Source organism: Aminobacter sp. Y103A (genome assembly GCF_030294925.1).
GTDB classification, from domain to species: domain Bacteria; phylum Pseudomonadota; class Alphaproteobacteria; order Rhizobiales; family Rhizobiaceae; genus Aminobacter; species Aminobacter ciceronei.
Genome location: NZ_AP017986.1, coordinates 1,398,264 through 1,851,580 on the forward strand (window position 1 = coordinate 1,398,264; position 453,317 = coordinate 1,851,580).

Annotated in this window: 418 protein-coding genes, 5 tRNA genes and 8 pseudogenes (1 of these 431 only partly in view); 267 read left to right on the forward strand and 164 right to left on the reverse strand. The window is 63.8% G+C overall.

Annotated elements, in window-relative coordinates; translation table 11 throughout:
* From Amn_RS06745 to Amn_RS06770, 6 genes are all read left to right on the forward strand, one after another.
* On the forward strand, positions 1-305 hold the 3' portion of the coding sequence (locus tag Amn_RS06745) for an acyl-homoserine-lactone synthase (RefSeq protein WP_044549225.1). Its footprint begins 343 nt before the window's first position; only the last 305 of its 648 coding nucleotides appear in the window; the start codon falls outside the window, past its left edge; it ends in the stop codon at positions 303-305.
* A 454-nt stretch (positions 306-759) separates the two neighbouring features.
* Entirely contained in the window at positions 760-2,583 is a 1,824-nt protein-coding gene (gene glmS, locus Amn_RS06750) for a glutamine--fructose-6-phosphate transaminase (isomerizing) (protein WP_286295260.1), read from the forward strand.
* A 160-nt stretch (positions 2,584-2,743) separates the two neighbouring features.
* The gene (gene tnpA, locus Amn_RS06755) at positions 2,744-3,145 is read left to right on the forward strand and encodes an IS66-like element accessory protein TnpA (RefSeq protein ID WP_286288512.1); all 402 of its coding nucleotides are present in this window, start codon (positions 2,744-2,746) and stop codon (positions 3,143-3,145) included.
* A complete protein-coding gene (gene tnpB, locus Amn_RS06760; protein WP_286288509.1) occupies positions 3,142-3,489 on the forward strand; it encodes an IS66 family insertion sequence element accessory protein TnpB in 348 nt (115 codons plus the stop codon). Before tnpA ends, tnpB begins: the two co-directional genes overlap by 4 nt.
* A 93-nt stretch (positions 3,490-3,582) precedes the next feature.
* Positions 3,583-5,166, forward strand: a complete 1,584-nt coding sequence (tnpC, locus tag Amn_RS06765) for an IS66 family transposase (RefSeq protein ID WP_286297879.1) — start codon at positions 3,583-3,585, stop codon at positions 5,164-5,166.
* 75 nt (positions 5,167-5,241) lie between these two features.
* Positions 5,242-5,781, forward strand: a complete 540-nt coding sequence (locus tag Amn_RS06770; RefSeq protein WP_286295261.1) for a plasmid pRiA4b ORF-3 family protein — start codon at positions 5,242-5,244, stop codon at positions 5,779-5,781.
* 358 nt (positions 5,782-6,139) lie between these two features.
* On the opposite strand, the gene Amn_RS06775 is transcribed toward Amn_RS06770, so the two are convergent.
* The gene (locus Amn_RS06775; protein ID WP_006329192.1) at positions 6,140-6,403 is read right to left on the reverse strand and encodes a hypothetical protein; all 264 of its coding nucleotides are present in this window, start codon (positions 6,401-6,403) and stop codon (positions 6,140-6,142) included.
* A 332-nt stretch (positions 6,404-6,735) separates the two neighbouring features.
* Positions 6,736-7,899 (reverse strand): porin, encoded by a 1,164-nt coding sequence (locus tag Amn_RS06780; RefSeq protein ID WP_286295262.1) that lies wholly within the window; start codon positions 7,897-7,899, stop codon positions 6,736-6,738.
* Between the two features lie 1,341 nt (positions 7,900-9,240).
* On the opposite strand from Amn_RS06780, the gene hemN (Amn_RS06785) reads away from it, so the two are divergent.
* Positions 9,241-10,566, forward strand: a complete 1,326-nt coding sequence (gene hemN / locus Amn_RS06785) for an oxygen-independent coproporphyrinogen III oxidase (RefSeq protein WP_286295264.1) — start codon at positions 9,241-9,243, stop codon at positions 10,564-10,566.
* Between the two features lies 1 nt (position 10,567).
* Here the strand turns inward: hemN (Amn_RS06785) and Amn_RS06790 are convergent, their stop codons facing one another.
* Complete coding sequence (locus Amn_RS06790) at positions 10,568-10,858, reverse strand: ZinT/AdcA family metal-binding protein (protein ID WP_286295265.1); 291 nt, start codon at positions 10,856-10,858, stop codon at positions 10,568-10,570.
* Positions 10,859-11,160: 302 nt separating this feature from the next.
* On the opposite strand from Amn_RS06790, the gene Amn_RS06795 reads away from it, so the two are divergent.
* The 14 genes from Amn_RS06795 to Amn_RS06860 all read left to right on the forward strand — a co-directional run bounded on the left by Amn_RS06795 (position 11,161) and on the right by Amn_RS06860 (position 24,504).
* On the forward strand, positions 11,161-11,559 hold the full coding sequence (locus tag Amn_RS06795; RefSeq protein WP_172347046.1) for a hypothetical protein: 399 nt from the start codon (positions 11,161-11,163) through the stop codon (positions 11,557-11,559).
* Positions 11,550-11,939, forward strand: coding sequence for a hypothetical protein (locus Amn_RS06800; RefSeq protein ID WP_172352291.1), 390 nt, complete (start codon positions 11,550-11,552; stop codon positions 11,937-11,939). The genes Amn_RS06795 and Amn_RS06800 overlap by 10 nt, the downstream gene beginning before the upstream one ends.
* Positions 11,940-12,605: 666 nt before the next feature.
* Positions 12,606-14,636, forward strand: coding sequence for a conjugal transfer protein TraG (locus tag Amn_RS06805; protein ID WP_202295878.1), 2,031 nt, complete (start codon positions 12,606-12,608; stop codon positions 14,634-14,636).
* A 118-nt stretch (positions 14,637-14,754) separates the two neighbouring features.
* The gene (locus Amn_RS06810; RefSeq protein ID WP_006329210.1) at positions 14,755-15,168 is read left to right on the forward strand and encodes a hypothetical protein; all 414 of its coding nucleotides are present in this window, start codon (positions 14,755-14,757) and stop codon (positions 15,166-15,168) included.
* Positions 15,165-16,133, forward strand: coding sequence for a P-type conjugative transfer ATPase TrbB (trbB, locus tag Amn_RS06815; RefSeq protein WP_202295876.1), 969 nt, complete (start codon positions 15,165-15,167; stop codon positions 16,131-16,133). Before Amn_RS06810 ends, trbB begins: the two co-directional genes overlap by 4 nt.
* Before the next feature lie 11 nt (positions 16,134-16,144).
* Entirely contained in the window at positions 16,145-16,453 is a 309-nt protein-coding gene (locus Amn_RS06820; RefSeq protein ID WP_286295268.1) for a TrbC/VirB2 family type IV secretion system protein, read from the forward strand.
* A complete protein-coding gene (locus Amn_RS06825) occupies positions 16,453-16,725 on the forward strand; it encodes a VirB3 family type IV secretion system protein (RefSeq protein WP_006329217.1) in 273 nt (90 codons plus the stop codon). Before Amn_RS06820 ends, Amn_RS06825 begins: the two co-directional genes overlap by 1 nt.
* Complete coding sequence (gene trbE / locus Amn_RS06830) at positions 16,719-19,169, forward strand: conjugal transfer protein TrbE (protein WP_202330392.1); 2,451 nt, start codon at positions 16,719-16,721, stop codon at positions 19,167-19,169. The genes Amn_RS06825 and trbE overlap by 7 nt, the downstream gene beginning before the upstream one ends.
* The gene (gene trbJ, locus Amn_RS06835; protein WP_065004902.1) at positions 19,166-19,891 is read left to right on the forward strand and encodes a P-type conjugative transfer protein TrbJ; all 726 of its coding nucleotides are present in this window, start codon (positions 19,166-19,168) and stop codon (positions 19,889-19,891) included. The genes trbE and trbJ overlap by 4 nt, the downstream gene beginning before the upstream one ends.
* 31 nt (positions 19,892-19,922) lie before the next feature.
* Positions 19,923-21,245: a P-type conjugative transfer protein TrbL gene (gene trbL / locus Amn_RS06840; RefSeq protein WP_027033454.1), complete on the forward strand. Its 1,323-nt coding sequence runs from the start codon at positions 19,923-19,925 to the stop codon at positions 21,243-21,245.
* Complete coding sequence (gene trbF, locus Amn_RS06845; RefSeq protein ID WP_202295869.1) at positions 21,246-21,971, forward strand: conjugal transfer protein TrbF; 726 nt, start codon at positions 21,246-21,248, stop codon at positions 21,969-21,971. It abuts the gene before it with no gap.
* Positions 21,968-22,996, forward strand: a complete 1,029-nt coding sequence (gene trbG, locus Amn_RS06850) for a P-type conjugative transfer protein TrbG (protein WP_064987383.1) — start codon at positions 21,968-21,970, stop codon at positions 22,994-22,996. Before trbF ends, trbG begins: the two co-directional genes overlap by 4 nt.
* Before the next feature lie 11 nt (positions 22,997-23,007).
* The gene (locus Amn_RS06855; RefSeq protein WP_202295863.1) at positions 23,008-24,222 is read left to right on the forward strand and encodes a TraB/TrbI/VirB10 family type IV secretion system protein; all 1,215 of its coding nucleotides are present in this window, start codon (positions 23,008-23,010) and stop codon (positions 24,220-24,222) included.
* 12 nt (positions 24,223-24,234) lie between these two features.
* Positions 24,235-24,504 carry a DUF2274 domain-containing protein gene (locus Amn_RS06860; RefSeq protein ID WP_010914026.1) on the forward strand — a complete coding sequence of 90 codons (270 nt, stop codon included), beginning with the start codon at positions 24,235-24,237 and terminating at the stop codon, positions 24,502-24,504.
* Positions 24,505-25,041: 537 nt separating this feature from the next.
* Here the strand turns inward: Amn_RS06860 and hemN (Amn_RS06865) are convergent.
* Complete coding sequence (gene hemN, locus Amn_RS06865) at positions 25,042-26,391, reverse strand: oxygen-independent coproporphyrinogen III oxidase (RefSeq protein ID WP_286295274.1); 1,350 nt, start codon at positions 26,389-26,391, stop codon at positions 25,042-25,044.
* A gap of 157 nt (positions 26,392-26,548) precedes the next feature.
* Between hemN (Amn_RS06865) and Amn_RS06870 the strand changes: the two genes are divergently transcribed.
* On the forward strand, positions 26,549-27,304 hold the full coding sequence (locus Amn_RS06870) for a Crp/Fnr family transcriptional regulator (RefSeq protein ID WP_202295860.1): 756 nt from the start codon (positions 26,549-26,551) through the stop codon (positions 27,302-27,304).
* 3 nt (positions 27,305-27,307) lie between these two features.
* Here Amn_RS06870 and Amn_RS06875 read toward each other — a convergent pair whose 3' ends face one another.
* Positions 27,308-27,847 (reverse strand): hemerythrin domain-containing protein, encoded by a 540-nt coding sequence (locus tag Amn_RS06875; RefSeq protein WP_010914029.1) that lies wholly within the window; start codon positions 27,845-27,847, stop codon positions 27,308-27,310.
* A gap of 129 nt (positions 27,848-27,976) precedes the next feature.
* On the opposite strand from Amn_RS06875, the gene ccoN reads away from it, so the two are divergent.
* The 8 genes from ccoN (at position 27,977) to ccoS (ending at position 36,050) form a co-directional block, all read left to right on the forward strand.
* Positions 27,977-29,587, forward strand: a complete 1,611-nt coding sequence (ccoN, locus tag Amn_RS06880) for a cytochrome-c oxidase, cbb3-type subunit I (RefSeq protein WP_010914030.1) — start codon at positions 27,977-27,979, stop codon at positions 29,585-29,587.
* A gap of 11 nt (positions 29,588-29,598) precedes the next feature.
* Entirely contained in the window at positions 29,599-30,330 is a 732-nt protein-coding gene (ccoO, locus tag Amn_RS06885) for a cytochrome-c oxidase, cbb3-type subunit II (protein ID WP_286295277.1), read from the forward strand.
* Between the two features lie 10 nt (positions 30,331-30,340).
* On the forward strand, positions 30,341-30,490 hold the full coding sequence (locus Amn_RS06890; protein WP_202295854.1) for a cbb3-type cytochrome c oxidase subunit 3: 150 nt from the start codon (positions 30,341-30,343) through the stop codon (positions 30,488-30,490).
* Between the two features lie 2 nt (positions 30,491-30,492).
* Positions 30,493-31,356 carry a cytochrome-c oxidase, cbb3-type subunit III gene (ccoP, locus tag Amn_RS06895; RefSeq protein ID WP_010914033.1) on the forward strand — a complete coding sequence of 288 codons (864 nt, stop codon included), beginning with the start codon at positions 30,493-30,495 and terminating at the stop codon, positions 31,354-31,356.
* A gap of 203 nt (positions 31,357-31,559) precedes the next feature.
* Entirely contained in the window at positions 31,560-33,125 is a 1,566-nt protein-coding gene (ccoG, locus tag Amn_RS06900) for a cytochrome c oxidase accessory protein CcoG (protein ID WP_080511944.1), read from the forward strand.
* Positions 33,122-33,619 (forward strand): FixH family protein, encoded by a 498-nt coding sequence (locus tag Amn_RS06905; RefSeq protein ID WP_006329246.1) that lies wholly within the window; start codon positions 33,122-33,124, stop codon positions 33,617-33,619. Before ccoG ends, Amn_RS06905 begins: the two co-directional genes overlap by 4 nt.
* Positions 33,616-35,904 carry a heavy metal translocating P-type ATPase gene (locus Amn_RS06910; RefSeq protein WP_286295281.1) on the forward strand — a complete coding sequence of 763 codons (2,289 nt, stop codon included), beginning with the start codon at positions 33,616-33,618 and terminating at the stop codon, positions 35,902-35,904. The genes Amn_RS06905 and Amn_RS06910 overlap by 4 nt, the downstream gene beginning before the upstream one ends.
* Positions 35,901-36,050, forward strand: a complete 150-nt coding sequence (gene ccoS / locus Amn_RS06915; protein ID WP_006329249.1) for a cbb3-type cytochrome oxidase assembly protein CcoS — start codon at positions 35,901-35,903, stop codon at positions 36,048-36,050. Before Amn_RS06910 ends, ccoS begins: the two co-directional genes overlap by 4 nt.
* 225 nt (positions 36,051-36,275) lie before the next feature.
* Here ccoS and Amn_RS06920 read toward each other — a convergent pair.
* The 4 genes and pseudogenes from Amn_RS06920 to Amn_RS06935 all read right to left on the reverse strand — a co-directional run.
* Positions 36,276-36,782, reverse strand: a pseudogene (locus Amn_RS06920) (tyrosine-type recombinase/integrase); the annotation flags it as partial.
* 10 nt (positions 36,783-36,792) lie between these two features.
* Positions 36,793-37,980: a Fic family protein gene (locus Amn_RS06925; protein WP_006329252.1), complete on the reverse strand. Its 1,188-nt coding sequence runs from the start codon at positions 37,978-37,980 to the stop codon at positions 36,793-36,795.
* A 633-nt stretch (positions 37,981-38,613) separates the two neighbouring features.
* Complete coding sequence (locus Amn_RS06930) at positions 38,614-38,775, reverse strand: hypothetical protein (RefSeq protein WP_202295834.1); 162 nt, start codon at positions 38,773-38,775, stop codon at positions 38,614-38,616.
* A gap of 159 nt (positions 38,776-38,934) precedes the next feature.
* The gene (locus tag Amn_RS06935) at positions 38,935-39,771 is read right to left on the reverse strand and encodes a DUF4238 domain-containing protein (protein WP_286297931.1); all 837 of its coding nucleotides are present in this window, start codon (positions 39,769-39,771) and stop codon (positions 38,935-38,937) included.
* Here Amn_RS06935 and Amn_RS06940 point away from each other — a divergent pair.
* From Amn_RS06940 to Amn_RS06960, 5 genes and pseudogenes are all read left to right on the forward strand, one after another.
* Positions 39,688-40,203: pseudogene (locus tag Amn_RS06940) on the forward strand (IS30 family transposase); the annotation flags it as partial. The gene Amn_RS06935 and the pseudogene Amn_RS06940 sit on opposite strands and share 84 nt — an antisense overlap.
* A 258-nt stretch (positions 40,204-40,461) precedes the next feature.
* A complete protein-coding gene (locus tag Amn_RS06945; protein WP_135867169.1) occupies positions 40,462-41,457 on the forward strand; it encodes an AAA family ATPase in 996 nt (331 codons plus the stop codon).
* Between the two features lie 12 nt (positions 41,458-41,469).
* On the forward strand, positions 41,470-43,806 hold the full coding sequence (locus tag Amn_RS06950) for a S8 family peptidase (RefSeq protein ID WP_244749612.1): 2,337 nt from the start codon (positions 41,470-41,472) through the stop codon (positions 43,804-43,806).
* A gap of 120 nt (positions 43,807-43,926) precedes the next feature.
* A complete protein-coding gene (locus Amn_RS06955; RefSeq protein ID WP_286295291.1) occupies positions 43,927-46,839 on the forward strand; it encodes a hypothetical protein in 2,913 nt (970 codons plus the stop codon).
* A gap of 282 nt (positions 46,840-47,121) precedes the next feature.
* The gene (locus tag Amn_RS06960; protein ID WP_286295292.1) at positions 47,122-48,144 is read left to right on the forward strand and encodes an IS110 family RNA-guided transposase; all 1,023 of its coding nucleotides are present in this window, start codon (positions 47,122-47,124) and stop codon (positions 48,142-48,144) included.
* A 183-nt stretch (positions 48,145-48,327) separates the two neighbouring features.
* On the opposite strand, the gene Amn_RS06965 is transcribed toward Amn_RS06960, so the two are convergent.
* The 12 genes from Amn_RS06965 to Amn_RS07020 all read right to left on the reverse strand — a co-directional run bounded on the left by Amn_RS06965 (position 48,328) and on the right by Amn_RS07020 (position 56,517).
* On the reverse strand, positions 48,328-48,738 hold the full coding sequence (locus Amn_RS06965; protein ID WP_286295293.1) for a DUF1294 domain-containing protein: 411 nt from the start codon (positions 48,736-48,738) through the stop codon (positions 48,328-48,330).
* A gap of 373 nt (positions 48,739-49,111) precedes the next feature.
* Entirely contained in the window at positions 49,112-50,422 is a 1,311-nt protein-coding gene (locus tag Amn_RS06970; protein WP_006329277.1) for a tyrosine-type recombinase/integrase, read from the reverse strand.
* Between the two features lie 212 nt (positions 50,423-50,634).
* Positions 50,635-50,710: transfer RNA gene (locus tag Amn_RS06975), tRNA-Phe, on the reverse strand.
* A 170-nt stretch (positions 50,711-50,880) separates the two neighbouring features.
* Positions 50,881-51,090: a DNA gyrase inhibitor YacG gene (gene yacG, locus Amn_RS06980; RefSeq protein ID WP_182574837.1), complete on the reverse strand. Its 210-nt coding sequence runs from the start codon at positions 51,088-51,090 to the stop codon at positions 50,881-50,883.
* Positions 51,087-51,716 (reverse strand): Maf-like protein, encoded by a 630-nt coding sequence (locus Amn_RS06985; RefSeq protein ID WP_286295297.1) that lies wholly within the window; start codon positions 51,714-51,716, stop codon positions 51,087-51,089. Before Amn_RS06985 ends, yacG begins: the two co-directional genes overlap by 4 nt.
* A gap of 49 nt (positions 51,717-51,765) precedes the next feature.
* Positions 51,766-51,984 carry a translation initiation factor IF-1 gene (gene infA / locus Amn_RS06990; protein ID WP_006200926.1) on the reverse strand — a complete coding sequence of 73 codons (219 nt, stop codon included), beginning with the start codon at positions 51,982-51,984 and terminating at the stop codon, positions 51,766-51,768.
* Between the two features lie 87 nt (positions 51,985-52,071).
* Positions 52,072-52,530, reverse strand: coding sequence for an arsenate-mycothiol transferase ArsC (locus tag Amn_RS06995; RefSeq protein WP_432284814.1), 459 nt, complete (start codon positions 52,528-52,530; stop codon positions 52,072-52,074).
* 2 nt (positions 52,531-52,532) lie between these two features.
* A complete protein-coding gene (locus Amn_RS07000) occupies positions 52,533-53,018 on the reverse strand; it encodes a UPF0262 family protein (protein ID WP_067965312.1) in 486 nt (161 codons plus the stop codon).
* Positions 53,019-53,024: 6 nt separating this feature from the next.
* Positions 53,025-54,317: a histidinol dehydrogenase gene (gene hisD / locus Amn_RS07005; protein WP_286295769.1), complete on the reverse strand. Its 1,293-nt coding sequence runs from the start codon at positions 54,315-54,317 to the stop codon at positions 53,025-53,027.
* A 13-nt stretch (positions 54,318-54,330) separates the two neighbouring features.
* Complete coding sequence (locus tag Amn_RS07010; protein ID WP_286295771.1) at positions 54,331-54,765, reverse strand: DUF2948 family protein; 435 nt, start codon at positions 54,763-54,765, stop codon at positions 54,331-54,333.
* A gap of 139 nt (positions 54,766-54,904) precedes the next feature.
* Positions 54,905-56,197 carry a UDP-N-acetylglucosamine 1-carboxyvinyltransferase gene (gene murA / locus Amn_RS07015; RefSeq protein ID WP_286295773.1) on the reverse strand — a complete coding sequence of 431 codons (1,293 nt, stop codon included), beginning with the start codon at positions 56,195-56,197 and terminating at the stop codon, positions 54,905-54,907.
* 131 nt (positions 56,198-56,328) lie between these two features.
* A complete protein-coding gene (locus tag Amn_RS07020; protein ID WP_263008026.1) occupies positions 56,329-56,517 on the reverse strand; it encodes a hypothetical protein in 189 nt (62 codons plus the stop codon).
* A gap of 159 nt (positions 56,518-56,676) precedes the next feature.
* On the opposite strand from Amn_RS07020, the gene Amn_RS07025 reads away from it, so the two are divergent.
* Positions 56,677-56,751 (forward strand) — tRNA-Thr (locus Amn_RS07025).
* 102 nt (positions 56,752-56,853) lie between these two features.
* Here the strand turns inward: Amn_RS07025 and Amn_RS07030 are convergent.
* Entirely contained in the window at positions 56,854-57,831 is a 978-nt protein-coding gene (locus Amn_RS07030; protein WP_286295776.1) for a DUF535 family protein, read from the reverse strand.
* Between the two features lie 230 nt (positions 57,832-58,061).
* Positions 58,062-59,612 (reverse strand): phospholipase D family protein, encoded by a 1,551-nt coding sequence (locus Amn_RS07035; RefSeq protein WP_286295778.1) that lies wholly within the window; start codon positions 59,610-59,612, stop codon positions 58,062-58,064.
* 172 nt (positions 59,613-59,784) lie between these two features.
* Between Amn_RS07035 and Amn_RS07040 the strand changes: the two genes are divergently transcribed.
* From Amn_RS07040 to Amn_RS07050, 3 genes are all read left to right on the forward strand, one after another.
* Positions 59,785-60,621 carry an endonuclease/exonuclease/phosphatase family protein gene (locus Amn_RS07040; RefSeq protein WP_083948692.1) on the forward strand — a complete coding sequence of 279 codons (837 nt, stop codon included), beginning with the start codon at positions 59,785-59,787 and terminating at the stop codon, positions 60,619-60,621.
* A gap of 217 nt (positions 60,622-60,838) precedes the next feature.
* Entirely contained in the window at positions 60,839-61,696 is an 858-nt protein-coding gene (locus Amn_RS07045) for a CoA transferase subunit A (protein WP_263008022.1), read from the forward strand.
* On the forward strand, positions 61,693-62,505 hold the full coding sequence (locus Amn_RS07050; RefSeq protein ID WP_067965295.1) for a CoA-transferase subunit beta: 813 nt from the start codon (positions 61,693-61,695) through the stop codon (positions 62,503-62,505). Before Amn_RS07045 ends, Amn_RS07050 begins: the two co-directional genes overlap by 4 nt.
* A 55-nt stretch (positions 62,506-62,560) precedes the next feature.
* On the opposite strand, the gene Amn_RS07055 is transcribed toward Amn_RS07050, so the two are convergent.
* On the reverse strand, positions 62,561-63,412 hold the full coding sequence (locus Amn_RS07055; RefSeq protein WP_286295786.1) for a sulfite exporter TauE/SafE family protein: 852 nt from the start codon (positions 63,410-63,412) through the stop codon (positions 62,561-62,563).
* Between the two features lie 280 nt (positions 63,413-63,692).
* Between Amn_RS07055 and modA the strand changes: the two genes are divergently transcribed.
* The 4 genes from modA to Amn_RS07075 all read left to right on the forward strand — a co-directional run bounded on the left by modA (position 63,693) and on the right by Amn_RS07075 (position 66,754).
* On the forward strand, positions 63,693-64,493 hold the full coding sequence (modA, locus tag Amn_RS07060; protein ID WP_286295787.1) for a molybdate ABC transporter substrate-binding protein: 801 nt from the start codon (positions 63,693-63,695) through the stop codon (positions 64,491-64,493).
* 98 nt (positions 64,494-64,591) lie between these two features.
* Positions 64,592-65,287 (forward strand): molybdate ABC transporter permease subunit, encoded by a 696-nt coding sequence (gene modB / locus Amn_RS07065; RefSeq protein WP_192318308.1) that lies wholly within the window; start codon positions 64,592-64,594, stop codon positions 65,285-65,287.
* Positions 65,287-66,399 (forward strand): molybdenum ABC transporter ATP-binding protein, encoded by a 1,113-nt coding sequence (gene modC / locus Amn_RS07070; protein WP_371818593.1) that lies wholly within the window; start codon positions 65,287-65,289, stop codon positions 66,397-66,399. Before modB ends, modC begins: the two co-directional genes overlap by 1 nt.
* Before the next feature lie 13 nt (positions 66,400-66,412).
* Complete coding sequence (locus Amn_RS07075) at positions 66,413-66,754, forward strand: winged helix-turn-helix domain-containing protein (protein ID WP_067965287.1); 342 nt, start codon at positions 66,413-66,415, stop codon at positions 66,752-66,754.
* Here the strand turns inward: Amn_RS07075 and proC are convergent, their stop codons facing one another.
* From proC to Amn_RS07095, 4 genes are all read right to left on the reverse strand, one after another.
* Complete coding sequence (proC, locus tag Amn_RS07080; RefSeq protein ID WP_067965285.1) at positions 66,755-67,570, reverse strand: pyrroline-5-carboxylate reductase; 816 nt, start codon at positions 67,568-67,570, stop codon at positions 66,755-66,757.
* 65 nt (positions 67,571-67,635) lie between these two features.
* A complete protein-coding gene (locus Amn_RS07085; RefSeq protein WP_312883610.1) occupies positions 67,636-68,724 on the reverse strand; it encodes a metallophosphoesterase in 1,089 nt (362 codons plus the stop codon).
* 71 nt (positions 68,725-68,795) lie between these two features.
* Positions 68,796-70,109, reverse strand: coding sequence for an O-antigen ligase family protein (locus Amn_RS07090; protein WP_286295797.1), 1,314 nt, complete (start codon positions 70,107-70,109; stop codon positions 68,796-68,798).
* Positions 70,078-71,076, reverse strand: coding sequence for a glycosyltransferase family 2 protein (locus Amn_RS07095; protein ID WP_286295800.1), 999 nt, complete (start codon positions 71,074-71,076; stop codon positions 70,078-70,080). The genes Amn_RS07090 and Amn_RS07095 overlap by 32 nt, the downstream gene beginning before the upstream one ends.
* A gap of 167 nt (positions 71,077-71,243) precedes the next feature.
* On the opposite strand from Amn_RS07095, the gene Amn_RS07100 reads away from it, so the two are divergent.
* The 3 genes from Amn_RS07100 to Amn_RS07110 are packed head-to-tail and all read left to right on the forward strand — an operon-like array spanning position 71,244 to position 74,073.
* Complete coding sequence (locus Amn_RS07100; protein WP_067965277.1) at positions 71,244-72,419, forward strand: glycosyltransferase; 1,176 nt, start codon at positions 71,244-71,246, stop codon at positions 72,417-72,419.
* Complete coding sequence (locus Amn_RS07105; RefSeq protein ID WP_502874752.1) at positions 72,416-73,186, forward strand: WecB/TagA/CpsF family glycosyltransferase; 771 nt, start codon at positions 72,416-72,418, stop codon at positions 73,184-73,186. Before Amn_RS07100 ends, Amn_RS07105 begins: the two co-directional genes overlap by 4 nt.
* A gap of 11 nt (positions 73,187-73,197) precedes the next feature.
* Complete coding sequence (locus tag Amn_RS07110; protein ID WP_286297937.1) at positions 73,198-74,073, forward strand: DUF6492 family protein; 876 nt, start codon at positions 73,198-73,200, stop codon at positions 74,071-74,073.
* Positions 74,074-74,292: 219 nt separating this feature from the next.
* On the opposite strand, the gene Amn_RS07115 is transcribed toward Amn_RS07110, so the two are convergent.
* Positions 74,293-75,588, reverse strand: a complete 1,296-nt coding sequence (locus Amn_RS07115) for a lipopolysaccharide biosynthesis protein (protein WP_286295803.1) — start codon at positions 75,586-75,588, stop codon at positions 74,293-74,295.
* Between the two features lie 161 nt (positions 75,589-75,749).
* On the opposite strand from Amn_RS07115, the gene Amn_RS07120 reads away from it, so the two are divergent.
* The 6 genes from Amn_RS07120 (at position 75,750) to Amn_RS07145 (ending at position 84,180) form a co-directional block, all read left to right on the forward strand.
* Positions 75,750-78,047: a GumC family protein gene (locus tag Amn_RS07120; RefSeq protein WP_286295805.1), complete on the forward strand. Its 2,298-nt coding sequence runs from the start codon at positions 75,750-75,752 to the stop codon at positions 78,045-78,047.
* Between the two features lie 112 nt (positions 78,048-78,159).
* Entirely contained in the window at positions 78,160-79,056 is an 897-nt protein-coding gene (folD, locus tag Amn_RS07125; RefSeq protein ID WP_067965267.1) for a bifunctional methylenetetrahydrofolate dehydrogenase/methenyltetrahydrofolate cyclohydrolase FolD, read from the forward strand.
* A gap of 71 nt (positions 79,057-79,127) precedes the next feature.
* Positions 79,128-80,090: a GlxA family transcriptional regulator gene (locus tag Amn_RS07130; RefSeq protein ID WP_067967057.1), complete on the forward strand. Its 963-nt coding sequence runs from the start codon at positions 79,128-79,130 to the stop codon at positions 80,088-80,090.
* Positions 80,091-80,163: 73 nt separating this feature from the next.
* Positions 80,164-81,813, forward strand: coding sequence for a vWA domain-containing protein (locus tag Amn_RS07135; protein ID WP_286295813.1), 1,650 nt, complete (start codon positions 80,164-80,166; stop codon positions 81,811-81,813).
* A gap of 393 nt (positions 81,814-82,206) precedes the next feature.
* Positions 82,207-83,736, forward strand: a complete 1,530-nt coding sequence (locus tag Amn_RS07140) for an ABC-F family ATP-binding cassette domain-containing protein (protein ID WP_067965264.1) — start codon at positions 82,207-82,209, stop codon at positions 83,734-83,736.
* Positions 83,737-83,829: 93 nt separating this feature from the next.
* A complete protein-coding gene (locus Amn_RS07145) occupies positions 83,830-84,180 on the forward strand; it encodes an MliC family protein (protein ID WP_286295815.1) in 351 nt (116 codons plus the stop codon).
* A gap of 39 nt (positions 84,181-84,219) precedes the next feature.
* On the opposite strand, the gene edd is transcribed toward Amn_RS07145, so the two are convergent.
* The 4 genes from edd to Amn_RS07165 all read right to left on the reverse strand — a co-directional run bounded on the left by edd (position 84,220) and on the right by Amn_RS07165 (position 89,945).
* Positions 84,220-86,043, reverse strand: a complete 1,824-nt coding sequence (gene edd, locus Amn_RS07150) for a phosphogluconate dehydratase (protein WP_286295817.1) — start codon at positions 86,041-86,043, stop codon at positions 84,220-84,222.
* Between the two features lie 153 nt (positions 86,044-86,196).
* Entirely contained in the window at positions 86,197-86,898 is a 702-nt protein-coding gene (gene pgl, locus Amn_RS07155; protein ID WP_286297939.1) for a 6-phosphogluconolactonase, read from the reverse strand.
* A 5-nt stretch (positions 86,899-86,903) separates the two neighbouring features.
* Complete coding sequence (gene zwf, locus Amn_RS07160) at positions 86,904-88,373, reverse strand: glucose-6-phosphate dehydrogenase (RefSeq protein ID WP_067965256.1); 1,470 nt, start codon at positions 88,371-88,373, stop codon at positions 86,904-86,906.
* A 225-nt stretch (positions 88,374-88,598) separates the two neighbouring features.
* On the reverse strand, positions 88,599-89,945 hold the full coding sequence (locus Amn_RS07165; protein ID WP_286295819.1) for a hypothetical protein: 1,347 nt from the start codon (positions 89,943-89,945) through the stop codon (positions 88,599-88,601).
* A 158-nt stretch (positions 89,946-90,103) separates the two neighbouring features.
* Here Amn_RS07165 and Amn_RS07170 point away from each other — a divergent pair, with 158 nt between their 5' ends.
* Together Amn_RS07170 and Amn_RS07175 are read left to right on the forward strand one after the other, a co-directional pair.
* The gene (locus tag Amn_RS07170) at positions 90,104-90,856 is read left to right on the forward strand and encodes an SDR family oxidoreductase (RefSeq protein ID WP_286295821.1); all 753 of its coding nucleotides are present in this window, start codon (positions 90,104-90,106) and stop codon (positions 90,854-90,856) included.
* 109 nt (positions 90,857-90,965) lie between these two features.
* Entirely contained in the window at positions 90,966-92,090 is a 1,125-nt protein-coding gene (locus Amn_RS07175; protein WP_154385321.1) for a beta-ketoacyl-ACP synthase III, read from the forward strand.
* On the opposite strand, the gene Amn_RS07180 is transcribed toward Amn_RS07175, so the two are convergent.
* Genes Amn_RS07180 through Amn_RS07190 form a run of 3 tightly spaced genes read right to left on the reverse strand, consistent with a single transcriptional unit; the run spans position 92,087 to position 93,757 of the window.
* Complete coding sequence (locus tag Amn_RS07180; protein ID WP_286295824.1) at positions 92,087-92,782, reverse strand: RNA polymerase sigma factor; 696 nt, start codon at positions 92,780-92,782, stop codon at positions 92,087-92,089. The two genes, Amn_RS07175 and Amn_RS07180, sit on opposite strands and share 4 nt — an antisense overlap.
* Positions 92,783-92,810: 28 nt before the next feature.
* On the reverse strand, positions 92,811-93,338 hold the full coding sequence (locus tag Amn_RS07185; RefSeq protein ID WP_192318276.1) for a plastocyanin/azurin family copper-binding protein: 528 nt from the start codon (positions 93,336-93,338) through the stop codon (positions 92,811-92,813).
* A complete protein-coding gene (locus Amn_RS07190) occupies positions 93,335-93,757 on the reverse strand; it encodes a DUF5602 domain-containing protein (protein ID WP_154385323.1) in 423 nt (140 codons plus the stop codon). The genes Amn_RS07185 and Amn_RS07190 overlap by 4 nt, the downstream gene beginning before the upstream one ends.
* Positions 93,758-94,026: 269 nt before the next feature.
* On the opposite strand from Amn_RS07190, the gene Amn_RS07195 reads away from it, so the two are divergent.
* The 3 genes from Amn_RS07195 to Amn_RS07205 all read left to right on the forward strand — a co-directional run bounded on the left by Amn_RS07195 (position 94,027) and on the right by Amn_RS07205 (position 96,643).
* Positions 94,027-94,410: a hypothetical protein gene (locus Amn_RS07195; RefSeq protein WP_067965241.1), complete on the forward strand. Its 384-nt coding sequence runs from the start codon at positions 94,027-94,029 to the stop codon at positions 94,408-94,410.
* Between the two features lie 86 nt (positions 94,411-94,496).
* On the forward strand, positions 94,497-95,171 hold the full coding sequence (locus Amn_RS07200) for a response regulator (RefSeq protein WP_067965239.1): 675 nt from the start codon (positions 94,497-94,499) through the stop codon (positions 95,169-95,171).
* Positions 95,168-96,643: a sensor histidine kinase gene (locus Amn_RS07205; RefSeq protein WP_154385324.1), complete on the forward strand. Its 1,476-nt coding sequence runs from the start codon at positions 95,168-95,170 to the stop codon at positions 96,641-96,643. The genes Amn_RS07200 and Amn_RS07205 overlap by 4 nt, the downstream gene beginning before the upstream one ends.
* 202 nt (positions 96,644-96,845) lie before the next feature.
* Here the strand turns inward: Amn_RS07205 and Amn_RS07210 are convergent, their stop codons facing one another.
* Together Amn_RS07210 and Amn_RS07215 are read right to left on the reverse strand one after the other, a co-directional pair.
* Positions 96,846-98,132 carry an NAD(P)/FAD-dependent oxidoreductase gene (locus tag Amn_RS07210; protein WP_154385325.1) on the reverse strand — a complete coding sequence of 429 codons (1,287 nt, stop codon included), beginning with the start codon at positions 98,130-98,132 and terminating at the stop codon, positions 96,846-96,848.
* 113 nt (positions 98,133-98,245) lie between these two features.
* Positions 98,246-99,682 (reverse strand): glutamine synthetase family protein, encoded by a 1,437-nt coding sequence (locus tag Amn_RS07215; RefSeq protein WP_286295830.1) that lies wholly within the window; start codon positions 99,680-99,682, stop codon positions 98,246-98,248.
* 137 nt (positions 99,683-99,819) lie between these two features.
* Between Amn_RS07215 and Amn_RS07220 the strand changes: the two genes are divergently transcribed.
* Entirely contained in the window at positions 99,820-100,530 is a 711-nt protein-coding gene (locus tag Amn_RS07220; RefSeq protein WP_286295831.1) for an HAD family hydrolase, read from the forward strand.
* A 3-nt stretch (positions 100,531-100,533) separates the two neighbouring features.
* Here the strand turns inward: Amn_RS07220 and Amn_RS07225 are convergent, their stop codons facing one another.
* From Amn_RS07225 to aceA, 3 genes are all read right to left on the reverse strand, one after another.
* Complete coding sequence (locus Amn_RS07225) at positions 100,534-100,980, reverse strand: ANTAR domain-containing protein (protein ID WP_286295833.1); 447 nt, start codon at positions 100,978-100,980, stop codon at positions 100,534-100,536.
* Positions 100,981-101,210: 230 nt separating this feature from the next.
* Positions 101,211-101,453, reverse strand: a complete 243-nt coding sequence (locus Amn_RS07230; RefSeq protein WP_067965227.1) for an SMc00767 family acetate metabolism repressor — start codon at positions 101,451-101,453, stop codon at positions 101,211-101,213.
* A 93-nt stretch (positions 101,454-101,546) separates the two neighbouring features.
* On the reverse strand, positions 101,547-102,836 hold the full coding sequence (gene aceA, locus Amn_RS07235; RefSeq protein ID WP_067965225.1) for an isocitrate lyase: 1,290 nt from the start codon (positions 102,834-102,836) through the stop codon (positions 101,547-101,549).
* 245 nt (positions 102,837-103,081) lie between these two features.
* Here aceA and Amn_RS07240 point away from each other — a divergent pair, with 245 nt between their 5' ends.
* Complete coding sequence (locus Amn_RS07240; protein ID WP_154385328.1) at positions 103,082-104,524, forward strand: helix-turn-helix domain-containing protein; 1,443 nt, start codon at positions 103,082-103,084, stop codon at positions 104,522-104,524.
* An 8-nt stretch (positions 104,525-104,532) separates the two neighbouring features.
* Here the strand turns inward: Amn_RS07240 and Amn_RS07245 are convergent, their stop codons facing one another.
* Complete coding sequence (locus Amn_RS07245) at positions 104,533-106,584, reverse strand: putative bifunctional diguanylate cyclase/phosphodiesterase (RefSeq protein WP_286295839.1); 2,052 nt, start codon at positions 106,582-106,584, stop codon at positions 104,533-104,535.
* 221 nt (positions 106,585-106,805) lie between these two features.
* On the opposite strand from Amn_RS07245, the gene Amn_RS07250 reads away from it, so the two are divergent.
* The gene (locus Amn_RS07250; RefSeq protein WP_286295843.1) at positions 106,806-108,242 is read left to right on the forward strand and encodes a S41 family peptidase; all 1,437 of its coding nucleotides are present in this window, start codon (positions 106,806-106,808) and stop codon (positions 108,240-108,242) included.
* Between the two features lie 19 nt (positions 108,243-108,261).
* Here the strand turns inward: Amn_RS07250 and Amn_RS07255 are convergent, their stop codons facing one another.
* A complete protein-coding gene (locus Amn_RS07255) occupies positions 108,262-109,503 on the reverse strand; it encodes an MFS transporter (protein ID WP_286295845.1) in 1,242 nt (413 codons plus the stop codon).
* Positions 109,500-110,048, reverse strand: a complete 549-nt coding sequence (locus Amn_RS07260; protein ID WP_182574782.1) for an NADPH-dependent FMN reductase — start codon at positions 110,046-110,048, stop codon at positions 109,500-109,502. Before Amn_RS07260 ends, Amn_RS07255 begins: the two co-directional genes overlap by 4 nt.
* A gap of 263 nt (positions 110,049-110,311) precedes the next feature.
* Between Amn_RS07260 and Amn_RS07265 the strand changes: the two genes are divergently transcribed.
* The 6 genes from Amn_RS07265 to Amn_RS07290 all read left to right on the forward strand — a co-directional run bounded on the left by Amn_RS07265 (position 110,312) and on the right by Amn_RS07290 (position 116,030).
* Entirely contained in the window at positions 110,312-111,268 is a 957-nt protein-coding gene (locus Amn_RS07265) for a DMT family transporter (RefSeq protein WP_067967053.1), read from the forward strand.
* Between the two features lie 241 nt (positions 111,269-111,509).
* Entirely contained in the window at positions 111,510-112,610 is a 1,101-nt protein-coding gene (locus Amn_RS07270; RefSeq protein ID WP_067965212.1) for a polyamine ABC transporter substrate-binding protein, read from the forward strand.
* 64 nt (positions 112,611-112,674) lie between these two features.
* Entirely contained in the window at positions 112,675-113,814 is a 1,140-nt protein-coding gene (locus tag Amn_RS07275) for an ABC transporter ATP-binding protein (protein ID WP_067965211.1), read from the forward strand.
* A gap of 8 nt (positions 113,815-113,822) precedes the next feature.
* Positions 113,823-114,734, forward strand: coding sequence for an ABC transporter permease subunit (locus Amn_RS07280; RefSeq protein WP_067965209.1), 912 nt, complete (start codon positions 113,823-113,825; stop codon positions 114,732-114,734).
* Between the two features lies 1 nt (position 114,735).
* Positions 114,736-115,554 (forward strand): ABC transporter permease, encoded by an 819-nt coding sequence (locus tag Amn_RS07285; protein WP_067965207.1) that lies wholly within the window; start codon positions 114,736-114,738, stop codon positions 115,552-115,554.
* Between the two features lie 164 nt (positions 115,555-115,718).
* Complete coding sequence (locus tag Amn_RS07290; protein WP_067965203.1) at positions 115,719-116,030, forward strand: YMGG-like glycine zipper-containing protein; 312 nt, start codon at positions 115,719-115,721, stop codon at positions 116,028-116,030.
* 135 nt (positions 116,031-116,165) lie between these two features.
* Here the strand turns inward: Amn_RS07290 and Amn_RS07295 are convergent, their stop codons facing one another.
* The 4 genes from Amn_RS07295 to Amn_RS07310 all read right to left on the reverse strand — a co-directional run bounded on the left by Amn_RS07295 (position 116,166) and on the right by Amn_RS07310 (position 117,685).
* Positions 116,166-116,456: a hypothetical protein gene (locus tag Amn_RS07295; RefSeq protein WP_067965201.1), complete on the reverse strand. Its 291-nt coding sequence runs from the start codon at positions 116,454-116,456 to the stop codon at positions 116,166-116,168.
* A gap of 28 nt (positions 116,457-116,484) precedes the next feature.
* On the reverse strand, positions 116,485-116,778 hold the full coding sequence (locus Amn_RS07300) for an I78 family peptidase inhibitor (protein ID WP_067965198.1): 294 nt from the start codon (positions 116,776-116,778) through the stop codon (positions 116,485-116,487).
* A 114-nt stretch (positions 116,779-116,892) separates the two neighbouring features.
* Positions 116,893-116,969: transfer RNA gene (locus Amn_RS07305), tRNA-His, on the reverse strand.
* A gap of 257 nt (positions 116,970-117,226) precedes the next feature.
* Positions 117,227-117,685, reverse strand: a complete 459-nt coding sequence (locus Amn_RS07310) for a phasin (protein ID WP_067965195.1) — start codon at positions 117,683-117,685, stop codon at positions 117,227-117,229.
* A gap of 242 nt (positions 117,686-117,927) precedes the next feature.
* On the opposite strand from Amn_RS07310, the gene Amn_RS07315 reads away from it, so the two are divergent.
* The 3 genes from Amn_RS07315 to Amn_RS07325 all read left to right on the forward strand — a co-directional run bounded on the left by Amn_RS07315 (position 117,928) and on the right by Amn_RS07325 (position 124,962).
* Entirely contained in the window at positions 117,928-121,776 is a 3,849-nt protein-coding gene (locus Amn_RS07315) for a PAS domain S-box protein (protein ID WP_154385336.1), read from the forward strand.
* A 248-nt stretch (positions 121,777-122,024) separates the two neighbouring features.
* Positions 122,025-123,071 carry a Fe(3+) ABC transporter substrate-binding protein gene (locus Amn_RS07320; protein ID WP_154385337.1) on the forward strand — a complete coding sequence of 349 codons (1,047 nt, stop codon included), beginning with the start codon at positions 122,025-122,027 and terminating at the stop codon, positions 123,069-123,071.
* Between the two features lie 418 nt (positions 123,072-123,489).
* Positions 123,490-124,962 (forward strand): ABC transporter permease, encoded by a 1,473-nt coding sequence (locus tag Amn_RS07325; RefSeq protein ID WP_286297942.1) that lies wholly within the window; start codon positions 123,490-123,492, stop codon positions 124,960-124,962.
* Between the two features lie 252 nt (positions 124,963-125,214).
* Here Amn_RS07325 and Amn_RS07330 read toward each other — a convergent pair whose 3' ends face one another.
* Complete coding sequence (locus Amn_RS07330) at positions 125,215-127,173, reverse strand: acetoacetate--CoA ligase (protein ID WP_154385339.1); 1,959 nt, start codon at positions 127,171-127,173, stop codon at positions 125,215-125,217.
* 182 nt (positions 127,174-127,355) lie between these two features.
* Here Amn_RS07330 and Amn_RS07335 point away from each other — a divergent pair, with 182 nt between their 5' ends.
* Positions 127,356-129,233, forward strand: coding sequence for an AsmA family protein (locus tag Amn_RS07335; RefSeq protein ID WP_154385340.1), 1,878 nt, complete (start codon positions 127,356-127,358; stop codon positions 129,231-129,233).
* An 11-nt stretch (positions 129,234-129,244) separates the two neighbouring features.
* Here the strand turns inward: Amn_RS07335 and xseA are convergent, their stop codons facing one another.
* On the reverse strand, positions 129,245-130,831 hold the full coding sequence (gene xseA, locus Amn_RS07340) for an exodeoxyribonuclease VII large subunit (protein WP_286295861.1): 1,587 nt from the start codon (positions 130,829-130,831) through the stop codon (positions 129,245-129,247).
* Between the two features lie 56 nt (positions 130,832-130,887).
* Complete coding sequence (locus tag Amn_RS07345) at positions 130,888-131,844, reverse strand: LysR substrate-binding domain-containing protein (protein WP_067967050.1); 957 nt, start codon at positions 131,842-131,844, stop codon at positions 130,888-130,890.
* A gap of 178 nt (positions 131,845-132,022) precedes the next feature.
* On the opposite strand from Amn_RS07345, the gene Amn_RS07350 reads away from it, so the two are divergent.
* Positions 132,023-132,313 carry a DUF1127 domain-containing protein gene (locus Amn_RS07350; RefSeq protein ID WP_286295868.1) on the forward strand — a complete coding sequence of 97 codons (291 nt, stop codon included), beginning with the start codon at positions 132,023-132,025 and terminating at the stop codon, positions 132,311-132,313.
* A 142-nt stretch (positions 132,314-132,455) separates the two neighbouring features.
* On the opposite strand, the gene Amn_RS07355 is transcribed toward Amn_RS07350, so the two are convergent.
* The 6 genes from Amn_RS07355 to Amn_RS07380 form a co-directional block, all read right to left on the reverse strand.
* Entirely contained in the window at positions 132,456-132,806 is a 351-nt protein-coding gene (locus Amn_RS07355) for a DoxX family protein (protein ID WP_154385342.1), read from the reverse strand.
* 10 nt (positions 132,807-132,816) lie between these two features.
* Positions 132,817-133,170 carry a VOC family protein gene (locus Amn_RS07360; RefSeq protein WP_154385343.1) on the reverse strand — a complete coding sequence of 118 codons (354 nt, stop codon included), beginning with the start codon at positions 133,168-133,170 and terminating at the stop codon, positions 132,817-132,819.
* 85 nt (positions 133,171-133,255) lie between these two features.
* Entirely contained in the window at positions 133,256-134,077 is an 822-nt protein-coding gene (locus Amn_RS07365) for a helix-turn-helix domain-containing protein (RefSeq protein WP_083948688.1), read from the reverse strand.
* An 18-nt stretch (positions 134,078-134,095) separates the two neighbouring features.
* Positions 134,096-135,004, reverse strand: a complete 909-nt coding sequence (locus tag Amn_RS07370; protein ID WP_192318245.1) for a DUF937 domain-containing protein — start codon at positions 135,002-135,004, stop codon at positions 134,096-134,098.
* Positions 135,005-135,081: 77 nt separating this feature from the next.
* Positions 135,082-136,455, reverse strand: coding sequence for a glutamate--cysteine ligase (locus tag Amn_RS07375; protein WP_182574780.1), 1,374 nt, complete (start codon positions 136,453-136,455; stop codon positions 135,082-135,084).
* Between the two features lie 169 nt (positions 136,456-136,624).
* Complete coding sequence (locus Amn_RS07380) at positions 136,625-137,221, reverse strand: TetR/AcrR family transcriptional regulator (protein WP_154385394.1); 597 nt, start codon at positions 137,219-137,221, stop codon at positions 136,625-136,627.
* 78 nt (positions 137,222-137,299) lie between these two features.
* Here Amn_RS07380 and Amn_RS07385 point away from each other — a divergent pair, with 78 nt between their 5' ends.
* Entirely contained in the window at positions 137,300-138,208 is a 909-nt protein-coding gene (locus tag Amn_RS07385; protein WP_286295880.1) for an alpha/beta hydrolase family protein, read from the forward strand.
* A 3-nt stretch (positions 138,209-138,211) separates the two neighbouring features.
* Here Amn_RS07385 and Amn_RS07390 read toward each other — a convergent pair whose 3' ends face one another.
* Together Amn_RS07390 and Amn_RS07395 are read right to left on the reverse strand one after the other, a co-directional pair.
* The gene (locus Amn_RS07390) at positions 138,212-138,943 is read right to left on the reverse strand and encodes a 16S rRNA (uracil(1498)-N(3))-methyltransferase (RefSeq protein ID WP_286295881.1); all 732 of its coding nucleotides are present in this window, start codon (positions 138,941-138,943) and stop codon (positions 138,212-138,214) included.
* Between the two features lie 31 nt (positions 138,944-138,974).
* Positions 138,975-139,643, reverse strand: a complete 669-nt coding sequence (locus tag Amn_RS07395) for a hypothetical protein (RefSeq protein ID WP_286295883.1) — start codon at positions 139,641-139,643, stop codon at positions 138,975-138,977.
* Between the two features lie 76 nt (positions 139,644-139,719).
* Between Amn_RS07395 and Amn_RS07400 the strand changes: the two genes are divergently transcribed.
* A complete protein-coding gene (locus Amn_RS07400) occupies positions 139,720-140,418 on the forward strand; it encodes a type 1 glutamine amidotransferase (RefSeq protein ID WP_286295886.1) in 699 nt (232 codons plus the stop codon).
* A 285-nt stretch (positions 140,419-140,703) separates the two neighbouring features.
* Complete coding sequence (locus Amn_RS07405) at positions 140,704-140,844, forward strand: hypothetical protein (protein WP_165915765.1); 141 nt, start codon at positions 140,704-140,706, stop codon at positions 140,842-140,844.
* Position 140,845: 1 nt separating this feature from the next.
* On the opposite strand, the gene Amn_RS07410 is transcribed toward Amn_RS07405, so the two are convergent.
* Positions 140,846-141,586 carry a metallophosphoesterase family protein gene (locus tag Amn_RS07410; RefSeq protein WP_286295888.1) on the reverse strand — a complete coding sequence of 247 codons (741 nt, stop codon included), beginning with the start codon at positions 141,584-141,586 and terminating at the stop codon, positions 140,846-140,848.
* On the reverse strand, positions 141,583-142,377 hold the full coding sequence (locus tag Amn_RS07415; protein WP_067965161.1) for an FCD domain-containing protein: 795 nt from the start codon (positions 142,375-142,377) through the stop codon (positions 141,583-141,585). Before Amn_RS07415 ends, Amn_RS07410 begins: the two co-directional genes overlap by 4 nt.
* Positions 142,378-142,572: 195 nt before the next feature.
* Between Amn_RS07415 and Amn_RS07420 the strand changes: the two genes are divergently transcribed.
* The 9 genes from Amn_RS07420 to Amn_RS07460 all read left to right on the forward strand — a co-directional run bounded on the left by Amn_RS07420 (position 142,573) and on the right by Amn_RS07460 (position 151,177).
* Positions 142,573-143,895 (forward strand): DUF3422 family protein, encoded by a 1,323-nt coding sequence (locus Amn_RS07420; RefSeq protein WP_067965160.1) that lies wholly within the window; start codon positions 142,573-142,575, stop codon positions 143,893-143,895.
* Between the two features lie 169 nt (positions 143,896-144,064).
* Positions 144,065-145,561: an FAD-linked oxidase C-terminal domain-containing protein gene (locus Amn_RS07425; protein WP_286295893.1), complete on the forward strand. Its 1,497-nt coding sequence runs from the start codon at positions 144,065-144,067 to the stop codon at positions 145,559-145,561.
* On the forward strand, positions 145,561-146,139 hold the full coding sequence (locus tag Amn_RS07430; RefSeq protein WP_286295895.1) for an ASCH domain-containing protein: 579 nt from the start codon (positions 145,561-145,563) through the stop codon (positions 146,137-146,139). The genes Amn_RS07425 and Amn_RS07430 overlap by 1 nt, the downstream gene beginning before the upstream one ends.
* A gap of 151 nt (positions 146,140-146,290) precedes the next feature.
* Positions 146,291-146,647, forward strand: coding sequence for an endonuclease domain-containing protein (locus Amn_RS07435; RefSeq protein ID WP_353622420.1), 357 nt, complete (start codon positions 146,291-146,293; stop codon positions 146,645-146,647).
* 199 nt (positions 146,648-146,846) lie between these two features.
* Positions 146,847-148,100 (forward strand): glycolate oxidase subunit GlcE, encoded by a 1,254-nt coding sequence (glcE, locus tag Amn_RS07440; protein WP_286295899.1) that lies wholly within the window; start codon positions 146,847-146,849, stop codon positions 148,098-148,100.
* On the forward strand, positions 148,097-148,474 hold the full coding sequence (locus tag Amn_RS07445) for a DUF4870 family protein (RefSeq protein WP_067965150.1): 378 nt from the start codon (positions 148,097-148,099) through the stop codon (positions 148,472-148,474). The genes glcE and Amn_RS07445 overlap by 4 nt, the downstream gene beginning before the upstream one ends.
* Before the next feature lie 26 nt (positions 148,475-148,500).
* The gene (gene glcF / locus Amn_RS07450; RefSeq protein WP_286295903.1) at positions 148,501-149,826 is read left to right on the forward strand and encodes a glycolate oxidase subunit GlcF; all 1,326 of its coding nucleotides are present in this window, start codon (positions 148,501-148,503) and stop codon (positions 149,824-149,826) included.
* 145 nt (positions 149,827-149,971) lie between these two features.
* Entirely contained in the window at positions 149,972-150,283 is a 312-nt protein-coding gene (locus Amn_RS07455) for a putative quinol monooxygenase (protein ID WP_192318227.1), read from the forward strand.
* 93 nt (positions 150,284-150,376) lie between these two features.
* Positions 150,377-151,177: a L,D-transpeptidase gene (locus Amn_RS07460; protein WP_067967038.1), complete on the forward strand. Its 801-nt coding sequence runs from the start codon at positions 150,377-150,379 to the stop codon at positions 151,175-151,177.
* 42 nt (positions 151,178-151,219) lie between these two features.
* On the opposite strand, the gene Amn_RS07465 is transcribed toward Amn_RS07460, so the two are convergent.
* Both Amn_RS07465 and Amn_RS07470 read right to left on the reverse strand, forming a co-directional pair.
* The gene (locus Amn_RS07465) at positions 151,220-152,143 is read right to left on the reverse strand and encodes a bifunctional 5,10-methylenetetrahydrofolate dehydrogenase/5,10-methenyltetrahydrofolate cyclohydrolase (RefSeq protein WP_067965145.1); all 924 of its coding nucleotides are present in this window, start codon (positions 152,141-152,143) and stop codon (positions 151,220-151,222) included.
* 232 nt (positions 152,144-152,375) lie between these two features.
* Complete coding sequence (locus tag Amn_RS07470) at positions 152,376-153,155, reverse strand: L,D-transpeptidase (RefSeq protein WP_154385349.1); 780 nt, start codon at positions 153,153-153,155, stop codon at positions 152,376-152,378.
* A 319-nt stretch (positions 153,156-153,474) separates the two neighbouring features.
* Here Amn_RS07470 and Amn_RS07475 point away from each other — a divergent pair, with 319 nt between their 5' ends.
* Positions 153,475-154,113, forward strand: coding sequence for a DNA-3-methyladenine glycosylase I (locus Amn_RS07475; RefSeq protein WP_286295907.1), 639 nt, complete (start codon positions 153,475-153,477; stop codon positions 154,111-154,113).
* 37 nt (positions 154,114-154,150) lie between these two features.
* Here Amn_RS07475 and Amn_RS07480 read toward each other — a convergent pair whose 3' ends face one another.
* Together Amn_RS07480 and Amn_RS07485 are read right to left on the reverse strand one after the other, a co-directional pair.
* Positions 154,151-154,537, reverse strand: a complete 387-nt coding sequence (locus tag Amn_RS07480) for a hypothetical protein (RefSeq protein WP_067965141.1) — start codon at positions 154,535-154,537, stop codon at positions 154,151-154,153.
* A gap of 29 nt (positions 154,538-154,566) precedes the next feature.
* Positions 154,567-154,749 (reverse strand): hypothetical protein, encoded by a 183-nt coding sequence (locus Amn_RS07485; protein WP_154385352.1) that lies wholly within the window; start codon positions 154,747-154,749, stop codon positions 154,567-154,569.
* A gap of 190 nt (positions 154,750-154,939) precedes the next feature.
* On the opposite strand from Amn_RS07485, the gene hisS reads away from it, so the two are divergent.
* Genes hisS through hisG form a run of 3 tightly spaced genes read left to right on the forward strand, consistent with a single transcriptional unit; the run spans position 154,940 to position 158,281 of the window.
* Complete coding sequence (hisS, locus tag Amn_RS07490; protein WP_067965137.1) at positions 154,940-156,457, forward strand: histidine--tRNA ligase; 1,518 nt, start codon at positions 154,940-154,942, stop codon at positions 156,455-156,457.
* Positions 156,458-156,461: 4 nt separating this feature from the next.
* Complete coding sequence (locus Amn_RS07495) at positions 156,462-157,580, forward strand: ATP phosphoribosyltransferase regulatory subunit (protein ID WP_286295914.1); 1,119 nt, start codon at positions 156,462-156,464, stop codon at positions 157,578-157,580.
* Entirely contained in the window at positions 157,580-158,281 is a 702-nt protein-coding gene (gene hisG / locus Amn_RS07500; protein WP_067965133.1) for an ATP phosphoribosyltransferase, read from the forward strand. The genes Amn_RS07495 and hisG overlap by 1 nt, the downstream gene beginning before the upstream one ends.
* On the opposite strand, the pseudogene Amn_RS07505 reads toward hisG, so the two are convergent.
* Positions 158,250-159,154 (reverse strand): annotated as a pseudogene (locus tag Amn_RS07505) (hydrogen peroxide-inducible genes activator). The gene hisG and the pseudogene Amn_RS07505 sit on opposite strands and share 32 nt — an antisense overlap.
* A gap of 308 nt (positions 159,155-159,462) precedes the next feature.
* On the opposite strand from Amn_RS07505, the gene katG reads away from it, so the two are divergent.
* From katG to Amn_RS07530, 5 genes are all read left to right on the forward strand, one after another.
* On the forward strand, positions 159,463-161,649 hold the full coding sequence (gene katG, locus Amn_RS07510; protein ID WP_067965126.1) for a catalase/peroxidase HPI: 2,187 nt from the start codon (positions 159,463-159,465) through the stop codon (positions 161,647-161,649).
* A 173-nt stretch (positions 161,650-161,822) separates the two neighbouring features.
* Positions 161,823-163,106 carry an RsmB/NOP family class I SAM-dependent RNA methyltransferase gene (locus Amn_RS07515; RefSeq protein ID WP_067965123.1) on the forward strand — a complete coding sequence of 428 codons (1,284 nt, stop codon included), beginning with the start codon at positions 161,823-161,825 and terminating at the stop codon, positions 163,104-163,106.
* 102 nt (positions 163,107-163,208) lie between these two features.
* A complete protein-coding gene (locus tag Amn_RS07520; protein ID WP_067965121.1) occupies positions 163,209-163,661 on the forward strand; it encodes a TspO/MBR family protein in 453 nt (150 codons plus the stop codon).
* Between the two features lie 79 nt (positions 163,662-163,740).
* The gene (locus Amn_RS07525; RefSeq protein WP_067965119.1) at positions 163,741-164,199 is read left to right on the forward strand and encodes a PaaI family thioesterase; all 459 of its coding nucleotides are present in this window, start codon (positions 163,741-163,743) and stop codon (positions 164,197-164,199) included.
* 4 nt (positions 164,200-164,203) lie between these two features.
* Complete coding sequence (locus Amn_RS07530; RefSeq protein WP_083948798.1) at positions 164,204-164,836, forward strand: 5'-methylthioadenosine/S-adenosylhomocysteine nucleosidase; 633 nt, start codon at positions 164,204-164,206, stop codon at positions 164,834-164,836.
* Here the strand turns inward: Amn_RS07530 and Amn_RS07535 are convergent.
* Complete coding sequence (locus tag Amn_RS07535; RefSeq protein WP_286295937.1) at positions 164,833-165,156, reverse strand: hypothetical protein; 324 nt, start codon at positions 165,154-165,156, stop codon at positions 164,833-164,835. The genes Amn_RS07530 and Amn_RS07535 overlap by 4 nt on opposite strands.
* Before the next feature lie 60 nt (positions 165,157-165,216).
* On the opposite strand from Amn_RS07535, the gene Amn_RS07540 reads away from it, so the two are divergent.
* The 3 genes and pseudogenes from Amn_RS07540 to Amn_RS07550 all read left to right on the forward strand — a co-directional run.
* A complete protein-coding gene (locus Amn_RS07540; RefSeq protein ID WP_286295940.1) occupies positions 165,217-165,675 on the forward strand; it encodes a MarR family winged helix-turn-helix transcriptional regulator in 459 nt (152 codons plus the stop codon).
* A 92-nt stretch (positions 165,676-165,767) separates the two neighbouring features.
* Positions 165,768-167,330 (forward strand): glutamine-hydrolyzing GMP synthase, encoded by a 1,563-nt coding sequence (gene guaA, locus Amn_RS07545; protein WP_286295943.1) that lies wholly within the window; start codon positions 165,768-165,770, stop codon positions 167,328-167,330.
* A 140-nt stretch (positions 167,331-167,470) separates the two neighbouring features.
* Positions 167,471-167,738, forward strand: a pseudogene (locus tag Amn_RS07550) (tyrosine-type recombinase/integrase); the annotation flags it as partial.
* On the opposite strand, the pseudogene Amn_RS07555 reads toward Amn_RS07550, so the two are convergent.
* The 5 genes and pseudogenes from Amn_RS07555 to msuE form a co-directional block, all read right to left on the reverse strand.
* Positions 167,738-168,058, reverse strand: a pseudogene (locus Amn_RS07555) (tyrosine-type recombinase/integrase); the annotation flags it as partial. The pseudogenes Amn_RS07550 and Amn_RS07555 overlap by 1 nt on opposite strands.
* Positions 168,059-168,679: 621 nt before the next feature.
* The gene (locus tag Amn_RS07560) at positions 168,680-170,164 is read right to left on the reverse strand and encodes an MFS transporter (protein ID WP_286295947.1); all 1,485 of its coding nucleotides are present in this window, start codon (positions 170,162-170,164) and stop codon (positions 168,680-168,682) included.
* Positions 170,091-170,534, reverse strand: a complete 444-nt coding sequence (locus Amn_RS07565; protein WP_067964827.1) for a cupin domain-containing protein — start codon at positions 170,532-170,534, stop codon at positions 170,091-170,093. The genes Amn_RS07560 and Amn_RS07565 overlap by 74 nt, the downstream gene beginning before the upstream one ends.
* Before the next feature lie 45 nt (positions 170,535-170,579).
* A complete protein-coding gene (locus Amn_RS07570; RefSeq protein WP_067964825.1) occupies positions 170,580-171,380 on the reverse strand; it encodes an alpha/beta fold hydrolase in 801 nt (266 codons plus the stop codon).
* An 18-nt stretch (positions 171,381-171,398) separates the two neighbouring features.
* Positions 171,399-172,124 (reverse strand): FMN reductase, encoded by a 726-nt coding sequence (gene msuE, locus Amn_RS07575; RefSeq protein WP_353622431.1) that lies wholly within the window; start codon positions 172,122-172,124, stop codon positions 171,399-171,401.
* Positions 172,125-172,165: 41 nt separating this feature from the next.
* On the opposite strand from msuE, the gene Amn_RS07580 reads away from it, so the two are divergent.
* Both Amn_RS07580 and Amn_RS07585 read left to right on the forward strand, forming a co-directional pair.
* Complete coding sequence (locus Amn_RS07580; protein ID WP_210301683.1) at positions 172,166-173,389, forward strand: acyl-CoA dehydrogenase family protein; 1,224 nt, start codon at positions 172,166-172,168, stop codon at positions 173,387-173,389.
* A gap of 280 nt (positions 173,390-173,669) precedes the next feature.
* On the forward strand, positions 173,670-174,353 hold the full coding sequence (locus Amn_RS07585; RefSeq protein WP_169808358.1) for a LuxR C-terminal-related transcriptional regulator: 684 nt from the start codon (positions 173,670-173,672) through the stop codon (positions 174,351-174,353).
* A 386-nt stretch (positions 174,354-174,739) separates the two neighbouring features.
* On the opposite strand, the gene Amn_RS07590 is transcribed toward Amn_RS07585, so the two are convergent.
* Positions 174,740-175,636 (reverse strand): LysR family transcriptional regulator, encoded by an 897-nt coding sequence (locus tag Amn_RS07590; RefSeq protein ID WP_067964818.1) that lies wholly within the window; start codon positions 175,634-175,636, stop codon positions 174,740-174,742.
* A gap of 163 nt (positions 175,637-175,799) precedes the next feature.
* Between Amn_RS07590 and Amn_RS07595 the strand changes: the two genes are divergently transcribed.
* From Amn_RS07595 to Amn_RS07645, 11 genes are all read left to right on the forward strand, one after another.
* Positions 175,800-177,194 carry a nucleobase:cation symporter-2 family protein gene (locus Amn_RS07595; RefSeq protein ID WP_286295959.1) on the forward strand — a complete coding sequence of 465 codons (1,395 nt, stop codon included), beginning with the start codon at positions 175,800-175,802 and terminating at the stop codon, positions 177,192-177,194.
* A gap of 94 nt (positions 177,195-177,288) precedes the next feature.
* Complete coding sequence (locus Amn_RS07600) at positions 177,289-178,152, forward strand: FAD binding domain-containing protein (protein ID WP_192318212.1); 864 nt, start codon at positions 177,289-177,291, stop codon at positions 178,150-178,152.
* On the forward strand, positions 178,149-178,631 hold the full coding sequence (locus tag Amn_RS07605) for a (2Fe-2S)-binding protein (RefSeq protein WP_182575472.1): 483 nt from the start codon (positions 178,149-178,151) through the stop codon (positions 178,629-178,631). The genes Amn_RS07600 and Amn_RS07605 overlap by 4 nt, the downstream gene beginning before the upstream one ends.
* Positions 178,628-180,934: a xanthine dehydrogenase family protein molybdopterin-binding subunit gene (locus Amn_RS07610; RefSeq protein ID WP_286295960.1), complete on the forward strand. Its 2,307-nt coding sequence runs from the start codon at positions 178,628-178,630 to the stop codon at positions 180,932-180,934. Before Amn_RS07605 ends, Amn_RS07610 begins: the two co-directional genes overlap by 4 nt.
* Complete coding sequence (locus tag Amn_RS07615; protein WP_182575470.1) at positions 180,931-182,052, forward strand: CobW family GTP-binding protein; 1,122 nt, start codon at positions 180,931-180,933, stop codon at positions 182,050-182,052. The genes Amn_RS07610 and Amn_RS07615 overlap by 4 nt, the downstream gene beginning before the upstream one ends.
* 402 nt (positions 182,053-182,454) lie before the next feature.
* On the forward strand, positions 182,455-183,378 hold the full coding sequence (locus Amn_RS07620; RefSeq protein ID WP_067964806.1) for an amidohydrolase family protein: 924 nt from the start codon (positions 182,455-182,457) through the stop codon (positions 183,376-183,378).
* 18 nt (positions 183,379-183,396) lie between these two features.
* Positions 183,397-184,341, forward strand: a complete 945-nt coding sequence (locus Amn_RS07625; protein ID WP_192318206.1) for an amidohydrolase family protein — start codon at positions 183,397-183,399, stop codon at positions 184,339-184,341.
* A gap of 62 nt (positions 184,342-184,403) precedes the next feature.
* Complete coding sequence (locus Amn_RS07630; protein WP_286295962.1) at positions 184,404-185,777, forward strand: UbiD family decarboxylase; 1,374 nt, start codon at positions 184,404-184,406, stop codon at positions 185,775-185,777.
* Positions 185,778-185,780: 3 nt separating this feature from the next.
* The gene (locus Amn_RS07635; protein ID WP_067964800.1) at positions 185,781-186,365 is read left to right on the forward strand and encodes a UbiX family flavin prenyltransferase; all 585 of its coding nucleotides are present in this window, start codon (positions 185,781-185,783) and stop codon (positions 186,363-186,365) included.
* A 1-nt stretch (position 186,366) separates the two neighbouring features.
* Positions 186,367-187,413, forward strand: coding sequence for an XdhC family protein (locus Amn_RS07640; protein WP_286295965.1), 1,047 nt, complete (start codon positions 186,367-186,369; stop codon positions 187,411-187,413).
* Between the two features lie 172 nt (positions 187,414-187,585).
* Positions 187,586-188,068, forward strand: a complete 483-nt coding sequence (locus Amn_RS07645; RefSeq protein WP_286295966.1) for an NUDIX domain-containing protein — start codon at positions 187,586-187,588, stop codon at positions 188,066-188,068.
* Positions 188,069-188,128: 60 nt separating this feature from the next.
* On the opposite strand, the gene Amn_RS07650 is transcribed toward Amn_RS07645, so the two are convergent.
* From Amn_RS07650 to Amn_RS07690, 9 genes are all read right to left on the reverse strand, one after another.
* A complete protein-coding gene (locus tag Amn_RS07650; RefSeq protein WP_286295967.1) occupies positions 188,129-189,052 on the reverse strand; it encodes a LysR family transcriptional regulator in 924 nt (307 codons plus the stop codon).
* A 263-nt stretch (positions 189,053-189,315) separates the two neighbouring features.
* On the reverse strand, positions 189,316-190,848 hold the full coding sequence (locus tag Amn_RS07655; RefSeq protein ID WP_263007939.1) for an ABC transporter ATP-binding protein: 1,533 nt from the start codon (positions 190,846-190,848) through the stop codon (positions 189,316-189,318).
* Between the two features lie 5 nt (positions 190,849-190,853).
* Complete coding sequence (locus Amn_RS07660) at positions 190,854-191,786, reverse strand: ABC transporter permease (RefSeq protein WP_067964793.1); 933 nt, start codon at positions 191,784-191,786, stop codon at positions 190,854-190,856.
* 135 nt (positions 191,787-191,921) lie between these two features.
* Positions 191,922-193,016: an ABC transporter permease gene (locus Amn_RS07665; RefSeq protein WP_263007938.1), complete on the reverse strand. Its 1,095-nt coding sequence runs from the start codon at positions 193,014-193,016 to the stop codon at positions 191,922-191,924.
* Between the two features lie 73 nt (positions 193,017-193,089).
* A complete protein-coding gene (locus tag Amn_RS07670) occupies positions 193,090-194,070 on the reverse strand; it encodes a BMP family protein (RefSeq protein WP_263007937.1) in 981 nt (326 codons plus the stop codon).
* Positions 194,071-194,109: 39 nt separating this feature from the next.
* Positions 194,110-194,997 (reverse strand): BMP family protein, encoded by an 888-nt coding sequence (locus Amn_RS07675; protein WP_286295968.1) that lies wholly within the window; start codon positions 194,995-194,997, stop codon positions 194,110-194,112.
* Positions 194,998-195,152: 155 nt separating this feature from the next.
* On the reverse strand, positions 195,153-196,250 hold the full coding sequence (locus tag Amn_RS07680; protein WP_286295969.1) for an amidohydrolase family protein: 1,098 nt from the start codon (positions 196,248-196,250) through the stop codon (positions 195,153-195,155).
* Positions 196,251-197,596: 1,346 nt separating this feature from the next.
* Positions 197,597-198,745 (reverse strand): galactonate dehydratase, encoded by a 1,149-nt coding sequence (gene dgoD, locus Amn_RS07685; protein ID WP_192318191.1) that lies wholly within the window; start codon positions 198,743-198,745, stop codon positions 197,597-197,599.
* A 32-nt stretch (positions 198,746-198,777) separates the two neighbouring features.
* A complete protein-coding gene (locus Amn_RS07690) occupies positions 198,778-199,521 on the reverse strand; it encodes a FadR/GntR family transcriptional regulator (RefSeq protein WP_286295970.1) in 744 nt (247 codons plus the stop codon).
* 198 nt (positions 199,522-199,719) lie between these two features.
* Here Amn_RS07690 and Amn_RS07695 point away from each other — a divergent pair, with 198 nt between their 5' ends.
* The 10 genes from Amn_RS07695 (at position 199,720) to Amn_RS07740 (ending at position 210,109) form a co-directional block, all read left to right on the forward strand.
* Entirely contained in the window at positions 199,720-200,712 is a 993-nt protein-coding gene (locus tag Amn_RS07695) for an arabinose ABC transporter substrate-binding protein (protein WP_067964779.1), read from the forward strand.
* Between the two features lie 68 nt (positions 200,713-200,780).
* Positions 200,781-202,292, forward strand: coding sequence for an L-arabinose ABC transporter ATP-binding protein AraG (gene araG, locus Amn_RS07700; RefSeq protein WP_286295971.1), 1,512 nt, complete (start codon positions 200,781-200,783; stop codon positions 202,290-202,292).
* A gap of 11 nt (positions 202,293-202,303) precedes the next feature.
* Positions 202,304-203,254, forward strand: coding sequence for an L-arabinose ABC transporter permease AraH (gene araH / locus Amn_RS07705; RefSeq protein WP_286295972.1), 951 nt, complete (start codon positions 202,304-202,306; stop codon positions 203,252-203,254).
* Position 203,255: 1 nt separating this feature from the next.
* The gene (locus Amn_RS07710) at positions 203,256-204,134 is read left to right on the forward strand and encodes an aldose 1-epimerase (RefSeq protein WP_286295973.1); all 879 of its coding nucleotides are present in this window, start codon (positions 203,256-203,258) and stop codon (positions 204,132-204,134) included.
* A complete protein-coding gene (locus Amn_RS07715) occupies positions 204,131-204,913 on the forward strand; it encodes an SDR family oxidoreductase (protein WP_067964771.1) in 783 nt (260 codons plus the stop codon). The genes Amn_RS07710 and Amn_RS07715 overlap by 4 nt, the downstream gene beginning before the upstream one ends.
* Before the next feature lie 7 nt (positions 204,914-204,920).
* Positions 204,921-205,859: a 2-dehydro-3-deoxygalactonokinase gene (locus Amn_RS07720; protein WP_286295975.1), complete on the forward strand. Its 939-nt coding sequence runs from the start codon at positions 204,921-204,923 to the stop codon at positions 205,857-205,859.
* Positions 205,856-206,506 carry a 2-dehydro-3-deoxy-6-phosphogalactonate aldolase gene (locus Amn_RS07725; RefSeq protein ID WP_286295978.1) on the forward strand — a complete coding sequence of 217 codons (651 nt, stop codon included), beginning with the start codon at positions 205,856-205,858 and terminating at the stop codon, positions 206,504-206,506. The genes Amn_RS07720 and Amn_RS07725 overlap by 4 nt, the downstream gene beginning before the upstream one ends.
* On the forward strand, positions 206,496-207,371 hold the full coding sequence (locus Amn_RS07730; protein ID WP_182575461.1) for an SMP-30/gluconolactonase/LRE family protein: 876 nt from the start codon (positions 206,496-206,498) through the stop codon (positions 207,369-207,371). The genes Amn_RS07725 and Amn_RS07730 overlap by 11 nt, the downstream gene beginning before the upstream one ends.
* Before the next feature lie 54 nt (positions 207,372-207,425).
* Entirely contained in the window at positions 207,426-209,141 is a 1,716-nt protein-coding gene (araD, locus tag Amn_RS07735; RefSeq protein ID WP_286295983.1) for an L-arabinonate dehydratase, read from the forward strand.
* A gap of 11 nt (positions 209,142-209,152) precedes the next feature.
* Entirely contained in the window at positions 209,153-210,109 is a 957-nt protein-coding gene (locus tag Amn_RS07740; protein WP_286295986.1) for a dihydrodipicolinate synthase family protein, read from the forward strand.
* A gap of 720 nt (positions 210,110-210,829) precedes the next feature.
* Here the strand turns inward: Amn_RS07740 and Amn_RS07745 are convergent.
* Positions 210,830-212,428, reverse strand: coding sequence for a globin-coupled sensor protein (locus Amn_RS07745; protein ID WP_286295988.1), 1,599 nt, complete (start codon positions 212,426-212,428; stop codon positions 210,830-210,832).
* Positions 212,429-212,697: 269 nt separating this feature from the next.
* On the opposite strand from Amn_RS07745, the gene Amn_RS07750 reads away from it, so the two are divergent.
* From Amn_RS07750 to Amn_RS07765, 5 genes are all read left to right on the forward strand, one after another.
* On the forward strand, positions 212,698-213,834 hold the full coding sequence (locus Amn_RS07750) for an NAD(P)-binding domain-containing protein (RefSeq protein WP_286295993.1): 1,137 nt from the start codon (positions 212,698-212,700) through the stop codon (positions 213,832-213,834).
* Positions 213,835-214,261: 427 nt separating this feature from the next.
* On the forward strand, positions 214,262-214,768 hold the full coding sequence (locus Amn_RS07755) for a serine/threonine-protein kinase (protein ID WP_286295996.1): 507 nt from the start codon (positions 214,262-214,264) through the stop codon (positions 214,766-214,768).
* The gene (locus Amn_RS07760) at positions 214,765-215,976 is read left to right on the forward strand and encodes a serine hydrolase domain-containing protein (RefSeq protein WP_067964756.1); all 1,212 of its coding nucleotides are present in this window, start codon (positions 214,765-214,767) and stop codon (positions 215,974-215,976) included. Before Amn_RS07755 ends, Amn_RS07760 begins: the two co-directional genes overlap by 4 nt.
* Positions 215,977-216,360: 384 nt before the next feature.
* Positions 216,361-216,549, forward strand: coding sequence for a CPBP family glutamic-type intramembrane protease (locus Amn_RS32605; RefSeq protein WP_353622433.1), 189 nt, complete (start codon positions 216,361-216,363; stop codon positions 216,547-216,549).
* A gap of 153 nt (positions 216,550-216,702) precedes the next feature.
* Positions 216,703-218,166, forward strand: coding sequence for an MFS transporter (locus tag Amn_RS07765; protein WP_286296002.1), 1,464 nt, complete (start codon positions 216,703-216,705; stop codon positions 218,164-218,166).
* Positions 218,167-218,224: 58 nt separating this feature from the next.
* Here the strand turns inward: Amn_RS07765 and Amn_RS07770 are convergent, their stop codons facing one another.
* The gene (locus Amn_RS07770; protein WP_286296004.1) at positions 218,225-218,827 is read right to left on the reverse strand and encodes a helix-turn-helix domain-containing protein; all 603 of its coding nucleotides are present in this window, start codon (positions 218,825-218,827) and stop codon (positions 218,225-218,227) included.
* A 347-nt stretch (positions 218,828-219,174) separates the two neighbouring features.
* On the opposite strand from Amn_RS07770, the gene Amn_RS07775 reads away from it, so the two are divergent.
* Genes Amn_RS07775 through Amn_RS07815 form a run of 9 tightly spaced genes read left to right on the forward strand, consistent with a single transcriptional unit; the run spans position 219,175 to position 229,757 of the window.
* Positions 219,175-220,731: a serine hydrolase domain-containing protein gene (locus Amn_RS07775; protein ID WP_286296005.1), complete on the forward strand. Its 1,557-nt coding sequence runs from the start codon at positions 219,175-219,177 to the stop codon at positions 220,729-220,731.
* 26 nt (positions 220,732-220,757) lie between these two features.
* On the forward strand, positions 220,758-222,362 hold the full coding sequence (locus Amn_RS07780; RefSeq protein ID WP_286296007.1) for an ABC transporter substrate-binding protein: 1,605 nt from the start codon (positions 220,758-220,760) through the stop codon (positions 222,360-222,362).
* A gap of 13 nt (positions 222,363-222,375) precedes the next feature.
* Entirely contained in the window at positions 222,376-223,365 is a 990-nt protein-coding gene (locus tag Amn_RS07785; protein ID WP_286296009.1) for an ABC transporter permease, read from the forward strand.
* Positions 223,358-224,254, forward strand: a complete 897-nt coding sequence (locus Amn_RS07790; protein WP_182575453.1) for an ABC transporter permease — start codon at positions 223,358-223,360, stop codon at positions 224,252-224,254. The genes Amn_RS07785 and Amn_RS07790 overlap by 8 nt, the downstream gene beginning before the upstream one ends.
* Before the next feature lie 2 nt (positions 224,255-224,256).
* Entirely contained in the window at positions 224,257-225,087 is an 831-nt protein-coding gene (locus Amn_RS07795; RefSeq protein ID WP_286296010.1) for an ABC transporter ATP-binding protein, read from the forward strand.
* Positions 225,080-225,901 carry an ATP-binding cassette domain-containing protein gene (locus Amn_RS07800; RefSeq protein WP_286296011.1) on the forward strand — a complete coding sequence of 274 codons (822 nt, stop codon included), beginning with the start codon at positions 225,080-225,082 and terminating at the stop codon, positions 225,899-225,901. Before Amn_RS07795 ends, Amn_RS07800 begins: the two co-directional genes overlap by 8 nt.
* On the forward strand, positions 225,894-227,387 hold the full coding sequence (locus tag Amn_RS07805; protein WP_286296012.1) for an amidohydrolase family protein: 1,494 nt from the start codon (positions 225,894-225,896) through the stop codon (positions 227,385-227,387). The genes Amn_RS07800 and Amn_RS07805 overlap by 8 nt, the downstream gene beginning before the upstream one ends.
* On the forward strand, positions 227,384-228,286 hold the full coding sequence (locus Amn_RS07810; protein ID WP_286296013.1) for a CobW family GTP-binding protein: 903 nt from the start codon (positions 227,384-227,386) through the stop codon (positions 228,284-228,286). Before Amn_RS07805 ends, Amn_RS07810 begins: the two co-directional genes overlap by 4 nt.
* A 22-nt stretch (positions 228,287-228,308) precedes the next feature.
* The gene (locus tag Amn_RS07815; protein WP_067964737.1) at positions 228,309-229,757 is read left to right on the forward strand and encodes a M81 family metallopeptidase; all 1,449 of its coding nucleotides are present in this window, start codon (positions 228,309-228,311) and stop codon (positions 229,755-229,757) included.
* Positions 229,758-230,161: 404 nt separating this feature from the next.
* On the opposite strand, the gene Amn_RS07820 is transcribed toward Amn_RS07815, so the two are convergent.
* Both Amn_RS07820 and Amn_RS07825 read right to left on the reverse strand, forming a co-directional pair.
* Positions 230,162-230,659 carry a peptide deformylase gene (locus tag Amn_RS07820; RefSeq protein ID WP_185910196.1) on the reverse strand — a complete coding sequence of 166 codons (498 nt, stop codon included), beginning with the start codon at positions 230,657-230,659 and terminating at the stop codon, positions 230,162-230,164.
* 48 nt (positions 230,660-230,707) lie between these two features.
* Positions 230,708-231,682 carry a LysR family transcriptional regulator gene (locus Amn_RS07825; RefSeq protein WP_286296016.1) on the reverse strand — a complete coding sequence of 325 codons (975 nt, stop codon included), beginning with the start codon at positions 231,680-231,682 and terminating at the stop codon, positions 230,708-230,710.
* 36 nt (positions 231,683-231,718) lie between these two features.
* Here Amn_RS07825 and Amn_RS07830 point away from each other — a divergent pair, with 36 nt between their 5' ends.
* Both Amn_RS07830 and Amn_RS07835 read left to right on the forward strand, forming a co-directional pair.
* Complete coding sequence (locus Amn_RS07830) at positions 231,719-233,164, forward strand: MFS transporter (protein ID WP_286296018.1); 1,446 nt, start codon at positions 231,719-231,721, stop codon at positions 233,162-233,164.
* A 26-nt stretch (positions 233,165-233,190) separates the two neighbouring features.
* Complete coding sequence (locus Amn_RS07835) at positions 233,191-234,246, forward strand: alpha/beta hydrolase (RefSeq protein WP_286296019.1); 1,056 nt, start codon at positions 233,191-233,193, stop codon at positions 234,244-234,246.
* A 36-nt stretch (positions 234,247-234,282) separates the two neighbouring features.
* On the opposite strand, the gene Amn_RS07840 is transcribed toward Amn_RS07835, so the two are convergent.
* Entirely contained in the window at positions 234,283-234,720 is a 438-nt protein-coding gene (locus tag Amn_RS07840; protein ID WP_067964726.1) for an Lrp/AsnC family transcriptional regulator, read from the reverse strand.
* Positions 234,721-234,850: 130 nt separating this feature from the next.
* Here Amn_RS07840 and Amn_RS07845 point away from each other — a divergent pair, with 130 nt between their 5' ends.
* The 5 genes from Amn_RS07845 to Amn_RS07865 all read left to right on the forward strand — a co-directional run bounded on the left by Amn_RS07845 (position 234,851) and on the right by Amn_RS07865 (position 241,555).
* On the forward strand, positions 234,851-237,901 hold the full coding sequence (locus Amn_RS07845; protein WP_286296021.1) for an aminotransferase class III-fold pyridoxal phosphate-dependent enzyme: 3,051 nt from the start codon (positions 234,851-234,853) through the stop codon (positions 237,899-237,901).
* A gap of 119 nt (positions 237,902-238,020) precedes the next feature.
* Entirely contained in the window at positions 238,021-239,037 is a 1,017-nt protein-coding gene (locus Amn_RS07850; protein WP_502874753.1) for an amino acid ABC transporter substrate-binding protein, read from the forward strand.
* A 188-nt stretch (positions 239,038-239,225) separates the two neighbouring features.
* Positions 239,226-239,813, forward strand: a complete 588-nt coding sequence (locus tag Amn_RS07855; protein ID WP_067966974.1) for an NUDIX domain-containing protein — start codon at positions 239,226-239,228, stop codon at positions 239,811-239,813.
* Positions 239,814-239,818: 5 nt separating this feature from the next.
* A complete protein-coding gene (locus tag Amn_RS07860) occupies positions 239,819-240,850 on the forward strand; it encodes a DmpA family aminopeptidase (RefSeq protein WP_286296023.1) in 1,032 nt (343 codons plus the stop codon).
* 189 nt (positions 240,851-241,039) lie between these two features.
* Positions 241,040-241,555 (forward strand): 2'-5' RNA ligase family protein, encoded by a 516-nt coding sequence (locus tag Amn_RS07865; RefSeq protein WP_286296024.1) that lies wholly within the window; start codon positions 241,040-241,042, stop codon positions 241,553-241,555.
* 3 nt (positions 241,556-241,558) lie between these two features.
* On the opposite strand, the gene Amn_RS07870 is transcribed toward Amn_RS07865, so the two are convergent.
* Together Amn_RS07870 and Amn_RS07875 are read right to left on the reverse strand one after the other, a co-directional pair.
* The gene (locus tag Amn_RS07870; RefSeq protein WP_286296025.1) at positions 241,559-243,004 is read right to left on the reverse strand and encodes an amidohydrolase family protein; all 1,446 of its coding nucleotides are present in this window, start codon (positions 243,002-243,004) and stop codon (positions 241,559-241,561) included.
* 85 nt (positions 243,005-243,089) lie between these two features.
* Positions 243,090-243,779 carry a GntR family transcriptional regulator gene (locus tag Amn_RS07875; protein WP_115733166.1) on the reverse strand — a complete coding sequence of 230 codons (690 nt, stop codon included), beginning with the start codon at positions 243,777-243,779 and terminating at the stop codon, positions 243,090-243,092.
* 255 nt (positions 243,780-244,034) lie between these two features.
* On the opposite strand from Amn_RS07875, the gene Amn_RS07880 reads away from it, so the two are divergent.
* Positions 244,035-244,697, forward strand: coding sequence for a flavin reductase family protein (locus tag Amn_RS07880; RefSeq protein WP_115733165.1), 663 nt, complete (start codon positions 244,035-244,037; stop codon positions 244,695-244,697).
* A 102-nt stretch (positions 244,698-244,799) separates the two neighbouring features.
* On the opposite strand, the gene Amn_RS07885 is transcribed toward Amn_RS07880, so the two are convergent.
* Positions 244,800-245,243, reverse strand: coding sequence for a MarR family winged helix-turn-helix transcriptional regulator (locus tag Amn_RS07885; RefSeq protein WP_067964711.1), 444 nt, complete (start codon positions 245,241-245,243; stop codon positions 244,800-244,802).
* Between the two features lie 174 nt (positions 245,244-245,417).
* Here Amn_RS07885 and Amn_RS07890 point away from each other — a divergent pair, with 174 nt between their 5' ends.
* The 6 genes from Amn_RS07890 (at position 245,418) to Amn_RS07915 (ending at position 250,660) form a co-directional block, all read left to right on the forward strand.
* Positions 245,418-246,350 (forward strand): LysR family transcriptional regulator, encoded by a 933-nt coding sequence (locus Amn_RS07890; RefSeq protein ID WP_067964709.1) that lies wholly within the window; start codon positions 245,418-245,420, stop codon positions 246,348-246,350.
* 126 nt (positions 246,351-246,476) lie between these two features.
* On the forward strand, positions 246,477-247,748 hold the full coding sequence (locus tag Amn_RS07895; RefSeq protein WP_182575439.1) for a Coenzyme F420 hydrogenase/dehydrogenase, beta subunit C-terminal domain: 1,272 nt from the start codon (positions 246,477-246,479) through the stop codon (positions 247,746-247,748).
* A 23-nt stretch (positions 247,749-247,771) separates the two neighbouring features.
* Entirely contained in the window at positions 247,772-248,992 is a 1,221-nt protein-coding gene (locus Amn_RS07900; protein ID WP_286296030.1) for an aminotransferase-like domain-containing protein, read from the forward strand.
* A complete protein-coding gene (locus Amn_RS07905) occupies positions 248,989-249,840 on the forward strand; it encodes an SMP-30/gluconolactonase/LRE family protein (RefSeq protein WP_286296031.1) in 852 nt (283 codons plus the stop codon). The genes Amn_RS07900 and Amn_RS07905 overlap by 4 nt, the downstream gene beginning before the upstream one ends.
* Positions 249,837-250,241, forward strand: a complete 405-nt coding sequence (locus Amn_RS07910) for a RidA family protein (protein WP_115733160.1) — start codon at positions 249,837-249,839, stop codon at positions 250,239-250,241. Before Amn_RS07905 ends, Amn_RS07910 begins: the two co-directional genes overlap by 4 nt.
* 68 nt (positions 250,242-250,309) lie before the next feature.
* Complete coding sequence (locus Amn_RS07915) at positions 250,310-250,660, forward strand: ArsC family reductase (protein WP_172582943.1); 351 nt, start codon at positions 250,310-250,312, stop codon at positions 250,658-250,660.
* Positions 250,661-250,715: 55 nt separating this feature from the next.
* On the opposite strand, the gene Amn_RS07920 is transcribed toward Amn_RS07915, so the two are convergent.
* Positions 250,716-251,588: a LysR substrate-binding domain-containing protein gene (locus tag Amn_RS07920; protein WP_286296038.1), complete on the reverse strand. Its 873-nt coding sequence runs from the start codon at positions 251,586-251,588 to the stop codon at positions 250,716-250,718.
* Between the two features lie 151 nt (positions 251,589-251,739).
* Here Amn_RS07920 and Amn_RS07925 point away from each other — a divergent pair, with 151 nt between their 5' ends.
* Positions 251,740-251,943 carry a hypothetical protein gene (locus Amn_RS07925; protein ID WP_182575490.1) on the forward strand — a complete coding sequence of 68 codons (204 nt, stop codon included), beginning with the start codon at positions 251,740-251,742 and terminating at the stop codon, positions 251,941-251,943.
* Here Amn_RS07925 and Amn_RS07930 read toward each other — a convergent pair.
* Complete coding sequence (locus Amn_RS07930; protein ID WP_286296042.1) at positions 251,940-252,344, reverse strand: MAPEG family protein; 405 nt, start codon at positions 252,342-252,344, stop codon at positions 251,940-251,942. The two genes, Amn_RS07925 and Amn_RS07930, sit on opposite strands and share 4 nt — an antisense overlap.
* 172 nt (positions 252,345-252,516) lie before the next feature.
* Between Amn_RS07930 and sbmA the strand changes: the two genes are divergently transcribed.
* Entirely contained in the window at positions 252,517-253,791 is a 1,275-nt protein-coding gene (sbmA, locus tag Amn_RS07935; protein WP_182575435.1) for a peptide antibiotic transporter SbmA, read from the forward strand.
* Positions 253,792-254,038: 247 nt separating this feature from the next.
* On the opposite strand, the gene Amn_RS07940 is transcribed toward sbmA, so the two are convergent.
* Positions 254,039-255,037, reverse strand: a complete 999-nt coding sequence (locus Amn_RS07940; RefSeq protein WP_286296047.1) for a polysaccharide deacetylase family protein — start codon at positions 255,035-255,037, stop codon at positions 254,039-254,041.
* A gap of 567 nt (positions 255,038-255,604) precedes the next feature.
* Here Amn_RS07940 and Amn_RS07945 point away from each other — a divergent pair.
* From Amn_RS07945 to Amn_RS07985, 9 genes are all read left to right on the forward strand, one after another.
* Positions 255,605-256,270: a tetratricopeptide repeat protein gene (locus Amn_RS07945; RefSeq protein ID WP_182575433.1), complete on the forward strand. Its 666-nt coding sequence runs from the start codon at positions 255,605-255,607 to the stop codon at positions 256,268-256,270.
* A 10-nt stretch (positions 256,271-256,280) separates the two neighbouring features.
* Complete coding sequence (gene der / locus Amn_RS07950) at positions 256,281-257,717, forward strand: ribosome biogenesis GTPase Der (protein ID WP_286296049.1); 1,437 nt, start codon at positions 256,281-256,283, stop codon at positions 257,715-257,717.
* Positions 257,718-257,865: 148 nt separating this feature from the next.
* Positions 257,866-259,053, forward strand: a complete 1,188-nt coding sequence (locus Amn_RS07955; protein WP_182575431.1) for a cell wall hydrolase — start codon at positions 257,866-257,868, stop codon at positions 259,051-259,053.
* Between the two features lie 239 nt (positions 259,054-259,292).
* Positions 259,293-259,703 carry an AtpZ/AtpI family protein gene (locus Amn_RS07960; protein ID WP_182575430.1) on the forward strand — a complete coding sequence of 137 codons (411 nt, stop codon included), beginning with the start codon at positions 259,293-259,295 and terminating at the stop codon, positions 259,701-259,703.
* A 39-nt stretch (positions 259,704-259,742) separates the two neighbouring features.
* Positions 259,743-260,492: a F0F1 ATP synthase subunit A gene (locus Amn_RS07965; RefSeq protein WP_182575429.1), complete on the forward strand. Its 750-nt coding sequence runs from the start codon at positions 259,743-259,745 to the stop codon at positions 260,490-260,492.
* A 64-nt stretch (positions 260,493-260,556) separates the two neighbouring features.
* The gene (locus Amn_RS07970) at positions 260,557-260,781 is read left to right on the forward strand and encodes a F0F1 ATP synthase subunit C (protein WP_182575428.1); all 225 of its coding nucleotides are present in this window, start codon (positions 260,557-260,559) and stop codon (positions 260,779-260,781) included.
* Between the two features lie 61 nt (positions 260,782-260,842).
* Positions 260,843-261,442, forward strand: a complete 600-nt coding sequence (locus Amn_RS07975) for a F0F1 ATP synthase subunit B (protein WP_067964671.1) — start codon at positions 260,843-260,845, stop codon at positions 261,440-261,442.
* 10 nt (positions 261,443-261,452) lie between these two features.
* Entirely contained in the window at positions 261,453-261,932 is a 480-nt protein-coding gene (locus tag Amn_RS07980; RefSeq protein ID WP_182575427.1) for a F0F1 ATP synthase subunit B, read from the forward strand.
* A 165-nt stretch (positions 261,933-262,097) separates the two neighbouring features.
* Positions 262,098-262,484, forward strand: coding sequence for a DUF4180 domain-containing protein (locus Amn_RS07985; protein ID WP_286296059.1), 387 nt, complete (start codon positions 262,098-262,100; stop codon positions 262,482-262,484).
* Positions 262,485-262,506: 22 nt separating this feature from the next.
* Here the strand turns inward: Amn_RS07985 and rnhB are convergent, their stop codons facing one another.
* Entirely contained in the window at positions 262,507-263,157 is a 651-nt protein-coding gene (gene rnhB / locus Amn_RS07990; protein WP_286296062.1) for a ribonuclease HII, read from the reverse strand.
* 145 nt (positions 263,158-263,302) lie between these two features.
* The gene (locus Amn_RS07995) at positions 263,303-264,457 is read right to left on the reverse strand and encodes a PA0069 family radical SAM protein (protein ID WP_192318100.1); all 1,155 of its coding nucleotides are present in this window, start codon (positions 264,455-264,457) and stop codon (positions 263,303-263,305) included.
* A 147-nt stretch (positions 264,458-264,604) separates the two neighbouring features.
* Here Amn_RS07995 and Amn_RS08000 point away from each other — a divergent pair, with 147 nt between their 5' ends.
* Positions 264,605-265,108, forward strand: a complete 504-nt coding sequence (locus Amn_RS08000) for a glycosyltransferase (protein ID WP_182575424.1) — start codon at positions 264,605-264,607, stop codon at positions 265,106-265,108.
* Positions 265,109-265,194: 86 nt separating this feature from the next.
* Here Amn_RS08000 and moaB read toward each other — a convergent pair whose 3' ends face one another.
* From moaB to Amn_RS08030, 6 genes are all read right to left on the reverse strand, one after another.
* Complete coding sequence (gene moaB / locus Amn_RS08005) at positions 265,195-265,746, reverse strand: molybdenum cofactor biosynthesis protein B (RefSeq protein ID WP_067964662.1); 552 nt, start codon at positions 265,744-265,746, stop codon at positions 265,195-265,197.
* Between the two features lie 12 nt (positions 265,747-265,758).
* Positions 265,759-266,625, reverse strand: coding sequence for a 4-(cytidine 5'-diphospho)-2-C-methyl-D-erythritol kinase (locus Amn_RS08010; RefSeq protein WP_067964660.1), 867 nt, complete (start codon positions 266,623-266,625; stop codon positions 265,759-265,761).
* A 10-nt stretch (positions 266,626-266,635) separates the two neighbouring features.
* Positions 266,636-266,821, reverse strand: a complete 186-nt coding sequence (locus Amn_RS08015) for an NfeD family protein (protein ID WP_067964658.1) — start codon at positions 266,819-266,821, stop codon at positions 266,636-266,638.
* Between the two features lie 76 nt (positions 266,822-266,897).
* Positions 266,898-267,761 (reverse strand): S49 family peptidase, encoded by an 864-nt coding sequence (locus Amn_RS08020; RefSeq protein WP_182575241.1) that lies wholly within the window; start codon positions 267,759-267,761, stop codon positions 266,898-266,900.
* A gap of 86 nt (positions 267,762-267,847) precedes the next feature.
* Positions 267,848-268,618, reverse strand: a complete 771-nt coding sequence (locus Amn_RS08025; RefSeq protein WP_246670876.1) for a tRNA1(Val) (adenine(37)-N6)-methyltransferase — start codon at positions 268,616-268,618, stop codon at positions 267,848-267,850.
* Positions 268,619-268,644: 26 nt separating this feature from the next.
* Entirely contained in the window at positions 268,645-268,869 is a 225-nt protein-coding gene (locus Amn_RS08030; RefSeq protein ID WP_067964652.1) for a putative signal transducing protein, read from the reverse strand.
* 150 nt (positions 268,870-269,019) lie between these two features.
* On the opposite strand from Amn_RS08030, the gene Amn_RS08035 reads away from it, so the two are divergent.
* From Amn_RS08035 to Amn_RS08045, 3 genes are all read left to right on the forward strand, one after another.
* The gene (locus tag Amn_RS08035) at positions 269,020-270,036 is read left to right on the forward strand and encodes a polyprenyl synthetase family protein (RefSeq protein WP_154386784.1); all 1,017 of its coding nucleotides are present in this window, start codon (positions 269,020-269,022) and stop codon (positions 270,034-270,036) included.
* Between the two features lie 175 nt (positions 270,037-270,211).
* Entirely contained in the window at positions 270,212-272,215 is a 2,004-nt protein-coding gene (locus Amn_RS08040) for a tetratricopeptide repeat protein (RefSeq protein WP_286296072.1), read from the forward strand.
* Between the two features lie 92 nt (positions 272,216-272,307).
* Positions 272,308-273,252: a glycine--tRNA ligase subunit alpha gene (locus Amn_RS08045; protein WP_067964646.1), complete on the forward strand. Its 945-nt coding sequence runs from the start codon at positions 272,308-272,310 to the stop codon at positions 273,250-273,252.
* Between the two features lie 45 nt (positions 273,253-273,297).
* On the opposite strand, the gene Amn_RS08050 is transcribed toward Amn_RS08045, so the two are convergent.
* Positions 273,298-273,471 (reverse strand): hypothetical protein, encoded by a 174-nt coding sequence (locus Amn_RS08050; protein WP_154386783.1) that lies wholly within the window; start codon positions 273,469-273,471, stop codon positions 273,298-273,300.
* 214 nt (positions 273,472-273,685) lie between these two features.
* On the opposite strand from Amn_RS08050, the gene glyS reads away from it, so the two are divergent.
* Positions 273,686-275,977 carry a glycine--tRNA ligase subunit beta gene (gene glyS / locus Amn_RS08055; RefSeq protein ID WP_154386782.1) on the forward strand — a complete coding sequence of 764 codons (2,292 nt, stop codon included), beginning with the start codon at positions 273,686-273,688 and terminating at the stop codon, positions 275,975-275,977.
* A gap of 30 nt (positions 275,978-276,007) precedes the next feature.
* Here glyS and Amn_RS08060 read toward each other — a convergent pair whose 3' ends face one another.
* Together Amn_RS08060 and Amn_RS08065 are read right to left on the reverse strand one after the other, a co-directional pair.
* Positions 276,008-276,391: a hypothetical protein gene (locus Amn_RS08060; protein WP_182575246.1), complete on the reverse strand. Its 384-nt coding sequence runs from the start codon at positions 276,389-276,391 to the stop codon at positions 276,008-276,010.
* Between the two features lie 74 nt (positions 276,392-276,465).
* Positions 276,466-276,879 (reverse strand): hypothetical protein, encoded by a 414-nt coding sequence (locus tag Amn_RS08065; RefSeq protein ID WP_067964640.1) that lies wholly within the window; start codon positions 276,877-276,879, stop codon positions 276,466-276,468.
* Between the two features lie 201 nt (positions 276,880-277,080).
* On the opposite strand from Amn_RS08065, the gene Amn_RS08070 reads away from it, so the two are divergent.
* The 3 genes from Amn_RS08070 (at position 277,081) to Amn_RS08080 (ending at position 280,201) form a co-directional block, all read left to right on the forward strand.
* The gene (locus tag Amn_RS08070; RefSeq protein ID WP_502874768.1) at positions 277,081-278,019 is read left to right on the forward strand and encodes an L-threonylcarbamoyladenylate synthase; all 939 of its coding nucleotides are present in this window, start codon (positions 277,081-277,083) and stop codon (positions 278,017-278,019) included.
* A gap of 16 nt (positions 278,020-278,035) precedes the next feature.
* Entirely contained in the window at positions 278,036-279,466 is a 1,431-nt protein-coding gene (locus tag Amn_RS08075) for an FAD-binding oxidoreductase (protein WP_286296081.1), read from the forward strand.
* 168 nt (positions 279,467-279,634) lie between these two features.
* A complete protein-coding gene (locus Amn_RS08080) occupies positions 279,635-280,201 on the forward strand; it encodes a DUF6101 family protein (RefSeq protein ID WP_067964634.1) in 567 nt (188 codons plus the stop codon).
* A 9-nt stretch (positions 280,202-280,210) separates the two neighbouring features.
* Here the strand turns inward: Amn_RS08080 and ubiA are convergent, their stop codons facing one another.
* Entirely contained in the window at positions 280,211-281,194 is a 984-nt protein-coding gene (gene ubiA / locus Amn_RS08085) for a 4-hydroxybenzoate octaprenyltransferase (RefSeq protein WP_286296083.1), read from the reverse strand.
* Between the two features lie 135 nt (positions 281,195-281,329).
* On the opposite strand from ubiA, the gene purD reads away from it, so the two are divergent.
* Positions 281,330-282,607 (forward strand): phosphoribosylamine--glycine ligase, encoded by a 1,278-nt coding sequence (gene purD / locus Amn_RS08090; protein WP_286296084.1) that lies wholly within the window; start codon positions 281,330-281,332, stop codon positions 282,605-282,607.
* Positions 282,608-282,631: 24 nt separating this feature from the next.
* Here purD and Amn_RS08095 read toward each other — a convergent pair whose 3' ends face one another.
* Together Amn_RS08095 and Amn_RS08100 are read right to left on the reverse strand one after the other, a co-directional pair.
* The gene (locus Amn_RS08095; RefSeq protein ID WP_182575250.1) at positions 282,632-283,837 is read right to left on the reverse strand and encodes a glycoside hydrolase family 25 protein; all 1,206 of its coding nucleotides are present in this window, start codon (positions 283,835-283,837) and stop codon (positions 282,632-282,634) included.
* Between the two features lie 72 nt (positions 283,838-283,909).
* Positions 283,910-284,125, reverse strand: coding sequence for a hypothetical protein (locus Amn_RS08100; RefSeq protein WP_154386820.1), 216 nt, complete (start codon positions 284,123-284,125; stop codon positions 283,910-283,912).
* A gap of 174 nt (positions 284,126-284,299) precedes the next feature.
* On the opposite strand from Amn_RS08100, the gene Amn_RS08105 reads away from it, so the two are divergent.
* Together Amn_RS08105 and Amn_RS08110 are read left to right on the forward strand one after the other, a co-directional pair.
* A complete protein-coding gene (locus Amn_RS08105) occupies positions 284,300-286,078 on the forward strand; it encodes an acyl-CoA dehydrogenase family protein (protein ID WP_067964631.1) in 1,779 nt (592 codons plus the stop codon).
* A 20-nt stretch (positions 286,079-286,098) separates the two neighbouring features.
* Positions 286,099-286,851, forward strand: coding sequence for a crotonase/enoyl-CoA hydratase family protein (locus Amn_RS08110; protein WP_067964629.1), 753 nt, complete (start codon positions 286,099-286,101; stop codon positions 286,849-286,851).
* Positions 286,852-286,964: 113 nt separating this feature from the next.
* On the opposite strand, the gene pdxH is transcribed toward Amn_RS08110, so the two are convergent.
* Positions 286,965-287,582 carry a pyridoxamine 5'-phosphate oxidase gene (gene pdxH / locus Amn_RS08115; protein WP_067964627.1) on the reverse strand — a complete coding sequence of 206 codons (618 nt, stop codon included), beginning with the start codon at positions 287,580-287,582 and terminating at the stop codon, positions 286,965-286,967.
* A gap of 41 nt (positions 287,583-287,623) precedes the next feature.
* On the opposite strand from pdxH, the gene Amn_RS08120 reads away from it, so the two are divergent.
* From Amn_RS08120 to Amn_RS08135, 4 genes are all read left to right on the forward strand, one after another.
* Positions 287,624-288,088 (forward strand): RT0821/Lpp0805 family surface protein, encoded by a 465-nt coding sequence (locus Amn_RS08120; protein WP_067964625.1) that lies wholly within the window; start codon positions 287,624-287,626, stop codon positions 288,086-288,088.
* 88 nt (positions 288,089-288,176) lie between these two features.
* On the forward strand, positions 288,177-289,115 hold the full coding sequence (locus Amn_RS08125; RefSeq protein ID WP_182575253.1) for a DnaJ C-terminal domain-containing protein: 939 nt from the start codon (positions 288,177-288,179) through the stop codon (positions 289,113-289,115).
* A 127-nt stretch (positions 289,116-289,242) separates the two neighbouring features.
* On the forward strand, positions 289,243-290,061 hold the full coding sequence (fabI, locus tag Amn_RS08130) for an enoyl-ACP reductase FabI (RefSeq protein WP_067964622.1): 819 nt from the start codon (positions 289,243-289,245) through the stop codon (positions 290,059-290,061).
* Between the two features lie 21 nt (positions 290,062-290,082).
* A complete protein-coding gene (locus Amn_RS08135) occupies positions 290,083-290,670 on the forward strand; it encodes a histidine phosphatase family protein (RefSeq protein WP_182575254.1) in 588 nt (195 codons plus the stop codon).
* A gap of 20 nt (positions 290,671-290,690) precedes the next feature.
* Here Amn_RS08135 and Amn_RS08140 read toward each other — a convergent pair whose 3' ends face one another.
* The gene (locus Amn_RS08140) at positions 290,691-290,939 is read right to left on the reverse strand and encodes a DUF1344 domain-containing protein (protein WP_067964618.1); all 249 of its coding nucleotides are present in this window, start codon (positions 290,937-290,939) and stop codon (positions 290,691-290,693) included.
* Between the two features lie 262 nt (positions 290,940-291,201).
* Between Amn_RS08140 and aroC the strand changes: the two genes are divergently transcribed.
* From aroC to Amn_RS08155, 3 genes are all read left to right on the forward strand, one after another.
* Positions 291,202-292,302 (forward strand): chorismate synthase, encoded by a 1,101-nt coding sequence (gene aroC, locus Amn_RS08145; protein ID WP_192318070.1) that lies wholly within the window; start codon positions 291,202-291,204, stop codon positions 292,300-292,302.
* 118 nt (positions 292,303-292,420) lie between these two features.
* Positions 292,421-293,518: a 3,4-dihydroxy-2-butanone-4-phosphate synthase gene (ribB, locus tag Amn_RS08150; RefSeq protein WP_067964613.1), complete on the forward strand. Its 1,098-nt coding sequence runs from the start codon at positions 292,421-292,423 to the stop codon at positions 293,516-293,518.
* A 144-nt stretch (positions 293,519-293,662) separates the two neighbouring features.
* Entirely contained in the window at positions 293,663-294,646 is a 984-nt protein-coding gene (locus Amn_RS08155) for a hypothetical protein (protein ID WP_286296099.1), read from the forward strand.
* A gap of 45 nt (positions 294,647-294,691) precedes the next feature.
* On the opposite strand, the gene Amn_RS08160 is transcribed toward Amn_RS08155, so the two are convergent.
* Together Amn_RS08160 and Amn_RS08165 are read right to left on the reverse strand one after the other, a co-directional pair.
* Positions 294,692-295,900: an MFS transporter gene (locus Amn_RS08160; RefSeq protein ID WP_192318068.1), complete on the reverse strand. Its 1,209-nt coding sequence runs from the start codon at positions 295,898-295,900 to the stop codon at positions 294,692-294,694.
* A gap of 107 nt (positions 295,901-296,007) precedes the next feature.
* Positions 296,008-297,228, reverse strand: coding sequence for an MFS transporter (locus Amn_RS08165; RefSeq protein ID WP_182575255.1), 1,221 nt, complete (start codon positions 297,226-297,228; stop codon positions 296,008-296,010).
* A 155-nt stretch (positions 297,229-297,383) separates the two neighbouring features.
* Here Amn_RS08165 and Amn_RS08170 point away from each other — a divergent pair, with 155 nt between their 5' ends.
* The 3 genes from Amn_RS08170 to Amn_RS08180 all read left to right on the forward strand — a co-directional run bounded on the left by Amn_RS08170 (position 297,384) and on the right by Amn_RS08180 (position 299,326).
* Complete coding sequence (locus Amn_RS08170; protein ID WP_246340930.1) at positions 297,384-297,995, forward strand: TetR/AcrR family transcriptional regulator; 612 nt, start codon at positions 297,384-297,386, stop codon at positions 297,993-297,995.
* A 149-nt stretch (positions 297,996-298,144) separates the two neighbouring features.
* Positions 298,145-299,071, forward strand: coding sequence for a histone deacetylase family protein (locus Amn_RS08175; protein ID WP_182575256.1), 927 nt, complete (start codon positions 298,145-298,147; stop codon positions 299,069-299,071).
* A gap of 3 nt (positions 299,072-299,074) precedes the next feature.
* Complete coding sequence (locus Amn_RS08180) at positions 299,075-299,326, forward strand: exodeoxyribonuclease VII small subunit (RefSeq protein ID WP_067964602.1); 252 nt, start codon at positions 299,075-299,077, stop codon at positions 299,324-299,326.
* A gap of 11 nt (positions 299,327-299,337) precedes the next feature.
* On the opposite strand, the gene Amn_RS08185 is transcribed toward Amn_RS08180, so the two are convergent.
* Entirely contained in the window at positions 299,338-299,730 is a 393-nt protein-coding gene (locus Amn_RS08185) for a winged helix-turn-helix transcriptional regulator (protein ID WP_286296106.1), read from the reverse strand.
* 81 nt (positions 299,731-299,811) lie between these two features.
* Here Amn_RS08185 and Amn_RS08190 point away from each other — a divergent pair, with 81 nt between their 5' ends.
* From Amn_RS08190 to Amn_RS08215, 6 genes are all read left to right on the forward strand, one after another.
* Positions 299,812-300,183: an MAPEG family protein gene (locus tag Amn_RS08190; protein WP_083948650.1), complete on the forward strand. Its 372-nt coding sequence runs from the start codon at positions 299,812-299,814 to the stop codon at positions 300,181-300,183.
* Between the two features lie 126 nt (positions 300,184-300,309).
* Positions 300,310-300,576, forward strand: a complete 267-nt coding sequence (locus tag Amn_RS08195) for a DUF2277 domain-containing protein (RefSeq protein ID WP_154386776.1) — start codon at positions 300,310-300,312, stop codon at positions 300,574-300,576.
* A gap of 48 nt (positions 300,577-300,624) precedes the next feature.
* The gene (locus Amn_RS08200) at positions 300,625-301,545 is read left to right on the forward strand and encodes a pirin family protein (RefSeq protein WP_067964594.1); all 921 of its coding nucleotides are present in this window, start codon (positions 300,625-300,627) and stop codon (positions 301,543-301,545) included.
* 97 nt (positions 301,546-301,642) lie between these two features.
* On the forward strand, positions 301,643-303,556 hold the full coding sequence (gene dxs, locus Amn_RS08205) for a 1-deoxy-D-xylulose-5-phosphate synthase (protein WP_286296109.1): 1,914 nt from the start codon (positions 301,643-301,645) through the stop codon (positions 303,554-303,556).
* Between the two features lie 195 nt (positions 303,557-303,751).
* A complete protein-coding gene (locus Amn_RS08210) occupies positions 303,752-304,468 on the forward strand; it encodes a TlyA family RNA methyltransferase (protein ID WP_502874754.1) in 717 nt (238 codons plus the stop codon).
* Complete coding sequence (locus Amn_RS08215) at positions 304,468-305,709, forward strand: class I SAM-dependent RNA methyltransferase (protein WP_286296111.1); 1,242 nt, start codon at positions 304,468-304,470, stop codon at positions 305,707-305,709. Before Amn_RS08210 ends, Amn_RS08215 begins: the two co-directional genes overlap by 1 nt.
* Positions 305,710-305,750: 41 nt before the next feature.
* Here the strand turns inward: Amn_RS08215 and cobB are convergent, their stop codons facing one another.
* The 3 genes from cobB to Amn_RS08230 form a co-directional block, all read right to left on the reverse strand.
* Positions 305,751-306,452 carry a Sir2 family NAD+-dependent deacetylase gene (cobB, locus tag Amn_RS08220; RefSeq protein ID WP_286296113.1) on the reverse strand — a complete coding sequence of 234 codons (702 nt, stop codon included), beginning with the start codon at positions 306,450-306,452 and terminating at the stop codon, positions 305,751-305,753.
* 26 nt (positions 306,453-306,478) lie between these two features.
* Complete coding sequence (gene tldD, locus Amn_RS08225; RefSeq protein ID WP_286296116.1) at positions 306,479-307,891, reverse strand: metalloprotease TldD; 1,413 nt, start codon at positions 307,889-307,891, stop codon at positions 306,479-306,481.
* An 88-nt stretch (positions 307,892-307,979) separates the two neighbouring features.
* Positions 307,980-308,459 (reverse strand): invasion associated locus B family protein, encoded by a 480-nt coding sequence (locus Amn_RS08230; RefSeq protein ID WP_245432147.1) that lies wholly within the window; start codon positions 308,457-308,459, stop codon positions 307,980-307,982.
* A gap of 414 nt (positions 308,460-308,873) precedes the next feature.
* Between Amn_RS08230 and coxB the strand changes: the two genes are divergently transcribed.
* The 12 genes and pseudogenes from coxB to rnhA all read left to right on the forward strand — a co-directional run bounded on the left by coxB (position 308,874) and on the right by rnhA (position 318,417).
* Positions 308,874-309,740 (forward strand): cytochrome c oxidase subunit II, encoded by an 867-nt coding sequence (coxB, locus tag Amn_RS08235; protein ID WP_067964583.1) that lies wholly within the window; start codon positions 308,874-308,876, stop codon positions 309,738-309,740.
* A 37-nt stretch (positions 309,741-309,777) separates the two neighbouring features.
* Entirely contained in the window at positions 309,778-311,427 is a 1,650-nt protein-coding gene (gene ctaD, locus Amn_RS08240; protein ID WP_067964581.1) for a cytochrome c oxidase subunit I, read from the forward strand.
* Positions 311,428-311,502: 75 nt separating this feature from the next.
* Complete coding sequence (locus Amn_RS08245) at positions 311,503-312,444, forward strand: heme o synthase (protein ID WP_286296122.1); 942 nt, start codon at positions 311,503-311,505, stop codon at positions 312,442-312,444.
* Complete coding sequence (locus Amn_RS08250; protein WP_169808282.1) at positions 312,444-312,602, forward strand: cytochrome c oxidase system small membrane protein; 159 nt, start codon at positions 312,444-312,446, stop codon at positions 312,600-312,602. Before Amn_RS08245 ends, Amn_RS08250 begins: the two co-directional genes overlap by 1 nt.
* Positions 312,603-312,610: 8 nt before the next feature.
* The gene (locus tag Amn_RS08255; RefSeq protein WP_067966957.1) at positions 312,611-313,243 is read left to right on the forward strand and encodes a cytochrome c oxidase assembly protein; all 633 of its coding nucleotides are present in this window, start codon (positions 312,611-312,613) and stop codon (positions 313,241-313,243) included.
* A 1-nt stretch (position 313,244) separates the two neighbouring features.
* Positions 313,245-314,135, forward strand: coding sequence for a cytochrome c oxidase subunit 3 (locus tag Amn_RS08260; protein WP_067964577.1), 891 nt, complete (start codon positions 313,245-313,247; stop codon positions 314,133-314,135).
* A gap of 85 nt (positions 314,136-314,220) precedes the next feature.
* A pseudogene (locus Amn_RS08265) lies at positions 314,221-314,709 on the forward strand (L,D-transpeptidase family protein).
* On the forward strand, positions 314,706-315,092 hold the full coding sequence (locus tag Amn_RS08270) for a DUF983 domain-containing protein (protein ID WP_067964574.1): 387 nt from the start codon (positions 314,706-314,708) through the stop codon (positions 315,090-315,092). The pseudogene Amn_RS08265 and the gene Amn_RS08270 overlap by 4 nt, the downstream one beginning before the upstream one ends.
* Before the next feature lie 14 nt (positions 315,093-315,106).
* Positions 315,107-315,844, forward strand: a complete 738-nt coding sequence (locus Amn_RS08275; RefSeq protein WP_286297955.1) for an SURF1 family protein — start codon at positions 315,107-315,109, stop codon at positions 315,842-315,844.
* Positions 315,845-315,998: 154 nt separating this feature from the next.
* A complete protein-coding gene (ispH, locus tag Amn_RS08280; RefSeq protein WP_067964572.1) occupies positions 315,999-317,009 on the forward strand; it encodes a 4-hydroxy-3-methylbut-2-enyl diphosphate reductase in 1,011 nt (336 codons plus the stop codon).
* Entirely contained in the window at positions 317,009-317,971 is a 963-nt protein-coding gene (locus Amn_RS08285; RefSeq protein WP_067964570.1) for a homoserine kinase, read from the forward strand. The genes ispH and Amn_RS08285 overlap by 1 nt, the downstream gene beginning before the upstream one ends.
* A complete protein-coding gene (rnhA, locus tag Amn_RS08290; protein WP_067964568.1) occupies positions 317,968-318,417 on the forward strand; it encodes a ribonuclease HI in 450 nt (149 codons plus the stop codon). Before Amn_RS08285 ends, rnhA begins: the two co-directional genes overlap by 4 nt.
* A 72-nt stretch (positions 318,418-318,489) precedes the next feature.
* Here rnhA and Amn_RS08295 read toward each other — a convergent pair whose 3' ends face one another.
* Positions 318,490-318,975 carry a peroxiredoxin gene (locus tag Amn_RS08295; protein WP_154386006.1) on the reverse strand — a complete coding sequence of 162 codons (486 nt, stop codon included), beginning with the start codon at positions 318,973-318,975 and terminating at the stop codon, positions 318,490-318,492.
* Between the two features lie 135 nt (positions 318,976-319,110).
* Positions 319,111-319,917, reverse strand: coding sequence for a protein-disulfide reductase DsbD domain-containing protein (locus Amn_RS08300; protein WP_286296130.1), 807 nt, complete (start codon positions 319,915-319,917; stop codon positions 319,111-319,113).
* A gap of 148 nt (positions 319,918-320,065) precedes the next feature.
* On the opposite strand from Amn_RS08300, the gene Amn_RS08305 reads away from it, so the two are divergent.
* Positions 320,066-320,674, forward strand: coding sequence for a YqgE/AlgH family protein (locus Amn_RS08305; RefSeq protein WP_067964563.1), 609 nt, complete (start codon positions 320,066-320,068; stop codon positions 320,672-320,674).
* On the opposite strand, the gene Amn_RS08310 is transcribed toward Amn_RS08305, so the two are convergent.
* The 4 genes from Amn_RS08310 to thrC are packed head-to-tail and all read right to left on the reverse strand — an operon-like array spanning position 320,665 to position 326,872.
* The gene (locus tag Amn_RS08310; RefSeq protein ID WP_067964562.1) at positions 320,665-323,553 is read right to left on the reverse strand and encodes an EAL domain-containing protein; all 2,889 of its coding nucleotides are present in this window, start codon (positions 323,551-323,553) and stop codon (positions 320,665-320,667) included. The two genes, Amn_RS08305 and Amn_RS08310, sit on opposite strands and share 10 nt — an antisense overlap.
* 2 nt (positions 323,554-323,555) lie before the next feature.
* A complete protein-coding gene (locus Amn_RS08315; RefSeq protein WP_067964560.1) occupies positions 323,556-324,152 on the reverse strand; it encodes a GNAT family N-acetyltransferase in 597 nt (198 codons plus the stop codon).
* A gap of 15 nt (positions 324,153-324,167) precedes the next feature.
* A complete protein-coding gene (locus tag Amn_RS08320) occupies positions 324,168-325,460 on the reverse strand; it encodes a M16 family metallopeptidase (protein ID WP_067964558.1) in 1,293 nt (430 codons plus the stop codon).
* 14 nt (positions 325,461-325,474) lie between these two features.
* Positions 325,475-326,872, reverse strand: a complete 1,398-nt coding sequence (gene thrC / locus Amn_RS08325; RefSeq protein ID WP_182575266.1) for a threonine synthase — start codon at positions 326,870-326,872, stop codon at positions 325,475-325,477.
* A gap of 127 nt (positions 326,873-326,999) precedes the next feature.
* Here thrC and Amn_RS08330 point away from each other — a divergent pair, with 127 nt between their 5' ends.
* On the forward strand, positions 327,000-327,596 hold the full coding sequence (locus Amn_RS08330; protein ID WP_067964554.1) for a hypothetical protein: 597 nt from the start codon (positions 327,000-327,002) through the stop codon (positions 327,594-327,596).
* Positions 327,597-327,696: 100 nt separating this feature from the next.
* On the opposite strand, the gene Amn_RS08335 is transcribed toward Amn_RS08330, so the two are convergent.
* Positions 327,697-328,392: an FMN-dependent NADH-azoreductase gene (locus Amn_RS08335; protein WP_182575267.1), complete on the reverse strand. Its 696-nt coding sequence runs from the start codon at positions 328,390-328,392 to the stop codon at positions 327,697-327,699.
* Between the two features lie 140 nt (positions 328,393-328,532).
* Here Amn_RS08335 and Amn_RS08340 point away from each other — a divergent pair, with 140 nt between their 5' ends.
* Positions 328,533-329,414, forward strand: coding sequence for a LysR substrate-binding domain-containing protein (locus Amn_RS08340; RefSeq protein WP_286296141.1), 882 nt, complete (start codon positions 328,533-328,535; stop codon positions 329,412-329,414).
* Between the two features lie 4 nt (positions 329,415-329,418).
* Here Amn_RS08340 and Amn_RS08345 read toward each other — a convergent pair whose 3' ends face one another.
* Positions 329,419-330,000 (reverse strand): CGNR zinc finger domain-containing protein, encoded by a 582-nt coding sequence (locus tag Amn_RS08345; protein WP_182575269.1) that lies wholly within the window; start codon positions 329,998-330,000, stop codon positions 329,419-329,421.
* 83 nt (positions 330,001-330,083) lie between these two features.
* Between Amn_RS08345 and Amn_RS08350 the strand changes: the two genes are divergently transcribed.
* On the forward strand, positions 330,084-330,989 hold the full coding sequence (locus tag Amn_RS08350; protein WP_286296144.1) for an alpha/beta fold hydrolase: 906 nt from the start codon (positions 330,084-330,086) through the stop codon (positions 330,987-330,989).
* Here Amn_RS08350 and Amn_RS08355 read toward each other — a convergent pair.
* Both Amn_RS08355 and Amn_RS08360 read right to left on the reverse strand, forming a co-directional pair.
* The gene (locus tag Amn_RS08355) at positions 330,986-332,275 is read right to left on the reverse strand and encodes a glycosyltransferase family 4 protein (RefSeq protein ID WP_067964545.1); all 1,290 of its coding nucleotides are present in this window, start codon (positions 332,273-332,275) and stop codon (positions 330,986-330,988) included. The two genes, Amn_RS08350 and Amn_RS08355, sit on opposite strands and share 4 nt — an antisense overlap.
* A 16-nt stretch (positions 332,276-332,291) precedes the next feature.
* The gene (locus Amn_RS08360) at positions 332,292-332,981 is read right to left on the reverse strand and encodes an HAD family hydrolase (RefSeq protein ID WP_067964542.1); all 690 of its coding nucleotides are present in this window, start codon (positions 332,979-332,981) and stop codon (positions 332,292-332,294) included.
* Between the two features lie 172 nt (positions 332,982-333,153).
* Between Amn_RS08360 and Amn_RS08365 the strand changes: the two genes are divergently transcribed.
* A complete protein-coding gene (locus Amn_RS08365) occupies positions 333,154-334,287 on the forward strand; it encodes a site-specific DNA-methyltransferase (protein WP_067964541.1) in 1,134 nt (377 codons plus the stop codon).
* A 148-nt stretch (positions 334,288-334,435) separates the two neighbouring features.
* Here Amn_RS08365 and Amn_RS08370 read toward each other — a convergent pair whose 3' ends face one another.
* Positions 334,436-335,047: an HAD family hydrolase gene (locus tag Amn_RS08370; protein ID WP_067964539.1), complete on the reverse strand. Its 612-nt coding sequence runs from the start codon at positions 335,045-335,047 to the stop codon at positions 334,436-334,438.
* The gene (gene mutY, locus Amn_RS08375; RefSeq protein WP_067964537.1) at positions 335,044-336,168 is read right to left on the reverse strand and encodes an A/G-specific adenine glycosylase; all 1,125 of its coding nucleotides are present in this window, start codon (positions 336,166-336,168) and stop codon (positions 335,044-335,046) included. Before mutY ends, Amn_RS08370 begins: the two co-directional genes overlap by 4 nt.
* 56 nt (positions 336,169-336,224) lie before the next feature.
* On the opposite strand from mutY, the gene Amn_RS08380 reads away from it, so the two are divergent.
* The 3 genes from Amn_RS08380 to smc all read left to right on the forward strand — a co-directional run bounded on the left by Amn_RS08380 (position 336,225) and on the right by smc (position 341,128).
* Positions 336,225-336,722, forward strand: coding sequence for a DUF721 domain-containing protein (locus Amn_RS08380; RefSeq protein ID WP_067964536.1), 498 nt, complete (start codon positions 336,225-336,227; stop codon positions 336,720-336,722).
* 143 nt (positions 336,723-336,865) lie between these two features.
* Positions 336,866-337,609 carry a DsbA family protein gene (locus Amn_RS08385; RefSeq protein ID WP_067964534.1) on the forward strand — a complete coding sequence of 248 codons (744 nt, stop codon included), beginning with the start codon at positions 336,866-336,868 and terminating at the stop codon, positions 337,607-337,609.
* 60 nt (positions 337,610-337,669) lie between these two features.
* Positions 337,670-341,128 carry a chromosome segregation protein SMC gene (gene smc, locus Amn_RS08390; protein WP_067964532.1) on the forward strand — a complete coding sequence of 1,153 codons (3,459 nt, stop codon included), beginning with the start codon at positions 337,670-337,672 and terminating at the stop codon, positions 341,126-341,128.
* A 139-nt stretch (positions 341,129-341,267) separates the two neighbouring features.
* Here the strand turns inward: smc and Amn_RS08395 are convergent, their stop codons facing one another.
* Both Amn_RS08395 and Amn_RS08400 read right to left on the reverse strand, forming a co-directional pair.
* The gene (locus Amn_RS08395; protein WP_286296157.1) at positions 341,268-342,029 is read right to left on the reverse strand and encodes a glycosyltransferase family 25 protein; all 762 of its coding nucleotides are present in this window, start codon (positions 342,027-342,029) and stop codon (positions 341,268-341,270) included.
* A 191-nt stretch (positions 342,030-342,220) separates the two neighbouring features.
* A complete protein-coding gene (locus Amn_RS08400) occupies positions 342,221-342,904 on the reverse strand; it encodes a TetR/AcrR family transcriptional regulator (RefSeq protein WP_353622421.1) in 684 nt (227 codons plus the stop codon).
* A gap of 17 nt (positions 342,905-342,921) precedes the next feature.
* Between Amn_RS08400 and Amn_RS08405 the strand changes: the two genes are divergently transcribed.
* From Amn_RS08405 to Amn_RS08440, 8 genes are all read left to right on the forward strand, one after another.
* The gene (locus Amn_RS08405) at positions 342,922-344,106 is read left to right on the forward strand and encodes an efflux RND transporter periplasmic adaptor subunit (protein WP_246670808.1); all 1,185 of its coding nucleotides are present in this window, start codon (positions 342,922-342,924) and stop codon (positions 344,104-344,106) included.
* The gene (locus tag Amn_RS08410) at positions 344,103-347,189 is read left to right on the forward strand and encodes an efflux RND transporter permease subunit (RefSeq protein WP_154385990.1); all 3,087 of its coding nucleotides are present in this window, start codon (positions 344,103-344,105) and stop codon (positions 347,187-347,189) included. The genes Amn_RS08405 and Amn_RS08410 overlap by 4 nt, the downstream gene beginning before the upstream one ends.
* A gap of 118 nt (positions 347,190-347,307) precedes the next feature.
* Entirely contained in the window at positions 347,308-347,904 is a 597-nt protein-coding gene (locus Amn_RS08415; RefSeq protein ID WP_067966949.1) for an ANTAR domain-containing response regulator, read from the forward strand.
* Complete coding sequence (locus Amn_RS08420) at positions 347,901-349,136, forward strand: CmpA/NrtA family ABC transporter substrate-binding protein (protein ID WP_286296161.1); 1,236 nt, start codon at positions 347,901-347,903, stop codon at positions 349,134-349,136. The genes Amn_RS08415 and Amn_RS08420 overlap by 4 nt, the downstream gene beginning before the upstream one ends.
* 395 nt (positions 349,137-349,531) lie before the next feature.
* Positions 349,532-350,824 (forward strand): MFS transporter, encoded by a 1,293-nt coding sequence (locus Amn_RS08425; RefSeq protein WP_154385988.1) that lies wholly within the window; start codon positions 349,532-349,534, stop codon positions 350,822-350,824.
* A gap of 20 nt (positions 350,825-350,844) precedes the next feature.
* Positions 350,845-353,295, forward strand: coding sequence for a nitrite reductase large subunit NirB (gene nirB, locus Amn_RS08430; protein ID WP_154385987.1), 2,451 nt, complete (start codon positions 350,845-350,847; stop codon positions 353,293-353,295).
* A gap of 5 nt (positions 353,296-353,300) precedes the next feature.
* Positions 353,301-353,630 carry a nitrite reductase small subunit NirD gene (gene nirD / locus Amn_RS08435; protein ID WP_067966946.1) on the forward strand — a complete coding sequence of 110 codons (330 nt, stop codon included), beginning with the start codon at positions 353,301-353,303 and terminating at the stop codon, positions 353,628-353,630.
* A gap of 2 nt (positions 353,631-353,632) precedes the next feature.
* Positions 353,633-356,305: a nitrate reductase gene (locus tag Amn_RS08440; protein WP_286296166.1), complete on the forward strand. Its 2,673-nt coding sequence runs from the start codon at positions 353,633-353,635 to the stop codon at positions 356,303-356,305.
* A 33-nt stretch (positions 356,306-356,338) separates the two neighbouring features.
* Here Amn_RS08440 and Amn_RS08445 read toward each other — a convergent pair whose 3' ends face one another.
* The gene (locus Amn_RS08445) at positions 356,339-357,190 is read right to left on the reverse strand and encodes a MurR/RpiR family transcriptional regulator (RefSeq protein WP_286296168.1); all 852 of its coding nucleotides are present in this window, start codon (positions 357,188-357,190) and stop codon (positions 356,339-356,341) included.
* Positions 357,191-357,327: 137 nt separating this feature from the next.
* On the opposite strand from Amn_RS08445, the gene murA (Amn_RS08450) reads away from it, so the two are divergent.
* The 9 genes from murA (Amn_RS08450) (at position 357,328) to Amn_RS08490 (ending at position 367,993) form a co-directional block, all read left to right on the forward strand.
* Positions 357,328-358,584 carry a UDP-N-acetylglucosamine 1-carboxyvinyltransferase gene (murA, locus tag Amn_RS08450; RefSeq protein WP_286296170.1) on the forward strand — a complete coding sequence of 419 codons (1,257 nt, stop codon included), beginning with the start codon at positions 357,328-357,330 and terminating at the stop codon, positions 358,582-358,584.
* Between the two features lie 5 nt (positions 358,585-358,589).
* Complete coding sequence (locus Amn_RS08455; protein WP_502874755.1) at positions 358,590-359,480, forward strand: glucosamine kinase nucleotide-binding domain-containing protein; 891 nt, start codon at positions 358,590-358,592, stop codon at positions 359,478-359,480.
* Between the two features lie 114 nt (positions 359,481-359,594).
* The gene (murQ, locus tag Amn_RS08460; protein WP_286296174.1) at positions 359,595-360,527 is read left to right on the forward strand and encodes an N-acetylmuramic acid 6-phosphate etherase; all 933 of its coding nucleotides are present in this window, start codon (positions 359,595-359,597) and stop codon (positions 360,525-360,527) included.
* 79 nt (positions 360,528-360,606) lie between these two features.
* Positions 360,607-362,121: an ABC transporter substrate-binding protein gene (locus tag Amn_RS08465; RefSeq protein WP_286296176.1), complete on the forward strand. Its 1,515-nt coding sequence runs from the start codon at positions 360,607-360,609 to the stop codon at positions 362,119-362,121.
* Between the two features lie 170 nt (positions 362,122-362,291).
* Positions 362,292-363,251: an ABC transporter permease gene (locus Amn_RS08470; RefSeq protein ID WP_286296180.1), complete on the forward strand. Its 960-nt coding sequence runs from the start codon at positions 362,292-362,294 to the stop codon at positions 363,249-363,251.
* On the forward strand, positions 363,251-364,084 hold the full coding sequence (locus Amn_RS08475; RefSeq protein ID WP_182575285.1) for an ABC transporter permease: 834 nt from the start codon (positions 363,251-363,253) through the stop codon (positions 364,082-364,084). Before Amn_RS08470 ends, Amn_RS08475 begins: the two co-directional genes overlap by 1 nt.
* Before the next feature lie 14 nt (positions 364,085-364,098).
* On the forward strand, positions 364,099-365,847 hold the full coding sequence (locus Amn_RS08480) for an ABC transporter ATP-binding protein (protein WP_286297961.1): 1,749 nt from the start codon (positions 364,099-364,101) through the stop codon (positions 365,845-365,847).
* Between the two features lie 11 nt (positions 365,848-365,858).
* Complete coding sequence (locus tag Amn_RS08485) at positions 365,859-366,872, forward strand: serine hydrolase domain-containing protein (protein WP_286296182.1); 1,014 nt, start codon at positions 365,859-365,861, stop codon at positions 366,870-366,872.
* A gap of 2 nt (positions 366,873-366,874) precedes the next feature.
* Positions 366,875-367,993, forward strand: a complete 1,119-nt coding sequence (locus tag Amn_RS08490) for an anhydro-N-acetylmuramic acid kinase (protein ID WP_286296183.1) — start codon at positions 366,875-366,877, stop codon at positions 367,991-367,993.
* Between the two features lie 72 nt (positions 367,994-368,065).
* Here Amn_RS08490 and Amn_RS08495 read toward each other — a convergent pair whose 3' ends face one another.
* The gene (locus Amn_RS08495; protein ID WP_286296185.1) at positions 368,066-368,497 is read right to left on the reverse strand and encodes a GNAT family N-acetyltransferase; all 432 of its coding nucleotides are present in this window, start codon (positions 368,495-368,497) and stop codon (positions 368,066-368,068) included.
* Between the two features lie 133 nt (positions 368,498-368,630).
* On the reverse strand, positions 368,631-368,849 hold the full coding sequence (locus Amn_RS08500) for a hypothetical protein (protein ID WP_286296187.1): 219 nt from the start codon (positions 368,847-368,849) through the stop codon (positions 368,631-368,633).
* On the opposite strand from Amn_RS08500, the gene Amn_RS08505 reads away from it, so the two are divergent.
* On the forward strand, positions 368,841-369,122 hold the full coding sequence (locus tag Amn_RS08505) for a LysR substrate-binding domain-containing protein (protein ID WP_286296189.1): 282 nt from the start codon (positions 368,841-368,843) through the stop codon (positions 369,120-369,122). The two genes, Amn_RS08500 and Amn_RS08505, sit on opposite strands and share 9 nt — an antisense overlap.
* 82 nt (positions 369,123-369,204) lie before the next feature.
* Here the strand turns inward: Amn_RS08505 and Amn_RS08510 are convergent.
* Both Amn_RS08510 and Amn_RS08515 read right to left on the reverse strand, forming a co-directional pair.
* Positions 369,205-369,279 (reverse strand) — tRNA-Gln (locus Amn_RS08510).
* Between the two features lie 233 nt (positions 369,280-369,512).
* Entirely contained in the window at positions 369,513-369,848 is a 336-nt protein-coding gene (locus tag Amn_RS08515) for a VOC family protein (protein ID WP_067964478.1), read from the reverse strand.
* A 206-nt stretch (positions 369,849-370,054) separates the two neighbouring features.
* On the opposite strand from Amn_RS08515, the gene ppdK reads away from it, so the two are divergent.
* The gene (gene ppdK / locus Amn_RS08520; protein ID WP_067964476.1) at positions 370,055-372,721 is read left to right on the forward strand and encodes a pyruvate, phosphate dikinase; all 2,667 of its coding nucleotides are present in this window, start codon (positions 370,055-370,057) and stop codon (positions 372,719-372,721) included.
* A gap of 268 nt (positions 372,722-372,989) precedes the next feature.
* The gene (locus Amn_RS08525; RefSeq protein WP_192317990.1) at positions 372,990-373,727 is read left to right on the forward strand and encodes a polysaccharide deacetylase family protein; all 738 of its coding nucleotides are present in this window, start codon (positions 372,990-372,992) and stop codon (positions 373,725-373,727) included.
* A gap of 18 nt (positions 373,728-373,745) precedes the next feature.
* On the opposite strand, the gene Amn_RS08530 is transcribed toward Amn_RS08525, so the two are convergent.
* Positions 373,746-374,501 carry a hypothetical protein gene (locus Amn_RS08530; protein ID WP_246341027.1) on the reverse strand — a complete coding sequence of 252 codons (756 nt, stop codon included), beginning with the start codon at positions 374,499-374,501 and terminating at the stop codon, positions 373,746-373,748.
* Positions 374,502-374,669: 168 nt separating this feature from the next.
* Here Amn_RS08530 and Amn_RS08535 point away from each other — a divergent pair, with 168 nt between their 5' ends.
* Positions 374,670-376,307, forward strand: a complete 1,638-nt coding sequence (locus tag Amn_RS08535; protein WP_067964472.1) for a fatty-acid--CoA ligase — start codon at positions 374,670-374,672, stop codon at positions 376,305-376,307.
* A 140-nt stretch (positions 376,308-376,447) separates the two neighbouring features.
* A complete protein-coding gene (locus tag Amn_RS08540; protein ID WP_286296195.1) occupies positions 376,448-377,266 on the forward strand; it encodes a DUF1499 domain-containing protein in 819 nt (272 codons plus the stop codon).
* 40 nt (positions 377,267-377,306) lie between these two features.
* Here Amn_RS08540 and Amn_RS08545 read toward each other — a convergent pair whose 3' ends face one another.
* Positions 377,307-378,212: an MBL fold metallo-hydrolase gene (locus Amn_RS08545; RefSeq protein ID WP_286296197.1), complete on the reverse strand. Its 906-nt coding sequence runs from the start codon at positions 378,210-378,212 to the stop codon at positions 377,307-377,309.
* Positions 378,213-378,432: 220 nt separating this feature from the next.
* Here Amn_RS08545 and Amn_RS08550 point away from each other — a divergent pair, with 220 nt between their 5' ends.
* The 3 genes from Amn_RS08550 to Amn_RS08560 all read left to right on the forward strand — a co-directional run bounded on the left by Amn_RS08550 (position 378,433) and on the right by Amn_RS08560 (position 380,753).
* Positions 378,433-379,026 carry a biotin transporter BioY gene (locus tag Amn_RS08550; RefSeq protein WP_286296200.1) on the forward strand — a complete coding sequence of 198 codons (594 nt, stop codon included), beginning with the start codon at positions 378,433-378,435 and terminating at the stop codon, positions 379,024-379,026.
* Between the two features lie 128 nt (positions 379,027-379,154).
* On the forward strand, positions 379,155-380,162 hold the full coding sequence (locus Amn_RS08555) for an NAD-dependent epimerase (RefSeq protein WP_286296202.1): 1,008 nt from the start codon (positions 379,155-379,157) through the stop codon (positions 380,160-380,162).
* Positions 380,163-380,489: 327 nt separating this feature from the next.
* Positions 380,490-380,753 (forward strand): hypothetical protein, encoded by a 264-nt coding sequence (locus tag Amn_RS08560; protein WP_067964462.1) that lies wholly within the window; start codon positions 380,490-380,492, stop codon positions 380,751-380,753.
* 390 nt (positions 380,754-381,143) lie between these two features.
* On the opposite strand, the gene Amn_RS08565 is transcribed toward Amn_RS08560, so the two are convergent.
* Positions 381,144-381,644 carry a YciE/YciF ferroxidase family protein gene (locus Amn_RS08565; protein ID WP_067966932.1) on the reverse strand — a complete coding sequence of 167 codons (501 nt, stop codon included), beginning with the start codon at positions 381,642-381,644 and terminating at the stop codon, positions 381,144-381,146.
* An 809-nt stretch (positions 381,645-382,453) separates the two neighbouring features.
* Here Amn_RS08565 and Amn_RS08570 point away from each other — a divergent pair.
* Entirely contained in the window at positions 382,454-382,618 is a 165-nt protein-coding gene (locus tag Amn_RS08570) for a hypothetical protein (protein WP_169808353.1), read from the forward strand.
* A gap of 22 nt (positions 382,619-382,640) precedes the next feature.
* Here Amn_RS08570 and Amn_RS08575 read toward each other — a convergent pair whose 3' ends face one another.
* The 6 genes from Amn_RS08575 to Amn_RS08600 all read right to left on the reverse strand — a co-directional run bounded on the left by Amn_RS08575 (position 382,641) and on the right by Amn_RS08600 (position 386,027).
* Entirely contained in the window at positions 382,641-382,862 is a 222-nt protein-coding gene (locus tag Amn_RS08575; protein WP_182575795.1) for a hypothetical protein, read from the reverse strand.
* 70 nt (positions 382,863-382,932) lie between these two features.
* A complete protein-coding gene (locus Amn_RS08580; protein ID WP_067964460.1) occupies positions 382,933-383,181 on the reverse strand; it encodes a hypothetical protein in 249 nt (82 codons plus the stop codon).
* 250 nt (positions 383,182-383,431) lie between these two features.
* A complete protein-coding gene (locus Amn_RS08585; RefSeq protein ID WP_067964456.1) occupies positions 383,432-383,716 on the reverse strand; it encodes a DUF982 domain-containing protein in 285 nt (94 codons plus the stop codon).
* Positions 383,717-383,731: 15 nt separating this feature from the next.
* A complete protein-coding gene (locus Amn_RS08590; protein ID WP_067964454.1) occupies positions 383,732-384,034 on the reverse strand; it encodes a DUF982 domain-containing protein in 303 nt (100 codons plus the stop codon).
* A 169-nt stretch (positions 384,035-384,203) separates the two neighbouring features.
* On the reverse strand, positions 384,204-384,572 hold the full coding sequence (locus Amn_RS08595) for a hypothetical protein (RefSeq protein WP_286296211.1): 369 nt from the start codon (positions 384,570-384,572) through the stop codon (positions 384,204-384,206).
* A gap of 48 nt (positions 384,573-384,620) precedes the next feature.
* Positions 384,621-386,027, reverse strand: coding sequence for a hypothetical protein (locus Amn_RS08600; protein WP_154385972.1), 1,407 nt, complete (start codon positions 386,025-386,027; stop codon positions 384,621-384,623).
* Between the two features lie 557 nt (positions 386,028-386,584).
* Between Amn_RS08600 and cysD the strand changes: the two genes are divergently transcribed.
* The 3 genes from cysD to cysQ are packed head-to-tail and all read left to right on the forward strand — an operon-like array spanning position 386,585 to position 390,232.
* On the forward strand, positions 386,585-387,490 hold the full coding sequence (gene cysD / locus Amn_RS08605) for a sulfate adenylyltransferase subunit CysD (protein ID WP_067964446.1): 906 nt from the start codon (positions 386,585-386,587) through the stop codon (positions 387,488-387,490).
* Positions 387,491-387,492: 2 nt separating this feature from the next.
* The gene (cysN, locus tag Amn_RS08610) at positions 387,493-389,430 is read left to right on the forward strand and encodes a sulfate adenylyltransferase subunit CysN (protein WP_154385970.1); all 1,938 of its coding nucleotides are present in this window, start codon (positions 387,493-387,495) and stop codon (positions 389,428-389,430) included.
* Positions 389,381-390,232 (forward strand): 3'(2'),5'-bisphosphate nucleotidase CysQ, encoded by an 852-nt coding sequence (gene cysQ, locus Amn_RS08615; protein ID WP_154385969.1) that lies wholly within the window; start codon positions 389,381-389,383, stop codon positions 390,230-390,232. The genes cysN and cysQ overlap by 50 nt, the downstream gene beginning before the upstream one ends.
* Positions 390,233-390,246: 14 nt before the next feature.
* Here the strand turns inward: cysQ and Amn_RS08620 are convergent, their stop codons facing one another.
* The 4 genes from Amn_RS08620 to Amn_RS08635 form a co-directional block, all read right to left on the reverse strand.
* Positions 390,247-391,389, reverse strand: coding sequence for a DegT/DnrJ/EryC1/StrS family aminotransferase (locus tag Amn_RS08620; protein ID WP_067964442.1), 1,143 nt, complete (start codon positions 391,387-391,389; stop codon positions 390,247-390,249).
* A gap of 233 nt (positions 391,390-391,622) precedes the next feature.
* Positions 391,623-392,546: a carbohydrate kinase family protein gene (locus Amn_RS08625; RefSeq protein ID WP_067964440.1), complete on the reverse strand. Its 924-nt coding sequence runs from the start codon at positions 392,544-392,546 to the stop codon at positions 391,623-391,625.
* A complete protein-coding gene (locus Amn_RS08630; RefSeq protein ID WP_067964438.1) occupies positions 392,543-392,989 on the reverse strand; it encodes an RbsD/FucU family protein in 447 nt (148 codons plus the stop codon). Before Amn_RS08630 ends, Amn_RS08625 begins: the two co-directional genes overlap by 4 nt.
* 2 nt (positions 392,990-392,991) lie before the next feature.
* A complete protein-coding gene (locus tag Amn_RS08635; protein WP_067964436.1) occupies positions 392,992-394,230 on the reverse strand; it encodes an ROK family transcriptional regulator in 1,239 nt (412 codons plus the stop codon).
* A 281-nt stretch (positions 394,231-394,511) separates the two neighbouring features.
* Here Amn_RS08635 and Amn_RS08640 point away from each other — a divergent pair, with 281 nt between their 5' ends.
* The 14 genes from Amn_RS08640 (at position 394,512) to Amn_RS08705 (ending at position 416,147) form a co-directional block, all read left to right on the forward strand.
* The gene (locus tag Amn_RS08640) at positions 394,512-395,543 is read left to right on the forward strand and encodes a sugar ABC transporter substrate-binding protein (protein ID WP_182575801.1); all 1,032 of its coding nucleotides are present in this window, start codon (positions 394,512-394,514) and stop codon (positions 395,541-395,543) included.
* A 103-nt stretch (positions 395,544-395,646) separates the two neighbouring features.
* A complete protein-coding gene (locus Amn_RS08645) occupies positions 395,647-396,729 on the forward strand; it encodes an ABC transporter permease (protein ID WP_067964434.1) in 1,083 nt (360 codons plus the stop codon).
* On the forward strand, positions 396,729-397,511 hold the full coding sequence (locus tag Amn_RS08650; RefSeq protein WP_067964432.1) for an ATP-binding cassette domain-containing protein: 783 nt from the start codon (positions 396,729-396,731) through the stop codon (positions 397,509-397,511). Before Amn_RS08645 ends, Amn_RS08650 begins: the two co-directional genes overlap by 1 nt.
* A 182-nt stretch (positions 397,512-397,693) precedes the next feature.
* A complete protein-coding gene (locus tag Amn_RS08655) occupies positions 397,694-400,162 on the forward strand; it encodes a glycogen/starch/alpha-glucan phosphorylase (protein WP_286296255.1) in 2,469 nt (822 codons plus the stop codon).
* Between the two features lie 54 nt (positions 400,163-400,216).
* Positions 400,217-402,433, forward strand: a complete 2,217-nt coding sequence (glgB, locus tag Amn_RS08660; RefSeq protein WP_286296258.1) for a 1,4-alpha-glucan branching protein GlgB — start codon at positions 400,217-400,219, stop codon at positions 402,431-402,433.
* Positions 402,434-402,447: 14 nt separating this feature from the next.
* The gene (gene glgC, locus Amn_RS08665) at positions 402,448-403,710 is read left to right on the forward strand and encodes a glucose-1-phosphate adenylyltransferase (RefSeq protein ID WP_067964427.1); all 1,263 of its coding nucleotides are present in this window, start codon (positions 402,448-402,450) and stop codon (positions 403,708-403,710) included.
* A gap of 3 nt (positions 403,711-403,713) precedes the next feature.
* A complete protein-coding gene (glgA, locus tag Amn_RS08670; RefSeq protein ID WP_286296262.1) occupies positions 403,714-405,159 on the forward strand; it encodes a glycogen synthase GlgA in 1,446 nt (481 codons plus the stop codon).
* Positions 405,160-406,788, forward strand: a complete 1,629-nt coding sequence (locus Amn_RS08675) for an alpha-D-glucose phosphate-specific phosphoglucomutase (RefSeq protein WP_286296264.1) — start codon at positions 405,160-405,162, stop codon at positions 406,786-406,788.
* 205 nt (positions 406,789-406,993) lie between these two features.
* The gene (gene glgX / locus Amn_RS08680) at positions 406,994-409,015 is read left to right on the forward strand and encodes a glycogen debranching protein GlgX (protein WP_286296265.1); all 2,022 of its coding nucleotides are present in this window, start codon (positions 406,994-406,996) and stop codon (positions 409,013-409,015) included.
* A complete protein-coding gene (bglA, locus tag Amn_RS08685; protein ID WP_154385966.1) occupies positions 409,012-410,643 on the forward strand; it encodes a beta-galactosidase BglA in 1,632 nt (543 codons plus the stop codon). The genes glgX and bglA overlap by 4 nt, the downstream gene beginning before the upstream one ends.
* Before the next feature lie 189 nt (positions 410,644-410,832).
* Complete coding sequence (locus Amn_RS08690) at positions 410,833-412,425, forward strand: peptide ABC transporter substrate-binding protein (RefSeq protein WP_067964419.1); 1,593 nt, start codon at positions 410,833-410,835, stop codon at positions 412,423-412,425.
* A 69-nt stretch (positions 412,426-412,494) separates the two neighbouring features.
* The gene (locus Amn_RS08695) at positions 412,495-413,418 is read left to right on the forward strand and encodes an ABC transporter permease subunit (protein WP_067964417.1); all 924 of its coding nucleotides are present in this window, start codon (positions 412,495-412,497) and stop codon (positions 413,416-413,418) included.
* Positions 413,411-414,529 (forward strand): ABC transporter permease, encoded by a 1,119-nt coding sequence (locus tag Amn_RS08700; protein WP_286296270.1) that lies wholly within the window; start codon positions 413,411-413,413, stop codon positions 414,527-414,529. Before Amn_RS08695 ends, Amn_RS08700 begins: the two co-directional genes overlap by 8 nt.
* A 1-nt stretch (position 414,530) precedes the next feature.
* Positions 414,531-416,147: an ABC transporter ATP-binding protein gene (locus tag Amn_RS08705; protein WP_286296271.1), complete on the forward strand. Its 1,617-nt coding sequence runs from the start codon at positions 414,531-414,533 to the stop codon at positions 416,145-416,147.
* 91 nt (positions 416,148-416,238) lie between these two features.
* Here the strand turns inward: Amn_RS08705 and Amn_RS08710 are convergent, their stop codons facing one another.
* The 3 genes from Amn_RS08710 to Amn_RS08720 all read right to left on the reverse strand — a co-directional run bounded on the left by Amn_RS08710 (position 416,239) and on the right by Amn_RS08720 (position 419,118).
* On the reverse strand, positions 416,239-417,942 hold the full coding sequence (locus Amn_RS08710; protein WP_286296273.1) for a pilus assembly protein TadG-related protein: 1,704 nt from the start codon (positions 417,940-417,942) through the stop codon (positions 416,239-416,241).
* 57 nt (positions 417,943-417,999) lie between these two features.
* Positions 418,000-418,614: a TadE/TadG family type IV pilus assembly protein gene (locus Amn_RS08715; RefSeq protein ID WP_312883606.1), complete on the reverse strand. Its 615-nt coding sequence runs from the start codon at positions 418,612-418,614 to the stop codon at positions 418,000-418,002.
* A 427-nt stretch (positions 418,615-419,041) separates the two neighbouring features.
* A tRNA-Pro gene (locus Amn_RS08720) sits at positions 419,042-419,118 on the reverse strand.
* Positions 419,119-419,318: 200 nt separating this feature from the next.
* On the opposite strand from Amn_RS08720, the gene Amn_RS08725 reads away from it, so the two are divergent.
* Entirely contained in the window at positions 419,319-420,839 is a 1,521-nt protein-coding gene (locus Amn_RS08725) for a phosphomannomutase/phosphoglucomutase (RefSeq protein WP_182575533.1), read from the forward strand.
* Between the two features lie 12 nt (positions 420,840-420,851).
* Positions 420,852-423,092, forward strand: a complete 2,241-nt coding sequence (locus Amn_RS08730; protein ID WP_182575532.1) for a mannose-1-phosphate guanylyltransferase/mannose-6-phosphate isomerase — start codon at positions 420,852-420,854, stop codon at positions 423,090-423,092.
* Between the two features lie 289 nt (positions 423,093-423,381).
* Here Amn_RS08730 and betB read toward each other — a convergent pair whose 3' ends face one another.
* The 5 genes from betB to betI are packed head-to-tail and all read right to left on the reverse strand — an operon-like array spanning position 423,382 to position 429,658.
* Positions 423,382-424,845, reverse strand: a complete 1,464-nt coding sequence (betB, locus tag Amn_RS08735; protein ID WP_182575531.1) for a betaine-aldehyde dehydrogenase — start codon at positions 424,843-424,845, stop codon at positions 423,382-423,384.
* Positions 424,846-424,898: 53 nt separating this feature from the next.
* A complete protein-coding gene (betA, locus tag Amn_RS08740; protein WP_154384973.1) occupies positions 424,899-426,551 on the reverse strand; it encodes a choline dehydrogenase in 1,653 nt (550 codons plus the stop codon).
* Positions 426,544-427,542 (reverse strand): threonine/serine dehydratase family protein, encoded by a 999-nt coding sequence (locus Amn_RS08745; RefSeq protein ID WP_371818657.1) that lies wholly within the window; start codon positions 427,540-427,542, stop codon positions 426,544-426,546. Before Amn_RS08745 ends, betA begins: the two co-directional genes overlap by 8 nt.
* Entirely contained in the window at positions 427,542-429,071 is a 1,530-nt protein-coding gene (betC, locus tag Amn_RS08750; protein WP_067964396.1) for a choline-sulfatase, read from the reverse strand. Before betC ends, Amn_RS08745 begins: the two co-directional genes overlap by 1 nt.
* Positions 429,068-429,658 carry a transcriptional regulator BetI gene (gene betI, locus Amn_RS08755; protein WP_182575530.1) on the reverse strand — a complete coding sequence of 197 codons (591 nt, stop codon included), beginning with the start codon at positions 429,656-429,658 and terminating at the stop codon, positions 429,068-429,070. Before betI ends, betC begins: the two co-directional genes overlap by 4 nt.
* A gap of 201 nt (positions 429,659-429,859) precedes the next feature.
* Here betI and Amn_RS08760 point away from each other — a divergent pair, with 201 nt between their 5' ends.
* The 4 genes from Amn_RS08760 to Amn_RS08775 all read left to right on the forward strand — a co-directional run bounded on the left by Amn_RS08760 (position 429,860) and on the right by Amn_RS08775 (position 433,364).
* On the forward strand, positions 429,860-431,023 hold the full coding sequence (locus tag Amn_RS08760) for an acetyl-CoA acetyltransferase (protein ID WP_067966916.1): 1,164 nt from the start codon (positions 429,860-429,862) through the stop codon (positions 431,021-431,023).
* Positions 431,020-431,751: an SDR family NAD(P)-dependent oxidoreductase gene (locus tag Amn_RS08765; RefSeq protein WP_067964392.1), complete on the forward strand. Its 732-nt coding sequence runs from the start codon at positions 431,020-431,022 to the stop codon at positions 431,749-431,751. Before Amn_RS08760 ends, Amn_RS08765 begins: the two co-directional genes overlap by 4 nt.
* 72 nt (positions 431,752-431,823) lie before the next feature.
* Complete coding sequence (locus tag Amn_RS08770; RefSeq protein WP_286296292.1) at positions 431,824-432,828, forward strand: asparaginase; 1,005 nt, start codon at positions 431,824-431,826, stop codon at positions 432,826-432,828.
* Between the two features lie 65 nt (positions 432,829-432,893).
* Positions 432,894-433,364 (forward strand): GreA/GreB family elongation factor, encoded by a 471-nt coding sequence (locus tag Amn_RS08775; RefSeq protein WP_067964388.1) that lies wholly within the window; start codon positions 432,894-432,896, stop codon positions 433,362-433,364.
* On the opposite strand, the gene Amn_RS08780 is transcribed toward Amn_RS08775, so the two are convergent.
* Positions 433,361-433,747 carry a type II toxin-antitoxin system death-on-curing family toxin gene (locus Amn_RS08780; protein ID WP_067964386.1) on the reverse strand — a complete coding sequence of 129 codons (387 nt, stop codon included), beginning with the start codon at positions 433,745-433,747 and terminating at the stop codon, positions 433,361-433,363. The two genes, Amn_RS08775 and Amn_RS08780, sit on opposite strands and share 4 nt — an antisense overlap.
* Complete coding sequence (locus tag Amn_RS08785; protein WP_067964384.1) at positions 433,744-433,974, reverse strand: AbrB/MazE/SpoVT family DNA-binding domain-containing protein; 231 nt, start codon at positions 433,972-433,974, stop codon at positions 433,744-433,746. Before Amn_RS08785 ends, Amn_RS08780 begins: the two co-directional genes overlap by 4 nt.
* 157 nt (positions 433,975-434,131) lie before the next feature.
* On the opposite strand from Amn_RS08785, the gene Amn_RS08790 reads away from it, so the two are divergent.
* On the forward strand, positions 434,132-435,688 hold the full coding sequence (locus tag Amn_RS08790) for a helicase HerA-like C-terminal domain-containing protein (RefSeq protein WP_067964382.1): 1,557 nt from the start codon (positions 434,132-434,134) through the stop codon (positions 435,686-435,688).
* Between the two features lie 162 nt (positions 435,689-435,850).
* Here the strand turns inward: Amn_RS08790 and Amn_RS08795 are convergent.
* The 5 genes and pseudogenes from Amn_RS08795 to Amn_RS08815 form a co-directional block, all read right to left on the reverse strand.
* A pseudogene (locus Amn_RS08795) lies at positions 435,851-437,066 on the reverse strand (IS1182 family transposase); the annotation flags it as partial.
* A 49-nt stretch (positions 437,067-437,115) separates the two neighbouring features.
* A complete protein-coding gene (locus tag Amn_RS08800; protein WP_006328923.1) occupies positions 437,116-437,439 on the reverse strand; it encodes a DUF736 domain-containing protein in 324 nt (107 codons plus the stop codon).
* A gap of 418 nt (positions 437,440-437,857) precedes the next feature.
* A pseudogene (locus Amn_RS08805) lies at positions 437,858-438,020 on the reverse strand (transposase); the annotation flags it as partial.
* Between the two features lie 103 nt (positions 438,021-438,123).
* Entirely contained in the window at positions 438,124-438,864 is a 741-nt protein-coding gene (locus Amn_RS08810) for a L,D-transpeptidase (RefSeq protein ID WP_067964380.1), read from the reverse strand.
* A gap of 178 nt (positions 438,865-439,042) precedes the next feature.
* A complete protein-coding gene (locus Amn_RS08815) occupies positions 439,043-439,705 on the reverse strand; it encodes a haloacid dehalogenase type II (protein ID WP_067964378.1) in 663 nt (220 codons plus the stop codon).
* Positions 439,706-439,846: 141 nt separating this feature from the next.
* On the opposite strand from Amn_RS08815, the gene Amn_RS08820 reads away from it, so the two are divergent.
* The 4 genes from Amn_RS08820 (at position 439,847) to Amn_RS08835 (ending at position 443,037) form a co-directional block, all read left to right on the forward strand.
* The gene (locus Amn_RS08820) at positions 439,847-440,725 is read left to right on the forward strand and encodes a branched-chain amino acid aminotransferase (protein WP_067966913.1); all 879 of its coding nucleotides are present in this window, start codon (positions 439,847-439,849) and stop codon (positions 440,723-440,725) included.
* A 107-nt stretch (positions 440,726-440,832) separates the two neighbouring features.
* Positions 440,833-441,429: a superoxide dismutase gene (locus Amn_RS08825; RefSeq protein ID WP_067964376.1), complete on the forward strand. Its 597-nt coding sequence runs from the start codon at positions 440,833-440,835 to the stop codon at positions 441,427-441,429.
* Positions 441,430-441,635: 206 nt separating this feature from the next.
* Positions 441,636-442,073, forward strand: coding sequence for a c-type cytochrome (locus Amn_RS08830; RefSeq protein ID WP_067964374.1), 438 nt, complete (start codon positions 441,636-441,638; stop codon positions 442,071-442,073).
* Between the two features lie 10 nt (positions 442,074-442,083).
* The gene (locus Amn_RS08835; RefSeq protein ID WP_067964372.1) at positions 442,084-443,037 is read left to right on the forward strand and encodes a cytochrome c; all 954 of its coding nucleotides are present in this window, start codon (positions 442,084-442,086) and stop codon (positions 443,035-443,037) included.
* A gap of 43 nt (positions 443,038-443,080) precedes the next feature.
* Here the strand turns inward: Amn_RS08835 and Amn_RS08840 are convergent, their stop codons facing one another.
* A complete protein-coding gene (locus tag Amn_RS08840) occupies positions 443,081-445,180 on the reverse strand; it encodes a S9 family peptidase (RefSeq protein WP_286296308.1) in 2,100 nt (699 codons plus the stop codon).
* A 125-nt stretch (positions 445,181-445,305) separates the two neighbouring features.
* Here Amn_RS08840 and Amn_RS08845 point away from each other — a divergent pair, with 125 nt between their 5' ends.
* The 9 genes from Amn_RS08845 (at position 445,306) to Amn_RS08885 (ending at position 452,365) form a co-directional block, all read left to right on the forward strand.
* Entirely contained in the window at positions 445,306-445,668 is a 363-nt protein-coding gene (locus Amn_RS08845; protein ID WP_067966909.1) for an SH3 domain-containing protein, read from the forward strand.
* A 154-nt stretch (positions 445,669-445,822) separates the two neighbouring features.
* Positions 445,823-448,141: a putative monovalent cation/H+ antiporter subunit A gene (locus Amn_RS08850; protein WP_286297971.1), complete on the forward strand. Its 2,319-nt coding sequence runs from the start codon at positions 445,823-445,825 to the stop codon at positions 448,139-448,141.
* Between the two features lies 1 nt (position 448,142).
* Positions 448,143-448,562, forward strand: a complete 420-nt coding sequence (locus Amn_RS08855) for a Na+/H+ antiporter subunit B (RefSeq protein ID WP_286296311.1) — start codon at positions 448,143-448,145, stop codon at positions 448,560-448,562.
* Complete coding sequence (locus Amn_RS08860) at positions 448,562-448,939, forward strand: Na+/H+ antiporter subunit C (RefSeq protein ID WP_067964363.1); 378 nt, start codon at positions 448,562-448,564, stop codon at positions 448,937-448,939. The genes Amn_RS08855 and Amn_RS08860 overlap by 1 nt, the downstream gene beginning before the upstream one ends.
* 4 nt (positions 448,940-448,943) lie before the next feature.
* Complete coding sequence (locus tag Amn_RS08865; protein ID WP_286296313.1) at positions 448,944-450,518, forward strand: Na+/H+ antiporter subunit D; 1,575 nt, start codon at positions 448,944-448,946, stop codon at positions 450,516-450,518.
* The gene (locus Amn_RS08870; protein WP_067964359.1) at positions 450,515-450,988 is read left to right on the forward strand and encodes a Na+/H+ antiporter subunit E; all 474 of its coding nucleotides are present in this window, start codon (positions 450,515-450,517) and stop codon (positions 450,986-450,988) included. Before Amn_RS08865 ends, Amn_RS08870 begins: the two co-directional genes overlap by 4 nt.
* On the forward strand, positions 450,988-451,302 hold the full coding sequence (locus Amn_RS08875; protein WP_083948784.1) for a cation:proton antiporter: 315 nt from the start codon (positions 450,988-450,990) through the stop codon (positions 451,300-451,302). Before Amn_RS08870 ends, Amn_RS08875 begins: the two co-directional genes overlap by 1 nt.
* Entirely contained in the window at positions 451,299-451,673 is a 375-nt protein-coding gene (mnhG, locus tag Amn_RS08880; protein WP_154384983.1) for a monovalent cation/H(+) antiporter subunit G, read from the forward strand. The genes Amn_RS08875 and mnhG overlap by 4 nt, the downstream gene beginning before the upstream one ends.
* Before the next feature lie 266 nt (positions 451,674-451,939).
* On the forward strand, positions 451,940-452,365 hold the full coding sequence (locus Amn_RS08885; RefSeq protein ID WP_154384984.1) for a Ros/MucR family transcriptional regulator: 426 nt from the start codon (positions 451,940-451,942) through the stop codon (positions 452,363-452,365).
* A gap of 327 nt (positions 452,366-452,692) precedes the next feature.
* Here Amn_RS08885 and Amn_RS08890 read toward each other — a convergent pair whose 3' ends face one another.
* Entirely contained in the window at positions 452,693-453,121 is a 429-nt protein-coding gene (locus Amn_RS08890; RefSeq protein ID WP_182575523.1) for a SufE family protein, read from the reverse strand.
* Between the last annotated feature and the right edge of the window lie 196 nt (positions 453,122-453,317).

The window sequence follows — 453,317 nt, forward strand, 5'->3', positions numbered from 1 at the left end:
CGGCAGGCGGCCTTGCCCAAGCAACCTACGAGCTCTTCGCCGGCATGATCGAATTCGGCTTGGCCAACAATCTCACCCGGATCGTGACGGTGACCGATACGCGTATGGAACGGATCCTTCGCCTCGCAACGTGGCCATTGTCGCGCATCGGAAAGCCGCAGCCCGTCGGCAAAACGGAGGCGGTGGCCGGGTTTCTCGAGATCTCTCACGCCAGCCTGTTGCGCATCCGCTGGAGGGGACGTCTGAATGGGCCGGTACTGTGGCGACCGATTCTCGGCCTGCCGCACGGCCCATGCGGTAGCTAAGACGTGGTGCGTGGCCCCAGGGATCGGAAGAGAGGGTTTGCTTCTCGTCGCCGAAAGGAGTCATTGCGTCCGGCCTGGAGAAGCAAACCGAGGAATGATGCATGAAGCAGCGTCCGCACAATTGAACGACGAGATCAAAGAGTGCGCTGGGACTACCCATTCGCACTCGGCCCAAGTATTCCCCGTCTCCTCCGGCCGGCTTGCATGCTATTAACGCAGGTGAGGGCGCCGGCCATGATATGCGCAGCCCGTTGAAGGCGGAAGCGTACGCCCCGGTTCACATCACCCGCATTGGACTGAGATTTAGTTCATCCATGGCGTGGATGATGGCTATCCCAACAATCAATTTTACCGAACTGACTGGATTCCATTAGAAGACTCTAACTGAGCGCATGCCGGGCGGCGTCCCTCGTCTGCGTCGGCTAAGGCTGCCGGGAAGAATTCGGAGAAGAACATGTGCGGAATTGTTGGCATCGTTGGGCAACAGCCGGTGTCGGAACGCCTGGTCGACGCATTGAAGCGTCTGGAATACCGCGGCTATGATTCGGCCGGCATTGCGACGATCACCGATGGCACCTTGCACCGCCGGCGCGCGGAGGGCAAGCTCGTCAATCTCGAGAGGAGACTCAAGGAAGAGCCGCTGGGTGGTACCATCGGCATCGCCCACACCCGCTGGGCAACCCATGGGCCACCGACGGAACGCAATGCACACCCGCACTTCACGGATGGTGTGGCCGTCGTCCATAACGGCATCATCGAGAATTTCGCCGAACTGAAGGACGAATTGGCGGCGACGGGAGCCGAGTTCCAGACCGACACCGACACTGAGGTCCTTGCGCATCTCTTGGCAAGGCACCGCCGGGAGGGCATGAGGCGTGGTGAGGCGGTGCATGCCATGCTGAAAAGCGTCAGGGGTGCCTACGCGCTTGCCATCCTCTTTGAGGATGATCCGTCGACCATCATCGCGGCGCGCAATGGACCACCGCTGGCGATCGGTCACGGCGACGGCGAGATGTTCCTGGGCTCCGACGCGATCGCGCTTGCTCCATTCACGAATGAAATCACCTATCTCATCGACGGTGACTGGGCCGTTGTCGGCAGGACGGGCGCTGATATATTTGATTACGACGGCCACCCCGTCGCGCGTCCGCGCCAGACCTCCGTGGCCGTGGCCACTCTGGCCAACAAGGGCAGCCATCGCCACTTCATGGAGAAGGAAATCCTCGAGCAGCCCGAGGTCATCGCCGATGCGCTCGGTCATTATATCAATTTCATCGAAAATGGTGCCGATGCGGTTTCTGGCATCGACTTCGCCAAGATCCCGAGCTTGGCGATCTCTGCCTGCGGCACCGCATATCTCGCCGGGCTGATCGGAAAATACTGGTTCGAGCGCTATGCGCGCCTGCCGGTCGAAATAGATGTTGCATCCGAATTCCGCTATCGCGAGATTCCATTGTCGCCGCAGTCTGCGGCTCTGTTCATTTCACAGTCGGGCGAAACCGCCGATACGCTGGCATCGCTGAGGTACTGCAAGCAGCTTGGGCTGAAAATTGGCGCTGTCGTCAATGCGCGCGAATCGACCATCGCTCGGGAGGCCGATGTGGTCTTCCCGATCCTTGCCGGCCCAGAGATCGGCGTCGCCTCCACCAAGGCCTTCACCTGCCAGCTAGCCGCTCTTGCCGCACTCGCCATCCACGCAGCCAAGGCCCGCGGAACCGTGACCGAAGATGAGGTGCAGGCGCTCGTCGAGAGCCTCGCCGAAATGCCGCGCCTCATGAGGCAGGTACTGGACAGCATCCAGCCGGAGATTGAGCTTCTGTCGCGCGAACTGTCAAAGTGTCATCATGTCCTTTATCTCGGCCGTGGCACAAATTTCCCGCTGGCGATGGAGGGGGCGCTGAAGCTCAAGGAGATTTCCTACATCCACGCCGAAGGCTATGCGGCGGGTGAATTGAAGCACGGTCCTATCGCATTGATAGACGAGAACATCCCAGTGATCGTCATCGCGCCACATGATCGCTTTTTCGACAAGACCCTCTCCAACATGCAGGAAGTGGCCGCCCGCGGAGGGCGCATTATCCTCATCACCGATGGAAAAGGGGCAGCCGCATCGAAACTCGATACGATGCACACGATCGTGCTGCCGGCCACCGACGAGATTATCGCGCCGATGATCTTCTCGCTGCCGATACAGCTTCTTGCGTACCACACGGCGCTCTTCATGGGCACAGATCTCGACCAGCCACGCAACCTGGCAAAATCAGTCACCGTCGAGTGATGTGACGCCTTCATTAGTCGCAACGCTCGCCCATTCGGAAAAAACTCCAAGCACTTCAACCGGGGCTCAAGCGCGCCGCTACGTATCCCTCCGGTGAGGACCGCCTTGCGGGCTGAGGGCGAACGTCGGAAGTCCTAGGGATAATCCTAGGAGTAGCCCTATGACGATGCCGCGGGTGGAGGTGATCACGTCGGTCGAGAGACGCCGGCGGTGGTCGCGTGAGGAGAAGGAGAGCCTGGTCGCGGCGTCTCTTGAGCCTGACGTGTCGGTGTCGGAAGTCGCGCGATCGGCGGGCATTCACGTCAGCCAACTCTTTCGATGGCGCAAGGACCTGTGTGATCGGGTCGATGCCGGTCCCTCGCAATTGGTCGCGGTCGAGATCGTTCCTGCTGCTGCGCCGCCCGCCGTTGAGGCGCCGGCGCCATCGGCGTCTCCCGGCCGACGTCGCCGCAAGAGCGGCATCATCGAGATCGAGCTTGGCGGCGGGCGCCGCGTCCGCGTCGATCGCGACGTAGATGCCGAGGCGCTGCGGCGCGTTCTGGACGCGCTCGGGTCCCGATGATCCCGGTTCCGAGCGGCGTGCGGGTATGGCTGGCGACCGGCCACACCGACATGAGGAAGGGCTTTCCGGGCCTGGCGCTGGTGGTGCAGGAGACGCTAAAGCGTGATCCGCACAATGGTCATCTGTTCGTCTTCCGCGGCCGTCGCGGCGATCTGATCAAGGTTCTGTGGCACGACGGCCAGGGCGCCTGCCTGTTCTCGAAGAAGCTCGAGCGCGGCCGCTTCATCTGGCCATCGCCGGCCGACGGCGCAGTCACTATCACGCCGGCCCAACTCGGCTATCTGCTCGAAGGCATTGATTGGCGCATGCCGCAGAAGACCTGGCGGCCGACGGCGACCGGCTGACGATTTTGGCCTTGCACATGGCGGTGGATGTGATTCCATCGATTGGTGTCCGCCGCTGAATCGCTCCCTTCCGACCTCGCCGCCGCCCACGCGATGATCCTCGCGGAGCGCGCCGCGCGCGTTGAGGCCGAAGCCCTTGCCGCCCGCGCGGCGGCGGTCAGTTCCGGGACGGAGGCGCTGATTGCACGACTGAAGCTGGAGATCGAGAAGCTCAGGCGCGAGCTCTATGGCAGCCGTTCGGAACGCAAGGCCAGGCTGCTCGAGCAGATGGTACTACAGCTCGAGGATCTGGAGGCGGACGCATCGGAGGACGAACTCGCTGCCGAGAGGGCGGCGTCCCAGACACAGACGGTTCGCTCATTCGAGCGCCGGCGCCCGTCGCGCAAGCCGTTCCCGGAGCATCTGCCGCGCGAGCGCGTGGTAATTGCCGCACCCGAGAGCTGCCCGTGCTGCGGATCGGTCCGGCTGTCTAAGCTGGGCGAGGACGTCACCGAGACGCTGGAGGTGATCCCGCGCCAGTGGAAGGTGATCCAGACGGTGCGCGAGAAGTTCTCGTGCCGGCAGTGCGAGGCGATCACGCAGCCACCGGCGCCGTTCCACGTCACGCCGCGCGGCTTTGCCGGCCCGAACCTGCTTGCCATGGTGCTGTTCGAGAAGTTCGGCCAGCACCAGCCGCTGAACCGGCAGAGTGAGCGTTATGCCCGCGAAGGCATCGAGCTGAGCCTGTCGACGCTGGCCGATCAGGTCGGCGCATGCGCGGTGGTGCTGCGTCCGCTGCATGCGCTGATCGAGGACCATGTGCTCTCGGCAGAGCGGCTTCACGGCGACGACACTACGGTGCCGATCCTGGCGAAGGGCAAGACGACCACCGGTCGAGCCTGGATCTATGTCCGCGACGATCGGCCCTTCGGCGGTGCATCACCACCGGCAGCCCTGTTCTACGCATCCCGCGACCGGTCCGGCGATCATCCCGAGCGGCACCTGAGGCAGTTCACCGGCATTCTGCAGGCCGACGCCTATGCCGGCTACAACCGGCTCTACCTCCGCGACCGCAAGCCCGGACCGGTGACGGAGGCGCTCTGCTGGAGCCATGCGCGGCGCAAGTTCTTCGTGCTTGCCGACATCGCCGCCAATGCTCGTCGGGGAAAGGCCGCGCCGCCGATCTCGCCGATCGCCTTCGAAGCCGTCAAACGCATCGATCTCCTGTTCGACATCGAGCGCGACATCAACGGCTTGGCTGGCGAGCAGCGTCTTGTCGTCAGGACCGAAAGAAGCGCGCCGCTCGTCGCCGAGCTGGAAGCATGGATGCGTGGCGAGCGTGCCAGGCTCTCGCGCCACGCCCCGGTCGCCCAGGCGATCGACTACATGCTCAAACGCTGGGCGGGCTTCGCTCGTTTCCTCGAAGACGGGTGCATCTGCCTGACGAACAATGCTGCCGAACGGGCGCTGCGCGGCTTGGCTCTCGGCAGAAAGTCGTGGCTCTTCGCTGGGTCGGACCGTGGCGCCGATCGCGCGGCCGTCATGTATACCCTGATCGGCACGGCAAAGCTCAATGATGCTGACCCGCAGGCTTGGCTCGCCGATGTGCTCGCCCGCATCGCCGACACGCCGCAAAGCCGGCTGTCCGAACTCCTGCCGTGGAACTGGAAGGCGCAATCTGCAAGATTGGCGGCATGAGCCACGCCGATCGCATCGCCCGCATCAGGATCCAGCTTCGATGACTGGCAGCCAGCCATCTGGCGGCGCGCCGAGGTGCCGCTGACGGCAACGCTCAAGGCCTTGCACGACGTAATCCAGGCGGCCATGCCGTTTGACGACTATCACCTGTTCGAGTTCCGCGCCGACGGAAGGCGCTACGCCATCCCTAATCCCGAATGGGATAGCCTGCGCGATAAAACCTACTCGGCGAAGACCTTGCGGCTCGGCTCGCTGGTCGATCGCGGCATCATGCAACTGACCTACACCTACGACTTCGGTGACGACTGGAGGCACACGATCACGATCGAGGCGGTCGCCGATGCCGATCCCGCCGCCGAGTATCCCCGCTACATCGACGGCGCCGGCCGCGCCCCACCCGAAGATGTCGGCGGCATCCCCGGCTTCGAACTGTTCCTCGACGCCATCGCCGATCCCAAGCACGAGCAGCATCGCGAACTCAAGCGCTGGCACGGCCGTCCGTTCGATCCCGCACATGCCGATGAAGACGAAATCCAAACCCGGATGAAAAAGCTCGCCAGACGCCGCGCTCTCGGCAAGGTCGGCTTCGAGAAAAGCCGTAGTCAGGCACGCTGACAATCCAAGGCGGCCGCGGCCCCCACCGGAGGCTTACGCCGCTACCGCCTTGCCGTTATTTGCTGGAGCATGCCGTTTAGCGACGATTGGTTATCCCTTTGGCCTCCCCTCACGCTGCTTGGCTGTGCCTACTGGCAAACCCGGTCGAGAAAAGCATCGAATACGCAGCAATAGCGCTAACCACAAAGCGATCCTCCTGCCGCATGCGGATAAAACCCTTCGCTGTCCCTATTTCGTCCTCGCTCGATGATTGCGGCTCGCCGCGGTCTTCGTCGGTGAGACGGTTGCCCTTTGACTTTGCCAGGCGGCCAGCTGCGATGTGCGGGCTGTAGGAATCCCGTGTAACCTCGTTCTGGATCTAACGCTCACCGATAGGCCCGGCCAGTCGCAAGAGGACCGGGCGATGATCGGACACTTCCAGGAACCGCTCGATGGTTCGGTCGAGCGCGAGGATCATGAAATCGTGGCCGCACGGCACGAGATTGGGCGAGATAAAGACATGGTCGATCAGCGACTTGAAGGGCGCCTTGACGCAGGTGATTTGCTTGTCCGAAGCATCCTGCGCGGCGAGCGCGGTCAGGCCGGCGGCGGTCAGCGCGGTCTCCGGAAGCCAAGGTTGCATTGAGTCGCCGCCGATTCAGTCGTTATCGAAGCTGGGATACTAGGCGAGTTCGGCGATTGCTTCGGCGATCACGCGCCCACCCATCTGCCGGCGGCCTCCACCGTGTCGCCGGACTGCGCCGCACGCGTCAGCGCAAGTGCCGGGACCGCCAGCAAACCTGCCGCAACGCTTTGCCAGCTGTCACATCCCGGCAGGCGGGGCATCGGCCGCGCCCTAATCGCAGCTGTATCCGATTGCAAACGTGCCAGCGCTTATCTGCCGCAGGCGTGGCAGGTCCCCCGCATAATCGTCATTCGCCGCCTGAGGCCACCGAGATGAAGCTCTTCCTCCCGTTAGAATGAACGTTCGAAACGGAGGATGCCGCCGACACTGCTCTTTTTGTTGGCATTCGCCCAGCTAATGGAAGGGTCGACCTTGCCGACGGCGAAGTCGCCGTAGCGGTCATAGTCGAGTTCGGCTGTAATTGTGAAATCTGCAAGAAACGTATAGGCGACGTTTGCAGCGACACCATAGTTCCTGAGCTGATCACCCGAGAGCTGAAGATTCAACGAAGTTGTCTCATTGAGCTTGTAAGTGGCGCCGGCCCAGAAAGCCCAGTTACCGCCCCAACTTTTGTAGAACCCGCGACCATGAGCGTCGATTGCGTTAGTGACGTCATCGTTGAGCTTGCCGCTGGAGCCGTAGCCGAACATTCCGAATAGCGAGAGTTGGTCGGTAACATCGACGTCGATGCGGACCTTGCCCGCGACCGATTCGTAGTTGCTATCATAAGCGACAACGCCGGTGATCGCGCCCCAGTGTTGTGTGTATTTCACTCCGCCGACTAGGTGCGGAACGTAGCTGTCGATGGTGCCGACCAGGCCCGAGCCTTCTTCGAGTGAAACCACAGCCGAAAAGCCGTTACCGGCGTCAAAGTAGTACTGAACCACATTAGTATCGAAGGCGCCGTACGGGATAAGCATCTGATTGAGCACGTCGCCCGCGTAGCCAATAAACATGTCGAAGGCGGACCAGTCCTTGCCAACTCGGAGGCCACCAAGCTGAACCCAGGCGAAAGTCAACGTGATGCCTTGGCTGAAGGCATGGTATCGAGGACTGTCCGAACCGGAATAGGCGGTGTGCTTGCCGTAGTTCATGCGGGTCTCGATGTAGGTCTGCAATGTACCGAGTTCGGTCTCTTGCCCGGTCCAAGTTTTGAATGTGAAGCGCGTGTGGTTTTGCCATATGCCCTGGGCCTCGCCAGTCTTCACATCCGTGGTTCTAGCTTTGTCATGCGACACGACATCGCCGAGGCCGATGTCGTAACGGACATAGCCGCCGATGCGCAGGCAGGTCTCGGTGCCGGGGATGTAGTAGTAACCAGCGCCGTAAACGTCGCAGATCTTGACGTATTCAACGGGCTCAGGCTCGGCCAGGACGATGGCGTCGGCGGCTCGGGCACAGGAAACGGCGATCAGGGCCGCAGCTGAGCCGAGCAGGAGGCTCCTGATGTTCATTCTTGATCTCCGTTCAAATATTAAAGAAGGGGACGTCAACGAACGAGCCAGCCCCTTCCTGTCCCCACAATCGAAAACGATGCACATCGCGCTGCGCCCATCGCAGTATGACGCACGGGTCATAATAATGATTCAACAACAGAGGCGATGAATCTGAATCATACTTCCACGCGATAAGATGTTGTTCTCATATCACCTGCTTGAAATGCCCGGGGGAGGAATCAAACACTTCTGGGTCGATCGCCATGATTATCTCCGATAGCTGCGGGCGTACCGGCTTCAGAAAATCACCCCGCAAGCGACGTGCCAACCTCACGACCAAGCTACGATTGACACTCAAGTTTGCCGTCGGACCTTGGCTTGCGTTTCCTTTTTTGCTCTGAGGGTCAAGCTGAGCACGAAAAGCAAATGTTTCGGACATGGTTCGTCTGTTCGCTTCGCGACAGTATCGTTCAATGGCGATAGCTTTTGTTTGTTTTGAGCCTCGACATTGTTGACATCATGCGAGTGCACCGCTCGGTACGTCAGCCGAGATGCCCCACTGATGCCGACATGCCTAGGCGTAAGCGTCCTCGTTAGGGCGAAGGGCCACACCTCGGCGGTGGCGAGGTGCACCAGCTTTCCAGCTAGTCCGGACAAAGTGGTTCCGAAAGGCGGGAAGGTCGAGACGAGCCGTTGCAAGCCCCTCTCTGAATCGGAAGCCGTGCATGGGCCATTTTTGTTTTTACGGAAGCACATGCGAATTCGCTCGATTGTCAGCTGCGAGCGATGCTTGAGTTGCGCGTCACTCCGGCGCTTTGCCGGGCCACAGGAGCGCGATTTGTCGGTGATCATGCGCCTGGCGTAGCGCTACTTTCTAAATTGGTTCATCAGGCTTGCAGCCTTGGCAGGGGCGGACCTGGACGGTCTCCTCGAGCACAATTCCCGCTCTGACAGACGGTGCGCCACAGCCAAAGCCTCGTGCCGGCAATTAATACGACGAACTCATCGAGATGCCAGGTATCGCTACGTGACGCCGATTTACGCACCAGCCGGCGAGCAAAAGTCTGGTCCCAACGCCGAATCGACTGGTCGGACGGGGCATGCTGCGTTCCATCGGACGCTGAAGGGAGGGGATAGGATAGGATAGTAGCACCAAACGGTGTGCGGGAAAGTCTCGACGGGAAACCCACGGCGCTTGTCGCTGACCAGCGCGTGCTCATACCATCGCTGTCCAGCCAAGGCTGAATGGGGCTATCGCTGCGAAATAATCGGGCCCAAAGCGGACCGGACTGATATAGCGCAAAGACACAGGAGAGCGCAGTGGTAAGGATGGAAGGCAACAACATGGGACGGTAACTGTTGCAGACCACAAAACATCGCGAAGCCCGCCTGCCTTGGTACACCATCTATCCGACTGTCGCGGAGTTCTCTGGGGCGGTCGGCGCCGACGCTTATGAGGAATGGCTCAGGAACCTACCGGCTAACGATCCGGCGTCACTCTACTTGCACATTCCGTTCTGCCGATCAAAGTGCTGGTATTGCGGCTTCCCCACCACCATCACCCGCCATGATGCGCCGATCGTTAATTATCTGGCGGCGCTGCGTGACGAGATACGTTTGGTCTCGGAGCACGCGCCGCAGGCGCTGCCCGTGAGCGATGTGCATTTCGGCGGCGGAACGCCAACTCTCATGGGGCCAGTTGAGTTCCTCGCCCTGACGGAATTCCTGCGCCGCCACTTTGCGCTTGCGGAAACAGCTACGATCGCCGTCGAGATCGATCCACGCACGTTCACGGCCGATATGGCCGAAGCCTTGCAAGCAGCCGGCGTGAACCGCGCGAGCCTCGGCGTGCAGAGCTTCGATCCCATTGTTCAAAAAGCGATCAACCGGGTCCAGAGTGAGGCGCAGACGGCGGCTGCCGTCGAAATGCTGCGTCGGCATGGAGTGACAAGCATCAACTTCGACCTCATCTTTGGTCTCCCGCATCAAACGGTGCAGTCTTGCGTCGAGACCACGAGGGCGGCGGTCGCCATGCGCCCCAACCGGCTTGCGGTGTTCGGCTACTCGCACATTCCGTCCTTTATTAAGAATCAGCGCCTCATCGAGGAGGCATCGCTTCCGGGCAGCGCTGCCCGCGCCGAACAGGATGCGGCCATTGCCGTGACGCTGATTGCCGCCGGCTACCGAGAGATCGGGCTCGACCATTTCGCCTTGCCGGACGACGATCTCGCGCTGGCACAGAAAACCGGTCGCCTGCGGCGCAACTCGCTGGGCTACTCGGCCGACACCTGCAAAACCCTGATCGGTTTCGGCGCGTCGGCTATCGGGCGTGTCGGCGAGGGCTACGTTCAGAACGAGGTTACACGGGATTCCTACTGCCGGCACATCGCGGCTGGCCGTCTGGCGACGTCAAAGGGCTACCGTCTCACCGACGAAGACCGCGCGCGAGCCGCAATTATCGAGCGACTAATGTGCGATCTCGAGGCCGATGTGCCGGCAATCTGTGCCGCCCACGGATCTGATCCGATCCATTTTCTCGATTCAGCTGAACGCTTGGCGATGCTTGCCAAGGACGGGATTGTGGACATCGAAAAGGGTTTTGTCCGCGTACGGCGGCAGCATCGCTTTGCGATGCGCGTTGTCGCTGCCGCATTCGACGCTTTTCTCGACCGGGTTGCCCGCTGAGTCAGCCAACCAAGTGTGAGGAGGCCAAGGCGACGCCGAAGCGGAATTTGACGCCCATGCGGTTTCCTTTCTTCGAGGTCAGGATTTCACAGCCGTCGCCAGGGAAGCAGGCCTCAAGCGGCTTCCCGCCCTCGAAGAATGCCACGGTGTCGCCATCGATCGTGATCCGCTCGAATTGGTGCGATAGCCGATCTCGTAGTAGGCGCGTACTCATCTGCGCTCTGGTCGCCGCTCTCCGCCTTATAAGCCATGACTGGATCGAGCGTTCCATCGTCAGGAAGGGATAGACCAACTGCCAATCCCGGACCCAAATTCGACAGGGCGCGCTGCTTGATCTGGTCGTCCTCAAATGTAGATCGGCTGGACCGCGGGATCGTGGCTATATGCGTGATCTTTCTCAGCTGCTTGATCGTGGATCTTGCCGCTCCCGCCGCCGGCCACGATGTAGAAGGGCTTGCCCTCCACGGCGATCTCGCCGTTCCTGCTGAACGATCCCGCCGACACGATATAGGGCTTGAGGGTCGGTCACGACGATGTTGTCCCCTGCCGCGGCGATGCACGGCCGTGCCCGTCCATCGAATAGAGGTCGTGAGCTTGAGCGAGTTGGCGATCTTGCCAGCCACGAAGCTTGGCGTTCTGGTGACGCTCAACAAGGCGACCGCAGCAATGGAACGTGCTGCCAGAGAAGCCGAATCCGTTGAGGCGGGCGGCAAGCTGCGGCCGCGCGTGCAAATCTGTATGGTCAGGGAACTATTGAAGGGCAGAAAGCCCACGCTTCCACCTGTCTATGACATTGTCTCTGCCGCTGCCGCCCGGCAGGTGGCCGCCGCGGTTGCCAACGCGACAGGAAATACGGGACCCGCCGTCCTTCAAATATTCCATCGCCGGCAGCGGACAGAAAGCCACGAACAATCAGTCGCCGACACCTGTGAACAAGCCGTGTGCGACATTGCAATCATCCATTTATTGGCTCAACTGCCCACATGGCCGTGAATGAACTGGATTTGTTGGTTTTCCAGATGGCAGTGGAAAGCGTCCGCTCACTCTGCTTGAGCTTCAATGACAAAGCGGCGGAGATAGCCGCGAGGAGCCGCGGAAACCTGCTTTTCGATGTGCGGATCGATGATGACGCCGAGGTCCAACGGCTCGCAGCCATCCGATATCGAGGCGGGCAGATTGGTGTGCTGGCGTTGGACAGACAAGGCCTTATTAGCCGCTACTGCGTCATCGACGATACCTTCTCCCGCTTCATTGCACCGTTGGAGAATTGGACCAGCATGCCGGTGTCAATGCAGGCCAAATTCGATGTCACTCACCATGCCGGCCTCTTCCTAGACGCGTTGCGAAATGCCGGTCATATGCTTGGCAACTAGGGCTGGCGGAACGCATCTGTGGATCTTTGCATCCGCCTGGGCGTTTGAGCCGGCGGCTCATCGAGGTTCTGCAGCGCGCGGATGTGCCACGGCCGGGGTGATAGCCGCCTCTGCCCAACAGATCGCCGGCGAGGGCTTGTCGGACAATGAATGTCGTCAATCCACCGTCCGAGAAATGGTGTCTGGCTCACAAGAAGCACAGCGAATTGAGACTGAAACGCAGTCCAGGTGGGAAACCCAGCGCGAAGGCCGGAAGGTAACTTATCTGCGATAGAGGCAACGGGAAGGCGCCTTCCACTTATAAGGCAGCGCCCAATAAGTCGGTACTCGCCTGAGGAATTCCCATGGCGGGCAGGGCTACCTCGCGATCCGATCTCGATAGGCTTGTTGTACCTCAGACCGGACTCGATGTTCAGAATTTCCTCAGCGGCTTGCCCGCACGCCACCGCCAGCTCGCCGACCACGTGCTCACGATAGGCACGACCGATATGAGTCCCCTCCGACGTAGCAGTCCTCGGGAATGCGCGAATATTGATACACCTCGAAGGAGAGCAAACGGCGCGCCAAACAGCCTCTCATCGCACCCAGTCGTACATAGGGCGCATTCCTGTTCCGGCCGTCCCGGGCGATGCTCGATCCATCTCTCCAGAACAGCGGAGCAAGCCAGTGACGCCCACGAAGCTTCTGATTGGGCAGATCGCCATTGTGTTCGCCATCGTTCTCCTCGGCGTGTGGGCTGCCACGCAATGGTGCGCTCATATGCTAGCCTTTCAGGAACAACTCGGCGCGCCATGGTTTGTCGCGGCTGGCTGGCCGATCTACGAGCCGTGGAAACTGTTGGAATGGTGGTTCCAATTCGATGCCTATGCGCCCGAGGTATTCGACAAGGCGGGCATGCTTGCGGGCACCAGTGGATTCATGGGCTGTGCCGCTGCGATCGCTGGTTCCCTCTGGCGCGCGCGCCAGCGCGGCTTGGTCACCACCTATGGCTCCTCTCGATGGGCGGCGACGCGGGAGATCGAGAAAGCAGGGCTGTTTCAGCCGGCAGGCGTCTTCCTCGGCAAACTGAAGGACCGGTATCTGCGTCATGACGGGCCTGAGCACGTCATGGCCTTTGCGCCGACACGTTCCGGCAAGGGCGTCGGACTGGTTGTCCCAACCCTTCTCTCCTGGTCCGGCTCGGCCGTCATTCACGACATCAAAGGCGAGAACTGGCAGCTGAGCTCCGGCTGGCGGTCGAGGTTCTCGCATTGCCTTTTGTTCAATCCGACTGATCCGCGATCGGCCCGCTACAACCCGCTGCTGGAGGTACGCAAAGGTTCGGACGAGATTCGCGATGTCCAAAACATCGCCGACATTCTAGTCGATCCGGAAGGCGCGCTGGAGCGGCGGAATCATTGGGAGAAGACCAGTCATTCACTCCTCGTCGGCGCTATCTTGCACGTGCTCTACGCCGAAGAGGAAAAGACTCTTGCCCGCGTCGCCACCTTTCTGTCGGACCCGCAACGCTCGTTTGCCGCGACTTTGCGGCGAATGATGACGACCAACCATCTCGGCTCGGTCAATAAGCCTGAGGTCCATCCCGTCGTGGCCTCGGCGGCACGAGAGGTGTTGAACAAATCGGAGAACGAACGTTCAGGCGTCCTCTCGACCGCCATGTCTTTTCTCGGCCTCTACCGTGATCCGACCGTGGCGGCGGTAACATCGGACTGCGACTGGCGCATTGCCGATCTGATGGATGCGGAGTGGCCGATGTCGCTCTATCTGGTCGTGCCGCCATCGGACATCTCGCGCACCAAGCCCTTGGTGCGACTGATCCTGAACCAGATCGGCAGGCGGCTGACGGAGCGCCTCGAGGGTGACCCAAAGAAGAGCCGCAAGCATCAACTGCTCATGATGCTGGATGAGTTTCCGGCGCTCGGTCGCCTCGACTTCTTTGAGACCGCGCTCGCGTTTATGGCCGGTTACGGAATTCGTGCCTACTTGATCGCGCAATCGTTGAACCAGATCTCCAAAGCGTATGGCGACAACAACGCCATTCTGGACAACTGCCATTTGCGAATTGCCTTTTCCTCCAATGATGAGCGCACGGCCAAGCGAATCTCGGACGCGCTTGGCACGGCCACGGAACTCAGATCCATGCGCAACTATGCGGGCCACCGGCTGGCACCTTGGCTCTCGCATGTCATGGTGAGCCGCCAGGAAACCGCCCGCCCGCTGCTGACACCGGGCGAGGTGATGCAATTGCCGCCCGCGGACGAACTGGTGCTGGTTTCGGGACTGCCCCCCATCCGGGCCAAAAAGCTGCGATACTATGAGGATCACAATTTCACCGAGCGGGTGCTGCCTTCGCCGGTGTTGCGCGACGGACCCTACGCGGACTGCCCGATGTCGCGGCCGGACGATTGGACTGGGCAAGTACGCGGCGTCGACCGTCGTCTTGCGTCCGACGATGAAAGCGCTGGCGCCGCGCTTGCGGACGAGGGAGGGATTCAGCAGCAGCGCCATCCTGGCCTACCCGAAGAACATACCGCCGTCACCCAGGAACCGGACCAGGACGATCTGTCCAGACCCGCAGACGATGATAGCGAGGCGATGGCGGACAAGCGCGTCATGGACCGGATCTCCACCGTCGCAGGTGCCTATGGCATCAACGAGGGAAGGGACGATGATAAGGATATCGTCCCCGGCTTCTGAACGCTTTCCGCAGCTCGGGCGTATCTCAGCGTAGATAACGGCCGTAAGCAATTTTGGGCATCTCGATAATGCTTGTTCCGCCGCCGGCCCGCCAGCGCCGGCCAGTTGGAACAAGCGCATGAAGCCCCACCGCATTCGTCACCAGTTTCTGCTCGAACCGGAATTGAGCGAGAAGCTGGACAACCTCAGCCGCGATCCCTCGACCACAAAATCCGCGGTCGTCGCGAAGGCCGTAGAAGCTTTCATCGAGCGGCGTGGCGAGAATGAACTCGATCGGCGCTATGGCATGAGGCTGGACCGTCTTTCCCGCGACCTCAGTCACGTCAGGCGCGATGTCGACATGACATTGGAAAGCTTGGCGCTCTTCATCCGCTTTTCGATCACGCTTCATGCCCACACGCCTGTTCCGGACAAGGCGACGCAGGCGATTGCTCAGGAGCGTTTCGACAAATTCGTCGAGCAGGTCGGTCGCCAGATCGCATCGGGGAAACGCTCGTTTGGCAAAGACAATGGCGGAGGAGGGGAAGGATGAGCGCTCATCCAGAGGCCGACCACCGACGCCGCGCCATGCTGCGCACCGCCATGGGTCCGACGATCACTGAGGCGCTGGCCGATCCATTGGTCATCGAGGTGATGGTCAATCCCGATGGTGCGCTGCGGCTCGACCGGCTGGGAGAAGGCCGAATCGATACGGCCGTGCATATGCATCCTTCCGAGGCGGAACGCATCATCCGCCTGGTCGCTTCCCACGTGCGTGCCGAGGCGCATGCGGACAATCCGATTGTCAGCGCCGAATTGCCATCGGGCGAACGCTTCGAGGGACTGCTGCCGCCTGTCGTGCTGGCGCCTTGCTTTGCCATCCGCAAACCAGCCGCAAAGCTCTACACGCTGGCCAACTATGTTGCGGATCGCATCATGTTGCCGCTGCAGGCCGATGCGTTGATAAAGGCAGTCCGAGAACGGCGCAACATCCTTGTCGCCGGAGGCACGTCGTCGGGTAAGACGACGCTTGCCAATGCGCTGCTGGCCGAAGTCGCCGAATGCGACGAGCGAGTGATCCTCATCGAGGACACCCGCGAACTGCAATGCGCAGCAAAGGACTGCGTTGCCCTGAGAACCAGGCGGGGCTCGGTCACACTCGCCGATCTCGTGCGCTCGACGCTCCGGCTCCGCCCCGACCGCATCATCGTCGGTGAAGTCAGGGGCGCGGAAGCGCTGGACATGCTCAAGGCATGGAACACCGGGCACCCCGGCGGCATCGCCACGGTTCATGCCAATTCGGCGCGCTCTGCCCTCTATCGCATCGAGCAGCTTGCACAGGAAGCTGTCGTCACCGTGCCGCGCCGCCTCATCGCCAATGCCATCGATCTCATCGTCTTCATCGCGGGGCGCGGCTCGTCGCGCCGCATCGATGCAATCGCTGAGGTCACAGGTCTCGACGGCAGCGGCGACTACGCCCTCACCCCACTCACGCCTCCGCAACTCCAGCAACTCTGAAAGGCCCCCTTATGCGCAAGAAGCTCCGCTTTCTTTCGTTTGCCGCGCTCGCGTTTCTTCTCACAGTTCCGGCGCACGCTGCCGGCTCCGGCATGCCTTGGGAACAGCCGCTGCAGCAGATCCTGGAATCGGTGCAGGGACCGGTCGCCAAAATCGTCGCGGTGATCATCATCATCACCACCGGCTTGACCCTTGCCTTCGGCGATACTGCAGGCGGTTTCCGCCGGCTGATTCAGATCGTCTTCGGCCTGTCGATCGCCTTCGCCGCATCGAACTTCTTCCTCTCGTTCTTCTCCTTCGGCGGCGGGGCGCTCGTCTGATGGCCGCCGGAGTGCAACATATCGAGGGCTTCGAGGTTCCCGTTCACCGGGCCTTGACTGAACCGATCCTGCTGGGCGGCGCGCCGCGGGCGGTGGCGATCCTCAACGGCACGGTGGCTGCGGCCATCGGACTAGGCTTGCAGCAATGGATTGCCGGGCTAGTGCTCTGGCTTGGCGGCCACACGCTCGCGGTCTTTGCCGCAAGGCGCGATCCCGACTTTGCCAGCGTGCTTGTCCGTCACCTTCGCCTGAGGGGATGGCTCGCATGCTGAACCTTTCGGAATATCGCGGCAAGGCCGACCGGCTTGCCGACCATCTGCCCTGGGCAGCACTGGTGGCGCCCGGCATCGTGCTCAACAAGGACGGCAGCGTTCAGCGGACTCTTCGGTTTCGCGGGCCCGATCTGGAAAGCTCGACCGAAGCCGAACTCATCGGCATCTGCGCCCGGGCCAACAATGCGCTTAGACGCTTTGGCTCCGGCTGGACATTGTTTTTCGAGGCCGAGCGCATCGAAGCGCTGGGCTATCCGTCCTCGCGTTTCCCGGACGCGGCGTCATGGCTGGTTGATGAAGAACGGCGTGCTGCCTTCGAAGGCAAGGTCGCGCATTTCGAGAGCCGCTATCACCTGACCTTGCTGTCCATGCCGCCACCGGACGCCCAGGCGCGGGCGGAAAGCGCGCTCGTCGACTCGCATCATTCAGAAGGCGAAAGAGACTGGCGCCAGGAGATGGCGCGGTTCCGTGACGAGACCGACCGTGTGCTGGATCTTCTGTCGGGCTTCATGCCCGAAGTGCGTCCGCTCGATGACGCCGAGACGCTGACATACCTGCACGACACGATCTCGACCCGCCGCCATCCGGTCGCCGTGCCGGAAATGCCAATGTATCTGGACGGCATCCTGGTCGATGTGCCGCTTACCGGCGGCTTGGAGCCGATGCTGGGTGAGCAACATCTTCGCACACTTACCATCCTCGGCTTTCCGAACCTCACCCGGCCCGGAATCCTCGATGCCCTCAATCATCAGGATTTCGCCTATCGCTGGATGACGCGCTTCATTCCGCTCGACAAGACCGAGGCCACCAAGACGCTGACCCGCTTGCGCCGGCAGTGGTTTGCCAAGCGCAAATCGATCGTCGCAATCCTGCGCGAGGTTGTAAGCAACGAACCCGTTCCGCTCGTCGACAGCGACGCCGACAATAAGGCGCTCGACGCCGATGAAGCACTTCAGGCGTTGGGCGGCGATCATGTCGGCTTCGGGTATCTCACTGCAACGGTGACGGTATGGGACGAGGATCGCCAAGCCGCCGCTGAGAAACTTCGCGCGGTCGAGCGCATCATCAATGGGCTCGGGTTCACCACCATCCGCGAAAGCGTCAATGCGGTCGAAGCCTGGCTCGGCTCGCTGCCGGGTCATGTCTATGCCAACGTTCGTCAGCCGCTCGTTCACACGCTGAACCTTGCCCATCTCATGCCGCTTTCCTCGGTGTGGGCCGGTCCTGCGGCGAACGAGCATCTGGCTGAAGTCACTGGACGAGAGGCCCCGCCGCTCCTCATCGCCGAAACCAGCGGGTCGACTCCGTTCCGGCTTTCTTCCCATGTCGAAGATGTCGGCCACATGCTGATCGTTGGACCGACCGGCGCCGGAAAATCGGTGCTGCTTGCCCTGATCGCCCTGCAGTTTCGTCGCTATGCCGGCGCGCAGGTCTATGTCTTCGACAAAGGCAATTCGGCGCGCGCGGCAACGCTCGCCATGGGTGGAGAGCATCATGTCTTGGGTTCGGACGGTGCGCTTGCCTTCCAGCCACTGCGCAATATCGGTGATCAGGGTAGGCGCAGCTGGGCAGCTGAATGGATCGCCGGCCTGATTGCCCATGAGAACGTCACCCTCACGCCGGAGGTGAAGGAGGCGATCTGGTCGGCGCTCAACAGCCTCGCCACCGCGCCGGCGCAGGAGCGCACGCTGACCGGTCTGTCGGTCCTGCTTCAGTCCAATGCACTGAAGTCCGCCTTAATGCCCTACACGCTCGACGGTCCCTTCGGCCGATTGCTCGATGCCGATGACGATCGGCTGGCCTTGTCGGATGTGCAGTGCTTCGAGACCGAGGAGCTGATGCATAGCCAAAGCGCTGTGCTGCCTGTGCTCACCTATCTCTTCCATCGCCTTGAGGAGCGGTTCGACGGGCGACCGACGCTGCTCATGCTCGATGAGGCCTGGGTCTATCTCGACAATCCGCTTTTTGCTGCCCGCATCCGCGAATGGCTGAAGGTGCTGCGAAAGAAGAACGTATCGGTGATCTTCGCCACGCAGTCGCTTGCCGACATCGCCGGCTCTGCAATAGCGCCGGCGATCATCGAGAGCTGCCCACAGCGCATTTTTCTCCCCAATGATCGTGCCGTGGAACCGCAGGCACGGACTGCCTATGAGCGCTTCGGTCTCAACAACCGGCAGATCGAACTGATCGCCCGGGCCACGCCGAAGCGGCACTACTATTTGCAGTCGCGCTGCGGCAACCGTCTCTTCGAGCTCGGGCTCGGCCCCATCGCGCTTGCACTTTGCGGCGCCTCGGGTCCAGCCGCGCAAAGCCTGATCGACAGGGTCCTGTCCGAGCACGGGCAGGACAGCTTTGTCTTTCGCTTCCTCGGCGCCCGCGGCCTCGATTGGGCGGCCGAGCTTCTCCAGCAATTCCCTCAACCAACCAAGGAGCAATCGTCATGATGCGGCGCCGCTTTCTCTCGGGCCTGATCACCCTTTCGTTGATCGCCAAGCCGATGGCCGACTACGTGCAGCCGGCCTACGCGCTCATCGTGTTCGATCCGTCGAACTACGCTCAGAACGTGCTCACGGCGGCGCGCTCGCTGGAGCAGATCAACAACCAGATCCAGTCGCTCCAGAACCAGGCGACCGTGCTGCAGAACATGGCACGCAATCTTCAGAGTCTGGATTTTTCTTCCGTGGGTCAGCTTACCGGCTCGCTCCAACGGATCGACGGTCTGATGGACCAGGCAAGTGGCCTGAGCTTTGATCTCAACAAGCTTCAGGACCAGTGGCGTAATCAATATCCGGAAAGCTACGACGCCACGATCAAGGTCAGCGATGTAGCGAGCGCCGCACGTGACCGCTGGCAAAGCGCAATGCAGGCATTCCGTCAGACCATGGGTGTTCAGTCGCAGATCGTCGAGAATGTTCGCGGTGATGGCGACCTGCTTGCCGATCTCGTCAACCGCAGCCAAGGCGCGGCCGGTGCGCTTCAGGCAAGTCAGGCCACTAACCAGCTCCTTGCGCTTTCGACCAAGCAGCAGATGCAGATCCAGACGCTGCTCGCAACGCAGTTCCGCGCTGAGGCCGAGGATGCGGCGCGCAAGGCGCAGTCCGAGGAGGCCGCGCGCGAGACGACAAAGCGCTTCCTCGGCACAGGCACGGCCTATCCCGGCAACTGATCACCAATCTCTTGACGACGAGGAAGGCGGCATGAACGACCTTGGGGTCATTGATCGCTTCATGGAGACCTTCATCCGCTACATCGATAGCGGGTTCGGTCTGCTCTCGGGCGATGTCGCCTTCCTTACCACGACCCTGATCGGCATCGACGTCACACTTGCCGGCCTCGCCTGGGCATTCGGCGGCGAACCCAACATATTCGGCCGGCTCATCCGCAAAGTGCTCTATGTCGGCGTCTTTGCCTTCATCTTGAATAACTTCAAGAACCTCGCCGACATCATCTATCGGTCCTTCGCTGGCCTCGGCATCAATGCGTCCTCAGGCAATCTCTCCGCCGACAATCTCCTGCATCCGGGCCGCATTGCCGCAACCGGTTTCGAGGGCGCCTGGCCGCTTCTCGATCAGGCAAGCCAGCTTCTCGGCTTCCCAGAAATCTTCGGCAACGCGCTCACCATCTTCGTGCTGCTCGTGGCCTGGTTCCTGGTCATCATCGCCTTCTTCATCCTCTCCATCCAACTCTTCATCACCATCCTCGAATTCAAACTCACCACTCTGGCCGGATTCATTCTTGTGCCCTTCGCGCTTTGGAACCGGTCAGCGTTTCTCGCCGAGCGCGTGCTCGGCAATGTCATCTCGTCGGGCATCAAGGTGATGGTGTTGGCCGTCATCATCGGCATCGGCTCCACGCTCTTTGGCGAGTTCGCTTCCGCGCTGCAAGGCAAGGAGCCGGATCTGGCCGCCGCCATGTCACAGGTCCTGGGCGCCTTGGCGCTCCTTGGTCTCGGCATTTTCGGACCTGGGATAGCCTCCGGTCTTGTCTCGGGCGCGCCGCAGCTTGGCGCGGGCGCCGCACTTGGAACCACGGCAGCCGCAGCCGGTGCATCGCTCGTTGCCGCAGGCGCAGCATTTGCCGGCGCGCGCACGGCAACCGGCAGCGGTCTCACCGCACTCCGTGCCGGCACGACCATGGGGTCAGCGGCTTCTACGGCCTGGCAGATCGGGCGCGCAACATCGCCCGAGTCCGGCCTGTCCGGTGTAGCTGCTGGAATGCATGGTGTGACCAGCGCCGCCGGCGGCGCCGCAATGCGGGCGGCACGATCTGCCGCAGGAGGCTTCGGGCGCAGCGTTGATGCCGGGCGCGAAGCTGCCTGGACCGCGACCGGTGGTGCGCCGACCGCATCCATGACCGGAAGCCCTACTGGTCCGGTCGCTGATGCCGCGCCCGGCTGGGCCAGGCGCCTGCGTTCCGAACAGACAGCCCGTGCCCACCGTCACACCGCCATGCAGGCCGTCCGTGAAGGCGACAGGCCGGGAGGCAGCGCCAATCCCTCTCTCAACGACAAGGACGACTAAATGCTATTCAAGCGACCCATTCAACGTTACGGCAAGACGCCCGAGCCGGTCACGCCGTATCAGAAGGCCGCGCAGCTCTGGGACGAGCGCATAGGCTCATCTCGAGTGCAGGCCCGCAACTGGCGGTTCATGGCTCTTGGCTGTCTGACCTTGGCGGCCGGACTTTCCGGCGGACTCGTGTGGCAGTCGATGCAGAGCCGCGTCGTGCCTTACGTCGTCGAGGTCGACGGCTTCGGCGAGGCACGCGCCGTTGCGCCGGCAATCCGGGGCTACGAGCCCTCCGATGCCCAGATCGCGTGGCATCTCGGCCGCTTCATTCAGAATGTCCGTTCCGTTTCCACCGATCCGGTGCTGGTGCGGCAGAACTGGCTTTCGGCCTATGACTTCGCCACCGACCGCGCGGCGCTCTTTCTCAACGAGTACGCCAAGGCGAACGATCCTTTCGGCCAGATCGGCACACGCAGCGTGTCGGTGCAAGTGACCAGCGTGGTCAGGGCTTCCGACAGCTCGTTCCAGGTCAAATGGGCCGAGCAGGTTTTTGAGCGCGGCAGCCTTGCCAGCACGACGCGCTGGACCGCGATCCTCACCATCGTGATCCGCCCGCCAAGTAATACTGACCAACTGCGCAACAACCCGCTCGGCGTCTTCATCAATGCGATCGACTGGTCGCGCGAGCTCGACAGTGCTGCGCCGACGTCCGTTTCCCCAAAAGGAGTCCACCAATGAAGAATAGAATGTCGTCGGTCCGTGCCGTGCTGATCCTGTCGGCCTCTACAGCAGTCCTCTCCGCCTGCGCGTCGAAGCCGGTACCGCCGCCTGAGATTTCCTATGATGCTGCCGATTTCAAACCAGCCGCAATCGAGAAGCCGCCGGAGAAGCCGGTCAAGATAGTCGAAGTGCCAAAGCCGCTGCCGTTGCCAGGTCAGCTACAGCCCGATCCGGGCAGGGTGGCCGATGACAAGCGCTCTCCTGAAGAACGGGTCTCCGATGCCAATAAAGCAGCGACGCAGCAACCCACCAGGTATGGGTACGTGAATGCGGTTCAGGTCTATCCATTCGCCGATGGCGCACTCTATCAGCTCTATGCCGCGCCGGAGCGCGTTACCGATATCGCACTCCAGCCGGGCGAGAAGCTAACAGCCGTGTCGGCCGGCGACACGGTGCGTTGGGTGATCGGCGATACCGTCAGCGGCACCGGTGACAATCAGCGCACCCATGTGCTGGTAAAACCCTTCGCGCCGGGACTTAACACAAATCTGGTGATCACCACGGAACGACGCACCTACCATTTGCAGCTTCAAAGCACCGAGAAGACCTCAATGGCGGCGATCTCCTGGACCTATAGCGAGGACCAGATCATCGCGCTACGCCAGCGCAACGCCCAAGCCGAGGCTGCCACGCCGGTGGCGTCGAATGTGGCGCTCGAGAATATCCGCTTTCGGTATTCAATCACCGGCGACACACCACCCTGGAGGCCGACGCGCGCTTTCGACGATGGCAGCAAGGTCTATATCGAATTCCCCCGTCGCATTGATCAGGGTGAAGCGCCTCCTCTCTTCATCGTCGGTGCCGATGGGGACAGCCAGCTCGTCAATTATCGCATGCGCGGCAACTACTACATCGTCGATCGCCTCTTTGGCGCTGCAGAACTGCGTCTAGGCAGCAAGCAGCAGCAGGTGGTGCGCATCACCAGGACTGACGGCCGGCAACCGCCGCGGCGGATTCCGCTCTTTGCGCGGCCCAGCAGGTGAGGGGAGCGCTCATGACCGATACTTCCCGATCCGATGCGCCGCCGAAACTCGATCCCGAGCAGCTGCAATTGCGAGCCTCGCCCCGCCGCGCTGTCCGATTCAGGCGCGGTGTGATCATCGCCATCGCTGCAGTCGGATCCGGTGCCATTCTGGGCGTCACGATGATGGCGCTTCAAGGACCGGCATGGCGTATCAAGCACCAGGCAGAGGACCGCTATAACACCGAGCGCAAGCCACCCGCCGAGGGACTAGAAGCGCTTCCCAAGGACTATTCCGGGATCATGCCGAAGGCCCCTGTGCTCGGACCGCCACTGCCCGGCGACCTCGGTCGCCCCATCCTTGAACGCCAACGTCAGCTCGGCATCGCGCCAGGGCAGGATATCTCCGCCGAGGAGCAGCGCCTTGCCCAGCAAGCAATTGAGGCGCGCGAGTCGCAAGTCTTGTTCCGGATCGACAATCGACCCAGACAGAGAGATGTCGCCGGCGGCGGGCCGAGTGCGCAGCAGCCGTCTGAGGCGCTTCCGCAATCCGGAGCGACGCGCACGTCAGCTTCCGTTGCCCCAGCCGAGGGTGACCAGAACAACCAACAGCGCAAGCTCGATTTTGTCAGTCAGCGAAACACAAGCGGGATCTACAATCCGCATGCGCTGCAGACGCCGGCCTCGCCCTACCAACTGATGGCCGGCAGCGTGATCGCGGCCAGTCTCGTCACCGGCATAAATTCCGACTTGCCTGGCCTTGTCGTCGCGCAGGTCACCGAGAATGTGCACGACACAGTCACCGGCAGCATTGTGCTCATTCCGCAAGGCTCACGCCTCATCGGCACTTATGACAGCGTCGTGGCTTTTGGGCAGAGGCGCGCATTGCTGGTCTGGCAGCGAATAATCCTGCCCGACGGTTCCTCGATCGAAATCGACAATCTGCCAGCGACGGATACTGCCGGCTATGCTGGGCTTGAAGACAAGGTCGATTTTCACACCTGGCAGCTGATCAAGGGAGTTGCTCTAGCGACGCTACTGGGCGTTGGTACCGAGTTGAGCTTTGGGGAAAACGAAAGCGACCTAGTTAAGGCGATCCGGGAATCCACTCAGCAAAACATCAGTCAAGCCGGCCAGCGCATCACCGAAAAGAACCTGAATATTCAACCCACCATTATCGTCCGCCCCGGTTGGCCCCTACGCGTGATTGTACACAAGGATCTTGTGCTGCGCCCATACCCGACTTGAACAGGAGTAATCATGGCAGATCTGAAACTTGGAAAGCTTCCGGACCGGACACCTTCGAAGATGACCATCACCGTTAGCGCGGACCTGAACCAAGCACTCAAGGACTATGCGGCGCTTTACCGCCAGACCTATGGCGAGTCTGAAACGGTAGCGGAACTCATACCTTTCATGCTGGCAGGGTTTCTGGAAGGTGACAGAGCGTTTGCCAAGGCCAGAAAGGAAAGCTTGCCCGCCGGCATGTCAGAGAAATCGCGACGCGTGTCAGGTTCAGATTCCGAGTAATCGAAGCATAAAGTTGGTCAATTGGCGCAGCCGCCCGGGTGCCTAATTTCCCGGCGGTCGCGGCCTACCGATCCGTCATGTAAGGCCTATGCGCGAACTTCGAGCAGCTGGAGGTCAAGTAAGTGCCTGGGCGGCCCGGAAACCGCGAACAGGCGCAGGGCGTGCTAGCCGCACTGATGCATGGTTTCAGACCCGTGGGAACGCCGTGCGGTTGTTACTCAGAATGAGCTCATCTCAAAGGGGCATTCAAGAGCCGCAGCGCTGAGTAGCGGAAGCCGCAATGGGGTGCGTCGCTGACATTCAGTGAAAGACTGGGCCGAACAATCCAACCTGCTTGGGCGGATACGAAGTGGAGCCCTGCCTGCAGGGTTCCGGCGGGTCCCAGCCCTCTGCCATGCGACCCCCTTTGGAAAATACCCGCGTCGTCACAGCATCGTAAAGTGGCGTCATATGCACTATCGAATTGTTAGCTGCTGGTTTCGGCGATTTTGAGGAGGTTCGCGATCGACTGAAGACGGTGACGTTCGTCTGTGGCACTCAGACTGCCACTGAGTGCCTGGCCGTTCCACTTTCGAAATATTTGTCGAACTTCGCTGCAATGCTCCTTACAAAGGGACGACTTTCCGCCGATACGACGTAACTGTCACCTTGGAGTTCAAGCGGTCGAGCAGGGTCGCCAATGGCGATGGAGCTTGCTTGGAAAAGAAGCTTTTGTCCGGCTTCCCCGAAGCGTTCCACCAGATCGGCTGCTGAAAAGCCGAAATCGCACATCAAGCGCTCGATGATCCAGCCGCGAACACGGTCATCTTCGGAAAACGCGATGCCGCGGACCGTGGCCAGATGTCCCCCCTCGACCATGCGTCCATATTCGGCTGTCGACGGCATGTTCTGCGAATAGCCCTGTCGAAACCGGCTGATCGATGACGGCCCGAGCCCGATCAGTGTTTCGCAGCGATCCTCGGTGTAGCCCTGGAAATTGCGGCGGATTGTTCCCGCGCGAGCCGAGACTGCAAGCGCATCATCCGGCCTGGCGAAATGGTCTATTCCAATCGCCTCGTATCCGGCGCCCATGATCAGACGGGCGGCAATTTGCCACTGAGCGAACCGTTCGGCCGGACCCGGCAACCATGCCTCGTCGATCATAGTCTGATGCTTCTTGAACCAGGGCACATGCGCGTAGCCGAACAGCGCCATCCGGTCCGGCTCCAGAGTCAGCGCCTGCGCCACGGTGGAACAGACGCTCTCCCTGGTCTGATGCGGCAGGCCGTAAAGCAAATCGAGGTTCACGGACCCTACGCCGCGAGAGCGAATGTCGTCTACAACCGCCTTGGTCTGCAAAAAGCTCTGCTCGCGATTGATCGCCTTCTGCACCTTCGGATCGAAATCCTGAACGCCGAGGCTCGCCCGCGCCATGCCGATCTCGGCAAGTGTATCAAGGCGGGCTTCGTCCATGTCGTTGGGTTCGATTTCGACGCTGATCTTCGCATCGGCAAGAAAATCGAAGCGATCCCGCAGGACAGTTCCCAAGGCTATCATATCCTCGGGCTTCAGCATGGTCGGCGAGCCGCCGCCGAAATGCACGGCGCGGACATGGGCCTTGCCGCCGACAAGACCGGCGACAGTCGCGATCTCCGCGTGAAGCGAGCGGAGATACGAAGCCACCGGCTCGTAGCGGCGGGTCTGCTTTGTATGGCACGCACAGAACCAGCACAGCCGGTCGCAATAAGGGATGTGCAGGTAGAGCGAGACCTCGTCACCGCTTTCGAGCGCCTTCAACCAGCTTCGATAGACATCAGCGTCGACGCCAGGATGGAAATGCGGCGCGGTCGGGTAACTGGTATAACGCGGGACGTTCTCGCCAAGCCTGGCAGCTAATTCCGGTCTCATTTGGTGGTCCGCCGTTTTTGCCTCGCCGGAAGTCTGGACGCGTCGAAGAGCCAATGCCCTGATTTCGGTCAGCCTCCAGCACGGACAAACTGCCGCAAGGATTTCTCTGCCATCGCTTGCTATCCTGTCGAAACTTGGGATCGGTAGCGCGAGCGTAATGACAGTACGGCAAGACATTCACAGTTCCGGCATTCCCGTTCTTTGCCTGTCTTGCGCAGCACGACTTCGCGGCGTCTGCGCTGCGCTCGATCCAAACCATTTGGTTGGGCTCGCCAAAACTTCGTCGCGGCACAAGCTCGAGCCGGGGGTCGAACTGATCGCCGACGCCGAGGCCGTCGACAGCTATTCAAACTTGCTTTCAGGCGTTGTGAAGCTGACGAAGTGCCTTTCGGACGGCCGCCAGCAGATTGTCGGTCTTCGGTTCGCACCGGATTTTCTGGGACGGCCCTTCAAGGTGAAAAGCACGATCAATGTGGAAGCGGCAACCTCCGTCTCGCTGTGCTCGTTTCCGAAGGCGGCCGTTGAACGGATAATGAAGGAATCACCGGGACTCGAGCATCGCCTGCTCAAGCAGACGCTGGACGAACTCGACGAGGCACTTGAATGGATGGTGACTCTCGGGCGCAAGACCGCACCGGAGAAGGTGGCGAGCTTTCTCCTCATGATCGCCCGGAATATGGATTCCAGTATCGACCCGGCGGCTGGGTCGGCATGCTTCGATCTGCCGCTGACACGTGCCGACATCTCTGATTTCCTTGGACTGACGAACGAGACCGTGAGCCGCCAGCTTACGCGATTGCGGGCTGACGGCGTGATCCGGATCGAGAGCAAACGCCATGTAACGGTCGACAGCATGAGCCGGCTGGAGCAGCGCTGCGGCGGCCGAGGCGCGCGGCAACCGGCCTTTGAATGAGACCTAAGCGTCGGGGCCTTCGTCGCTTATTACGATCCGCGGCAGGACATGCTCGCGTTCGAAAGCGATGTGTCGCCGCAAGCCTTCGAAGAAGCCGCGTAGCATGAATCCGACAGCTTCCGCGCTCTCTATCGGATCACCATGACCGATCGCTAGGAGCGTTTCGGCCACCTCGCCAGCGAAGCATTGATCCTCAAGGTGCTCGATGCGCAACCGGCTGGTAGAGGCAAGTTTGGCCTCGGCCGGGGTCAAGTGCGCCTCATACGCAGGGAAAATCACCCTCTCCTCAAACCCATGAATGTCACGGAGCAGCGGAACGATCTTCTTGGCCGTTCCAAGACATTTGAGGCGGTCGACGTTCGGCAGTGCATCGGCAATGCTTTCCAGCGAGAAGCAGAGCTCCAGCTTTTCCCGATGGGCAAGCTTCATGACCTCGCCCGGAATCGCCTCTGTGCCGGCCTGGCGCGAGAAAGCCGCACTTGTCCATGAGCGGGTTGGCCCGTGCTGCGTTTCCTTGTTCAAATCGCCACCTTCTGATTGCACCGAACTCGATGCTGCCCGAAGCAAAATCGTGCGGCTCTGACATGGATCAGGGCGAGCAGGCGGCAACTACGGAATTAATGCACCGCGGATTTGGCGTCCGCGCATTGGAATCCTGGTCGGGGACATGTCATGAAATTCGGCACGGAGATCGTCGTTCTAAGCCTGTTTGCTTTTGCGGCCCTGGTGGCTGCCGGCTTCGGCGTAGAAGGACCTTTTCGCCAGCATATGGGGGTTTTGTTCGTCGCCGTGGCTGGCTTTACCGCGATCCTGCTGCGCAACACAGATTTCAAGCCGGCGGCTCCGGTCGACACCTCCGCCTACATGGATGGCCCAATCCGCTACGGAGCCATTGCAACGGTATTCTGGGGCGTCGTCGGCATGCTCGTCGGTGTGATCATTGCCCTGCAGCTGGCATACCCTCACCTCAACATCCAACCCTGGTTCAATTTCGGCCGGCTGCGGCCGCTGCACACATCCGGCGTCGTCTTTGCTTTCGGCGGCAACGCTTTGCTTTGCACGTCTCTCTATGTCGTGCAGCGCACGTGCCGCGCCCGGCTGTTTGGCGGCAAACTGGCCTGGTTTGTGTTCTGGGGTTACCAGCTGTTCATCGTCATGGCCGCGACCGGCTACCTGCTCGGCATCACCGAGAGCCGCGAATACGCGGAACCCGAATGGTATGTGGACATCTGGCTTACCATCGTCTGGGTCGCCTATCTCATCCTGTTCCTCGGCACGATCCTGAAGCGCAAGGAGCCGCATATCTACGTCGCCAACTGGTTCTACCTGTCCTTCATCGTGACCATCGCGATGTTGCATGTGATCAACAACCTGTCGATGCCGGCCTCCTTCCTCGGCTCGAAGAGCTACTCCGCCTTCTCCGGCGTCCAGGACGCCTTGACGCAATGGTGGTATGGCCACAACGCCGTCGGTTTCTTCCTCACCGCCGGGTTCCTCGGCATGATGTATTATTTCGTGCCCAAGCAGGCGAACCGGCCGGTCTATTCCTACCGCCTGTCGATCGTCCACTTCTGGGCGATCATCTTTCTCTACATCTGGGCCGGCCCGCACCACCTGCATTACACCGCCTTACCCGACTGGGCGCAGACGCTCGGCATGGCGTTCTCGATCATGCTGTGGATGCCGTCATGGGGCGGTATGATCAATGGCCTGATGACGCTGTCTGGCGCCTGGGACAAGCTGCGCACCGATCCGATCATCCGCATGATGGTGATGGCAGTCGCCTTCTACGGCATGTCGACCTTCGAAGGTCCGATTATGTCGATCAAGACGGTCAATTCGCTGTCGCACTACACGGACTGGACCATCGGCCATGTCCATTCCGGCGCGCTCGGCTGGGTTGGCATGATCTCGTTCGGCGCAATCTACTACATGGTGCCGAAACTGTGGAATCGTGAACGTCTCTATTCGCTGCGGCTCGTCACCTGGCACTTCTGGCTGGCGACGCTCGGAATCGTCGTCTACGCCGCGGTGATGTGGGTTTCCGGCATCATGCAGGGCCTGATGTGGCGCGAATACAACGAGCAGGGTTTCCTCGTCTACTCCTTCGCCGAAACCGTCGCTGCCATGCATCCCTTCTACGTCATGCGCGCCATCGGCGGTGCGATGTACCTCACCGGCGCCCTGCTCATGGCCTGGAACGTGACCATGACCATTCTTGGCCACGAGCGCGAAGAGCAACCAATGCCAGGTTCCGAGCCCGCCCTCCGGCCTGCCGAATAGGGAGCCAGACAATGGGCTTGATGGACAAACACGCGATCATCGAGAAGAACGCCACGCTTCTTCTCGTTGGCTCTCTTCTTGTGGTGACCGTCGGCGGCATCGTCGAGATTGCGCCGCTCTTCTATCTCGACAACACGATCGAGAAAGTCGAAGGCATGCGGCCCTACTCGCCACTGGAACTCGCCGGACGCAACATCTATGTGCGCGAGGGCTGCTACCTCTGCCACAGCCAGATGATCAGGCCTTTCCGGGACGAGGTCGAGCGCTACGGCCACTACAGCCTGGCCGCCGAGTCGATGTACGATCATCCCTTCCAATGGGGATCGAAGCGCACCGGGCCCGATCTCGCCCGGGTCGGTGACCGCTATTCGAACGCATGGCACGTCGCACATCTTTCCGATCCACGTTCCGTGGTGCCGGAATCGATCATGCCGAGCTATGCGTTCCTGAAGGACGCTCCGATCGAGGTGAAGGACTTCTCGACGCATCTGGTTGCGAACGCGCGTGTTGGCGTCCCGTACTCCGATGACATGATCGCGCACGCCAATGCCGATCTGATGGCCCAGGCCGACCCGAATGCCGATGCCTCCGGCGTCGAGAAACGCTATCCGAAAGCCAAACTCGGTGATCTGGACGGCAATCCGCAGCAGGTGACCGAGATGGATGCCCTCGTCGCCTATCTGCAAATGCTGGGAACACTGGTCGATTTCAAGACCTATGGCAATGCAGCCGGCTACCGCTGAGGGGGACGCAATGAGCTATAATTTGATGCGGGAATTCGCGGACAGCTGGGGTCTGCTTGCCATGGCGCTCTTCTACGTCGGCTGCATTGCCTTTGCCTTGCGTCCCGGCGGCAAAACACAGGCCGATCAAGCCGCCCAGATTCCACTCAAGGACGACTGATCATGAGCAGCGAGCATATCGATGAAGTCTCGGGCATCTCAACGACCGGTCATGAATGGGACGGGATAAGGGAACTCAACAACCCATTGCCCCGATGGTGGGTGATAACCTTCTACATCACCGTCGCTTGGGCGGTGGCTTATACAATTGCGTATCCGGCTTGGCCGATGCTGTCTTCCGCGACCAAGGGTGTGCTTGGCTATTCTAGCCGCAACGCTGTCAAGATTGAGCTGGCGGCTGCCGAAGCCGCCAAGGGCAAATATGTCGCGGCCATCCAGCAGAAGACCGTATCCGAGATCGCAGCCGACGACGCGCTGCGTGAATTCGCGGTAGCGGCCGGCGGAGCTACCTTCAAGGTCAATTGCGTGCAATGCCACGGCTCGGGCGCCCAAGGGTCGAAGGGCTTTCCAAACCTGAACGACGATGACTGGCTGTGGGGCGGCACGACCGAGCAGATCCAGCAAACGATCGCGCACGGCATCCGTTTCGCATCCGACCCGGATACTCGGCAGTCGGAAATGCCCCCCTTCGGTGACATCATCACGCCCGAACAGATCGCACAGGTCGGCGCCTATGTCGCCAGCCTCTCGGGCAAGGTCCAGGATGCAAGTCTTATCGAGCCCGGCGCCAAGGTATTCGGGGAAAACTGCGTCGCCTGTCATGGCGATAATGCGAAAGGCAACAAAGAGCTCGGCGCGCCCAATCTGACCGATGCGATCTGGCTCTACGCACCCGGCGAGACAGCCATCGCCGTCCAAGTCCGCGCGCCGAAGCACGGTGTCATGCCGGCCTGGATCGGGCGTCTCGGCGAGACCAAGGTTAAGGAACTTGCGGTTTATGTCCATTCGCTTGGCGGCGGAGAATAGGAACGGAAGCCTATTCTCGGCCCTCCCCGCCAAGCGACGGGGCCCGGCACGAGTCGGGCCCCGACACCATTCCGGCATGCGGCGATTGACCTGCAGCAAGGCGGCGCGGCCCACACGGCGAAGCGGGCTCACTGCAGACCGGACGTCTGTCGAAGCAGACAAGTCCGTCGCACAACGATGTCATAGGCCGCGCGCGAGTGGAGATGCACGTGCTGGATAAAACGCAGATGGAGCGGCTCGAGGCAAAAGCGGTCAACTCCGCCAAGACACGACAGCCGCTCTATGCTCCGCGCAAGAAAATCTTCCCTAAACGCGCCTCGGGCAGCTTTCGCCGCTTCAAATGGCTGGTGATGGCGATCACGCTGGGCATCTATTATCTGATGCCCTGGTTGCGCTGGGATCGAGGTCCGTTTGCTCCTGATCAGGCCGTGCTGATCGATCTTGCCAACCGCCGTTTCTACGTCTTCTTCATCGAGATATGGCCGCAGGAATTCTACTATGTCGCCGGCCTTCTGATGATGGCCGGCATCGGCCTCTTCCTGATCACGTCCACCGTCGGCCGCGCCTGGTGCGGCTATACCTGCCCGCAGACGGTATGGGTCGATCTTTTCCTAGTTGTGGAGCGGGCGATCGAAGGCGATCGCAACGCTCGCATGAAGCTCGACGCCGGCCGCTGGACCGCGCGCAAACTGGTGCTGCGTGTGTCGAAACACGCCATCTGGCTGGTCATAGCGGCAGCTACCGGCGGCGCCTGGATCCTCTATTTCGCCAATGCGCCGACGCTGATCGGCGACGTATTCAACGGCACCGCCGCTTCGGTCGCGTACGTCACCATCGCGGTGCTAACGGCGACCACCTACACGTTCGGCGGGCTGATGCGCGAGCAAGTCTGCACCTACATGTGCCCGTGGCCGCGCATCCAGGCTGCCATGCTCGACGAGAATTCGCTCACTGTGACCTACAATGACTGGCGTGGCGAACCTCGTTCGCGGCACGCCAAGAAGGTCCAGGCTGCGGGGCAGCCGGTCGGTGACTGCGTCGACTGCAATGCCTGTGTCGCAGTCTGCCCGATGGGGATCGACATTCGCGACGGCCAACAACTCGAATGCATCACTTGCGCGCTGTGCCTTGATGCCTGCGACGGCGTCATGAACAAGCTCGGCAAGGAGCGCGGGCTGATCTCCTATGCGACGCTGTCCGACTACAACGCCAACATGGCGGTGGCGACCGCAGGCGGCTCCGGTCCCGTGAACCCTTCACTCGTCAGAACGGCCGACAGCACATTCTCCGCCAGGTTGGCGCATTTCCATATTCGCAAGATCTTCCGGCTGAGGACCTTCTTCTACATGGGCGCGTGGACGGCGGTCGGGCTTGCCTTGATCTATTCGCTGCTGACGCGCGACCGACTCGAGATCAACGTCCTGCACGACCGCAATCCGCAATTCGTGACCCTGTCCGACGGCTCGATCCGCAACGGTTACACCGTCAAGCTGCTTAACATGATCCCCGAGCCAAGGACGATCGTCGTCACGATGCAGGGCTTGCAGGGAGCCGAAATGAGCGTCGTCGGCAGTGATCTGCCGGCAGCTCGCTTGTTCGCCATCGCGGTCGAACCCGACCGGCTGAACATGCTGAAGGTTTTCGTGCGCCAGCCAGCGGGTGAGGTTCGGCACGCTGCACAAACCTTCAAGTTCCGCGTCGAGGACAGAGCGAGCTTCGAATCGGACGAATACACCGCCACCTTCAACGCACCGGAGATCGCCAGATGAGCACCAATACGCAAAAGACGCGTGAGTTCACCGGCAGGCACATGCTGCTCACCATTCTCGGCTTTTTCGGCGTGATCATCGCGGTCAATCTCACGATGGCGACACTCGCCAGCACGAGCTGGACCGGCCTTGTCGTCGAGAACACCTATGTGGCCAGCCAGCAATTCAACCGAAAGGCCGAGGAAGGGCGCGCGCAGGCGGCACTCGGCTGGACCGGCAAACTGACGATCGCTCGGGGTGAGGTCCGCTACAGCTTGAGCGATACCACCGGCAAGCCGGTCCCGTTGCATGGCGTCAAGATACTGTTTCGTCATCCCGCCTACGAGGCTGGGGACAAGGCCGTCACTCTCGCCCTCGTCTCGGACCAGGAATTTGCCGCGCAGCACTTGCCAAGGGATGGCGTCTGGATCGTCGAAGTCGACGCCGATGCCGGTCTGACAGAGCCCTATCGCGACGTTCGCCGGATCATGATTTCGCAAGGAGCGCTGCAATGAGCTGTTGTGCACCCAGCGCGGAACTGGCGCTGGATCTGACCAGTACCACATCGGTCCTGCCGTCTAGCCAGGAGATCAGGTTGGCGAGCCGATCGCTTGGCGACAATCTTTGGCAGACCGACCTTTCAGTGCCGACGGTTCACTGCGCGGCGTGCATCCAGGCCATCGAGACGGCTCTCGGAAGGCTCGATCGCGTCGAAGGCGCTCGTGTCAACCTGTCGACGAAACGGGTCGCGATCCGGTGGCGTGGGGACTCTGTGCCTCCGTTTGTCGCCGCGCTGGGACGGCTGGGCTTTCAGGCGCACCTGTTCGAAGCCGACCCTGATAAGAAGGACAAGACGCTTGCCGAGCTGATCCGCGCGGTCGCGGTCGCCGGGTTCGCCGCCGGCAACATCATGCTTCTTTCGGTCTCGGTCTGGTCCGGCGCCGAAGGTGCTACCCGCGACCTGTTTCACTGGGTCTCTGCATTGATCGCCATCCCGGCGCTCACCTTTGCCGGCGGCATCTTCTTCCGCTCGGCCTGGAATGCACTGCGCCACGGCCGCATGAACTTGGACGTGCCGATCGCGGTTGGGGTGTCGCTCGCTTATGCCATGAGCCTCTACGAGACGATCAATCATGGCGATCACGCCTATTTCGACGCGTCCGTATCCCTGCTGTTTTTCCTGTTGATCGGCCGCACCCTGGATCACGTCATGCGCGAACGGGCACGGACCGCCGTGAAAGGCCTGTCCCAGTTGGCCGCACGTGGCGCCATGGTGCTGCGCGGCGATGGCGCGCGCGACTACCTGCCGGTTGGCGAGATCGAACCGGGCATGCAACTGCTGGTCGCCGCCGGCGAAAGGGTGCCTGTCGACAGCAGGGTCATTCGCGGCGCGTCGGATCTCGACTGCTCGCTGGTTTCCGGCGAGAGCACACCGAAAACCGTGGCGTCCGGGGAACAGGTTCAGGCCGGCACGCTCAATCTTACCGGCCCGCTGACCATCGAAGCGACCGCTGCCGCAAAGGACTCCTTCCTGGCGGAAATGGTTCGGCTGATGGAAGCCGCCGAAGGTGGTCGTGCGCACTATCGGCGGATCGCCGACCGTGTCTCGGCGCTCTACGCGCCGGTGGTCCATCTCACCGCCTTCGTGACGTTCCTTGGCTGGATGGCGGTAACCGGCGACTGGCACCGGGCAGTGACGATCGCGATCGCCGTTCTCATCATCACATGCCCGTGCGCGCTCGGTCTGGCCGTGCCGATCGTGCAAGTGGTCGCGGCGCGCCGCTTGTTCGAAGCCGGCATGATGGTCAAGGACGGATCGGCCATGGAGCGCCTGGCCGCGATAGACGTGGCGGTATTCGACAAGACGGGCACGCTAACGCTCGGTCAGCCCAGGCTGGTCAACGCGTCGACCATCGATCCGGCGATGCTGGCGATCGCAGCCGACATGGCGGCGCACTCCCGTCACCCGTTCTCGAAGGCCATCGCCGCATTCGCGGGTTTTGCCGGCCAGCCGAAGCTGGAAGCCGTCAGCGAGCACCCGGGTCTCGGCATCGAAGCGACGACCGCGGACAGCACCTGGCGTCTTGGCCGGCGCGGCTGGGCCGGATGGAAAGCCCGGACCGGTGGCGAAGGCAAGTATGGCGGCTATGGCGGGACGGTGCTTTCGAAGAATGGGAGGATCGTCGCCTCCTTCAAGTTCGAGGACGCTAGGCGCGCCGACGCCAAGGCGGCGGTCGGACAATTGAAGGATGCCGGCGTGTCGGTCGAAATGCTGTCGGGCGATACCCCGGACGCTTGTGGCGATGTCGCAAGAATATTGGGCATCGACCGTTTTGTTTCGGCGCTGCTGCCGTCCGAGAAGGCTGAGCGGATCGAAGTGCTGACCAAGGCCGGCCACAAGGTCCTGATGGTGGGCGACGGGCTCAACGACACGCCAGCGCTGGGCGCGGCGCACGTCTCGATCGCTCCCGCGACCGCCGCCGATATTGGCCGCAACGCGGCCGATTTCGTGTTCCTGCGTGAAAGCCTTTCGGCCGTACCCCTTGCGCTGGACGTCTCGCGGAAGGCAGGGCGGCTGATCCGCCAAAACATAGCCATCGCGATCATCTACAACGCTGTTGCCGTGCCGATCGCCATCTTCGGCAACGTCACGCCGTTGATCGCCGCGGTCGCGATGTCCGCCTCATCGCTGCTAGTGATCGGAAACGGGCTGCGGCTGCAGGGCTTTAGGCTCGCCGAGCTGACGAGGGCTTCTTCGGCAACGCATTCCGGCATTCACCCATCAGCGCGGTCATCATGACGATACTCGTCTACCTCATGCCAGTCGCCCTATTTCTTGGCGCACTGGGGCTGACTGGCTTTCTGTGGGCGTTGAAGAGTGGCCAATATGAGGATCTTGACGGAGCCGCTGAGCGCATCCTCCGGGACGACAAGCCGGAACGCTGAGCCAGACCGCTGTTCCTGACGCTGTGCTGACGCCGGCCGTCAGCCGACTCGGAATAACGATTGAAGCTCCACAACCAGTTAAGTCGCTTAACGTAGATTTGTGAAAAGCCCCTGTCCCTCGAAGGACTGCGTCGCCGGTCCCGCCCCAACATAGACGCGGCCAATGTCATAACGTACGCAAAGCTGATGTTCATGTTCACGATAGGTGCGGACACGGGGTTGCAGTTACACTTGTTTGGGTTCAACTGCAGGTTTCGTGCACCCAATTTCGTCCAGATAATCGGCCCACCACTGCACCATACTGACGCGCTTTTCCCAGTGCTCTGCCCTGGCGTAAGTGCGCCGAACGTCGTTCTTTTCAATATGGGTCAGCTGTCTCTCTTGCGTCTGGATGCCACTTGCCGCATTCATTCAACAGAGTTGATGCCGTTGCTCGGAAACCGTGAGCCGCTGCTTTTTCTTGCTGTAACCCATGCGACGCAGGGCGGCGTTAAGTGTATTGTCGGAAATCGGACGAGAACCCGATCGCACACTTGGAAACAGCAGCGCCTCGCCGCCGGAAATGTCTCTGAGCTCGGTCAGGATTTTGATGACCTGCCTCGAAAGTGCAACGCGGTGCGGCCGCCGCATTTTCATGCGTGCTTCCGGGATGGTCCACACCGAACCTTTGAAGTCGAACTCTTCTTATCCGGCGGCTCGCAACTCGCCGGGGCGGGGAAACAGTAGGCGCAGTTATGCGACGCTAAGTTTCCGGAAATAGCTTAGGAAACAGTTCGTCCAACGTGTCGACCGGGAAGCGTAGCGATACCGGTCCTTTCGGGGTATCGGACGCAAGCAGGCCAAGCTCGAGCACCTCGGTAAACACGCGGCGGGCCGTACGTTCCGGCAAGCCAGCGATACGTGAGGCCTCACCGCGATCGAACTCGCCGCGCAGAAGCGCCTCCTCGAGCAGCCGGAAAGCTTCGGGCTTCAGGTCGTAGCGTTGAACGAACCGCTGCAGGCGCCGGGCTAGTTGGTTCAAATCGAACAGGCTCGACATGAAACTGACCTGGTCGATGCATACGCGTAGAAACCATAAGGTAAAATCCGCCAGCGCCCGCATAGAAAGATTGCCGCGGCCGTCGCGATCGCCTTGGCGTGGCATGTCGGCGTGATCCATCATGCGTTTATAGTCGCCGCGGCTTTCCAGACCCCGCGCCAGGCCTCGGGAAATCGACCACAGCCCATGCGCGGCGATTCCTGCCTCATGGGCCATGGCGTGACTCATCAAGCGGCTGACGCGTCCATTGCCGTCTGGGAAGGGATGAATGTAATTGAACCGATGATGCGCGGCCGGAATCGCCAATATCCTAGCCGCTTTGCCCGTACGTTGGAAGCGGTACCGGCTAGCGAAATGCTCCATGAACGCTTCGACGCGATCGCTTGACGGCGGCTGGTGGCGGCCGACAGTGACATCATGTTCGGGCTGTGATCGCCACCGACCCGGAACCATCAAGAATTCTCTGTCTGCGCCGCGAATGCGCAACATCGCCTCATCGGCGTCACGGTAGAATTCCGCATGCAGCCAGCGCAAAAAATCAAGCGAAGCCGGTTCTGGGAGCTGACCCTCTGCGGCCAGGCGATCGATTTCCCCCTGCAGTCGAACATGGGCCGCGGCTTCCACCTGCAGGTTGCGTCGTTCCTGGTCTTTGTCGAATTCGCCGGCGAGGGCGCGTTCGATGTCGCGGGGGCGCGTGTTGTGGCCCTCGATCAGGTTGCTGTAATAGGTGTTCATGATGCGCACGAGATCCGCCAGGTTCGCGGCCGTGCGCGGATGCAGCTTGGCGCCGAGAACCGCCGAGCTTGCTGACAGCTCAGCCAGCGCGTCGGAGATAGGCTCCGCAACGTCTTCCAGGCGCGCCGGCTCGATGCGCTGTACGGTCTCTTCCATGATTGGCCGATGTTAGATCGCGCTAAGTACGTATATGTCAACAGAAATTTTAGCTGAGCGCCCATAACTGGCCGATCATTTGGCCGATGTTAGGCGCTACCTCAGCTTCACCGAGACGGTTGATCGACGACGCCAATGCCGATGCCGATGATGGCCGATATTCGCTATGCTTAGCGCATTGATAGCATATACAAATTTGCGATCGGTAGGTCGATTTGGCCGATCGCTTGGCCGAACTTCGCCGGTCGCGCCGGCTAGGATATACGACCAGGAAAATACAGGCGACTCCAAATGATTCTCCAGAGATTGCGGAAGCACGCGACGCTGCGACCAGGCTGCGCGAGGACTCGAACGAGGCAGCCCAATATCTGCTGAGCTCTGCGAGCGCGTGTGGAAGCCCGATGCGGGCCGCCAGGTTCTCACGTTTGCGTTTGAGCGCGATCCATTCGCTCTCAAATCGCAACTGGCGTCTTTGACGCTGGATTTGAACCCACAATAGGTACGCGCCGACAAGAGCAAATACGCCTGCACAACGTCTGGAAAGCTCGCCCGTTGCCACAATATCTCGAGCAGGCCGAAGCACACGTCTTCGTCGCGGGCGGCACTCTTTCCCCAATAGGCGAATGGGCGGCGTCAACCGGACACATCTCCATCAGCGTGCCATCGAGGTTCGGAATCCAGAGGTGCCAGGATCGGTCCTCCCAAGAGCGGCATCATGTTGATGACCCGACCATTCAAGGTTTCGATGTTGAGATGTCGCAGCTTTTTCAACTCGGAGAGCTTCGCTTTCTCCATCAGGGGTGTTCTCGCGTGAGAGACAAAACCGCGTGATTGTTACGGGCATGGTTGGGTGGGAAATACCATCTGTCGCCTTCCGGTGATGCCGCGAATGGTCGCATTTGACCCCGGCAGTCCAAAACACCGCGCAAACGGAAGGCTCTTCCATCAATCCGGTCATTCGAGGATCGGGTCCGCGTGGCTCGATGTAGCAGCCATCCTGGCCTCAAGGCGCGCGGCCTTTTCAGGCGTGTCGATGTATTGAGATAACCTCGGCCGGGGACCGAAAACATTCCGGCAGATGATATGCACCTCTTTCCCAAGTCGCCGCACTCTAGTGGTGATGGTCGGCACGATCGCGCCATGGGCGCGGATCAGGTCGTCGCTAGAGCGATCCTGGCCGATGGTCATGCGATAGGAAAACTGCGCGATCGTGCGATTGAGTTGCCGCACCTTGTGGCTGTCGGAGATATCGCGATGGCGCGAGATCATGTTCACCGGCCCGCGCTTGCTGGAACCGCGCACAAGCATGTGCGCCGAAACCGGGAAGATCAGCTCGACCTCGCCGGAATGCTCGTAAGGCGTACGCGCATGGAACGCCTGACGCGGATCGTAGCTGCAGACCGGATTGTCCGATGTGAGGAAAGGCGTGCTTGTCCTGTTGTGGAGCACCTCGAAGCCGAGGCGGAAACAGAGGTCGCCGAAATCCTTGAACTCACCTTTCATTGCCAGCAGCGTTTCATGTGGGTTGACGCCTATCGGCACGGTGTCGAACTGGCCCGCATAGCGCTCGAGCGGCGGAGGAAGGACGCCGAGTTCTTCGCCGATCTTGTGCTCGCAGCGGATTTTGGCCTCGATCATCAGCGCGTGCCGATCGCGCGTCGCCGGAACACGCGCGCGCAAGATCGTTTGCATGCCGAGCACGTTGAAGGAGATGGCGGCCGACAGGCGGCGTGCCGCGAGCGCCCCGCCGAGGCGGAGGATCGTGCCATCCCAGGTCATTGGGAGGGTGATCTGCTCACCGGTGCTAACGACACGAACATCGCCACCCTCGTCGAGCGACACAGCCGGTTCACTATGCTTGTGAAGTTGGCGAGAAGGGACTCGGCGACCGTCGTGAGGGCCATCGCCGAGAAGATCGGCACATTGCCCGAAGAGTTGCGGCGCTCGTTGACATGGGACCAGGGCAAGGAGATGGCTCGTCACAAGAGCTTCACCGTTGCCACCGACCTACAGGTCTACTTCTGCGATCCGCGCAGTCCCTGGCAGCGCGGCAGCAACGAAAATACCAACGGTCTGCTCAGGCAGTACTTCCCCAGAGCAACCAACTTCTCCCACGTCTCGCAGGACCAACTCAACGCCGTCGCCCTGCGGCTCAATCAGCGCCCCCGAAAAATCCTGGACTTCGAAACGCCGGCCGATAGGCTACAGAGGGTGTTGCAATGACCTATTGAACTCACCGCCTGATTCCAGACATTGCTATAGTTCTTATCCGACCCCTAAAGCGGACGTCCCCGTGATAGGAAATCGATGTCCTCCCGGACGCCGTCAAGGCAGTAGTCGCAGCCTCATGACCGCTTTCGACCAGAGTGATTTCTCAGTAAGGTATCCTCAGGCGATTCTGACGGTTTGGTGCCAAGCGTCGGATTCCGCAACACGGAGTGAATATCTAGTAGCTTACAAGGACAAAGCATAGGAATTCGGATGGCTCGCGGTGAATTAATGAAGAAATTGCTGGCGAGCTATGGCCGCGACGATGAGTTTCGTGCGGTTGCCGAGCAGATAATCGTCGAGGAAGAAAAGAAGAACAACAAGGTTCTTGCGCGCACTCTTCGCAAGACTCTCGAAAGCGGTCCTTCGCCGAGCGGGCCTAGGTCCATGAAATCGCTTGCGCCACTCATCCCGTTTCCGGATGCCGCCAAGGACTTTGTCGAGCGGGTCGAGCCGACGCATACAACCAAAGACGTCGTTCTCAGCGCTTCCAACACGCGTGTCTTCATCGGTCTCCTCAAGGAATTCCGACGGGCTGAAGAAATCCGGCGCAGGGGTTTGCCTGTGCGATCAAAGCTCCTGTTTTGCGGACCGCCCGGTTGCGGCAAGACCGTATCAGCGGAGGTTTTTGCCGCTGAGCTCGGCTTGCCGATGTTTGCCGTCAAACTCGACCAGCTGATTTCCTCCTATCTTGGGGAAACCGCGAGCAATCTTAGGAAGATCTTCGACTTCGCCCGGAAGCAGCCTTGTGTTCTTTTTCTCGACGAGTTCGACGCATTGGCGCGGTCTCGCGATGATTCAAGCGAACACAACGAGCTCCGGCGCGTCGTCAATAGTCTGCTCCTGTTCATCGACCGCCTCAGACCCCAGGGCTTCCTGATCGCCGCAACAAACCTCGACCACGCTCTCGACAGCGCGATCTGGCGGCGGTTCGACGAGGTGATCTGGTTTGACAAGCCGGATGAGCAGCTGATCGGCCGCTACCTACGCACAAAATTCCGAAATGTGTCGACGGCCTTCGATGTCGGAACGAAGGCTGGTGAACTGATCGGGTTATCCTACGCGGAGATCGAGCGCGTCTGCATTCAGGCGATAAAGTCGGCGGTCATCGAAAAGCGCAAGGACGTCAGGGAGCGGGATTTCAATGCCGCCATCCTCGACGAACAGCGTCGCAGTGCGGGTCGGTCGCGCCTCACCAGCCAGTCGTAGGAGGCCGCTTTAATGGCCCGGTACGACCATTTGCAGCTCGCAAGGCTGCCGGAGCAACTCGAACGCCGCAAGCGCCCGGGCTTTGGTGCAGCACCGGAGCGCGACCGTCCTGATCACAGCCGCCGAATCGCCGAGGAGCTCAACGATGCGGTCGCGGTTCAGCAGCGTCGGCGTCCTCCTGGGACCGTCAATCCATCTCTGATCCTTCGTGTCCGCATGACGGGTTCGCTGCTCGAAAGCGACTGGGAGGATCTAGGCCTAACGGTGCTATCGAGCGACGCTGACCGAACTCTTGTTCTTTTTTCGTCAAACGACGAATTGGACGACTTCCGGGCGCGGATCGTCGCCTATGGCGGTCCGATCCCGGCTGGGCAGGCGGGCGCTCCGTATGCGACCTTCGTCGCCTCGATTGCATCGGTTGGTACGGTCGATCCAAGAGATCGGATTGGGATGCGCCTGAGAGAAGAGGGCTACACCGATTCCGAAGACTTCGACGCCGTCGGTGAGTTGATCGCCGACCTGGAGCTCTGGGATCTGGGCCGACGTGACCTACGTCAGCGCAAACTTGCCGACATCGAAGCCTATGTGGTCGCTCGCGGCGGCGAATGGCTCGACGAGTATATTGGGCCGTCGATCACCATGGCACGTATCCGCGCCAGCGGAGAGGTTTTTCGATCGTTGCTTTCGCTTGAGGACGTCGCGTCCATCGACCTTCCGCCGTCCCCGGACGTTGCAACGGCAGAAGCCATGCGCCTCGAACTAGGCGAACTACCGGAGCCGGGGCTCCTTGGTGAAGACGCGCCGCTCATCGGCGTGATCGACAGCGGCGTCAATGACCATCCCCTAATTGAGGACATCCTCGTGGGCGCGATCGGCGTTCCCGAACGTCTGGGCACTGCCGACGAATGGGGGCACGGAACGCGCGTTGGCGGCGTGGCCGTATTCGGAGATCTTCGTGCTCAGCTTGCCGGCGGTGCCCTCGCGCGCGCAGCGCGTCTTTGTTCCGCCAAAGTCGTCAACGAGCGCGGCGATTTCGATGAGCGGCGACTGGTACCCTCTCAGATGCGAGAGGCGGTCACTGCGCTTCACGCCCGTTTTGGATGCCGGCTGTTTGTCATAGCGCTAGCCGACCGCAAGCGCGTCTATGACGGTGAGAAAGTCGGCACCTGGGCCGCGACACTGGATGAACTCGCGCGCGAACTTGATGTTGTGATCGTGGTCTCGGCCGGCAACCGTGCCCCGCGTGCGGGCAACAGGATCGAACAGGCCGTGACGGAGTATCCCCGCTACCTAATCGAAGAGGGCAATCGGATTTTTGAGCCCGGCGGCGCCATCAACGTTGTGACGGTCGGGTCTCTCGCCCATGGCAATGGGCTCGATGCGCGGCTCGGCGCAGAGGTTGCGGTGCGGCCGATCACGCAGGAGGGCGAGCCGTCGCCATTTACGCGGGTCGGGCCCGGGGTGGAGGGATCGGTCAAGCCGGATTTCATCGATCTCGGCGGTACAATGATCGTCGACCCACTCGTTCAGAGACTACGCGACGGCGGCGACATCGCGAGCGCCGGCCTGCTCACGCTTCATCATCGGCCGATTGAGCAATTGATTACCAGCGGATCGGGCACCTCCTATGCGGCGCCGATCGTCGCCTTCAAGGCGGCGCAGGTGCTGTCCCGGTTTCCAGAGGCGTCGGCCAACCTCGTACGCGCCCTACTTGCCACATCGGCGACTGTACCTGAGGCCGCATACCAGCGTTTGTCGCCGTTGGGCGACGACGCAGTCCGGAACGTGTGTGGTTACGGGCAGATCAATCTGGAGCACGCCGCATTCTCCGATGACGCACGCGTCGTGCTCTATGCGGAAGACGAGCTGGCGATGGATTATTTCGCCATCTACGAGCTGCCGGTCCCAGCATTATTTCAGAGCACAAATGGCCGGCGCACGATCCGCGTTTCGCTTGCGTACGATCCGCCGGTCCGTCACAGCCGCAATGACTATGCCGGCGTCGGTATGAGTTTCCGCCTTGTGCGGGGATGCGAGCCGGCGCTGATCTCGGAACACTATCGCCGCAGACCGCGTGACGAGGCGATCCCCGACATCGCGAATCGGTTCCAGTGTAAGATGGTCCCCGGTCCGCAATCGAGGGAGAAGAGTACGCTCCAGTCGGCTACTGCGACGTTCAAGACCGACATTTCGAACTACGGCGATCGCTATTACATCGTCGTTCGATGCGAAGCCGGGTGGGCGACGGAGCTTGACCGCCAACGGTTTGCCATCGTCGTGCAGGTCGCACACGAAGCCGAGATTCAAATCTACCAGCAGATACGCCAGCGTATCCAGCTCCGCGGTTGAACCGGTGAAGGCGGACATTGATATGTGCTCGACCCATACGCTCACCGGGTCGCGTTTATCGCAATTCTCGCAGATCGTCGGATTGGGGGGCGTGTGTTCGGCCGGGCACACGCGCACGAAATGGTAAATCCTGTCCAACTCGCCGCCCAGCTCCGCTTTCATTTGAGCGAATTGGGTTCCCGTAACGCGCATCACGAGTTCGAGCATCTCGCACGCCACCTTGCCCGCGCCCGCATCTACAGCAACATCCTGCCTGCGACGGGCCCTGTCAGCGCCGGTGGGGACGGAGGCCGCGATTTCGAGACGTTTCGAACCGGGATTGCGCTACCCGTGGCCGGCTCCCGGTTCGCGGCGCGCTCATCGCGAGAATGGGCGGTCGCGTTTGCCTGTAGTCTCGAAAAGCGCATAGAAAGAAAGATCCGTAGCGATGTCGAAAAGATCCTCGCGACCGGCAAGGTCGACGAGATCGTCTATTTCTGCGAGGCGAATCTCCCGATTGCCAAACGCCAGGAATTTGTAACCGCGGCCAGCGGCATGGGGGCTGAGCTCCAAATCTTCGACGGCAATACCATTGCAGAGTGGTTGGCTGAGCCCGACCTGTTCTGGATCGCGGAGGAATTTCTGCACGTCCCAGCCGAGATCAGCCCACAGATGCAGTCGGACGACGACGGCTATGCGCAGCATAAGGTGGACTGGAAGGCTCGGACGGTGCTTCCGATCAGCCGCGCCGACTTCGTTGCGATCAAAGCGGGTTTGCGTCACGCTACGTTTGAACCTGTCGCACGGCCGGACCTATCATTCTGGATAGAGAGAATGGCGGGCTTCCTCGTGCCGATGGCGCCGCGCGATCTGGTTCGCTCGGCGAGTTATGAGATAGCCGTGGCTCATCTGCGTGGTCGCGGCGACATGACCAGTCAGGCTCATCTGGTTGCCGACTACTTCGTTGACGTCGAAGCCCATACAGACATCGGCGATCTGACTACGGCTGCGACGCTACTGACCTACGCGTTTGGCGGGTACTGGCTGGGACAGTTTCTCACGAAGGAGTCCGATCTGCATGACTATCGGTGCAAACTCGCAGATGCCGTGCAATCAGAACTCGACGAAGCGATCGGTCCGGGACGAAGGGCGGGCCTGCTGCACGTGCGGGCCCTTCTAGCGCAGACGCCTGCAGGACCCGGCCTGGCGCCCGATTTTTCTGCTGTGATCGCACTCTGGAACGCGATGTTGGACAGCGCCGAGCAAGCGTCACTTTATCCGATCGAAGCATTTGCGGATTTGCTGGTCGAGATAGTCAAGCTCCGCGGGGACGATCCGGAGTTGATGGGTCTCGCAGCACGAGCCGATGATCTGCTGGCTGAGCGTATGGGCGGCGTCGCGGCCGGTGAGAAGGCCATCGATCGAGCTCTGTCGCTGCTCGAGCGGGACCAACCCGCGGCTGCCATCCGGGAACTTCATCGAGCCAAAGCCAAGTGGTTCTCTGGTGGGCGATTAGTAGGAGCGGTGCGCATCCTGGTCCTACTTGCCGAACAATATCGCCAACATGGTCTCGCCTATGCTGCGAAGTACCATGCGATGACGGCCGCGCTTCTAACCCGTTACGAGCGGGAGGACGGTGTCCGCCGCCTGCAACCCGAGACTCTGCTCGAGCTGCTCGATGCCGAAGACGGTGCCGGCAATTCGTTTGGGTTTCTTCGGCTGCTTCCCGTGTTCGTTCAAGCCCATATTTTCCATGACGATCATCCACTGAACACAGAGCGGCATCCGCGCCTGCAGAGCAATCTGGGACAGTTGGCGTCCCTACTTGGTTTCGTGAAGCGGGGGAGCCCGACGACACGCCAGGCGCTAGACGAACTCGTTGGCGAGTGGCCTCCCTTGCTCAGAGATCCGATTCTGAGCGCCGCGAACAAGCCTGATGGCTTTTGGAACCGAGGCACCTGGCCGGAGGCGTGGACCGGCCTTGAGGAAGCACTACTCGATCGACCCTTCGGCGATCTCGGGCTCGAACGACACGTCCGCTGGGAGGGGCTGGGCATCCGCTGGACTTGCGTTTTCCTCAACGATTATCGCACGACCCCACCGGCCGAGCAGATTATCGCGGAACTGCAGCTTGTAGTCTTCGCCTTCGCGAACAGGGACCTGGGAATCGTCCCGGTCGATTTCACCATGAATATCGAGGTTTCCGACGCGATTGAGAGACTGACGGTAGAAGAGCTGACCGAGACGCGAGCCGCATTTCGCGTGACGCTGCCGTCGCGGGACCGAGGGCCGGAGGAAAGTGGTGATGTTCTATTGGTGTTCGCTGCGGCCCTTCGCGCAATCTCCGTGCTCGATGATGAGGCCTTAGCTAGGCAATTTGACAGGTCCGTGCTGGAACCAACCTTTGTTGGTCGGCCCTACGCGGAACTGTTCCGGGAGTTTGTTCCTGAGGATCTATTTGCCGAGCTCTTCCGCCAGTCGATCGCGCCTCTCGATCCCGAGCGTCCCTTCGTCAGCCGCGCCGGCGGCCGTGTTCAGTGGTTCGACGGGCCGGGTCCAACGTTCGAGTTGGAACGTGCACTCGGTGACGCGCAAAATAGGTATGACAAAGTCCTTGTATCGCTTCGGTACACAATTTCAGGCATCGCTCACGATCCTGGCACTCGGGCGCGATTGCTCGAGATGCATGAACGAGGCATGAAAGATTGGGAGATTCTGAGCATCTTAAGCAACATCGCGATGGGCATTCGGCTTGATGTGCCGGAAGATCTCCCACTTGAGGAGCTCCGAAGCCGGGGAATGGCCCTGCTAGATAAGGTCGAAACCGAGGCCGATGCGCTCCTACCGGCGGTGTTCACCGATGAGCTGCTACACGCCCATGCCAAGGTTTACCTTGGTGCCTTTTTCAGCAGCTGGCAGCTGCATTGGCCACCAAGCGTGGATTATGAGGGAGCTGAGAAATTTCTGGTATCGCGATTCCGCCTTCGCGACGTTGACGTTCCGCATCAAGATGTATTTGGGTGGGATCAGGATGATGCGCCACTCAACCCATAGGCGATCATCGCGGTGGCTGCTAGCCGCAGGGCACGCGGTATTCTGACGTCTCGATCTGAGCGACTAGCACACACGGTTCACCTGCTCTCGAATGATCGGTAGGCAACGGCACGACCGCTGCCACATTCTTGCTATCGCCTCGAAACAAGCGCAGCTAGGAATGCGTCGGAATATGTTCCGGATAAGGCTCCTCAATGAGCTGCCATTCCGCTTCTGATGCTGTGGACGGCTCTCCTCCGCCTCGCGGTACAATCGCGGGGCTAGAGCTGGAGGAGAGCTGAGATGGACAACGTTACGACGATTGGTCTGGATATTGCGAAGTCAGTGTTTCAAGTCCACGGCGTGGGCGCGGCGGGCGAGGTTGTAGTTCGCAGGAAGCTGACCCGTGGGCGCGTGCTGGCATTTTTCGAGAGTTTACCGGGATGCCTGGTCGGGATCGAAGCCTGCAGTTCCTCGCATTATTGGGCGAGAGAACTTACTGCACGTGGCCATGATGTGCGGCTACTGCCGGCACAGTATGTGAAGCCATATCTGAAGCGGCAGAAGAACGACGCTGCCGATGCAGAGGCGATCTGCGAGGCGGTGACCCGACCGACCATGCGCTTCGTGCCGGTGAAGTCGCCCGAGCAGCAGAGTGTGATGATGCTTCATCGGGTTCGGTTGATGCTCAACCGCCAGCGCACACAGATATCGAACGCGTTGCGGGCGCATCTCTCGGAGTTCGGTATCGTGGCGCCGATCGGGCGGGGCGGCATCGAGCAGCTGCTTGCCGTCATCAACGACGAGAACGACCCGAGGGTGCCAGCTGACGCACGGCTCTGCCTGCAGATGCTCGAGGCGCAGCTCATGGTCGTGAAGGCGCAGATACTCGAGAATGATCGAAGGGTCCGGGCGAGTGCGAGAGAGACCGAGCTTGGTCGCAGGTTGATGGAGATACCAGGCGTGGGCCCGTTGCTGGCGAGTGCGTTCGTGGCGACCGTCGCCGATGCGCACGCTTTCAAGTCGGGGCGCTGCCTCTCAGCCTGGATCGGGCTCGTGCCGAAGCAAAACTCAAGCGGAGGCAAGGAGAAGCTCGGCAGCATCTCCAAAGCGGGCAATCGTTACTTGCGCCAGATGCTCGTGGTCGGCGCGATGGCGGTCATCCGTTATGCCGAGCGGAACGGGACTAGGCGGCCATGGCTCGTGCAGCTGATGACCCGGCGAACGGCCAAGGTTGCAGCGGTTGCGCTCGCAAACAAGACCGCCCGGATGGTCTGGGCGTTGATGACAAGCGGCGAGCGCTACAGGGAGCCAGTCATCGCATAGAACGAGACAAGGCGAGCGAACGCCGACGAGGTTGGAAAGGGCGGACAGGAGCTAATGCACAAAGCCGGTTGATACCGCCGGATCAGGAAACCCCACTTGGGCCGTGCACTTCGAGTGCGAGCTTCCGATCGGGACCTGAGCCGCGCGAATGGCATTATGGCCAGCGGCACATGAAAGCCGCACCTACAGGTCGGATACATGGCCGCACCAACCCAGCAACTGCATGCTCAAGACCCCTTGCCAACGGAGAGCCGTCCATACACGGCCCAGAAATGTGAGGAATTGCGATAACGTTTCGGGCGATCCCGTGATGACCAATCCCACTATAAGCGCGATTATCGCGAAGACTTGGAGCAGCACGATGCCAACGAGCCTGGACCGGAACGGCTCCTTGCGAGTCTTGTGCCGGATCGTTTGCTGAGCGATCACAGTCCCGATGCTACCCCCGATGAAGGCGAGGTACAGAAGCGTCGACTCGGGAATGCGTTGCGCCCTGTTCTCGGCCCTAGCCTTGTCGAACACCATGGCGGCGTATGCCAGCAAGTTTACCGATACAACGTAGCCGACGACCCCGATTGCCAACTGCCCCCGCATGCCCTGCTCCAACTTCGGGCCAGTATAACCGAAGCCCGTTCAGCCAACGCAAATGACAGCAGGTCCATCCCAAAAGGGTCGTTTGAAGCCTCATTCGATGGTGACCGAAGGTCGGCTTTCGCCGATCGGGACCCAAAAGCCAACCGTCCGTTCTCGGCCCCAAACCAGCCACGTTCGTCACGGGTTAATCGACCCTTCTTGTGGACGACGAGACACCGCGGAGGGAATACTAGTCCTCCTCCTGGTCCTTAGGTTCGCCAGACCATACGAGAGAATACGAAGGAAATGTGTGGCCAATTGACTTCCTGTGGAAAACGGATGACCCTCCGGGCCTGCAACATTGGTCGCCCAGTTTCGGTGTTTTCGACGGGGTTCAGTGTGATTTTCGGAGATTGGAGGTTCGTCTCGTCGTTTGGCGAACCGTCGCTGTTGGCTTCCAAACTAGACCCTCGCGAGGATGTATGGACAGCAGGCTTGCCTCGCGTCCCCCGATTGAGACCACCCGCGAGTTTTTGCTCTCGAGTTCATCCAGATAATCGGCCCACCATTGCATCATCCTGACGCGCTCTTCCCAGTGCTCTGCCCGGGCATAGGCGCGCCGAACGTCGTTGTTCTCAATGTGGGCCAGCTGCCGCTCTACGGCGTCCGGGTGCCACTTGCCGCATTCGTTTAGCAGAGTTGATGCCGTTGCTCGAAAGCCGTGCGCGGTAGCTTCTTCTTTGCCATAGCCCATACGGCGAAGGGCGGCGTTAAGCGTGTTGTCGGAAATCGGACGCGAACCCGATCGAACACTAGGAAACAACAGCGATCCACCACCAGAGATTTCTCTAAGTGAGGTCAGGACGCTGACGGCCTGCGTGGAAAGAGGTACGCGGTGCGGCCGTCGCATCTTCATGCGTCCTTCAGGGATGCTCCACACCGAGCTTTCGAAATCGAACTCGTCCCATCCGGCCGCGCGCAGCTCGCCGGGGCGGGGAAATAGCAGGGCCATCAGCTTCAGAGCGGCTCGGGTTGTAGGCTGTCCGTCAAATGCATTAATCGCCCTCAGCAAGCCTCCCAAGGCCTTAGGATCGGTAACCGCGGCACGGGGCGTGACCGTCGGACCGACGAGTGCGCCCCTCAGGGCGATCGTCGGATCTACATCGGCGCGTGCGGTTGCGATTGCATATCGAAACACGCTGCCGATGGTGGAGCGCATTCGCCTGGCCGACTCGTATCGACCACGAACCTCCACGCTGCGGAGAGCGGCAAGAATTGTGGCCGGATCGATCTCCCGAACGCTTTTGTCCCCAAACGTTGGATAGGCAAAGTCGAGCAGCCATTTGACCTTGGTGATGGTCCGGTCGGCACGTCCCTCCTTCTTCAGCTTGTCGACATAGTCCTCCGCGATTGAGCGAAAGGTGTCCTCCGCCGAAGCCTTTTGCGACTTACGCTCCTGTGCGGGGTCGATGCCACGTAGGAGGAGACGTTTGGCGGTATCGCGCGCCTCGCGTGCCTCAGCGAGGGAGATGAGGGGATAGCTGCCCAACGCCAGAAGCTTCTGCTTGCCGCCAAAACGATAGGCGAGGCGCCATAGGCGAGATCCGGTAGGCTGCACCCAAAGCTGGAGCCCGCCACCGTCAGACAATTTCACGAGCTTGGAAGCGGGTCGGGCATTACGGCATTTTACGTCGGAAAGAGCCATTTTCGGGACCTCCATTTGGCTGCATCGATACCATCAGGATCTCCAATACCAGCGAAAATACCAGCCCCCCGCCTCGTTGGACCAACTGCGCCGAAATTCCACGAAACCCGACCATCCGCGCTTTGGTCAGCGAAATCAGTAAGTATTTCAGCTAGTTGCCGAGACAGGAGAGTAGAAGCTTCGGCGAAAGGGACTGTCGGGAGAAGAGGGGATGGTGCCCAGACGCGGATTCGAACCACGGACACGCGGATTTTCAATCCGCTGCTCTACCAACTGAGCTATCTGGGCCTAGTTCCAGGATCGGGCGAGAGCCTTGATCCGGATGCCTTGAGTGGTGCGCTGCACCCTGAAAGCGGGTGGGTTATAACACGAGATTTGCCGCTGTCCAGCGCCTGCGAGATGTTTTTCTGGAAGAAATCACAGGCCGTTGCGTAAGCTGCAAATGCCGCTCGGCGTTATCAGCCGGCTTCGCTGTTTCCGTCCGAATCCTCGTCTTCGTCGTCACGGACCGGAATGGCGTAGCTACCCGAAAGCCAGCGGTTGAGATCGACCGCCTTGCAGCGTGGCGAGCAGAACGGATAGGTCTCGCGCGCCGATGGCTTGCTGCATTCCGGGCAGGAGATCTTGGCACGCAGCGGCGTGACGACGGCGGCTGGCTTGTCGGTCATACGCGCGCGCCGACCTGCCAGTTGAGCTGGACCTGGTAACCTTCGCCCGACAGCAGCGACGTGGTCTCGTAGAGCGGCAGGCCCACCACATTGGTATAGGAGCCGACGAGCTTGACGACGAAGGTGCCGGCGAGGCCCTGGATGCCATAGCCGCCGGCCTTGCCGCGCCATTCGCCCGAGGCGAGGTAGTTTTCCATGTCCTGCTTCGACAGGCGCTTGAAGCGCACGCGCGTCTCGACCAGCCGCTGGCGCAGCTTGCCCGCAGGCGTCACCAGCGCGAGGCCGGTATAGACCCGGTGCGAGCGGCCCGACAGCAACTGCAGGCAATGCAGCGCCTCATCAGAGCTCTCGGCCTTGGGCAGGATGCGCCGTCCCACGGCAACGACCGTGTCGGCAGCAAGAATGAAGCCGGAAGCGGGTTCCGCTTCCTTGGAAAGGACGTCATGCGCCTTTTGCGCCTTGGTCACCGACAGGCGCTTGGCCAGCGAGCGCGGATGCTCGGCGCGCATCGGGCGTTCGTCGACATCCGCGGGGAACAGGCGATCAGGCTCGATGCCGGCCTGCTGCAACAGCTCGACACGGCGGGGCGAACCCGAGGCAAGCACAAGCTTTTGCAGATCGCTCAATCGTTGATCCTGTAGGCTGAGACCGGCCTGCGTGCTTGCAGCAGGCGGCTTACTTGAAGCGGTAGGTGATACGGCCCTTGGTCAGGTCGTAAGGCGTCATTTCGACGAGGACCTTGTCGCCGGTGAGGACGCGGATGCGGTTCTTGCGCATGCGGCCAGCGGTGTGGGCGATGATTTCGTGTTCGTTTTCGAGCTTGACCCGGAACATCGCATTCGGCAACAATTCCGTAACAACGCCCGGGAACTCGAGGACTTCTTCCTTCGGCATTCGGTACCTTTGGTTTGGATGACTTTCCGGCGACCCGGCCGGAATTTGGGCGGAACCTATATGATAATCCACGCTTTGTGAACACGCTTAATCGGCGTCGTTTCCTTGGGCCTCGGCGGCAAATCGATTGGCCATTCTGTGCTTCAGCCGTTCGCGCACGTCGCGGTAGGCGTGCATGATCTGGTCGCGCGTGCCGGTGACGGCGGTCGGATCGGGCGTCGGCCAATATTCGACGTCGACTGCCATCGAGCGGGTGAATTCGAGCGCGGCGTGGTGCGCTTCGGGCGCGAGTGTGACGATCAGGTCGAAATAGTCGTCCTCGAGATCATCGACGGTGCGTGGCTGGTGCTCGTCGAGCCTCATGCCTTCTTCGGCCAGCACGGCATCGACGAACGGGTCGCGATCGCCGGCGCGCACGCCGGCCGACGTCACGAACACCGATGCCGGCAGATGGTGGCGGGCGATCGCCTCGGCCATTGGCGAGCGGACCGAATTCATCCGGCACATGAACAGGATAGAGCGTGGAGAGCTGCCGTTTGCCGCCATCCTCATCCGCGCCAGTGCAATACGCAGATCAGCGTGAACAGGCGGCGCGCGGTGTCGAAATCGATCTCGATCTTGCCGGAGAGCCGGTCGAGCAGGGTTTGCGAACCCTCATTGTGCAGGCCGCGCCTGCCCATGTCGATCGCCTCGATCTGGCTCGGCGTCGATGAACGGATCGCCTCGTAGTAGCTTTCGCAGATCATGAAGTAGTCCTTCACGATCCTGCGGAACGGCGTCAGCGACAGGATGTGGGTGACCACCGCTTCGCCGTGTTCACGCGAGATGGCGAAGACCAGCCGCGCGTCGACAAGTGACAGCTTGAGCCGGTAAGGGCCGTGGCCATCGTCGTTGATCGGGTGGAAGCTGTTTTCCTCGATCAGGTCGAAGATCGCGACCGCGCGTTCGTGCTCGACGTCGGGCGTCGAACGGCCGATCGATTCGTCGAGTTCGACGTCGACCAGGCGGGAGCGTGCGTGGCCTTTGTCGGACATCGCCGCCTACATGTTCAATCTGATGGCGACGGAGCGCGCATGCGCGTCGAGACCTTCGGCCTTGGCCAGCGCGATCGCCGCGGGAGCAAGCTCGCGCAACTGGTCGGGGCCAAGCTTCAGGATCGAGCTGCGCTTGACGAAGTCGAGCACCGTCAGGCCAGAGGAGAAACGTGCCGAGCGTGCCGTCGGCAGCACGTGGTTGGAGCCGCCGACATAGTCGCCGATGACTTCGGGCGTGTGCTTGCCGACGAATATCGCACCGGCATTGCGGATGCGGCCGAGCAGCGTCTCGGCATCGGCGACGGCGAGTTCGAGATGCTCGGCGGCGATGCGGTCGATCAGCGGGATGGCCACGTCGAAGTCGTCGACGACGATGACCGCGCCAAAGTCGCGCCAGCTTGCGGCGGCGGTCTCAGTGCGCGGCAGGAGCTTGATCTGGCGCTCGACCGCAGCTTCCACCGACTTGCCAAAGGCGGCGTCATTGGTGATCAGGATCGACTGTGCGGAGACGTCATGCTCCGCCTGGGCCAGCAGGTCGGCGGCAAGCCAGTCGGGGTCGTTGTCGCTGTCGGCGACGATCAGCACTTCCGAAGGGCCGGCGATCATGTCGATGCCGACCGTGCCGAACACCTGGCGCTTGGCGGCCGCGACATAGGCGTTTCCGGGGCCGACGATCTTGGCGACGGGACGGATGGTCTCGGTGCCATAGGCAAGGGCGGCGACTGCCTGGGCGCCGCCGACGCGGTAGATTTCCGACACGCCGGCGATGTCGGCTGCGACCAGCACCAGCGGATTGATGACGCCGCCTGATGCCGGCACCACGATGACGATGCGCTCGACGCCGGCAACCTTGGCCGGCACGGCATTCATCAGCACCGAACTCGGATAACTCGCCGTGCCGCCTGGAACATAGAGCCCGACCGCCTCGACGGCGGTCCAGCGTGAGCCGAGCTCGACGCCGATCGGATCGACATAGCGGTCGTCCCTGGGCATCTGCCGGGCATGGTGCGAATGGATGCGGTCGCGGGCAAAGCGCAGCGCCTCGACAGTCGCCGGATCGGCATCCTTGTAGGCCTGCTCGATGTCGGCGCGGCTCACCGCGATGCCGAGCGTGCCGAGGTCGGCGCGGTCGAATTTCCTGCTGTAGTCGATCAGTGCCGCATCGCCGCGGCTGCGCACGTCGTCGATGATGGCGCGCACCGTCGCATCGACGTCGGGCGAAATCTCGCGCTTCGTGGTCAGGAAGGCGGCGAAGCGCTTCTCGAAGTCTGCGTCTGATTGGCGAAGCGTGATGGCCATTGTCTGGAAATGCTCAGGTATTGTGGATGGGGCGGGAAGAGGCCTGCCATGCAGCGCCGGTGTCGGTCAGCCGGGCCTCGATGACTTCGACATCGAGGCGGATGGCGGCGTCGCCGGAAAACAGAAGCTCGATCGTGCCGGTCGGACCTTCCTCCTGCGCGAATCCGATCGCCAGAAGCTCCAGCACGTCTTCGGTCTTGGCGCGCGAAATGCCGTGCAATTGCGCCGACAGCACACGGTCGAAATGCAGGATCGACCTGCGCCGCTCGTATCTAGGCCGGAAGAATCCCTTCTTGGTTTCCCAGGCGAAGCGGTTCATCGCCAGCGCAAAACGCTTGGCCGGGGCATCGAAAGCGATGTCGCCGACCCTGATCACCGCATCCTGCACATGCGCCGAAACGATCTCCAGGTCTTCTTCGTCGAGGGCGACTAGTTTGAGCAGGTTCATGTCGGGTCGGCTGCCTGTACGGAAAGGTAATGCTTCCGGCTTTGTTAGGCGGTCTTGACGCTAAAGGGAAGGCAGTAAGGGAGTGGGGCAGTAGGGCATGCAACACTGCCTTGCTCCCCTATTGCCCTATTCCCCTAACTCATCCGCTGATGCGCTCGATGACAGCACCGCAACGCGACAGTTTTTCTTCGAGGCGCTCGAAGCCGCGGTCGAGATGGTAGACGCGGTTGACCACCGTCTCGCCTTCGGCGGCGAGGCCGGCGATGACCAGCGACACCGAAGCGCGCAGGTCGGTCGCCATGACGGGCGCGCCCTTGAGCTTGGAGACGCCCTCGACGATCGCCGTCTGGCCCGACAGCGTGATGTGGGCGCCGAGGCGGGCGAGTTCCTGCACATGCATGAAGCGGTTTTCGAAGATCGTCTCGGTGATCTTCGACTTGCCCTTCGACATGGTCATCAGGCCCATGAACTGCGCCTGCAGGTCGGTCGGGAAGCCGGGGAAGGGCTCGGTGACGACATCGACGGGTGCTATGCCAGAACCGTTGCGCAGGACGCGGATGCCGGAATTGGTCGGGATGATCTCGGCGCCGGTGCGCGACAAAACGTCGAGCGCTCCCTGCAGCAGGTCGGCGCGCGCGCCTTCGAGAAGCACGTCGCCGCCGGTCATGGCGACAGCCATGGCATAGGTGCCGGTCTCGATGCGGTCGGGGATGACGCGGTGGCGCGCACCCGACAGCGAATCGACGCCTTCAATGGTGATGGTCGAGGTGCCCTGGCCGGTGATCCTGGCGCCCATGGCGTTGAGGCATTCGGCGAGGTTGACGACCTCGGGCTCGCGGGCGGCGTTTTCGAGCACCGTCTCGCCGCGAGCGAGCGTCGCCGCCATCATCAGCACGTGGGTGGCGCCGACGGAAATCTTCGGGAACACATAGCGGTTACCGGTGAGGCGGTTGTTCCTGGCCTTGGCCACGGCGTAGCCGTTCTCGACCTCGATGTCGGCGCCCAGCGCCTGCAGGCCGTCGATGAACAGGTCGACCGGGCGTGTGCCGATGGCGCAGCCGCCCGGCAGCGACACCTTGGCTTCGCCCATGCGGGCGAGCAGCGGGCCGATGACCCAGAAGCTGGCGCGCATCTTGGAGACCAGCTCGTAAGGTGCCGTGGTGTCGACGATGTTGCGCGCGGTGAACGAGATGGTGCGCGAATAGCCTTCGCCCTGGCGCTCGCGGCGGCCCGAGACGGAATAGTCGACGCCGTGATTGCCGAGGATGCGGATCAACTGCTCGACGTCGGCCAGATGCGGCACGTTTTCGAGCGTCAGCGTATCGTCTGTCAGCAGCGAGGCGATCATCAGGGGAAGGGCTGCGTTCTTCGCGCCCGAGATCGGGATGGTTCCGGTCAGCTCGTTGCCGCCGACAATTCTGATGCGATCCATTGGCCGTCGTTTCTCCGGGCGATCCCGGTTCTGGCGAGAAATTTTCTTGCCGCCCGTCTAGACCATCGCGCTTTCCGGTTCAAGAAAGGCGCATTTTGCGGTCTTTGGCGCCAAGCGCCTGCCGTCGCCGGTCAGGCTTTCTCAGGTTTCTCCGTCTCCCCCTCCGCTGCCGCCAGACCGTCCGGCCTGGTGTCGGCCTCGCCTGTGCGGCGCGAGCGCGCCTGCGCCTTGCGTTTCATCAGGTTGGCGCGCAGCTCGGCCGCGAGCCGCGCCTGACGCTGTTCGGCACCGCTTGAGGGCGTTTTCTTGGTCGACGACATGTGGTGGTCCCCGCTTGCCGATCGTTCATAGCGGCTTGGCAACCGAAATGGCCAGTATTGTGGCGTAAGCGGGCCTGTGGAAAATGATACACGATTTCGGGCAATTGATAACTTGCGCTCCCGGGAATCATGTGGCACAAGCCGCCCCGTTCACGGAATGCTGCCGTAGCTCAGTGGTAGAGCACTCCCTTGGTAAGGGAGAGGTCGAGAGTTCAATCCTCTCTGGCAGCACCATTCTCTCCAGAAGAAAAATCTTCGGTCTTGCTTGCGCACAAACGGCTGCGCGCCGTGGCCTTTGCGACCACAAGCGCGCAATGTTGCGGATGCGAGCGAGTGCTACGCTTCGGCGAGCGGCGATCTTGCCAGGGCTCTCAGGCTAGACAGCCGGCAAATCCCGCTGCCGATATCCCAGAACGCCCGTTTGCTCTGCTCCCTGCGATTTGGGCTGTCGATTTGAGGCGCCGGCGGCGCGGGCAGGCGGAAGCCGAATGGTTCGGCCGGCAGGCCACCGCGTTCGGTCCAGTAGCCGTCGAGGTCGGCCTGCATCAGCTTCCGGCGCTTGCGGCGGCGCTGGTTGATGACGTGAGTGGCGTTGGACACCGCCATGATATCAAGCGCGGACACCAGTCCGTGCAGGGCGAGCAGCATGGCGTCCTTGGGGCGCAGGCCGCCGAGGCAGCGGGTGGCTGATATGACGGCGCGCTTGGCGTCAGCGCCTTTCGGACCCTGCATGCCGCCGATCGCCAGGCTTGGTCTGCCGTCCTCGCCGCGGATGAAGACGAAGCTGGCCGTCCACAAGGTGTAGTCGTCGCGCGCCCGCAACAGCTTGATGGCAAAGACGCCTTCATGACGGCAGCCGCAGTGGTCGGCCAAAAGCATCTGCATATTGTAGGTTTCATGGCGACCGAAGACAGCGCCCATGTCGAGGCGTTCGCCGCGCCAGAGGGCGGCGAGGTCGTCATGGCGCAACAATTCGGCAGCTACCTGGAAATGCGTCTTCATCAGATTGAGGCGAGACGAGCTCGAAATACCGGTGACGAAAAAGACGTCGAGCGACTTGCGCAAAAGGTCGTCATGCGGCCGGCCCAGCGCCTGTTTCAGGGAAAAATCGCCGAGAAAGCTGACCCAGCCCAAGGTGCTGACCGGCCGACAGGCGAATCGCAGGCAGAACACCGCCGAGCGCTTGAGCGAGATGCGGGCGCCGAGGCTGAGCATCTGCAGGAAAACCGATGATCGGCGGCTTTCGCGCCTCGTCGGCGACTGGGCGGGCAGCAGGCTGCGCTGGTCCAGTTCCGGTTTCCATTCGTGTCGCACGTGACAGCTCCTTCAGACTGCGTCTGCCGGCCCGGAACATGGGGCTGGCGGAGCGATCTAAGGGGCGCAACGCATTGCGCCTGCATTGCAAGACAGGCGTGTGCCGGCCGCGCTGATTCGAAATCTTCGCGGGAAACGGCCGGAAACGTCAGGAATTGTAGGTGAGCAGTAGGGTTTTGTTGCAGGATTCACGGCAAGCCGTCGAAATCGCGGACCGCTTGGCGTCCAGCTTAAAGCTGTGATTCGATCGGCAGGTAGCTGATCACCTTGGCCACCAGGCGCCGCCGCAGGCTGGCCTGCGGTTCGTGGCCGAGCTCGCGTGGCGCATTGTCGCCGCTGTCGGTCCAGCGCAGCTTGCCGCCATGGAGCGACAGCCTGAAGGCGCTGCGCGGCGATGTCTGCGCCGAGATCACCGCTTCGACCTCGCCCGCCAGCTCCTGCTGCCTGAACAAGACGCCCATCTCGGTGTTGAGCGCGGCCGAGCGCGGGTCGAAATTGAACGAGCCGACGAAGCCGGCCGCCCCGTCTGCGATGAAGGCCTTGGTGTGCAGGCTGGCTCCCTTCGAGCCGAACAGCGACATGTCGGTGCGGTCTTCGTCGGGCTTCAGCTCGTAGATGCCGACGCCGTTCTCGAGCAGCGGCTTGCGGTAGCGCACATAGGCGCCGTGGACGGCGGCGACGTCGGTGGCGGCGAGCGAGTTGGTCAAGACGGTCACCTCGACGCCGTTCCTGGCCAGCGCCGTCAGCTCGCGGGTACCGGTCTCGCCGGGAATGAAATAGGGCGAGACGATGTGCAGTTCCCGCCGGGCCGACGTCAGGATCGGCCGGATTGCCGTCATCAGCCAGCTGTCCTGGCCGGCACCCGATGCCTTTTCCGGCGGATCGGAGGCGACTGTCGCCTCGCTGGTCCAGCGCAGCCTGCCCATGCCTGACGACGACCATTCCCGGCTCTCCTCGGCAACGCGATGGATGTAGGGCTCCGCCAGGCCGGTCGTTGCCGTGCGTTCCAGCCGCTTGCGCAGGGCGGGAAGGTCGCCCCTTGCCCTGCCGGTAACGTGACGGATCGGCAGCACCGCCTCGCTGTTCCAGAAGCGGTCGAAGATAGCCTCCGTCTGGTCGACAACAGGACCAGCGAGCAAAAGGTCCATGTCGCGGAAATTGGCGTCTTCCGAGGCATCGAAATAGGCGTCGCCGACATTGCGCCCGCCGACGATCGCCAGCCTGCCGTCGGCGACCCAGGCCTTGTTGTGCATGCGCCTTGTGCTGCGCATGACGCGCAGCACAAGCTCCAGCCCGCGCTGCAGGCCAAAGGCGCGTGCCCAGCTCGGGTTGAACAGGCGAACCTCGATGTTGGCGTGGCTGTCGAGGGCGAGATAGTTCGGGTCGTAGCCCTTGGCGTTGATGTCGTCGAGGATCAACCGCACGCGCACGCCGCGGTCGGCGGCACCGAGGACCTCGCGAGCGAGCAGGCTGCCGGTCAGGTCGTCCTTCCAGTAGTAATATTGCAGGTCGAGGCTGCGCTGGGCGTGGCGCGCGGTGTAGGCCCTGATGGCGAAGGCATGCAGGTTGGACGACAAAAGCGCCAGTCCGCTCTGGCCGGGATGGTCGGCAAGCAGCGGGGTGATCAGCCGGTCGAACGGGGTGTCGCTGTCAGCCGTCGGCGATGCGCGGGAAGAAATGCCCTGGGCGCGCTTGGCGAAGCGGCCATAGGCATAGACCGCCAGCAGCGAGGCAATGACCAGGAACCCGACAACTGCTATGACGACGGCCACGAGTTTCATGTGTCAGGCGGCCCAAGACCTTTCGATGGGAACCTTGTGCCGACGACAGCATTTCGGTGGAAGGCCATCGTGACGCATGTGGTAAACCTCGAATAGCTCGACCATATAGGTTACTGTTGGCGAAACGCCTGTCGCAACTGAACACGAATTTCCCAGAGATTCCAGACGAGTGATGGCTAGCAGACCAGGCTTTGAGATTTCAGCAGAAGCAGGTGCCGCGCACCGGTCCTCGACGCTGGAGCAGGGCGATACGTCGTTGCCGCCTGAGGCCGGCGCGCACAGCGAGATCGTCGTCGCCTCCTACAACGTCCACAAATGTGTTGGCCTCGACCGCCGTTTCGATCCGCAGCGCACGATGCAGGTCATTTCCGAGATCGGCGCCGACGTCATCGCCTTGCAGGAAGCCGACCAGCGCTTTGGCGACCGGGCAGGGCTGCTCGACCTGGAAGCGGTCGAGCGCGAGACCGGGCTTGTTCCGGTGCCGCTGGCCGGCCGGCGCAAGAGCCATGGCTGGCACGGCAACGTCGTCATGTTTCGCAAAGGTTCGGTCAGTTCGGCGCGGCAGATCGTGTTGCCCGGTGCGGAGCCACGTGGTGCCGTGGTCGTTGACCTCGAGCTCGAAGCCGGGCCGCTTCGGATCATCGCGGCGCATTTCGGCCTGTTGCGCCATTCGCGCAAGCTGCAGGCCGGAACGCTTCTGACCGCAGCCGAACTGCACAGCGACAAACCGACGGTTCTTGTCGGTGACCTCAACGAATGGCGGTTGGGCAAGCGCTCGTCGCTGCGCAGCCTGGAACCGGCTTTCGGGCCGATGCATGCCATCGTTCCGAGCTTTCCCTCGCGTTTCCCGGTGCTGGCGCTGGACCGCGTCATGGCGCGGCCGCACAGCCTGCTCACCGAGCTCGAAGCGCATGACACGGCACTGGCGCGCATCGCCTCGGATCACCTGCCGATCAAGGCGGTCATTCGGCTAAACGCCAAGGGCAACGGCCTCGCCGAGGCCGCCTGATCACTGCCCGACGAAGAAATCGCTGATCTGCGCCGCCGGTTGTCGACCTGCTTCGGGCGATCGTCCTTTGCCTGACATTGCCTGACGGCAGACAGCAGCGCCGGCACAGTCCGGCAAGACCTGCTGTCGACGCCGATGATGCGCGACCGGGACGCGTGCGCTACATGATGTCGGACAGATGCCTGCAAATGAAGTTTCGACGTCAGGGACGAAGCGCATGGCCCAATTCTTACCCCTGTCGCGGGCGGTCGCCGACAATCTCAACAGTGGCGACACCGTGGCCTTTGAAGGGTTCACGCATCTCATTCCCACCGCCGCCGCACATGAGGCGATCCGCCAGGGCTTCAAGGACCTGACGCTGGTGCGCATGACGCCCGACTTGATCTACGACCAGATGATCGGCATGGGCATGGCGAAGAAGGCCATCTTTTCCTACGCCGGCAATCCCGGCGTCGGCCTGCTGCGCCGCCTGCGTGACGCTGTCGAGAATGATTTTCCGCATGCGCTCGAGATCGAGGAGCACAGCCACGCCGCCATGGCCAATGCCTATGAGGCGGGCGCCGCCGGCCTGCCTTGCGCCATCTTCCGCGGTTATCGCGGTGCCGAGCTCACCAAGGTCAATCCGAACATCAGGTCGGTGACCTGCCCGTTTTCAGGCGAGGTGCTGGCGGCAGTTCCGTCGGTTCGGCCCGACGTCACCTTCATCCATGCCCAGAAGGCCAACCGGCGCGGCGACGTGCTGGTCGAGGGCATCATCGGCATCCAGAAGGAAGCAGCCCTTGCTGCCCGGCGCGCGGTGGTGACCGTCGAGGAGGTGGTCGACAATTTCGACGACCTGCACCCCAACCTGACAGTACTGCCCAACTGGTCGGTGACGGCGATCTCGGTCGTGCCGGGTGGGGCGCACCCGTCCTACGCGCATGGCTATTATGTCAGGGACAACGCGTCTTATCTGGAATGGGACGAGATCTCAGCCGACCGCGACCGTTTCCGCGAGTGGATGCAGACGAACGTCATCGAAAAGACCAGCGACGATTTCGCGGCCCGCGTCGAACATCTGAGGATCGTCGCATGAGCGTGACAGGCTTCAGCCCCAACGAAATGATGACAATTGCCGCTTCGCGTGCGCTCAAGGGCGACGATGTCTGCTTCGTCGGCATCGGCGCGCCCTCGGCGGCCTGCAATGTCGCCAGGCTGACCCATGCACCCGACATCACGCTGATTTACGAATCCGGCACCATCGGCACGGCACCCCAAGTGCTGCCGCTGTCGATCGGCGACGGCGAATTGTGCGACACCGCCGTCACCACAGTTTCGGTGCCGGAAATGTTCCGCTACTGGCTGCAGGGCGGGCGCATCTCGATCGGCTTCCTGGGCGCAGCCCAGCTCGACAAGTTCGGCAACATCAACACGACGGTCATCGGCGATTACGCTCATCCGAAAACCCGCCTCCCCGGCGGCGGCGGCGCACCCGAGATCGCGACGTCGTCGAAGGAAATCTTCATCACCATGGCCCAGTCCAGGCGCGCCATGGTCGAGAAAATCGACTTCTACACCTCGTTCGGCCATGGCGACGGCGGCGACCATCGCCAGCGCCTCGGCATCGACACCAAGGGGCCGACATTGCTGATCACTGACCTGGCGATCTGGAAACCGGACCCCGTCACCAAGGAATTCACCGTCGTTTCGCTGCATCCTGAGGTGACCCGCAACAAGGTGCAGGAGACCTGCGGCTGGACTGTCAAGTTTGCCGACACGCTTGAGCAAACGCCCGAACCGACCGAACTGGAATTGACGACGTTGCGTGACCTCAAGGCACGCAGCAGCGGTGCCGCCCACAAGGGCGCGGCTGTCGGCGCGAGGCAAGGATCGAAGGATGGCTGAGGCCTGCGTCCGCCGAACATGAAAACGCCCGGCATTACCGGGCGTTTTGCTTTGCTCAGCCGATCAGGCTGTAAAGAAAGCGCAGGCTGATCAGGAGCAGGAAGATGCCGAAGGCGACCTCGAGCTTGCGCTTCGACAGCGCGTGCGCGAGCCGCGCACCCAGAGGCGCGGTCAGCACGCTGGTCGGCACGAACAGGATCAGCCCGACGAGCGAGACATAGCCGAGCGACAGCGGGAACTGCAGCGCCGCGACATCGGGATATTCGGCGGCCCGCGGCCAGCCGGCATAGATGTAGCCGAGCGCGCCGGGGATCGAGATCAGCACGCCGAGGCCTGAAGAGGTGGCGACCGCCTGGTGGATCGGCCGGCCGTAGAAGGTCATGAACAGGTTGGAGAGCTGACCGCCGCCAATGCCCATCAGGCTCGACAGCACGCCGATGATCCCGCCATAGATGTTCATGACGATCTTGCCCGGCATGTCGAGGCCGAGGCGCCACGAATCCTTGCCGAACAGCAGCCGGATCGCCGAAATGCCGGCGACCACCACGAACACCGCCTTGAACAGGTCGGCCGGCGCGTAGCGGGCGATCACGCTGCCCATGGCGACGCCGATGATGACGGGGATCGCCCACTGCTTCAGGATTGCCATGTCGACGGCGCCCTTGGCGCGATGCGCGTTGAACGAGCGGATCGAGGTCGGGATGATGATCGCAAGCGAGGTGCCGACGCAGAGCGGCATGCGCACCTCTTCCGGTACGCCGACGGCCTGGAACAATTCGTACAGCACCGGCACGATGACGGTGCCTCCGCCGACGCCGAAGACGCCCGCGAGCAGGCCGGTGATGGCGCCTGCGCCGAGCAAGGCTACGGCGAGCCAGATGATTTCAAACGTCGATATGCCGGCCATGTAGGGGATCTCTTGGCAAGTGCGGAAGGTGCGAGGAGGGGCCTCGGCATGAACTGCCCCGGCTCCCCTCGCGAATGACGTTGCGACATATGACATGAAGAGCCGGACCAGTCTCCCCCTGAAAACAGGGCCAGCGGCGAGGCCAATCTCGGGCGAAATGACGGAACTGTTTCGCGCAAAACCACCTGGATGGGTAGTTGCCTGCCAAGTGTTGTATCCGTATGAATATAACGAATCCGTGGCCCGCGACGGGCTGGGCTAGATGGTGGAGGGAATTCTGATGTTCGCGCGTAGGAGTTTTGGGGTGCGGCTTGCCGCGATGGCGGGTGGTCTCGCCGCCGTACTGGCGCTTGGCCTGCCGGCGGCGCGCGCCGATGGCGACGTCGTGGTGTTTGCGGCCGCCAGCCTCAAGAACGCGCTCGACGCAGTCGACACGGCCTGGAAGGCCGAGGGCGGCAAGACTGCCACCGCGTCTTATGCCGCGAGCTCGGCGCTGGCCAAGCAGATCGAAGAGGGTGCGCCGGCCGACGTGTTCATCTCGGCCGACCTCGACTGGATGAAGTATCTCTCAGACAAGAAGCTCATCAAGGACGGCTCCGAGGTGAAGCTGCTCGGCAACCGCATCGTGCTGGTGGCGCCGAAGGATTCGGCTGCCAAGGCTGACATCGCGGCGAATTTCGACCTAGCCGACCTACTCGGCGATGGCCGCCTCGCCATGGGCGACGTCAAGGCAGTTCCTGCCGGCAAGTATGGCAAGGCAGCGCTCGAGAAGCTCGGCGTCTGGGCCTCGGTCGAAGGCAAGATCGCCCAGGCCGAGAACGTGCGCGCCGCCCTCAAGCTGGTGTCGACTGGCGAAGCGCCGCTCGGCATCGTCTACCAGACCGACGCCACCGCCGAGCCGGGCGTCAAGATCGTCGGCCTTTTCCCGGAAGAGACGCATCCTCCCATCGTCTATCCGGTTGGCGTGACGGCGGGCTCGAAGAACGCAGACGCCGAGGCGTATGTGAAATATCTTCAGTCCGCCAAGGCCAAGGAGCTGTTCGAGGCTCAGGGTTTCACCGTGCTGGCGCCGGTCCAATAGCGACTGGTTTACCCCTGTCGGTTAGGCTCTATCTTTGTGACTGACGTCCCATTCCGCATCGCGGGTGGGACGGATTTTTGAGGGGATGCGAGCGGGGAATGCTGGACCTCACTCCTGACGAATGGAACGCGGTCCACCTGTCGATCAAGGTCGGGCTGTGGGCGATGGCTGCCAGCCTGCCATTCGGCATCGGCATCGCGCTGTTGCTGGCGCGCGGCAATTTCTGGGGCAAGTCGCTGCTCAACGGCGTCGTCCATCTGCCGCTGGTTCTGCCCCCCGTCGTCACCGGCTATCTGCTGCTGCTGAGCTTCGGGCGCCGGGGGCCAATCGGCTCCTTGCTCGACCAGTATTTCGGCATCGTCTTTTCGTTCCGCTGGACCGGTGCCGCACTTGCCTGCGCGATCATGGGCTTCCCCTTGATGGTGCGGGCCATCCGCCTGTCCATCGAAGCCGTCGACCGTCGTCTCGAATCGGCTGCCGGCACGCTGGGCGCCAGCCCGCTCTGGGTGTTTGCGACTGTGACGCTGCCGCTGATCCTGCCCGGGGTCGTTGCCGGCATGATCCTGTCCTTTGCCAAGGCGATGGGCGAGTTCGGCGCCACCATCACCTTCGTTTCCAACATCCCCGGCGAGACCCAGACGCTGCCCTCGGCGATCTACACCTTCACCCAGGTTCCCGGCGGCGATGCAGGGGCGATGCGGCTGACGCTGATCTCGATCGCCATTTCGATGATCGCGTTGGTCGTCTCCGAAATTTTCGCCCGCCGCATCGGCCAACGCGTGGATGCCGGCTGATGCTGTTCGTCGACATCCACCATCGCCTCGGCGCGTTCGACCTTGAGGCAAGCTTCCAAAGCGCCGGCCGCCTGACTGCTCTGTTCGGGCCGTCAGGGTCGGGCAAGACCTCGATCATCAACATCATCGCCGGGCTGATCCGCCCGGACAGCGGGCGCATCGTCATCGACGGAAAGACGCTGGTCGACACGGCACAGCGCAGCTTCGTGCCTGTCCACAGGCGCCAGGTCGGCTTCGTCTTCCAGGATGCGCGGCTGTTTCCGCATCTCAGCGTGCGTTCGAACCTGCTCTATGGCCGCTGGTTCACGCCACAGGCAGAGCGTTATGCCGAGTTCGGCCGGGTCGTCGAGATGCTCGGCATCGGCCACCTCCTGGCGCGTCGACCGGCGCTGCTGTCGGGCGGTGAAAAGCAGCGCGTCGCCATTGGCCGTGCGCTGTTGGCAAGCCCGAAGCTGCTGCTCATGGATGAGCCACTGGCTTCGCTCGACGACGCACGCAAGTCTGAAATCATGCCTTATCTGGAACGGCTGCGCGACGAGACGAAGATTCCGATCGTCTATGTCAGCCATTCCATTGCAGAGGTGGCGCGGCTTGCCACCGACATCGTCGTGATGACCAACGGCAAGCTGGCAGCCAGCGGCCCGACCGGCGAGATCATGCGAAGGCTCGACCTGTTGCCGCCGGAAGAGGTGGGCGAGGGCGGCGCCGTGCTCGACATGAAAGTGCTCGGCCACGACGAAGCCTTCGGCATGACAGTGCTCGGCACCCGTGCCGGCGAAATGCGCGTGCCGCGCATCGACAGGCCGCTTGGTGCCGCCGTGCGTGTCCGCATCCGCGCCCGCGACGTGATGATCGGAACCGAACGGCCGAAAGGTCTCAGCGCGCTCAACATTCTTCCTGGTCGCATTGCCGAAATCAGCCAGGTCGACGGTTCCCAGGTCGACCTCAAGCTCGACTGCCATGGCGACATCCTGGTGTCGCGCATCACCCGCCAGTCCTTCCAGACGCTGCACCTTGCCATCGGGCGCGAGGTGTTCGCCGTCATCAAGACCGTTGCTTTCGACCGCGCCAATCTTTCTCCGGGGGCGCCGCTTGTGCTAACCAGCGACTGACTGGAGCGAGCCGATGCCATCTCTGACCTTGCGACTTTATCTCGACCCGACGGGACGTCTCGGTCCGGGCAAGGTCGAACTGCTCGAGCAGATCGCCGCCACCGGTTCGATCTCGGCTGCGGCCCGCGCGATGGAAATGTCCTACAAGCGCGCCTGGGACCTGGTCGAAGAGATGAAGGATATGTTCGGCAAGCCGCTGGTGGCCGCCAAGACCGGCGGCAAGCATGGCGGCGGCGCAGAGCTTACGCCTGTCGGCGAAGACGTCGTGCGCCGGTTCCGCGACATGGAGCGCGCGGTCCACGCGGCGGCAGCGCCCTATGTCGAGGCGCTGCAGGCCGAAGCTGACGCGAAGTAGCTATTTGCCGAGTTCGATCGAGCGCAGCCGGGCCGCTTCGACAGCTTCGGTGAGCAGGGTCTTGAGGCGATCGTCACCCATCAGCACGCCCAGCGCCGCCGCCGTCGTGCCGTTCGGGCTGGTCACCTGGCGGCGCAGCACGGCCGGATCCTCGCGGCTTTCGGCGGCCAGGCTCGCCGCGCCATAGACGGTCTGCATGGCCAGAAGCGCTGCCGTCTTCGGTGGCAGACCGGCATTTTCAGCCGCTGCCGTCAGGCACTCGATGAAATGGAAGATATAGGCCGGGCCCGAACCGGAGACGGCGGTGACCGCATCCATCAGGCCCTCGTCGGCGATGGTGGCGACTTCGCCGCTGGCCGACAGAAGGTCGCCGACAACTTCCTTGGCCGCTTCCGAGACGTGCTCGTTGGAATAGACAACCATCATGCCCTTGCCGATGGCTGCTGGCGTATTTGGCATGCAGCGCGCGATCGGCGTATGGCTGCCGAGGATGTCGGCGAAGGTGGCCACCGGCGTGCCCGCGGCGACCGAGACGAAGGTCGCCTTGCCGTTGCCGAAGCGGCGATAGCCGGCAGTGACTTCGCGGATGACCTGCGGCTTGACGGCGATGACGACGATCCCAGGATCCGCATCGGCGGGAACGCCACCGACTTCCGAGGCGACACGGCTGCCGAGATCGGCGGCACGGGCGCGCAGCTCCGCATTGGGCTCGACAACGAATGTTTCCTCGGGCGCGAGCTTGCCCGAGTTGAGCCAGCCCGTGAGCATGGCGTAGCCCATGTTGCCGCAGCCGGCGAGGATCAGTCTGATGGTCATGCAAAGCCTCCGAACAGAACTGACATAGACCGTCTTGGAGCCAGGCGGAAGGGTGCAACGCCACTTCAGCGTGTGTGGTCCAGCACCTTGGTGAAGGCATTGGTGAAGGTGACGCCGCCATGCGGGCCGGCCTCGGCAAGCGCCACGTCCATGAAGGCGTCGGTGACGCGCACAAGTGCGAAGCCGCCCATGTAGGCGGCCTTCGGCTTGAACAGGTCGAGCCCGTCGCGGCTGTAGATCATCGGCGTCTCGTGCTGGTGGCCGTGGAAGACGCCGATCACGTTGTGGCCGGCGCTCGCCGAGCGCAGCGCGCGGCGGTCGTCGTCGCTCCACCAGTGCGGCTTGCCGCTGCCGGTGTCGTCGAATGTATGGGCGTCCGGGTCCCAGCGCTCGGTCGAGAACGCATCCCAGCCATAGTGCTGGAACAGAATCACCGGCCGCCCGTCGCCGGCGTTGTCGTCCAAATCCCGCTTCAGCCAGTCGAGCGCGCTCACCGCTCCCTTTGATGTATCGCCTGCAAAGCGATGCGTCTGCACCAGGTGGAGCCCGCCCCAGTCCCAGGAATAGCAGTCGGACAGCGCGTCGTAGTTGGCCGCCGGCACCGGCGGCTTGAAGAACACGCTGGGCCGATGGTTGATCTCGACATAGTCGCGCATCTCGCGCCGGTACCAGTCGACATGCGGTGGCGGACCGTCCTGGTCGAGGTCGTGGTTGCCGAGCCCGACATAGACAGGCACATGCACACGGTCCGGCCCGGTACTTACCTGGTAGCGCTGGCTGAACTGGAGCAGTTGTGTGCCTTCATGCGGCTGGGTCACCTGGCCGCCGCCGTCGTCGGTCATGTCGCCGCCGACGACAAGTCCGAGCGGCCGGCCGATCTTCTGGCCGGCACTTGCGAGGCCGCCTGCTGCGCCGCCGATTTCGCGTGGCCATGCCAATTCGCCGAGCTGGTTCAGCGCCGCAACATGCCGGCGCAGGTTCTGGTCGGTCTTGCCTTCGGTCTGGCAATTCGGACTGAGACCGCTCGCCATGCGGCAAGCGTGGATGTCGGCGGCAAACAGGAATGTCGCATCGGTTCGCGGCCGACTGGCGCTGCGCGCCGCAGACGTTCCGAGTGGCGAAGCCAAGCCGAAACCCAGCGTCTGGGCGAGCATCCGGCGTCGTGAAACCAGGGTGGCCATGCCCGAGAATGGCGTGGCCGCCGGAGCGGAGCAAGCGCGTTCCGTCAGCCGGTGTTCTTGTGGATGACCATGCGCGAGACCATGCGCAGCCCCAGGACACCGAAGACGAAGAACATCCAGACCGGGTCGATGCGGCGGAAGAAGAAGCTTTCGAGGAAGGCATTGAGCGCGGTGAACAGCACCACCATCATGAAGAAGTCGCCGAGGAAGACGTTCTCCTTGTAGAGCGGGATGCGCATGTAGTCGCGCAGCGGCGCGACCAGGAAGACATAGGCGGCGACGGCAAGCGCGGGCAGGCCCATGGTGACGGCGATGTCGATGTAGCCGTTGTGGCCATGCACGATGAAGCGGATGTCCCAGCCCTGGTCGTAGGCATGGCCAATGCCGGTCACCAGCGGCGTGCGCCAGAAGCTCTCATAGCCGTATCCAAACCACGGCTTCTTGGCGATCATCTCGCCAGCGAAGGCCCAGACAGTCGTGCGCCCGGTGTAGGTGAGTTCGGGAAAATGGTGCGCGGCAAGCTGCTGCAGCGGTTCGATGAAGACGATGCCGAGCGTGGCGAATGCCGTGCCGACGACGGCCAGCGCAAACAGCAGCGGCGTGCCGAGCCGCATGCCGATCATTCCGGGCAGAAGCACGAGCATGATCGACAGCGGCACCAGCCCGGCCGTCGTCTTCGATCCGGTGTGCACCATGAAGAACATCGACATGGCCAAAAGGATGTAACCCGACCAGCGCCAATGCCTTCGGATCAGGTAGATGCCGGCGAAGCTGAAGCAGGCCATGACGGGCGCTGCGATGTTCTTGTGGCTGAAGGCGCCGCGCCACAAGCCGGAATGCTCGGGCTCGAAGCCGTCGGCGCCGTGGATCGCCACGCTGGGATAAAGGATGACGCCGGCGTAGCTCAGCCCGACGATGAGAAAGCCGGCGACAACCAGCACGGTCGAGAAGGAATCGCCATCGCGCGGCAAGGCAAGCACGGTTGCCATGGCGGTGATGCCGATGAGGGTGAAACTTGCCGCCCGGAACGCCGCATTGGGGTCGGCGGCTTCACCGACCGATATCAGGAAGAAGCACAGCAGGACGATCCAGGGCAGCCCGACAATGGCGCGCAACCGGGCCGGATTGGCCATGGTTACCAACGCAAACATGGCGAAGGCGCCGAGCGATCCGAAGCCCAACTGGTTGACGATGTCGCCGCCTTCGATCGCACCGGCGCCCGCCGGCTGGAACGGCCTGAACGAAACGATGACGATGGTCAGCACCATCGTCGCGATCGCGGTGGCGACGCCCGATGCCGTGAACGCCGCCGTCAGCGGCGGCGCGTCAGTTCTTCTCGGGCTGACGATACTGCTCATTGGCATAACCAAATTCGGCCATCACACGGCCAAGCGCCACATGGATCGGGTACACGGCGACCGATGGCGATCCGGTCTCGATAAGGCGCTTCATTGCACGTAATGGCGAGGCGCCAAGCAGCACTAGGCTTTTCAGGAAGACGCGTGTGTTGGCGAACGGCGTGCCGGCATATTTCTTCTTGGCGACGAGCGTCGAGATGACGCCGTTGCGCAGGCCGCGTGCCCGGATCCAGTCGGCCTCGGTGCGCCGTGCCGGAACCGTCTCGAACAGCTTTGCTTCCGCGCACCAGCCGAGCTTGAAACCCTTCTGTGACGAGCGGCTCAGGAAATCCGAGTCGCCGCCGCCCATGAAGTTGAAGCGCAGGTCGAGATGGGGTGGGCCCATGGCCAGAAGCACGTTGCGGCTGACCAGCAGGTTTCCCGAGGAGTAGAGCGCGCCGACCTCACCGGTGACGGAATAGGGCGGGGCAAACACCGGATGTGTCGCCCAGACCTGATGCCCGGGATCTGAAAAGACTGGCACCTGCGGCCCACCGACGATGTCGACGCCGAGGCGTTCGGCAGCCAGGCACATGGTTTCGAGCCACATCGGATCGGCCAGCTCGTCGTCGTCGATGACCAGCAGCCGCGAGAAATTCGGAAAGCGCAGCAAGGCGGTGTGCCAGCCGGCATTGTAGGCGCTGCAATTGCCGCGTTCATGCGCGACGATGACCAGCCCGCGCATCGCCCCGCTTTCAAACACCGGCAAGGCAGCGTGCATGCCTTCGTTGCCTTCGTCGTCATTCTCCATGACGATGACGGCGAACCGGCGCGTGGTCTTTTGCCTGGCCAGCGAATCGAGCGTTGCCAGAACTTGCTGTGGCCGACGAAAGGTTGGCAGCGTGACCACCACCTCGACGTCGTCCACTGCCAGTGCAGGCGAAGTGCCGGCAATGGTCACGGACTTGAGTGGAGGTATAGCATTCATGACAAGCTGCCGGTTATTGATGCCTCTTCGCTATCATGGGCGCCATAACGGTCAGTTAAACACGCCGGAAGCAAACTGCGGATTGCCGGGCAGGTTCCACAAGCGGCTGAAATTGCTTAATGAAGACTTCACCGCGCTTTGTTAGGGCATAGGCAGGAACTGTCGTGATGCATCTGCTGTTTGCCACATCCATCGTGCCTGACGGAGCACTCTCGTCGGGCTACGAGATCGCCAACCAGGCGATCATCGATGCGCTGCGCCGGGCCGGCGTGCGCGTGACCGTGCTTGGCTTCGGCTGGCCGGGCAAACCGCCGTCAGACCCCGAAAACACGATCCTGCTCGGCTCGCTCGACGTGCGCACCGATGTCGCCCCCTTGCAGCGCAAGCTGGGCTGGCTGGCGAATGCGGTTGCCTCCGGGCTGACTTTCGCTTCGGCCAAGCTGCGCATCGTCTCCGATGAGACGGTGCGGCAGGCGATCGCGGCGGCGGGACCGTTCGATGGCTACATCCTCAATTCGGTCCAGATGGCGGCGGCGTTCGAAAGCCTGTTTCAGGACCGGCCTTCGATCTTCGTCGCGCACAATGTCGAATTCCGCTCGGCCGCCGAGAACGCGCGTGCCGCCAACGGCGCGTTTCAACGCCTGCTGTTTCGCCGCGAGGCAAGATTGCTCGAAGTCATTGAAAGGCGTCTGTGTCGCAATGCCCGCTTCGTCTTCACACTCGCCGACGAGGATCGCGCCGAATTGGGCGTTGCCTCCGACACACGCTCGGTGGCGCTGCCGCTGGTCACTCGGTCACAGCTTCCGGCACACCAGGGCAAGCGCGGCATCGACTGCGATGCAGCGCTCATCGGTACCTGGACCTGGGAGCCGAATCGCATCGGCCTGGACTGGTTCCTCGGCAAGGTCGTGCCGCACCTGCGCAACGATTTCCGCATCCGGATCGCCGGCAGTGTTCCCGCAGGGGTGTCCTCGCCACATCCCGGCGTCACATTTGTCGGCCGCGTGCCTGATGCCCAGGCCTTTGTGCGCAGCGCCGCCGTCATCCCGCTCATCAGCACCTCGGGCAGCGGCGTCCAGCTCAAGACGATCGAGACGTTCGAACTCGGCCTGCCGTCGGTGGCAACCGCGCATTCGCTGCGTGGCATCGCCTACAAGCCGGCCAATTGCACCATGACCGACGATCCCGTAGCCTTCGCCAGGGCGCTTGAACGAACCGTCGATCAGAAGGTCGCTGAAGTCGATGGTTCGGACTTCCATCGCCGGCAGATCGCCGCGCTCGACCTGGCAGTGGCAGGTGGCCTCGCCCGGCTTGGCGCGGGCGCACATGAGGTGGCGGCGTGAGCATGACGATTTCGGAAGCGGCCGCATCCTACCGCAGCATTCTTGGTATCCGGGTCGCCAGCTTGCGGCGCGACGAGGCGATCTCGCTGCTCACTGAGAAGATCAGGGACAGGAGCTTCACCAAGGTCAGCTTTCTCAACGCCCACAACGCCAACATCGCCTGTTCCGACAAGGATTTCGCCGCCGTTCTGAACGATTTCCTGGTGCTCGCCGACGGCATCGGCGTCGACATTGCCGCGCGTTGGCTCTATGGCGCGCCGTTTCCCGACAATCTCAACGGCACGGATTTCGTCCCGGACCTTTTGAAGGCGAGCGACAAGCCGCTGACCGTGGCTCTGCTCGGCGCCAAGCGCGCCAATGCCGAGCGGGCGGCCGCCCGCCTCGGCCAGATCGCCCCGCATCACAAGATCGTCGTCGTCCATGACGGCTTCTTCACGTCTCAGGAAGAGCCCGGGATCGTCGCCGCCATCGGCAGCCTTCGCCCCGACATCCTGCTTGTTGCCATGGGGGTGCCGCGCCAGGAAATGTGGATCGCGCGGCACATGCGCCCTGAACATTGCACATTGCCGATTGCCGTCGGCGCGCTGCTGGATTTCCTCAGTGGCTCGGTTCCGCGCGCGCCGGCCTGGGTGCGCCGGCTCCGCCTGGAGTGGCTGTTCCGCCTGCTCATCGAACCGGGCCGGCTGTGGCGGCGCTATGTCGTCGGCAACCCGCTGTTCCTGTTTCGCGTGCTGCGCCAGAAGATCCGTGGGGGAGGGCAGTCTTGAACGCCAAGGCCATGTCTCCAGCCCCGGACGCTGCACTGATCACGGCGAGCTACGCCGCCGATTTTGAACGCTGCCGCCTGCTGTGCGAGACCGTCGATCGCCATGTCACCGGCGCCTCGCATCACTATCTCCTGGTCGAGCACCGCGACCTCGCGCTGTTCCAGCAGCTCGAGGGCAAGCGCCGCACGGTCATCGACGAGCGGGAGCTCTTGCCGTCCTGGCTGCGCGACATTCCCGATCCGACGAGCCTGTTCAAGCGCCGCGTCTGGCTGAGTCGCAAGGCGCCGCCGCTGCGTGGCTGGCATGTGCAGCAGCTCAGGCGCATGGCGATCGCTGAACGCATCGAGCAGGAAACCGTCGTTTACGTCGATTCTGACGTGGCTTTCCTCAGGCCTTTCGATTGCGCCCGGTTCTGGCTGAGCGGCAAGCTCAGGCTGTTCCGGCGCGATGGCGTGCTGCTGAAACCCGGCCATGACAACCATCGCATCTGGTCGGCCAACGCTGCCGCTGTGCTCGGTATCGCCGCGCCCGAGATTTCGCCGCATGACTACATCTCGACGCTGATCGCCTGGCGCCGGTCGTCGGTGCGCGACATGCTAGCCCGCATCGAACAGGTCAGCGGACGGCATTGGGTCGAGGCGGTGAGCGCGCGACGCAAGTTCTCCGAATGCATGATCTATGGCCGCTTCGTCGACGAGGTCGCCGATGGCGCCGGACATTATGTCGGTGCGGAAGAGTTCTGCCGTGTCCACTGGACCGGCACGCCGCTGACCGATATGCAGTTCGAGGCCTTCGTCGCCGCCATGTCGCCGGAGCAGGTGGCGATCGGCATGCAGTCCTTCATCGGCACCGATCTCGGGCGCATTCGCAGGCTTGTCGCCGCCTGAGGCCTAAAGCAATTCCAGGAAAAGTGCGCAGCGGTTTTCCGTCCGGAATTGCGCAAAAGCAAAAAGCAATTCCAGGAAAAGTGCGCAGCGGTTTTCCGTCCGGAATTGCGCAAAAGCAAAAAGCAATTCCAGGAAAAGTGCGCAGCGGTTTTCCGTCCGGAATTGCCTAGACGCAGAGAGAAGGGGAGGCGCCGCGATTCGAAGATGCGCGGAATCTCCCTAGATCGCCTTGGCCCGCCGCCGCAGGGCCGTGTAGGTGACGGCGGCCGACGCCAGATAAAGCAGCGCGAACATGCCGTTCAGCATCCACACCAGCGTTTCGGTGTCGGCGACACGCATCAGCAACAGCGACAGCAACGCTGCCTTGAGGCCCGCCAGCATGGCGAGATTGGCGGCGCGGATCAGCGTCTGGCCGCGCGCGAACAGAAGCTCGGCGTGATACTCGACGAGATTGCGCAGGGCCGGCACGAACAGCGCCAGTCCGACCAGCGGGCCCGCCTCGGCGACGTTGCGGCCGAGGAAGTTGGGATAGAAGTACAGTACCACGGCGAGGAACAGCAGGGCCGAGGTCGAGACGATCAAAATGCCCGCCTCGATGCCAACCTTGACCTTTAGCCTGGCAAGCATTTCGGGCATGCGCATCATGCGCTGGACCAGCATCATCGAGAAGGTGCGGATCGGGATGGCGGTCAGGTCGACCAGCCGCATGACGATGGCATAGATGCCGGCGAGATGCGGGCCGCCCATGGCCAGCACCAGCAGCTTGTCGAACTCCATCTGTAGGTAGAACAGCACTTCGGCACCGGCGACATAGATCGAATCCGACAGCCGACGCCAGTAAAGGTCAGGCGTCAGCCTGAGCCGCTGGCGCGGATAGAAGAAGCCGAAGGCGAGCGCCAGGGAGACGAGGTTCGAGGCGATGTAGAACCCGGCCCAGGCGCCGACCGTATGGCTTGGCCAGAAGATGAACAGGGCAGCAGCGGCGGCCTTGATCGCGGCGGTCAGGATCGCCAGAACCGCCGCCCGGCCGAAGCGGCCGAGACCGTTGTTGACGATCATCGCCACTTCGACCGGTCGCCACAACAGCGCCTCGGCAAAGATGACGGCGGCAAAGATGGCGGCCGGCATGGATGTCGAAAAGAACAGGAACCAGGTCAGCGCCGAAGCGGCGACGAGCACCGGCAGCGACAGCGCGGCGAGCATCAGGAAGCCGGCGGTGTAGCTGCCGATCAGGCGGGGTCTTATCGTTGCCGTGCGGTAGAGCGCCGAGATGAAACCGAAGGCCAGCGTTCGCGACAGCATGACGCCAGCGGCGGAGGCGGTAGCAAACAAGCCGAAATCGGCGATCGACAGCGTGTTGGCGAGCGCGATGAAATAGATAAGCGAAAACACCAGCCGGCCCATCGAGCCGCTGATCGCCGAGAAGTAGTCGCGCAGGACCGCCTGCCGCTGCACGACGAAACTGCCGATCCGCTGGCGCAGCGTCGTGCGCGGTATGTCGTTCGCCTTGGTCATGATCCAGTTGGACGATAAAAGCCAAAGCTTAATGTGCCGTTCTGCGATGAAGCTCTATATACTGCCGCAAAGCAGGAATTAACGTTTTGTTACCCATGTCTGTTTAGCGTGGCTTAACGACCGGACAGGTGATCCGGAATAGACTTTTGGAAGTTGCCCGCATGGCCGAATCTGGAAACCGCGAGGACTGGAGGCGCAAGCGCTCGTTGCTTGCGCTGGACCGGGACGACGCCGATCCGAAGACGCGAGGCTCGTCGCTGCTGTCGATGTCAGCGGAAGACCACATTGGCCACGAAGATTTCCAGGATCCTGCGACCCGCCATCGCATGGCGCGTTTCCGGCGCGAGGCCGAACGTGCCGCCCGCGAGCAACTGGCCGAAAAGCCGGCCGCACCGGAACAGCCGGTTGTCGCACAGCCGATGGAAGCTGCGTCCGCATTCGCAAGCGACAAGCCTGCTCCGACTCCGTCTTCGATGATCGGCACCTGGCGCGACAGGGCGATCGGCTCAGTCGCTCCGGAGCCGCTTGCTGCCATGCCTCAGCCCTCGGTCGAGCCATCTGCACAGCATGGCGATCACGACGACGTCCGCTGGCAACCGCTGATCGACCCGATGGCGGTCATCGGCGGCATCACCCGTTCGAAACTGCTGATCGCCTCGACGACGCTCGCCGGCGCGCTGCTGGGTGTCGCGCTCGCTCTGTCGACGCCCAAGAAATACCAAGCGTGGACCGAGATGATCGTCGATCCGCGCAACCTCAGGCTTTCCGACAAGGAGCTGACCGTCGGCGACTTGCCGTCGGACGCGACGCTGGCGGTGGTCGAAACCCAGGTGCGCCGGCTGACCTCCGGCTCCGTTCTGGTCAAGGTTGTCGACAAGCTCAATCTGGCCGAGGACCCGGAATTCAACGGCAAGGCTGGTGGCGGCTTCAGCATTCGCGGTTTTGTGAGTTCGCTGATCTCTTCCAACCAACAGACAGGCGACGACCCCGGGCGGCGGCACGCGCTGGCCGCCGAACACCTCTATGAAGCGTTGTCCATCCAGCGTGACACCAACACCTTCGTCATCTCGGTCGGGGCGAAGACGCAAGATCCCGAGAAGTCGGCGCTGATCGCCAACACGATGACGGATGTCTTCATCCAGACTTTCGGCGAGTTGCAGGCCGGAACGGCCGGACGCGCGACCGACGAGCTGACCCGCCGCCTCGACGACCTGCGCAAGTCGGTTGAGACAGCCGAGCGCAAGGTCGAGGCGTTCAAGGCCGAGAACGAACTCATCAATCCGCAAGGGCGCCTGATCACCGACGATGAGATCCAGCGCGTCAACGATCAGCTGACCGCGGCACGAGCCCGCACGCTCGAACTCAACGCGCGTGCCTCCTCGACCCGCGACCTCGGTGTCGATTCGGTGCTTGCAGGCGCGTTGCCCGAAGCGATCGGCTCGCCGGCAATTACCGAATTGCGCGCGCAATACGCGGCGCTGACCCAGGAAGCGGACCGGGCCGCCGTCAGGCTTGGCCCGCGCCATCCCGAGCGTTTGGCTGTCGATGCCCAGCTCAGCGGGGCACGCGAGCGTATCGCCAACGAACTGCGCCGGGTCGCCGGCTCCATCCAGGTCGACCTCAAGCGCGCCGTCCAGACGGAACAGGAGCTCGCGGCCCGCCTTGCCCAGCTCAAGGTGCGCCAGAGCGATGTCGGCGGCGAAATGGTCACGCTGCGCGAGCTCGATCGCGACGTTGCCGCCAAGCGCGCCGTCTACGAGGCAACGCTGCTGCGGGCACGCGAGACCGGCGAGCAGAGGGACATCAATTCGGGCAATGTGACAATCATATCGCCGGCATCGCCGCCGCTGCAGTCGACCGGTCCGTCGCGAGCGATGATTGCGCTGGGCGGCATGCTGCTCGGCTTTGCCTCTGGCGTCGGCTTCGGTGCCATGCGCGGGGCGCTGCAGAGCCTGCGCAGCACGGCGAGGCGACGCAGCCGGGCGAAGCCCGAAATGCGCGGCGAACCGGCAGCCGCGAACAACCAGCCGGGCAACCGCGTCGAGGCGACCGCCGCACGGGTCGATCCGACCCCGGTGATGCCGGCGGCGACCGGTCCTGTCGCCGCCGCCGATCCGATCGTCGACAACCGGCAGCCGCCGCAGTCGTGGCAGGCGCAGCCGATGCAGCAGCAGCCCGGGTACCAGGCGCCGCAGGGCGACCTTGACCCATCCTATGTGCCGCAACCGCAGCCTGGTTATGACGAACAGCCACAGCAGCAACCGGACTACGCCGCTGCTCGGCAGTACCGCCCGTCCTATCGGCAGCGGCCGCCGGAACATTACTCCACGCCGCCGGCAGCGCCCCGAGCCGATGCGCCCGCGCCGCAGAGCCAGATCGACGAGATCAGCGAAAGCCTGCGCGAGGTTCGCAAGGAATTGAACCTTCTCAGGGAGCGGCGCTCACGCCGCTACTTCTGAAATTCTTCCATGCGGTTTCGAGTTTACGGCACCGGACGCCGCAATGGCGAGGTTGCGGGTCGAAAATTTGATGACAATGCCGCCCGAAGCATGCCGCAGACGGAGTAAAGCCATGGCTGAGATCATTGACGGAAAGAGTGTCGCGGCCGAGGTCGTCGAAGGCGTCAAGAAGTCAGCGGCCACGCTTGCGGCGCATGGCGTGAAGCCGGGACTGGCGGTGGTCATTGTCGGCGAGGATCCGGCGAGCCAGGTCTATGTCGCCAACAAGTCGCGCACATCAAAGGAATGCGGCTTCCATTCGGTCCAGCACACGCTTGCCGCCGAGACCTCCGAAGCCGATCTCGTCGCCCTCGTCGAGAAGCTCAACGCCGACCCCGCGATCCACGGTATCCTCGTCCAGCTGCCGTTGCCCGGCCATATCGACGCCGGCAAGATCATCCAGACGATCGCGCCCGACAAGGACGTCGACGGCTTCCACTTCATCAACGTCGGCAAGCTCGCCACAGGTGAGCTCGACACAGCACTGGTGCCCTGCACGCCGTTCGGCTCGATGCTGCTGATCGAACGCAAGCACGGCAAGGATCTGTCTGGGCTCAGCGCCGTCGTCGTCGGACGGTCCAACATCGTCGGCAAGCCGATGGCCAATCTGCTGCTCGCGGCCAACGCCACCGTGACGATCGCTCACAGCCGCACCAAGGATCTGCCGGCTCTGTGCCGCACTGCCGACATTCTCGTCGCTGCCGTCGGCCGGCCCGAAATGGTCAAGGGCGACTGGGTCAAGCCGGGCGCCACCGTCATCGACGTCGGCATCAACCGCATTCCTGCACCCGACAAGGGTGAAGGCAAGTCCAGGCTGGTTGGCGACGTCGAGTTCGCCTCGGCCGAAAGGAGCGCCGGCGCCATCACGCCGGTTCCGGGCGGTGTCGGGCCGATGACCATCGCCATGCTGATGGCCAACACGCTGGTGTCGGCCTATCGCCACGCCGGCCTCGAACAACCGGGCTTCTGAATGATCGCGGCGTTGTGGAAACCGGCGCCGCTTCCTTGCTCAACTCGGCGCGTTCTGTAGATTTGGTCGCGATGTCAGAGCCCCACCCCGAAGGCCGCCAGTTCGCTTTCCTGCTGGTCGACAAGTTCTCGATGTTCTCGCTGGTTGCCGCTATCGACACCTGTCGGTCGGCCAACCGCCTGCTCGGCCGCGACGTCTATGGCTGGACCACGGTGTCGGCCGATGGCGAGGCGGTGATCGCCTCCAACGGCCTGCCGCTCAAGGTCGACTATTCCGTCGCCGACGTGCCGGCGGTCGACATCATGTTCGTCTGCGTCGGCGTCGCCACCGAATTTCCCGGCAAGAGCAAGGTGCTCGGCGCGCTTCGTTCCTGGGGCCGGCGCGGCGCTGCCCTGGGCGCGCTGTCGGTCGGCTCCTATCTGTTGGCCGAAGCCGGCCAGCTCGACGGCTACCGCTGCACCATCCATTGGGAAAACCGCGCCGGTTTCATGGAGAAGTTCCCTGACATCGAGTGCACCAACAACGTCTTCGAGATCGACCGCAAGCGCTACACCTGTGCCGGCGTCACCACCTCGATCGACCTGATGCTCGAGATCATCAAGCGCGATTTCGGCGCCAATCTCGCCAACGAGGTTGCCAACCAGTTTCAGCACGAGCGCATCCGTTCTGCCGGCGACCGCCAGCGCGTTGGCCCCGAACGTGACCTCACCGGCAAGTCGGACAAGCTCAAGCGCATCGTCGAACTGATGGCCGACCATCTCGATGAGCCCCTGTCGGCGGTGCAACTGGCAAAGACGGCCGGGCTGTCGGTTCGCCAGGTCGAGCGCCTGTTCCTGCGCCATCTCAATGTGACGCCTGGCCGTTATTACATGCGGCTCAGGCTCGAGCGCGCGCGTGAATTGCTGCGCCAGACCAACATGCCGATCCTCGACGTGGCGATCGCCACCGGCTTCACCTCGCATTCCTATTTCGCGCAAAGTTACCGGCTGCAGTTCGGCCGTCCGCCGAGCGAAGAACGCCGCACCACCTATTGATCAGCCTCAGGGTTGTCAGCCCAATGGCCGTTGTTTAGCTTCGCGTCATTCAACTGAATCGGCGAGGGGCAGCATGAAGGCGTTTACACGAGGCATCCTGGCGTCTGTCCTCATGCTGTCGGGAGTGGCAAGCGCCAATGCCGCCGATCGCGCCATCATCGTACTCGATGCCTCCGGCTCGATGTGGGGACAGATCGACGGCAAGCCGAAGCTGGAAATCGCCCGCGAGGCGCTGCGCTCGGTGCTTACCACCATTCCCGCCGACACCGAACTCGGGCTGATGGCCTATGGCCACCGCGAAAAGGGCAGCTGCACCGACATTGAACTGGTGGTGCCGCCGGCGTCAGGCTCGGCAAGCGCCATCACCGTTGCCGCCGACAGCATGAAATTCCTCGGCAAGACGCCATTGTCCGCTGCCGTCAAGCAGGCCGCCGAGGACCTCAAATACACCGAGGACAAGGCGACAGTGATCCTGATCACCGACGGGCTCGAGACCTGCAACGCAGACCCTTGCGCATTGGGCAAGGAACTGGAGCAGTCGGGTGTCGATTTCACCGCCCATGTCGTCGGCTTCGGCCTGACGGCGGAAGAGGGCAGGCAGGTCGCCTGCCTCGCCGAAAACACCGGCGGCAAATACATCCAGGCAACCGACGCCAAGGGTCTGGAAGATGCGTTGGTGCAGACGGTTGCCGCGCCGGCCCCGGCCCCGGAACCTGCGCCTGCGCCGGAACCGGCCAAGCCGGAGTTCAACTTCGCTCCCGAGCTGACGCTGGCCGAAGGCGGCGCGCCGCTGAAGGACGCCGGCAACGCCTGGGAAATCTACAAGGCCAATGCCGACGGCTCCAAGGGCGAGCGCCTGACCACCGAATACAACAACTACAAGGGATCGCTTGAAGCCGGCGACTACATCATCCGTGCAACGCTCGGCGAAGCGGCTGTCGAACAGCCGCTGAAGGTCGAGGCCGGCCAGGCCTACAAGCCGCTGTTCGTGCTCAATGCCGGCACGCTCGTCGTCAGGCCACGCCCCAGCGAAGGCGCCGACATCGTCGATGGGGCGGCCGTCGTGCTCGACTTCCCTGGTGGCGACCACCCGGCGACCTATTACGGCCAGACCAAGGTGGTGCTGCCTGCCGGCGAAACCAGGCTGAAGGTCACCATCGGCCAGGGCGAGGCCAATGAGACGATCCAGCTTGCTGCCGGCCAGACCGTCGAAAAGGACATCATCGTCGGCGTCGGCCATGTCGTGGTCAATGCGATCTATGCCGAGGGCGCCGACAAGGTCGACGCCGGCGGTCTCGACGTCAGGGTCTACAAGGCCAGGAAAAAGATCGACGGCACCCGCGACCAGGTCACCTATGGCTACGGTCCGGACAACAAGTTCGACCTGCCCGCCGGCGACTATGTCCTGGTCGCCCGCATGGACCAGTCCGAGGCCGAACAGCCCTTCAATGTCCGGGTCGGCGAGCAGGGCCAGGTGACCGCCGTGCTCGGCGCCGGCGTGCTGGCGATCGATGCTCCCGGCGCCAAGGAAATCCGCGTCTTTGCGGCCAAGAAGGACATCCAGGGCAATCGCCAGGGTTTCGGCTACGCCTACGACCAGAAGCACCAGACGACCTTGCCGGCAGGCGACTATGTTGTCGAGGTCGATCGCGGCGAAGCCGGCAAGAAGGAGGCTTCGGCGACCGTCAGGGCCGGCGAGCGCAGCGAGCTGACGATCCAATAGGCCGGAGCGCAGCGAGCTGACGATCCAGTAGGCTTGCAAAGGAACGAGGTCGCGGCTATCTAGGGCGCGCAACTCGAACAACAAAGGAGGGCTGCGTGTACACGTTTTTTCGTCACCACCGTCAGCGCGGCCCTGTCCACGCCCTGCAGATGCGTTTGCAGGGCTGACCTCGGACGACGCGCCAACAGCATCGACCCCAACGATCAGTTACGATTTTTGGACAGTATGATGCGGCATTCGATGTTGCGTATCTCTCTCCCGGTCTGCCCTCAGTGGTGATGCGGCCTCGAGCCTTGGGCTCGTCCGCATCTGGACAATCACCGGACTCGGTTTCCCAAAAGCATCTCGTATGATCGGATGCGGGCGATGGTCCGGCCAGACCAGAGAACTGATATGGCTTTGATCAATCTGAGGTCGCTCGGCGTCACGCTCGGTGCACCGCTCTTCTCCAATCTCAACCTGTCCGTCGAACCGGGTGACCGGCTTGGCATCGTCGCCGCCAATGGTCGCGGCAAGTCCACGCTGCTGCGCGCGATCACGGGCGCCTTCGAGCCGACATCAGGCGATATCACCCGTTCACGCGGCCTGCGGGTCGGCCATGTCGAGCAGGACGTGCCGGCAAGCCTGATCGACATGGCGTTCCATGACGCCGTCCTTGCAGCGCTTCCCGCCGATCAGGCTGAGAGCGAGAGCTGGCGCGTCGACATCGTTCTCGACGATCTCGACGTGCCCGAGGAGATGCGGCAGCGGCCCTTGTCGAAGCTGAGTGGCGGCTGGCAGCGGTTGGCCCTGCTTGCCCGCGTCTGGGTGACCGAGCCTGACATGCTGCTGCTCGACGAGCCGACCAACCATCTCGACCTCGCGCGCATCGCCCAGCTCGAAGGCTGGCTGAACGCCCTGCCGCGCGACGTGCCGGTGGTGATCTGCAGTCACGACCGCGCCTTCCTCGACGCCGTCACCAACCGGACGCTGTTCCTCAGGCCAGAGAACTCGCAGGTCTTTTCGCTGCCCTATTCCAGGGCACGGGACGCGCTTGATGAGATCGATGCATCGGAGGCCCGCCGCTTCGAGAAGGACATGAAGACGGCGCAGCAATTGCGCCGCCAGGCCGCCAAGCTCAACAACATCGGCATCAATTCGGGCAGCGACCTTCTGGTGGTGAAGACCAAGCAGTTGAAGGAGCGGGCCGAGCGGCTGGAGGATGCGGCGCGGCCGGCCCATCAGGAGCGTTCGGCTGGCGCCATCAGGCTCGCCAATCGTGGAACCCATGCCAAGGTGCTGGTCACCTTCGACGACGCGCCCGTCACCACGCCAGATGGAACGCTGCTGTTCCGTACCGGCAAACTGTGGCTTCGCCAGGGCGACCGCGTCGTCCTTTTGGGCCGCAACGGCACCGGCAAGACCCGGCTGGTCAACATGGTCAGGCAGGCCATCGGCGCACCGGAAAACGCCAGGGACGTGGTCAAGGCGACGCCCTCGCTGGTGCTGGGGTATGGCGACCAGGGCCTGTCCGATCTCAGGGACAAAGACGCACCGCTGTCGATGCTGACGCGTCGGTTCGAGCTCGGCGAGCAGCGTGCCCGGACCTTGCTTGCCGGCGCCGGCCTGACCGTCGAGATGCAGGGCAATCCGATCGGCCGCCTGTCCGGCGGCCAGAAGGCGCGGCTCGGCATGCTGGTGCTCAGGCTGACAAACCCGAACTTCTACTTGCTCGACGAGCCGACCAACCATCTCGACATCGATGGGCAGGAGGCGCTGGAGGATGAACTGCTGAAGCACGAGGCGAGCTGCCTGCTCGTCTCGCACGACCGCAGCTTCGTCCGCGCCGTCGGCAACCGCTTCTGGCTAATCGAGAAGAAACGGCTGGTCGAAGTGGAGAGCCCGGAAGGCTTCTTTGCAGATGTGGCGAAAAACGGCGCCTAGCCGCCGTCGCGCGAAATGACCTGCCGGAGCCTTGGTTTCGGCAGGCCGTTTCGGCGTGCTATCGTCGCATGACGAGCATTTCAGGAGACCGTCATGCGCTTGAGCGTCACTGCGATCATTCTCGCCGCTGCGACCAGTGCGGCAATGGCTTCGACCGTCACGCTGGATCTGCCGGGGGATGCGGAGGTCGAGCGCAACGCGGTCGACTATGGATGCGGCGACCAGACGGTGAAGGCCGAATACGTCAATGCCGGCGACAATTCGCTCGCCGTGCTCACGCTCGGTGACCGGACGGTCGTGGCCGTCACCGTGCTGAGCGCCAGCGGCGCCAAATATGCCGGCCAGAACTATGTCTGGTGGACCAAGGGCGACAATGCCGATCTCTACGACCTGACCAAGGGCGAGGATGCACCGGCGGTGATGTCTTGCGAGGTGGTGAAGTAGCGAGAGGCTCGACCTCGGGGTAGAGCCTCGGCTTTTGGACTAGGCCGTGCCGAAGGCACTTGCGCCGTGGTCGGCGCGGCCGGCCATCTGGCGGAAGCCGGCGAACAGCTCGCGGCCCATGCCGTGCTCGTTGCCCGAGAGGTCGCAGACCGGTTCCGGGCGCAGCGCCAGATCTCCGGCGGGAACCAGGACCTCGAGCGTGCCGACCTCGGCGTCGAGCCTCACGATGTCGCCGTCATGGACCCGCCCGATCGGCCCGCCTTCGAGCGCTTCCGGCGTGACATGGATCGCCGCCGGCACCTTGCCTGAGGCACCCGACATGCGGCCGTCGGTGACCAGCGCCACCTTGTGGCCGCGGTCCTGCAGGATGCCGAGCACGGTGGTCAGCTTGTGCAGTTCCGGCATGCCGTTGGCCTTGGGGCCCTGGAAGCGGATGACGGCGATGAAATCGCGGTCGAGAAGACCGGCCTTGAAGGCGTCGTTGAGGCCTTGCTGGCTGTCGAACACCAGCGCCGGCGCCTCGATGATGCGGCGCTCGGGCTTGACCGCCGAGGTCTTGATGATGGCATGGCCGAGATTGCCGCCCAGCACCTTGAGGCCGCCGGTCGGCTGGAACGCCTTGGCGGCGGGCGCCAGCACCTTTTCGTCGCCGCTGACCTTGGGTGCCGCCTCGCGCACCACCGAGCCGTCGGCGCCGAGCTTGGCTTCGACGGCATAGGGACGCAGACCTTCGCCCCACACAGTCTGCACGTCCTCATGCAGCAGGCCGGCGTCGAGCAGTTCGCGGATCAGGAACCCCATGCCGCCGGCTGCCTGGAAGTGGTTCACGTCGGACAGGCCGTTCGGGTAGACGCGGGCAAGCAGCGGCACTGCATCCGACAGGTCGGAGATGTCCTGCCAGGTCAGGCGGATGCCGGCAGCGGCGGCCATGGCGATCAGGTGGATGGTGTGGTTGGTCGACCCGCCCGTGGCGTGCAGGCCGACGACACCGTTGACCACCGAGCGCTCGTCGATCATGTGGCCGACCGGTGTGTAGGCGTTGCCGAGATGGGTAATGGCGAGTGCCCGCCTTGTCGCCTCGCGGGTCAGCGCATCGCGCAGCGGTGTTCCAGGATTGACGAAGGAGGCGCCCGGCGTGTGCAGGCCCATGATTTCCATCAGCATCTGGTTGGAGTTGGCGGTGCCGTAGAAGGTGCAGGTGCCCGGTCCATGATAGGACTTGGACTCGGCTTCGAGCAGCTCGGCGCGGCCGACCTTGCCTTCGGCATAGAGCTGGCGAACCTTGGCCTTCTCATCGTTCGGCAAACCTGACGTCATCGGTCCGGCCGGCACGAACACTGCCGGCAGGTGGCCGAAGGTCAGCGCCGCGATCACCAGGCCCGGCACGATCTTGTCGCAGACGCCGAGATAGACGGCGGCGTCGAACATGTTGTGGCTGAGGCCGATTGCGGCCGACATGGCGATGACATCGCGCGAAAACAGCGACAGCTCCATGCCGGGCTGCCCTTGCGTGACGCCGTCGCACATCGCGGGAACGCCGCCGGCCACCTGGGCAATGCCGCCGGCTTCGCGCGCCGCGTCCTTGATCAGCTGCGGATAGGTCTCGAACGGCTGATGCGCCGACAGCATGTCGTTGTAGGAGGTGATGATGCCGAGATTGGCGACCTTGTCGCCGCCGAGCGCGACCTTCTCCGAAGGGCTGCAGACGGCAAAGCCGTGGGCAAGGTTGCCGCAGGAGAGCACGCCGCGATTGGCGGTCTTGCCGGCTGCTGCATTGACGCGATCGAGATAGATTTCGCGGCTGACCTTCGAGCGTTCGCGGATGCGCTCGGTGATGGCTTGGATGTCGTTCCTGGCTGTCATGGCCTCAGTCCTTTCAACGCGGGGCCCGAACCGGGAGGAGTTTCGGGCTGGCATGGACCGGCAGACGGCGCAGCCGACTGCGCCGGACCATGCTCGATTTAGGCATTCGCGGCGCCGCGGCCCCTGGAGGAGCTCGGCGCGGCCGGGTCCCGATCACGGGGCCCAGTAGATCTCGGCGGCGCGCGGCGCCCGGTCGATCACGGTGCTGATCGGCAGGGCCTTGTCGGTGGCCAGTGCCGCCTCGATGACGTTGCGCTTTTCCGCGCCCTCGATATGGATGACGACCAGCCCGGCGCCCACCAGCGCAGGCAGCGTCAATGTCAGCCGCGGCTCGCCGGCGCTGTCGGAATGAACCGGCATCACCAGCCGGGACGAAGCCGGGTCGAGCAGGGCGTCGAGCCCGGCAGCATCGGGGAAGAACGAAGCGGTGTGGCCGTCGCCGCCCATGCCGAGGATCGCCGCATCGAGCGGCCAGGGCAGGGGCTTCAGCGCGGACTCCGCAAGGCGCACGCCGTCCTCGACACTCGTTGCCTCTTGGAACAGCGGCGCGAAACGGGCGGCGGACGCCGCGTTCTGCAGCAGGTTAGCCTTGGCAAGCGATGCGTTGGAACGTGATGAAGTCTCTGGAACGAAACGCTCGTCGACAAGCGTCACCGTTACCTTGCCCCAGTCGAGCTCTTCGCGCGACAGAGCTGCGAAGAACCGGCCGGGCGTCGAGCCACCGGAAACGGCCAGGAACGCTTCGCCGCGCCGCGAGATCGCCGCGCGCAGAGTGTCGGCGACAGCAACGGCCAGCGAAGCTGCCAACGCGTCGCGCGTCTCAAACTCGTTCCAGTGGGGCGCAATGCCAGCCATGGCGCTCAATTGCTCTCATGCCAGGTGCGACCGTCACGCTCGATCAGCGCGATCGACGCCGACGGACCCCAGGTGCCGGCGGTATAGCCCTGGGCTTCCTGGCGGCTGCCTTCCCAGGCGTGCTGGATCGGGTCGATCCACTTCCATGCCGCCTCGACCTCGTCGCGGCGCATGAACAGCGTCTGGTTGCCGCGCACCACGTCCATGATCAGGCGCTCATAGGCATCCGGCGCGCGCCCGTCGAAGGACTGGGCGAAGCTCATGTCGAGCGGGATCTGGCGCAGACGCATGCCGCCCGGGCCTGGATCCTTGATCATGATGAACTGCTTGACGCCCTCGTCGGGCTGCAGGCGGATGACCAACTGGTTGTTGAAGATCGGACCGGCGCTCTCGCCGAAGATCGAGTGCGGGATCGGTTTGAACTCGATGACGATCTCGGAGACACGCGAGGCCAGCCGCTTGCCGGTGCGTAGATAGAACGGCACTCCGGCCCAGCGCCAGTTGGCGATCTCGGCCTTGATGGCGACGAAGGTCTCGGTGTTGCTCTCCGCACCCAGCTCCTCGATGTAACCCTTGACCGGGCCACCGGCCGATGCGCCGGCGCGATACTGGCCGCGCACCGTCTGCTTCGGCGCCTCGTTGCCGTTGACCCGCTTCAGTGCATTGAGAACCTTGAGCTTTTCGTCGCGGACGGCATTGGCCTCCATCGAGGCCGGTGCCTCCATGGCGACGAGGCAGAGCAACTGCAGCATGTGGTTCTGCACCATGTCGCGCAAGGCGCCGGCCTTGTCGTAATAGGTGACGCGGTCTTCCAGGCCGACGGTTTCGGCCACCGTGATCTGCACGTGGTCGATATGGGCCGAGTTCCACAGCGGCTCGTAGAGCGCGTTGGCGAAGCGCAGCGCCATCAGGTTCTGCACCGTCTCCTTGCCGAGATAGTGGTCGATGCGGAAGATCTGGTGCTCGCCGAAATCGTCGCCGATGATGTCGTTCAGCGCCCTGGCTGACTCGAGGTCGCGGCCGATCGGCTTTTCCACGACGATGCGGGAATCCGAAGTGACCAGTTTGTGCGCCTTGAGGTGGTCGGAGATGTCGCCGAACAGGCTGGGGGCCACAGCGAGATAGAAGACGCGGATGCGCTTGCTGTCGGCAAGCGACTTCTTGAGTTCGGCAAAACCGTCGCCCGACTTGGCATCGACGGTGACGTAGCTCAGCCGGTCGAGGAAGGTCGCGAGTTCCTTTTCCTCGATATATTCGGGCTTCACGTGATCCGAGATCGCCTTCTTGGCGAAGGCGCGGAACTCCTTGTCGTCCATCTTGGTGCGCGACGCCCCGATGATGCGGGTCGGCTCGGAAAACTGGTGGTCGCGCTGGCGGTGATAGAGCGCCGGCAACAGCTTGCGTTCCGACAGGTCGCCGGTGCCCCCGAAAATGATGAAGTCGAAAGGATCGACGGGGATGATCTGGCTGGTCATGATCGTTCCAATTTCAAGACGGTCGTCGCGTCGCCGCCTGATATAATCTAATCGATTTAAAAGCGCCAGCCCAAAAGCCAGTGCCACGGTGTCACACGCGAAGATTTGATAGTGGTCCAGACGAAGCCGTGGCGCCAGCCGAAGATAGGTTGTTTCGGGCTGCAAGGCATGTACCCGATGCCGGAGATGCTGCCGTGCATCCCTGCCGCCATGTAGCCCGGCTCACTATCTGATCGGCTCCAGCAGGGCGTCGATCGTGTCGTCGCGATCGGCAAGCGCCGGTCCGGTCGAGAGGCTTTCGGGGCCGCCAGCCACGACAGCAGGAGGTGTCGGGCACACCGGCGGGACCGGGACCGTGCCGTCATTGAACGGCGCCTCGCGCGCGGTGACCGTCGCGCACATGCGTTCGATGCCGACCTGCAACTGCAGCGAGTAGTCGAGCGGCCGCGCCAAGACAGCTGTCTGCGTGCCGAAGTAACGCGACTCGCCGTCGAACACGCCGCCGGCGAAGATGTCGCGGAAATACTCCAAGAGCCGGCGCTGGTAATCGACCGGCGTCGCCGGCTGCCGTGGCAAGTTGCCGAAATCGTCGCTGCGCGGATATTGCGCCGAACCATGGCACGAAACGCAGGAGCTGATCTGGTTGTCGGCCGGGCCGTTGACGCGCCCACCCCAGCCAAGCTCCTTGCGCCCGGCCCAGCCATAGATCTTTCCCTCGAGCGTTTCGTTGAGCACGTTCTGGCGCAATTGTCCCGGCGGCGGCACGAAGCGGTCATTGCCCCAGCTCAGCCCGACCGGCACCAGCTTTTTCCACGGATCGGTGCCGGGAACGCTGCCCTGGTAGACGAAGGTGCCGAACACCCATCCGGTTTGCAGCGAGCGCGGGTCGCGCACGGCGATGTCGATCTGATAGAGATGCAGCTTACCGATGCGGTTGGGCGCCCGGCCGATGTCAACTTCCCATTCCGGTGCGCCGGCGAGATAGGGGATGTCAGTTGCCGTGGCGGTGGTGAACAGCAGCTTGAACGTCGTCGTGCCGATGGGAAAATAGATGTCGTCGATCTTGGGGCTGCACGGGTCGTTCCACACCTTGGCGAAGGTGGTGGCGCCGAGCGCATTGTAAAAGCCGACCGCCCATGTATCGAAGGACTTGGTCACGCCCTCGGCGAGCTGTTCCGGGTCGGTGGCGCGTTCCTTGGTCAAGCCGTGCAGGAATTCCCGTCCCGAATTGCCCGGATGCATCCAGAGCGCATGATACCAGTTGCGCACATTGTTGTCGGCAACGTCGAAGTCGACGGCGATGTTGCCCTCGAACGAATAGTCGAGCACCGCCTGGATATAGGCGCGCCAGTCCTGGGTGAAGTCGATCGACAGGAAGGCCGGAAGTGGTTCACTGGTGCTTGCGGGGAAGTCGAAGCGGCCCTTGAAGCCCTGCGCCTCGGTGAAGCCGGGCGGTATGCCGCGCTTTTGGTTGTAGCTCGGCACCATGCAGGCTGCATTCGCTGCTTGCTGGAAGCCGATGAACAGACCTGCACTTGCTGAAAACAATGCAAATAAGAAACGAAGTTTCATGCTTGCGTCCCCACCCAGAGGCAGACATTTACTTTAGAATTGTTTGAAGTGTGCCGCAAGCCGAGCACTCCGCGGCAACTGCTTGTCTGTTGCTGACCGAGGCGTTTTCGTTTTCGATGAGTGGCTGGTGACAGGGTTCGATTCGAAAGGGGCGTAACGTGGCGGACAGGCTCAAGGACAAGGTCGCGATCATCACGGGCGGTGCCGCCGGTTTTGGCGAAGGCATGACCAGGCGTTTTGCCGAGGAGGGCGCGAAGGTCGTCGTTGCCGATCTGAACTCCAGGGAGGCCGAGCGGGTCGCGGTCGAGATCGGCAATGGCGCGATCGCAATCACAACCGACGTGTCGCAGCGCGCCGAATTCGACGAGCTGGTCTACGCTACCAAAAGTGCCTTCGGCCGCATCGACATCATGGTCAACAACGCCGGCTACACCCACCGCAACGGCGATCTCGTCGATGTCGAGGAAGACGTCTTCGACCTGATCACCGCAGTCAACATGAAGGCGATCTACCATGCCGCGCGCGCGGTCGTGCCGATCATGGAGCGCCAGGGCGGCGGTTCGATCCTGACCACTGCCTCGACCGCCGGCCTGAGACCGCGCCCGGGCCTGACCTGGTACAATGCCTCCAAGGGCTGGGCGATCACCGCGACCAAGTCGATGGCGGTCGAGCTCGCGCCCAGGAACATCCGCGTCAACTGCCTCTGCCCGGTCGCTGGCGAGACAGGCATGCTGGAAAAGTTCATGGGCAAGGACACGCCCGAGATTCGCGAAAAGTTCAAGGCGTCGATCCCACTCGGCCGTTTCTCGACCCCGCTCGACATTGCCAACGCCGCCCTGTTCCTGGTCTCCGACGAGGCCTCTCTGATCACCGGCGTGGCCATGGAAGTGGATGGCGGGCGCTGCATTTGAGCATTTCTGCCGCGAGGTAACCGCGCTTTCGACCTGAAATTGTGGTCGCAAAGCTTGACCGCTGCTGCCTGAACCCTATTCCAATGGCTTAAAACCAATGGGAAACGCCATGCACAGGGTTGCGATCAGCGGGACCGGCATCTTCACGCCGGAAGAGGTCATCACCAACGCCGAGTTGGTGGCCTCCTACAATGAATATGCCCACCGCCAGAACAAGCTCCACGCCGACGCCATCGAGGCGGGCGAGCGCGAGCCGATGGCGATGTCGTCGGAAGAGTTCATCGTCAAGGCTTCGGGCATCGAGCGCCGCCATGTCGTCTCCAAGTTCGGCATTCTCGATCCCGGCATCATGCACCCGGTGCTGCCTGAGCGCGCCGAGGACGAGCTGTCGCTGATGGCCGAGATTTCGGTCAAGGCGGCTGATGAGGCGATGAAGAAGGCGGGCCTGACCGCCGCCGACATTGACGCGGTCATCTGCGCTGCCTCCAACCACGAGCGTGCCTATCCGGCTGTCGCCATCGAGGTGCAGCAGGCGCTCGGCATCAAGGGGTTTGCCTTCGACATGAACGTCGCCTGTTCGTCGGCGACCTTCGGCATTCAGCTTGCAGCCGACATGATCCGCACCGGCTCGGCCCGGGCGATCCTGATGGTCAATCCGGAGATCACCTCCGGGCATCAGGAATGGCGCGACCGCGACTGCCACTTCATCTTCGGCGATGTCTGCACGGCCGTCGTGCTGCAGCGCGCCGACGAGGTGAAGGCGGACGATGCCTATGAGGTGCTGGCCACCCGTTGTCTCACCGAGTTCTCCAACAACATCCGCAACAACAACGGCTTCCTGCGCCGCACCCGCGAAGGCCACATGGCCGATCGCCGCGACATGCAGTTCCACCAGGAAGGCCGCAAGGTGTTCAAGCAGGTGGTGCCGATGGTGGCCGAACTGATGCTCGGCCATCTGGCGGAGCAGGGCATCGAGCCGCAAAACCTGTCGCGGCTGTGGTTGCACCAGGCCAACAAGGGCATGAACGACCTGATCGGCTCGAAGGTGCTGGGTCGCGAGCCGAGCCGCGAAGAGCAGCCCAACGTGCTGCAGGACTACGCCAATACCTCGTCCGCCGGCTCGATCATCGCGTTTTCGAAATTCTCCGACGACCTGCCCACTGGCAGCCTCGGCGTGATCTGCTCTTTCGGCGCCGGCTACTCCGCCGGCAGCGTGATCGTCAGGAAGCTTTAAGCCTCGCCGCGCAGCCGCTCGACCACCCGGTCGGCCATGCGTTCGCAGCGCCAGCCATTGAACGGGAACAACTCGGCAAAGCCGCTCGACAGGCGTTTTTCGATCGCTGCCCGCATCAGCTTGCGGGCGCGGAACAGCCGCGTCTTGACCGTCTCGGGCTTGAGCGCCAGCTGTGCCGCGGTCTCGTCGATGCTCATCTCCTCGACGTCGCGCAGGATGAAGACAATGCGAAAGGCCGCCGGCAATTCTTCGATCGCCTGTTCGAGCAAGGCGCGTACCTGCCCGCGACCAAGCTCGGCATCTGCGCCCGGTGGTGTCAGCGATGTCGAGAACATGATCACCTGGCCTCCATTGGCGGCGGCATCCAGTTCGTCCAACTCGCCGGACGGCCGTCGCTTGCGGATACGCGTGATCGCCTCGTTGAGCGCGATCTTCGTGAGCCATGTCGAAAACAGCGCCTCGCCCTTGAAGCTTTCGAGCCGGGTAAAGGCCCTGACATAGGCCTCCTGCACCGCGTCCTCCGCCTCTGCGTCGTCGCGCGTGACGGCACGGGCAATGCGGAAAAGCCGCTGGTTGTTGCGTTTGATGAGCGCGCGGATGGCGTTCTCGCCACCTTGACGCGCGAGTGCCACCAGTTCCTCGTCGCGGTACCTGTCGAGGTCGACCTGTTTCCGCAAGGTTGCCAGTTGCATGTTGTCGCTCCAGTTTCCGGCTCGCCGTTCACGCCTTGCGGACGATGCCCTTGGCGATGATCTCGTCCACCGGCGGAAACGCGTCCAGCGCGATGTCAGGCAGCGGCGTCGGTGTCTGGTCTGCCGCTGTTGCCGTCTTGACCGGTGCAGGCGGCACGCCGACCACGATCCGCCCGACCATGCCGGCGTGCTCGTGCGGCACGCAATAATAGTCATACACCCCAGGCACCGTCAGCGTTACCGAGAAGGTCTCGCCCGGCATCAGATAGTCGGAATTCCAAGGCTGGGCGTTGACAGGAATGCGCAGCGGCCGCTCGAACATGTCTGGGTGATACGCCGTCACTGTGTGCGAATTGCCGGGGTCGCGATTGGTCCAGCGGATGGTCTGGCCGGGCTCGATGTGAATGCCGATCGGATCGAACCAGACACGCGCTCCATCATCCTTGCCATGCATCTCGACGTCGACTGCGCCGGCCGAGAGCGCCGGCCTTGCCAGAAGCGCGGCGAGGAAAAATCCCCCGCCGGCTTCGATCATGCGTCTGCGCGTGACGATCATTTCGCCACACGTGCCTCGTCGGCCTTGGCCACATGCCACAGCACGACATGGGCATGCGGCTCTTCCACCCCGGGATGGCCGGCATTGTAGTAGACGCTGACGTGGTCGACATTGCCGCCCGGTGAAGCAAGATCGTCGAAGCGCTTGTCGGGATTGAGATCCTTGATCGGCAGCATGTAGATGGTGCTGACCAGCTTGCCGTCATGGTCGTAGGCGAGGAACGGTCCGGCCGGCAGCGACGCGGGATCGACGAACAGTTGGCCCATGCCGGGCAGGAAGTCGGGCAGCTTGACCAGGCTGCTGACCGCCTTGAAGGCGCCGGCCGGCGGCGACTTGGCGACATCGGCGGGAATGTCGTGAGCAAGCGCGGGCAGGGCACTCGCGAGCACGAGGGAAAGTGCGGCGGAAACCAGTTTCATCTAGATATCTCCTGCTGGCGCCAACGCATTGTGCGGTGGCTTCAGTCATTGGATGTCAGCGATCGAAAAAGGTTCCCGTGAATGTGCGGCCGCCTGCCCATGGTGAAGGCAGAGGTCATCATCGATGATGCTCGGGGAACGCATCGCGTAAAATTCCAAGGACAAGGGAGATTCCCGATCCCGGCCGCGATCGCCGGGACCGCTGCAATGTAGATGCAATCTTGGCGGCGTAGCTGCCCGGGAACATCATCCACAAACTGGGATCAGACATGTCTCTCAGCACTGCACGCCGCGCTGTCGGCACACTTGCCGTCGCCGCCGCGATCTTCCTGGCCGGCTGCCAGTCGGACGTCATGAAGGGCTATATCGGCCAGCCGCTCGAGTCGGTCATCATCGACTACGGCCCACCCACCTCGGTGATCGAACTCGGCCGTGGCCAGCGCGCCTACCAGTGGAGCAAGATATCGACAAACGCCGTCGCCGGCTCGACCAGCGGCGAGTATCGCGACACCAGGCGCGGCACGCGTTATGAGGAATACACCACGCCAGGCTATGTCGAGCAGCAGGAGTGCTTCTACACATTCTACGCCACAAGGTCCGAGGGGCGCTGGTACATCACCAACTTCCGTAAGCCGAAGCTGGAATGCGAGTAACCGCTTGAGGCTGTGCCGTGCCGGTGGCGGGCCAATGCCCCTACCGGCTTTGGCTAGGCCCGGGGATTGATCGAAGGATTACGTGCATGCGCATTTTGCTGCTTGAGGACGAGCCGGAGATGGCCTCGGTGCTCAAATCGGCGCTGGCACGCCGCAACGTCATCGTCGATCACGTTGCCACGCTTGCCGATGCCGAGGCTGCGGCCGAGTTCGGACCTTACGATGCCATCGTGCTCGACCGCCGCGTGCCGGATGGCGAAGGCCTCGACCTCATTCCCAAGCTGCGCGCCTTGCGTGTCGATGCGCCGGTGTTGATGCTGACGGCACTCAGCGGCCTCAACGACAGGGTCACCGGGCTCGACGCAGGCGCCGACGACTATCTGGTCAAGCCGTTTGCCATGGAGGAGCTGATGGCGCGCCTGCGGGCGCTGCATCGCCGCCCTGTCGCGCTGCGCTCCGAGCAGACGGTGGTCGGCCGGCTCACCTATGATTTCCACCATCGCGAGGCGAGCGTCGGCGACAAGCCGCTGGAGCTGTTGCGGCGCGAGCAACTGGCGCTTGAAGCGCTGCTGCGCCGGCCCGGCCGCACCGTGCTGCGCGCGACGCTCGAAGAATCGGTCTACGCCATGGACGACGAGATCGGTTCCAACGCGCTCGATTCCCACCTCTCGCGGCTGCGCCGCAAGCTCGACGATGTCTCGGCCGGGGTCGAGATCAGGGCGATCCGCAATCTCGGCTATCTCTTGCGCGCCGTGGCATGAAGAAGCTGCGCCCGACTTCGCTGCAATGGGTCCTTGTCCGCCGCCTCATTCTCCTCCAGGCGGCGACGCTGATTACCTTCATCGCGCTCCTGTGCGCAGCGTTCTTCATCGCCCAGCCCCGACTGATCATCGATACTGAAGTGGCAGCCGGACTTGTCGCCGAGGCGATCGCGCGGGACGCGCAAGGTCGTCTCGTCATCGAGGATACCGATGACCTTCGCAAATTCCGGGAAGAGTTCCCCCACCTCTGGTTCGTCGTCCGCGACGAGAAGGGCGAGGTGCTCAGGGAAGGGGATGTTCCCGAAGCCTATGCAAAAGGCACGGGCGAACTTTTGTGGGGCGTGAACAAGGCGACCCTCGGTTTCAATAAGGAACTGCGCCTTCCCGAGGCGACGCTGATGAACGCCGACACCCGTACCGGCCGCATGCAGATCATCGCCGCGACGGTGGCCTCGCGCGACCAGACCGATGGCCTCGATATCAACGTCGACCTCGATTTCGACGTCGTCCGCTATCCCGACGGCCAGCCCATCTGGGTCCGGATCATCCCTATCCTGGCGCTCGTCGTGCTGATCATGCTCTCGCCGGTCATCATCGTCATGGGCGTGACGACGCTGGTCACCACGCCGGCAGTCGTGCGCCGCTCGCTTGCCGGCCTGGTCGCCACGGCGGGACAGGCCAAGCGCATCGACATCGACAATCGCGCCGTGCAACTGCCGACCGAGCAGGTGCCGACCGAGATCGCGCCGTTGGTCGAAGCCTTCAACAACGCGCTGTCACGCCTCGGACAGGGTTATGACCAGCGCAACCGCTTCCTGACCGACGCGGCGCACGAGCTGCGCACGCCGATCGCCATCCTGCGCACCCGCGCTGAACTTCTGCGCGAGGATCCCGAAAGCGCGCGCCTGCTGACGGACATCGAGCGTCTGTCCAACCTTGCGCAGCAGCTGCTCGACCGGCAGGTGCTCGACCAGTCGGCAGGTGCCCGCGAGGTCGTCGACCTCGTCGCATTCGCACGCCACCTCGCCGCAGATTTCGCGCCGCTGGCGCTCGGCGCCGGCTACGACTTTACCTTCGAGCCGTTGGCCACGAGCGTGCTGGTCAACATCCAGCCGTTGCAGATCCAGCAGGCAGTCACCAACCTCTTGCGCAACGCCATCGATCATGGCGGCGGCGAGGGCACCATATCGGTGGTGGTCGACGGCAGGGGTGGGGTGGAAATCCACGACGAGGGTCCGGGTATCCCCGACGACGAGCATGAGCGTGTGTTCCAGCCCTTCTATCGCCTGCGCCCGCGCAACAGCGGCGCCGGCCTCGGCCTCAATCTCGCCCGCGAGATTGCCCGGCTGCATGGCGGCAGCGTCGAAATCCTTGTTGGCCCGTGGGTCGGCGCCCGCGTCAGGCTACAGCTGCCGCTGTGGCAGCCGACGACGTCGGGCGCAAAGCCGCAGGCTGCGAGGCAGACCAGCTGAAGGCTGCGCCGAGCCATCTGCGCCGATGGAGTTTCGATCTGGACCTTGCCGTGCCCTTCAGCGGTCGACGCCCAGGGCCTAGCCATCGAACAGCGGCATGCCGCTGAAGCGGAGCGGAAGCGGCGATCATCGCCTTAAGCGTCGATGATCCGGGACAAAGGCCGCTTCGTAGATACGATCGACCAACTCGTCCGCCATGGCACTATATCCTGTCCCGCAGCGCGAACCAGTTGAGGGCGAGGAAAAGGAGCGGCGTCCGGAAACGCCGACCGCCGGGGAAGGGCGGGATCTTCAGCTCCTCGATCAGCTTGAGGCGGTCGCGGTTGCCGGCCACCGCCTCGGCGTAAAGTTTGCCGAAGAAGTTCGACAGCATCACCCCGTGGCCGGAGTAGCCGCCCATCGAGATGACGTTCGGCATCACCTCGCGCACGAACGGCTTGCGCGGCACGGTGATGCCGACATAGCCGCCCCAGCCATGGGTGATCTCGACATCCTTCAGTGCTGGGTAAATCTCGGTGATCTGCTTGCGGATGTGGATGTGGATGTCCTTGGGGTCGTTGACGCCGTAGATCTCGCGCCCGCCGAACAGCAGCCGCCCGTCCCGCGACTTGCGGAAGTAGCGCACGACGAAGCGGGAGTCGTCGACCGACTCGCCGCCGGGGATGACCTTCGAATCCGCGCCCAGCGGCACCGTGGCGCCGATGAACGAGCCGATCGGCATGATATGAGCGGCACTCACCGGCTCCAGCTTGCCGCCATAGGCGTTGACCGCGATCAGGCATTTCTGTGCCGTGATCGTGCCGCGCGGCGTCGTCACCCTGACCTTGCCGCCCTGTGAGGTGATGTCGGTCGATGGCGTGTTTTCGAAGAGGTGGGCGCCGGCGGCGGCCGCGGCGCGCCCCGTGCCGATCACCAGCTTGAGCGGATGAATGTGGCCGGTGCCGGTGTCGCGCGTGCCGCCATAGTAGTGCGTCGAGCCAAGCCGCTCGGCGGTTTCGCTCGCGTCCATGAAGCTGACATGCGGATAGTTGAAGCGGCTGGCCAAGATCTCGGCATGGGCCTTGTAGTCGTCGACATAACGCGGCTTGTGCGCCACCGACATCTGGCCCGGCATGTAGTCGATGTCGATGCCGTTGGCGGCGGTGAAATCGAGCAGGTGCGCCTTGGCCTCCTCGGCCAGGTCGAACAGCGCCTTGGCCCGGGTGAAGCCAAGCTCGCCTTCGAGCTCCTCGGCCCAGGCGCGCTGGCCGGTGCCGAGCTGGCCGCCATTGCGCCCCGAGGCGCCGTCGCCGAAGCGATGCGCCTCGATCAGAACGACATTGGTGCCCGCCTTGGCAAGATGCGTCGCTGCCGAAAGCCCGGTGAAGCCGCCGCCGATAATGACGACATCGGCCTGACGATCGCCGTCAAGCGCCGGATATTCGGGGCGGGGGCCAGCCGTGTCCTCGTACCAGGAGAAGCCGGGGGAAATAGGTGACTGATAGAGCATGATACGGAGATGGCTCCGGGATTTCGGGCGATGGGAGCAAACAGGGAATCGTGAGTAGCGAACAGGGAAATGAGCGCTTCTATTCGCTATTCCCCTGCTCGCTATTCGCTTCGTCACACGTTCAGCAACAAATACTCCCGCTCCCACGGACTGATCACTTCCATGAAGGTTTCGAACTCGGCGCGCTTGATCGCCGCGTAGGTCGAGGCGAAGGACTTGCCGAGCATCGTTGCCAGTTCGTCGTCGCTTTCGAACAGGTCGACGGCCTCAAGCAGGCCGCGCGGCAGGTCGATCTCGTCCTCGTTGGCGGTGGTCAGGATGGGCGGCTCGGCCACAAGCTTGTTGTTCATGCCGATCAGGCCGCAGGCGAGAGATGCCGCGAGCGCCAGATAGGGATTGGCATCCGAGGACGGGATGCGGTTTTCGACACGCCGCCCCGCCGGGTCCGAGCGCGGCACGCGGAAGGCCGTGGTGCGGTTGTCGTAGCCCCACTTGTTGTTGACCGGCGCCGAGGCCGCCTGCGTCAGGCGGCGATACGAGTTCACGTAAGGCGCCAGCATCACCAGCGCATTCGGCACATGCTGCTGCATGCCGCCGATGAAGTGGAAAAACGCATCGGTTTCCGTGCCATCCTCGCCGGTGAAGATGTTCTTGCCGGACTTCCTGTCGACGATCGACTGGTGGATGTGCATCGCCGAGCCCGGTTGGCCCTGGATCGGCTTGGCCATGAAGGTGGCGTAGGTGTCGTGCTTCAGCGCCGCCTCGCGGATCGTGCGCTTGAACAGGAACACCTGGTCGGCGAGCTCGATCGGGTCGCCATGACGCAGGTTGATCTCGAGCTGGCCGGCACCTTCCTCGTGGATCAGTGTGTCGATCTCCAGGCCCTGCGCCTCGGAGAAATGGTAGATGTCGTCGATGAGTTCGTCGAACTCGTTGACGCCGGCGATCGAATAGCCGGCACCGCCGCCGATCGGGCGGCCGGAGCGTCCGACGGGCGGGGTCAGCGGGTAATCGGGATCGGGGTTCTTGCGGACGAGATAGAATTCGATTTCGGGCGCGACAACCGGCCTGAGGCCGACCTTTTCGTAGGCCACCACCACGCGCTTCAGCACGTTGCGCGGCGTGAATTCGACGGGGCGGCCGTCCTGGTGGACGAGATCGCAGATCACCTGGGCGGTCGGGTCGTCTTCCCACGGCACCACTGAAAGCGTCGAGAGATCCGGCACAAGCTTCAGGTCGCCGTCATCCTCCGGGTATTCGAAGCCGTTGCCATCTTCGGGATAGACGCCCGAGATCGTCATCATGAACGGTGCCGACGGCAAGGCCAGCGAGGTGTTGGAGGTGAACTTGCTGGACGGCATCATCTTGCCGCGGGCAACGCCGGCCTGGTCAGGCGTGATGCACTCTATGTCCTCGATACCGCGCCATTCGAGCCATTCGGAGGCTTCCTTCCAGTTCTTCACACCACGCTTGTTTTTCACAAATGCGGGCGTGCGGGCGCGAGCCCCCCGAGTGGTCGGACGGACTTCCTTCTTTGCAGGCGGCATCATTCACCAGATTGTCGTTGCAGATTGCCGAGTATAGCCGGGCGCCATGAAATTAGAAAAGGGGGGCAATCAGGCTATTCTGCTTGGGTTCGAACTGAAATCAGCTGGTTTCGGTCCGATTTTCGGCCTAGAGAGCCGCCATGACATCTGCTTTGCCCTCCCTCACCACCATCGGATTCGATGCCGACGACACGCTCTGGCAGAACGAGCAGTTCTTCCGCATGACGGAAGAACACTTCGCCGAATTGCTCGCCGATCATGGCGAGGCAGAGCAGTTGAAGTCACGCCTGCTGGAGGCCGAAAAGCGCAACCTCGGCACCTATGGCTTCGGCATCAAGGGCTTTACCCTGTCGATGATCGAGACCGCGATCGAGGTGACGGAAGGCCGGGTTCCGGCTTCTGTGATCGAGAAGATCCTGGCCGCCGGCCGCGAGATGCTCAGCCATCCTATCGAGACGCTGCCGCATGTCCATGACACGCTCGAGGCGCTGGCCGGCCGCTACCGGCTGGTGCTGATCACCAAGGGCGACCTGTTCGACCAGGAGCGCAAGCTGGCCCAGTCGGGCCTCGGCGATTTCTTCAATGCCGTCGAGATCGTCAGCGACAAGTCGCGGCCGACCTACGAGCGCATTTTCAGCAGCCACGGCGATGGGCCGGCACGCAGCATGATGATCGGCAATTCGCTCAAGTCCGACGTCGTGCCGGCGATCGAGGCCGGCAGCTGGGGCGTCTACATCCCCCACGACCTGACCTGGGCCTACGAGCATGTTGACGAACCGACAGCGGCCGCACGCTTCCGCAAGCTGCAGCATCTCGGCGAACTGTCGAAGCTGTTGAAAAACCTCGACTGAGGTTCAGCAGCGGCCGAGCAGCTTTTCGACGACGGGCTGCAGCCGCTCCGGGGTGATTGGTTTGGCGACGACGATGTCGACGGCACTCGACAGCGACAGGCTTTCGGGCGTGCCGGCGCGGTTGGACAAAAGGATCACCGACGGCAGGTTGCTGCCGGACGCCAGCCTCAGCGACAGGATCGACTGCATCAGCCCGTCGCAATCCCGGTTGTCGCTGCCGCCGTCGAGGATGATCGTGCCCGGTGCCAGCACGTGCAGCATCTCAGCTGCCGTATCAGGCGCTTCCGAGACCGTCTTCAGCCCGGAGCGTTCGACGATCTTGGCAACGACGACGCGGTTGATCGGGGAGCGTCCGACGACGAGCACCTTGCTCAGGTCAGCGACACAGCCTTCAAGGGTGCGCGCACTCTCATCCGGACTGCCGCCCGAATCTGGGTCATTCCATTTCATTGGCTTAGCCGACAGCTGAGGGCGTCTGTTCAATCGGGTTGCGTTCGGTCCCTTACGTTCGCGTCAACTGCGGGAAGTGTCAAGTAATACGCTGGAAACGACATTCGACTTTAGTCGCAGGCGATAGAAACTCGACAGGTGGGTCGTAGTCAAATGAGCCGTGGCTAAAAGACAAATCCCGCCCGCAGCAGGGCTGCGGACGGGATCCGTGGGGGCAGAGGGAACGCTTGTCAGCCGTGTGGCTGCTGGGTGACGATGACGGGTATCAGCAGGTCACCCCAGTTTCCGTCGCCGCCATGGTGACGGGCCGAGCGGACCAGTTCCACCGACACGCCGGCCTCGACTGCCTTCATGACCGACTGGTTCAGGCGGTGCAGGTCGTTGGCGACGATGCGGATCACGGCCTGCTGGTCGGCGCTCATGGTGGTCGCCTGTTCTTCGGCTCGTTCCTTGACACGGGTACGCGGTGCCATTGTGGTTCTCCTCGGTGGTTGCCTTTGCCCTTGCGGGCGTTGCCTCGGGCGGTGCCCGGAGGCCTTGTGCCTCCGGGGGAGCTGGAGCCAGGCCTATTCGGCGGCCGGGCGGAACTGTTCGTGTTCGGTCGATTCGTGCATCGCGGTCGTCGACGACTTGCCGCCGGTGATCGCCATCGAGACGGCGTCGAAGTAGCCGGTGCCGACTTCGCGCTGGTGCTTGGTCGCGGTGTAGCCGTTCACTTCGGCTGCGAATTCCGCTTCCTGCAGCTCCGAATAAGCCGCCATCTGGCGATCCTTGTAGCCGCGGGCCAGCTCGAACATGCCGAAGTTGAGCTGGTGGAAACCAGCCAGTGTGATGAACTGGAACTTGTAGCCCATCGCGCCCAGCTCGCGCTGGAACTTGGCGATCGTCGCGTCGTCGAGGTTCTTCTTCCAGTTGAATGACGGCGAGCAGTTGTAGGCCAGCTTCTTGCCCGGATGCGCCTTGTGCACGGCCTCGGCGAACTTCCTCGCCTGCTCGAGGTCCGGCTTGCCGGTTTCCATCCAGATCAGGTCGCAGAACGGAGCGTAGGCGATGGCACGGGCAATGCAGGGCTCGATGCCGTTGCGCACCTGGTAGAAGCCTTCCACGGTCCGGCCGGCGTCGTAGTCGACGAAGGGCTGGTCACGCTCGTCGATGTCGGAGGTCAGCAGCTTGGCGGCTTCGGCGTCGGTGCGGGCGACGATCAGCGTCGAAGTGCCCATCACGTCGGCGGCGAGACGCGCGGCGTTGAGGTTGCGGATGTGCGCCGCAGTCGGGATCAGCACCTTGCCGCCGAGGTGGCCGCACTTCTTTTCCGAAGCCAGCTGGTCCTCGAAGTGGACGCCGGCAGCACCTGCCTCGATGAAGGCCTTCATGATCTCGAAGGCGTTGAGCGGGCCGCCGAAGCCGGCTTCCGCGTCAGCCACGATCGGGGCGAACCAGGTGTCGACCGAAAGACCCTTGCCTTCCGAGGTCTCGATCTGGTCGGCGCGCTGCAGCGTGCGGTTGATGCGCTTGACCAGTTCGGGCGCAGCGTTGGCCGGGTAGAGCGACTGGTCGGGATACATTGCCGAAGCAGTGTTGGCGTCGGCGGCGACCTGCCAGCCCGAGAGGTAAATCGCCTTCAGGCCGGCGCGGACCTGCTGCATCGCCTGGTTGCCGGACATGGCGCCGAGCGCGTTGACGAAGTTCTCCTCGTGGATCAGCTTCCACAAGCGGTTGGCGCCCATTTCGGCCAGGGTCTGCTTGATCTGGACGGAGCCGCGCAGCCGCTTCACGTCCTCCGGCGAGTAGGGGCGCTCGATGCCGTCGAAACGGCCTTCCGGGGCTGAAGGGACGAGGTTGTAAAAATCGGTCATTGTCGACTCCGTCTGGTCACTTAGGTCTGGGGGCGGCCACCGCGTCTTGGGTTTGTTTGCGGCGATTTCTATGTGACTTGTTTGACATTGCGGCGCCGAAGCAGCCAGAAAATTCAACGAAATGCAGCAAATAATAGGGAAAACCTGTGTTGTGTTTGACAGAACGCCGCTGTAAATTTGTAAAGAATGTAAAAGGTCGGGTAGGCTAGTCCCCCTGCTTTCGTTGTAAATTCGGTGTAAAAGCCATGGCCGAGCAGAAAATCTTCGCCGGACCGCGCATCCGGCGCATCCGTAACCAGAAGGGCCTGACCCAGACGGCGATGGCCGAGGGCCTAGGCATCTCGCCGTCCTATCTCAATCTCATCGAGCGCAATCAGCGCCCGCTGACGGTGCAGCTCATCCTCAAGCTGGCCTCGGTCTACAAGGTCGATCCGGATGAGCTGCAGGGTGAGGCGAGGGGCTCGATCGCAGCACTTCGAGAGGTTTTCGCCGACCCGCTTCTGTCGGGCGAATTGCCCGGCGACCAGGAACTGGTCGAGATCGCCGAGGCCGCGCCCAACGCAGCGGCTGCGGTGATCAAGCTGTTCCGCGCCTATCGCGAGCAGGCCGAGCGCCTGTCCGACCTGACCGAGCTGCTGGCGCGCGAGGGGCATACCACGGCCCTGTCGGGTGCCCGGTTGCCGATCGACGAAGTGCACGAGGTGTTCGAGCGCCGACCCAACCACTTCACTTCGCTGGAAGAAGAAGCTGAAGCGTTCACCTCGCTGCTCGATCCCGGCGACGACCTGTTGGGCGCGCTGAAGGGCTGGTTGCGGCGTGAGCATGGCATCGTCGTCAAGGTGCTGCCGGTCGCCACCATGCCCAACTGGCGCCGTCGCTACGACCGCCATTCGCAGCGCTTGTTCCTGTCCGAGCGCCTGTCGCCCTTCGACCAGCTGCGCGAAGTGGCGATGGAGGCGAGCCTGATCCGCATGCAGGTCGCCGTCGCCGCCGAAATCCAGGCGCTGAAACTCTCCTCCGACGAAGCCAAGCGTCTCGCCCGCTTCGAGCTCGGCCGCTACGCCGCCCATGCGCTGATGATGCCTTATCAGGCGTTTCATTCGGCCGCCCAGCGGGCGCGCTACGACGTTGACGTTCTGCGCTCGCGCTTCGGCGTGTCGTTCGAACAGGCGGCGAACCGTCTGACCATGCTGCAGCGCTCAGGCAGTGCTGCGGTTCCGTTCTTCATGCTCGAGGTCGACAACGCCGGCAACCGCTTCCGCAAGGCAGGCGCGCAAGGCTTTCCGCAGAGCCGTTTCGGCGGCGGCTGCCCCAAACTTCCGGTCCATGCCGCCTTCACCCAGCCGGGGCAGATCTTCGTCGAGGCGGTGGAAATGCCCGATGGCGCCGAATTTCTCTGCGTTGCGCGCACCCTCGAGGGGCCGCAGGGCGCCTTCAGCGAACGCCCCCGGCGCACGGCGATCCTGCTCGGCTGCGACATCGCCTTCCGCGACGAGATCGTCTATGGCGCCGCCCTTCCGGCGCTTGCCGTTGGCGCCAAGCCCGGCCTGGTGGCAGCGACACCAGTCGGCCCGGCCTGCCGGCTTTGCGAGCGGTCCGGCTGCCTGTCGCGCGCCGAGCCGCCGATCACCCGGCCGCTCGGTCTCGACGAGATGGTGACTGGCCTCTCAGCCTTCGACTTCCAGTAAGCGCCGGATCAGGCGCTCAGCTTGCCGGCGTTTTCGTCCTCCCATGTGCCCGATTGGGCGAGCGCATGCGCGGTGGAGGAATCCACCGGCCGGCCGTAGAGAAAACCCTGCGCCTCGTCGCAGCGCCGGTCCTTCAGGAAGGCGGCCTGGAAGTCGGTCTCGACGCCCTCGGCGAGGACCGGGATCGACAGCTTGTGGCCGAGCTCGATGACCGTTTCGATGACACTGGTCGCCTGGGCCTGGCGGCCGAGCGCGTTGAGGAAGCTGCGGTCGACCTTGATCTTGTCGAAGGGGAAGGAAAACAGCGTCGACAGCGACGAATAGCCGGTGCCGAAATCGTCCATGGCGACGCGGACACCAAGAGCCTTGATCTTGCGCAGCACAAGCAGCGCCTGGCCCGGATTGTCGATCAGCATGGTCTCGGTGATCTCGATCTCGAGCCGCGTCGGCTCCAGGCCAGTCTCGGTTAGGATCTCGGTCAGCCGCTCGGCGAAGTTGGGACGCATCAGCTGCACCGGCGACACGTTGACCGCAACGCCCATGGGTGTTGGCCACAACGTCGCCTCGCGGCAGGCCTGCATCAGCACCCAGTCGCCGATCTCGACGATGATGCCGGTCTGCTCGGCAACCGGAATGAAGTCGGCAGGCGAGACCTCGCCAAGCTGCGGGCTGGACCAGCGCAGCAGCGCCTCGAAGCCGAGCAGTTGGCGTTTCTTCATCGAGATCTGCGGCTGGAACACGAGACGCAGTGCGTTGTCGGCGATGGCGCTGCGCAGGCCGATGGCGATCTGGCCGCGGCGGCGGCCGTCCTCGTCGGCGTCGGCATCATACCAGCACCAACTGCCGTCCTGCGCCTTCTTGGACCGGTACATGGCAAGGTCGGCGCGTGTCGTCAGTTCGTCGACGCTGTCGCCGTCCTTGGGACAGACCGAAATGCCGATACTGGCGCTGATCGAGAAGCGGCCCTTGCCCAGTTCGTTGGGGCGGGAGAAGGCGTCGCTGATGCGGGCGGCGAACTCCTCCACCTCGTTCTCGCGGGTGAACGGCTTGACTGCGATGAACTCGTCGCCGCCGATCCGGGCAAAAAACTCGCCCTCGATCAGCGCTGCACGCATCCTTGCCGTGGTCTGGACCAGCACTGCGTCGCCGGCGGCATGGCCGTAGACGTCATTGATTTCCTTGAAGCGGTTGAGGTCGACGGCAAGGATCGCCAACGAGGTGCCCGCTGCCTGCTTCAGCCGCATCGGCAGCTCGTCGCGAACCGCGGCGCGGTTGGGCAGGCCGGTCAGCGGATCGTGCATGGCCAGGTGCCGGAAATGCGCGACGGCGTCCTGCTGACCCTGCTCTTCGGCCAGGTGGGTCACCGCGCCGAGCATCACCACAAGTACGGTCACCAGGACGACCAGGATCGCCAGCACGCTGTCGGACATCAGCTGGCTGGGGACTGCGACGCGTGGGTCGGGCGTGATCTGCACCGCGCCCATGGCGGTGAAGTGCATGATGCCGATGCCCAGGATCAGGGCTGCCATGCCGGCATAGTGGCTGGTGCGGGTGGTGCCGCGCGCCACACGGTTGGTGGCAAGCATGCCGAGTGCCGCGCCCGCGGCGACGGAAAAGGCAACGAAGGAGGGATCGTAGCTGATCGTGCCGGCGACGACGAAACCGCGCATTCCGGCGAAATGCATCAGCGCGATGCCGGCACCGATCACGCCGCCACCGGCCTCGATCATCCAGTCACGTTCGCGGCTGGCGGCGATCATGAAGCCAGCCATCGAGGTGGCGATGGCAAAGGCCAACGACAGCACGGTGAAATTGGGCTCGAAGCCGTGCTCGACATTGGGAATGAAGCCAAGCATCGCCAGGAAATGCGTCGTCCAGATCGTCATGCCGCCGGCCAGGCCGGCCATGACGACGAAGGCCGCGTGCTTGGCGCGCCGGACGTTGCGGGCACGGGCGAACAAGCGCATCGACACCACGCAGCCGAGCGCGCAGATGGCCAAGGCAGCGGCAACAAAACGATAGTCGTGGGCGGTGACGAGGCAGTTGAGTACGGTCAGCATGAACGGTTCCTTGCGCGTCGGCCGAAACTCGGGACGTTTTCGGAAAGCGCGACGCGCAGTTCCAGAGTTTGGCCGGCTTTATCCGAGACAAACCTTGCCGATCCGTTTCACCCCATTGGGCCACGGCGCGTGGTTGACTTGGCAGGTAATTGAAGGTCGCGTGCGCCGCACCCATGTGCTGTCCGAAACTGGGCGGTGACCCAGTATTTGGAGACGTTCACATGAGTAATTCTGATGTCCGACCCAAGTCGAGGCGGTGGCCGAAGCGTGTGGCGCTTGCTGTTCTGGCATTGCTGATCGTCGTTGTGCTGCCGCTCGGCGTCATCTTGTATCCGGTATTCATGTCCTATCCGGCCGCGGCTTCATCTGCCGGCAGTTCGCAGGCTGACGAGAACGCGCAGGATTTGGCTCATCTTCGCAACATGCAGCTGGTCGAGCGCAGCTTGACGGCTGAAACCAGTGCCGCATTTGTTAAGGAAGTCGATGAACTGACGGCCCGCGCATCAGAACTCGACCGGCCTGCGCTGGCGATGGGCGCGGCCAAGGCGGTCGCCCTTGCCCATAACGGCCACACCAACGTTCTCGGTCTTGCCGGCGGGCAGGGCTTCAACGCCATCCCGCTGCGGCTGGGCTGGTTTGCCGACGGGCTTTTCGTTGTTCGCGCCACAGTGGAGCATCGCGATCTTCTCGGGACGCAAGTGCTCATGACGAACGGAAGGACCCCGGACGAGCTGGTCGCGGCATTGCGGCCCTATGTCGGCGGCACCGAAACATACGTGCGCGAGCTGTCGCCGAATTTCATGATTTCGCCGGAGCTGCTCCACGCGGCCCAACTGGCCGCCAAAGCGGACGAGAGCGCGTTTCGTTTCCGCAAGGCCGACGGTTCCGAGATCGTGCGCACGCTTGGCGTCGGGCCGGAGAAAGGCGAGCCTTCGACGAGAACCGTCTGGCCGAAGCGCGACCTCAGTCCGGTTGCGCCTGAAAAGGGTGGCGCCGGTTGGGTCCATGTTCTGGACGGCGTCACGCCGCCCTATCTTTCGCGTCCCGATCAGAACGCGTGGCACAGCTATCTCGAAGAAGATGGTATCCTCTACGTCCAGATCAACCGCTTCCGCGATGCGGACGGGGCGCCGATGGCCGACTATCTGGCTGGCGTGCTGGAGGAGGCTGGCAAGCGCGACGTCAGGCATGCCGTCGTCGACCTCAGGTTCAGCCCGGGCGGCAACTACATGCTCGGCACCGACTTCTCGCGCCTGCTGCCGGAGGCCGTGCCCAATGGACGCATCTTCATTCTGACCAGCGGCAACACGTTTTCGGCGGCGATCAGCAGCGCGTCACGGCTGAAATATTATGCCGGCGAGCGTGCTACGCTGGTCGGCGAGGAGATGGGTGACGCCGGCCAGATGTGGGGCGAGGGCGGCACGACGATCATGCCCAATTCCAAAATCGCGTTTCGCTACACCACCGCCTATCACGACTGGGAGAACGGCTGCCGGCTATCGCAGCTGGCCACCTGTTTCCTGCCGAACTATGTCTACGGCACCGCCGCGGGTTCCCTGCGGCCCACGGTCCCCGTCGCCCAGACCTTCGCCAGCTACGTTTCCGGCGACGACGCCGTCCTGTCGGAAGTGCGGAAGCTGGCGAAACAGGCCAAATAAGAAGCCGAGCAGGCTTCCGTTAGCTGCGGTGGCCTGCCCTGTTTGTCCGGTCGGTGCTTGCGCGGAAGGCGGCCGCTGCTGCGGCAAGCATGGCGACGCCGCCGACAACGAGCCCGGTGTAGAGGTAGGTGTCGGCGAAGCCGAAGGCCGCGATCATCGGTTGGCTGGCGAAGGGCGAGATGAAGTGTCCCGCGAAGATGCTGGCGGTCATGCCGCCGGCAACGCGTCCCCGCATTTCGGGTGCCGCCGCCGCCATCGCCGCCGCTGCGATGTTGGGCATCATCATGCCAAGGCCCAGGCCGACAACTATTGCGGCCAGCAGGACCATGACAAGCGCACTGGCAAACCCCAGCAGGACGTAGCCTGTACCCATCAGGCCGAAGGCGAGACTGAACACGCCGACCACGCCGAGTCTGGCGCGCAGGCGCGCATAGGCCAAAGCGGCAACCGCTCCGATCAGGCTGCTGAGCCCGATGGCGAGGCCGGCCAGTGTCGGTGAGCCGATGCCCATGGCGTTGAGATGGAACGGCAGCTGGACCGGCAACAGGTAGAAGGCGACGCTGTTGAGCACCGCCGCGCCGTAGACGGCGAAGACCGCGAGCCATGCCGTGCCGGCAGAGGCTTTGGCGGCAACGGTCGCCGACGCAATGCGGTTGCGGACCGGTTCGTCGATGAACGCAATGACAGCCGGGATCAGCAGCAGCGACAGGCCGTAGACAGCGAAGGGTGCACGCCAGTGCATTTCGGCGAGCATGCCGCCGCCGGTCAGGAAGATCAGCCCGCCAAAGCCGACAAATGCCGAATGATAGCCCATGAAACGATCACGCGCCGGGCCGCTGAAATAGTCCCCGACAAGTGCCGTTGCCGTCGTCATCACGCCGGCAACGGCGACGCCGAGCAGCGCGCGTCCGACCGGAAGCACGGGCAGGCTATCGGCCACCAGCCCCGACATGCCACCGAGACCATAGAGCAGGGCCGCGGCGATCAGCAGCGGCCGGCGACCGAAGCGGTCGGCCAGTCCGCCGGCGAATGGGGCGCAGATGACGATGGACAGCGCCGGCAGTGTCAGCACCAGCCTCGTCAGGATCTCGACGTTGGGACTGCCGACGAAATGGCTTTCGATGGCCGGCAGCGACGGCGAGATGGTCGCGCCCGACATGATCGTCAATGTGCTGATCAAAAGAAGTGTCAAGTTGCGGCCGGCATGCCGGTCGGGCAGAGCCGCCGCTTCCGCGACCCGAACCGGTTGCAGCGCGCTCATGCGGCCACCTCGAGAAAGGGCGTGTTGGCACGTGCCTCGCGCAGGTTGATTGCCCACCATTGCAGGCGGGCGAGCAGCGCCGACATCGCCTTGCGCGCATCGCGCGGGTCCATCAGCGTGCCGTTGCGGTCGAACTTGCTCCAGGCGCTGGCAAAACTCACCGTGTCGCGGATTGCCACGACATGCAGTTCGGCAAACACCAGGCGCAACTGTTCGATCGCCCGCAACCCGCCCGAAATGCCGCCATAGGAGACGAAGGCCAGCGGCTTTGCCTGCCACTGGATGCTGTGGGCGTCGATCAGTGCCTTGAGGTCGGCGGTGTAGCCGTGATTGTACTCCGGCGTCACCACCAGGAAGGCGTCGGCATCGCCAAGGCGGCGGGCGACATCGGCACGGTTTCGGCCGAGGTCGCGCGGGTCGATAAAGTCGATGGCAAACTGCTGGTGGCCCGCAATTTCGGCGGCAACCCAGTTGACCACGGTATCGCAGAAACGGCCCTCACGGGCGCTGCCATAGATGATGGCGAGCTTTATTTTCTGGGGCATTTCAGGGGTGGCTCCATTTCGGTATCGGTGTTGGAGCCGCTTCTGTAAAACCTCAACTAATATTGAGGTCAAGAAGAAAATTGAGCGCCGTCGGATTGTTCTCTTCGACATCGCTGGGGGGATTGTTCGAATGCAGCGCGGTTTGCCACAACCATCGTCATGGGCTGGACCACGCAGTAGCTTGAGCGATGAGGTAGCGAATTGGACCGTTTCAAGTCGTTTTGAGCATATCCAGCCACCCCAACGTCATCGATACTGAGGCCATGACAGACCCGGCAGTTCCGCTATCCGACGCCACTGCGCCGCAGGTTTCGCGGCGCGACGAGCGCTTGGGCATCGCCCTGGTGTTCCTGTCGGCGCTGATGTGGAGCCTGGGGGGCGCCATCGGCCGCTTCATCGAGATCGACGACATCTGGACGGTGGTGTTCTGGCGCTCGTTCTGGGCGGCAGCCTTTCTGCTGGCATTCATGGTTTGGCGTGACGGCTTTCGCGGAACGCTGCAATTGTTCCGCGGCATGGGGCTGCCCGGTCTGCTGGTGGCAATCTGCTTTGCCACCGCCTCGACATCTTTCGTCATCGCCCTTGCCTACACCACCGTCGCCAATGTCCTTTTGATGCAGGCTGGCGTGCCGTTGCTTGCGGCGCTGTTTGCCTGGGTGCTGTTTCGCGAGCGGGTGGCGCTGGCGACATGGGCGGCGATCCTGGCGGTGATCGTCGGCGTGGCGATCATGGTTTCGGAGTCGCTCACCGGCAAGGTTTCGCCGATTGGTGACGGCCTCGCCTTGCTGATAGCAGTGGTGTTTTCGATCGCTACCGTCATCACCCGCCGCTTCTCCCATGTGCGCATGACGCCGGCCACCTGCCTCGGCACCATGATCGCGGCGGCTTTTGCCGCCTCGCAAGCCTCGGCCTTTGCCGTCTCGCCGCGCGAGATGGGTTTTCTGTTTGCCTTCGGCGTCGTCAATCTCGGTCTGGGCCTCGCCTTCTTCGCCACCGGGGCGCGGTTGATCCCGGCGGCCGTCGCCGCGCTGATCGGCACCTTCGAGCCGATGCTCGGGCCGATCTGGGTCTGGCTCGTCCATTCCGAAGTGCCGTCGCTCCGTACCATCTCAGGCGGTGCGGTCATTTTCGTCGCCTTGCTCGTGCATCTCGGGCTCGAGTTCAGGCGCCAGGCGCAACCGCAAAGACCCGGTGTCACCGGCATGCCGATGCCCGATTGATCAATTGGTCGTTTACCATTGACAATACTACCGTCGGGCGGGCAGGCTGAGCGTCGAGGGTAACAACAACACAGGCGTATCTTGCCAGGTTCCACTGCCGGGGCTTCGGTGTCCGCAGATGTAAATCGCCGTAACGTTTGCGCCGGGTCGCGAGCCGGCGGGAGCGCGCTACCTTCATCACTCGATTTTTGTACAGGATCAGGATGCGCCGGGACGGGTGCGTCCGCAACGGGAGACTGCCATGAACCGTAGAGCGCTTTGGCTGACCGCCGCGTCAGCCCTTATCGCCGTTTTCACGATGCCCGCCAACGCCCAGGAGCGCGTCGTCAACGTCTACAACTGGTCTGACTACATCGATTCGACGATCATCGAGGACTTCACCAAGGAGACCGGCATCAAGGTCGTCTATGACGTCTACGATTCGAACGAGATCCTCGAGACCAAGCTGCTTGCCGGCGGCAGCGGCTACGATGTCGTCGTGCCGACTGCCAGCCCCTTCCTGGCGCGCCAGATCCAGGCCGGCGTCTACCAGAAGCTCGACAAGTCCAAGCTGCCCAACCTGACGAATGTCTGGGATGTGGTGAGTTCGCGCACCGCCGCCTACGACCCGGGAAACGAGTATTCGGTCAACTACATGTGGGGCACGGTCGGCATCGGCTACAATCAGAAGAAGGTCAAGGAAGCGCTCGGCATCGACAAGATCGACAGCTGGGACGTGGTCTTCAAGCCGGAACAGCTGGCGAAGCTCGCCGAATGCGGCGTCTATGTGCTGGATTCCCCGACCGACATCCTGCCGACGACGCTGAACTATCTTGGCCTCAAGCCGCAGTCGACCGAACTGGGCGACCTGTCCAAGGCGGAAGAGACCTTGCTCGCGGTCCGTCCGTCGATCCGCAAGTTCCATTCCTCGGAATACATCAACGCGCTTGCCAATGGCGACATCTGCCTGGCCGTCGGCTGGTCGGGTGACGTCTTCCAGGCGCGCGATCGTGCCGCAGAAGCCGACCAGGGCGTCGTCATCGACTACGTCATCCCCAAGGAGGGCGCCGAGATGTGGTTCGACCAGATGGCGATCCCGGCCGATGCCCAGCATGTCGCCGAGGCGCATGAGTTCATCAACTACATGCTGAAGCCGGAAGTCGCGGCGAAGGCCTCGAACTACATCTTCTACGCCAACGGCAACAAGGCGTCGCAGCAGTTCATCGACAAGGAGATCTCCAGCGATCCGGCGATCTATCCCGATGAAGCGACGCTCGCCAAGCTCTTCACCGTGCCGCCCTACGATCCCAAGACCCAGCGCGTGGTGACCCGCAGCTGGACCAAGATCGTCACCGGACAATAACCAAGGCATGCGGCCCGGCGCCATCGGCGCCGGGCTTCGCATCAGGGGCAGGTGGGAGAGGGAAATGAAATCGCTCGGCAATATCCGCAGGGACTTTGCGCCCTGGAACAAGCCAGACGCCAAGCCCTACATTCAGTTCAAGGACGTCACCAAGCGGTTCGGTGACTTCACCGCCGTCAACAATCTGTCGCTGTCGATCTATGAGCGTGAGTTCTTCGCGCTGCTCGGCGCCTCGGGCTGCGGAAAGTCGACGCTGTTGCGCATGCTCGCCGGCTTCGAGGAGCCGACCTCCGGCCAGATCCTGCTCGACGGTCAGGACCTCAGGGGCATCCCGCCCTATCGTCGGCCGGTCAACATGATGTTCCAGTCCTATGCACTGTTCCCGCATATGTCGGTCGAGCAGAACATTGCCTTCGGCCTCAAGCAGGACGGCATGCCCAAGGCCGACATCGACACCCGCGTCGCCGAAATGCTCAAGCTGGTCAAGCTCAGCCAGTTTGCCAAGCGCAAGCCGCACCAGCTTTCAGGCGGCCAGCGCCAGCGCGTCGCGCTGGCCCGGGCGGTGGCCAAGCGGCCCAAGGTTCTGCTGCTGGACGAGCCCCTCGGTGCGCTCGACAAGAAGCTGCGCGAGGAAACCCAGTTCGAGCTGATGGACCTGCAGCAGACGCTTGGCCTGACATTTGTCGTCGTCACCCACGATCAGGAAGAGGCCATGACCATGGCCGACCGCATCGCCATCCTCGACAAGGGCGAGGTGATGCAGGTGGCGACGCCCGCCGAGGTCTATGAAGCACCGGGCTCGCGTTTCGTCGCCGACTTCGTCGGCAACATCAATATGTTCGAAGGCAAGGTCGCCGACCGCGACGGCGCCGGCGCGACAATCACCAGCGCCAATGGCGTCACCATCCGCACGGCCAATGCCGGCGACGCCGCCGCAGGCAGCGAAGTCGCCTTCGCCATCCGGCCGGAAAAGATCAAGGTTTCGTCGAAGAAGCCGGAAGGCGGCGACAATGTCATGGAGGGCGAGATCTACGACATCGCCTATCTCGGCGACATGACCATCTTCCACGTCCAGATCGGCAACGGCCAGGTGGTCAAGGCGAGCTCGCTCAATGCGACGCGCGCCACCGAGGACCCGCTGAGCTGGGACGACAAGGCCTGGATCTCCTTCCGCAACGACGCCGGCGTCGTTCTGACGCGATAGGTGGGGTGATGAAACATCCGCTCTCGGCCGTAACCGACCGCCTCGTCATCCTCATTCCCTATTTCTGGCTGCTGTTCTTCTTCCTCATTCCGTTCTTCATCGTCTTCAAGATCTCCCTGTCGACGACGGCGATCGCCATGCCGCCCTACACGCCCGTGCTCGGGCTTTCAGACGGCGTGTCCGGCCTGATAACGCAGATCGGCGAGTTCAGCTTCGACAATTACCTCTGGCTGACGCAGGACGCGCTCTACTTCAACGCCTATGTCTCAAGCGTGATCATCGCCGGGATCTCGACATTGCTGGCGCTGATCGTCGGCTATCCCATCGCCTATGGCATGGCGCGTGCGCCGGCGACGATCCGGCCGACGCTGCTGATGCTGGTGATCCTGCCGTTCTGGACCAGCTTCCTGATCCGCGTTTATGCCTGGATCGGCATCCTCAAGCCCGAGGGCCTGCTCAACCAGCTGCTGCTCGCCACCGGCATCATCGACCAGCCGCTGGTGATCCTCAACACGCATACGGCGATCTTCATCGGCATCGTCTATTCCTACCTGCCGTTCATGATCCTGCCGCTCTATTCGGCGCTGGAGAAGATGGACTATTCGCTGATCGAGGCGGCGCAGGACCTCGGCTGCCCGCCGATGACGGCGTTCTGGAAGGTCACCTTCCCGCTGTCGCTGCCCGGCGTGATCGCCGGCTGCCTGCTGGTGTTTATCCCTGCCGTCGGCGAGTTCGTCATCCCCGACCTGCTCGGCGGCTCGCAGACGCTGATGATCGGCAAGACGCTGTGGAACGAATTCTTCGCCAACCGTGACTGGCCGGTTTCCTCAGCAGTGGCGGTGATCCTGCTTCTGCTGCTTGTCGTGCCGATCATGTTCTTCCAGCAGGCGCAGGCACGCGCCCAGGAACAGGGGCGCTGAGATGAATGCGAGCTGGAGCCGCTTCAACATCACGGCCATCGTACTGGGCTTTGCCTTCCTCTATCTGCCCATCGTGCTTTTGGTCGTCTTCTCCTTCAACGAATCCAAGCTCGTCACTGTCTGGGGCGGGTTCTCGACCAAATGGTACGTCTCCTTGTTCCACAATCAGGGCCTGATGGACGCGGCCTGGGTGACCATCCGCGTCGGCCTGATCTCGGCGACGATGGCCACAGTTCTCGGGACGCTCGCAGCACTTGCGCTGACCCGCTACACCAGGTTCCGGGGCAGGGTGCTGTTTTCGGGCATGGTGTTTGCGCCGCTGGTCATGCCCGAGGTCATCACCGGCCTGTCGCTGCTGCTGCTGTTCGTCGCCGTCGGGCTCGATCGCGGCTTCTTCACCCTGACGCTCGCCCACATCACCTTCTCGATGTGCTTCGTCGCCGTCGTGGTGCAGTCGCGGCTCGTCACATTCGACCGCTCGCTCGAGGAAGCGGCGATGGATCTTGGCGCCCCGCCTGTCAAAACCTTCTTTCAGATCACCTTGCCGGTCATCCTGCCGGCGATCGTCTCGGGCTGGATGCTGGCCTTCACGCTCTCCATCGACGACCTAGTGATTTCGAGCTTCACCTCGGGGCCGGGTGCGACGACGCTGCCGATGAAGATCTACAGCCAGGTGCGCCTCGGCGTGACACCCGAGATCAATGCCGCCTGCACAATCCTGATCGGCATCGTCGCCTGCGGCGTCATCGCCGCTTCGCTGGTCAACAAGCGGCGCGAGGTCCAGCGCCTGCGCGACGAACAGGCAGCACAGCGAGGGTGAGCTGGCGTCCCGTGTCGTTGCCGGCAACTGCCACAACGGGATCCATAGGGCACCAGGAAAGAGGTTTGGAGCAGCCGAAAAGGCGAGAGTTTCCAAGGGTATGCCACTGGATAAGCAAAAGTCGCCATGATAGCGTCTGGCGATTGTTTCAAGGAGTAGGGTCGATGACGCGTTTTCTAGCCACAGCAGCAGCTTTGTCTTTCGTCGCCTTGGCCGCTACGGCCTGTAACACCCCGCAGGAGCGCGCGGTCGGCGGCGGCGCCGTCGGTGCCGTGGGCGGTGCCCTGGTCGGCCAGGCCATCGGCGGCAACACCGGCGCAACCGTCGCGGGCGCCGTCATTGGCGGCCTTGCCGGCGCGATGATCGGCGCGGGCACGGCGCCCGGCGAATGCCGCTACCACCAGTACGACAACCGTGGCCGGCCGATGTACGACCGCTACGGCAAGCCGGTGACCTATCTGGCGCCCTGCCAGTAAGCACCTCCGCCATCGCGGTACATTTTCGTGCCTCAGGGACATCGAAAACGGCGCGCTTCATCCGAAGCGCGCCGGTTTTCGTTTTCCACCGAGTGTCGTTTGGCCAAGGTCTGTCTGCGCCGCGCAATCGTTTTTCTACTCGTGCAGGTAGTCCGCAATGGCCTTTGCCGTTGCCTCGGCAGTGTCACGCGAAACCTGCGGCAGCCCCATGTGGTCGCTGGCAATCGACAGCAGATAATCCCTGGCCTTTTCCACCGACCAGCCATCCCCAAGCCCGGACGCTGCCTCGATCAGGTAGCTGTCATATTCATCCGTGAAGGGCTGGTCGCACCAGTCCGCACCGGGCTCACGCAGTCCGATAGGGTCCCAGGTTGACCAGCCGATGGCGCGCAGCCTCGAAAGATCCAGGGGCTTCGGATCGGGCATGGTCGGCCGTCTGCGTCCGGGATCGAGATCAGCCGCAGAACGCGCGGACGATCTTGCCGGTCGTGGGATCGGTTTCGACGGTGACGCGCTCCTGGCGGAAATCCATCGTCGCCGGATCGCCCGGCTTGTGCTGGCGAACGATGGTTGCACCGGTGAGGCGCATCACCTCGTCGTCGGCGATCCGGTCCTTGCCGGCGAGTGATTCTGCCGCACCGCGATCGCAGATCCCCGACGTCGGCTGTGCTGCCACGGGCTCTTTCTGGCATCCGGCGAGGATGATCACCGTCGTGGCAATGCCGGCGGCAACGCGCAGGTCGATCATGGGCATGTTCCTTTGATTCGCAGTTTCAGCAGACGATCGGGCCGGAATGCGGCTGCACTATGCAAGGCCACGCTGCCTGTCATCGATGCTTGAAGCTGTCTTGGGGGAGGAAAATGGTACGGTTGGGTGGGCTCGAACCACCGACCTCCGGATCCACAATCCGGCGCTCTAACCAACTGAGCTACAACCGCGTACCTGTTGGTGCGGCGTCAATACGGACTCTTCGGACGCATTTCAAGAGCTTTGCGCATATTCCACTGCGGCGATTTGCGCTGCCTGTGGGAAGTCGTTGAAATCAGGCCTTCCGGCGCCTGCAAAAAAAGAAAAAGGCCGGCGGGAGGAGGTGCCGGCCTTTTCCTTTATGTGACCAGCGGGAGGAGGTGCTGGCCGCTTCGCCCGGCAGGCAGAGGGAGGAGGAACCGCCCGCCGGGTATCTTGTTGGTCGCTGTCAGGCGGCCTTGAGGTCTTTCAGCGCCTTTTCGAAAGCGGTCTTGACCGGCTTCGAGACGTCTTCGGCGGCCTTCGAGGCAACGGCCTGGAATTCCTTGGCCTGCTCGACGGTCTGCTCGACGCGGCTGCGCAGATAAGAGGTCTGCAGCTCGACGATCTCCGACAGCGTCTTGGCGCCGGCGAGAGCTTCGAGATGCGAGAAGCCGGCCTCGGCATTGGTGCGGAGCGCGGCAATCGCCTTGAGCGACAGCTCGTTGGTCACGCTGCGGGCGGTCTCGTAGCTCGACTCGATGGTCTTCTGGGCTTCTTCAGCACCGGTCTTGAGCTTGGTGTAAGCGTCCTTGGACTGCTCGACGCCCTTTTCTGCGAAGGCGCGGAACTGGTCGGAGGCCTTGGAAACGTCGAAGCTCGGCAGTTCAACGGTATCTGCGAATTCTGCGGTCTTGGTCTTGGACATTGTCTCACCCTGTGGACTGGACGGGGTGGTGTCACCCGTCTCGTTTATTCGCAACTCTCATATAGGGCATTCTATTGTGCATTGCAATATCTATGTTGCAGTGCACCATTTCGGCTTGGCGCGGGTTAACCACGTGACGAGAATAATCTCGCTCTGTGACAGCTGTTTGCTAGACCTTGGCGATGACGGCTTTTATTAACAAAGCGTTAATTGTGAGAATGCGCGCCTTGCGGGACATGTGAATGCCGTCAGCAGCCTATTCCTTTATCGACGTCGCGGTCGTTGATCGTGTCAGGCAGCGTTTTGCTGCCGGCGATGCCATCGTCGTGCTGTCGGTCGATCTCGAGGACGTGCTCTGGGCCAATGGTCCGGGCGCCGCCGTGCTCGGCTATGACGACATCGATGCGGTGATCGGCGCGCCGTCGCGCCTGGGGCCGATCGCCCGCCGCCAGATCGCTGCAACGTCGGGCTTTCCCGACATCGGCCGCGACCGCTCCATCATGGTGCGCGTGGCGTCGGGCCTGACGAGCACCGCCGTTGCCTTCGTCGCCAGTTCCGTCCGGCTGCCGGGTGGCGCGGCCGCAATCATGCTCGCCGTTCCCGCCAGCGCGCGGGGCGCCAAGGACATCGCCGCCAATGCCATCAGCGGTTTCACCGAGCAGGGACATTTCCTGGCTTTCCTCGACGCCCAAGGGGAGGTCGAGGCCGCAACCGACGGCTTTGCCAGGCTCGGCATCGCGCCATCGACGCTGGCCGGGCTGGTGTCGGCGGTTGGCCGTGAGCGCGACCGCATCATCAAGCGGGCCATTCCCGCGACCGGAGGCTATCTGCCGGCGGGCCTGGCACGTCTGACCGACGAGCCGGCGCGCCACCTGCTGGTCGTTGTCGACGAGCGCCTGGAGGTCATGGAAGACGCCGAAGCCGGCGAGCAACAGGAGGCAGCCCCGGCCGGCGCTGCGCGCGTCGAGGCACCGCCAGCTGATCCGGCGCCCGCGCCAGTTTCTGCACCGGCGACGGTGCAGTCGCAGGACCATGCCGATCACGACCACTGGTATTTCAGCCCCGAGGAACGCGAGAGCCGGGCCGGCGCCACCGTTCGCGCGGCAATGGCCGACAGGGCGGTTGCGGCGCCTGTCGTTGCCGAAGTCACCGAGGCGGCTGTCAGCGGGCCTGCCGCAGGTGACGTTCCAACCAACGAGCCGGTCTCAGCGCCCGAGCCGGTCGCCTGGTCGGCCACGCCGTCAGAGCGGACCGCCGAGCCGGCGTCCGCGCCGGAGCCTGTTGCCGAATCGGCTGACGTTTCGCAGCCTCTGGAAGAGCCTGTCGTCGCGGCAGAGCCCGCTGTGGCCGCTCAGCCCGCGCCATCGCAGCTGGCGCCGGCCAGGCCGGCACTGGATCGCTCGGCTGCCCCCGTCCGCTTCGTCTGGCGCACTGACGCCGACGGCCGTTTCAGCGCCATCTCGCCGGAATTCGCGGCTGTTGTCGGCGACCATGCGGCCGATGTCGTCGGCCGCCGTTTCCAGGATGTCTCGACCACCTTCGAACTCGACCCGTCGGGCGAGATCGCGGGTCTGCTGCAGCGCCGCGACACCTGGTCCGGTCGCTCGGTGCTCTGGCCGGTCGCCGGCACCGACTGGCGTATTCCGGTCGATCTCGCCGCATTGCCGGTCTATGGCCGCGATCGCAGCTTTGAAGGCTTTCGCGGTTTCGGCGTGGCGCGCCCCGGCGAGGCTGTCGTCGACCACGAGCGCATCGGACTGGCGCTGGTTCCCAACGGCAAGCATCCGGAACAGGCCGAGCCACAGCCGGACGCCGGCGTAGTGCAGCCTGCAGCCGAAGCCATCGCCGTTGAACCGGCGAATCCCTTAGCTGTCGAGCCTGCTGTACTGGCGCCTGAAGCCAGTCCGACCGAAGCCAGGCAACTGGCACCGGAGGTTGCTGAAACACCTTCCGTTGAAACCCGGCAAGCCGCCGAGCCGAACAACGCTGATGACCCTTTCGCCGGCGAAGTTCCGGCTCTCGAGATCGATCGCAAGCATGATCGGCGCTATTCCGACAAGGTGATCCGCCTGGCCGAGCACCGGCCGACGGCGGCTGAAGAACCCGCCAATGGCAAGGGCCTCTCCAGCACCGAGCGCAGCGCATTCCGCGAGATCGGCGAGAAGCTGAAGCGCGCGCACGAGATCGTCGCGACAAGGCAGCAGGCGGCAGCCACTGAGGCGGTCGAGATTCCAACAGCTGCGAAGCCTGAGGCGACGTCCGCGGCGGAAAAGCCAGTCTCGGAAAAGAACGGCGAAGCCGCCTCGGCCGAGATCGCGGCCTATGCTGAAGCCGCGGCCGCTGAAACGGCCGGGCATGTGCTGGTGGCAGATGAATCCCCCGAGCATGCTGTCGGCGAAAAGCCGGAGCCAAATGGAGCGGCGGATGCCGAGGAGCCGGCGACTTCAGACGCGGCTCTGCCCGCACCCGTCGAACAGCTTGCCGTCGAGAGTGCGGAAATCGTCTCGCTGGCTTCGGTGCGGCCGGTCGAGCCTGTCATCGAAGCCGTCGATGTCACGCGCAATGAGCCGGAAAAGCCGCCGCTGCGCGCCGAAGAAATCATCCCGTCCCTGGCCGCTGGGCGCGACACACCCGTCGATGCACCTATCCTCGAGCAACTGCCGGTGCCGGTGCTGATCCATGCCGGTGACGTGCTGCACTACGCCAATGCCGAGTTCCTCGACCTGACCGGCTACGGCTCGGTCGACGAACTGTCGCGGGCAGGCGGTCTCGATGCCCTGTTCGCCGAGAGCTACGGCGACCAGCCCGGTTCCGACCACGACCTGAAACTGAAGACCCGCGACGGCGACGAGTTCCCAATCGAAGCTGTGTTGCGCTCGGTGCCGTGGCAGGACGGCAAGGCGCTGATGCTGGTCGTCCGCCGCATCAGTGCCGACGACGAGGTCGAGGATGCCGTCGAACAGGTCGCCGAACTCGAAGAGCGTCTCGCCGAGATGCGCACGATCATCGACACCGCCACGGACGGCGTTGTGCTGATCGACCGCGACGGTGCCATCCGCTCGATCAGCCGTCCGGCCGAGGCCCTGTTCGGTTTCGACAGCGACGAGGTTACCGGCAAGCCGTTCTATTCGCTGTTCGCCATCGAGAGCCAGCGTGCCGCGCGCGACTATCTCGTCGGGCTGTCCGAACATGGCGTGGCAAGCGTGCTCAATGATGGCCGCGAGGTCATCGGCCGCGAGGCGCAAGGCCGGTTCATCCCGTTGTTCATGACCATCGGACGCCTGCCCAACGACAGCGGCTTCTGCGCCGTGGTCCGCGACATCACCCAGTGGAAGCGCGCCGAGGAGGAACTGACCCAGGCGCGCGCCGTGGCCGAGCGGTCGTCGTCCCAGAAGACCGATTTTCTCGCCCGCATCAGCCACGAGATCCGCACTCCGCTCAACGCCATCATCGGTTTTTCCGAACTGATGGTCGACGAGAAGTTCGGCCCGGTCGCCAATGACCGCTATCGCGACTATCTCCGCGACATCAACCGCTCCGGCAACCATGTGCTGTCGCTGGTCAACGACTTGCTCGACATTTCCAAGATCGAGGCCGGCCAGCAGGAGATGGATTACGAGGCGGTGTCGCTCAACGACACCCTTGCCGAGACCGTGGCGATGATGCAGCCGCAGGCCAATCGCGAGCGCGTCATCATCCGCTCCAGCTTTGCCTCGCGCCTGCCCGAGATCGTCGCCGACCGACGCTCGATCCGCCAGATCGCGCTCAATGTGCTGTCCAACGCCGTGCGCTATACCCAGGCCGGCGGTCAGGTCATCGTCTCGACCTCCTACGAGACCTCGGGCGACATCGTCATGCGGGTGCGCGACACCGGCATCGGCATGAGCCAGGCCGAGATCGAGCAGGCGCTGAAGCCGTTCAAGCAGATCAACTCGCTGAAGCGCTCGCGCGGCGACGGCACCGGTCTCGGACTGCCGCTGACCAAGGCGATGGTCGAGGCCAATCGCGCCCGTTTTGCCATCGCGTCGACGCCCGGCGAGGGCACGCTTGTCGAGGTTACTTTCCCCTCGACGCGCGTCCTTGCCGAGTAGTGGCTTGTTAGCGAGGTGCGACATTTCCGCACATTTTCGTGAACAAGCCATGCGATTGTTAGAAATTGTCGAACAAGTCCTTGAATCCGGTATGAAATGCTCCAGTTTAGAAATTTTCTAAACTATTGATATGGCTGACCTTTAAACTTGACCGGAAGAGTCACGATGACCATAGGGGAAGCAGTCTCGAAATCGAGGCTGCCATATGTTCCCTGAGGGAATTTGCCCCCTTTGGCCAGGAGAGAAAAATGAAGATTGGAAACGCCAGGTCGGCCGTCGCAGGCGGTGCGCTTGCCATTGCCGCACTCTTCACCACGTCGGCGCTCGCCGATGGCGTCGTGAACATCTACACCTATCGCCAGCCCGATCTGATCAAGCCGGTTCTCGAGGCCTTCACGGCCGAGACGGGCATCAAGACCGAAGTGCTGTTCCTCGACAAGGGTCTTGAGGAACGCGTCCTGGCAGAGGGCGCCAATTCGCCGGCCGACGTCATCATGACCGTCGACATCGCCCGTCTCACCTCGGCCAAGGAAAAAGGCGTCACCCAGCCGCTGGTCGACGAGGAAGTCAACAAGCTGCTGCCGGCCGAGTATCGCGATCCGGATGGCAACTGGTTCGGCGTCACCAAGCGCGCCCGCGTCATCTACGCCTCGAAGGAGCGCGTCAAGGACACCGCCATCACCTATGCCGAGCTTGCCGATCCCAAGTGGAAGGGCAAGATCTGCATGCGTTCGGGCCAGCACGACTACAACCTCGCTTTGTTCTCGGCAGCCATTGCCCACTGGGGTCCGGAAAAGACCGAAGAGTGGATGAAGGGCCTCAAGGCCAACCTCGCCAAGAAGCCTGACGGCGGCGACCGTCCGCAGGCCGGCGCGATTGCCGCCGGCGAGTGCGACATCGCCATCGGCAACACCTATTATGTCGGCCTGATGCGCAACAACGAGAAGGACCCGAAGGAAAAGGAATGGGGCAACGCCATCAACGTGCTCTTCCCGACCTTCGAGAACGGCCTGACCCACGTCAACATCTCAGGCGCAGCACTCGCCAAGAACGCGCCGAACCGTGACAACGCCGTCAAGCTGATCCGCTTCCTCGCCAGCCACAAGGCCCAGCAGGTCTACGCCGAGAAGAACTACGAATATCCGGTCGAGCCGGGCCTCGAGCCATCCGAGACGGTCAAGGCGTTCGGCACGCTCAACGCCGACACCTTGCCACTGGTCGACGTGGCCAAGGGCCGCAAGCCAGCGTCCGAGATGGTCGATCGCGTCGGCCTCGACGACGGCCCGAGCAGCTGATAGGCAGCGACATGAACTGAGGAAGAGCCGGGCCGGGCGATGATCGGTCCGGCTTTTCTGCATTGGCGCAGCGGCCCGAAAACGGCATCGATTGAAGACGAAGCGCAGATTCGATGGAGCGTCATGTGCGTCCAACGGGAACGCGCGACGCCGCAGAGAGGATTGATCTTTGCCGACGACAGGCGGAGCAGAGGCGGGAGCATCAGGCGTGGCGTCGGCCGCGGGCGTCAGGCCGTTGCCCGTCAAGCGCCTGCGCCATCCGCTTATCGGCACGCTGGCGCTCGCCGTCGGCATCGTCGTCATCCTGCCGGTTCTGTCGCTCGCCTTCGTCGCGCTTTCCGGTACGGGCGAGGACTGGCCGCATCTGATCGCCAACGTGCTGCCCGGCGCCACGCGCACGACGCTGGCGCTGCTGGCGATGGTGGCCGCACTCACATCGATTGCCGGCGTCGCCTGCGCCTGGGCGGTCGTCGCTTATGATTTTCCCTTCCGCCGCATCCTGTCCTGGGCGCTGGTGCTGCCGCTGGCCGTGCCGCCCTATCTCGCGGCCTATGCCTTTGGCGAGTTCTTCCATTACCAGGGGCCGGTGCAGAGCCTGGTCCGCGCAATTTTCGGTTTTGAGACGATCCGCGACTACTGGTTTCCCGATATCCGCTCGACCTGGGGCACGGCCTTCGTACTCGCCTCTGTGCTCTATCCTTACGTCTATCTCACCACCCGCATCGTCTTCCTGATGCAGGGCCGCAACATCGCCGACGTCGCGCGCACGCTCGGCGCATCGCCGGCACGCGTGTTCTGGCGCGTGCTTCTGCCCGTGGCGCGGCCGGCCATCGTTGCCGGTGTCGCCCTGGTGCTGATGGAGACGATCAACGACATCGGCGCCGCCGAATATTTCGGCGTCCGCACGCTGACGGTCGCCGTCTACACCACCTGGCTCAACCGCGGCAGCCTGGAGGGCGGCGCGCAGATCGCCATCCTGATGCTGGTGCTTGTGCTGCTCCTGCTTGTCGCCGAGCAATGGGCGCGCCGGCGTCAGCGCTTCCATTCCGGGCGCGGCACCCATCTCAAGGTTCATCCGCCTCGCACAGCCCTCAAGGGCTGGAGGCGCTTTGCCCTGCCTGCCGCCGTGTCGTTGCCGATCCTCAGCGGCTTCGGCGTGCCGATCACCATCTTCGGCCAATATGCCTCGCGCCGGCTCGAGCAGTTCGTCTCGCCCGACGTGGCCAGCGCCTTCCTCAACAGCCTGATGACGGCGTCGCTGACGGCCGTCTTCACCGTCGTCATTGCGCTGTTCCTGCTCAATGCCCAGCGCCTGTCGAAAGGCCGGGCCATGGCCGCCACCGTGCGTCTCGCCTCGGTCGGCTACGCCCTTCCCGGAGGCATCCTCGGGCTCGGCCTGCTGTTCGTGCTGGCACGCTTCGACAATTCGCTCGATACCTTTGCGCGCGCCTGGCTCGGATTCTCGACCGGGCTGCTGCTCACCGGCTCGGCCGCGGCGGTGATCATTGCCTGCACCATCCGCTTCGTTGCCCTGGCCGAGGGCGCGGTCCGCTCCGGCATGGAGAAGCTGCCTGGCAGCCTCGACGAAGCTGCGCGCAGCCTCGGCAAGACGCCGGCGCAAAGTGCTGCCAGCGTGCTTCTGCCATTGCTCAAGCCGGCGATCCTGACAGCTGCGGTTCTCGTCTTCGTCGACACCGTCAAGGAACTGTCGGCGACCATCCTGCTCAGGCCCTTCGGCTTCAGCACGCTGGCGACGCATGTCTATGAAAACGCCTCACGCGGCGTCCCGGAAGAAGGGGCGGTGGCGGCAATCGTCATCATCATTACCGCCATGGTACCGGTGGTGTTGCTTTCGGGCGCGCTGGTGCGCGACGCCGAGGCATCGCTCTAAGTTCTTTTTAGACCAGGCTAAAGAAAAAGGCGCCACTGGGGCGCCCTTAAGGTAGATGCTGTTTCAACGGGGACTTGAGCTGAACTGGCTATCCTCAGAGATGAGGAAAGGGATTTCTCCCTCAAGTTGACAACGACTATCAGGGTCGAACCTTAACAGCACCTTACCCCAGTGATGAAAAATTTACGAAAGTGTACCACTCCTGAAGTCTAGGTAAATTTGGCGGTTACGTCTTGTTAGGCATGCCGCGTCTCAGCTCCTGAGCTGCGCGATGTCGCTGTAGAGATCCAGCGCTTCGGGATTGGCCAGCGCCTCCTTGTTCTTGACGGGGCGGCCATGGACGATGTCGCGGACGGCGAGTTCGGTGATCTTGCCCGACTTGGTGCGCGGGATATCGGTGACCGCCACGATTTTGGCCGGCACGTGGCGCGGGCTGGCGCCGGTGCGAATCTTGGTCCGAATGCGCTTCTCCAGGTCCTCGTCGAGGGTGACCCCGGGCGCGAGGCGAACGAACAGCACGACGCGCACGTCGCCGTCCCAGTCCTGTCCGATGCAGATCGCCTCGGCGATCTCCGGCATCTGCTCGACCTGGTTGTAGATCTCGGCGGTGCCGATGCGCACGCCGCCCGGGTTCAGCGTCGCGTCCGAGCGGCCATGGATGATCATGCCGCCATGCGCTGTCCATTCGGCGAAGTCGCCATGGCACCAGACATTGTCGAAACGCTCGAAATAGGCGGCGTGGTACTTCTTGCCGTCGGGGTCGTTCCAGAAGCCGATCGGCATCGCCGGAAACGCCTTGGCGCAGACCAGTTCGCCCTTCTCCCGGCGCACCGGCTTGCCGTCATCGTTCCAGACGTCGACCGCGAGGCCGAGGCCGGCGCCCTGGATCTCGCCGGTCCAGACCGGCTCGGTCGGCACGCCGAGCACGAAGCACGAGACGATGTCGGTGCCGCCCGAGATCGAGGCGAGGTGGATGTCCTTCTTGATGCCGTCATAGACGAAATCAAAGCCCTCCGGCGACAGCGGCGAGCCGGTCGACGAGATGGTGCGCACGCTGCCGAGGTCGTGGCTGTCGATGGGCCTGAGACCGGCCTTGCGCACCGAGTCGATGAACTTCGCCGAGGTGCCGAAATAGGTCATCTTCTCGGCATCGGCGAAGTCGAACAGCACATTGCCGTCGGGATGGAACGGCGAGCCGTCATAGAGCAGCAGCGTCGCTTCCGCAGCAAGACCCGAGACCAGCCAGTTCCACATCATCCAGCCGCAGGTGGTGAAGTAGAAGAAGCGGTCGCCCGGCTTGAGCCCGGCATGCAGGCGCAGTTCCTTGACGTGCTGGATCAGCGTGCCGCCGGCCGAGTGCACGATGCATTTCGGGATGCCCGTCGTGCCCGACGAGAACAGGATATAGAGCGGATGCGAAAAGGGCAGGGGCTCGAACGTCACAGCCTTTGCCGCGAATGGCGCCAGCGCATCGTCGAGCGCCTCGGCCTTGCCGATGGTCGCGGCAACGTCTGTCGCAGTGCCGAGATAGTCGACGACCAGCACCTTGGTCACACTTCCGAGCTTGCCGGCGACGGCTGCGATCTTCGATCCGACCTCGATATGCTTGCCGGCATACCAGTAGCCGTCGGGTGCGATGAACAGCTTTGGCTCGATCTGGCCGAAGCGGTCGAGCACGCCCTGTTCGCCGAAGTCGGGCGAGCATGACGACCAGACGGCGCCCAGCGAGGCGGTTGCCAGCATTGCGGCCACCGTCTCCGGCATGTTCGGCATCATCGCGGCGATGCGGTCGCCCTTGGCAACGCCAAGCGACACGAACAACTGCTGCAGCCTCGATACCAGTGCCGCAAGTTCGTCCCAGGTGAGCCGGCGCTCGACCTTGTCCTCGCCGCGGAAGACGATGGCCTCGCCGCTGCCCGAGCCGCGCAACAGGTTCTGCGCGAAGTTCAGGCTGGCATCGGGGTAGAACTGTGCTCCCGGCATGCTGTTGCCATCAACGAGCACGTGGCCGCCCTTGTCGCCGATAACGCCGCAGAAGTCCCAGACAAGATCCCAGAACGCCTCGCGCTCGCTGATCGACCAGGCATGCAGTTCGGCATAGTTGGTGAACGACTGGCCGGCGCGCGCGCCCGCCGCAGCCATGAACGCCGTAAGGGGCGCTTGCGCCACCTGCGTTGACGAGGGCGTCCAAAGCGGCTTTTCGACAGTCATCGGCATCTCTCCCAGAACGCGCATGGTTATGCATGTCGCACTGCAGCAGATCAAGGAAATGTCGATTAGCGCCATTGCGCTGTGCGCAAACGTCATCGCATGGCCACAAAGACTTGAAATGCCGCGTTACTCGGTTACACCCGTTAGCCACAACGGCGCAGCACGGGCGGCACAAGGGCAACATGCCATCACCACTGTTCAGGCGCAGCATCTGGGCGATCACAGGACTCATCATCCTGATCGCCGCCACCGTTGCCGCCGTGCCGTTCATCGCTTCCACCCAGATCGTCAAGGACCGCATCGCCTTCGAGATGAGCGCGTGGAGCGGCTTCCGCGTGTCGATCGAAGGCACGCCCGACATCGAGATCTGGCCGGTGTTCCGCGCCACCCTGACCGACGTCACCCTGACCGACTGGGATGACGAGAAGGGTTCGCCGGTCATCGAGGCCGAACGCGTTGAAATCGAGCTGTCGGCGCTTTCGGCGCTCAGCGGCAATGTCGATTTCTCCGACGCGCATTTCATCCGGCCGACCTTGCGCCTGAAGCGGCTTGCCGACGGCGGCGTGGAGATGCCGCATTCGACCGGCGGGCGCCTCAGCCGCGCCATCGAGCGTGCCCGCGCCACCGTCGCGTCGAATCCTGCCGAACCTGACCTCAGTGCGCTGCCTGATGACGAATTCGGCGCCGTCGAGTTCATCGATGGCCGTGTCGTGGCCGTTTCCGACGAGGGCGAGGACGAACTCCTGAGCGACCTCACCGGCAAGGCCAGCCTGCCGGCGCTGAACAAAGCCGGGAAGCTCACGGCAACCGGTGTCTGGCATGGCGAGCAGGTGGCGATCGAATTGTCGTCGCCGCGTCCGCTGATGCTGTTTGCCGGTGGCGAGGCACCGATCGTCGCTTCGCTGAAATCGGCGCCTGTCGAAGCCTCGTTCGACGGCACCATCGACATGGGCCCCGATGCGCATGTCGATGGCCAGGCCAAGATCGTATCGCCGTCCTTCCGGCGCATGCTGGAATGGTCCAAGCCGGGCATCCTGCCTGGAAGCCCTGTCGGATCGATTTCGCTCGCCTCCAAGATTACGGGCGATGTGTCCCGCCTCAAGATCGAGAACGCGCAAGTCACGCTCGACGGCAATCCCGGCATGGGCATCCTCGATCTGTCGCTCGATGGGCCCGTGCCGGCGCTTTCGGGCACACTGGCTTTCGACACGCTCGACCTGATGACGTTTGCCTCGTCCTTCGCTCCCATGACCCCGGCAAACGGGCCCACGACGGCCGAGATCGACACCAGCTTTTCCGACCGCATCAATCTCGATCTCAGGCTGTCGGCGACGAAGGCGACGGCCGGTTCCATCGCGCTCGCCGAGGTCGCGGCAACGGCACAGGTCAAGGGTGGGCTGGCGGCATTCGACATTTCCGATGCGGAAGCCTTTGGCGGCAATGTCCAGGCCAGCATCCGTTTCGACCGTAAGCCGGCCGGCACACAGGCGGAGATGCGGTTGCTTGCGTCCGATATCGACGGCGGCGCCTTCGGCACCGCGGCGGGCATGAGCCACATCGTGCCGATCGGCCGCGGCACCGTGTCGGTTATCCTCCAGGGCCCGGGCCTGAACTGGAACACGCTGCTGGAGAATGCCAACGGCTCGGTCGCCGCCACCTTCGGCGTCGGCGCGATTGCCGGGCTCGACATGGCGGCCTTCCTCAAGCGTACCGCCGATCGCGGTTTCTTCTCGCTCGACGAAGTCTCGGGCGGTACGCTGCCGGTCGATGGTGTCGAGCTCAAGGCGACCATCTCCAACGGTGTTGCCAAGATCGACAAGGCGGAGGCACGCACGCCGACGAGCCGCATCTGGCTGACCGGCATCGTGCCTTATGTCGGTCGTGGGCTCGCGCTCTCGGGTGCGATCGAGGCCAAGGAGATCACCGCCTCTTCCTCGACGACGACAACCCCTGTTGCACCGGCGGTGCGGCCAACGGCATTCTTCGTCGGCGGCTCGTGGAGCGCACCGTTCATTTCGCCGCTGGTGGCGCCCGTTATCTCGTCGCCTACGGGCGACTGACCCCTGTCGCTTTAGAACAGGCTGCCCTGATTGCCGGGTTCCTTGACCTTGGCTGCTGGTCTGGCCACCGGCTTTGGCTTGGCCTCGCCGCTTGCCGCAATCGCGCTGCCGCTAATGGCGATCGCATTGGTCGTGCCGTCGGCGAATTCGATCGACAGCGCCGCACCCGCTGCCACTTCGGCGGCGCGCTTGAGCACCGTGCCGTCTGCATCGCGAACAAGCGCGAAGCCGCGTGCCAGCACCGCCTTGTGCGACAGCGTCGCCATCAGCCGGTCCGCCTGTGACAGGCTCGTCCGCGCGCGTTCGAGCCTACGCCCGACCGCAAGCACGGCGCGGCGTTCCAGCGCCGTGAGCTGCTGGCCAAATGCCTCCTGGCGGCGGACCAGTGGTTCCGGCGACAGCCGGCCTTTGGTGCGGTCGAACCGGATGCGCTTTTCGCGCACCATCGCTCGCAACGCTGCATCGGCGCGCAGCATGTCACGGTCGAGATGGCGGCGGGTTTCGCTGATGCGGCGCGCCAACGTCGCCGGCGACAGGCGCACCGCCGACAGCCGGGCGCGCTTGCGCTCGGTGGTGACGGTCAGCGCCCGGCCGAGCCGGCTTGTCGCCTCGTCGAAGCGGCGGCGGGGTAGCGCCAGCAACTGGTCCGGAGTGGGCAAGGCGCGTGCGGCTGCGCGAACAGCCTGGCTGCGCCGGTCGATCATGCGCGATACCGCGCCGCGCAGCCGTGCGCCGAGATTGGCGAGCACGGCCTCGAGTTCGGCTTTGACAGGCACGGCAAGCTCGGCGGCACCCGTCGGCGTCGGCGCCCGCCTGTCGGCGGCGAGGTCGATCAGCGTCCAGTCGGTTTCGTGGCCGACGGCCGAGATGACCGGGATGTGCGAAGCGGCAACGGCGCGGACAAGCCCTTCGTCGTTGAAGCCCCAGAGGTCTTCGAGGCTGCCGCCGCCGCGCGCCACGATCAAAAGGTCGGGGCGCCTGATCGCACCGAGCTCGGACAGTTCGTTGAAGCCGTTGACCGCGGCGGCCACTTCCGCACCCGACGTCTCGCCCTGAACCCGCACCGGCCAGACCAGAACATGCAGCGGGAAGCGGTCCTTGATGCGGTGGATGATGTCGCGGATGACCGCACCGGTCGGCGAGGTGACGACGCCGATCACCAGCGGCATGAACGGCAACAGCTGCTTGCGACGGTCGTCGAACAGGCCCTCGGCGGCCAGCCTGCGCTTGCGCTCTTCCAGCAGCGCCATCAGCGCGCCGGCGCCGGCGGGCTCGAGATTGTCGATGACGATCTGGTATTTCGACGAGCCGGGATAGGTGGTCAGCCTGCCGGTGGCGATCACCTCCATCCCTTCCTCGGGACGGAATTTCAGCCGGCTCATCGTGCCTTTCCACACCACCGCCTCGATGCGTGAACGATCGTCCTTCAGCGAGAAATAGGCATGGCCCGACGAATGCTGGCCGCGATAACCCGAGATTTCGCCGCGCACGCGCACATTGCCGAAGGCGTCCTCGACGGTGCGCTTCAGCGCGCCGGAAATCTCGCTGACGGTGTATTCGGCAGCATTGGTGCGTGATTCGGTAGCAAGTTCGTTCATCGCGCGATTGAGGGCCGCGTGGCCTTCCTCGTCAAGCTTTGCCGGTCAATCGCAGCCTACCATCCCGGCATGATGTGGCTCGGCTTGAGCCGCCGGCCACGCGCGGCGGCAAGGGCAGCGAAATCGAACGTGCCGCTCTCCTCGGTCAGCGGCACAGAGATGTTGTCGAGGCTCTCCGAGATATGCCGCGCAAGCGCATCGACGATCTCGGGCCGGCTGGAATGGCCGCGCAGGATTCCGATCTTGCAGTCGGGCAGGGCGCCGAAGCCGTCGGCTTCGCCAAGCACGCGCATGCCCGGCCGCAGCGCGCATTCGGGCAGCACTGATACGGCGAGGCCAGCCAGAACGGCGGCGGTGATGACATTGGCCGACCAACTGGTGAACAGCACGCGGTACTCGCGGCCGCTGGCCTGGAGCAGGTCCGTCGCCATCTGCCGCCACTGGCAGGTCGGGCGGCCGAAAGCCATCGGCAGGATCGTCTCCTCATGCACCATATGGCTGGCCGACGAGACCCACAGCAGCGGTTCGTTGCGCACGATCTCGCTCGGCCGGGTGTCCACGCACTCGGTCACAAGTGCGATGTCGAGATTGCCGCGGCGAATCTGGTCGGCGAGATTGACGGTGGGCTCGCACAGCACCGACAGCTCGACGCGCGGGTTGGAGCGCGAGAAGCGCGCCATTATCTCGGGCAGGAAACGGTCGGCATAATCGTCCGGCACACCGATGCGGACCGTGCCCTCCAGCGCCTTGTCGTCGAAGGCAGCCAGCGTCTCGCGGTTGAGGTGCAGCAGCCGCCTGGCATAGGTGAGCAGGCGCTCGCCTTCCTCGGTCAGCTTGTTCATGCGCCCTTCCTTTTCGAAGAGCGCCTTGCCGATGCGGTCCTCGAGACGGCGCATCTGCATCGACACAGCTGACTGCGTGCGATGCACTTCGTCGGCGGCGCGCGTGAAGCTGCCGGTGTCGACGATGGAGATGAAGGTGTGGAGCTGGTCAAGATCGAGAGGAGCGGCCATCGACGTTTCCATCATGAACATTGATGGTAAAGATTAGAAACATTCGTTGGATTAATCAATACGGCGATGGCAATCTCGCATTGTCCACATGAGGCATGTGAATCGGAACCGGGGCGGCGGCTGAAGGAGCGTCGACCGGAACGGGACCCGTTTGTCCCTGATCTGAGAGGAGATCGTCATGACCACGCTCGACCATTCCACTGAGACGACGCATTCCGCGACGCAGCCGGTGAATGCGATGCGTATCGTCAACTACACCGCCGATCTCTTCCGTGCCTGGAAAAATCGCCGCGCCTTCTATCGCCTCGGCGAATTGAGCGACACCGAACTCGCCGATGTCGGCCTGACCCGCGGCGACCTGTGCGTGGCTGTCGACCTGCCGTTCGCCTCCGATCCGACCGTGCGTCTTCGCTCGATCAGGCAGGCGCGCAGCGAGAACATCGAAGTGATGGCGCGTCGCGTCGCATAGCCGAAATCTGCTTTCGCAGGCTCCCCACTCCCAGCCGGTCCCCGCCGGCCTCGCCTGCACGCTGCCCGGTCCTCCCAAGGACCGGGCTTTTTCGTATTTTGGGACGCTCCTCCGGCATCCAGATCAGATTTGTGCCGCCCTTCTAAGCTGTCGCGGCAAGCAGGAGGCTGCCGACGACGGCGACGTTGATGATGAAGGCCGAGCGCAAGGCTTGTCTTTCCATGCCCGAATAGCGCCAGAAATTGAGCGCCATCAGTGACGCGGCGATGGTGAACAGGATCAGCGCCACGGCCGCGTAGGGGCGCATGACGCCCATTGCCAGGCACAGGCCGGCAACGATCTCGACGACCGAACCCAGGGCAAGCAGACCTTGCGCCGCAGGCAGGCCCTTGTCTGCGAGCATGCCTGAGACCATGCGGAAATTCCAGAAATGCTCAGTGCCGGCGCAGACGAAGACGCCGCCCAACAGAATGAAGCCGAGGCTTGCGACCATTATCGCCACCTCAGTTCGCCGACCACACCGCCAGTTCGTAGCCGTCGGGATCGGTAAAGTGGAAGCGCCGCCCGCCGGGGAATTCGAACACGGGCTTGACGATCCTGGCGCCGGCGGCCTCCAGTCGGCTTTGGGTTGCGGCGAGATCGTCGGCATAGAGGATGACCAGCGGCCCGCCCGACCTGACCGGACCGCCTGTCGTCAGTCCCCCGGTCAGGCGGCCGTCGGTAAACTCGCAATAGGTCGGACCGTAGTCGGTGAAGCTCCAGCCGAAGGCCTTGCCGTAGAACTCACGCGACCGCGCAATGTCGCTGACGTTGAACTCGATGTTGTCGATCCGGCGATCGTTTCCGCTCGTGCCCATGGCAATTCTCCTGCGTTTCGTGGGATCGCCGCCGATAGCTGACGGGGCGGCGGGAATCTTGAACGAAACGGCCAGTTGGCCCCAGTCAACCAGTGATCTGGCGCACGAAGCTCCCGGCGGTCATGCCGCACAGCGCCTGGATTTCGCGGCCGAGATGCGCCTGGTCGGCATAGCCGGCCTCATAGGCAAGGCCTGCCATGGCCTGCTTGCCTTGCGCGCGCACCAGGGACAGGAAGTTCTGGAAACGCAGGATGCGGTCGAGCGTCTTCGGTCCATAGCCGAAATAGTCGTGGCTGCGCCGTCTCAGCGTGCGCTCGCTGATGTCAAGCCGTTCCACCAGCAACGAAATCCTGCCGCCGATTTCATCCGATCCCGATGCCATTGCCGCAAAGATCGCGCCTGCGCCCTGCGCCGGGCGCTCCAGGTCCGGCAACTGCTTGAGCAGCTGTTGCTGCAGCACGGCAGCCTGCCGTTCGATGGTTGGCGCCTCGCCGATTCGCAGACACAGCTCTCGGGCTACACCAGGATTCCAGACGTCGGCGAGATCGACCGCCTGGCCGACGATTGCGCTCATCGGTGTGCGCAACCAGCGCAGCGCCGCGCCTGGCCGGAAGCGGATGCCGAGCACCGTCGTTCCGCCATGCAACTCGGGACTGGCGGCAACGATGTCGGGCCCGACCACCATCAGCCGTCCGTCTTTCCACAACAGGTCGACGCAGCCGTCCGGAACGACCGCGACCGGGCCGACATGATCGTCAGGGATGGCGTTGGTCCATACGCATTGGAAATGCGCGTCGAGGTCCGGCATCGGAGCCTGCTCGTCATAATGCCCGAGGCAATTGGCGAGCACCGGCACCGTCGACCTGTTCACGCTGCTACAAGCTGAAGCCTCAGGCGAGGTTCGCATCGACCGTCAGGCCTTAGCTCAGCGATACCTGTCCATGCCCTTGCTGAACTGCTCGAAGATCGACTCGACGCCCTTCTGGTAGTCGTCGCGCTGCTGGCTGCCGGTTTCGAACATCTTGCCGAACAGGTCGTCATAGGGATTGCGCGGCCGGCCGCTCGGATTGGCCTGCGGCTGCGGCTGTCGCGCCTGTGGTTGCGGGTCCGGCTGGGCGCGGCCTCCGCCCAGCATCTCCTCGAAGATCTTGCCGAGCGGGTTGTCGCCATAGGGGCTCTGCTGCGGCGCCTGCTGGCGCGGCGATGGTTGCGGCTGACCCTGGCCGCCGCCGAACATGTCTTTCAGCACCTTGCCGAACGGGTTGTCGAAGGGATCGGGCGCCTGGGTCTGCTGCGGCGCCTGGCGAGGCTGCTGCCCGCCGCCCATCATGCCGCCACCCTGCCTCATCATCTGCTCGATGATCTCGCCGAGCGGGTTGTTGCTGCCGCCCATGCCGCTCGCCGCCTGCATCTGCCCGGTCGACTGCTTGAACAGTCCGCCCATGATCATCGAGGCGATGACAGGCAGCATCTGCTTGAGCACCTCCTGGCCGATTCCGGTCGCCTGCGCCGCCTGGCCGGCGACCGCACGCGACAGCTCCTTGGAGCCGAACAGGTGACCGAGGATGCCGTTGCCTTCATCGACGCCCTGGGGCGAGAAGGCGCGGGATGCGTCCTCGAAATATTTGGCATGCTGGCCGCTCGCCATCGCCTGCAGGAAGGAACCCAAGCCATAGGGGTCGGAGGCATTGCGCTTCAGCCCCTGGCTGAATGCCGGCATCAGCGCTTCGATCGCCGATTGTGTCTGCTGCTGGCTCAGCCCGAACTGGCGCGACAGCGCCTCCATGCCGTTGCCGTTCTGGGCATTGGCCAGCATCTCGAACAGTGGCAGCATTTTTTCCTCCTCAGGAGCTTGAGCCGAGGAGAAACGTAGAGCGTTTCCAGCGCCTATTGAAGGGGTTATCGGAACCCCTAGTAGGCGTATTCCAGGAATGCAGGCTCGATCGAACCGCCCCAGCGCGTGTTGTAGGCGTTGAGCATTTCCTCCGCACTCGTCGTGCCACGCGCGATCACCTCGTCGAGCGTGTTGATGAAGCCGGATTCGTCGACACCTTCGCGGTTCTTGCGGCCGCGGTTGACCAGCCCCTGGCGCGACAGCGCCAGCACTTCACGGCCGATCTCGCGCAAAGTGGCGTTGCGGAACGGTGCCGCAATGCCTTGCTCGGGCACGGCGTCGCGCATCGCCAGAACTTCGGCGTAGGTCCAGTTGCGGGTGAGTTCTTCGGCGGCATCGAGCGTTGCCGGATCGTAGAGAAGCCCGACCCAGAAAGCGGGAAGGGCGCAGATGCGGCGCCACGGGCCGCCATCGGCGCCGCGCATTTCGAGGAAGCGCTTGAGGCGCACGTCAGGGAACAAGGTCGACAGGTGGTTGGCCCAGTCGCCCATCGTCGGCATGCCCTGGGGGATCTCGTTGCGCGCCGCGCCATTCATGAACTGGCGGAAGGTGATGTGGGTCATGTCGCGGTACTGCTCGTCACGAATGACGAAATACATCGGCACGTCGAGCGCCCATTCGACATAGTCGGCAAAGCCGAACTCGGGCGAGAAGCAGAATTCGAGCAGGCCGGAGCGCTGATTGTCGGTGTCGCGCCAGATGTCGCCGCGCCAGCTCTGCATGCCGTTGGGACGGCCGTCGGTGAAGGGCGAGTTGGCGAACAGCGCCGTCGACAGCGGCTGCAGCTTGAGCGACACCTGCATCTTGCGACGCATGTCGGCTTCGCTCTCGAAGTCGAGATTCACCTGGATGGTGCAGGTCCGGTACATCATGTCGAGGCCCTTGGTGCCGACCTTCGGCATGTAGGCGGTCATGATGTCGTAGCGCGATTTCGGCATGCGCGGCGTTTCGGCCAGCGTCCATTTCGGGCTGCCGCCGAGGCCGAGGAAGCGGATGCCGAGCGGCTCGGCGATTTCGCGCAATTGCGCCAGATGGGCGTTGCCCTCGCGACAGGTCTGGTGGATCGTCTCCAGCGGCGCGCCGGAAAGCTCGAACTGTCCGCCCGGCTCGAGCGAGATCGCGCCCTGGCCGGTCGGCTCGACGAGGCCGATGATGCGCCCGGCATCGATGATCGGATCCCAGCCAAGCGTCTTCTGCATGCCTTCGAGCAGCGCGCGGATGCCGCGATCGCCGCCATAGGGAACCGGTGCGTTGCCGTCGATATAGAACGGGAATTTCTCGTGCTCGGTGCCGATCCGCCACTTGTCGCGCGGCTTGTTGCCGGCTGCGAGATAGTCGACGAGTTCGTCCATCCCCTCGATAGGCCGGAAATCGGTGGTGTCGCGCGCCATGTATGCTTCTCCTGAAGGCGGAAGGACCGCGGGCGCTTGATGGACGATCCAGCGCTCGCCGATCAAGCGAAAAATCCTGAGCCTTCGTCAACAGGAATTGATCGTTTCGGGTGGCGATAGTGAAATGTTGATGCTTGGAATTATCCGGTTGCGGACTGCACGTCCCAAATCAGCGGTTTTCGCGACCGGTTTGGGCTAACGCTGATTTCACCAGCGTCGCCGCTGCTTCCCCGGCCGTTTCCATATAGGAGGCGTCGCGGTTGAGCAGGACGACGGCAAAACAGCCGTCCAGCAACAGAATGATCTGGCGCGCCAAAAGCTCCGGCGAGCGGACGCCCTCGGCGGCGAAGGCGCTGGCCAGCCAGACCTCGACGCGCTTCTTGTGCGCGATCCCGGTCTTGATCGCCGGGTGTCCGGGCATGTCGGCCAGTTCTGCCGCCGTGCGCAGATAGCCGCAGCCCTTCCATCTGGGATGCCGCGCGGCCTCGGCGAGGTTTTGGAAGATCGCCCGAATCTTCTGATCGATCCCGCCCTCGGCCTCGCCGAACCAGCGCTGGAACAGCGCCAGATTGGGTTGGTCGCGGCCGTCGAGATAGGCAGCGATCAACTCGTCCTTGCTCTGGAAGTGATAATAGAGCGTGCGCTTGGTGAGGCCCGACTTCTCGGCCACGGCATCGACGCTGACGGCACGGATGCCCTCGCCATAAAACAGCTTCGATGCCGCATCGACGATGCGCTCGCGCGTTGGCTTCCCTGAGGTCCTCATCACCAAAGTATACCGACTAGTGAGTGTAAATGAAAAGACGAATTCGCTAGCGCTGAAGGGCGGAAAGCGAGGTCCACCATGTCGATTGCGGTTTTGGTGAGTGAGCCCAGAGCGATCGAGGTCGTCTGCGCCGATGGCGTCGTGCTGCGTGGCCACATCTGGCCGCACGCGCGAGGCGACAAGGCCGGGACCGTCATCGTCAATCCGGCGACCGGCGTGCTTGCCAGCTACTATCATCGCTATGCCATGTTTCTCGCCGGTCGCGGCTTCGACGTCGTCACCTATGACTATCGCGGCATCGGTGCTTCGCGCATGACGCGCCTGCGCGGTTGCGGCCATCGCTGGCGCGACTGGGGCGAATGCGATTTCGAAGCGGTGCTGCGTCTGGCCAGGCGCCTCGATCCAGGCGCGCCCTTGATGGTGGTTGGGCACAGCATCGGTGGCGCCTTGCCGGGTCTGGCCGAGTCCGCAACCGGCATCACCCGCATGCTCACCGTTGGTGCGCAATATGCCTATTGGCGCGACTATGCCGTCGCCCACCGCCCGAGGCTGTTTCTCAAATGGCATGTGGCCATGCCCGTCATCACGGCCCTCTGCGGTTACTTCCCTGGCAAGCGGCTCGGCTGGCTGGAGGATCTGCCCAAAGGGGTCGCCAACGAGTGGAGCTTTCGTGGTGCGCGCATCGAGCTGAGTCACCCCGAGGCGGAACGAGGCGATGTCCTCCGTCGCTTTGCTTCGATTTCCGCGCCCATCCTGGCCGTTGGCCTTACCGACGACGAGATAGGCACGCCGCAGGCCATCAGACGTGCGCTCGGCTATTACACCGGGGCGAAGCCGACCCAGCTACTGCTGTCGCCTGGAGATTTCGATCGGCCGGCGATCGGCCATTTCGGCCTGTTCCATAGCCGCCACGCGCCTGATTTCTGGCTCGACACGCTTTTGTGGCTGCGCGACGGCATCAACCCATGGCCGGGCAAGGTTCTCTGACGACTACCAGTCGCCGATCGTTGCCTGGATGACGGCAAGGGCCGCCACCGCCGCCGTGTCGGCGCGCAGGATGCGCGGCCCCAGCGGAATGGCCGTGACAAAGGGCAAGGCGCGCAGCATGCGGCGCTCGTCGTCGGAGAAGCCGCCCTCCGGCCCGACCAGCAGTGCGAGCTTGCGCTCTTGGATGCTCCGAAGCGCAGCCATGGGGTTGTTGGTCGAAGCGTCCTCGTCGCAGAAGATCAGCCGCCGTTCCTTGTCCCAGCCTGAGAGCAGCTGCTCCAGCTTCACCGCCTCGCGCACCTCGGGTATGGCCAGGATGCCACATTGTTCGGCGGCTTCCACGGCGTTCGCCCGCAGGCGGTCGATGCCTGGCTTCATCTGCGTGTGCTGGGTGATGACGGGCACCATCGTGCCGGCGCCCATCTCGACGGCCTTCTGCACGAGATAATCGAGCCGGCCGACCTTGAGCGGCGCAAAGCAGTAGACCAGGTCGGGATGCACTGGCTGCGGCCGCTGGATCTCGAGAACCTCGAGCCGCACCGCCTTCTTGGTCTTGCCGACTATCCGTGCCGACCACTCGCCGTCGCGGCCATTGAACAGCAATACCTCAGCGCCTTCGCCGAGGCGAAGCACATGGGCAAGATAGTGGCTCTGCTGCGGATCGGCGTCGAAGGCCGCGCCGGAAGCGAGGTCATCAGCCACGAACAGCCGTTGCATCTTGTAGTTTGCGCGCATGGCCGAGCAATGCGGTAGGCGGCGGCTAGGGTCAAGGGACAGCTTCTGCCGAAAGCCGCTCGGCGCTCGGGTGCCATTCCGGGGAATAACCCTGGCGCAGCACCTCCAGCGTCGTCGCCGGCGTGACGATGCACATGTCGGTGTCGGCAATCTCATCGAAGCCGAGTGCCGCATCGTAGCCGCCAAAGCTCCAGCGCAGCGCCTTGCCGCCGCGCACGGCATAGTCTGAAGCGCCGTCCGAAAACATCGCCCCGTTGGGCAACAGGTGCAGCCCATGCCGGTCCAGCTCGACCGGCTGGCCACCCGAAGCCAGCCGCTCCCGGTGAAGTCGCCCATCCATCTCGCCGACCTTCGGATCGTCGGTGCCAAAGGCGCTGGAATAGGCTGCGGCAAAGGCCTTGGCGCGCTGGCGCCGGCAATAGAAGCAGGGCCTGTGCCCGGCGGCCAGCGCCGTCACCTCGTCGAGAAAGAACAGCTCGGTCCAGCCGGTCTTGCCGCCGGGACGATTGCGCCCCATCGGCACCCGGCGCACGTTCTTGAAGTCGAGCGCGCAGGTGAGCCACGCCTTGGTCGCCCAGCGCCGGCTGAGCAAGCTCCTTGTTTCGGGGTCGTGGATGATGCCGCGATTGCCGGTGAACATGCCGCGCTCCGGCGTGGCGTGGATCTCGCCGAAAGGGTCGACGCGGTTCTGCAGTGGCATAGCCGATCCTTCTTGGCTGCGTGGCAAGCCGCATGATAGGGCTCGCCGCAACTTTGTCACCGCCGGAAAGGCCGAGATGCGCGTCCTCGTTGTCCAGAATTATGCAGGCACCGGCCTTGGTCAGGTTGGCGATGCCCTTGCCGAAGTCGAGGCCACGATCGACCAGTGCAACGCCCATCTTGGCGATGCCTTGCCCGCGAACGCCGACGGCCATGACGCGATGATCATGCTCGGCGGCGGCCAGAATGCCCGTGACGATGCGCATTCGCCTTATTTTCCCGAACTGCTCGAACTGGCGCGCGACTTCGTCGAACGGGACAAGGCCGTGCTCGGCATCTGCCTCGGCGGCCAACTCCTGGCGCGTGCCTTCGGCGGTCACAACCGGATCGGCGGCTCGACCGAATTCGGCTGGCACGGCATTGCCTTGACCGACGAGGCCCAGGACGATCTCGTCTTCAGCGACCTGCCCCTGCGTTTCCCGATCTTCCAGTGGCACGACGACACCTTCACCTTGCCGGAGGATGCGGTGCGGCTCGCCGGCAGTTCGGTCACCGGCAACCAGGCTTTCCGCATCGGTCGCGCCGGTTATGGCATCCAGTTCCATTTCGAGGCCGACCGGTCGCTGGTGCGTGAATGGAACGAGGCTTTTGCCGAGACCATCGCCAGCCGCCACCCCGACTGGCCCGAACGGCACGAGGTCGAAGCCGCCCGCGACGGTCCCGAAGCCGATGCGGTCGGCCTGACGCTGGCCCGCGCCTGGGTCGCCGCCATCTGACGGCGGCAACGCCGGTCCAGTGACATTTTTGGCACGTCGGACAAAAACCGCTGTGCATAGTCATATGCCTGCTGGATTGTGCCCGGAAGCCTTTCTAAAGACAGCCCGGCGCCAGCTGGCGATGGTATCGCGAATGAACCATCTCCGAGTGCAGCGCGACACAAGCCCGATACAGAACCACCCTAGAAGCACGGCCGTGATGCTGCGCGACTGCGGTGAAGCATAAACTTTTCGGAAACTTATTCGTAACTCCGTTCGTGCAGGATGCAGGAAGCTCAACCTGAGATGACTCCCTTGAAAGCAGCGCTTCTGTCCTTCGCCATGCTGTCGGCAATCGTGCTCGGCGGCTTCGGGATTTATGCCGCGGATGCCGCGGCCGACCATCATGCGGTCGACGGCTACGGCGTCACCGCAGCCGCCCGCTAAGTCAGGCCATTCGCACCGACATCAGTCGCTTTTCCGAGCCGTCGATGACGAGCGCGGTCAATACGCCTGAGTGGAACACGCCGGTGTCGACATTGACACGGTTGGCCAGCACTTCGGGCTCCGCCTGCGGTGTGTGCCCGTGCACGACGACCTTCGGGTGCAGCCCGGGATGACGCAGGAATTCGTTGCGGATCCAGATGAGGTCCTCCGGATCCTGCCGATCCAGGGCGACACCAGGGCGAATGCCGGCGTGGCAGAAGAAGAAATCGCCGAACGACGCCGACCGGGGCAGGGCGCGCAGGAAGCGTTGGTGGCCGTCCGGCACAGCCGCCGCCAGTTCGCGATGGCCTCGCGCGAGCGAGGAGGCGTAGTCGACATGCAGATCCACGCCATATGACCGGGCGGTGTCGCGACCACCATGGCAGGCGAACAGGCCGGCCGGGTCCGGCTCGGTGAGGAAATCGAGGAAGCCGACGTCGTGATTTCCTGCCAGCACGATGTTGCGCGGGTCGCGCTCAACAGCTGCCATCAGGAGCCCGATCACGCCAGCGCTGTCTGGCCCACGGTCAACGAGGTCACCGAGATGGACGATGCGCCAGTCCGCCGGCTTGTCGCGCGCGATCTCGCCGGCAATGCGCTCATGCATGTCGCGCAACAGGTCGAGATGGCCGTGAATGTCGCCGATGGCGTAGATGCGGATACCGTCCGGGCCGCGGGCGTCGAGGTAATGTATTCCAGTCACGACTTTCTGCTCGTTTCGGTGCTGTCGGTGCGCTGACGGAGCCTGAGCCGTGAGATGCGCTGCCAGTCGCCGCTGCGCTCGGCCTCGGCCATGGCACGCTCCAGATAGGTGATGTGGTCCATCGCCGCCTTGCGCGCCGCAGCGGGATCGCCAGCGACGACCGCGCGATGGATCGCCTTGTGCTGCTCGAGCAGCACGTCGCGCGTGCCGCTGACGGTGAACACCACCAGGCGGTTGGTGAACACGCCATCCGACAGCAGCCTGTAGCACGAGCGCAATGTGTGCAGCAGGATGATGTTGTGGGCGCATTCGCCGACAGCATGATGGAACTCGACGTCGATCGCGCCTTCTTCCGCCGGGTCGGCGCGCCTATGCGCCGCCTCCATCCGCGCCACGATGCCGTCGAGCAAGGCGAGGTCCTCCGCCGTCGCCCGCTGCGCCGCATATTCGGCGGCCAGCCCCTCGATCTCGCGGCGATATTCGAGATAGTCGGCTGCTGCCTTGCGGTGGTTGACGATCAGCTCCATGACAGGCTTGGAAAACACTTCGCCGATCACGTCGGCGACATAGGTGCCGCCGCCATGACGCGTCACCATCAGCCCGCGCGCTTCGAGCGTCTTCAGCGCATCGCGCAGGATCGGCCTGGAAACGTCGAACTGCTTGGCCATCTCGCGCTCGCCCGGCAGCCTGTCGCCGGCGCGCAGCACACCTTCGAGGATCAGGCTTTCGATCTGCTGCACCACCTCGTCAGCCGTGCGCGAATGCTCGATCCTGGAAAAAATGTCGCTCAATGCTGCTGTCCGGAAGCTCTGTCCTGTCCGCAAGGATAGGAGCGCGCCCCCCGACTGGTCAAATTATTTATCCAGTCCAGCGGTTCCCAGCTTGGTGCCCTGTGAGGCACAGTATCAGCTACCCCTGAAGTTGGCGTTTGCCACTGGCGGCAAACTTACCTAGAGGCAGGAGGTCTGGCATCAAGGGAGCCTGAAGTGACAGCCGAGCCGTCATCACTGGAGTTCCTGCCGCGTTCGACCGGCAGCGTCCTGGGCTTTCCGGCCCATGAGGGGCGTCCCGGTGCGCTTGGCGAGGTCCATTCGCGGCCGCATCCACTTGTCGAAAGCCCGCGCGTGCTGGTCCAGTTGTCCTTCATGACCGAGGGCGGATCCGCTGTCGACCATGCCGTGCTGTCTGAGCTGTCCCGGCGCCTCGGCATCGCCGCACCCGACCGCCAGGCGCGCCACCACGCCATGAAGTGGGGGCAGGGCACGTTGCGCTGGGAGCGCCACACCGAGTTCTCGACCTATCTGTGGGAAGGTCCGCTCGACGAAGGCGACCGCTCACACGAAGAGTCGCCCTTCGGCAACGGTTTCAGCCCGCCCGGCACGGTCATCTCGGGCATCCGGCTGGAGATCCGCAAGTGGACGCCGGCCAACGGAAAGCTGATCGCCACCTTCGATCCGACCAGCCTGTGCTACTCGCTTGTCGAAGGAGGCGCCGCCGGCATCGTCACCGATTTCCGCCAGGACGGCGACGGCATGACCCGCATCCTCATCCTCGACCGTGGCCTGACGCCGGCGCGGACCGGTGCGCTGTCGCAGCGCCTGATCGACATCGAGACCTACCGCACGCTGGCGATGCTCGGCCTGCCGATGGCGCTGTCGCTGTCCGGCCGCGTCCGTCGCATCGAGGACCGGCTTGCCCAGGCAACCCGCGAAATGAAGGCGACCGAGACGCGCGACAGCCAGGCGCTGCTCGCCGACCTCACCGAACTCGCCGCCGAGCTCGAGGCGGATGCCGCTTCGAGCCTCTACCGCTTCGGCGCCAGCAAGGCCTATGACGGCATCGTCCGCGAGCGCCTCGAAGCGCTCGAGGAGGAGGTCGTCACCGGCTACGACACCTGGGCCGGTTTCCTCAAGCGCCGCGTCGCACCCGCCATGCGCACCTGCCGTTCGGTCGAGGAGCGCCAGGCCAACCTGTCGCGTAAGCTCACCCGCGCCACCACACTCTTGCGCACCTGGGTCGATGTCGAGGTCGAGAAGCAGAATCGCGACCTGCTGGCCTCGATGAACAACCGCGCCCGCCTGCAACTGCGCCTGCAGCAGACGGTCGAGGGCCTGTCGGTCGCCGCCGTCTCCTATTATGTCGTCGGCCTCGTCGGCTACATCGCCAAGGGCGCCTCGGCCATCGACCACGCCTTTGCGCCCGAGATCGTCACCGCCGCCGCGGTCCCGCTCGCCGTCCTGCTCGTCTGGTGGGGTGTCCGTCGCGTCCGCCGCGCCCACAGCGAATCCAAGCTGCACGCGGGCGAGTAGCCGCGCCCGGCGGCAAGCGCCCAGAGCCATAGCGAAAGGTAAGGCCAGCGGCAGATTGACGCTGCGAACGCCGCGCGCCTGCGCCTCCCGGCTAACGACTTTCTTCCGATTTGCATGCATCGGCACCAACTGGTAAAAGCTTTTTACCAGTTGTCGACCGAGGTGACCGATGTCCGGCATAATGATGCCCAAGCCCGATGCGGCAACGCTTGCCCGCCGCGCCGAGATCGTCGCCGACATGCGCATCATCGTGCCGGGCGAGGGTGTGGTCGAGACGATCAACGAGATGCGCGCCTTCGAAAGCGACGGGCTGACCGCCTACCGCCAATTGCCGCTGGTCGTGGTGCTGCCAGAGACGGTCGCCCAGGTGTCGCGCCTGCTCAAATACTGCAACGAGCGCAACATCCGCGTCGTGCCGCGCGGTTCCGGCACCTCGCTGTCGGGCGGCGCGCTGCCGCTGGAAGACGCGGTTCTGCTGGTGATGAGCCGCTTCAACCGCATCCTCGAGATCGACTATCCCAACCGCACCGTCACAGCCCAACCCGGTGTCACCAATCTCGGCATCACCACATCAGTGGAACTCGACGGCTTCTACTACGCCCCCGATCCATCGTCGCAGATCGCCTGTTCCATCGGTGGCAATGTCGCCGAGAATTCGGGCGGCGTGCACTGCCTGAAATACGGACTTACCGCCAACAATGTGCTCGGCATCGAGATGGTGCTGATGAACGGCGAGGTCGTGCGCCTCGGCGGCAAGCATCTTGACGCCGAGGGCTACGACCTGCTCGGCGTCATGACCGGTTCGGAGGGACTGCTCGGCGTCGTCACCGAGGTCACCGTCCGCATCCTCAAGAAGCCCGAGACGGCACGCGCGCTGCTGATCGGTTTTCCCTCAAGCGAAGAGGGCGGCCAATGCGTCGCCGACATCATCGGCGCCGGCATCATCCCCGGCGGCATGGAAATGATGGATGGCCCGGCAATCCGCGCCGCCGAAGATTTTGTTCATGCCGGCTATCCGCTCGAATCCGAGGCGCTTTTGATCGTCGAACTGGACGGACCCGCCGTCGAGGTCGACCACCTGATCGGCCTGGTCGAAGCGATCGCCAACCGCAACGGCGCCACCACCTGCCGCATCTCGCAGTCGGAGCAGGAGCGGCTGACCTTCTGGGCCGGTCGCAAGGCGGCATTCCCCGCTGTCGGCCGCATTTCGCCCGACTATTACTGCATGGACGGCACCATCCCGCGCAAGGAACTGCCGCGCGTGCTGGCCGGCATGCGCGAGCTGTCCGAGCAATATGGCCTCGGCGTCGCCAACGTCTTTCACGCCGGCGACGGCAATCTGCACCCGCTGATTCTCTACGATGCCAACAAGCCGGGCGAGCTCGAAAAGGCCGAGGCCTTCGGCGCCGACATCCTTCGCCTCTGCGTCAAAGTCGGCGGCGTGCTGACCGGCGAGCATGGCGTCGGCGTCGAAAAGCGCGACTTGATGCCGGAGATGTTCAACGACATCGACCTCGACCAGCAGATGCGGGTCAAATGCGCCTTCGACCCCAACCACCTGCTCAACCCGGGAAAGGTGTTCCCGCAGCTGCGCCGCTGCGCCGAGCTTGGCCGCATGCATGTCCACCGCGGGCAGGTGGCCTTTCCCGACATTCCGAGGTTCTGATGCTTTTGAAGCAGGCGACCCTCGAAGGCATCAGGCGCGGCGACATCACACTCGCCTTCCGCCGTTGGCAGAAGCCTACCGTCAAGGCTGGCACCGGCTTGCGCACGGCGATCGGCGTCGTCCGCATCGGCGCGGTCGAGCATGTTGACGAAGCGACCATCTCCGACGGCCACGCCCGCGCCGCCGGCTACGCCGATCGTGCTGCCCTGATCGACGACCTGCGCGCTGACGGCACCCTCTATCGCATCGCCTTTGACGGCATCGAGCCGGACAACAGGCTGGCGCTGCGCAAGGCGGCCGACCTCAGCGATGCCGACTGGCACGCACTCGCTGCCCGCTTCGCCAAATGGGACAGCACTTTACCAGGCTATTTCCCCTCGATCCTCCGCCTCATCGGCCAATGCCCCGAGGTGGCAGCCGCCACTCTTGCCGAACGCCTCGGCGTCGAGAAGCTGAAATTCAAGCAGGACGTGCGCAAGCTCAAGGAACTCGGCCTGACCGAGAGCCTCGACATCGGCTACCGCCTGTCCCCGCGTGGCGCGGCAGCCCTCGAAAAGCTGCGGGAGCATCGGTTGTGATCGCGGTGAGGGCTTTTCCAGCATGGCTTCCTCGCCCCTCTGGGGAGAGGTGCCGAGCGCAGCGAGGTGGAGAGGGGCGATGACGCACGCGACCCGTCGCCGACTAGACGAGACAAAGCGCCGTGCTCGTGCCCTCAGGCATGGCGACAACATGGCCGAGGCGTTGCTATGGGACGAGCTCAAGGCCAAGCGCCTGGGCGGCCACAACTTTGTTCGCCAGATGCCGCTGGGGCCGTACTTCGCCGACTTCGCCTGTCGAACCGCAAAGCTCGTCGTAGAACTCGACGGTTCGCAGCACACAGACAGCGATTACGATCGCCAGCGTGACGAGTTCATGCGAGGGCAGGGCTATTCGGTTCTGCGCTTCTCCAGCGCGGATGCGGTGAAGGCAAGGGCGAGCGTCTGCTCAACGATCCTTGCAGTCCTGGCCGGACAGCTGAATGAGGGCGTTGCGGTAGCGGATCTCAGGTTCGTCCTGGCGCGACCGGAAGCGGAAGACGTTCTATGATCGGACCCCTCTCCGCCTCGCTGCGCTCGGCACCTCTCCCCAAAAGGGCGAGGAAGCCAAGCCTTGCAGCATCGCCAGTTTCGACGCCGGTTCAAGCTGTCGAGCCGATACGTGGCGCGACATTGCAGTATCTAGTTTCCTCGCCCCTCTGGGGAGAGGTGCCGAGCGCAGCGAGGCGGAGAGGGGCGACACGCACACCATGACCACCTTCACCCCCGCCACATCAGCCGACATCCTTTCCGCCGTCCAATGGGCCGCCGCCGAAGCGGCGCCGCTCGAAATCGTTGGCCATGGCTCCAAGCGAGCCATCGGCAGGCCGCAGCAGGCCGAGCATACTTTGGATCTCTCGAAGCTCACCGGCGTCACGCTCTACGAGCCGGCCGAACTGGTGCTGTCGGCCAGGGCGGGCACGCCCCTGGCCGAGATCGAGAAGCTGCTCGCCGACAACGGCCAGCGCTTCGATTTCGAGCCCATGGACTATGGCCCGCTGCTGGGGCAGGTGCCGGGACGGGGCACCATCGGTGGCGTGCTGGCAGCCAATCTCGCCGGGCCGCGCCGGCTCAAGGCGGGGGCTGCCCGCGACCATATTCTCGGTATCCACGCCGTCTCAGGACGCGGCGAGGCCTTCAAGTCGGGTGGCCGCGTGGTCAAGAACGTCACCGGCTACGATCTGTCCAAGGCCATGGCCGGCTCCTGGGGCACGCTGGCGGTCGCGACCGACGTTACCTTCAAGGTGCTGCCTGCGGCCGAGGCCGAGACCACGCTGATTGTTCGTGGCCTGCTCGACGACAACGCCGCTGCCGCCATGTCGATCGCCATGGGCTCTAGTGCCGAGGTTTCGTCTGCGGCGCACTTGCCCGAGCGCATGGCGGCACGCGTGCTTGATGGCAAGCTCGGCGGCGACCCGGCAACCTTGTTGCGGGTCGAGGGTTTCGGCCCTTCGGTTGCCTATCGCCTCGGCCAGCTCAGGCAGATGCTCGGCAATGCCGGCCCACTGGAGGAGGTCGCAGAGGATGCCTCGCGCGCACTCTGGCGTGATGTCCGCGATGTCAGGCCCTTCGTCGACGGCAGCGACAAACCTGTCTGGCGCGTCTCGATGCCGCCCGCCAACGCCCACCACATGGTGCTGGCGCTGCGCATGCAGGCGGCGTGTGATGCCTTCTATGACTGGCAGGGCGGCCTCGTCTGGCTCAGCATGGAAGGCGAGCCGGAGGCGGATCTGCTGCGCGGCCTGATCAGGCAGTTCGGTGGCGGTCATGCCACTTTGGTCCGTGCCACGCCCGCCTGGCGCGCCTCCGTGGCAGTCTTCGAGCCACAGCCGGCTGCGCTGGCGGCACTCTCAGCCCGCCTCAAGGCCGAGTTCGACCCGAAGGCGATCCTCAATCCGGGCCGCATGGTGCATTCCCCAGACTCTGCTAGCTTGGCGGCTGCCACAGAGGGAGCCATGCCATGAGCGATCCACAGCCCAACTTCACCCCGCGCCAGACCGACCGCTGGCTCGATCCGGGCCCGACCAATGTCCAGGTCATCTACATCCTCTATCTTGCCGGCCTGGTCATCGGCATCAGCGGCATCGTCGGCATCGTCCTGGCCTACATGAACCGGGGCAAGGCAGGCGGTTTTGTCGAGAGCCACTACACCTGGCTGATCCGCACCTTCTGGATCGGCCTGCTCTATGCGCTCGTGTCCTTCGTGCTGATGATGGTCTTCATCGGCTTCATCCTGATGTTTGCGGTCGCCGTCTGGTTCATCGTCCGCTGCATCATGGGACTGCAGGCGCTGGGACGCGGCGAGCCGATCAAGAACCCCGAAAGCTGGCTGATCTAGCCAATTGAGAAGAGTGCGATAACGCCGTGCAGACCAATTTCACCGCAGCCCAGCTTGCCGATCCGCATGTCCAGGAATCGGAAAAGATCCTGCGCAAATGCGTGCATTGCGGCTTCTGCACGGCGACCTGCCCGACCTACGTCACCCTGGGCAACGAGTTGGACAGCCCGCGGGGAAGAATCTACCTGATCAAGGACATGCTGGAGAATGGGCGCGCGGCCGACAAGGAGATCGTCACCCATATCGACCGCTGCCTGTCGTGCCTTGCCTGCATGACCACATGCCCCTCCGGCGTAAACTACATGCATCTTGTCGACCACGCCCGCGCCCATATCGAAAAGACCTACAGGCGCCCGCTGGCCAACCGGCTGACGCGGTCACTGCTGGCGTTCATACTGCCGCATCGCGGCCGCTTCCGCGCAGCACTCAGGCTGGCTAAGCTCGGCCGGCCCTTCGCCGGTGCCTTCGACAAAGTGGCGGCGCTGAAACCCGTGGCCGCCATGCTCCGCCTCGCGCCTGCCGTGGTGCCGGCGACGTCGGCGCTGGAAAAACCGGGTGTGCACGCGCCGAAGACGACAAGGCGCGGACGCGTCGCCATCCTCACCGGCTGCGCCCAGCCGGTGCTCGAACCCGGCATCAACGAGGCGACAGTATCGCTGCTCAACCGGCTCGGCATCGAGGTCGTGGTGCCCAGGGGCGAGGGCTGCTGCGGCGCGCTCGTCCATCACATGGGCCGCGAGCAGGCAGCGCTCGATCAGGCCAGGCAGAATGTCGATGCCTGGACCCGCGAGATCGAGAATGGCGGGCTCGACGCCATCGTCATCACCGCCTCCGGCTGCGGCACCACGATCAAGGACTACGGCTTCATGCTCCGCCTCGATCCGGCCTATGCCGACAAGGCGGCGCGGGTGTCGGCACTGGCCAAGGACATCACCGAATATCTTGTTACCCTCGATCTTCCCGAACCGGCCCGCAAACCCGGCCTGACGGTCGCCTATCATTCGGCCTGCTCGATGCAGCACGGCCAGAAGATCACCCGCCAGCCGAAGGATTTGCTTGCCCGCGCAGGCTTCGTCGTCAAGGAACCGCGCGAGGGCCACCTGTGCTGCGGCTCGGCCGGCACCTACAACATCATGCAGCCGGAGATCTCGGCAAAGCTGCGCGAGCGCAAGGTCAGGAACATCGAGGCAACCGGGGCGGCGCTCGTCGCCACCGGCAATATCGGCTGCATCACCCAGATCGCTTCCGCCGCGAGCATGCCCGTCGTCCACACGGTGAAGCTGCTCGACTGGGCCTATGGCGGCGAAAAGCCCGCCGGGCTGCCCGAGCCGAGCCTGGCAGCGGCTGGGTGAGCACCGCGCCCGAGTGAGCAGTGGCCGGCCCGCCACGCAGGAAATCGAATCTATTACCTCTGAGGTCATTGAAGCTGCGCGCCGCTCTGGCAATTTCCTCGCCATGCGAACGGCGTCTTGCCGGACAATTCAGAGGAAACTGGAAATGAGCGTCACCTACATCATCGGCTTCAACGTCCGCCCCGAACAGCGCAGCCGCTATCTCAGGCTGATCAATGGCGTGCTCGACGCCATGCGCCATGAGCCGATGTTCGTCAGCGCGACGCTGCATGGCGATCCAGCCGACGAAAACCGGTTCCTGCTGCACGAAACATGGGCCGATCATCAGGATGTGCTGGATGTGCAGCTCAATCGGCCCTATCGCGAGGAGTGGCACGCGGCACTGGACGAACTACTGGCGGCGCCGCGCGACATCTCGATGTGGCAGCCAATGCGCAGCGACTACAACCAGAGTTGACCAGACCAGGCGTCGCCCGGGATTGAACTCAGCGGGTGGAACGTGCGAATGCTCCGTGCGTTGCAGCAGATCGAAATCGCATTGGAAGCTTCTATGTCGACATTCACCCGCCGCCGATTGCTGGCCTTGGCCGCAACCGGCGCAGCTTCGGCCGTGCTTTCGGCCTGTTCGACCACGAGCAGCCAGCGGGCGGCATCGGTGCCGGCTTTCCCTGCCGCGCCGCCGCCGCCGACAATGCGCAACGACCCGTCATTCGCCGACCCCGAGATGATGTACGCGCCGGTCAACGACAACGGCTATGACATTCCGGGCGTGCCGTTCAAGAAGATCGATCCGCGCTACTACCGCCAGGTCGTCACCGATCCGACCGGCGAAGCGCCGGGAACGGTGGTCATCGATACGGCCGGCCATTTCCTCTATGTCGTCGCCGACAATGGCGAGGCGATCCGCTACGGCGTCGGCCTTGGACGTGCCGGTTTCGAATGGGCCGGCCGCGGCGTCATCGAATGGAAGCAGACCTGGCCGCGCTGGTTCCCGCCAAACGAGATGATCGACCGCCAGCCCGAGCTAGAAAAGTACCGCGCCCGCCAGATCCCGGGCAAGAACGAGTGGGAAGGCGGCATGCAGCCAGGCGTGCAGAACCCGCTCGGCGCGCGCGCGCTCTACATCTTCCAGGATGGCAAGGACACGCTCTATCGCCTGCACGGCTCGCCCGAATGGGCATCGATCGGCAAGTCGGTATCGTCGGGCTGCGTCCGCCTGATCAACCAGGACGTCATCGACCTCTACGGCCGCGTGCCTGACGGTACGCCGATCGTCGTCACCAATGGGCTGCAGATGGTCGCCAATCCGGTGGCGCAGCAGCCGATCCAGCAGGACAGCTGGCGGCTCTAGCGCCCGCAGGGTGGAGCGCGCCGGCCTGAGCCGGTACACACCCTATTCGGCGGCCAGCGTTGCCTCGGCGGTTCCGAACGTGGCGCGATAGACGGCGCGCTGGCGGTTGAGCGCCACCATGGTGTTGCGCAGCAGGATCGCCACCGTCACCGGCCCGACGCCGCCCGGCACCGGCGTGATCCACGACGCTACTTCCTTGACACTTTCGGTGTCGACGTCGCCGACGATGCGGCTCGAACCATCGGGCAGCGTCTCGGCATTGATGCCGATGTCGATCACTGCGGCCCCGGGCTTCACCATGTCGGCCTTGATCAGCCTGGGCTTGCCGACGGCAACAAATAGCGCGTCGGCGCGGCGCGCGTGGGCCGCCAGCGAGCGTGTCATGTGATGGCACACGGTCACAGTGGCGCCTTCGCTCATCAACAGGAAGGCGATCGGCTTGCCGACGATCTCCGAGTGCCCGACGACCACCACCTCTAGGCCCTTGAGGTCGAGTCCGGTGGCCTTCAGCAGTTCTACAGAGGCAGCGGCCGTGCAGGGCGCCAGGTCGAGCTGGTTGTAGACGATGTTGCCGATCGAAGCCGGGTGCATGCCCTCGACGTCCTTCAGCGGATGCACCGCCGCCTGGATCGCCTTGATCGGGATGTGCGCCGGAACCGGCCGCTGGATGATGATGCCGGTGATGCGCGGGTCGGCGTTCATGCCATGGATCGCCGCTTCCAGCTCGCCTGCTGTCAGCTCCGCAGGAAACCGCCTTTCCTCGAAGTCGATGCCGGCCAGCTCCGCCTTGGCGCGCTGGTTGCGGACATAGACGTCGACAGCGGCGACGTCGCCGACGGTGATCGAAACGAGCTTGGGGCGGAAACCCTCGTCTGTCGCCTGCTGCGCGGCGGCGCGGACTTCGGCGATGATGCGGGCGGCCACGGGGCCGCCTTTGAGATAGCGGTTGTCGTCGAGCGGCGGCATATGTCTTCCTTCGCAGGTCATCATCGGCTTGAAACGGGATACTTCGGTGCGCTCATGAAGGAAAGGGCCGGTCCGATCAATTTTTATCCATGTTAAACAATTTTTCCTGAAAAATGCATGAGATTCCGCCGCTGCCGCGCAAATGCGAAAAGGGCAGCCCGGTCTTCCGCCGAGCTGCCCTTTTGCATGGGAGCCTGGCCTTGCGACCGGCTCCGCCCCCGTAACTGGATGATTACCTGACGATAACAGTGGTGCCGACCGCGACGCGCTCGTAGAGATCCATGACGTCTTCGTTGCGCATGCGGATGCAGCCCGACGACACAGCCCCGCCGATCGTCCATGGCTGGTTGGTGCCGTGGATGCGGTAGAGCGTCGAGCCGAGATAGAGCGCGCGCGCGCCGAGCGGGTTTTCCGGGCCGCCGGTCATCATCGCCGGCAGCACGCGGCCCTTGGCGCGTTCGCGCGCGATCATCTCCGCCGGCGGCCGCCATTCCGGCCATTCGCGCTTCGACGTCACCTTGTGCGTGCCCGACCACTCGAAGCCCGGCTTGCCGGTGCCGACGCCGTAGCGCCGCGCCTGCCCGTCGGTCCCGACGAGATAGAGGAAGTTCTCCGTCGTATCGATGATGATGGTGCCGGCTTTCTCGGCACCGTCATAGGCGACAGTCTGCGGCAGGTAGATCGGGTTGATCTGCGGCTTGACGCTGCGCTTCTCCGGCGCGCGCAAGGCGGCCGTCTGCACGCCGTCCGGACGGACCTTCTGGCGCTGGGCGGCGCGGGGTGCCTCGCGCGGTGCCGCCGGCCTGACCTGGACCTGGGCGCGCTGCTGGCGCCGCTGCTGTCTGGGCATCACCTCGCCGGGATTGCGTCCGAGCTGCAGTACCCAGGGCGCCGACAGGTCGGGGCTCACCACGACAGGCGGCCGCTCGGCGTAGCGGTCATAGGCCAGTGCGGGCGAAACAAGCTCGGCCAGCATGGCGGCCGATGCCAGAAGGATCAGAGGTTTTCTCATGACGTGCTCTCAACTCGATCGTCAGTGGGGCAGGGCACGGCCCATTCCCTTTTCGGGGCCATGTTGTCCGGGCCTTCCCACCGAAACATGAATCGGGTTGCCTAAAATGCGAGATTGTCAGGAAAGCTTTCAGTGTGGTTACCGGCCGGTTCAGGAGTCTGGTAAACCACCGGTAAATCAGTGTGCGATTAGAGCGCCGCGCGTCCTCTTGGACGCGCAAAGGACGCTGTAACACTCTGGGTTGGTGCATGATTGTTTTCCGAGAATCGGCTGTCGATTTTCGGGGGCATGCACTGGACTGTTAACGAACGGAATAGACATGGACGAGAAAAAGACAGGCCTGATGGTCGGCGCGGATGGGGTGACACGCTGCTTCTGGCCGGGCACGCTGCGCGATTATCTGCACTACCATGACAATGAATGGGGCCGTCCGGTCGTCAACGACGTCAGGCTGTTCGAAAAGATCTGCCTCGAAGGGTTCCAGTCCGGCCTGTCATGGCTGACCATCCTGCGCAAGCGCGAGAGCTTTCGCGAGGCATTTTCCGGCTTCGACTTCGACACGGTCGCCGAGTATGGCGAAACCGACATCGAGCGGTTGCTGGGCAATCCCGGTATCGTCCGCCATCGCGGCAAGATCGTCTCGACCATCAACAATGCCAAACGGGCTCGCGAACTGGCCGATGAGGCCGGATCGCTCGCGGCGTGGTTCTGGAAGTTCGAGCCCGGCCCGGACGAGCGGCCCAAGGTCGTCGACTATCCCACGCTGATCGCCAACCCGACGACGCCCACCTCGACACGCATTTCCAAGGAATTGAAGAAGCGCGGCTGGAGCTTCGTCGGCCCGACCACCGTCTATGCCTTCATGCAGGCGATGGGCATGGTCAACGATCATATCGAAGGCTGCATGTGCCGCGGCAAGATCGAAGCCGAGCGCAAGGCGTTCAAGCGGCCGGGGTAAGGGGGCACTGTTCCTTCTTCAAAAAGGGGGAAGGAACCTAACGCTCGTAACGGCCCTTGTAGCCGCTGCCGGCGATGTTCCAGACCAGCGACCGGCCGGAAACCGTCAGCACCAGACCGCCGAAACCGCGGTCGTCGGGTGTGTGGCGGCGCGACGCCGCACTCCGGCCGACCGGGATGACCTCGACGGTCGCGCCGCGCTTGACCCAGCAGCCCTTGCCATATTGGTCGTTGGCGCCATAGGCGAGCATGAATTCGAAGCTTCCGTTCGGCCGGAGCAGCAGTTCGGAGCCGACCTCCATGACGCCGTTGAGATAGTAATGTCCGGCGAGCCTGGGGTCGCCGGGTGAACAGGCCGCGGCCGTTGCAAGACCTGCGGCAAGCGACAGCGCGCAGAGCGCTGCGGTTGAGACGATCCGTGGCATGGCAGTGCCTTTCGGGACCGATAAGGGTCCTATGCGGAAAACATCATGCCGGCTGCGATGGCACCGACGGCGGTAAGCGCCGGATAGAGCACGAGCCCCACTGCAAGCAGCGTATCCCCGAACGACGACGCCCGCTTCGGGGCGGCTTGTTCGCGCCGCGCCGGCAGTGGCTGCGTTGCGGTCTTGTCGAGTTCTGCTGCGATCATGGGCATGGTGTTCGTCCTGGCATTCAATGCTGCGCCTTGTCGCTTCAAGCTGTATCGGCACGATGTCGGTCAAATTGTGGAAATGTTTCGGCTTGCCGGTGGCAAGCCAAACGCTTGCCGCTCCATCCCATTTCGGTTACGACACGCCGCGCCGTGATCGCGGCCAAAATTTCTGGAAAACAGCGGAATTCTCGCCATGGCCGACAAATCGGAAAAGATGAAAGCGCGACTGCCGCGCGGCTTCGTCGACCGCAGCGCGGACGACATCCGGATCGTCGAGAAGATGATGGCCAGGATTCGCGAAGTCTACGAGCTCTACGGCTTCGAGCCGGTCGACCAGCCGCTGATCGAATACACCGACGCGCTTGGAAAATTCCTGCCCGACCAGGACCGCCCCAACGAAGGTGTCTTCTCCTTTCAGGACGATGACGAGCAGTGGCTGTCGCTGCGCTATGACCTGACCGCGCCGATGGCGCGCTTCGTCGCCGAGAACTACGAGAAGTTGCCCAAGCCGTACCGCAGCTACCGCTCGGGCTGGGTGTTCCGCAACGAGAAGCCCGGCCCCGGCCGTTTCCGCCAGTTCATGCAGTTCGACGCCGACACCGTCGGCACACCAGGCGTCGCGGCCGATGCCGAGATGACGATGATGATGGCCGACGTGATGGAAGCGCTCGGCATCAAGCGCGGCGACTACGTCATCCGCGTCAACAACCGCAAGGTGCTCGACGGCGTGCTCGAGGCCATCGGCCTCGGCGGCGACGACAACGTCAATCGCCGCCTTACAGTGCTGCGCGCCATCGACAAGCTCGACAAGTTCGGCCCCGAAGGCGTGCGCCTGCTGCTCGGCAAGGGGCGCTGGGATGGTGGTGCGGAAGGCGAGGGCGACTTCACCAAGGGCGCTGGCCTGGATGAAGCGGCGATTGCTACCGTCATCGCCTTCACCGAGGCTGGATCTGCCGATGCGGCGACCACCGCCGAGAATTTGCGCGCCATCGTTGCCGGCAATGCCAGGGGCACCGAAGGCGTCGAGGAACTGGCCCAGATCGGCGCTCTTGCCGCCGCAGCCGGCTATGACGACGGCCGCGTCAAGGTCGATCCTTCGGTCGTGCGTGGCCTTGAATATTACACCGGTCCGGTCTTCGAAGCCGAGTTGCTGGCCGAGATTCCCAATGACGATGGCCAGGTCGTGCGTTTCGGCTCGGTCGGCGGCGGCGGCCGCTACGATGGCCTCGTCTCGCGCTTCCGCGGTGAGCCGGTTCCGGCCACCGGCTTCTCCATTGGCGTGTCGCGCCTGATGACGGCGCTCAAGAATCTCGGCAAGCTCGACACGTCGGATGTCGTTGCGCCCGTGGTCGTGCTGGTCATGGACAAGGACACCGAAAGCCTCGGCCGCTACCAGAAGATGGTCGCCGAGCTGCGTCGCGCCGGCGTGCGCGCCGAAATGTATCTCGGCGGCGCCGGCATGAAGGCGCAGATCAAATATGCCGACCGCAGGGGATCGGGCGTCGTGATCATTCAGGGCGGCGACGAGCGCGCCAAGGGTGAGGTCCAGATCAAGGACCTGATCGAGGGTGCGCGTTTGTCGGCCGAGATCACCGACAATGCCGAATGGCGCGCCGCGCGTCCGGCCCAGGTCACCGTGCCCGAGGCCGAACTGGTCGCCGAGGTGAAGAAGGTACTCGCCGCCCAGGCGGAAGAGCGGGCAAAGCAGTAAGGCCATGAACGCGCGTTATCCGGCGATTGCATCCGACATCCTGAAGCTCTTCGCCGCGCGCGGGGCCGATGCCGTCGATGTGCCGGTATTGCAGCCAGCCGACCCGTTTCTCGACATGGCCGGCGAAGACCTGCGCCGCCGTATCTTTCTGACCGAAAGCGAGACGGGTGCCGCACTTTGCCTGCGGCCGGAATTCACAATTCCGGTCTGCCTCGACCACATTCACACCCAATCCGGTACGCCGCGCCGCTATTCCTATCTCGGCGAGGTGTTTCGCCAGCGCCGCGAGGGTGACAACGAGTTCTTCCAGGCCGGCGTCGAGGATCTCGGCGACAAGGACATCGCTGCGGCCGATGCGCGCTCGGTGGCCGACGCGCATGCGCTGCTGTCGCTATGCCTGCCGGGGCACGACTTGACCGTCACGCTTGGCGATCAGGCGATCTTCGAGGCGGTTCTTGCAGCGCTCGGCCTGCCGCGTGGTTGGCGCATGCGTCTTGCCCGCGCCTTCGGCTCGGCCGAGCTTCTGGCTGCCGCCCTCGGCGATCTCGCAGCGCCCACCCGCATCTCGGCCCTTGCTGAGCCCGCAGCATCGCTCGTCGCCGATGCCGATCACGATGCGCTTGCCGCCCACATCGCCGCCGGCATGGAGCAGGCCGGTCTTTCGCCTTCCGCCGGCCGCACGCCCAACGATATTGCCCGCCGCCTGATCGAAAAGGCCGAACTGCGCAGCGTGCGGCTGTCGAGCGATGCCTTCGAAGCGCTCGAACGCTTCCTTGCCATCGACGTGGCGCTTGATGAGGCGCCGGCAGCGCTCAAGGAGTTCGCTGCAGGTGCCGGCCTGACTTTGGGGGCTGCGCTCGACAATTTCGCCGCCCGCGCCAAGGCGATCTCAGGTCACGGTCTCGCCACCGGCTCCGTCCGTTACGACGCCGCCTTCGGCCGTCCGCTCGATTATTACACCGGCCTGGTGTTCGAGATATCAGGTCCCGAAGCCGACCGGCCGCTGGCCGGCGGCGGCCGTTACGACCGCCTGCTGACCTTGCTCGGCGCCGGCAAGCCCATTCCCGGCGTCGGCTTCTCCGTCTGGCTCGACCGTATCGAAGCCTTGAGGGAGGCGCGCTGATGGCCATTTCGATCGCACTTCCTTCCAAGGGCCGGCTCAAGGAGCAGGCGCTCGAGGTGCTGGCCAAGGCCGGCTTCACCGTCAACTTGCCCGACGACGATCGTCGTTATCGCGCCACCATCGAAGGCCGCGCCGACATTGAAATCGCCTTCCTGTCGGCGTCGGAGATCTCGGGCGAGATCGGCCAGGGTAATGTCGACCTCGGCATCACGGGCGAGGACCTGATCCGCGAGAACCTTGCCGACTGGGAGCGCAAGGCAGCGATCACGGCGCGCCTCGGCTTCGGCCATGCCGATGTCGTCGTTGCCGTGCCCGACATGTGGCTCGACGTCGACACCATGGCCGACCTCGATGATGTCGCCGCCGATTTCCGCCAGCGCCATGGCCGCCGCCTGCGCATCGCCACCAAATACTGGCGGCTGACGCAGCAATTCTTCTCCCAGATGCACGGCATCCAAGTCTACCGCATCGTCGAGAGCCTCGGCGCCACCGAAGGTGCACCGGCCGCGGGTTCCGCCGATGTCATCGTCGACATCACCTCGACCGGCTCCACGCTGCGCGCCAACCATCTGAAGATCCTGTCGGACGGCGTCATCCTACGTTCGCAGGCCTGCCTCGTGCAGTCGCTGAAGGCGCGCAATGCTGCCGACGAGGCGACGCTTGCCGCGTTCAATGCCGCAGTAGCGGCTGCAGTCCGCTGACGATCCGCGCCAGCTCCAGGCACTCATTGTGCCGCGGGCTGTTGCGGCGCCAGGCAAGACAGATGCGCCGCTCCGGCACCGGCTCGGCGAAGGGCACGATCTTCAGGTCGCGCTGGTCGCCCGCCGGGCCCGCCGCCATCTCCGGTATCAGCGTCACGCCGAGGCCATGCGCCACCATCTGCAGCAGTGTCGTCAGGCTGGTCGCGCCATAATTGGCCATCGCCACCGGCTTGACGCTGCCGCACACGGCCAGAGCCTGTTCGCGCAGGCAGTGCCCTTCCTCGAGCAGCATCAGCCGTTCCAGCGCCGGGCTTTCCGGCGGCACCGGCGGTGCAACGAAGTCGGGGTCGTTGGCCGGCACCGCGAGATAGAAGCGATCTGAGAAAAGCTCCCGGGTGGTGAGCCCGGCATGATCCAGTGGCAGCGCTGCCACGAAGGCGTCGATACGCCCATTGAGCGCGTCCTCGACCAGCGCCCCGGTGATCGCCTCGCGCAGTTCCAGCCGGAGATTCGGATATTCGTCCTTCAGCGCCGGCAGAACGTGCGGCAGAAGATAGGGTGCGACAGTCGGAATGATGCCGAGCCGCATCCGCCCTTCCATCGCCAGCCGGCCGCGCCGCGCCGTTGCCTCGACCTCGCGGATTTCGGTGAGAATCCTGTCGATGCGCGGCAGCAGTTCCAGCGCATCCTCGGTCAGGCGCACGGCCTTGCCGCCGCGTTCGAACAGCGTGCAGCCAAGCCGTTCCTCCATCTCGGCGATCTGCGTTGACAGCGCCGCTGGCTCACGCCGGCATATTCGGCGGCGCGGCCGAAATGCAGCGTTTGCGCCAGCGCGGCGAAATATTCCATCTGTCGGATCGTGAGGCGGATCATAATCAAAAACTATCAAACTTCTTAGAAAAGGCAATTTGGCTTTATCGGAATCGCATCCTAGACTGGAACTATTCCAATCAGGGCGGTATACAGTATTCAGTTTCCCGCCTAAAACGGTCTAGCAAGTTCTATCCAGAGGGAGGGCGCAAGCCATGACGTTATCGACGATCTTCAGGAGCGCCGGGGTGCCCGTGCCCGACCCTGCCATGGCCGCATCGGCCTGACCGCTTCTGGCCGGCGTTGCCTCGATCGCAGGCTGCCCGAAGGCCGCAAACCAACCACGCAAAGACGTTCGGAAAGAGATCAACATGGATACCAAGACCGAGACCAGCGCGGGCAAGTGCCCTGTCGCCCACAAGCCCACCGGCACCGGCAACCGCGACTGGTGGCCGAACATGCTGGACCTCAGCGTCCTGCACCAGCACTCCGCCCTGTCCGATCCGATGGGCGAAGCCTTCGACTATGCCAAGGAATTCGAAAGCCTCGACCTCGACGCGGTGATCAAGGATCTGACCGCGCTGATGACGGATTCGCAGGACTGGTGGCCGGCCGACTTCGGCCATTACGGCCCACTCTTCATCCGCATGGCCTGGCACAGCGCCGGCACCTACCGCATCGGCGATGGCCGCGGCGGCGCTGGTGCGGGCCAGCAGCGTTTTGCTCCGCTCAACAGCTGGCCTGACAACGTCAACCTCGACAAGGCTCGCCGCCTGCTGTGGCCGATTAAGCAGAAGTATGGCCGCAAGATCTCCTGGGCTGACCTGATGATCCTGACCGGCAACGTCGCGCTGGAGACGATGGGCTTCAAGACCTTCGGTTTCGCCGGCGGCCGCGCCGACGTCTGGGAGCCGGAGCAGGACATCTATTGGGGCAAGGAAGGCAAGTGGCTGGCCGACGAACGCTACAGCGGCGACCGCGAGCTCGAAGGACCGCTGGCCGCCGTGCAGATGGGTCTGATCTACGTCAATCCGGAAGGCCCGAACGGCAATCCCGATCCGCTGGCAGCGGCCCGCGACATCCGCGACACCTTCGCCCGCATGGCTATGAACGACGAGGAAACCGTCGCCCTGATCGCCGGTGGTCACACCTTCGGCAAGACCCATGGCGCCGGCGACGCCGCCAATGTCGGCGTCGAGCCTGAAGCTGCCGATCTCGAGCTGCAGGGGCTTGGCTGGCACAACAGCTTCGGCACCGGCAAGGGCGGCGACGCCATCGGTTCGGGGCTCGAAGTGACCTGGACGACGACGCCGACCAAGTGGACGAACAACTTCTTCTGGAACCTGTTCGGCTACGAATGGGAGCTGACCAAGAGCCCGGCCGGCGCGCACCAGTGGACGCCCAAGCACAATATGGGTGCCGGCACCGTGCCGGATGCGCATGACAAGTCCAAGCGCCATGCGCCGGCGATGCTGACCACCGACCTCGCGCTGCGCTTCGATCCCGAATACGAGAAGATCTCGCGTCGCTTCCTGGAAAACCCGGACCAGTTTGCCGATGCCTTCGCCCGCGCCTGGTTCAAGCTCACCCATCGCGACATGGGCCCGCTTGCCCGCTATCGCGGCCCGCTGGTGCCAAAGGAAGAGCTGATCTGGCAGGACCCGATCCCGGCTGTCGATCACGTGCTGATCGACGATGCCGATGTCGCGGCCCTCAAGGCCAAGATCCTCGGTTCGGGGCTTACAGTGTCGCAACTGGTCTCGACCGCCTGGGCTTCGGCCTCGACCTTCCGCGGTTCGGACATGCGCGGCGGCGCCAATGGCGCGCGCATCCGCCTTGCCCCGCAGAAGGACTGGGCCGTCAACCAGCCGGCGCAACTGGCCTCGGTGCTGGAGAAGCTTACGGCGATCCAGAACGAATTCAACGCGTCGCAGGCGGGCAACAAGAAGGTGTCGCTCGCCGACCTGATCGTGCTCGGCGGTGCCGCTGCCGTCGAGAAGGCCGCCAAGGATGCCGGCAATGACGTCAAGGTGGCCTTTACGCCGGGCCGTATGGACGCCTCGCAGGAGCAGACCGACGTCGAGTCCTTCGCCCCGCTCGAACCCACCGCCGACGGCTTCCGCAATTACACCAGCGGCCGCCAGCGCCTGAGCGCCGAAGAGAACCTCGTCGACCGTGCGCAACTGCTGAAGCTTACCGCACCGGAGCTGACCGTGCTTGTCGGCGGCCTGCGCGTGCTCGGCGCCAATACAGGCGATACGGCCCACGGCGTCTTTACCGCCCGTCCCGGCACGCTCTCCAACGACTTCTTCGTCAACCTGCTCGACATGGGCACGGAGTGGAAGGCGACATCGGACGCCAAGGATGTGTTCGAGGGCCGCGACCGCAACAGCGGTGAAGCCAGGTGGACGGCGACCCGCGTCGATCTACTGTTCGGCTCGCACTCGCAGCTGCGCGCCCTGGCCGAGGTCTATGGTTCGGCCGATGCCGGCGCGAAGTTCGCCCGGGACTTCGTCGCCGCATGGAACAAGGTGATGAACGCCGACCGCTTCGCATAAGAAGCCGGTCCGCTCGAACAAGGCAGGCGCGGAGCGATCCGCGCCTGTTTCATTTTGTGTTGCTCGTCTTTGCCGGAAGTTTTTGCCCCGACAAGGCTGGCTGGTGCTTGTGCATTCCGCCGCTGCTGTTTAGCTAGGCCTGATACGGGTCAACCGAAAGCGGAAAACCGAACATGCGACTTGGCGGACGACTGGCTGCGGCCATTGAAGTGCTCGACGATATCGAGAGGCGGCACAGGCCCGCCGCGGATGCACTGAAGGATTGGGGCCTGTCCCATCGCTTCGCCGGCGCCGGTGACCGCGCTGCGATCGGCAACATCGTCTATGACGCCTTGCGCCGCAAGCGCTCTGCCGGCTGGCTGGTCGGCGACGAGACCTCACGTGCGCTCGGCTTCGGCGCCCTGTTGCTCGAATGGGACCAGTCCGCCGAAGCACTCAACCAGACGCTCGACGGCGACAAGTTCGCACCCGAGCCGCTGAGTGCCAGCGAACTCGCGACGATTGCCAACCACAAGCTCAACGAGGCGCCCGACGCCGTCCGCGCCGATTGCCCCGATTGGTGCGCGCCGCTGCTCGAACGCGCCTTTGGCGCGGAGTGGGTCGCCGAGGGCGCTGCCCTTGCCGCGCGTCCGCCGCTCGACATTCGTGCCAACACGCTGAAGGCTGATCGCGACCGCGTCATCGCCGAGCTGGAAGGCACCCAGGCAGCACCAACCGCTCTTGCTCCGCATGGCGTTCGCATTCCGCCCATCGACGGCAGCGGCCGCCACCCCAATGTCCAGGCCGAACCGGCATTCCAGAAGGGTTGGTTCGAAATCCAGGACGAGGGCTCGCAGCTTGCCGCAGAACTGGCAGGCGCCTTGCCCGGCATGCAGGTTCTCGATTATTGCGCCGGTGCCGGCGGCAAGACGCTGGCGCTGTCGGCGGCGATGGAAAACCGCGGCCAGATATTCGCCCATGATTCCGAGAAGTCGCGGCTCGCGCCGATGTTCGACCGGCTGCGTCGCTCCGACAACCGCAATGTCCAGGTGGTGTCCAAGCCGTCCGAACTCTCGGCCCTGACCGGCCACATGGACCTCGTGCTGATCGACGCGCCTTGCACCGGCAGCGGCACCTGGCGCCGCCGGCCCGACGCCAAGTGGCGACTGACACAGCGCCAGCTTGACGTGCGCAAGGCCGAGCAGTCGGCTATTCTCGACACCGCCAGCACCTTCGTGAAGCCGGGCGGGCTCGTCGTCTACATCACCTGTTCGGTCTTCGACGAAGAGAATGCCGACCAGGTGGCAGCGTTCATCGAACGTAACGAACGCTTCAAAACCGTCGACCACCAGGCCCTCTGGTCGCAGCATTTTCCTGGTCGCAGCGATGCCGTACGCTTCGGGGAACAGGGCCTGTCGTTGACCCCGGCCCGCAGCGGCACCGACGGCTTCTATTTCGCCGCGATGCGTCGCGCCTGATCTCGGGTAGCACAGGTCGTTCTGCGCTGTGGCAGAGCGAAATGTGCAACCAGATCCGGCCTTTGGCGTTCTGCGCCTCGGGTACGCAGTGCAGGAGGTCGCATGAACAGATACGTCGCCTTGCTCGGTTTCATCGTCGTCGTCTTCGGCGGCGGCTTGCTCATTGGCTATCTGACGCTGCCGGGCGAATGGTATGCCGGGCTCGCCAAGCCGTTCTTCAATCCGCCAAACTGGATTTTCGGCCCGGTCTGGTCGGTGCTGTATGTCCTGATTGCGCTCGCCGGCTGGCGCGTCTGGTCCAGCGATCCTCATGGCGCTGCGATGCGCCTGTGGGTTGCTCAATTGGTGCTCAATTTCCTGTGGTCGCCGACCTTCTTCGGACTGCAGCAGATGGGCCTGGCCCTGCTGGTCATCCTGGCCTTGCTTGCCGCCATCCTCGGCTTCATGGCGACTGCGGCGAAATCGGACCGTGTCGCAGCCTGGCTGTTTGCGCCTTATGTCGCCTGGGTCGCCTTCGCCACCTTGCTCAATGCTGCGCTTTGGTGGTTGAACTGATTTCAGTTTTGCACTGCAGCATTTCCGGTTGCCAGCTTTTGCCGGCTTTGCGATAAGCGAAGCCAAGAGGACATCCGATATGGCAGCCAAGATCGTACCCGCGGCCGACTATGACGAGCGCGTCAGGTCGTCCTTCGCGCGCCAGAGCGCGATGCGCACCATCGGCGCCGAACTGACGCTGGTCACTCCAGGCATCGTCGAGATCGAGATGCCTTATTCCGGAGAGCTGACCCAGCAGCATGGCTTCCTGCATGCCGGCGTTATTTCCACCGCTCTCGATTCCGCCTGCGGATACGCCGCCTTTTCGCTGATGCCCGAGAATTCGAGCGTGCTGACCATCGAGTTCAAGGTCAATCTGCTGGCACCCGGCAAGGGCGAGCGCTTCCTGTTCCGCGGCTCCGTCACCAAGCCGGGCCGCACCATCGTCGTCGCCGACGGTCAGGCCTATGCCATATCAGCCGACGGCGAGGCCAAGCTGATCGCCACCATGACCGGAACGATGATGGCCGTTGCCGGCCGCGACGGCATCGAGGGCTGAAACCGTGCCTGTTGCCCAATTCTCCGGCCGCAACGTCCTGTTCGTCATGGCCGTCGATGCCGAATATGGCCCGCATTTGCGCACGCTGTTCGAACCGCTGATGACCGGCGTCGGTCCGGTTGAATCAGGCATCGTTGTCGGCGCCGAATTGTCTCGGCTCGCTGCCTGCAACGGCCTGCCCGATCTCGTCGTCTGCCTTGGTTCGGCCGGCAGCCGCAAGCTGGAGCAGACCGAGGTCTACCAGGCGGTGTCGGTTGCCTATCGTGACATGGATGCCTCGGCGCTCGGCTTCGAAAAGGGCGCCACACCTTTCCTCGATCTGCCGGCCACCCTGGCCTTGCCGCTGCGCATTCCCGGTGTCCGGGAGGCGACCCTATCCACCGGTGGCACCATCATTTCGGGCAGCGCCTATGATGCGATCCCGGAGGACATGGTCGACATGGAGACCTTTGCCGTGCTGCGCGCCTGCCAGATGTTCGGCGTGCCGCTCATCGGCCTGCGCGGCATCTCCGACGGTGCCGCCGACATCGGCCATGTCGACGACTGGACCGAATATCTCCACGTCGTCGACGAGAAGCTGGCGCATGCCGTCAACCTGCTCGGCCGCGCCATTTCGAGCGGCGAGTTGAGACCTTAGGCAGCGCGCGGCAGGCCCTTGGCGTTGCCGAACAGGACACCCGCAAGCCGCACTTTGACGTCGCGGTCCCTGTTCACGTAAGTGATTTCGCCGGCGTCGTGGTCGAGAGCCCAACGACCCGTCACGCCATTGTCCCAGTCGACGACATAACCACCCTCGGCGAGCGCCCATGTTCCCGTGCGTGTCTCGCCATCGTCGAGCAGCATATGCGCCCGGTCGCCGGTCTCGAAATAGACATAGGCCTCCTTGCCGTTGCGGTCGAGCACATGGGTCGTGCCTGCCATCAGCACCTTCAGGGCGGCCTGATCGAGAATTGCCATCTTCGTTTCCTCTTGTTATCCAGTTAGTCAAGTATCTTGACGATATGCGTGATTGGAAAAATGGTCAAGCAGCTTGACGAAAATACGACGAAGCCATTGCCCGACCATGTCGGCTGGCGCCTGTGGCAGGCGAGCCGCGCCTGGCAGGCCGAGTTCGCCGAGGCGATGCGCGCGGCCGGCAATGGCTGGTTCAGCGAAAGCCGTGCCGGCCTGCTCGGCCACATCGCGCGCCGCGGCACCAGGCAGGCAGCGCTCATCGAACGCGCCGGTATCTCCAAGCAGGCCGTGCAGCAACTGCTCGACGGGCTGGAGGCGGAGGGCGTCATCGAGCGCGCGCCTGATCCCGAGGACAAGCGCGGCAAGCTGGTTCTCTACACCGCAAAAGGCCTTGCCGCGCTCGACGACGGCGACGCCATCAAGCTCGACATCGAAAAGCGTTACCGGCAGCATCTGGGTGAGGGCGGCTTCGACGCCTTGATGGCAGCGTTGCGTGCTCTCGCTGAACCGCAAGCCCGGTGATAGGCTGGCCAGGCCGGGCATTGCACAGCGCACTTGTCACCCATGCAATCGAGCCCATTGCACAGACGTGATTCTTTCTTTAAACGCCCGCCATGAAGAACTCCGAGCACCCCGAAACCGTCCTCATCATCGACTTCGGCAGCCAGGTGACGCAGCTCATTGCGCGTCGCGTGCGAGAGGCCGGGGTCTATTCCGAGATCGTGCCCTTCCAGTCGGCCGCAGAGGCCTTCAAGCGGATCAACCCGAAGGCGGTGATCCTCTCGGGCAGCCCGCACTCCACCGTCGACATCGGCAGCCCCCGCGCCCCTGACGCCGTCTTCTCCGCCGGTGTGCCTGTGCTTGGCATCTGCTACGGCGAGCAGACGATGTGCGCCCAGCTCGGCGGCAAGGTCGAGGCAGGCCACCACCGCGAGTTCGGCCGCGCCTTTCTTGAGATCCAGGACGACAGCCCGTTGTTCGAGGGCGTCTGGGCCAAGGGCACCCGCCATCAGGTGTGGATGAGCCACGGCGACCGCGTCACCGAGATTCCCGAGGGCTTCCGCGTCATCGGCACCTCGAATGGCGCGCCATTCGCCGCCATCGCCGATGAGAGCCGCAACTTCTATGCCGTCCAGTTCCACCCCGAGGTCGTGCACACGCCCGATGGCGCCAAGCTGCTGCGCAACTTCGTTCACAACATCGCTGGCATCGAGAGCGACTGGACCATGCACGCCTATCGCGCGCATGCCGTCGAGGCGATCCGCCAGCAGGTCGGCGACAAGAAGGTCATCTGCGCCCTTTCGGGCGGCGTCGATTCCTCGGTCGCGGCACTCTTGATCCACGAGGCCGTCGGCGACCAGCTCACCTGCATCCTCGTCGACCACGGCCTGATGCGCAAGAACGAGGCGGCCGACGTCGTCGCCATGTTCCGCGAGCACTACAACCTGCCGCTGATCCTCGTCGACGCCTCCGACCGCTTCATCTCGGCGCTCGAAGGCGAGTCCGATCCGGAAAAGAAGCGCAAGACCATCGGCCGCCTGTTCATCGAAGTGTTCGAGGAAGAGGCCAAGAAGCTCGGCGGCGCCGACTTCCTCGCCCAGGGCACGCTTTACCCCGACGTCATCGAGAGCGTCTCCTTCACCGGCGGTCCCTCGGTGACCATCAAGTCGCACCACAATGTCGGTGGCCTGCCCGAGCGCATGAACATGAAGCTGGTCGAGCCGCTGCGCGAGCTGTTCAAGGACGAGGTCCGCGTGCTTGGCAAGGAACTCGGCCTGCCGGACAGCTTCATCGGCCGCCATCCGTTCCCCGGACCGGGCCTCGCCATCCGTTGCCCGGGCGGCATCAGCCGCGAGAAGCTCGAAATCCTGCGCGAAGCCGATGCGATCTACCTTGACGAGATCCGCAAGGCCGGCCTCTACGACGCGATCTGGCAAGCCTTTGCCGTGCTTTTGCCGGTCCAGACCGTCGGCGTCATGGGCGACGGTCGTACCTACGAGTTCGTCTGCGCGCTCCGCGCGGTGACCTCGGTCGACGGCATGACCGCCGACTTCTACCATTACGACATGAACTTCCTCGGCCAAGCCGCCACCCGCATCATCAACGAGGTCCGCGGCATCAACCGTGTCGTTTACGACGTCACCTCGAAGCCGCCCGGCACGATCGAGTGGGAATGATTTCAGGCCCATCCTGACGTATCCGAAAAAACGCCATTCTACGATCTAACCAATTGAAATAAAAATACTTTCTGTTGCTGCCTGCCGAGAACAATCGGCAGGCAGCAGACCGACTTGTCGTGCGTTCTGACGGACCTTCCCTCTTCATCGCGCTGAAGACACTGCGCCGGCAACTCCCGTTATGTGCTGCCGTCACGCTACGATGCTGACGCACCCATGTCCCGGGCCACCTTTAATCGGGTTACGTACCTGGTCGTCGAGCAGGCGAAGAAGGACGGTCTGCCCCTTGAGCCTTTCACCGTGCACGATCTGAGGCGGACTGGTTCGACGCTGCTCAATGAACTGGGTTTCAACAGCGACTGGATCGAAAAATGCCTCGCGCATGAGGACGGTCGTTCGTCACGAGGTCAGCCGTCGGGCGAGATCTCTGCTGGCCTGAACAGGCCGAGCTTGTCGAGCGGGCTCGTGACCGTGCGCACCGTCCGGGTCGCGACCTTGGTGTAGAGGGCGGTGCTGTTCAGCTTGGCATGCCCGAGCAGGACCTGGATGATCCGGATGTCGACGCCGTCTTCCAGCAGGTGAATGGCGAAGCTGTGACGCAGCGTGTGAGGCCCGACCCGCTTGGTAATGTCGGCGGCCTGCGCCGCCTCGACGACGATGCGGTAGAGCTGCCGCGTGCTGATCGGCTTCATTGCGTGTTGGCCTGGGAACAGCCAGCCATCGCGGTGGCGTTGAGCAGCCCTGCCGGACAGCTGAAGTGCCGCGACCGTTTCCGTGAAGCGGGCGACCAAGCGTGTTGATATGCCCCGTCAGAGCATCCGCTGAAGAACGTCCCGCGGTCTGAGTTGCGCAGATGATGCTTCAGCGCGACGCAGGCAGGTCGCAGATAGGCGCTGTGAAGCGCCTGCAAACCCCGTAAACCTTGGGCCGGTCGTCAACTGAACTCCCAATTCCGGTGCGGTCACCTTTGTGTTTGAACGCGGAGAAGTCGGCTGTTCGGACGGATACGCGATTTCGGTCGAGCCGGTCTGCTAAAACTTTGTCGGCCGTTTCAAATTCCGCAGGATGACAGCGTACCACCATGTCGAGGTCAGCAGCCCTGAATAGTTGATGCCATACGCGGAACGCGCTGAGATAGATCTCGTGGGGCTCGCACGGCGGGTCATCTTAGCAGGACCCGTGGAACAGACGAAAGCTCAGCTGGAACGCATCAGCGCCATAGGAACAAAACTCTGGCAAGGATGACCGAGGGTTCGGCGGCCTGAACACAGAGGGACAGCAGTTTTGCAAGATGATGCGGTGCTGTGCGCCGGGGGAGGTCCGGCAGGATAGCGAACCTCCCAATCCTGCTAGTTGATCGTGACCGCCATCACGCCTGGGCGAGCAACATTCTCCCGAGCCAAGACAAGCAGGATCACCAGGAAGACCGCTTCGACCACAGCGAAGGCCATGAAGGCTTCAGAAAACGAGCCGCCCGAAGCCCTGATTACCAGGCCCATCATCCACGGAGAAACGAAACTCGCCGCCACGCCGAGGACTTCCGCATAGCCAACTGCGACGGTCGCCAGTTCGTCGGCGTATTTCTCGGTGAGCAGGGCGAAGATGGCGCCGCCACCAAGTACCGCGATGCCGCTCAGGCCAGCAAGGACCAGCAGCCAGCCAAACGGCATCGGATAGATTGCCGCAGCGGTGAAGGCGAAGGCGATCATCAGCGCCATTGCAGTGCCTAACTTGATCATGAAGGCCTTGCCTACGCGGTCGGCCGCGTAGCCGCCGACTACCAGGAACAACACCTGCGACAGACCCATCAGCGTGCCGACAACAGCCGCGCTTTCGACCGGCATGTTCTGCACTGCGATGAAGGCCGGTACGACCCAGGTCGCCGTTCCGGCAATGGCGAAAGTGCAGGCCGCGATGCCCAGACCCCCAACGATGATCCACTTCGAGCGGAAGATGACGCTGATCGGGATCGATGCACCACGCGGCAGCGGCGGCTCCCAGGCAAAGCCGTTGATACCTATCTCGGCCGGCCCATTGCGGGCGAAGAGGCAGTTGATGAGAGCGACGATCAACGTCCCGCCGGCCAGAACAGCGAAGAATGTACGCCAGCCAAAGGCCATGGTCAGCGGAATTCCAAGCGCGAAATCAAGCGTGATCGCCAGGCTGTATGCCGCCAGGATGAGGCCGATGATGCTGCCGCGCCGAGACTGCGGAAACCAGCCGATGACCAGCTTCATGTTGCCGAGAAAGATCGCCGCGTCGAAGAAACCAATCAAGAGACGCAACGCGACCAGTTGACCATAACTCTGCACATAGATCTGCAGGACCATGCCCAGGCCGGTGCCTGCAAGTCCGATCAAAAGCATCATACGCGCCGTCATGTGCCGGCTGAAATGCGACCACACGACCATGCCGATGCCGTAGGTCAGCGCGAAGATACCCTGCGCGAAGCCGGCCTGAGCCGGGTCGAGTTGCAGGGTTTCGGAGATGAATGGAATGACTGCTGCAAAGGCATACCAATCCGCCGCAAGAAAGACCTCGCACACCAAGGCGAGTGCAAGCATGCCGATTTGCCATCGCCGGATGCGCGACCGGTCGTTTTCGGTAATTGTGTCCCAGTTCATCGTCCGTCCCCCGTTGGAAAACCTGGTTTTTGCGTGAGTGTGGTCGCCTATTTTTGCAGCTTCGTTTGAGCTGCGGCCCACTTTCCGCGGGTATTCCGCCTGCGGCGACTGACACAGGCGGAAGGATGTGTCGCCGTCAGCTCTGCGGCGGCAGGAAATTGACCTCGTGTTCGGCTGCGATACGCACGACTTCAGCCGGATCGCCGACATTGTGGATGCGGTCGAACAGTCCGCGCAGGACCCGCGTCGGCGAGACCCAGAACAGGCAGCGCACAGTGCCGGAGGACTTGTTGAAGATGCCGTGCGGCTCTCCCATCGGCATGCGGATCAGGTCGCCTGCGGTTGCATTCACTTCCTTGCCGTCGAGCCAGAGGTCGAGGCGGCCCTCGAAGACCGAGACAAACTCGTCCTGGGTCGGGTGCGTGTGAGGCGGAACGAAGGTGCCGGGGGGCAAGATCGCGTGCCACGCCATGGAGGCATCCGATTGTTGCTTCAGAGTGTATGTCTGGCCAAGAATACTCCAGACGGTTCCGTCATAGGCTTCGTCGCTTTTTGTCACGCCGGCCTGCATTACAATCATGATGTGGTTGTCCTTGTGAGTTGGTGTTCGTCGTTAAGGGTGCCGTCAGGCGGCGAGAAAATCGCGGAGCAGGGTGGTCGCCTGGGGCGCTTCCTCGAACAGGAGATGCCCGGCGCCTGGGACCAGCTCGAGGCGAGAAACGGGGATGCACTTCAGCCAGGCGTGTGCCTGCGCAGCCGGCCGCATTCGGTCCTCGCTGCCCCAAAGCAGCAAGGTGGGAGCAGCAATGCGATGAAGCCAGGCGCCCAGTTTCGGATTGCCTTGCGGTTCGATGGCAAGAAGGCGACCGAGCGCCGCCATCTCGCGCCCAAGCGACGCGCCGAATGTCGGGTCTTGGGTCGTTGGAAAATATCCCAGCGCGACGCGCGGGTCATGGGTCAAATAGCCGGGAAGTTCTGGCGGGCTGACGGTGGACAGGTCGGGCGCGGGGTGTTCGCGCACGACCAGACCCGCCGGTGAAATCAGTGCCAGCCGACGCAGACGGCTGCTTTGCCGAGCCGCGTACTCGGCAGCGATCCAACCTCCAAGCGAGAAGCCGGCAAGGTCGAACGCTTCAAGCCCGAGCCGGTCAAACAGATCGGCATAATGCAGCACATAGTCGTCGATTGAGGTGATGCGATCGTCGTCTGCCGAGTCGCCGAACCCTGGATGATAGGGAATAATGACTTTCGCGCCCGTAGCCAACGTGCGGGCGAATTCGAAGCCGGTAAACGTTCCTGCGCCATGCAGGAAGACCAGAGGAAAGCCCTCGCCGATACTGTGCACGATTGTGCGAATGCCGCGGATCTCGTACTCGGCGCGCTCAAAACCTTCCAAGGCCGGAAAGGGTCCGGGTTGCAGTGTCATGATCTGAAAACTCCCTGTTTATTCGGCGGCGACACAGCACGGCCGCCCGGCGAGGCCGGCAAACTGGTCGACCGCGTCGATAATGCGCTTGAGCACCATGGGATTGCTTGGAACGCCATCGGTGAAGTCGGTTTCGCTGGCATAGATCGCAGTCGGGATGGTGCAGGCTTCGAAAAACCCGAAAAGCGGTCGAAGCTGATGTTCAACGACGAGGGAGTGGCGCATGCCGCCGCCCGTCGCGGTCAGAAGCACAGGTCGGTTGATCAGCGCTGACGGGTGGACAAGGTCAAACACGTGCTTGAACATTCCGGCATAAGAACCCTTGTAGACCGGGCTGCCGACGATCAGCGCGTCGGCGTTTTCGATCGCCTCCACAATCGATCGGGCCTGATCGTTCAATCCGGCCGGTGAACAGGCGGCCAACCCTTCTCCGGCGTCCACCAAGTCGAATATCTCGACGGAAAAGCCATGGCGCTGGCGGATCTTTTCGGAAACGGCTTCGACAAGCGCACGTGTTTTCGACGGCCTCTGCGCGTTGCCGCAGAAGCCGATGACTTTGACACCGGTCATCCAGATCTCACTCCCGTATGGAACCACCAGGTATTCATCGACCTGTTCGGCGGTTCGCCAACTCCCATAAGCGCTCAGTTTCAGAACGGTAAGCTGCTTGGGCAAGCCCCCCAGTTGAGGGGGTTGCTGTCGCAACGCCCGGTTGGAACAGTGCCGGGAGAAAGCGCCTGGCACGATCGGCAAGGCGCAGACCAACAAGGGTGGAGCCTGTGAACATGTCAGTCGTCGAGTTCAAGAAAACCGGAAATCCGTCGCTGGCCGAGATGGCCGCCCATGTCGAAAACATCCTGCCGGCGATCGAGTCGGCTGCGGAAGAGAGCGAACAGCTGAACAGGCTGTCCGATGCGACATACATGCTTTTGCGTGATGCCGGTCTCTTCAGCATGATGATGCCGAAGGAGGTTGGCGGAGCTGAACTTTCTCACGTCGACGCGATGCGGCTCGGCGAACGCGTGGCATGGGCGCATGGTTCTGCCGGCTGGTGCGTGATCGTGAACAACGCTGTCGGCGGTGTGATGTCGCTGTTTGTCTCGGAGAAGGGCGCCGCCGATATTTTCGCCGAGGGTCCCGATGTCATGGTTGCCGGAAACGGTGTGCCGCGAGGCTATGCGCGGCCGGTCGACGGCGGCTACATGATCCGCGGCAACTGGGCCTATGGCAGCGGCATTCATCACGCCGCCTGGATCCATTCTGGCTGTTTCGTTACCGAGGCGGACGGCAAGACCATGGTCAAGCAAGCCAATGGTCAGCCGGAAATCGTCATCACCCATCACCCGCGCGAGACCATAGAGTTGAAAGGCAATTGGGATGTGCTCGGTCTGCGCGCCACAGGCAGTTTTGATTACACGCTCAAGGATGCCGACGAGCTCTTTGTGCCCAAGCATCTGTGTTATGGCTTCAACGACGGTGATGCCAAGCGTGGCGGCCCGCAGGGTAGTCTCGGGCTGGTGGGCTACACGGCCTGGGGTCACACGACATGGGCGCTTGGCGTCGGGCGGCGCATGCTCGACGAACTTGCCAAACTGGCTAAGGTTCGCGTCGACGCGTTTGGCAAGATGAATGAGAGCGCGACCTTCAAATATGAGTTCGCCCGGGCTGAGGCGCGCTTCCGTTCGGCACGTGCCTTTGCCTATCAGGCCTGGGCGAGCATGGCCGAAACCTTCGATGCCGGCCGCAACGCTTCTGTCGAGCAGATCGCCGATGTGAAGCTTGCGATGCGTCATGTCCATGACGTCATCTCCGATGTCGGCACCTTCGCCCACCGCGCGGCGCGCGGCGCGTCACTTCACAACGGAACCATGCAGCGTTTCTATCGCGATATCCATTCGGGTACCCAGCACATCCTGATGGCTGACGAAATCGTACAGGAATGCGGCCGCGTCTATCTCGGCGCGGTCAAAGCCGACGCAAAATGGGGAGTCTTTGGTGTGGATGGCTAGATAGTCGCGCAAACGGCTGTCTTCGCCGCCGCAGTCAGCTTGATTTTTGCCGAGGTTGCTTGAAAATCCCGCCTCGGCAGAAGCGCTCACGCACTGGCGAGCCTTTGCCACATGTTCCTGACAAGCTCGAACAATGAGCAGCAGGGCTGAGGAGGGAAAAATGATGTCGGGGACATCGGCTGGACGATCGAACTATTCGACGGGAGAGGTCGGCCATGCCGCGCTGGCCGTTGCTGAAAGCCGCTCTCTCGAAGCTCTTGGCGAGTCATGCCACCGCGAAATGGGCAAGCTGATGGGATCGCCCACGGTCGGGCTTTACCTGTTGGATGATCACAAGCCGAGCCTTGTCTACAGCAAACAGGCGCCTGAGGGCTTCATCCGGGAGTACAGCGATGAATTCGACAAATACGATCCGCTGCTCGCCTATATTTTCGAGAAAGGCCGGCCTGTCGACGGGTCGACGGTGGTCGGTACGTCTGGCTGGCAGCACTGCAACAATTTCCAGTTGTTGAGGCGCTGGGGCTTCAAGCACTGCATGGCCGGGCCGCTTCTGGTAGAGGGTCGCGTGGTTGGCGTCGTCTACACCGCCAATGGCGGTGAGAGGGGACCCTATCGCGCTGAGGCAGTCGACAGCATGGATATTCTTTGCCGGGCCGGTTCACTCGCACTCGCCACCATGGTGGAGACTGGCCGGCTCGGCGGTGCGCCGATCGGCTGGATAGCGCAGTCCAGCGTTGCGTCACGCCATGAGCGGACGATCGGCGGGGCATATGCCTTGAACCAGTTGCCGGCGCGATCGCGCGAAGTGGCGCTTTTGCTCTGCCGCGGCCAGTCCAACAAACAGATCGCGCGGGCGCTGGGGATTTCCGCATATACGGTCAAGGATCATGTCGGCAAACTTTGCCAGCGACTTCACGCCCACAACAGAACTGAATTGGTCCAGCGACTGCTGACGACGCACTAAACCCACCATCCAGACGCTAAGCAGCAATAACACCGCAAGCGTCGGCCACCTATTTGAGGATGCGGTGTCCGCAAGTGGGGTCGGCACCGGTAGCCGATGCAGATGATGCTGGCCTCCATGGGAGGTGTTCAGACATACGGGCGACACCGCCAGCAGCGCTCAGAAATCATCGCCCACATTTACGAAGAGCTTGCGACCTGGAATGTCCCGCAGACCGGCGCAAACCCTTTTGCGTGAGCTTCAACAGCTCACTGGTCATGGCTGAGTGGTAAGGCGCTAGCGCCCGGCCAGGTCCAGCAACCGGTTCCACCGCAGCTTAGCCGGAACCTGCGAACAACGTTGGCCACTCGCCTGCGTATCCAAGCGGATGCCAGCTGGTCGCGCGATCAATGAACTGACTTCAGCAGAAAATCGCGGAAGCACCGCGCCGCAGGCGAAAGAGAACGCGTCCGCTTCTGAATCAGGCTGACCTCGCGCTTGATGTGCGGCTCGGTCGGTGTGCGAACGACGAGGCCCATGGAGGTCGCAAGGCGCGTGACCGCCGAGGTCATAATCGCGACGCCTAAGCCGCCTTCAACCATGCCGATGATCGTCAGCGGCAACGCCACCTCTTGCATCGACTTGTCGAGTGGCAGAACGATGCCGTTGCGCGCCAGTTCGTTTTCGAGCCGGTCACGGATCGGGTTGCCGCGCTGCGGGCCGATCAGCTTGCAGTCGGCAAGGTCGGTCCAGCGCAGTTCGGGACGTTTCACCAGCGGGTCCTCGGCATGGAGCACAACCAAAAACTCATCGGTGGAGAGCCGTGTGCCGACGAGTTCCGGATCGTCTTCCGGCACCGTGCCAAGTCCAAGGTCAACCAAGCCACTGGCGACCTGCTCCAGGACGGTCTTCTCCGCGACATCGTGCAATTCGACCGTGATCTCGTTGTAGAGCTTGGTGAAGGCGTTGACGAGTTGCGGCAGCATCAGGGCGGCCTGAACCGTTCCGGCGGCCATCGTGACCTTGCCGCGACGCAGCGCATTCAGTTCCCGCGAGCTCTCCACCATGCCCTCGATATCGGCAACGGCACGGGTTGCGATCGGAAGGATGTCGATGCCCGCCTGGGTGAGGCGCAGCAGGCGGGTGTGCCGATCGAAGAGACGAAGATTGAGATTTTGCTCCAGCTGCCGCACCAGAGTGCTGACGGCCGATTGTGACGATCCGAGCTTGTCGGCGGCCAGCGTGAACTGTCCGAGGTTGGCCACGGTGACGAAGGCGCGGAGCTGTTTCAGCGTGACGTCCATGCCGATCCATTCATTCAGTTATCAGATGAATAAATATGATTGTGCCGATTGTTTGCTGATTTGGCCAGCCGCATGATCCCCCTTGTACGGCGTGCGGTGCAAAAACATGAGGCCAAGATGCCCCCCAACCGCGCCGGAGCACTATTCGCTGGGAGGATAGCGAATGTCCAAAACTGATACGACGGATCCCGTCGAGAAGAAGTACCCGATTCCAAGCCTTTTCGCTCTCGGCCTGCAACACGTTCTCGTCATGTATGCCGGTGCAGTCGCCGTCCCGCTCATCGTCGGCAGCGCGCTGCAGTTGCCCAAGGACCAGATCGCCATGCTGGTCAGCGCGGATCTGTTTTGCTGCGGCATCGTCACCCTCATCCAGGCACTTGGTTTCGGCCGCCACGTCGGCATCCGGCTGCCGATCATGATGGGCATTTCGTTTACTGCCGTTCCCTCGATCATCGCGACGGGCAACAATCCGGACCTCGGCATGCCCGGCGTCATTGGGGCGGTCATCGCCTCCGGTGTCTTCACCGTCATCGCCGCGCCTTTCTTCGGACGGTGGGTGCGGTTTTTCCCGCCGGTCGTCACCGGCACTGTCATGCTGGTCATCGGCCTTTCGTTGATGCGCGTCGGCGTGAACTGGGCCGCTGGCGGCCAGCCGATGATCCGGGGACCGGAAGGCATGATCCCGAACCCCGCCTATGGCGCACCCTTCGCGCTCGCCGTCGCAGCCATCGTGCTGCTGTCGATCCTGCTGCTCACACGGGTTCTCAAAGGCTTTCTTTCCAACCTTGCGGTGCTGATGGGCATCGGCATCGGCTTTGCCATCGCGATCGCATCCGGCAAGGTTGATTTCCATGGCGTCGCCGACGCCGGCTGGGTGCGCATCATCCACCCGCTCGCCTTCGGTTGGCCCGTTTTTGAGTTCTGGTCGATCCTTTCTCTCTGCGCGGTCATGACGGTCATGATGATCGAATCGACCGGGCAATTCCTGGCGGTCGGCGACATGGCCGGGCGCAAGATCACCCAGGCTGAGCTTACCTGCGGCCTCAGAACCGACGGCGTCGGCAACATCATCGGTGGCCTGCTCAACACTTTCACCTACACGACCTATGCGCAGAATGTCGGTCTGCTCCAGATCACCGGCGTCCTGAGCCGCTTTGTGGTCGCGACGGGCGGCGTCATCCTGGTCCTGCTCGGTTCGCTGCCGAAGGTAGCCTTTATCAGCGCGTCGATCCCGAGCTACGTCGTCGGCGGTGCCGCCATCGTCATGTTCGGCATGGTCTCGGCGACGGGTGTGAAGATCCTGTCGAGAGTGGATTTCGTCGCCAACCGCCGCAACCTCTACATCGTCGCAGTCAGCGTCGGCCTCGCCATGGTGCCGGTCGTGGCCGACAACATCTTCGCCCAACTGCCGTCAGCAGTCGAGAAATTCCTGCACAGCGGCGTGCTCGTCGGCACCTTCGCGGCAGCTCTGCTCAACATCCTCTTCAACGGCGTGCCCGCGAAAGAGCCTGAGGACAGCGAACTGCAGAACCGTACGCCGGCGGCCGACCTCGCCTGAACAGCAACAACCGTTTAGTCCGGCGGCCTTCGCGCCGCCGGTGCCCGAGCCGCGTAGCCCAAGAGGCCAAGTGGCCAGATCCAAGAGGAATGCCATGAGGCGCTTTGAATACCACCGGGCGGACACGCTGGAACAGGCCTCCCGCCTTCTCACCGACCTCGGCGAAGACACCTTCGTGTTCAACGGTGGTACGGACCTTCTCGTCGAAATCCGTGAAAGGCTGCGCCGGGTTCGCAACGTCGTCGACATCAAGCAGATCCCCGGATTGTCCGACATCATCTATGACGAAACGCGCGGCCTGACTTTCGGCGCGCTGGTGACCGTGGGCCGCCTGGAGCGCCTGGCATTGGTGCGCCAGCGTTACCCGAACCTGTATGCGGCCTTCGCCTCGCTAGGCTCCATCCAGGTGCGCAATCGTGCGACGGTGGCAGGCAATGTCTGTCGTGCCTCGCCGTCAGCCGATACGATCCCACCGCTGATTGCCGATGGCGCGTTCATCCACATCTACAGCCGCACCAACATGCGCGTCGTGCCACTTGCCGAATTCTTCACCGGCCCCGGCAAGACTGTGCTTGCCAAGGGCGAGATTGTTACCGGTATCACCGTGCCGCCAGCCGGCGACAACTCCGGCAAGGCCTATCTCAAGCACGGCCGCCGTAAGGCAATGGAACTCTCCACCGTCGGCGTCGCCGTCAGCCTCACCATGGAAGGTGGTCTCTGCGATGACATCCGCATCACGCTCGGCGCGGTCGGAGCAACCGTGCTGCGCGCACCCCAAGCCGAGGCCATGCTGCGCGGCACGTCGCTCGACGCGGCAACCGTCAAAAACGCCGCCAACAAGGCGATGGAAGAGTGCACGCCGATCAGCAACGTGCGCGCCAGCGCCGATTACCGCCGCGATATGGTGGGTGTGCTGACCGGCCGCGCCATCAAACAGGCATTGGAGGCTTTCGCATGAAACGGATCGTTGAACTCACCATCAATGGCGAGCCGCGCGACATGGTGGTGGATAGCTGCCGCTCGCTGCTCGATGCGCTGCGCGACGATCTCGGCCTCACCGGCACCAAGAAGGGCTGCGACGTCGGCGATTGCGGCGCCTGCACCGTCATCGTTGATGGCGAGCCGGTCAATGCCTGTCTGATGCTTGCAGTGGAAGCCGAAGGCCGCTCGGTCGAGACGATCGAGGGACTTCAGCCAGGCGTCGATGTGCTGCATCCGCTGCAGGATGCCTTCATGCGCTACGGCGCTTCGCAATGCGGCTTCTGCACCCCGGGTATCCTGATGATGGCCAAGAAGCTGCTCGACGACAATCCGCGCCCGACGGACGAGGACATCCGCTTCGGCCTCAGCGGCAATATCTGCCGCTGCACCGGCTACACCAAGATTTTCGACGCGATCAAAGCAGCCGCGATCGAGATGGAGGCTGCAAGATCATGAACATGACGACCCCTATCGAACAGCGCGATTTCAAGATCGTCGGCAAGAGTGTTCGCCGCGACGACGTGCTCGAAAAGGTGACGGGCGAGGCCGAGTATACCGGCGACGTCAAACTGTCGGGCATGCTACACGGCAAGATCAAGCGCGCGGCGATCGCGCATGCCCGCATCAAGAGCATCGATGTCAGCAAGGCGCTCGCCTATCCGGGCGTCAAGGCGGTGCTGACGCATGAGAACGTGCCACGCGTGCTGCATTACGGCTCACCGCACCCGCGCTCGGCTTCCTGCACCAAGGACCAGTATATACTCGATGACAAGGTACGGTTCTGGGGCGAGGGCGTTGCCGCCGTCGCGGCCATCAGCGAGGAGATTGCCGACGAGGCTCTCGACCTGATCGAGGTCGAGTACGAGCCCTTGCCGGCCGTCTTCGAACCGGAGGATGCGGCCCAGCCGGGTGCGTCGCTCATTCACGATGTCGGCCCTGGCGGCAACCTCGTGCTCGATCCGGTGCGCATCAATCGCGGCGATGTGGACGCCGGCTTCGCCCAGGCGGATTTCGTGCTCGAAGGTGTTTTTTCCGGTGGGCGGCCGCATCCGGCTTACATGGAGCCGAATGTCTGCATCGCCGACTGGGACGGTTCCAACAAGCTTACCTTCTGGACCTCCACCCAGACTTCTTTCATGGTGCGCGGCATCCTTGCCGAAGTGCTCGGTCTGCCGCTTACCAAGGTCCGCGTGCTCGTCGACCACATGGGTGGCGGTTTTGGAGCTAAGCAGGACCTGTTCCAGCACGAATTCCTGTGCGCGCTTCTTGCCAAACAGACGCGCCGGCCAGTGAAGATGGAATTCAGCCGCCACGAGACTTTCGTCGCCGGCCGCTCGCGCCACCCCTGCAAGATCTGGCTGAAACAGGGTTTCAAGAACGACGGCACGCTCGTCGCGCGCGACATGAAGCTGGCCTACGATTCCGGCGCCTACGGTTCGCACGGCCCAGGTGTCACCATTGTCGGCACGACGGCTGCCACCTCGCTTTATCGCTGCGAGAACGTGCGGCTGGAAGGACGCTGCGTCTACACCAATACGCCGATCAACGGTGCCTTCCGCGGCTATGGCGTGGTGCAAAGCTATTATGCGCTCGATATCCAGATGGACGAGGCGGCCGAACGGCTAGGCATGGATCCGGCGGAGCTGAAGCTGAAGAACGTCGTTCGCGCCGGCGACATCGCACCGTCGGGCCACCCGATCCTTGGTCATGGCCTCGAAATCTGCCTCCAGCACGGCATCGACGTGCTGGATTGGAAGAAGCTGCGCAACCGCGACCGCACGCCGGATCCCAAGCGACCCCACATTCGCACTGGCTGGGGCATCGGCTGCGAAATGCACGGTTCTTCCGCCTATCCCGGCATCAAGGAACAGGGCAACGCCACGGTGAAGGTCAACGAGGACGGTACGGTGACTTTGCTCACGGGTGCCGCCGGCCTGGGCACCGGCGCGCACACAGCACTTGCACAGATCGTTGCGGAAGAACTCGGAGTGCGCTTCGAGGATGTTGGCACGATCCATGGCGATACGGACGTAGTACCTTGGGACATCGGCGCGTTTGCCAGCCACACTACTTATCTCGTCGGCACGGCTGCCAAGATGGCAGCCGGTAAGGTCCGCACTGCGGTTCTCGAACGTGCAGCGATGAAGCTGCAGGTCTCGCCGGCCGAGATCGATCTTTCCGAAGGCAAGGTCTTCGTCATCACCGATCCAGGACGCTGCATGACGGTCGCTCAGGCGATGGGTCCTTCCCGTGGCATTCCCGCCGCCAACATCGTTGCGAACGGCACCTACGAGCCGACGAAATCCTATTCCTTCGCCGCACATTTCGCTGAGGTGCATGTCGATACGGAAACCGGCATCGTGGAGGTCAAGCGCGTCATACCTGTGCACGACGTCGGCCGGGTCATCCATCCGATTGCCGCGCAGGGGCAGATCGAGGGCGGCATCCAGCAGGGCATCGGTCACACGCTGACCGAGGACTACGTCATCGACAAGAAGACCGGCCGGTCGCTCAACGCCGGCCTCGTCGACTACAAGATGCCGCTCTCGATGGACATGCCTGACATCGAGACGATCATCCTCGAAGCGGCACCCGATCCAGGTGGCCCCTGGGGCGCCAAGGGCGTCGGCGAGGACCCGATCATTGCCATCGGCCCAGCCATTGCCAACGCCATCCACGACGCCATCGGCGTTCGCTTCCGCCACTATCCGATCACTCCGGAAGACGTACTGAAAGCCTTGAGGGAGAAGGCCGCATGAACATGCACATCGAACCTGAGAGCCGGAAGCTCCCGATAACGATCCTCACCGGGTTCCTTGGATCGGGAAAGACGACGTTGCTCAACTACATCCTCACCGAACGCCATGGCCACCGGATCGCGGTGATCGAAAACGAGTTCGGCGAAGTCGACGTCGACAGCGACCTGGTGCTGGCCTCTGACGAAGAGATCTTTCAGATGCAGAACGGCTGCATCTGCTGCTTCGTCGATGTGCGCAACGACCTCATCGACGTGATGAAGAAGCTGTTGAGCCACAAGGACAAGTTCGACCACATCATCGTCGAGACTTCTGGTCTTGCCGATCCGACGCCTGTCGCCACCGCCTTCTTCGTCGATCGCAGCGTTGCTGAAGAGGTCGAGCTGGATGCCGTCGTCACGCTGGTGGATGCAATGCATATCGACCAGCATCTCTATGATCCGGTTCTTGACGGCAGCGACAACCAGGCGGTCAACCAGGTCGTCGCGGCCGACCGCATCCTCATCAACAAGGTTGATCTTGCCTCAGAGGACGCCCTCGGTTCGCTCGAGGCGTCGCTGCGCAAGCTCAACCAGACGGCGCCGATCCTGCGTTCGACCTATGGCAAGGTGGACCTGACCGATATTCTCGGTGTCAACGGCTTTCGCCCGTCCTATGTGCGCGAGCGGGCGGAAATCCTCGACATCGACATGGACGACGACCACGATGCGCATGGCCATCACGAATGCCACGATACGGCCTGCGACCATCCGGACCATGACCATGGGCACCATCATGACCACGGCCACGGCCGAGCATCGGTCCTGCGCCCGCACAGCCACGATGCGACGGTGAAATCCCACTCTTTCGTTTATCCCAACTCCTTCGACGGCGAGAAGCTCGCCACCTTCCTGAAGGATTATCTCGGCGAGCGCGGCGACGACATCTTCCGTACCAAGGGCATTGTTTCGGTGGCCAATGACGAGCGCTTCTTCGTGCTCCAGGCGGTGCACAAGCTGGTCGATTTCCGTCCGGATCACAGCTGGGGCGAGGATGTCAGGAAGTCGAAGTTCGTCTTTATTGGCCGCAATCTCGACCGTGACGGCATCGACAGAAACCTGCGTGCATGCCTGGCGGCCTAGCGGCGCTTCTCCTGTCCTAATACGCCTGCTCAATTCCTGTGTCCAAGACGCCCGCGCAATTTCCCGCGCGGGCGGTCGCTGCTGATCGCCATGAAATAGCGTTTAAAAATAATAGGTTAGTCGATTTTTCCCCGTTGACAGAAAGTCGGCCCCATGGTTTCTTCACCGTTGAGTAGAAGCGCCGACAATTGCTCACCGTCTGTTGGACGATGAGGCCGCGATGTCGATGCTCACTGCGAAAGGAACACCTGTCGGTTGCAGCCGCCCTGCGGCGTCCGCACCGACTACCCTTCCCCATCATCGGCATTTCCTGAGATCGCGCATCCATGCCGGCTTTTGGCCGGCCTGGGGTCCATCGCGCGGCCCCGCATCGACCGGATCCTCTACGACAGGAGAACAAGGATGATCATTGATCTAAGCTGCTACCCCACCGATCTGGTGGACCTGGCTTGGCGCCACGACGGACCGCCGTTCACCGGCGACAAGCTTTTGAAGATGATGGACGGCCCGTACTATGTGAACGGCAAGCCGCGCCGGATCGACAAAGCCTTCATCCAGCCGCCGCAAGGCAACACCATCTACACCCATGAAGTCATGGACCTGGAAGGCAAGGCCGCCATCCGCCAGTACATGGCCTATACGGAAAAGATGGTGACGGAGCACCCGGACCGTTTCCTTGGCTGCTTCGTCTACAACCCGCGCTATGGCACGCAGAACGGCGCCGAAGAAATCGAACGCTATGCCAAGGAGTTCGATTTCAAGATGGTGCAGTTGCAGGCGAACATGCATGCCTACCGCCCTGACCGCGCGCTCGACTGGCTGCGTCCGGCCATGAAGAAATGCGCCGAGCTCGGCCTCATGGTGAAGGTGCATACCGGCGACGGTCCGTACTCAATCCCCACCGAGTTCTATCCGATCATTCGCGAGTTCCCGGAAGTGAATTTCATCCTCGCGCATTTCGGCGTGCAGACCGGCGGTGTCTACGTGTTCGAGCCGATGCAAATGGCGCTCGACACGCCGAGCGTCTACGTCGAATCCGGCTGGTGTCTGCAGTCGCGCATCGTCGAGTTCGCCAAGGTCCTACCCAAGCACAAGATCCTGTTCGGCTCCGATACGCCGCCGAACGAACCAGGCATGTGGATCAACCTCCTGGAAGTCCTCTGCCACGAGCCGCCGCAGGGCCTCAACCTCGATGAGGATACGCTGGAGGATTACCTCGGCAACAACACCGCCCGCATGATCGGTCTCGAGCCTACCAGGCCGCCGGCGACCGTCGAGGAAGCCGAAGCGTATCTGCGCCAGCACGGCGTCGCGCTTGCCGCGTAAAACTGAACGGAGTGAACAATGATCATCGATACCCATCTTCACCCGACGAACCTCGTGGACGAGGCGTGGCGTCATACCGGTTCGCCCTTCACGGGTGAGCGCATGCTGAAACTGATGGACGGCCCCTACATGATCAACGGCAAGCCACGCCGGATCGACATGGGCTTCATCCAGCCGCCACCAGGCAACACCGGCTACCGGGACGGCAACCGCAAGGGCCGCGACGGCATTCGCGACTACATGGCCTATTGCGCCGAGCTTTGCCAGACGTACCCGGACCGCTTCATCGGCAACTTCAACTACAATCCGCGCTGGGGACCTGAGAACGGCGCGGCGGAGCTGGAATTCCACGTCAAGGAATACGGCTTCAAGATGCTGAAATTGCACGCCAACATGCACGGCTATCGTCCCGACCGCGCGCTCGACTGGCTGCGTCCGGCGATGAAGAAGTGCGCCGAGCTTGGCGTGGTCGTGCTGATCCACACCGGCGACGGCCCGTACACGATCCCGACGATGTTCTACCCGATCATCCGCGAATTCCCGATGGTCAACTTCATCATCGGCCATTTCGGCATTCAGACGGGCGGCAACTACTCGTTCGAATCCTTCTGGATGGCGATGGATACGCCGAACGTCTACTGCGAATCCGGCTGGTGCTTCCAGTCGCGCATCGTGGAGTTCGCCCAGCAGCTGCCGAAGAACAAGATCGTCTTCGGCACGGACAGCCCACCGAACGATCCGGGCATGTGGCTGCGCGAGCTGGAAGTGCTCTGCAAGGACCCGCCGCACGGCATCAACCTCTCCGAGGACGATCTGGAAGGCTATCTCGGCAACAACATCGCCAAGCTTGTCGGCATCGACCCGTCCCCGCCGCCGCGCGACGTAGAGGATGCCCAGGCACGCCTCAAGGATTCCTACGCCGGCGTCGACCGCGCCACCGGCAAGCATCTGGAATTCGCCTGATTTGACAAGGGCGGCGCCTTTCGGGGCGTCGCCAGCCACCCGCAGCGACCCGAGGCCGAGACATGAGCCAGTACCACAAGCAAGACGTCCGCCGTTTCCTGGCCGATTATAAGGCGGAACATCCCGAGGATGTCATCACGATCGATGGGCCGGTCTCGGACGACCAGGACGCAACCGCGTTGATCTGCAACCTGGCAGACAAGGGCCAGCATCCGATGCTGCATCTCAAGAATGTTAGCGGCATAGGCAGTGAGGTCGTCTGCAACATCTTTGCCTCGCGTGACCGCATCGCCCGCCTGCTCGGCTCGACTGCCGACAAGCTGCACGAGGCCTACCAGTCCCGTTCCAACAAACCCTTCACGCCGGAGGTGTTTGAAAGCGGCCCGATCACCGAAGAAATCATTTCTGGTGACGCCGTCGACCTGCACGCATTGCCGATGCTGAAGCACTTCGACACTGACCGCGCGAAATACATCACGTCAGGCATCATCATCGGTGAGCACCCTGAAACCGGGGCCGGCAATCTCAGCTATCACCGCGCCATGATCCATTCGAAGACTTCGCTCGCGACCTCGCTGCATTCGCGCGGCCATCTCTGGCGCCTGATGAACATGGCGAAGGAGAAGGGCGAGCCGATGCCGGTCGCCATGGTGATCGGCGGGCATCCGCTGTTCATGATCGCCGCCTCCGCCCGCCTTGCCTTCGGCGAGGACGAGCGCGATGTTGCCGGCGGCCTGATGGGCGAACCCCTTCAGGTGGTGCGCACTCCAAAATACGGCATCCGTGTGCCTGCACATGCCGAGGTCGTGCTGGAGGGCGTGCTGGATCCCGAGGCCCATGTGGAGGAGGGGCCGTTTGGTGAGTTCACCGGCTATTCCTCCGACCGCTCGACCAACAATCTTTTCACCGTCGAAACCATCATGCGGCGCCGCGATCCGATCCTCGTCTCCGTCGCCGGCGGCAATTCGGCCGAACACCTCAACCTCGGCCGCGTGCCCCGCGAGGCGGAAGTGGTGGAGAAGCTGAAAGCTCGTTTCCCCTCCATTACATCAGTGCACTATCCATCCTCCGGCACCCATTTCCACGCCTACATCGCGATGAACCAGACGCGCGAGGGCGAGGCACGGCAGGTCATGCTCGGCCTGCTCGGCTGGGACCAGTACCTCAAGACCGTCGTGGTGGTGGATGCGGACGTGGATATCACCCGCGACAGCGAGGTGCTCTGGGCGCTTGCCACCCATTTCCAGCCGCACAAGGACGTCGTCATTATCGAGGGCCTGCCTGGCAATGCGCTCGACCCGTCGGCGAGCGGCATCGGCACGACCTCGCGTATGGGGCTCGATGCGACGCGCGGCCCGAATTTCCACGGCGTTCGCGCCCGCATAAGCGACGAGGCCTCGGCTCGCGCTGCCGCACTCCTCAAAAGCGTGGGATAGGCGATGACGACGCGGCCAAGTCGCATGATCGTCGGCATTTCGGGCGCTTCCGGCATGGTCTATGGCAAGCGCATCCTCGAAGTGCTGCGCGACCTCGAGATCGAGACTCATTTGATCATGTCACGCGCAGCCTGCATCACGCTCGCGGCCGAGGCGGATTTTACCAAGCAGGATCTTGAGGCACTGGCGACAGTCACCCATTCAAACAAGGATATCGGTGCCGTCTGCTCTTCAGGCTCCTACAAGACGCTCGGCATGATCGTCGCGCCCTGTTCGGTGAAGACCATGGCGGAAATTGCGACTGGTACGACCGACAATCTGCTTTCCCGCGCCGCCGACGTGGTGCTGAAGGAGCGCCGCCGCCTCGTTTTGATGCTGCGCGAGACGCCGCTCCATCTTGGCCATATCCGCAACATGGCGCAGGTCACCGAAATGGGCGGCATCATCTATCCGCCCGTTCCGGCCTTTTACGCCAAGCCGCAAAGCCTTGAAGAAATGGTCGACCACACCGTTGGCCGGGTGCTCGACCTCTTCGATCTCGACCCCGGCATCGTACGCCGCTGGCCGGGAACGCAGGGAGGGGAATGATATGGGCGCCTGCATTGCCAGCGAGCCGAAAACGCTCACGCCAGAACCCCGCGCTGCCTTCCTCTCGGACGATGCGATCGCCATCCTGGCATTCGCCGCCGAAGCGCTCAAACAGGGCCTCGCCGCCGCCCTCGTCACCCTCGTTGAAATCCGCGGCGGCGCTGCCCGCGCCATCGGCGCGCAGATGGCGGTGCGCGATGACGGCCTTTATTGCGGTTTCGTCTCCGGCGGCTGCACCGAAGCGGCGGTGGCCGCTGACGCCGTGGTCGCCCTCCAGAATGGCATCGATCGCAAGCTTCGCCTCGGCGAAGGTTCGCCGTTCTTCGACATCGTGCTGCCCTGTGGCGGCGGCATCACGCTGGCTATCCACGTCCTGCGAAATGCCACAGCACTCCGCCACATACTTGCCGCGCTGCACCGCCGTGCTCCCGGGCGCCTCCGGTACAACCCCGGCAGGCAGGCTCTTTTCTTCGAACCAGGCGAAGGCGTGAGTGGCTGGGAGGGAGAGGAATTTGTGCGCGTCTACCACCCGAAGCAGCGCATGCTTCTTGCCGGCACGCCCCTGGAGGCTGGCGTGGTGACGCGTCTGGCGGAGATATCCGGCTATGAAGTCGTGAAGATCGAGCGGGGCCAAGCTCCATCGCCGAAACAGCTGGACGCTGACACGGCGGTCGTGCTCCTCTTCCATGACATCGACCGTGAGTTGCCGCTGCTCGAGGCTGCGCTCGCCTCATCCGCCTTCTATATTGGTGCTCTGGGAAGCCGCCGTACTCACGCGAAACGCTGTGAGGTCTTGCGCAAACGCGGTCACCGCGAGACCACGCTTGCCAGGATCAAGGCGCCTATCGGCATATTCGACAAGGCGACAGACGCAAACTCGCTTGCCCTTTCGGTGGTCGCCGACGTCGCGCAGGCAAGATTGCTCCACATGAAGGGCAAGGTCCCGACCGACCCGACGGTCCCCCGGACGCTTGCTCTCAACACGATCGACAAGTGCTTCGCCCCCATGAACGCAAGTGAACTCATCACAAACGCAGGGGGCAACTAGCGATACGTCCGGGCTTTTCGCTGGCCGCAGGCCTCCCAGCTTGTCCAGTGTGTTCCCAAAGTCCGGCGTGGGCCGGCGACGCATTCGGGGGCTCCCACAACGCCCCCTCGCGTCGCCGGCTCCTTATCCTGCCCCGCCTGCAGTGCCAGCCAATCGTTTGAAGGGCGAACCGATGAAGAGCGTTTCCACGCTACGAGCAAACGGCAGTATTCAAGGTACCTGTCCGCAAAGGGCGGAGCCGCCCTTCTCAAATCGCATCGAACTGACATCTCGCGCGCTGATCAAAAATGAGCGTGGCTGCATCCTGTTGGTCAGATCCAAGAATTCAGCCAACTGTCTGTGGCAGATGCCAGGTCGCCAAATCGGGCGTGGAGAAAGCTGCGCGATGTCGATTGTTCGATGCCTTCACGACGATCTGGGAATCCTCACATGGCCAGTCTCGGCCGTTTTCATAAATGACCAGTTTGATGACATTGGTGGCCTCCACACACTTTCGATCACTTATGCGGTTTCCATACTCTCGGGTGAACCGCGTGTGACAGCCTCTGGCCAATTGGATGAGGCGCGATGGTTTGGTCAACCGCCCGAAGGTGTCACCAAAGAGACTGTCTGTGCACTGGAAAGTCGCGAAATCGTAATGTTCAGAGCGTCCTGACAGGTCCAGGCTAGCCTTAGGCTCACCGAAAACCAGGTGCCGACGACTAGATCGCACCACCTAAGTGCGACCGTGGGCGCTTGCGCCAGCGTTTTCAGGTCGCATCGCCGCCACGAAGGCCGCTTTCAAACGTTCAGCTGCCGGTGACAAGCTATGCTGGCGCCTTTGCAAGAGCGAGACATTGCGCATTACGGTCGGGTCGACGAGATCCACGGTAGTTACACGAACTGCTGACGCCAGTTGGCTGGAGTTCTCCGGCAAGACGGCAACGCCCATGCCGGCGGAGATCATGCTGATGGCGGTGGTCGAGAAGCGCACTTCGTATTTTGGCTGGAAGTTGGGCACAACACGGATGAGGTTATGCTCGACAATGCTGCGAAGCGGATTCGTGGCTGCGAGCGTGATAAGTGTCTCGCCCTTCAACTCGGCCCAGCGAACGGATTTTTGCCTGGCGAAGCGATGGTCTTCCCGGCAGACAAGCATGAGCTTGTCGCGCATGAGAGGCGTAGCGGTGATTTCGGGATCGTCTTCCGAGAGCGTGCCGATGGCGATATCGACCTCATTGCGCTTGAGCGCCGGACTGATCGCCTCTTCGGGCATGTCGCGGATGCTGACCAGAATTTCGGGATGCATGCTCACGAACGCCGCAATGATAGGCGGCACGATCGTCGCTGCGAGCACGATTGCAGCGGCGATCGTCACCTGGCCGCGTTTCAACGATGCGTTGTCGCGCATATCGCCAACTGCGAGTTCCAGGTCTTTCAGTATCTTACGGGCTTGTGGCAGGAACTCCTGGCCCACGAGAGTGAGCGAAACCATGCGGGTGTGGCGGTCAAACAGGCGTACGCCGATCTCCGATTCCAGATCTCGAATGACTATGCTGACGGCCGATTGCGTGAGGTGAAGGTTCCGGGCCGCGAGATTGAACTGGCCAAGGTCGGCCACCGCAATGAAGGCCCTGAGTTGCCGCAAGGTGATGTTCATGGATGCGCGGCCCTCCTGTTCTCCAATGTCATCAAATCCTGCCGTCCCTATGCCTGTCCAGCCTGCAGCACCGGCTGTTCGGTCTGGCCTGCCATTGGCAACACTGCTTCGTCGGACCGGATACAGTCTGATACCACACCCGGCCCGACCGGTTTGAGTTCAATCTAGATAACCGTGGCGGTCGGCGAGATAAAACACCTCCAGCAGCATGCTCACGGCAGCACCCGAACCTTGGTCTTGGTTTTGCTGGATTCCAGCGCGGCCTAGCTTGCCAGGGCAGGCTGGTTGGTCTGGCCGGCCATCAGCAGACCAAGTTCGTCGAGGCGAGTTCGGTCAGGCGGCAGTTCACCTAGGATTTCGCCGTGGAACATAACCAGGATACGGTCGCAGATCGCGAAGAGTTCTTCGAGTTCGGTGGAGATGAGCAGAATGGCGCGGCCGTTGTCGCGCTGTTTAAGCATCTCCTCCATCACGAACTCCATGGCGCCGATATCGATGCCCCGGGCGAGCTGGTTGACGAGGATGAAATCCGGGTTGCGCGCAAGTTCACGCGCGACCACCAGCTTCTGCTGGTTGCCGCCGGAGAGCGCGCCGATCGGCTGATCCTCGTCGCGGCTTTTTATGCGAAACCGCTTGATGAGATCGCGTGTGTGCTCGCCGATGACCCCCCGGTTCAACATACCGCGGCAGGCGAAAGGCTTCTGATCGTAGCGCTGGAGGATTGTGTTTTCGCTCAGCGACATCGAAGCCACGATGCCGTGTTTGTGCCGGTCCTCCGGGATGTGTGAGAGGCTGCTGGCATTGATGCGGGCCGGGTCGAGGCCGGTAATGTCCTTGCCATTCAAAATCACGCGGCCGCTGTCGATCGGCAGCAGACCGGAAAGTGCCAGCGACAGTTCCGTCTGACCGTTGCCGGACACGCCGGCAATACCGACGATCTCGCCGGCGCGCACGTTGAGGCTCACGCCGCGCACGGCCGGCAGGCCGGTCTCGGCGCGGCAGGTGAGGTTGTCGACCGACAGCACGATGTGGCCGGGCGGTTCAGGGCTGCGCGGCAGCTCCATGCGCACGTCGCGGCCGACCATCATGCGGGCAAGCTCGCGTGCATTCGTCTCGCCGACATTGACCGTGTGCACGACGCGCCCGTCGCGCATGACGCTGATGCGATTGCTGACGCGCATCACCTCGTCGAGCTTGTGCGAGATGAAGACGACCGTCTTGCCGTCTTTGGCGAGGTCTCCCATCAGCGAGAGCAGGCGGTCGGTCTCCTGTGGGGTGAGCACGGCTGTCGGCTCGTCGAGGATGAGCAGGTCGATGCCGTGGAACAGGACTTTCAGGATTTCCACTCTCTGCTGCTCGCCGACCGAAAGGTCTTCGATGATGGCGTCCGGACGCACGTCGAGGGCGTAGCGGTCCGAAAGTTCTCGGATTTTTGCATGGACCTCGTCCATGTCGTTAATGACGCGCAACGGAGATCCCTGGCCGAGAATGTAGTTTTCCGCCACCGTCAGGTTCGGCACGAGCATGAAATGCTGGTGCACCATGCCGATGCGTTGACGGATCGCCTCGCGCGGGCTGTTAAAGCGCACGGACTGGCCCTTGAAGACGATCTCGCCTTCGTCGGGCCGAACCATGCCGCAGATCATGCTCATCAGGACGCTCTTGCCCGCACCGTTCTCGCCCAGCAGCGAGTGGATCTCGCCCTGCTCGATTTCCAGTGACACGCCGTCGCTGGCAACGATGGGGCCGAAGCGCTTGCGGATGTTCTCGACGCGCAGGAAGGGTTTCTGAGACATGTCCATTACCTCATCTCGTAGGGCTGGCCGAGTTTGCTGGGGGCAGCGCCCTTGCCTCGGACCACGACGAGCGTGACGATCGTCATGATGTAGGGAAGCGCCTGCAGCACCTGGTAAGGCACAACGATGGATGCCTGCGCCTGGAGCATCAGCTGCAGCGCGTAGAACAGGCCGAAGAGCAGCGAGACGAAGAACGCCCCAATCGGCGACCAGCGTGCAAAGACGACCACGGCGAGCGCGATGAAGCCGCGGCCGGAGGTGATGCCCTCGACGAACTGATTGGAATGCCCGAGCGTCAGGAAGGCCCCGCCGAGGCCGGCGAGCCCGGTGCCGACCAGCACCGCGGCATAGCGGTAGCTCGCAACATCGCGGCCGGCGACGTCGACGGCTTTCGGGTGTTCGCCGACAGCGCGGAGCGTCAAGCCGAAGGACGTGCGGAAGAGCACGAGGCTGGCCAGGATCGCGACGAGGACCGTCGAATAGACGATGAGGTTCTGCCGGAAGAAGGCTTCGCCAAGAAAGGGAATATCGCTCAGGAAGGGGATCTGCACGGGCTGCGCGATCTCGATGCCCTTGCCGGTCGAGACGTAATAGGTACGGAACAGGAAGGCGGTGAGACCCATGCCGAGCAGGTTTAGCGCCGCACCCACAACGATTTGGTCCGCTTTGATGGTGATTGTAAAGAAGGCAAAGATCGCCCCGAACAGCATGCCGCCCGCGATGCCGGCCAGCAGGCCAAGCGGGATACTGCCGGTGGCGAAGGCTGCCGCGAAGCCGCAGAAGGCACCGACGAGCATGGTGCCTTCCAGCCCGATATTGAGCACGCCCGCTCGCTCGGAAAATATCTCGCCGATGGAGGCGAAGATCAGGGGGGTCGCAAGCCTCCAGGCGGCGCCCGCAAGCGTCGCGAGAAAGGTGAGAAACATCATGTCGTCCATGGAGATACCCCTCAGGAAGGTCGCCTAGAGCAATTCCGGCAAGGTGCGTGAAGTGGTCCTGCCCGGGAATTGCGCAAATGCTCCAAAGTTTTGTCTTCCCTCAGGGCTTAGGCGCCTTGCGGGAGTTTCCATTTTTCAAGCCACGATCCTGCGGATGTCGCGCAGCCTGGTGAAGGCGACGACCGAGAGAATGACGATACCCTGTATGATCAAAACGAGGACCTGCGGCACCTGCGAGGTGATTTGCAGCACCTCCGAGCCGGAGCGAAGGGTCGCGAAGAGCCCGCCCGAAACGATCGCCGCCAGGGGGTTGTTGCCGGCAAGCAGCGCGACCGCGATCCCTTCGAAACCGTAGCCCGGCGAAATGTTCTGGTAGAGGCGGTGCGTGACACCCGCCACTTCGAAGGCGCCGGCCAGCCCCGCCATTGCACCGGAAATGCACATTGCGATCATTACGTTGCGGGCGACCTGCATACCGGCATAGCGGGCTGCGTATGGATTGAGACCAACGACGCGGAGTGCAAAGCCGCGGCTGCTGCGCTGAAGAAAGATGTAGAGCGCGACTGCCAGAACGACGGCGACGATGATACCGATATGGAGGCGCATGTCGGAGACGATGCGTGGCGTCCAAGCTTCGCGGATAAGTCGGGCAGATTGAGGATAGGCAGCACTTGCATCGCGCATCGGGCCGGTGACGAGATAGCTCGTTAGGATCAGCGCGATGTAGTTGAGCATGATCGTTGTGACGATCTCGCTGGCCTGGAAGCGTACTTTGAGATAGCCGGCAATGCCTGCCCAAGCGGCCCCCGCCAAGGCGCCGGCCAGCATGACAAGCGGCGCATGCACCCAGACGGAAAGCCCGTCAAAATTGGTGCCGACCAATGTGGCGGCAATCGCTCCAGCATAGAGCTGGCCCTCGGCGCCTATGTTCCAGATCGAACAGCGGAAGGCAACGCAGAGGCCAGCGCCGATCAAGATCAGCGGCGTCGCCTTCAGCAGGATTTCGCCAACCGAGCGCATGTCCTGAAAGGAGCCGAAGATCATCACTGTGACCACGTCGCTCCCATCGAAACCGTTCAGCCACAAAAGGGCTGCGCCGCATGCTAGCGCGACAAGGACCGCTGCGGCCGGCGTCGCCGCGTTGATCACGGCTTGCCTGAGCGTTCGGCCGAAAGCTTGGGCTGCTTGAGGATACACGTTCTCACGCACTCCCTGGTTTACCTGTTCCATGGGTCCGGTCCGAATGTTGGTATGAGGCGCAGCAAGGCGCCGTGGCCGAAGGGCCGGCCACAGCGCTTGCGGGTCACTGGGCGTCGGTCTTGATCTCACCGGCAGCGATTTTGGCGCTGATCGCCTTCACCTCGGCGCGGATGTCTTCGGGCACGGAGACCGGACCGTCATCGCGGAAGGTGAATGAGATGACTTTCGGATCCTTCAGGCCAAAGATGATGTTTTCCTTAGGCGGGCTCCCGTCCTTTATCGAGTGCACGACTTCCACCACGCCCTGCGCGTAGTCGGCAACGTAGAGGCCGAGAATGTTGTTCGGTGCTACCTGGGTAAAGTCGCTGAAGATCGAAAAAGAGCGCACAGCCGGCCCGGATTCCGAGATCGCCTGATAGCCGCCGACGGTCGCACCCGAAGCATTCGGCACGACGAAATCCGCGCCCTGCGAAATCATGCTCAAGGCTGCTTCCTTGGCAGCGGTCGTATCGGTGAAGTTGCCGATATAGGCCTCGCTGATCGGGAAGTCCGGATTGACGCTCTTGGCGCCGTTCTTGAAGCCGACAAAGGCCTGCTGGATCGGCGGGATTTCCATGCCGCCGACGAGGCCGGCCTTTTTGCCCATCTTAGCTGCGATGACGCCCATGAGGTAGAAGGGCTGGCTCGTATCGGTGTTGAGGCCGATGACATTGCCTTCGTGGATGCTGCTCGACGAGATCAGGAAATAGGTGTCGGGATAGTCGAGCGCGACTTCCAGTGCGGCATCTTGGAATTCGAAGCCGTGGCCGAGGATGACCTTGTAGCCCTGGCTGGCATAGTCGCGGAACGCCTTTTCGAACGAGGCCGGGTTCTGTTGCAGCTCGACATAGCTGATCTTGGCACCGAGCTGTTCTTCGACGCCCTTCAGCGCATTGAAGCCGATCCGGTTCCAGCCCTCTTCCGAAACGCTACCGGGCACGAGAAGGCCCATCTTGAAGTCTTCGGCCTGTGCCATCGCCGGAATGGACACGGCGATGGTCAGCGCCGCCACTCCTTCCACGAACGTTCTGCGTGAAAGTCTCATTGCTCTTCCTCCCATTTGATAAGTTCCCAGGGACCGCGCTTATTTCGCGCGTGTCTGGATCTCACCCGCAATGATCTTCGCACTCACCTCTTCAAGGTGATTGCGCAGGTCTTGCGGTATCGATCTGGCGGCTTCGTCGTTGAAGGTGAACTTTATGACGTCCTTATCCTTCAGGCCGAAATCGACATTGCTTTGCGGCACGGCGCCGTCCCGAATGCCCGAGACGATGCGTACGATGCCTTGACCGTAATCGGCTATGAACGTGCCGAGGATATTCTTGGGAGCGACGTCGGTGTAGTCGCTATAGACGCTGAAGGTGCCCGACTGCGTGCCTGATTCCTGCGCGGCGCGGATGACGCCCAGTCCCGCTGCATTTGCATTGGGAACGACGAAATCGGCGCCCTGCGCCATCATGCTGACGGCGGCTTCCTTGGCGGCGCTCGCATCGGTGAAGCTGTTGATGAAGACCGTGGACACGGGGTAATCCGGGTTCACGCTCTCGGCACCTTTCCGAAAGCCCTCGAAGGCATGCGCGATGGGCGGAATTTCCATGCCACCGATAAGGCCCGCGCCCTTGCCCATCTTTGCAGCGATCACGCCCATCAAGTAGAAGGGCTGGCTGGCATCGGTATTGAGGCCGATGACTTTCCCTTCATGTACGCTGCTCGACGAGATGAGGAAAACGGTGTCGGGGAAATCCTCAGCCGTCGTGAGGGCGGCGTCCTGGAACTGGAAGCCATGGCCCAGAACGACTTGATAGCCCTGGCTTGCATAGTCGCGGAACGCCTTTTCGAAGGCGGCTGGGTTCTCGGCCAGCTCGACATAACTGATCTTGGCGCCGAGCTCCTTTTCCACTCGCTTCAGCGCGTCGTAGGCGATCCGATTCCAGCCTTCCTCCGCGACGCTGCCGGGGACCAGGAGGCCCATCTTGAAATCTTCGGCATGGGCATGGTCTAGCCAGACCATGCCGGCAAGGGCCGACCCGAGAGTGGAGGCAAGCAGCGAACGACGTGAAAATGCAGTGCTCTTCATCCCATTCTCCCATTAGATTGAGGTCCAATCCCCCCGGAGTTGCTCTCGGCTTATGCGTTCTCCTTCAAGCGAACGGTGTCGGTTGTGCTCTGTGAGACGAGACGACCCTTCGAGAAGACGAAGGCCCGGTCTGGTCCGCCGGCAACCAGCGTGTCGGTGTCGGTGCAGTCGGCGATGACGAAGTCGGCGCGGGCGCCGGCCTTGAGGCCGTGCTCCTTGCCGAGACTCATCAGGCGGGCTGGCGACGTCGTGATCATGCGGTGGGCAGCAGCAAGCTCATCCCCCCGAAGATGGCCGGCGAGCAATGTCCAGCGCGCGATTTCCAGCATGTCGCCCGAGCCGGTTGGCACAAACGGATCCTGGATGTTGTCCGACGCCGTGGCGATGCTGACGCCGGCGCGGCAGAGCTCGGCCACGCGCGTCAGACCGCGCGGCGGCAACATCTCGGCGTCGCGGCCCTGCAGGTAGAGGTTCGCCGCTGGCAATGTGACGACGCCGACATCAAGCGCAAGAAGACGCTCTGCGATACGCTGGAATTCCTTGCGGGGCAGGGCACTCAGCACAGAGACGTGACTGAATACGGTGCGGCCCTGCATGCCGAAGCGCTCGACCCGCTCGAGAGCTGCATCAAGCAGATGCACATCGGCATTGAGATGTTCATCGAGATGCAGATCGACCGGTTTTCCCGCCTTGACGGCGGCGGAAAACAACATGTCGAGGTAGCGTGGTGGGTCTTCCGAGACAGCAGGCGTGCCACCCACTGCATCGGCGAGCGCCACGGCGCCATCGATATTCTCGGTCAGCCAGTCGAAGTCCTGGCCGGGATGCGGTGTCATGAAGGCCACGAGCTGCAGAGTGATGTCATCTCGCGCCCCGTCGCGCACGCCTGCCAGCGTCTCAATGCCATGGAAGCCGGCATCCTTGTCGACGTTGACGTGGCTGCGAATGGCGGTCGTGCCGCGGGAAAGACACCGCCTGATGGTGCGCATCGCCCGCTTGTGGATGTCATCGGGACCGGCGGTTCGGGCATATTTGGCGAATGCCTCGCGGGCGCCTTGGAGCGTGCCGGAAGGATTGGGGGTAAAGTGCAGTACTCCGGTCTTGTCGAGGTGCTGGTGCACATCGACGAAACCTGGCGAAACCAGCATGTCTGTAATGTCGACGCAGGCGCTGCAGGACCTGGTGTCCAGGGACGGCCCGATTGCGACAAAGCGTCCATCCGCCCCGACTATGATGTCGCTGACCGCTTGCGAGCCGTCTGTCTGAATGACAGCTCCCCCGGTGAGTGCAAAGGGCTGCCCAGAGACGAGGTCTGCTATGGATGCAGTTGGAAAATCGCGCACAGCTTGTTCCCGCATTCTTGTTATGACGGAAAGAGAGCACGGGCGATTAATTTAGACAAATTTATTATTTCAATCTTTTGATGAGGAAAAAACAATAATGCGTCGTGAGCATTCTCTGTCTTTGGCAAAAGGAAAAATGCTCCAGTTCAACAGATCTCGCTCTGCATTCAGGAGGTTGGGGCTGTGTTGACGCTTGGTACCGGGTGGAAGCGGAATGTCTGCTATCGTGTTTTTTCGTGCCAGAACGGACGGTCCGCTCCCGTGATGAGTTTCGGGTGCCGGCGGGCGTACGAAAGTCCCCGAGGAAGGAACCCACGGGCCACAGTCAACGGCTATGGATATTTCGATCTGTGGCTGATGTCGGCGATGGCGCGGCCGCCGATGGGAAGCGCGAGGTGGATGCGGACAGGCCGCTTCGTTGCTCCATCGCGCGGTATTGGCGGCCCGGCGCTGGTCCGGCCACTCGCCTGTCGAGGCCAGGCTCCTTGTTGAAGAAGCCCGTCATGCTCTGCCGCTGCCGAACGACGCTCAATGCAAGCGCAACGAACGGCGCGTGCCCTTTACCTCACCGCGCGCGCCCTCCCGCGCAGCGGGTTCGTTCCACGGCCCCAGATACGACGTTCAACGTCTATTGGAGTGTCCGGCGATGACAACTCTTGGCAACGCCAGTGCCGTCCGAGGCAACATCGCAACTGAAGGACCCATAGCGGGGCAAATCGTGGTCAGGTCGAGCGTATGCGCGACGCGATCTCCAGGGCTTTGCGCGATAGGCTGCGGCCCGATCACAGGTAGATAGATGTTTATTAGTAGTTTCTAAACTTGTTCGCAAGAAACAAGAATACTGTTTCAATAGATACTTGCATTATTGCTCAAACACGGAAAGGTTGAGCTTGCGCTAAATTTTGCGTGGGCGACGTGGATCACATAAGTTCACCAGGTGCTGGGATGGACAGCGGGCGTCATTTGCTTGGCGTTGATCACGCAATTCTTGCGTCAACCTGCCGATCCAGATGTCATCCGCCATGACGCCCGCTTGACCATCTTCTGTCTGGAGGCTTGGCGGCGTTGCTCAAGCCAGGCCTGGCTTGATGTCATTGGCAAGCGCGCCAGGCGACTGAAGGCAAACAGACCCGATGCGCGCAGCGGAAAACCTACCATTCTGCGAACGAACCGTCTTTGTGGCGCCAAACGGGGTTACGCCAGCGATGGCCCTCCTTTGCGCGTTCCTTCACGTAGTCCTCGTCGACGTCGACTCCGAGCCCGGGACCGTCCGGGATGGCGACGAAGCCGTCCTCATAACGGAACACGTCCTTGTTCTTGGCATAGTCGATCAGGTCGTTGGTCTTGTTGTAGTGGATGCCGAGGCTCTGTTCCTGGATGAAGGCATTGTAGCTGACCGCGTCTAGCTGCAGGCATGCGGCAAGCGCGATAGGTCCGAGCGGGCAGTGGGGGGCGACGGCGACGTCATAAGCCTCGGCCATGGCAGCTATCTTGCGGCACTCGGTGATGCCGCCGGCGTGCGAAAGATCGGGCTGGATGATGTCGACTACGCCTTGCTCGAAGACGCTCTTGAAGTCCCAACGGCTGTAGAGCCTTTCGCCGAGTGCGATCGGCGCAGATGACAGCGCGGCGATCTCCTTCAGTGCCTCGCGGTTTTCGCTGAGCACCGGCTCCTCGATGAACATCAGACGGTAGGGTTCAAGCTCCTTGACCAGCACGCGAGCCATCGGCCGGTGGACGCGGCCATGGAAATCGACGGCGATACCGACATGAGGACCGACGGCCTCGCGCACCATCGCGACGCGCTCCACGGCTGAATCGATCTTGTCATGGCTGTCGACGATCTGCAGTTCCTCGGTGCCGTTCATCTTGAGGGCTGAGAAGCCGCGTGCCACCACGTCCCTGGCGCCGGCAGCGACATCGGCGGGACGATCGCCGCCGATCCAGGAATAGACCTTGATGCGATCGCGGCAGCGGCCGCCAAGCAGTTCATGCACCGGCACGCCGAGTGCCCGGCCCTTGATGTCCCATAGCGCCTGGTCGATGCCGGCAATCGCACTCATCAGGATCGGACCGCCGCGGTAGAAACCGCCGCGATACATGACATTCCAATGGTCCTCGATGAGCCGCGGATCCTTGCCGATCAGATAGTCGGCGAGTTCATGGACCGCAGCCTCGACGGTATGGGCGCGGCCCTCGACCACGGGCTCGCCCCAACCGCTCACGCCCTCGTCGGTTTCGATCTTGAGAAACAGCCAGCGCGGCGGAACGATGTAGGTCTTGAGTGCAGTGATCTTCATGGTGTCGGCACTAACTCCGGATGGGCTGGCGTTCAGTCTTTCTTGTGCTGGCTCTTGGCGCGCGCGAGGTCGCGCGCGGCGAGGTCCAGGATCTCGTTGGCTGCGTGGCGAGCAGCTGCGGCGTCGCGCATGCGCAGCGCTTCGACGACGCCGTAGTGAACCCTGACGGCTTCGTCGCGCCGGTCGACGGAATTGGCTGTCGCCTCGAGCGCAAAATTCAACGCTGTCTCGATCATCCCGCCGATCTGGCGAAAGATCGGGTTGTGGCAGGCCCCATAAAGGACCTGGTGAAAGGCGGCGTCCGAGCGGGCGAAACGGGCAACGTCGCTTCCCGCTGCTTCCATGCCTTTCCATGCCAGTTCGAGATCGGCGATCTCCTGTAGCGAGGCTCGGGTCGCGGCAAGTTCGGCGACCAGCGGCTCGATGGCACGGCGGGTTTCCAGGATGGAGTCGAACAATTTGGGATCAAGTGTGTTTGGCGCGTGCCACTCCAGCACCTGGGGATCAATGATGTTCCAGTTGTCGCGTTCGCAGACGACGGTGCCGATGCGCGGGCGGCTGAGAACAAGGCCCTTGGCTGCGAGCGTCTTGAGCGCTTCGCGGATGACGGTGCGGCTTACACTGTATTCCGTGCAGAGGTCGATTTCGCTCGGTAGCGTGCTGCCCACCGGATGGTTGCCGGCGAGGATTTGAGAAGCGATTGCCCGCACGACATCGGGCAGGACGCGCGGGCGACGTGACTTCGCTGCCGCTTCAGGTGCCTCGTTGATGTTCATGCGTTCTCCTCCCCAAGAGCGTTTTCTCGTTCTTATGTCCGCTTCTTATGCCGGACAATGCGCCCCTGCGATCATCCATGACGGTGTCGCGAAAGGAAGCTATCTCATTTATCATACCAGCGCAATTGACTGGTATGATAAAAGAAGCTAGCGTTTGTCATCCGGGCTGATTGCCCGGCACCTTTGGGAGGAGTTCACATGCGATTGTTGAAGACGGCGCTCGTCGCGGGCGCCCTTGCGGTTCTGTCTGCCACCACCATTGCTTCTGCCTATGCGCAGGAGACCAAGATCGGCTTCATCGTGAAGCAGCCCGAGGAACCCTGGTTCCAGGACGAGTGGAAGTTTGCCGACCAGGCGGCCAAGGAAAAAGGTTTTACGCTGGTCAAGATCGGCGCTGAGGACGGCGAGAAGCTGATGTCGGCGATCGACAATCTCGGCGCCCAGGGCGCCCAGGGCTTTGTCGTCTGCACGCCCGACGTCAAGCTTGGGCCTGGCATCGTCGCCAAGGCGGCCGCCAACAACCTCAAGGTGATGACCGTCGACGACCGTCTGGTCAGCGCTGACGGCAAGCCGATCGAGGAAGTTCCGCATATGGGCATCTCTGCCACCAAGATCGGTGAGGCAGTCGGCCAGGCGATCGTCGACGAAATGAAGGCCCGTGGCTGGAAGGCCGAAGAGGTCGGTGCGATCCGTGTCTCCTATGACCAACTGCCGACCGCCGTCGATCGCGTCGAGGGCGCGATTTCGGTGCTCAAGGCCAACGGCTTCAAGGCCGAGAACATCTTCGACGCGCCTCAGGCGAAGACCGACACGGAAGCCGCGCTCAACGCGGCGACGGTTGTCCTGAACAAGAACGCCAACATCAAGAAGTGGGTCGCTTTCGGCCTCAACGACGAAGCGGTTCTGGGTGCCGTGCGTGCATCGGAAGGCGTCGGCATCGCGGCTGACGGTATGATCGGTGTCGGCATCGGCGGCGCGGACTCGGCGATCAACGAGTTCAAGAAGCCTTCGGCCACCGGCTTCATCGGTTCGGTGATCATCTCGCCGAAGCGCCATGGCTATGAGACTGCGCTCAACATGTATGAGTGGGTCGCCAACGGCAAGGAACCGGAGAAGCTGATCCTGACCGCCGGCGCGCTTGCCAAGCGTGACGACTTCGAAAAGGTCCGTGCGGAACTCGGCATCGAGTAATCACCGCTACATTGAACGGTGTCCGGCGGCGGTGCTTTGCTGCCGTCGGACATTCAGGAGAACCGTCGATGTCATTTCTCGAATTTTCTCACATCTCGAAAGCCTATCCTGGCGTCCAGGCGCTGTCCGACGTGTCGTTTTCCGTCGCAAAGGGGGCCGTCCATGGCCTGATGGGCGAAAACGGCGCCGGCAAGTCGACGATGATTCGGGTCCTCTCGGGCGACCAGCATGCCGATACCGGCGACATCATCATCGACGGCCAGGTCCAGAAATATGCCTCGACGCGTGACGCCTTTCATGCCGGCGTCATCGTCATTCACCAGGAACTGCAGCTGGTTCCGGAGCTTACCGTCGCGGAAAACCTGCGGCTCGGCCGCTTTCCGGCCAATGCCGGTGTCATCCAGTCACGACAGATGTTTTCGGAGGTCGGCGACAAGCTGAAATCTGCAGGCATCGACATCGACCCGCGCCGCAAGGTCAAGACGCTGTCGATCGGCGAGCGGCAAATGGTCGAGATCGCCAAGGCGATCATGCTCGATGCACGCGTCATCGCGTTGGACGAGCCGACGTCGTCGTTGTCGTCGCGCGAAAGCGAAATTCTCTTCAGCCTGATCGAGCGCCTGCGCGCCGAAGGCAAGGTCATTCTCTACATCTCCCATCGCCTCGACGAGGTGTTTCGGCTCTGCGACAGCCTGACCGTGCTGCGCGACGGCAAGCTGGCCGCCCATCACCCGAGCCTCGAAAACGTCACGCGCGAACAGGTGGTGGCGGAGATGGTCGGTCGCGAGATCTCCAATGTCTGGGGCTGGCGCGCCCGAACGGTGGGCGATGTCAGGCTGAAGGCTGAAGGCATCGCCGGCGAGAAGCTCGTGCAACCGGCGAGCTTCGAGGCGAGGGCTGGCGAAATTCTCGGCTTCTTCGGACTGATCGGCGCCGGCCGCTCCGAATTGATGCGCCTGGTCTATGGTGCCGACGCGCGCAGCAGCGGAACGATCAATGTAGACGGACAAACAGTTCATGCCGTCGACCCGCGCCAGGCGATACGAGCCGGCATCGTGCTGTGCTCCGAAGACCGCAAGCATGACGGCATCATCCAGGGACGGTCGCTCGAGGAGAACATCAACATTTCCTCGCGTCGCCACAACACCCGCTTTGGCATCCTCAATGCGCGCAAGGAAGCCGAAATCGCCGAGACCTATATCAAGAAGCTCAAGGTCCGCACGCCTTCGCGCAAGCAGGACATCCTGAACCTGTCGGGCGGCAACCAGCAGAAGGTCATTCTCGGCCGCTGGCTGTCCGAACAGGGCGTCCACGTCCTTATCGTCGACGAGCCGACACGCGGTATCGATGTCGGCGCCAAATCCGAAATCTACGAAATCCTCTACCAGCTCGCCGAGCAAGGCATGGCGATCATCGTCGTCTCCAGCGAACTGCCCGAGGTAATGGGCATCTGCGACCGCATCCTGGTCATGTGCGGCGGCCGCATCTCGGCGCACATCGACCGCAACGATTTCAGCGAGCGCGCAATCCTGGCGGCAGCGCTTCCCGACACGAAGACGCCAGACGCAATCGCATCCTGAGGGGACTGAGCATGACAAACTCTTTCAAGAAGATACTGCTTGGCGACCAGGGCCTCGTCGTGATCTTCGTTCTGGCCTTCGCGCTGGTGTCGATCTTCGTCCCGAACTTCCTGACCGAGCGCAACATGCTCGGCCTGCTGCAGTCGGTCGTCACCGTCGGCATCGTCGCCTGCACGATGATGTTCTGCCTGGCGGCGCGGGATTTCGATCTATCGGTCGGTTCGATCGTCGCTTTTGCCGGCATGGTCGCCGTCATGGCCTCGAACGCCACCGGTTCGATCATGGTCGGAATCCTCGCGGCCCTGCTTTGCGGCGGCGCCGTCGGCCTGATCAACGGCGTGGTCATCGCCAAATTCCGTATCAATGCACTGATCACCACGCTGGCGACGATGCAGATCGTGCGCGGCCTCGCGCTGATTGCCTCCGACGGCCGGGCGGTGGGCATCAATGATCCGAATTTCTACCAGCTTGCGCTGTCCAAGCTGCTTGGCATTCCAACGCCGATCTGGGTGCTGGCGATCCTGTTCGTGGTGTTTGGCTTTGTGCTCAACCGCACCGTCTTCGGCAAGAACACGCTGGCCATTGGCGGCAATCCGGAAGCGTCGCGTCTGGCTGGCGTCAATGTCGACTGGACGCGTATCTGGATCTTCACCCTGCAAGGCATGGTCTGCGCCATCGCCGGCATCCTGCTCGCATCGCGCATCACCTCGGGCCAGCCCAATGCGACCATCGGCCTGGAGCTGTCGGTCATCTCGGCCTGCGTGCTCGGCGGCGTTTCGCTGGCCGGTGGCCGCGCGGCGATCGCCGGCGTGATCGTCGGGGTCATGATCATGGGTATCGCCGAGAATGTGATGAACCTGCTCAACATCCCGGCCTTCTACCAGTACATCGTCCGTGGCGTGATCCTGCTGCTCGCCGTGTTGCTCGACAATCTCAGGTCCAGCGCGCTCGGACGCCGTTGAGATGCAAGGGTTTGTCGAACTTGAAGGCGACCGCCTGTCGCTGCGGATGAGCCTGAAGGGCGGGGCGGTCGTTGACGGCCATACGCGCGATGGACGTCGCTTCTTGCGCCGACATGACGACGGCGCGTTCGACGTCTTGCGCTCGGCCTGCTTTCCTTTGGTTCCGGTCGGCAATCGCGTCGAAGGCAACGGTTTTGAGCTGGGCGGCAAAAGCTATCGCTTCACGCACAACACGGCTGAGCCGAACTACATCCATGGCGACGGCTGGCTAGCCGAATGGAACGTTGAAGATGCATCGGCCACCCATGTTCGGCTCGCTTTCGAGCAACTGCGGCCGGCTAAGTCGCCACACGTCTATCGCGCTGTTCAGACCGTCACTCTGGACGGTGCAACCGTGACCTTATCGCTTTCGGTGACGAACCTGGGTAACGAGCCGTTGCCGTTTGGCATCGGCTTCCACCCCTATTTTCCCCGCACCGAGGGCACCCTGCTCACGGCCCCGGCGATGGCTTGGTGGACCGAGCGCGAGGGCTATCTGCCTGGCGTGCGCACGCCGATCCCGGACAGCGCCGATTTCGCAACGCCGCGCCTGCTGCCACGCCGCAGGCTGAACAATTGCTTCGAAGGCTGCAGCGGGCAGGCGCGGATCATCTGGCCCGAGACGAAGCTCGCCGCAGACATCGCCGCCGATGCGCCGTTCTCGCGCTACATGCTCTATGCGCCGGAGGAAGACAGGAGCTTCTTCTGCCTTGAGCCAATGTCGCACACGCCCAATGCGCTGGCGACTTCAGGCCCGAACGCACTCCATCTGCTTGCGCCTGGGCAAACCCTGTCTGGGGCTTTTTCGATCACCGTTTCGAACTTCGAGGTTACCCAATGAGCGACCGTCTTGTCGGCAAACGCATTTTCCTGACCGGCGCAGCACAGGGCATTGGCCTGGCCATAGCTCAGCAATGCCTGAAGGAGGGTGCAAAACTTTTCATCGTCGACCGTGACGGTCCGCTGCTGCGCGAGACTGTTGCCAAGCTTGGGGCATCCGAGGGCGCGCTCGGCCATGCCGAGGCCGACATTTCCGATATGACTGCCATAGCTGCCGCCATGATCTCGGCGGAAAAGACGATCGGCCCCGTCAACGCCCTGATCAACAATGCCGGCATCAACGTCTTTGGTTCGCCGCTCGAAACCACCGATGCCGAATGGCAGCGTTGTTTCGACGTCAATCTCAAGGGCGCATGGAACTGCTGCAAGGCAGTATTGCCAGGCATGATCTCGGCCGGCGGTGGGGCGATCCTCAACATCGCCTCGACGCATTCCTTCACCATCATTCCGCATACCTTCCCCTATCCGCTGGCCAAGCACGCGCTGCTAGGACTGACCAAGTCTCTGGCGCTCGAATATGCGGCTTCCGGCGTGCGCGTGAATGCGCTCGCACCCGGCTATGTCGAGACACAGAAGAACATCGACTACTGGAACAGCTTTGCCGATCCGGCAAAGGCGCGTGCCGAAACCCTGGCTCTCCATCCCGGCAAGCGCATCGCCACCACCACCGAGATCGCCAAGGCGGCCGTGTTCATGATCTCGGACGAATGCCCGTTCATGAACGCCGCCTGCCTGACTGTCGACGGTGGGCTGAGCGTCCTCCAGCACGCCGCGCAGTGAGGGGACGATGGCCGCAGCATCCGTCATCGTGGCAATCGATTGGGGAACCACCCGCATGCGGGCGTGGCTCCTCGATGCCGAAGGTGCCGCCCATGCCGAACATCGCAGCGACGAAGGGCTGACCACAGCCCAGACGGTCGGCTTCGAGCCCATTCTCCAACGGTGCCTTGCTGCCTTGCGCGCGCCGGACGACGTGCCGGTCATCATCTGCGGTATGGCCGGCGCGCGCCAGGGATGGATCGAGGCGCCTTATGTCGACGTCCCGTCCTCAATTGCGGCGATCCTGAGGGGCGCCGTCCGCGTTCCCCATGCGGGGCGCGACATCCGCATCGTGCCGGGCCTGGCCTGTCGCAGTCTCGACGCCCCCGACGTGATGCGGGGCGAGGAGACGCAACTGGCCGGCGCGAAGCTCGAGACTGCCGGCCGCCATGTGGTCTGTATGCCGGGTACCCACTCCAAATGGGTGATTGTCGACAGCGGCGCCGTCGAGACTTTCCGGACGTGGCCAACCGGCGAATTGTTCGCGCTGCTCTCAGGTCACTCCATCCTGCGCCATTCGATTGGCGAGCAGCCGGACGCCGTCTCGACGGAGAACCCGGTATTTGCAAGAGCCTGCGAGATCGCGCTCGCTGACGGCGGCGATTTCGCCTCGCGACTGTTTTCGATCCGGGCCGGTTCGCTGCTTCATGGTCTGACGCCTGAGGACGCGGCGGCTAGGCTATCCGGCCTGATGATCGGCAGCGAAGTGGCGTCTGCTCGGCGACAATTTCTCCATGCTGACACAAGTGTGACCCTTGTCGCATCAGGTACGCTCGCCACGCTTTATCGCCGTGTTTTCGAGATCGCTGAGCTAGCGGTCCGCGCCATCGATGCCGACACCGCAGTGCGCATCGGCCTGTTTGAGGCGGCGCGCCAGAACGAAATGATCCAAGGAGTGCCGGCATGACCAGAACAGCGCAATTTCCCAAGCTGCGCCGCGGACTGGTCGCGATCCTGCGCGGGCTTACTCCTGACCAGGCCGTTGCGGTGGCCGGCGTTATCTATGAAGCCGGTATCGAGGCGATCGAGATTCCGCTCAACTCGCCGGAGCCATTTGCCTCCATCGCTTCCATCGTCGGAAGCCTGCCAGTTTCCGCGTTGATCGGTGCAGGTACCGTGCTTGAAGCAACCCAGGTCGATAGCCTCGCTGGGGTCGGCGGTCGCCTTGTCGTCAGCCCCAATATCGACGCCGAGGTGATGGCTGCAGCTGCCCGCCAAGGCATGGTGACTATGCCGGGGGTGATGAGCCCGACCGAGGCGTTCAAAGCGGTTAAGCTCGGAGCTTCGGCGCTGAAATTCTTCCCCGCCAGCGTGATCGGGGCAGGCGGTATCGCTGCGATGCGCGCGGTGCTGCCCAAAGACACTGTCGTCGGTGCCGTCGGCGGTGTTTCGGATCGCGATTTCGCCAGCTATCGCGCAGCCGGCGTCACCGCTTTCGGGCTCGGCACCAGCCTGTTCCGCCCCGGCATGGGTATCGATGAGGTGGCGGCGCGGGCAAGGTCCGCAGTAGCTGCCTGGGACGCGGCTTTCGAGGACGAGAACAATGCCGGCTGACCTCGTTTCGGTATTGTCCGACCATGCCTGTGAACTCGGCGAGGGACCGAGCTACGATCCGGTGAGTGACACGCTTTACTGGTTCGACATCGTCAACGGGCTGCTGCTGGAGAAACGTTTCGGCGAAGATCGCACCATGACGACCCAGCTCGGCCAGATGGCGAGCGCGCAGGCGACCATCGATGGCGAGCGTCAGCTGATCCTGACCGAGACCGGCCTTCACGTCAGGGACAGAACGACGGGTGGCATGGCCCTTCATACCCCGGTCGAGGCGACGAACGCGGCCACGCGCTCCAACGATGCCCGGGTGCATCCATGCGGAGCCTTGTGGTTCGGCACGATGGGCAAGCAGGCTGAGGCGGGCGCCGGCAGGGTCTATTGGTTCTTTCGCGGCGAATTGCGCGAGCTCTATGCCGGCGTTTCCATTCCCAATTCGATCGCGTTCTCCCCCGACGGCACCATTGCCTATTACGCCGACACCGCAGTCGGCCGGATCATGCGTGTTGCCTGCGACGCAAGGACCGGACTGCCTGAAGGCGAGCCCAAGGTTTTTGCCGGAAGCCCGAGCACGGGCAGCTTCGACGGATCGGTGGTCGACGCCGATGGAACCCTGTGGAACGCGCGCTGGGGTGAGGGCAATTTGGTCGCCTACGCGCCCGACGGCGAACTTGTCCGCTCGGTGCCGTTGCCTGTGAGCCAGCCGTCATGCCCGGCATTCCTAGGCAAACATGCCGACCGTCTTGCGGTGACGTCCGCCTGGATCGGGTTGAGCGATGACGCGCACCGTGCCGAGCCGGATGCCGGAAGGACTTTTCTGGTCGACCTGCCGGTCAAGGGCCGGCTGGAGCCTGATGTGCTGATATAGCGGCATAGCCGTGCCCCCCGCCGCCAGCGGACCTTCAACTACGGGAATACGACAGTGACACGGAAATTGCGTTCACAGGCCTGGTTCGGTGGCTTTGGCAAGGATGCCTTCATTCACCGTAGTTGGATGAAGAACAACGGGCTGCCCGACGATGCCTTCGACGGCCGCCCGGTGATCGGCATCTGCAACACCTTCTCCGAACTCACCCCCTGCAATGCGCATTTCCGCGGCCTGGTCGAGCACGTGAAGGCGGGCATTCTCGAAGCGGGCGGCCTGCCGCTCGAGTTTCCTGTCTTCTCATGCGGCGAATCCAACTTGCGTCCGACAGCCATGCTGTTTCGCAACCTCGCCTCGATGGATGTCGAAGAAGCGATCCGCGGCAACCCGATGGACGGCGTGGTGCTGATGGCCGGTTGCGACAAGACCACGCCGTCGCTGGTCATGGGGGCTGCGTCCTGCGACGTGCCGGCGATCGTCGTTTCGGGTGGCCCGATGCTCAACGGCCGTTTCCGTGGCAAGCCGATCGGCTCTGGCACCGACGTCTGGAAGTTCTCCGAGGACGTGCGCGCCGGTCTGATGACCGAGCAGGAGTTCGCCGCGGCCGAAAGCGCGATGTCGCGGTCGCCCGGCCATTGCATGACCATGGGCACCGCGTCGACCATGGCGTCGATGGTCGAGTCGCTCGGCCTGGCCCTGCCTGGCAACGCCGCCTATCCCGCCGTGGATGCCCACCGCGCGCGGCTTGCCCGCCTTTCCGGCCGGCGCATCGTTGCGATGGTCAAGGAAGATCTGCGCCTGTCCGCCATCCTCACCAGGAAGGCATTCGCCAATGCCATCCGCATCAACGGTGCAATCGGCGGCTCGACCAACGCGGTCGTGCATCTGCTCGCCATCGCCGGCAGGATCGGCACTGAGCTGACGCTCGAGGACTGGGACCGTTATGGCCGCGACATCCCGACCATCCTAAATTTGATGCCTTCCGGCAAATTCCTGATGGAAGAGTTCTGCTACGCCGGCGGTCTTCCTGCCGTCATGAAGGAGATCGCCGACCTGCTCGATCTCGACGCGCTGACGGTTACCGGCAAGACGGTCGGCGACAACATTGCCGGTACCGAGAACTTCAATGAAGAGGTGATCCTGCCCCGCGACAAGGCGTTGACCCAGCAGGGCGGCATTGCCGTCCTGCGTGGTAACCTTGCGCCCAACGGTGCAATCCTGAAGCCTTCCGCAGCGTCGCCAGAGCTGATGCGCCATCGCGGCCGCGCCGTGGTTTTCGAAAACATCGAGCACTACAAGGCGCGCGTCGACGACCCCGCGCTCGACGTCGACGAGACCTGTGTGATGGTGCTGAAGAACTGCGGCCCCAAGGGTTATCCCGGCATGGCCGAGGTCGGCAACATGGCCCTGCCGCAGAAGCTCTTGGAAAAGGGCGTGCGCGACATGGTCCGCATTTCCGACGCGCGCATGTCGGGCACCGCCTTCGGCACGGTTGTGCTGCATGCGGCACCCGAGGCGGCGGTCGGTGGCCCGCTGGCCTTCGTCGAGGATGGCGACATGATCGAACTCGACGTCGAGAGCCGCCGTTTGCACCTCGAAGTCAGTGATGAAGAACTCACCCGCCGCCGCAAGCTGTGGACCCCGCCTGTGCCGGAGATGCAAGGCGGCTACCAGAGCCTTTATGTCGAGCGTGTCATGCAGGCCGATCGCGGTGCCGACCTCGACTTCCTGGTCGGTTGCCGTGGCCACGACGTTCCGCGTGAAAGCCATTGAGGGAGGTTGCGATGCCTCGTTTTGCTGTCGCCGACATGCATGGCATCCACGCCATCCTGTATGCGCTGTTCGATGATCAGGAAAAGCTCGACCGCTCTGCCATGCGCCGGCAGGTCGAGCTTTGCCTTGGGGTCGGCGTCCACGGAATGGCCGCGCTCGGCCTTGCCACCGAAGCGTCGAAGCTGACGGATGCCGAGCGCCGGATGGTTAGGGACTGGATCGCCGAAGACACCGGCGGAAAGGTGCCGCTGGCGCTCACCATCTTCGGTGCGTCGGTCGCCGAACAGATCGCGCAGGTGCGCCATGCCGAGAGCGTCGGCGCCGACTGGCTGATCCTGCAGCCGCCGATGGTCGGCCAATATGGTGCGGCCGAGTACATCCGCTTCTTCGGTCGCGTGGCCGAGGCGACCGACCTGCCGGTCGCGATCCAGAATGCCCCGGCCTTCATGGGCCGTGGACTGAGCGCGACCGAGATCAGCGACCTCGTTCGCCAGCACCCCAACATCCAGCTGGTCAAAGGCGAGGGTCCGGTGGTCGACATTGCCGGCCTTGTCGAGGCAACCGGCGGCAAGCTGCCGATCTTCAACGGCCGCGCCGGGTTGGAAATGCTCGACAATCTGCGCATCGGTTGCCGTGGCCTCATCCTGGCGCCGGATTGCATCGACTACGCGGTCGCAGCCTATGATGCCTTCGTCTGCGGAGACGAAGAAGAAGCGCTGTTGCATTACCGCAAAATGCTGCCGGCCGTTGTCTCGACGATGCAGGGCATCGAACACCTGATGGCCTACGGCAAACGGTTGTTTGCTTTGCGTGCTGGTCTGGTCGTTCATGACCGCGCGCCAGCGCTTAGGCCAAATGCGGTGGGACTTGCCATGATGGAGCGCTTCAATGCCGACCTTGGGCCGCTGCAGCGCAGGGCGAAAGATGCACGAGAATATCGTGGCCGAACGATAGTGACTGAAAGCTGAGCGCCAACGCCCTGGCTACGAGAACGCACGATCCGGCACGTCTCGTGAGGCAGGATCCGGCAGAAACTTGGTCGCCGACTCCGGGGCCCAAACCGCCCAGTGATCACCAGAGCATTTGCGCCCAACCTCATAGCGCGCCAACGCTGGGATTCGACGGTTGAATAAACATGGGCGAGGCCTGCAAGCCATTTGCCCGGAGCGCTGGAGGAAGCAGTCAAGAGTGCAATTGACACCGCAGATACGCCGGCGCCATCGCTTCAGGATTACGACGGCGCCGCAGCCTTGGGAGGTTTTAGAGGTAGATAGGGTGGCCCGGCCGATCTGATCCTGCACCAGCCTCGCGATGCCTACACACGCCGCCTGATCGCCTCTATGCCCAGCCCTCTGCGTATTCTCGAAAGCGTTTGAAGGCACTGAGCCCGCGCGGTCAGCCGCTGCGGCGAGGATGCACGCCCCCGTCCGATTTTGTGGCGCTCCCTGTTGCAACCTCGTGGCTGGTTCGCCATGTCCGGTATCCGACATCCAAGTAAGGTGAGGAAGATCAGGTTAATGCAAGCTTGGCGCCTGGAGGTGCGCTTTCGCGGCATGTCGACGGCACGCCCGATACTGATATTCTTGTTTCCCTGACCTCAACCATCCCGATAGTCTCATCGAAACGTTTGACCGGAGCAAGCGAAGGTCAGCAATTTCCAACTGCAGGACTGGTGCTGTTCTTTTGGCTCAGAACTCCGCCCATCCTTCCTGCGCAGTGGGAACCGGCTTGGCCGGTTTGACGACCCTGAGCGATGGTTGCGGCCTGCGCACGTGTTTTTCAGCGTGAACTCTGAGCGGTGTCCGCGCGCCAATCTCGAAATGCGCGACGCTGGTCGCCAGTGCCGACGCTTCCTCGGCAAGCGCGTGCGAGGCAGCCGTCGATTCTTCGACCATCGCGGCGTTCTGCTGGGTCACCTGGTCGAGCTGGTTGACAGCGTTGTTGATGCCCGAAAGTCCGACCGACTGCTCCTTGGCCGAGTTGGCGATATCGGCGACGAGCACGCTGATCTCCGCCACTTTGCCGGTCAATACCTCCAGCACCTCCCCGGTCTGGCCGACCAGCCGCACGCCGGCGGCGACGCGTTCGCCCGACGAGGCGATCAGCGACTTGATCTCGCGCGCCGCTTCCGCCGAGCGCAGCGCCAGGCCGCGCACCTCGGCGGCGACGACGGCAAAGCCCTTGCCGGCGTCGCCGGCGCGCGCTGCCTCGACGCCGGCGTTGAGCGCCAGCAGGTTGGTCTGGAAGGCGATCTCGTCGATGACCGAGACGATCTGGCCGATCTGCCTGGCCGAGCTGTCGATCTCGCCCATGGCGACGATCATGTCGCGCATCGCCTGGCTGCTCGACTGGGCGCTCAACCTGGCATCCTGCGCCACGCTGTCGGCGCGCGTCGCCCCGGTCGTCGTCTGTGCCGTCGCCTCCGAGATCTCGACCAGTGCCGCGGCCGTCTCTTCCAGGCTCGCCGCCTGGTGCTCGGTGCGACGGGCGAGGTCGTCGGCCGCCTGCACCAACTGGGCCGAGCCGTCGCGGATGGCGCCGGCATTGCCATGGATGCGGCCGACGGCCTCCTCGAGCAGTTCCATGGCGCGGTTGAAGTCGTCCCGGATCTGCGCGTAGTTCGGCGCGTCGAGCCCGTCGATGCGGTGGTTAAGGCGGCCCTTGGCCAACTGGTCGATGGCCTCAGCCAGCGAAACCAGTGCGGTGCGCTGCTCCCTTTCGGCAGCGTCGCGCGCGGCTTCGGCCGAAAGCCGGCGCTGCTCGGCGGTTTCGAGGTAGGTCGAGATCACCAGCTCCATGTCGAACAAGGAGGCCTTGAGCAGGGCGCTCATCGCCTCTTTGGCCTTGGCCAGACCCGGCGCCTGAATGCCGAGCGCCTTCGGCCAGGACTGCTCGAGGATGACCGATACCAGCTCGTCGATGATCAGCGTGTAGCCGCCGACATACCAGCGCGGCTCGAGCCCGATGTCGGCATGGATGCGGCCGATGCGCTGCGCCGACTGGGCATAGTCGTCGCCGAAATCGGCGGCGGCGATGGCCGACCAGTGCTTCATCTGGCGCCCGCCGGCGGCCTGCATCCGCTGTTTGCTGCCGTCACCTAGTCCGAAGAAACGCCGCGCCTCTGCGAATTCGGCGATATGGCCGTAGAAGCTGTCCATCACCTTGGGCAGCGCTGCCTCGATCGAGGGTCGGACGGCGTTCAGCGCGGCGCGCGCCTCGCCGTCGAAGCGGACAAAGGCGAGGCGACGGGCAATTGCTGGGTCGGTTGTTGCGGGGTGATCGGACATGTTACTTTCCTTCGGGGTGGCTGGCAGCCTTCGGTTGAGCGCTTGCGCGAACCCGCTGCCAGTGAATGCTGTGCCGCTCGCTAGGCTCCAAATGGTTCACAATTGGTTTCCGCCAACACATTGAAATCACATGCGAAATAATGACGCGCCAGCGATGGTTGTCGCATCGCTCGGGCACTCGCCATATGCTGGAAGCATCGCGTCGTCGTCCAAGCGTCGATGCCCGACCCGTTGCGCCGTTGGCTTCGGCTGCTTATCTCTGCCGGGCCATGCCCGACCAAGATGCCGATAGCCCCGGATCCGAACCGTCGCCCGCCAGGGGTGATCTCCGTGCCGCCTACAAGACCAACATCGTCGTCATCGGCGCTGGCCAGGCGGGGCTTTCCACCGCCTACAATCTGAGAAAGCTCGGCCTTCAACCCGGGCGCGATTTTGTCATCTTGGACAAATCGCCCGAGGCCGGCGGCGCCTGGCAGTATCGCTGGCCGTCGCTGACGCTCTCGACCGTCAACCGCATCCATGACCTGCCCGGCATGCAGTTCGCCGACGTCGTCGAGGAGGGCGCCACCGAGGTCAGGGCGTCGGTCGCGGTGCCGAAGTACTTTGCCGCCTATGAGCGCGAGTTCGACCTGCCGGTCTATCGCCCGGTGACGGTCAAGGTCGTCTGCGACCGTGGCGACAGGCTGCGTATCGAGACCGATCGCGAGACCTTCTCGGCCCGGGGCATAGTCAACGCCACCGGCACCTGGGAAACGCCCGTCATCCCAGCCTATCCAGGTTCTGAGCGCTTCAAGGGGCGGCAGCTCCACACTCGCGACTACCGCAGCGCCGAGGCGTTCGCCGGCCAGCGTGTCGTCATCGTCGGCGGCGGCATCTCGGCGCTGCAACTGCTCGACGAGATTTCGCGCGTCGCCGCCACGATCTGGGTGACACGGCGCGAGCCGCGGTTCCGCGACCGCGCGTTCACGCCGGACGACGGTCGCGCCGCCGTGGCCATCGTCGAGGACAGGGTCCGGCGGGGGCTCGTTCCGGGCTCGGTCGTCTCGGTCACTGGCATCCCATGGACGCCGGCCCTCAAGGCCGCGCGCGACCGTGGCGTGCTCGACCGCCTGCCGATGTTCAACGAGATCACCGAGGACGGTGTGCGCTGGCCCGACGGCAGCGAGCAGCGTGCCGACGTCATCTTGTGGAACACCGGCTTCCGCAGCTCGCTCGATCATCTCGCGCCGCTGCAGATTCGCGAGGAGGGTGGCGGCATCGTCATGGCCGGCAAGCTGGCGACACAGGTTTCAAGGGATCCGCGCATCCACCTCGTCGGCTACGGCCCTTCGGCGTCGACAATCGGCGCCAACAGGGCGGGTGGGGCTGCCGCGCGCGAACTGGCGGCATATCTCGGGCTCGCCTGAGCAGCAAAGACAGCCAGCCTGGCCCGCGCAACCACCCCGCCGATGCCTTGACGGACCGCGCCGGCGCACCGGACGAAATCATCCCGCACGTCCGGAAACGGATCGGCTCGCTGGCGAAGAGATGGCCAACCGCAAAGGCATCGAAGCAACGACGGGCGTATAGAAATCCGTAGATCAATGCACCGAGCGTGACCATCGAAATTCCGAACGCCAGTGCCCGAATGGAAAGATCGGTCCCTGTCGCTGGGGCATTCGCAATTGCCGCCTCGCTGAACAGCGTGCGCGTCGGCGTCATGAACCAATAGAAGAACATTGCTGCGGTGAGCAGCCCGGATGTGACGAGGCAACCCGTCGCCATCAGTCAACTGAGACGTCGAATCCGCAATTCGAGGCCCCTCGTGGCGGTCATGTCGATCATCTTTTGTGCTTGGTCCATGTCTGGACGACTTCTCTCTTTCCTTTGCCTGAATCAAAATACAACCCCAAAAAATTATCGTTTGACAATGATTTATTATTATCGATCAATGTGACGGCCAACATAGGAGATCCTGCAGTGTCTCGTCGCCTCGCCAAACTGGCTATCAGTCTTGTCACCTGCGTCGTCGCCATTCCCGCTGCATCGCCATCAACGGCCACGCCATCCACCTCCCGTGGCCTCATCTCAGTCGCTCAGGTGATGCAGATGCTGGAGAAGGCTCCGACCGATCGGACGGCGCAGCAAGTTCTTGCCGCCTACCTTGCCGGCGTAGGCGAGGCCGCCGGTGCGGTTGTCAGCATGGGCAACGCGACCTGTCGGACATCGTTACGCGTGAACGCAGGGAGTGTCCGCCAGGCCCTCAAGGCCGCTGCTGCGGGTCAAGACACAGCGGAAACGCCGGCAACACCCTTGATCGTCAAGGACATGCTCGATCGCGCCGGATGCAAACGTCAATGAGCCCCGTCTACCTACCCTCGCTCTCCGAACGTCATTTCCGTCGGATCGAAACCACGCGCAGACCCTGCAAATTCATCCTTGCCGGTCTTGGGGTGGCGAGCCTCGCAGCGTTTGGCATCCCCGCTCATGCGGCGGACTATCAGCCAGTTCACTGCGCTGTTCACGCTGCCTATGTGGGGTCGCCGCTGCATGCCCCCGTTGACATCACGGCGACCCCACCCGTTCCGAATAAAGCGCTGCCGGCGGAAACCACGCGTCGCCTCGACGTCACCTACGAGCGTATCCAAGCCTTTACAGCCGCGTCAGCGATTACGGCCGCGGTCGCCATACCTGGGAAAGGTCTATGGCAACAGACCAGCGCTCCAACAGATGCACCACGGCTGTTTTGGGCCAGCGCTGGAAAGACCTTCACTGCGGTCGTCATCCTGCAACTCGCTGAGGAGGGGAAACTATCCCTTGATGACCCGGTTTCACTTTGGGTGCCGGACGTACCGAATGGCGATGTTGCCACAGTCCGTGATTTGCTCGCCCACACCAGCGGGCTATTCAGTGCCAATGAGGATCTGAAAGCGCATGCTGATCCGCGCTATCGCGATCCGGCGGCGAACCTTGCGATTGCGCGCAGGCATGGGGCTATGTTCTGCCCAGGGGGACGCTGGCGCTATTCGAACACGGGCTACGACCTTCTTGGCGAAATTGTCCGGAAGGTCGATCACCGATCGATCGATGTAGCGATCACCACGCGGATCATTGCGCCGCTTGGGCTCACCTCGATGCGGGCGCTTGTTCCAGGTGGCGGAGCCGTTGGTGTCGCACCACTGACGGCGGTACATGAAAAGCCTATTGACCCAAGCTGGGCTGGCGCGGCTGGTCCTATCGTGAGTGACGCGGCCGACATGACCCGCTTCTGGGCCGCTTTGCTCGGCGGACGCCTGTTGTCAGACGGCACGGTCCGGACGATGGCCAGGAAGCTCTACCCTATGTTCGATCCAGGCACCTATTATGGCTTGGGGATCATGGTCTTCGACGTGACCGATGATTCCCGGTCGATACGCTGGATCGGGCACGCCGGCGGCACCCCTGGCGCCAGCGCAGTTGTTGCCTATTCGCCTTCAGACAACGCCATCGTCGCGGTCGCTCTTACCGGAGATGCTGCGTCCGTCCCTGCCGCCAACCTGCTCCTGAAAGCGCTTGGGCCGCCAAAGTGAGTCAGCAATCGACTGAACGACGCACGTGCCATTTCCGCAATCCCCTCTGTCGTCCTAACTGCCATGACACCGCGCTGCCGAGGCCAGGCAGCGACAAGGCGGCGAGCACGACGGCCATGCTGCCGTGGCGATCGTCGAGGACAGGGTGAGGCGGCGCCTCGTCCGGGCTCGGTCGTCTCTGTCACCGGCATCCGTGGACGCCGGCGCTCAAGGCGGCCCGTGACCGCGGCGTGCTGAACCGCCTGCGATGTTCAGCGAGATCACCGAGGAGGGCGTGCGCTGGGCTCCGGCCAGCTGTCGCCCTCGCCGCTGGCCGAATATGGTTGGATCGTCGTCGTCACAGCCGTTGAAGAACTGGTTTTCAGGGGCGTCATCCGGACCCGGCTGGCCGAGCATTGGGGGGCCCCCGCTTTGGCCATCGGCGTCACTTCAGTTGCATTCCTGCTCATCTATTTCCCCGGGTGGGTGCAGTTGGCCGCCATGCCCGTCGCAACGACGATGGCCTCGGTCTTTCTCATTGGCCTGGTCTGCGGCTTGCTACGCCATCGGACCGGAAGCTGTGGCCAGCCATAGCAGCCCACGCCGCGAACAATTTTGGCGCGTTGCTGTAGCCGCGGACAGTCTCGTCGCTGCCCACAGGCCACATCCATTTGTCTTTTTGTCTGTTGACCTCAATAGGGCTTGAGGTTTTACAGACGTGTCGGCACGAAAAATGGAAAGGCCGACATGAACTTCGATCTTGAACAGCCGTCGCCCCTCGTCGGCACTGCGACCGCAGCGGCCGCGACCAAACCCGCGGGCTGGGGCGATCTCTTCAGCGGCAGGCACGGTATCTACACATTCGCGCTTGCCGGCGGCGTCACGCTGCACGCCGTCAACATGTACATTGCAACGACGGCGATGCCGTCGGTCATCGCCGACATCGGCGGGCTCGACTTCTATGCCTGGGCAACGACCCTGTTCGTGGTCGCCTCGATCCTCGGCTCGGCGCTGACGGCAAAGTTGCTGAACGGCAGCGGGCCGCGCGGCGCCTATGTGCTCGCCACGTCGATCTTCGCCCTGGGCACGCTTACCTCAGCGCTTGCTCCCAGCATGCCGGTCTTGCTCCTCGGCCGCGCCGTCCAGGGCCTCGGCGGCGGCTTCCTGTTCGCGCTCGCCTATGCCCTGACCCGCATCGTCCTGCCGGAGCATCTGTGGGCAAGGGCCATCGGCCTCACCTCGGCCATGTTCGGCATCGCAACGCTGGTCGGCCCCGCCATCGGCGGCATCTTTGCAGAATATGGCGCATGGCGGCTCGGCTTCGCCTCGTTGCTGCCGTTCTGCGTTGCCTTCGCCATCGTCGCCTTCGTCACCTTGCCCAGGAAGAGCTGGGACACCAACGAACACGTCGCCGTGCCGTTCCTGCAGCTCGTCATGCTGACGGTGGCCGTGCTTGCCGTGTCTGCCGGCAGCCTGTCGGCGCAGTTGGCATGGAACCTCGCCGGGCTCGGCGCCGGCCTTGCACTCGTCGTGCTGATCTCCGGCGTCGATGCACGGGCCAGCGCCCGGCTCTTGCCGCGCGGCGCCTTCAATGTCTCGACGCCGCTGGGCGCGCTCTACCTCACCGTCGCGCTGTTGATGTTGGCCATACAGCCCGAGATCTTCGTGCCCTACCTGCTGCAGAACCTTCATGGCCAGTCGCCGCTCTGGTCCGGCTACATCGCGGCCGTCATGTCGCTCGGCTGGAGCATTGCGTCGTTCATGAGTTCACGCTGGCAGGCGCATGCCGACCGCCTGATGGTGCTTGGTCCACTGCTCGTGCTGGCCGGTCTCGTGCTGTTTGCGTTGTTCATGCCGATCCATGGCGGTGGTGACCGGTCGCTGCTCGTGCCGATCAGCCTAGGCCTGCTGCTCGTCGGGTTCGGCATCGGCGTCACCTGGCCCGGGCTGGTCACACGCATCTTCCAGAGTGCTCCGCCCAGCGAGCAGGATCTTGCCGCCGGCGGCATGACGACGGTGCAGCTGTTCTTCATGGCCCTCGGCACCGCCTGTGCCGGCATGGTTGCCAACTTCGCGGGCATTGCCGATCCGGGCGGAGCTGAGGGCGCCGCCAACGCCGCCGTCTGGCTCGGCACCATCTTTGCGATGGCGCCCGCGCTCTGCGTGCTCGTCGCACTGCGCGTCGTGCGCCTCACCGGACAGCGGGGCTGACACGCCAAAATCCTGCGGAGCGGTTCTCGACGATGCCGCCTTCGATACCTTGCGTCGGTCAGGCCTGGTCGATCAGCACCTGTTCCAGCCCGGATTCGGGCGCCGAGCAGATGCACAGGATCGTCGCCTCGCCGTCGCCGACCGAGACGTAGCCATGGCCCATGGTCGAATCGATGTAGACGCCGTCGCCGGCGGCGAGCCGCGTCGGCGCGTAGTGGTCGGTGTGGATCTCGATCTCGCCGTCCAGCACATAGGCGAATTCCTCGCCGACGTGACGGACCAGCGGGCCGAATTCGTCGAGCGAACGCGCATGGATCCTGGCGATGATCGGCACCATGCGCTTGTTGGTGAGATCGGTGCACAGATAGCGGTAGTCGTAGTTCCGCGTCGCCAGTTGCAGTGTGTTGGTGCCTGACACGATCGAGCGCCGCGTTCGCTCCACACCCTTTGCCGGCTCGACGTTCAGCAGTTCCGTGACCGGGATATCGAGCCCTGTGCAGATCTGCAGGATCTTGTCGTAGGTCAGCGACATCAGGTCGTTCTCGACCTTGGACAGCGTCGACAGCGCCAGCCCGGTGCGCTCGCTGACTTCCTGCAGCTTCAGCCCATGGCGTTGGCGCATGGCGCGCAGGCATTCGCTCAGTCGCGGTTGGTGGGTCACATGGCCTCCGGTCTTGGCGGCGTGAGCGGGTTCATTTTCTGAAAATGGCAGGGATTTAGCGTTTACGCAAACGACTTGACGTATCAAAAAAGAAATCTTACCGATTGCATCACAAAAAAGCGGGAACGGCAAAAGTTTTGATTTTGCAGGGTAGCTCCTGCGCTGCAGCACGCCCCAGGCGGACTGCCACGGCCACTGCGGGAGGGCAGGACCATGCGTTGCGACAGGCATCAGGACGGCACGGCATCGACGCCAGTCGAGATGCGCTGCGGCACCGTCTTTCCACGCACATCCGGCGCAGCGCCCAGCGCCGCCGGCAATCCAAAAACTGTAAGGGAGTGACCGGCATGACCAAGGCACCGGCCGATTTCGCCGCGCGCATCGATGCGCTGTTTCAGGATTTCACCGGCCCCGGCAGCCCGGGCGCCGTCGTCGCGGTCACCGAAAATGGCCGCGAGATCTTCGCCAACGCCTACGGCCTCGCCAATATCAACAATGCCGTGCCGATGGGGCGCAAGACGATCATCCGGATCGGCTCGCAGACCAAGCAGTTCACCGTCCTGCTGATCCTTATGCTGGAGGCCGAAGGCAAGCTCAGCCTGTCCGACGAGGTGCAGAAGCACCTGTCTTACGTGCCGCAGCTCGAGCAGCCGGTGACGCTCGCGCAGCTCGCTTCGAACACTTCGGGCTTCCGCGACCATCTCGAAGCGATGATCTTCGCCGGCCTGTCCATTTTCACGCCCTCCGACCGCCAGACCGGTCGTGACGTCATCGCTCGCCAGGACGCGCTGAACTTCAAGCCCGGCAGCGCCATGACCTACTGCAATGCCGGCTTCTTCATGCTGTCGGAAATCATCGAGCAGATCGAGGGCGCGACCTTCAACGAGGTGCTGCGCAAGCGCATCACCGGCCCGCTCGGCATGGACGACACCTCGCTTTTGATCCGCGACGGCGCGGCGATGAACCGGCTCGCCGCGCACTACACCAGGCGCGAGGAAGGCTGGGCCAATCTCAACTGGGGCCTCGATCTCGGCGGCGAGGGCGGCATGATCTCGACGCTCGACGACATGATCGTCTGGCAGCAGAACATGTTCGATCCCAAGGTCGGCACGCCTGACATGTACGAGCGCATGGCAACACCCTGCGTCTTCGACAATGGCGCCACAGGCTTCTACGGCCTCGGCCTCGTCACCGACGTCTATCGCGGCCGCCGCGCCGTCGGCCATGGCGGCACGGTTGCCGGCGGCAAGTCGGAATCGACCCGCTTCGTCGATGATGGCTTCGGCGTCGTCATCATCGCCAACAACGACCAGGTCGCCTCCTTCGCGCTCGGCCGGCGCATCGCCGACATCTATTTCGGCGACAAGGCCCCGGCGCCGATCGCACTCGCGCCTGGCCGCTACCGGCAGGAGGGTGGCCCCGACGTCTTCGAAATCGTCGCCAAGGACGGCGTCGCGACCTTCCTCAACGCCGGCGGCGTCGGCGGATTCGACTTCGGTCACCAGGGCGGCGCCAAGCCCGAGCGCGCCATCACCGACCTGGTGCTCAGCCCGCGCGCCGACGGCAAGCTCGACGGTGTCTTCTGCGGCACGCCGCGCCTCTACGCGCCTCTTCAGGCGGGTGCTGCAGCCGCGCGCCCGCTGGCCGGGCGCTACGTCAACAAGGCGCAGGACCTCGAGGTCGAGATTACGGGCGACGCCTCGAAGGGCGAGTTCCGCCTGCGTTCCGGGCTCGGCGCCATGGCAGCCCCCATCGTCGCAGCCGATGCCGACCTGTGGTTCCTGTTGCAGCCCGGTACCGATATGCGCCCCGGCCTGCCGTGGAACGCGACGCTGGCGGTGACTTCAGACGGCTTCGAAATGAACTCCGACCGCATCAAGAAACTGGCCTTCAAGCGAGCCTGATCAACCACTTTACGGCGAGGTCCACCATGTCCCTACGCACTCTCACCCCTGAACAGTTCGACGCCCTGGCGCGTTCCTATCTCAAGCAGGCGACGCTGACGCGCCGCGCCTTCCTCGGTGGCGCCGCAGCGCTCACGGCCACAGCCATGCTTGGTTTGCCCGGCAAGGCACTGGCCGAGCAGACCGGCGGCACGTTGCGCGTCGGCCGCTCGGAAGAGCCCGACACGCTCGATCCGCACAAGACCACGCTGTCGGTGTCGTCGACGACGATGGATATGATCTATGAGCCGCTGGCGCGCGCCGGCTTCGACGGCGAAGTGCTGCCGGGCCTCGCCGAGAGCTGGGCCTTCAGCAATGACAACAAGACGCTGACCTTCAAGCTCAAGCCCGGCGTCAAGTTCCACGACGGCACGCCCTGCGACGCCGAAGCGGTTGCCTGGACCGTGGCGCGCCATCTGGCGCCCGAGGCTGCTTCGCCCAGCGCCTTCTTCCTCGGCCCGCTGGAGCGCGCCGAAGCCGTCGACCCGCTGACCGTCGCCTATCTCTTCAAGGAGCCCTTCGTCGCAGTCTGGGTCGGCCTGACGCTCGGCTATTCGGCACCGATCTCGCGTGCCGCCGTCGAAGCGGCGAGCGACCAGTTCGGCCGCAAGCCGGTCGGTGCCGGTCCGTTCAGGTTCGTGTCATGGTCGACCGACCGCGGCATGCGGCTCGAGCGCAACGACGACTACGCACCGGTCGCCGCGCTCGCCCGCGTCGATGCCGTCGAACTGTTCCACTATCCCGAGGATTCGACCCGCATCGCCGCCTTCGAAACCGGCGAGATCAACGCCATGTATGGTGGCGCTTCGGTGCCGCTCGACAGCGTGCGGCGCCTGCGCGGCAATGCCGACGCCATCATGATCGAGCGTCCGGCCCAGATGATGCGGGCGCTGGTGTTCAACCAGAAGCGTCCGCCCTTCGACAATCCGAAGGTGCGCCAGGCCTTTGCCCATGCCATCGACCAGAAGCGGCTGATCGCCTTTGCGCTCGACGGCTTCGCCGTGCCGGCGACCTCTCCGATTGCAAGCTCCATCTCGGGCTATTCGCCCAAGACCGCCGAACTCTCCTACGGCTACGATCCCGAAAAGGCCAAGGCGCTGCTGGCCGAGGCCGGTTTCGACAAGGGTCTGAAGGTTAAGCTCGTCGCCAACGACACGCCGGTCATCCGCCGTACGGCCGAGGTGGTCCAGGCGCAGCTGCGCGAGATCGGCGTCGAAATCACGATCGAAACGCTGCCGATCGCCCAGTGGGCGGCGATTACCGCACAAGGCGGGCAGGACATGGTCATCTCGACCTATTCCTACACCGACGCCGATATCGTCTACCCGGTGCTGCACACCAAGGGCGCGCTCAACCGGGCCTTCCACGAGAATGCCGAACTCGACGGCATGATCGCCGAGCAGCGCGTGACCTCCGATCCTGCTGCCAGGCAAGTCATCCTCGACAAGATCCAGGCAAAGGTCGTCACCGAGGCCTACTGGAAGCCGCTGTTCGAGCCGCTCAACTTCGCCGTCGTCGCCAAGGACGTCGTCGATGCCCGGATGAATCCCGGCGGAGAGCTGCGCGTCGACCTGCTCGGCATGGCCTCGTGACCCGCGCCGACGGATGCTGAGGCTGGTCGTATCGAGGCTGCTCTATGCGGCCGTCATCCTGCTCGGGGTCATCCTTGTGGTGGCCTCGCTGGTCAAGCTCGTGCCGGGCGATCCGGTCGACGTGATTGCCGCCGGCAATCCCGGCATGAGCGTCCAGGACATGGACACACTGCGCGAGAAAATGGGGCTGACGCGTTCCGTGCCCGAGCAGTTCGTCGCCTATCTCGGCAATGCCGTGCAGGGCGATCTCGGCACCTCTATCCGCCAGGGCGTCCCGGTCACCAGCCTGATCGCCGACCGCCTGCCGGCAACGGGCGAACTCGCTTTCTGGACGCTGCTCCTGGCCTTCGTCATCGCCATCCCGCTCGGCATCGTCACCGCACTCAGGCGCGACAGCTGGCTGGATTATGCCGGCACCTTCATCGCCGTTCTCGGCGTGTCGATGCCGGGCTTCCTGCTCGCCGTGCTGATGATCCTGTGGTTCTCGATCGAGCTGCGCTGGCTGCCCGCCTCGGGCTATCGCGGCTCGGCCCTTGCCAGCATCGGCCGCGCCGTCGCCGAACGCGACATCGGCATCTTCTGGAATGCTTTCCGCTACTTCATCCTGCCGTCGATCTCGCTGGCCTTCGTGCTGGTGGCGGTCAATGCGCGGCTGATCCGCTCGGCGATGCTGGAAGTCCTGCAGCAGGACTACATCACCTTCGCCACTGCCAAGGGCGCACCGCGCCTCACCATCATCCTGCGCCATGCGCTGCGCAACGCGCTTCTGCCCATCGTCACTTTGGCCGGCCTGCAGATGGGCGCGCTTTTGTCGGGCACGGTGGTCATCGAGACGGTGTTCGCCTGGCCGGGCATCGGCCGCCTCGCCGTCGATTCCATCCATGTCCGCGACTATCCGATCATCCAGGCCGTTGTGCTGGTGTCGGCGGCGCTGTTCATCTCGCTCAACCTGATCGTCGACATCCTGTACCGCTTCATCGACCCGCGGGTGCGCAATGACTGAGGCCGTGATCGTCCCCGCTGCAGCGCGGCCTGCCACCGAGCGCCGCTTCCTCGGCAGCCTCGGCCGCAGCGCCAAGGGCCTGACCGGCCTGTTCCTGATCGCCATCGTCGTGCTCTGTGCGCTGTTTGCGAAATCCATCGCCCCGCACGATCACGCCCAGCAGGTCATCGAATGGCGCTACGCCCCTGTTGTCTGGCAGGAGGGCGGCTCGACCACCAACCTGCTCGGCGGCGACAATATGGGCCGCGATATCCTCAGCCGCACCGTCATGGGCGCGCAGGTGTCGATCCAGGTGGCGCTGATCGTGGTGTCGATAGCGCTCGTTTTCGGCTCGACGCTCGGGGCGCTTGCCGGCTATTTCGGCGGCATCGTCGACACCATCATCATGCGTATCGTCGACTTCCAGCTCGCCTTTCCGTTCCTGCTGCTGGCGCTGATCTTCATGGCCGTTCTGGGCGCCGGATTCGCCACGCTGGTCATGGCCCTGGCCTTTGCGCTGTGGATCAATTTCGCCCGCATCGTGCGCAGCGAAACCATGCGCATCCGCACGCTCGATTATGTCGACGCCGCGATCACCATGGGCGTGTCGCAACTGCGCATCATCTTTACCCATGTCCTGCCCAACGTGCTACCCGCCGTGCTTGTCGTTGCCACCCTCGACATCGCCCTGGTCATCATCTCGGAGGCAGCGTTGTCCTTCCTCGGCCTCGGCGTGCAGCCGCCCACCGCATCCTGGGGCGTGATGATCTCGGAGGGACGCGACTTCCTCTACGAGCAGCCATGGATCGTCATTGCGCCCGGCATCGCCGTGCTGATCTCCTCGGTCGGCATCAACCTGTTCGGCGATTTCCTGCGCGACTATTTCGATCCCCGGCTGGAGCGGATGTGACCATGACGGCCTCGCCCTTGCTCTCCGTCCGCGACCTGACCGTCGACTATCCCAGCCGCAGCGGCCCGGTCCGTGCCGTGGGCGGCGTCAGTTTCGACGTCGCGCGCGGCTCGGTGCTCGGCGTCGTCGGCGAAAGCGGCTCGGGCAAGTCTTCCATCGGTTATGCGCTGATGGGGCTGACCGATGCGTCGCATGCCATTCTCGGCGGGGCGGTGACCTTCGAAGGCCGCGACATGCTTGCCATGTCCCGGCGCGACTGGCGCCAGTTGCGCGGCAACCGCATCGCCATGGTGTTCCAGGATGCGATGGCGACGTTGAACCCGGTCATGCCGGTCGGCGACCAGATCGGCGAGGTGTTCGGTTTCCACCGCCCCGACATGTCGCGCAAGGCGATCCGCGCTGCCAGCCTTGAGCTGCTCGAACGCGTCGGCATCCAGGACGCTGCCCGTCGAATCGACGCCTATCCGCATCAATTGTCGGGCGGCATGCGCCAGCGCGTGGTCATCGCCGCGGCGATCGCGCTGAAGCCTGCTCTGCTGATCGCCGACGAGCCGACAACCGCGCTCGACGTGACCGTACAGGCGCAGATCCTCGGGCTGATGCAGGAGCTGAGCCGCGAGCAGGGCATGGCGATGATCCTGGTCAGCCATGACCTCGACGTCGTCGGCGATGTCTGCGAGGACGTCGTGGTGATGAAGGACGGTGTCGTTGTCGAGGCGGGTCATGTCGACGACGTGCTGAGCCATCCGAAACATGCCTACACCATGCAATTGCTCAATGCGCGGCCAAGCTTCGGCGCCGGCCACACGCAGGCGGGGGCGGCCCATGGCTGATGACGTTCTGCTCGAAGTCAGCGGCCTTGTCCGCCATTTCACCCTGTCCGGCCGGCTATTCGAGAAGCCGCGCCAGCTCACCGCCGTCAACGACGTCAGCTTCACCATCCGGCGCGGCGAAGCCTTCGGGCTCGTCGGCGAAAGCGGCTCGGGCAAGTCGACGATCGGCCGCATCATCGCGCGGCTGACCGACCCGAGCGCCGGCTCGGTGACCTTTGACGGCGTCGACTGGCTGGCTTTGCGCGGCAAGGCCCTGCGCGACAAGCGCCGCGACGTGCAGATGGTGTTCCAGAGCCCCTATGCCTCACTCGATCCGCGCTGGCGCGTGCGCGACATCGTGGCCGAACCGCTCAAATCCTACACCGACCTCAAGGGCGCGGCCCTGACGACGCGCGCGGCCGAACTGATGCAGCAGGTCGGTCTCAACCCTGACTGGATCGAGCGCTTCCCGCACCAGTTCTCCGGCGGCCAGCGCCAGCGCATTGCCATCGCCCGTGCCCTGGCATCGGGGCCGAAGCTGCTGATCGCCGACGAGCCGGTGTCGGCACTCGACGTCTCCAGCCAGGCGCAGGTGCTGCAGCTGTTGCGCAAGATATGCAGCGAACAGGGGCTGGCGATGCTGTTCATTTCGCATGACCTGTCGGTCGTCGATCATCTGTGCCAGCGTGTCGGCGTATTGAACCACGGCGTGCTCGAAGAGGTCGGCGCGACGTCGGAAATCTTCCGCACGCCTGGAACCGATTACACCCGCCGGCTGATCGATGCCGTTCCGGGCAAGAAGCGCCGCGCCGCCGAAAGGGCTGTCCATGCATGACATCGTGATCAAGAGCGGGCGCGTCATCGACCCCGAGACCGGCCGCGACGAGATTTCGGACGTCGCCATTGCAGGCGGCCGCATCGCCGCAATCGGTGCCGATCTCGGTCCGGCGCTCGAGGTGATCGACGCAAGCGGCCTGATCGTTGCCCCCGGCTTCATCGATCTCCATGCGCATGGCCAGTCCGTGCCCGCCGACCGCATGCAGGCCTTCGATGGCGTCACCACCGCGCTCGAGCTGGAAGTCGGCGCCTTGCCGGTTGCCGGCTGGTACGAGGCGCAGTCAAGGACCGCGCGCCTGCTCAACTACGGCACGGCGTCGGCCTGGATCTTTGCCCGCAAGGCAGTGATGATCGGACTGGAGCTCAAGCCGGGCGAAGCGCCGATCACGGTGATGGGACGCGGCTTCGATGATCCGCGCTGGTCGACGGACGCTGCGACCGAAGCGCAGGCAGACGAGATCGTGGCACGTACCCGCCAGGGCATAGAGGAGGGCGGCCTCGGCATCGGCATTCCCGCCGGTTATGCGCCCGGCGCAGGCGCCAAGGAGATGAGCCTGATCTGCGATCTCGCCGCCGAAACCGACACGCCGACCTATACCCACATCGCCCAGATGTCGAACATCGACCCCAAGAGCTCGATCGAGGCCTATGTCACCTTGATCGGACTGGCCGGCGCCACCGGTGCGCATATGCACATCTGCCACCTCAACTCGACCAGCCTTCAGGACGTCGAGCGCGCCGCGGCGATCATTGCCAAAGCGCAGGCGCAGGGGCTCAGGATCACCACCGAAGCCTATCCCTACGGCACGGGCTCGACCGTCGTCAGCGCCGGCTTCTTCGTCGATCCGGCCTTTTCCGCCCGCACCGGCACCGGCTACGACGCCATCGAGCTTGTCGCCACCCATCGCCGCCTCGACGGCATCGACGATCTCAAGCAGGTCAGGCAGGCCGATCCCTCGGCGCTGGTGCTCTGGCACTTCCTCGACACCGAGGACAATCCGCGCCATCGCGCGCTGCTCGACGTCTCCGTCACCTATCCCGGCGGTGCCATCGCCTCCGACGCCATGCCATGGAGCCAGCCCGACGGCACTCCTTACGAAGGCGACGAGTGGCCGCTCGGAGCCGACAAGACGGCGCACCCCAGATCCTCGGGCACCTTCACCCGCTTCATCAGCCAGTGGGTACGTGAGCGCGACGCCATCCCGCTTGCCCAGGCGATTGCCAAATGCACGCTCATTCCGGCGCAAATCGTCGAGAGCTGCGCGCCGCTGTTCAAGCGCAAGGGACGGCTGCAGCCGGGCTGCGATGCCGACATCGTCGTCTTCGATCTCGCCACCGTCACCGACCGCGCCACCTTCGCCGAGATGAACCTGCCCGCTCAGGGCATGCGCCACGTGCTGGTCAACGGCCAGGCGGTGATCTCGGACGGGGTCCTCGACCAGGCGGCGGCACCCGGGCGCCCGATCAGGCGGGGTGACCGGTGAGCGTTCCAGTCCTCGTCGTCACCGGCTTTCTCGGTGCCGGCAAGACGACCTTCATCAACCAGTTGCTGCAACGTGCCGACGGCCGTCGCATCAGCGCCATCGTCAACGACTTCGGCGCCATCAACATCGACGCCGAGCTGATCGCGGATGCCGCCGACACCGTCGTCGGGCTGAAGAACGGCTGCATCTGCTGCTCGTTGCAGGGCGACCTTCTGCGTACCCTCAAGCTGGTGCTGTCCCAGCCCGTCCAGCCGGACCACATCGTCATCGAAGCCAGTGGCGTCGCTGACCCCAGGGGCATCACCGAAACGCTGATGGACCCGATCCTGTGGCACGATATCCGGCTCGATGCTGTCGTTGCCGTGGTCGACGCCGACGAGGTCGCCGCCAATCCGGCCCGCCTGCGCGACGAGCTCTGGCGCGCCCAGGTCGAGGCGGCCGATTTCATCGCCCTGTCCAAGACGAGGGAAAACTCCGATGAGGCACTGCGGGCGGAACTCGTCTGGCTCAACAAGACGCTGGTCTTCGAAACCGATGGCGATGCCTTGCCGATCGAGGCGCTGCTCGTCATCGACCGGCCGCAGCCGGTACCGGGCCAGGCCAAGGTCGGTGCATCGCGCTTCACCTCGATCGAATGGCAGTCATCAGGGCCGGTCGCGCTCGACCGCTTCCAGGCTGCCATCGACCGGCTTGCGCCCAAGCTCATCCGTGCCAAGGGCATCGTCAGTTTCGTCGAGCGGCCCGGACAGAGTTTCCTGCTGCAGCTCGTCGGTCGCCGCGCCACCTTGCGCCCGTTCCCGAAATTCGAGCCCGATTGCCGTCTCGTCCTGATCGCCGAGGCCAGCGTCCTCGACGCCGAGACGGCGCATGCCGGCCTCGCCGAAATCACTGCCTCTTAATTCGCAAGCGGAGTTATCCATCATGCGTGTGTTCAGTGCCGTCCTTGCGACCGAGACCAACACCTTCTCGCCCATCCCCACCGGCCTCGGCGCCTTCGTTTCCGGCGGCGACTACTATCCCGCCGGCCAGCATCCGGACCACATGACGCTGTATGGCGGCCAGCTCTGGGCGGCGCGCGAACGCGGCCGCCGCGAGGGCTGGACCTTGTTCGAAGGGCTGAGCGCCTCGGCCGAACCCGGCGGCACCACGACCCGGCACGCTTATGAAACGCTGCGCGACCAGCTGCTTGACGATCTGCGCGCCGTCCTGCCGGTCGACATGGTCTTGATGTCGCTGCACGGCGCCATGGTCGCCGATGGCTATGACGATTGTGAAGGCGACATCCTCGCACGCATCCGCGCGATCGTCGGCCCCGACACCGTCGTCGGCTGCGAGCTCGACCCGCACTGCCACATGACATCAGAGATGGTCGACAATGTCGACATCCTCCTGACCTACAAGGAATACCCTCATACCGACGTCTATGAATGCGGCGTCCAGCTCGTCGATCTCTGCCACCGTATCGCCACCGGCGAGATCAGGCCCAAGGCCGCGCTCGTCGACACCAGCATGGTCAGCCTGATCCGCACCACCACCGAGCCCGGCCTGTCGATCATCCGCGGCATCCGCGCCATGGAGCAGAAGGACAAGGTGCTGTCGGTGTCGATCGCGCAGGGCTTTCCCTGGGCCGACGTGCCTGAAATGGGTACACGCGTCGTCGTCTACACCGACGACAATGAGGACCTCGCGCAGTCGCTGGCGCAGCGGCTGGCCAACGACCTCTATGCCATGCGCGCCGAGATCGTGCCGCCGATGCCCTCGATCGACGAGGCGCTCGATCAGGCCCTTGTGGCACCCGCAGGCACGGTCGTCATCGCCGACACCGCCGACAATGCCGGCGGCGGTGCCGCCAGCGACTCGACTTTCTTCCTCGCCCGCATGATCGCGCGCGGCATCCCGGATGCCGTCATCGGCCCGCTCTGGGATCCGATCGCCGTTCGTCTGGTGTTCGAAGCGGGTGAGGGGGCGGTGCTGCCGCTGCGCGTCGGCGGCAAGGTCGGTCCGCGCTCCGGCGACCCGGTCGATGTCACCTGCCGCGTCGTCGCACTCAAGCGCGGCCTCGTCATGACCGGGCTTGGCGGCGTGCCGTCGCCGATGGGCGATTGCGCCCTGATCGACTGCGGCGGCGTCGAGGTGCTCCTGGCCTCCGAGCGGTCGCAGGCGATCGACACCGACCTGTTCAGCAATATCGGCTGCGACCTCACCGACAAGCGGATCGTGGTGGTCAAGTCGACGCAGCATTTCCGCGCGTCCTACGAGAAGGTTGCCAGCGCCGTGATCTACGCTGCCTCGGAAGGCACCGTCACCTCCAATCTCGCCAGCTTGCCCTACACCAGGATCAAGTTGCCGAAATGGCCGGTAACCGCTTAGGCGGCGACAGCCGAGACCTTGGGCGGCCGCGCCCTGCATATCTGGATCATCTTCGATGTCGGCGTGGTTGTCGGGTCGACTATTCCTGGATCGCAAACCCCATTCGGAAACAAACTGGGTAGAAAGTAGCTGTTGAGGCCATTAGAATCCGGCCTAGCATGGAGTTCGCATTTGCTTAGGTGAGACTTTGGGAACGAGGACAAAGGACCGAGGCAACAAGCCTGACAGCTATAACGATGAAGGGCTCCGCAAGGAGATCGTTCGCGTGCGTTTGCAACCTCAGACGTTCCATCATCTTAATTCGTCCCTTCGGAAACTCAGAACAAGCCGCCTGTACAATCTCGAAAAGAACTGGCCCGCCGGATGGCCGGTTGAGCCTTGATTGCTGCACAGGTCGGACGCTCCTACGCCCGCTGCAGCTTTTCGTAGCGCTTGATCAGCCGGTCCCGCTTCAGCTTCGACAGCCGCTGGATCCAGAACATGCCGTCCAGTTGGTCGATCTCGTGCTGATGGCAGACGGCGAGCAGGCCCTCAGCTTCCTCGGTGCGCTGGATGCCCTGGAGATCCTGATAGCCGATGCGCACGCGTGCATGCCGCCTGATCTCATCGGTCACACCAGGCATCGAGACGCTGCCTTCGGTGTGGAGCATCGTCTCCTCCGAGGCCGAGAGTATCTGCGGGTTGACGTAGGTCCTGGCACTACCAGGGCCTTCAAGCTCAAGCACCACCACCCGCCTGGCGATGCCGATATGCGGGGCGGTGATGCCGATGCCGGGTGCCGCGCGCATGGTGTCGAGCAGGTCAAACGCCAGCGCGCGCAATTCGTCGTCAAAGGCCGTCACCGGCGCGGCGACGAGCTTGAGGCGCGGGTCGGGAAATTTCACGATTGGCCGGGTCGTCACGTCAGGTCTCCGCCTCGGGCAGCGCTCGGCAGCCGCATAGCGCGAAAGTCACCGCGCGGCCAGCGCCGCGTGGCCTGGGAGCAGCGAGCCCGCCTCGCGGCTCAACTGGTCGATCAACAGTCGCACGCCCGGCAACATGCCGCGATGCGCGGCATAGACCAGCGAAATGTCGAGCCCGGGCCCGGCCCATTCCGGCAGCACCGGCACGGCCAGGCCATGCTCGGCCATCCTCCGTCCGACGAATGTCGGCAGCCGCCCGATTCCAAGTCCCGCCTCGATTGCCTCGGCGATGGCACGTACATTGTTGGCCGACATGCGCGGCTTGAACTCAATCTTCGCCGGTTTCTGCGTCGCATGATGCAGCAGCCATTGCTGCGTGTCCGACGGCGAAATCTGCTCGCCGATCAGCGGATAGGCGTCAAGCGCCTTGGGGTCTGACGGCAGGCCTCGCTCGGCGACCAATGACGGCGCGGCAAACATCGAGGCTTCGGTGCTGCCAATCTTCCTGGCGATCAGCGTCGAGTCCTTGAGCCTGCCGACACGGATGGCGAGATCGTAGCCCTCCGCGATCAGGTCGACATAACGGTCGGAGACGTCGATCTCGCAGCGCAGCTTCGGATTGGCGGCGACGAAGCGCGCGATCAGCCGTCCCAGCCCGGCCTCGACCAGCACCGTCGACATCGTCAGCCGCAGCCGCCCCGACGGTTCCGCCACCGCCTGTGCCGCTTCGTCGGCGGCGCGTTGCAAGGCATCGACGATCAGCTGGCCATGGGTCAGGAATCGCTTGCCCGGCTCGGTCAGCGAGGATCGCCGTGTTGTCCGCGCAATCAGCCTGACGCCGAGATGCTCCTCGAGCTCGGCCACGCGCTTGCTGACGGTTGCCAGCGGAAGTCCCATCGAGCGTGCCGCGGCAGTGAAGCTGCCGGTCTCGGCCACGCGGGTGAAGATCACCACGGCCTCGACCGGTGGCAGCCGCTCATCCCTGGTAGCGCCGGCGCGGTCAGGCTCATTATTTCTATTCATGGATAGTCATTCCAGATTTGGCAAATTATCAGTTTAATGGAGATAATCTATCTTGTCGCCATGAACCAGATGTTTCCCCATTCCTCCTCACCCGAAGCCGGCACGCCGGCACAACCCGCGTCGCTGATGCTCCTCATCATCTGCGGCGCCCAGTTCCTGGTGGTCATCGATGCCGTAGTCCTCATGGTTGCCGGCCCCGCGCTGGCGCAAGCGTTCGACGCCACCGAGCGCGACCTGCAATGGGTCTTCAACGCCTATGCCCTGGCCTTCGGCGGCTTGCTGCTACTGGCCGGCAGGGCAGGCGACCGTCTCGGCCACCGCGGCATGTTCGCCGCCGGCGCGGTCGTCTTCGCGCTGTCTTCGTTGATCGGCGCGTACAGCGTCTCGATGTCGATGTTGATCGCCGCTCGTGCGCTGCAAGGTGCCGGTGCCGCCTTGCTTGCCGCCAACTCGCTCGCCTTGCTGACCTTGTATTACCCTTCCGGTCCGGCACGGCTGCGGGCGCTCGGCCTGTTTGCCTCCTCGGCCACCGTCGGCGTCGCCTCGGGAACGTTGCTCGGCGGCCTGCTCACCAGCACCTTCGGCTGGTCGTCGGCGCTGTTGATCAATGTCCCGCTCGGCCTTGTCATGGCCTGGGCCACAAGGCGCGCCGCTGGCGTGGCCGGCGACGGCCAGGCCCCGTCCGGGCCGATGGATTGGGCTGGCGCCGCCACCGCGACGCTCGGCTTCGGTGCGCTCACCCTTGCCATTGCGCAGACATCGCACCCGACGCCAAGCACCCTTGGCTTGTGGCTCGCCGCCGCCGTTCTGCTCGTCCTGTTCGTCCTCATCGAGTGCCGAAGCGCAGCACCGCTGCTTGACCTCGCCACCCTGCGCAACCGCCCGGTCGCCGTCGCCAATGCCCTGATCTTCATCCACTCCGCTGGTCCGCTGACCTCGCTGTTCTTCGGCTCGCTCTACTTCCAGCAGCTGCGCGGGCTCGAGGCGCTCGAAACCGGGCTGCTGTTCCTGCCCTTCGCACTGGCTTCGATCGTCGGTGCCCGCCTCGCACCTCTTGCCATGGGCTACATGGCGCCGCGCGGCATTGCCGCCCTGGGTTTTGCCCTGATGAGCCTGTCGTCCTTCGCCCTGTCGTTCCTGCCGGTGGCTGCGGGGGAGCCCTATCTGCTGCTCACCATCGCAGCCTTTGCCATCGGCGGCTTCGGCTCGTCATTCTCCTTTGTCAGCCTGACCGAGGCGGCAACCGCCTCGGTCCGCAAGGGCGAGGCCGGCATGGTCTCCGGGCTCACCAACACTTCGCTCCAGATGGGCGGCGCCTCGATCCTCGCCCTGCTGATATCAGTCACCGCCACGGTGCCGGCGGGAGCCGCGGCTCACGCGACGACCTTCACCTCGGCCGCCGTCATCCTGCTTGCCGGTGCGATCGCCGGCTTCTTCCTCTTTTCCACGTCGTCGGGCCGGGCCGCTTCGGCCGGCCGGTAATCCACGTCAAATCTCAGGAGACCAATATGCACCTCAATCGCAGGGAACTCGCCGCCATGTCCTTTTCCGCTCTCATGCTTGCAACAGGCGCGCGCGCCGAAGCGGCATCGCCGACAGTCGGACCAGCGGCTGGTGCCGCCATCGATCCGCTTGACCTCGTCGATCCCGAGCTGCGCCCGATCCTCGATCACATCCCACCGCTCGATCTCGGCATGGACACTCTCCAGGCGGTGCGCGGCGCCCAGTTCCCGCCGGCGCTGCCATTGCCGGCGATCCAGCCGCAGGACCGGTTCATCCCAGGCGGCGCCGGCAATCCGCGCCTGCGCGTCGTCGTCCTCGACCCCGCGCCGCAGGCAGCCGCCAAGCCGGCGATCCTGCATATCCATGGCGGCGGCCTCGTCGTCGGCAAGCCGGAGGTGGTCATTCAGGAACTGCAACAGCTTGCAACCGAGCTCGGCGCCGTCATCGTGTCTGTCGACTACCGCCTGGCGCCCGAACATCCGTTCCCGGCCGGCTTCGATGACGCCTACGCGACGCTCGAATGGATGCATCGCTCGGCCAGCGAGCTTGGCATCGACCCGAGCCGTATCGCCTTGCTCGGCGAAAGTGCCGGCGCCGGCCTCGCCGCTGCCGTCTCGCTCCGGGCGCGCGACCGTGGCGAACTGCCCCTCCGCTTCCAGGCCTTGCGCTACCCCATGCTCGACGACCGTACCGCCTTGCATCAGCCGCCGGCCCATCTCGGCACGTTCATCTGGAACTGGCAGTCCAATGCCTTCGGCTGGGCCTCGGTGCTCGGGCGCAAGCCGGTGATGGAGCACGCACCCGAGGGCGCCGTTCCCGCGCGGGCAAAGGACCTGCACGGGCTTCCCGAGACCTGGATCGGCGTCGGCACGCTCGACCTGTTCGCCCGGGAATCGATGGCCTTTGCCGGGCGACTCGTCGAGGCCGGGGTGCCGGTCGAGTTGTCGGTCGTGCCGGGCGCCTATCACGGCTTCGACGCCATGGTTCCTGAAGCGCGCGTTTCCGCAGCCTTCATCGCCGGCTGGAAATCGGCGCTCCGGCGCGCCTTGCAGGTCGCTTGATCAGCCCTGACTGCCGGCGGCATCCAGTGCCGCCGGCTACTCCCGCCGCTCGATGTCCCGGCGCAGCACGATCAGCGTCGTCAGGTCCTGCACGCTCGGATGGGTGGCGATGATGTCGCGCAGCGTGTTCAGCCGGTCGATCGACGGCACCTCGACCTCGACCATCAGGTCGAGCTGACCTGTTACCGACGATACCCGCCGCACCTCCGAATAGCGTGCCAACTGGTCGAGCACCCCCATCGACGGCGTCGAGACCAGCGTCACCATCAGGAAGGCCGAGACCAGGTTGCTGTCCATCTGGCCGATATCGGCGCGATAGCCGCGGATGACGCCGCTCTTTTCCAGCGCCGCGACGCGTTCGCTGGTCGCACTGCGGGAGAGCCCGATGCGCCCGGCAAGCGTCTTCAGCGGGATGCGCGCTTCCTTCGACAGGATGCCCAGAATGTCCCTGTCCTTGGCGTCGAGTTCCTTCATCGCCCCGTTCCGATCGGTGCCGTTAAAGTGCCGGTCCATGCAGTCATAGTGCCGGTGCAACCGACGCTTTGCCGGATGCCCGATTTTTCGGCCCGTGCCAAGCTCCAGTTACAGCAATTCCGGATAGACCATGACCGACGTGACCCATCCCGCGCCTGCATTCTCCTTTGGCGAGGCCGCCGAGCTGGCGTCGAGCCGGTTCGGCGTCAGCGGTCGCGTGGCATCACTCGACAGCGAGCGCGACCAGAACTTCAAGCTCTCGGCCGACGACGGCGCCCAGTGGATTCTCAAAATCATCAATGCCAGCGAGCCGGCCTCCGAAAGCGAATTCCAGGTCGCCTTGCTCGATCATCTCGCGCGCTCGGGCGTCGCCGCTCCCCGCCTCAAGCCGTCCGCCGACGGTGCGGCGCTCTCGGAAGCGACCGGTGCCTCGGGCGAGCGCCATGCGCTGCGGCTGGTGTCCTGGCTGCCGGGCCTGCCGCTGGCCGAAGCGGCGCGCACCCCGAAGCTGCTCGAAAATCTCGGCCGCGCGCTCGGCCGGCTCGACGGCGCGCTGCAGGGCTTCATCCATCCCGGCGCGATCAGGAGCTTCGACTGGGACATCCGCCAGGCCGGCGCCGCGCGCCAACGCCTGCACCATGTTCCCGATGTCGCCGACCGCGCGCTTTTGCGCCGCCTGCTCGACCATTTCGACGTCGCCGTGGCGCCCCGTCTCGCCGGCCTGCGTGCCCAGGTCATCCACAATGACGCCAATGACTGGAACGTGCTCGTCGATGAGGACGACCACGACCGGGTTGCCGGCATCATCGATTTCGGCGACGCGCTCCATTCGCTTGTGATCGCCGAAGTCGCGGTCGCCTGCGCCTATTCGATCCTCGATGTCTCGGACCCGATCGGCGCCGCGGCGACCCTGGCCGCCGGCTTCCATGCCGAATATCCGCTGCGCGAAGAAGAGCTCGATCTCCTGTTCGACCTCATTGCCATGCGCCTGGTCATCTCGGTCACGCTGTCGGCGCAGCGCAAGGACAAGACCGGCGACAATCCCTATCTCGCCATCTCGGAGGCGCCGGCCTGGCGGCTGCTGCGCCGCCTTGGCGCGATGAACCGCCGTTTTGCCACCGCCATCCTGCGCCACGCCTGCGGCTTCGACGCGGTATCAGGTGCCCGCGCCGTCACCGCCTGGATCGAGGCCAACAGGAAGAGTTTTGCACCGGTGCTCGATCGTCACCCGGCAACCCTGGTCAAGGCGCTGGTGCCCTATGGCGATCCAGCTCATCCGATGACGACCACTTCGGCCGGCCAGGAGCCCGACAAGGCCACCGCCTGGTGGGATTCCTGGTGCGCCGAACACGGCGTCGAACTCGGCATCGGCCCCTGGGGCGAGGCACGCACGGTCTACACCTCCGACATCTTCTGGTCGCGCTTCGTCGAAGGCGCCCGCCGGGTCCACCATCTTGGCCTCGACCTGTTTTTGCCGGCAGGCACCAAGGTCTATACGCCGCTCGCCGCCACGGTCAAAAGCGTCGAGATCGAGGAAGACCCGCTCGGCTATGGCTGCCTGATCGCGCTGGAGCACACGCCTGAAGGATGCCCGCCCTTCGTCACGCTGTGGGGTCACATGGCGCATGAGGCGATGGCCCGCCTGAAGCCGGGCGAGACGCTCGAAGCCGGCGCGCTCGTCGGCGAAATGGGCGCACCGACCGAGAACGGCGGCTGGGCGCCGCATCTGCATTTCCAGATCTCGACCGACCCCGATCTCGCCGCTCGTGACATCCTCGGCGTCGGCGAGGCGCGTTATCTCGACGTCTGGGCCGAGCTGTTCCCGGATGCCGCAACGCTTGCCGGCATCCCGCCGGAGACCTTTCACCAGACCGGCCGCACCCGCCCCGAGATCGTCGCCGCGCGGAAAGCCTCGCTCTTGCCCAACCTGTCGATCTCCTATTCCGAGCCGATCAAGTTCGTGCGCGGCGAGGGCGCCTGGCTGATCGATGACTGCGGCCGCGCCTATCTCGATTGCTTCAACAATGTCTGCCACCTCGGCCACGCCCATCCCGATGTCGTCGAGGCGATCGCCACCCAGGCAGCAAGACTGAACACCAACACACGCTACCTGCACGACGCCATCGTCACCTATGCCGAGCGATTGACGGCGACCTTGCCCGAGGGCCTGTCGGTCGCTTCCTTCGCCTGCTCCGGCAGCGAGGCCAATTCGCTTGCGCTGCGCATGTCGCGCACCTTGACCGGCAGCGACGACGCGCTGGTGCTCGACTGGGCCTATCATGGCACCACCCAGGAGCTGATCGACCTCAGCCCCTATAAATACAAACGCAAGGGCGGCAAGGGCCGGCCGGCCCATGTCTTCGAGGCAACCATCCCCGACAGCTACCACGCGCCGGATGATTGGCCGGTCGAAGAGCATGCCAGGCGTTTCGCCGAAAGCATTGCCGAGCAGATCGAGACGATGCGCACAGAGGGTCGCGCGCCGGCCTTCTTCATCGCCGAATCCATTCCCAGCGTCGCCGGTCAGGTGTTTCTCCCCGAGGGATATCTCAAGGAAGTCTACGCCATGGTCCGCGCCGCCGGCGGCTTCTGCATCGCCGACGAGGTGCAGGTCGGCTTCGGCCGTGTCGGCAGCCACTGGTGGGCCTTCGAGACGCAAGGTGTTACCCCCGACATCGTCACCATGGGCAAGCCGATCGGCAACGGCCATCCGATGTCGGCGCTGGTCACCACGCGCGAGATCGCCGACCGCTTCAACAATGGCATGGAGTATTTCAACACCTTTGGCGGCAACCCGGTGTCCTGTGCCGCGGGCCTCGCCGTGCTCGACGTCATCGAGCGCGATCGCCTGCGCGACAATGCCGCCGATGTCGGCGCCTATCTCTTGGAGCGCTTCAGGGAGATGCAGCAGCGCTACGAGGTCATCGGCGACGTCAGGGGCCAGGGGCTGTTCCTCGGCATCGAATTGGTCACCGACCGCAGGACCAAGCAGCCGGCGACCGCCTTCGCCCGCAAGGTCAATGCCGGGGCCAGGGCGCGCGGCGTGTTGATCGGCACCGAGGGCCCGCACGACAACGTGCTCAAGATGCGCCCGCCGATGATCTTCAGCCGTGCCAATGCCGATCATCTTGTCGGCGTGCTCGAGGAGGCGTTCGCCGCGGTATCGGCGGAAGGCGTGTAGCTCAAGGCCCGCGCGAAGCTCTCGCGCGGAGGGAATTAGCGACAGGGGAATTCACCGACTTCCGGCGCCAACGCGCCGGCGGCAAGCAGAGGCTTTGCCTCGAACACCAGAGGGAGGAAATGATGAGGACGATTTTTGCAACTGCGTCGCTGCTCGGCTCGGCCGCGATGGCCATTCCGGCAGCGGCCGACACCTTCGACATCGTCAAGCAGCGCGACAAGCTTACCTGCGGCGTCAGCCAGGGCGTTGCCGGCTTCTCGGCGCCTGACGATGCCGGCAAATGGTCGGGTTTTGACATCGACTTCTGCAGCGCCGTGGCCGCCGCCGTGCTCGGCGATCCGGAAAAGGTCAGCTACGTGCCGCTGTCGACCAAGGAGCGTTTCACCGCGCTGCAGTCGGGTGGCGTCGATGTGCTGTCGCGCCAGACCACCTGGACGTTGTCGCGCGATTCCAGCCTCGGCATCCGCTTCGTCGGCACCGCCTATTATGACGGCCAGGGCTTCATGATCCGCAAGGCTCTTGGCGTCGACAGCGCGCTCAAGCTCGATGGCGCAACCGTCTGCACCGAGCAGGGCACGACCACCGAGCAGAACGTCGCCGACTACTTCTCCGCCCACAAGATGAAATACGAGCCGGTGGTCATCGATTCCGCCGACGGCATCATCAAGGCCTTCGACACCGGTCGTTGCGACGTCTACACGACGGATGCCTCGGCACTCTATGCCCAGCGGCTGAAGCTTACCGATCCGGCTGCCTATGTCGTCCTGCCGGAGATCATCTCCAAGGAGCCGCTCGGGCCTGCCGTTCGACAGGGCGACGACAAGTGGTTCAACATCGTGCGCTGGACGCTGTTCGCGCTGCTCGAAGCCGAGGAACTCGGCATCACCAAGGACAATGCCGAAGCCGGCCTGTCCTCGGATAATCCTGCCATCAAGCGCTTCCTCGGCGCTGAGGGTGACAGCGGCCAGCAGCTCGGTCTCGATCCGCGTTGGAGCTACAACATTATCTCCAAGGTCGGCAATTTCGGCGAGATCTTCGAGCGCAATCTCGGCCAGTCGAGCGAGCTCAAGATCGACCGCGGCATCAACGCCTTGTGGAATGCCGGCGGCCTGATGTACGCCCCGCCGGTCCGCTGATCGCTTTCCTCCCCCGGGGTCGCGCGTCAGCGCGGCCCCTTTTCTTCCCGCCAGAATTTCCAGGTCGCGCGTCAGCGCGGCCCCTTATCTTCCCGCCAGAATTTCCAAGTCGCGCGTCAGCGCGGCCCCGCCTATGCTGCCTCGCGAGATTCCCGGCGCGTTCGTCGGGCCGCAGCATAGGTGCATTGATGAGCATAGCCGATCGCGTTCGCGTCAAGGATGTCAAAGTCCTGTCGGATGACTGGTATCTGTTGAAGAAGACGGTCTTCGAGTATCGCCGCAATGATGGCGAATGGCAGCTCCAGAGCCGCGAGACCTACGATCGTGGCAACGGCGCCACCATCCTGCTCTATGATTCCGTCCGCCGCACTGTCGTTCTCGTCAAGCAGTTCCGCTACCCGGCTTTCGTCAGTGGCTACGATGACATGCTGATCGAGACGCCGGCAGGCCTGCTCGACAATGCCAGCCCGGAGGAGCGCATTCGGGCCGAGACCGAGGAAGAAACGGGCTTCCGCGTCCGCGACGTCCGCCGCGTCTTCGAGGCCTTCATGAGCCCCGGCGCCGTCACTGAGCGGATCTACTTCTTCGTCGGCCGCTACGAGCCCGGCGACCGCATCTCCGAAGGCGGCGGCCACGAAGGCGAGGGTGAGGACATCGAGGTGCTGGAGATCGGCATCGATGAGGCGCTCGCCATGGTTGCCGACGGCCGCATCTGCGACGCCAAGACCATCATGCTGCTGCAATACGCAGCCCTTCACCTCTTGCGCGGAGCCTAGCGCCGATGTCGACCATCGCCCGCGAGCTCGGCATCTCCTTCGGCACGTCGCCGACCGGACCGCTCAACGCCATCACCGACGTTTCAGGCGTGGCCATCGGCCATCGCACCATTCGCTCGGGCGACCTCAACACCGGCGTGAGCGCGGTCCTGCCCCATGGCGGTAACATGTACCGCAATAAGGTGTTGGCCGCATGCGATGTCATCAACGGCTTCGGCAAGAGCACCGGCCTGATGCAGGTCGACGAGCTCGGTTCGATCGAGACGCCGATCCTGCTCACCAACACCTTCGGCGTCGGCACCTGCGCCAACGCGCTGATCCGCGCGGCGGTTCTGGAGAATCCGGACATCGGCCGCGAGACGTCGACGGTCAATCCCGTGGTCATGGAGTGCAATGACGGCCATCTCAGCGACATCCAGGCGCTCGCCGTCACCGAGGACGATGCCCGCGCAGCGCTTGCAACAGCCGCGTCCGGGCCGGTTGCCGAAGGCAATGTCGGCGCCGGCACTGGCATGAGCTGCTTCGGTTTCAAGGGTGGCATCGGCACTGCCTCGCGCCGCATCGAGTTGGCCGGCAGCGCGCATCATGTCGGCGTGCTGGTGCTGACCAATTTCGGCCGCGCCGGCGATCTCGTCCTTCCCGATGGTCGTCGCCCCGATCCGCGCAGCAGGCGAGAGGCCGAGAAGGGCTCGGTCATCGTCATCCTCGCCACTGACATCGCGATGGAACACCGACAGCTCAAGCGCGTCGTCCGCCGCTGCGGCGCCGGTCTCGCCAGGCTCGGCGCCTATTGGGGGCATGGCAGCGGCGACATCGCGCTCGGCTTCTCGACCGCTCGGACTTTCGATCATGACGAGCGTGCCGACTTCGTTTCCATCTCCGCCCTCAACGAAAACCGCATCGATCGCCTGTTCCGCGCCGCGGCCGAAGCAACCGAGGAGGCCGTGGTGAACTCGATGTGTGCAGCCGAGGTCATGCATGGCCGCGCCGGGCATGTCAGGCCGTCGCTGGCAGACTGGTTGAGAGAGCAGGGCTAGATCGCCTTCGACGGGCTCTGGAAGCAGGATTGCCGGGGTCGGAAAATAAACTTAGCATGTTCCTTCTTTGTTCTTAAAAAGGAGGAAGTCATGTCGCGGCAACTCCAGTTCGACTTCGGAGCAACTTCGCTTGGTTTGCGACCACCGTCGCGTTGGCCAAGGCAGGCAAGGTCCGACGCAGACAGGCTGATGTTTCGTCTGCATCCGGGTCAGTCGGCGCAGATGGCGACGGTGGCGGACCATACCCGCCGCAGCCATGGCCTGTCCGGGACGCCACGCGATGCAGGACAGCTGCACGTCTCGCTGATGGGGCTTCACAACGGCGGGGAGATCGACCGAACCACGGTGCATGACGCCTCGGCCGCCGCCGCGACAGTCAGAGTGCCGGCATTCGAGCTGGCCTTCGACCGCATCGCCAGCTTCCACAATCGGGAATCGAAACCGCTGGTTCTGCTGTGCGGCAAGGGTGCCGATAAGGTGGTGGAGCTCGAACGCCGGATCATCGATGCGTTGAACCGTGCGGGGCTCCGGCTACGCCGGCGCGTCGGCTTCGTGCCCCACTGCACCGTGCTCTACGCCGACAGGCTCGTCCCGGAAACGCCTCTCGACCGGCCGATCGTCGTCCCGATCACGGAGTTTCATCTCCTGCATCGTTCGGCCAGTGGCCGCCGCCGGAGCGTCGGCAACTGGCCGTTGCTGGGCTGAGGCTCAGAGCGGCAGCGGCTGACGCGCGTTGCGCCAGAACTCCTCAGGTTCTTCCAGCAGATGTGTCAGCCCGACACGCTCGAAGGCGAGTGCCGCCTGCTCGGCGGCATCGGCGAGGATGTCCTCGGCGTCGAGATGGTCGGTCCTGCGGCTGCGCATCAACACCTTGCCGTTGACGATGACGGTGTCGACGTCGGCGGCGTTGGCGAAATGGGCGATGCGCGTCACCGTCATGACGGGCGGGTAGAGATGCGGCTTGCGCATGTCGACCAGCACGATGTCGGCCTTCTTGCCATGCTCCAGCGACCCCAGTTCCTTCTCCAGGCCAAGCGCCCTGGCAGCGTCGATCGTTGCCATCTCGATGGTCTTGCCGGGCGGCAGATAGGCCGGGTCGCGGAAGTGGCGGCGGTGGTAGTGCATGCACTGCGCCATGTGGCGGAACATGTCGTAGCCGCGGTCGGGGGCGGCCGCGTCCGAACCCAGGCAGACATTGATGCCAGCCTCGAGCAGCTCCGGCACCGGGCAGCGGCCATAGACCGACATGATGGCGCTCGGATTGTGGATGATCGACGCGCCTGTCTCCTTCAGTGCTGCAAAATCTTCCTCGGTGAGGTCGACGCTATGACCCAGAAGCGCGAACTCACCGAGGACACCAAGATCGCGCGCCAGCGCGATCGACCCGTCGCGGTGGCCGTCCTGGGTGAACAGCACGCCCTTGCGACGGCGCAGATCCATGACCGCTTCGCCCATCTCGACGACCTGCCGTCGGGCATCGGCATCCGCCACCTGGGCGGCATAATAGACCGGCATGACAAGGCACACGCCGGTGCCGCGGCCGAGCAGGTCGTTCCAGCGATCGATCAGGATTTCGCTGACCTCGAGCTGGCGCTCGAAGCCGACGGATACGTCGCGCGCCTGACCGGTCTCCGAGAACTGGCGGTAGTTTTTCGGGAAGGGCGTCCGGCCGGGGCCGACGGCCATGAAGGTGCGCAGCCCGGATTCGGCGGTCGCACCGCAATGCGCGTCGCCATAGATGGGATCGTCGGTGCGGTAGATATCGGCGCCGCCACCGAGCAGCGTCATACCGGTGGTGATGCCGCCACGCAGGCGTTCGAGCTGGGTCATGCGCGCCTCGGCGCGCCAGAAGTCCGGCGTCGAGCCGCGCGCGTAGATCTCCTCGCAGGCGTCGAACCAGCTGTCGAGCCCGGCGCCGGCATTGCGCACCAGCCCGTGGCCGGCATGCGAATGGCTGTCGATCAAGCCGGGCATCGCCACCATGCCTGTGCCGTCGATGATGTCCCTGGCGCCGACAGGCTCGGCGTCGCCGTCGCCACCGATGGCGCTGATGCGGTCGCCGGTGACAGCGATCCAGGCGCGGTCGATCACCCGGCGTTCCGGGTCGACGGTGATCGCCGTCACGTTGCGGACGAGGATGTCTGGCTGCGTCATGTCACTGCTTTCCAAAAGTCGGCGGGCGAAATCGCATGGTTGCGGAAGTCCGAGCCGGACTTCCGCAAGCCATGTCAAACCGGGGCTACAGCCCCAGAATGTCTTCCAGGTCGCGCGCGAGCACGCGTTCGCTTTCGAGATCGAGCTGGTTTTCGATATGGGCGAGGTGGTGGTGCATGACGGCAAGTGCCGCCTTGGCGTCGCGCGCGGTGATGCTCTGCACGATCGCCGCATGCTCGTCGGGGCCGCAGTTCTGGATTTCCTTCTGCTGGTACATCGCCATGATCAGCGACGTCCGCGAAACCAGATCGCGCAGCAGGGTGGCGAGGATCTGCGATTGCGCCAACTCGGCGATCAGCATGTGGAACGCGCCCGAGAGCCTGATCGCACCGGCGAGGTCGCCGCCCTGGTGGGCCTTGCGCTCCTGGTCGACATGTTCGCCCAGCCGAGCGATTCCGGCGGCGTCGATGGTCGCGCACAGCCGCTCGACCAGCCTTTCCTCGATGGTGCGGCGGGCGAAGAACACATCGCGCGCTTCCTCGATCGACGGTTTGGATACGAACGCACCGCGATTGGGAACCAGTGTGATCAGGCCGTCGCGGGCGAGGTTCTGCAGCACATGGCGGATGCGTGCCCGGCTGGCGCCGAAGATGTCGGCAAGCTGCTCTTCTTTCAGCCGCGTGCCGGGGCCGATCTGCCGCTCGGCGATGGCGCTCCAGATCTTCTCGTAGATTTCCTGATCGGTGGCATGCCGCATGCCTGCTTCAGCGTCCATCCAATCCTCCTCCCGTTCGTCCCGATATGCGGCTCCAACCTATTCAAACCTAAAAGCGCGGCAAGTCAACAAATCTGTCGACAACGATTGTTGACAATAATTGGATACGATGACAGCGTGCGATGGATGGAGTCGGGAACCGACCTGCTACATGGTGGCGCGGGTCTGCCGTCCGGAAACGTGAGGCGCCGGTGCTTCGGGTGTATGATATCGGCACCCACCACATGCTGCGGATTGCGGTCTGAGGGAGAAAAAATGGATTTCGATTTCGCCGAGCTGCCCGAAATGGACCGCTACCGGCTGCTCACCAACTTCGTCGGACCGCGCCCCATCGCGCTGGTCACCACCATCGACGAGCATGGCTGCAACAACGCCGCGCCGATGAGCTTCTTCAACGTCTTCTCACATGAGCCGCCGCTGCTCATCCTCGGCATGCAGACCCGTCCTGATGGCACCGCCAAGGACACCGTCGCCAACATCCGCCGCTCCGGCGAGTTCGTCGTCCACATGGTCGACATGGCGATTGCCAGCGAGATGATCGTCACCGGCATCAACTTCCCCGCCGACGTCGACGAGATCGAGCTCGCCGGCCTGACCAGCACGCCGTCGAAAAAGGTCGCGGCACCCCGCATCGAGGAATCGCCCTGCGCCATGGAGTGCCGTGTGTCGCAGATCCTCGATTATGGCCGCCGCACCATCGTCATTGGCGAGGTCGTGCAGATGTATGTTCGCGACGACTGCCTCGATGAGCGCGGCCGCTATGTCCGGCCCGAGGTCTACCAGCCGATCGCCCGTCTCCACGCCGACAACTACATCGTTGCCGCCGACCAGTTCGTGCTCAAGCGCCCGGCCGAGCTTTTTCCTCAAGAGGAAAAAGCCGCCAATGCCGCCCCGAAGTCGGAAAAGGTCATCGGCTGAGGCCAGAGCCTTGTCGGCCCACCCGCTCCACCGCAAGGCGTAAGCCCCCGACGACCTTGCATGGGAAGGGCGCTCGTTTCGGGCGCCCTTTCTGTTTGGGCGTCAGTCCTCGGCCGCCGCGCCAATGTTCTCGCTCAGCACGCGCAGCACGCGGGTCGCGCTTTCGATGTCGGCGTCGTCAACACCGGTAAGCACCAGGCAGCGCAGCTCGGCGACGTCGGCGAACATGCTGTCGGCCTCGCGCCGCGCCGTCGGCGTCAGAAAGATGCGCTTGGTGCGCCGGTCGCCGTCGGTGGTGCAGCGCACCACCAGCCCCTTCTTCTCCAGCCCGTCGATGAGCCCGACCAGCGAGGGCTGCTCGATCTGCATCTGCTCTGCCAGCTCGGCCTGCGTCTTGCCCTCGCATTTGGCGATCTGCATCATCAGTCGGGCGCGCGCCAGCGTCAGGCCGCGCTCCTTCACCCGCGCGTCGAACATCGTCCTGAGCTTGCGGTTGACCTTCAGCAATTCGTCAAAAAACGCGCTCTTCAGCTCGGCGCTGCTCATATCGATCCCCTTTTGTTCTTTTGATTATCATTAGATGCCTATGTAATTCGCGGCAATATCTCCGGCAAGAACCATCCTCCTAGTCCCTTCGGACGAGGCTGCGGCTTCGATCAGCGTAGGTAATGTCCATTCTCGCCAATGGAGCGGCGCAGCCGGGGATGGAGGAGGTGGGGTGTGGTCCTGCGCAATCTGGCAAAGCTCGACCTCAACCTGTTGCATGTCTTCGAGGCCGTCTACGGCGAGGCCAGCATCACCCGTGCCGCCGAAACGCTCAACGTCACCCAGCCCGCCGTTTCCAACAGCCTGGCGCGCCTGCGCGACATCTTCGGCGACCAGCTGTTCGTCCGTGCCCGGCAGGGCATCGCGCCGACGCCGCTCGCCGAAACGCTGATCGGCCCTGTCCGTGAAGCGCTCACCGCGCTCGACCGCACGCTCGCACGGCATGAGCGCTTCGACCCGCTCGCCTCCGAGCGCATCGTCTCTTTCAGCATGAGCGACTATGCCGAGGCGGTCGTGCTGGCACCGTTTGTCGGCGAGTTGAACCGGCTGGGCTCGAGGCTGACGGTGCGCAACCGCTTCCTTGCCGAGCGCGACCTGTTTCCCGGCCTGGCCTCGGGCGAGATCGACTTCGCCGTCGAGTCGCATCCGCTGGCCGAGGATGGTTTCGGCCAGCGCCTGCTGTTCAGTGACGAATTCGTCTGTGTCATGCGCCGGGGCCATCCGGCGGCGACCGAACCCTTCACCATCGAGCGCTACATGGCGCTCAGCCACTTGCACATCTCCAATCGCCCGCGCTTTGCCAATCTGGTCGACGGCGCGCTGGCCCGGATGAAGCTGAAGCGGCAGGTGGCGGTGCATCTCGAACATTGCCTGGCCGCTGCCGCCATCCTGTCGCGCAGCGACCTCTGCCTCACAATTCCGACCTCCTTCGTCCGGCACTTCCTGCCCGAAGATGGTTTCGTTGCGTTGCCCCGGCCTTTCCGCATGCCGCCGCTTCAGACCTGGCTCTACTGGCACCCGGCCTCTGAAGGCAGCCCGGCGCATGATTGGGTTCGCGGCGTGCTCGACGATTGTTTTCCGGACGCCTGCCGGGATCACTCAGGCTGATGTCGGTCATTCGGATTGGCAATTTGCCCGGGCAAATACCGCCGACCTATAACTTGAGCCAACAGCTGAGATCGAAAACCTGTCGCTGGGGCGATGGCCGCGAGGCTGTCGCCGGGAGGATGGCGCATGCGTGCTGCGGCAAGCATCGAGGAGATTGTTGAGCGTGGGCTTTGCACCGGCTGCGGCGCTTGCGCGAGCCTGCTCGGAGGCGACGCCCTGCGCATGGATATGTCGCCTGAAGGCTACATGCGGCCGCGCGGCCAGCGCCCGCTCGACAAGGGCGAGCAGCAGGCGGTGCTGGAGATATGTGCCGGGCGCGCGCAGCAGGGCGCAGCACCAGCCGAGGCCAAGCCGCACCGCATTTTCGGCGCGATGCTGCATCTCGCCAAGGGCCATGCGACCGACAAGGAGATTCGCTTCAGGAGCGCCACCGGCGGCGTGCTCACCGCGCTCGCGGTCTATCTGGTCGAAAGCGGCGAGGTCGACGGCGTGTTGCAGACCGGCGTCGCAAGCGACAACCCGCTGCACAACGAACCGAGGTTCAACACCACGCGCGAGCAGATCGTTGCCTCTTCGGGCTCCCGCTACGGGCCGTCGGCGCCGCTGAAGGACATCGCAGCGCTGCTCGACAGCGGCCGCCGCTTCGCGTTCGTCGGCAAGCCCTGCGACGTCGCCACCTTGCGCAACCTGGCGCTTGTCGATCCGCGCGTCGACCTGCAGATCCCCTACATGCTGGCGATGGTCTGCGGCGGCAATCCCAGCATTGCCGCCACCTACAACATCGTCAGGCGCTTCGGCGAGGACCACCGCGACGTCGACGAGTTCCGCTATCGCGGCCATGGCTGGCCCGGTCCGACCTATCTGCACACGCGGCAGGGCAGGGCGCACAGCCAGAGTTATGACGAGACATGGTTCTCTAATCTCACCTACGAGCTGATGTTCCGCTGCAAGATCTGCGCTGACGGCACAGGCGAGCACGCCGACGTCGTCGCCGGCGATTGCTGGGTCATGGAGGATGGCAAGCCGAGCCATCGCGAGGCCGGCGACGGCTGGAACATGCACATTGCCCGAACCGTACGCGGCAGGCAGTTGATCGAGGATGCGCTCGTCGCCGGCTACATCCATGAGGAGGCGTTCTCCGTTGCCGAACTCGAAGCCATGCATGACGACCACGGCACCAAGAAGCGCTCGGTGCTGTGGCGGCTCGCCGGTCTCGCCCTGACCGGTCAGCCATTCCCCTGTTATGGCGGGCTGCGGGTGGTCCAGGCCGGCCTTGCCGCCAGCTGGCGCGAACGTTGGGCAGCCTTCCGCGGCACGCTTGCCCGTTCGCTCAAGCGCCGCAACCGCGAGAGCCCGATCACCTCGGGGACCTTCGTCCCGGACACCAAGACAAGCTGACAACGATCATCAAGGAGGAAACAATGTCTGTCGATCAACTGCGCGCCAAGCTCTCCGGTTCCGGGCCTGCCCTGTTCTTCCCGGATCCCGAAGTGCCGGCGATCTTCAATTTCGACCAGGGACTGGCAGCGCCCGAGACGTTTCCCACCGAGGACCTCGTTCGCCTCGCCCGCAAGGCGCTCGACGAGCACGGCGCCAAGGTGCTCGACTATTTCGACCCGGCCACCGGTTATGAGGAGCTGGTCTTCGGCTTCAAGGGCTTGCGCAAAGAGATCGCTGACCGCATTGAACGCACCCAGGGCAAGCAGCTCGGCACTCTTGGCGTCATCCTGACCTCGGGTTCGGTGCAGGGCATCGCCCTTGCCGCCAATGGCTACGTCAATCCGGGCGACGTCGTCGTCGCCGAGGCGGCGTCCTTCCCTTATGCGTTGCGCTTCATGCAGATGGCCGGCGGCGACCTGCGCACAGTGCCGGTCGACGACCACGGCATGGACATCGACAAGCTCGAAGCCTTGCTGAAAAAAGTCAAAGCCGAGGGCAAGAAGGTCAAGGTCGTCTACACCATCCCGACCTTCCAGACGCCAACCTGCACCGAGATGTCGGTGCCGCGCCGCAAGCAACTGCTCAAGCTCGCCAGCGAACATGACTTTCTCATCATCGAGGACAATGTCTATGGCGACCTGCGTTTCGCCGGCGAGGAGTTGCCGACGCTGCTCAGCCTCGACACCGACGAGCGCGTCATCCAGTGCGGCAGCTTCTCCAAGATCGTCGCTCCCGCACTGCGGCTCGGCTGGATCGCCGGTCCGGCTGCCGCCATCGAACCCATCGCCGCCGTGCGCCAGGATCTCGGCGTCGGTCAGTGGCATGCCCGCGTCATGACCTCCTATATCTCGGAAGGCTTGCTCGACGAGCATATCGCCGAGGTCAACAAGGTTTACAAAAGCAAGGCCGAGACGGCAGCGCGCGCCGTGCGCGACCATTGCGGCAACTACGTCACCTTCCGCATGCCGCAGGGCTCGTTCTATCTCTGGCTCGAAATCGACGAGCGCGTCGACTGGCAGCGCGCCGCCGAGCTTTCGGCGAGGGAAGGCATCTTCTTCCGCCCCGGCGAACGTTTCATGGGCGAAAGCGACGGCCGCCAGTTCCTGCGCCTTGCCTACAGCCATGTCAGCGAAGACATCATCGAGCGCGGCATCAAGAAGCTCGGCGAGATCCTCAGCGCTTGCGCCCGGGTTCCGGCATGACGCTTTCTGTTCGCACGATCGCGGGGGGATTTGTCTATCCCGAATGCCCCCGCTGGCATGACGGCCAGTTGTGGTTCGCCGACCAGCATGACGGCCTCGTCCATGTCCTGGATGCCGCCGGAATCAGGTGCGACAGCTTCGCCGTTCCCGGCGGCCCATCCGGCATGGGCTGGCTGCCGGACGGCGACCTGCTCGTCGTCTCGATGAACGACCGCAAGCTGTTCCGACGGCTTGGCGACCGCAAACTCGTGCTTCATGCCGATCTCGCCGCCGTCCACCCGTTCCATTCCAACGACATGGTCGTCGACGGTGAAGGCCGCGCCTATGTCGGCAACATCGGCTTCGACTTCTACGCCGGCCAGCCGCCGGCGCCGACGATGCTGGCCGCTGTCGCGCCGGATGGCTCCATCAGTGTCGCCGCGGACGGCCTGATGTGCCCCAACGGTGCGGTGATTTCACCTGACGGTCGCACGCTCGTCATCGCCGAGTCGATGGCCGCCCGTCTCACCGCCTTCGACATGTCAGCCGACGGCAGCCTGTCCAACCGCCGGCTGTTCGCTGCGATCGACGGCCATGTGCCCGACGGCATCTGCCTCGACGCCGAGGGGCACATCTGGGCTGCATCGCCTTACGAAAAGATGGTGCTGCGCATCAGTCCGGCTGGCGAGATCGTTGAGCGGGTCGTCATCCCTGATGCCAACCCCTATGCCTGCATGCTCGGTGGGGCCGACGGTCGCGACCTCTACATCTGTATTGCCCCGCACCACGACCCTGAGATGACGGTGAAGCTGAGGGGAGGGCGCATCGATGTCGTCCGCGCGCCAGCATCGGGAGCAGGACGGCCATGAGCAACGTCGAACGTCTCAATCCTCCAGGCATGGCCTTCCCCGGCATGAGTCAGGCCGTCGGCTGCGGCGACTTCGTGCTCGTGTCCGGGCAGGTGGCGCTGAAGGACAAGCAGATCGTCGCGGTCGGCGATCCCGCCGGGCAGACCGAGCAGGTGTTCCGCAACATCGAGGCGGTGCTGGCCGAGGCCGGGCTGACGCTCGCCCATGTCGTCTCGCTGCGCTGCTACCTGACCAGTGCCGAAGCCTACCAGGCCTATGCCGTGGTCAAGAACCGCATCTTCGCCGACAATCCGCCGGCCGCCTCCGCGATGGTCGTCACCGCCCTCGTCCTGCCCGAGATCATGGTCGAAGTCGAGGCGGTCGCCTGGCGCCACGCGCTTGCCAAAGCTGTCGAGGTGTAGAACCTAGCCGGACCTGAAACTGGCCGAGTCGGGTCCGCCCGGCCGGCCGCGCTTGTGGAGGCCCGATCTTGTCGATCAAAATGTACGGCATCAAGAACTGCGACACGATCAAGAAGGCCCGGACCTGGCTCGAAGGTCACGGCGTCGCCTACGACTTCCATGATTACAAGGCCGCGGGCATCGACCGCAAAAGCCTGGAAAGCTGGGTCAAGGAGTTCGGCTGGGAAACGGTGCTCAACCGCGCCGGCACCACCTTCAAGAAGCTGCCCGACACTGAGAAGGAAGGCCTCGACGCCGACAAGGCGATTTCACTGATGCTCGCTCAACCCTCGATGATCAAGCGCCCGATGCTCGACCTCGGCAGCCGCCGCCTCGTCGGCTTCAAGCCCGAGGCCTACGACGCCGCATTCCCGGAGTGATTTCTTTCGCGAAAGGAAACGGCGGGCCGCAGCCCGCGGCTGAACCTCCGCGCGGCTACTTCGCCCGTGTGCCGAACCTTGCCATCGTCGCCGCCACTTCCTCGCGCAGCCACGTCGTGAAGTCGCGCACCTTGCGGCCTGGCCGCCCCAGTCTGGAGCTGACCAGATAGTAGCCGAGCCCGCTGGCGACCGTGATGCCGAACGGCGCCACCAGCCTCCTGTCGGCCAGCGCGTCGGCCGACAGGAGCTGCCAGGCCAGCGCCACGCCCTGTCCGCCCACCGCCGCGTCGATACCGAGGATCGGGTCGGTGAAGGACGGCCCCGCCCGTTGCACAGGAAACGGCTTTGCCAGCCCCGCCGCCTCGAACCAGCGCTCCCAGCTGATCATCGTGCTCTCGTCGGCGATGACGGGCAGATGCGTGAGATCGGCCGGCTCCTTGAGCTTTGCGGCCAGCGCCGGCGCGCAGACCGGAAACACCTCCTGCGCCAGCAAAAGCTCCGCCCGCACATCGGGCCATGTGCCGTCGCCCATGCGGATGGCGAGGTCGACGTCGGAATGGTCGAGATCGACAAGCCCGGTCGAGGCGTCGATCCTGAGCTTGATTTCGGGATGGCGCTGGTTGAAGCGGTTGAGCCGCGGCACCAGGAAGCGCGAGGCAAAAGCCGGTGCCACCGACACCACCAGCACGTTGCTTACCGCCTCGTCGGCCAGCGCCACCGCGCGGCCCAGCTCCTGAAAGCCGGTCGTAAGCCGCGCACAAAACTCCGCTCCGAAGGCAGTCAGCGCCAGTCCCGCGCCGGTGCGCTGGAAGATGGCACGGCCAAGCTGCGCCTCGGTGCGGCCGATCTGCTGGCTGACCGCGCTGGCCGATACGCCGAGCTCCTCTGCCGCCTTGACCAGCGAACCGCAGCGCGCGACGCTCTCCACCGCGCGGAGCCCGTTGAGATGGACGCGATTGAGAACGCGATTGAGTGCCCGACTTGAGATTTTCTAAACTCCTGCTTCGGCATTTCTTGATTGTAGCGTCAGCGTTTGTAGCGAAAATAGCGTGAAAGGATCAACGCCCAGGAGAAGTCAGATGAAGATTTTCTCAAGCCTCGCCACCCTGCTTCAAGGCAAGCATGACAACCACGGCATCGACAGCGAGCGTTTCCTCGCCTGGCTGCGCGATCCGCTCTCCCATCCTGACATCGCCCGCATGGACGAGCGCGAGCTCGCCGATCTGCCGCTCGGCCGCGGTTTCCGGCCTGCTTTGCCGGTGCCGGGCGAGTGCCGCGCCTAGAGCAGAAGGAGGGCGTGGCCGAGCACGCCGAGAGTTGCCGCGCCAAGCGTCAGCACGCTGAGCCCGAAGCCCGTCGCCCGCTGCCACTGCGCCGCCTCGGCATGGCTGAAATGCCACGCATGCAGCGTGCGGCCGACGGTGAAGGCAGCACCCAGCAGATGGATCGCCAGGATGGGCGCGCCGAGCGCTGCCGCAAATCCCAGCAGCACCAGCATCACGGGGATGTTCTCGATGGCATTGGCATGGCCGCGCATCGTACGGCGGAGATGCGCCACCCCGCCGTCGCCGATCACCACCATGTGCCTGCGCCGCACCAGCGCGGTTGCCATGGTCAGCCACAGCAATATCAGCGCGTTCAGGCCCGCATAGACGCCGGCTGCGGCAAGGGCTGACTGGTTCATACGCTCCCCGAACTGTCTAGATGACCAAACTGTAATATTCCGGTGCGGAAAATCGCCACGATCCGGCTCGCATTGCAACAGGTGGTCGCCGCAGGGGATTCCCTTGTGCCACGAAGTGTGACTTCATGCGGCCAACAGGCAATGCCCCCGTCTCCGAAAGGAACCCGGAACCGTGTTCATATCGTTCTTCCCGCAGCCGAAGCTGTTCTTCACCTCGGCTGCGGCCTGGAGTCTGGTGCTTGTGCTGTTCTGGTTCTTCGGCGGGGCGCAGCTGGGCGCCGTATTCGGCCTGCCTCCGGCGGCGCCGGGCACGCCACCCATCATCGGCATCACGGTGTTCCTGTCGGCACCGTTCATCTGGTTCTACATCTACTATGTCGCCGGCGTCCTGCTCTTTTATGCCTTCTGGCGCTGGTATTCGCCCCATCCCTGGCAGCAATGGTCGATCCTCGTCACCTCGGTCATCCTGTTCCTGATCTACTTCAACGTTCAGGTCAGCGTCGCCGTGAACAACTGGTACGGCCCGTTCTTCGATTACGTCCAGGGCCTGATGGGCGGCACCACCAACTCGACCAATGCCGAGTTCTATGCCGGCGCGGCCAGCTTTGCCTGGCTGGCGCTGATCGGCATGAACGTTTCGGTCGTCAACGCCTATGTCGTGCAGCATTGGATCTTCCGCTGGCGCACCGCCATGAACGACTATTTCATGCAGAACTGGAGCAAGCTGCGCCACATCGAAGGCGCCTCGCAGCGTATTCAGGAAGACACCATGCGTTTCGCCCAGATCATGGAAGACCTGGGGTCCAGCTTCGTTGCGTCGATCATGACGCTGATCGCCTTCCTGCCTGTTCTGATCGAGTTGCAGAAGCACATCACCGAGCTGCCGATCATCGGCGCTGTCCCGCAGCCGCTCATCCTCGCCGCGATCGGCTGGTGTTTGCTCGGCACGCTGTCGGTCATGCTCGCCGGTGTGAAGCTGCCTGGCCTGCAATTCCGCAACCAGCGCGTCGAGGCTGCCTACCGCAAGGAGCTGGTCTATGGCGAGGACCATGCCGACCGTGCCCAGCCGGCGACGACCACCGAGCTTTTCACCAATGTGCGCAAGAACTACTTCCGGCTCTACGCCCACTACATCTACTTCAACGTCGTCCGTTACACCTACCTGCAGGCCGACAACATCTTCTCCTTCATCATCCTCGGGCCGTCGATCGTCGCGCACAAGATCACATTGGGCCCGATGAACCAGATCTCGAATGCCTTCGGCCGCGTGACCGGATCGCTGCAGTTCCTGCTCAATTCCTGGTCGACGATCGTCGAGCTGCAGTCGGTACACAAGCGTCTGCGCGCGTTTGAGGCGACGCTGTCGGGTGAAGCGCTGCCCGATATCGACCAGCGCTATCTCGACCGGAAGAAGACCGGCTCCGAACCGGAGAGCGAGCCGGCCTGAGTGCCGGCGCCCCGGCCAGCGCAATCGCCGGAGCCAGATATCGGCATTGGATCGCCGGAGTCAGTTATCGGCAAGTAGCTGAGGGGGCGCGTTATGCACCCTCTTGCGGCTTCGCTATCACGGCATGGCGACTCTGTTGATGCGAATGGTTTTTGGTCGCGCTGCATGGCGTTGATGACTGATCACGGCCATGTCCCAACGGGTAAGGGCGTAAGCTCGCGCGAGTGGGCCTACCCGCGCGTCCAGCTCACCCGCCGGTCTGCACCGGCGCTGTATCCTTCTGCCGCCCGACATAGTCGGCATAGCTGATGCATTCGACATCCGCCTTCACGCAGACCTCGCCGGCGAAGCGCTCCAGCGCACGCCAATAGGCGCCGTCATTCATCAGCGTGAAGTGGAAGCCGATCTGCAACGGAATACGGCCGCCTTCATATTGCGTGTCGAAGGCCTTGCGGAACGCGCCGTAGGCGCGGCTTTCAAATCTTGCCGCTTCCGCGGGCTTGTCGACGCCGCCGGAGTGGCGGACGAACAGATTGTAGTCCATGGCGATGATGCGTCGCTCCGAGGGGCCTTCAGGAATCTCCGGCAGGGCAAAATCCATCATCGAGCCGTCGAGCCTGGGTTCTTCCGGTCCGCGCGACACGCCGCTGGCATTGTAGGCAAAACCCCTGTCGCGAAGTGCTGCCGTCAGCCCCTTGCTGTCGGAGAGATAAGGCGCGCGAAAACCCTTCACCGATGCGGCGATCCTCGCCCAGCCATCCGGCTCGGGCGAGATGCCGTTGATCCTGTAGGCGTCGCGCATGATTGTCGAAAACGCGTCGAACTCCTTGGTCCACTCGGCCTTGCTCCACTTGCCGCCGTCGAAATGGCCGCAGGCGTGGCTGGCGATGTCGTGGCCCTCGGATGCGGCGAGGTTGATCTGCCCGAGGCGGTCGACAACCTCCTGTCTGGTCATGGCGAAGCCAACATTCGACTTGCCGGCCGACTTGCCGGGCGCCTGGTAGCTGCTGCGCGTCTCGCGCGACAACAAGAACACGCAGGACAGGAAATAGGTGAAGCGCGCCCCTGTCCGCGCCGCAAGCTCCCGGCTGCGCTGCCATTGCGCGAGGTCATGCGCGCCGTCGAACGAGATCAGCACGATCTGCGGCTTTTTGACGTCCTCGACCTTGGGCGCCGGCCCGGCCGTCGCGGAGGACGCGACCAATGACGCGGATACGAGAGCACTGACTGGGAACGCTCTGGTCATGTCGAACTTCGATGCAATTTCGGGGGGCTTGTTCGATATTGGGGCGAGATCAGCCGGTAGGGCCGAAATGTGGCATGGATGCGTCCCGCCGCCTATGCGTCCAATTGGGCCAAGGAGCCGGGGTGATGGCTTCGGGCGCCAAATTCCACGGGCAAATCTCCACTGCCGCGCTCCGTCCCACCCCCCTCTGGCCTGCCGGGCGTTCGATGCTCGAAAAGCCAAGTAGTTGGCTTTTCGTCCGCTGCGCGGACCGCATCTCACCCCCACACACAAGGAGGGAGATTAGTCGCTCCGCCGGCGGCGCTCATCCCGCCGCTGCTACGGTGGTGATTGCCTGAGGCGTTGATGACGGCGTGATCTCCCTCCTTGTGGGGGAGATGGCCGGCAGGCCAGAGGGGGGTGCGAAGGAGCATGACGTCAAAGGTTGACTTCGCAAGGCACGACCGGCTCTCACTGCACGCGGAACCCGTAGGAACCGAATTTCCGCCCCGCCCCCTTCCATGGCGGCGAAATTCCGCTAAAACGCAGGCTCAAACGGCCCCCGAGGGGCAGAGGTGATTGGACAGCATGTCGGACGACAGTTTCTTTCGTGAAGTAAACGAGGAAATTCGCCAGGAGAAGGCGAAGGCCCTGTGGGACAGCTATGGCCCCGCAGCCATCGTCGTTGCCGTGCTGATCGTTATCGGCACCGGCCTGTTCGTGGCCTGGGAATATTGGGTCGAGACCAAGGCCAACAGCTCCGGCGACCGCTTTTCGCAGGCGCTGACGCTCGCCAATTCCGGCAAGGCCGACGAGGCGCTTGCCGCATTCGATGCGCTCGAAAAGGACGGCTACGGCGCCTATCCACTGCTCGCCCGCATGCGTGCCGCCACCGTCCAGGCCGACAAGGGGGACTTCAAGGCGGCCATCGCCGGCTTCGACGAAGTGGCTGCCGACAGCTCGATCCCCAATGTCATTCGTGATGTCGCCCGCCTGCGTGCGGCACTGCTGCTCGTCGACAACGGCAGCTATGCCGATGTCTCCGGCCGCGTCGAAGCGCTGACCAACGACACCAACCCGCTGCGCCATTCGGCCCGCGAGGCGCTCGGCCTTGCCGCCTGGAAGGAAGGCAAGCTCGCCGACGCGCTCAAGCTGTTCGAGCAGATTTCCTCCGACGAAGGCGCGCCGCGCAATGCGCGTCAGCGCTCCAACCTCCTGGCCGAACTGATCCGCGGTTCCGGCAACGCGTCGTGATGCGGGCCCGATGGCTTTCAAGATCGCGATAATCGGCCGGCCCAACGTCGGCAAATCCACCCTTTTCAACCGCCTGGTTGGAAAGAAGATCGCCCTTGTCGACGACACGCCCGGCGTGACGCGCGACCGCCGTGTGCATGCGGCCAAGCTCTACGATCTCGTCTTCGACGTCATCGACACGGCCGGCTTCGAGGATGCGGGTGCGGCAACCCTCCAGGGCCGCATGCGGGCGCAGACCGAGATCGCCATCAAGGAAGCCGATCTCATCTTTTTCATGGTCGACGCCAAGGCGGGTCTCACGCCAGACGACCGTACCTTCGTTGAGATCGTGCGCCGTTCCGGCAAGCCGGTGGTGCTCGTCGCCAACAAATCCGAGGCGCGCGGTGCCCAGGGCGGCGCGCTCGAAGCGTGGGAGCTCGGCATCGGCGAACCGGTGCAGATCTCGGCCGAGCATGGTCTTGGCATGCCCGACCTGCGCGACGCCGTCGTCGAGGCCCTCGGCAAGGACGTCGTTTTCGCCGATGACGAGGACGAGACCGGCGACATCGCCGAAAGCGACGTGCTGATCGGCGAGGACATCGCCGATCCTGACGCCGAGGAGGCGCCCGCCTATGACGAGACCAAGCCGCTACGCATCGCCGTCGTCGGCCGGCCCAATGCCGGCAAGTCGACGCTGATCAATGCGCTGATCGGCGAGGAACGCCTGCTCACCGGGCCCGAGGCCGGCATCACCCGCGATTCGATCTCGGTCGACTGGGACTGGCAGGGTCGCAGCATCAAGATGTTCGATACGGCCGGTATGCGCCGCAAGGCCAAGGTCCAGGAAAAGCTCGAGAAGCTGTCGGTGCAGGACGGCCTGCGCGCCATCCGCTTTGCCGAGATCGTCATCATCGTGCTCGATGCGACGATTCCGTTCGAGAAGCAGGACCTGCAGATCGCCGACCTGATCATCCGCGAGGGCAGGGCGCCGGTCATCGCCTTCAACAAGTGGGATCTCATCGACAACCCGCAGGAGACGCTGGCCGAACTGCGCGAGAAGACCGAGCGGCTGTTGCCGCAGGCGCGTGGCCTGCAGGCAGTGCCGATGTCGGCGGAGACCGGCCGCGGGCTGGAAAAGCTGATGGACGCGGTGATGAAGACGCACCGGGTCTGGAACAGCCGTGTCTCGACCGGCAAGCTCAACCGCTGGCTCGAGGGCATCCTCGCCCATCATCCGCCGCCCGCCGTCGCCGGCCGCCGGCTCAAGATCAAGTACATCACCCAGGCAAAGACCCGGCCGCCTGGCTTCGTCCTGTCCTGCTCGCGCCCAGACGTGATGCCGCAGTCCTATGTGCGCTATCTGGTCAACAACCTGCGCGACGCCTTCAACATGCCCGGCGTGCCGATCCGCATGGCGCTGCGCGCTTCTGACAACCCGTTCGCCGGGCGGGCCAAGAAAAAGAAATGAAACATCGAAGGGCTCGCGCAAGCGGGCCCTTTTTGCATTTCGCCCGCCCGTTGTTGCATTGCGCCAAGGTTGCGCCCGTTAACGCTCCATCAAGGTTAATGCATCATTTTCCTCTCCAGTAGGGTGTGTTGCGTCCTGGAGAGTTTCCGTGCATCGAGGTGTTGTGAAGCGGCGGTTTGCTGCTGCCCGCGAGGGAAGACGTTCGTTCCTGGCGCCGGCCGTCATCGGCCTGGGCATCTGGCTCGGCTTTCCCACCGTTGCCGCCTATCAGGACATGACCAGCCTCGTCTCCGGCCTTGAGAACAAGGACACGCGCTGGGGCGCTTATGTCGAGAAAGCTGCCGCTGGCTCGGTCCATGCCGCTGAAATGCCGTTCGTCGATGGCATCATCACCGGTCCGATCTCGGGCTCGGGCGTCAAGATCGCCGGTGTCGGCACCGTCGCGTTTCGCGGCAAGAAGTTCGGGTCGTCCGACCTGCCTGACGAGGACCGCATCGTCCGCGTCGACAAGAAGGCCCGCATCGTCAACATCTCAAGGGTCAGTCCGCCGAAGAACTTCACCGCCGGCTCGGTGTTCGAGCGCACCAGTTCGCTTCTGCGCCCCGCCCTCGACAGCGGCCTCAAGCTGACCTTCGCCAAGCCCGCGATCAAGGGCAAGGAAGTCCAGATCGCCGGCTCCTTCCACGTCAAGGAAACCGAAAAGCGCGCGACGCGCGGCGTGCCGGCCATGTTGGCCTCGCTGGTCAACAACGACAAGGCCGACATCCTGGCGACAGCTTACGCACCGGCCGCGCCCGACTATGCCAAGGCCTCGCCCTTCGAGGCGCTGCTGCGCGACGACGACGAGGCCGGCGGCCGCTTCATCCCGCCGATGGGCAAGGGCGACCACTGGTGGCTGGCCAATCCGCTGCCGGCAGGCGTCTTCTCCAAGGCCGAGCAGGCCTGCCTCGCCAACGGCATCTACTTCGAGGCGCGCGGAGAATCGGTGCGCGGCCAGGCAGCGGTCGCCCAGGTCATCCTCAACCGCGTCCGCAACCCGGCCTATCCCGGAACCATCTGCGGCGTCGTTTATCAGAATGACGGCTGGTTCAACCGCTGCCAGTTCTCGTTTGCCTGCGACGGCATCAAGGACCGCGTCACCAGTCCCTCGCACTACAAGACCGCGCAGGACGTCGCCATGGCGGTGACCGCCGGAAAGATCTTCATCCCGGAAGTCGGCTCCTCGACCCACTACTACGCCAACTACGTGAATCCCGGCTGGGCGCGCGGCATGAAGAAGATGACCAAGATCGGCCTGCACATCTTCTACCGCACCTATGGCGGCGGCTGGAGCTGATCGCTTCCGGCCGGGCTCATGGAGTCGGCCAGTCGCCGGATTGCACGCGGATTCGGCGGGCGATCACCGAGCGGAGCCACGGGCAGGATGTCGCACTTCGACAACTAGCTGATTTTCCTACATAAAATACTTAGTTAGATGGGCCTCCCCGTGGCTTGACGGGCAGGGGCCCTCTAACTATGTTGCCGGCGACTTTGAAGCGGACGAACGGATACGCTCGGACCGGGTGGGAGTTTGCAATGGCCAAGCCTTCGGGCCCAGGCGGAAATGGAAACTCCCGGCCTGAAAATCGAGCCGAGAACGATCACCGCGACGACGAACTCGAGCGCCGTCGGCAACAGCTTGAAGCAACGCTTGCGACAAGACGCCAGACTGCCCGCGAGGGGGAGAAGAGTACAGGGTCGAATGGTGTGACCGGCTACGGTCAGGCACTCAAGCTGTCCAGCGAGTTCATCGCCGGGATCGCGGTTGGTGTCGGTCTGGGGTGGATCATCGATCGGATGGCAGGCACGTCGCCATGGGGCTTGATCGTGTTTCTGCTGCTCGGCTTCGGCGCCGGTGTGCTCAATGTCCTGCGTTCGGCAGGAATGGTTACTGAGGCCGGTATCAGATCGCCCGACAAGACGTCGGACGAACCGGAAAAGAAATAGCAGCGCCGCAAGGCGCAATTTAGGCGAAGGGGGGCCAGCGTGGCCAACGATCCAATTCATCAGTTTCAGATCTCGAAATTGATTCCGATCGAGATCGGCGGCCTCGACTTCTCCTTCACCAACTCGTCCGCCTTCATGGTTGCCACCGTGGTCGCCGCCAGCGCCTTCCTGTTCCTGACGACGTCGAGCCGCGGCCTGGTGCCGAGCCGCCTGCAGTCGGTTTCGGAGATGTCTTACGAATTTGTCGCCTCGATGCTACGAGACGCGGCGGGTTCCCAGGGTATGCGTTTCTTCCCGCTGGTGTTTTCGCTGTTCATGTTTGTGCTCGTCGCCAACCTGATCGGCCTGTTCCCTTACTTCTTCACCGTCACCAGCCATCTCATCGTCACCTTCGCGCTGGCGCTGCTGGTCATCGGTACGGTCATCGTCTACGGCTTCATGAAGCACGGTTTCGGCTTCCTGAAACTCTTCGTCCCGCACGGTGTGCCTGGCATCCTGGTGCCGCTGGTCGTCCTGATCGAAGTGATCTCGTTCCTGTCGCGTCCGATCAGCCTGTCGGTTCGTCTGTTCGCCAACATGCTGGCCGGCCACATCACGCTCAAGGTTTTCGCTGGTTTCGTCACTTCGCTCAGCGCATTCGGTGCTGTCGGCGTCGTCGGCTCGATCCTGCCGCTGTTCATGACGGTCGCGATCACCGGCCTGGAAGTCCTGGTCGCGTTCCTGCAGGCCTATGTGTTTGCGGTGCTGACCTGCATGTACCTCAACGACGCCCTGCACCCGGGCCACTAATTCGACGGCGGCTGCCGCCGTCTTGGATACCGCAACTAAATTTCGATCCACAAGGAGTTGGACAATGGAAGTTGAAGCAGCAAAGGCAATCGGCGCAGGCATCGCTTGTCTCGGCATGGGCGGCGCAGGCATCGGCCTGGGCACCATTTTCGGTAACTACCTGTCGGGCGCCCTGCGCAACCCGTCGGCAGCTGACGGCCAGTTCGGCCGCCTGATCTTCGGCTTCGCCGTTACCGAAGCTCTGGGCATCTTCTCGCTCCTCGTCGCTCTGCTCCTGCTCTTCGCATAAGAGCCGCGTAAGCGAGTTGACCGGCCGCGTGTTGCGGCCGGTGGGATGACAGGGGATAGAGATGTTTGTCACGCCGGGTTACGCCGAGGAAGTCGCACCTGCGGCCGGGGAAGCTCATTCTACCGATGCCACCACTGCGCACACCGAAACGGGTGCGGAGCATGGCGGTGGTGGGTTGTTTCCGCCTTTCGATACGTCGAACTATCCGTCGCAGCTGCTCTGGCTCGCGATCACCTTCGGCCTGTTCTATCTCTTCCTGAAGAATGTCGTGCTGCCGCGTGTCGGCGGCATCCTCGAGGTGCGCCGCGATCGCATCGCCGGGGATCTCGACCAGGCTGCCCGGATGAAGTCCGAGGCGGATGCGGCGGTTGCCGCATACGAGCAGGAGCTTGCCGAGGCCAAGGCCAGGGCAAACGCCATCGGCCAGGAAGCACGCGACGAGGCCAAGGCGGAAGCCGAAGCCAAGCGCAAGGAAGTCGAAGCCGGGCTCGACCAGAAGCTGACCGCTGCGGAAGCACGCATCGCTACCATCAAGGCCAATGCCATGAAGGAAGTGGGCACCATCGCCGAGGACACCGCTGCCGCGATCGTCCAGGCACTGGGCGCAGGCAAGGTCGACAAGGCTGACATCGCCGCCGCCGTCAAGGCAGCGAGCAAGTAGGAGAGGGGCCATGGACGCAACATTCTGGGCCACAGTCGCTCTCGTCATCTTCGTCGGTGTCGTCCTGTACCTGAAGGTGCCGGGCATGCTTTCGAAGTCGCTCGACGAGCGCGCCGAACGCATCCGCGCCGAACTCGAAGACGCACGCAAGCTTCGTGAAGAAGCCCAGCAGCTGCTCGCCGAGTACCAGCGCAAGCGCAAGGAAGCCGAGAAGGAGGCCGCCGACATCGTCGATCTGGCCAAGCGCGAAGCTGGCCTTCTCGCCGAAGAAGCGCATAAGAAGACCGAAGAGTACGTTGCTCGCCGGACCGCACTTGCCGAGCTCAAGATTGGCCAGGCCGAACGCGACGCCGTCAACGAAGTTCGCGCCAATGCTGTCGACCTCGCGGTCGAGGCAGCTCGCCAGATCTTCGCCGGCAAGGCCGACGCCAAGACCAATGCCGACCTGTTCAAGGGCTCGGTTCAGGAATTGAAGGCCAAGCTCAACTAAGTCGAGCCGCCAGTTAAGTCAGGCAGCCGGGCAGATTTGAAAAAGCCGCTGGAATTTCCGGCGGCTTTTTTGTTTTCAGGACAGCCAAGGGCGACTGTCTTTCGTTTGGCAGGAGCTGCTCCGGTGCGGCTTGCACCTTGCCGCGGCCGCTGCTAGCCGGGTCACATGACCCAGATCGTCGAATTCGGCAAATCCCGCGTGCTTCTTTTCAGCCGGAGCGGCTCGTTGCTGCGCGCGCCCAGCGACGCCAATGACTTTATCAGCGAGGCGTGGTCGAACGAGGCCGAAGTCCTCGCCATCCCCGTGGAAAGGCTTGCCCCGGATTTTCTCAAGCTCAGCACCGGCATTGCTGGCGAGGTGTTTCAGAAGTTTGTGAATTACGGCCTGGGCTGCGCGATCGTCGGCGACATCACGCAGGCGCTGGAAGCAAGCGGTGCGCTGCGTGACTTCGTGCGCGAGACCAACAAGGGCAAGTCGATCTGGTTCGTTGCGGATCTTGCCGAACTTGACGTCAGGCTCGGGACGTCGCCGCTTCAGAGTGGGCAGGGTTAGGCGCCAGGCGTTTCTGCCGTGGTTAGTCCCTGAACGGGGCAAAGGAAATGCGGTGCAGCCGAAGCGATGCGCCGTGCTTGATGATCGCCGCCCTGTGGCGCGCGGTGGCGTAGCCCATATGGACTTCGAAACCGTAGCGGTTGTCGTTCGAGCCGCAGACAGACATCATGCGGTCGCGCGTCACCTTGGCGACGATCGAGGCGGCGGCGATGGATTGCGAGCGCTGGTCGCCCTTGACAAGGGCGCGGCAGGTGCAGGCGAGGCCGGGCGGCACGTCGCGGCCGTCGGCCAGTGCCGACTTCGCCGCCACCGGCAGGCCGGCAAGCGCCCGGCGCATCGCTTCCAGGCTCGCCTTGCGGATATCGCTGCGGTCGATGCTGTCGGCCGAAACCGACGCCACGGCGACGCCAAGGGCCTTGCACAGCACCTCGTCGAACAGCGCGTCGCGCTGGGCGGCTGTAAGGCGCTTGGAATCGTCCAACCCCGATGGAATGTTGCCGGGGTCGAGCACCACGGCGGCAGCGACAACCGGGCCGGCGAGGGGGCCGCGTCCGGCTTCGTCGAGGCCCGCGCATGGCCACAGGCCACCCGATATCGCTTTCGTTTCGAAGGCGAAGTCGGGCTTGTCGATGAATTCGAAGAGGGGCGGAGAATCGGAGCGCGGGCGAGCCATGGTGCGGCGATGCTCGCATCGGCCCCGATCCTCCGCAAGACCTTCCCGGCCGATTAGGGCGGCGGCTCGGGAAGGCACCGTCAGCTGGCCACGGGGAACGGCCGGACGGAATTTCTTTTCTGGGACGGTGGCGCCGCCAGAGTTTTCAAAGCAGCGTCAATTGCAGCTGATCCTTGGGGCCGGCTTCGAAAAGGTCGGTCCGGAGCGGGGTGCGCACCGAATTGAGGCCCAGGCGCTGTGCCGCGATCTCGAAGCGGCGGCCGATCTGCCAGGCATAGGGCCCCTTGCCCTTCATGCGCTTGCCCCATTCCGAATCGTAGTCCTTGCCGTCGCGCATCGAGCGGATCAACGACAGCACGTGGCGATAGCTGTCGGGATAATGGCGCAGCAGCCAGTCCTTGAAGATCGGGCTGACTTCCAGCGGCAGGCGCAGGATGACGTAGCCGGCGCTGGTGGCACCTGCGGCCATGGCCGAATCGAGAATGCGCTCGATCTCCTGGTCGGTGAGGCCTGGGATGATCGGCGCGACCATCACCGAGACCGGAATGCCTGCATCGGAGAGCTGGCGGATAGCTTCGAGCCGCTTCGTCGGCGTCGCGGCCCGAGGCTCCATCGTGCGCGCCAGCATGCGGTCGAGCGTCGTCACCGACAGCGCCACCTTGGCCAGGCCTTTTTCGGCCATGCGGCTGAGGATATCGATGTCGCGTGTGACCATTGCCGACTTGGTGACGATGCCGACAGGATGGTTGCGCGCCTCCAGCACCTCGAGCACCTCGCGCATGATGCGCCAGTGCTTCTCGATCGGCTGATAGGGATCGGTGTTGGTGCCGATGGCGATGGTGCGCGGCTGGTAACCGTCCTTCGACAGTTCGCGGTCGAGCAGCCGCGCCGCATCCGGCTTGGCAAACAGCTTGGATTCGAAATCGAGCCCGGCCGACAGGCCCATATAGCTGTGGGTGGGGCGGGCGAAACAGTAGACGCAACCATGCTCGCAACCACGATAGGGATTGATCGAGCGGTCGAATGAGATGTCGGGCGACTCGTTGCGGGTGATGATGGTGCGCGGCTTCTCGACCTGGACCTCGGTCTTGAACGGCGGCAGCTCCTCGATTGTGCTCCAGCCGTCGTCGAAGACATGGCGGCTGACCGGCTCGTAGCGCCCCGACGGGTTGACGCCGGCACCGCGGCCGCGTCGGCGCTCATGGTTGATGCGCAGGCCGCTTTCCTCGATCATGGCATTGGCCATTCCGGCCCCACCACCCTTGAAAGCGGCAATATCGGCCCGTGCGATGGGTTCCATTTCGCTATCTCCCCGAGGGAAAGAGGCCGCCCGTCGATTCGTTCGGCATGAAACTATTCCTATTTTGGAAAAGAGAACAAAGCAAGAACTTTGTTCTCCGGGCCGCGAGGCTGGCGCTTCGGCCGGCTTTCCGATATGCGGCTGGATATGCTGAGCGTTCTGATCGAGACCAGGGACGACGAGGAGGGGCTGGCCCGCACGCTGGCGGCGCTGGTCGGCGGCGCCGTCGAGGGTGTCGTGCGCGAGGTGATCGTCTGTGACCTCGGCTCCACCGACCAGACCCATTATGTCGCCGAACATGCCGGCTGCGCCTATCTCGCCAAGGGCGGCATCCAGGCGGGCATCGCGCAGGCAAGGAGCGACTGGCTGCTGCTGCTCGAGCCGGGCGCGCGGCTGGCCGAAGGCTGGACCGAGGATGCTGTTCGCCACATGAGCCGGCTGACCATGGCGGCGCGCTTCACCCGGTCGCGGGCGAGCAACCGTCCGTTCTGGGAACGGGTGACGTCGCGGCCGCGCGCTCTGGAGCAGGGGCTGGTCATCACCAGGAAGCAGGCAGCTATTCTGGGTCGCAACGGGGCGGACGCCGAAGGCATCGCGCGCGGACTTGCCATGAAGACGCTGGATGCCGAAATCGTCGTCGCGCCGCGCTAGGTGTCGAAGCTATGAAGGTTGTTCATTCGAGCTAGGGCAATTCCAGCAGCGAGATTTCGTCGGAAATTGCGAAAGACGCCCTGGCTTCAGGCTGACTTGGTGCCGCCACGCCTGAGGTGCTCGTCGAGCCGCGGCATGATCTCGACGAAATTGCACGGCATGTGGCGGTAATCGAGCTGCGCCTTGAGAATGCCGTCCCAGGCGTCGCGGCACGCCCCTGGCGACCCCGGCAGCACGAAGACGAAGGTGGCGTTGAGCACGCCACCGGTGGCACGCGACTGGATCGTCGACGTGCCGATCTTGTCGTAGGAAATGCGGTGGAACACCTCCGAGAAGCCGTCCATGCGCTTTTCGAAGATCGGCTCCAGCGCGTCCGGCGTGACGTCGCGGCCGGTGAAGCCGGTACCGCCGGTGGTGATGATCACGTCGATTTCGGCATCGAGCGACCAGGCGGTGACGCGGTCGCGAATCTTGTCCTTGTCGTCGGTGACGATGTCGCGCGCCTTGAGCACGTGCCCGGCTTCGGTGATGCGGTCGGCTAGCGTCTGGCCTGACTTGTCATCGGCCAGCGTGCGGGTGTCGGAGACGGTCAGCACCGCGATGCGGACGGGAACGAAGGGGCGGGGCTCGCTGGCCATTATGTTGGGCTCCTAGGTCCGGGTCGTTGTGGCGGCGCTGAACCAGCCGGGGCGCTCTGCGGAGATCGCCGTCGCCGCGTGCGCGGCGGCAGCGTTGCTGTCGAAGATGCCGAAACAGGTGGCACCCGATCCCGACATGCGGGCGAAGGCGGCACCCGAATTGTGAAGGGTGCTCAGCACCGCGACAATCGAGGGTTCGATCGACATTGCTGCAGGCTCGAGGTCGTTGCGGCTGGTTGTCAGCCAGTCAAGCACGGTATCGGCGCTGTCGAGCGGCGCGAGAGGGGGATTTTCACGTGAGGCCAGCGCCCGGAAGACGCTCGGTGTCGCCACCGCGATGCCGGGATTGACCAGCACCATCGGCAGCGAAGGAAAATGCCTGACCGGGGCGAGCTGCTCGCCGATGCCGCGGGCGATCAGCGGATGCCCTGCCAGGCACATCGGCAGGTCGGCGCCAAGCGGCAAGGCGAGGCGGGCAAGGGTTGCGGCATCGGCCGGCAGGCGCCAAAGGCGGCTCAGGGCGCGCAACGCGGCAGCCGCGTCGCTCGAACCGCCGCCGATGCCCGAGGCGACCGGCAGGTTCTTTTCGAGCGCTATGGCGACCGGCTGGGTGGTGTGATGGGGAAAGGCAGCGCGCAGCGCGTCCCGGGCCTTGAGCACGAGGTTGCCGCCATCGACCGGCACATCGGCGGCAAAGCGGCCGTTGACGACGAAACCGTCCTCTGTTGCCGCCGCAACGGTGATGCGGTCGCCAAGCTCGGCAAAGACGACAAGGCTTTCGAGCAGATGATAGCCGTCATCGCGCCGGCCGGTGACATGCAGCGCCAGATTGATCTTGGCCGGGGCGAGTTCGGCGAGCGGAACGTTGTTGAAGGTCACGGGCGGGGCATCAGTCTTTCTCGAGCCGGTACTCGCCGGTTTCGGGATCCTTGACCAGTGTCCCGTTGGCGCCGGTCTGGCGCTGCTTCTCGTTGCGCCGCACCTTGGCAGTCACCCGTTCGGCCTCCTTGATGAAGGAGCGGTAGCCGATATAGGCGACCACGCCGACAAGCGCGAAAAAGATGAGCTGCGGCATTTCATTCTCCTCCCTTCGGTGCCGTTTCCGGCCGGCCGGGGCTGTCCCCACATGATAATCCGCCGTTTCGGCTTTTTCAAAGGCCGAACCGGCTCCACAATGCGCGTTCTTCCGCCGCATCCACCAGGCCGGTGGCAACCGCACCGGCTGCTTCAGGCGTGAAGCCGAGGGATGAGCCGAGGCCGAGCCTGCGGCCGAACAGGCCGCGCGGTGCTGTGATCAGCTTAAGCTCGGCCTTGGGGCCATAGCGGTCCTTGAGCACGGTGCGCATGTCGCCGAGCGCGTCGACGAGGCCGAGTTCGAGGCCCTTCTTGCCCGACCAGAACAGGCCGGTAAACAGGTCCGGGTCGTCCTTGAGCTTGCCGCGGCGGCGCTCCTTGACCATCTCGATGAAGGTCTCGTGCACTTCGAGCTGCAGCTTCTTCAGCCGCTCGACGTCTTCGGCCTTTTCCGGCTGGAACGGATCGAGCGTCGCCTTGTTGGCGCCGGCGGTGTAGACGCGGCGCTCGACGCCGATCTTCTTGATCAGGTCGGTGAAGCCGAACGAGGCCGATACCACGCCGATCGAGCCGACGATGGAGGACGGGTCGGCGAAGATCTCGTCGCCGGCAATGGCGATCATGTAGCCGCCCGATGCGGCGACGTCCTCGACGAAGACCAGCACCTTCTTGTTCTTCTCGGCGGCAAGGTCGCGGATGCGCTTGAAGATCAGGCGCGACTGTACCGGCGAACCGCCCGGCGAATTGATCGAGATGGCCACGGCGGGCGCGCTGGAAATCGAGAAGGCCTTTTCGATCAGCCCGGCTGTGCTTGCCAGTGAAAGCGTCGGCCGGAACTGGCTGCCGCCCGACATGATCGCGCCTTGCAGCCTGATGACGGGGATGACGATCTCGCCGCCTCGCATAGATCTCGGCAGCAGGCGGCGGAACAGGTTCTTCACGTAATCTCTCCGGTCTCTGGTCATGCGGATGTATGTATTCCCGCGACAACCGCAATGCTTCGGCCCAGTTCTGGCGCCGAAAAGCTTCAATCGCCGAAAAGCGACGCGCGGCCGTTGCTTATGTCGTCGGCGCGTTGCGAGAAGCTGTCGCCGGGATCGCGCAGGACCAGCGGCGGGCAGAGCGTCAACGGCGCCCGCGAGGCGCGAACCGCCCGCACGATGATACGGATCGCGGCCGCGTCGGCGCGCGGATGCACCGGTACGATCTCGGCCTTGCCGAAGCGGCCCTCGAGGGCCGTAAGGATCGCTGCGAGCTGCTCCGGCCGGGCGATGATGGCGAGGCCGCCGCGCGGCTTGACCATGGCGGCAGCACTCCGGAGCCAGCTTTCGAACAGCCCGTCCTCCATGACATGCGCCTGCCGCTTCAGCGCGTCCGGTGTCGGCCGGTGATGTGCAGGATTGAAGGGCGGGTTCATGATGACGAAGTCGAGCGAGGCGTCGGCAAGGCCTGCCTCGGTGCGTGCCTTGCCGGAAAGGCCGACATCGGCGACGAGCACCGACGCGCGCTCGCGCAGCGAGGCGTTGCCGGGATAAGCGAGCGTCGCCTCGGCGAAGCGCGCCATATCCGTGGTGAGCTCGACAAGTTGTACCTTGGCCTGCCTGCAGCGCGACGCAACCGCAAGGCCGGCAGCACCCGCACCTGCGCCGAAATCGGCAAGCCGGCCGGCGAAAGTGCCCGGCACGGCGGCTGCCAGCATCAAGGCGTCCATGCCGGCGCGGTGGCCGCTGTCGCTGGGCTGCACCAGCCAGAAGTCGCCGCGATGGAATGCGTCCACCGTATGCGGTGGCAAGTCCAGATGTTTTGCGGGTGGCGGTTCGGCTGTCACTTCCGGCGAATTTCGTGCTCGATGCCGGCGTCGGTAAGAAGCTGCCGTGCTTCGTCGGCGTCGTCGGCATCGATCATGATCCGCCGCGGCAGGATGCCGATCGAACCGTCGAGCACGCTCATGTTCTCGTCGGCGGTGAAGCTGCCGATGCCGGCGTCGCGCAGCAGTGCCTCGACGAAGGAGATGATGACGGCGTCATTGGTGCGGATGAGTTCGATCATCTCAGGAAATTCGCAGTTTGGAGCGGCGAAGTAAACGCTGCCTGTTGCACCGCGCCAATTCGCCACTTGCGGGCACGGTGCATGCCGCCCTAGAATCGCCTAAGAGCTACGCGCGCGACCACGCGCCTGTGTAATTTGGGAGTGTTGGCCTTGGGTGTCGTTCTCAACATCGAGAAGGGAAAGCGGGACGCTGCGTCGATCAAGGACCTGATCGACCTGACGTCCGCCGACATGGGGCGGGTCAACGAGCTGATCCTGTCCAAGGCCGGCTCCGACGTCGAGATGATCCCCGAGGTGGCCAACCATCTGATCTCCTCCGGCGGCAAGCGCCTGCGCCCGATGCTGACGCTCGCTGCGGCGCAGATGTTCGGCTACGCCGGCGAAAACCACGTCAGGCTCGCGACCTCCGTCGAGTTCATGCACACGGCGACGCTGCTGCATGACGACGTCGTCGACGAAAGCGACCTGCGCCGCGGCAAGAAGACGGCGCGCACCATCTGGGGCAACCAGGCGAGCGTGCTCGTCGGCGACTTCCTGCTCGGCCAGGCCTTCCGCATGATGGTCGAGGTCGGTTCGCTGGAAGCGCTCGACATCCTGTCCTCCGCTGCCTCGATCATCGCCGAGGGCGAGGTGATGCAGCTGGCCGCCGCCAAGAACCTCGACACCACCGAGGACGAACATTTCGCCGTCATCAAGGCAAAGACCGCTGCCCTGTTCTCGGCCGCCGCCGAAGTCGGTCCGGTCATTGCCGGCGCGTCGAAGAACGACAAGGCAGCACTGCGCTCCTACGGCATGAATCTCGGCCTTGCCTTCCAGCTCATCGACGATGCGCTCGACTATGGCGGGTCGAGCAAGGACCTCGGCAAGAATGTCGGCGACGACTTCCGCGAGGGCAAGGTCACGCTGCCGGTGATCCTGAGCTATCGCCGCGGCACCACTGCCGAACGCGCCTTCTGGAAGAGCGCGATCGAGGAGGGCAAGACCGACGATGCGGCGCTGGAGAAGGCCGTTGGCCTGATGGTGCGCCACGGCGCCATCGCCGACACGATCGGCCGCGCCAGCCATTTCGGCGAGATCGCCCGCGATGCGCTGGCCCCGCTGGAGCAGACGCCGCAGAAGTCGGCCCTCATCGACGTCATCGATTTCTGCATCAGCCGCGTCGTTTGAGGCAGGATTCCACCTGCCGTTGGTTCAACATTGTGAATTCGTTGAGCCGCCTGTCGTATTGTGAAGCCGGTGCGGATTGAAGCGTGACCCCAAAAAGGCCATGCTTGGCGCCGACAAGCGGTTGCGACCCGGCCACCGGCTGGACGACCGTAGGACCTTGGTAGGAAGGATTTTCATGCGGCAGCGACGCGCGATCTGGCTGTTGGGCCTTGCGGCTCTGGCGGGCTTTACTGCCCTGACCCAGCCTGGATATGCCAAACAGCTCACCGAACCGGTCGAGATCAGTTCGTTTTCCGGCGCCTATCTCGCGGCCCGCACCGCCGAGGCCGACGACGACCTGGACAGCGCAATTGCTTATTACAAGCGCGCTTTGGCCTTCGATCCCGAAGATGCCGCCCTGCAGCAGAGCCTGATGCTGGCGCTGATCGCGCAAGGCCGCTTCGATGAATCGCTGCCTTATGCCGAGATGCTGAAGACAGTTCCCGACGTGGAGCGTTTCTCGCGCCTGGCGCTTGCCGTCGATACCTTCCGCAAGAAGGATTACGAGGGCGCGGAGAAGTGGCTCAAGCTGGCGCTCGAATCCGACCTCGACCGGTTGATCACAGGCGTCATGACCGCCTGGGCCAAGCAGGGCGAGGGCAAGGCCGGCGACGGGCTGCGGTTCCTCGACAAGCTCGAAGGCCCGGAATGGTACGAGCTGTTCAAGACCTACCACCGCGCTTTGATCGCCGAGACCGCCGGCCAGAAGGACAAGGCGGACGAGATCTATCGCGCCACCATCGACAATCTCGGCGCCGGCAGTGCGGCACCGGAGACCTGGATGCGCGCCGCCGAATCCTATGCCGGTTTCCTTGCCCGCACCGGCAAGAAGACCGAGGCGCTGGCCATCCTCGACCGCGCCGACGAGTTTGCCCCCGGCAAACTGCCGATCGCTTCCTTGCGCGAAAAAATCACCAAGGGCGAGAAGATCGGCCCACTGGTCGCCAATCCGCAGGATGGTGCTGCCGAAATCCTGCTCAACCTGTCGACGGCGCTGAACCGTGGCGGCGGCGAACCCTTCGTCCGGCTCTATCTGCAATATGCGCTTGCGCTGAAGCCGGAGAGCGACGAGCTTCTGGTGCAGCTCGCAGCCATTGCCGAGCAGCGGCAGAATGGCGAAGAGGCGATCGCGCTTTACCGCCGCGTGCCCGCAGCCTCGCCGCTCAAGCGGCTGTCGGAATTGCAGCTCGGCCTCAACCTCGCCGATCTCAAGCGCCACGACGAGGCGATCAAGCATCTCAAGGCACTGGTCGACGCCAACCCCGACGACATGCGCGGCTATCTCGCGCTTGGCGGGGTCTATGCCTCGACCGACAATTACCGCGCCTCAGCCGATGTCTACGACAAGGCAGTCAGCGTGCTGAAGACGCCAACCAACACCAACTGGAACGTCTTCTACCAGCGCGGCATCGCCTATGAGCGGCTGAAGGAATGGCCCAAGGCAGAGCCGAATTTCCGTGAAGCGCTGAAGCTGTTCCCCAACCAGCCGCAGGTTCTGAACTATCTCGGCTATTCCTGGGTCGACATGAACATGAATCTCGAGGAAGGCCTCGGGATGATCAAGCAGGCCGCCGACCTGCGCCCGAGCGACGGCTACATCATCGATTCGCTGGGCTGGGCCTACTACCGCCTCGGCAAGTTCGAGGACGCGGTCCGCGAGCTCGAGCGCGCGGTGTCACTGAAGCCGGACGATCCGGTGCTCAACGACCATCTCGGCGACGCCTACTGGCGTGTCGGGCGCAAGCTCGAGGCGACCTTCCAGTGGAGCCATGCCCGCGACATGAAGCCGGAGCCGAAGATCCTGGCCGATGTCGAGCAGAAGCTCGCCAAGGGCCTGCCGGACCTGCCGGAGAAGCCGACGGCGCTGGAAGCCCCTGCCAAGCCGATCTCGGTCAAGCCGGCAGCCCCTGCCCAGGACAGCCAGAAGAAGAGCGAACTGGAAACGCCTGCAGTCGAACCGGCCGCCCAGGTGATCCCAGCCGCCTACAAGGTGCAGCGTGGGCAATCGCTGTGGTCGATCGCCAATGACGTGCTCGGCAATGGTGACCGCTATCGCGAGATTCTCGATCTCAACCCGCAGCTGCGCGGCGATCCCGCGCGCTTGGCACCGGGCCAGGAACTCCAGCTGCCGGGCAAGTGAGCCGCACGCTGCTTGACCCGTATCTTCGGGCAGAATAGGACGGGGCCTCTCTGGCCCCGTTTTGCTGGGGCTCCAATGAACGAGCTTTGTCCGTGACCGACACCATGCCCGCCCACATGCACCCCAGCCGCTCGTTCCAGGGCCTGATCCTGACGCTGCACAATTACTGGGCCGAACACGGTTGCATCATCCTGCAGCCCTACGACATGGAAGTGGGCGCGGGCACGTTCCACCCGGCAACGACGTTGCGTGCGCTTGGACCCAAGCGCTGGAACGCAGCCTATGTGCAGCCTTCGCGCCGCCCCAAGGACGGCCGCTACGGCGAGAACCCGAACCGGCTGCAGCACTATTACCAGTACCAGGTCATCCTGAAGCCGAACCCGTCCAACCTTCAGGAGCTCTACCTCGGCTCGCTCAAGGCGATCGGCATCGATCCGCTTATCCATGACATCCGCTTCGTCGAGGACGACTGGGAAAGCCCGACGCTGGGCGCCTGGGGCCTCGGCTGGGAATGCTGGTGCGACGGCATGGAAGTGTCGCAGTTCACCTATTTCCAGCAGGTCTGCGGCATCGAATGCGCGCCCGTCGCCGGCGAGTTGACCTATGGTCTCGAACGCCTGGCGATGTATGTGCAGGGCGTCGACAATGTCTACGACCTCAACTTCAACGGCCTCGAAGGCGACGACAAGGTCACCTATGGCGACGTCTTCCTGCAGGCCGAGCAGGAATATTCCAGGCACAATTTCGAGCATGCCAACACCGCGATGCTGCTCAAGCATTTCGAGGATGCCGAAGCCGAATGCAGGTCGCTTCTCGCTGCCGGCGCGCCGGCCGATGGCGGCAATCTGGCCCAGCATAGGATGGTCTTCCCGGCCTATGACCAGTGCATCAAGGCGAGCCACGTCTTCAACCTGCTCGACGCGCGCGGCGTGATCTCGGTTACCGAACGCCAGAGCTACATCCTGCGCGTCCGCAACCTGTCCAAGGCCTGCGGCGAGGCTTTCCTGCTGACCGAAGCCGGCGGTTTGGCTGCTTGACGGTCTTACCTTCCCCTTGTCGGGGAGGTCGCCGTGAAGTGGCCATCAGGCAGCAGCGAGTTCCAGCCCCTCCGGAAGGCGGGGTTGCAGCGTTTCGCCATTGATCGTCTGCAACGCCTTGCGCACGCCGGGCATCCGGAATTCGGCCGGGGCCGCCACATGCATGGCGAGCAGGGCGCTGAGGCTGAAGATCTGGAGCAGGGCAGAGGCGGTTTTCATTGTCGTTCGGCCAATAGGTGTCTGTCTGAGCGTGGGTCGCTCCAGCGCAGCATCCGGTTCATGGAAATCTTCATCCCTAGGACGATTGTCCCGGCGACGGTCCGACAGCTCGACGGAATTTTGCCGATCGCGTTCGGGCCGATCGCGTTCGGGAAGTGACAGCGGGCGGCTGAGTTGCTATGCCGCGCGGACCATTTCCGCGTGAGCCCGTCCGATGCCCGATCTGCTTTTAGAGTTGCGTTCCGAAGAAATCCCCGCGCGCATGCAGCGCAAGGCGGCGGGTGACCTCAGGAAGATGCTGACCGACGGTCTTGTCGAGGCGGGTCTGACCTATGAGGCGGCACGCGAATACTGGACGCCGCGCCGTCTGACGCTCGACATCAGGGGGCTGACGGCCCGCTCCAAGGACATCCATGAAGACCGCAAGGGCCCGAGCACCAAGGCGCCGGAAGCGGCGATTCAGGGTTTTCTGCGCAGCGCCGGCCTGAGCTCGATATCCCAGGCGCATGTCCACAGCGATCCCAAGAAGGGCGATTTCTATGTAGCCCATATTTCCAAGCCCGGCCGCTCGGCGGAGGAGATCATCGCCGAGCTGGTGCCGGCGATCGTCAAGACCTTCCCCTGGCCCAAATCGATGCGCTGGGGCCCGGCCTCGGCCAAGCCGGGCAGCCTGCGCTGGGTGCGCCCGCTCCAGTCGATCGTCTGCACCTTCGGCCCCGAGACCGAGGAGCCGGTGGTCGTCGACTTCGAGGTTGACGGCATCCGTTCCGGCAACGTCACCTTTGGTCATCGATTCCATGCGCCCGAGGCAATCACCGTGCGCCGCTTCGACGACTACGCCGCCAAGCTCGAGGCCGCCAAGGTCGTCATCGACGCCGAGCGCCGCAAGGAGATGATCTCCGCCGATGCGCGCAACCTCGCCTTTGCCAATGGCCTCGAACTCGTCGAGGACGAAGGGCTGCTCGAAGAGGTTTCCGGCCTCGTCGAATGGCCTGTTGTGCTGATGGGCACCTTCGAGGACACGTTCCTCGAGATCCCGGCCGAAGTCATCCGGCTGACCATCCGCGCCAACCAGAAGTGCTTCGTCACGCGGCCGCAGGGCAGCGAGGACGCGCTTTCCAACCACTTCATCCTGACCTCGAACATCGAGGCCAAGGATGGCGGCAAGGAGATCGCGCATGGCAACGGCAAGGTGGTGCGCGCCCGCCTTTCGGACGCGCTCTATTTCTGGAAGACGGACCAGGGCGACCTGCCCGATCTCGATACGCTGAAGCAGTCGGCCGAAGCCTTCGGCCTCGATATCCACAAGCCGCTCGACCAGCGCATGGCCCGCCTTGACCATCTTGGCGTGACCTTTCATGCCAAGCTCGGCACCCAAGGGCAGCGCGTCCAGCGCATCCGCGGGCTCGCCCGTGAGATCGCGCCGCTTGTCGGTGCCGAGCCGAAGCTGGCCGACCGCGCCGCAGTGCTCGCCAAAGCAGACCTTCAGACCGAGGTCGTCGGCGAGTTCCCCGAACTGCAAGGCGCCATGGGCCGCAAATATGCGCTGCTGCAGGGCGAAAGCCCGTCGGTGGCAGCGGCGATCGAGGAGCACTACAAGCCGCAGGGTCCCTCCGACCGCGTGCCCGCCGACCCGGTTTCGGTTTCGGTGGCGCTGGCCGACAAGCTCGACACGCTCGTCGGCTTCTGGACCATCGACGAAAAGCCGACGGGGTCGAAGGACCCCTATGCGCTTCGTCGTGCCGCACTCGGCATCGTCAGGATCATCCTGTCGGCGCGCGGCAAGCTGCCGCTGCAGGCATTGTTCGATGCGGCGCTGCGTCAGCTCGATGAGAGCTCCATCGCCAAGAAGCTCGCCGCGTTCGAGGCAAAGCAGGACGCGATCGACAGCGGCGATGTCGATGGCGAGCAGGATGTCGACAATGCGCTGGCTGCCTATGAGGCGGAGCTGCGCAGGGAAACGATCGGCCGTGCCGCGCCGCTCAAGGCCGACCTGATCGCCTTCTTCCATGACCGTCTCAAGGTCTATCTGCGCGAGCTTGGCGCCCGCCACGATCTTATCGACGCCGTCATCACGCCGGAGGCCGACGACCTGTTGACCATCACCCGGCGTGTCGAAGCGCTGGGTCACTTCGTCGACAGCGAGGATGGCAAGAACCTGCTCGCCGGCACTAAGCGCGCCGCCAACATCCTGGCCGCCGAAGAGAAGAAGGGGACCGCGGTTGCCGACGCCGTCGACCCGGCTCTCTTCCGCGAAGAGGCGGAAAAGGCGTTGTTCGCGCCGATGAATCAGGCTGTCAGCGAAGCTGCCCAGGCGATTCGGAACGAAGACTTTTCCGGCGCCATGCGCGCCCTCAGCGTGTTGCGTGAACCCGTCGATTCATTCTTCGAGAAAGTTCTCGTCAACGACGACGACGTTGCCGTGCGTGCCAACCGCCTGGCGCTGCTCGCGCGCATCCGTGCGGCGACCGACCAGGTCGCCGATTTCTCCAAGATCGCGGGATAGGCTGGGGCGGCGCAAAGCCGCCCTTTCCATTCAGTCGAGCAGGCGAACCTTGACGCTCTGGCGATAGACCTGGACCTCGATCAGCGGCTCGCCGTGAAGGATGGCGCTGCGCGTCGAGTTGTTCATCGCGCCAGGCTTGTTCAACAGCTGCTCGAAGCGCGCACGCTTGGCATTGCTGGTGAACCAGTCGTCGAGGTCGTCTTCCTCGTCGGTCTGGATGTGCCGATGCACATTGGCGCGGTCCTGCCGCACGACCTGGGCGGCGCTGTCGAGCGCGTAGCCGTCGCTGGCCTGATGGTCCTTCTCGGAGATCCGCGCGACATAGGTGCCGAGCAGCTGATCGGCCTGTGCCACGCCTGTGCCGGAAAGCAGCATGGCCAGGAGCCCCGCTGCGATGCTGCGACCTGCCTTCATGGATCAACCCCTTGCCCAGATTGCCGATATGTTGCCGCGACGGTGCACAACGACGGCGTGACGGTCAAGCCGGCCTATTCGGTTTTGACATGGGCTGGCGCTGGGTCGATCGGGGTTCCGTCGGGCGCAACAGGCAAGGGCGACTGGTCGCCGGTCGCGGCCTGCTGGGCGGGCACGGCTTCCGCGGCAACGGGTGCGCCAGCCGACGTATCAGGCGACGCTGAACCAACCTCGCCGCCGCGGATGACCATCAGCTCAGGCCCCATCTTATGGTTGGTGCTTGTCGGTTCGGCTTCGATCGCCGCGACCTTGCCGGCGTCGACCTGGGCAGCGCCGAGCGCGACGATCGACCTGCTGGCCGATTTCGGGGCGTCGACGCTGACCGATGACGGGCTGGCCGCACTGGCTTCGACGATGACGATCGAAGATGCGTGAGCCGTACCGGACGCGGCGATGCCGGCAACAAGAAACGCAGCACAAAGGCGCATTTGACCCTCGGAGTTGAACCAACTTCAAGGAGCAATGTAGCAGCAGGGCGGTTGCAACCCGATTTCGAAGATGCGGTGCATTTTAGGCAATGCCGGAAATCTTGGCGGTGGCGCACTTGTCGCATGGGGCGGCGCGGAGTAGGGACCGGGCATGCAACAGGAAGCTGAGACGTGGCGGAACTGATCGCAGCCGACAAGGCGATGGACGCGGCACTTGCGCTGCTCGGCGCCGGCGAGGTGGTGGCCATACCAACCGAGACCGTCTATGGCCTGGCAGGTGACGCGACCAATGGCGAGGCCGTCGCCCGCATCTTCGAGGCCAAGGGCCGGCCGCGCTTCAACCCCTTGATCGCCCACGTTGCCGACATGGCCATGGCCGAGCGCATCGGCGTGTTCGACCCGCTGTCGCGCAAGCTGGCGGAACAATTCTGGCCCGGACCTCTCACGCTGGTGGTTCCGCTGCGTCCCAGTTCGGGCATCCATCCGCTGGTGACAGCAGGGCTCGAGACCATTGCGCTGCGTATGCCCAAGGGGTTCGGCGGCACGTTGATATCACGGCTCGGCCGGCCGTTGGCGGCCCCCAGCGCCAACAGCTCGGGCAAGATCAGCTCGACCAGCGGCGAGGCGGTGGCCAGCGATCTCGGGGCGCGTATCCCGCTCGTCGTCGACGGCGGTTCGACGCCGGTCGGGCTGGAATCGACGATCGTCAAGGTCGAGGACGGCCGCGTGCGGCTGCTGCGCCCCGGCGGCGTTCCGGCAGGTGACATCGAAGAGGTGGCCGGTGCGCCGCTGCTGCGCGGCGTGACCGCCGGCATCGAAGCGCCCGGCATGCTTGCCTCGCACTACGCGCCGGGTGCTGCGATGCGGCTCAATGCCGACGCTGTCGCGGCAGGCGAGGCGCTGCTGGGTTTTGGCCCGCGCCGTGCCGATGGCTGGCAACAGGCCCGCGCCTTCCTCAATCTGTCCGAGACAGGCGACCTGCACGAAGCGGCGACAAATCTCTTTGCGCATCTCCAGGCGCTCGACCGCAGCGGCGCCGAGCTGATCGCCGTCGAGCCGATACCGTTCGACGAACTCGGCGAGGCGATCAACGACAGGCTGGCGCGCGCCGCTGCCCCTCGTGACAATCCTCACGTCTGAACTTAGCTTTCGTCATATGACCCAGAATCTTCCCGGCCTCGATCCCGCGCTTGCCGAGCGCTTCGCTGCCATCGTCGGCCTGCGTTATGCGGTGCGCGCGGAAGGCGACATCGAACCTTATGTGCATGAGCCGCGCGGCCTGTTCACGGGTGCCAGCTCGCTGGTGCTACGCCCGGCAAATGTCGAGGAGGTGAGCGCTATCATGAGGCTCGCCACCGAAACGGGGACGCCGATCGTGCCGCAGGGCGGCAATACCGGCCTCGTCGGCGGCCAGGTGCCGGATCGTTCGGGCGGCCAGATCGTGCTGTCGCTGTCGCGCCTCAACCGCATCCGCGAGATTGATCCGGTCTCCAACACCGTCATTGCCGAGGCCGGCGTCGTGCTCGACGTGCTGCACAAGGCAGCCGACGAGGTCGACCGGATCTATCCCCTGTCGCTGGCGTCGCAAGGGTCCTGCCAGATCGGCGGCAATCTGTCGTCCAATGCCGGCGGCACCGGCGTGGTGGCCTATGGCAATGCGCGCGAGCTGTGCCTTGGCGTCGAGGTGGTGCTGCCGACCGGCGAGGTGCTCGACGACCTGCGCAAGCTGAAGAAGGACAACACCGGCTACGACCTCAAGAACCTGTTCGTCGGCGCCGAAGGCACGCTGGGCGTCATTACGGCGGCGGTGCTGAAGCTCTATCCCAAGCCCAAGGGTCGCGAAGTCGCCTGGGTCGGGCTGGCGTCGCCAGAGGCAGCGCTCGCCTTGTTCGACCGCGCCCAGGACATGGCCGGCGGCGCGCTGACGGCGTTCGAGCTGATCGGCCACCGGCCGATGGAATTTGCCATGCGCCACATTCCCGATGCGCGGCCGCCGCTGCAAGGCGACTGGCCCTGGCAGGTGCTGATGGAAATCTCCTCGGGCCGCTCGGCCGAGGACGCGCGCGCGCTGATCGAGGACATCCTCTCGGCCGGCTTCGAGGCCGAGCAGGTCGGCGATGCGGCGATTGCCGCAAGCGTTGCCCATGCCAACGAGTTCTGGCGCCTGCGCGAGATGCTGCCCGAAACGCAGAAGGCCGAAGGTGCCTCGATCAAGCACGACATTTCGGTGCCGATCGCCAGTATCCCTGCCTTCATCGCACAAGGTGCCGTCGCTGTTGCCAGCGTCTGCCCGGAGGCGCGCGTTGTCTGCTTCGGCCACATGGGCGACGGCAATCTGCACTACAACGTCTCGCAGCCGGTCGGCATGGCAGCCGACGCGTTCCTGGCGCTCTACCGCGACATGAACAAGGCGGTGCACGACGTCGTACGCGCCATGAACGGCTCGATCTCGGCCGAACATGGCATCGGCCAGCTCAAGCGCGATGAGCTCATTGCCACGGCGCCGCCGATCGCCATCGAGCTGATGCGCCGCGTCAAGGCGGCGTTCGATCCCGCCGGCATCATGAACCCCGGCAAGACGATTTGAACGTCTCTGGTGGTATTCCGATAACCATCGCCGAGATCAGCAAAATTTAACCCAATTTCTTAAGCGGGGCGGTAAGGTCACCCCGCTAGTGTCCTTCCTAACGAGACCGGGAAAACTGGTCCGGAGAGACCGGAAACCGGCTCTCAGGAGATAACAGGAAGGCACACCATGAACACCGGACTGAAGCCAGTCTGGGCGGGACGCAACATGCGCCTCGACCCGTTCCGCTTGCCGCAGATGGTCAGCTACGCGACGCGTGACGACCTTGGCGACGTCACCTTCACCATCGATCACCGCGGCGCGGTGATCCGCCGCCTGCTGGCGCTCAGCGGGCTGCCGGCGACGATTGCGCTGCCGGCGCGCGCGTTCCGCGGCGTTGCGGCCCGTGCGATGGAAGACGAGGACCTGAACGTCACGGTGACGCTGGAACTGCTGCACAACGATCCGATGCTGTCTGTGCCGCTTCTGGTCGCCGACGATCTCGACGACGTTGCCGCCGACTGGCGCGCCTGGGCCGACTATTACAGCCTGCCCATGCTGCTGATCGAGGCGGACGGCGTTGCCCGCACGCTCGAGGAGTCGCTCGGCGCGGCGATCAAGACCCTGCCGGCGCAGGACCGACGCAAGGGGCGCGTCTCCAGGATGCGCAGGCCGCGTTTCCTCGCCCGCCGCAAGTCGGGCGCGCTCGGTGTCCGCCTCGTCATCGACGGCGAAGAGATCATCGCCCGGGCGTGACGCAGAGATCTAGATCAGCGGCTTCAGCGCCACCCAGGCGCCGCCGCAGATCAGGCCGATGAAGATGATCCAGCCGATCTGGCCGTTCGACCTGAACAGCCTGAGGCACTGGTCGGGATTGTCGATGTCGAGCACGACGATCTGCCTGATCATGTGTGCGCCGGCGGCGACAAGACCGGCGAGTGCCGGCATCGGCACCTGGGCGATGGCAAAGGCCGTCGCAAACAGCAGCAACGCCCCGGCATAAAGCCCGAACAGCCATGACTTGGTGTTTTCGCCGAAGAAGCGTGCGGTCGATTTCACGCCGACAAGCGCGTCGTCTTCCTTGTCCTGGTGGGCGTAGATCGTGTCATAGCCGATTACCCACATGATCGAACCGAAATAGAGCAGCACGGCCGGGCCGTCTATGTCGCCGAATTCGGCTGCCCAGCCCATCAGCGCGCCCCAGGAAAAGGCGAGGCCAAGCACGAATTGCGGCCAGTTGGTGATGCGCTTCATGAACGGGTAGATTGCAACGATCGCCAGCGACGAGATGCCGAGCAGAATGGTGAAGCTGTTGAACTGCAACAGCACGACCAGTCCGACAAGCGCCTGCAGCACCAGGAACACCCAAGCCTGGCGGCGGCTGACCTGGCCCGAGGGCAGGGGGCGCGAACGCGTGCGCTCGACCTGGGCGTCGATGCCTTCGTCGACGATGTCGTTGTAGGTGCAGCCGGCGCCGCGCATCGCCACCGCTCCGATGAGGAACAGCACCAGGAACCAAGGCGAAGGCAGCAGCGACATCAGGCTGTCACCCGGCCGCGCATAAGCGCTCGCCGCCATCGCCGCCGACCACCAGCATGGCCACAGAAGCAGCACCCAGCCGATCGGCCGGTCCCAGCGCGCGAGCTGGGCGTAAGGCCACAGCCCACGTGGCAAGGCACGGTAGACCCAGTGACCGCTGGGAGCATCGGCGACCCGGCCCTGGCCGGCTTTTGATTGGATCTGTTCCATGCCATGGGAGTGCCAGCGGCGTGGGCAGGCGTCAAGCCGACGATTTGTCCGTGTTTGGCAGCGCTGCAGCTTGACCTCGTCCCTCCCGGCCACTAGCGGGTGCATCACGTCAAGCATCGGCAAGAGGTCAAGCGCATGAACATCCTGCTCATCGGTTCCGGCGGCCGCGAACACGCACTGGCCTGGAAGCTTGCGGCCTCGCCGATGCTGACCAGGCTTTATGCCGCGCCGGGCAATCCCGGCATCGCCCGGGAAGCCGAACTGGTGGCGCTCGATATTGCCGACCACGCCGCCGTCGCAGCCTTCTGCAAGGACAAGGCGATCGACCTCGTCGTCGTCGGCCCCGAGGGCCCGCTGGTCGCCGGCATCGGCGACGATCTGCGCGCCGCCGGCATTCGTGTCTTCGGTCCCTCCAAGGTGGCCGCACAACTCGAGGGGTCGAAGGGCTTCACCAAGGATCTTTGTGCCCGCTACGGCATTCCGACAGCTGCCTATGGCCGTTTCGACAATGCCGGCGACGCCCGTGCCTATGTCGAGAAGACGGGCGCGCCGATCGTCATCAAGGCCGACGGCCTCGCCGCCGGCAAGGGTGTGACGGTGGCGATGACGCTGGACGAGGCGCTGGAAGCCGTCGACGCCTGTTTCGAAGGTGCCTTCGGCGGTGCCGGCGCATCTGTCGTGGTGGAAGAATTCATGACCGGCGAGGAGGCGAGCTTCTTCTGTCTTTGCGACGGCAAGACGGCGCTGCCCTTCGGCACGGCGCAGGATCACAAGCGTGTCGGCGACGGTGATGTCGGACCGAACACCGGCGGCATGGGCGCCTATTCGCCGGCGCCCGTCATGACGCCCGAACTGATCCAACAGACCATGCGCGAAATCATCGAGCCGACGATGCGCGGCATGGCTGAAATGGGTGCGCCGTTCTCGGGCGTGCTGTTTGCCGGCCTGATGCTGACCGACCAGGGTCCGAAGCTGATCGAATACAACACCCGCTTCGGCGACCCCGAATGCCAGGTGCTGATGATGCGGCTGAAGGAGGACCTTCTCGTGCTGCTCAATGCCGCCGCCGATGGCCAACTCACCCATGTCTCGGCGCGCTGGCGCGACGAGGCGGCGCTGACGGTGGTGATGGCGGCCAAGGGGTATCCGGGCACGCCGGAAAAGGGCTCCGTCATCTCGGGCATCGACAGGGCGGAAGCTGCCGGCGCGCAGGTGTTCCACGCCGGCACCGCCGTTAGCGACGGCAAGATCGTCGCCAATGGCGGCCGCGTGCTGAACGTCACCGCCACGGGCAGCGATGTCAGCGAAGCGCAGCAGAAGGCCTATGCGGCTGTCGACGGGCTCGACTGGCCGGAAGGGTTCTGCCGCCGCGACATCGGCTGGCGTGCGGTCGAGCGCGAACAGCAGAAATAGTCGGCTGGACGCCGGGGCGACCGACTAGCGCTCGGCACGGTCGCTCTCGGTCGAAGCGGTGGCGACAGGATCGAGCCTTGCGGCGTTCTGGCTGGCCACACGCACCACTTCGTCGCGCCTCAGTGCTGCGAATTCCGCCATGCCGTTGATGTAGCGGCTGGGTGCCGGTCTGAACGCCGGAAGTGCGCCGAGCACGGCCTTGTCCCAGCTCGAGCGCAGCGTCTCGGCAAGCAGGTCGAGCCGCACCGGATAGGCGACCGAGGCATAGGTGATGCGGCTTTCGCCCTTCAGCCCCTCATCCCTGGCGATCGGCAGCGGCACATTGAGCATGAAGTCGTCTGTCGTTTCGACAAGCTGGCCGAAAGGCCAGACCTGGCGCAGGCCTTCGGCGTCCATTGGTGCGACGTTGACATCGATGTCGTTGGGCGTGCCCGCGACGCGGTAGGGGCAGCGGCGTTCTCCGCAATTGGCCTGGGCCGAGAACTGCCACAGCGAATAGCGCTGCCAGTTGCCCTTCGGGAAATGGATGCCGATCTCGGGCTTGTAACGCGCATACCAGAGCGGCAGCCGCGACAGCAGCCGGTAGCGATAGCGGTTGTCGGCGATATATCTGGAGGTCGTGCCGTTGGTGTAGAGGATCGGATAGCGGCCCGTGCGCAGGAAGATATGGCGCACGAACAACTCGGCGTCCTCGAGCGACATCCATTTGGTCGGATCGTTTTCCTCGATGTCGATCGCCATCAGATCGTCGGGGCCGGGTTCGGCGAAATCGAGGAAGTTCTCGGCCTGCTCGATCGGGTTGCCGGGACGGGCAAGGTGGTAGGCACCCCATTTCAGCCCGAGCGCCTTGGCGACGACCTTGCGCGTGTGGAACAGCTCGCGGGCAACCGCATGTCGTTTCCACAGCGCCTTGCACAGCCTGTAGGCGGTTTCGTCGCCGGAGCAGGAATAGGCCGGGGGCAGTCCGTCGGAGGCCTTGTTGATGAAGCCGACGATGCGCTTGTCGCCCGACAGCTTCTGCCAGTCGATGGAATTGTATTCATAGGCGTCGATGACCAGCGCCCGGTCGGACTTCTTCCATGGTTCGGAGAAGTCGGAGGCCGCAGCCGGCGCGGGGATGTGGTTTACCCAAGCGGCGGTCAGCGCTGCGAGCGCGAGGCGATGAAATCTAGACGCCAGTCCCCTCAAAAGGCGATCCTCGGTGATCGATATCAGATCGTGGACCGCCATGGTTAAGGAAATGCTGATGCGTCTCCACCGCCTGCAGGTTGAAAGCAAGCGCTTTTGGGGCCGATTGAGGCGTTATTCGAACGGATCGGGGGCGGGCTTGGTCGGCAGCGTGCCTTCGGCCGCGCGCTTGCGGTGATGGGCAAGCGAGCATTTCGGCGAGCACAGTATGCCGCGATCGGTCCAGTAGGCGGCGCCGTCTTCGATCTTGCCTCCGTGATACCAGAAGCCCTCGGAACGGTAGGGCAGGCCGCATTCGATGCAGCTGAAGGTGTCGGGCCGGGCGAGCATGGCGTCCTCGATGATTTTTGCCGGTTCTACCAAGCCGCACGCCTTGGCGCAAAGCGTGATGAAATTTGACGTTTACGTAAAAAGTCACTTCCCCTCGGCTCGGGAAGGCGGCTAGTGTGGAGGCCAAGCGGTGGTGAGGCCGCAAGCAGATCGTCAGGTGCAGGAGGAAGCATCATGTACCGCGCCCCGGTGGAAGAGATAGCGTTCGCGCTGAAGCATGTTGCCGGCCTCAAGGCCGCCATGGATGCCGGCACTTTCGGCGACCTTGGCGAGGATCTGGTCGACGCCATCCTTGGCGAGGCCGGGCGTTTCGCCAGCGAGGAGGTCGCGCCGCTCTACAAGGTCGGCGACCGCACCGGCGCCAAGCTCCGCGATGGGGCCGTCACCATGCCGCCGGGCTGGAAGGAGCTTTACAGGCACTGGACCGAAGGCGGCTGGAACAGCCTGAACGGCCCCGAGGAATATGGCGGGCAGGGCCTGCCGACGATGATGGGCGTGGCGACGCTCGAAATGTGGAACTCGGCTTCGATGGCTTTCGGCATCGGACCGACGCTGTCGATGGGCGCGGTCGAGGCGCTGGAAAAGCACGCATCGGAAGACCTGAAGTCGGCCTATCTGGCAAAGCTCGTCTCCGGCGAGTGGATGGGCACGATGAACCTGACCGAACCGCAGGCCGGTTCCGATCTGGCCGCCTTGCGCACCCGCGCCGAACGGTCGGGCGACGGCACCTATCGCATCTACGGCCAGAAGATCTTCATCACCTATGGCGAGCACGACTTCACCGACAATATTGTCCATCTGGTGCTAGCGCGATTGCCCGATGCGCCGGCCGGCACACGCGGCATCTCGCTGTTTCTGGTGCCGAAATTCCTGCTCAACGAAGACGGTACGCCAGGTGCGCGCAACGACGTGTTCTGCTCTGGTATCGAGGAGAAGCTCGGCATCCACGCCTCTCCGACCTGCACGATGATCTATGGCGACGGCTTCGCCAAGGGCCGCGAACCGGGCGCTGTCGGCTGGCTGATCGGCGAGGAAAACCGCGGGCTCGCCTGCATGTTCACGATGATGAACAATGCCCGCCTGCTGGTCGGCATTCAGGGCGTGGCGGTTGCCGAGACGGCGTTCCAGAAGGCGCTCGCCTATGCCAATGAACGCCGCCAGGGCAAGGCGTCGTCCTACTCGGGCGAAGGCATGGCGCCGATCGTCCATCACCCCGACGTGCAGCGCAATCTTCTGACGATGAAGGCGCTGACCCAGGCCGCACGCGCCATCGCCTATTCCTGCGCCCATGCCATCGACATGGCGCGGGTGTCGACCGGCGCCGACAAGGCGCATTGGCAGGACCGCGCCAATCTGCTGACGCCGCTGGCGAAAGCATTCTCCACCGATGTCGGCGTCGACGTTGCTTCGCTTGGCGTGCAGATCCACGGCGGCATGGGTTTCATCGAGGAAACGGGTGCGGCTGCCCTTTTGCGCGATGCCCGCATCGCCCCGATCTATGAGGGCACCAACGGCATCCAGGCGATCGACCTCGTCACCCGCAAGCTGCCGCTCGGCAATGGCGAGCATGTCTTCGGCTATGTTGGCGAACTCGATGGCATAGCCATTGCCGTCGCTGCGATGAACAGCGAGGCCTATGGCCGAACGGCGCTCATTCTCGAGCAGGCGCTCGACGACCTCCAGAGCGTCACGCGTCATCTGCAGAAGCAGCTTGGCGACGGCCGAACGGACGATGCGTTGGCCGGGGCCACGCCTTATCTCCGGCTGTTCTCCTTGGTCGCCGGTGGCGCATATCTGGCGCGCGCCGCACTCGCCGACGGCGACGAGCGGCGCATCGCGCTGTGCCGGTTCTTTGCCGAAAACCTGCTTGGCGAGACCGCAGCACTCAAGGACCGTATCACCGGCGGCACGGCAAGCCTTGCCGCCGCCGCCAAAGCGCTGATCTCGGCGTAGCTTCTGGGACGAGGATCGACGTGACCGACCACATTCTCATCGAGCGGCAAGGTGCCGTGCAGATCATCCGGATGAACCGTCCGGACAAGAAGAACGCCATCACCCGCGCGATGTATGCCGAGATGGCGGCGGCACTCGTCGCCGGCGACAAAGATCCGGCCGTGCGCTGCCACGTCTTCCTGGGCGTGCCGGGCGCGTTTTCGTCGGGCAATGACCTCGCCGACTTCATGGCGATCGCCACGGGCGGTGAGGGCGGCGGCGAGGTGTGGGAGTTCCTGCTCGCTTTGGCCGGCACCGAAAAGCCTGTCGTCTCGGGCGTCGACGGCATTGCGGTGGGCATCGGCACGACGATCAACCTGCATTGCGACCTGACCTTCGCCACGCCGCGCACGATGTTCCGCACGCCCTTCGTCGATCTCGGGCTGGTGCCCGAGGCAGGCTCGAGCCTGATCGCGCCGCAGTTGCTCGGCCTGCAGGGCGCCTTTGCCCTGCTCGGTCTGGGCGAGGGCTTCCCGGCCGAACGCGCGCTCGCTGCCGGGCTGATCTACAAGGTTGTGGCGGAAGACGAGCTCGAAGCAGCGACATTGGCAGCTGCCGGTGAAATCGCGGCCAAGCCGCCCGAGGCGCTCAAGATCGCACGCGACCTGATGCGCGGCGACCGGACAAAACTCGTCGAGCGCATCAAGGAAGAGGGCGCGCATTTCCGCGCCCGGCTGAAGTCGGACGAGGCGCGTGCCGCACTCGTCGCCTTCATGACGCGCAAGAAGGGCTGACCCTTACCCGTCAGGGTCGGCGAACCGAAGCAGGGCGAACGGCTGGAGCGCGCTTCATCACCCCCAGCCCCTCCGCTTCAGGAGCGACCCTCCCCACAAGGGGAAGGTGAGAATCACGGATAGAGCCGATCCTTGTCCCAGCCACCGTCTGCCGTGCGCGTGAAGACGACGCGGTCGTGCAGGCGGAAGGGGCGGTCGTGCCAGAATTCGATCTGGCTCGGCACGATGCGGAAACCCGACCAGTGCGGCGGGCGCGGGATGTCGCCGATGACGTGCCGGGCGGTGTATTCGGCGACGGCCTTTTCCAGCGCGAAACGGCTTTCGAGCGGGCGCGACTGCTTCGAGGCCCAGGCGCCGATGCGGCTGCCGCGTGGGCGCGAGGCGAAATACTCGTCCGCCTCTGCATCGGTGACGATTTCGACCGGACCGCGCACACGGACCTGGCGGCGCAGCGATTTCCAGTGGAAACACATCGCGGCTTTCATGGTGGCGAGGATTTCGCGGCCCTTGGCGCTTTCGAAATTGGTGTAGAAGACGAAGCCATGTTCGTCGAATCCCTTGAGCAGCACCATACGCACGTCAGGCAGTCCGTCGGTATCGACGGTGGCCAGCGCCAATGCGGTGGGGTCGTTGGGTTCGCTGGCCGTGGCGTCCTTCAGCCAGGAGGCAAAGAGCTGGAAAGGCTCCGCAGCCTCCGTGAAGTCACCGCTTTTTAACTCTGTGTCCGTCATAGCTTTACTCGACCTGCCATTTCCGACCGGGAGAATGCCTATTGTCGCGCTTCGCGCAAGCCTTTGAGGGCCATTGCCTCCCACAATTCGGGTTCCGATCCTTCAAGGTGTTGCTGCTGCTCGGCCTGACGACGATCAGCGGGTGTGGCGCCGGCGGCTTCAGCCTCGAAAAGGCGGAGGTCGACCGCAGCCTCGTCACCAGCAAGGTTCCCGACGACGCAAACAGGACCACCGACGCGAATCGACTGTCCGACGAGACGACGATCCGCAATGCGGTTTCATCCGTCGACGTCGACGAGATGAAAGGCCAGCCGATTCCCTGGGCCAATGCCGAAACCGGTTCGCGCGGCGCGATCACGGCGCTTGTCGAAAGCAAGGAACGGGGCGTGCTATGCCGCGAATTCGCCGTTTCGCGCGAGAGCTTCGACGGGGTCGGCCTGTTCAGGGGCGAGGTCTGCGCCGCCGGTTCGGGCACCTGGCAGATGCTGTCTTTCGCGCCCGCCTGACGGTTGCGGCGTTCAGCCTCTGGAATTTCTTCCTAGCCGAGCGCATATAGGAAGCAACAAACCCTTTTCTCTCTCGTGGATTGACGTAATGCGCGACCCCTATGAGGTGCTGGGCGTTGCCAAGAACGCCTCGGCCAAGGACATAAAGGCGGCTTTCCGCAAGCTCGCCAAGAAACACCATCCGGACCAGAATCCGGACGATCCCAAGGCCAAGGAGCGTTTTGCCGCCGCCAACCAGGCCTATGAGATTCTCGGCGACGAGAAGAAGAAGACGGCTTTCGACCACGGCGAGATCGACGCCGAGGGCAAGCCGCGCTTCCATGGCTTCGAAGGTGCTGGCGGCGGCGACCCGTTCGGCGGCTTCCGCCGCCAGCAGACGGGACCCGGTGGGTCGCGTTTCGAGTTCCGCTCCGGCGGCCCGGGTGGCGCGTCCTTCGACGCCGGCGACATCTTCAGCCAGATCTTCGGCGATTCCTTCGGCCAGCGTGGTCATGGTGCCGGCATGGGCGGAGGCGCGGGTGCCCAGCGCGCGCAGCCGGGCGGCGACGTCAATGTCACGCTCGACGTCACCATCGAAGAGGCAGCGACCGCACCCAAGGTGACGGCGATGTTCCCCGATGGCCGCAAGATGGCGGTGAAGCTGCCGGAATTCGTCGAGGACGGCCAGACGATCAGGCTCAAGGGCCAGGGCGAGCAGGGCCTGGGCGGTACCGGCGACGCGCTGGTCAAGATCAGGTTCCGTCGCCATCCGCGCTACCGCGTCGAGGGCAGGGATCTGCATGTCGACCTGCCGGTGAGCCTCAAGGAGGCGGTGCTCGGCACCAAGGCGGCGGTGGAAACGCCGACCGGCCGGCTGGCGGTGAAGATCCCCGAATGGTCGAGTTCCGACAAGGTGCTGCGCCTCAAGGGCCGCGGCTTGCCGGAAAAGGCAGGCGGCCACGGCGACCTCTATGCCCATGTCCGCGTCATGCTGCCCGAAGGCGGCGATGCGGCACTCGAGGAATTGATGCGCAAGTCTGCCGACTGACGCAAGGCTTGCGTCATCTTTGCGGTCCATGGCCCTGGCTGCGACGAAGGTCGCATGAAAGCTTGAAGGTGCAGGTTGCCTATGCGATAGGCTCTGCAAAACAGTCAAAGCATTGGAGTGCGCTCATATGGCGGGTGGACAGGGCCTGATGGCCGGCAAGCGCGGCCTTATTCTCGGCGTCGCCAACAACAGATCGATTGCCTGGGGAATTGCCAAGGCCTGCGCCGACCAGGGCGCGGAGCTTGCCTTCACCTATCAGGGCGATGCGCTGAAGAAGCGCGTCGAGCCGCTGGCCGCCGAAATCGGCGCGTTCGTCTGCGGACATTGCGACGTCACCGACATGGCGACCATCGATGCCTGCTTCGAGACGCTGGAAAAGAAGTGGGGCAAGCTCGACTTCGTCGTCCATGCCATCGGCTTCTCCGACAAGGACGAGCTGACCGGCCGATATGTCGACACCAGCCATGCCAACTTCCTGCGCACCATGGACATCTCGGTCTATTCCTTCACCGCTGTCGCCCAGCGCGCCGAGAAGCTGATGACCGATGGCGGCTCGATGCTGACCATGACCTATTACGGCGCCGAAAAGGTGATGCCGAACTACAATGTCATGGGCGTTGCCAAGGCAGCTCTCGAGGCGAGCGTGAAGTATCTCGCCGTCGACCTCGGCCCGAAGGCGATCCGCGTTAACGCGATTTCCGCCGGCCCGATCAAGACGCTTGCCGCCTCCGGCATCGACGACTTCCGCTACATTCTGAAGTGGAACGAGTACAACGCGCCGCTGCGCCGCACCGTTTCGATCGAGGAGGTCGGCGATTCTGCGCTCTACTTCCTGTCGAACCTGTCGCGCGGCGTCACCGGCGAAGTGCACCACGTCGATTCCGGCTACCACGTCGTCGGCATGAAGGCCGTCGATGCGCCTGACATCGCAGCCGTGAAGGACTGATCCTTCCCGAACAGCATCGCCATGATCCCGCTCCTCTATGTCGTGCGCCATGGCCAGACGCCATGGAACGCCGAGCAGCGGCTGCAAGGGCAGGCCGACATCGACATCGATGCGGTCGGGCGCGAGCAGGCCGATCGCAACGGCCGCCGGCTTGCCGAGCTGATCGCTGATCCCAAGGCCTTCGATTTCATCGCGAGCCCGATGCGGCGCACCCGCGAGACCATGGAGCGGGCGCGGACGGTGATGGGGCTCGATCCCATGGCCTACCGCACCGATCCGCGCCTCGTCGAAGTGAACTTCGGCGACTGGCAGGGTTATACCTTCGCCGAGCTCGAGGCACGCCTGCCGGGCGCCAGCACGGCGCGCAAACACGACAAGTGGAATTTCGTTCCGCCGGGCGAAGAGGCCGAGAGCTACGAGATGCTGGCCTGCCGCATCCGTCCGTGGCTCGTCGAGCTTACGCAGCCGACGGTCTGCGTCACCCATGGCGGCGTGATGCGCGCGATCTTCCGGCTAGTCGAAGCCCTGCCCAAAAACAAAGCCGCGGCCCTGGAGATCCCCCAAGACCGCGTGCTGAGAGTGCAGGATGGCCGCCTCGACTGGCTGTAAAGCCCGAGGCCCGATTTCTGTTACTGCGGCAGTTCCATGTCGGTGATCAGGTTCTCGCCCTCGACCACGTCATAAGCGAGCAGGATGTCCATGCCCGGCTTGATGTTCTCGACGTCGAACTCGCCCGGCAGCTTGTAGGACTTGCCGTTGGAAAGCGTGATGGTGGACTTTTCCTTGTCGACCGACTTGACCTGACCTTCGGCTTCGGCAGCGAGCGCAGCGCCAGACATCATCAGCACGGCGGCAACGGCGCCAATAAGGGTACGCATTGTCGTCCTCTTTTTTCTGCGCCCCGCAAGGCGAGGCAAAATGTTAACGAGCGGTTGGAAGGAAGCAGAAACCAACCGAATGTGTCAAAACTAAAACTGCTGCGATCACGGTTTGACCACTGTTAATGCAGCCAATTGACCGCTTCGGGCCCATGCCGATGCACAAAAGATGCCTGCCATCGGAGGGTTTGAGGCCGAAAAGCAATTTTACTTTTCAGGGGCATGCGTTAGAACGCGGCCATATCCGGAAAGGCCCGCTTGCATGTCGCACAACACCTTCGGCCATCTGTTTCGCGTCACCACCTGGGGTGAGAGCCATGGGCCGGCGCTTGGCTGTGTCGTCGACGGCTGCCCGCCCGGCATCCGCTTCACGCTGAAGGACATCCAGGACGAGCTCGACAAGCGCAAGCCCGGCCAGTCGCGCTTCGTCACCCAGCGCCGCGAGCCCGACGAGGTCAAGGTGCTGTCGGGCGTCGTCACGGACGAGGACGGCGAGACCCTGATCTCGACCGGCACGCCGATCTCGATGCTGATCGAGAATGTCGACCAGCGCTCCAAGGATTATGGCGAGATCGCGCGGCAGTATCGACCCGGCCATGCCGACTACGCCTATGACGTCAAATATGGCCTGCGCGATCATCGCGGCGGTGGCCGTTCCTCGGCGCGCGAGACCGCAGCGCGCGTCGCTGCCGGCGCGATCGCCCGCAAGATCGTGCCCGGGCTGGTGGTGCGCGGCGCGCTGGTGTCGATGGGCACCAGGTCGATCGACCGGGCCAACTGGAACTGGGATTTCATCGGCAGCGCCGAAAACCCGTTCTTTACGCCGGACCCCGCCTCGGTCCAGGTCTTCGCCGACTATCTCGACGGCATCCGCAAGGCCGGATCGTCGGTCGGTGCGGTGATCGAGATCGTCGCAGAGGGTGTGCCGGCCGGCCTTGGCGCGCCGATCTATGCCAAGCTCGACCAGGACATCGCCTCCAACCTGATGTCGATCAACGCCGTCAAGGGCGTCGAGATCGGCAACGGCTTCGAGGCCGCGCGCATAACAGGCGAAGAGAATGCCGACGAGATGCGCATGGGCAATGACGGCACACCGCTGTTCCTGTCCAACAATGCCGGCGGCATACTGGGCGGCATTTCGACCGGACAGGACGTGATCGCGCGTTTCGCCGTCAAGCCGACATCCTCGATTCTGACGCCGCGCAAATCGATCGACAAGGACGGCAAGGACGTCGACGTCATGACCAAGGGCCGCCACGACCCGTGCGTCGGCATCCGCGCCGTGCCGATCGGCGAGGCCATGGTCGCCTGCGCCATCGCCGACCATTATCTGCGCCACCGCGGCCAGACCGGCAGAATCTAGGGGCAGGGGGAAACGGGGCAGCTGGGCAATTCTCCCAAGCTGCAAAAAACCCTACTGCCTTGCCGCCCGAATGACCTAATCTGCTCCACACCAACCACACGCACCGAGTGACCACGCCATGCCATACGACCAGAAGAAAGTTGTCGAAGCGCTGCGCGCCTTCGAGCGCGGCGAGATCGTGGTCGTCATGGACGATGACGGGCGCGAGAACGAAGGCGACCTGATCGTTGCCGCCGTCCACTGCACGGCGGAAAAGATGGCCTTCATCGTGCGCCACACCTCCGGCATCGTCTGCACGCCGATGCTCAAGGAAGACGCCCGGCGCCTCAACCTTGCGCCGATGGTGGCCGACAACGATTCCGCCCACACCACCGCCTTCACCGTCAGCGTCGACTTCAAGCATGGCACCACGACGGGCATTTCGGCCGACGACCGCACGCTGACCGTGCGCAACCTGGCCAATCCCAACGCCGGCGGCGGCGACTTCGTCCGCCCGGGGCACATCTTCCCGCTGATCGCGCGCGAAGGCGGTGTGCTGATGCGTTCGGGCCATACCGAAGCCGCGGTCGACCTGTGCAAGCTTGCCGGTCTGCCGCCGGTCGGCGTGATTTCGGAACTGGTCAATGACGACGGCACGGTCATGCGCGGCCCGCAGGTCGCGTCCTTTGCCGAAAAGAACGGGCTGCAGCAGGTATCCGTCGCCGACCTGATCGCCTATCGCCAGCGCCAGGAGACGCTGATCGAACGGGTCAACGCCTTCGAAATTGACACTCCGGCCGGCAAGGCCAAGGCCATCACCTACACGTTGCCGTGGGATTCGATGCATCATCTCGCCATCGTCTTCGGCGACATCCGCGACGGCGAAGAAGTGCCGGTGCGCCTGCACACCGAGGACGTCGTCACCGACGTGTTCGGTACCAGCAACAAGCTTGCCGACATCATGAAGACCTTCGGCGAGTGCAAGCGCGGTGTCATCGTCTATCTGCGCGAGGGCTCGGTCGGCGTCTCCAATCTCGGCCGCAACCGCCCGTCGGCGGAGCGCGAGGACCATGAAGAGGCGCGCCGGCGCGAGGATGAATGGCGCCAGATCGGCCTCGGCGCGCAGATCCTCAAGGATCTCGGCATCTCGTCGATCAACCTGGTCGCCTCGCGCGAACGCCACTATGTCGGCCTCGAAGGTTTCGGCATCCGCATCGCCAAGACCGAAATCCGCTGATTTCGGCACGCCTGCGGGGTAAAATGCCCCTAGCCGGGCGCGGATTGGCTCATCCCCGGGCGTGGATTGGCTCATCCCTCATGGTGATTGACATCCGCCTGATGCGGCGCATCCTCCTGTCCACCTCTTAGGGGAGAGTCGGGTATGTGGGATTTCAGCATCGGCCAGAGCTTGGCGATCATGGCACGCACCTGGCCGTTCATCGTGCTGCGCATGGTCGTCTATTTCGGCATCACGCTGGCCTATATCGTGGCAATGGGAGCGGGCGCCGGCGTCGGCTACGGCGTCGGCCACATCGCAACCGACCCTGAAGGGCCGGTTTCATTCGCCGTCTGGGGTGGCATCGCCGGCTTCGGCGTGGTGTCGGTCGCGGTCTACTGGATCCGCGAATACATCCTCTACATCGTCAAGGCCGGGCATATCGCCGTGATGGTCCATCTGATCGACGGGCGCGAGATTCCCGGCGGCCAGAACCAGATTTCCTATGCCCGCGAGGTCGTCACCGAACGCTTCACCGAAGCCAGCGTGCTGTTTGTGCTCGACCAGCTGGTGAAGGGCGTGATCCGCACCATCACCGGGCTGATCGGCGGCATCGCCGCTTTCCTGCCGATCCCCGGCCTCGACGGGCTGGTGCGGTTTCTCAACACCATCGTCCGCATGTCGCTGACCTATGTCGACGAGATCATCCTCGGCTACAACATCCGCATCGGCAGCAACTCGCCCTGGCAGAGTGCGCGGCAGGGCGTGGTGCTCTATGCCCAGAACGGCTCGACCATGATCAAGAACGCGGTCTGGCTGTCGCTCGTCGTCTGGGTCGTGTCGCTGTTCATCTTCCTGTTCATGCTGGCACCCGCAGGCGCCATTCTCTACTTCATGCCGGGCGAAATGGGCGGCTGGGCATTCGTGCTGGCGATCGTCTTTGCCTGGGCGTTCAAATCGGCGCTGATCGAACCCTTTGCCGTGGCATCGCTGATGCAGGTCTATTTCAAGGTCATCGAAGGCCAGGTGCCCAATCCGGAATGGGACCGGAAGCTGGAAGAGGCGTCGTCGAAGTTCCGCGAGCTCAAGGAAAAGGCTTTTGGCTCAGGCGAAGCGTCGCGCTGGGACGGGGCGGCAAAGAACGTCTGAAGGCAAAAGGCACGGCCCGCTGGTGCGTGCCGTGACGTGAACCGTCTATTCGGCCGGAGCCGGGACGAGGCGCGACGTCGAACGCCGGAAGCTGGCTTGGCCGACAAGGGTGACGGCAAGGGCGATGAAGCCGGCGAGCATCGAGACGAAGAAGCCGCTGGTCGGGCCGAGATTGTCGATGAACCAGCCCGAAGCCGAGGACCCTGCGGCCATGCCGATGCCGATGCCGGTGATTGCCCAGGTCATGCCTTCGGTCAGCTTGGACGACGGAACGATCTTTTCCACCAGCGCCATCGAGATGATGATGGTCGGCGAGACGGCGACGCCGGCGACGAACAGCACCACGGCCAGTGTCGGGATGCTGGCGACCATCATCAGCGGCAAGGTGGTGAGGGCGGCCAGTGCGATCGCCAGCAGCAACTGGCGCGGCAAGGCAAGCTTGAGCTTCAGCGCGCCGAAGGCGAGGCCGGCGACAAGCGAGCCGGCGGCATAGGCCGACAGCGCAAAACCGGCGGAGGCCTTGTCGCCCTGGGCTTCGGCAAAGGCGACGGCGGTCACTTCGGCGGTGCCGAAAATGGCGCCGATCGCGATCAGCGTCAGCACCAGGATCTGCAGCGAGCCGAGCCGGATGACCGACTTGCCGCCTGATTTGTCCTGGGCGTGGACCGGCGGTTCCGTCGACTTCTGGGCGGCAAAGAGGAAATTGCCCAGGGCAAGCAGCGTCGTGGCGACAAGCGGACCGGCTTCCGGAAACAGGCCGACGCTGAGGCCGATGGCAACGATCGGGCCGGTCATGAAGATGACCTCGTCGACGACCGACTCGAAGGCAAAGGCGGTGTGCAGCTTCTGCGAGCCACGGTAGATATGTGTCCAGCGCGCGCGCACGAAAGCGCTCATGCTCGGCATGGTGCCGGCAAGCACGGCAAACAGGAACAGCGTCCAGCTCGGCGCGCGATAGTGGGTCGCGAGCATCAGGCTTGAGAGCGCCGCGACGGCGACGATGGTGCCGGGGATCAGGATGCGGCGCTGGCCGTAGCGATCGACGAGGCGCGACACCTGCGGTGCGATCAGCGCGTTGGAAAATGCAAATGTCGCGGCCACCGCACCGGCGAGCCAATATTCGCCATGGGTTTCCGAGAGCATCGTGACGATGCCGAGCGTGATCATCGACAGCGGCAGCCGGGCGATGAAGCCTGTGGCGGAGAACGCCTTGGCGCCGGGCGCTTTGAAGATTTCGTTGTAGGGATTGCGCATTTGGATCACCGGGAGGGCAGATATCTGAAATTTCATATACAGTCGAGCCGCCTGAAGAGGCGGCTCGTTGGCACAGATGGGAGAGGCTTGACTGGGGCTGTGCTGCCTCATTCGGCTGCTTGTGGTACGGCTTGCGGCAACTCGACTTCGCCCGCGCCGGCGAGTGCTTTCTGACCGAGAAGGACGACGAGTAGGGAGATCGTTCCCGCGGCCACCGACACCCAGAAGCCGTTCTGGGCGCCGAAATTGTCGACCACCCAGCCCGCCACGAAGGCACCCAGCGCCATGCCGATGCCGATGCCGGTCATCACCCAGGTGATGCCTTCGGTCAGCATGGCTTCCGGCACCCGCCGCTCGATCAGGCCGAAGGCCATGATGAAGGTGGGCGAGATGGCGACACCGCTGACGAAGATGGCAAGCGCCAGCAGCGGCACGGTGTCGGCGACAAGCAATGGCAGCGTGGTCAGCGCCACGACCGCGATCGACATGGCAAGGAGGCGCTGCTTCGGGGCCTTGAGATTGAGCGCGCCGACGATCAGGCCGACAATGAGCGAACCGGCGGCATAGACGCCGATGACGAGGCTTGCTGCGGTGGGCTGGCCGAGTTCCTTGGTGATCGCCACGGCGCTGACCTCGGCGGTGGCGAAGATCGCACCGACGAAGATGAGTGCCAGGGTGATGATCTGGACCGGGCGCAGCGCGATGGCCGAACCGACACTTGCAAGTTCAGGCGCCTTGACCCTGGGCTCGCTCGACCGCTGCATCAGGAAAGCTGCCATGCCGACGGCGAGGAACAGCGTGCTGACCAGCATGCCGGCTTCCGGGAACAAGGCGACGCTCAGGCCAACCGAAAGCGAGGCACCGGCGATGTAGACCATTTCGTCGGCGACGGATTCAAAGGCGAAGGCGGTGTTGAGTTCGGGGCGGTCGCGGAAGATCTCGGTCCAGCGGGCCCGCACCATGGCCGACATGCTCGGCATGGCGGCGGCGATGAAGGCCGAGACGAACAGGGTCCAGACCGGCCAGTCATAGCGGGTGGCAATGAGCAGGACGGCAAAGGCGAGGATGGAGATGATGGTGGTGGGCAGAGCCACCGATGTCTGGCCGAGCCTGTCGATCCGGCGCGAAATCTGTGGTGCGGCGAAAGCATTTGTCAGCGCGAAGGTGGCCGAGACCGCACCGGCCAGCCAGTATTCGCCGCGTGTCTGCGACAGCATTGCGACGATGCCGATAGGGGCCATGGCGATCGGCAGACGGGCGATGAATGCCGCCGCCGCGAAGCCTTTGGTCCCGGGAACTCTGAATATCTCAGCATAAGGATTGTGCATCGGAGCACTCCTGGAATTTCGAGGGGGCGCCACTTACATACGTGGCGTATGTCAATGAGATAATTGCATACGCAGCGTATGTCAATTACCATGGACGCCATGTCTAGAAAAATATACGCGGCGTATGTGAAGGACGTCGCGACAAGGAAGAGGCGATGAAGGCGGCACACAAACCCCGCAGCGAGATGATTGCCGAAACGCGCGCCAAGCTGATTGCTGCCGGGCGCCGGGCCTTCGCGACGACGGGCTATGCGAACGCGTCGATGGACGATTTCACTGCCGAGGCCGGGCTGACGCGCGGCGCGCTGTATCACCACTTCGGCGACAAGAAAGGGTTGTTCGAGGCCGTGCTCGCCCAGATCGACCAGGAAATGTGCGTGCGCCTCAATGAGATCTCGGCCAGGGCCAAGACGCGCTGGCAAGGCTTCCTCGACGAAAACATCGCTTATATCGAAATGGCGCTCGAGCCGGAAATCCAGCGCATCGTCCTGCGCGACGGGCCGGCGGTGCTCGGCGATCCGGCGCAATGGCCCAACGCCAATGCCTGTATTTCGGCGATCACCGCGAACCTCGTCGCGCTCAAGGCGGAGGGCCTTGTTCGCGACATCGATGCGGAAGCGATGGCGCGGCTGATCAGCGGCGCCTCGCTTTATGCCGCCCAATGGATCGCCAATTCGGAAGACCCCGACGCGACGTCGATCAAGGCGGTGAAGGCGTTTCGCGCCCTGATGGAAGGGCTGCTCGTGGCCGGCAGGCCGGCGAACTGATCTTTCAGGCTGTGGCCGGACATGCCGGGGCGCGGCAAAACCCGGCAACTTCTTTCCGACCGGGTCATCGCGCTCGTCGGCCGGCCGTTTTCCCCAGGGCTTTGACAGCTATGCGTGGTCTGTCCGGCCATTGCTGATAAGGTGCGGCGATGACCACGCGGCTCTACACGCACCCGATCTACCTCGAACACCTGACGACGCCGGGGCATCCCGAGCGGCCCGACAGGCTGCGCGCCATCGAGCGCGCGCTCGACGACGAGGCGTTCGAGATGCTCGATCGTGTCGAGGCGCCGACGGGCGACGAGCGCACGATTGCCTACGCCCACCCCGAGAATTTTGTCGAAAGCGTCCGCCGGCAGGTGCCGGTGGAGGGATTTGCCAGAATCGATGGCGACACCACGCTCAGCCCGAAAAGCTGGCAGGCGGCACTGACTGCAATCGGCGCGGCCAATGCCGCTGTCGACGACGTCTTTTCCGGCAGGGCAGCCAACGTCTTCGTCGCCTCGAGGCCGCCCGGCCACCATGCCGAGAAGGCGACCGCGATGGGCTTTTGCCTGTTCAACAATGCGGCGATTGCGGCGCGCCATGCCCAGCGCGACCATGGTGCGGAGCGCGTGGCGATCGTCGATTGGGACGTCCATCACGGCAACGGCACCCAGGACATCTTCTGGGACGACCCGAGCGTGCTCTATTGCTCGACGCACCAGATGCCGCTGTTTCCCGGCACTGGCGCAAAAGGCGAGACGGGTGTCGGCAACATCGTCAACGCGCCGCTCGCCCCAGACACCGGCAGCGACCATTTCCGCGAGGCGTTCCGCTCGCGCGTGCTGCCGGCGCTCGACAGATTCGCGCCCGACCTGATCATCATCTCGGCCGGCTTCGACGCGCACCATCGCGACCCGCTGGCCGAGATCAACCTCACCGAAGCCGATTTCGACTGGGCGACCGGGCAATTGATGGACAGTGCCGCGCGCCATTCATCGAACCGTCTGGTCAGCCTGCTCGAGGGCGGCTACGACCTGCATGGGCTGGCCTTCTCAGTGGCCGCCCACGTTTCGCGCCTCATGAAAGGATGATCCATGGCCGTCGAGCCCAATGACGAAATCAAGGCGATGAGCTTCGAGCAGGCGCTCGCGGCATTGGAAAAGATCGTCGACGACCTCGAACGCGGCGACGTGCCGCTCGACCAGTCGATCAAGATCTACGAGCGCGGCGAGGCGCTGAAGGCGCATTGCGACCGCCTGCTGAAGGCCGCCGAGGACAAGGTCGAGAAGATCCGCCTGTCGCGCGATGGCAAGCCGGTCGGCACGGAGCCGCTCGACGGCGAGTAAAGCCGTCCAGTTCAGTCCGCGGCGGCATCGCCGTCGCGGACGTCGAAATCGCCGGGCCGGGCCGCGTAGAAGCGATCCGGCGGTGTCCAGCGGTCCGGCAGCTGGCTTTCGCCCCAGCGGGCCAGTTCCTGCACCACGGGAATGAGTGCAGCCCCTCTGGCAGTCAATGCATAGGCGCCCCGGATGGAGCCCTGGCGCGGTAAGGATTGCCTGATGAGACCGGCATCTTCCAGCCGGCGCAGCCTTTCGGCCAGGATGTTGGTCGAGATTTTCTCCGGCGAGGACAACAGGTCCGAATAGCTGGTCGCCCCCATCACCATCGCCCTGACGATCACCAGCGACCACTTGTCGCCGATGATGTCGAGCGCTGACGCGATGGGGCAGCCGGAGCGAAACTGGGTCATGGCGGCACTTTGGATTTTTAACTTGCAAAATGCAAGTAAGAAGTGATTAGCTGCGGTAATGCTCGTCGGGGAGGACCTGTCATGTTGCCGATAACGTCGATGACTTCAGCACTCGCCGCCGTGGCTCTTGTCGTTCTCAGCATCCGGGTCAGCCTGCGCCGCAAGACAGTCGGCGTTAAGCTCGGCCACAGCGAGGATGTCGTCCTGATGCGGCGCATCCGCGCCCAGGGCAATTTCATCGAATATGTGCCGCTCGCCCTGATCCTGCTCGCCCTTGCCGAATACCGCCAGGCGCCGGCGGCGATGCTGTGGACGATCGCCGGACTGCTGATCATCGGCCGTAGCCTCCACCTTGCAGGCATATTGACCGCGCGGACGCCGTTGAGCGCGCCCGGCATGGTTGGCACCTATGGCGCGCTGCTCGTCGGCGCCGCGGCGCTCATCCTGGGATGACGCCCCTCGTTCGGAGGATGCCCCTTCGCTGACGGCGGTCGCGGCCGACCGAACGGCTTGACCTCGCGGCACGTTGCGCCCAGTTATGGACAACCCATACCGTTGGTGAAAACCCGGGAGCAGGCGATGTGCCGCAACATCAAGACATTGTTCAATTTCGACCCGCCGGCGACGCATGACGAGATCCGTGACGCAGCCTTGCAGTTCGTGCGCAAGCTGAGCGGAACGACCAAACCTTCGAAGAAGAACGAAGAGGCCTTCAACCGCGCCGTCGACACCATCGCCGAGGCAGCGCACGAGATGCTGCATGCGATGGAAACGCACCAGCATCCGCGCAACCGCGACGAAGAGGCCGCCAAGGCCAAGGCCCGTTCGGCGCTGCGATTTGCCTGAGTTTCAGCTCTTGTGACCGCCGTGCTGCAATAACTCTAGGAGGCGACCATGAGCTTCTTTCCTGCCGAAGACCCGACGCCGGGCGATGCCTTTTCCTGCGACCAGCTCGAACTGATGGTCATTCCCAACGCCAAGGACATCGACGGCTTCCAGGTGCGCCGGGCATTGCCGACGGCAAAGCGTCGCCTGGTCGGGCCGTTCATCTTCTTCGACCGCATGGGCCCGGCAATCCTCAGGGCAGGGCATGCGCTGGATGTGCGTCCACACCCCCATATCGGGCTTGCGACCGTCACCTATCTGTTCGACGGCAAGATCCGCCACCGGGATTCGCTCGGCACCGAGATGGTCATTGCGCCCGGCGACGTGAACCTGATGACGGCGGGCCGCGGCATCGTCCATTCCGAGCGCACGCCCGAAGAGCTGCGCGGCGCGCCGATGTCGGTGTCCGGGCTGCAGACGTGGCTGGCGCTGCCCGACGGCAAGGAAGAGGTCGCGCCGTTGTTCGAGAACACGGCTGCGGCCGAGCTGCCGACCTTCGAGGCCGACGGGGTCAGCGGGCGGCTGGTGATCGGCGCGTTCAAGGGCCTGACGTCGCCGGTGCGCCAGGCCTCCGACACGCTTTATGCCGACATCAGGCTGGCGCCCGGTGCCAGGATCAAGATTCCGGCCGACGCCGAGGAGCGTGCCATCTACACGCTGGGCGGCGAGATCGACATCCTTGGCGATCGTTTCCCGATCGAGCGGCTTTTGGTGTTCAGGCCCGGCGACGAGATCGTCGTGGGTTCGGAGACGGGTGCGCATTTCATGCTGTTCGGTGGCGCCTCGCTCGGCTCCAAGCGCTACATCTGGTGGAATTTCGTCTCGTCGTCGAAGGAGCGCATCGAAGAGGCGAAGAACGAATGGAAGACCGGCCGCTTCGATATCGTTCCCGGTGACGAAGAAGAGTTTATTCCGTTGCCCGAGAGCTGACGGGCAGGCGTGAGGCCGGCCCGCGTCACCGCCACGCATTTACTTTCCAAGCATGCGGTCGTATCTGCCGGGTGGTTAACCGAGTTAGTGCGGATTGATGAACGCGAAACCTGAAACGCCCCTGCTGGACAAGGTCCGCGTGCCCTCCGACCTGCGCACGCTCGACGAGGCCCAGCTGCCGCAGCTGGCAAGCGAACTGCGCGCCGAGCTTATCGACGTGGTGTCGCAGACCGGCGGGCATCTCGGCGCCGGCCTTGGCGTCGTCGAACTGACGGTGGCGCTGCATTATGTCTTCGATACGCCCGACGACCGCATCATCTGGGATGTCGGTCACCAGGCCTACCCGCACAAGATCCTGACCGGGCGCCGCGACCGCATGCGCACACTGCGCCAGGAAGGCGGGCTCTCCGGTTTCACCAAGCGCTCGGAAAGCGAGTACGACCCGTTTGGCGCCGCGCACTCCTCGACCTCCATTTCCGCCGGCCTCGGCATGGCGGTGGCACGCGACCTCGACGGCGGCAAGAACAATGTCATCGCCGTCATCGGAGACGGCGCCATGTCTGCCGGCATGGCCTATGAGGCGATGAACAATGCCGGTGCGCTCGATGCCCGCCTGATCGTCATCCTCAATGACAACGACATGTCGATCGCTCCGCCGGCCGGTGCGATGAGCGCCTATCTGGCGCGCCTTGCCTCGGGCCGCACCTATGCCGGCGTGCGCGAGCTCGGCAAGAAGCTGACCTCCTATCTCGGCCGTCGCGTCGACCGCGCCATCACCCGCGCCGTCGAGCATGCGCGCGGTTTCGTCACCGGCGGCACTTTGTTCGAGGAGATGGGCTTCTTCCATATCGGCCCGATCGACGGCCACAATCTCGAGCATCTCGTGCCGGTGCTGAAGAACGTGCGCGACAACGGCACCGGCCCGGTGCTGATCCATGTCGTGACCCAGAAGGGCAAGGGTTATGCCCCGGCCGAAGCGGCTGCCGACAAATATCACGGCGTCAACAAGTTCGACGTCATCACCGGCGCCCAGGCCAAGGCGCCTGCCAACGCACCTGCCTACACCAAGGTGTTTGCGGAAAGCCTGATGCAAGAAGCGCGCGACGACGACAAGATCGTTGCCGTCACCGCCGCCATGCCGTCGGGCACCGGCCTCGATCTGTTCGGCGAAGCGTTTCCGTCGCGCAGCTTCGACGTCGGCATTGCAGAGCAGCATGCGGTGACCTTTGCCGCGGGCCTCGCGACCGAAGGCTACAAGCCGTTCGTCGCGATCTACTCGACCTTCCTGCAGCGCGCCTATGACCAGGTCGTGCACGACGTCGCCATCCAGAACCTGCCGGTGCGTTTTCCCATCGACCGCGCCGGCTTCGTCGGCGCGGACGGCGCAACTCATTGCGGCGCCTTCGACACTGCCTATCTTGCCTCGCTGCCCGGTTTCGTCGTCATGGCGGCGGCCGACGAGGCGGAACTGCGCCATATGGTGCGCACCGCCGTCGAATATGACGACGGTCCGATCTCCTTCCGCTATCCCCGCGGCAACGGCGTCGGTGTCGACATGCCCGAGCGTGGCCAGGCGCTGGAGATCGGCAAGGGCCGGATCGTGCGAGAGGGCACCAAGGTGGCGCTGCTGTCCTTCGGCACACGCCTCAAGGACTGCCTGCTCGCCGCCGAGGAACTGGGTGCCGCCGGCCTGTCGACGACGGTTGCCGACGCCCGTTTCGCCAAGCCGCTGGACGAGGACCTGATCCGTCGCCTGGCGCGCTCGCACGAAGTGCTCGTCATGGTCGAGGAAGGTTCTGTCGGCGGTTTCACCAGCCAGGTACTCGACTTCCTCGCCCGCAACGGCCTGCTCGACAACGGCCTCAAGGTGCGGCCACTGACCATGCCGGACAGCTTCGTCGACCATGCCAACCCCGACAAGATGCATGCCGACGCCGGGCTCGATTCCGCCGGCATCGTGCGCGCCGTCTTCGCAGCCCTTGGCAAGTCGGCCCAGGCCGTCCGCGCCTGACATTATCGCGCGGGCGCTTGCCTTGCAGGCGCGCATTCGCCATTGAAAGCCATGGACAACTCTGGGCAAGCCCGCGCATCGGCCAGAAGATCGAAGTCGATCTTCGGTAAGCACGATGCGCAAACAAAAGAAGCTGTAGCGCTACGCGTCCAATCGGACGCGCAGCGCTCCGGGACCAGCCTGAGGCTCGACGAATTGCTCGTCAGCCGCGGTTTCTTCGCCAGCCGTTCGCGGGCCCGCGACGCGGTGGCGCGCGGGGCCGTGTCCGTCGCCGGCCAACCGGCGAAGAAGCCCGGACAGATGGTGCCGGCGAGCGCCGAAATCGCCGTCGACGACCCGGCGCAGGCCTATGTCTCGCGCGCCGCACTCAAGCTGATCGCCGGGCTCGACCATTTCGGCTTCGATCCGGCTGGAGCCACGGCGCTGGACATCGGCGCGTCGACCGGCGGCTTCACCCAGGTCCTGCTCGAGCGCGGCGCGGCACATGTCGTGGCGATCGATGTCGGCCATGGCCAGATGGACGAGAGGCTGAAGTCGGATCCGCGCGTGACCTGCTTGGAAGGGCTCAATGCACGCAACCTGACGTCTGAGGATCTTGGCGGCCGGACGCCCGACTTCGTGGTCTCGGATGTCAGTTTCATCTCGCTCAGGCTGGCATTGCCTAATGCACTCCAACTGGCTGCCTCAGGTGCCAGGGCAGTGTTGCTGGTCAAGCCGCAGTTCGAGGCCGGGCGCGAGGCGATCGGCAAGGGCGGCCTGCTCAGGAATGTCGAGGACGGCCCGCGCATGGCTGAAGAGCTGCGCTCCTGGCTCGACGCCGTTCCAGGCTGGCGTGCGCTCGGCATCTACCCGTCGCCGCTCGAAGGCGGCGACGGAAATCGTGAATACCTGCTCGGTGGAGTGAAAGAGTAATGACGACACGTTTCGAAATTGCGCGGCTGGGCGCGCATGGCGACGGCGTCGTCGATGCCAATGGCGGACATATCTTCATCCCGTTCGCGCTGCCGGGCGAAGTGGTGACAGCGGCGCGCGAGAAGGATCGCGCCCAGCTGATCTCGGTTCTCGAGCCGTCGCCGCAACGTATCGATCCGGCCTGCCGGCATTTCACCGAATGTGGCGGCTGCGCGATCCAGCATCTCGACGACCAGGCCTATCGCGAGTGGAAGCGTGGGCTGGTCGTCCATGCGCTGAAGGGCCGGGGCATCGACGTTGCGGTCGGCGAACTGGTGGCTTGCCCGCCGCACAGCCGCAGGCGTGCGGCGTTTACGGCCCGGAACACCGAGACCGGGCTCCATCTCGGCTACAACAAGGCGTTTTCCCATACCCTGGTCGACATCGAGGAGTGCCCTGTCCTGGTGCCGGCCATCGTAGAAGCGGCAGGCACCTTGCGGCACCTTGCCGGCATCATCGCCAATACCTCGAAGCCGTTCCGCTTCCTTGTCACGGCCACCGAGTCGGGCTTCGACGTGGCCGCCAGCGATTGCGGCAAACCGACCGAAGCGATCCGCCGTGCCGCGACCGATTTCGCCATCAAATCGAAGATCGCCCGCCTGTCCATCGACGGCGAGATCATCGTCGAGCCGGTCAAGCCGATGCTGACCTTTGGCGCGGCGACGGTCAGCCCGCCGCCGGGCGCTTTCGTCCAGGCCGTGGCCGAGGCGGAGGGCGCGATGGTGTCGCTCGTCACCGGCCATATGCGCAAGGCCAGGAAGGTCGCCGACCTGTTTTCGGGCTGCGGCACCTTTGCGCTCAGGCTTGCCGCGGGGTCGGAGGTTCATGCGGTTGAAGGTGAGGCGCCGGCGCTGGCCGCACTCGACCGCGGCTTCCGCTTTGCCAGCGGCCTGAAGCGCGTCACCGTCGAGCGCCGTGACCTCGACCGCCGCCCGCTGACCTTCAAGGAACTGAACGCCTTTGACGGCATCGTCTTCGACCCGCCGCGCGCCGGCGCCGAGGACCAGTCCAAGCAGATCGCCCGCTCCGATGTTCCTTACGTCGCAGCCGTATCGTGCAATCCGGCGACGCTGGCGCGAGATCTCAGGATCCTCATCGATGGCGGCTATGCGCTGAAGAGTGTTGTGCCGATTGACCAGTTCCTATGGTCGCACCATGTCGAGGCGGTGGCTTTGCTGGAGAAGCCGAAGAAGCGGCGGTAGGCGGACGCGTCAGGTCCATCCGTGGATGGGCGGACCGGTGCCTAGGCCAGTATATGCTCGACGAATTCGGGTACGATTTCGGTAGCGCGGCCATTTATGGCCTGTTCGAAGAGGTCGTAGCCTTCCGACGGTTCGAGGTTGAGTTCGACCGTACGGGCACCTGCATGGCGCGCCTGCTCGACGAAGCCGGCGGCAGGATAGACGTTGCCGCTGGTGCCGATGGAGACGAAGAGGTCGCAACTTGCCAGTGCCTCGTCGATCTCGTCCATCAGAAAAGGCATCTCGCCGAACCAGACCACATCAGGCCGTAACTGGCCGACCTCCTGGCATGACGGGCAGCGGGACGTGCGCAGTATGTCGCCGTGCCACGGGTTCCTTGTGCCGCAATGGGCGCACGAAGCCTTGGTCAGTTCGCCATGCATGTGGATCAGCCGCTGCGACCCGGCCCGCTCATGCAGGTCGTCGATGTTCTGGGTGACGAGCAGGAACTTGCCCCGGAACTGCCGTTCGAGCCGCGTCAATGCCACATGTGCGGCATTCGGCGCGACATCGGCAAGACCCGCGCGGCGCTGGTTGTAGAAGTCGTCGACCAGCTCCGGATTGCGGGCAAAACCTTCCGGCGTCGCCACGTCGCGGTAGTCGATCTTCGACCAGATGCCGTCCTTGTCGCGAAAGGTGTCGACACCTGATTCGGCAGAGATTCCGGCGCCGGTGAGCACGACGATCGAGGTGGGGCGTTGCATCGGCATTCGTCCTGTCGGCGCTCGGCCTAGACCCGTGTGCCGCCGACAGTCATCTGGTTCATCCTGAGATGCGGCTGGCCGACGCCGACGGGCACGCCCTGGCCGGCTTTGCCGCACATGCCGATGCCGTTGTCGAGCTTCATGTCGTTGCCGACCATGGTGACGCGATGCATCGCATCGGGTCCATTGCCGATCAGCATCGCGCCCTTGATCGGCTGGGTCACCTTGCCGTCCTCGATCATGTAGGCCTCGGTGCAGCCGAACACGAACTTGCCCGAGGTGATGTCGACCTGGCCGCCGCCGAAGGACACGGCATAGATGCCGTTCTTGACCGAGGCGATGATCTCTTCCGGCGTTTTGTCGCCCGAGGTCATATAGGTGTTGGTCATGCGCGGCATCGGCTGGTGCGCGTAGGATTCGCGGCGGCCGTTGCCGGTCGCCTTCATGCCCATCAGCCGGGCGTTCTGGCGGTCCTGCATGTAGCCGACAAGCTTGCCGTCCTCGATCAGCACGTTGCGGCCGCTGGGCGTGCCTTCGTCGTCGACGGTGATCGAGCCGCGGCGTTCGGCGATGGTGCCGTCGTCGACGACGGTGACGCCCTTGGCGGCGACCTGCTGGCCGAGAAGACCGGCGAAGGCCGAAGTCTTCTTGCGGTTGAAGTCGCCTTCGAGTCCGTGGCCGACCGCTTCATGCAGCATCACGCCCGGCCAGCCGGACGACAGCACGATGTCGAAAGTGCCGGCAGGAGCGGGGATGGCTTCGAGATTGACCAGCGCCTGGCGCAAGGCCTCGGTCGCGGCACCCTTCCAGCTTTCGTCGGTCAGGAATTCGTCGAAATTCTTGCGGCCGCCGGCACCATAGGAGCCGCTTTCCTGGCGGTCGCCGTCGCCGACGATGACGGACACGTTCATCCGCACCAGCGGGCGGATGTCGCGCACCACCTGGCCGTCGCCGCGCAGGATCTCGACATGCTGCCACGACGAGGCGAGCGAGGCCGTCACCTGGCGGACGCGCGGATCCTTGTCGCGCAGCCAGGCGTCGATTTCCTGGAGCAGCTTGGCCTTGGCCTCGAAAGACGGCGAGGAGATCGGGTTCTCTTCGCCATAGAGATACGTGTTGGTGCGGGCAGGGGCGGCTGCCAGCGTGCCGGAATAGCCGCCCTTGACCGCCGACACGGCATCGGAGGCGCGCAAAAGGGCCTGTTCCGACAGGTCGCTCGAATGGGCATAGCCGGTCGCTTCGCCTGATACGGCGCGCAGACCGAAACCCTGGTCGGTGTTGAAGCTCGCCGTCTTCAGCCGGCCATTGTCGAACATCAGCGCTTCGCCTTCGCGATATTCGACGAACAGCTCGCCGTCGTCGGCGCCCTCGATCGTCTCGGCGACGATCTTGCGCAAGCGGTCTTCCGAAATGTCGAACTGGCTGAGCAGGCTGGTCATGGCGCGTCGCCTCATATTCCAAGGTGAGTGTATTCACCCCGATGTAGGCGACACGGAGGCTCCGGACAATGTCTCCGGCGTCAAACGCTTATGGCAGCGCGGCGAAGCCTTCGCCGAAGCCGTTGAGGTCGACGGGGATGCCGATGCCTTCTTCGGGCGTCTGGAAGACGATGAAGGTCGCCGACTTGCCTGTCTTCAGCGTGTCGAGCAGGGTCTTGTCGAGGATCACCTCGGCATAGCAGCCATCCTGGAAGCAGCGCACGAAATAGGCGCGGCCGATGTCCTTCTGGTCGACATTGAGGCCGAGGCCGTTGGGCAAGAGCACGCCGAGCGGCGCGAGCACGCGCAGAATCTCGGCCTTGTTGTCGGCGGTGCGCAGGATGACCACCGAAAGCCCCATCTCGGGACGGTCCTCGGCAATCACGTTCTGCATCATCACGCATTGCTCGTTGGTGGCGCCAGCGGGCGTGTCGCAGATGATCGACCATGCGCCATGGGTGGACTTGACCGTGCCGCTCTGCTGCGCGCCGGCTTGCATGGGAACCACGCAGGCGGCGGCGACAAGCATCTTCGCCACGGTTTTGAAAAGCCCAGACTTCATGACGGCTCCATTGCGAATCACGACTATCAGGCCGTGCAGGCAGCAAGTAAATAACAAGACGGCGCCTTCGCCATCCTGCAATCTCAGGTTTTCCAAACATTCGAAGCCAATTTGGCCCGAATTGCGACGCCTTTTCAGGGCATGGCAGCACAAGCGGGGCGATTGCCCTTTCGCCTGTGCGTTCTTCACCTAGCGCCAAACGCGTCACGGCGCCAGCCTTTGCGCCTGCGCGCAAAAATGCCGCACGGGTTAAGCCTCTGCTTCCTTGCGGTTATAAAGAGAGTATGGTTTGAACCTCCGAACGTCTCTGGGATTCCCGTCCCGGAGCGGCACGATGTCCTTGCGGCTACGCCCGCACGGAAATGGGAGATACAGAGGGCGATGAGAAAGATCTTTGCTAGCGCCGTCGCGGCGACTGCTTCCCTTGCCAGCGTCGCGGCCTATGCGGCTCAGCCGACGCCTTGGCAAACCACTTTCCAGCCGGCCGCGACCGGCATCATGGAACAGATCACCTGGTTCGAGCACTACACGCTGTGGTTCATCGTTCCGATCACGCTGTTCGTTCTTTTCCTGTTGGCCTATTGCATCTTCAGGTTCCGCGCGAGCGCCAACCCGGTGCCGTCGCGCACCAGCCACAACACGCTGATCGAAGTCATCTGGACCGTCGGTCCGGTTGTCATCCTGCTGTTCCTGGCCATTCCGTCGTTCCAGCTCCTGACGGCGCAGTATTCGCCGCCGGAAGACGCCAAGCTGACGATCAAGGCGACCGCCAACCAGTGGAACTGGGACTACGAGTACCAGAACGCCGAGCCGCTCTCCTTCAACTCGGCGATGCTCGCTGATGCTGACCGCGCCGCGGCCGGCAAGGAAGACAGGGCCGCGTATCCGCGCCTTCTCGCCGTCGACAACGAAATCGTCGTTCCGATCAATACGCTGGTTCGCGTGCTCGTCACCGCCAGCGACGTCATCCACGCCTTCGCCATGCCGGCCTTCGGCGTGAAGACGGACGCGGTGCCGGGTCGTATCAACGAGATCTGGTTCAAGGCTGAGAAGGAAGGCCTCTATTACGGCCAGTGCTCCGAGCTTTGCGGCAAGGACCACGCCTACATGCCGATCGCAATCCGCGTCGTCTCAGACGCACAGTACAATACGTGGCTTGCCGCCGCTAAGACCGATCTGCCGGGTGCCAACAAGGCGCTGATGGCCGAGACGGATGGTGCGGCCAAGGTCGCGGCCGCTGGCAACTGAGCCGCGGTAGAATAGGGATCAGGGAACGGAGCGGAACATGGCAGGCGCTGCAGCTCACGACCATCACGACCACAAGCCGAAGGGCTGGGTTCGGTGGGTGTACTCGACCAACCACAAGGATATTGGAACGCTCTACCTGATCTTCGCGATCATGGCAGGCTGCATCGGCGGCTTCCTGTCCGTCATGATGCGCTGGGAACTCGCCGAGCCGGGTATCCAGATCTTCCACGGCCTGGCCTCGATGGTCTACGGCGTTGAAGGCGACTCGGCGATCGACGCCGGCAAGAGCATGTTCAACGCGTTCACGACGGCCCACGGCCTGGTCATGATCTTCTTCATGGTCATGCCCGCGCTGATCGGCGGCTTCGCCAACTGGATGGTTCCGATCATGATCGGCGCGCCTGACATGGCGTTCCCGCGCATGAACAACATCTCGTTCTGGCTGCTTCCGCCCGCCTTCATCCTGCTGATCCTCTCGGCCTTCATGCCGAGCGCTCCAGGCGCCCACGGCGTCGGCGGCGGCTGGACGATCTATCCGCCGCTCTCGACCTCGGGCCAGCCCGGTCCGGCCATGGATCTGGCGATCCTGTCGCTGCACATCGCCGGCGCGTCGTCGATCCTGGGTGCGATCAACTTCATCACCACCATCTTCAACATGCGCGCTCCGGGCATGACGCTGCACAAGATGCCGCTGTTTGCCTGGTCGGTGCTGATCACCGCCTTCCTGCTGCTGCTGTCGCTGCCGGTCCTGGCGGGTGGCATCACCATGCTTCTGACCGACCGCAATTTCGGCACGACCTTCTTTGCGCCTGAAGGCGGCGGCGACCCGATCCTGTTCCAGCACCTGTTCTGGTTCTTCGGTCACCCGGAAGTGTACATCCTGATCCTGCCGGGCTTCGGCATCGTCAGCCACATCGTGTCGACCTTCTCGCGCAAGCCGATCTTCGGTTACCTCGGCATGGCCTACGCCATGGTCGCCATCGGCGCCGTCGGCTTCGTCGTGTGGGCTCACCACATGTACACCACCGGCCTGTCGCTCGACACGCAGCGCTACTTCGTGTTCGCCACGATGGTCATCGCGGTTCCGACCGGCGTGAAGATCTTCTCGTGGATCGCCACCATGTGGGGCGGCTCGATCACCATGAAGACGCCGATGATCTGGGCGATCGGCTTCATCTTCCTGTTCACCGTCGGTGGCGTCACCGGCGTGCAGCTGGCCAATGCCGGTCTCGACCGTTCGCTGCATGACACCTACTATGTCGTGGCGCACTTCCACTACGTGCTGTCGCTGGGTGCCGTGTTCGCGATCTTTGCGGCCTGGTACTACTGGTTCCCGAAGATGACGGGCTACATGTACTCGGCGGCGATCGCCAACACCCACTTCTGGGTGACGTTCGTCGGCGTGAACCTGATCTTCTTCCCGCAGCACTTCCTCGGCCTCGCCGGCATGCCGCGCCGCTACATCGACTATCCGGATGCCTATGCCGGCTGGAATGCGGTGTCGTCCTACGGCTCCTACATCTCGGCCATCGGCGTGCTGATCTTCCTGTTCGGCGTCTTCGAAGCCTTCTCCAAGAAGCGCGTCGCCGGTGCCAACCCCTGGGGCGATGGTGCGACCACGCTCGAATGGCAGCTGCCTTCGCCGCCGCCCTTCCACCAGTGGGAACAGCTGCCGAAGATCAAGTAAGGCACTGATTGAACTACGAAGCCGCCGGCAAGACCGGCGGCTTCGGCCAAACGGAACGACTGGACGTAAGTACGCATGGCCCTTGTCCACAACCGGTTTGACGATCAAACCATCCGCATGTCGGAAGCGACGGCGGGCGATTTCTTCGCCCTGCTGAAGCCGCGCGTCATGTCGTTGGTGGTCTTCACCGCCTTTGTCGGCATGGTTGCCGCGCCTGCCACCATCAACCCGTTCCTCGCCATCGTCGCGATCCTGGCGATCGCCATCGGCGCAGGCGCTTCGGGTGCGCTCAACATGTGGTACGACGCCGACATCGACGCCGTCATGACGCGGACCGCCAGCCGGCCGGTTCCGTCGGGCAAGGTGCCGCCGCATGAAGCGCTGACCTTCGGCCTCGTGCTCTCGGCCCTTTCGGTGATGACGCTCGGCGTCCTCGTCAACTGGCTTTCGGCAGCATTGCTCGCCTTCACCATTTTCTTCTATGCCGTCATCTACACGATGTGGCTCAAGCGCTGGACGCCGCAGAACATCGTCATCGGTGGCGCGGCCGGTGCGCTGCCGCCGATGATCGGCTGGGCCGCCGTGACCGGTTCGGTCAGTTTCGAGAGCGTCGTGCTCTTCCTCATCACCTTCCTGTGGACGCCGCCGCACTTCTGGGCGCTGGCGCTGTTCAAGTCGCAGGACTATGAGCGCGCCGGCATCCCGATGATGCCGAACGTCGCCGGCGAAGCCTCGACACGGCGCCAGATCTTCGCCTATTCGCTGCTGCTCGCCCCCGTCGGCGTGGCGCCCTGGCTGCTCGGCTACACCACTATCGGCTATGGCGTCGTTTCGCTGGCCCTGGGCGCAGGCTTTGTCTGGTACGCCTGGAAGGTTCTCCGGATGCCGGACAGCGACCGCGTGATGAAGCCCGCCAAGCAGCTCTTTGCATATTCGCTGCTGTATCTGTTCGTGATCTTTGCGGCCTATCTGGCCGACAGCATCATCGAGCGTGTCTTTGCGCTTGGAGGTGCATGATGTCGGACAAGGACCTGGTGACGCTCACCGACAAGCAGAGGAAGGCACGCCGCAGCCGCAACGTCGCCATCGGCCTGGCGCTGGCGGCACTCGTCATCATCTTCTATCTCGCCACCATCGCCAAGTTCGGCCCGGCCATTCTGGACCGGCCGCTATGAGCAATGGCATGACCGACGACACCAAGGCTGTCGACCTGAAGAAGCAGAGCTCCAACCGGATGGTTGCGGGCATGTGCGTCGCTTTCGTCGGCGGCATGGTCGGCATGGCATATGCCGCGGTGCCGCTCTACGCCATGTTCTGCCAGATCACCGGTTATGGCGGCACGACGCAGCGCGTCGAGCAATATTCCGACAAGATCCTCGACCGCGAGATCACCGTGCGTTTCGACGCCAATGTGTCGGGCGGCCTGCCGTGGGATTTCCAGCCCGTGGCCCGCGACGTCCAGATCAAGATCGGCGAGACCAAGCAGATCCATTACACGGCGAAGAACGTCTTCGACACGCCGACCCAGGGCCGTGCGACCTTCAACGTCACACCGGAGATCGCCGGCGCCTATTTCAACAAGGTCGAGTGCTTCTGCTTCACCGACACGACGTTGAAGCCGGGCGAAACGCTCGACATGCCGGTGGTGTTCTTCGTCGATCCGGAAATCGTCAACGTGCCTGAAATGAAGGACGTCAAGACGATCACGCTGTCCTATACCTTCTTCCCCATTGCGGGGGAAAAGCCTGTGGCTGTCGCGCCCAAGGTTGACGGCGAAGCGAAAAATGTTAATTCCGACGGAAAAGCCGGGGGCTGATATGGCAGACGCGCACGCGAAACCACAACACGACTATCACATCATCGATCCCAGCCCGTGGCCGTTCCTCGCCTCGCTGGGTGCGCTGATCATGGCATTCGGCGGCGTCGCCTGGATGCAGCATCTCAAGGGCGGCAGCTTCCCGGTCTTCGGCTACAACATGGCCGGCGCCAACTACTGGATCTTCCTGATCGGCCTGCTGATCGTGCTCTACACCATGTTCGGCTGGTGGTCGGATACGATCAAGGAAGGCAATGAGGGCCATCACACCCGCGTCGTCTCGCTCCATTTGCGCTATGGCATGATCATGTTCATAGCCTCCGAGGTGATGTTCTTCGTCGCCTGGTTCTGGGCGTTCTTCGACGCGGCGCTGTTCCCGAATGAAGCGCACCAGGTCATGCGCGCTGAATTCACCGGCGGCGTCTGGCCTCCGAAGGGCATCGAGATCCTCGATCCGTTCCACCTGCCGCTCTACAACACCATCATCCTTTTGCTGTCGGGCACGGCCGTGACCTGGGCGCACCACGCCCTGCTGCACAACGACCGCAAGGGCCTGGTCAACGGCCTCGCGCTGACGGTCGGCCTCGGCATCCTGTTCTCGTTCGTGCAGGCCTACGAGTACATCCACGCTCCGTTTGCCTTCAAGGACTCGATCTACGGCGCGACCTTCTTCATGGCGACGGGCTTCCACGGCTTCCACGTCATCGTCGGCACCATCTTCCTGCTGGTCTGCCTGTTCCGCGCCATGCGCGGCGGCTTCACCCCGAAGCAGCATTTCGGCTTCGAGGCAGCGGCCTGGTACTGGCACTTCGTCGACGTGGTGTGGCTGTTCCTGTTCGCCGCGATCTACATCTGGGGTTCGGTTGGCGGCACCATCGCCCACGGCCACTGATCGATCCGGTTCCTGGTGCAAGGCGGTCGCGGCAACGCGGCCGCCTTCTCTTTTTTTGGGCGCTTTCCCGGTGCAATCATCCGGCATGCCGACAAGACGCTTCGCCTGCATGATGACCCTGTTTGCCTCGACTATGACTGCGCAAGCGGGCGAGGTCGATCTCGTCCGCGTCGACAAGTCGGAGCGCCGGCTCGAACTGCTTTCCGGCGACAAGGTGGTTCGCAGCTACGCCATGGTGCTCGGCGCGAACCCGATGGGGCACAAGGCGATGGAGGGCGACGAACGCACGCCCGAAGGCCGCTATCTGCTCGACTGACGCAACCCGGAAAGCGGCTATTTCAGGTCGATCCACATCTCCTACCCGAATGTTGACGACGTGGCTGCGGCAAAGAGGGCAGGTGTCGAACCTGGCGGAATGATTATGATCCACGGCCAACCGAACGGATATGGCTGGTGGTCCTGGCTGATACAGATGTTCGACTGGACGAACGGCTGCATCGCCGTTACCGACGAGGACATGGCGGAGATCTGGCAGATGGTCGCAAACGGCACTCCCATCGAGATAAATCCATGAGCGAAGACCAAGCGATCTGGCCGCCGGTCGAGCCGATCGCGGCCGGGCTCAAGGGGCGCTGTCCGCGTTGCGGTGAAGGCAGGCTGTTCTCCAGCTTCCTGTCCGTCGGCAAGGAGTGCGGCGTCTGCCGGCTCGATTATTCCTTTGCCGATGCCGGCGACGGTCCGGCGGTGTTCGTCATCCTGATCATCGGCTTTGTCGTGGTCGGGCTCGCGCTGTGGCTCGAGGTCAATTATGGACCGCCGCTGTGGCTCCATCTGCTGTTGTGGATCCCTTTGACCGTGGCACTCGGCCTCGGCTCGCTGCGCCTCATCAAGGGCGTGCTGATAACGCTGCAGTATCGCAACAAGGCAGCCGAAGGGCGTTTGGACAAGGGCGAATGATCCAGGAAAAGACGATGACGGTCCCGGCGCGACGTTCCGGGCACGTGTTGATGCTCGTGCTCGGCACGATTGCCTTTGCGCTGCTGCTCGTGCTCGGCAGCTGGCAGGTCCAGCGGCTCTATTGGAAAGAGGAACTGATCGCGCAGATCGCCGAACGGACGAAGTCGCAGCCATTGCCATTGGCTGAAATGGAAGTGAAGTACCGCGCCACCGCCGACGTCGACTATTGGCCGGTCGCGCTATCGGGCACCTTCATGCATGACGGCGAGCGGCATTTCCTGGCGACATGGGAAGGCCAGTCCGGCTTCTACGTCTACACGCCGCTGAAGCTGGATGACGGCCGCTTCGTTCTGGTGAACCGCGGCTTCGTTCCCTACGACCTCAAGGACGCGACCAAGCGGCCGACCGGACAGGTGACGGGCCCCGTCAGCATCGTCGGGTTGGCGCGCAACCCGCTGGAGGGCAAGCCGGGTTCGCTGGTGCCGGACAACGACGCGGCCAAGAACGTCTTCTACTGGAAGGACCGCGGCGCCATGGCGGCGAGCGCCGGGCTGCCTGCCGGTGCGGTCGTGCTGCCGTTCTTCGTCGATGCCGACAAGACGCCCAATCCTGGCGGCTTGCCGGTCGGCGGGGTGACCATGGTCGACATGCCCAACAACCACCTGCAATACGCGGTCACCTGGTATGGGCTGGCGGCGGCGCTGCTGGGTGTCATGGGCGTCTGGCTGCTGCGTCGGCCCGACGGCAAATGACTGACCTTGCATGATCCCGGAATTCGGGATCGCGCACGGTTCCAGAGTGCCAGGGCGTCCTTTGCACGCCAAAGAAGACGCGCGGTGCTTCAGCCTCCCTTGACAGCAAGGGGGCACAGACATCATTTCGGCCCTGAACGAAGAAGCGGATCAGATGCTCCAGACGATTGCCAAACCGCCCCTGACGATCAGGCTCTGCCAGCCGCGCGGCTTTTGCGCCGGCGTCGACCGGGCGATCCAGATCGTCGTGCTGGCGCTGAAGAAATACGGCGCGCCGGTCTATGTCCGCCACGAGATCGTGCACAACCGTTACGTCGTCGAGGGGCTGCAGAATCTCGGCGCGGTGTTCATCGAAGAACTCAACGAGATCCCCGACGAGCATCACGACGCGCCGGTCGTGTTTTCCGCCCATGGCGTGCCGAAGTCGGTGCCGGCGGATGCGGTGGCGCGCAACCTGTTCTATCTCGACGCCACCTGTCCGCTGGTCTCCAAGGTGCACAAGCAGGCGATGCGCCACCAGCGCAAGGGCCGCCACGTGCTGTTGATCGGCCATGCCGGCCACCCCGAGGTGATCGGCACCATGGGCCAGCTGGACGAGGGTGCGGTCACGCTGATCGAAACCGAGGCCGACGTCCGCAATTTCACGCCGGCCGATCCGGCAGCCCTTGGTTTCGTCACCCAGACGACGCTTTCGGTGGAGGACACCGCGGGCATCCTCAAGGCGCTGCAGGAGAAGTTCCCGGCGATGGAGGCGCCCGCCGCCGAATCGATCTGCTACGCCACCACCAACCGCCAGGACGCGGTCAAGGAGACAGCGCCGGGCTCCGACCTCTATCTGGTCGTCGGCGCGCCCAACTCGTCCAATTCGCGCCGACTCGTCGAAGTCGCCGAGCGGGCAGGGGCCAAGATGTCGCTGCTGGTTCAGCGCGCGTCGGAGATCCCGTGGAACGACATCGGCGGCATCGCTACGCTTGGCCTGTCGGCGGGGGCTTCGGCGCCCGAGATCATCGTCGACGAGATCATCAACGCTTTCCGCGAACGCTTCGAGGTGAACGTGGAACTCGCCATCACGGCGACCGAGACGGAGGAGTTTCCGGTGATGCGGGTATTGCGCGACGTCGAGCTGACGCCAGCCGACATGGCCTTCGTCAACGGTAACGGCTGATGGCTGTCTATACCGACGTCGGCGAGGGCGAACTCGAAGCGTTCCTGCGCAATTATCCGGTCGGCGAGTTGCTGTCCTACAAGGGCATTGCCGAGGGGACCGAGAACACCAACTTCCTGCTGCACACGACGACAGGGTCATACATCCTGACGCTGTATGAGAAGCGAGTCGACAAGGCGGACCTGCCGTTCTTCCTCGGCCTGATGCAGCATCTTGCCCACAAGGGCATTTCCTGCCCCCTGCCGGTCGACGGCAAGGACGGGAATGTCATCGGCACGCTGGCCGGCCGTCCGGCCGTCATCATCACCTTCCTGGAAGGTATGTGGCTGCGCCGGCCTCAGGTCGTGCATTGCCGCGAGGTCGGCAGGGCGCTGGCCGAACTGCACATCGCCGGCAGGGACTTTGCGATGACGCGGCCGAATTCGCTCGCCATCGATGGCTGGCGCAAGCTCTGGGATGCAGCACATCCACGTGCCGACGAAGTCGAGCCCGGGCTCGCCCGCGAAGTTGACGCCGACTTTGCCGAGTTCGAGAAGAACTGGCCAAAGAACCTGCCGTCGGGCGTCATCCACGCCGACCTGTTCCCGGACAATGTGTTTTTCCTCGGCGACAATCTGTCGGGCCTGATCGACTTCTATTTCGCCTGCAACGACGCCTACGCCTACGACCTCGCCACCTGCCTCAATGCCTGGTGCTTCGAGAAGGATTTTTCCTTCAACCTGACCAAGGGCACGGCCCTGCTGGACGGCTATCAGAGCGTCCGCCCGCTCAGCGCGGACGAGAAGGCAGCGCTGCCGATCCTGGCGCGCGGCTCGGCCCTGCGCTTCATGCTGACGCGGCTCTACGACTGGCTGACGGTGCCGGACGGCGGGCTGGTGATGAAGCGTGACCCGTCGGAATACATCCGCCGCATGCGCTTCCACCGGACGATCAAGACCGCCCAGGAATACGGACTGAAATGAAGCAAGTTGAAATTTTCACCGATGGCGCCTGCTCGGGCAATCCGGGTCCGGGTGGCTGGGGGGCGCTCATGCGCTACAAGGCCAAGGTCAAGGAGCTGTCGGGCGGCGAGGCGGAGACCACCAACAACCGTATGGAGTTGCTGGCTGCCATATCTGCCCTGAACTCCCTCAAGGAGCCGTGCGAGATCGACCTGCACACCGACAGCAAATACGTCATGGACGGGATCTCGAAATGGATCCACGGCTGGAAGAAAAACGGCTGGAAGACTGCCGACAAGAAGCCGGTCAAGAACGGCGAGCTGTGGCAGGCGCTTGATGAGGCCAACAGGCGTCACAAGGTCAAGTGGCACTGGGTCAAGGGCCATGCCGGCCATCCCGAGAACGAACGCGCCGACGAGCTGGCGCGTGAGGGCATGGCGCCGTTCAAGAGTGGCCGCAAGGCATAGGCCTTCGGCCAGGCCCGAGTGGGCGCGCCGCCGTAAGGCCGCGCGCCCTTTTCAGTCTTGGAGCTGTGTCAGTCAGAGCTGTTCGAGAATGCGGGCCGCGCCCGAATCGACGGCCTGGCCGGGTGCGCCCTCGAGATTGAGCTGGGCGACCTTGCCGTCTTCGACGATCATCGAATAACGCTTCGAGCGCAGGCCCATGCCGGCGGCCGAAAGGTCGGTGTCGAGGCCGATGGCGCGGGCGAAATCGCCGCTGCCGTCGGCGAGGAACTGCACCTTGCCTTCGCCGCCGCTGAACCGGGCCCAGGCGCCCATGACATGGACGTCGTTGACCGAAACCACCGCAATGGTGTCGACGCCGCGCGCGATGATCGCGTCATGGTTCTCGACATAGCCGGGCAGGTGGTTGTTGCTGCAGGTCGGCGTGAAGGCGCCCGGTACCGCAAACAGCACGACCTTCTTGCCGGCAAAGATTTCATCGGAGCTGATGCTCTTGGCGCCATCGGCGGTCATCGTCTTGAACGTGGCCGCTGGCAGCTTGTCGCCAATCGAAATGGTCATGAATTTCCTCGTAAGCGTAGAGTTCGAGTTGAAATCGGAAGGACGCGGCAATCACCTAGCGCAGATGTCGCCCGCGTCCAATGGCCAGCTGGATATAGGAAGCTGGACAGCCCTTTTCAGGGATAGGGTAAAAAGTCAGGGATAGGGCAAAAATCCCTCGACGGCGCCTGCAGCACTTGTCAGCGTGTAGGGCAGTCCCTTGCCGGCTGGCTTTGTGTCAGGGCGTTCGAGCAGCTTGACGGTGAACACCGCCTTGCCGCCCTCTATGTGCCGCTCGGGCGTGCCGAAGACGTAGCCGTCGACGCCGGCGACGAAGACATCCAGCGCATCGGCGGGACCAGGCGCCGTCGCGGTGATCGAGACATGCTCGCCTTCGGTCGGCTCCAGCGTGGCGCCGAAGTCCTGTTGTGCGGCACCGGGGAGGGCGGCAAGCGCCGTCTTCACCAGGATGGCATCGCCTGGATTGTCGGGATCGGCGGCGGGATCGACCTCAAGCGTGGCCTGCACCGGCACGCAGATCGTCTCGCAGACGCCGAGGAAGACGTTGGCGGTGATGGTCGCCGGTTCGCCCGGGGCGGCGACGGTAAAGCTCACGGGCAGGCGAACGGAGTGGTCGTAGCCGACCCATTTGGCATAGCCGTCGTCATGACGGCGCGGCGCCGGGTAGGACAGGTCGACGCCCGATACGTTGCGGCTTGCCGAGACGTCGATCTGCGGCGGCACGCCGGAATTGCCGGGGTCCCGCCAATAGGTTTTCCAGCCGCGCTTGAGCTCGATGTCGAGCACGCCCTGCAGCTTGCCGGATGCATCAGGCGCCCCCGAGGTGACCAGGCGGAAACGGCCGCCATCGGCCTCGAACCAGGCTGACGAGGAGGCGTGGGCCGGGGCAGCGGCAAGCAATGCCGCGCAGAGGCCGATCGCGGAGTGGAGCGCAATTTTCATGGCGGTGATTTGATAGCCTCCCGCAGCGTCCGCAACAGGGGGCGCCAACACATCGCATCATTTTTGCGTGACGTTGCCTGTCAAAAGATGAATGCGTCGCGCCGTGCGCCATCTTTCAAGACGGCAGGAAACGCGTTACCTTCAAGCCATGGACCTCTTACGCCAGAAAAAGGGCGCCTCGCAGCGCGGTTTTCTCGACGATCAGTTCCTCATCGCCATGCCGGGGATGAAGGACGACAGGTTCTCGCGTGCCGTGATCTACATCTGTGCCCATAGCGACGAAGGCGCCATGGGTCTGATCATCAACCAGGTCCAGCCGCTGCTGTTTCCTGATCTGCTTGTGCAACTCGGGATCCTCGACGAGCAGGAAGCGATCCGGCTGCCTGGCAAGGCCAAGGACTTCATCGTCCGCAATGGCGGGCCGGTCGACCGCAGCCGCGGCTTCGTGCTGCACAGCGACGACTACAAGGTCGAGTCCTCGTTGCCTGTCTCAGAAGAGATCTGCCTGACGGCGACCGTCGACATCCTGCGCGCCATTTCCGCCGGACGCGGGCCGCGCCATGCGCTGATGGCGCTCGGCTATTCCGGCTGGGGCGCCGGCCAGCTCGAAAGCGAAATCGCCGAGAATGGCTGGCTGACCTGCCCGGCGACGTCGGAGCTTCTGTTTGACACCGACATCGACCGCAAATACGACCGCATCCTGGCCACGCTCGGCATCGACCTTGCGCGGCTCAGCAGCGCTGCCGGTCACGCCTGAGCAAGCGGATACTGCTCTTTCAGCATCTTCAGCGCCTGGTCGCCGGGAACCGGCGCGCCGAACATGAAGCTCTGCACATATTCGCAGCCCATCTGCCGCAGTTCGAGCGCGTCGCTCTCGTCGGAGATGCCTTCGGCGACCACCGATAGCCCAAGCTCATGCGCCATGTTGACCATCGACTTGAGCAGCACCGCGCGCTTGGGTGAGGTGTCGTCGACGAAGCTCTTGTCGATCTTGATGGTGTCGAAGGGGAAGCGGGTGAGATAGGCGAGTGACGAATAGCCGGTGCCGAAATCGTCGAGCGACAGGCCGATGCCCAGCTGCTTGAGCTTGGTCAGCACGTGGTTGGTCTGCTCGGGATTGTCCATGACCAGCGATTCCGTCAGCTCCAGGCGGAAGCAGCGTGGCTTGAGATTGGCCCGTGCGATGACCGAGCGGACATCGCTGACGAGGTCGCGGCGGATGAGCTGGCGGCTCGACAGATTGACCGACACCGACAGCGGCGCGTCGCTGATCTGCTTCTGCCAGTCGGCCAGATCCTCGGCGGCGCGCTGCATGGCGAACAGGCCGAGCTGGACGATCAGGCCGCAGCCCTCGGCAACGGGGATGAAATCGCCCGGCGGGATCATGCCGCGACGCGGGTGGTCCCATCTGAGCAGCGCCTCGAAGCCGGCGACGCTGCCGTCTTCCAGTCGCACGATCGGCTGGTAGGCGAGGGTGAATTCCTTGCGCTCGATGGCGCGGCGGAGGTCCGATTCGAGCTGCAGGCGATCGGTGCCGACGGTGCGGAAGGCCGGACGGAACGGTTCGATGCGGTCGCCGCCGAAACGCTTGGCCTGGTGCATCGCCAGTTCGGCGTCCTTGACCATGTCCTCGGCGGTCGCCTGGGCGGTTGTCCAGGTGATCAGGCCGACGGAGGCGGTCAGCACGATCTCGCGCTTGGCGAAGGTGATCGGCGCCTTGATCGCCTGCTTGATGGCGTCGGCGACGGCGGCGATGCGCGACGGATCCTGTTCCGACAACAGCATCAGCGCGAATTGGTCGCCGGCAAAGCGCGACAGCGAATCCTTGGGCTTGAGCAGCCGGTGCAGGCGGCGGGCGATGGTCAGAAGGATGGTGTCGCCGGCCGAAATGCCCAGGCCGTCATTGACCTGCTTGAAGCGGTCGATGTCGATGACGAACACCGACGGGCGGACCTTCTCTTCGGTGCGGGCGATCGAGATGATCGCCTCGAGCCGGTTCATGAACAGCTCGCGGTTGGGCAGGCCGGTCAGGTTGTCGTGCACGGCGTCGTGCAGCAGGCGCTCTTCGGATTTCTTCTGTTCGGTGACGTCGACCATGGTGCCGACGCAGCGGATGACCTCGCCATCGGAGCCGATGACTGGCCGCGCCTTGAGCTGGAACCAGTGGTAGTGGCCGTCGGCGCCGCGCAGTCGGAAGCTCTGCGAGACGCGGCCGCGGCGGTGCTCCAGCACGACGTCGAGCGTTGTGCGGAACGTATCGCGGTCGTCGGAATGCAGCACCGGCAGCCAGTTGCGGGCAGCACCGCCCAGGCTGTTCGGCGCAAGGCCGAGCTGGACCGAGACGTCGGGACGGGTGACGACGCGGTCGCGCAGCACGTCCCAATCCCAGACGATGTCTCCGGAGCCGGAGATGGCGAGTGCCTGCCGTTCCATGTCGCTGAACAGGCCCTGATGGGCGCCGCCGCCGGCGAAGGCGTGCTGCATGACGGTGAAGCCGATCAACAGGATGATCAGGATCAGGCCGCCGCCGAGCGCCGGCTGGACGATGTCGTTGTCGAGGACGCCTGTTATCGCCATCCACGAGCCGCTGAGCCATATCAGCACCATCGCCCAACTGGGCACCAGCATGATGGCGCGGTCATAGCCGCGAATGCTGAGATAGACGATCAGGCCGAGGCCGGTGAGCGCGGTTGCCGCAAACGAGATGCGCGCGATGCCTGCGGCAACTGCCGGATCGATGATGGCGACGCCGGCGATCAGGAACAGGCCGATGATCCAGACGAAGGCGCCATAGCTGAAATGGCCATGCCAGCGGTTGAGGTTGAGATAGGCAAACAGGAACACGACGAAGGTGCCGGCGAGCGCCACCTCCGTGCCCGCTCGCCATATCTGCTCGTTGCCGGGGGATACCTCGATGACCTTGTTGAGGAAGCCGAAGTCGACGCAGATATAGGCAAGCACCGCCCAGGCAAGCGCTGCGGTGGCAGGAAACATCGAGGTTCCCTTGACCACGAACAGGATGGTCAGGAACAGCGCGAGCAGGCCGGCGATGCCGATGACGATGCCGCGGAACAGCGTGTAGGAATTGACGGTGTCCTTGTAGGATTCCGGATCCCACAGATAGACCTGCGGCAGCTTGGGTGAAGCAAGCTCGGCAATGAAGGTGACGACGGCACCCGGGTTGAGCGTGACCAGGAAGACGTCGGCGTCGGGGCTCGCCTGGCGGTCGACAGCGAGGCCTTCGGAAGGCGTGATGGCGGTGAGGCGGTTGGAGCCGAGGTCGGGCCAGAACAGGCCGGAGCCGACAAGCCGGAAGTGCGGCGCAACGATCAGGCGATCGAGCTGCTGGTCGGTGGTGTTGGCGAGCGCGAAGACGGCCCAGTCGCCGCTGGAGCGCTGGTCGTTGGCCTCAACCTCGATGCGGCGCACGATGCCGTCGGCGCCGGGGGCCGTGGAAACCTGGAAGTTCTCGCCCTGATTCCTGTAGATCTCGACCGCGCCCGTGAGGTTGAGCGCGACGTCGTCACGGGAGATCTTGATCGGCTCCACGGCCAAGGCCTGCGACACCGCACAGACGCTCGCGACAACGGAAACGATGAGCGCAAACAACGGCGCCAGCAGGAAATGCTTCGACAAGTTCAGGCCTTCATGGTGACAGCTTGCGGGTCGTCCGCAATCAGTGCGTAGAGGTAGTGGTCATGCCATTCGCCGTTGATCCTGAGGTAGGATCGCAAAAGTCCTTCGCGCCGGAATCCGGCTTTTTCAAGCACGCGTACGGAGCGTGCGTTGTCGGGGATACAGGCAGCCTCGATCCGGTGCAACCGAAGCGTATCGAAGGCATGCCGCACGACCAGCTTGAGGGCATCGACCATCAGGCCCCGGCCGGCATATCGCTCGCCGATCCAGTAGCCGATATGCCCTGTCTGGGCGACGCCGTAGCGTATGTTGCCGAGCGTGATGCCTCCGACGAGCTTGCCGCTCGCATTTTCATAGATGAAGAAGGCAGCCGCGGTGCCCTGGATGAATTCATCCTGGTAGCGCGCAAGGCGAATACGCCAGGCTGAACGGTCGAGTTCGTCGGGCGCCCAGCGCGGCTCCCACGGTTCTAGGAAAGAGCGGCTTTCCCCGCGCAGCGTGACCCATTCGTGATAGTCGCGCCAGTTTGGCAGGCGCAGATTGACGCGTTCGCCTCTCAGTGCCGGGGTATCGCGGCGAAAAAGCGAGAGCGAGAACATGCGTGCAAATGCTGCTCAGACGGCGAGCTTGCGGGCGGTTGCCTGTGCGCCCGGCAGCGAGTCCAGGATTGATTCGTAAGGCGCCAGCGTGCCGACGGGACCAACCGCGGTGATGGTCGGGCGGGTCGAGAACAGCCGCGACGAAAGGTCGGTCAGGCGGTCGACGGTGAGTGCGCCGAGCCGTTCCATCAGCTCTTCCTTGGCGATCGGACGGCCGAACAGCAGGAGCTGGCGCGCGATCTGCGAGGCGCGGCTGGAGCAGCTCTCGGCCGACATGATCAAGCCGGCGCGATACTGCGCGCGGGCGCGGTCCAGCTCTTCGAGCAGGATGTTCTCGCCTGTCCGCTGCAGCTCGTTGATGATGACGGGAATCAGTTCGGCGATGTCGCTCTGGCCGGTGGCGGCATGGATGCCGAAGATGCCGGTGTCGGAAAAGCCCCAATGGAAGGCATAGACCGAGTAGCAGAGGCCGCGCTTCTCGCGCACTTCCTGGAACAGTCGCGAGGACATGCCGCCGCCGAGGATCATCGACAGCACCTGCGAGGCGTAGAAGTCGCGCACATGGTAGGCGCGGCCTTCGAAGCCGAGCACGATCTGCGCGTCCATCAGGTCGCGGTCTTCGCGGAAGTCGCCGCCGACATACTGCGCATACTGCGGAATGGCGCTTTCGGCCTTGGAGCGGAAATTGCCGAGGCGCTTTTCGACGTGGCGGACGAACTCGTCATGCTTGACGTCGCCGGCAGCGACCACGACCATCCGCTCGGCGCCGTACTGGCGGGTCATGAAGTCGTGAAGATTGGCGGAGGTGAAGGATTTCACCGTCTCCGGCGTGCCGAGGATCGAACGGCCGATGGTCTGGTGACGGAAAGCGGTTTCGGTGAAGCGATCGAAGACGATGTCGTCCGGCGTGTCGTGCGCGGCACCGATTTCCTGCAGGATGACGTGCTGCTCGCGTTCGAGCTCGTCCGGGTCGAACTCCGAATCCTGGAGAATGTCGGACAGGATGTCGACGGCCAGTGGCACGTCGTCTGACAGCACGCGGGCGTAGAAGGAGGTCGTTTCGACCGATGTGGCGGCGTTGATTTCGCCGCCGACATTTTCGATCTGCGAGGCAATCTGGAAGGCGGTCCGGTTCTTGGTGCCTTTGAAAGCCATGTGCTCGAGCAGGTGGGCCATGCCATGTTCGTCGTCACGCTCGTTGCGCGCGCCAGACTTGACCCATGTCCCGAGAGCGACTGTCTCTACGCTTGGAAGTGTTTCAGTGGCCACTGTCAGGCCGTTCGACAGACGGCTTACCTCAACACCCATATTACGCGTACTCCCTAATCCGCCACTCGTGTGCGGCGGCTAATGTAATCTTCCACCATTTTTATCTCTGATGGAAGTACCGTGAACTTTTCCTTACGTTCCATCAGCCCCGACAGCCATTTTGGCAAAGCAGGCTCGATGCCGCTGGCTGCAAGTACGGCGGCGGGGAACTTTGCCGGGTGCGCGGTGGCGAGTACGACCATTGGCACATCGCTTTTGGGCAGGCTGGACGCGACATGCACGGCGGTCGCTGTGTGGGGGTCGAGCAGGTAGCCGCTCTTGTCGAGCGTCGCGCGGATGGTCGCTGCGGTCTCGGTCATGTCGGCGCGCCCGGCACCGAACTCGCCGCGGATCGCAGCCAGCGCCGGGGCCTCGATGGTGAATGCACCGGACTGCTTGAGGCTGGCCATGTAGCGGCGCACCACCGCTGGATCGCGGTCGGAAGCCTCGAACAGCAGGCGCTCGAAGTTGGACGAAACCTGGATGTCCATCGATGGCGAGGTGGTGGCCACCACGCCGGTCTGGCGGTACTCGCCGCTCTTCAGCGTGCGGTCGAGAATGTCGTTGTCGTTGGTGGCGATGACCAGCTGGTCGATCGGCAGTCCCATCTTCTTGGCGGCATAGCCGGCGAAGATGTCGCCGAAATTGCCGGTCGGCACGGTGAACGACACCGGCCGGTCGGGGGCGCCGAGCGAGATGGCGGAGGAGAAATAATAGACGATCTGGGCCATGATGCGGGCCCAGTTGATCGAATTCACGCCCGACAGCTGAACACGGTCGCGGAAGCCGTGGTCGTTGAACATGTCCTTCACCAGGCCCTGGCAGTCGTCGAAGTTTCCTTCGATCGACAGCGCATGCACGTTGGCGGCGTCGGAGGTGGTCATCTGGCGCTGCTGCACCGGCGAGACGCGGCCATGCGGAAACAGGATGAAGATGTCGGTGCGTTCGCGCCCGGCAAAGGCCTCGATCGCAGCGCCGCCCGTATCGCCCGAGGTTGCCCCGACGATGGTCGCGCGCTGGCCACGTTCGGCAAGCACATGGTCCATCAGCCGCGCCAGGAGCTGCATGGCGACGTCCTTGAAGGCGAGGGTGGGACCATGGAACATCTCGAGCACGAAGCTGTTGGCGCCGGTCTGGACCAGTGGGCAGACCGCTTCGTGGCGGAACGTGCCATAGGCTTCGCGAACCAGGCGCTCGAAGACATCAGGCTTGATTTCGCCACCGAGGAACGGGGTCAGCAGTTTGATCGCGAGATCAGGATAGCTCAGGCCTCGCATCGCCCGGATTTCGGCGGGGCTGAAAGTCGGCCACTGCGCCGGGAGGTAAAGGCCGCCGTCGCGTGCCAGGCCGGCAAGTACAGCATCAGAAAATCCGAGCGTGGGCGCTTCCCCACGGGTGCTCACATAGTGCATATCTATCCAATCCAAGGCTATGCGACCTGCTGCCTGTCGGCAGGACGGGAAAACTGCGCTCCGTCAGTCGCATTTTTGCCGCGCGGTTGATATAGAACGACTGCTTTGCGAGAGGGAAGTGCAGTTCATGGTGTTTCGTTTGATCGACGGCCGTTTTCTGACGGCTTTGGCGACCGCCGGCTTTATGCTCGCCGTCACAGGCTGCCAATCAGGCGGCAGCGGCGGCTTTTTTAGCCCTCCCGCCCCGAAGGATCCCAAGGTGATCGCGGCCGAAGAGGGCAAGATCCTGGCCAGCGAACTGCTTGCCTACTGCCCCAACATCACCTTGCGTGACGGCACCGCCTTCTTCAACAGCTATGCCAAGGGCGGCCAGGACGACCCGGCAAAGCTCGTCCATCAGTCGGCGATCACCGACGTCACCCGCAGCTGCACGCGCGCCGATGGCACGATGACCATCAAGGTCGGCGTTGCCGGCAAGGTCGTTGTCGGTCCTGCCGGCGGTGCCGGTACGATCACCATGCCGATCCGCGTCGCGGTGACCCGTGGCGAGGAGGTGCTTTATTCCGAGCTGCACAAGAACGCCGTGCAGGTGACCGATCCGTCGGTGGCGACACAGTGGGTGTTCACCGTGCCGAACATCAACATCCCCAATCCGACGGCGCGCGACATCGTGATCTATGTCGGCTACGACGAAGGTCCGGCGAAGAAGCCCGCCCAGCAGTAACGTCTCGGCCAGACGATCCGGAGCGCCGCGAAGCACGCAGCACCGGTTCGCATGCCAGAAGCGCCCGCGTCCAAAGGAGGACGCAGGCGCCGGCAATGCCTCAAGCGGCGTTTCGCTGCTGTCGTTCCCTGACCAGTGTCTCGACAAGCGCGTCGACCTCGGCTTCGGCCTTTTCGATCGATGCCTTTAGTCTGGCGTCGGCGAATTCGTCGAACTCGATTGCCACCGACCTGATGTCGGTGATCCCGATGTAGTTGAAGGCGGTCGCGATGCTGGCCTCGACGTGGTTGAGCGCCTCGATCCTGCCGCCCTTGCCATAGCCGTGGTCGCCGCGCGAAGACAGGATGACGAGTGTCTTGCCGGCGCCGGCGAGCAGCGGCCAGTAGGGATCGCCTAGCCGCGACCGGTCGAAGCCGAAGGTGCGGCCGACCCGCACGATGTTGTCGATCCACGCCTTGAATTGTGCCGGCGGCGCGAAATTGTACATCGGCACGCCGGCAACGATGATGTCGGCCGCAAGCAACTCGTCGATCAAGCCATCACTTTCGGCAAGCGTCTCGCTCATCCAAGGCAGGCGTTGCTCCGGCTTGGTGAACGCGGCGTGGATCCAGGCGCCTGACACCGGCTGTGGCGGCTGCTGGCCGACGTCGCGATAGACGATGTTTTCATCGCTGCCATGGGCAGTGCGCCATGCCAGCGCAAAACGCGCACCTAGGCGCCGGCTGTGCGATCCGAACGGATTCTCGGCTGAAGAATGTGGTCGAGCGCTGGCGTCGATATGCAGGATCCGGGTCATTTCAAGGGTTCCTATAAGATAGAGAAATTCATGTGAGCGCGCGCGGTGCGGTGGCGTGCCGCTCACGTTCCATATGAAAATAATGGGTGATATGGTGCCTGGCGAAATCGAATTCGTCATGCAATGGATGAGTTGAAATCATGCATCGCCAACTGCCTCCGCTTGCGACGCTGCGTGCCTTCGAGGCCGCCGCCCGTCATGCGAGCTTCAAGCAGGCCGCTTGGGAACTGGGCGTTACGCCAACCGCCATCAGCCATCAGATCAGGCTGCTGGAGGAAACTCTGGCCTTGCGGCTGTTCGATCGCCGCACGCGGCAGGTGGTGCTGACGCGTGAGGGGCGTGAGCTTTACCCGGTATTGCGCGACGGTTTCGACGCGTTCGCCGAAGCGCTCGACCGTGTCTCGGAGCGCCGCCGCAGCGTGGTCACGCTTTCGGCCACGACCTCATTCACCGCGCGCTGGCTGGTGCCACGGGTGGCGTCGTTCCGTGAGCGATATCCAACTGTCGACCTCAGCCTGCATGCGTCGGACGATCCTGTCGATTTTCGCACCGGCATCGCCGACGCTGCCGTGCGGTATGGTCGCGGGCCCTTTCCGGATCTCAGTTCGACCTGGCTGATGGCCAATCGCTTCGCGCCGGTGTGCAGTGCCCGCCTGGGCTTGAAGACGCTTGACGACATGCGCCATGTCACGCTGCTCCATTCGCGATGGAGGCACCCGAATGCCGACACGCCGACATGGCGGCGCTGGTTCGACGCGGCTGCGGTTGACGGCGTCGACGCCGATGCCGGCATCAGCTTCAACGACGACGGCCATGCCGTGCAGGCGGCGGTGGCCGGGCAGGGCGTGGCGCTGCTCAGCCTCGTGCTCGTCGCCGACGATCTTGCGTCAGGCGTTCTGGTCCAGCCGTTCGGGCCGGCGATCGACGGCTATGATTTCCACCTCGTCCATCCCAGGACGCCGCGACCGGAGGTGCGCATGCTGAGCGAGTGGCTGCTCGATGCGCTGGGTTCAGGGCATTGAACGTTCAGCTGTCCTTGTGGCGCTGGTAGTAGCGCGCGACGCGCATGCGGTTGCCGCAGCGCGCCGCAGCACACCAGCGTCGGCGACTGCTCGCCGGCAGAAACAGCATGGTGCAATCCTCGGCTTCGCATTTGCGGATGGTGCCGACGCCGGGGTCGGTCAGCACAAGTGCCACTGCTTCGGCAAGATGCGCGGCGAGATCGGCGATGACCGAGCCGGTGCGCCTTGGCGCCACCACCAGTGACGACCCCGACCATCGCAGTTCGAGATGAACCGGCGCAGCAGACAGCGTCCGGTTGAGTTCGCGCAGGCTGGCGTCTGAAGGCGCCTTGCCGTGCCTGATATTGTCGACGAGCTGGCTCGCAGTTTTGCGCACCGCGTGAATGGCGGCGAGGTCGGCTTGCGACGCCTCTGCCAGAACATTCCCGCCATATTGTGCCAGCCGCTCGCCCTGCAGCGCCACCCAGGTCCGCAACCCGTCAGGCGTTGCCAGATGGTCGATGCTGTCGGTGCCGCTGCGTGCGCGCGTGTTGATCAGGTCCAGCCCGAGCAGCTCGCCGGTGAGAGGGGGAATGTCGGCGCTCATGCTAACTCCAAAAATTGCCATTGACACATTAGGTAATTCAGCCAAGATTGCTAATGCATAATTCTACATTGAAGGCATGTGAAATGACAATCCTGGCTTTTCCTCGCGTGGCCCATCGTTATCTCGACGTCGATGGCATCCGCGTCTTCTACCGCGAGTCGATCCCGGCCCAGGCCGGCCCTGACGCGCCGGTACTGCTGTTGCTGCACGGCTTTCCCTCGGCTTCGCACCAGTTCCGCCGACTGATCGACGCCATCGGCAACAGCTACCGGGTCATCGCGCCCGATTATCCCGGGTTTGGCCACAGCGACGCGCCGCTCCCGACAAGCGCCGGCGGCACGTTCGGCTACAGCTTCGACCGCCTCGCCGACACGATGGAAGGCTTCGTCAAGGGACTGGGGCTGGACCGCTTCGTCGCTTACCTCTTCGACTTTGGCGCGCCGGTCGGTTTTCGCCTGGCGACGCGGCATCCCGAATGGTTTGCCGGCCTGATTGTCCAGAATGGCAATGTCTATGAAGAGGGCCTGTCGGACGGTGCCCGCGACTTCATCGCCTTGCGGCCGGATCAGCCCGACGCGGAGCAGAAGATCCGAGACCTGCTGACGCTTTCAGGCACGCGCTTCCAGTATGAGACCGGTGTCGGACAGTTGGAACTGCTGGCGCCGGACGGCTGGACGCTCGACCAGCATTTCCTCGACCAGCCCGGTCGCAAGCAGCCGCAGGTCGACCTGGCGTTCGACTACCACAGCAACGTCGCGCGTTACGGCGAATGGCAGGCCTGGCTGCGGCAGCACCAGCCGCCGACGCTGGTCGTCTGGGGCAAGGACGATCCGTTCTTCCCGGAGCCGGGCGCCCATGCCTTCCTTCGCGACGTGCCGGAGGCCGAACTGCATCTGTTTCAGACCGGGCATTTCGCCCTGGAGGAGAAGCTGCCCGAAATCGTGCCGCTGATCGCCGATTTCGTCGATCGGGCGTGGTCCGGCAGCTAGTCGCCCTGTCGCAAGGCGAGGAGTTTTGTCAGCCTCGCCGTTGCGGCCTCCACCCCATATCTGGCGACGCAGCGGTCACGCAGGGCTGCCGTCTGCTGCCCGAAACGGGCGGGGCTCGAGGCGACCTCGTCCAGCCGCCGGACGAGATCTGCGACGCTGCGCGGATCGAAGAAGATCGCCAGATCGCCTGCTATCTCGCGGAAGACCGGCAGGTCCGAGCAGATGACCGGTAGTCCGAACAAGGCGCCTTCGACGATGGGAATGCCGAAGCCTTCACTCAGGCTTGGAAAGACAAGAGCCGAGGCCGAGCGCAGCAGCTCGGCCTTGTGGTCATCGGTGATCTGGCCGACGAAACGGACGTTTGAGCCGGCGCGTGGAAAATTGCTGGCCGGGACGTTGCCTATGATCACCAGCTCAGCACGGTCTGCCATGCCGGCGAAGGCTTCGACCAGAAGGGCGATGTTCTTGCGCGGTTCGTTGGAGAGGATCGAGACGAATCTCGGCCGCTCCGGTTTCGGTGTGGCGCTTGCAGTCTGTGCGGCCGACTGAAGATCGGGCCGAATGACCGGCGGGAAGAGCGACGCAGGCAGTCTTGCAGCGTGGTCGGGAAAGCGGCTGTTGAATTCGTCCCGGGTTGCTGCCGAGACGAACATCAACTCGGTCGCCTGGTCGAGAGCCGTCCTGAATTTCTGGTCGAAAGTGAACCTGTAGCGTCCCGAGAGCTCGTCGAGCGGGATGAGGTCGTGGATCACCAGCACGACCTGCGCGCCTTGGTCCGTGACCGGTTGCACGTAGTGGAAGGCGTCCATCAGCACGATGTCGAAGCCGCGTGCGTCGACAGTCGGAGGCGGCAAGTCATAGGACGCCCGCAAGGTACTGTCGCTGTAGAAGCCGGCGACGGGCATAAAGGCATCGATCCAGGCGAGGTGCGGCGCTGCCTTGTCCATCTCCGTGGGGCCCGGCGTCGCGGCAGGGACCAGCTTGCGCACCGGCAGTCGAGAGAAGACCGCAGACCGGTCACGTTGGCGCCGCGACTGGACGTATTTTACGTAGAGATGTTTCCAATGCGGCCTGTGACGGATAGCGCCATCGACCGTGCCTTCGACGAGGAAGCGGATGATCTCGTCAGGCGACGACGGGGCCGCTTGCTGCGTCTCGACGAGCAGCGTCGTTTCGACACCGAGGCGCTTGCAGCAGGCGAGCAGGCCGGCGCTGTAGTTGAGAATGCCGCGCGCCGGCGTCGGCGTCCCCACGCTCTCGCTGATCAGCAGCAGCCGCTTGCTCATTGCGCGGCCGCGTTCGTCAGGCGTGTTCCGACCACATGCTGAGTGCCTGGATCACGCCGCCAAGGTCGGTCCAGCGGCGAATCACCGTCTCGGCGCCGGCTTCGGTCAGCGCGTCGGCATGGCCGGGATAGCTGTGGGCGCCGCCGGTGAAGCCGATGACACGCATGCCGGCCGCAACGGCGCCCGAAATGCCGTGCACCGAATCCTCGATGACAAAGGTCCTGGCCGGGTCGGCGCCATAGGTCATTGCGGCGTGCAGGAAGACATCGGGCGCGGGCTTCGGCTTCTTGCTCGGCGTTTCCAGCGCCGAAAAGATGCTGCCCTTGAACAGCGGCAGGATGCGGGTGCGCTCGAGCATCATCTCGATGCGTTCGCTGGTCGAGTTGGAGCAGATGCAGCGCGGCGCGGTGACGGCGGCAACGGCCTCGTGAACGCCGTCGATGGCGCGCACGTCGGTCTTCAGCTTGCGGTCGACAAGCTCCTCGGCCTGACTGATCAGCGAGGCCTGGAAGGGGATCGCCGCCTTCTCCTCGATCTTCAGCATGATGTCCTTGAAGGTCAGGCCGGCATAACTCTCGGCGATCTCTGCGGCAGATATCTCAAAACCGGCTGCGGTCAGCAGTTCCGCTTCGACGCGGGCGGCGATGATTTCGGAATCGACGAGCACGCCGTCGCAATCGAATATCACTAGGTCTGGCTGGGTCATGGCAGTCCGGGAAGCTGGGGCGCCGTCGGGGCGCGGACGGAAAAGTTCAAGGCGCGGCAACTACACCATTCCAGCCCGATCCGCAAATTAGAACGCTCGCTTCATCAATTGTTTACGCTGATCGGTAACCATAACGGCGAGTAAATAGTAACGCGTCATCCCGGGTATCAGAATGTCAGCAGTGCGTCCTCTCGACCAGCTTTCCCGCACGCCAAAGCCGTCCGAATGGCTCGACACCATCATCAAGGGCGACTGCGTGGCGGCGCTCGACAAATTGCCGGCGAACTCCGTCGACGTCATCTTCGCCGACCCGCCCTACAACCTGCAGCTCGACGGTGACCTGCATCGTCCGGACCAGTCGAAGGTCGACGCGGTCGACGATCACTGGGACCAGTTCGAGAGCTTCGGCGCCTACGACGCCTTCACCCGCGCCTGGCTGCTTGCCGCCCGCCGCGTGCTGAAGCCCAACGGCACGATCTGGGTCATCGGCTCCTATCACAACATCTTCCGCGTCGGTGCGACGATGCAGGATCTCGGCTTCTGGATCCTCAACGACGTCGTCTGGCGCAAGACCAACCCGATGCCGAACTTCCGCGGCCGCCGTTTCCAGAACGCCCATGAGACGATGATCTGGGCTTCGCGCGACCAGAAGGGCAAGAACTACACCTTCAACTACGACGCGCTGAAGGCCTCCAACGACGACGTCCAGATGCGCTCGGACTGGCTGTTTCCGATCTGCACCGGCGGCGAGCGCCTGAAGGACGACGACGGCAACAAGCTGCATCCGACGCAGAAGCCGGAAGCGCTTCTGGCCCGCATCATGATGGCCTCGACCAAGCCGGGCGACGTGGTGCTCGATCCGTTCTTCGGCTCGGGAACGACGGGTGCCGTCGCTAAGCGTCTCGGCCGCCATTTCGTCGGCATCGAGCGCGAACAGGCCTATATCGACGCCGCCAATGAGCGCATCGCCTCGGTGCGTCCGCTCGACGGCCCGTCGCTGACGGTGCTGACCGGCAAGCGCGCCGAGCCGCGTGTCGCTTTCGGCAGCCTGCTCGACATGGGCCTGCTGGCACCTGGAGCGACGCTGTACGATGCCAAGAAACGCTGGGCGGCAAAGGTCCGCGCCGACGGCACGCTGGCGATCGGCGACACCGCCGGCTCGATCCACCGCGTCGGCGCTTCAGTGCAGGGGCTCGACGCCTGCAACGGCTGGACCTTCTGGCACTATGAGCGTGCCGGCGGACTGACCCAGATCGACGAACTGCGCCGCATCGTCCGTGTCGGCATGGAAAAGGCGGGAGCCTGAAGCTTCAGCCGCGCCGGACCGTCCGGCGCGCGCAGGCATCATCGGTCGCCGGTTCTGGACCTTCAGCGACCGCGCCGCGCCTGCCATAGCAATCGAATTCCGGCAGCCAAACTAGCCAGTCCGGGTTCGCCGATCGGCCGGTTTCCAGTCACCGTCCGATCCCGAGACGCTCGAGGTCCGCCTCGAGCGTTTTCGCATTTGTGAACAGCACCGCCTGCCAGCCGGCGTCGATGGCGGCATTCACGTTCTTCTGGCTGTCGTCGATGAACAGCGAAGCCTTTGGGTCGAGGCCGAAGGTCTCGACATGCAGGTCATAGATGCGGCGGTCCGGCTTGATCAGGCCGACATCGCCTGAAACCGTCACGCCGCGCGGCGTTTCGAGGAACGGGAAACGGCCGCGCGCCTCGCGGAACGTGTCGGAGGCCCAGTTGGTCAGCATGGTGACGTCGTGGCCGGCGGCGACGAGACCCTCCATCAGCGCGACGCTGTCTTCATAGTGATGCGGCACCATGTCATGCCAGTGCTGGCGGAAGGCACGAATGTTCTTTTCATGCTCGGGGAAGTCGGCGATCAGCAATGCCTCGGCTTCTTCCCAGCTTCGGCCGCGGTCCTGCTCGATATTCCACTCGCTGGTGCAGACATTGTCAAAGAACCAGCGCCGCTCGACTGCATCGGGAATGATACGGCTGAAAGGGATATCTGGGTCGTAATGGATCAGAACCTTGCCGATGTCGTAGACGATATGGCGGATCTCGCTCATGACTTTCCCTGGTGTGCTCGTTTCGTTGCGCCGGGTATGGCAGCCTCGATGACCTTTTTCATGACCGTTGGCAAGGCTTCGCCATTGAGCTCGTCTGCCGCCGACCAGAAATGGCCGTCGAGCGCGGTTCGCGAGGCGACGTCGGCGCGGAACACCTCTAGGTCGAGCGAAAAATGGGTGAAGACGTGGTTGATGCTGCCGGCGCGTCGCCATTGGGCGGGAAAAGGCGCGCTGTCTGTGTCCGTCGCGCCGTCGATGCGCGATGTCCAGCCTGTCGTTGGCACTTCGGTCATGCCGCCGAGCAAGCCCTTGCCCAATCGCTTGCGCAGCAACACGGAGCCATCAGGCGTGACGGCGACGAAGGCAGCACCGCGTCGCATCGGCTTCTCGGCCTTCGGCGGCTTGACCGGATAGAGCTCGGGGTCGCCATTGACGATCGCGCTGCAATCGGCGCGCAGCGGGCACAACATGCAGCGCGGCCGGCGCGGCGTGCAGATGGTGGCGCCGAGATCCATCATCGCCTGGGCGAAATCTCCGGGCCGTGCGACAGCCAGCATGCGTTCGACATGGGCGCGAATTTCCGGCTTGGCCTCCGGCAGCGGCGTCGAGATCGAGAACAGCCGTGTGACCACGCGCTCGACATTGCCGTCGACCACTGCCGCAGGCCGCATGAAGGCGATGGAAGCGATGGCAGCCGCCGTGTACGGCCCGATGCCGGGCAGGGCGCGCAGACCATCCTCCGTTTCAGGAAACTGGCCGCCGGGCAGGGCGGCGACAGTCTCGGCGCAGAGCTTGAGGTTGCGGGCGCGGGAGTAATATCCGAGGCCGGCCCAGGCCTTCATGACGTCTTCGGTTTCGGCTGATGCAAGTGCCGACACGTCGGGCCATTTCTCCAGGAAGGCCCTGAAATAGGGTTTCACCGCCTCGACGGTCGTCTGCTGGAGCATGATTTCCGACAGCCAGACGCGGTAGGGATCGGGTCTCAGGCCCTTGGCGAGCTCACGCGGCGGCATCCGCCAGGGCAGTTCGCGATGGTTGGCATCGTACCAGCCGAGCAGATCGGCGGCGATCCTGTTGTCGGCGGCGTCGGCATGCTTGCGGGTCGGTGCTGGGGATGCCATTGGTGGTCGGAACTGCCTTCGGCTTTACATGTCGACAAGGTTACCTGGAGAACGACATGGCAGGGAAAAGATGGACGGGCAATCCCGTTCCGGTCAGCGATCTGGCAAGCGCCATCCTCGATCCCGTCCTGCGCAAGCGCACCGGCATCTCCGTCGGGCTTGTCCAGTCCTGGGAAGAGATCGTCGGCCCACGCCTGGCCCACAACACGCGGCCCGAGAAGATCCAGTGGCCGCGGCGCATGCATGAGGATGATCCGTTCGAGCCGGCGGTGCTGATCGTCGCCTGTTCGGGGCCGGCAGCACTCCATCTCCAGCATGAAACCGGCGAGATCATCAGCAGGGTCAATTCCTTTCTCGGCTTCAACGCCATCGGACGCATCCGCATCGTGCAGAAGCCGGTGGCGAACACGGGTGCCAAGCCGCGTCCACGCCTGCGCAAGCTGACCGATGCGGAGCAGGGCAAGCTTACCGGCGCAGTAAGGCTCATCGAGGATGAAGGACTGCGAGCGTCGCTGGAAAAGCTGGGCGCGAGCATCCTGGGCAGCCGAAAGTAGAAAATGCCGGCTTTCTCGCGCTTTCGTGATTGAAACTGCGGCAAATTGCGATTGGTTTGGGGACAGCCATGCCTTAATTCGCGCCAACTATCGCTTTCACGTAACCGCACATTGCAAAATCCAACCATCGTCAGGTGATTCGTATGCTTCGTTCGATTTCTCGCAGGACCGCACTTACCGGGCTCGCAGCCGTTTCGGCCGCGGCGCTGCTCTCCGCTTGCAGCGACTCCGGCGAGCAGGCCAACGCAGCAACGCCCAAGCCTGCCGAGCCGGCGACGCCGGCTGCCACGCCGGCCGCACCCGCAACGCCTGTTCAGGCGGTGAAGGTGCCCGAGGCACAGGGCTCGGTCGACATGGCCAAGCTGCTCGAAGCCGGCACCCTGCCTGACATGCAGCTCGGCAAGGCCGATGCACCCGTCACCATCGTCGAATACGCCTCGATGACCTGTCCGCACTGCGCGCATTTCCACGAGACGACGCTGCCGGCGCTGAAGACCAAGTACATCGACACCGGCAAGGCTCGCCTGATCTATCGCGAGTTCCCCTTCGACCCGCTGGCCGAGGCCGGCTTCATGCTGGCACGCTGCTCGAAGGACAACTACTTCCCGATGGTCGACGTGCTGTTCAAGCAGCAGCAGAGCTGGGCCGGGTCGCAGAACCCCAAGGATGCGCTGCTGCAGATCTCCAAGCTCGCCGGCTTTACACAGGAGTCGTTCGAGGCCTGCTTGACTGACCAGAAGCTTCTGGACGATATCAGAGCCGTGCGCGCCCGCGGCGAGAACGATTTCAAGGTCGACTCGACGCCGACCTTCTTCATCAACGGGAAAGTCTACAAGGGGGCAATGACGATTGAGGAAATGTCGGCGGTTATCGACGGCATGCTCTGATAGGCCCATGGCACCGAGGCAACACGGCTTCGGTGCACCCTTCCGTGCGGACTGGCGCGAATGAAGTTTTCGCGCCTCCGCCTTCTCGGTTTCAAATCCTTTGTCGAGCCCGGCGAGTTCGTCATCGAACGCGGGCTGACCGGCATCGTCGGGCCGAATGGCTGCGGCAAGTCCAATCTCGTCGAAGCGTTGCGCTGGGTGATGGGCGAGAGCTCATACAAGAACATGCGCGCTTCCGGCATGGACGACGTCATCTTTTCCGGTTCCGGCACGCGCCCGGCGCGCAACACCGCCGAAGTCACGCTGTTCCTCGACAATAGCGACCGCACCGCGCCCGCTTCCTTCAACGATGCCGACGAGTTGCAGGTGTCGCGTCGTATCGAGCGCGAGGCCGGCTCCGTCTATCGCATCAACGGCAAGGAAGCCCGCGCCAAGGACGTGCAGTTGCTGTTCGCCGACCAGTCGACCGGCGCGCGCTCGCCCTCGATGGTCGGGCAGGGCCGCATCGGCGAGCTGATCCAGGCAAAGCCGCAGGCACGCCGCGCGCTGCTCGAAGAGGCCGCCGGCATTTCCGGTCTGCACACCCGCCGCCACGAAGCCGAGCTTCGCCTGCGCGCCGCCGAACAGAATCTCGAGCGCCTCGACGATGTCGTCGGCGAGCTGGAAAGCCAGATCGAAAGCCTGAAGCGGCAGGCGCGCCAGGCATCACGCTTCAAGAACCTGTCGGCCGACATTCGCAAGGCGGAAGCGACGCTGCTGCATTTGCGCTGGACGCTGGCCAAGGCGCAGGAGGGCGAAGCGCAATCGGCGCTGGCCACCGCCACCGCTGTTGTCGGTGACCGCGCCGCCTCGCAGATGGCGGCGGCCAAGGACCAGGCCGTCGGCGCCCACAAACTGCCCGAGATGCGCGACGCCGCGGCTGCTGCCGCCGCAACCTTCCAACGCCTGTCCATTGCGCGCTCGCAGCTCGAGGAAGAAGCCGGCCGCATCAATTCGCGCCAGAGCGAGCTCGACCGCCGCCTGCAGCAGCTCGATGCCGACATCGCCCGCGAACAGCGCATGATCGGCGACAATGCGGCAATCCTGGCGCGCCTCGATGCCGAGGAGAAGGCGCTCAACGACGAGAATGCCGGCGCGACCGACCGCGAGACGCATACGCGTGCTGCCTTCGAGGAGGCGGTGGCGACGCTGGCGCTGACCGAGGCCGAGCTTGGCCGCCTGACCGCCGAACGCGCCGAGGCGGCTGCCGGCCGCACCCAGGCCGAACGCGCCATGCGCGACGCTGCCGAACGCCGCGACCGCTTCGCCCGCCAACTTGCCGAACTCGACCGCGAGGCCGGCGAGATTGCGGCGCGCATTTCGGCGCTGGCCGATCCGGCGGAAAAGCAGATGCTGGCCGAGGCGGCGCAGGAAGCGCTCGAGGAAGCAGAGTTCGCGGCAACCGAGGCCGAGCGCGCCGTCACCGAGGCACGCCAGGCCGAGGCTTCGTCGCGCACGCCGCTGCAGGAAGCCAAGGCCGAGCTGGCGCGGATCGAGACCGAAGCACGCACGCTGGCCAAGATCATCAACGCAGCGTCTGGTGATCTCTTTCCGGCGGTGCTGGAGCAGATCGGCGTCGAGCGCGGCTTCGAGACAGCCCTGGGTGCTGCCCTTGGCGACGATCTCGAAGCAGCGCTCGACCGCGCAGCACCCGTACACTGGGGTGATGCCAAGCTGGCTCCGACTGACCCGAAGCTGCCCGAAGGCGTGCGCAGCCTCGCCGAGGTCGTGCGCGCGCCGCATCAGTTGGCGCGCCGTCTCGCCCAGATCGGCGTCGTCGATGCCGCCGATGCGACAAGGCTGCAGCCGCTGCTTGCGCCGGGCCAGAGGCTGGTGAGCAGGCAGGGCGCGCTGTGGCGCTGGGACGGGCTGACGGCCAGCGCCGACGCGCCGACCGCAGCAGCGCAGCGTCTCGCCCAGAAGAACCGGCTCGCCGAGCTCGACGCCGAAGCCGTCCAGGCGACGCTTGTCGTGCGCGCCGCCGAAGAGGCCCTGGCGCGGGCGGAAAACGCCGTTCGCGAAAACACCGAGGCCGAGCGCCAGGCGCGGCAGGCATGGCGCGACGCCCAGCACCATGTCGGTGCGGCGCGCGACGCGCTTGCCCAGGCCGAAAAGGCCGCGGGCGAACTGACCAGCCGTCGCGCGGCGCTGGATGAAGCCCGCGCGCGCGTCGCCGATGCGCATGAGGAAGCGCAGGCCGGCTACGTCGAAGCCGAGGACATGCTGGGCTCGGCACCTGATCTGGCCGACCTGCAGGCGCGGCTCGAACAGCTGTCCGGTGCGGTGGCGCGCGATCGCTCCGCGGTTGCCGATGCACGCGCCGTGCATGACGGCCTCAACCGTGAAGCCGAGGCGAGGGGGCGCCGTCTCAGCGCGATCGCCGCTGAGCGCCAGAGCTGGGTGCTGCGCGCCGAAAGTGCCGCCGAGCAGGTCGAGGCGCTGGCTGAGCGGCGCGAGGAAGCAGCCGCCGAACGCGAGACGCTGGCCGAGGCGCCCGACGAACTCGACGCCCGCCGCCGAACCTTGATGTCGGAGCTGACGCGCGCCGAGGCCACGCGCAAGGAAGTCTCCGACCGGCTGCAGGAGGCGGAGAACAAGCAGTCCGTTCTCGACAAGGCCGCAACTGCTGCCATCCAGGGATTGGCCGAGGCGCGCGAAGCAAGAGCCCGCGCCGAGGAGCGCCTGACCGCTGCCGACGAACGTCGGCGCGAGGTCGAGGCGCGGATCCAGGAAGTGCTGGCGACGCCGCCACATCTGGTGATCAAGCATACGGGCCTCGAAGCCGACGATCAGATGCCCGATCCCGGCGAGGTCGAGCGGACGCTGGAGCGGCTGAAGATCGAGCGCGAGCGGCTGGGCGCGGTCAATTTGCGCGCCGAAGAAGAGCAGAAGGAGCTGTCCGACCGGCTGGAGGCGATCGTCTCCGAGCGTGAGGACATCATCGAGGCGATCCGCAAGCTGCGCCAGGGCATCCAGGGCCTGAACCGCGAGGGCCGCGAGCGCCTGCTGGCCGCCTTCGATCTGGTCAACGGCCACTTCAAGCGCCTGTTCACCCATCTGTTTGGTGGCGGCACCGCCGAGTTGCAGCTGATCGAGTCGGAAGATCCGCTCGAAGCCGGTCTCGAAATTCTCGCCCGCCCGCCCGGCAAGAAGCCGCAGACGATGACGCTTTTGTCCGGCGGCGAGCAGGCGCTGACGGCGATGGCGCTGATCTTTGCGGTGTTTTTGACCAATCCGGCGCCGATCTGCGTGCTCGACGAGGTTGACGCGCCGCTGGACGACCACAATGTCGAGCGCTTCTGCAACCTGATGGACGAGATGGCGGCATCGACCGAGACGCGCTTCGTCGTCATCACCCACAATCCCATCACCATGGCGCGCATGGACCGGCTGTTCGGCGTCACCATGGCCGAGCAGGGGGTGAGCCAGCTGGTGTCGGTCGACCTGCAGGCTGCTGAATCGCTCCGCGAAGCGAGTTGATCTCCAGCGTTCGCGCAGCGAACTGCTTCAAGCGCTCGCGCAGCGAGCTGCTCCCGATCGCTCCGCGAAGCAAGCTGATCCCGACCGTTCGCGCAGCGAACTGGTCTGCGCTGGGCAAGGCGAGCTGTCCCGGAAAAGGCTACTTGAGCTTGAGGCTGTAGTGCTTGCGGTGGCGCCGGTAGTTGATCTGGCGCAGCGCGGTCTGGCCGAGCGCCTTGACCGACACAGTCCAATGCCGCCTCAGCTTGACCTCGTTGCGATCGGCCTCGATCAGGCTGCCGCCGAGTTCGGCGCTGACGTCGGTCACCAGATTGGGCTTGACCGAGAGCACGCGCAGCTTGAGTTCCCAGAAGAACTTTATGTCTTCGTCGATCTGGCGGTAGACGGTGGCCCGGCTCAGGAAACTTTCCGCGCCACGCCGCGTGATGAGGTAGCCGACCATGCCGGCAGTCGGGCTGCCATGCGAAACGATGGCAATGTCGGCGACGGCGACGGAGTCCACCACCGGCCGATCCTGGAAATCGAACAGCTTGAGGATGTCCCATTCGACAGGCGCTTGCTGCAGCGCCGCCATGCGGGCGGCAAAGGCTTCCGGCTCCAGCAGGCGGAAATCGTCCTCGAGGATGAGAGCCGTCGGCGCATCGGTGTCGAGGAAGGCGCGCATCGCCTTGCGATGGCTGGCATAGGCCGCCACTTCGGCCGGCGCCAGCGGGCGCTTGGAATGCCTGCGGTTCTGCCTGGCGTCGTAAAGCTGAATGGTTTCAGCACATTGAGGGGTAAGGCCTTCGACGAACGCGAAGGGCCACGAAAGTGCTGAAAGCTGTGCGTTCGCCGACTTGCGCCGGGGCCCAGCTTCGGCATCCACTGTCACGACAAAGGTGACCGGCAACGACGAAGTCATATAGTGGCTCACTTATATGCGTGTACCGCTAAACTACGCGCAACCATTGGGCAACATGGACACGCGTTCGAATGCAACGATATTTTGTGCGGTGGTTGAATCTCATAAACTCGGCGCAACGTATAGTAGGAAAATGGCAAATGTCGCAAAAGCAGCGCTCTGCCTGACGCGACCGCCTTACCGCGACCGCCTTAAGAAGCCGCGGCTTCGCCGAGCAGGTAGGAAAGCGCCATGTTGCGCTCGTCGTCGTTCAATATGTCCATGTCGAACAGCTTCATGCTGCGCAGCCCTTCAATGACCAGAAACGCCACCATCAGCTTGGCGGTATCTGGTGTTTCCGACTTCAGGCGGTCGAGCAACTGGCGCTTGAAGTCCCTGACAGGATTGAGAAAATCGGGGTCTTCGGCAAGTGCTGCGAGCACTCCGGCCGCTGACGGCTGCTTCTGTTCGCACTCCCGCGCCGACAGTTCAATGTAGGCGGTCAGACTATTTTTGGTGGCATCGCCGTGCTTTGACGCCTCTGCCTCCAGCGCATCCTCGAAGCTCTTGAGATAGTCCTGGACCAGCGCCTGCATGAGCTTGGCCTTGGTCGGGAAATTATACAGCAATCCGCCCTTCGACACGCCGGCGCGCTGGGCCACCGCGTCGAGCGACAAGTTGCCCGGGCCGACGATGTCGGCCAGCTCGCTGGCCGCGGCCAGAATCTTGTCGCGTGAACTCGGTCGATGACCAGCCATCGGCGCTACCTCCTGTAAGTTCACTTTATCGTATGTTGACAATACCGTCCAGACGGTACAGTAAGCCCGCCGCCCTTGGGTTTTCGCCGAAATGGGTCCATTGTGCACCGCAACCCATCCGGGGATATGCGGTTCCAAATCGATTGGGGTCTCCTTTGATCAAGCGTCTCATCATCGCTCTCGTTCTGCTTGTCCTTGTTTGTGGCGGTATCGTCGGCTTCAACATGTTCCGCGACAATGCGATCCAGCAGTTCTTCGCCAACATGCCGGTCGCGTCGGTGACGGTGGCGACCACCAAGGTCGAACCGGCTCCCTGGACGCCCGGCATTGAAACGATCGGCACGGTCAATGCCTCGCAGGGCGTCGACCTGACGGTCGAGCAGGCAGGCATCATCAAGGACATCAATTTCGCCGCCAACCAGCGCGTCAAGCAGGGCGACGTGCTGATCCAGCTCGACGACACCGTCCAGCGGGCGGACCTCGCCGCATCCAAGACCCAGGCCGCGCTCGACCAGCAGTCGCTCGACCGCGCCATCGAGCTGCAGCGCCGCGGCGTCGGTTCGGAAGTGGCGCTCGATGCCGCCCGCGCCACCGCCTCGACCTCGGCGTCGCAGGTGCAGAAGCTGCAGGCCGTGCTCGACCAGAAGCAGCTGCGTGCCCCGTTCAACGGCACCATCGGCATTCCCAAGGTCGATGACGGCCAGTATCTCGCCCCCGGCACCATCGTTGCCACCCTGCAGGACCTCGACACCATGCGTGCCGACTTTTCCGTGCCCGAGCAGCAGCTCGCCTCGCTGAAGATGGGCCAGCCGGTCGTCTTTGGTGTGACCGCCGACGACATGGCCTTCAAGGGCGCTGTTGTCGGTATCGATCCCAAGGTCGATCCGCAAAGCCGCCTGGTTTCGGTCCGTGCCGAGATCACCAATCCTGACGGCAAGCTGAGCCCCGGCCAGTTCGTGCGCGTGCGCGTTGAGCTGCCCCGGGAAGATGGCGTGCTGGCCGTGCCGCAGACGGCGCTGACCACCAGCCTCTATGGCGACTATGTCTATGTCGTGCGTCCGGCCGAGGCCAAGCCTGTCGCCGAAGGTGCGGCCGCACCGGCTGCGGCAGCCGCCGCAGCACCGGCGGAGGCCAACGCTGAACCGGCGCTCACAGTCAGCCAGGTCTTCGTCAAGGTCGGCCGCCGTTCGGAAGGCCGCGTCGAGATCATCGAAGGCATCAAGCCTGGCGACGAACTTGTCATCGCCGGCCAGAACAGGCTGACCAACGGCACCCCCGTCAAGGTCGACAACACGGTCTCGCCGGTCACCTCGGCCGATGCCAAGGCGGCTGCAAAATGAGTTTTTCAGACATCTTCATCCGCCGCCCCGTCCTGTCGACGGTGGTCGCCCTCATGATCCTTCTCCTGGGCTTCCAGGGGCTGTTCAACCTGTCGGTGCGCCAGTACCCCAAGGTCGAGGAGACGGTGATCACCATCACAACCGTCTATCCCGGCGCCAGCGCCGACCTGATCCAGGGCTTCATCACGGCACCGATCGCCGCCGCCGTGGCGACGACCGAGAACATCGACTATGTGACCTCGCAGAGCCGGCCGTCGTCGAGCACGGTGACCGTGCAGATGGAGCTTGGCTCCAATCCCGACACGGCTCTGACCGAGGTGATGTCCAAGGTCCAGCAGGTGCGCGGGCAGTTGCCGTCCGACGCCAAGGATCCGACCATCGTCAAGGGCACAGGCCAGCAGTTCGCCATCATGTATCTGGCGATGCAGAACCCGAACATGAGCTCGGAGGAGCTGACCGAATACATCCAGCGCGTCATCCGTCCGCGCATGTCGACGATCGAGGGCGTTGCCGAAGTCCAGGTGCTCGGTGCCGCCAACTATTCGATGCGCGTCTGGGTCGATCCGGTGAAGCTCGCCGCGCGTGGCCTGACTGCAGCCGAAGTGCTGCAGGCCATCAACGCGTCCAACTTCCTGTCGGCGCCCGGCAAGACCAAAAACGAGTATGTCGCCTACTCGATCACCATGAAGTCGACGCTGCAGACGCCGGAATCCTTCGGCGAGCTGCCGCTCAAGTCGGACAACGGCAACGTCGTCAGGCTGCGTGACGTCGCCCATGTCGAACTGGCCGCCGAAAGCACCGACACGGTGGTCAATTTCAACGGCCAGCCCGGCACCTTCATCGGCATCTTCCCGACGCCGTCGGCCAACCCGCTGAATACGGCGGCCGCGGTCATCAACGAGCTGCCGGCAATCAGCGCCAGCCTGCCACAGGGCATGACCATCACCATGGTCTATGACTCGACCGAGACGATCAGCGCCTCGATCGAAGAGGTGTTCAAGACCATCGCCGAAGCGGTGGCCATCGTCATCGTCGTCATCCTGCTGTTCCTCGGTTCGTTCCGCTCGGTGCTGATGCCCGTGGTGACGATCCCGCTGTCGCTGATCGGCGTCTGTTTCATCCTGTTGATGATGGGCTACTCGATCAACCTTCTGTCGCTTTTGGCCATGGTGCTTGCCATCGGCCTTGTCGTCGACGACGCCATCGTGGTGGTGGAGAACATCCACCGCCACATGGAGGAGGGCATGTCGCCGATGCAGGCGGCGTTCAAGGGCATGCGCGAGATCTTCGGGCCGGTGGTCGCGATGACCATCACGCTTGCCGCGGTGTTCGCGCCGCTCGCCTTCACCGGCGGCCTGACCGGTTCGCTGTTCCGCGAATTCGCGGTGACACTTGCCGGTGCGGTCATCCTGTCTGGCTTCATCGCGGTCACCATCACGCCGATGATGTCGGCGCGCATGCTCAAGGCCGGCAACCACAGCCGCTTCGCGCAGTTCGTCGACCGTTCCTTCGAACGCATCGCCAACCGCTATGAACGCCTGGTCGCCGGCTCGCTGAAATACCGGCCGGTGACGTTGCTGATCGTCGTCGCACTCGTCGGCGTGACCGGCTTCATGTTCTTCAAGACGTCGAACGAACTGGCGCCGGAAGAGGATCAGGGAGCGCTGTTTGCGCTGGTCACGGCGCCGCGCTATGCGACGACGGAGTACACAACCCTCTATACCGACCAGATCCGCGACCTCACCAAGGACCTGCCGGAGCTCAAGACCAGCTTCTCGATCGTCGGCATGGGCGGCGCTACCAATTCGGGCTTTACCGTCTGGGTGCTGAAGGACTGGGCCGACCGCACGCGCTCGCAGAAGGAGATCCAGGCGGACATCCAGGCGCGCCTGTCCAAGGTCAGCGGCGTCGAGGCATTGGTGTTCGCACCGCCCTCACTGCCGGGCGCCGGCGGCGGTCTGCCGATCTCGATGGTCATCCAGTCGACCGGCGATCCGAGCCAGGTCTTCGAGGTGGCCGAACAGATCAAGCAGAAGGCGCAGGCCTCCGGCCGCTTCATCGTCGTGCAGAACTCGCTGTCCTTCGATGCGCCGCAGGTCACGGTCACCATCGACCGCGACAGGGCGGCAGCGCTCAACCTGTCGGTGCGCGACATCGGCACGACACTGAGCCTGCTTGTCGGCGGTGGGTCGATCGCCGAGTTCGACCGGGATTCCAACAGCTACGACATCATCATGCAGGTGCCGGAGGAATACCGGAACAATCCCGAGAAGCTCGGCGAGTTCTTCGTCCGCAGCGTCAACGGGCAGATGGTGCCGCTGTCGGCTGTCGTGTCGATCAGGACCAACTCCTCGCCGGCCTCGATCGAGCAGTTCAACCAGCTCAACTCGGCGACGATCTCGGCACTGCCGGTGCCCGGTGTCACCACCGGCGACGGCCTGACGACGATCGAGGAAATCGCCCGACCGCTGCTGCCGGCGGGCTTCTTCATCGACTACTCCGGCCAGTCGCGTCTGGAGAGCGAGCAGGGCAGCACGATCCTGATCGCCTTCGGCCTGGCCATCGTCGTGATCTACCTGGTTCTGGCGGCGCAGTTCGAAAGCTTCCGCGACCCGTTCATCATCATGATGTCGGTGCCGCTGTCGATCTTCGGCGCCATCGTGCCGCTCAATCTCGGGCTGGGCACGCTCAACATCTACACCCAGGTCGGTCTGATCACACTGATAGGACTGATCACCAAGCATGGCATCCTGCTGGTCGAATTCGCCAACCAGCAGCGTGAAGAGCATGGGCTGTCGCGCAGCGAGGCGATCATCGCTTCGGCCAAGGTTCGCCTGCGGCCGATCCTGATGACGACGGCGGCGATGGCGCTGGGCGTGGTGCCGCTGATCATCGCTTCGGGCGCCGGTGCCGCCGCGCGCTATTCGATGGGTCTGGTGATCTTCTGCGGCGTGATCGTCGGCACGATCTTCACCTTGTTCGTGGTACCGATGTTCTACACCTTCATCTCGCGCAAGGACCTCGCCGCCCATGTCGAGGAACCCGACGCCGCGCAGATGGCGGAACCCGCCCACCATCACTGAGCGGATGATCTGAAATGAAAGAGGCCCCGGAGCGATGATCCGGGGCCTTTTGCTTTGCCACGGCCGCCACTGCATTTTTGCGTTGCACAATGACGGCCGGCGCGCAAAGAAGAAGAGCATGAAGACCGCCGCGCTCCGGGTACTCGTCATCGACGAAAACCGCATCCGCGCCTCGATCATCGAGGCGGGGCTGCGCGAGGCCGGGCATGAGGACGTCACGCTGGTCCACGATGTTTCAGGCATCGGCCGACGCATCGCCGAGATCAATCCCGACGTCATCGTCATCGATCTCGAAAACCCCAACCGCGACATGCTGGAGAACATGTTCCAGCTGTCACGAGCGGTGAAGCGGCCGATCGCCATGTTCGTCGACCGCTCCGACAGCGCCTCGATCGAGGCCGCGGTCGATGCCGGCGTCTCCGCCTATGTCGTCGACGGGCTGAAGCGCGAGCGGGTCAAGCCGATCCTCGACATGGCCGTCAGTCGCTTCAATGCGTTTTCGCGGCTGGCGCGCGAACTGGAGGAGGCGCGCAGCGAACTCGAGGACCGCAAGGTGATCGACCGCGCCAAGGGCATCCTGATGAAGTCGCGCGGCATCTCCGAAACCGAGGCCTATGCGCTGATGCGCAAGGCGGCGATGAACCAGAACCGCAAGCTGTCGGAGATCGCCCAAAGCCTCGTCACCGCTGCAGGCCTGTTGGGAGACGACGCATGAGCGAGGCCCGCTTCGAGATTTCAGCCGGTTTCCTGCCGCTGCTCGACAGCGCGCTTCTGGTCGCGGCCCGGGAGAAGGGCTTTGCCGCGGCCGAAGGCATCGAGCTCACCTTGCTGCGCGAGACCTCCTGGGCCAACATCCGCGACCGGCTCGCGGTCGGGCATTTCCAGGTCGCGCATATGCTGGCGCCGATGCCGATCGCCTGCAATCTCGGCCTGACCCCGCTGGCGGCCAACACCGTCGTGCCGATGGCGCTCGGCCTCGGCGGCAATGCGGTCACCGTGTCGAACGCGCTGTGGCACGACATGGCCGGCCATGGCGCAAGCGACGATCTTTCGCCGCGTGCCGTCGGCGAGGCGCTGCGCGCCGTCGTCGCCGCGCGTGCCCGCAGCAACGCGTCGCCGCTGCGTCTCGGCGTCGTTCATCCGCATTCCGGCCATAACTACGAACTGCGTTACTGGCTGGCTGCCTGCGGCATCGATCCCGACCGCGACGTCGAGATCGTGATCCTGCCGCCGCCGCTGATGGCCGATGCCTTGGGCTCGGGCGCGCTCGACGGCTTCTGCGCCGGCGAACCCTGGAATACCGCCGCCGTTTTGCTCGGCCATGGCCGCATCGCCACGGTCAAGGCCAAGATCTGGCGTTCCAGCCCGGAGAAGGTGCTGGGCGCCGACGCGCGCTGGGGCGAGGCCAATGCCGAGGCGCTGTCGGCGTTGCTGCGCGCCATCCACCATGCGGCGCAGTGGTGCGCGGAACCGGCCAATCACGCCGAGCTTGCCGGCATCATGGCGGCGCCTGCCTATGTCGGGCGCCCGGCCGGATGGATGCTGCCGGCATTGTCAGGCCATCTCGGCACGGCAGTGGACAGTCTCGTCGACGTTGACGACTTCTTCGTGCCGCAGGCCAAGGCCGCGACCTTCCCGTGGAAGAGCCATGCCTTGTGGTTCTACAGCCAGATGGTGCGCTGGGGCCAGGTGGAGCATTCCGCCGCCAATGCCGCGATCGCCCGCGACACCTACCGTCCCGACCTCTACCGCACCGCGCTCAAGCCGCTGGGGGCGGCACTGCCCGGCGCCAATGCCAAGGTCGAAGGTGCGCTGCCGGTGCCGACGCCGGTCGGCTCGGCCGGCGCCAGCCTGGTGCTTGGGCCGGACGGATTCTTTGACGGCGGCCTGTTCGATCCCGACGATCTTGACGGCTACATCGCTGCCCAGCTGAACGTGGCCGGCTGATCGGTCGTCAATTTTTGTGCACTGCACATAAATTGGGCAGGTGCCGACGTGAGTTGGCTATCGATTGATCGCCTGTAATTCGGCAGCCAATGCGGCCGATTTTACATAAGCATCTGAAAATAAAAGGGAACGCCGTGATCAGTGAAACTGGCACGGCTTGTGCATTGCAGTAGACGAGGCCACCGCATCGGCCTGAAACTCGAGATCGAGTTTCGGTGAGCACGATGCGGCAGGGCCAGACATATCGGCGTCCAATGGCGGGCGCCCCAGGCGAAGCTGCCGACCAGATGACCGCGATCCCGGATGTACGGACGCGCGACCCTGGCCGGCAGCTTTTTTTGTTTTCGCGATCCAGATCAGCGCGGCGCCTCCCACGCCGCACAACGGAGCCGACAATGACCACCACCCTCCCAGCCGCGCCCAGCCAGGACAATGCTCCGGTCAGGGCGCTAGCCATCTCCACCATCGCCTTCACCGTCTGCTTTGCCGTGTGGACGATCTTTTCGATCATCGGCGTGCGCATCAAGCAGGAGCTCGGCCTCTCCGAAACCCAGTTCGGGCTGCTCATCGGCACGCCGATCCTGACCGGCTCGCTGGTGCGCATCGTGCTCGGCGTCTGGACCGACCGTTTCGGCGGGCGTCTCGTCTACACCGCGACCATGCTGGCGGCGGCCATCGCCACCTTCCTGCTCGCCTTTGCCCAGACCTACACCCAGATGCTGATCGCCGCCCTCGGCGTCGGCCTCGCCGGCGGCTCCTTCGCCGTCGGTGTCGCTTATGTCTCGCGCTTCTTTCCGGCCGGCAAGCAGGGCACGGCGCTCGGCATCTTCGGCGTCGGCAATGTCGGCGCCGCAGTCACCAAGTTCCTGGCACCCTTCGTGTTGCTTGCCGGCGGCTGGCAGGAAGTGGCGCTGATCTGGGCTGCCTGCCTCGGCTTCATGGCCTTCATCTTCTGGTTCGGCAGCGAGGACGACCCCGTCATCCGCCAGCGCCGCATCCATGGCGGACAGGCAAAGAGCTTCTGGGCCGAGTTCGCGCCGCTGCGCAACGTCCAGGTCTGGCGCTTCGGCCTCTATTATTTCTTTTCCTTTGGCGCCTTCGTCGCCCTGGCTCTGTGGCTGCCGCGCTACCTGATCGGCGTCTATGGCTTCGACATCGTCACCGCCGGCATGATCGGTGCCGCCTATTCGATCCCGGCCAGCATCTTCCGCGCCTATGGCGGCATCCTCTCCGACCGCGTCGGCGCCCGCACGGTGATGTACTGGACCTTCGGCGTCTCGGCGATCGCCACGCTGATCCTGTCGCTGCCGACGGCCGATTATGTCGTGCACGGCATCAGCGGACCGATGTCCTTCCACTTCGAGGTCGGGCCGATCGCCTTCATGGTCGTCGCTTTCGTGCTCGGCTTCTTCATGAGCCTGGGCAAGGCCGCCGTCTACAAGCACATCCCGGCCTACTATCCTGAAAATGTCGGCGCCGTCGGCGGCCTCGTCGGCATGATCGGCGGCCTTGGCGGCTTCATCCTGCCCATCGCATTCGGCGCGCTCAACGACCTCACCGGCCTGTGGTCGAGCTGCTTCATGCTTTTGTTCGCCATCGTCGTGGCATCGCTGGTCTGGATGCACCTGTCGATCCGCCGGATGTCGCGCGAAAGCGCCGACGCGCCGCTGACCTTCGCTGCCCAGTGACATTGTCGAGGAGCACAGCAATGACCGAGAGACTTGTCATCATCGGCAACGGCATGGCCCCCGGGCGCATGCTGGAACATCTGCTGGAAGCAGCACCCGACCGCTACCAGGTCACCATCTTCAACGCCGAGCCGCGCGTGAACTACGACCGCATCATGCTGTCGCCGGTCCTGTCGGGCGAGAAGGCCTTCGAGGAGATCGTGATCCACGGCGACGGCTGGTACATCAAGCACGGCATCACGCTCTACAAGGGCCACAGGATCGTCGCCATCGACCGCGTGGCGAAGACCGTCACATCGGACCATGGCGTCACCGAACCCTATGACAGGCTGGTCGTCGCCACCGGTTCGGTGCCCTTCATCATTCCGGTGCCGGGCACGGATTTGCCCGGCGTGCTGACCTACCGCGACCTCGACGACGTCAACGCCATGCTGCTTGCCGCCCAGTCACGCGCCAGGGCGGTGGTGATCGGCGGCGGACTGCTCGGCCTGGAGGCCGCGGCGGGACTGAAGGAGCAGGGCATGGATGTGACGGTGCTGCACGTCATGCCGACGCTGATGGAGCGCCAGCTCGACCCTGCCGCCGGCTATCTCCTGCAGAAGGCGGTCGAGGCGCGTGGCATCAAGGTGATGACCAAGGCCAACACCAAGGCCATCGTCGGCGATGGCAAGGTCGAGGGCGTGGAACTCGCCGATGGCACCATCATCCCGGCGACGCTGGTGGTGATGGCAGTCGGCATCCGGCCCAATGCATCGATCGCCAGGGATGCCGGCATCGACACCAATCGCGGCATTGTGGTCGACCACGGCATGCGCACCTCCGATCCCGACATCCTTGCGCTCGGCGAATGCGCGGAGGTCGGCGGCCAGGTCTACGGGCTCGTCGCGCCGCTCTACGAGATGGCACGCGTCGCAGCGGCCCATCTCGCTGGCGACGAGACGGCCTGCTTCGTCCATTCCGACACGCCGACAAAGCTCAAGGTCACCGGCATCGACCTCTATTCGCTCGGCGACTTCGCCGATGGCGACGACCGCGAGGAGATCGTGCTGCGCGATGCCGCAGCCGGCATCTACAAGCGGCTGGTGCTCAAGGACAATCGTGTCATCGGCACGGTGCTCTATGGCGAAACGGGTGACGGGGCCTGGTTCAACGACCTCAAGAAGAAGCAGACCGATATTTCGGAGATGCGCGACACGCTGATCTTCGGCCAGGCCTATCAGGGAGGATCGCCGCTGGACCCTATGGCGGCCGTTGCGGCACTGGCGGATGATGCAGAAATCTGCGGCTGCAACGGCGTCTGCAAGGGCAAGATCACCGGCACCATCATTGCGAAGGGGCTGACCTCGCTCGACGACGTCCGCGCCCATACCAAGGCGTCCGCGTCCTGCGGCTCCTGCACCGGCCTTGTCGAGCAACTGATGTCGCTGACCCTGGGCGACAGCTACAACCCTACAGCCGTGCAGCCGATGTGCAAATGCACCGAGCTCGGCCATGACGACGTGCGCCGCCTGATCAAGGCCAAGGGCCTGAAGACCATCCCGGAGGTGATGCAGGAGCTGCAGTGGAAGACCTCCTGCGGCTGCGCCAAGTGCCGGCCGGCGCTCAACTACTACCTCGTCTGCGACTGGCCCGACGAATATGCCGACGACTACCAGTCGCGTTTCATCAACGAGCGTGTCCACGCCAACATCCAGAAGGACGGTACCTATTCGGTGGTGCCGCGCATGTGGGGCGGGGTGACCAGCTCAGGCGAATTGCGCGCCATCGCCGATGTCGTCGACAAGTTCGAGATCCCGCTGGTCAAGGTGACGGGCGGCCAGCGCATCGACATGCTGGGCATCCGCAAGGAGGACCTGCCGGCGGTCTGGTCCGATCTTGGCAAGGCCGGTTTCGTCTCGGGCCACGCTTATGCCAAGGGCCTGCGCACGGTGAAGACCTGCGTCGGCTCCGACTGGTGCCGTTTCGGCACCCAGGATTCGACCGGACTCGGCATCCGCATCGAGAAGTTCATGTGGGGCTCGTGGACGCCGGCCAAGCTCAAGATGGCGGTGTCGGGCTGCCCGCGCAACTGCGCCGAGGCGACCTGCAAGGACATCGGCGTGATCTGCGTCGACAGCGGTTTCGAGGTCCATTTTGCCGGTGCTGCCGGCCTCGACATCAAGGGCACCGAGGTGCTCGGCCTTGTGAAATCGGAGGACGAGGCGCTCGAGGTCATCGTCGCGCTGACGCAGATGTATCGCGAGCAGGGCCGCTATCTCGAACGCATCTACAAATGGGCCAAGCGTGTCGGCATTGCCGAGATCAGGCGCCAGATCCTCGACGATGCCGGCAAGCGCAAGGCCTATTACGAGCGTTTCGTCTTTTCCCAGAAATTCGCCCAGGTCGATCCATGGTCGGAGCGCGTCTCCGGCAAGGACAAGCACGAGTTCCGCCCGATGGCCTCGGTCGGCTATGCGGAGGCAGCGGAATGAGCGAGATGGACTGGATCGCGATCGGGACGATCGCCGACATACCGTTGCGCGGTGCGCGCTGTGTGAACACGCCCCAGGGCAAGATCGGCGTGTTCCGCACCGCCGAAGACCAGGTCTTCGCCATCGAGGACCACTGCCCGCACAAGGGCGGGCCGCTGAGCCAGGGCATCGTCCATGGTGCGGCGGTGACCTGCCCGCTGCACAACTGGGTGTTTTCGCTCGAAACCGGCAAGGCGCTCGGCGCCGACGAAGGCGCGGTCAGGACCATCCCGCTCAAGGTCGAGGACGGGCGCCTGTTCATCGCCCTCGAACTCCGTGCTTCGAAGGCAGCCTGACCATGACGGATGCACGCGAGGTGAGGACCGCCTGTCCCTATTGCGGGGTGGGTTGCGGCGTGCAGGCGCGGGTCGCCGCGGACGAAACAGTGTCCGTGCGCGGCGACCCCGGCCATCCCGCCAATGCCGGCAAACTCTGTTCCAAGGGCTCCGCGCTTGGCGAAACGCTCCGCCTCGACGGGCGTGTGCTGCATCCCGAGATCGCCGGCCGCAGCACCTCCTGGGACGCGGCGCTCGATGTGGTGGCCGGGCGCTTCTCCGAGACCATCGCCCGCCACGGAGCTGACGCCGTTGCCTTCTATGTCTCGGGGCAATTGCTGACCGAGGATTATTACGTCGCCAACAAGCTGATGAAGGGGTTCATCGGCTCGGCCAATATCGACACCAATTCGCGGCTGTGCATGGCCTCCAGCGTCGCCGGCCACAAGCGCGCCTTCGGCGAAGACATTGTGCCCGGCGTCTACGCGGATTTAGAACAGGCCGACCTTGTCGTGCTTGTCGGGTCCAACACCGCCTGGTGCCATCCGATCCTCTACCAGCGCCTGCTTGCCGCGCGCGCCGAGCGCGGAACCAGGATCGTCGTCGTCGATCCGCGCCGCACGGCTACCGCCGGAGAGTGCGACCTGCATCTGCAGCTCAGGCCGGGCACCGACGTGGCGCTGTTCAACGGCCTTCTGGCGCATCTTGTGGGCAGCAGTGCCATCGACCGCGACTATGTCGCCGCCCACACTTCGGGCTTCGAGGCGGCGGTCAGCCTTGCCTGCGCCGACGCGCCGACGCCGAGGCGTGTCGCCGAAACCTGCGATCTCGACAGCGCCGAGGTGTCACGTTTCTACGACTGGTTCGCGGCGACGGCGCGCACCGTCACCGTCTACAGCCAGGGCGTCAACCAGTCGGCCCATGGCACCGACAAGGTCAATGCCATCCTCAATTGCCACTTGGCGACCGGCCGCATCGGCAGGCCGGGCATGGGGCCGTTCTCGGTCACCGGCCAGCCCAATGCGATGGGCGGGCGCGAGGTTGGCGGCCTTGCCAACCAGCTTGCAGCGCATATGGGCTTCGACGATCCCCAGGCGCCTGACAGGGTCGGCCGCTTCTGGCGCACGGTTGCCATTGCCCGCAAGCCGGGCCTGAAGGCCGTCGACATGTTCGAGGCGGCAGGCGACGGCCGTATCAAGGCGCTCTGGGTGATGGGCACCAACCCCGCCGTCAGCATGCCGGATGCCGGCAAGGTGCGCGCTGCCCTGAAGGCCTGCGAATTCGTCGTGGTCTCGGATGTCACCCGCACCGACACCAGCCAGTTCGCCGACGTGCTGCTGCCTGCCGCGGCCTGGGGCGAGAAGGACGGCACGGTGACCAATTCAGAGCGCCTGATATCGCGCCAGAAATCGTTCCTGCCGATGCCTGGCGACGTCAGGCCCGACTGGTGGATCGTCTCGCAGGTCGCCCGGCGCATGGGCTTTGCCGAAGCCTTCGACCATCGGGGCCCGGCGGCGATCTTTCGCGAGCACGCGGCACTGTCCGCCTTCGAGAATGACGGCGTCCGCCTGTTCGACATTGGCGGCCTCGCCGATATCGAGGACAGCGCCTATGATACGCTTGTGCCGCTGCACTGGCCTTTTCCCGCCCGCGCCTCGGCCAAGAGCCCACGCTTGCTTGGCGATGGCCGCTTTCCCACCGCCGACGGCCGCGCCCGTTTCGTCGCCGTTCGCCAGGAGGGCGCGGCGCTGCCGGTCGACGCGGCGTTTCCCTTGGTTCTCAACACCGGCCGTCTGCGCGACCAGTGGCACACCATGACCCGCACCGGCCGGGTGCCGCGCCTGATGGCCAATGCGCCGGAGCCGGTGATCGAGCTGAACGCTGCCGACGCCGCCGCACTTGGGGTCGCCGACGGCGATCTCGTCCGCATCGAAAGCCGCTATGGCGGCGGCCGGGCCAAGGTCGCTGCCAGCGCCGGCCAGCGGCGGGGCGAGGCCTTCCTGCCGATGCACTGGAGCGGGCGCTTTGCCGCCAACGCCGCCGCCGGGTCGTTGTCGGCGCCGGTCACCGATCCATTTTCCGGCCAGCCGGAACTCAAGCACGTCCCGGTGCGGATCGCGCGCGAGCCGGTCGCCTGGGCCGGCGTGCTGATGACCCGCCGCGATATCAGGCCGACCGGCTTTGTCCACTGGAGCCGCGCGGCGGTGGCCGGCGGCTGGGTCTATGAACTCTCCGGCACCGAACCGCCCGAACAGGGCATCCTGCTCGCCCGCCGGCTGGTCGACGTCGTGCCGGCCGACCAACTGCTCGAATACACCGACCGGCGCAGCTCGACCTTCCGTGCTGCCGCGACCGACGCGGCGGGCCGGCTCGGCGAGGCGCTGCTGGTCGCGCCGCAAGGCCATCTGCCCGAGCGCGACTGGCTGCTGTCGCTGCTCGCTTCCGCCGAGCCGCTGTCGCCGCTCGACCGCCGCGCGCTGCTGTCGGGGCGAGCGCCGGTGCCGGTGCCGTCTGTCGGCCGCATCGTCTGCTCCTGCTTCAATGTCGGGGTCAACCAGCTCACCGCCGCGATATCGGGCGGCAGCAAAAGCCTCGACGAGATCGGCACAGCGCTGAAGGCCGGCACCAATTGCGGCTCCTGCCGGTCTGAGATCAGGACCATGCTCGAAGCGTCACGCCTGCTGGCCGCCGAGTGAAGCCGGCGAGGGGAGCAGCCGCGCCTGTCGGTATCACCGCATCTTGAGCGCCGCCACCGCCGCCTCGCTGCGGTGGATATGGTCATTGGCGTCGTCCTGGCGCTGGACCAGCAGGATGAACAGCAGATCGGTCAGCGCCAGTTGCGCGTCGCGGGCGGTGATCGACGACGAGCGGACATTGTCCTCGTCGCTGACCGAATGCAGCACGACGTCTGAAATGGCGCTCAGCGGATTGTCCCTGAGCGAGGAGATGACGATGACGGTGGCGCCCCGCTCCTTGGCGAGTTCGGCGATGCGCACCGTCTCGATGCTTGTGCCCGAATGCGAGAAGGCCAGCATCACGTCGCGCGATCCCAGCGACGCGGCGCTGGCGAGCTGCACATGGCTGTCGCTGTCGTGCAGCACGTTGCGGCCGAGCTTCATCAGCTTGATGGCGAAGTCGCGGGCGACCAGCGACGAGGCGCTGACGCCGGCGAGGTGGATGCGCTCGGCCCGGTCGAGCAGGTCGAGCACCCGCTCCACCGTCTGTTCGCTGTTGACCGACATCGTCTGCTGCATCGCCGCGAGTTTGCCGGCGACCAGCTTCTGCTGCACGGCAATGTAGCCGTCGGCGCGATCGATGCTGCCATGGACCATGCCGGGCGGCGCCTGCCATTGCTGGGCCTTGGCCTCGCTGACCGCAAGCTTCAGCTGCTGGTAGCTGGGATAACCGAGCTTCTGCGCGAATTTCACCACGCTGGACTGGCTGCGGCCCGTCTGCTCGCCCAGCGCCACCGACGACAGGCGCAGCATTTCATCTGGATTGTCGACGATGAACTGGCCGATCTGCCGGTCTGCCGGCGCCATGGTGTCGAGCGTCGCAATGATTTTCGTGAGAACCGACATGAAGCTCCTCGGGGCTCTCTCATCCAGCTGACATCAAGGAATAGAATATTCCAGGCAAGGTTGACAGAGAAGAATATTGCGATCAACTCTCTTGTCAGTTCTGCCGGTTCGATCGGCTGCTGAACGGATTCTTTGATATGGACAAGTTGCGTATCGTCGGCGGGCAGAGGCTGCAGGGCGCGGTCGCCATTTCAGGCGCCAAGAATGCGGCCTTGCCGCAGATCGCGGCCTCTTTGCTGAGCCCGGAACCGCTCTACCTGACAAACCTGCCTGCGGTGAGCGACGTCGAGAACATGCTCGGCGTCATCACCCAGCATGGCGCTGAAATCAGCCGCCAGGGCCGCTCCGTCCATGTCGACGCGAGCAAGGCCTCGTCGCGGGAAACCAGCTACGACACGGTGCGCAAGATGCGTGCCACGGTGCTGGTGCTGGGGCCGCTGCTTGCCCGTTTCGGCAAGGCCGAGGTGTCGCTGCCCGGCGGCTGCGCCATCGGCGCGCGGCCCGTCGACATGCACATCAAGGCGCTCGGACAATTGGGCGCCAACATCGGCATTCGCGGCGGCTCGATCGTCGCCGCCGCGCCCAAGGGGCTGACCGGCGCACGCATCGTGCTCGGCTCGCCGTCGGTCGGCGCGACCGAGACGGCGATGATGGCGGCAACCGCGGCACAGGGCGAGACCGAGATCGTCAACGCCGCCCGCGAGCCCGAGGTGATGGACCTCGCCGCCTGCCTCGGCGCCATGGGCGCAAACATCGAAGGGGCGGGCACGCACCGGATCCTCGTCCAGGGCGGCACGTCCTGGCGCGCGGCCAGCCATCACACCATCCCCGACCGCATCGAGGCGGGAACCTATGCGATTGCCGCAGCGATTACAGGCGGCCAGCTCGAGCTGACCAATGCGCGACTCGAGCACATGGCGTCGGTGGTGCAGGTGCTGGAGGCGGCGGGCGTCAGCGTCTGGCCGGGCGACCGCGGGCTGATCGTCTCGCGCGACGGTCCGTTGACGCCGGTCGACGTCACCACGGAGCCATATCCGGGCTTTCCGACCGATCTCCAGGCCCAGTTCATGGCGTTGATGTGCTGCGCGCCGGGCGCGTCGCTGTTGCGCGAGACGGTGTTCGAGAACCGCTTCATGCATGTGCCCGAGCTGGTTCGCCTCGGCGCCAACATCACCTTGCAGGGCACGACGGCGCTGGTGCGCGGCGGCACACCACTGCGCGGGGCGCAGGTCATGGCCACCGATCTCCGGGCGTCGGTGTCGCTGGTGCTTGCAGCCCTGGTCGCCGAGGGCGAGAGCATCGTCAATCGCGTCTACCACCTCGACCGGGGCTACGAGAGCCTCGACCGCAAGCTCCAGATGTGCGGAGCGACAATCGAGCGGCTACCCGGATGAGTGCGGTGGCGCTCCCCCGTTTCTATCTCGGCGTCGATGGCGGCGGCACCGGTTGCCGCGCCCGCATCGTCGATGCGACAGGCGATGTGCTCGGCCAAGGGCTCTCCGGTCCGGCGACGACGCGGCTCGGCATCGACGTCGCCTGGGCCTCGATCGCCCGTGCCTATGGCGCGGCTGTCGAGGAGGCCGGCTTCGGAGCAGCCGAGCTGGCGCGCACCTTTGCCGGCATTGGCCTTGCCGGCATCGGCCGCAAGGGCGCGCTGGAGGCGCTGCAGGCGCTGGAACACCCCTTCGCCGCTATCGGCTTCACCAGCGACGGCATGGGCGCCTGCCTTGGCGCCCATTCGGGCAAGGACGGCGCCATCGTCATTGCCGGCACCGGTTCGATCGGGCTGGGCGTCGTCGAGGGGCGCGACCTCAGGGTCGGCGGCTACGGTTTTCCGATCTCGGATGAGGGCAGTGGCGCCGATCTCGGCCTGAAGGCGGTGCAACTGGCGCTGCGCGCCCATGATGGCCGCCACGACCGTTCGGCCCTTCTCACCGAGGTCATGCAGCGCTTCCACAACGACCCGATGGAAGCCGTGGCCTGGATGGACCGGGCAACCGCCACCGATTACGCAGCACTTGCGCCCACCGTCATGCGCCACGCCGACCAGGGCGATGCCGCCGGGCGCCGCATCGTGCAGGCGGCGGCAGAGCAGATCGACACCATCGTGCGCACCCTGTTCGACAAGGGCGCGCCGCGCGTCACCCTGCTCGGCGGCCTGGCCAGCCCGCTGGAGCCCTGGCTTGCGCCCGACGTCCGCCGCCGCCTCAAGCCGGCGGACGGCGATGCCGTGTCGGGGGCGATCATCCTGGCCCGACAGCTCGACCGGACGCTCATTGCCAAGGAATAATCCATTCCAAAATTTATTGACAACAGGAATATGCCATTCTAAAACGTTAATGAAAGCCTAGGAGAACCGGCTCCACAGGCTCTTGCATCTTGAGAACCGGGCAGGTGGCGACAAGTGTCAGAACAAGCCTTGATTTCGGAACTGGGGCGTTTGGTTTCCGAGGAGCGGAACCCGCGCACCATGGATATCGACCTTTTGCCGACCATCGACGTGCTCAGGAAAATCAACGACGAAGACAAGCTTGTCGCCCATGCGGTCGAGCGTGTGATCCCAGAGATCGCGGCCGTAGTCGACCGCACCATCGCCGCCTTCCGCCAGGGTGGCCGCCTGATCTATATGGGCGCCGGCACCAGCGGCCGCATCGGCGTGCTCGACGCCTCGGAGTGCCCGCCGACTTTCAGCGTGCCTGCGACCATGGTGGTCGGCCTCATTGCCGGCGGCTACAGCGCGCTGCTGAAGGCCACCGAAGGGGCCGAGGACAGCCAGACCAAGGGTGCGGAGGCGCTGGCCGACATCGAGCTGACATCCAGGGACGTCGTCGTCGGGATCGCTGCAAGCGGCCGTACGCCCTATGTCATCGGCGGTCTGAACTATGCGAAGAAGGTCGGCGCCACCGCGGTGGCTTTGTCCTGCAACCCGCAGTCGGCCATCGCTGAAATCGCCGACATCGCCATTTCGCCCGTCGTCGGCCCCGAGGCGCTGACCGGTTCGACGCGGATGAAATCGGGCACGGCCGAAAAGCTGGTGCTCAACATGCTGACCACCGCCAGCATGATCGGCATCGGCAAGACCTATGAAAACCTGATGGTCGACTTGAAGGCATCCAACAAGAAGCTTGTTGCCCGCGCCGCCCGCATCGTCATGCAGGCAGCCGAATGCACGCTGGAAGAGGCGCAGGCAGCGCTCGCCCAGACCGACAACGACGTGAAGCTGGCAATCCTCATCGTCATGACGGGGATGGAACCCGCCGCGGCGCGATCAGCGCTGGACGGTTCCAGAGGCTTCTTGCGGCAAGCAATCCAGGATGCGAAGCAGGCATCCCAATGATCCGGGCCACTGATCCGGGCAACTGAGTGATCCGGGCGGCCATTCCGGCCGCCGGCGAAAGAGTAACAGGGAGGATGAAATGACCAGCAAATTCAGATATTTCCTTGGCGCGACGACGGCCGTGATGATCGGTCTCTCGGCGGTCGCAGGCCATGCCGATGCAGCGAACTTGCGCATGGCCTGGGCGCAGGACGCCACCGGCCTCGACCCGCACAAGCAGACCGCGTTCTCGTCGCTGCGCCTGCTCGAGCTGATCTATGAGCCGCTCGTGCGCCTCGACGCCGATCTCAAGATCATCCCCGGCATCGCGACGTCCTGGGAATTCGCAGCTGATGGCAAGCAGCTCACCTTCAAGCTCGACCCCAAGGCCAAGTTCCAGAACGGCGCCGCCGTGACCTCGGCCGACGTCAAGGCATCGTTCGAGCGTATCCTCGACGAGAAGACCGGTGCCGCCAACCGCGCCAACTACCTCTCCATCGAGAGCATCGAGGCGCCCGATGCCGGCACCGTGGTGTTCAAGCTGAAGCAGCCCGACGCGCCGATCCTGACCGCCATGACCGACACCAATTCGTCGATCGTCCCGGCAAGCGAGATCGCGGCCGGCACCATCGGCACCAAGGCCATCGGCTCGGGTCCGTTCAAGCTCGAGAAGTGGGATCCCAATTCCAAGGCGGCACTCGTCGCCAACAAGGACTGGGCCGGGGGTGCTACCGGCGTCGACGGCATCGAGATCAGCGTCCTGCCCGACGAAACCGCGATCCTCGCCGCCATGCGCACCGGCCAGGTCGATTTCGCCCTGCTCAACGATCCGCTGATCGCGACGCTGGTGCCCAACGAGCCCAAGCTCCAGCTCAACCGCGCGCCGCTGCTCGCCTACCATGTGCTGCAGCTCAACCCGGCGCGCAAGCCGATGAACGAGCTCGCCGTGCGCCAGGCGATCTCCTGCGCCGTCGACCGCAAGGCGGTGCTCGACACGGCATCCCTCGGTGAAGGCCAGGTGACCGGGCCGATCACTGCACCCTTCTTCGCTTCCGATCCGAATTCGCTGTTCTGCTACAAGCAGGATATCGACAAGGCCAAGAAGCTGATGGCCGATGCCGGCTTTGCCGACGGCTTCAGCGCGACCGTGATCGCCGCCACCGGCGAGCCGCCGACGGCTGCCGCCGAAGCCCAGGTGCTGCAGTCGCAGCTGGCCGAGATCGGCGTCAAGCTCGACATCAAGATGATGGAGCTCAACGTCTATGTCGACACCTGGCTGAAGGGCGACTTCGACATGGCTGTGGCGCTGAATGGCGGTCGTCCCGACCCCTACACCATGTACAATCGCTACTGGACCAAGAACGGCAACCTGCAGAAGGTTTCCAACTTCGCCGACGACACGCTCGACAAGCTGCTGCAGGACGGCCGCGCCGAGACCGATCCGGAAAAGCGCAAGGCGATCTTCGCCGAGTTCGACAAGCAGCTTGCCGAAAAGGCGCCGTGGATCTGGCTCTACACTGGCTATGGCTACACCGCCCAGCAGAAGAACGTGCAGGGCTTCGTGCCGATGCCGACCGGCTCGCTGGTCAGCCTCGGCAAGGTCACCATCCAGTAGCAACTGGCGTTTTGGGCGGCGGGCATCTCCCTGCTGCCGCCCAAAGGCGGTCGCCGTTGAGCCGATGGCGACCGCCCTTGAATCCCGACCGGCCTTGAACCCGCGACTGGCCATGGCCGGTCCAGCCCGGGAACCGCAACGGCTCCCCAACTCCAGATGGTCCTTACGCCATGAGTTACGTGATACGTCGCCTGCGGGCCTTTCCCCTGGTGCTGATCGGCGTCTCGATCATCGTCTTCATCGCCATCCGGCTGGTGCCGGGCGATTCCATCACCGCCATGCTGGGCACCGAGGCTGGGCTTCTGACGCCGCAGCAGCGGGATTCGCTGGCCGTCTATTTCGGCATCGACCAACCCTGGCCGGTCCAATACTGGCGCTGGTTCACCGGCCTGTTCAGCGGCGACCTCGGCATATCGGTGACCTATGGCAAGCCGGTGCTGTCGGTCATCCTCGAACGCTTTCCGTTGACGCTCGAACTGGCGCTTCTGGCCATGCTGATCGCGCTGTCGATCGGCGTGCCGGCCGGCGTCTTCGCCGCCACCCGCAACGAACGTCCCGCCGATCTCGGCGTCCGCATCGTCGCCATGATCGGCCAGTCGACGCCGAGTTTCGTCGTCGGCCTTGTCATCATCTACATCCTGTCGGCCGGCTTCGGCGTGCTGCCGACGATGGGCGCCTTCACCCCGTTCTGGCAGCACCCGCTGCAGAATCTCGGCCAGATGATCCTGCCGGCGATCACGCTTGGCTGCGCCTTTGCGTCGTCGGTCACCCGCGTCACCCGTTCGGCCATGCTCGACGTGCTGAGCGACGACTATGTCCGCACCGCACGCAGCAAGGGCGCCTCCGAGCGCAGCGTCATCTGGCGCCACGCTCTGCCCAATGCGCTGGTGCCGGTGGTGACGCTGAGCGGCATCGAATTCGGCTATCTGCTCGGCGGCGCCGTCATCGTCGAGCAGATCTATGCCTTGCCCGGCCTCGGTCGCATGGTGCTCGAAGCCATCCTGCAGCGCGACTACGCGCTGGTGCAGGGTGCGGTGCTGTTCATCGCCCTCAACTTCATGATCGTCAATCTGCTCGTCGACCTCGCTTATGCCGCGCTCGACCCCCGTATTCGCCTGGAGGGCCGTTGATGCGTGTCGTGAAGGCCATTCTTTCGCATCCGAGCGGCCGCATCGGCGGCGTCATCGTGCTGGTCTATCTGCTCGTCGCCCTGCTCGGCGCCGTCGGCCTGACCCCGCATGACCCCTTGATGCAGTACCGCATCGACCGCCTGCATGCGCCGACATCGTCCTACTGGATGGGCACCGATCTGTTCGGCCGCGACGTCATGAGCCGCCTGATGAAGGGCATCGGCCAGTCCTTCACCGTGGCGTTTTTCTCCGTAGCACTCGCCACGCTTGCCGGCACCGTGCTCGGCCTCACCGCCGCCTGGTTTGGCGGCCGCTGGGACACGGTGATGATGCGGTTCATGGACGTGCTGCTGGCCTTCCCGGCGATCCTGCTGGCGCTGCTCATCGTCACCATCGTCGGCCCGGGCACCTGGACCAGCGTCGCCGCCATCAGCATCGTCTACACCCCGATCTTCACCCGTGTGGTGCGCGGCCCGGCGCTGTCGCTCAAGGCGCGCGACTTCGTCGATGCAGCCCGCACCTTCGGCTCCAGCCGCAGCTACATCCTGACCCGGCACCTGCTGCTCAACCTGGTGGCGCCTTTGACCGTGCAGGTGACTTTGGCGCTCGCCTGGGCGCTGCTGACCGAAGCCGGCCTCAGCTTCCTCGGCCTCGGCACCCAGCCGCCGGCCTCGTCGCTCGGCCTTATGCTGAGCGATGCCCGCAACCTGATGGAGCAGGCGCCGTGGCTGCTGGCCTTTCCGGCCGTCGCCATCATGCTCTCGATCCTCGGTTTCAACCTTCTCGGCGATGCGCTGCGCGACATCCTCGACCCCAAGACGAGGAGGGCGTGACCATGGCGCCTGATATGAAGCCGATCCTTTCGGTCCGCGACCTGCATGTCAGTTTCGGCCCGGCGGCCAGCGCCAAGGAGGTCGTCCACGGCGTCAGCTTCGACCTCGGCGTCGGCGAGGTGCTGGCGATCGTCGGCGAGAGCGGTTCGGGCAAGTCGGTGACGGCGCTGTCGACCAATCGCCTGATCGATTATGCCGGCGGCCGCATCACCAGCGGCACCATCGAATTGCTGCGCGCCGACGGCAGCGTGCTCGACGTCACCCGTGCCGGCCGGCAGGAGCTGACCGGCATCCGCGGCGCCGAGATCGGCGTCATCTTCCAGGAGCCGATGACCTCGCTCAATCCGGTGCTGACCATCGGCGCCCAGATCGAAGAATCGTTCCGTCTGCATCGCGGCCTGACCGGCGCGCAGGCGCGTGACGCTGCGCGCGAGGCGCTCGAGCGGGTGCGTATTCCCGATGCCGAACGGCGGCTCAAGGCGACGCCGAACGAGCTGTCGGGCGGCATGCTGCAGCGGGTGATGATCGCCATGGCGCTCGCCTGCAATCCGCGTCTGCTGATCGCCGACGAGCCGACCACGGCCCTCGACGTCACCGTGCAGGCGCAGATCATGGCGCTGCTGGCCGAACTCAGGCGCGAGACCGGCATGTCGATGATCTTCATCAGCCACGACATCGGCCTGGTCGCCGGCATCGCCGACCGCGTCATGGTGATGCAGGACGGCAGGGTGGTCGAACAGGGCGACCTGGGCGACATCCTCGACAAGCCGCAACATCCATATACGCAGCATCTGCTGCATGCGGTGCCGCATTTCTCCAGCGGCGTAGCGGCACGGACCGACGGCGCGCGCATGGCAGCCCCGCTGCCCAGGCCGACGCTCGAAGTCGACGACCTCGTCGTGCGGTATCCGCTGAAGGGCGGCTGGTTCAGCAAGCCGGTGGGTGCGGTGCATGCCGTCGACGGCGTCGGCTTCGACCTGCTGCCGGGCGAGACGCTGGCGATCGTCGGCGAAAGCGGTTCCGGCAAGTCGACGACCGCGCGCGCCGTGCTCGGCCTGGTTGCGCCGACGCGCGGGGCGTTTGCCGTCGAAGCCCAGGCCGCGCGCCCCGGCCAGAGCCGGCTGCCGGTGCAGATGGTGTTCCAGAACCCCTATGCCTCGCTCAACCCGCGCCTCTCCGTCGAGCAGATCCTGGCCGAGCCGGTGATCGCCACCGGCGCTTCCCCGGATAAGGCGGTTCGCGACAGGATGGCAGCGCTGCTCAAGCGTGTCGGCCTGCCCGAAGACAGCCTCGCGCGTTATCCGCACCAGTTCTCCGGCGGCCAGCGTCAGCGCCTGTGCATTGCGCGTGCGCTGATGCTCAATCCGTCTGTGGTGGTGCTCGACGAGGCGGTCTCGGCGCTCGACGTGTCGGTCCAGGCCCGTGTGCTCGAGCTTCTGGTCGACCTGCAGCACGAATATGGTCTCGCTTATCTGTTCATCTCGCACGACATGGCGGTCGTCGAACGCATCGCGCATCGTGTCGCGGTGATGTATGCCGGGCAGATCGTCGAGATCGGCGATGCGAAATCGGTGCTGTCGGACCCGCAGCACCCCTACACCAGGAAGCTCATCGAGGCCGTGCCGACTATCGACCGCCGCAAGCAGCATTTCGAGCTCGACACCCGCCAGGTGCCGTCTTTGGTGCGCCCGGTCGGCTACGAGCCGCCGGCCGCGACCTGGATGCAATACGGCGCCGACCACAAGGTCCGCGCCGACGCCTGAGGGAAGCGAACATGGCCAGCCACGACATCGCCCAGCGCTTCGAGCATGCATTCGTCCCGCTCGAACAGGCCGTCGCCGCCGGCCGGATTCCCGGCGGCGTACTGGGTGTCGTCGACAAGGACGGCCGGCGCCTGTCCCGCGCCATCGGCCTTGCGCAGCGGTTGCCGTCCGAGCGACCGATGCGCGAAGTGAGCTGGTTCGACCTGGCGTCCTTGACCAAGGTGATCTTTACCACGCCGCGCATCCTCGCGCTGGCCGAGGCAGGCAGCATCGACCTCGACGCGCCCCTGACGACGGTGCTGCCGGACTTGCGACAATATGATGCCGACGCCTGGGAACGGCAGGTCACCTTCCGCCAGTGCCTCGGCCACCAGACGCCGTTCCCGGCGGTCGAGCCGATCTACAGCTATGGCCGCGATCCCGACCTCCTCAGGACATTTGTCCTGCAGCGCCAGTGGCGGAAGCTGGAGGCGCCTGTCTATTCCGACATCAACTTCATCCTGCTCGGCTTTGCCATGGAGCGCCTGTCGGGTACCTGGATCCGCGGCATGGATGCCGGCCCGGGCTTTGCCTTTTCGGCCGATCCCGACCAGTCGGCGGCGACCGAGGACTGCACCTGGCGCCACCGGGTGCTGTCGGGCGAGGTCCATGACGACAATTGCGCAGCACTTCAGGGGGCGGGCCATGCCGGCCTGTTCGGCACGGCGGCTGCGGTGCTCGATTTCGCCCACGGCCTGCTCGACGGCAGCGGCGCCTCCGCCGACACGATCGCGCTGATGCGCACGCCGCTTTCGGACAAGCGCACGCATGGCTGGGAGCATGCTCATGCCGGCTGGTCCGGCGGCGACCGCTGCAGCCCAGCCACGATCGGCCATACCGGATTTACCGGCACCGGCCTGTGGATCGATTTCGACGCCGGCCGCGCCTGGACCCTGCTCACCAACCGCATCCACCCGACGCGTCATTTCGACAGCGGCATATCAGATCTGCGCCGCCAGGTCGGCGACATCATGACAGGAGCTTGAACATGCAACCCATCTGGTCGGTCGGGCTGATGACCGGAACCGTGCTCGACGGCAACATCGACGTCGCCCTGCTCAAGACCGACGGCGAGCGCATCGAGGCCTTCGGTCCTTACGCGCTGGTGCCTTACGAGGCGTCCGTCCGGCCGATGCTGGAGCAGGCCCAGGCCGAGGCCAGGGTCTGGAACTTCGAGGGGCCGGAGCCGGCGATCTTCGCTGCGGCCGAAGAGGCGCTGACCCGCGCCCAGTCCGCCGCCGTCCGCCAGGTCGTCGAGGGCGCCGGCATGGCGATGGCAGAGATCGGCGTCGTCGGCTTCCACGGCCAGACGGTGCTGCATCGCGGCCCGCAGAAAGGCGGCCTGCCGGGCGAGACCCGCCAGCTCGGCGATGGCCGGCTGATGCAGTCGCTGCTCGGCACCAAGGTGGTCTATGACTTCCGCACCGCCGACATCCGCGCCGGCGGGCAGGGTGCGCCGCTGGCCGCCGCCTACCACGCCGCCCTGCTGGGCACGGCCGGCGCCAGCGGCGACAGCGCCATCCTCAATCTCGGCGGCGTCGGCAACGTCACCTGGTGGGACGGCAAGTCCGACCTTGTCGCCTTCGACACCGGCCCGGCCAACGCGCCGATCAACGACTTCGTCAAGGCGCGGGGGCTGGGCGAGATGGACCGCGGCGGGGCGCTCGCCGCCGCCGGCACCGTCGACGAGGCGCGCCTCGCGCGCCTGCTCGAACACCCCTATCTCACGGCTGCCTATCCTAAGTCGCTCGACCGCTTTGACTTCACCGCTGCGATGGCCGACGGGTTGAGCAACGAGGACGGTGCTGCCACCCTGACCGCCTTCAGCGCGTCCTGTGTCGGCAAGGCGCTCGATCTTCTGCCGCAGCGGCCGACGAGGCTGTTCGTCTCGGGCGGCGGCCGCCACAACCCGACCTTCATGGCGATGCTGGGCAAGCGGGCGGGCGTCGAGGCGGTTTCCGCCGACACCATCGGCTGGCGCGGCGATGCCGTCGAAGCCGAGTGCTTCGCCTTCCTCGCCGTGCGCGTCCTGCGCGGCCTGCCGATCAGCTTCCCGAGCACGACCGGCGTGCCGCAGCCGATGACCGGCGGCCGCATCGCCGGCTGACCGGTTGGAGGCTGCCAACCGCAAGGCAGCCAGTCCATCGACAGGAGGGGCGGCAAGCAAGTTGCCGCCGGTTCAGGTCGCCGGCTGGAGCGGCTTGGACAGAAAGGTCCGCGTGCGGCCTTTGGGGAAATCCGCCAGCTCGCCGAACGGCTTGTAGCCTTGGCGCTGATACACCTTCAGCGCCGTCGGGTTGAAGGTGTCGATATAGGCCCCGTGGCAGCCGCGCCGGGTGGCCTCGTCCTCGGCCGCCTGCAGCATGCGTGACGCCATTTTCTGGCCGCGCAGGCTGTCGTCGACCCAGAGCCACTGTATGTAGAGCCAGCCCCAGGCGGTGTAGCCCGATATGCCGGCCAGGAGTTTTTGGTGCTCGTCGCGGACGGCAACGATCAGCGCCTGCTTTTCTGCCGGGCCGACATCCCCTGAATTGAATGTGGTGAGGCGTTCGCCGATGATGTCGAGCTCGTCGGAAGACGGCTTATCGAGGACGGTGATCGTGTGGTTCATTGCGGGGACCCGGTGGCGGATCCTTCTAGCAGGAAAATTCGGCCGCGCCGCATTGATTGGCCCCTGACAAGCACATAATCCTGTGCGCCAGTGCCGGCGGGATGCCCGACCCCGTGGGGCCGGGCATCCTCCCTCAGACGCTACTGCTTCTGGGCATAGGTCGGCTTGCGGGGCGGGTGATGCCGCCCTTGGCGTCGTAGCCGATGTCGCCGATCGCCGTCGTCCAGGGACCGTTCGCTCTCATCGTCTCGGCGACCTCCTGGGCGTTCTCGGCCGAACCCGCCTTGGCAATGGCGGCGGCGATGATTCGGTCATCCCGATGGCGCTGCCGGCCTCCAACGCGATGGATCACCGCGCCGCCTGCGATGCCATGGCCCATGCCGGGCTGCGCTACAAGATCTCCTATGCCAGCAACAGCCTGGCCGGCCTGATCGCGGTTGCCCGCTCGGGCCTGGCGATCAGCGTCATGACCAAGGAGGCGGTGCCGTCCGACCTCCACATCCTCAACGCGCCGCTGCCGCCGCTTTCCAGCCTCGGCATGCTGATCGCCTATGGCGACACCGAACGCTCGCCGGCGGTCGAGGCTTTCGCCAATCACATCCGGCAGGTCCTGCCGACGTTGTGAGGTGAGGATGCGACTGCCGCGCGCATGAGGCCCGTCGCCAACCTTGCGAACTGAGGGGATTTCGAGCGATTTGCGAAAATTGTGGCTGGGGCGCCAGGATTCGAACCTGGGAATGTCGGTACCAAAAACCGATGCCTTACCGCTTGGCGACGCCCCAACACGCTTCGGCAGTAGGCCGCAGCGAGTCAATTGACAGCCGCCTTATATGCAGCGCGCGGCAAAAGCACAATCGTAGCCTTGCCGCTTTCCGCATCATCTTGCGGCAGCTCGCGTCAGGTATGAGCGGCCCAGGGAGCTGGTCGCATTAGGCTCGAAACGACCGAATCGCATGCGCCGACGTGTCGGCGATTGCCGAGCCTCTGCAACGCTGCCCCCTCGGAGCTATGGCGGTCATTCGCCCCAGACGGCGAGCTCGTTTCCGGCCGGATCGACGAAATGGAATCGCCGGCCGCCGGGGAAGGAGAAGATCGGCTTGACGATGGTGCCGCCGGCCTCTTCGACCGCGGCAAGGCTGTCTTCCAATGCCTCGGAATAGAGTACAGGTAGCGGTTTTGCCGGGACTTCGGCCTGGAAACCGCCGTCGAGGCCTTCCGCGAAGGCTGAATAATCGGGGCCGTAGTCGGTGAAGGTCCAGCCGAAAGCCGCGCTGTAGAAGGACTTCACATGGTCGAGCGTGCCGCCAACCGCCGCCATTTCGATGTAGTCGAGCTTGCCGGTCTTGCGCATGGTCGTCTCCGATATTCGTTCCTGATATGTTCTATATGAGGCAAGGGGTGGCCGCAAGGGTGTCGCAGTCCCGGTTCATTAATCGATTGTAGGACATTCCGTGGCGGAACAGTGCCTTGCCTTTCGCAGCGCAGCATCCTATCGCTCGCCGCAGAAGCAGGCGGCGGCCACCGCCCGGCTCCACACTCAGTCGGCGAGGAGAAGGCATGACCAAGTGGGTTTACAGTTTTGGCGACGGTGCAGCGGAGGGACGGTCCAGCGACCGCGACCTGCTCGGCGGCAAGGGCGCGAATCTCGCCGAGATGTGCAGTCTCGGCCTGCCGGTGCCGCCCGGTTTCACCATCACCACGGCAGCCTGCAACTGGTTTTATGCCAATGGCCGCGCCTATCCCGCGACGCTCGAAGCCGACGTCCGGGCGGCCCTCGATACTGTCGGCGCAATCACCGGCCGCCGTTTCGGCGACCCTGAAAAGCTGCTGCTCGTCTCGGTGCGTTCGGGCGCCCGTGCCTCGATGCCGGGCATGATGGACACCGTGCTCAATCTCGGCCTCAACGACGTCACCGTCGAGGCGCTGGCGGCCGACGCCGGCGACGCCCGTTTTGCCTATGACAGCTACCGTCGCTTCATCACCATGTATTCCGACGTGGTGCTGGGTCTCGATCATGAAGTCTTCGAAGAACTGCTCGAAGACGAGAAGGGCCGTCTCGGCTACGAACTCGACACCGAGTTCACCGCGCCGCAATGGCAGGACGTCATCAAGCTCTACAAGGCCAAGGTCGAGGAAGAGCTCGGTCGCGCCTTCCCACAGGATCCGCACGAGCAGCTTTGGGGCGCCATCGGTGCGGTGTTCCAGAGCTGGATGAACCACCGCGCCATCACCTATCGCCGCCTGCACGACATTCCCGAGAGCTGGGGCACGGCGGTCAACGTCCAGGCCATGGTGTTCGGCAATATGGGCGAGACCTCGGCGACCGGCGTCGCCTTCACACGCAACCCCTCGACCGGCGAGAAGATGCTCTATGGCGAGTTCCTGGTGAACGCCCAGGGCGAGGACGTCGTTGCCGGCATCCGCACGCCGCAGAACATCACCGAAGCCGCGCGCATCGCCGCCGGCTCCGACAAGCCCTCGCTGCAGAAGCTGATGCCGGAGGCGTTCAACACCTTCGTTGCGATCTCCAATCGCCTCGAACAGCATTACCGCGATATGCAGGACCTCGAATTCACCATCGAGCGCGGCAAGCTGTGGATGCTGCAGACCCGCTCGGGCAAGCGTACCGCCAAGGCGGCACTCAAGATCGCCGCCGAAATGGCCGGCGAAGGGCTGATCAGCAAGGAGGAGGCGATCTGCCGGATCGATCCGTCGGCGCTCGACCAACTGCTTCACCCGACAATCGACCCCAAGGCGCAGCGCGAAGTCATCGCCGTCGGCCTGCCGGCCTCGCCGGGTGCCGCCACCGGCGAGATCGTGTTCTCCTCCGACGAAGCCGAGGAGCTGAAGTCGGCCGGGCGCAAGGTCATCCTGGTGCGCATCGAGACCAGCCCCGAGGACATCCACGGCATGCATGCCTCGGAAGGCATCCTGACGACGCGCGGCGGCATGACCAGCCACGCCGCGGTGGTTGCCCGCGGCATGGGCAAGCCCTGCGTTTCGGGCGCCGGTTCGCTGCGCGTCGACTATCGCGCCGGCACGCTGATCACCATGGGCCACACCTTCCGCAAGGGCGACGTCATCACCATCGACGGCTCCAACGGCCAGGTGCTGAAGGGCTCGGTGCCGATGCTGCAGCCGGAACTGTCAGGCGATTTCGCCGCCATCATGGAGTGGGCAGACGCGGCGCGCCGCATGAAGGTGCGCACCAATGCCGAAACGCCGGCCGATGCGCGCATGGCGCGCTCCTTCGGCGCCGAAGGCATCGGCCTGTGCCGCACCGAGCACATGTTCTTCGACGGCGACCGCATCGTTGCGATGCGCGAGATGATCCTCGCCGACACCGAGAAGGACAGGCGCACCGCCCTTGCCAAGCTGTTGCCGATGCAGCGTTCGGACTTCATCGAGCTGTTCGAGATCATGGCCGGCCTGCCGGTGACGATCCGCCTGCTCGACCCGCCGCTGCACGAGTTCCTGCCCAAGACCGAGGAAGAGATAGCCGAGGTCGCGGCGGCGATGAACGTCTCGGCCGACAAGCTGCGCCAGCGCACCGAGGCGCTGCACGAGTTCAACCCGATGCTCGGCCATCGCGGCTGCCGTCTCGCCGTCTCCTATCCCGAGATTGCCGAGATGCAGGCGCGCGCCATCTTCGAGGCGGCCGTCGAGGCCGGCAAGAAGACCGGCAGCCCGGTCGTGCCCGAGATCATGGTGCCGCTGGTCGGCCTGATGAAGGAGCTCGACTACGTCAAGGCGCGCATCGACCAGGTCGCGCAGAGCGTGATGCGGGAAACGGGCGTGAATATCGATTATCTCGTCGGCACGATGATCGAGCTGCCGCGCGCGGCCATTCGCGCCCATGTCATTGCCGAGGCGGCCGAATTCTTCTCCTTCGGCACCAACGATCTGACGCAGACGACCTTCGGTATCTCGCGTGACGATGCCGCGTCCTTCCTCGAGACCTATCGCCAGAAGGGCATCATCGAGCAGGACCCGTTCGTCTCGCTCGACGTCGACGGCGTCGGCGAACTGGTCAAGATCGCCGCCGAAAAGGGCAGGGCGACGCGGCCGGAAATCAAGCTCGGCATCTGCGGCGAGCATGGCGGCGACCCGGCCTCGATCCACTTCTGCGAAAGCGTCGGGCTGGACTATGTCTCCTGCTCGCCATTCCGCGTGCCGATCGCCAGGCTTGCCGCCGCGCAGTCGGCAGTCAAGGCGCAGCGCTAAAGCGTTCCAAGGCAACTTAATCGGTCATACCCATTTGCAAATTGGGTATGACCGATCGCATCTGCTGACCTCGCCAGGCAGACGCCGATTTCGAACCGTGATGGCTGACGGCATTGCGCCGCTTGGTTCCGTTGTTCGGCAGCAACGCCGGTGCGGCATCGTCTTCAACGCGTCCGGCACCTCAGCCAAATAGCCGTCACGGTCATCATCGCGCCAAGATTGGGGTGCCAGTGGCCGCGATTCCAGACTGCATTTCCCGGAAATTCGCATGCGCATGCTCGGCAGGTTTTTGATTGGCGTCGGTTTTGCGGCGCTGATGGGGTCTTCAGCCTCGGCGGCACTTCTCGAACCGCGGTTGCATCTCAGGCCTTCCACCGAAGCCACCCCCCGCGTGGCGCTGACGCTCGACGCCTGCGGCGGCAAGACAGACGCCCGCATCCTCTCGGCACTCGTCGACAACAAGATACCGGCGACGATCTTCGTCACCGGCAAGTGGCTGAAGCGCAACGCCGAGGCGCTCGCCGTCATGCGGGCGCATCCCGAGCTGTTCGAGCTGGAAAATCACGGCGCCGAGCATGTGCCGGCGGTCGACACGCCACACAGCATCTATGGGCTGAAAAGCGCCGGCAGCAGCGAGGCCGTGCAGGCAGAGGTCGTGGCCGGCGCTCTGGCCCTGACCGAGCGCGGCGGGCCGGCGCCGAAGTGGTTCCGCGGCGCTACCGCGCAATACAGCAAGAGCTCGATCGCACTGATCCGCAGTCTCGGCTTCAGGATCGCCGGCTATTCGATCAATGGCGACGGCGGCTCGCTGCTCGGTGCGCGCGAAACCGAGCGCCGCGTGTCAGCTGCGAGGGATGGCGACGTCATCATCGCCCACATCAACCAGCCGACCCACGCGGCAGGCGGCGGGCTGGTCAAGGGCCTGCTGGCGCTGAAGGCAAAGGGCTACACCTTCGTGCGGCTGGACGATGTCGAAGATGACGGTACCGACGACACGACGAACTGATGCCGTCGCGCCGCCGCTTCACGCTGCGGCGCGGAAAGCCTCGACCACGCCGACATAGGCTTCGGCGAGTTTTGCCAATGGGCTGTTGCTGCGGCTGGCCGATTCGACCTTGAGCTTGCCGCCGGTGACAGGCAGCGAAAGCAGCAGGAACTGGCGCCTGGCGCCGTCACCGATCGATGCCGCCGCGACATGCCTGTCCTCGCCGGCCTCGTCGAGGCGCATCTTGAACAGCAGGATGCCGCCGACGGCCTCGAGCGCATCGTCGACCATGTCGGCGAATTCCGATTCCGAGACGCTGCCTGGAGCGATCGAGGGGGCGGCGATGGTTGCCGGTCCGGCGTCCTCCGGCGCTTGCGCGGCCAGCTCCTCGGGGCCAAGCACGACGGGCGCAGCTTCCTCGGCGGCCGGCGCTTCCGCCTCAACTTCACCTTCGGCTGATGTTTCCGCCGCAAGCTCAGGCGCTTCCGCAGCCTCGGGAACCACGGCAGCTTCGGTGGACAGCTCCTCCGCCGAAAGCTCGACATCGGCCGCAGCTTCCGCGACCGATTCGGATGCGGCCTCGACGATTTCTGCCTCGGCAACGGAAACCTGGGCGGCGGAAACGTCGGCAGCCTCGTCGCCGGCCGAAATCTCTTCGGTTGCGATAAGCTCCGGGGCTGCGATCAGCTCCGGCTGAACCGTTTCGGCAACATTATCCAGTTGAGCCTCTGGCTCCTGCGATGACGCTTCGTGCTGCGGCAGGCCTTCGTCTTCCGCGCGGGGATGCGTATCCATGTGATGCCTCACAATATCTTGCCCATCCCGCCAGCCGGTAACAAAGGTTAACCGGGACCGTGGCCGCAATATGGCCGCTGGATTTGCCGGCTTGGCTTTCCCCTTGGTCGGACTGGACAATCCGGCCATTGCGCCCAAAATGGCCTGACAAGATCTGGGAGGATCCACATGCTCGGACTGATGCAGGAGTGGCCGCTATTGTGCCACAAGATCATTGACCACGCCGCACGGCAGCATCCCAACCGGGAGATCGTGACGCGGTCGATCGAGGGGCCCATCGTTCGCACAAACTATGTCGAGCTGCGCGCGCGCTCGCTCAAGGTGGCGCAACGGCTGGAGCGTGACGGCTACAAGCTCGGCGACCGTATCGCCACGCTGGCCTGGAACTCGGCGCGGCACATGGAGGCCTGGTACGGCATCATGGGCATGGGCGCCGTCTATCACACGCTCAATCCCAGGCTTTTCCCCGAGCAGCTCGTCTGGATCATGAACCATGCCCAGGACCAGGCGCTGTTCGTCGACCTGACCTTCATGCCGCTGGTCGAAAAGATCGCGCCGCAGGTCGCGTCGCTGAAGCGGATCGTCGTCCTGACCGATGCCGCCCATCTGCCGCCGACGGCGCTGCCCAATGTCATGGCTTATGAGGAGTGGCTGGCCGAAGCCGACGGCGACTTTGCCTGGAAGGCGCTCGACGAACATGCGGCGGCCGGCATGTGCTATACCTCGGGCACCACAGGTGACCCCAAGGGCGTCGTCTACAGCCACCGCTCCAACGTGCTGCATGCGATGATCGCCGTGATGCCTGACGCCATGGGCATTTCGGTGCGCGACGTCGTCCTTCCGGTGGTGCCGATGTTCCATGCCAATGCCTGGGGGCTGGCCCAGAGCGTGCCGATGGTCGGCGCCAAGCTGGTCATGCCCGGCGGCAAGATGGACGGCGCCTCGATCTACGAACTGCTCGACACCGAACGTGTCACCTTCACCGCGGCCGTGCCGACCGTCTGGCTGATGCTGCTGCAGCACCTCGAGGAAACCGGCAAGAAGCTGCCGCATCTCAACAAGGTGGTGATCGGCGGCTCGGCCTGCCCGCGCATGGTGACGGAGAAGTTTGAGCGCAATTACGGCGTCGAGGTCATCCACGCCTGGGGCATGACCGAGATGTCGCCGCTCGGCACGCTCTGCACCATCAAGCCCGAATATGACGAGCTCGAAGGCGACGACAGGCTGAACCTCCAGCAGAAGCAGGGCTACACGCCCTTCGGTGTCGAGATGAAGATCACCGACGACGACAACAACGAACTGCCCTGGGATGGCAAGACCTTCGGCCGGCTCAAGGTGCGCGGTCCTGCGGTATCCGGCTCCTATTTCGGCGGCGCCAGCGCCGAGCAGTTCGACGCCGACGAATGGTTCGATACCGGCGACGTCGCCCATATCGATGAACATGGCTATATGCAGATCACCGACCGCTCCAAGGACGTGATCAAGTCTGGCGGCGAGTGGATTTCTTCGATCGAGCTTGAAAACCTGGCGGTCGGACATCCCGACGTTCAGGAAGCAGCGGTGATCGGGGTCAGGCACTCGCGCTGGGAAGAGCGTCCGCTGATGGTGATCGTGCGCAAGCAGGGCAAGGAGCCTGATAAAGCCGACATATTGGCGTTCATCGACGGCAAGGTCGCCAAGTGGTGGATGCCCGACGACGTCGCTTTCGTCGACGAAATCCCCCATACCGCGACCGGCAAGATCCTGAAGACGGCGCTGCGCGAGAAATTCAGGGATTATCGCCTGCCGACGGACACTGCGGCATAGACAAGTTCATGTGCGGGAAGGGGGCATGAGCCGCCTTTCCGCTTCAACCGCAGCCGGAAACCTTCTAGTTTGACCAGGCAGCGACGTCTGCCGTGGGGACGGCAGTGCTGCCATTTAGACTGGGTGGGTAACGGGGTTCCATGGCTGAGTTCCAGACGAGATATCATGAGGTGCGCACCACGCGTTCGGCCGGTCTGTCCAGGGGCATGGCATCGTTTGCGGCCGTGCTGCTGGTAACAGTGGTTCTCGGCCATCGCCGCGGCCTCGTCGACACCACGGCGTTCTTCTGGGTGCTCGGCATCGTCGCACTGCTTGCCGCTTTTGCGTTGCTGTTGTCCGGCTTTGCCTTTTCGCGGCTGTGGAAATTCGGCGATCGCGGCGGGCACGACCTGACCTTCGGTGCCCTGCTGGCGTTGGTGGTGTTGGCGCCGTTCGGTTTTGTCGCCTACCAGATCGCCACCTTGCCGATGCTGCGCGACATCTCGACCGATGTCGATGACCCGCCGGCGCTGACGGCGGCGGCCTCGCTGCGCACCTCCGCCATGAACAGGCTCGAGATCCCGACCGCAGGCGAGCGCACCCTGCAGACCCAGTCCTATCCGCTGGTTGCCGGGCGGCGTTACGACCTGTCGCTCGACCAGGTGCTGCAGAGTGTTTCGGCCGTGCTCGCCCGCCAGGGCTGGGAGATCGTCGTGCCGCCGCCGGCCGCCGACAAGGCCACTGGTGAAGTCGACATCGAGGCTGTGGCACGGACCTTCATCCTGGCCTTGCCCTCCGACGTGGCCATCCGGATGGTCGATGACGGCGATTCGACCTTTGTCGACATGCGCTCAGCCTCGCGCTACGGCCGCCACGACCTCGGCGAAAACGCCGCGCGGATCACGGCTTTCCTGGCCGAGCTCGACCAGGAAATTGCCAGCCAGGCCGGAACCGCGACGACGGCGACGCCCGAACAATAGGCCTGGCAGGCACGATCGATTTATTCTGACCAGATGTTCTTCAGGCTGGGGAATAGAGACTGTCGATCGCCGCTGCCCCGTTGCTGACGGCCTGGCCGCGGCCGACGAGATCTTCGAGATGCGCCAGCACCGAAAGCCCGGCCGCGCCGTAGAGGCTGGGATCGGTGTTGCGATAGATGGCGCGCACGATGTCGGGGATCGAGCTGTCGCCGGCCGCGAGGCGTTCGAGGATCGCGGCTTCGCGCATCTGACGGTGCGCTTTCAGCCCGCGCACGAATGTCTGCGGCGAGGCGACCGGGCCGCCATGACCGGGCAGATAGGTGCTGTCGTCGCGTTCGATCAGCTTGTCGAGCGACGCCATGTAATCCGACATCGCACCATCAGGCGGCGCCACGATCGAGGTCGACCAGGCCATGACATGGTCGGCCGAAAACAGGATGCCGCTGCCCTCGAGCGCAAAGGCGGCGTGATTCGCCGCATGGCCAGGCGTCAGTACCGTTCGCATGCGCCAGCCGCCGCCATCGACGAGCTGGCCGTCGGCGACAATGACGTCGGGGACGAAGTCGGTGTCGCTGCTGGCATCGAGCGGCGCCACTTCGCCGATACGCAGCGGACGCGCCGAGCGGTGCGGCCCCTCGGCAACCGTCACGGCGCCGGTCGCAGCCTTCAGCCGGGCCGCCAGCGGCGAGTGATCGCGATGGGTATGGCTGACGAAGATATGGCTGACCGGGCGGCCGGCAATGGCGGCAAGCAGCGCTTCGAGATGCGCGTCGTCATTTGGCCCGGGATCGAGCACGGCAAGCGTGTCGGTGCCGATGATGTAGCTGTTGGTGCCATGGAAGGTGAAGGCGCTTGGGTTGTTGGCGGTGAGCCGCATGACGCCGTCGGCAACAGTGACAGGCTGGCCGTAGGCAGGGTCGAAGCGTGTGTCGAAATCGAGAGACATGGCCAGCCGATATCTGTGGGTTCGAGGTGCCCTGGGCAAATTCGTTTGCCGCTTAGCATGGAAGACAATATAGGGAAAACCATGACTACAGCGCCGCGCGTTGAGGCGCAAAGGACGCTGTAGCAGTTTTGAATCGGTGCATGATCCCCAGCGAAAATCGAGTTCGATTTTCAGGGGCATGCAAAGCGTGCCTCGGCGCGCATACCACAAGGGGATTTACATGGCCGCTGCATCCAGTTCCACAGCACTCATCTCGGCGGCATTGCCCGAAAAGGGCGCGACGCGCCTGGCAACGCAGCTGTTGTTGGCCGTTGCAGGCTCGCTGCTGCTCATCGCTTCGGCCAAGACCAAGGTCGTGCTCGGACCGGTCGACATGTCGCTGCAGACGCTGGCCGTGCTCGGCATCGGCGCGGCCTATGGCCTGCGCCTCGGCGTGGCGACGCTGCTGCTCTACATGGCGCAGGGCGCCATGGGGTATCCGGTGTTCCAGAGCACGCCCGAAAAGGGCATCGGCATTGCCTACATGCTCGGCTCGACCGGCGGCTATCTGCTCGGCTTCGTCGCCATGGCGGCGATCGTCGGCTGGGCCGTCGACCGTGGCTGGGGCCGCAGCATCGTCAAGATGCTCGGCGTCATGCTGGTCGCCGAAATCGTCATGATGGCGCTCGGTTTCTCCTGGCTGTCGCTGCTGATCGGCGTGGAAAAGTCCTGGCAGTTCGGCGTCGTGCCGTTCATCGTGCCCGACCTGATCAAGGTGGCGCTGGCTGCCGCTGCCGTTCCGGCGATCTGGGCGCTGCTGCCCAAGAAAGCCTGATCGCCTCGACAGGCGTTTGATCTGCCAGGCGGTGGAATTGCTTGGCGATGGATTGACGGGCGATGGATTAATGGACGCCCCGGCCTTAGAAAGGCTGGGGCGTTCTGCATTTGAAGAGCAGTGAATTCATGACCGTTCTCGTCACCGGCACGGCCGGCTTCATCGGTTTCCACGTCGCCCGCCGCCTCCTGGCCGATGGTCACGAGGTCGTCGGCTTCGACAGCGTCACCGACTATTACGACACCTCGCTGAAGGCCGCGCGGCTGCAGCTGCTCGCCGAGCATGGCGATTTCCGCTTCATCCAGGCCGATCTGGCCGATGCGGCGGCGGTGACGTCCGCTTTCGAATGCCGGCCCGAGATCGTCATCAACCTCGCCGCACAGGCCGGCGTGCGTTATTCGCTCGACAATCCGCAAGCCTATGTCGATGCCAATGTCACCGGCTTTCTCAACATCCTCGAGAACTGCCGCGCAACGCAGCCGAAACACCTGATCTATGCCTCGTCGAGTTCGGTCTATGGCGGCAACAAGAAGCAGCCCTATTCGCCGCGCGACGGCGCCGACCATCCGGTCAGCCTCTATGCCGCCACCAAGAAGGCCAATGAGCTGATGGCGCATACCTACAGCCATCTGTTCGGCGTGCCGGCAACGGGCCTGCGCTTCTTCACCGTCTATGGGCCATGGGGCCGGCCCGACATGGCCTATTACAAGTTCACCAGAGCGATCTTTGCCGGCGAGACCATCGACATCTACAACAATGGCGACATGTATCGCGACTTCACCTATGTCGACGACATCGTCGAAGGCATCGTGCGGCTGATCGACCTGCCGCCCAGGCCTGACCCCGACTATGACATTTCAGCCGGCGGGGCGTCGGGCAGCTGGGCGCCGCATCGCGTCATGAACATCGGCAACCGCCGCAAGGAACATCTGATGGAGATGATCCGCATCCTCGAACGCGCGACCGGCCGCGAGGCGGTGAAGAACTTCATGCCGCTGCAGCCGGGCGACGTGCTCAGCACCTGGGCCGATGTCGGCGACCTCGAAAACCTGATCGGCGAGCTGCCGCACACGCCGATCGAGGACGGGCTCGTCCGCTTCGTCGACTGGTACGGCAGATATTACCGCGTCCAGTAGGTACGGCGATCGGGCGTCTCCCCGCGGGCGCTTCACCGACCGCGCGATGCCGCCCCTCTCCAGGGGGCGGCCGGTCGGGCTTCTCCTCGCCGGAAGTGCCGCGCTGATTTTCCGCGGCTGAGGACGTTGCTGGCGCCCGTTGGCTTTGCCGGCGGGCCTCTTCCATGCGTTGAGGCTCCGCCCGTTTTTGGATTTGGCGCGGTACGTCATATTGAATAGCGCGGACCAGGGAGCGGGGCTATCGTCATCAAGTCGTCCGTATCAGCAACAGGCAAACGGGCGCTTGGAAGCGGTCATCGTGCTTTCGCCCTGTCCAGGGAAGCAAGCATGTTGGCAAACGGTATGGCGGACTCCGCCCAACTCACCATTCTTACCAGAGCGGTCGATGACTATTGCGCGAAGTATCGCGTCGCGGGCGGCCGTGATCGTGAGGAGATAGCAACACGTGTGATGGCGCTATTCCGCCGGGGGATTAGCGATTCCAGTGCATTGGCAGTTGCATTGGAGAAATCCAGCGGCAGCCTTCACATCCGCGCCGCATTCGATTGTGGACGGCTGAGTACGGTGATCCTGGCAGCAACTGTAGAATAGGCGCGGCGAGGTAGCGTTCGGATCCCTCGCGATCGATCTGTAGCTCTGTTCCCACTCTCTACCCATATGCGAAAGCCTGCCCTTTGCGGACGGCAGGCTTTTCGTTTGCGAGGTTTTCGTGACTTCAGAGCATAACGGCCGTGCATCGGGAGACGGTCTGTCCGACAGCCCTTCGGCACCGCAACTCCTGGTGAGCCGCTACGACGATGCCTGCCTTGCGCCTCGATCCTTCGGACCCAACGTCATGAACCTGTGGAAGCCTCTGCTGGCCATGCACCGGGCCGGCGTCCGCGATGAAGATGAAGCGGTGCTGCGCGCTCGTCGACGGCCAGGCGGCACCAAAAAAGGGCCCGCAGACGGTGCCGGCGAGCCCTTTGCGAGTGGGCTGGTTCAGGCCGCCAAAGCCTCGCGATTGGCTTTGCTGTCGGCCAGCGTGGTCAGGTCCTTGTCGGTGGTTTCTTCCTCGGCGAGCGTAGCCGCAAACAGCTTGGCGGCGTCCGGCATCTTCATGATCTCCGCCCAGCGGCGCAGCGTGCCATAGCGGGTGATCTCGTAATGCTCCACGGCCTGGGCAGCCGAGATCAGGCCGGCATCACCGGCGGCGGTGCCCTTGAACTCCTCGAGGATTTCCTCGCCTTCCTCGATGATGCCGTCAATTGCGGGGCATGTCTTGCCCTGGGCGCGCTTGCCGAGAAGGTCGAACACCTGCTGCAGACGCTCGACATGGCCTTCGGTCTGGTCGCGGTGCTTGTCGAAGGCGGCCTTCAGTTCCGGCGAACTGGCGCCGCGCGCCATCTTGGGCAGGGCTTTCAGAATCTTGCGCTCGGCATAATAGATGTCGCGCAGCGTGTCGTAGAACAGGTCGTCGAGACCCTTCTCCTTGTTAGGCATGTCGTTGCTCCTGGGGTTGAGGTATTGCCCGGGGACAACGACCGGTGTCGGCTCAGGTTCCGAAGCGGTGCCACTTTGTGACCAACCCGCTTCGAGCAGGCGTCTTAACGTCGCCTCGCGTTGCGCCTCGCGCGCCGCGGCACGGAGCAACTGTTCGAACCCGTCGCTCAAGCCGTCGTCGCATCGTCCCAGGAGATTGAGCCCCAACAAACCCTTCACTGTCGCGCACCTCCTGAAATCGAATAGGTTGACGCCGGATCAACGCCCGATGCCGAGGTCTGTTCCAGATGATGCGGGTGAGGGTGCAACCGTCGGACCGGCGCGTGCGTCGAGCGAGAAGAAAACCGAGGCCGAGCAGACCGCAAGGAACATTGGCGACGGGGGGAGGGGCTCCGGCGTCGGGGCGCTGCCGCCCGACGGTGCCCGTCAGGAGGCAAGGCCGACAGATCGACCGGTCGTCTGGTTGCTGCCGGGCTTCCGGTCAGCTCGATCGCCAAGCTGGTTGTCGGTGGCATCGTCCTGGCGATCGTCGCTTCATGATGGGGGAGGCTGCAAGCTGCATCGAGCAGCCCGGCCCACCGAAGCGTGACCTGCAATTGAGCAACAAGGCTGAGCCAAGGCCACCGGTCCTGTTCCGGCACGGAGGGAACCTGTCGCCTCGACTTTGGAACGGATACAGGCGAGAGTGGTCTGGCGTGGCAATTGCCGGCGGCCAACGGGTTCGCATCGGCAGCACTCTCGATCTGGATGATCTTGCTTGTAACGGAAACTGAAGCGCGACCGACAGGAGCGCACAAGGACTTCTTGAGATGTCCGACCTTCCGAACAAACCGCTTGGCTCTCACCCGCTGGTGCAGCGCCTCGTGACAGAAACCAGCATAACAGAAGAGGAAGCCCGAGAACTCATCGCCCTCATCGGGTATGGTTGGCAGTCGCTGTTGCGAGAGGCCAATCTGCTGGCGAAAAAACGGTAACGCAGACCTCTGGCGTTTAAGGCTATCCGATCTTCCTGATACGGCCCTTGTCCAATCGGAAAACGCCGTCGGTCCCGCCCTGCTTTTCGAGGTCCGTCAGCAACTCGTCCCAGATTCCGAGGAACTGGCCACAATCCTCGCATGATATCGGTGTCCCAGGGTCGACATCCTCGGGAATGCGCAAGCGAATTGTTTCGCAATAAGGACATTCGAGCTTGTGATTGAGATATTTGGCATCAACCATGGTTGCATCCTCACCGCAGAGACGGCCAGTGGATCGACCGCTCGGATAGATGGAATATCAGGCCGCCACATCACCGCTTGGCATCGTGAGTGCTCCCGTTGGCTTGAAGGTCTGCCGTCAGCTTCTCCAGAGCGTCGACGGAATCCTGATAATGCGATGCGTAGCGGGGAAACATGACCTGCTGAGTTCGATAGAAATCGAGCCATTTAGGCAGATCGGAGATGGGATAGGTGTTCTTCCAGGAACCTTTCGACATTGTGAATGTGCCCGCGATCGGATCATACACGACATCCATGAAAAAGGGTTGGGACAACTTCATCTAGTCGGCCGATGACCTCAGGCGTTTTGCGCTGCTGCGGCTGCCTTGGTGCGATCCCAGCCGGCAGCCTGGGCATCGTCAAGCAGGCTTTCCAAACGATCTGTCAGGGCGCTTTGGCATTCTGCGTCATAGGCAAGCGAATTGGCGTGACTTTCCGGCGATTTGATCGCCATGTTTTTTGGCATCGATGGCATGTCCATGTGCAGTGGGGTGGCGACCCTACGTCGCCACCCGCCGTTTGAACCATAAGTCAGACGTGTCTCTGCTGTCCCGATTCCGCCGGCGGCGGCGCAGCGCCGTCCTGAACAAGGATGTCCTTCTTGCGCGCAAAGGCGACAAGGACACCCCTGGCGGTTTCAGCATCGATGTCGCCTGCCAAAGCAGCCCGACACGCTCTGATGGCAGCCCTTTGCTCCGGACTGTTGCCGCACCATTCCATGGTGAACTGATAGGCGTCGGCAACCGTGTTTAGCTGACGCGGGAAACCAAGACCGACCCAAACGCGGACGGGCTTGCTGAACGGCTGTGCCAGCATTGCATGCCCCTCCCGTCAAACGCCGACGCCACTTGCGCCCGTCTTGCCGCCGATCATCCACGGCAGTGGGACGCTGACGTCTTCCAGTATGTCGATGGATTTGGCAAAGCCGATGAATGCCTGCCGCGCGGCGGAAATCGGATAGTCGCTGTCGAAGGCGCGCTGGCACGCTCTCAGGGCCGTCTCGTAGATCGGGCCACGGCGGTTTCTTGGCCATTCGTAGAGAAATTCTAGGGCGTCCTCGAGGCAGGCTATCTCCTCAACAAGACTGTTTCCGACCTTCACGAAAACAGGGCTGTCGAACATCCGATCGCTCATCAGATCCTCCAAGTCGAACGAAAGTTTGCGTTTTTGGATAGGCCGACGCCGACAGCGGTGCCGGCCCGCATTCGATATGTGTTGGGATAATTCTTGTTTCAAGATCGATTTTCGTGAACCGTCGTGAATTGACTCCGCAAGGTATTTGTTCCTGTTTTGTTCAAAATGCTTAATGCCGACAATGCCCTTTCCTGTCCAAGCTGAACGATGCCAGCGAGGTCGCGGTTCGGTCACGCTTTTGCAGGTGCAGCCACGTCTGATTGATGGCAACAAGCTGCGCAGGCTTGTCGCCATCAATGACTAGGGGATGCCATTTTTCCGGGAAGATTGGGACATGCCACGCAGACCCAAAAGAAGCGAAAAACTGACCGAGAGCGAGATCGAGGCGATTGTCCTCGCCGCGATCCCTTTCCGCAAAGCAGTCCAGCAGTGCTTCATCGGCCTGAAGCCGTTCAACGAGACCTACTCGCTCCTGCACGACCACGTTAACAGGCTTGACGCGGTTCTGGGGAAGATTACCGGCGAGACGATCGACCATCGCGGGAAAGACCTTGGGCTGCTCCCGCGGCGGCCGTGACGTTGCCTGTTAGCCGATGCCGATGCGGGCGATGCCGGTGTAGGCGGCGACCCCGGCAAGTCCCTCGATCACCGGCGTCGCCGCGTCGAACTCGCCCAGGCTGTCCTTGTAGCTGAACGGAATGCCCATGAAGTCCCAGCGGCCGAGATGCGTCACCTGGCCTGTCAGCTTCTTGATCTCGTTCTTTGCGACCCGATCCAGGATTTCGCCGGCGACATCGTCGATCGGCCAGCCCAGCGGCGTGTTGACGTCGAAATCGACCTTGGTCAGAACGGCCTGGGTGACCACCAGGTCGCCATAGACATAGCCGGCGGTCAGATCGGCGGTGAGCCGGATTTCCGATGCGAAGTCGCCGCTGCCCAGTACGCTCGCGCTCGCCAGGCCGAGCTTCAGGCCGCTGGGACCGTCGATCCAGGCCCGCGCGGCGCCGAGAAAGTCGATGACCGCCCGGAGCCCGATATTGCCGGTTACCGTCAGGCCGGCGCCGCCAAAGATGATGCCGGTGGTGATGTCGGCGGTCAGCTTCTTGAGGCTAAAGGCCCCGCTGACGCTCCATTTGACGAGCCCGCCGCCGCCGGCGTTGACCATCACCGCGGGCTGGAGAACCTTGGCGGTGAAGTCGATGAACCGGGTCTTCGGCAGGTAGACGGCCATGTCGACCCGATCCGCGCTGACGCTGGGCGCAGGGATCGCCTGGCCATAGGGAAACAGCGGGTCCGGCTCGACGGTGATCGAGGTCGGGTCGCAGCCTCCGACAGCGATCTGCGCCCTCGAGGCGGTGACCAGCACATGATCGCCGTCATAGTCGAACTGGAGCGGCTCGAGCAATGTCAGCCAGGGCGCAAGCTCGCCCGTCTCGTAATAGGGCAGGAGCGCGATCAGCAGATTGATGAACATGTTCTTGGTGGTCCAGATGCTCGGCAGCTCGACCTCCTGCAGAAAGCTGTCCTGTTGCGGCGCGGGCAGGGCTGTCTTCGCCAGGACCGCGACCGCGTCCGGCCCCCAGGCTCCGACCATGTTGGTGTCGGCGCTGCCTTGCTCGCGCCAGAACAGTTTTCGCGACGCAAAGTCATAATCGAGCACGAGCCGGATCGGCTGGCTGGTCGTGACCTCGTAGGTCCTGATGATCTCGCTCGGATTGCCCCTGAGATGGATTGTCGCCTCGATCCTGGCGTCGAGCTCGACATAACCGAAGCCCATCTTGACCTTCAGGTCCGACAGGAACGCCGAATAGGCAAGCCCATAGACCGGCAACGGGATGTCTCCCATGCCGACTGCCGGCTGGTCGGGGAAGACCCCTTCCAGCTTGCCCTGGATTGCCTGGATTTCCCGAACCAGCTGCAGCCTGCTGAAGGCAATTGCCGGCATGCCCTTGGCAAAATTGATGAATCGCGAATGAAGATCAGAGATAGTCATCGATACCCCCCACGAGTTTTCGTTGCTCTCTTACTTCATCAGTGAAACAAAATATTAACCTTACGTCCAGTCGGTATACTCAGGCATCTCAGATGGGTCGAGAAGACGGACCCGCCCCTGTTCTTCCAAGGCCGCAAGCGACTGCCGACAAGACTGAGGCTCCGCGCATCCGTCGGCTCGATCCGGCATCACCCCGCATCCAGGCGCTTCACCTCGGCCGCCAGATGATCGCGTCCGGCGGCAACACCTTTTCTGCCGTCCATCGCTGAGCCTGTGCGAACCGGCGGCCGCCGATCCTGGTGGCCTGTGTCCCCGATGTTCTCCTCCGACTGACCGGCCTGCCTGTCTGAGGACAAATTTCGCGCCAGGATCAGCTGTTCAAGCGTGCCGGGGAATTGCATTCCAGAAGATGCGGAAGGCGGGCAAAAACTGACTGTGCAGGCGGTGGATTTTGGTCGTGTCCTGCTTGCGACACCGCTAATTTGTGCGAAACTGCAGCCAATCGGTCGTTTCGGCACTCAAACCGCGGCCATGGAACGATTTCCGAAGGCTTTTCAATGCTTGCCAGACTGACTCACCTGGACCGTCTCGAGGCGGAGGCGATCCACATTTTCCGTGAGGTTGCCGCCACTTTCACCAAGCCTGTGATGCTCTATTCCGTGGGCAAGGATTCCTCGGTCCTGCTGCATCTGGCGATGAAGGCCTTCTACCCCGCCAAGCCGCCATTCCCCTTCCTGCATGTCGACACGACGTGGAAGTTCCGCGAGATGATCGAGTTCCGCGACGCGATGGCGCGCGAGCTCGGCTTCGACCTCCTGGTCCATGTCAATCCGGACGGCGTCCGCGACAACATCAATCCGTTCGATCACGGCTCGAACACCCATACCCATGTGATGAAGACTGTCGGCCTGCGCCAGGCGCTCGACAAATACGGCTTCGACGCGGCCTTCGGCGGCGCCCGTCGCGACGAGGAGAAGTCGCGCGCCAAGGAGCGCATCTTTTCCTTCCGCAATGCCCAGCATGCCTGGGACCCGAAGAACCAGCGTCCGGAAATGTGGAAGATCTTCAACACCCGCGTCGCCCAGGGGGAATCGATCCGCGTCTTCCCGCTCTCCAACTGGACCGAGCTCGATATCTGGCAGTACATCCTGCAGGAAAACATTCCGATCGTGCCGCTCTATTTCGCCAAGCATCGGCCGGTGGTCGAGCGTGACGGCATGCTGATCCTGCGCGACGACGACCGCATGAAGCTCAGGCCGGGCGAGGTGGTCGAAAACAAGCTCGTGCGCTTCCGCACGCTGGGCTGCTACCCGCTGACCGGCGCGATCGAATCCGACGCCGACAGCCTCGAAGGCATCGTCAGCGAGATGCTGACCGCCCGCACCTCCGAGCGGCAAGGACGCCTCATCGACCGCGACGAAGCCGGCTCGATGGAAAAGAAGAAGCGCGAAGGGTATTTCTGAGAATGCGCCACGCCATGGCCACCAAGATCGAGGCCGCCGAGAGCGTCCGCGAATATCTCGCCGGCCAGGAGCAGAAGTCGCTCCTGCGCTTCCTGACCTGCGGCTCGGTCGATGACGGCAAGTCGACGCTGATCGGCCGGCTTCTCTCCGACACCAAGCAGATCTTCGAAGACCAGCTCGCAGCCCTCGAGCGCGATTCGCGCAAGCACGGCACGACAGGCGAGGACGTCGATTTCGCATTGCTGGTCGACGGGCTGGAAGCCGAGCGCGAGCAGGGCATCACCATCGATGTCGCCTACCGTTTCTTCGCCACGCCGAAGCGCAAGTTCATCGTCGCCGACACGCCCGGCCATGAGCAGTACACCCGCAACATGGCAACCGGCGCCTCGACCGCCGACCTCGCCATCGTTCTCGTCGACGCGCGCCAGGGTGTGCTGCGCCAGACGCGCCGGCATTCGATCATCGCCTCGCTGCTCGGCATCAGGAACATCGTCGTCGCGATCAACAAGATCGACCTCGTCGGCTTCGACCAGGGCGTGTTCGACCGCATCACTGCAGAATATGCCAGCTTCGCCGAAAGCCTCGGCTTCAGGTCTATCGTGCCGATCCCGATGTCGGCGCGCTTCGGCGACAATGTCACGCGGCGCTCGGACAAGATGGGCTGGTATTCCGGCCCGACCCTGATCGAGCATCTCGAGACGGTTGTCGTTGAGGAAGAGGCGACCGACCGGCCGTTCCGCTTCCCGGTGCAATATGTCAACCGGCCCAATCTCGATTTCCGCGGCTTTGCCGGCACGATCGCCTCCGGATCGATCTCGCAGGGCGACGAAATCGTCGTCGCCAAGTCAGGCAAGCCGTCGACGGTCAAGCGCATCGTCGCCCATGGCGGCGACCTGCGCAGCGCCGTTGCTGGCCAGGCCATCACCCTCGTGCTCGAAGACGAGGTCGAGGTGTCGCGCGGCAACCTTTTGGTTTCGCCTGATGCCCGGCCCGATGTCGCCGACCAGTTCGCCGCCAATGTCGTCTGGTTCGACGAGCAGGCGCTGCTGCCGGGGCGCTCCTACATCCTGCGCACCGAGACCGACCAGGCAAGCGCCACCGTCACCGAGCTGAAGTACCGCATCAACGTCAACGACTTCGCCCATGAGGCGGCCAAGTCACTGGAGATGAACGAAGTCGGCGTCTGCAACATCTCGACCCAGTCGCCTATCGCCTTCGACAGTTTTGCCGAAAACCGCACCACCGGCGCCTTCATCCTGATCGACCGGATCAGCAACGCCACCGTCGGCGCCGGCATGATCCTGCATCCGCTGCGGCGTTCTGAAAACATCCACTGGCAGTCGCTCGACGTGACCCGCCATGCCCGCGCCGACCTCAAGAACCAGCGCCCGGCGGTGCTGTGGTTCACCGGCCTGTCTGGTTCGGGCAAGTCGACAGTCGCCAACATGCTGGAAAAGAAGCTGCACGCGGCCGGCCGCCACACCTACATCCTCGACGGCGACAATGTCCGCCATGGCCTCAACCGCGATCTCGGCTTCACCGACGAGGATCGTGTCGAGAACATCCGCCGCGTCGCCGAAGTCGCCAAGTTGATGGCCGATGCCGGCCTGATCGTCATCGTCTCCTTCATCTCGCCGTTCCGCGCCGAGCGCCGCATGGCGCGCGAATTGATGGGGCAGGGCGAGTTCGTCGAGGTCTTTGTCGACACGCCGTTCGAGGAGTGCGCCAAGCGCGACCCCAAGGGGCTGTATGCCCGTGCGCTCGCCGGCGCGATAAAGAACTTCACCGGTGTCGATTCGCCCTATGAAACGCCGGAGAATCCTGAGATTCATCTCCAGACACTCGGCAAGACCCCTGAAGAGATGGTCGAGACCGTCGAGCACTGGCTGAATGAGCGAGACCTTGCAGAGCATCAATACGACGACGGCGGCGGTATCTGACGAAGCCATACTGGAGACCTTCGAACGCCTGGCCATCGCGGCCGGGCGAGCGATCATGGAGGTCTACAATTCCGAGATCACGGTGACGGACAAGGCGGATGCCTCGCCCGTCACGCAGGCCGACAGGGCTGCTGAAAAGATCATCCTCGAAGGATTGCGCGCGGCCTTTTCAGGTGTGCCATGTGTCGCCGAGGAAGAGACGTCGGAGGGTGTGATTGCGCCCGATCTCGGCCGCGCCTTCTTCGTCATCGACCCGCTCGACGGCACCAAGGAATTCGTCAAGCGGCGCACCGACTTCACCGTCAATATCGCGCTTGTCCGCGACGGCGCGCCCGAAATCGGCGTCGTCTATGCACCTTGCACCGGCCGGTTCTTTGCCGGCCGCCCTGGCAAGGCCGAAGCCTTCGAGATCGTCGACGGCGTGGCCGCCGGCCGCCGCCAGATTCATGTGCGCGAAGGCCGTGAGCCGCTGACCATCGTCGCCAGCCGGTCGCACCTGACACCCGAGACCGAAACCTTCATCAAGCGCGTGCATGCCGCCGAGATCGTCTCGGTCGGCTCGTCGCTGAAGTTCTGCCTGCTGGCATCTGGTGAGGCCGACCTCTATCCGCGCTTCGGCCGGACAATGGAATGGGATACGGCGGCGGGCGATGCGGTGTTGCGCGCCGCCGGCGGCACCACCCATACGCTGGATGGCGCGCCGCTGGTCTATGGCAAGCGCAACCAGGCCAATGATGCGGATTTCGCCAATCCGCATTTCGTCTCGAGCGGCCGGATCATCGACCCGGCCTTCATGTTCTGATCTGAAATTACCGCTTATTCGGCCGCGATCTTGGCCGAGTTGGAGCCGACATAGTTGCGGATCGTGGTGATGATCCGGTCCTGGTCGGCTTCGCTGAGGTAAGGATGCATCGGCAGGCACAGGATGGTGCCCGGCACGGCATCGGATACCGGCAGGCCGCCCGGCGTGCGCGGGTAGTGGCTGTAGGCCACCTGCACATGCAGCGGCTTCACGTAATAGATGACCGACGGAATGCCCTCGGCCTGCAGGTGCTGCTTCAGGCCGTCTCGGTCCGCAGTCTCGATGGCGTATTGGGCCCAGGCCGAACGGCCGCCGGAAGGTGCGCGCGAGGCTTTCACCACATCGCCGAGGCCGTCGGCATAACGCTGGGCGACGCGCGCACGCGCCTCCATCTCGTCTTCCAGGATCGCCAGCTTCTCGATCAGGATCGCTGCCTGCAGCGTGTCGAGGCGCGAGTTCAGGCCGACATGGATGTTGTCGTACTGGGTCTCGCCCTTGCCGTGGAAGGCGAAGGAACGCAGCTTGGCTGCGAACGCGTCGTCATTGGTGAACATCGCACCGCCGTCGCCATAGCAGCCGAGCGGCTTGGCCGGATAGAAGCTGGTGGCGGCGACATGGCCGTAGGCGCCGCACATCTTGCCGTCCTGCGAGCCGCCGATCGACTGGGCGGCGTCCTCGATGACCAGCAGGTTCTCGCGCTTGGCAATCGCATCGATGGCCGCATAGTCGGCGGCGATGCCGAACAGGTCCACCGGGATGATCGCCTTGGGCTTCAGGCGGCCTTCGGCCTTGATCATGGCGATCGCGGCTTCGAGGCTCTCGATGGATATGTTGTAGGTATCCGGCTCGATGTCGACGAAGACCGGCTCGGCCTTGGCAAGCGCCACCACTTCGGCGGTGGCCGCGAAGGTGAAGCTCGGCACGAACACCGCATCACCTGGGCCGATGCCGGAGGCGAGCAGAGGCAGCAGCAGCGCGTCGGTGCCGTTGGCGCAGGCGACCACATGCTTGACGCCGACATATTCGGCGAGCTGGTTCTCGAATTCGGTGACTTCCGGACCGAGGATGTAGCGTCCTTCATCGACAACCTTGTCGATGGCCGCCTTCAGACGGTCGCGGATTCGTTCGCGCTGCGCGCCGAGATCGATGAACTGCATTATTGCCCCAAAACCCAATCGTTTCTTCGCGCCGCTGATAGCAGAGTTGGGGTGCCCGAAAAAGCCGAGCACCCTGCGGCATGCAGGGCGCGGCTGCGGTTCCTGTTACTTTCGGTTGCAGCGATTTCGCGTCGAAAATGGCGGAAAACAGGGACTTTCAGGCAGATGCGTTTAAGCCGGCTTGCCGATGCGAAACATAAAGTGATCGCTGAAATCGCCTGTAAACGCCCGATTCAGGCCAGTTCGCGCCGCCATGGCGGGTTTGCGCCTGCCCTGGATACGGTTACCGCCGCGGCCCGCGCGCCGAGCGAAAGTGCCGCTTCGATGGCTGGTTCCGACAGGTCCGCAACAGCGTCCTTGGTCAGCATCTTCTGTTCGTGCAGCGAGGCGAGAACGCCGGCATTGAAGGTGTCGCCGGCGCCGACTGTGTCGACCACCGTTACCTTTTCCGGCGTCACCGAGATGGTATGGCTGGCGCTGTAGGCGGTTGCGCCCTTGCTGCCCCTGGTGACGATCACCAGCTTCGGGCCCTGGCCCAGCCAGTGCGCCGCGATCTCGTCATGGCTGCCGGTCTCGCCGAACCAGGCCAGGTCCTCGTCCGAAAGCTTGACGATGTCGGCCATGACAAGCATGCGGCGCATGCGTCCAAGATGCGCCTGCTTGTCCTGGATGAAACCCGGCCGGATGTTGGGGTCGAACATCATGACGCGGCGCTGGTGCTCGCGCTTCATCAGCGCCTCGTAGGCGGAACCGCATGGCTCGGGAATGAGGCTGATCGCGCCGAACAGCATGGCATCGATGTCGTCGCCAAGGCTCGGCAGATCGGCCTCGGTCAGCATGCGGCCGGCGGTGTTTTCGTCATAGAAGGTGTAGGTGGCGTGGCCGTTGTCGAGCCGGACGAAGGCCAACGTCGTCGGCCGTCCCGACAGATTGGCGTGGCGCGAGCCGACATTGCTCGCTGCGAGCACGTCGCGGATCTGCTGGCCGAACAGGTCGGATGACAGGCCGGAGAAGAATTCGGTCGGCACGCCCAGGCGCCCGAGCGCGATCGCCGAATTGAAGATCGCACCGCCGGCATAAGGCGCAAAGGCAGGTTCGCCGTCGGGACTTTGCCGTGGCAGCATGTCGATGAGCGCTTCGCCGCAGCACAGGATCATGATTTGCCGGTTCCCTCTGGATAGATGACGCCCTTGCGGACGATGACATTGGCGTAGAGCCTTGGCTCGCTGGTGGCAATGATGGTGTGGGCCGCCTTGACCCTGTCGTAGAAGGCATCACCGGCGAGCGGCACGACGGCGAAGCCGGGTGCGCGATGGGCACAGACCTCTGCGATTTCGCCATGCACGGGGTCGGACACATCAGGGTCGCCCTTGACCGAGGAGCGGAAGATCGCCTGCGGCACGAAATCGTCGACCGGCAGCACCTGCAGCACGGCGTCGAGCACCGGGATCAGGTCCAGCCCGTCGGCGCGGACGACGCGGCGACCATGCTCGAGCGCGGGATAGTTGCCGTCGACGATGGCGATCTCGTCGCCATGGCCCATCGCCCGCAAGGTGAAGAGCAGTTCGGGTCCGAGCAGGGCGGGAATGTTGATGAGCACGATCAGACCCCTCGCGACGGTGCGGTCGAGCCGATGAGGAAGCGCTCTGACAGCGGCAGGCTGGCGCCGCCCATGGCGCGCGCATGGATGCCGACGGTGCCCTCGCGGACGGACGGGATACGCAAGCCCTCGACGTCGATCCTGCCGATCGCCGACTGCACTGCCTGCACCAGGCGGGCGCGGATCGACGCCGGCATCCAGCCGTCGATGACAGCACTTTCGAAATCGATGACCGAGGCCGACGCCACGATGGCATAGGCAAGCGCCTCCGAGGCGGTCGTAATCCAGTTGTCGAGGTCGGGGCCCATGTCGGGCCCGAGATCTTGCCATTCCTCGGGCGATGTCCAGAGGTAGGCCGCTTCGATACCCCTGGCGTTCAGTGCCTTTTCGAGCACGGCGATGGAGGCGACGTCGATGAGCTGGGTTGGCCTGCCGCCGGGGCCCGGCACCGGCATCGAGCCGAGCGCGCCGGCATTGCCCGTCGGACCGCTGTAGAGCCTGCCGTTCAGCACCACGCCGCCGCCGGCGAAGGCGCCGATGTAGAAATAGACGAAGTCGCGCAGCGCGCCCATGTCGCCGAACACCAGTTCGGCGCCGCAGGCGGAGGTGGCGTCGTTCTGGAGATAGACGGGGAAGGAAAACAGCGCCTGCAGGTCGGCGCGGATGTCGCGGTTGCGCCAGGCATCCATGATTTCTCGCGGAGCACCCGCCGTGTCGACCCAGTTCCAGAGCTCGAACGGCATGGCGACGCCGAGGCCGGCGATGCGCTTGTCCTGCTCGCGCGTCAGGCCGGCACGCATCTGGGCGATGCCTGATTTCACGAATTCGATGGTGTCCTGAGGCGTCGGGTAGCCATAGGAATTCTGCAGCATCGCCCGCGTTCTGCCGAGAAAATCGATCAGCACGAGTTCGGCGCTGCGGCGACCGATCTTGAGGCCGATGAAGAAGGCGCCTTCCGGGTTGAGCGCCATCGGAATGGAGGGCTGGCCGATCTTGCCGCGGATCGGCTCCTGGCGCAGCAGAAGCCCTTCGACCTCCAGTTCGCGCATGATGACGGAGACGGTCTGCGCCGACAGGCCGGTCATGCGGGCGATGTCGGATTTGGCCAGCGCGCCGCTCTGCCTGACCAGTGACAGCACCAGCCGCTCGTTCTGGTCGCGCATGCCGCTCTGGTTGGTGCCGCGCAATTGCGGGGTCTCCGCAGCATCGGGCGAACCGTGCCTCAAACTCCCGGCCTCCACCGGCTTCCTCCCATACTTCGCGGTCTTCTCAGAAGATCCGCCCGCGGTCTTCTCCAGAGATCCGCTCAGCGGTTTTCCTGAAAATCCGCAATTCTCTTTTGCGCAGAATGCGGGCCGACCGCAATCCTGTCAATAATAAATAAGAGTGATTTAATTATTGACAGGCGGCCCCGATTGGTGTTTCGTCGGCGCCGGATACTCGACTGGGAAGAGTGAACGAGCATCCGGAGCACGGCCCGCTGACGGGCGTGCATGGTTTGGTTCTGGGAGGAGTGCCCCTTATGAAATTTTCGGTTCTGAAGACGACTGTCTTTGGTGCGGCCGTTGCCGCGCTCGCCGCTGTCGCAGCCCCTGCATCCGCTGCCGACGTCGGCGCCTGCCTGATCACCAAGACTGACACCAACCCCTTCTTCGTCAAGATGAAGGAAGGTGCCACCGCCAAGGCGACTGAGCTCGGCGTGACGCTGAAGAGTTATGCCGGCAAGATCGACGGCGACTCGGAAAGCCAGGTCGCGGCGATCGAGACCTGCATCGCCGACGGTGCCAAGGGCATCCTGATCACCGCGTCCGACACCAAGGGCATCGTGCCTGCGGTCAAGAAGGCGCGCGATGCCGGCATCCTGGTCATCGCACTCGACACCCCGCTGGAGCCGGCTGACGCTGCCGACGCCACCTTCGCCACCGACAATCTGCTTGCCGGCAAGCTGATCGGCCAGTGGGCTGCCGCCACGCTCGGCGACAAGGCCAAGGACGCCAAGGTTGCCTTCCTCGACCTGACCCCGTCGCAGCCGACCGTCGACGTCCTGCGCGACCAGGGCTTCATGATGGGCTTCGGCATCGACGTGAAGGACGCCAACAAGATCGGCGACGAAGACGATGCCCGCATCGTCGGCCACGACGTCACCAACGGCAATGAAGAAGGTGGCCGCAAGGCGATGGAGAACCTGCTCCAGAAGGATCCGGGCATCACCGTCGTCCACACCATCAACGAGCCTGCCGCTGCCGGCGCCTATGAAGCACTCAAGGCCGTGGGAATGGAGAAGAACGTGCTGATCGTCTCCGTCGACGGCGGCTGCCCGGGCGTCAAGAACGTCCAGGATGGCGTCATCGGTGCGACCTCGCAGCAGTATCCTCTGATGATGGCCGCTCTCGGCATCGAGGCGATCAAGAAGTTCGCCGACAGCGGCGAGAAGCCCAAGCCGACCGAAGGCAAGGACTTCTTCGACACCGGCGTTTCGCTCGTGACCGACAAGCCGGCCACCGGCGTGGAATCGATCGACGTGAAGACCGGCCTGGAAAAGTGCTGGGGTTGATCTGACCGCCTGACGGCGAGACACTTCCTTGCAGACGAAGGGCGACCCCTTGGTCGCCCTTCCTACAAGGGGGCTATGAAATCCCTGATGGGAGGAAATCGACATGAGTGACGCTTCGGCAGATGCCAGGCGGCCGCAGGAGTTCGAGAAGGTTCTCTCGGGCAGCGACACGTCAGTGGCCAGCTTCGATACGCATACAAGGTCGCCAATCGAGAAGATCCAGCATTTCCTGCACTCCAATCCCGCGGCGGTGCCGCTGATCGTGCTGGTTACCTCGGTCGCGCTGTTCGGCCTGATCATCGGCGGCAAGTTCTTCTCCGCCTTCTCGATGACGCTGATCCTGCAGCAGGTGGCGATCACCGGCATCATCGGCGCCGCCCAGACGCTGGTCATCCTGACCGCCGGCATCGATCTCTCCGTCGGCGCTATCATGGTGCTGTCGTCTGTGGTCATGGGGCAGTTCACGTTCCGATACGGCCTGCCGCCGTCGCTGGCGATCCTGTGCGGCTTCGCCGTCGGCGCATTGTGCGGCTGGATCAATGGCGTGCTCGTCTCCTACATGAAGCTGCCGCCCTTCATCGTCACGCTCGGCACCTGGCAGATCGTGCTCGCAACGAATTTCCTTTATTCGGCCAACGAGACGATCCGCGCCCAGGACATCGAGGCCCAGGCTCCGATCCTCCAGTTCTTCGGGGCCAATTTTCGGCTCGGTAATGCGGTCTTCACCTATGGTGTCGTCGCCATGGTGCTGTTGGTGGCCGTCCTCTGGTACATCCTGAATCACACCGCCTGGGGCCGGCATGTCTATGCCATTGGCGACGATCCCGAGGCCGCCCAGCTTTCCGGCGTGCGTGTCAACAGGGTGCTGATTTCGGTCTATGTCATCTCCGGCCTGGTCTGCGCGCTCGGCGGCTGGATGCTCATCGGCCGCATCGGCTCGGTGTCGCCGACGGCAGGCCAGTTCGCCAACATCGAATCCATCACTGCGGTGGTGATCGGCGGCATCTCGCTGTTCGGCGGACGCGGCTCGATCCTCGGCATGCTGTTCGGCGCGCTGATCGTCGGCGTGTTCCAGCTCGGCCTGCGCCTCATCGGCACCGATCCGCAATGGACCTATCTGTTGATCGGCACCCTCATCATCATCGCGGTCGCAATCGACCAGTGGATCAGAAAGGTTGCAGGCTGATGGCTACCGAACCTCTTCTCACCGCCCGTGGGCTGGTCAAGCGCTATGGCCGCGTCACTGCCCTCAACAATGCCGACTTCGATCTCTATCCGGGCGAAATCCTGGCTGTGATCGGCGACAACGGCGCCGGCAAGTCGTCGCTCATCAAGGCGATCTCAGGCGCGGTCACGCCCGACGAAGGCGAGATCCTGCTTGAAGGCAAGCCGGTCCACTTCAAGTCGCCGATGGAGGCGCGCGACGCCGGCATCGAGACGGTCTACCAGAATCTCGCTTTGTCGCCGGCGCTGTCGATCGCCGACAACATGTTCCTCGGCCGCGAGATCCGGAAGCCCGGCATCATGGGCAACTGGTTCCGCATGCTCGACCGGGGCGCGATGGAAAAGCGGGCGCGCGAAAAGCTGACCGAACTTGGCCTGATGACCATCCAGAACATCAGCCAGGCTGTCGAAACGCTTTCCGGCGGCCAGCGTCAGGGTGTGGCGGTGGCACGCGCGGCTGCCTTCGGCTCCAAGGTGGTGATCATGGACGAGCCGACGGCGGCCCTTGGCGTCAAGGAAAGCCGCCGCGTGCTCGAACTGATCCTCGACGTCAAGCGTCGCGGCCTGCCGATTGTCTTGATCTCGCACAACATGCCGCATGTCTTCGAGGTCGCCGACCGCATCCATATCCACCGCCTCGGCCGCAGGCTGACGGTCATCGACCCGAAGGAATATTCGATGTCCGATGCGGTGGCCTTCATGACCGGCGCCAAGGCGCCGCCGGAAGCGGCCATCGCTGCCTGACCGGCCGGCCTAAACCTGGGGGTCTCCGCTCGCGAGATCCCCCTGTCTCCGCGTCGCGAGATATTGACGCGGAGATTTAAATCGATTGAGATCGCATTCGGAATGGCTAACATGCGCGTGGGAGGACAGGTGTCGGCAAGGGAGGCAGAAGAACGGTGGCCGAACAACATGCGAGAGGCGAGATGACCCGCGCAGTGACCCCCAAAATCCCCGAACCGCCGCTTGGCGATACCAGCCCCGAGGCCCTGGCTGCCGAAATCCTCAGCGCGCTGAAGTACCGGCTCGGCAAGGACGCCACGGTTGCGACCGACTATGACTGGCTGACCGCATCGATCAAGGTGGTGCGCGACCGCATCGTCGACGAGTGGATCTCCTCGACCAAGGAGGCCTACGACCAGAGCGCCAAGCGGGTTTATTACCTCTCGCTGGAGTTCCTGATCGGCCGGCTGATGCGCGATGCCTTCTCCAATCTCGGCCTGATGGACGCGATGCGCCAGGCGCTGGCCTCGCTCGGCGTCGAGTTCGACGTCATCGCCAGGCTCGAGCCCGACGCAGCACTCGGCAATGGCGGTCTCGGTCGGCTCGCCGCCTGCTTCATGGAAAGCATGGCGACCGTCGACATTCCGGCCCATGGCTACGGCATTCGTTACGCCAATGGCATGTTCCGCCAGGAAATCCATGACGGCTGGCAGGTCGAACTGCCCGAGACCTGGCTGGAACACGGCAATCCCTGGGAATTCGAGCGCCGCGAACGCGCCTTCGAGGTCGGCTTCGGCGGTTCGGTCGAGTCGATCACCGCACCCGATGGACGGCTCGAACGCCACGTCTGGAAACCGACCGACCGCGTGCTGGCGGTTGCCTACGACACCCCCGTGGTGGGTTGGCGCGGCGCGCGCGTCAACACGCTCAGGCTGTGGTCTGGCATGCCGCTCGATCCGATCCTGCTCGACAGGTTCAATGCCGGCGACCACATCGGCGCGCTGGCCGAAAGCAACAAGGCCGACGCGCTGTCGCGCGTGCTCTATCCCGCCGACTCGCACAAGGAGGGGCAGGAGCTCAGGCTGCGTCAGGAGTATTTCTTCTCGACGGCCTCGCTGCAGGACATCCTGCAGCGCCACATCAGCAAATATGGCGACCTCATCTCCTTGCCCGACAAGGCGGCGATCCACCTCAATGACACCCATCCCGCCGTCGCCGTGCCCGAGCTGATGCGCCTGCTGATGGATGTCCATGGCATGGATTTCGACACCTCCTGGGACATCACCAGGCGGACCTTTGCCTACACCAACCATACGCTTTTGCCGGAAGCGCTCGAAAGCTGGCCGGTGCCGCTATTCGAGCGGCTTCTGCCGCGCCACATGCAGATCGTCTACGCCATCAATGCCGAGGTTCTGCTCGAAGCCAGGGCGACCGGCCGCTTCAATGGCGAGCAGATCAGCCGTATCTCGCTGATCCAGGAGAATGGCGAGCGCCGCGTCCGCATGGGCAATCTCGCCTTCGCAGGTTCGCACAGCGTCAACGGCGTCTCGGCGCTGCACACCGAGCTGATGAAGGAAACGGTGTTTGCCGACCTGCACAGCCTCTATCCCGACCGCATCAACAATAAGACCAACGGCATCACGCCGCGGCGCTGGCTGATCCAGTGCAATCCCGGCTTGACCGGCCTGGCGCGCGAAGCCATCGGCGACCGCTTCCTTGACGACATCGAGGCGATCCGCGAGCTCGACGGCTTTGCCGGAGATGCCGCGTTCCGCGACAAGTTCGCCGCCGTCAAGCGCGCCAACAAGGTGCGGCTGTCGAACCTCGTCGCCGAGCGGCTGGGCATCAAGGTCGATCCGTCGGCGCTGTTCGACATCCAGATCAAGCGCATCCACGAATACAAGCGCCAGCTGCTGAACATCATCGAGGCGGTGGCGCTCTACGACCAGATCCGCTCGCATCCCGAGCGCGAATGGATGCCGCGGGTGAAGTTCTTCGGCGGCAAGGCGGCACCGAGCTACCACAACGCCAAGCTGATCATCAAACTGGCCAATGACGTCGCCAGGGTGATCAACAGCGATCCATCGGTGCGCGGGCTGCTCAAGGTCGTCTTCGTGCCGAACTACAATGTCAGCGTCGCCGAGATCCTGATGCCGGCGGCCGACCTGTCGGAGCAGATCTCGACGGCGGGCATGGAGGCGTCGGGCACCGGCAACATGAAGTTCGCGCTCAACGGCGCGCTCACCATCGGCACGCTCGACGGCGCCAATGTCGAGATCAAGGAGCATGTCGGCGACGACAACATCTTCATCTTCGGCCTGACCACCGAGGAGGTCGCCCAGCGCCGCAACAGCGCCTACCAGCCGGCGGCGGTGATCGACGGTTCGCCTGAACTCAAGCAGGCGGTCGCTGCGATTTCCTCAGGCGTGTTCTCGCCCGACGACCCCGCGCGCTACCGCGAGCTGATGGACGGGCTCTACCAGCACGACTGGTTCATGGTCGCCGCCGACTTCGATTCTTATGCCGCTGCCCAGCGCCAGGTCGACACTGTCTGGCGCGACAGCCCGGACTGGTACGCGCGCGCCATTCGCAATGTCGCGCGTGTCGGCTGGTTCTCTTCGGACCGGACAATCCGTCAATATGCCAAAGAAATCTGGAACGTACCGGCCTGATGTGATTGCATGAACTGACCTCGCCGAAGAAACCCTGGGAGGGGACACCAAGACATGCTGAAGCCCGGCGCGGCCGCCGAAACGAAACCGGAGCTCGACAGAGCCACGGACGGCGATATCGAGGCGATCGTGAACGGCACCCATGGCGACCCGTTCGCGGTGCTCGGGCTCCAGCAGTCGGGCAAGGGCTTTCTTGCACGTTGTTTCATCCCGCATGCCGAGACCGTCACCGTCCACACGATTGAAGGCAAGGCGTGCGGCGATCTTGCCCGCCGCAACGATGCCGGTTTCTTCGAAGGCAAGCTGTCGATCCGCAAGCGCCAGCCGCTGCGTTATCTGGCAAAAAATGCCGGCGGCGACTGGTGGGTGACCGATGCCTACAGCTTCGGCCCGGTGCTCGGGCCGATGGACGACTACTTCATCTCTGAAGGCTCGCATCTCCGCCTGTTCGACAAGCTCGGCGCGCATCTGATTACGCATGAAGGCGCTGACGGCGTGCATTTCGCCGTCTGGGCGCCCAACGCGCACCGGGTTTCGGTGGTCGGCGACTTCAACGACTGGGACGGCCGCAGGCATCCGATGCGCCTGCGCCAGGACACCGGCATCTGGGAGATCTTCGTGCCCGACATCGGTCCGGGCCGGCCCTACAAGTTCGAGCTGATCGGGTCCCGCGGCGTCAGGCTGCCGCTCAAGGCCGATCCTTTCGCCATCCGTTCGGAACTGCGCCCGGCGACCGCCTCTGTGACCGACACGCCGCCGGCGCATGAATGGGGCGATGCCGCGCACCGGGCCCACTGGAAAGCGGCTGACCACAGGCGCGAGCCGATCAGCATCTATGAGGTCCATGCCGGCTCATGGCAGCGCCGCGACGACGGCAGCTTCCTGTCGTGGGACGAGATGGCCGACCGGCTGATCCCCTATGCCGTCGACACCGGCTTCACCCATATCGAGTTCCTGCCGATCTCGGAACATCCCTACGACCCGTCCTGGGGCTACCAGACGACGGGGCTTTATGCGCCGTCCGCCCGCTTCGGTGAACCCGAAGGTTTTGCCCGCTTCGTCGACGGCGCCCATCGTGCCGGCATCGGCGTCATCCTCGACTGGGTGCCGGCGCATTTCCCCGTCGACGAACACGGACTGGCGCATTTCGATGGCACAGCACTCTACGAGCATGCCGACCCGCGCCAGGGCTTCCATCCCGACTGGAACACCGCGATCTACAATTTCGGCCGGCGCGAAGTGGTGTCGTTCCTGGTCAACAACGCCCTGTTCTGGGCAGAGAAATACCATGTCGACGGGCTGCGCGTGGATGCGGTCGCCTCGATGCTCTATCTCGACTACTCGCGCAAGGAAGGCGAGTGGATCCCCAACGAGTTCGGTGGACGCGAGAACCTGGAGTCGGTGCGTTTCCTGCAGAAGATGAATGCGGCTGTCTATGGCGCCCATCCCGGTGTGATGACCATCGCCGAGGAATCGACCTCCTGGCCCAAGGTGTCGCAGCCGGTGCATGAAGGCGGGCTCGGCTTCGGCTTCAAATGGAACATGGGCTTCATGCATGACACGCTGGAGTACCTTGCCAAGGAGCCGGTGCATCGCAAGCATCATCACAACGAGATCACCTTCGGGCTGCTCTACGCCTTCAGCGAGAATTTCGTCCTGCCGCTGTCGCATGACGAGGTCGTGCATGGCAAAGGCACGCTGCTCGCCAAGATGGCCGGCGACGACTGGCAGAAGTTCGCGACTTTGCGCGCCTACTATGCCTTCATGTGGGGTTATCCCGGCAAGAAGCTCCTGTTCATGGGCCAGGAGTTTGCCCAGCGCGCGGAATGGAGCGAGGCAAGGGCGCTCGACTGGAACCTGCTCGACTTCGCCCCGCATCGTGGTGTCTGGCAGCTGGTGCGCGATCTCAACCAGCTCTACCGCTCGCGCCCGGCGCTGCATGCCCGCGACTGCGAGCCCGAAGGCTTCGAGTGGCTGATCGTCGACGATGCCGCGAATTCCGTCTTCGCCTGGCTGCGCAAGGCGCCCGGTGCAGCACCCATCGCCGTCATCTCGAGCTTCACGCCGGTTCTGCGCGACGGCTATCGCGTGCCGCTGCCAAAGGCAGGCACATGGCGGGAAATCTTCAACTCCGACGCGCTGGACTATGGCGGGTCGGGCAAAGGCAACAGCGGCATGGTCACCGCGCACCCGACGGATGGAGGAGGGGCAGCGGCTGTGCTGCTTCTGCCGCCGCTCGCGACGATCATGCTCGAATTTGTGGCGGACTGAGCAGGGAGGATGGCATGGAACTGAAGAGAAACCAGCCGCTGGCGCGCGATGCCATGGCCTATGTGCTTGCCGGCGGGCGCGGCAGCCGGCTCAAGGAACTGACCGACCGGCGCGCCAAGCCCGCGGTCTATTTCGGCGGCAAGACCCGCATCATCGATTTTGCGCTGTCCAATGCGCTGAACTCGGGCATTCGCCGCCTGGGCGTTGCCACCCAGTACAAGGCGCATTCGCTGATCCGCCACCTGCAGCGTGGCTGGAACTTCCTCAGGCCGGAGCGCAACGAGAGTTTCGACATCCTGCCTGCAAGCCAGCGCGTCTCCGAAACGCAGTGGTATGAAGGCACAGCGGATGCGGTCTACCAGAACATCGACATCATCGAGGCTTACGGCCCCGAATACATGGTCATCCTCGCCGGCGACCACATCTACAAGATGGATTACGAGCTGATGCTGCGCCAGCACGTCGACGCCGGCGCCGACGTCACCGTCGGCTGCCTCGAGGTGCCGCGCATGGAGGCGACCGGCTTCGGCGTCATGCATGTCGACAAGAAGGACAACATTATTTCCTTCATCGAAAAGCCGGCCGATCCGCCCGGCATCCCCGACAAGCCGGACTATGCGCTGGCCTCGATGGGCATCTATGTCTTCAAGACCAAGTTCCTGATGGAGCAGTTGCGCCGCGACGCCAACGAACCGGAATCGAGCCGCGACTTCGGCAAGGACATCATTCCCTACATCGTCCAGCACGGCAAAGCCGTCGCCCATCGTTTCGCCAAGTCCTGCGTGCGCTCGAGCATGGAAGGCGAGGCCTACTGGCGCGACGTCGGCACCGTCGACGCCTATTGGGAAGCCAATATCGACCTCACCGACATCACGCCCGAACTCGACCTCTATGATCGCGACTGGCCGATCTGGACCTATTCGGAACTGACGCCGCCGGCCAAGTTCGTCCATGACGAGGACGGCCGGCGCGGGTCCGCCATATCGTCACTGGTCTCGGGCGACTGCATCGTCTCGGGCGCCTCGCTGAAGCGCAGCCTGATCTTCACCGGCGCGCGCATCAATTCCTATTCGACGCTCGAGGATGTGGTGATGCTGCCGGCCTGCTATGTCGGCCGCAATGCGCGGCTCAAACGGGTCGTCATCGATCATGGCGTCCAGATACCGGAGGGACTTGTCGTCGGTGAGGATCCGGTGCTCGACGCCAAGCGTTTCCGCGTCTCGGAAAAAGGCATCTGCCTGATCACCCAGGACATGATCAACAGGCTGGAGTCGTAACCGGTGCAGGTGCTTTCGGTCACGCCCGAGATCTTCCCGCTGATCAAGACCGGCGGGCTGGCCGACGTCACCGGCGCCTTGCCGGCGGCACTTGCCGGGCTCGGCGTCGCCACCCGCAGCCTGGTGCCGGGTTATCCCGTGGTGATGAACGCGCTGAAGAAGAAAAAGACGGTTCATCACTACCCCGCCTTGCAAGGCGGCAAGGCAGCGCTCCATTCAGCCGAGATCGCCGGCCTCGACATGCTGGTGCTCGACGCGCCGCATCTGTTCGACCGGCCCGGCGGACCCTATGGCGACGTCACAGGTGCCGATTGGCAGGACAATTGGCGGCGCTTTGCAGCACTCGGCCGTGTCGGCGCCGACATCGCTGCGGGTGTGGTCAAGGACTACAAGCCCGACATCGTGCACGCCCATGACTGGCAGTCGGCGATGACGCTTGCCTATATGCGTTATGGCGAGGCGGCTGATGTGCCGTCTGTCATGACGGTGCACAACCTCGCCTTCCAGGGGCAGTTCGGCGCCAGCATCTTCGCCGGCCTCGGCCTGCCGCAGCAGGCGATGGCGCTCGACGGCGTCGAATATTATGGCGGCGTCGGCTTCCTCAAGGCCGGCCTGCAGGCAGCGTGGGCGATCACCACCGTCAGCCCGACCTACGCCCAGGAAATTCGCACTCCGGCCTTCGGCATGGGGCTCGACGGGCTGATCAACCTGCGCTCGCCCGACCTTTACGGCATCGTCAACGGCATCGACGACGACATCTGGAACCCGGAGACCGACAGCCATCTTGCGGCCACCTACACGGCCAAGAGCCTGAAGGGGCGCAAGGCCAACAAACGGGCGATCGAAGAGCGCATGACGCTCGATCGTGGCGACGGTCCGATCTATTGCGTCGTCAGCCGCCTGACCTGGCAGAAGGGCATCGACATTCTTTCGACCATCATCGATCCGGTGGTCGCCTCCGGCGCGCGGCTGGCGATACTGGGCTCGGGCGATGCCGGGCTGGAAGGCGCGCTTCTCGCCGCTGCCGCCCGCCATCGCGGCCGTGTCGGCGTCGTCATCGGTTATGACGAGGGCCTGTCGCATCTGCTGCAGGGCGGCGCCGACGGTATCCTGATCCCGTCGCGTTTCGAGCCATGCGGCCTGACCCAGCTTTATGGCCTGCGTTATGGCTGCGTGCCGATCGTCGCGCGCACCGGCGGGCTGGCCGATACCGTCATCGACGCCAACGAGGCAGCGGTTGCGGCCGGCGTCGCCACCGGTTTCCAGTTCGCGCCCGAAGACGCCGGCGCCTTCCACCACGCCATATCGAGGGCCAATGCGCTGCATGCCGAGCCGGCCGTCTGGGCGGCAATCCAGAAGCAGGGCATGAAGTCGGATGTATCCTGGGACCGCAGCGCCCAGAAATATGCCGCACTTTACCGCATGCTTCTCTCAAAAAGGGATGCCTGAATGATTCGCACCGTCGCCACCACGCCCTATACCGACCAGAAGCCCGGCACGTCGGGCCTGCGCAAGAAGGTGCCGGTCTTCCAGCAGCCGAACTATGCCGAGAACTTCATCCAGTCGGTGTTCGATTCGCTCGAAGGTTTCGCCGGCAAGACGCTGGTCGTCGGCGGCGACGGCCGCTTCTACAATCGCGAGGTGATCCAGAAGGTCATCGCCATGGCGGTGGCCAACGGCTTCGGCCGCGTCGTTGTCGGGCAGGGCGGCATCCTGTCGACGCCGGCGGCCTCCAACCTGATCCGCAAACGCAAGGCCTTTGGCGGGCTGATCCTGTCGGCCAGCCACAATCCCGGCGGCCCGCACGAGGATTTCGGCATCAAGTACAATGCCGAAAACGGCGGTCCGGCGCCGGAGAAGATGACCGATGCGATCTATGCCCGCAGCAAGGTCATTTCGGCCTACAGGATCGCCGACATCGGCGCTGTCGATCTCGACAAAACAGGCACCTTCGAGGTCGGCGGCATGAAGGTCGAGGTCGTCGACCCCGTCACCGACTATGCCGAGTTGATGGAGACTTTGTTCGATTTCGACGCCTTGCGCGCCCTGTTCAAGTCGGGCTTCCGCATGCGTTTCGACGCCATGCACGCGGTGACGGGCCCCTACGCCAAGGAGATCCTCGAGCGCCGCCTCGGCGCTGCCGAGGGCACCGCCCGCAACTTCGTGCCGCTGGAGGATTTCGGCGGCCACCATCCAGACCCGAACCTGGTGCACGCCAAGCATCTTTATGACGAGATGATGGGGCCTGATGCGCCAGATTTCGGCGCCGCCTCCGACGGCGACGGCGACCGCAACCTGATCATCGGCCGGGGCATCTTTATCACGCCGTCGGATTCGCTGGCGATGCTGGCCGCCAATGCGCATCTCGCGCCCGGCTACAAGGCCGGACTCAAGGGCATCGCCCGCTCGATGCCGACCAGCGGCGCCGCCGACCGCGTCGCCGAGAAGCTCGGCATCGGCCTCTACGAGACGCCGACCGGCTGGAAGTTCTTCGGCAATCTGCTCGACGCCGGCCTGGCGACGATCTGCGGCGAGGAGAGTGCCGGCACCGGTTCCGACCATGTCCGCGAGAAGGACGGCCTGTGGGCGGTGCTTTTGTGGCTCAACATTCTTGCCGTGCGCGGCGAGAGCGCCAAGGACATCGTCGCCAAGCATTGGGCGACCTATGGCCAGAACTATTATTCGCGCCATGATTATGAAGAGGTCGAGACCGACAAGGCCAATGCGCTGGTCGACGCCCTGCGCGGCAAGCTGGCGTCGCTGCCGGGAACCAGCGTTCAGGGCATGAAGATCGCCAGTGCCGACGACTTTGCCTACAACGACCCTGTCGACGGCTCGGTGAGCAGGAACCAGGGCATCCGCTTGCTGTTCGAAGGCGGTTCGCGTGTCGTCTTCCGCCTGTCGGGCACCGGCACCTCGGGCGCCACCTTGCGCGTCTATATCGAGCGCTACGAACCCGATCCGGCGCGGCACGGGCAGGACACGCAGGCCGCACTTGCCGACCTGATCAAGGCCGCCGACGACATCGCCGGCATCCGCAGCCACACCGGCCGCGACAAGCCGAGCGTGATTACGTGAAATGGTCGATTGCGGCTGAGCTTCCCCCTCATGGGGGAGATGTCCGGCAGGACAGAGGGGGGCAACGTAGAGCGCTTTCCTCTGACGTTTGCCGGACGAGCCTGCTCCCTGTCCGGAGAGGTCGCGATCCTTCGCGCCCCCCTCTGTCCTGCCGGACATCTCCCCCACAAGGGGGGAGATTGGCTGGCCGCACCGGTGCTGCCCGATGATCCAGGGTCGCAGCACCCCGGCTCTCGGCGCGACGGTAACCGATGACGGTATCCGTTTTGCCGTCTGGTCCGGCGCCGCCGAACGCATCTGGGTGTCTGTCTACGACGCCGACGGCAAGGCGGAGACGGCCCGGCTGGAAATGCCCCGCAGTGACGACGGCGTTTTCGCCCTTGATGTCCCGGGACTGGGCGCAGGCACCCGCTACGGCTTTCGCGCCGACGGGCCATATGCGCCCGACAATGGCTTGTGGTTCGATCCCGACAAGCTGCTGGTCGATCCTTATGCGTTCAGGCTCGACCGGCCTTACCGCTATGACGGCCGGCTTGCGGCCCCGAGGGGGCAGGGCGGCGACAGTGCCGGGCTGATGCCCAAGGCTGTGGCCGAGAGGCTGCCCATCGTGCCGCACGCAGCATCGGCGTTTCGGCCGGGCGGGTTGATCTACGAGGTGCCGGTGCGCGCCTTCACCATGCGCCATCCCGGTGTGCCGAAGCGCCTGCGCGGCACCATCCGGGCGCTGGCCGAGCCTGTCATCATCGACCATCTGCTGAAGATCGGCGTGTCGGCGGTCGAGCTGATGCCGGTGACGGCTGCCATGGACGAGCGCCACTTGCCGCGCCTCGGCCTCAGCAATGCCTGGGGCTACAATCCGGTGACCTTCATGGCGCTTGACCCGCGCCTGGCGCCCGGCGGCCTGGCCGATCTCAGCGAGACGACGGCGGCACTGCATGCCGCCGGCATCGGCGTCATCCTCGACCTGGTCTTCAACCACACCGCCGAAAGCGATGAATTCGGGCCGACCCTGTCGCTGCGCGGCCTCGACAACCCAGCCTACTATCGCCCGGCGGTCGACGATCCCGGCCGCTATGCCAACGACACCGGAACCGGCAACACGCTTGCCTGCGACCATCCGGTGGTTCAGGGACTGGTGCTCGACAGCTTGCGGCATTTCATCGTCCACGCCGGCATCGACGGCTTCCGCTTCGATCTCGCGCCCGTGCTGGGTCGGGTCGGCGGTGAATTCAGTGCTGACGCACCGTTGTTGCAGGCGATGCGGCAGGACCCCGTCATCGGCGACCGCGTCCTGATCGCCGAACCCTGGGACATCGGCCACAACGGCTACCGGCTTGGCGGCTTTCCCCCGGAGTTTCTCGAATGGAACGACCGCTACCGCGACGACGTCAGGCGTTTCTGGCGCGGCGACCGCGGTTTGGTCGGCGCGCTGGCGACACGGCTTGCCGGATCCTCCGACAGCTTCGGCGGCGGGGCGCAGACGCGGACGGTGAACTTCATTGCCGCCCATGACGGCATGACGGTCGCCGACCTCGTCCGCTACGAGCGCAAGCACAACGAGGCCAATGGCGAACACAACCACGACGGCCACAATGAGAACTTTTCCTGGAACAACGGCGTCGAGGGCGAGAGCGGCGATCCCGAGATATCGGCCGAGCGCAGTCGCGATATCAGCGCCTTGCTGGCGACGCTGTTTGCCTCGCGCGGCGCCATCATGCTGACGGCGGGAGACGAATTTGGCCGGAGCCAGCGCGGCAACAACAATGCCTACGCCCAGGACAACGAACTGACCTGGCTCGACTGGGCCGAGCGTGACGTCGCCCTGGAGGACTTCGTCGCTGAACTTGGCAAGCTGAGGCGAGAGGTGCCGGCGCTGGCGCAAGTCGGCTTCCTCAGCGGCGCAGTCCCTGATGGCGCGCAGGTGGCGGACGTCGAATGGCTGACCGAGGCCGGCCGGGCGATGAGCGACGCCAACTGGCATGAACCCGACCGTCACCGCCTGACGATGCTTCTGGGCAATGGTGCCGCAGAGGGCGGCCGGCTTGCCGTCATGATCAACGGCGCGCGGCGCGATGTCCATTTTGCCCTGCCTGCGCGTTCGGCCTTCGAATGGCGACAGGCGATGGCCGGGGCACATCCGGGCGGCGGGCGTTTTGCCGTGCCGGCGCGCAGCGTTTCATTTGCGATCGAACGGCCTCAGGCCGAAAGCCCAGGAGATCAGCCATGACCCAGCAATCCGGTGCCGACTGGTGGCGCGGCTGCGTCATTTACCAGGTCTATCCGCGCTCGTTCCAGGACAGCACCGGCGACGGCAGCGGCGATCTCGCCGGCATCACCAGGCGCCTGCCGCATATCGCCTCGCTGGGCGTCGATGCGGTCTGGCTGTCGCCCTTCTTCAAGTCGCCGATGGCCGACATGGGCTACGACGTCTCCGATTATTGTGACGTCGATCCGATGTTCGGCACGCTCGCCGACTTCGACGCGATGATATCGGAGGCGCACCGCCTCGGGCTGAAGATCATCATCGACCAGGTGCTGTCGCACTCGTCCGACAAGCATCCCTGGTTCGTCGAAAGCCGGATGAGCCGCGACAATCCCAAGGCCGACTGGTATGTCTGGGCCCAGCCCAAGCCCGACGGCACCGCGCCGAACAACTGGCTGTCGATCTTCGGCGGTCCGGGCTGGGAGTGGGATTCGACGCGCAAGCAATATTACCAGCACAATTTCCTCGCCTCGCAGCCGGATCTCAACTTCCACAATCCCGAAGTGCAGGCAGCGCTTCTGGAAACGGTTCGCTTCTGGCTCGATCGGGGGGTCGACGGCTTCCGGCTCGACACGGTGAATTTCTACGTCCACGACAAGTGGCTGCGCGACAACCCGCCCTTGGCGAAAAGCGTTGCCGGCGAGAACGAGGAAGCCAATCCCTACGAGTACCAGGACCATCTGTTCGACAAGACGCGGCCGGAAAACATCGCCTTTCTCGAGCGCTTTCGCGCCGTGCTCGACGAATATGGCAGTCGCAGTTCGGTCGGTGAGGTCGGCGACGGCGAGCGCTCGCTGCAGACGGTGGCGGCCTACACCTCGGGCGGCGACAAGCTGCATATGTGCTACACATTCGACCTGCTTGGCCCGAAATTCTCCGCCGCCCACGTCCGCAAATGCATTGCCGATTTCGAGGCGGCGGTGACCGACGGCTGGGTCTGCTGGGCCTTCTCCAACCATGACGTCATCCGCCATGTCACGCGCTGGACGCGGCCCGGCGGCGACCCGGAGGCGGTGGCCAAATTCTCCATTGCCCTGCTTGCCTGCCTGCGCGGTTCGATCTGCATCTACCAGGGCGAGGAGCTTGGTCTTGAAGAAGCCGACGTTGCTTTCGAAGACTTGCGCGATCCTTACGGCATCCGCTTCTGGCCGGGTTACAAGGGCCGCGACGGCTGCCGCACGCCGATGGTGTGGGAGGCCCAGGCAGAGCAGGGTGGCTTCTCCGACGGCAAGCCCTGGCTGCCGATTTCGGCTGCCCATCGTGCCCTGGCGGTCGACCGCCAGCAGCGCGACGCGGAATCAGTTCTGTGTCGTTACAGGGCGGTGCTCGCGGCGCGCAGGACGCTTCCGCCACTTATCCACGGCTCGATTGAGCTGCTGGAAACCAAGGGCGACGTGCTCGCTTTCCTGCGTGAGGAAGGGGCCGAACGGCTGCTGTGCGTGTTCAATTTTTCCGAGAAAGCGGCGTCATGGCCAGTTCCGGCAAGGCTTGGCGGCTTGAGCCCGGTGCCGTTTCCCGGAGCTTTGGGTGAAGTCGAAAAAGACCGTATCACCTTGGCGCCGCTCGATTACTTTATCGGGCGCTTAGTTTGAACTCGCTCAAGTTGACTTTAGGTGAGCACGAGTCGTGTTGAAAATAAGAATTGTCGTGTCTAGTCTCAGCCACCGCTGGCGGTAGGGAGCTGCCGGCTCGCTCAACGAAACCGGACAGATCCGGCATTCGGGCGCTAACCAGGCGAGGCCGTGTTTACGGGGAACACGCCTATTTGGGAGAAGTAACACATGCTGAAGAACATGCTGAAAGCGACAGTGTTCGCTACGACGCTTGCGCTGTCTGCTGGAGCGTTGTCCGTTCCGGCTTTTGCGGAGGTCGTCTTCAATCGCGGCAATTCGGCCGATCCGGAATCGCTGGATCCGCACAAGACATCGACGGTCTATGAAGCCCACATCCTGCGCGACCTGTTCGAAGGTCTTGTCATGCAGGACCAGAATGCCGAAATCATTCCGGGTGCAGCCGAGAGCTGGACCGTTTCGGACGACGGCACCGTCTACACCTTCAAGCTCCGTCAGGGCGCTACCTGGTCGGATGGCAGCCCGGTTACCGCCGAAGACTTCGTCTACTCCTTCCGCCGCCTCGAGGATCCGGCCACCGGCGCCGAATATGCTTCGATGCTCTATGTCGTGAAGAACGGCGAAGAAGTGAACACCGGCAAGGCCAAGCCCGAAGAACTCGGCGTCAAGGCAGTCGATGCCAACACCTTCGAAGTGACCCTCAAGGCACCGACCCCATACTTCCTCGAAATGCTGACGCACCAGTCGACCTATCCGGTCAACAAGGCCGCCATCGACAAGCTCGGCGCCGATTGGATCAAGCCGGGCAACCTGGTTTCCAACGGCGCGTTCACGCTCGCTGAATTCGTCCCGAACGATCACATCAAGCTGGTCAAGAACCCGAAGTTCCATGACGCCGCCAATGTGAAGCTCGACGCCGTCAACTACTTCCCGACGGAAGACCGCTCGACCGCCATCAAGCGCTTCGAGGCTGGCGAACTCGACAGCAACGACGATATCCCGACCGAGCAGATGGCTGACCTGAAGGCCAAATTCGGCGATCAGCTGCGTATCGGCGCCTATCTCGGCACCTACTACTACGCGATCAAGACGGACAAGGCGCCGTGGGACAATGTCGAGCTGCGCAATGCAGTGTCGATGGCCATCGACCGCGACTTCCTGGCCGAGAAGGTCTGGCAGAACTCGATGATCCCCGGCTACTCGATGGTGCCGCCCGGTATCGAAGGCTACACTTCGGCACTGGCGACCTTCGCCGACAAGTCGCAGATCGACCGCGAGGATGAAGCCAAGAAGGTTCTCGAGAAGCTCGGCTACGGCCCCGACAAGCCGCTGAAGATGGAAATCCGCTACAACACGTCGGAGAACCACAAGAACACGGCAGTCGCGATCCAGGAGCAGCTCAAGCCGCTCGGCATCGAGGTGACGCTGCTCAACACCGACACCAAGACCCACTACGGTCATCTCGAGCAGAAGGGTGACTTCGACGTCGCTCGTGCGGGCTGGATTGCCGACTACAAGGATCCGGAAAGCTTCCTCGGCATCTCGCGCAAGGCTTCCGGCAACAACTACTCGAACTACAATAGCCCAAAGTTTGAGGAGGCCATGAACAAGGCAGCCGCCGCTGGCGGCAAGCCGGAAGAACGCCTGAAGGAAATGGCGGCAGCAGAACGCATCTTGATCGATGATGTCGGCCAGATCCCGCTGCTCTACTACAGCTACAAGAACCTCGTTTCGCCGAAGATCAAGGGCTTCGACGAGAACGTCATGGACGTTCATCCTTCACGCTTCGTCAGCAAGGACTAGTCCCGGCTCTGCCGCCGCCCCTGAAAAAGGGGGCGGCGGTCCCGGCTAACCTGCGAAGGCGTGGTAGCTATGTTTCTCTATGTATTCCGGCGGCTTCTGACCGCCATTCCGACGATGTTCGTCATCGTCACGCTGGCCTTCTTCCTGATCCGCGTCGCTCCGGGCGGCCCATTCAATCAGGAGCGCGGACTCAGTCCCGAGATCAAGGCCAATCTTGAGGCCCAATTCGGTCTTAATGATCCGATCTGGCTGCAATACGTCAACTATCTCAAGAACCTGCTGCACGGTAACTTCGGGCCCAGCTACAACCTGCCTGACTTCACCGTCACCGAGCTGTTCGCCAATGGCCTGCCGATCTCGGTTCAGCTGGGCTTGTCGGCTCTTGTCCTGGCGCTTGCCGTCGGAACGGTGCTTGGTATCGTCGCAGCCCTCAACCAGAACAAGCTTGGCGACTATTCGGTGATCGCACTTGCCACCGCCGGCAGCACGATCCCGACCTTCGTCATTGCCCCTGTGATCCAGCTTCTTTTCGGCCTGACCTGGAAGCTGCTGCCGATCGGCGGTTGGGGCGATGGGGCATGGATCAACAAGATCGGCCCGATCCTGACTTTGTCACTGCCGCAGATCGCCATCGTGGCGCGCCTGATGCGCGGTTCGATGATCGAGTCACTGCGTTCCAACCACATCCGGACGGCGCGTGCGCTTGGCCTGTCCGACTGGTCGGTGGTGGTCAAGCACGCACTGCGCGGCGCTGTCCTGCCCATCGTGTCTTATGCGGGCCCGGCGGCGGCGGCATTGCTCACCGGTTCGATCATCGTCGAGACGATCTTCGCCATTCCCGGAATCGGCCGCTACTTCGTCGATGCGGCACTCAACCGCGACTACACGCTGGTGATGGGCACGGTGGTGGTGATTGCGCTGTTTACGATCGCCTTCAACCTGATCGTCGACATCCTCTATGCCTTCTTCGATCCGCGGGTGCGCTATGACTGATACAGCCATTTCAGCGCCCGTCGTCGGGCGATCGCTCTGGGGCGATGCGTGGGCACGCCTCAAGGCCAACAAGGCTGCGATGTTCAGCCTTTTCTACCTGATCGCCATGGCGACCGTCTGCATCGTCGGACCGTTCTTCGTGCCGCATCAGTACACGACGATCTATGCCGACTATGTCCGGACGCCGCCAAGTCTCTCGGCCTATCCCAAGCCGGAAATGATCGAGACCGCCATGAACGACGCCGTCAAGCGCATGCGTGTCGACGTCAAGGAATGGCGCCAGGAAGGCGAACGGGTGTTCATCACCGTGACGTCGAGCAAACCGCTCGACGAGCGCAACATCCGCTATCTCGACCGTTCCGACACCTTCGACGACGGCAAGCTCGAAAGCACCGCTGCTGATGGGCTGACGGCGGTGATGAGCGCCTCGATCAAGCAGCAGTACTTCCTGTTCGGCACCGACAACACCGGCCGCGACCTGCTGTCGCGAACGCTGATGGCGGGCCGCATCTCGCTGGCGATCGGCCTTCTGGCCGGCATCGTCGCCGTGGTCATCGGGGTCATCTATGGCGCCACTGCCGGCTTCATGGGCGGCAAGACCGACGAGGTGATGATGCGCATCGTCGACGTGCTCTATTCGCTTCCCTTCATCTTCTTCGTCATCATGCTGGTCGTCTTCTTCGGGCGAAACTTCGTGCTGATGTTCCTGGCCGTGGGGGCGGTGTTGTGGCTCGACATGGCACGCATCGTGCGTGGCCAGGCCTTGTCGATCCGCCGGCAGGAATACGTCCAGGCGGCCGAAGCACTCGGCGTGCGTTCACGCGGCATCGTGCAGCGTCACGTCATCCCCAATCTGCTTGGACCTGTCGTCATCTACATGACGCTGCTGGTGCCGCAGGTCATCATCCTGGAGAGCTTCCTGTCGTTCCTGGGGCTCGGCGTGCAGGAGCCGATGACGAGTTGGGGCGTGCTGATCTCCGTGGGCGCCAAGAACATCGGTACCGCCAACTGGCTGCTGTTGTTCCCGGCCTTCTTCCTGGTCTCGACGCTGTTCGCGCTGAACTTCATCGGCGACGGCCTGCGTGACGCTCTCGATCCGAAGGACAGGTGAGATGGCTGGAGAAACAATCCTATCGGTCAAGGACCTGCGCGTCCGCTTCCGCACGCTCGACGGCGTGGTGGAGGCGGTGAAGGGCATCCACCTTCACGTCGACGCCGGCGAGACGGTTGCCGTGGTCGGTGAATCCGGCTCCGGCAAGAGCCAGACGATGATGGCGGCGATGAGCCTGCTGGCATCCAATGGCGAGGCCACAGGCGCTGTCGACTACCGCGGCAAGAACCTGCTGACACTCGGCAAATCGGAACTCAACAAGGTCCGTGGCCGCAAGATCAGCATGATCTTCCAGGAGCCGATGACCTCGCTCGATCCGCTCTACACCATCGGCAACCAACTGATGGAACCGATCCGCAAGCATCGCGGCTTGAGCGGGGCGGCAGCGCGCGCCGAAGCCCTCAGGCTGCTCGAACTGGTCAAGATTCCCGACCCCGAGCGGCGCCTGAAATCCTATCCGCACGAAATGTCGGGCGGCCAGCGCCAGCGCGTGATGATCGCCATGGCGCTGGCCAACGACCCCGACATCCTGATCGCCGACGAGCCGACCACTGCACTCGACGTGACGATCCAGGCGCAGATCCTGACCCTGCTGGCCGAACTGCAGCGCAAGCTCGGCATGGCCATCGTCTTCATCACCCATGACCTCGGCATCGTCCGGCGCTTTGCCGACCGTGTCTATGTCATGCGCTATGGCGAGGTGGTGGAGGAGGGCAAGGCCGACGAGCTGTTTGCCAATCCGCAGCACGACTACACCAAGATGCTGCTGGCAGCCGAGCCGACCGGTCGCAAGGCGCCGCCTGCCGCCAATGCGCCGATCCTGCTCGAAGGGCGCAATGTCGAGGTCGAGTTCAAGATCGGCGGCGGCTTCCTTGCCGGCCCGCCGATGCTATTGCGGGCGGTCGACCGCATCTCGATCATGCTCAAGCAGCGCCAGACGATCGGCATCGTCGGTGAATCGGGATCGGGCAAGTCGACGCTGGGCCGGGCTCTGCTCCGGCTGTTGCCGAGCCAGGGCACGATCCGTTTCGGCGACAAGGATCTGTCCAAGGCCGACCGTGCCGACATGCGCCCGCTGCGGCGGGAGCTTCAGCTCGTCTTCCAGGATCCGTTCGGCTCCTTGTCGCCGCGCATGACGGTGGGCCAGATCATCACCGAAGGCCTTCTGGTGCACGAGCCGTCGCTGTCGTCCAAGGAACGCGACAACAGGGCGGTGGAGGCCCTGCGTGAAGTCGGGCTATCCCCCGAAACACGCAACCGCTATCCGCACGAGTTCTCCGGCGGCCAGCGCCAGCGCATCGCCATTGCGCGGGCGATGATCCTCAAGCCCAAGGTCGTCGTGCTCGACGAGCCGACCTCGGCGCTCGACCGATCGGTGCAGAAGCAGATCGTCGAGCTTTTGCGCAAGCTGCAGGCCGACCACGATCTGTCCTACCTGTTCATCAGTCACGATCTGGCCGTGGTGCGCGCCATGTCGGACTACATCATCGTGATGAAGCAGGGAAAGATCGTCGAGGAGGGGCCGACCGAGGAGATCTTCGGTGCGCCGCGTGAAGCCTACACCAAGACCCTGATGGCGGCGGCGATCGACGAGACGAAGTTCCGCCAATCGGCCTGACGGTTTGGCAGCCTGACGGCTTTTGGCAGGCCACAGCCTGGTGAAAAACAGCAACAGGCCCGGAGACGCCAGTCTCCGGGCCTGTTCGCGTTCAGAGCACCAGAACGGAGCGGCCGCAGTTGACGCCGTGAACCCGCACATCGGCTTCGCCGACCTTTACGCCGACCAGCGTAAGGACGTTGTAAAGCAGCCCGTCGATGGGGGCGGTCACGCCTGACAGCAGGCCGACGATGGCGGTCTTGACCGCGGCGTCTGTCGGCACGAACAGGCCGAGGCCAAGGCCCAGCACCTTGAGATCGACATCCAGCGTCAGCCCGCTCAACAGCGAGGCGGTCAGCGACTGCGTCAGGTTGCGTGTCGACACCGACTTGACCCGGCGTGCGTCGATGTCGCTCTTGTTGAACGTAAGGGCCTGCGGCGTCATGTTGCCGATCCGCACATTCGCGGCACCCTTGACGTCGACGGTCAGCACGTTGAGGCCGACCGGGTTGAGCTTGACCAGCTGTGCTGGCTGCACCACGGGCCTCTTGGTGAAGACCCTGAGTTCCGCCGGGTTGATGTCGCCGAGCCAGATCTCGGCGACGCCGGGCTGGGTGTCGACCGTGACGATCGCGCTTGCCGGCTTGCCGGTGGGACAGGAAACGCTTTTCAGCTGAGCCTCGGCATAGGCCAGCTCGACATAGAGCGGCACGCGCACCGACCCGCCCAGCACGCTGTCGACCAATCCCCCGGTGCCGCCAACGGTGACGACGAGTTGCAGCCTTGTCTGCGCCGTACGCACGATCTTGCCCGGCTCGCCGACCGCAAACCAGCTGTATCCTTGCGGTGGTTCGCCGATGGCGACGTTCAGCTTGACGCCGAGCAGGCCCGGCACGCCGGCGCCAAGGTCGACGGCGACCTGGTTCTTGCCGTTGGCGATGGCGGCTGCGGCGCTGACCAGTTCCATGATGCCGACATCGGCGTCCAGCCCGGCGGCGCCACGACCCGTCGACAGTTTGCCGATCGCGCCGAGGTCGATGTAGTTCTTGAGCGGCACCTTGAGCGAACCGGGGATGTGGGAGCCCAGAAGCTTGTTCAAGGCGATGTCGGCGTCCCTGTCCTTGTTGACCGTTGCCAGAGCCGACAGTATCTGCCCGACGCTCGCTTCAGCCTGTAGCACCTCACTGTAGGTACCCGCCGTCAGGTTCAATCCGGTCTTCAGCGCATCGATGAACTGCAGCGCGTTGACGTCGGCCCCCAGAAGCGCGTTGTAGTCCATCACATTGAGCGAAAGCGTCGTACCCAGCAGGCCGCCAAGAAGGCTGTTGAGCAGGCCGCCATTGAGGCTGGCAAGCCTGGAGCCCACGGAGAAGGCGGCTTCCGCGGGCGCGGTCGCGACCGCTGTGGTGACAATCTTGCGCTCACCGATCAGCGCATTGGCGAAAAAGGTCGTGCCGTCCTTGGAATAGGTGACGCGCACGGCGTTTGGCGGCGTTGCACCGACGACGAAGCGCGCGTCGACTGCGACAGTGGGGTCGGCGGCATAGCGCCCCTTTTCGACGAGCACGCGCTTGTAACCGACAGCGAGTGTTTGAGGGGTGGAGCCGTCAACCAGGACGACGTTGTTCTGCTGATTGTTGTTGAATACCTTCAGCACCGCGGCATCGGCCTTGGCGATGTTGCCGGCGGCATAGATTGCTGCAAGATCGGTAATCGACTGGGCTTCGCGGCGCTCGACATAAAGCGAGCCTTCGTCGACTGCCAGTGCAGCCGTGGCAAGGCCGATCGGCAGCGACAGCGCGAACATGGTCGCCATGTTGCCTTTTCGCGCGCGCCGGAACTCGGACAGTCTGTTCAGGATTGCCGTAAACATTCAGATGCCCCCCACCCGAATTGTCGAACTGCGTTTGATGGTCTGCTCCGGCATTGGCAGCATTGTCAGCAGATTCCAGATCGGAAGCTGGCGGGCGTCGTAGCTCAAGGAGACGACGAACTGTTCGCTGTCATTGGCGCTGTCCTTGGCGTCTACTGTCAGTTTTGTCTTGTCGATGAGGACGTAGCCGTCGCCGTTGAGATCGATGTATCTCTGTGCGAGCGTCTTGCGCTCGGCTTCGTTGAGCCCGCCGATGGCGGTGCGGGCTGCGTCGGCTGCCATCTGCTGGACGGAATGCAGGGCGCCGAAGTAAATTCCGTAAGCGATCATCCCAAACACAAGCAGGATGAAGACCGGTGCGACAATTGCAAATTCGATTGCTGATGTGCCGGATCGGGACTGCAGGAACCCGCTACTATCGGGGGGCCTGATGCGGATCAGTGTCCTTGCCCATCTTTCCAAGTGCTTGATCCGCTCGGTAAAGGACTTGGATGCGTCTGCGCCCAGCTTGCGGCGGTGTCTGAGCACACGCCAGCCCCCTGGATCTCTGGTCGTCGCAAGCGACGCCATCCTGCGGAAATATTGTTTGTATGCAAAGTATTTATTCTCACTCATATGCCACCTGTTTGGCCACTGCCAAGATCATCCGCCTCGCTACCAGAGATGAACTAGATTAGTTCCAGAGTGGTCCCAGAAGATTATCGATTTGCTAATGTGCTTGCAGGTTGTGGCGAACGGCCAAGAGAATCTGAATCTCGACAGTAAAATCCGACTAAAATGATCTTGTTTTGTATGAGGTCAGATGGTTTTTGTTAGAATACCGTGGTCGCAGGAAGTTTTCGCCAAGCGACAGCAAGAAGAATACAACCCTCGATTGATGAGATCGGGTGTGGCAATCGTTGTGGCGAAGCTGGTGGCCCGGAAAGCGGGTTGTTCACGCCGTCTTTCGGTTCGGGACGAAGGTTGATCCTGGCCGGTCGCAGCGCGAAAGGCGTGGCGCTTTGCGGCTTCAGTCTAAAGAATTGGGAATTCGGGATTTTTCTGGTCGGAGTGGCAGGATTCGAACCTGCGACCCCATCGTCCCGAACGATGTGCGCTACCAGGCTGCGCTACACTCCGTGACCAGTGGGCGGGCTTATAGCTGCCGCTTTTGCTTCCTGCAAGCGCCAAAGGTTCGACTGGCGCAATTTTTCGCAAGTGAGTAATCTTGTTGTGCTTTTAAGCCTTTTTGCTGCCGTGGCGGGAGGGGACAGTGCCCCGATCTTGCGGTATTCGATGCCGAACAGAATCTATGCGCAGCATGGCGCCGGAGTGCAGTCGTGAATTTCAAGCCAGTCGCCCAAGCATCTCCCAATACGTTCGAATTCGAGACGCTCGCACTGGTCAAGCCGACCGGCTTTCGCGAATACGATGCGCGCTGGTGGTTCGGCCATCCGAGCTCGCCCAAGGAGCCGGAACTCAATCTGATCGGCGTCCAGGCGCTGGGCATGGGCATCGGCACGTTGATCCGGCGTCTCGGCGCCGGACCCGACATCGTCGTCGGCCACGATTTCCGCTCTTACTCGATGTCGATCAAGCTGGCGCTGGTGTCAGGTCTTCAGGCGGCGGGCGCACGGGTCAAGGACATCGGCCTGGCACTGTCGCCGATGGCCTATTTCGCCCAGTTCGCGCTCGACACGCCGTCGGTCGCCATGGTCACCGCCTCGCACAACGAGAACGGCTGGACCGGCGTGAAGATGGGCGCGCAGCGGCCGCTGACCTTCGGCCCGGACGAAATGTCGGCGCTCAGGGAAATCGTGCTCAATGGCGACTTCGACCTGACCGGCGGCGGCTCCTATGAGTTCGTGCCCTATTTCCGCAAGACCTATATCGACGACCTGGTGGCCGGCAAACGCATCACCCGCAAGCTGCGCGTCGTCGCCGCCTGCGGCAACGGCACGGCAGGGGCGTTTGCGCCGGAAGCGCTCGAGCGCATCGGCTGCGAGGTCATCCCGCTCGATATCGAGCTCGACCATTCGTTCCCACGCTACAACCCCAACCCCGAGGACATGCAGATGCTGCATGCGATCAGGGACAAGGTGCTGGAAACAGGCGCCGATGTCGGGCTCGGCTTCGACGGCGACGGCGACCGCTGCGGCGTGGTCGACAATGAGGGCAACGAGATCTTTGCGGACAAAGTCGGCGTCATGCTCGCGCGTGACATCTCGGCGCTCCATCCGAACGCGACCTTCGTCGTCGACGTGAAGTCCACCGGCCTGTTCAACACCGACACCGTGCTGGCCGCCAATGGCGCCAAGACCGACTACTGGAAGACGGGCCACTCCTATCTCAAGCGCCGCGTCGCCGAACTGGGCGCCATCGCCGGCTTCGAGAAGTCTGGCCATTTCTTCTTCAACCCGCCGATCGGCCGCGGTTATGACGACGGCATCGTCACCGCGATCGCCGTCTGCCAGATGCTCGACCGCAGCCCCGGCAAGTCGATGGCCGATCTCTATCGCGACCTGCCGCTGACCTATGGCACGCCGACAATGTCGCCGCATTGCGACGACGAGCTGAAATATGGCGTCGTCGACAAGGTCGTTGCCGATTTCGAGGCGATGAAGCGCAATGGCGATATCTTCGCCGGACAGAAGATCGTCGATCTCGTCACCGTCAACGGCGTGCGTGTCGTTGCCGAGGACGGCACCTGGGGGCTGGTTCGCGCCTCCTCCAACAAGCCGGAACTGGTCGTGGTGGTGGAAAGCCCGGTGTCGTCGGAGCGTCGGCGTGAGATGTTCGAGGCGGTTGACGCGGTGCTGCGGCGCAATCCGTCCGTCGGCGCCTACAACCAGACCTTCTGAGGGGGAGCGGGCATGGCCGAGAGGATCGTCAGTTTTGTCATGAGCGGCGGCGTCGGCTCCCGGCTCTGGCCGCTGTCGCGCGAGGACAACCCCAAACAGTTCCATGACCTGTCAGGCGACGGCTCGATGCTGGTCAAGACGCTGAAGCGGCTTGCCGCGCGCGACGAAGGCGAAACGCCGATCTATCTGATCGCGTCCGAGCGCCATGCCGAACGGGTGCGCGCCGATCTCGCGGCGATCGATCTTGCCGGCGGCGGCGCGATCTTCGAGCCGACGGGCCGCAACACGGCTGCGGCCGTGGCGATTGCCGCACTGCAGACGATCAAGGCTTATGGCGACGGCACCGTGCTGGTGGTGCCTTCGGACCACGAAATCTCGACGCAGCGCCAGTTCTGGGAAACCGTCGAAAACGGGGTGCCGGCAGCCGTGGCCGGCCGGATGGTGGTGTTCGGTATCCGCCCGACCGCACCCGAGACGGGTTACGGCTACATCGAGGCCGGTGCCGAAGGCGGCGGCGTTTCCGACGTCACCCGCTTCGTCGAAAAGCCCGACCTCAAGACGGCCGAAGGTTATCTCGCCGCCGGCAACTTCTTCTGGAATGCCGGCATCTTCCTGTTCAAGGCCAGCGCCATGCGCGCCGCCTTCCTCAAGCACCAGCCTGACATCTGGCAGAAGGCCGAAGCAGCCTTTCAGGCCCAGACCAGCGACCTCTCCGGCGTCTACATGCCGCTGGATCTCTACCAGGACATCCCGTCCAACTCGATCGACTACGCCATCATGGAGCGTGTCGACGGCATCGCCATGGTGCCGGCAAGTTTCCGCTGGAACGATCTCGGGTCGTGGCAGTCGCTGCTCGACGTCAGCCCCTCCGACAAGGACGGCAACGTCATCGTCGGCGATGTCGTCGCCATCGACTGCGAGAATTCCTATCTGCGCGGCGAAGGCCGCCTGCTTTCGGCCATCGGCCTGAAGGACGTCGCCATCGTCTCGACCTCGGACGCGACCTTCGTCGCCCCGGTCAGCCACAGCCAGAACGTCAAGAAGATCGTCGAGCAGCTCGAAAAGAGCGGTCGGCTGGAGACCAAGTTCACGCCGGCGCATGGCCGTGTCATCGCCAACGGCGCCTGGCGTCGGCGGGTGCAGCATTGGCTGATGGACGAGACGCTGCCGCTGTGGTCGACATCGGGTGTCGACGAGCAGTTCGGTGGCTTCTACGAGGCACTGGGCTTCGACGCCAGGCCATTGGCCAAGCCCAAGCGCATGCGCACCATGGCGCGACAGGTCTATGCCTTTGCGGTGGCCAAGCAGCGCGGCTGGGATGGCAGGGCCGACCAACTGATCGACCACGGCATCCGCTTCATGGCCGACAAAGGCCGCACCGAACGCGGTGGCTGGGTGCGGACGCTGAACCCTGACGGCAGCGTGCTCGATCCGGTCGAGGACGCCTATGATCACGCCTGCGTGCTCCTAGCGCTGGCCCATGCGCATCGCTCGGGCAATGCCGAGGCGCTGGTGCTGGCCACCGAAACATTCGCCTTCCTCGACAAACACCTCGAGGACGAGCGCATGACCGGCTTCATGGAAAGCCCTGATGGCGAGGGCGTGCGCCGCTCCAACCCGCACATGCATCTGCTGGAGGCGTTTCTCGCCTGGCACGCGGTGACGGGTGACCGCGCCTATCTCAGGCGCGCCGCGCGTATCATCGATCTGTTCCGCAGCCACTTCTTCGAGGTCGACAGCTGGACGCTGGGCGAGTTCTTCGACCGCGACTGGCATCCGGCACCTGGCGAAAAGGGCCAGTGGACCGAACCCGGCCATCATTTCGAATGGGCCTCGCTGCTTGTCGATTTTGCCGACAAGAGCGGCCAGAAGGATCTCGTCGCCTTCGGCCGCAAGCTCTATGCCTCGGCGGTTGCCAACGGCCTCAACCGTGCGACGGGGCTGGCCTATGGCGCGGTGTCGCGGCAGGGCCTGCCGCTCGACAACATCTCGCGCAGCTGGCCGCAGACCGAGGCGATCAAGGCGGCCGTCGCGCTCGACGGCACCGGCGGCCCCGACCTCAAGCCCGAGATCGAAGCACGTGTCGGACGCCTGTTCCGCTGGCACATCGACCCCGCACCGCAGGGCCTGTGGATCGACCAGATCGACGAGCGCGGCCGCTCCTTGGCCAAGGAAGTGCCGGCCAGCATCTTCTACCATCTGGTGACGGCGCTGACGCAGTATCTCGACAAGACCGAGGACGTCGCGCACTGACTTCGAACCAACAAAAAAGCCGGCCAATTGACCGGCTTTTTGCTATTCAGGCGATGCGAGGCGGCTTGAGCGCCGCAGTTGTTGCTGGCCCTCGGTCCGCTGCCCCTCATCCTCCTGCCGGGACCTTCTCCCCGTAAACGGGGAGAAGAGGGCTGGCCGCTTCTTCCTTCTCCCCGTTCACGGGGAGAAGGCGCCCGAAGGGTGGAGGAGGGGCCGCGCCGACACCTCCAAGCATCCCCAATGTTCAGCTCAGCGGCACACCAAGCCAGCCCGGCAACCAGGCCAAGCTTCAGTACGGGCTCGCGACGTCGCCCGTTTCGACATAGACCGTCTTGAGCTGCGAATAGTGCGACAGGGCGGCGAGCGAGTTCTCGCGGCCGATGCCCGATTGCTTGGCGCCGCCGAAGGGGATTTCGACCGGCGTCAGATTGTAGGCGTTGATCCAGCACGTCCCGGCCTTGAGCTCGCCGATGACGCGATGGCCGCGCGCAATGTCCTTGGTGAAGACGCCGGCGGCGAGGCCGAATTCGGTGTCGTTGGCGCGGGCGATGACCTCGTCCTCGCTGTCGAAGGACAGCACGCTCATGACCGGGCCGAAGATCTCCTCGCGGGCGATGCGCATGGTGTCCTTCACACCGGTGAACACGGTCGGCTCGACGAAGAAGCCGCCTTCGAAGCCCTGCAGTGAGGGCACCCCACCACCACAACGCAACTCGGCACCTTCGCCTTTGCCGACGCCGATGTAATCGAGAACCTTGTCGTGCTGGGCCTTGCTGACCAGCGGGCCCATCTGCGTCTCGGGGTCGAGCGGGTCGCCGATACGGATCGACTTGGTGCGCTCGACCAGCCGTTCGACGAAACGGTCGTGCAGGCCCTTCTGGACGAAGACGCGGGTGCCGTTGGAGCAGACCTGGCCGGTCGAGTAGAAATTGCCGAGCATCGCGCCGCCGACGGCGTTTTCGAGATCGGCGTCGTCGAAGACGATGATCGGCGACTTGCCGCCGAGCTCCATCGTCGCGTGTTTCATATGCGAGCCGGCGAGCGACAACACCTTCTTGCCCGTCGGCACCGAGCCGGTGAGCGAAATCTTGTCGACGACCGGATGCGCGGCGAGTGCCGCGCCGACATCGCCGTAACCTTGGACGACATTGAACAGCCCGTCAGGCAGGCCGGCTTCGGTGTAGATTTCGGCCAGCGCAAGAGCGGACAGGGGCGTGTTCTCAGACGGCTTGAACACCATGGCATTGCCCATGGCGAGCGCGGGTGCCGACTTCCAGCCGGCGATCTGGATCGGGTAGTTCCAGGCGCCGATGCCGACGCAGACGCCGAGCGCCTCGCGCCTGGTGTAGGCGAAGGGGCCGCCGAGATCGACATAGTCGCCGTTGAAGGCCGCGACCGCACCGGCGAAATATTCGAGACAGTCGGCGGCGGAGGCGGCGTCGGCCACCAGCGTTTCCTGGATCGCCTTGCCGGTGTCGAGCGTCTCGATGCGCGACAGCTCCTCATTGCGGGCGCGCAGTATGTCGGCGGCACGGCGCAGGATGCGGCCGCGCTCGATGGGCTTCAGCCGTGCCCAGGCCGGCTGCGCCTCGCGCGCGGCCTCGATCGCCAGCTCGACGATGTTGGGTGTTGCCGACCGCAGCTCGGCAATGGTCTCGCCGGTTGCCGGATAGATGACCGGGATCGATGCTCCACGCTCGTCGTCGATGTAGCGGCCGTTGACATAATGCGAGGCTTTGGGCTGGGCGCGCATGCGTTTGCTCCAGTTGTCTATTCGATGGTCCGGCGGGTAGGCCGGATGATGCTTTATCTGTCGGAGACCTGCCAGCGCGGATTGATCCACGGCTCCTGGTTCGACGGGGCGAGCGGTGTCCGCCCCAATATGTGGTCGGACGCCTTTTCGCCAGTCATGATCGACGGGCTGTTGAGGTTGCCATTGGTGACGCGCGGGAAGATCGAGGAGTCGGCAACGCGCAGGCTGTCCACGCCGATCACCCGGCACTCGGGATCGACGACGCTGGTCGGGTCGTCGGCGCGGCCCATGCGGCAGGTGCCACAAGGGTGGTAGGCGCTTTCCGAATGCTCGCGGATGAAGGCGTCGAGTTGCTCGTCCGACTGCACATGGCTGCCTGGCGATATCTCCTTGCCGCGGAACGGGTCGAAGGCGGCCTGGCCGAAGATCTCGCGGGTGAGGCGGATGCAGTGCCGGAAGTCTTCCCAGTCGTCGGGATGCGACATGTAGTTGAAGCGGATCTCCGGCTTGTCCCACGGGTCGTTTGAGCGAAGCGTGATCGCGCCGCGCGACTTCGACCGCATCGGCCCGACATGGGCCTGGAAGCCATGCGACTTGGCCGCCGCCTTGCCGTCGTAACGTACGGCCGCCGGCAGGAAGTGGAACTGGATGTCTGGGTAGTCGACGCCTGATTTCGAGCGCACAAAGGCTGCGGCTTCGAAATGGTTGGTGGCGCCGAGGCCGGTCTTGAACAGCAGCCACTCCGCGCCGATCAGCGCCTTGGAGAACGGGTTGAAGACCGAGTGCAGGGTAATCGGCTGGGTCGCCTCCTGCTGGATGTAGAGCTCCATGTGGTCCTGGAGATTCTGGCCGACGCCGCGCCTGTCGGCGACGACTGCTATGCCGTGCTTCTTGAGATGCTCGGCCGGTCCGATGCCCGACAGCATCAGCAGTTTCGGCGAGTTGATGGAGGAGGCGGCGACGATCACCTCACGTCGTGCCTTAACGACCTGAATCTTCCTGCGAGTCTCGATCTCGACGCCGGTGGCGCGTTGGTTCTCGATCACCACGCGCCGGGCGAAGCCATTGACGATACGGACATTTCCGCGTTTCAGCGCCGGCCTGAGATAGGCATTGGCGACCGACCAGCGGCGCCCGCCATGGATGGTCTGCTCCATCGCGCCAAAGCCTTCCTGCTTGGCGCCATTATAGTCTTCGGTCAGCTCGAAACCGGCCTGGCGGCCGGCCTCGACGAAGGCCTGGTAGAGCGGGTTCTTGCGCGGCCCACGCTGCACGTTGAGCGGACCCGAGGTGCCGCGCCAGCCTTCCTCGCCGCCATTCGAATGCTCCATGCGCTTGAAGTAGGGCAGCACGTCGGCATAGCCCCAGCCGGTGGCGCCCTGTTCTGCCCAGTGATCGAAGTCGTGGGCATGGCCGCGGACATAGACCATGCCGTTGATCGAGGACGAGCCGCCGAGAACCTTTCCGCGTGGGGTGGCGAGAACGCGGCCGCCGAGATGCGGCTCCGGCTCGCTGGCAAAGCCCCAATCGTAGCGGCTCATATTGAGCGGGATGGACAGTGCCGACGGCATCTGGATCAGCGGGCCGAAATCGGTGCCGCCATATTCGATGACGATGACGGAGTGCTTGCCGTCTTCCGACAGGCGATAGGCCATGGCCGAGCCGGCCGAGCCGGAGCCGACGATTACGTAATCTGCTTCAAGCATTGTTCACATGAACCAAAAAATCGGCGAGCGAGACGTTGCCGCCGGTTGCGACGACGAGCACGGTCTTGCCGGCCACGTCGACCTTTCCTCCCAGAAGTGCCGCCAGCGACGAGGCGCCCGACGGCTCGAGCACGAGTTTCAGCCGCTCGAAGGCCGTGGTCATCGCGCGGCGGACAGAGGCATCGTCGACGGTCAGCGCGCGAACATTGGTGGTCGTGATGGCGGCAAAGGGCGCTTCGCCCGGCCGGCGCGCCATCAGGCCGTCGCAGATCGATTTCTCCGCCAGCGGCACGGCGGAAAGCGCGCCATTGGCGAGCGATGCGCCCAGCCCGTTGAAGCCCTCGGGCTCGACGGCGAACACTTCGGTCGACGGTGACAGGTGATGGAAGGCCAAAGCCACGCCGCCGATCAGCCCGCCGCCGCCGACGGGGCAGAGCACGATGTCGGCGACCACACCCTTTGCTGCCAGTTGGTCGAGCGCTTCGAGGCCGGCGCCGGCCTGGCCGGCGACGATCTCGGGATCGTCGAACGGGTGAAGCAGGACGAGCCCTTCCGTCTCGGAGATTTCGCGTGCCCTGGCGGCAGCGACCTCTTCGCGGGCGCGGTCGCCATGGTCGGTCAGGACCACGCGCGCGCCATAGGCCTTGGTCGCCTCGCGTTTGGCGGCGGGAGCGTCGATGGGCATGACGATGGTGACGGGAATGCCGAGCGACTGGCCGGCCGCGGCAAGGCCCTGGGCGAAATTGCCGGAGGAGAAGGCGACAACGCCGCGTCTGGCTTCTTCAGGCGAAAGCTGCTTCAGCCGCCAATAGGCGCCGCGCGCCTTGAACGAACCGGACCATTGCAGCGACTCCGCCTTGACGAAGACACGCGCAGCACCAGTCTCACGGGCAAGGACGGCGGATTCGAGCAGCGGCGTCAACTGCGTCGCCTGCGACGTCTCGGCATAGGCTTCTCGCAGCCGGTCGAGACCTGGAACTTCGGTGCTCATCATTCACCCCTCGGGAAACGCTTGCTCTCTTCGAGCACGTTGAGGTCCATGTGATTGCGCATGTAGCGCTCCGACGCTTTCTGCAGCGGCTGGAAATCCCATGGGTAGTAGGCGCCGTTGCGCAGCGCGGGATAGACCACCCAGCGCCGCGCCTGGCTTTCGCGCACGGCGGCGTCGAAGCCCGCCATGTCCCAGCGGGCTCGGACTTTTGCCATGAAGTCGGTGACCAGATCGGCATAAGCGGGGTCAGCTGCGAGGTTGCGCAGTTCGTTGGCGTCCGATTCCAGATCAAACAGCTGCGGCGGGTCGATCTCGCAGTGGACGAACTTGAAGCGGCCGTCGCGGATGGCGACCAGCGGCGCATAGGAGCCTTCGGCGGCGTATTCCATGAGCACCGGCGCGTTGCGCTGTTCGCCGCGCGCCAATGGCAGCAAAGACTGCCCGTCGGTCCAGGGCGCGATGGCGGAGAGGTCGATGCCGGCGAGGTCGCACAGCGTCGGCAGCACGTCGAGATTGGAGGTCGGTTCGGCGATCAGGCCCGCCGGCAGGCCCTTGCCCGCGACCATCAGGGGGACACGCGCCGAGCCTTCGTAGAAGCACATCTTGAACCACAGGCCGCGCTCTCCGAGCATGTCGCCATGGTCGGAGCAGAACAGGATGACGGTGTCGTCGAGCATGCGCGTGCGTTCGAGCACCGACAGCAGCTCGCCGACCTTGTCGTCGATATAGGAGATGTTGGCGAAATAGCCGCGACGCGAGCGGCGCACCTGCTCCGGCGTGATGTCGAAGCTGGCATAGTCGCTGGCGAGGTAGAGGCGCTGCGAATGCGGGTCCTGCAGGTCCTCGGGGATGAAGCCGACCTCGGGGTCGAGGGCGGGGCAGTCCTCATAGAGGTCCCAATACTGGCGGCGCGCGACATAGGGGTCGTGTGGATGGGTGAAGGAGACGGTGAGGCACCAGGGACGGCGCTCGGCCTGATCGGAGACGCGGGCGAAATCGTAAAGCTTCTGGGCAGCCAGGAAAGCGACCTCGTCGTCATACTCCATCTGGTTGGAAATTTCGGCAGTGCCCGCGCCGGTGACCGAGCCGAGATTGTGGTACCACCAGTCGATGCGTTCGCCCGGCTTGCGATAGTCCGGCGTCCAGCCGAAATCGGCCGGATAGATGTCGGTCGTCAGCCGCTCCTCGAAACCGTGCATCTGGTCCGGGCCGACGAAATGCATCTTGCCCGACAGCACGGTGTGGTAGCCGGCACCGCGCAGGTGATGCGCAAAGGTCGGGACCGACGAGGTGAATTCGGCGGCGTTGTCATAGACGCCGGTGCGCGATGGCAACTGCCCGGACATGAAGGCGGCGCGGCCCGGCGCGCAGAGCGGCGAGGCGGTGTAGTTGTTGCGGAAACGTGCCGAGCGCGCAGCGAGCGCCTTGAGGTGCGGGGTGTGCAGGAAGTCGGCTGGACCGTCGGGGAAGAACGTCCCGGCCAACTGGTCGACCATGACGATGAGGATGTTGGGCTGACTGGTCTTCATGCGTTGCCCGCCTGCGAGAGCTTGGTTTCGAGGTAGTCCTCGACCAGTGCAATGGCCGAGGCGGCATTGGGAATTCCCTCCCGCAACGCCCGGCGAATGTAGAGACCGTCGATCAGCGCCGCTGTCGCCTCGGCGACGCGCTCAGCCTCATGGCGTTGCAGGAGCCGGGTCAGGCCGCTCATCAGATTAGAATGCAGGCGATGGGCGTAGACACGCAGCAGCCGGCGCAGCGCCGGCGATTTCTGCGCCTCGACATAAAAGGCAAGCCAGGCGGCGATCGTCTCCGACCGGAACTGCTTGTCGGAGAAGTTGACCGCGATGACGGCGGAGACGCGGGTGCGCGCCGTCTCTGCCTGTCGAAGTGCGGCGGTCGTGTCGATCAGCAGTTCGGACAGAAGGTGCCGCATGGTCGCGGCAAGCAGTTCGTCCTTGGCGCCGAAATAGTGATGAGCAAGTGCGGAGGAGACGCCGGCGCGTCCGGCGATCTCCGACATGGTCACGTCCAGGTTGCCGCGCTCGCCGATCGCCGAGATCGTCGCGTCGATCAGCGCTTTGCGGCGCAGCGGCTCCATTCCGACTTTGGGCATGCGGGATCCTCCAGTGGCCAAAGTATTTTTAATTGACTCGTCAATCAATAAAATTCACGGCGCGTGTCGTCTCGAATGCGTCATGGAACCCCCATCTGGACCATTGAATGTTGTCGAAAACTGTTCATACTTGAACGGAATTGAAGGGCGTTGGAATCGCCCGCCAAATGGCGCAACATACCAATGACGATGGAGACGAAGATGACCGCATGCATCGTGGGCTGGGCGCATTCGCGTTTCGGCAAGCTGGAAGGCGAGACGCTGGAAAGCCTGATCACGCAGGTTGCCACCGAGGCGCTGGCGCATGCGGGCGTCGGGCCGGAAGATGTCGACGAGATCGTGCTCGGCCATTTCAATGCCGGCTTCTCCGCCCAGGATTTCACCGCGAGCCTTGTGCTGCAGGCCGACGACCGCCTGCGTTTCAAGCCGGCGACGCGTGTCGAAAATGCCTGCGCCACCGGCTCTGCCGCCGTGCGCCAGGGCATCCGTGCCGTCAATGCCGGCCAGCGCATCGTGCTGGTGGTCGGCGCCGAACAGATGACCACGACACCGGGACCGGAGATCGGCAAGAACCTGTTGCGCGCCTCCTATCTGCCCGAGGATGGCGACACCCCGGCTGGCTTTGCCGGCGTCTTCGGCAAGATCGCCCAGGCCTATTTCCAGCGTTATGGCGACCAGTCCGATGCGCTGGCGATGATCGCTGCCAAGAACCACAAGAACGGCGTCGAAAACCCGTACGCCCAGATGCGCAAGGATTTCGGCTTCGACTTCTGCCGCCAGGAGAGCGAGAAGAACCCGTTTGTCGCCGGCCCGCTGAAGCGCACCGACTGCTCTCTCGTCTCCGACGGTGCGGCAGCCCTGGTGCTGACCGATGCGACCACGGCGCTGAGGATGAAGCGTGCGATTGCTTTCCGCGCCAACGAGCATGTGCAGGACTTCCTGCCGATGTCGAAGCGCGACATCCTGCAGTTCGAAGGTTGCGAGCTGGCCTGGAACCAGGCGTTGAAGGCGGCGGGCGTTTCGCTCGACGACCTGTCCTTCGTCGAGACGCATGACTGCTTCACCATCGCCGAGCTGATCGAATATGAGGCCATGGGGCTTGCGCCGCGCGGCGAGGGTGCCCGCGTCGTCATGGAGGGCATCACCGCTAGGGATGGCCGCCTGCCGGTCAATCCCTCGGGTGGTCTCAAGGCCAAGGGGCATCCGATCGGTGCGACCGGCGTGTCGATGCATGTCTTGACCGCGATGCAGCTTGCCGGCGAGGCCGGCGGCATCCAGGTCAAGGACGCCAGGCTCGGCGGCATCTTCAACATGGGCGGTGCCGCGGTCGCCAACTACGTGTCGATCCTGGACCGCATCAGATGAGGCATTCGGCCGTCGTCATCGGCGGTGCGTCGGGCATCGGCCTTGCCGTGGCCGAGCGCCTGGTATCAGATGGATGGCCGGTGGCAATGATCGATGGCGATGCGGCAGCCCTTGCCGCTGCCGCAGACGCAATCGACAATGACGATGTCCTCTTCATCGAGGCCGACCCGACAGACGAGGACAATGTCGCCGAAGCGTTCGACCAGGTGGTCGACAGCCTTGGTCTCATTGGCGGACTGGTGGCGGTGGCCGGCTTCGACCGGCATGCAAGTGCCGAAGACACCAGTGCTGAAATGCTGCGCGAAGCGCTCGACGTCAATCTGGTCGGGCCGTTCATCGCCGCCCATGCCGCGCTCGAGCGGATGGGGGCGTCCCTGTCCATCGTCAATGTCGGTTCGGTCGCCGGCCTGCGCGCGCATCGCGGCAGGCTCGCCGTCGCCGCCTCGCAGGCCGGGCTGAAGTTGATGTCCGAGGTGCTGGCGCTGGAGGTCGGCAATCGTGGCGTTCGTGTCAACGCCGTCGCAGCCGGGCCGACCGAGATCGAAGCGGATGGCAATGGCAGCGGGATCGCGCCGCGGCTGATGCCGCAGGGCCGTTATGCCGAGCCCGAGGAGATCGCCGCCGCGGTTGCCTTCCTGCTGTCGCCGGAAGCAAGTTATGTCAACGGTCATACGCTCGCAGTGGATGGCGGATTCCTCGCCGCCGCGCTATCGGGTGACAAGGCATGATGCTGCACGGCTAGTCGGGCAGGCGTCACGCCCGGCAAAAATCGTCCGCTAGCGCATGAAGGCACGTTGAAAATGGCAAATCCGGTTCTTGTCGAGGTGCTGCGCGGCGACCTCGTTGAAAGCGTGCATCGTGGTGCGGTGGTCGTCGTCGACGGCGACGGCAAGCAGGTCTGGGCCATGGGCGATGCGCAGCAACAGGTCTTCCCGCGCTCGGCGGTCAAGGCGATCCAGGCGCTGCCTTTCGTCGAAAGCGGCACGGCCGATGCATATGGCTTCGGCGATCGTGAACTGGCGCTGGCCTGTTCCTCGCATTCCGGCGAAGTCGCCCATGCCGAGCTTGCCAATGCCATGCTCGCCAAGGCCGGCCTCGACGTCGATGCGCTCGAATGCGGCGCGCACTGGCCGTCCAATCACGGCGCCACCATCGCGCTGGCCCGCAGCGGCGCCTCGCCAAGTGCGCTGCACAACAATTGCTCGGGCAAGCATTCCGCCTTCGTCTGCACCTGCCGCCACCTCGGCATCGCGCATCAGGGTTATGTCAGGCCCGAGCATCGTTTCCAGGAGATGGTTCGCGAGACGATGGAAGCGGTAACAGGAGCCCGGCACGACGAGGCCAATCGCGGCATTGACGGCTGTTCGATCCCGACCTTTGCCGTGCCGCTGCAAAACCTTGCCTTGGGGTTCGCGCGCATGGTCACCGGCAATGGTCTCGGCGCGGACCGGGCAGGGGCTGCACGCCGGCTGATGTCGGCCTGCATGAGCGAACCTTTTCTGGTCGCTGGAACCGACAGGGCCGATACGGAGTTGATGCAGACTGCACCCGGACGGATCTTCGTCAAGGTCGGCGCCGAAGGCGTGTTTTGCGCGGCCGTGCCCGAACTTGGGCTCGGCATTGCGTTGAAATGCGACGACGGCGCCGGCAGGGCGGCCGAGGTCATGATCGCGGCGGGTCTGGCCAGGCTTCTGGCCGCTGATGAAGCGCTGTCCGGCACCATGAAAAAGGCTGCCAATCCTGTGCTCAGGAACTGGAACGGCATTGAAGTTGCGTCGCTTCGGCCCAGCGCTGCATTCGGCTGAGGACGCAATGGGCGGGTCAGCGTGGCTGGCTTGTTATCCATGCAGCGAACACCTAGGTTCGGTTGATGAGCAGAGCTTTTACCCGCGAAGACGATAGCGAAAACGTAATCGCCGACATCGGCGAGCGGCCGGTCAGTGCGTCGCGAAACCTGGTCACAGAGCAAGGCCTCGCCCATATCGAGGCCCAGCTCGCCAGCCTGCGCGAGGATCTGGCCAAGGCCGAGGCCGATGCCGACCGCGAGCGCATTGCGACCGTGTCGCGCGACCTGCGCTATTGGCAGTCGCGCCGCGAGACGGCAGAGGTGTCCGTTCCCGAGCCTGACAGCACGGTCGTCCGCTTCGGCATGAAGGTTGTCATCGAGGATGACAAGGGCAAGCGCAACGTCTGGCAGATCGTCGGCGAAGACGAGGCCGACGCCGCCAAGGGCCGCATCTCGCATGCCTCGCCGATGGCAGTCGCACTGTTCGGCAAATCGGTCGGCGACCTCGCCTCGGTTAACGGCCATGAATGGGAAATCGTCGAACTGGGCAGCTAGCTTTCGACCGGAACCGTGTGGTCGCGGAAGAATGCGGTGGCGCCAGCTTCATCGATTTCGCCGGCTGCGATCATGAGCACGAACTGGATAACGTCCTGTTGCGATGCCTCGACGCTCAAGCCATTGAAAAACAGAAACAAGTCCGCTGCGGCAAATGCCGTGCGCTTGTTGCCGTCGACAAAGGGATGGTTCTTGGCGATGCCGAACAGATAGGCCGCTGCCAGTTCGCATCGGTCCGGTGTGCCGTAAGCGACCTTTTGCAGCGGGCGCGCCAGCGCCGACTCCAGCATGTCCTCTGATCGAACGCCCGGTGCGCCACCGTGCAGGCGCAGCTGTTCGGCATGCAGCGCCTCGACGAATTGACGCGAGTGGAACTCGGTCATTTCGCCAGTGCGCGATAGGCAACCTCGTACTTCTTCATCCGTTCGCGCGCGATCTTCATCTTGCGCTCGAATTCCTCTGGGTCGTCCTGTGCCGGGCTGAGGCGCAATTCGTTGCCGTCTTCGGTGAGAACCAGCGTGTCGCCAGCCCTCAGATTGTGCCGCTCCAGCACCTCCTTCGGCAGGATCACGCCTTCCGAGTTTCCGATCTTGCGCACTGTCACATTCATGGCCAAGTCTCCATGTTATAACTTATGTATAACATGCCGACTCGCCGGAACCAAGCCCCGGCCGGAACCAAGCCATTGTCGCTTGCGTAGACCGCCACTATACCTTGCGGGTGGCCGCAGCTGCGGTCGGAAAATAGCATTGCCGGAGACAACGCCCATGGCGCAGGACGACAGCATTTTCATTGGTGCCAGCCGCAAGCCGGACGATAGCTATCAACGACCCGAAGAATTGCTGTTGAAATACGGCAATCGCCACGGCCTGGTTACAGGCGCGACCGGCACCGGCAAGACGGTGACGCTGCAGATACTGGCCGAGGGCTTCTCGAATGCCGGCGTTCCGGTGTTCTGCGCCGACATCAAGGGCGACCTGTCGGGCATCTCGATGATCGGCGAGGCCAAGGATTTTCTCACTGCCCGCGCCGAGGCGATCAAGCTCGACCCATATGAGTTCCAGGAATTCCCTGTCATCTTCTGGGACCTGTTCGGCGAACAGGGGCATCCCATCCGCGCGACCATTTCCGAAATGGGCCCGCTGCTTTTGTCGCGGCTGATGAACCTGACGGAGGCGCAGGAAGGCGTGCTCAACATCGCTTTCCGCATTGCCGACGAGGAAGGCCTGCTGCTGCTCGACATGAAGGACCTGCAGTCGCTCTTGGCCAACATCGCCGATCGGGCCGACGAAATCGGTACCCGCTATGGCAATATCACCAAACCTTCGGTCGGCGCGATCCAGCGGTCGCTGCTGGTGCTCGAGCAGCAGGGCGGCAACCACTTCTTCGGCGAGCCGGCGCTGAAGATCGCCGACATCATGCGCACGACGCGCGACGGCCGCGGCGCGATCAACGTGCTGGCCGCCGACAAGCTGATGATGAACCCCAGGCTTTATGCCACCTTCCTGCTCTGGCTGCTGTCGGAGCTGTTCGAGGTGCTGCCCGAGGTCGGCGATCCCGACAAGCCGAAGCTGGTGTTCTTCTTCGACGAAGCCCACCTTCTGTTCGATGAGGCACCCAAGATCGTCGTCGACCGGGTCGAGCAGGTCGTGCGCCTGATCCGCTCCAAGGGCGTCGGCGTCTATTTCGTCACCCAGAACCCGCTCGACGTCCCCGAAACCGTGCTCGCCCAGCTCGGCAACCGTGTCCAGCATGCGCTGCGCGCCTACACGCCGCGCGAGCAGAAGGCGGTAAAGACCGCTGCCGATACCTTCCGTCCGAACCCCGACTTCAACTGCGCCACCGCCATCACCCAGCTCGGCACCGGCGAGGCGTTGGTCTCGACGCTCGAGGCCAAGGGTGTGCCGTCCATGGTGCAGCGGACGCTGATCCGGCCGCCGGCATCGCGGCTCGGGCCGATCACGCCGCAAGAGCGCCAGAAGCTGATCAACGAAAGCCCTGTCGCCGGACAGTACGACCAGACGGTCGACCGCGAATCGGCCTTCGAGATGCTGCAGAAGAAAGCGCTCGAGGCGCAAAAGGCCCAGGAGCAGGCGCAGCAGCAGGCGAATACCGGCGGCGGCAGCGGCTGGACCATTCCGGGCTTTGGCAATGATGCGCCGGCGCCCAGTGGTCGCAACACCGGCAATGCGCCCAGGCCGCGAACCTCGAACCGGCAGACGGTGACGGAAGCTGCGCTGAAGTCGGTCGTGCGCTCCGTCGGCTCGTCGGTCGGCCGTGCGCTGGTGCGCGGCATTCTGGGCAGCCTGAAGAAGGGCTTTTGAAACACCCTGAGGCTCCAAAGAAAAACGGCGCGTCGATGACGCGCCGTCAGACTGCTGACAAACCCCGTCGAATTTCGGCGGGGTTTTGTTTTGTGGGTTGATTGAGCTTTTGGATTGATTTCGGGGAGCAGATGCTAGTGCCGTTGCGAGCCGGCTTTGGCCTCATGCGAGGCTTGGTTTTGGCTTTGGCCAGAGGCTGATTGCGATCTTTTTCATGTTCTGGGCGGCGGCTGCGATCAGGCACTGGCAGGCGACGCGTGTTCGCCCTCGGAAGCGGGCATAGCGATGGCCGAAGAGCTGCTTGGCATCGGCGAAGGATCGCTCGACCGTCTCCTTGCGGCGTCGATAGATCGCCTTGCCCCATGCGGTTAAGCGGTTGGCATCGACCCGCTCGCGGACATCCTGCCAGACATGGCGCGTGATGGTGCGCTCGGCCTTGGCGTTTGATGTGCAAGACGCCAGCAGCGGACAGTTGCGGCAGATCGTCGGGTCGCTCCTGTAGTGGCGATAACCGCCGCGATCGGTGGTGGCGTAAGTGAGCAACTGGCCCTGCGGGCAACGATAGCCGTCAAGGTCCGGCTCATGGACGAAAGCGCCCTTCCTCATCTTGCCAGGCTTTGGCCGGGTCGGGTTGCGATAGCCGACGACACCGTGGATGTTCCTGTCCTCCAGGCCCTTGGCGATGCCTGGCGTGGCATAGCCGGCATCCAGCCCCGCCGCCGTGACGTCGAAGCCGAAACGCTCCACCTGGCGGTCGAGCCGGTCGAGATAGACGATCGAGTCATGCACGTTGGCCGGCGTGGCAAACGTGTCGGTGATGATGCCGAAGCCGCCATCCACCGTGCGGTGATCGAGATAAAAGAAGCCCTTCGGCTTGCCCTCGCGCACCATATAGCCAGCCTCAGGATCGGTGCGCGAGACCTTCGTCTCTTTCACCGCAGGCTGCCGCTCCTGCTCCTTCAGCGCCTTCTGGCCGTGCAACGCCCGTTCGGCGTCGATCGCCCGGTCGAGCTCGCCCCAGTAGTCGGCACGCGACTTGGCGACCATGGCAAGGTCGTACTTGCCCTTGTTGGCATTGGCCTTCAGGTGCGTGCTGTCGGTGTAGAGCACCGTGCCGTCGACCAAGCCTGCCCCGATCGCCTGCTCGACAATGCGGTCGAAGATCGCCTGCGCGATCGTCTCGTCCTGGTAGCGCCGGCGTCGGTTCTGCGACAATGTCGAGGCGTCGAACACCTTGTCCGTCAGCTTCAGCCGCAGGAACCACCGGTAGGCGACATTGACCTCGATCTCGCACCAATTGCCGCTCCGAGCGCACCCCGAACAGGTAGCCGATGAACAGCGCCTTGAACATCAAGGTCGGATCAAGTGGCGGGCGACCAGGGGGAACCCCGGCGCGGAGTTGGGGCGGGAGGGCTTGAGCCGGCCGGTCAGTCGGCCGGGTTCCAGATGACGGCGTAGGTGTCTTGATCGTCTTGGCCGGCGGCGCGGCCGAGATTGGCGTAGAGCTTGCGGGGACCGAACTCCGGTGCGGCGATGGACAAGCTCACATAGTCGTTGCCGGAAGTCTCCCCGGTTCGGATCCAGCCGGCGCCGACCTCCACGCCCTGCGTCAGCACCCGGAAGTCGGGATGGTTGTCGGCGGACTTGCTCCGATTGGGCACGATGTCGATGTCGGCGCGGACGCTGAGCGTCCTGAGCTGGCCTTTGTAGCTGCCGTTTTCCTGCTTGTTGACGTAACCGATCGCGGTCATTTTCCTGTCTCCTTCTGCTGTCGCCGGGGACCATTCCCCTGCGATGGCGGACCGTGATGGGCGCGTCCGGACCGCCCGAACCCGGCAGGGCCGCAGCGGCAGCGAAGGACCCGAGCGGGCAGCTTTTTTGAAGCGAAGCGGCGCGAGGAAGCCGCGTCATGCGGCGGGGAAAAAAGCTGGTGGCGAGGGTTTCGGGCGGGCTGGAACCGCCCATAGGTCAATGAGCCAGCCGCAGGGGAATGTCCTCAAGACGTGTGGGGACAGGTCGCGTGATCGGGTGAGCACAACAAGCGATCGGAACGCGTGCGGCGGGTTCCGCACGCTCAACACCGTGCCGGATCGATAAATGTGCCCGTGCACCGGGAGCCCCAGCAGGCATCTCGGCGTGGTAATCGAGCACTGACAAGGGCGAGCTTTGGCGGCCGGATGTTGTCGGCGCAGTAAAGCGGCGCTGTCAGATCGTGGATGAACGAGAAATCGATAACACCATCGATCTTGCGCAGAAGGTGATCAACTGGAACCAGTTGATCGAGCGTGACGATCTCAAGTGCGGTTTGTTCAGGGCCGGCTCGCTTCAACATCACCCACTGAATCACAAACCCCCAACTCTCGCCAGGGGTTTGTCAGCAGTCTGACGGCGCGTCGATGACGCGCCGTTTTTCTTTGATGGGCAGCCCTGGGCTGTCAGGCCATGCCGAGGCCGTTGGTGACCAGGATCGGCGTCTTGGACGGCACGCGGTCGTAGAGATCGATGATGTCCTGGTTCATCAGGCGCACGCAGCCCGACGACACCGACTTGCCGATCGTCCACCATTCCGGCGAACCATGGACGCGGTAGAGCGTGTCTTCGTTGTTCTGGAAGATGTAGAGCGCACGGGCGCCGAGAGGGTTGTTGAGCCCCGGGGCCATGCCGCCATTGCGGACGCTGTACTTCTCGAGTTCCGGCTGGCGGCCGATCATGTCGTCCGGCGGCGTCCACTTCGGCCACTTGCGCTTCCACTGGATGACGGCGCGGCCCTGCCAGGCAAAGCCGGCGCGGCCCAGGCCGACGCCGTAGCGGATCGCCTGGCCGTTTTCGCGCACGAGATAGAGGAAGTGGGTCGAGGTATCGACGACCAGCGTGCCGGGACGTTCGCCGGTCGGATCGGCGACGATCTGGCGAAGGAACTGGGGCTTCACCTTCTTGACCGGAATGCCGGGAACCTCATAGCCCTCGTCGCTGACCGGGCCATACATGTTGACGTAGTCGCCGAAGGCCGGATCGATGGTCGGCGTCGGCGGGACGATCTGAGGCGCTTGCACGAACTGGCCGCCGCCGCTGACGGTCGAGCAGGCCGAAAGCGCTGCCGTGGCAGCACCTGCGGCCGCCAGATTGAGAAAGCCGCGCCTCGTCAGAGGGCGGGATGAATCATGTGATATGGGCATGGCTGCGATCTAGGAGTCCAGTTCGAAAGAAATGGTGAATTCAAGGAAACGGTCGCGTTCCCTTAACGCTCACGGAGATAGGCAGGTCAAAATCAGACCTTAGGGTGGACAAAGCATGGCAACGATGTGACGCGCCAATCACTGTTGCGTTATGGCAACATGCCTGACCTATGGTTAGCTAACCAATTGTAACTAAACCTTCCAGCGACGGCAGGATCAGTGATGGTGGCAAGTCGCGGTACTCGTCCGGCTGGTCGGCGCGGTTGATCCAGACGGTACGGCAGCCGAATTTGGCGGCACCCGCAATGTCCCATCGATTGGACGACTGGAACGATATCGCTTCGGGATAGAGGCGCCAGCTGCTGGCCACCAGATCATACACCGACTGGTCCGTCTTGAAGCGGCGCACACTGTCGACGGAGAAGATCTCGTCCAGGATGAGGTCGAGCCCGGCAGAACGGGTGGCTGCCTCAAGCATGGCGGGCGAACCATTGGACAGGATCGCCAGCCTGGCGCCATTGTCCTTCAGGTTGCGCAGGACGGCAGGGACCTCCGGATAGCAATCGAGCCGCCAATAGGCGTCGAGCAGCTTGCTGCGCATCGCCGGGTCGACGGAGGGCACCTTGCGGAAGGCGAAGTCGAGCGCCTGTTCGGTGAGCTGCCAGAAGTCGAGATAGGCGCCCATCAGGGTGCGGACCCAGGAATATTCGAGCTGCTTGGCCCGCCAGATCTCGGACAGCAGCTGGCCGTCCGGGCCGATGTCGGCGGCATGGCGGCGAACGGCGGCGTGCACGTCGAACAGCGTGCCATAGGCGTCGAATATGTAGGCGGCGTGGCGCATGCCTGTGGTTTTCCAACGGCTTGGCGGCGAGCGCAAGCACAACTATCGGCTGGCTCCAACATTTAGGCCTGCTGCCGGTTGACGGGGCCGGCCAAAGCCTTTTCGATGCCCGACACCAACAAGATGCGACGGGAAAAGACCATGACGCTCGCTGCGGCTGCACAATCCACGACCTGGACCTATGTCGATGGCGATTGGCACGAGGGCAATGTCGCGCTCATCGGCCCGCGCAGCCACGCCATGTGGCTTGGGTCCAGCGTCTTCGACGGCGGCCGCTGGTTCGAGGGCGTGGCGCCCGATCTTGAAGCGCATTCGCGGCGGGTCAACTCCTCGGCGATCGCGCTCGGTCTGAAGCCGACGATGAGCCCGGAGCAGATCGTCGGGCTGACCTGGGATGGGCTCAAGAAATTCGACGGCAAGACCGCCGTTTACATCAGGCCGATGTATTGGGCCGAGCATGGCGGCTACATGGGTGTCCCGGCGGACCCGTCTTCGACGCGGTTCTGCCTCTGCCTCTACGAATCACCGATGCTGCCGCCGACCGGATTTTCGATCGGCCTGTCGCCGTTTCGCCGCCCGAGCATGGAAACGATGCCGACCAACGCCAAGGCCGGCTGCCTTTATCCGAACAACGGCCGCGCCATCCTCGATGCCAAGATGCGCGGTTTCGACAATGCGCTGGTGCTCGACATGCTGGGCAACGTCGCCGAGACCGGATCGTCGAACATCTTCCTGGTCAAGAACGGCCAGGTGTTCACCCCGGCGCCGAATGGAACTTTCTTGTCCGGAATCACCCGCAGCCGGACAATGTCGTTGCTTGCCGAGAGCGGCCACACCGTTATCGAGAAGACGCTTTCGGTGCGCGAATTCCTCGAAGCCGACGAGATTTTCTCGACCGGAAACCATTCCAAGGTCGTTCCGGTGACGCGCATCGAAGACCGAAATCTGCAGCCGGGACCGGTAGCAAAAAAGTCTCGCGAGCTATATTGGGAGTGGGCTCACTCTACCGGCAAGGCCTGAGTGCAGCGAAGAAAAAACAGTGCCTCTCATCTGTTTCCAAGATGACGACGACCTATCTGTAGACGGCATAGTCATGCCGCGAAATTGCCAGCAAGGGAGTATGATCCATGGCTTTTGAATTGCCCGAATTGCCCTACGACTACGAGGCGCTGCAGCCCTTCATGTCGAAGGAGACGCTCGAGTACCATCACGACAAGCACCACAAGGCCTATGTCGACAACGGCAACAAGCTGGCTGCCGAAGCGGGCATGGACAAGCTGTCGCTGGAAGAGGTGGTGAAGCAGTCGTTCGGCAAGAACGCCGGCCTGTTCAACAACGCCGCCCAGCACTACAACCACGTCCACTTCTGGAAGTGGATGAAGAAGGGCGGCGGCGGCAACAAGCTGCCGGGCGCACTTCAGAAGGCCGTCGATGCCGATCTCGGCGGTTACGACAAGTTCAAGGCCGACTTCATCGCTGCCGGCACCACGCAGTTCGGCTCGGGCTGGGCCTGGCTGTCGGTCAAGGATGGCAAGCTCGCCATTTCCAAGACCCCGAACGGCGAGAACCCGCTGGTTCACGGCGCGACCCCGATCCTCGGCGTCGACGTCTGGGAGCACTCCTACTACATCGACTATCGCAATGCCCGTCCGAAGTATCTCGAGGCATTCGTCGACAGCCTGATCAACTGGGACTACGTGCTCGAGCTCTACGAAAAGGCCTGAGCCGCAGACCCGCCCGGTCGCATCCCCTGATGTGACCGGTGACCGGCCGACGCATCTGAAACCCCGGCAACCGCCGGGGTTTTTGCGTTTGGGTGGAAATGTTCGAAAAACTCTAACAGTCACGGAAGCGTGAAGAGAATTTCAGGACGAATTCGGCCAGTTTCGCCGTTGGCCCTAGGCAGCTGTTGCAACCGAGAGAGGACCTGATGAAAAAGATTGTGTTTGCCGTCGCAGCGCTCGCGCTCGCCACCACCGCAGCATTCGCCGATGTGATTGCTGACCGCCAGGCAGTGATGAAGGAAAATGCGAAGCAAGTCGGCACACTGGTGAAGATGGTGAAGGGCGAGGCGCCGTTCGATGCGGCGGCTGTCGTCGCCGCCCTGACCGCGCTCAACGACAACGTCCAGAAGATCGACGTGGCAGCGTCGTTCCCCGCCGGCAGCGACAAGGGCGACACCACCGCCTCGCCGAAGATCTGGGAAGACCTGGCCGGCTTCCAGGCCCAGGTCGACAAGTTCAAGGAAGTCACTGCCGCCGCAGTCGCCAGCCCGGCTGCGGATCTGGATGCGTTGAAGGCGCAGGTCGGCACCATCGGCCAGACCTGCGGCACCTGCCACGAGGCGTTCCGCGTGAAGAAGGGCTGACCCCTCGCGGATGGCTGTTTTCAGGAAAATCGCAGTTGCGGCTCTGGCGCTTGGCGGCGCCGGGGCCGCAGTTTTCTGGTGGCTGACGGTGCCGGAGAGGCTGGCGCCTGACATGTTGGCTGCCTTGGGAACCGGCGACACCGGCCGCGGCCAGCGCATATTCGACGCCGGCGGTTGCGCCTCGTGTCACGCCAGGCCGAAATCCGAAGGCGACGCGCGGCTGCAGCTCGCCGGCGGCGTCGAACTCAAGACGCAGTTCGGCACCTTCGTCGCGCCGAACATTTCTTCCGATCCCAATGACGGCATCGGCGCATGGTCGCTCGAAGACTTCGCCAATGCGATGCTGAAAGGCGTGTCGCGCGAGGGCCAGCATCTCTATCCGGCATTTCCCTATGCCTCCTACGCCCGCATGAAGCCGGCTGACGTCGCCGACCTCTACGCCTTCCTGAAGACGCTGCCGGCGGTTGAGGGCAGGGCGCCTGATCACGAGCTTGGCTTCCCCTTCAACATCCGGCGCGGGCTGGGACTGTGGAAACAGCTCTATCTCAGCGATCAGCCGGTGGTCGCCTTTGCCGAGGGCACGCCCGACAAGGTGCTGCATGGGCGTGACCTGGTCGAGGGTGCCGGCCATTGCGGCGAATGCCACACGCCGCGCAGCCTTGCCGGCGGCACCGAAAAGGGCCAGTGGCTGGCCGGCGCCAGGGCAGCCGAAGGCGACGGCGTCGTGCCCAACATCACGCCCGAAGGCAAGGACATCAGCGGCTGGTCCGAAGCCGATATCGCCGGCTATCTCGAAACCGGCTTCACGCCGGAGTTCGATTCCGTGGGCGGCACCATGGTCGAGGTGCAGAAGAACATGGCGAGACTGACTGCCGCCGACCGGGAGGCGATCGCCGCCTATCTCAAGGCGATCCCGCCACAGGCCAACGGTTACCCGGCGCAGCAGCCGAAGCCCGCGGGTTGAGCCCCACCGGCGGCCAGAGGCCGCCGGTCTCTCCATCGCGATGTCAGGCGCGCCCGGCCACCTTCAGAGCGAAAGCGTAGTTGAAGGCGACTTCCTCGAGCCTGGAGAAGCGGCCGGAGGCGCCGGCATGGCCAGAATCCATGTTGATCTTGAACAGCACCGGGCTGTTGCCCGACTTGCGCTCGCGCAGCCGTGCCGCCCATTTGGCCGGCTCCCAATAGGTGACGCGCGGATCGGTCAGGCCGGCCACCGCCAGGATCGGCGGATAGTCGACCTCAGCGACATTGTCGTAGGGCGAGTAGGCGACGATGGTCTTGTAGTCCGCTTCCGAGGCGATCGGATTGCCCCATTCGGGCCATTCCGGCGGCGTCAGCGGCAAGGTGTCGTCGAGCATGGTGGTCAGCACGTCGACGAAGGGCACTTCGGCGATGATGCCGGCAAAGGCCTCGGGCGCCATGTTGGCCACCGCTCCCATCAGCATGCCGCCGGCCGAGCCGCCTTGCGCGACGATGCGCTCATGCGCGGTGTAGCGCTCGGCGACGAGATGGTGGGCTGAGGCGATGAAGTCGGTGAAGGTGTTGACCTTGGTCGCGCGCTTGCCGTCCTCGTACCAGGCATAACCCTTGTCCTTGCCGCCGCGGATATGGGCGATGGCATAGACGAAGCCGCGGTCGACCAGCGACAGACAGTTGGTGTTGAACGAAGCCGGAATGGTCATGCCGTAGGAGCCGTAGCCATAGAGCAGGCAGGGTGCTGTTCCGTCGAGTGGCGTGTCGCGGTGATGGATCAGCGAGATCGGCACCAGTTCGCCATCCGGCGCCGGAGCCATCAGGCGGCGCGTGACATAGTCCTCGATGTTGTGGCCCGACGGCACTTCCTGCGTCTTGAGCAGGGTTCGTTCGCGTGTCCGCATGTTGTAGTCGAACAGCTGCGACGGGGTGGTCATCGACGAATAGGAAAAGCGCATGGTGTCGGTGTCGTATTCGTAGGAACCCGACAGCCCGAGCGAGAACGCCTCTTCGGGGAAGGAGATCAGGTGCTCGGCACCCGTGGCGCGCTCATGGACGACGATGCGGGGCAGGCCCTCCTTGCGCTCGAGGCGGACCATGAAGTCCTTGAAGCCGACCACCGACAGGATGAGGCGGCCAGGTTCATGGGCGACCAGCTCCTTCCAGTTGCTTCGCGCCGGATCGCTGACCGGCGCCGTCATGATCTTGAAGTCCTTGGCGCCATCGGCGTTGGTCAGCACGAAGAAGATGTCGCCGCCTTCTTCGAGGTCGTATTGCAGGCCGATCTCGCGCGCTGCCACAAGTTTTGGCGCCGCCAGCGGATCGGTCGCCGGAAACAGCCGGTACTCCGATGTCTCATGGTCGCTGATGGAGATCATGATCCATTCGTTGGAGCGCGTGCCGCCGACATTCATGAAGAAGCCGGGGTCGGTTTCCTCATAGACCAGCCGGTCCGCTGCGGCGTCCGTGCCGAGCCCATGGTAGAACACCTTTGACGGCCGGTGGTTGGGATCGAGGCGGGTGTAGAAGAAGCCGGTATTCGCCGCGTCCCATGTGCCCGAACCGCCGGTGTCGCCGACCACGTCGTCAAGTTCCGCGCCGCTGCCGATGTCACGCACGCGCAGCGTGTAGAATTCCGACCCCTTGTCGTCGAAGGCCCAGATCAGGCGCTTGTGGTCCGACGAGTGGTCGATGCCGCCGAGGCGGAAATAGGCGTGGCCCTCGGCTTCCTTGTCGCCGTCGAGGATGATCTCTTCCGGACCGCCTTCGCTCGGAATGCGGAAGTAGCGCGGCTGCTCGCCGCCCTTCTTGAACGAGGAGCCATAAGCGAAAGGGCCATCCTTCATCGGCACCGAGGAATCGTCTTCCTTGATGCGGCCCTTCATCTCGGCAAACAGCGCCTTCCTGAGCTCGACGGTGTCGGCCATCAGTTCGGCCTGATAGGTGTTTTCCGCCTCGAGATGGCTGCGGATATCGGCATCGAGCACGCTCGGGTCGCGGAACACCTCCTGCCAGTTGTCGGCGCGCAGCCAGGCATATTCGTCGACGCGCGTGATGCCGTGGCGCGTGTCGGAGACGGGGCGCTTGTCGGTCACGGGCGCGGCGATGTCGGCGAAGATCTTGGGTCGGGTCATTAGGTCTCGCGTGGGTGCTGAATCTTGAATGCCGAATGAACACGTCGATCAGGTCGGGTTCAAGGGCGGAGTTGCAGTGTGGCGGCAACGTATATGTGACCGGCCATGCCGAAGGAGAAGACCAGATGTTCAAGAAGACAGCCGCAGCAGTTGCCATTGCCTCGACAGTCGCCGTTTTCGCGGCCGAATCCCATGCCGCTGCCTTTTCCGCCTGGGAAGTTGCCAGGGTGCCGTGGGGCGATACGCTCAACATCCGCAAGTTCCCGTCGAACGGCTCGCAGAAGCAGGCGGCCTATCCCAACGGCAAGGTGCTGCAGATGACCGGCCGTTGCACCGGCGGGGTCGATCTGCGCGACATCAGCCGTCTGCCCGTGTGGAAGCAGGAGCAGCGGGTCCGCTACAGCTGGTGCCAGGTCTGGCATGACCCCGCACAGAACGGCAACTACGTCACCGGCTGGGTCTATGGTCGCTACATCACCCCGTACTGACGCGTTTCCAGGCGACATTGCCGCAGCTGCCGCAACGGCGGAAAGCGGTTGTCGTTGACAAGGTCCGATTGCGCTTGCCCCTTGGCTGCCCGACGTCTATGCCCTCAGGTCAACAACGTGAGACACAAAGAGGGCCCGTCCGCTGACCTTCCTGATACTCATGCTGCCGTTTGCGGGAGCGTTGCTTGCACCTGCGCTCGTTCGCGTGATGAAACACAATGCCGGCTGGCTGCTGGCCGCCATTCCACTGGTCGTTTTTCTGCATCTTGCCGGCATGCTCGATGCGGTCAGCAAAGGCAGTTCGATTTCTGGTGGATTTGACTGGGCTCCGAGTCTCGGTCTTCGCTTCTCCTGGTTTCTCGATGGCCTGTCACTGACCTTTGCCCTGCTGATATCAGGCATCGGCACGCTGATCGTGATTTATGCCGGCGGCTATCTCAAAGGGCACCCGCATCAGGGCCGCTTTTTCTCGTTCATCCTGCTGTTCATGGGGGCGATGCTGGGACTTGTCGTCTCGGATTCGTTCCTGATGCTGTTCGTCTACTGGGAGCTGACGTCGATCACGTCGTTCCTTTTGATCGGCTTCGACCACGGGCGGGAAGCTTCGCGGCGCGCGGCACTGCAGGCGCTGCTGGTCACCGGCATTGGCGGGCTTTCCCTGTTGGCAGGTCTGCTGGTCATCGCCCAGGCAACCGGCATGAGCGAGCTCTCGTCGCTGCTCGGCTCCGGCGACGCCTTGCGCAACAGCCCGCTCTACCTTGCTGCCCTGTTGCTCGTGTTGGGCGGCGCTTTCACCAAATCGGCGCAGTTTCCGTTCCATTTCTGGCTGCCCAACGCCATGGAAGCGCCGACGCCCGTCTCGGCCTACCTGCATTCGGCGACCATGGTGAAAGCAGGCGTCTATCTGCTGATGCGCCTCAATCCCGTGATGGGCGACACTGCGGCCTGGGAGACGATCCTGCCAGTGTTCGGCGGCGCGACACTTGCGATTGGCACGTTGCTCGCTGTCAGGCAGACCGATCTCAAGCTGATGCTCGCCTACACCACGGTCTCCTCTCTCGGACTGCTGGTGATGCTGACAGGCCTTGGTTCCGACAAGGCGATCGAGGCGGCGGCGCTTTATCTGATCGCCCATTCGATGTTCAAGGGCGCGCTGTTCATGGTCGCCGGCCTGATCGACCATGAGGCGGGTACGCGCGACATCACCTGCCTGCGCGGCCTGCGCAAGGCCATGCCGATCACCTTCGCGGCAGCGATGCTTGCAGCACTCTCGATGGGCGGGCTGCCGCTGTTCTCAGGCTTTCTGGCCAAGGAACAGATTTATTATGCACTTGGTTCGCCGGAGGGCTGGCAGGCCGTGCTGCTCGTCATAGCCGTCTGCGGCAATGCGCTGATGTTTGCCATCGGATTTGCGGTGGCACTTCGGCCTTTCCTCGGCGATGTCTTGAGGACGCCGAAGGCGGCGCATGAAGGGCCGATATCGCTGTGGCTGGGGCCGGCTGTGCTCGGAGCCTTGGGACTGGCTGCGGCCGTTGCCGCGCCGATCACGCATCGGTTCCTGTCGTCGCCCGCGGCGAGCGCCGTTGCCGGCAGCCCCATCGAGGTCACCATCTCGACGATCCCGCACATCGGCGTGCCGCTGTTGCTGTCCGGCCTGACGGTCGCGCTGGGCATCGCCGCCTATGTCAGGCTCGACAGCTTGCGCGGCGCGACGGCTGGCGTTCTCCAGGCGATCGGCTGGGGCCCGGACCGTGGCTTCGACCAGGTGCTGCGCGGCCTCTTGCGGCTCGCGACAGGTCTGACGCGCATCATCCACAACGGCCGCCTCGACATCTACATGACCGTTACCTTCGTCGCGGTGGCGGCAGCGCTGCTGCTGCCGATGGTGCTGTTCGGCGAGCTGCCCTCGATGCCTGATGTGCCGGCATTGCGCTTCTATGAATGGGGCGTTCTGGCCATCGCCGTGATCGGCATCGCTGCCGTGGTCAAGGCGCGCAGCCGGCTGACGGCCATCGTTTCGCTCGGCATCCAGGGTTTTGCCGTCGCCTTGCTCTACATGCTGTTCGGCGCGCCAGACCTGTCCTTCACCCAGTTCATGGTCGAGACGCTGTCGGTGGTGATCCTGGCGCTGGTCATGACGCGGCTCAGGCTTGCGCCGACCGATCGCCGCCCGCATGCGCAGAAGCTTCTGGACATGGCAATTGCCGCAGCTTGCGGTACGGCCTTCGCGCTGCTTCTGCTCAAGGTGACGCAACTGCCGTTCGACGACCGGCTGTCGCAGTTCTTCAACACCTACGCCAAGACCATCGCCCATGGCCGCAATGTGGTGAACGTCATCATCGTCGATTTCCGCGGCCTCGACACGCTGGGCGAAATCGCCGTGGTGATGGTGACGGGCCTCGCCATCCTTGCGCTGATACGCATCCGCTCGAAAAAGGCGGACGTTCATGCCCCGGTCAGGAAGGAGGCGTAACATGCAGACGCTGATTTTCCGCACCGCCGCACCATACCTCACCGGCCTGATGCTGATGTTTTCGGTGTTCGTCTTGTTGCGCGGCCACAATGAGCCGGGCGGCGGTTTCACCGGCGGCCTGATCGCGGCATCCGCCTTCGCCATCCACGGCATCGCCTTTGGCGTGCCGGCGGTGCGCCGGGCACTCTACTTCCACCCCATGGCGATATCAGGCTTTGGGCTGTTTGCCGCCGCTGCGGCCGGTCTGCCGTCGCTTCTGTTCGGCGTGCCGTTCCTGACCGGGCTGTGGACGTCGCCCGCCTTCTTCGGGATGTCCGTCGACCTGTCGACGGTCATCGTCTTCGACATCGGCGTCTATCTGGTCGTGGTCGGCTCGTTCACCTCGATCGCGCTGGCGCTCGAAGACAGGGAGCACGACTGATGGAAGCCGTGTTCGCCATCCTCGTCGGCCTGTTCTTCGCTGCCGGCATCTATCTGATGCTGTCGCGGCACATCATCCGCATCCTGCTCGGCGTTGTGTTGTTCGGCAACGCGGTCAATCTTCTGATCTTCACCAATGGACGCATCATCCGCGAGGTGCCGCCGATCATTGCGGAAGGTCTCGACGTGCCGGCGGGCGCCGTGGCCAATCCGTTGCCGCAGGCGCTGATCCTGACGGCAATCGTCATCTCGTTCTGCTTCTTCTGCTTCCTGCTGGTGCTTGCCTATCGCGCCTATCAGGAGATCGGTACCGACGACACCGACAGCATGCGTGTCGCCGAGCCCGTGGACGACGGCTTGCCGCCGATGGGGTACTGAGACCATGGCCGTGCAAGGTGAGATCGTCGACAAGGCCGCTGCGATGGTTGCCGGGCCGATTGCATCAGTCGACTGGCTGGTCATTGCCCCGGTCGTACTGCCGATCATTGGGGGGGCCGTGCTTCTGTTGATCCGGCACAGCATTCGCTGGCATGCGGTGCTGGCGCTGGTTGTGCTCGTGGTCATGGTCGGCGCCAATGGCCTGCTGCTGCAGCGCGTGCTGGCAACAGGCCCGGTGTCGATGACGATGGGAAGCTGGCTGCCGCCATTCGGCATCTCCTTTACCGCTGACGTGCTGGGGGCTGCATTTTCGCTGACGGCTTCGCTCGTCGCATTCGTCTGCTGCGCCTATTCGCTGCGCGACATCGACGCGACCGGCAGGCGCTACGGCTTCTATCCGTTCCTGATGCTGATGATGGCCGGCGTCAGCGGCGCCTTCCTGACCGGGGACATGTTCAACCTCTATGTCTGGTTCGAGGTCTTCCTGATCTCGTCCTTCGGCTTGCTGATCCTGGGGTCCGACAAGGCGCAGATCGACGGCGCCACCAAATATGCGATCCTGAACCTGGTCGGCACGACCTTGTTCCTGATCGCGACCGGCTATCTCTATGGCACGTTCGGCACGCTGAACATGGCCGACCTTGCCACACGCGCAGGCCAGATCGGCACGGCTGCGCCGCTGATGACGCTGGCCACGCTCTATCTGCTCGCCTTCGGCATGAAGGCGGCGGCCTTTCCGCTCAATTTCTGGCTGCCGGCGTCCTATCACACGCCGCCCGTCATCACCGGCGCGCTGTTTGGCGGTCTTTTGACCAAGGTCGGCGTCTACGCATTGTTGCGGACGCTGGTGATGATCTTCGCCGCCGAACGGCTGGTGCTGGCCGGCCTCATCGGCTGGGTGGCGGTGGCGACCATGCTTATCGGCGCGCTTGGCGCCCTGGCGCAATCCGACATCCGCAGGATCGCCGGCTTCCTGGTCATCTCGGGCGTCGGGATCATGCTTGCCGGCATCGCGCTGGGCAGCAATGGCGGGCTGTCGGGCGCGATCTTCTACGCACTGCATTCGATGCTGGCGCTGTCGGCGCTGTACTTGCTCGGCGGGCTGATGCGCCAGCGCGGCGGCAGTTTTTCGCTGCACAGCCTGTCAGGGCTCTATGGCGCAAGTCCATTTCTCGCCGCGCTCGCCTTCATCATCTCGCTTGCGGTAGCCGGCCTGCCTCCCGGCTCGGGACTTTGGCCGAAGGTGATGCTGGTGCGGGCGTCGCTCGACAGCGGCGCCTGGCAGATTGCGGCCGCTATCCTGGTGAGCGGCTTCCTGGCGACCGTAGCCCTTGGCCGTGTGTTCATCCTCGCTTTCTGGCGCGAGGCTCCAGGTGACAAAGCTTCAAGTGACAAGACAGCGGCCGCTGGTCCGATGTCGGCGTCGGGTTGCTCAGCCCTTGTCGTTCTTGTTGCGGCGATGCTCGCGATGGGCGTCCTGCCGGAGCCCTTCATTCGGCTCTCGACGGCGGCGGCCAGCGGACTGCTCGACGCTTCGGCCTATGTACAGGCAGTCTTCCCGGCGGGGAGTGGATCATGATCCCTTTCCGCAACGAATTGATACTGGCGCTTGTCTGGGTCGCTGTCTCGGGAAGCTACTCGATCCCCAATCTGGTCTTTGGTTTTGCCGTCGGATGGGTGGTCCTGTTCCTGGTGCGCGACCAGATCCAGGCCACCAGGGCCGTCATCCGCCCGGTGGCGCTGCTTCTGCTGATTGCTTTGTTCATCAAGGAACTTTTCCTCTCGGCCTTCAGGGTTGCAAAGCTGGTGCTGTCGCCACGCATGGACATCAAACCCGGCATCTTCGCCTATCCTTTGAAGGTCGACCGGGATTTCGAGATCACCTTGCTCGCAAATCTGATCACGCTCACGCCCGGCACCTTGTCAGTCGACGTTTCCGATGACCGGCGCACGCTGTTTATTCATGGGATGGACTGTTCCGACCTGGACCAGGCGCGGCGCGACATCGCCCAAGGCTTCGAGCGCAGAATACTGGAGGCATTCAGATGATGTCTGGAACTGCTTTCCTCAACATCAGCGCGATCTTTGCGTTGGGCGTTCTCACCATCTCGTTTCTGCTGGTGGTGGTGCGCGTCGTGAAGGGGCCGTCCTTGCCGGACCGGATCCTGGCGCTCGACATGCTTGTTGCCGTTGCCATCGGATTTATTGCCGTTCTTGGCGTGCGTTCGGGCTTCACATTGTATGTCGATGTCGCCATCGCGCTTGGTCTTGTCGGCTTCCTGGCGACGGTTGCCTTCGCGCGTTTCGTGTTGAGCGGCGGCATCGATGCGAAGAAAGAAGAAGCCGAAGAGGACAGGCCATGATCGACGGAGCAGCCGACTATCTGGCCGGAGGTCTCATCATTGTCGGCGCGTTGTTTGCGCTTGTGGCATCTGTCGGGTTGTTGCGACTTCCTGATCTTTACACGCGCATGCATGCGGCGTCGAAGGCCGGCACGGTGGGATCTTGTCTGATGCTGATCGCGCTTGCTGCGCACATCGGCGAACCGGCAACCGCATTGCGGGCGCTGGCTGGGGTCGTGTTCTTCCTGCTGACAGCGCCGATCTCGGCCCATCTGCTTGCCAAGGCGGCATATTCGGCCGGTTATCGCATGTGGGAGGGGGCAGTGAGCGACGATTTGGCTGAAACGGCTGCCGTGGCAAAGAAGAACGGCCCCTCTGGCACTGAAGGTTGATAATGACCTTTCGGGACAACTTTCAGCGTTGTCAAAAATCATCTCATTTGAAGGCGTCAGCGTATCAAAAAGGTTCATTTGTTAGAGAAGTGATGAAATCATTGTTGTTGTAGTTCACAAAGAATAGTGAATTGACTTGTTCTGGAGACGGGCTCATTAAAGTGATGGAGTGCGAGTCGCAGAGGCAATCTACGATACAAGAACGCACCGCATCCCGATCGGAATATCGGGCAAAAAAACATCCAGTCACATTGGGGCCTAAGCATATGGATACTTCCGAAACGCCTGCAACCAACAATGACACGCTGATCGAGTTGACCGCCGATGTGGTGGCTGCCTATGTCAGCAACAATCCAGTTCCGGTGGGAGAACTTCCGGGCCTGATCGCAGATGTCCACGCAGCTCTCGGCCGCGTTGGCAATGTCACCGAGACGCCGCCAGCCGACAAGCAGAAGCCGGCCGTCAATCCCAAGCGCTCGGTGCACGACGACTACATTATCTGCCTTGAAGATGGTAAGAAGTTCAAATCGTTGAAGCGTCACCTGATGACGCACTACAACATGACCCCCGACCAGTATCGCGAGAAGTGGGGCCTTGACGCCGCCTATCCCATGGTGGCGCCCAACTATGCGGCTGCGCGTTCGCAGCTCGCCAAGAAGATGGGCCTCGGCCGCAAGCGCAAGAGCAAGTAACGCCCTTCGAAAGAGTTTCAGCTTGCGGCGCCCGCGGGCGCCGCATTGCGTTTTGGCCTGGGATGGTGCGGCACAGCGACAGCTGGTCCGGCTGGCCAGGAAAGACGCTCGTCAGCCGGTCGCGCACCTGCCTGAGGACGATGCGGCGATCGAGATCATCGCTCCGGTGGCGATCCTCTGGGCCTCTCGCGTTCGATTGCCTGCTCGGCCGATGCGGTGCTCGCCGCACGACAATGCGTCGACGTCACCGCAAGGTGCTGCCGAGCTGAAAAGGTGCTGCCCAGCATCAAGGGACGGAGGCGCCCGAGATGCGGCTGAGACGGAGGCTCAGGCGATCTGGTGGAGCGCTGCCTCGGCATCACGCTTGATGCGCTTGACCATCGAACGCAGGCCGTTTGCGCGCTGGGGCGACAGATGCTCGTTGAGGCCAAGCTCCTTCAGCGTCGCCTCGGCGTCGATGGCCGTGATCTCGCTGGCGCGATGGCCTGAAAAGAGCGCAAGCATGATGGCAACCAGGCCGCGCACGATATGGGCGTCGGAAGTGCCTTGGAAATGGATGACCGGGTCGGTCCCGTCGCCAAGATGGGTCACCAGCCAGACCTGGCTGACGCAGCCTTGCACCTTGTTGCTGTCGGTCTGGGCGCTTTCCGGAAAGGGCGGCAGCGCTTCACCCAATTCGATGACATAGCGATAGCGGTCCTCCCATTCCTCGAGGAATGAGAAGTCGTCGCGAATGGTGTCGATCGAAGCCGTCATGATGGGTTGGATATAGTCGCAGCATCGCTGCCCGTCACGAAAAAAGCCCGTCACGAACAAAGAAAGACACCGCAGGCGCCAGAGGCGGGCGACCTGCGGTGTGGCCTGGCGCCTTGAGCTTGCAGCCGGGCTGGCTGAGCCGAAGCGCTGAACCGAAAGGGATTGGCTGCCCGAACGCCTGCTCCGTTCGCGGCAA

What these genes read in the sequence shown, in the direction of transcription:
- Amn_RS07375 (WP_182574780.1), bottom strand. Translation starts at nt 136,455, where the DNA reads ATGGCGCGCGACACCACCGATTTCCGGCCTATCGAGGGGATGGACGAA.
- fabI (WP_067964622.1), top strand. Translation starts at nt 289,243, where the DNA reads ATGGCGGGTGGACAGGGCCTGATGGCCGGCAAGCGCGGCCTTATTCTC.
- guaA (WP_286295943.1), top strand. Translation starts at nt 165,768, where the DNA reads ATGAAGAACTCCGAGCACCCCGAAACCGTCCTCATCATCGACTTCGGC.
- Amn_RS07660 (WP_067964793.1), bottom strand. Translation starts at nt 191,786, where the DNA reads ATGGACGACATGATGTTTCTCACCTTTCTCGCGACGCTTGCGGGCGCC.
- Amn_RS06890 (WP_202295854.1), top strand. Translation starts at nt 30,341, where the DNA reads ATGAGCTATAATTTGATGCGGGAATTCGCGGACAGCTGGGGTCTGCTT.
- Amn_RS07220 (WP_286295831.1), top strand. Translation starts at nt 99,820, where the DNA reads ATGACATCTGCTTTGCCCTCCCTCACCACCATCGGATTCGATGCCGAC.
- Amn_RS07260 (WP_182574782.1), bottom strand. Translation starts at nt 110,048, where the DNA reads ATGCCCCAGAAAATAAAGCTCGCCATCATCTATGGCAGCGCCCGTGAG.
- coxB (WP_067964583.1), top strand. Translation starts at nt 308,874, where the DNA reads ATGAGAAAGATCTTTGCTAGCGCCGTCGCGGCGACTGCTTCCCTTGCC.
- rnhA (WP_067964568.1), top strand. Translation starts at nt 317,968, where the DNA reads ATGAAGCAAGTTGAAATTTTCACCGATGGCGCCTGCTCGGGCAATCCG.
- Amn_RS07075 (WP_067965287.1), top strand. Translation starts at nt 66,413, where the DNA reads ATGCCATCTCTGACCTTGCGACTTTATCTCGACCCGACGGGACGTCTC.
- zwf (WP_067965256.1), bottom strand. Translation starts at nt 88,373, where the DNA reads ATGACCAGCCAGATCATCCCCGTCGATCCTTTCGACTTCATCATTTTC.
- Amn_RS08370 (WP_067964539.1), bottom strand. Translation starts at nt 335,047, where the DNA reads ATGAGCGAGATCCGCCATATCGTCTACGACATCGGCAAGGTTCTGATC.
- Amn_RS06910 (WP_286295281.1), top strand. Translation starts at nt 33,616, where the DNA reads ATGAGCTGTTGTGCACCCAGCGCGGAACTGGCGCTGGATCTGACCAGT.
- cysQ (WP_154385969.1), top strand. Translation starts at nt 389,381, where the DNA reads ATGAGCGAGACCTTGCAGAGCATCAATACGACGACGGCGGCGGTATCT.
- Amn_RS07165 (WP_286295819.1), bottom strand. Translation starts at nt 89,945, where the DNA reads ATGAAACTTCGTTTCTTATTTGCATTGTTTTCAGCAAGTGCAGGTCTG.
- Amn_RS08715 (WP_312883606.1), bottom strand. Translation starts at nt 418,614, where the DNA reads ATGAGTGAGAATAAATACTTTGCATACAAACAATATTTCCGCAGGATG.
- Amn_RS08420 (WP_286296161.1), top strand. Translation starts at nt 347,901, where the DNA reads ATGAGCGAGGCCCGCTTCGAGATTTCAGCCGGTTTCCTGCCGCTGCTC.
- Amn_RS07610 (WP_286295960.1), top strand. Translation starts at nt 178,628, where the DNA reads ATGAACATGACGACCCCTATCGAACAGCGCGATTTCAAGATCGTCGGC.
- araG (WP_286295971.1), top strand. Translation starts at nt 200,781, where the DNA reads ATGTCATTTCTCGAATTTTCTCACATCTCGAAAGCCTATCCTGGCGTC.
- murA (WP_286295773.1), bottom strand. Translation starts at nt 56,197, where the DNA reads ATGGATCGCATCAGAATTGTCGGCGGCAACGAGCTGACCGGAACCATC.
- Amn_RS07400 (WP_286295886.1), top strand. Translation starts at nt 139,720, where the DNA reads ATGCGCGTCCTCGTTGTCCAGAATTATGCAGGCACCGGCCTTGGTCAG.
- Amn_RS07535 (WP_286295937.1), bottom strand. Translation starts at nt 165,156, where the DNA reads ATGGCAATTCTCGATCAGGCCGCCCTGAAGGTGCTGATGGCAGGCACG.
- Amn_RS07430 (WP_286295895.1), top strand. Translation starts at nt 145,561, where the DNA reads ATGCTTTTGAAGCAGGCGACCCTCGAAGGCATCAGGCGCGGCGACATC.
- Amn_RS07825 (WP_286296016.1), bottom strand. Translation starts at nt 231,682, where the DNA reads ATGAATAGAAATAATGAGCCTGACCGCGCCGGCGCTACCAGGGATGAG.
- Amn_RS07850 (WP_502874753.1), top strand. Translation starts at nt 238,021, where the DNA reads ATGATGAGGACGATTTTTGCAACTGCGTCGCTGCTCGGCTCGGCCGCG.
- Amn_RS08890 (WP_182575523.1), bottom strand. Translation starts at nt 453,121, where the DNA reads ATGACGGCTTCGATCGACACCATTCGCGACGACTTCTCATTCCTCGAG.
- araH (WP_286295972.1), top strand. Translation starts at nt 202,304, where the DNA reads ATGACAAACTCTTTCAAGAAGATACTGCTTGGCGACCAGGGCCTCGTC.
- Amn_RS07370 (WP_192318245.1), bottom strand. Translation starts at nt 135,004, where the DNA reads ATGCTGCCACTGTTCGAGATGCTGGCCAATGCCCAGAACGGCAACGGC.
- Amn_RS07840 (WP_067964726.1), bottom strand. Translation starts at nt 234,720, where the DNA reads ATGAAGGAACTCGACGCCAAGGACAGGGACATTCTGGGCATCCTGTCG.
- Amn_RS08155 (WP_286296099.1), top strand. Translation starts at nt 293,663, where the DNA reads ATGTGGGATTTCAGCATCGGCCAGAGCTTGGCGATCATGGCACGCACC.
- Amn_RS06925 (WP_006329252.1), bottom strand. Translation starts at nt 37,980, where the DNA reads ATGGAAGAGACCGTACAGCGCATCGAGCCGGCGCGCCTGGAAGACGTT.
- dxs (WP_286296109.1), top strand. Translation starts at nt 301,643, where the DNA reads ATGAACGCGAAACCTGAAACGCCCCTGCTGGACAAGGTCCGCGTGCCC.
- Amn_RS06855 (WP_202295863.1), top strand. Translation starts at nt 23,008, where the DNA reads ATGACCGATACTTCCCGATCCGATGCGCCGCCGAAACTCGATCCCGAG.
- Amn_RS08215 (WP_286296111.1), top strand. Translation starts at nt 304,468, where the DNA reads ATGACGACACGTTTCGAAATTGCGCGGCTGGGCGCGCATGGCGACGGC.
- Amn_RS07940 (WP_286296047.1), bottom strand. Translation starts at nt 255,037, where the DNA reads ATGACCAGAGCGTTCCCAGTCAGTGCTCTCGTATCCGCGTCATTGGTC.
- Amn_RS07895 (WP_182575439.1), top strand. Translation starts at nt 246,477, where the DNA reads ATGCGTGCTGCGGCAAGCATCGAGGAGATTGTTGAGCGTGGGCTTTGC.
- Amn_RS07605 (WP_182575472.1), top strand. Translation starts at nt 178,149, where the DNA reads ATGAAACGGATCGTTGAACTCACCATCAATGGCGAGCCGCGCGACATG.
- Amn_RS07300 (WP_067965198.1), bottom strand. Translation starts at nt 116,778, where the DNA reads ATGATCGACCTGCGCGTTGCCGCCGGCATTGCCACGACGGTGATCATC.
- Amn_RS07465 (WP_067965145.1), bottom strand. Translation starts at nt 152,143, where the DNA reads ATGCCGCCGCTCGACGACAACCGCTATCTCAAAGGCGGCCCCGTGGCC.
- Amn_RS08745 (WP_371818657.1), bottom strand. Translation starts at nt 427,542, where the DNA reads ATGAGCACCGAAGTTCCAGGTCTCGACCGGCTGCGAGAAGCCTATGCC.
- Amn_RS08555 (WP_286296202.1), top strand. Translation starts at nt 379,155, where the DNA reads ATGACCGTTCTCGTCACCGGCACGGCCGGCTTCATCGGTTTCCACGTC.
- Amn_RS08560 (WP_067964462.1), top strand. Translation starts at nt 380,490, where the DNA reads ATGTTGGCAAACGGTATGGCGGACTCCGCCCAACTCACCATTCTTACC.
- Amn_RS08475 (WP_182575285.1), top strand. Translation starts at nt 363,251, where the DNA reads ATGCGTGTCGTGAAGGCCATTCTTTCGCATCCGAGCGGCCGCATCGGC.
- Amn_RS08180 (WP_067964602.1), top strand. Translation starts at nt 299,075, where the DNA reads ATGGCCGTCGAGCCCAATGACGAAATCAAGGCGATGAGCTTCGAGCAG.
- Amn_RS08200 (WP_067964594.1), top strand. Translation starts at nt 300,625, where the DNA reads ATGAGCTTCTTTCCTGCCGAAGACCCGACGCCGGGCGATGCCTTTTCC.
- Amn_RS07475 (WP_286295907.1), top strand. Translation starts at nt 153,475, where the DNA reads ATGGACGAGAAAAAGACAGGCCTGATGGTCGGCGCGGATGGGGTGACA.
- Amn_RS08730 (WP_182575532.1), top strand. Translation starts at nt 420,852, where the DNA reads ATGGCCGAGAGGATCGTCAGTTTTGTCATGAGCGGCGGCGTCGGCTCC.
- Amn_RS08345 (WP_182575269.1), bottom strand. Translation starts at nt 330,000, where the DNA reads ATGAGCGCCGACATTCCCCCTCTCACCGGCGAGCTGCTCGGGCTGGAC.
- Amn_RS08700 (WP_286296270.1), top strand. Translation starts at nt 413,411, where the DNA reads ATGACTGATACAGCCATTTCAGCGCCCGTCGTCGGGCGATCGCTCTGG.
- thrC (WP_182575266.1), bottom strand. Translation starts at nt 326,872, where the DNA reads ATGCACTATGTGAGCACCCGTGGGGAAGCGCCCACGCTCGGATTTTCT.
- Amn_RS08260 (WP_067964577.1), top strand. Translation starts at nt 313,245, where the DNA reads ATGGCAGACGCGCACGCGAAACCACAACACGACTATCACATCATCGAT.
- tldD (WP_286296116.1), bottom strand. Translation starts at nt 307,891, where the DNA reads ATGACCAGCCTGCTCAGCCAGTTCGACATTTCGGAAGACCGCTTGCGC.
- trbF (WP_202295869.1), top strand. Translation starts at nt 21,246, where the DNA reads ATGCTATTCAAGCGACCCATTCAACGTTACGGCAAGACGCCCGAGCCG.
- Amn_RS07085 (WP_312883610.1), bottom strand. Translation starts at nt 68,724, where the DNA reads ATGCTCGCCCAGACGCTGGGTTTCGGCTTGGCTTCGCCACTCGGAACG.
- Amn_RS06930 (WP_202295834.1), bottom strand. Translation starts at nt 38,775, where the DNA reads ATGGAGAAAGCGAAGCTCTCCGAGTTGAAAAAGCTGCGACATCTCAAC.
- Amn_RS07975 (WP_067964671.1), top strand. Translation starts at nt 260,843, where the DNA reads ATGTTTGTCACGCCGGGTTACGCCGAGGAAGTCGCACCTGCGGCCGGG.
- Amn_RS07250 (WP_286295843.1), top strand. Translation starts at nt 106,806, where the DNA reads ATGAGTAATTCTGATGTCCGACCCAAGTCGAGGCGGTGGCCGAAGCGT.
- Amn_RS06820 (WP_286295268.1), top strand. Translation starts at nt 16,145, where the DNA reads ATGCGCAAGAAGCTCCGCTTTCTTTCGTTTGCCGCGCTCGCGTTTCTT.
- Amn_RS07570 (WP_067964825.1), bottom strand. Translation starts at nt 171,380, where the DNA reads ATGACACTGCAACCCGGACCCTTTCCGGCCTTGGAAGGTTTTGAGCGC.
- Amn_RS07740 (WP_286295986.1), top strand. Translation starts at nt 209,153, where the DNA reads ATGCCTCGTTTTGCTGTCGCCGACATGCATGGCATCCACGCCATCCTG.
- Amn_RS07930 (WP_286296042.1), bottom strand. Translation starts at nt 252,344, where the DNA reads ATGAACCAGTCAGCCCTTGCCGCAGCCGGCGTCTATGCGGGCCTGAAC.
- Amn_RS07090 (WP_286295797.1), bottom strand. Translation starts at nt 70,109, where the DNA reads ATGAGCAGTATCGTCAGCCCGAGAAGAACTGACGCGCCGCCGCTGACG.
- trbE (WP_202330392.1), top strand. Translation starts at nt 16,719, where the DNA reads ATGCTGAACCTTTCGGAATATCGCGGCAAGGCCGACCGGCTTGCCGAC.
- Amn_RS08125 (WP_182575253.1), top strand. Translation starts at nt 288,177, where the DNA reads ATGCGCGACCCCTATGAGGTGCTGGGCGTTGCCAAGAACGCCTCGGCC.
- modC (WP_371818593.1), top strand. Translation starts at nt 65,287, where the DNA reads ATGCTGTTCGTCGACATCCACCATCGCCTCGGCGCGTTCGACCTTGAG.
- Amn_RS07525 (WP_067965119.1), top strand. Translation starts at nt 163,741, where the DNA reads ATGGCAGCCAAGATCGTACCCGCGGCCGACTATGACGAGCGCGTCAGG.
- Amn_RS07960 (WP_182575430.1), top strand. Translation starts at nt 259,293, where the DNA reads ATGGCCAAGCCTTCGGGCCCAGGCGGAAATGGAAACTCCCGGCCTGAA.
- Amn_RS07905 (WP_286296031.1), top strand. Translation starts at nt 248,989, where the DNA reads ATGACGCTTTCTGTTCGCACGATCGCGGGGGGATTTGTCTATCCCGAA.
- Amn_RS07325 (WP_286297942.1), top strand. Translation starts at nt 123,490, where the DNA reads ATGGTGGCCGCACTCACATCGATTGCCGGCGTCGCCTGCGCCTGGGCG.
- Amn_RS08340 (WP_286296141.1), top strand. Translation starts at nt 328,533, where the DNA reads ATGCATCGCCAACTGCCTCCGCTTGCGACGCTGCGTGCCTTCGAGGCC.
- Amn_RS07435 (WP_353622420.1), top strand. Translation starts at nt 146,291, where the DNA reads ATGGCCGAGGCGTTGCTATGGGACGAGCTCAAGGCCAAGCGCCTGGGC.
- tnpB (WP_286288509.1), top strand. Translation starts at nt 3,142, where the DNA reads ATGATCCCGGTTCCGAGCGGCGTGCGGGTATGGCTGGCGACCGGCCAC.
- Amn_RS08050 (WP_154386783.1), bottom strand. Translation starts at nt 273,471, where the DNA reads ATGAAAACCGCCTCTGCCCTGCTCCAGATCTTCAGCCTCAGCGCCCTG.
- Amn_RS07655 (WP_263007939.1), bottom strand. Translation starts at nt 190,848, where the DNA reads ATGTCTCAGAAACCCTTCCTGCGCGTCGAGAACATCCGCAAGCGCTTC.
- Amn_RS08480 (WP_286297961.1), top strand. Translation starts at nt 364,099, where the DNA reads ATGAAGCCGATCCTTTCGGTCCGCGACCTGCATGTCAGTTTCGGCCCG.
- Amn_RS08690 (WP_067964419.1), top strand. Translation starts at nt 410,833, where the DNA reads ATGCTGAAGAACATGCTGAAAGCGACAGTGTTCGCTACGACGCTTGCG.
- ccoN (WP_010914030.1), top strand. Translation starts at nt 27,977, where the DNA reads ATGAAATTCGGCACGGAGATCGTCGTTCTAAGCCTGTTTGCTTTTGCG.
- Amn_RS08160 (WP_192318068.1), bottom strand. Translation starts at nt 295,900, where the DNA reads ATGCGCAATCCCTACAACGAAATCTTCAAAGCGCCCGGCGCCAAGGCG.
- Amn_RS07780 (WP_286296007.1), top strand. Translation starts at nt 220,758, where the DNA reads ATGTCCCTACGCACTCTCACCCCTGAACAGTTCGACGCCCTGGCGCGT.
- Amn_RS08875 (WP_083948784.1), top strand. Translation starts at nt 450,988, where the DNA reads ATGTCTGGAACTGCTTTCCTCAACATCAGCGCGATCTTTGCGTTGGGC.
- Amn_RS07695 (WP_067964779.1), top strand. Translation starts at nt 199,720, where the DNA reads ATGCGATTGTTGAAGACGGCGCTCGTCGCGGGCGCCCTTGCGGTTCTG.
- Amn_RS07805 (WP_286296012.1), top strand. Translation starts at nt 225,894, where the DNA reads ATGCATGACATCGTGATCAAGAGCGGGCGCGTCATCGACCCCGAGACC.
- Amn_RS08170 (WP_246340930.1), top strand. Translation starts at nt 297,384, where the DNA reads ATGAAGGCGGCACACAAACCCCGCAGCGAGATGATTGCCGAAACGCGC.
- Amn_RS07630 (WP_286295962.1), top strand. Translation starts at nt 184,404, where the DNA reads ATGAGCCAGTACCACAAGCAAGACGTCCGCCGTTTCCTGGCCGATTAT.
- Amn_RS08320 (WP_067964558.1), bottom strand. Translation starts at nt 325,460, where the DNA reads ATGGGTGTTGAGGTAAGCCGTCTGTCGAACGGCCTGACAGTGGCCACT.
- Amn_RS08640 (WP_182575801.1), top strand. Translation starts at nt 394,512, where the DNA reads ATGAAATTTTCGGTTCTGAAGACGACTGTCTTTGGTGCGGCCGTTGCC.
- aceA (WP_067965225.1), bottom strand. Translation starts at nt 102,836, where the DNA reads ATGACCGATTTTTACAACCTCGTCCCTTCAGCCCCGGAAGGCCGTTTC.
- Amn_RS08765 (WP_067964392.1), top strand. Translation starts at nt 431,020, where the DNA reads ATGAGGCATTCGGCCGTCGTCATCGGCGGTGCGTCGGGCATCGGCCTT.
- moaB (WP_067964662.1), bottom strand. Translation starts at nt 265,746, where the DNA reads ATGGCCAGCGAGCCCCGCCCCTTCGTTCCCGTCCGCATCGCGGTGCTG.
- Amn_RS07760 (WP_067964756.1), top strand. Translation starts at nt 214,765, where the DNA reads ATGAGCCCCGTCTACCTACCCTCGCTCTCCGAACGTCATTTCCGTCGG.
- Amn_RS08490 (WP_286296183.1), top strand. Translation starts at nt 366,875, where the DNA reads ATGCAACCCATCTGGTCGGTCGGGCTGATGACCGGAACCGTGCTCGAC.
- edd (WP_286295817.1), bottom strand. Translation starts at nt 86,043, where the DNA reads ATGACAGCCAGGAACGACATCCAAGCCATCACCGAGCGCATCCGCGAA.
- Amn_RS08600 (WP_154385972.1), bottom strand. Translation starts at nt 386,027, where the DNA reads ATGACTATCTCTGATCTTCATTCGCGATTCATCAATTTTGCCAAGGGC.
- Amn_RS07205 (WP_154385324.1), top strand. Translation starts at nt 95,168, where the DNA reads ATGAAGAAGCTGCGCCCGACTTCGCTGCAATGGGTCCTTGTCCGCCGC.
- Amn_RS08775 (WP_067964388.1), top strand. Translation starts at nt 432,894, where the DNA reads ATGAGCAGAGCTTTTACCCGCGAAGACGATAGCGAAAACGTAATCGCC.
- Amn_RS07245 (WP_286295839.1), bottom strand. Translation starts at nt 106,584, where the DNA reads ATGCTGACCGTACTCAACTGCCTCGTCACCGCCCACGACTATCGTTTT.
- Amn_RS07870 (WP_286296025.1), bottom strand. Translation starts at nt 243,004, where the DNA reads ATGACGCAGCCAGACATCCTCGTCCGCAACGTGACGGCGATCACCGTC.
- Amn_RS07620 (WP_067964806.1), top strand. Translation starts at nt 182,455, where the DNA reads ATGATCATTGATCTAAGCTGCTACCCCACCGATCTGGTGGACCTGGCT.
- Amn_RS08385 (WP_067964534.1), top strand. Translation starts at nt 336,866, where the DNA reads ATGCTTCGTTCGATTTCTCGCAGGACCGCACTTACCGGGCTCGCAGCC.
- Amn_RS07970 (WP_182575428.1), top strand. Translation starts at nt 260,557, where the DNA reads ATGGAAGTTGAAGCAGCAAAGGCAATCGGCGCAGGCATCGCTTGTCTC.
- Amn_RS06860 (WP_010914026.1), top strand. Translation starts at nt 24,235, where the DNA reads ATGGCAGATCTGAAACTTGGAAAGCTTCCGGACCGGACACCTTCGAAG.
- Amn_RS07145 (WP_286295815.1), top strand. Translation starts at nt 83,830, where the DNA reads ATGCGCTTGAGCGTCACTGCGATCATTCTCGCCGCTGCGACCAGTGCG.
- pdxH (WP_067964627.1), bottom strand. Translation starts at nt 287,582, where the DNA reads ATGACGGACACAGAGTTAAAAAGCGGTGACTTCACGGAGGCTGCGGAG.
- Amn_RS07335 (WP_154385340.1), top strand. Translation starts at nt 127,356, where the DNA reads ATGCCATCACCACTGTTCAGGCGCAGCATCTGGGCGATCACAGGACTC.
- aroC (WP_192318070.1), top strand. Translation starts at nt 291,202, where the DNA reads ATGTCGCACAACACCTTCGGCCATCTGTTTCGCGTCACCACCTGGGGT.
- Amn_RS08295 (WP_154386006.1), bottom strand. Translation starts at nt 318,975, where the DNA reads ATGACCATTTCGATTGGCGACAAGCTGCCAGCGGCCACGTTCAAGACG.
- Amn_RS06960 (WP_286295292.1), top strand. Translation starts at nt 47,122, where the DNA reads ATGGACAACGTTACGACGATTGGTCTGGATATTGCGAAGTCAGTGTTT.
- Amn_RS08380 (WP_067964536.1), top strand. Translation starts at nt 336,225, where the DNA reads ATGGCAGGGAAAAGATGGACGGGCAATCCCGTTCCGGTCAGCGATCTG.
- ribB (WP_067964613.1), top strand. Translation starts at nt 292,421, where the DNA reads ATGCCATACGACCAGAAGAAAGTTGTCGAAGCGCTGCGCGCCTTCGAG.
- Amn_RS08315 (WP_067964560.1), bottom strand. Translation starts at nt 324,152, where the DNA reads ATGTTCTCGCTCTCGCTTTTTCGCCGCGATACCCCGGCACTGAGAGGC.
- Amn_RS08790 (WP_067964382.1), top strand. Translation starts at nt 434,132, where the DNA reads ATGGCGCAGGACGACAGCATTTTCATTGGTGCCAGCCGCAAGCCGGAC.
- Amn_RS08440 (WP_286296166.1), top strand. Translation starts at nt 353,633, where the DNA reads ATGACGGATGCACGCGAGGTGAGGACCGCCTGTCCCTATTGCGGGGTG.
- Amn_RS07645 (WP_286295966.1), top strand. Translation starts at nt 187,586, where the DNA reads ATGAAGAGCGTTTCCACGCTACGAGCAAACGGCAGTATTCAAGGTACC.
- Amn_RS07785 (WP_286296009.1), top strand. Translation starts at nt 222,376, where the DNA reads ATGCTGAGGCTGGTCGTATCGAGGCTGCTCTATGCGGCCGTCATCCTG.
- Amn_RS07115 (WP_286295803.1), bottom strand. Translation starts at nt 75,588, where the DNA reads ATGACCAAGGCGAACGACATACCGCGCACGACGCTGCGCCAGCGGATC.
- Amn_RS08070 (WP_502874768.1), top strand. Translation starts at nt 277,081, where the DNA reads ATGGACGCGGCACTTGCGCTGCTCGGCGCCGGCGAGGTGGTGGCCATA.
- Amn_RS08770 (WP_286296292.1), top strand. Translation starts at nt 431,824, where the DNA reads ATGGCAAATCCGGTTCTTGTCGAGGTGCTGCGCGGCGACCTCGTTGAA.
- Amn_RS07270 (WP_067965212.1), top strand. Translation starts at nt 111,510, where the DNA reads ATGAACCGTAGAGCGCTTTGGCTGACCGCCGCGTCAGCCCTTATCGCC.
- Amn_RS08395 (WP_286296157.1), bottom strand. Translation starts at nt 342,029, where the DNA reads ATGACTTCGTCGTTGCCGGTCACCTTTGTCGTGACAGTGGATGCCGAA.
- Amn_RS08285 (WP_067964570.1), top strand. Translation starts at nt 317,009, where the DNA reads ATGGCTGTCTATACCGACGTCGGCGAGGGCGAACTCGAAGCGTTCCTG.
- Amn_RS07625 (WP_192318206.1), top strand. Translation starts at nt 183,397, where the DNA reads ATGATCATCGATACCCATCTTCACCCGACGAACCTCGTGGACGAGGCG.
- Amn_RS08060 (WP_182575246.1), bottom strand. Translation starts at nt 276,391, where the DNA reads ATGAAGGCAGGTCGCAGCATCGCAGCGGGGCTCCTGGCCATGCTGCTT.
- glgC (WP_067964427.1), top strand. Translation starts at nt 402,448, where the DNA reads ATGGAACTGAAGAGAAACCAGCCGCTGGCGCGCGATGCCATGGCCTAT.
- glmS (WP_286295260.1), top strand. Translation starts at nt 760, where the DNA reads ATGTGCGGAATTGTTGGCATCGTTGGGCAACAGCCGGTGTCGGAACGC.
- ctaD (WP_067964581.1), top strand. Translation starts at nt 309,778, where the DNA reads ATGGCAGGCGCTGCAGCTCACGACCATCACGACCACAAGCCGAAGGGC.
- Amn_RS08530 (WP_246341027.1), bottom strand. Translation starts at nt 374,501, where the DNA reads ATGGATACGCATCCCCGCGCGGAAGACGAAGGCCTGCCGCAGCACGAA.
- Amn_RS08305 (WP_067964563.1), top strand. Translation starts at nt 320,066, where the DNA reads ATGGACCTCTTACGCCAGAAAAAGGGCGCCTCGCAGCGCGGTTTTCTC.
- Amn_RS07715 (WP_067964771.1), top strand. Translation starts at nt 204,131, where the DNA reads ATGAGCGACCGTCTTGTCGGCAAACGCATTTTCCTGACCGGCGCAGCA.
- Amn_RS08695 (WP_067964417.1), top strand. Translation starts at nt 412,495, where the DNA reads ATGTTTCTCTATGTATTCCGGCGGCTTCTGACCGCCATTCCGACGATG.
- Amn_RS07355 (WP_154385342.1), bottom strand. Translation starts at nt 132,806, where the DNA reads ATGGTCGCAAGCCTCGGCTTCATTCTGTTGGGCGGCGTCTTCGTCTGC.
- Amn_RS07560 (WP_286295947.1), bottom strand. Translation starts at nt 170,164, where the DNA reads ATGTCGGCGATCCGGCTGAAGTCGTGCGTATCGCAGCCGAACACGAGG.
- Amn_RS07130 (WP_067967057.1), top strand. Translation starts at nt 79,128, where the DNA reads ATGTCAGAGCCCCACCCCGAAGGCCGCCAGTTCGCTTTCCTGCTGGTC.
- Amn_RS08230 (WP_245432147.1), bottom strand. Translation starts at nt 308,459, where the DNA reads ATGCTTGTCGCCGCCGCCTGCGTGGTTCCCATGCAAGCCGGCGCGCAG.
- Amn_RS07675 (WP_286295968.1), bottom strand. Translation starts at nt 194,997, where the DNA reads ATGGGCCTCCTGGTCCCCGGCAGCGTCGCGGAGGAAGGCTGGAATCGG.
- Amn_RS08780 (WP_067964386.1), bottom strand. Translation starts at nt 433,747, where the DNA reads ATGACCGAGTTCCACTCGCGTCAATTCGTCGAGGCGCTGCATGCCGAA.
- Amn_RS08065 (WP_067964640.1), bottom strand. Translation starts at nt 276,879, where the DNA reads ATGCGCCTTTGTGCTGCGTTTCTTGTTGCCGGCATCGCCGCGTCCGGT.
- Amn_RS08195 (WP_154386776.1), top strand. Translation starts at nt 300,310, where the DNA reads ATGTGCCGCAACATCAAGACATTGTTCAATTTCGACCCGCCGGCGACG.
- Amn_RS07615 (WP_182575470.1), top strand. Translation starts at nt 180,931, where the DNA reads ATGAACATGCACATCGAACCTGAGAGCCGGAAGCTCCCGATAACGATC.
- Amn_RS07540 (WP_286295940.1), top strand. Translation starts at nt 165,217, where the DNA reads ATGGTCAAGCAGCTTGACGAAAATACGACGAAGCCATTGCCCGACCAT.
- Amn_RS07295 (WP_067965201.1), bottom strand. Translation starts at nt 116,456, where the DNA reads ATGCCCGATCCGAAGCCCCTGGATCTTTCGAGGCTGCGCGCCATCGGC.
- Amn_RS07095 (WP_286295800.1), bottom strand. Translation starts at nt 71,076, where the DNA reads ATGAATGCTATACCTCCACTCAAGTCCGTGACCATTGCCGGCACTTCG.
- ubiA (WP_286296083.1), bottom strand. Translation starts at nt 281,194, where the DNA reads ATGGAACAGATCCAATCAAAAGCCGGCCAGGGCCGGGTCGCCGATGCT.
- Amn_RS08360 (WP_067964542.1), bottom strand. Translation starts at nt 332,981, where the DNA reads ATGACCCAGCCAGACCTAGTGATATTCGATTGCGACGGCGTGCTCGTC.
- Amn_RS08760 (WP_067966916.1), top strand. Translation starts at nt 429,860, where the DNA reads ATGACCGCATGCATCGTGGGCTGGGCGCATTCGCGTTTCGGCAAGCTG.
- Amn_RS08365 (WP_067964541.1), top strand. Translation starts at nt 333,154, where the DNA reads ATGTCAGCAGTGCGTCCTCTCGACCAGCTTTCCCGCACGCCAAAGCCG.
- Amn_RS08135 (WP_182575254.1), top strand. Translation starts at nt 290,083, where the DNA reads ATGATCCCGCTCCTCTATGTCGTGCGCCATGGCCAGACGCCATGGAAC.
- Amn_RS07995 (WP_192318100.1), bottom strand. Translation starts at nt 264,457, where the DNA reads ATGGAACCCATCGCACGGGCCGATATTGCCGCTTTCAAGGGTGGTGGG.
- Amn_RS07595 (WP_286295959.1), top strand. Translation starts at nt 175,800, where the DNA reads ATGTCCAAAACTGATACGACGGATCCCGTCGAGAAGAAGTACCCGATT.
- mnhG (WP_154384983.1), top strand. Translation starts at nt 451,299, where the DNA reads ATGATCGACGGAGCAGCCGACTATCTGGCCGGAGGTCTCATCATTGTC.
- Amn_RS08855 (WP_286296311.1), top strand. Translation starts at nt 448,143, where the DNA reads ATGCAGACGCTGATTTTCCGCACCGCCGCACCATACCTCACCGGCCTG.
- Amn_RS08845 (WP_067966909.1), top strand. Translation starts at nt 445,306, where the DNA reads ATGTTCAAGAAGACAGCCGCAGCAGTTGCCATTGCCTCGACAGTCGCC.
- Amn_RS07200 (WP_067965239.1), top strand. Translation starts at nt 94,497, where the DNA reads ATGCGCATTTTGCTGCTTGAGGACGAGCCGGAGATGGCCTCGGTGCTC.
- Amn_RS08350 (WP_286296144.1), top strand. Translation starts at nt 330,084, where the DNA reads ATGACAATCCTGGCTTTTCCTCGCGTGGCCCATCGTTATCTCGACGTC.
- Amn_RS07350 (WP_286295868.1), top strand. Translation starts at nt 132,023, where the DNA reads ATGACCACGCTCGACCATTCCACTGAGACGACGCATTCCGCGACGCAG.
- Amn_RS08355 (WP_067964545.1), bottom strand. Translation starts at nt 332,275, where the DNA reads ATGAGCAAGCGGCTGCTGCTGATCAGCGAGAGCGTGGGGACGCCGACG.
- Amn_RS08415 (WP_067966949.1), top strand. Translation starts at nt 347,308, where the DNA reads ATGAAGACCGCCGCGCTCCGGGTACTCGTCATCGACGAAAACCGCATC.
- Amn_RS07345 (WP_067967050.1), bottom strand. Translation starts at nt 131,844, where the DNA reads ATGGCCGCTCCTCTCGATCTTGACCAGCTCCACACCTTCATCTCCATC.
- betB (WP_182575531.1), bottom strand. Translation starts at nt 424,845, where the DNA reads ATGCGCGCCCAGCCCAAAGCCTCGCATTATGTCAACGGCCGCTACATC.
- Amn_RS07190 (WP_154385323.1), bottom strand. Translation starts at nt 93,757, where the DNA reads ATGAAACTGGTTTCCGCCGCACTTTCCCTCGTGCTCGCGAGTGCCCTG.
- Amn_RS08595 (WP_286296211.1), bottom strand. Translation starts at nt 384,572, where the DNA reads ATGGTCGATCGTCTCGCCGGTAATCTTCCCCAGAACCGCGTCAAGCCT.
- Amn_RS07585 (WP_169808358.1), top strand. Translation starts at nt 173,670, where the DNA reads ATGGGCAAGCTGATGGGATCGCCCACGGTCGGGCTTTACCTGTTGGAT.
- Amn_RS07230 (WP_067965227.1), bottom strand. Translation starts at nt 101,453, where the DNA reads ATGGCACCGCGTACCCGTGTCAAGGAACGAGCCGAAGAACAGGCGACC.
- Amn_RS07485 (WP_154385352.1), bottom strand. Translation starts at nt 154,749, where the DNA reads ATGCCCATGATCGCAGCAGAACTCGACAAGACCGCAACGCAGCCACTG.
- Amn_RS07900 (WP_286296030.1), top strand. Translation starts at nt 247,772, where the DNA reads ATGTCTGTCGATCAACTGCGCGCCAAGCTCTCCGGTTCCGGGCCTGCC.
- Amn_RS08675 (WP_286296264.1), top strand. Translation starts at nt 405,160, where the DNA reads ATGATTCGCACCGTCGCCACCACGCCCTATACCGACCAGAAGCCCGGC.
- Amn_RS07225 (WP_286295833.1), bottom strand. Translation starts at nt 100,980, where the DNA reads ATGAAATGGAATGACCCAGATTCGGGCGGCAGTCCGGATGAGAGTGCG.
- modA (WP_286295787.1), top strand. Translation starts at nt 63,693, where the DNA reads ATGTTCGCGCGTAGGAGTTTTGGGGTGCGGCTTGCCGCGATGGCGGGT.
- Amn_RS07055 (WP_286295786.1), bottom strand. Translation starts at nt 63,412, where the DNA reads ATGGCCGGCATATCGACGTTTGAAATCATCTGGCTCGCCGTAGCCTTG.
- tnpC (WP_286297879.1), top strand. Translation starts at nt 3,583, where the DNA reads ATGATCCTCGCGGAGCGCGCCGCGCGCGTTGAGGCCGAAGCCCTTGCC.
- Amn_RS06825 (WP_006329217.1), top strand. Translation starts at nt 16,453, where the DNA reads ATGGCCGCCGGAGTGCAACATATCGAGGGCTTCGAGGTTCCCGTTCAC.
- Amn_RS08300 (WP_286296130.1), bottom strand. Translation starts at nt 319,917, where the DNA reads ATGAAAATTGCGCTCCACTCCGCGATCGGCCTCTGCGCGGCATTGCTT.
- Amn_RS08870 (WP_067964359.1), top strand. Translation starts at nt 450,515, where the DNA reads ATGATCCCTTTCCGCAACGAATTGATACTGGCGCTTGTCTGGGTCGCT.
- Amn_RS07790 (WP_182575453.1), top strand. Translation starts at nt 223,358, where the DNA reads ATGACTGAGGCCGTGATCGTCCCCGCTGCAGCGCGGCCTGCCACCGAG.
- Amn_RS08330 (WP_067964554.1), top strand. Translation starts at nt 327,000, where the DNA reads ATGGTGTTTCGTTTGATCGACGGCCGTTTTCTGACGGCTTTGGCGACC.
- Amn_RS08040 (WP_286296072.1), top strand. Translation starts at nt 270,212, where the DNA reads ATGCGGCAGCGACGCGCGATCTGGCTGTTGGGCCTTGCGGCTCTGGCG.
- glgX (WP_286296265.1), top strand. Translation starts at nt 406,994, where the DNA reads ATGATCCAGGGTCGCAGCACCCCGGCTCTCGGCGCGACGGTAACCGAT.
- Amn_RS08255 (WP_067966957.1), top strand. Translation starts at nt 312,611, where the DNA reads ATGACCGACGACACCAAGGCTGTCGACCTGAAGAAGCAGAGCTCCAAC.
- Amn_RS07725 (WP_286295978.1), top strand. Translation starts at nt 205,856, where the DNA reads ATGACCAGAACAGCGCAATTTCCCAAGCTGCGCCGCGGACTGGTCGCG.
- Amn_RS06950 (WP_244749612.1), top strand. Translation starts at nt 41,470, where the DNA reads ATGGCCCGGTACGACCATTTGCAGCTCGCAAGGCTGCCGGAGCAACTC.
- Amn_RS08570 (WP_169808353.1), top strand. Translation starts at nt 382,454, where the DNA reads ATGTCCGACCTTCCGAACAAACCGCTTGGCTCTCACCCGCTGGTGCAG.
- Amn_RS07460 (WP_067967038.1), top strand. Translation starts at nt 150,377, where the DNA reads ATGTCGACATTCACCCGCCGCCGATTGCTGGCCTTGGCCGCAACCGGC.
- Amn_RS08470 (WP_286296180.1), top strand. Translation starts at nt 362,292, where the DNA reads ATGAGTTACGTGATACGTCGCCTGCGGGCCTTTCCCCTGGTGCTGATC.
- Amn_RS07565 (WP_067964827.1), bottom strand. Translation starts at nt 170,534, where the DNA reads ATGATTGTAATGCAGGCCGGCGTGACAAAAAGCGACGAAGCCTATGAC.
- Amn_RS07795 (WP_286296010.1), top strand. Translation starts at nt 224,257, where the DNA reads ATGACGGCCTCGCCCTTGCTCTCCGTCCGCGACCTGACCGTCGACTAT.
- Amn_RS07470 (WP_154385349.1), bottom strand. Translation starts at nt 153,155, where the DNA reads ATGAGAAAACCTCTGATCCTTCTGGCATCGGCCGCCATGCTGGCCGAG.
- nirD (WP_067966946.1), top strand. Translation starts at nt 353,301, where the DNA reads ATGGACTGGATCGCGATCGGGACGATCGCCGACATACCGTTGCGCGGT.
- Amn_RS08585 (WP_067964456.1), bottom strand. Translation starts at nt 383,716, where the DNA reads ATGCTGGCACAGCCGTTCAGCAAGCCCGTCCGCGTTTGGGTCGGTCTT.
- ccoS (WP_006329249.1), top strand. Translation starts at nt 35,901, where the DNA reads ATGACGATACTCGTCTACCTCATGCCAGTCGCCCTATTTCTTGGCGCA.
- Amn_RS07690 (WP_286295970.1), bottom strand. Translation starts at nt 199,521, where the DNA reads ATGAACATCAACGAGGCACCTGAAGCGGCAGCGAAGTCACGTCGCCCG.
- Amn_RS07875 (WP_115733166.1), bottom strand. Translation starts at nt 243,779, where the DNA reads ATGGACGCTGAAGCAGGCATGCGGCATGCCACCGATCAGGAAATCTAC.
- ispH (WP_067964572.1), top strand. Translation starts at nt 315,999, where the DNA reads ATGCTCCAGACGATTGCCAAACCGCCCCTGACGATCAGGCTCTGCCAG.
- proC (WP_067965285.1), bottom strand. Translation starts at nt 67,570, where the DNA reads ATGACCATCAGACTGATCCTCGCCGGCTGCGGCAACATGGGCTACGCC.
- Amn_RS07730 (WP_182575461.1), top strand. Translation starts at nt 206,496, where the DNA reads ATGCCGGCTGACCTCGTTTCGGTATTGTCCGACCATGCCTGTGAACTC.
- Amn_RS07320 (WP_154385337.1), top strand. Translation starts at nt 122,025, where the DNA reads ATGAAGATTGGAAACGCCAGGTCGGCCGTCGCAGGCGGTGCGCTTGCC.
- Amn_RS07445 (WP_067965150.1), top strand. Translation starts at nt 148,097, where the DNA reads ATGAGCGATCCACAGCCCAACTTCACCCCGCGCCAGACCGACCGCTGG.
- rnhB (WP_286296062.1), bottom strand. Translation starts at nt 263,157, where the DNA reads ATGGCTCGCCCGCGCTCCGATTCTCCGCCCCTCTTCGAATTCATCGAC.
- Amn_RS06965 (WP_286295293.1), bottom strand. Translation starts at nt 48,738, where the DNA reads ATGCGGGGGCAGTTGGCAATCGGGGTCGTCGGCTACGTTGTATCGGTA.
- Amn_RS07745 (WP_286295988.1), bottom strand. Translation starts at nt 212,428, where the DNA reads ATGTCCGATCACCCCGCAACAACCGACCCAGCAATTGCCCGTCGCCTC.
- Amn_RS08275 (WP_286297955.1), top strand. Translation starts at nt 315,107, where the DNA reads ATGACGGTCCCGGCGCGACGTTCCGGGCACGTGTTGATGCTCGTGCTC.
- Amn_RS08540 (WP_286296195.1), top strand. Translation starts at nt 376,448, where the DNA reads ATGGCTGAGTTCCAGACGAGATATCATGAGGTGCGCACCACGCGTTCG.
- Amn_RS08015 (WP_067964658.1), bottom strand. Translation starts at nt 266,821, where the DNA reads ATGCCGCAGCTCATCTTTTTCGCGCTTGTCGGCGTGGTCGCCTATATC.
- Amn_RS08815 (WP_067964378.1), bottom strand. Translation starts at nt 439,705, where the DNA reads ATGCGCCACGCCGCCTACATATTCGACGCCTATGGCACGCTGTTCGAC.
- Amn_RS07865 (WP_286296024.1), top strand. Translation starts at nt 241,040, where the DNA reads ATGTTTCGTCTGCATCCGGGTCAGTCGGCGCAGATGGCGACGGTGGCG.
- Amn_RS08100 (WP_154386820.1), bottom strand. Translation starts at nt 284,125, where the DNA reads ATGCTCGCCCGGCCCGACACCTTCAGCTGCATCGAATGCGGCCTGCCC.
- Amn_RS07000 (WP_067965312.1), bottom strand. Translation starts at nt 53,018, where the DNA reads ATGTCCGACAAAGGCCACGCACGCTCCCGCCTGGTCGACGTCGAACTC.
- nirB (WP_154385987.1), top strand. Translation starts at nt 350,845, where the DNA reads ATGACCGAGAGACTTGTCATCATCGGCAACGGCATGGCCCCCGGGCGC.
- Amn_RS08535 (WP_067964472.1), top strand. Translation starts at nt 374,670, where the DNA reads ATGCTCGGACTGATGCAGGAGTGGCCGCTATTGTGCCACAAGATCATT.
- Amn_RS08175 (WP_182575256.1), top strand. Translation starts at nt 298,145, where the DNA reads ATGACCACGCGGCTCTACACGCACCCGATCTACCTCGAACACCTGACG.
- Amn_RS07395 (WP_286295883.1), bottom strand. Translation starts at nt 139,643, where the DNA reads ATGCCACTGCAGAACCGCGTCGACCCTTTCGGCGAGATCCACGCCACG.
- Amn_RS07835 (WP_286296019.1), top strand. Translation starts at nt 233,191, where the DNA reads ATGCACCTCAATCGCAGGGAACTCGCCGCCATGTCCTTTTCCGCTCTC.
- Amn_RS06945 (WP_135867169.1), top strand. Translation starts at nt 40,462, where the DNA reads ATGGCTCGCGGTGAATTAATGAAGAAATTGCTGGCGAGCTATGGCCGC.
- Amn_RS08800 (WP_006328923.1), bottom strand. Translation starts at nt 437,439, where the DNA reads ATGACCGCGATCGGTTACGTCAACAAGCAGGAAAACGGCAGCTACAAA.
- cysD (WP_067964446.1), top strand. Translation starts at nt 386,585, where the DNA reads ATGCTTGCCAGACTGACTCACCTGGACCGTCTCGAGGCGGAGGCGATC.
- xseA (WP_286295861.1), bottom strand. Translation starts at nt 130,831, where the DNA reads ATGAACGAACTTGCTACCGAATCACGCACCAATGCTGCCGAATACACC.
- Amn_RS08590 (WP_067964454.1), bottom strand. Translation starts at nt 384,034, where the DNA reads ATGAGCGATCGGATGTTCGACAGCCCTGTTTTCGTGAAGGTCGGAAAC.
- Amn_RS06955 (WP_286295291.1), top strand. Translation starts at nt 43,927, where the DNA reads ATGGTAAATCCTGTCCAACTCGCCGCCCAGCTCCGCTTTCATTTGAGC.
- Amn_RS07120 (WP_286295805.1), top strand. Translation starts at nt 75,750, where the DNA reads ATGGCCGAATCTGGAAACCGCGAGGACTGGAGGCGCAAGCGCTCGTTG.
- Amn_RS06800 (WP_172352291.1), top strand. Translation starts at nt 11,550, where the DNA reads ATGGCCGTGAATGAACTGGATTTGTTGGTTTTCCAGATGGCAGTGGAA.
- trbL (WP_027033454.1), top strand. Translation starts at nt 19,923, where the DNA reads ATGAACGACCTTGGGGTCATTGATCGCTTCATGGAGACCTTCATCCGC.
- Amn_RS07280 (WP_067965209.1), top strand. Translation starts at nt 113,823, where the DNA reads ATGAAACATCCGCTCTCGGCCGTAACCGACCGCCTCGTCATCCTCATT.
- Amn_RS08885 (WP_154384984.1), top strand. Translation starts at nt 451,940, where the DNA reads ATGGATACTTCCGAAACGCCTGCAACCAACAATGACACGCTGATCGAG.
- Amn_RS08000 (WP_182575424.1), top strand. Translation starts at nt 264,605, where the DNA reads ATGCTGAGCGTTCTGATCGAGACCAGGGACGACGAGGAGGGGCTGGCC.
- Amn_RS07815 (WP_067964737.1), top strand. Translation starts at nt 228,309, where the DNA reads ATGCGTGTGTTCAGTGCCGTCCTTGCGACCGAGACCAACACCTTCTCG.
- Amn_RS08620 (WP_067964442.1), bottom strand. Translation starts at nt 391,389, where the DNA reads ATGCAGTTCATCGATCTCGGCGCGCAGCGCGAACGAATCCGCGACCGT.
- Amn_RS08565 (WP_067966932.1), bottom strand. Translation starts at nt 381,644, where the DNA reads ATGCCTAACAAGGAGAAGGGTCTCGACGACCTGTTCTACGACACGCTG.
- Amn_RS08645 (WP_067964434.1), top strand. Translation starts at nt 395,647, where the DNA reads ATGAGTGACGCTTCGGCAGATGCCAGGCGGCCGCAGGAGTTCGAGAAG.
- Amn_RS08840 (WP_286296308.1), bottom strand. Translation starts at nt 445,180, where the DNA reads ATGACCCGACCCAAGATCTTCGCCGACATCGCCGCGCCCGTGACCGAC.
- Amn_RS06810 (WP_006329210.1), top strand. Translation starts at nt 14,755, where the DNA reads ATGAAGCCCCACCGCATTCGTCACCAGTTTCTGCTCGAACCGGAATTG.
- Amn_RS08575 (WP_182575795.1), bottom strand. Translation starts at nt 382,862, where the DNA reads ATGGTTGATGCCAAATATCTCAATCACAAGCTCGAATGTCCTTATTGC.
- Amn_RS08080 (WP_067964634.1), top strand. Translation starts at nt 279,635, where the DNA reads ATGAACACCGGACTGAAGCCAGTCTGGGCGGGACGCAACATGCGCCTC.
- Amn_RS07265 (WP_067967053.1), top strand. Translation starts at nt 110,312, where the DNA reads ATGACAGACCCGGCAGTTCCGCTATCCGACGCCACTGCGCCGCAGGTT.
- Amn_RS08515 (WP_067964478.1), bottom strand. Translation starts at nt 369,848, where the DNA reads ATGCGCAAGACCGGCAAGCTCGACTACATCGAAATGGCGGCGGTTGGC.
- Amn_RS08335 (WP_182575267.1), bottom strand. Translation starts at nt 328,392, where the DNA reads ATGACCCGGATCCTGCATATCGACGCCAGCGCTCGACCACATTCTTCA.
- Amn_RS08445 (WP_286296168.1), bottom strand. Translation starts at nt 357,190, where the DNA reads ATGTCGGTTCTCACGAAAATCATTGCGACGCTCGACACCATGGCGCCG.
- Amn_RS07405 (WP_165915765.1), top strand. Translation starts at nt 140,704, where the DNA reads ATGACTCCCTTGAAAGCAGCGCTTCTGTCCTTCGCCATGCTGTCGGCA.
- ccoG (WP_080511944.1), top strand. Translation starts at nt 31,560, where the DNA reads ATGCACGTGCTGGATAAAACGCAGATGGAGCGGCTCGAGGCAAAAGCG.
- glyS (WP_154386782.1), top strand. Translation starts at nt 273,686, where the DNA reads ATGCCCGATCTGCTTTTAGAGTTGCGTTCCGAAGAAATCCCCGCGCGC.
- Amn_RS07600 (WP_192318212.1), top strand. Translation starts at nt 177,289, where the DNA reads ATGAGGCGCTTTGAATACCACCGGGCGGACACGCTGGAACAGGCCTCC.
- Amn_RS07520 (WP_067965121.1), top strand. Translation starts at nt 163,209, where the DNA reads ATGAACAGATACGTCGCCTTGCTCGGTTTCATCGTCGTCGTCTTCGGC.
- Amn_RS06870 (WP_202295860.1), top strand. Translation starts at nt 26,549, where the DNA reads ATGACAGTACGGCAAGACATTCACAGTTCCGGCATTCCCGTTCTTTGC.
- Amn_RS07285 (WP_067965207.1), top strand. Translation starts at nt 114,736, where the DNA reads ATGAATGCGAGCTGGAGCCGCTTCAACATCACGGCCATCGTACTGGGC.
- Amn_RS08820 (WP_067966913.1), top strand. Translation starts at nt 439,847, where the DNA reads ATGACGCTCGCTGCGGCTGCACAATCCACGACCTGGACCTATGTCGAT.
- glgB (WP_286296258.1), top strand. Translation starts at nt 400,217, where the DNA reads ATGCTGAAGCCCGGCGCGGCCGCCGAAACGAAACCGGAGCTCGACAGA.
- Amn_RS07425 (WP_286295893.1), top strand. Translation starts at nt 144,065, where the DNA reads ATGTCCGGCATAATGATGCCCAAGCCCGATGCGGCAACGCTTGCCCGC.
- Amn_RS06905 (WP_006329246.1), top strand. Translation starts at nt 33,122, where the DNA reads ATGAGCACCAATACGCAAAAGACGCGTGAGTTCACCGGCAGGCACATG.
- Amn_RS06780 (WP_286295262.1), bottom strand. Translation starts at nt 7,899, where the DNA reads ATGAACATCAGGAGCCTCCTGCTCGGCTCAGCTGCGGCCCTGATCGCC.
- Amn_RS08835 (WP_067964372.1), top strand. Translation starts at nt 442,084, where the DNA reads ATGGCTGTTTTCAGGAAAATCGCAGTTGCGGCTCTGGCGCTTGGCGGC.
- Amn_RS07180 (WP_286295824.1), bottom strand. Translation starts at nt 92,782, where the DNA reads ATGCAACTGGCAACCTTGCGGAAACAGGTCGACCTCGACAGGTACCGC.
- Amn_RS07580 (WP_210301683.1), top strand. Translation starts at nt 172,166, where the DNA reads ATGTCAGTCGTCGAGTTCAAGAAAACCGGAAATCCGTCGCTGGCCGAG.
- Amn_RS07010 (WP_286295771.1), bottom strand. Translation starts at nt 54,765, where the DNA reads ATGAACCTGCTCAAACTAGTCGCCCTCGACGAAGAAGACCTGGAGATC.
- Amn_RS07045 (WP_263008022.1), top strand. Translation starts at nt 60,839, where the DNA reads ATGGCCCAATTCTTACCCCTGTCGCGGGCGGTCGCCGACAATCTCAAC.
- bglA (WP_154385966.1), top strand. Translation starts at nt 409,012, where the DNA reads ATGACCCAGCAATCCGGTGCCGACTGGTGGCGCGGCTGCGTCATTTAC.
- Amn_RS07040 (WP_083948692.1), top strand. Translation starts at nt 59,785, where the DNA reads ATGGCTAGCAGACCAGGCTTTGAGATTTCAGCAGAAGCAGGTGCCGCG.
- yacG (WP_182574837.1), bottom strand. Translation starts at nt 51,090, where the DNA reads ATGACCGACAAGCCAGCCGCCGTCGTCACGCCGCTGCGTGCCAAGATC.
- Amn_RS07330 (WP_154385339.1), bottom strand. Translation starts at nt 127,173, where the DNA reads ATGACTGTCGAAAAGCCGCTTTGGACGCCCTCGTCAACGCAGGTGGCG.
- Amn_RS07050 (WP_067965295.1), top strand. Translation starts at nt 61,693, where the DNA reads ATGAGCGTGACAGGCTTCAGCCCCAACGAAATGATGACAATTGCCGCT.
- Amn_RS07215 (WP_286295830.1), bottom strand. Translation starts at nt 99,682, where the DNA reads ATGATGCCGCCTGCAAAGAAGGAAGTCCGTCCGACCACTCGGGGGGCT.
- Amn_RS07635 (WP_067964800.1), top strand. Translation starts at nt 185,781, where the DNA reads ATGACGACGCGGCCAAGTCGCATGATCGTCGGCATTTCGGGCGCTTCC.
- Amn_RS07495 (WP_286295914.1), top strand. Translation starts at nt 156,462, where the DNA reads ATGAACGCGCGTTATCCGGCGATTGCATCCGACATCCTGAAGCTCTTC.
- Amn_RS08245 (WP_286296122.1), top strand. Translation starts at nt 311,503, where the DNA reads ATGGCCCTTGTCCACAACCGGTTTGACGATCAAACCATCCGCATGTCG.
- Amn_RS08650 (WP_067964432.1), top strand. Translation starts at nt 396,729, where the DNA reads ATGGCTACCGAACCTCTTCTCACCGCCCGTGGGCTGGTCAAGCGCTAT.
- Amn_RS07135 (WP_286295813.1), top strand. Translation starts at nt 80,164, where the DNA reads ATGAAGGCGTTTACACGAGGCATCCTGGCGTCTGTCCTCATGCTGTCG.
- hisG (WP_067965133.1), top strand. Translation starts at nt 157,580, where the DNA reads ATGGCCATTTCGATCGCACTTCCTTCCAAGGGCCGGCTCAAGGAGCAG.
- Amn_RS07750 (WP_286295993.1), top strand. Translation starts at nt 212,698, where the DNA reads ATGCCCGACCAAGATGCCGATAGCCCCGGATCCGAACCGTCGCCCGCC.
- Amn_RS07210 (WP_154385325.1), bottom strand. Translation starts at nt 98,132, where the DNA reads ATGCTCTATCAGTCACCTATTTCCCCCGGCTTCTCCTGGTACGAGGAC.
- tnpA (WP_286288512.1), top strand. Translation starts at nt 2,744, where the DNA reads ATGACGATGCCGCGGGTGGAGGTGATCACGTCGGTCGAGAGACGCCGG.
- Amn_RS08550 (WP_286296200.1), top strand. Translation starts at nt 378,433, where the DNA reads ATGGCCGCTGCATCCAGTTCCACAGCACTCATCTCGGCGGCATTGCCC.
- Amn_RS06775 (WP_006329192.1), bottom strand. Translation starts at nt 6,403, where the DNA reads ATGCAACCTTGGCTTCCGGAGACCGCGCTGACCGCCGCCGGCCTGACC.
- Amn_RS08505 (WP_286296189.1), top strand. Translation starts at nt 368,841, where the DNA reads ATGGATCACCGCGCCGCCTGCGATGCCATGGCCCATGCCGGGCTGCGC.
- infA (WP_006200926.1), bottom strand. Translation starts at nt 51,984, where the DNA reads ATGCCGAAGGAAGAAGTCCTCGAGTTCCCGGGCGTTGTTACGGAATTG.
- ppdK (WP_067964476.1), top strand. Translation starts at nt 370,055, where the DNA reads ATGACCAAGTGGGTTTACAGTTTTGGCGACGGTGCAGCGGAGGGACGG.
- hisS (WP_067965137.1), top strand. Translation starts at nt 154,940, where the DNA reads ATGGCCGACAAATCGGAAAAGATGAAAGCGCGACTGCCGCGCGGCTTC.
- Amn_RS07775 (WP_286296005.1), top strand. Translation starts at nt 219,175, where the DNA reads ATGACCAAGGCACCGGCCGATTTCGCCGCGCGCATCGATGCGCTGTTT.
- Amn_RS07385 (WP_286295880.1), top strand. Translation starts at nt 137,300, where the DNA reads ATGTCGATTGCGGTTTTGGTGAGTGAGCCCAGAGCGATCGAGGTCGTC.
- ccoP (WP_010914033.1), top strand. Translation starts at nt 30,493, where the DNA reads ATGAGCAGCGAGCATATCGATGAAGTCTCGGGCATCTCAACGACCGGT.
- Amn_RS08250 (WP_169808282.1), top strand. Translation starts at nt 312,444, where the DNA reads ATGTCGGACAAGGACCTGGTGACGCTCACCGACAAGCAGAGGAAGGCA.
- Amn_RS08165 (WP_182575255.1), bottom strand. Translation starts at nt 297,228, where the DNA reads ATGCACAATCCTTATGCTGAGATATTCAGAGTTCCCGGGACCAAAGGC.
- Amn_RS07985 (WP_286296059.1), top strand. Translation starts at nt 262,098, where the DNA reads ATGACCCAGATCGTCGAATTCGGCAAATCCCGCGTGCTTCTTTTCAGC.
- Amn_RS08545 (WP_286296197.1), bottom strand. Translation starts at nt 378,212, where the DNA reads ATGTCTCTCGATTTCGACACACGCTTCGACCCTGCCTACGGCCAGCCT.
- Amn_RS07195 (WP_067965241.1), top strand. Translation starts at nt 94,027, where the DNA reads ATGTCTCTCAGCACTGCACGCCGCGCTGTCGGCACACTTGCCGTCGCC.
- Amn_RS07845 (WP_286296021.1), top strand. Translation starts at nt 234,851, where the DNA reads ATGACCGACGTGACCCATCCCGCGCCTGCATTCTCCTTTGGCGAGGCC.
- Amn_RS07640 (WP_286295965.1), top strand. Translation starts at nt 186,367, where the DNA reads ATGGGCGCCTGCATTGCCAGCGAGCCGAAAACGCTCACGCCAGAACCC.
- Amn_RS07590 (WP_067964818.1), bottom strand. Translation starts at nt 175,636, where the DNA reads ATGGACGTCACGCTGAAACAGCTCCGCGCCTTCGTCACCGTGGCCAAC.
- katG (WP_067965126.1), top strand. Translation starts at nt 159,463, where the DNA reads ATGGATACCAAGACCGAGACCAGCGCGGGCAAGTGCCCTGTCGCCCAC.
- Amn_RS07830 (WP_286296018.1), top strand. Translation starts at nt 231,719, where the DNA reads ATGGAGATAATCTATCTTGTCGCCATGAACCAGATGTTTCCCCATTCC.
- Amn_RS08785 (WP_067964384.1), bottom strand. Translation starts at nt 433,974, where the DNA reads ATGAATGTGACAGTGCGCAAGATCGGAAACTCGGAAGGCGTGATCCTG.
- Amn_RS08705 (WP_286296271.1), top strand. Translation starts at nt 414,531, where the DNA reads ATGGCTGGAGAAACAATCCTATCGGTCAAGGACCTGCGCGTCCGCTTC.
- Amn_RS07980 (WP_182575427.1), top strand. Translation starts at nt 261,453, where the DNA reads ATGGACGCAACATTCTGGGCCACAGTCGCTCTCGTCATCTTCGTCGGT.
- Amn_RS07315 (WP_154385336.1), top strand. Translation starts at nt 117,928, where the DNA reads ATGCCGTCAGCAGCCTATTCCTTTATCGACGTCGCGGTCGTTGATCGT.
- Amn_RS07515 (WP_067965123.1), top strand. Translation starts at nt 161,823, where the DNA reads ATGCGACTTGGCGGACGACTGGCTGCGGCCATTGAAGTGCTCGACGAT.
- Amn_RS08485 (WP_286296182.1), top strand. Translation starts at nt 365,859, where the DNA reads ATGGCCAGCCACGACATCGCCCAGCGCTTCGAGCATGCATTCGTCCCG.
- Amn_RS07100 (WP_067965277.1), top strand. Translation starts at nt 71,244, where the DNA reads ATGCATCTGCTGTTTGCCACATCCATCGTGCCTGACGGAGCACTCTCG.
- Amn_RS08860 (WP_067964363.1), top strand. Translation starts at nt 448,562, where the DNA reads ATGGAAGCCGTGTTCGCCATCCTCGTCGGCCTGTTCTTCGCTGCCGGC.
- Amn_RS08105 (WP_067964631.1), top strand. Translation starts at nt 284,300, where the DNA reads ATGTACCGCGCCCCGGTGGAAGAGATAGCGTTCGCGCTGAAGCATGTT.
- trbB (WP_202295876.1), top strand. Translation starts at nt 15,165, where the DNA reads ATGAGCGCTCATCCAGAGGCCGACCACCGACGCCGCGCCATGCTGCGC.
- glcE (WP_286295899.1), top strand. Translation starts at nt 146,847, where the DNA reads ATGACCACCTTCACCCCCGCCACATCAGCCGACATCCTTTCCGCCGTC.
- Amn_RS08465 (WP_286296176.1), top strand. Translation starts at nt 360,607, where the DNA reads ATGACCAGCAAATTCAGATATTTCCTTGGCGCGACGACGGCCGTGATG.
- Amn_RS08830 (WP_067964374.1), top strand. Translation starts at nt 441,636, where the DNA reads ATGAAAAAGATTGTGTTTGCCGTCGCAGCGCTCGCGCTCGCCACCACC.
- Amn_RS07275 (WP_067965211.1), top strand. Translation starts at nt 112,675, where the DNA reads ATGAAATCGCTCGGCAATATCCGCAGGGACTTTGCGCCCTGGAACAAG.
- Amn_RS07360 (WP_154385343.1), bottom strand. Translation starts at nt 133,170, where the DNA reads ATGGGCACGAGCGGAAACGATCGCCGGATCGACAACATCGAGTTCAAC.
- Amn_RS08580 (WP_067964460.1), bottom strand. Translation starts at nt 383,181, where the DNA reads ATGAAGTTGTCCCAACCCTTTTTCATGGATGTCGTGTATGATCCGATC.
- cysN (WP_154385970.1), top strand. Translation starts at nt 387,493, where the DNA reads ATGCGCCACGCCATGGCCACCAAGATCGAGGCCGCCGAGAGCGTCCGC.
- hemN (WP_286295274.1), bottom strand. Translation starts at nt 26,391, where the DNA reads ATGAGACCGGAATTAGCTGCCAGGCTTGGCGAGAACGTCCCGCGTTAT.
- Amn_RS07710 (WP_286295973.1), top strand. Translation starts at nt 203,256, where the DNA reads ATGCAAGGGTTTGTCGAACTTGAAGGCGACCGCCTGTCGCTGCGGATG.
- Amn_RS07110 (WP_286297937.1), top strand. Translation starts at nt 73,198, where the DNA reads ATGTCTCCAGCCCCGGACGCTGCACTGATCACGGCGAGCTACGCCGCC.
- Amn_RS07765 (WP_286296002.1), top strand. Translation starts at nt 216,703, where the DNA reads ATGAACTTCGATCTTGAACAGCCGTCGCCCCTCGTCGGCACTGCGACC.
- betI (WP_182575530.1), bottom strand. Translation starts at nt 429,658, where the DNA reads ATGCCCAAAGTCGGAATGGAGCCGCTGCGCCGCAAAGCGCTGATCGAC.
- betA (WP_154384973.1), bottom strand. Translation starts at nt 426,551, where the DNA reads ATGCTTGAAGCAGATTACGTAATCGTCGGCTCCGGCTCGGCCGGCTCG.
- Amn_RS07480 (WP_067965141.1), bottom strand. Translation starts at nt 154,537, where the DNA reads ATGCCACGGATCGTCTCAACCGCAGCGCTCTGCGCGCTGTCGCTTGCC.
- Amn_RS07455 (WP_192318227.1), top strand. Translation starts at nt 149,972, where the DNA reads ATGAGCGTCACCTACATCATCGGCTTCAACGTCCGCCCCGAACAGCGC.
- hisD (WP_286295769.1), bottom strand. Translation starts at nt 54,317, where the DNA reads ATGGCCATCACGCTTCGCCAATCAGACGCAGACTTCGAGAAGCGCTTC.
- Amn_RS07680 (WP_286295969.1), bottom strand. Translation starts at nt 196,250, where the DNA reads ATGCTGGTTTCGCCAGGTTTCGTCGATGTGCACCAGCACCTCGACAAG.
- der (WP_286296049.1), top strand. Translation starts at nt 256,281, where the DNA reads ATGGCTTTCAAGATCGCGATAATCGGCCGGCCCAACGTCGGCAAATCC.
- trbJ (WP_065004902.1), top strand. Translation starts at nt 19,166, where the DNA reads ATGATGCGGCGCCGCTTTCTCTCGGGCCTGATCACCCTTTCGTTGATC.
- Amn_RS08425 (WP_154385988.1), top strand. Translation starts at nt 349,532, where the DNA reads ATGACCACCACCCTCCCAGCCGCGCCCAGCCAGGACAATGCTCCGGTC.
- Amn_RS07880 (WP_115733165.1), top strand. Translation starts at nt 244,035, where the DNA reads ATGGATTTCGATTTCGCCGAGCTGCCCGAAATGGACCGCTACCGGCTG.
- Amn_RS07175 (WP_154385321.1), top strand. Translation starts at nt 90,966, where the DNA reads ATGCACAGGGTTGCGATCAGCGGGACCGGCATCTTCACGCCGGAAGAG.
- smc (WP_067964532.1), top strand. Translation starts at nt 337,670, where the DNA reads ATGAAGTTTTCGCGCCTCCGCCTTCTCGGTTTCAAATCCTTTGTCGAG.
- Amn_RS07650 (WP_286295967.1), bottom strand. Translation starts at nt 189,052, where the DNA reads ATGAACATCACCTTGCGGCAACTCAGGGCCTTCATTGCGGTGGCCGAC.
- Amn_RS07665 (WP_263007938.1), bottom strand. Translation starts at nt 193,016, where the DNA reads ATGGAACAGGTAAACCAGGGAGTGCGTGAGAACGTGTATCCTCAAGCA.
- Amn_RS08095 (WP_182575250.1), bottom strand. Translation starts at nt 283,837, where the DNA reads ATGGCGGTCCACGATCTGATATCGATCACCGAGGATCGCCTTTTGAGG.
- Amn_RS07855 (WP_067966974.1), top strand. Translation starts at nt 239,226, where the DNA reads ATGAGCATAGCCGATCGCGTTCGCGTCAAGGATGTCAAAGTCCTGTCG.
- Amn_RS08410 (WP_154385990.1), top strand. Translation starts at nt 344,103, where the DNA reads ATGAGTTTTTCAGACATCTTCATCCGCCGCCCCGTCCTGTCGACGGTG.
- mutY (WP_067964537.1), bottom strand. Translation starts at nt 336,168, where the DNA reads ATGGCATCCCCAGCACCGACCCGCAAGCATGCCGACGCCGCCGACAAC.
- folD (WP_067965267.1), top strand. Translation starts at nt 78,160, where the DNA reads ATGGCTGAGATCATTGACGGAAAGAGTGTCGCGGCCGAGGTCGTCGAA.
- Amn_RS07020 (WP_263008026.1), bottom strand. Translation starts at nt 56,517, where the DNA reads ATGTCGTCGACCAAGAAAACGCCCTCAAGCGGTGCCGAACAGCGTCAG.
- Amn_RS07720 (WP_286295975.1), top strand. Translation starts at nt 204,921, where the DNA reads ATGGCCGCAGCATCCGTCATCGTGGCAATCGATTGGGGAACCACCCGC.
- Amn_RS07800 (WP_286296011.1), top strand. Translation starts at nt 225,080, where the DNA reads ATGGCTGATGACGTTCTGCTCGAAGTCAGCGGCCTTGTCCGCCATTTC.
- Amn_RS07035 (WP_286295778.1), bottom strand. Translation starts at nt 59,612, where the DNA reads ATGAAACTCGTGGCCGTCGTCATAGCAGTTGTCGGGTTCCTGGTCATT.
- purD (WP_286296084.1), top strand. Translation starts at nt 281,330, where the DNA reads ATGAACATCCTGCTCATCGGTTCCGGCGGCCGCGAACACGCACTGGCC.
- Amn_RS08185 (WP_286296106.1), bottom strand. Translation starts at nt 299,730, where the DNA reads ATGACCCAGTTTCGCTCCGGCTGCCCCATCGCGTCAGCGCTCGACATC.
- trbG (WP_064987383.1), top strand. Translation starts at nt 21,968, where the DNA reads ATGAAGAATAGAATGTCGTCGGTCCGTGCCGTGCTGATCCTGTCGGCC.
- Amn_RS07380 (WP_154385394.1), bottom strand. Translation starts at nt 137,221, where the DNA reads ATGAGGACCTCAGGGAAGCCAACGCGCGAGCGCATCGTCGATGCGGCA.
- Amn_RS07670 (WP_263007937.1), bottom strand. Translation starts at nt 194,070, where the DNA reads ATGAGACTTTCACGCAGAACGTTCGTGGAAGGAGTGGCGGCGCTGACC.
- Amn_RS08525 (WP_192317990.1), top strand. Translation starts at nt 372,990, where the DNA reads ATGCGCATGCTCGGCAGGTTTTTGATTGGCGTCGGTTTTGCGGCGCTG.
- Amn_RS07885 (WP_067964711.1), bottom strand. Translation starts at nt 245,243, where the DNA reads ATGAGCAGCGCCGAGCTGAAGAGCGCGTTTTTTGACGAATTGCTGAAG.
- Amn_RS07255 (WP_286295845.1), bottom strand. Translation starts at nt 109,503, where the DNA reads ATGAGCGCGCTGCAACCGGTTCGGGTCGCGGAAGCGGCGGCTCTGCCC.
- Amn_RS06995 (WP_432284814.1), bottom strand. Translation starts at nt 52,530, where the DNA reads ATGGCGGCAAACGGCAGCTCTCCACGCTCTATCCTGTTCATGTGCCGG.
- Amn_RS08865 (WP_286296313.1), top strand. Translation starts at nt 448,944, where the DNA reads ATGGCCGTGCAAGGTGAGATCGTCGACAAGGCCGCTGCGATGGTTGCC.
- Amn_RS08710 (WP_286296273.1), bottom strand. Translation starts at nt 417,942, where the DNA reads ATGGCGACCATGTTCGCGCTGTCGCTGCCGATCGGCCTTGCCACGGCT.
- Amn_RS07240 (WP_154385328.1), top strand. Translation starts at nt 103,082, where the DNA reads ATGGCCGAGCAGAAAATCTTCGCCGGACCGCGCATCCGGCGCATCCGT.
- Amn_RS07185 (WP_192318276.1), bottom strand. Translation starts at nt 93,338, where the DNA reads ATGATCGTCACGCGCAGACGCATGATCGAAGCCGGCGGGGGATTTTTC.
- Amn_RS07945 (WP_182575433.1), top strand. Translation starts at nt 255,605, where the DNA reads ATGTCGGACGACAGTTTCTTTCGTGAAGTAAACGAGGAAATTCGCCAG.
- Amn_RS08270 (WP_067964574.1), top strand. Translation starts at nt 314,706, where the DNA reads ATGAGCGAAGACCAAGCGATCTGGCCGCCGGTCGAGCCGATCGCGGCC.
- Amn_RS08190 (WP_083948650.1), top strand. Translation starts at nt 299,812, where the DNA reads ATGTTGCCGATAACGTCGATGACTTCAGCACTCGCCGCCGTGGCTCTT.
- Amn_RS08810 (WP_067964380.1), bottom strand. Translation starts at nt 438,864, where the DNA reads ATGCCCATATCACATGATTCATCCCGCCCTCTGACGAGGCGCGGCTTT.
- Amn_RS07290 (WP_067965203.1), top strand. Translation starts at nt 115,719, where the DNA reads ATGACGCGTTTTCTAGCCACAGCAGCAGCTTTGTCTTTCGTCGCCTTG.
- cobB (WP_286296113.1), bottom strand. Translation starts at nt 306,452, where the DNA reads ATGCAACGCCCCACCTCGATCGTCGTGCTCACCGGCGCCGGAATCTCT.
- Amn_RS07140 (WP_067965264.1), top strand. Translation starts at nt 82,207, where the DNA reads ATGGCTTTGATCAATCTGAGGTCGCTCGGCGTCACGCTCGGTGCACCG.
- Amn_RS08825 (WP_067964376.1), top strand. Translation starts at nt 440,833, where the DNA reads ATGGCTTTTGAATTGCCCGAATTGCCCTACGACTACGAGGCGCTGCAG.
- Amn_RS08030 (WP_067964652.1), bottom strand. Translation starts at nt 268,869, where the DNA reads ATGATCGAACTCATCCGCACCAATGACGCCGTCATCATCTCCTTCGTC.
- Amn_RS08625 (WP_067964440.1), bottom strand. Translation starts at nt 392,546, where the DNA reads ATGATCCTGTGCTGCGGCGAAGCGCTCATCGACATGCTGCCACGGCAA.
- Amn_RS07910 (WP_115733160.1), top strand. Translation starts at nt 249,837, where the DNA reads ATGAGCAACGTCGAACGTCTCAATCCTCCAGGCATGGCCTTCCCCGGC.
- ccoO (WP_286295277.1), top strand. Translation starts at nt 29,599, where the DNA reads ATGGGCTTGATGGACAAACACGCGATCATCGAGAAGAACGCCACGCTT.
- Amn_RS06970 (WP_006329277.1), bottom strand. Translation starts at nt 50,422, where the DNA reads ATGGCTCTTTCCGACGTAAAATGCCGTAATGCCCGACCCGCTTCCAAG.
- Amn_RS08140 (WP_067964618.1), bottom strand. Translation starts at nt 290,939, where the DNA reads ATGCGTACCCTTATTGGCGCCGTTGCCGCCGTGCTGATGATGTCTGGC.
- Amn_RS07860 (WP_286296023.1), top strand. Translation starts at nt 239,819, where the DNA reads ATGTCGACCATCGCCCGCGAGCTCGGCATCTCCTTCGGCACGTCGCCG.
- dgoD (WP_192318191.1), bottom strand. Translation starts at nt 198,745, where the DNA reads ATGAAGATCACTGCACTCAAGACCTACATCGTTCCGCCGCGCTGGCTG.
- Amn_RS08655 (WP_286296255.1), top strand. Translation starts at nt 397,694, where the DNA reads ATGACCCGCGCAGTGACCCCCAAAATCCCCGAACCGCCGCTTGGCGAT.
- Amn_RS07310 (WP_067965195.1), bottom strand. Translation starts at nt 117,685, where the DNA reads ATGTCCAAGACCAAGACCGCAGAATTCGCAGATACCGTTGAACTGCCG.
- betC (WP_067964396.1), bottom strand. Translation starts at nt 429,071, where the DNA reads ATGAAGACCAGTCAGCCCAACATCCTCATCGTCATGGTCGACCAGTTG.
- Amn_RS08495 (WP_286296185.1), bottom strand. Translation starts at nt 368,497, where the DNA reads ATGAACCACACGATCACCGTCCTCGATAAGCCGTCTTCCGACGAGCTC.
- Amn_RS07925 (WP_182575490.1), top strand. Translation starts at nt 251,740, where the DNA reads ATGAAGATTTTCTCAAGCCTCGCCACCCTGCTTCAAGGCAAGCATGAC.
- Amn_RS07390 (WP_286295881.1), bottom strand. Translation starts at nt 138,943, where the DNA reads ATGCGCGCAAACTACAAGATGCAACGGCTGTTCGTGGCTGATGACCTC.
- Amn_RS07365 (WP_083948688.1), bottom strand. Translation starts at nt 134,077, where the DNA reads ATGCGAACCTCGCCTGAGGCTTCAGCTTGTAGCAGCGTGAACAGGTCG.
- Amn_RS08075 (WP_286296081.1), top strand. Translation starts at nt 278,036, where the DNA reads ATGACCCAGAATCTTCCCGGCCTCGATCCCGCGCTTGCCGAGCGCTTC.
- pgl (WP_286297939.1), bottom strand. Translation starts at nt 86,898, where the DNA reads ATGGCTGGCATTGCGCCCCACTGGAACGAGTTTGAGACGCGCGACGCG.
- modB (WP_192318308.1), top strand. Translation starts at nt 64,592, where the DNA reads ATGCTGGACCTCACTCCTGACGAATGGAACGCGGTCCACCTGTCGATC.
- murA (WP_286296170.1), top strand. Translation starts at nt 357,328, where the DNA reads ATGGACAAGTTGCGTATCGTCGGCGGGCAGAGGCTGCAGGGCGCGGTC.